This is a genomic window from Xanthobacter wiegelii (assembly GCF_043193855.2).
GTDB lineage: Bacteria > Pseudomonadota > Alphaproteobacteria > Rhizobiales > Xanthobacteraceae > Xanthobacter > Xanthobacter flavus_A.
Map to the genome: position 1 here is coordinate 4,832,318 of NZ_CM195529.1, position 415,183 is coordinate 5,247,500.

Genomic DNA, 415,183 nt, shown 5'->3' on the forward strand with positions numbered 1-415,183 from the left:
CGCGCGGTCGAGGGGACGGCCGAGGGCGTCGATCACGCGGCCCTTCCAGGAGCGGTCGGGACTGAGCGCGAGGGGGCCGATGCGGAAGGCCGGCGTGCCGATGCCCACCGCCACCCGCTCGTCGAACGGCTTCACCACCGCGCCCGCGCCATCGATGCGCACCACCTCGCCGATGCTGGTGCCGGAGGCCTGCTCAAAGCCCACGCGCTCGCCCAAAGTGACGAAGCTGGAGAGGCCGGAGACCCGCAGATGGGTCGGCGCCACCTCGCGAACGATGCCGCCCACGCGGACGAGGGGATTGTCCTCCAGCCCGCTTTCGACGGCCTGGCGCAGGCGCTGGAGCGCGTTGGTCGGCGGCGCGGTCATCCCGGACCAAGCTCGCGGATGGTCTGTGAGGTGGCATCCTCGGTCTGCGACACGGCGGAGGCGGCCATCTCGAAGGCGCGCTGCAAGGCGATGAGGCGCGTCATCTCGGTGACGGCATCCACGTTCGCGCCTTCCACAAAGCCCTGCCGCACCACGTTGCGGGTGTAGTCCTGCACCAGCGCGCCGGGCTTGTCCGGCACCACCAGCGCACCGTCGCGGCGGGTGAGCTTGGCGTCGTCCGGGATCAGGTACAGGCCGACGCGGCCGATGGGGCGGCGGTTCTGGGAGATGGAGCCATCGGTGCCGATGCGCACCGTGCCGCCGGTGGGATCGATGACCACCGGCGCACCGGATGCATCGAGGATGGGACGGCCGGAGAGGGTGCGCAACTCGCCCTCCGGGCTCATGCTCATGCGCCCGTCGCGGGTATAGGCGGTGGTCGCGCCGTCGCGTACCGCGAACCAGCCCTGGCCCTCCACCGCAATGTCCAGCGGGTTGCCGGTGGGGTTGATGGGGCCGGACTTGCGCGAGGTGTAGGTCTCGCCCGTGGAGGTAAACGACACGTCCTGCCCGCCCGCCTTGGAGACCAACGACTCGAACCGCACCTCTTCCGCGCGGTAGCCGGCGGTGTTCAGGTTGGCGACATTGTTGGCGATGGTGGCGAGGCGCTTGTCGGCGGCGAATTGCGCCGAGAGCGAGACGTAGAGACCCGAGCCCATCTCAGCCTCCGTATTTCAGGTTGAGGATGGAGAATGAGGCCGCGCTGGAGGTGCGGGCCGAGAACAGGTCCAGCACCGGCGTCGCGCTCATGGTCTGCGCCACGTCCCATTTCGCGCTGAAGCGGCGCAGCAGCGCGTCGAGCTTCGCCGGCTCCTTGAGATCCGCGATGTTCATCTGGGCCTTCACCGCCTTGGCCTGCTTCTCGATGGGCGCGGCCGCCATGGCATCGGGGAAGTCGAAGATGGTCTTCGTGACCTTCCACAGCGCGGGATCGGCGAGCAGGCCATAGACCGATTTCACAGTGGGCGCCTGGCGCTGGAAGTAGAGCGCGAGCTGCACGCCCTCGTTGCTGGTGCCTTGGTCCACCTCCAGCGCCTGGCGCACATAGCGGTCCACCACCTTCTGCCCGGCGTCGGGCAAGCGGGTGGCGGCGGCGCCGAGGCCCTGGAAATCGAAGACCTTCGCGAAAGCCTTGAAGCGGTCGTCGTTGAGCTTGTTGGCGAAGCTCTTGGGATCGGTGACGCCTTCCTTCAGCACCTTGCGCATGTAGCCCTTGGCATAGGCCATGTCCTCCAGGCCGAACGCCTTCATGGCATAGGTGAAGAGCCGGGTATCCTTGAGGAAACCCTCGATGCCCGTCACCTTGCCGATATGCTTGAGATAGTAGGCGGATTCGAGCGCCACCGGCTTCTCGGCCGCCTTGGCGGACAAGGAGCGCGTCATGTCGCGCGTCAGCTGGCGGTAGGTGAGGAGCGTGCTGTCCATATCGGCATCCGCGGGGAGCAGGGGCGCGCGGCGGCCCGCCGACGCGCCCCCATCTCGCCCGCGCTGCCTTGCGCCAGCCTTGCGGGCGCAAGGGCTTCAATCTGTGGGGATTTTTCTGGGGGATTTGTCCCGGATCAGCCCAGCGCGGACCGGAAGACGTCATCTCTGACACCCCCCGGTCCGGCCACCCCGTGCCGGTCAGGGCTTGGCACGGGATATCGAAGGCTTCGCATCGGCCGAACGTGCAACCAGAAAGGCCTGCGAGCCAAGACGCGAGTTGTGTAGCACGCACAACCCATGGATGGCAGAAGAATCCGCTCCATTTTGGCGATGATTATGGAGTGAAACCGGGCACATTGCCAAGCTCGACACAGCACAGCCTCGCACAATCCTCGCCCCCTACCACCGGACACCGGACAGAACGGGGGAAGCCGTGGCCGTCATCATCGGAATTATATTGGGGTTGGCCGCTACCTTTGGTGGCTTCATGGCCATGGGCGGACACCCGGAAGTGGTGTGGCAGCCGTTTGAATATGTCATCATCGGCGGCATCGCCTTTTCCACCTTCATCATCGCCAACCCGCTGTCCGTCATCAAGGACACGGGCTCGGGCATCATGCAGGCGTTGAAGGGCACGGCGCCGAAGCGCAAGGATTTCCTCGCTTTGCTGAGCCTGCTCTACGCGCTGATGCGGGACATGCGGCAGAAGCCACGCAACGAGATCGAGGCGCATATCGACGATCCGGCCAGTTCGCCGCTGTTCGGCCATTTCCCGAGCCTGCTCAAGGACAAGGAACTGACGCAGTACATCTGCGACTACGCCCGCCTCATCCTCATCGGCAACGCCAAGTCGCACGAGATCGAGGCGCTGATGGAGCAGGAGATCTCCACCATCAAGAAGCACAAGACCAAGGCGGCCGGAGCCCTCGGCACGGTGGCGGAGGCGCTGCCGGCGCTGGGCATCTGCGCGGCGGTGCTCGGCATCGTCAAGGCCATGGGCGCCATCGACCAGTCGCCGGAAATCCTCGGCCACTACATCGCCTCGGCGCTCATTGGCACCTTCGTCGGCATCTATGCGTCCTACGCCATCGTCTCGCCCCTCGCCGCCAAGGTGAAGAGCACGCGCGAGAAGCAGTGCCAGCCCTTCATCATCACCAAGCAGACGCTCATCGCCTTCATGAACGGCGCGCTGCCACCCATCGCGCTGGAGCATGGCCGCAAGACCATCTCGGCCGGCGAGCGCCCGACCATCGACGAGGTGGAGAGCGAGGCCATCCAGGCCGCGCCCTCCTCCAGCGGCGCCGTGCAGCAGGCGGCCTGAGCCATGAACGCCAAGTCCGCCGCCAAATCCGCATCCAAGCACCACGACATCCGCGACATGCTGCTCGATGCCGCCGGCCTCTCGCTGGACCGGCTGCCCATGCTGCATGTGCTGTTCGACCGCATGGCCACCTTCTGCGCCGACGGGCTGCGGCAGGTCGCCGCCTCGCAGGCCTATTACTCGCTCTCCAGCGTGGAGAGCGGGCGCATCGGCGACGTGCTGGAAGCCTACGAGGGCATGGCCATCGCCGGCATCTTCAACGCGCCGTCCTGGGACAGCCAGCTCATCGTCGGCTTTGACCGCGACTTCATCTTCACCATGATCGAGGTGCTGTTCGGCGCCGACGGCTCGGAGCCGCCGGTGGAGGACGAGCGCTCCTTCTCCAACATCGAGGGGCGGGTGGCGCAGCTCCTGTTCGAGCAGATGACGAAGGCGCTGAAAGCCGCCTTCGCCCTGGTCAGCGACACCACCTTCCAGTTCGAGCGGCAGGAAACCCGCATGGACTTCGCCGTCATCGGCCGGCGCAACAATCTGGCGGTGACCGCGAAATTCCTGCTGCAGGCGCTGAACCGCGGCGGCGAGATGTTCGTCACCATCCCCCAGTCGGCCCTCACCCCGCTGCGCCGCGCGCTCTCCAGCACCAGCCAGGCGGAGACCGGCGGGCGCGACCCGAAATGGGCGCAGAAGATCCGCGACGAGGTGAACCGCACCGAGGTGGAGCTGCGCGCCGTGCTCGACGAGCACGAGGTGACGCTCGGCGACATCGCCGCCCTCAAGGTGGGCCAGATCCTCAAGCTCGCCGCCACCCCGGCGAGCCGGGTGAAGCTGGAGAGCGCCGCCCAGCCGCTGTTCTGGTGCCACCTCGGCCAGTCCGACGGCGGCTACGTGGTGCGCCTCGACGAGCAGATCAACCAGCATCAGGACTTTCTCGATGACATCCTTCCCCGCTGATCTCCTCCTGCTCGCGGCGCTGGTCGTCACCACCGCCGCCGTCGCTTTGCTCAACCGCCGGCTCAAGGCGGTGGACCGGCTGAACGCCGATTACGGGCGGGCGCTGGCGGAAGCCTCCGCCGCCCTCGTCTGCGCCCGCGACGCGCTCGACACCTTCGGCCGCGACGGCCGCGAGGTGCTGGTGATGCTCGCCGGCCGCATCGACACCGCCCACGACCTCATCGCCGAGATCGACGCGCGGCGCGCCCCCGAACTCAGCGACCGCTGAATCGTTTCTCGCACTTCCGGATCAAAGCCATGGCCGCTCCCGACATCGAAACCATGACCCCCTCCAGCGCCCTCGACGAGGCGCTGCTCGCCAAGGGGGGCGAGACGCTCGGCTCCGGCGCGGGGCTTGAGACCGTCAAGCGCATCCCGGTGCTGCTGCAGGTGGTGCTCGGCTCCGCCTCCATGCCGGTGTCGAGCCTGCTGAAGCTCAATCGCGGCACCGTGGTGCCCCTCGATCATCGCGTCGGCGAGCCGGTGGACGTGGTGGTGAACGGCCGCGTCATCGCCCGTGGCGAGGTGATGGTGGTGGAGGACGACAATTCCCGCTTCGGCGTCTCCCTCACCGAGATCGTCGGCCCCAACGACGCCGACGCCGGCTGAGGCGGCCATGGCGGCTGCGAGCGCGGCGAAGCCGCGTCCCCTCCAGGGCATCGACCGCGTGGCGGCGCTGCTGATGGCCATGGGCGCGCCCACGGCCAACCGGGTGATGAAGCATTTCGAGGCGGACGAGATCCGCCTCATCACGCGCTCCATCGCGGCGCTGAAGCCGGTCACCACCGCGCAGATCGAGACCCTCGTCGAGGACTTCGCCAGCAATTTCGCCGGCGGGGCGAACCTCGTGGGCACGGTCGCCGACGTGGAGCGGCTGCTGCAGGGCGTGCTGCCGGCCGAGCAGATCGCCGACATCATGAACGACATCATGGGCGCGGCGAACCAGTCCATCTGGGATCGCATCTCCACCGTCAACGAGAACGTGCTCGCGGCCTACGTCGCGAAGGAGCACCCGCAGACCGCCGCGCTGATGCTCTCCAAGGTGAAGCCCGCCTGCGCCGCCAAGGTGCTGAGCTTCATTCCCGAGGAGAAGCGCAACGGCATCCTGCGCCGCATGCTCACCTTCAAGCCCATCGTGGACGCCACCATGCAGGTCATCGAGCGGCAGGTGCACGAGGACTTCATGATGAACTTCTCGCGCAACGCCGGCGCCGACCCGCACGCGCGCATGGCCGACATCATCAACAAGATGGACCGCGACGCCATGGAGACGGTGCTCGCGAGCCTCGCCAACACGCGCCCGAAATCGGCGGAGATCCTGAAGGGCCTGCTCTTCACCTTCGACGACATCGTGAAGCTGACGCCCCGCGCCCGCACATCGCTGTTCGACCAGGTGCCCACCGACAAGCTGGTGCTGGCGCTGAAGGGCACCGATCCCGACTTCCGCGAGATCATCCTGCAATCGCTCGGCGCCCGCGTGCGCCGCATGGTGGAGCAGGAGATGGCCGGCAGCGAGCCGGCGCCCGCCAAGGATGTCATGGAGGCGCGCCGCACCGTCACCGACCTCGCCCTCGACATGGCCGGGCGCGGCGAGATCGAGATCGCCTCCGGCACGGAGGAGGACGCCTATGTGCGCTGAGACCCGCGCCCCTCTGCCCGGCCTTTTGAGCCCGCCGCACCGGGGGCGCCATGTCTGAGGAACAGGACAAGGAGAGCAAGACAGAAGAGGCGAGCGAGAAGAAGATTTCCGACGCCGTGGAGAAGGGCAACGTGCCCTTCTCGCGGGAGGCGACGCTGTTCGCCTCGCTCGTCGGCATCCTCGCCATCCTCGCCTTCTTCGTCGCGGCGCCGACAAAGCTCCTCACCGCCGACCTCTCCCGCCTCATCGACGATCCGGCGGGCTTTCCCATCGCCACCGGCAACGATGCGGTCTCCATCCTGTGGGGCGCGCTGGCGGGGGCCGGGCGCTTCCTGATGCCCATGGTCATCGTGCTGATGCTCGCCGGCCTCGTCGCCTCGGGCTTTCAGAACGTGCCCTCGCTGGTGGCGGAGCGCATCCGTCCGCAATGGTCGCGGGTGTCGCCATCCGCCGGCTTCAAGCGCATCTTCGGCACGCAGGGGCAGATCGAGTTCGGCAAGGCGCTCTTCAAGCTGTTCGCCATCGGCATCGTCGCGGCGCTCGTGCTCTATGCCCAGGAGCGCGAGATGGTGGATGCCATGTTCACCGATCCGCTCCGCCTGCCGAGCCTGCTCCTCGCCCTCGCCATGCGGCTGGTGGCGACGGTGTGCGTCGTTACCATCGGGCTGGTGGCCGCCGACATCGTGTGGTCGCGGGTGAGCTGGAAGACCAATCTGCGCATGACGAAGCAGGAGGTGAAGGACGAGTTCAAGCAGGCCGAGGGCGACCCCATGGTCAAGGCGCGCATCCGCGCCGTGGCCCGCGAGCGGGCGCGCCAGCGCATGATGAACGCCGTGCCCAAGGCCACCGTCGTCATCGCCAACCCGACCCATTACGCCGTCGCCTTGCAATACGACCGGCAGACCGGCGGCGCGCCGCTGGTGGTGGCCAAGGGCGTGGACCTCATCGCCCTCAAGATCCGCGAGATCGCCGAACGCCACGGCGTGCCCGTGATCGAGGACCGCCCGCTCGCCCGCGCCCTGTTCGCGGCGGTGGAGGTGGACCAGTGGATTCCGCAGGATTTCTATCGGCCGGTGGCGAAAATACTGCACTACATCTATGCGAGGCCGGGCCATGGCGCGAAATGAATTCCTCCGCCTCCAGCGCCTCGCCGGCCGCCCGAAGTTGGAGCGGCTCGCCTGCGAGCGGGTTTTGGCCGGCGCGCTGCGCGAGGTGATGACCGAACTGTTCTTCACCAATGCCGGCCTGCTCATGGCCTATATCCATGCCGGGCAGACCAACATCATCGACGACATCGTCGCCTCCTGCGCCGAACGCTCCCTGAAGCCAGGCGCGCTGCGCTATGGCGGGCAGGCGCTGATCCAGGCCGACTGGGGCGTCGCCCCCACCGTCGCCATGGACATGGAGCTCGGCTGCGCCGACTGCTCGCTCTACTTCCGCATCATCTTCGACGCCGGCACCGTGGGCGTGGAGATGGACAGCATCCTCTACCACGAGGCGGAACCGGAGGCGGACGGGCTCCTCGAACACCTCACCGCCACGCTGGAGGGCGTGCGGCTGGGGGCGTGAGGGGGAGGCGGTTGACCGGCCAGCCTCGGGCAAGGTTGACGCGCTAGCACTCGTTATCTCGCCCCTTCCAAAGGCGCGCGAGACCATCGCGGTTCATCCGGGGAATGTGCCATGGAACCCCTGTTCCTGTTCAATCTCACCTCGCGGCACGCCCAGTGGGCCACGGTGCGGCAGACAGCCATCGCGGGGAACATCGCGAACGCCAACACCCCCGGCTACAAGGCGGTGGACGCCGAGCCGTTCAGCGCCATCCTCGACCGCACCCGCCTCGCCGTCGCCCGCACCTCGGGCAGCCACATGGACGTGGCGGCGGGCGGCATCGGCGCCACCAAGGTGGCCCCCCGCGACGGCTGGGACACCTCCCATTCCGGCAACAGCGTGAGCCTGGAGCAGGAGATGCTGAAGGCCGACGAGGTGAACCGCGCCTATTCGCTCAACACCTCCATCGTCCGTTCCTTCCACCGCATGATCCTCGCGAGCGTCAAATGATCGGCGATCCGTTCAAGACCATCACCGGCATCGCGTCGAGCGGCCTTGCCGCGCAGACCCAGCGCATGCGCATCGTGGCGGAGAACATCGCCAACGCGCGCTCCACCGGCACGACGCCGGGCGCCGACCCCTATCGCCGCAAGACCGTGGAATTCACCCAGGAGCCCGACCGCGCGCTCGGCGCATCGCGGGTGAAGGTGAAGGCGACGAGCGTGGACCGCAGCGCCTTTTCCGTGGAGTTCGACCCCGGCAATCCGGCCGCCGATGCCGAGGGGCGGGTGAAGGTGCCGAACGTCAATCCGCTCGCCGAGATGGCGGATCTCCGGGAGGCCGGCCGCAGCTATCAGGCCAACCTCCAGATGATCAAGCAGGCCCGCTCCATGGTCGCCATGACCATCGATCTTCTGAGGACGCCGTGATGATCGACGCCGTTTCCCTCAATGCGCTGAGCCGCACCACCGCCACGAGCGCCACCACCGCCGCCCGCGCCACCGAGGCCGCGAACGCCACCCAGAGCGCGGGCAGCATCTCCGATTTCTCCACCATGCTCGCCCGCATGTCGTCGGATGCGGTGGACCAGGTGAAGACGGCGGAGGCGAGCGCCATTTCCGGCATCCACGGACGCGTCTCCGTGCAGCAGGTGGTGGAGGCGGTGATGTCCGCCGAGCAGACGCTCCAGACCGCCATCGCGGTGCGCGACAAGGTGGTCGCCGCCTATCAGGAAATCAGCCGGATGGCCATCTGAGGAGAATGACATGAGAGCTTTGGCCATCGCCGCGACCGGCATGTCGGCGCAGCAGACCAACGTGGAGGTGATCGCGAACAACATCGCGAACATCAACACCACCGGCTTCAAGCGCGCCCGCGCCGAGTTCACCGACCTGCTCTATCAGGCCGAGCGCGCCCAGGGCGTGCCCAATCAGGACGGCGCGGACCCGGTGCCGGAGGGTGCCCTCGTCGGCCTCGGCGTGCGCACCATCGGCATCCGCAACCTGCACCTGCAGGGGCCGCTGGCGCAGACCGGCAACCCGCTCGATCTTGCCCTGAACGGCCGCGGCTGGTTCCAGATCACCAGCCCCTCGGGCGACACGCTCTATACCCGCGCCGGCTCCTTCAACAAGGGCCCGACCGGCCAGCTCGTGACCGCCGACGGCTATGCGCTGAACCCGTCCCTCACACTGCCGCAGGATGCCAGCAGCATCGTCATCAACGAGAGCGGGCAGATCTATGCCCAGATCGCCAACCAGTCCTCGCCGACCCTGGTGGGCCAACTGACGCTCTCGACCTTCGCCAACGATTCCGGCCTGGAGCCGCTCGGCGACAACCTCTATCGCGAGACATCCGCCTCCGGCCAGCCGGTGACGGGCGTCGCCGGCACCACCGGCTTCGGCGCCGTGGTGCAGGGGTATCTGGAAGGCTCCAACGTGGACCCCATCAAGGAGATCACCCAACTCATCCAGGCCCAGCGCGCCTATGAGATGAACTCCAAGGTGATCCAGGCCGCCGACGACATGGCCGGGGTCGTGTCGAAGGGAATCCGGTGAACGCAATCGAGATGAACACGCAATCGCGGCGGCGCGCCATGCGTGGCACCCGATGCCTGCGGTTCGGCCTCTGGGCCGGCACCGCAGCTTTGCTCTGCGCCGTTGCCGCCCCCGCTGCGGCGCAGAGCATCTCTTCCCTGGCCCAGCAGGCCGCCGCCGGCCGCGAGGAGGTGGAGCCGCCCCGCCCCGCTCCCGCGCGCCCGACGGCCGATGCCGCGCCGATGGCGCGCGTCCCCGTCGCCGCCGTCACCCTCTATCCGGGCGATGTCATTTCCGCCGGCATGCTGGCGCAGCGCGAGGTGGCCGATGCCGTGCTCGATCGCGGCGGCATCGCGCTGCAAGCCTCCGCCATCGTGGGCAAGTCGGCCCGGCGGGTCGTCGCCGCCGGCCAGCCGGTGCCGCTGAATGCGCTCGCCGACGTGACCCTCGTCACCAAGGGCGTCGCCACCCGCATCCAGCTGAGGGAGGGGGGTCTCTCCATTTCCGGCTACGGCATGCCGCTGGATTCCGGCGCGGCGGGCGCCACCATCCGGCTCAAGAACATGGAGTCCGGCCAGATCATCGTCGGCGAGGTGGCCGGCGACGGCACCGTGTGGGTGAAGACGCGATGATCCGCCGCGCGCTTATGGCCCTCGCCGCGCTCCTCGCCCTCGCCGGTCCTGCCGCCGCGCAGGCGACGACGCGCATCAAGGACATCTCCTCCATCCAGGGCGTGCGCGACAACCAGCTCGTGGGCTACGGCCTCATCATCGGCCTCCAGGGCACCGGCGACACGCTGCGCAACTCGCCCTTCACCGAGCAGGCCATGCAATCCATGCTCGACCGCATGGGCATCAATGTGCAGGGCCTGTCGCTGCGCGCCAAGAACGTGGCGGCGGTGGCCGTCACCGCCAACCTGCCCGCCTTCGCCGGCCTCGGCACGCGCATCGACGTGACCATCGCCTCGCTCGGCGACGCGACCTCCCTGCGCGGCGGCACGCTGCTCGTCACGCCCCTCAACGGCGCCGATGGCGTGACCTATGCGGTGGCGCAGGGCCAGATCGTCTCCGGCATCCAGATCACCGGGCAGGCGGAGACGCTGAGCCAGGGCGTGCCCACCGCAGGGCGCATCGCCAATGGCGCGCTCGTGGAGCGGCAGATCCCCGGCCAGCTCTCCGAGCTGCCGGAAATCCTCATCGACCTCACCAATCCGGATTTCCGCACCGCCGCGCTGATGGCCGACGTCATCAACGCCTACACCCACGCCCGCTACGGCAAGCGCCTCGCCCGCGAGCGCGACCTGCGCACGGTGGTGGTGCAGCGCCCGCCCCATTCCGGCACCGCCCGCTTCATCGCCGAGATCGGCGAACTGCGCATCACGCCCGACACGCCGGCCAAGGTGGTGGTGGACCAGCGCACCGGCACGGTGGTGATCGGCCGCAACGTGCAGGTCTCCACCTTCGCCGTCACCCAGGGCAATCTGACCGTGCAGGTCACCGAGGCGCCCGAGGTGTCGCAGCCCGAGCCCTACACCTTCGGCGAGACGGTGGTGGTGCCGCGCACCAACATCCAGGCCGACGAGAGTGGCGGGCCCATCGGCATCGTCCGCGGCCCCAATCTCCAGCAATTGGTGAACGGGCTCAACCGCTTCGGGCTCAAGCCCTCGGACATCATCTCCATCCTCCAGGCGGTGAAGACCTCCGGCGCGCTGCAGGCCGAGCTGGTGTTCCAGTGACCCCGCCGGGCGCAGACTGCCCCCGCAAGCGTCGCGCAAGTCTCTCCCCCTAGACCGGAACCATCAAGGCGCCCCTGCCCCTGCCGGCGCCGCCCCTCGGGGAAGAGGAGAGGTTCCATGTCCGTGTCGACGGTCCTGCTGGACGCCGCAATCGTCTATGCGATCGCCTCGGTCTCGTGCTCGCTGCTCGTGGGCGTGATCGCGCTCCGGCGCGTGACCTGCTCGCGGCTCCATGCCGTCTTCGTCACCGCGCGGCGCCGCAAGGTGGCCCGGGCGAGATCCGGCCGCAACGCCGGTGCCGCGCTGGCCCTCGCCGCGCTCTGCGGCTCCGCCCTGGCGATATCGGGCGACGCCCGCGCGGAGCCCTCCCCCGCCGCCCCCGACGCCGCCGCCGGCGAGAATGCGGCCCTCTATTGCCGCAACATCGCCGATGCCGCCGCCGACGCCCGCTTCACCCGCCAGCAGGCCGCGCTCGCCGCCATGGAGAAGGAGATCGAGGCCCGCCTCGCCCAGCTCGAGGCCAAGCGCGCCGAATACCAGGAGTGGCTGGCCCGCCGCGAGACGTTCCTGAAGAAGGCCGACGACAGCCTCATCGCCGTGGTCTCGCAGATGCGCCCGGACGCCGCCGCCGCCCAGCTCGCGGCCATGAACGAGGACATGGCGGCCGCCGTGCTCGCCCGGCTGTCGCCGCGCGTCGCCAGCGCCATCCTCAACGAGAGCGAGCCGGCCCGCGCCGCGCGCCTCACCTCCACCATGGTCGGCATGGCCCGCCGCGCGCAGGAAGGGCGGACCGAGGCGCCCCGCACCACCGGGCGGCCCGGCTGATGCGCGCCAGAAAGGCCCCAAGCGCCATGACCCTCATCCCCCTCATCCCCCTCATCGCCCGCGCCGCCATCGCGGCCCTCGCCGGCCTCGCCCTTTCCGGCTGCAAGAGCACCTACGACAACCTCGCCACCGGGCCGTCGCTGACCCCCGTCGGCTATGGGCTCGACACCGCCAAGCGCGAACCGCTGCCCATGACCTTCCAGCAGCCAGAGAAGAAGACCTTCCGCTCCACCTGGGACCTCAACCGCTCGTCGAGCATGTATCGCGACCTGCGCGCCGCCAAGGTGGGCGACGTGATCCGCGTGGCCATCGCCATCGACGACAAGGCCCAGTTCGACAACGCCACCGATCGCTCGCGGGAATCGAAGAGCAACCTCGGCTTCGACGCGGCGCTCACCCTCTCCGGCTTCGGCAAGGGCGCGAACGCGGGCGCGGGCTCCGGCAATCTCGACATCAACGGCGACACCAAGACCAAGGGCAAGGGCAACATCGACCGGTCCGAGAAGCTGCGCCTCTCGGTCGCCGTGGTGGTGACGGAGATCCTGCCGGACGGCAATTTCGTCATCCGCGGCTCGCAGGAGATCCTCGTCAATTACGAGGTGCGCGAACTGACCATCGCCGGCATCGTCAACCCGCTGGACGTGTCTTCGACCAACATCATCCCCTACGACAAGATCGCCGAGGCGCGCATCTCCTATGGCGGACGCGGCCGGCTCACGGATGTGCAACAGCCCGCCTGGGGCCAGCGCCTCTATGACGTCGTGACGCCCTGGTGACGTGATGGCGACCGCAGCCCCCGCCAAAGCCCTCGCCCCGAACGGAGCGCCCGAGAAGAAGCCCGGGCTCCTCGTGCCCCTCCTCATCGTCACGCTGCTGGCGCTCGCCGCCGGCGCGGGGCTCGGGCTCCAGCTCGCCGGCACGGTGGAGCAGGCGGTGACGAAGAAGGTCGCCGCCGAGCCGGAGAAGAAGCCGGCCCCGCCATTGCGGCATTCCGGCGACCTGGTGCTGAAGGACCTGAAGCCGGTGGTGGTGAACCTTTCCGCGCCCTCCTCGACCTTCATCCGCATCGAGACGGCCATCGTGTTCAAGAACGGAGCGCTGACGAACCCGGACGTGACGGCCGCCGAATTGCGCGAGGACATCATGGCCTACATGCGCACCCTGGCGCTGAGCCAGCTCGAAGGCCCGAGCGCGCTCCAGCACCTGCGCGAGGACCTCAACGAGCGCGCCCGCGCCCGATCCGACGGCAAGGTGGACGAACTGATCGTCTCGACGCTGGTGGTGCAGTGAGAGGGCCGGCGCGCCTTGCGGCGCTGATATCCGCGCTCGTCGCCGCCTTGCTCCTCTCCGCCGCGCCGGCCCTGGCGCAGGGTGCCGCGCAGATGCCTTCCCTGGAGCAGCTTCTGCCCGAGGGCGGCGGCAGCACGGCGGGGCGCCTCATCCAGATGGTGGCCCTGCTCACGGTGCTGTCGGTGGCGCCCGGGCTGCTCATCATGGTCACCAGCTTCACCCGCTTCGTGATCGCCTTCTCCTTCCTGCGCTCCGGCCTCGGCCTGCCCTCGACGCCGGCCAATCTCGTGCTGGTCTCGCTCTCCCTGTTCATGACCTTTTATGTGATGGGCCCGACCTTCGACCGCGCCTGGCAGGACGGGGTGAAGCCCCTCACCGAGAACCGGATCAGCGAGGAAGAGGCGCTGCAGCGCATTGCCGACCCGTTCCGCGATTTCATGCTCACCCACGTGCGCGGCAAGGATCTGAAGCTGTTCGCCGACATCGCCTCGCGCGACAAGCCGGCCGAGGAGGCGACCTCCCCTACGCCCGCGCAGGAGAAGGCGGGCGAGGAAAAAGTGCCCCTGCGGGTGCTCATCCCCGCCTTCATGATCTCGGAACTCAGGCGCGGCTTCGAGATCGGCTTTCTCATCGTCCTGCCCTTCCTCATCATCGACATGATCGTGGCGACGCTGGTCATGTCCATGGGCATGATGATGATGCCGCCGGCGGTGATCTCCTTGCCGTTCAAGATCCTCTTCTTCATCCTCATCGACGGCTGGAACCTGCTCGTCGGCGGGCTGATCCGCTCCTTCTTCTGAGCGCGGACCGCACGGCCGGTGGCACGCCGCACCACACCGCGCCGGTCACTCCACGCGGGCCTGCTGCGGCGGCTCCGGCGGCGCGGCACAGAAGGCCTCGGCTGTGGCAGTCCATTGCCCCACTCCGGCCTTCACCAGATTCTTCATCACCCGGCACACATAGCGGTGCTGCGCCACGGTGTTCTTCGGGCCGGCATTGTAGCGCGCGGCCGCCATGGTCCAGTTGCCATGCCGCTTGCGCAGGACCTGCAGGAAGCGCGCCCCCTGCTCCACGTTGAGGCGCGGATCGAAGATCTCCTCCAGCGAATTGAACTCGTGCCGGTGCCAGTACCAGTTCACCTGCATGCAGCCGATGTCGATCAGCTTCACCCCGCGCTCATTGGCGGCGCGGAACAGCGTCAGCGCCTCGGGCAGCGTCGCGGGGATATGGTCCTTGCCCTCGATGTGCAGCATCAGCGGCTGGAGGCCCTTGCCCGTGCCGCTTTCGGTCAGCGCGACGGCATAGAGGATCTGGAGCGGGATCTGGTATTTCGCCGCCGCGCGGGCCAGCTCCCGCTCGCAGACGCCCTGCGGGGCGGGGTTTGCGGAGGTTTTGGCGGAGGGCTTGCCGGAGGCCTTGCCGGGCGCTGGGTCCGCCGCCGCCGGACTGGTGGGAGCCGGAGCCGAAGCCGCCGTCTGGCGCGGCGTGCCGGCGGGCGCGCCCCGTTCGCCCCAGATCGGCCGGATGGTGGCGGGAGATGCCGAAGCGGCGGGCGGGGGCTCGGGCGATCCGACGATTGACGAGGCGTCGCCGCAGCGTGCCTCACCCGGCGCCAAAGCGAGGCTCGTCAGCAAAAGAAGGCGCAGCGTCGTCATCGGGATAAGTCCTGTCGTTTCGGCCGCCGCGGCCCTGACGGCCGGGATCGGCGCCGCCCCGGCTGCCGCCATCCGGATGGTCCGCCGTGTCCTGCGGGGGCGGACCCTCCATGGCGGCGGGGGCGCGCAGCGGCGCGTCGATCACGGGCAGGCCGGCGCCGCCGACCTCCAGATCCACGTCCGGCAGGCCGGCTGATCCGAGCAGCGCGGAGAGGTGCGCCCTGTCGCCCGCCAGAAGGGCGGCGGTTGCGGGGTCGTCCGCCTTGAGGCGCACGGTGAGGCCGTGGGGCGTGAGGCGCATGTGCACCACCACCCGGCCGAGGCTGTCCGGCGACAGCGCGATATCAAGCACGCGCACGGGGCCGGTGGGCACGGGGGCGTCCTCGCTTGCGGGCGGCGCGCCCGTCCCGGCAGCGGCGGGCGCCGTATCCATCTGCGCGACTTCCGCCGCGATGGCGCGGCCGATCTGGGCGAGGCTGGCGAACGGCAGCGCGGGCGTTGCCTCCGCCGGCCGGACGGGCGCGGGTGGCCGGTCGTCCAGGACCGCGGGCGCGGCGGCGGCGCGCGCCGTCCCGGGGCTCTGCCGGGCGTCGGCGCGGCGAGGTTCTGGCTGATCGTTCGGCGCGGCATCATCGGCCGCCGCGCCAAGGGGGAGCGGCCGGACGGGGATGCGGCCCTCACGGCTCGGCGGGTTCGCTCCGGCATCGCGCCCGCCAGGCCCCTCTCGCGCGGCTTCCGCCAGGGCTGGCGGGGGCTCCGGCGTGAACGGCCGCACCGGCGCGAAATGGGTTTCCTGTCGCAGCACGGCGACCCGCATGGGCGCCGGCGCTTCCGCCGCGGTCTCCGCCGGCACGGCCGGCACCGCGAGGGGGACAGGCGGGGGGCTCGCGCGGGGCTGGGGGATCACCTCCGCCGACACGTCCCGCGGTCCCGCCAGCGGCGCGGATAGCAGGGCGAGGAGCGGCGGCGGCTGGGGGCGGTCAGGCGTGTCCGGAGCGGGTGCGTCCGGCAGCGGAGCGGGCGCGGCATCGGCGGTGTCGACGGGCTCCGCCTCCGGCCGCAGGAGGCCCGGCGCGCGGCGCGGCGCGGGAGGGGTCCCGATCGCCTCGCGCTCCGGGTCGGAGCGGGCGCAGCGGGCGAGCAGCCGGTCGAGGCTTGCAGGCGGCGGGCAAGGCGAAGCGTCGGCGGGCGGCACCTCCGCCACGGTCTCGGGAACAGGCGCTGCCGGGGCTTCGCCCATCCCGCTGAGCAGGTCGTCGAAGGGCTGGCCATCCGGCAGTGCCGCGCGGCCGGCGAGGTCCGGTGGGCGCGCCAAAGCGGCTTGGGCGATGTCGGCGGTCCTCATCGCGGAGCCTCCTTCAGCATGGCGTCGATCTCGCCGAGCTTCGCCTGCGCCTTGCTGATGGCCGTCGAGGGCTTCTCCCCCTCCTGTGCCGCGCGCGACGGCTGCGCGCTGGCGACCACCGCCGGAGCAGCGGGGGCTGCTGCGGGCGCAGCGGGCGGGGCCTCGTCGGCGCGGCGGATCAGCTCGGCGGTGCGGCGCGCGGCCTCAAGCAGGGCCTGGTCGGAGGGATCGAGGCGGGCGCGGTCAATGGCCTTCAGCGCCTCTTCCGCCGCCTTGTAGCGGTCCGGAGTCGCCGCCTGCGCCGCGCTCAGATAGACGCGGGCGCGCTCGGCATCGCGGCTCGCCACCGGGGCGAGGACCATGGCACGCTCCGCGCTGGCGGTGGCGAGCGCGGTCTTGCCCTCCACGATGGCGGCGCGCGACACCAGCAGGAACACCTCGCGCCGGGCCTCCTCGTCGAGCGGCGCGAGCAGGGCGTCGAGGCGCAAAAGGCCGTCCGGCGTCGCCAGCACGTTCATGCGGCTCAAGGCGGCGGCGAAGCGCTGGCGGAAATTGCCGGCATAGGCGGAGTGCCGGAAGCGGCTGAAGTACTGGCCGGACAGCCGCTCGAACTGGTCGAGGTCGCCGGCCTGCGCGGCGACCAGAACAGCGCGGCGCAGGGCCGCCTCGTCCACCAGCGTGCCGGGCATGAGCAGCCGCGCCACCTCCAGCAGGCGCGACGCCTTGGCCGGATCGGTGCGTACGGTGAGCGCGGCCTGGGCCAGCGCGATCTGCCCGCCGATGCCGTTGGGCAGCTTGCGGGCGTCGATCTCGCCGAGCTGGCGCAGCGCCGGCTCCTCGCGGCCTTCGAGATAGAGCAGGCTGCCGGTGAGCAGCTTCTCGTCGATGTTCGGCCTGGGCTCGCGGTTGATGATATCGCGCAGCACGGCGGGATTGCCGCCGCCGAGGAAATACATCACCAGCGCCCGCGCATTGGCGGGGTCCTGCCAGACGGAGGGGTCGGCCTCGCCGAACGCCACGTCCATCTCGGTGATCATGGCCCGCTGCTGGGCGATGCCAGCGGTGGAGCCGGCGGCGATGAGGTCCTGCAAGCGCTGGAGCCGACGCACCAACGTGACGGGATAGATGTCCGTGCGTCCGGTCGGCGCCGCGGCCGCGGCCGGTGCGCCGTGGGGGGCGGCGGCGTCCGCATGGGCGGAAGCAGGCTCGGACGGGCGCGCCGGGGCGGCAGCCGGAGCGGATTGGGCGTCGCGGGGCGGAGCAGCCGCGGCATCAGCGGACGGAACGGCCATGGCGATGGGCTCCGCCGAAGGTTCTGCAACTGCGGGCGAGCCGGCCTCGGCAGGATCGGGAATGGATAGCGCCGGCGGCGCAGCGGCCATTCCGCTCGCCTCGGCCGGCGCAGCGGGCGGAGCGAGAGCAAGGCTGGGGACGGCGGTCGAAACGGCGGCCGGGAGCGGCAAGATGGCCGGAGCCATCGGCGCCGCCGGCGCGGGCGGCAGCGGACGTCGCGGCGGCAGCGGCATGGGCGCGAGGGGGGCATAGGCGGAGACCGCCGATGCAGGTGCGGGCGTCGCGACAGCCGGGCCCGGCGCGGGTTGGGGCGGGGCGGGTTGGGGCGGCGCGGGCTTGGAGGCCGCTGCGGGATTGGATGCGGGCGCAGGCTGGGGAAGGGGCACGGAAACGGGCGCGGGGACGGGCGCCGCCACCGGTCTGGGCGCTGCGGTCGGCTTGGGAGCCGGTGCCGGCACAGGTTGGCCGGAGGTGGCTGCTCCCGCATTGGCGGGAGGCGTCGCGACCACCGGGCGCACGGCGGGTCCGGCTGGCGAGGAGGCCACGGGCTTCGGCGCGGCTGGCGGCGCGGCGGGAGCCGCCGGTCGGGCATCGGTGGTGGCTGTCGACGCGGCGCTGGCAGGGGCCGGCTTCTGAGCGACGGCTGGCTTGGGTTGGGCGCTTGGGACGGACATCGGCGCAGCGGGAGCGGTCGCGCCTGGGGCCGGCTTTGGCGCGGGCGTGCCAGCCGGGGGAGCCGGCCGGGCGGCGTTGGGCGCCACCGGCGCGGTCGCCGGGGAAACGGCCACAGGCGCGCCGGCGGGCGCTGGTTTCGGGTTTTCGGCGTTCGGCCCTGCCGGGTTCGCAGCGCTCGCACTCGCCGTCGCGGGCTTCGGCGCCGCAGGCTTGGTCGCGACCGGCTTCGGCGCCGGCTTCGCCGCAGCGGGGCGCGCGGGGGCGGCGGGCTCCTCGCGCAGGCCGTCCCACGGGTCCGCATCGTCCTGGGCGCGGGCGGCGCCGGTCATCAGGAGCGCCCCGGCGAGGACGAGGGGGAAAAGGCGGGGCCGGGTCATGAGGGCGCCTTCAGCAGGATCTCGATGCGCCGGTTCTGCGGCGCGTTGGGGTCGGCGGTGTTCTTGAGATTGCGGTCGGCGAGGCCCTCGATGGCGGTGACGCGCTTCTCCTCCAGCCCGCCGCGCACCATCATGTAGAGGGCCATCTGCGCCCGCGCGCTGGAGAGCCGCCAATTGTCGTAGGTGTCGGAGCGGAACGGCCGCGCGTCGGTGTGGCCGCGAATGACGATCTCGCCTGGCCGCGCGCCGAGCTTCTTCGCGATCTCGCCCATGGCCCGCACGAAGCGGGCATCCGGCACCGCCGACCCCACCGGGAACATGGAGAAGTCGAGATCGTCGGTGAGATCGACGACGAGCCCCTCCTTCGTCGCGCGCACATCCACACGCGGGGCGGCACCGGCCGTGCCCACGGTGGCGGCGACCACCTGCTTCAGCTCGCCTTCCAGGTCGCGCGCGGCCTTGGTGGCGGCTTGAGCCGCGGCCTGCGCGGCCGCCTTGTCCTGTGCCTCGCCGGGCTTCGCCGCGGCGGTGGTGGCGTCGGGGCGGCCGGTGGGCTGGTCCACCTTGGAGGGCTTCGCCTGCGGATTGCGGGCCTGCCGGCCGCTGGACATCTGCCAATAGGTGGGATCGAACGGATCGCGGTTCACGTCCCCCGCCCCGGTACCCGGCGAGCCGGTATCCCCGGCGGCGGCGTCGGGCGTGCCCCCGGCCCGCGCATCGGCATCGCCCGCGAGCTTGTTCAGCACCGCATAGGGATCGCGGAAGGCGGCGCGCTCCTTGTCGCCCTGCTGGCGGTCGTCGCCGGCGCCGGTCTCCGGCCCCGTGGTGTTCTTCAGGCTCGACTGCTTGTCGCCATCGGAAGAGGTGCCCTTGGCCTTCGTGTCCTCGGGATCGTTCAGCCCGCGCACGTCGGTGATGCTGGAGGCGAGATCCACCGGATTGAAGTAATTGGCGATGGCTTTCCGCGTATCCTTGTCGGTGACATTGATGAGCCACATGATGAGGAAGAAGGCCATCATCGCCGTCATGAAGTCGGCGTGCGCCACCTTCCAGGCGCTCGAATGGTGCTCGTGCTCCTCGTCGTCGTGGCGCTTGACGATGATGATCTCGCCGTGAGGCTCCTGGTGGCCTTCCTTGCCGGACATGCCGCGCTCCCGTCAGTTGCCGCGCGCGGCGGCGGCCGCCCAGCCGGAGAGCTGAGTCTCCAGCACGCTGTCGTCGCAGGTGATCTTGAGGTCGTTCGTCGATCCGTCCGCGATGACGATGCCCGGCACGTCCGCGAGCCGCGCGCGCAAAGCCGCCGCGAGGTCGCCGGAGCCGGTGATGGTGATGGACGGCCCCGCCGCCCCGCCGCGCAGCAGGTCGCGCACCCGGCGGGCCAGTTCCTCCAGCGCGCGGGCGCGGGCGGCGCCGCTCACGAAGGGGCGCAGCACGGCGGCGAGCGCCTCGCCGATGCGCGCCTCCACCGCATCGAGGCCTTCACCGATGAGGCCGGCGAGCCGTTGGCTCTCCTCGCTGCACCAGCGGGCGCGGGCCGCTTCGATCCCGTCCTCGAGGCGCGCGGCGAAGGCGGCCTCGGCATCGGCGAGCTGCTGCTCGCAGGCGGCCAGCGCGATGGCGGCCTCCTCCAGCGCAAGGCGCCGGGCCTCCTCGGCCGCCGCGCGGATGGCATCGGCGCCGGGCGGATCGTGCGGGCGCAAGGCGGGCGTGGGTGCGAGGGCCGGCACGGGCGGCACGGCGCTCACCGGAGCGCGCGGCGCGAGGCCGAAATGGGGCAGGTGACGGTGAAGCGCGGTGGTGCTCATGCGCGGGCGTCCTGATGCAGCCACTGGCGCAGGATGGCGGCGGCCTGCTCCTCATCGAACTCGACGATCTGCTCCAGCCGCTTCTGCGGCGAGCGGTTGAGGCGGCTGGTGAGATCCTCGATGAGGCTGAGCGCGCCCGGCGCCTCCTCCCCCGCGGCGCCATCGCCCGGCACCACGGACGGGCCGGCGACGGCGGCGAGCGGCGCGCCGCCCGCCAGCATGGCGGCCTCGATGGCATCCGCATCCTCCACCTCGTCGCGCTCGGGGCGGGCGAGGATGGCGCGCACGGCGGGCCGGAGGCCGAACCAGATCACGAGGCCGGCGACGATGAGAATGGTGGCCGCGTTGATCATGGTGCCGGCCTGCCGCAGCAGAAGCTCGGACCACGGCAAGGGCGGCACCGGCTCAAGCCCCGCCCCGCCATTGGCGAAGGAGACGGCCGCGACCTTCAATTTGTCGCCGCGCTCCTTGTCGAAGCCGGAGGCGGAGGCGACGATCTGCTCCACCTCGTAGAGCTGCTGCTCCACGGGAATGGCATCGGCGCCGCCGGCCGCGCCCACGAGGCGCTCCTTGTTCACCAGCACGGCGATGGACAGGCCGCGCACCACGAAGGCCTCGCGCACGGTCTGCACGGTGCGGGTGGAGACCTCGAAATTGGTCAGCTCCTCGCGGCGGGAGGAGTTCTCGTTGGAATCCGTGCCGCCGTCGCCCTGCTGCTGCTGGCCGGGGATGTTCTGCTGGACGGACGTATTGGGCTGCTTGGTCTTGTTCTGGCTCTGGCCCAGCTCCTTCACCACGCGCACCGAACGCTCCACCTTGGAGGCGGGATCGAACGTGGTTTCGGAGGTGGTGACGCGATCCGTGTCCAGGCGGGCGGAGACCTGCACCTCGAAATTGCCGAGGCCGAGATAGGGCGCGAGGGTGCGGCGCACCTTCTCCTCGGTCTCGCGGCTCACCTGCTGCTGGAGCATGGCCTTCTTGCCGGCGGCGGCGCTGGCGCCGTCCTCGCTGGAGGAGAGCACCGCCCCCTCGGTGCTGAGCACCGTCACCTGGTCCATCTTGAGGCCGGGGATGGCGGCGGCGACGAGGTGGCGGATGGCCTGCGCGGTGGAGGCGTCCTCCGCCGTCTCGGTGCGGATGACGACGGAGGCGGAGGCGCCCTGCTGGTCGCGGCGGAACGAGCCGCGCTCGGGCAGGACGATATGGACGCGCGCCGCCTTGATGCCCTTCATGGTCTGGATGGTGCGGGCCAGCTCGCCCTCCAGCGCGCGCACCCGCGTCACCTCCTGCATGAAGGAGGTGAGGCCGAAGGCGCGGACATCGTTGAACAATTCGTAGCCGGTATTGCCGCTCTGCGGCAGGCCCTTCACCGCCAGCAGCATGCGGGCGCGGGCGGTGTCCGAATGGGAGACGAGGACGGTGGTGCCGTCCGCATTCACGTCGAAGGCGATGCCCGCGTCCTTCAGCGCGCCGCCGATGCGGTTCACGTCCTCGCGGGTGAGGTTGGCGTAGAGCGGCTCGCGCTCGGGCTGGCCGAGATACCAGGCGCCGAGCGCCACGGCGGCCACCGCCGTGAGGCCGATCAGCGCCAGCGCGATCAGGCGCCGGGCGCCGAGGTCGCGCAGGTTGCGCCAGAGTTGCTCCAACTGTTCCTTGCCGATCATCGGCGGGATCTCGTCTGATTGCGGCGCGCGGAGGCGCACCTCAGGGACCGGGCACGCGCGGGGGACGGGACCCGTCGCGCTCATGTGCCTCGGGCGGCAATCTCGACGGTCAAACTTGCATGGGCGTTGCGGGGGCTTTGCGTCTCCCCTCTCCCCTTGCGGGAGAGGGGGCGGGGGTGAGGGGTGAGGCGGGGCGCGATCTCGGCGTCCGCTCGTGCTGCGCCAGCCCCCTCACCCGTCTCGCCGCCTTGCCGCGATCCACCCTCGCCCGCGAGGGGAGAGGGGAAGAGGACAAAAAAATGGCCACGCTCCGGGGGGCGGAGGTGGCCGAGGGGGGCGTCGGGGGGACGCTGAAACTCAGGGCACGCCGGAGCGCCGCCGGAGGGGACGGCGCCCGCGCGCGGACCGCCGCGCCCGGAGGCGCGGGGGACGAAAACCGCCGCGCCCGGAGGCGCGGCGGGGACGCGATCAGCGGAACAGGGTCATCACGTTCTGCGAAGAGCTGTTCGCGATGGACAGGGACTGCACCGCGAGCTGCTGCTGGGTCTGCAGGGCCTTCAGCTTGGTCGATTCCTCTTCCATGTTGGCATCCACGAGGGTGCCGATGGAGGAGGTGTTGAGGTCGATCAGGCTCTGGGCGAAGGTCTGCTGCGAGTCGAGCCGGGTCGAGGTGGTGCCGAGCGTGGTGGCGCCGTTCTGCAGCTGCTGCATGGTAGCGTCCACGATCTTCACATAGGCCTGGATCTTCGCGAGGTCAGCGTCGGTGTTGCCGAGGCCGGACACGTCGAAGTCCGTGATGGCTTCGGTGCCGGCCGTGGCGGTGCCGCCGATGACATACTTGGTGTCCATGAAGCCCTTGAGGCTGCCCGCGGTCGTGTCGACGGTCACGGTGGCGCCGCCGGTGATGTTCGCGGCCGTCGCCACGGCCGTGACGGCCTTGTCGAGGGTCGTGGACGTGCCGGTGGAGGTGCCGGTGGTGGAGGCGTCGTAGACAGTGAACGAGCCGGTGTCGATGGAGGTGGAGCCCACCGTCACGGTCGAGCCGGTACGCGAGAAGGACGACAGCAGGTTCTTGGTGCCGTTGAAGCCCGAGGCGCTGGTATCCACCGACAGCCAGTTGCTGCCGTTCATCACGGTGTTGTCGGCGGTGGTCTTGATTTCGCTGACGTAGGACGAGATTTCCGTCTGCAGCTTGGCCCGGTCGACGTTCGGCGAGAGGGCGGCCGTCAGGTTGTTCTTGATCTTCGCGAGCGAGGCGACCACCGCGTTGACGCCGCTGGAGGCGGCATCCACCGAGTTCTTGTCGAGGCTCATGGCATCCTTCACCGCGCCGAGCGCCCCGTTGTCCGAGGTGAGGGTGGTGGCGATGGACCAGTAGGCCGCGCCGTCATTGGCGGAGTTGATCCGCTTGCCGGTGGAGACGTGGGCGTTGGTGGTGTCGAGGTTGGCGTTGATCGTCCGCAGGGTCTGCAGGGCGACCATGGCGGAGTTGTTGGTGATCAGGCTGGTCATGGGAATGTCCCTCTGTGACTTGGAATGAAGGGGGACATGCCGGGTTCGCACCGGCATGGCAGGGCGGCGTCATGCCTTTGGATGACCGGTCCCTAGAGCTGGAGGGCGATTTCCCGAGCGGATTGTTTCCACTCGGATCGCGCTCCAGGGGGTCCGGCGCCCGGCCCGTTTCGGGGCCGGTCAACCTGCCATGGAAGAGACATTAGAGGCGCAAGCTTGCGCGAGGCTTGCGGGGAAGAGAACTTGGCGAAGGCGGGGGGCACCCATCATCGGCCGCCCCCGCCCGCCCCTCAGGCGAACAGGCTGTCGATGTCGTCCTGCGAGACCACGCCGATGTCGTCGGCGAGCGCCGGGCCGTTGAGGAGGGCCTCGTCGCCTTCGCGCGGGATGATGCGGGCGCCCTGCGCCACCAGGTCGGCACCGCCCCAGATGTCGGTCATGCGTGCCACCCGCTCCTCGATGAAGAGCAGCAGCTTCACCACCTTGCGGATGCGCTGGCCGGTGATGTCCTGGAAATTGCAGGCCTCGAAGATCTTGGTGGTCTCGTTCTGGATCTCGGAGGCAAGGTCCGCCGCATCGCCCGTGAGCAGCGTATGCATCTGGACCATCAGCGCGTCCACCCGCTCGGCGGAGGTGAGGATGGCCTCGGTCGCCTCCTCCGTGTCGCTCACCACCGCCTCCAGCTCGCTGGTGGCGCGCAACAGCTTCTCGCCCCGCGCGCCCTCGGCGTGCAGGCTCGCGATCTCGTGCTTGGTGTGCTGGATGGCATCCTGGATGGTCTCGATGCCGGCCCACAGCACATTGCGGTCGCGCTCGCGATCCACCGCCGGATCGCGCGCCTTGAAGCGCGAGATCTCCTCGCGCACCCCGGCGATCTCGCCGAAGATGCGGCGCAGCTGATCGTCAAGGCCATCCACCGCGAGGAGATCGACGGCGGCGCCGGCGGAACACGGGGTCTCAATCCTGAAGGGTCGCCGGGCAGCCGACATGAAGGCCTCCTGAAACACGCTTTGCTTTGCACCCTCCTATAAATCCTCCCCGATGATTGAGGAAGATAGCCCCAATTCTTGGTGCAAGCCTCGCACAAGCCCGGGACATCAAAACAATTCTCATCGCTGCGCTCACCAGACCTGGATCTCGCCAGAGTTGGAAAGAGCGTCTTCATCGTCCCCGTTTCTGGAGTGTGTCATGGGGGTTGATCATGTCCGTTGATCTTGGGATGCCCGTCCTTGTGGTCGACGACTACAAGACCATGGTGCGCATCATCCGAAACCTTCTGAAGCAGATCGGCTTCGAGGATGTGGACGAGGCCTCCGATGGCACCGAGGCGCTGGCCAAGCTGAAGGAACGCAGCTACGGCCTCGTCATCTCGGACTGGAACATGGAGCCGATGACCGGCTACGAGCTGTTGAAGCAGGTGCGCGCGGACGGGGCCCTCGGCCAGATCCCGTTCATCATGGTGACGGCGGAAGCCAAGTCCGAGAACGTGATCGCCGCCAAGAAGGCCGGCGTCAGCAATTACATCGTCAAGCCGTTCAACGCGCAGACGCTGAAGGGCAAGATCGACGCGGTGTTCGAGAGCCTCGGCGCCGAGGCGGCCGTGGACTGAGCCCGCCCGTCGCGCCGGTCAGTGTGCCGCGGCGCGGCGATAGCGATTGCGGCCGCCGGCCTTCGCCCCATAAAGGGCGGCATCGGCCGCCGCGAACAGGCCGGCGAGATCGCAGCCCTGCGCTGTGGCCCCGCCGATGCTCGCCGTAAGATGGCCGCCCGACGGGTGCGGGATGCTCTCTGCCCGGAACGCGGCCAGCAGCGCCTCGCCCACCACATCGCAGCCGGCCTCATTGGTATCCGGCAGGATCACCGCGAATTCCTCGCCGCCATAGCGCGCCGCGGTATCCTGCGCCCGCCCCGGAAGCCGCGCCAGCACGCCGCCCACCGCGGCCAGCGCCGCATCTCCGGCCTGATGGCCCCACAAATCGTTCACCACCTTGAAGTGGTCGATGTCGATCACCAGCAGCGACAGCGGCCCCTCCAGGCGCTGCGCCCTGCGCATGGCACGCGCCAGCTCCTCGTCGAAGCTGCGCCGGTTGGGCAGGCCCGTGAGTGCGTCCAGCTGGGACTTGCGGGCGAGATCGCGATTGAGGCGCAGAAGCTCCACCTCGTCCGCCGCCACCGCCGCGAGATCGAGCAGCGGGCCGAAGTCAAAGGCCTCCTTGTCCCGCGCCTCCCGCCCCATCACGCACATCGTGCCGATGACCAGATCCGGCTCAACCATCAGCGGCGCGCCCGCATAGAAGCGCAGCGGCAGGTGCGGGACGAGGGGATGGCCCAGAAGGCGCGGATCGGACTTCATGTCGCTGATCACCAGCGGTGCGCCGCTCGCCACCAGCATGTTGCACATGGTGTCGCGCCGGGGAACGCTGGCCGGCACGAGATCGGACGTGCGCGATTTCTGCCACTGGTGGGTGCCGTCGATGAGGCCGAGGAAGGCGACATCCGCCTCGTAGAGCCGCCGCGCCAGCCGCGTCAGCCGGTCGAACCGCTCGTCGGAAGGCGTATCCATGAGACCACACGTCGCAAGGACGGTGAGGCGCTGGGCCTCGTTCGCAGGGGCGGCGGGGGGTGTCCACACGGGGCAGGACCTCGATCGATGACGCTGGGGCGGGCGGACCGGGCGGCGGATGAGGGTGGGGATACCTTTCGGGCGGGCAGGTCGGGCGCAAGCAGGTCAGGGGCAAGCAGGCCAGGGGCAAGCCCGCGGGCGGAGCTGGCGGTCAGCTGAAGCAGGCTGGCAGGCGGGGCCCCACGGCGCAACGGGCGTGCGGGAGTGGCCCTGGCGCCGTCGCAACCTGAAAGTGCGCCGCAATTGCAACGCTCAAGATTGCGCGCAGCGCGGCGCGGGCCGGGCGCGATTCGCGGATGAGTCGGCCTGTCGGAGCGGGCTGCCGGAGGGACGGCTATGGGCGGGGGTTCGAATCGTCGCTCGAATCAGGCCGAACCCACCCGAATCGGGGGATGAACCTCAGCCGGAAACCTGGGTGGAACGACCCGGCATGGAGCGATCGATGGGGAATGCCGGGTGGAAATTTGGTGGAGCCAGGCGGAATCGAACCGCCGACCTCTTGAATGCCATTCAAGCGCTCTCCCAACTGAGCTATGGCCCCACCGGGCCGCGGGCTGCGCGCTTTGGGTTTCATAGCCAAGGCTGAAAACCTCGGCATCAGAACCAGTTAGCGCGCCGGGAAGTCCCGCGGCGGGGTGCCCGGCGATTGATGTCCGCCGAGCGAGAGCGGCCTTAAAGCACAGGCCGCGTCGGGTATCAAGCCTCTTCGTCGTCTTCGAGGCCCTCTCCGATCAGATCGGAGACGTCATCCCCATCATCTTCGTCTTCTTCAAGGAACGTGTCGTCGTCACCGGCCTCGATGTCGTCGTCCACATCCACGTCGTCGCCGACCACCACCTTCGCGGGGGCTGCGGCTTCCTCGTCGGCTTCCTCGAGGCTGATGACCTCGGCCTCAGCCTCTTCGCCGTCCACCTCTTCGGCAGCGACGGCCGCGCGCGGCTCCGCGCGGCTGCTGCCACGGGCGGCGGGTTCAAAATAGGACCTCGGATAGGATTCCCCCGTGAACGGAGACACGACGGGATCCTTGTTGAGGTCGTAAAACTTGCGCCCCGTAACCGGACAGATGCGCTTGGTGCCGAGTTCGGGCTTCGCCACGGCAAAGTTCCTCGGAGCTGTATAAGGAGCGTGCTCCATTGGCGTTTCGCCCGCGCCCTGTCAAGGGCAGATCATCATGGCGTCGCAACAGCGTGACGCCGCAAGCGACGGCGTGCTAGACGACGGCGGCACAGAACATGCGGCGATCGCCCCGGCCGAGGCCGGCGGCCGAGCGCCCGAGCGAGGCAGAAATGGCCCATCCCGAACCCGCAACCGCAAGCGCTCCCGAAGCACACGGCCACGGCACGGGCGAGGCCCGCCCCGCCACCGGGCGCCGCTCGCCCGCCCTCTCCGGCCGGGTCCGGGTGCCGGGAGACAAGTCCGTCTCGCACCGCGCGCTGATCTTCGGCCTGTTCGCGGAGGGCACGACCCACATCACCGGCCTGCTCGAAGGCGAGGACGTGCTGAATACCGCCAAGGCCTGCGCGGCGCTGGGCGCCTGCGTCACCCGCACGGGCGAAGGCGCCTGGGAGGTGACGGGCACAGGCGGGCGGGGCCTCGCCTCCCCCGCCGCGCCGCTCGATTTCGGAAACTCCGGCACGGGCGTGCGTCTGATGATGGGTGCGGTGGCCGGACAGCATGTCATCGCCGGGTTCGACGGGGACGCCAGCCTTCGCCGCCGGCCCATGAAGCGCGTGCTCGATCCGCTTACCCAGATGGGCGTCGAGCTGGTCTCCTCGGCCGAGGGCGGCCGTCTGCCGCTCACCCTGAAGGGCAGCAGCGAAACCAAGCCCATCATCTACGAGACCCCGGTTCCCTCCGCGCAGGTGAAGTCCGCCGTGCTGCTCGCCGGCCTCGGCGCCGACGGCGAGACGGTGGTGATCGAGCGCGAGGCCACCCGCGACCATACCGAGCGGATGCTGGAGCATTTCGGCGCGGAGATTTCCGTCGAGCCCCATGGCGCCCATGGCCGCCGTATCACGCTGAAGGGCCGCCCGCATCTCGTCGCCGCGCCGGTCGACGTGCCGGCCGACCCCTCCTCGGCGGCTTTCCCGCTGGTGGCGGCGCTGATCGTGCCCGGGTCGGACATCATCCTCACCGACGTGATGATGAATCCGCTGCGCACCGGCCTCATCACCACCCTCATCGAGATGGGCGCCGACATCACCGTGGTCGGCGAGCGCACCGAGGGCGGCGAGCGGGTCGCGGACCTGCGCGTGCGTCATTCCCGCCTCAAGGGCGTCGAGGTGCCGCCCGAGCGGGCACCGGCCATGATCGACGAATATCCCGTCCTTGCCGTCGCCGCGGCCTTCGCCGAGGGCACGACGGCCATGCGCGGCCTGTCCGAGCTGCGGGTGAAGGAGAGCGACCGGCTCGCCGCCGTGGCCGCCGGCCTCGCCGCCTGCGGCATCGCCCATGAGGTCAAGGGCGACGACCTCCTCGTCACCGGCGCCGCGACGGTCAAGGGCGGCGGGCCGGTGGAGACCCACATGGACCACCGCATCGCCATGTCGTTCCTCGTGCTGGGGCTTGCCAGCGAGGATGGGGTGAGCGTCGACGACGTGGCCTTCATCGCCACCTCCTTCCCCACCTTCATGCCCATGATGCGCGGCCTCGGCGCCATCATCGACTGACGGGACGGCCATGATCATCGCCATCGACGGGCCGGCGGCATCCGGCAAGGGCACGCTGGCCCGGCGGCTGGCCGCGCATTACGGCCTGCCGCATCTCGATACCGGCCTGCTTTATCGCGCGGTCGGAGCGCGCTGCCTCAAAGAGGGCCGCCTCGGCGACGAGGGGGCGTCGGTCGCAGCCGCCCTGAGCCTTGATGTTTCGGCACTAGACCCGGACGCGCTGCGAACGGCGGAACTCGGCGAGGCGGCATCCGTGGTGGCCGCCCGGCCCGGCGTGCGCGCAGCGCTTTTGGACCTCCAACGCCGCTTCGCCGCCCAGGCCGGTGGGGCGGTGCTGGACGGGCGCGACATCGGAACGGTCATCTGCCCCGATGCGCCGGCCAAGCTGTTCGTCACCGCACGGCCGGAGGTGCGGGCTGAGCGCCGGTTCCGCGAGCTGGCCGGACGGGGCGAGACCATCGCATACGACGCTGTCCTGGCCGACATCCTGAAGCGCGACGAGCGCGATTCGGGCCGCTCCAGCGCGCCGCTCTTGAAGGCCGACGACGCCGTGCTGCTCGACACCTCCGACCTCGGCATCGAAGCCGCCTTTGCGGCGGCGCTCGCCATCGTGGAAGCCCGCCGGGCCTGAGGCTCGCGAAATCCGTTCACCCGCCACGCGCTGCGACGTTTCGCCCTTTCCTCGCCGGCCGCCGCGCCCTATTCAAGCACCCGAACCTTCGGAGCGCCCCATGGCCAGCTACGTCTTCCAGCCCCAGCCCCATCCCCACCTGCCCATCGTCGGCAGCGATGCCGTGTTTCCGGTGCATCGCATCTATTGCGTCGGCCGCAACTTCGCTGACCATGCGGTGGAGATGGGCCACGACCCCAACAAGGAGCCGCCCTTCTTCTTCCAGAAGAACCCGGACACGCTGGTGCGCTCGGGCGCGACCATCACCTACCCCAAGCTCACCAAGGACCTGCACCACGAGGTCGAACTGGTGGTGGCGCTGAAGGAAGGCGGCGAGGACATTCCGGTGGAACGGGCCCTCGACCATGTGTTCGGCTACGGCGTCGGCCTCGATCTGACCCGCCGCGACCTCCAGGGCGAGGCCAAGAAGCTCGGCCGCCCGTGGGAAACCGGAAAGGCCTTCGAGGACTCCGCGCCCTGCTCGGCGATTCTTCCGGTCGCGACCGCCGGGCATCCCGGTGCCGGGCGCATCTTCCTGAAGGTCAATGACAAGGTGAAGCAGGAAGGCAACCTGAACCAGATGATCTGGAAGGTGCCGGAGATGATCGCGACCCTCTCCACCCTGTTCCGCCTCGCCCCCGGCGACCTGATCTTCGCCGGCACCCCGGCGGGCGTCGGGGCGGTGCAGAAGGGCGACGTGCTGGAAGGCGGCGTCGAGGGCGTCGGCGAAATCCGCCTGACGGTGGACTGAACCCCCTTCAGGCGGCCCTGATCGCGAGCACCGCGTTCAGGCCGCCGAAGGCGAAGGCGTTGACCAGGGCGATTTCCGCCGTGGCCGTCCGCGGGGCGTTGGGCACGCAGTCCACGTCACATTCGGGATCAGGCTCGCGGAAATTCAGCGTGGGCGGCAGGAAGCCGTTGCGCATGCCGAGCAGCGCCGCCGTGACGCCCAGCGCCCCCGAGGCGCCGAAGCAGTGGCCGGTCATGGATTTCAGCGACGACACCGGCACCTTGGCCAGCCGCTCGCCAAGCACCGTGCGCAGCGACGTGGTCTCGGTCTTGTCGTTCAGCACCGTGCCGGTGCCGTGCGCCGCGACGTAATCCACCGCGCCGGCATCGAGCCCCGCATCGTCGAGGGCGGCGGAAATGGCGCGGGCAGTGCTCGAGGCATCGGGCGCCGTGAGGTCGGCGCCGTCGGCGGTCATGCCGAAGCCAAGCACCTCGCCGAGAATGGTGGCGCCGCGGGCGCGGGCCCGTTCCATCTCCTCGAGCACCAGCACGGCCGCGCCTTCACCCAGCACCAGCCCGCTGCGGTCTTTGGAAAAGGGGCGGCAGGTGTCGGCCGCGAGCACGCGCAGCGCTTCCCAGCTCTTCACCATGCCCAGCGTCAGCGGGGCCTCGCAGCCGCCGGTGACGGCCATATCCAGCATCCCGCCGCGGATCATCTGAAAAGCGAGGCCGATGGCATGGGAAGCCGAGGCGCAGGCCGAGGCGGCGCTGAAGCTCGGCCCGGTGATGTGATAGGCCATGGAAATCTGGCTGGCCGCGGACGAGGGCATGACGCGCGGCACCGTGAAGGGCAGAGGGCGCGCGCCATCGCGCAGGATGCGCACATAGCCCTCTTCCAGCGTCTGGCAGCCCACCGCCGCACCGAAGATGACGCCGGCCTTCTGCGGCGCCACGCCCTCGGTAGCGCCTGCAGCCTCGGTCATCGCCTCCGCCGCCGCCAGCAAGGCGAACTGGCCGGACCGGTCGACCGTGGAAATCTGCCGTGGGGTGAAGTGCGCTTCAGCCGAGTAGCCCGGCACCTCACCCACCACCCGCGTCTTGACCTGTTCCTGCGGCACCAGCGTGAGCGGCCCAATGCCGCCACGCCCCTGCCGGAGGGCTTCGAGATGAATGGGAATGCCGAGGCCGAGGGCGGAAACGGCGCCGAGGCCGGTGATGGCGACCCTGCGGCTCATCGGGCCGGCTGCGCCGTGGACACCGTGCCGCTCCGCGCATCGATGAGCTGCTCGACCGCTTCGAGCAGGGCGAAAACCTTCACGTCGTTGCTTTCGAGCACGCCCTGGGACGGCACTTCGATGCCGAAGCGTTCCTCGATCTTGAAGATCAGTTCCACGAGGTCGAGCGATCCGATGCCGAGGTCCGCGACGCTGGTGTCCGCGTCGATGATGGCCGGATCGATGGATGCCTCTTCTGCGATGACCGCGAGGATTTCGGCCCTGCGTCCGCTGAATTCCGCCACGCAACTTCTCCGTACCCGATCCACGGCGGCAGCGCCGCCGTCACCCCCTCCGGGAGCGGCTAAAATGCACAGCAGCACCGGGGCTGTCCACCTGTCGCGATGTCCGGTGCCGGAACCTGCCTCCGCACGGCGCCGTTGAGCCTTATGCGCCCGCCGGTTGCGGGCCGACAAGGAGGCGCCATGACGCTCGAACCGCGACTTATTTCCGAGGCTGATGCCACCCGCCTCGGCGTGATGGCCGGTTGGTGGGCGGTCGCACCCGACGGCACGCCGGCGGCAGGTCCCTACCCGACTCGGGAAGCCGCAATCGTCGGCATCGGCAAGCGCGGCGCGGACCAGCCGACGGGCCGGCCCGGAGAAAGCGGACCGCCGCCGGAGGAATGAATGGGACAAGGCCTGAGAAGCCCCATCGGTCCCCGCGCAGTGCATCTGTGCGTGGACATGCAGCAATTGTTCGCGCCCGGGGGACCTTGGCCGACGCCCTGGGCACCGCGGATTCTACCGGTGATCGTCGAGCTGGCCGGCCGTGTGCCAGGGCGGACCCTGTTCTCCCGCTTCATCCCGCCGCATGCGCCGGAAGCACTGCCGGGCACCTGGCGCCAGCTCTACAGCAAATGGCGAGAGGTGACGCAGGCTCAGCTCGCGCCCGAGCTCCTGGAGCTGGTGCCGGAGCTGCGGCGATTCTCACCGCCCGCACAACTCGTTGATAAGACGCGCTATTCTGCGTTTTCCTCCCCGAGCCTCCTGCCCCTTCTCGCCCATCTCGGTGCCGACACCCTCGTGCTGACGGGGGCGGAGACGGATGTGTGCATTCTCGCAACGCTATTCGATGCCGTGGATTACGGATTTCGGGTCGTGGTGGCGCGAGACGCGGTGTGCTCGTCCTCCGACGCGGGACACGATGCGGTGCTGCACATGCTGTCGCAACGATTGTCGATCCAGGTGGAAGTCGCTGAAATGGAAGAGATTTTGTCGGCCTGGCGAACGGCCGACGCGGCGTGAGGCGGAACCGGCCACCGCCGGACGGGTTGTCCTGCATTCGAACCCATTCCCCGACGGGAGCAGCATCATGGACCATCCCGCGACGCCTCCGCTTCCCGCGCAGCGGCAGCCCATGCCGGGCCTGACCGAGGCGATGGATCCGCGCCCCGATCATGGCGAGACGAGCTATGTCGGCTCCGGAAAGCTCAATGGCCTCAAGGCCTTGGTGACCGGAGGCGACAGCGGCATCGGGCGGGCCGTCTGCCTGGCCTTTGCCCGCGAGGGCGCAGACGTGTGCATCGCCTATCTGGAAGAGGATGAGGACGCTGAAGAGACCCGCCGGCTGGTGGAAGAGGCTGGGCAAATAGGGATTTTGGCGGCGGGGGATATTTCCGACCCCGCATTCTGCCGGCGGCTGGTGGACGATGCGGCGGAGGCGCTCGGCGGGCTCGATATTCTGGTAAACAATGCCGCCCATCAGGCCACGTTCGAGAAAGTGGAAGATATTCCAGATAGCGAGTGGGAACATACCTTCGCCGTCAATATCCATTCCATGTTCTATCTCAGCAAGGCCGCGCTTAAGTATATGAAGGACGGCGGATCCATCATCAATACCGCGTCGATCAACTCGGACAATCCCAATCCAACCTTGCTGGCTTACGCAACGACCAAGGGTGCCATCCATAATTTCACGGCAGGACTTGCCCAAGCACTCGCCCCGCGCGGCATTCGGGTCAACGCGGTGGCGCCGGGGCCGATCTGGACGCCGCTGATCCCCTCCACGATGCCGGAGGAGGCGGTGAAAAACTTTGGAAAATCAGTGCCCATGGGCCGTCCGGGGCAGCCGGCGGAGCTGGCGACGGCCTATGTGATGCTGGCCGATCCGCGCTCCAGCTACGTCTCCGGCGCGACCATCGCCGTCACCGGCGGCAAGCCCTTCCTCTGACCTGACACCGAGATCAGTGCGAGTAGCACCAGGGATTCAGGCCGGGAATCGATGGCGTTTAGCGCGTTCGAGAGCGGAGTTCGATTCGATAGCACTCGATTACCGTCGAACGCCCAGCTTCAGCCCGTAGGAGACGAGCGCCGCCTCGTGGCCGGCGTCAGCCCGGAGGCCCACATGGCCGTCCGGCCGGACGACGAGCAGGGTGATGCCGGTGATCCCCATCCGAAGGGCATCCTCGGCCGGCAGCCCGGCGACGCCGTGCGCCACGTCGGTCCCGCCCGCCCCCTGGTTCAGCACGGTCGCGGCGAAGCTGGCGCCATAGAGGCGGGGGTCGGCGCGGGCGCAGAGGGCCTGAAAGAGCGAGGCGACCTTCTCCACGCGCGCCGTCTCGCCGCCGAGCAGAAGCAAAGTGTGGCCGGTGCGGTTGACGAGATCGTCCAGCATCAGCACCTCGCCGTCCGCCATCCCCAGCGGGACACGATCCGGCAGGCGCTGGCCGGGGGAGAGCGCGGACCCCGCCTCCCCCACCACGATGGGCGAGGCGGCATAGTCCACATCCAGCTCCGCTTCGGCCACCGCCTCATGGTGTCGCGCGTCGGGATCGGACAGGACGTCCCGGATGACGGCATTGCGGGCCTGCCGGTCGGCCGCGCTCTTGAGCATCTGGGCGCTGTCGGCCTCGTCGCCCGAGGCGGTGATGCGCAGGGCCACCGGCCGGCGCTCCGCCTCGTAGCTGTCCAGCAGGGTGTCGGCGCAATGGCCCTGCGCCACCAAAGCGAGCTTCCAGGCGAGGTTGAAGGCATCCTGGATGCCGCTGTTCATCCCGTGCCCCTGAATGGGGCTGCAGGTGTGGGCGGCATCGCCCGCCAGCAGCAGGCGACCCGAGCGGTAGTGCTGGGCCACCCGCGTGAAGCACTGGAAGCGGACGGGATTGGCCACGTCCACGAAGCGCGCAGCCGGGAGGTAGCGGGCAAGCGTGGCGGAGGCATCCGCCACAAGATCGCTGTCCGGCCCGCTCGGCCGCACATAGGCGCGCCAGCGCTGGCCCGGCAGAGCGGTGAGGATGAGGGGGATGTCGTCCAGATAGGCGTAATTGCCCTCGAAGGCGTGCGGGAAATCGGTAAGCGTGGCGTCGAACACCGCCCACGGCTCCTCGATGGGATGGCCATCCTGCGCAATGCCCGCGAGGGTGCGCACGGCGCTGCGATGGCCGTCGCAGCCTACCACCCAGCGGGCGCGCACCACCTTGGACTCGCTTCCATTCTCCAGCATGGCGACGACCCCGTCGCCATGCTGCTCCAGATCCACGAGCCTGGTGCCGCGCGTGACCGCGCCGCCGAGCCGGACGAGATAGTCGGTGAGGATCTGTTCCGTCACCTCCTCGGAAACGCCGATGTTGAAGGCGTAGCGGCTGCCGGACAGGCTGAGGTCGATCTCGCCCAGCACGGCGCCGTCCGCATGGATGCGGGCGAAACGCTGCTTCACACCGGCGTCGAGCAGGGCGTCGGCGATGCCGAGGTGGTCGAACACCTCGATGGAGCGCGGATGCACCACGGTGGCGCGGTCCCACGTCATGGGCGCCTCATGGGCATCGATGACGAGGCTGTCCACGCCCCGGCGCTTCAGTTCGGCACCCAGCAGCAGCCCGGTGGGTCCGGCCCCCACCACCAGGACGGTTACATCAGGAACCACGGCGCTCTCCCCTTTTCCGCCATGGTGCACGGCCACGCCGGAAACTCAAACAGGGCCTTGGCAAGCCCATTGCCTTGCGCGCGCCGCCCGGCTCTAGGATAAGGCGTCATGACCGAGAGCCCTTCCCCCGCCGAAGCCGATCCCTATCTCGAGCCCGGACGCCTGCTGTTCGCGGGCGACTGGCAGTTCGTCTCGGCCGCGCCCACCGTCGACGTGCTGCCGCCCATGCAGGGCATGGAAATCGCGCTGGCAGGCCGTTCCAACGTGGGCAAGTCGTCCCTCGTCAATGCGCTGACCGGCCGCAAGGCTTTGGCCCGCACCTCGGTGACGCCGGGGCGGACGCAGGAATTGATTTTCTTCCGGGTGGGGCCGGAGCTGTGTCTGGTGGACATGCCGGGCTACGGCTTCGCCAAGGCGCCGAAGGAGAAGGTGGATGCGTGGACGCGCACCATCAAGGACTATCTGCGCGGCCGGGTGAACCTGGCACGCGTGTTCGTGCTCATCGATTCCCGCCACGGGATCAAGCCGGTGGACGAGGAGATCCTTGATCTGCTGGACAAGGCGGCCGTCTCCTACGCCATCATCCTCACCAAGGTGGACCAGGTGAAGCCCACCGCCTTGCCATCGGTCATCGCCGGGGTGGAGGAGAAGATCCGGCGGCGGCCGGCGGCCTATCCGAAGATCTTCCCCACCTCCAGCAACACCGGCCAGGGCTTCCCCGAGCTGCGCGCGGCGGTGGCGCAGCTTCTCGCCGAGCAGGGCTGACGCCCGGCGCCCTCCGGCAGGACCGGAGGGCGGCCAAGGCCCGCGACGCATGAGCTTGGCCTCGGCCTAAACCGAGGCCGATGGGCTCAGCCCAGCAGGTCGGCGACCGTCAGCGCGATTACCAGCGTCGCCTTGTCGAGGTCCGAGAGCAGCAGGTTCTCGTCCGCCCGGTGGCCGTTGGCCTCCTCGATGGTGTGCGGGCCAGCGCCGTAGAGCACCACGGGCACGCCGGCCTCGGCATAGAGCCGCGCGTCGGTATAGAGCGGCACGCCGGTGGTCTTCACCTCCTCGCCGGTGACGGCCGAGGCGTTGCGGCAGATGACGCCGGCGAGGTGCAGGGCCTTGTCGTCCGGCACCAGCGGACGGGCGATGAGGATGCGCCTCACCTCGGCCCTGGCCTTCGAGCCCTCCAGCGCCTTGGCGATGACGCCGCGCACCTCGGCCTCCACCTGATCCGGGTTCTCGCCGGGGACGATGCGGCGGTCGAGGCGGAAAGTGACGCGATCGGGCACCACATTGGTGTTGATGCCGCCGGAAATGAGACCCACCGTGAGCTGCGGCGAGCCGATGCCCGGCACGTCCGAGACCTTCGCCTGCAGCGTGTCGCGATAGGCGTAGAGGGCGGCGAGGATGTGGGTCGCGCCCTCCAGCGCGTCGATGCCGGTGAAGGGCAGCGCGGCGTGGGCGGACTTGCCGATCACCTCCACCTCCAGATGCAGGCAGCCGTTGTGGGCCACCACGACGGCGTAGGAGAAGCCGGCGGAGACGGCATAGTCGGGCTTGGTGAGGCCGGTTTCGAGAATCCAGCCCGGCCCGACCTCGCCGCCGATCTCCTCGTCATAGGTGAAGTGCAGTTCCACCGTGCCCTTCAGCGGCAGGCCGGAGCGCTTCAGCGCGTCGAGGGCGAAGGCATAGGTGGCGAAATCGGACTTGGAGACCGCGACACCACGGCCATACATGCGACCATCCACAACCTCGGCGCCGTAGGGGTCCTTGGTCCAGCCCTCGCCGGGGGGCACCACGTCGCCATGGGCGTTGAGCGCCACCACGGGGCCGTCACCAAACCGGTGGCGGATGATGAGGTTGGTGGCCGTCACCATGCCCGCCGCCTTCACCCGGTCGGCCGGCACCGCATGGCGCTCGACGGTGTAGCCGAGGGCCTCCAGCAGATCGGCGGCGCGCGCCGCGTGGGGCGCGCAGTCGCCGGGCGGATTGTCGGACGGCACCTTCACCAGCTCCGCCAGGAACTGGCGCTGCGCTTCCGCGCGCTCGGCGATCAGGCTGCGGAGTGTGTCGGCGGCGGCGGTGGACATGAATGCTTCCTTGTTCTGGGGCGGGCGAGGGCCCGCCGGTTCTGTCGTTGCGATGGGGTGCGGCCTATTTGCCGGAGGCCCATTCCTTCAGCATGGCCCGGTCCTCGTCGGAGAGTTCGGTGATGTTGTTGGGCGGCATGGCATGGGTGAGGCCGGCCTGGACGAGAATGAGCTTGCGGTTCTTGTGTATGGCCTCCGCGGTGTCGAGCAGCACGCCGCGCGGGGCGATGGCGAACCCCTCATACACCGGCTCGGCGGCGTGGCACATGGCGCAGCGGCCCATGACGATGTTCTGGATGTCCACCGGCACGTCGGCCGGCGGCCCGCTCTTCGCATAGGCCGTCGTGACCAGCGGCGGCAGGCCGAGCGCCATGCGGCCGGCGGCGGTGGTGGTGGCTGAGATGAACACGGCGAGGATCAGGCATACCGCCGCCACCAGCCAGCACCACGCCTTGTCGCCGCGCCCCGCGTGCCGCTCGTTGTAGAAATAGCGGATCACCGTTCCCGTGATCAGCGCCAGGGCGACGATGACGAAGGCGTAGGGCGTGGAATAGGTGAGCGGGTAGTGGTTGGAGATCATCAGGAAGACGACGGGCAGGGTGAAATAATTGTTGTGCCCGGAGCGGAGCTTGGCCGTCTTGCCGTAATAGGGGTTCGGCACCTCGCCCGCTTTGAGCGCCGCAACCACCTTGTGCTGGTTGGGGATGATGACGAAGAAGACGTTGCCGCTCATGATGGTCGCCATCAGCGCGCCGGTATGGATGAAGGCGGCGCGGGGCGAGAACACCTGCTGGTAGAGGAACGCCGCCAGCACCACGCCCGTGAACACGATGATGCCCACCACCAGCGGCTGGTCGCCGAGCTTCGAGCGGCACAATTGGTCATAGGCGATCCAGCCCAGCGCCAGCCCGCCGAGGCCGATGGCGATGGCTGCGGCGGGCTTCAGATTCATCACCTCCGGATCGATGAGATAGATGGACGACTGGTAGTAATAGACCCAGATGAGCAGGAAGAAGCCGGTGATCCAGGTGGCGTAGGACTGCCATTTGTGCCAGCCCAGCTCATCGGGGAGGAAGTCGGGCGCCACCAGATACTTCTTCACCTGATAGAAGCCGCCGCCATGCACCTCCCACGCCTCGCCGCCCTTGCCTGCGGGGATGTCGGGCGTCGCCTTCAGGCTGGCATCGAGATGCATGAAGTAGAACGACGCACCGATCCACGCCATGCCGGCGATGATGTGGGTCCAGCGCAAAAGCAGGCTGCCGTACTCGTGGAGAATGGGTTCCATTGCCGTTCAGATCCCGTGGCTGGAAGAGGATGGGGCGTTCGCGCCCGTCACGTCCGCCGGGCGGGACCATTGGCCCGGGCCGGCGGCATGGGTAATGTTGGTTTGGCTATCGTTGTTGTGGCTTGGGCTGAGGGGTCGCGCGACGTGCTGGAGAACATGAAGGCCTTCGTCGCCTCGGTGGAGAGCGAGAGCTTCTCGGAGGCCGGGCGCCGCCTGCACCTCTCTGCCAACGTGGTCAGCCACCGCATCCAGATGCTGGAGAAGCACCTCGGCTGCCGGCTGTTCAACCGCACCACCCGCCGCATGAGCCTGACCGAGCAGGGGCGCGTCTATTACGAGGCCATCACCGAGGCGCTGCGCCTCATCGAGGCGGCGGAAAGCAATGTCTCGGAACTCGGCGCCCTGCCGCGCGGCGCGCTCAGGGTGACGGCGCCGCTGCATCTCGGCCGGCGGCTGGTGGCGCAGGTGGCGGCGCGCTACCAGGAAATCCATCCCGAAATCGACGTGCGCCTGCGCCTGTCGGAACATACCCTCGACCTCATCGCCGAATCCATCGACGTGGCGCTGCGCCTCGCCACCTTCGAGGATTCCAGCATGATCATGCGCAAGGTCTCGCAGGTCGAGCGCATTGTGTGCGCCGCACCCAGCTATCTGGACCGGGCCGGCGTGCCGAACAGGCCGCAGGATCTCCTCGCCCATCAATGCCTCCTCCTGCGGTTCGCGAGCCTTCGGGAATTGCGCTGGATGCTCACCGACGAGGGCCGGGACCTCGCCGTTCCCGTCACCGGCCATCTGGAGGCCGACGACGGCGACGTGCTGACGGTGTGGGCCGTCGAGGGGCGCGGCATCGTGGTGAAGCCGCGGTTCGAGGTGGCGGACGCCCTCGCGGATGGCCGCCTGGTGCCGCTCCTGGAGAAGAACCCGCCGAAGCCGGCGACGCTGGCGGTGCTCTACCCCGCCCGCCAATTGGTGCCGCTGAAGGTGAAGGCCTTCGCCGACATGCTGGTGGACGAGGGACGGCGCTACATCGCCCGCGAACTCGCCAAGATCGGGGAGCGGCTGCCCGCCTGAGTCTTTCGACACCGACAGGCAACCACTCCCCGGCCTGCCCCTGACCGGACCTCAGTGCGCCTCGGCCTGCTTGGCGGCGGCGACGATCTCTTCGGTCGAGCTCTTCTTCACGCCGTTGAAGAAGACGTTGAGCACGACCGCGACGATGGCGCAGAGCAGGATGCCGCTCTCCAGAAGCGGGTGCAGCTCGTGCGGCAGCGCCTTGAAGAAGTTGGGCGACACCAGCGGGATCATGCCGAAGCCCACCGCGATGGCGACGATGAAGAGGTTGTTGCGGTTGGTCTTGAAATCGACACCGGTGAGGATGCGCGCGCCGGTGGCCGCCACCATGCCGAACATCACGAGACCCGCGCCGCCGAGCACCACCTGCGGAACCGCCTCCACCAGCGCGGCCATCTTCGGCAAAAGGCCGAGGGCGAGCATGATGACGCCGCCCGTCACCGTCACCCAGCGCGAGCGCACGCCGGTGACGCCGACGAGGCCCACGTTCTGCGAGAAGGAGGTGTAGGGGAAGGTGTTGAAGATGCCGCCCAGCAGCGTGCCCACGCCATCGGCCCTGAGGCCGCGGGCGAGCGCCTTCTCATCCACCGGCTTGCCGGTCATGTCGGAGAGGGCGAGGAACATGCCCAGCGACTCGATCATCACCACGATCATCACGATGCACATGGTGATGATGGGCACGAGGTGGAACGTGGGCATGCCGAAGTGGAACGGCAGGATCACGTCGAACCACGGCGCCGCCGCGACCTTCTCGAAATGCATGAGGCCCAGGGCTGAGGCGAGCACCGCACCGGCGACGATGCCGAGCAGCACCGCCACGTTGGCGACGAAGCCCTTGCCGAAACGGATGAAGGCGAGGATCACCAGCAGCACGAACAGCGCGATGCCGAGGCCCTGCAGCTGCCCGTAATTGGGGTTGGCGATCTGCACCACCTTGCCGTCGATGGTCTGGGTGAAGAAGGGGATGCCGCCGCCCGCCCAGTTGATGCCCACCCGCATCAGCGAGATGCCGATCACCATGATGATGGTGCCCGTGACCACCGGCGGGAACAAAGGCAGCAGCCGCGAGATGAAGGGGGCGACGATGATGCCGAAGATGCCGGCGGCGATGACCGAGCCGTAGATGCCGAGGATGCCGATGGACGGATCGTTGGCCATGGAGAGCATGGGGCCGACGGACGCGAAGGTGACGCCCATCATCACCGGCAGGCGGATGCCGACGCCGAGGATGCCGAGGCACTGGGCGAGGGTGGCGAGGCCGCAGGCGAACAGGTCGGCCGAGATCAGGAACGCCACCTGCTCCGGCGGCAGCTTCAGCGCCCGGCCAATGATGAGCGGCACGGCGACCGCACCGGCATACATCACGAGCACATGCTGGAGGCCGAGCGCCGCGAGTTTCGGTGTCGGCAGGACTTCATCTACGGGATGAACGGCTTGTGACATCAGGTTTCCCCAAACGGAAGGTCGGTTGAAACGGAAGGGCGTTCTTCAAATTTTTTTGGCGACGGCAACGCTCCGGCGCGGGAACCGAACGGGCATTGCCCAACACATCGGCATGCCTCATTGGAGATCAAATCCTGCGCCGGGGAAACAGGTCGGGAAATCGGAATATCTTCCGATTTTTTCGGAAAATGGATCGGCGAGGCGCAGGTTATGCTGCCGTGCAGCGGAGCTTTGCCCCGGCCTCCAGCCCTGCGCACCCAAGGCGTGGCGGGCGGTCGGGGCTGAACCAGGAACGGATGAGGAAGCGATGGGGCGGCTGTCCACGCATGTGCTCGATACGGTGTCCGGCGGCCCTGCCGCCGGTGTCGCGGTTGAACTCTACCGGCTGACCGCGGAGGGCGAGCGCGCCCTCGTCACCACCCGTCAGACCAATGCGGACGGCCGCACCGACACGCCCCTGCTGGCGGGCGACGACTTCATCCCCGGCACCTATGAGCTGGTCTTCCACATCGGCGCGCATTTCCGCGCCACCGGCGCACCTGTGGCCGACCCGCCCTTCCTCGACGTGGTGCCGCTGCGCGTGACCCTCATCGAAGGCCACTATCACGTGCCGCTGCTGTGCTCCCCGTGGAGCTATTCCACCTATCGGGGGTCCTGAGCCCATGCCCGCCCCCTTCACCGGCCGCGACAATTCCGGCATCCCCACCGATCCCGTCACCGGCAAGCCCTATCCGCGCGATCTCGTGGGCTACGGCCGCAATCCGCCCCATCCCCATTGGCCGGGGGATGCGCGCATCGCGGTGCAGTTCGTGGTGAATTACGAGGAGGGCGGCGAGAATTCGGTGCTCCATGGCGACAATGCCTCGGAAGCCTTCCTGTCCGAGATCATCGGCGCCGTGCCGTGGCCCCGCCAGCGGCACATGAACATGGAATCCATCTACGAGTTCGGCGCCCGCGTCGGCATCTGGCGGCTTTTGCGCCTGTTCGGCGAGCGCAACATGCCGGCGACGGTCTATGGCGTCGCCACCGCGCTCGCCCGCAATCCCGATGCCGTCGCGGCCATGCAGGAGGCCGGCTGGGAGCTGGCCAGCCACGGCTACAAGTGGATCGAATACAAGGACTTCACCCGCGACGCCGAGCGCGAGCACATCGAGGAGGCCGTGCGCCTGCACACTGAGGTGACGGGCGAACGCCCGCTGGGCTTCTATCAGGGCCGCTCCGCCGAGCACACGGTGCCGCTGCTGATGGAGGAAGGCGGCTTCCTCTATGTGGCCGACAGCTATGCGGACGAACTGCCCTACTGGATCCATGGCCCGCGCGGGCCGCAACTCGTGGTGCCCTACACGCTGGACGCCAATGACATGCGTTTCTCGGTGGCGGCGGGCTTTGCCAACGGCACCGAATTCTTCGACTATCTGAAGGACAGCTTCGACCTGCTTTATGCCGAGGGCGCCACCGCCCCGCGCATGATGTCCATCGGCCTCCACCCCCGCCTCGCCGGACGGCCCGGCCGTGCGCAGGCGCTGGCCCGCTTCCTCGACTACATCGCCGGGCACGAGAAGGTGTGGGTGGCGCGCCGCCTCGACATCGCCCGCCACTGGATCGCCCATCACCCGCCCGTCGGCGGCTACCGGCCCACCTACATGCCGCGCGGCCTGTTCGTGGAACGGTTCGGCGGCATCTACGAGCATTCCCCGTGGATCGCGGAAGGCGCCTATGACAAGGGCCTCACCGCCGCCGCCGACACCGCCGAGGGGCTCAACGACGCCCTCGCCGCCGTGCTGCGCGCCGCGCCCCCTGAGAAGCAGATGGGTGTCATCCACGCCCACCCGGATCTCGCCGGCAAGCTCGCGGAGGCAAAGCTCCTCACCGCCGAGTCCGCCGCCGAGCAGGCCTCCGCCGGCCTCGATCAGCTCACGCCGGACGAGAAGGCGCGCTTCACCGCGCTGAACGACGCCTACAAGGCGAAGTTCGGCTTCGTCTTCATCATGGCCATCCGCGGGCGCAGCAAGGCCGACATCCTCGCCGCCTTCGAGCGACGCCTGGCCCACGACCGGGAGACCGAGGTGGCGGAGGCGCTGGCGCAGATCGAGCGCATCGGCCTGCTGCGCCTCTCCCAGATGCTGCCGGCCGCCTCCTGAACAAGGTCTCCCCCGTGCCCCGCTCCGCCACCGGCTCCGCCTCGCTCCCCTCGCCCCTCGACGGCGAGACCATAGTCTCTCGCCTGAAGGAGCTTGCCGCCTGCACCGACGTGCCCGGCGAGATGACGCGCCTGACGCTGACCCCCGCCCACAAACGGGCGGCGGCGCAGGTGTCGTTCTGGATGCGGGAGGCGGGGCTGGCGCAGGTCCACATGGACGCCACCGGCTCCATCGTCGGGCGCTATGCCGCCGACCGGGCGAACGCCAAGACCCTCATCCTCGGCTCGCACATCGATACCGTGCGCAATGCCGGCATCTATGACGGCAATCTCGGCGTGCTCGTCGCCATCGCCGCCGTGGAGGCGCTGAAGCAGAACGGCATCCGCCTGCCCTTCGCCATCGAGGTCGCGGCCTTCGCCGACGAGGAGGGCGTGCGCTTCCTCTCCACCCTCACCTCCTCCAAGGCCATGGCCGGCCTCTTCGATCCGAAAAGCCTGGAGGACGTGGACGCGCAGGGCATCTCCCGCATCGAGGCGCTGCGCTCCTTCGGCGCGCCGGTGGATCGCGTCGCCGACTGCCGGCGCGATCCCGCCGAGACGCTGGGCTATGTGGAAGTGCATATCGAGCAGGGCCCGGTGCTGGAGGCGGCGGGCGCGCCGCTCGGCATCGTCACCGGCATCGCCGGGGCCTCGCGCGGCTATGTGCGCATCCGGGGCGAGGCCGGCCATTCCGGCACGTTGCCCATGGCCATGCGCCACGACGCGCTCGCCGCCGCCGCCGAAATGATCCTCGCCGTGGAGGCGCGCGGCCGCGCCGACGGGAAGGAACTCGTCGCCACGGTTGGCACCCTCATCATCGCCGGCAGCGCGGTCAATGTGGTGCCCGGCGAGGTGCAATTCTCCCTCGACGTGCGCGCCCTCTCTGACGAATTGCGCACCCGCGCCGTCGCCGACATCCGCGCGGCGGTCGCCGATATCGCGGAGCGGCGTGGGGTGAAGGCCAGCGTGGACATCGGCCACGAGGTGCCCGCCGCCCCCTGCCACGGACCGCTCAAGGAGCGCATGGCGCGGGTGGTGGAGAGCCTTCAGCTGCCCGTGATGCGCCTGCCCTCCGGTGCCGGCCACGACGCCATGGTGTTTCGCGGCGTGATGCCCATGGCCATGCTGTTCGTGCGCTCGGAGAACGGCAGCCACAACCCCCGCGAATACGCCGCCCCCGCCGACATCGGCCTCGCGGCGGAAGCGCTCTATGCGTTCCTGCTGAAGACGGCCGAGGAGATGTGAGGGGCGGGAGGCAGCCCCGCCCACCGCGCTGTCATCGCCCGGCTCGTCCGGGCGATCCACGGATGGTCTGACGCCGTGCCCCGATGGCCGGGAGCCGACAGACGGAGGGGTGGATCCCCCGGATGAACCCGGGGGATGACGGCCTCTTGCAGCGAGGACGCCGCCTCTTGCCATCCCCACTCAACCGTCATCGCCCGGCTCGTCCGGGCGATCCACGGATGGTCTGACGCCGTGCCCCGATGGCCGGGAGCCGACAGACGGAGGGGTGGATCCCCCGGATGAACCGGGGGATGACGGCCTCTTGCAGCGAGGACGCCGCCTCTTACCATCCCCACTCAACCGTCATCGCCCGGCTCGTCCGGGCGATCCACGGGTGGTGTGACGCTGTGCCCAATGGCCGGGAGCCGACAGACGGAGGGGTGGATCCCCCGGATGAAACGGGGGATGACGGCTTATGCGGCGCGCAGGCAATCTCCCCCGCCCATCAAGCCGGAGCACGACGGCAACTAATGCTCACCCGTCCGCCCGGCCGAGAACCTCCTCGGCAGTGAATTTGTAGGTGCGGCCGCAGAATTCGCAGGTCACCGTCACCTTGCCGTCGTCCTGGATCATCTCGCGGCGCTCCTCCGGCCCGAAGGAGGCGAGGACGCCGGAGACCTTCTCGCGCGAGCACGAGCAGCGCGCGGCGATGGGCAGCGCGTCGAACACCCGCACCCCGCGCTCGTGGAACAGGCGGTAGAGCAGCCGCTCGGAGGAGAGGTCGCGGTCGATCAGCTCCACGTCCTCCAGCGTGCCGACGAGGGAGCGGGCCTCCACCCAGGCGTCATCCTCGTCCACCTTGTGCTCTTCGACGCCCTCGGGCGCGTCGCCGGGGGAGAGGTCGGCCATGCGGGCGCGGGAGGCGTCCTGCGGCAGGAACTGGGCGAGCAGGCCGCCGGCCCTCCAGGAGGACTCCCCTCCCCCCGGCTTCATCTCCTCGCCGACGGCGAGGCGCACGCGGGTGGGGATCTGCTCCGACTGGTGGAAATATTCGTGCGCCGCCGCCTCCAGCCCCGAGCCGTCGAGGGCGACCACGCCCTGATAGCGGTTGGTGCTGATGCCCTGGTCGATGGTCATGGCGAGATGGCCACGCCCGAGCAAAGCCGCGGGCGAGGTCTCGTTGCGGCGCTCGGCCTCGGCCAAAGCATCGGCATCGTAGCGGGCATAGGCGCGGATCTTGTCGGGGGTGACGAAGTCGGCCACCACCATGTCCACCGGCCCGTCGGTCTGGGTCTGCAGGATGAAGCGGCCCTCGAACTTCAGCGAGGAGCCGAGCAGGACGGCGAGCGTCACCGCCTCGCCGACCACCCGCTTCACGGCGGGGGGATAGGCGTGATGGGCGAGAAGCGCGTCGAGCGTGGGGCCGAGGCGGACCGTGCGGCCGCGAATGTCGAGGGCGTCCACCTGGAAGGCGGTGACGATATCGTCCTGCGCGGCATCCGATGCGGCGCGGGTGGCGGTGCGGGTGCGCTCGCCCTTCATGACTGGTCTCCGGACGTGCCGGACCCGCCTGCCCGCGCTCTACGCACAGCCAATGGGTCCCAAAGGTTTGGTCCCACACATATTCACGAGCCGGGCCGTTTCAACCCGGCTCGTCCTGTCGTCCGCCAGAGGCCTCAGCCGCCGACCGCGTCGAAGCACCAGGCGAGCACGCCCTTCTGCGCGTGCAGGCGGTTCTCCGCCTCGTCGAACACCACGGACTGCGGGCCGTCCATCACCACGTCCGTCACTTCCTCGCCGCGATGGGCGGGCAGGCAGTGCATGAAGATGGCGTCCTTGTCCGCCCGCGCCATCAGGGCCGAATTGACCTGATAGGGCTTGAGGATGTTGTGGCGGCGCTCGGCCTCCTTGTCGCCCATGGAGACCCAGGTGTCGGTGATGACGCAATCCACGCCCTCCACCGCCTCTTCCGGGTCGCGCATGAACTTCACCTTGGCCTTGGTGCGCTTGACGAAATCCTTCAGCGCCTGACGCGGCGACAATTCCTTGGGCGTCGCCACCTTCAGGGAGAAGTCGAAGCGCTGGGCGGCGTGCACCCACGAGGCCAGCACGTTGTTGGCGTCGCCCGTCCAGGCCACCGAGCGGCCGGTGATGGGGCCGCGATGCTCCTCGAAGGTCATCACGTCCGCCATCACCTGGCAGGGATGGGAGATGCGGGTGAGGCCGTTGATGACCGGCACGGTGGCGTATTTGGCCAGCTCCGTCAGGTCATCATGGTCCAGGATGCGGATCATGATGGCGTCAACGAAGCGCGACAGCACGCGGGCCGTGTCGGCGATGGTCTCGCCGCGGCCGAGCTGCATCTCCTGGCCGGTGAGCATGATGGTCTCGCCACCCAGCTGGCGCATGGCGAGGTCGAACGACACGCGCGTGCGGGTGGACGGCTTGTCAAACACCATCGCCAGCGACTTGCCGGCGAGCGGCTTTTCCACCGGCTCGCCCGCCTTGCGCCGGGCCTTCAGGTCCTTGGAGAAGTCCAGGACCCGGCGCAGCTCCTCGGCCGGGATCTCGGACAGGTCGAGAAAATGACGCACCCCATTCCCCCTCATTCGGCCGCTCCCTTCACCGGATCTGCGGCGAGGCGCGCCTCGATGCGCCGGCAGGCGGCTTCGATCTTGTCGGCTGCGATGCCCACCTCCTCCTCGCTCACGTTGAGCGGCGGCAGGAGGCGGATGACGTTTTCGGCGGCGCCGGGCACCAGCATGCCCTCCTCGCGCAGCGCCGCGATCAGCTCGGGCGCGGGCACGGCGGCCTTGATGCCGAGCAGCAGTCCCTGCCCGCGCAGTTCGGCGATGACGGCCGGATGGCTGTCGCGCAGCTCGGCGAGGCGCTGCTGGAAGCGGCCGGCGACGCGGTTGACGCGATCGAGGAAGCCCTCCTCCAGCACCACGTCCAGCACCGCATTGCCCACCGCCATGGCCAGCGGGTTGCCGCCATAGGTGGAGCCGTGGGTGCCCACCGTCATGCCCTTGGCCGCCTCTTCGGTGGCGAGGCACGCCCCCATGGGGAAGCCGCCGCCGATGCCCTTGGCCACCGACATGATGTCCGGCGTGACGCCGGTCCACTCGTGCGCGAACAGGCGCCCGGTGCGGCCGACACCGCTCTGCACCTCGTCCAGCACCAGCAGCAGGCCGTTCTCGTCGCACAGCTGGCGCAGGCCGGCGAGGAAGCCTGCCGGCGGCACACGCACGCCGCCCTCGCCCTGCACCGGCTCCACCAGGATGGCGGCGGTCTCGGAGGTCACGGCGGCACGGGCGGCGTCGAGATCGCCGAACGGCACCTGGTCGAAGCCCGGCAGGTCCGGGCCGAAGCCTTCCAGATACTTCGGGTTGCCGCCGGCGGCGATGGTCGCCAGCGTGCGCCCGTGGAAGGCGCCCTCGAAGGTGATGATGCGGTTCTTCTCCGGATGGCCGCTCACATATTGATAGCGGCGCGCCATCTTGATGGCGCACTCCAGCGCTTCCGCACCGGAATTGGTGAAGAACATGGTGTCCGCGAAGGTCGCGGCCTTCAGCCGGTCGGCCAGCTTCTCGGCGCCGGGAATGCGGAACAGGTTGGACACGTGCCACAGCTTCGACGCCTGCTCGGAGAGCGCGGCGGCGAGATAAGGGTTGGCGTGGCCCAGCACGTTCACGGCGATGCCGGCGGTGAAGTCGAGGAAACGTCGCCCGTCCGTCGTGACGAGCCAGCAGCCCTCTCCCCTCTCGAACTGGAGGTCGATGCGTGCGTAGGTCGGCAGAACGGGGGTGATCACACTATCCTCCTGGGGGGCTTGGCTTCAGGCTTCGGCCTCGAGGTTGCACGGGTTTGCGAACACTGTGCGACAGCGGGCCCTCGCCCAGCCGCGCGCACAAACTAAAAAAGGCCGCCCAAGCGGGGGCAGCCCGACCTCCGGATTCTAATGATCATGCGCGCGAGGTCAACCGATCGCCGGCCGCGCGGCGAATCGCTGTCGCGACCCGACGCCGCCCAAGGGTAAACGAAGCCTTAAGGAGCTGGGGAAAACACGCCGGCACCCCTTGCCGACTCTGTTGCGAGGACGGGCCATATTGTAGGTTCGTGATCGTCAGCCACGAGATGTCGTGCGCAGGGGCATCAGGAACCCTCTTCCAAGGAACCGCAATCCGGGTCCATCCGAGCGCTTTGCCGCGCACGGGAACGGGAAGGGATTCAGCCCTGCGAAGTCACGGCCCGGACGCGCCCGCAGCGGCGCGCCCGCGGATGGCTGGATGCGGCGCCGAGCGTTTCCGGCGCCCGCGGCGTTCTTGAGATGCTGCCGGTTGAAATGCGGCAAGTAGATGCGGCGAATGGAGAAGAGCGATGAGCTGGAATGACGAGCGCGTCGAACTCTTGAAAAAGCTCTGGAGCGAAGGCCTCTCCGCGAGCCAGATCGCGACGGAGCTTGGCGAGGTGACGCGCAATGCCGTCATCGGCAAGGTCCACCGCCTCGGCCTGTCCGGCCGGGCGAAGTCCGCCCCCACCCCGGCGCGCCCCCGCGCCAGCGGAACGGCGCCGGCAAAGGCCGGCCCGATGAACGGGCCGATGGGCGCCCCGGCCGGGCGTCCCGACGCTCAGGCGCGGCCGCAGCGGCCCACCACCATCGGCAACACCGCGCTTGCGGCCGATCTGGACGAGGCACCGGAAGAGGCACCGGCGCCCGCCCCCGTCATGAGCGACAACGTGGTGCCCATGACCCAGGGCTGCACCATCATGCAGCTCACCGAGAGCACCTGTCGCTGGCCGCTGGGCGAGCCCGGCACCGAGAGCTTTCACTTCTGTGGCGGCAAGGCCAATCCGGGCATGCCCTATTGCCAGACCCACGCCCGCATCGCCTACCAGCCGGTGCAGGACCGCCGCCGCGACCGCCGTCTCGCGTTTCTCTGAGGCGGGAGGCGCCGGAAGAGGCCTCCGGCGCCGACGGACAGGTGACATGAAAAAGGGCCGGCGTCCGGGCGGAGGCCGGCCCTTCTTGTTTCTGGGGGCGGCGTCATCCCCCGGCTCGTCCGGGGGATCCACGCTTCCGCAGGCCCGCGCCAGGGATGGCTGCGCCGGCCTGTCGGCCCGGTGGATGCCCCGGACAAGCCGGGGCATGACGGCTTTGGAACGGCAAGGTTCCGATGTGGTCGGGCGTGAATGACGCCCAATAAAAATGGCCCGTCTCAAGCCGGAGGCGGGCCATTTTCGTTTCAGACCGCGGCGGTGTTCAGTCGTCCAGCCCCAGCGAGGGCGCCGCGCGGCGCTCCAGCACGTCGCGGATGGCGGCGACCATCTCGCTTTCCTTCACCGCGAACTGGGCAGGACGGGCGGCGCGATATTCCGCATTGTCGGCGATGCCGGCGGCGATCTTCGCGCCTTCCACCAGATCCTTGATCTGGACCTCGCCGGCGTCCTTCTCGTTGGAGCCCTGGATGATGACCGCCGGGGCGCCACGGCGGTCGGCGTACTTCATCTGCGCCTTCATGCCGGCGCCGCCGAGATACATCTCGGCGCGGATGCCGTTGGCGCGCAGCTCGGCCACCATCTTCATGTAATCGGCGATGCGGGCCGGCTCCTTGTCCATGGCCAGCACCACGACGGGGCCGACCTCGACGTCCGCGTCCATCTTGCCGAGGAAGGCGAGGGCCGCGAGCAGGCGGGAGACGCCGATGGAGAAGCCGGTCGCCGGCACCTTCTCGCCGCGGAAGCGGGCGACGAGGCCGTCATAGCGCCCCCCGCCGGCCACCGAGCCGAAGCGCACGGGGCGGCCGGTCTCGTCGGTGATCTCGAAGGTCAGTTCGGCCTCGTAGACGGGGCCGGTGTAATATTCGAGGCCGCGCACCACGGAAGGGTCGATCTTCACCCGGTCCTGATAGCCGCCGGCGGCGAGCAGGGTGCGGATGTCGTTCAGCTCCGCCATGCCGTCCTGGAAGGCGGCATTGCCGGCGAGGGCGGCGGCGAGCCCGACATCGTCCAGTTCCACCTCGACGCCCACGTCGGTGGCGCGCACGCCCTTGCCGGTGAGCATGGCGAGCACCACGGCGGCCTGACGCTCATCGAGGCCCGCGCCCTTGGTGAAGTCGCCGCTCTCGTCCTTGCGGCCGGGACCGAGCAGGAGGGCAACGCCCTCGGCGCCGAACTTGTCAAACTTGTCGATGGCCCGCAGCACGGTGAGGCGGCGGCCGGCATTCTCGTCGCCGCCGAGGCCGATGGCCTCCATCACGCCGTCGAGCACCTTGCGGTTGTTCACCTTCACCACATAGGAGCCGCGCGGAATGCCCACCGCCTCCAGCGTGTCGGCGGCCATCATGCAGATCTCGGCGTCGGCGGCCACCGAAGGAGCGCCCACCGTGTCGGCGTCGAACTGCATGAACTGGCGGAAGCGGCCGGGGCCGGGCTTCTCGTTGCGGAAGACATAGCCCGCCCGGTAGGAGCGATAGGGCTTGGGCAGCTGTTCGAAATGCTCGGCCACATAGCGCGCCAGCGGCGCGGTGAGGTCGTAGCGCAGGGAGAGCCACTGCTCGTCATCGTCCTGGAAGGAAAAGACGCCCTCGTTGGGCCGGTCGAGGTCGGGCAGGAACTTGCCGAGCGCGTCCGTATATTCGATGGCCGGGGTCTCCAGCGCCTCGAAGCCGTAGAGCGCATAGACGGCGCGGATCTTCTCCAGCATGGCGCGGGTGGCGGACAGCTCCGCGCCGGTGCGGTCGACAAGGCCGCGCGGGAGCCGCGCCTTCGGCTTGAATTCTTTGGCCATGATGCTTCGAGCTTCAATGCTTCGGGACCCGTGTCCCGCTCGGTAAATGCAAGGGTCGGGGCGTCTTAGAGGACGGGGCCGGTGACGGCAAGGTCGCGGGCCGGGAACGGCTGCGCACGGTGCATAAAGCTTCCGTTTCGTCACCTGCGCCATGACAGCGCCGTGTTCTGCGCGCATGATGTAAACGGGTCACGGCAACCGCCGACCGATCCTCATCCCAGACCTGCCGTCATGCTGTGCCCTGGGGCGCGGAGTGGCGCCCATTGCCGCATGGAGGACACGCTTGCCCCACGACACGCCGCTTATTGCGACCCTCGTGGGGGCTTTCGTCCTCGCCTTCGTGCTGGGCGCCATCGCGCAGCGCCTCAAGCTGTCGCCGCTGGTGGGCTATCTCCTCGCCGGCGTGCTGGTGGGGCCGTTCACCCCCGGCTTCGTGGCCGACGAGCATCTGGCGCTGGAGCTGGCGGAGATCGGCGTCATCCTCCTGATGTTCGGCGTCGGCCTGCATTTTTCCTTGTCCGACCTTCTGTCGGTGAGAGCCATCGCCATTCCCGGCGCGGTGGTGCAGATCGCGGTGGCGACCCTCATGGGCATGGGCCTCGCCTGGGCGATGGGCTGGGGCCTCGGGGCGGGCATCGTCTTCGGCATCGCTTTGTCGGTCGCCTCCACCGTGGTGCTGCTGCGCGCCCTGCAGGAACGGCGCATGGTGGAGAGCGAGCAGGGGCGCATCGCGGTGGGCTGGCTCATCGTCGAGGACCTCGCCATGGTCCTGGCGCTGGTGCTGCTGCCGGCCCTCTCCGGCGCGCTGGGCGGACGCACGGTGACCACCGGCACCATCGACTGGCTGGGCCTCGGCGGGGATGTGTGGACCACCCTCGCCGTCACGCTGGTGAAGGTGGCGGGCTTCGTCGTGCTGATGCTGGTGGTGGGCCGCCGCGTCATCCCGTGGGTGATGCACTGGGTGGCGCATATCGGCTCGCGCGAGCTGTTCCGCCTCGCGGTGCTGGCCATCGCGCTGGGCGTCGCATTCGGCTCGGCCAAGCTGTTCGGCGTGTCGTTCGCGCTCGGCGCCTTCTTCGCCGGCATGGTGCTGAGCGAAAGCCCCCTCTCCCACCGCGCCGCCGAGGAGACGCTGCCCCTGCGCGACGCCTTCGCCGTGCTGTTCTTCGTCTCGGTGGGCATGCTGGTGGACCCCTCCATCGTGGTGAAGAGCCCGGTTCCGCTGCTGGTGACGGTGCTGATCGTGCTGTTCGGCAAGTCGATCGCCGCCTTTCTCATCGTGCGGGCGTTCGGCTACGGCAATTCCACGGCCTTCACCATCTCCGCCTCGCTGGCGCAGATCGGCGAATTCTCCTTCATCCTCGTGGCGCTGGGCGTGGACCTGCAATTGCTGCCGTCCGAGGGGCGCGACCTGATCCTCGCGGCGGCGATCATCTCCATCCTCGCCAACCCCTTCTTCTTCCTGGTGCTGGACCGCTACCGCGCCCGCCATGCGCCGCTGCGGCCGGAGAAAGCCGCCGCGCCCGTCCCTGCCCCGCAGCCCATTCCTGAACTGCCGGTGACGGCGCTCGCCAACCACACTGTGCTCGTGGGCTACGGCCGGGTGGGCCGCCTCGTCGCCGACGGGCTGAAGGCGGCGGGCACGCCCTTCCTCGTCATCGAGGACCAGGGCGACCGGCTGGAGGAGCTGAAGCGCCTCGGCCTGGAGGCGGTGAACGCCAACGCCGCCTCGGCCCCCGCCATTGCGGCGGCCAATCTCGCCGGCGCGCGGCGCATCATCCTCGCCATCCCGGACGGGTTCGAGGCCAGCAACGTGCTGAAGAGGGCGCGCCAGCTCAATCCCGGCATCGAGATCGTGGCGCGCGCCCATTCGGATGCGGAAGTCGAGCACCTGAGGCAGAGCGGGGCCGATTTCATCATCATGGGCGAGCGGGAGGTGGCGCGCGGCATGCTGGCGCATGTGCTGGAGACCTCGCAGAACGATATCGCCGCAGCCGCGGCCGCCGAACAGGCGGTGCCGGGCGGAAATCAGGCGGGACCGCCGCTTGCCCCGGATGCCGCGCAGGTGGCCGACTCGGCATCGGGCGTGGCAGCCGCCGCTTCCGTGGAGCCCGGCCCCAACCAGCGCGGCCTTGCGGAGCCTGCTGCGGCGGCGCAAAAAGAGACGCTGTAGCTCGACCTTATTGCGAATAATTTGCAATTGCAGGAAGGGTGCGGTAGTTTTTGCGAATTGATCGCAACAGAGGCGGCCGCACCCGTCACGACCGCCGGACCGGAGCATTCCCGTGCCCGACGCTTTCGTTCTGTCCCGCCGGCATTTTCCGGCGCTCGCCCTCGCCGCCGCGGCGGCTTTTCTCGCCCCCCAGCCGGCCCGGGCGGCTCCGCCGTTCAAGGTGGTCACCACCTTCACCGTCATCGCCGACATGGCGAAGAACGTGGCGGGCGACGCCGCGCAGGTGGAGAGCATCACCAAGCCCGGCGCCGAGATCCATAATTACCAGCCGACCCCCGGCGACCTCATCAAGGCGCAGGGCGCGAACCTGATCCTGTGGAACGGGCTGAACCTGGAACTGTGGTTCGAGAAATTCTTCTCGCGCCTGAAGAACGTGCCGAGCGTGGTGGTCTCGAAGGGTGTCGAGCCCATGGGCATCACGGACGGCCCCTATAGCGGCAAGCCCAACCCGCACGCCTGGATGTCGCCCTCCGCCGCGCTGATCTACGTGGACAACATCCGCGACGCGCTGGTGAAGTATGATCCGGCCAACGCCGCGACCTACACGGCCAATGCCGCCGCCTACAAGGCGAAGATCACCGCCGCCATCGACCCCATCCGCGCCGAGCTGGAAAAGGTGCCGGCCGAGCAGCGCTGGCTCGTCACCAGCGAGGGCGCCTTCTCCTACCTCGCCCGCGATTTCGGCCTGAAGGCGCTCTACCTCTGGCCCATCAACGCCGACCAGCAAGGTACCCCCCAGCAGGTGCGCCGCGTGGTGGACCTGATGCGGAAGGACAAGATCCCCGTCATCTTCTCGGAAAGCACCATCTCGGCCGAGCCCGCCAAGCAGGTGGCACGGGAAACCGGCGCGCGCTACGGCGGCGTGCTCTATGTGGATTCCCTCTCCGATGCGTCCGGGCCGGTGCCCACCTATCTCGACCTGCTGAGGGTGACCAGCAGCACCATCGCCGCCGGCCTGACGGGAAAGGCGGCACAATGAACGCGCCCCTCTCCCGCCAGAGCCTCGCCGAGGCCGGCGCCGGCATCCTCGTCGAGCATGTCACCGTCACCTATCGCAACGGCCACACGGCGCTGCGTGACGCGAGCTTCGCCATTCCCACCGGCACCATCACGGCGCTGGTGGGGGTGAACGGTTCGGGCAAGTCCACCCTGTTCAAGACCATCATGGGCTTCCTCAAGGCGGCGCGCGGCGAGGTGCGCATTCTCGGCATGAGCGTGCCCGAGGCGCTGAAGCGCAACGTGGTCGCCTATGTGCCGCAGGCCGAGGAGGTGGACTGGACCTTCCCCGTCCTCGTCGAGGACGTGGTGATGATGGGCCGCTACGGCCACATGAACTTCCTGCGCATGCCCGGCGCCGCCGACCGCGCGGCGGTGGAGGCGGCGCTCTCGCGCGTCAACATGCTGGACTTCCGCACGCGGCAGATCGGCGAACTCTCCGGCGGGCAGCGAAAGCGCGTGTTCCTCGCCCGCGCGCTGGCGCAGGACGCCCGCGTGATCCTGCTGGACGAGCCCTTCACCGGCGTGGACGTGAAGACCGAGGACGCCATCATCGCCCTGCTGCGCGCCCTGCGCGACGAGGGGCGGGTGATGCTGGTGTCCACCCACAATCTCGGCTCGGTGCCCGAATTCTGCGACCGCACGGTGCTGGTGAAGGGCACCGTGCTCGCCTACGGCCTCACCTCCGAGGTGTTCACGCAAGCCAATCTCGAACAGGCGTTCGGCGGCGTGCTGCGCCATTTCGTGCTGGATGAGAGCCATTCCGCCACCCCCGGCACCCTTGGCGTGCTCACCGACGACGAGCGCCCCCTCGTGCTCTACAAGGACCGCCCCGCCCAGAGCGGCACGGCGGGATCGAGCGAGGGGATCGGGTGATGGGCGCACCCGGAACCGCCTTCGCGCCCCGGACAAGCGACAGCGCAGCTGGAGCGCCGAGCCGGGGCCCAGCGCAAGACTCCTGCGCAGCAGCCCCAATCCAGCGGCCTCCGGAGCAAGGCGCCTTCGGCATGTCCTTGCGCTGGATCCCGACTCTCCCTCCGCTGCGCTCGCGCTCCGCTGCGGTCGGCCGGGATACGGGCCGGCGCCGGAGGGCAACGCCATGACCCTCCTCCTCGAACCCTTCACCTATTCCTACATGGTCAACGCCATGTGGGTGTCGGCGCTCGTCGGCGCCGTCTGCGCCTTCCTCTCCGCCTTCCTGATGCTCAAGGGCTGGTCGCTGATCGGCGATGCGCTGTCCCATTCCATCGTGCCGGGCGTGGCGGGGGCCTACATGCTGGGGCTGCCCTTCTCGGTGGGCGCCTTCTTCGCCGGGGCGCTGGCGGCGGGGGCGATGCTGTTTTTGCAGGAGCGGACCAAGCTGAAGGAGGATGCGGTCATCGGCCTCATCTTCACCTCCTTCTTCGGGCTCGGCCTGTTCATGGTCTCGCTGTCGCCGACCTCGGTGAACGTGCAGACCATCGTGCTCGGCAACATCCTCGCCATCTCGCCCGCCGACACGCTGCAACTCGCCATCATCGGCTTCGTCTCGCTCGCCTTGCTGCTCGTGTTCTGGAAGGACCTGATGGTGACCTTCTTCGACGAGAGCCACGCCCGCTCCATCGGCCTGAAACCCACCGCGCTGAAGGTGATGTTCTTCACCCTGCTGTCGGCCTCGACGGTGGCGGCGCTGCAGACGGTGGGGGCCTTCCTCGTCATCGCCATGGTGGTGACGCCGGGCGCCACCGCCTATCTGCTCACCGACCGCTTCCCCCGCCTCATCACCTTGTCGGTGGCCATCGGCGCCACCACCTGCTTCGTCGGCGCCTATGCTTCCTATTTTCTCGACGGCGCCACGGGGGGGATCATCGTGGTGCTCCAGACGGCGATCTTCCTCGCCGCCTTCGTCTTCGCCCCCAAGCACGGCCTGCTGGCGGCGCGACGGCAGGCGGCCGCGGCCCTGAGGGAGGGAGCATGACATTGCTCGCCCCCTTCCAGTTCGATTTCATGCAGACGGCCCTCGTCATCGCCGCGCTGGTGGCGGTGCCCATGGCGCTGCTCTCCTGCTTTTTGGTGCTGAAGGGCTGGTCGCTGATGGGCGATGCGGTCTCCCACGCGGTGCTGCCGGGCGTGGTGCTGGCCTATATGGCCGGGCTCCCGCTCGCCTTCGGCGCCTTCGTGGCGGGCATGATCTGCGCGCTCGGCACCGGCTATCTCAAGGCCAACAGCCGGGTGAAGGAAGACACGGTGATGGGCGTGGTCTTCTCCGGCATGTTCGGGCTGGGACTGGTGCTCTACACCAAGATCCAGACCGACGTGCACCTCGACCACATCCTCTTCGGCGACATCCTCGGCATAAGCTGGGGCGACATCGCCGAGAGCGCGCTCATCGCCGGCCTCGTGACTTTGGTGCTGCTCGCCAAATGGCGCGACCTGCTGCTGAACGCCTTCGACCCCGCGCAGGCGAAGGCGGTGGGGCTCCACACCGGCCTTCTGCACTACGGCCTGCTGGTGATGCTCTCGCTCACCATCGTCGCGGCGCTCAAAGCCGTGGGCATCATCCTCGCCGTGGCCCTGCTGATCGCGCCGGGGGCCATCGCGTTTCTCGTGACGAAGCGCTTCGGCTGGATGCTGGTGACAGCAGTGCTGGTGGCCGTCTCCTGCTCGCTGGCCGGCGTCTATCTCTCCTTCTTCCTGGACTCGGCGCCCGCCCCGACCATCGTGCTGCTGATGACGGGCGTGTTCATCGCGGCGTTCGTCGGGGTGCGGATGAAGGCGCGGCAATCCGAAGCAAGCCTGCCTTCTGTTTAAGCGCCAAGATCAAGCCTTCGGCAGCAGCCCCCTCATCGCCCTTGACGCCCCACCCCCACGAGGCGTAACCCCATCCGTGGGACACCTCCCCCCAACGGGAGGCGCCCATCTGTAAGGATGGACCACATGACGATGAATCCTGCTCCGGCCACGCGCCCGGAGAACCCCAATTTTTCCTCCGGCCCCTGCGCCAAGCGTCCCGGCTGGACGCTGGAAGGGCTTTCCGACGCCCCCCTCGGCCGCTCGCACCGCGCCAAGGTCGGCAAGGTGAAGCTGAAGGAAGCCATCGACCTCACCCGTGAGGTGCTGGAAGTGCCGGCCGACTACCGCATCGGCATCGTCCCCGCCTCCGATACCGGCGCCGTGGAAATGGTGCTGTGGTCCATGCTCGGCGCCCGGCCGGTGGACATGCTGGCCTGGGAAAGCTTCGGCGAGGGCTGGGTGACGGATGTCATCAAGCAGCTCAAGCTCACCGATGCCCGCACGCTGACCGCCCCCTATGGCGAACTGCCGGACCTCAAGAGCGTCGATTTCACCCACGACGTGGTCTTCACCTGGAACGGCACCACCTCCGGCGTCATGGTGCCGGACGCGGACTGGATTCCGGCTGACCGCGAGGGCCTGACCATCTGCGACGCCACCTCGGCGGCGTTCGCGCAGAAACTCGATTTCGCCAAGCTCGATGTGGTCACCTTCTCCTGGCAGAAGGTGCTCGGCGGCGAGGCGGCCCACGGCATGCTCATCCTCTCCCCCCGCGCGGTGGAGCGGCTGGAGAGCTACAAGCCGGCGTGGCCCCTGCCCAAGATCTTCCGCATGACCAAGGGCGGCAAGCTCATCGAAGGCATCTTCGAGGGCGAGACCATCAACACCCCGTCCATGCTGTGCGTCGAGGACTATCTCGACGCCCTCAAGTGGTCGAAGAATATCGGTGGCCTCTCGGCGCTCCAGGAGCGGTCCAACCGCAACTTCGAGGCCATCGCCCAGTGGGTGCACCGCACGGCGTGGGTGGACTTCCTCGCCACCGACCCGGTGACGCGCTCCAACACCTCTGTGTGCCTGAAGGTGGTGGATGCGGACGTGACCGCGCTGCCCGCCGACGCGCAGGCCGCCTTCGCCAAGGCCATCGCCTCCGGGCTTGAGAAGGGCGGCATCGCCTACGACATCGGTGCCTATCGCGACGCCCCTCCCGGCCTGCGCATCTGGTGCGGCGCGACCGTCGAGCGCGCCGACGTGGAAGCCCTGACCCACTGGCTCGACTGGGCCTTCACCGAGGCGAAGTCCGCGCTGCCCAAGGCGGCGTGATTTCGGCGGCGTGATTTAAGCTGGGTAAGGCTGGGCAAGCGGTTCGGCTTGGCGCACTGCGTCCCCTCTCCCCTTGCGGGAGAGGGCTAGGGTGAGGGGTAAGACCTCGCCGAAAGCACAGCTCTTGACGCCACGAGCCCCCTCACCCCCGGCCCCTCTCCCGGCCGAACTCGGCTGTTGCCGAGTTAGGTTCGTGAAAGTCGAACTCGGCAACAGCCGAGTTCGAGGGGAGAGGGGAGAGCGCCGCCCCCCGCCCCATTTCACCTCCCCCGCAAGCGGGCGAGGTCCACGCCGGAGACGCGCGAACGACCGCGCATGCCCGGCTCATCCCCTTCGCGAAACGGAGCCCATCCCATGGCACCCCGCGTTCTCATCTCCGACAAGCTTTCCCCCGCCGCCATCCAGATCTTCAAGGACCGCGGCGTGGAGGTGGATTTCCAGCCCGACCTCGGCAAGGACAAGGACAAGTTGGCCGAGATCATCGGCAATTATGACGGCCTCGCCATCCGCTCGGCCACCAAGGTGACGCCGAAGATCCTGGAGAAGGCCAGCCGCCTCAAGGTCATCGGCCGCGCCGGCATCGGCGTGGACAACGTGGACCTGCCGGCCGCGACCGCCAAGGGCGTGATCGTGATGAACACGCCGTTCGGCAATTCCATCACCACCGCCGAGCATGCGATTGCGATGATGTTCGCCCTCGCCCGCGAGATCCCGGCGGCGGACGCCTCCACCCAGGCCGGCAAGTGGGAGAAGAACCGCTTCATGGGGGTCGAGCTCACCGCCAAGACCCTCGGCATCATCGGCTGCGGCAATATCGGCTCCATCGTCGCCGAGCGCGGCGTGGGGCTGAAGATGAAGGTCATCGCCTTCGATCCCTTCCTCTCGCCCGAGCGCGCCCTCGACCTCGGCGTGGAGAAGGTGGAGCTGGAAGACCTGCTCGCCCGCGCCGATTTCATCACGCTGCACACGCCGCTCACCGAGAAGACCAAGAACATCCTCTCGGCCGAGAATCTCGCCAAGACCAAGAAGGGCGTGCGCATCATCAACTGCGCCCGCGGCGGCCTGGTGGACGAGGCCGCCCTCCGCGCCGCGCTGGACAGCGGCCACGTGGCCGGCGCCGCCTTCGACGTGTTCACGGTGGAGCCCGCCGAGCAGAACCCGCTGTTCGGCCATCCCAACGTGGTGTGCACGCCGCACCTCGGCGCCGCCACCACGGAAGCGCAGGAGAATGTCGCGCTGCAGGTGGCCGAGCAGATGAGCGACTATCTCCTCACCGGCGCCATCTCCAATGCGGTGAACTTCCCCTCCATCACCGCGGAAGAAGCGCCGAAGCTGAAGCCCTTCATCGAGCTTGCGGAAAAGCTCGGCTCCTTCGCCGGCCAACTCACCGACACCGACATCAAGACCGTGCGCATCATCTATGAGGGCGCGGTGGCCGACCTGAAGGTGAAGGCGCTGACCTCGGCGGCGGTGGCCGGCCTGCTGCGCCCGGCGCTGGCCGACATCAACGTGGTCTCCGCCCCCTCCGTCGCCAAGGAGCGCGGCGTGGTGATCGAGGAGACGACCCGCGCCGCCACCGGCGATTACGAGAGCCTCATCACCGTGACGGTGGTGACGGAGCAGTTCGAGCGCTCCGTCTCCGGCACGGTGTTCGCGGACGGGCATCCCCGTATCGTCAACATCAAGGGCATCAAGGTGGATGCCGAGTTCGCCCCCGCCATGGTCTATGTGACCAACGAGGACAAGCCCGGCTTCATCGGCCGCTTCGCGGGCCTGCTCGGCGATGCCGGTATCAACATCGCCACCTTCGCCCTCGGCCGCGATCATGCGGGCGGCGATGCCATCGCGCTGGTGGCGGTGGACGGCGCGGTGCCCGCCGAACTGCTCGCCAAGGTGCAGGCCCTGCCGCAGGTGAAGGCGGCCAAAGCTCTCGCTTTCTGAGGGCCCTCGCCTTCCGAGCCTGCCCCCCGAAAAAGCAGAAGCCCCGTCCGGCCGGACGGGGCTTCTTTCGTTTCAGACGGATCAGGCCGCGTGCTTCACATCCGTCCCGCCGCCGGTGCGCCAGAGGGAGAAGAGGATGCCGGCCGCGATCATGGCCACCGTTACGCCCAGCGAGATGGCCGGGTCCACCTTGCCGAAGAAGTAGCTCCAGAAGATCTTGCCGCCGATGAAGACGAGCACGCCGGCCAGCGCATACTTCAGGTGCGAGAAGCGGTGAACCATGGCGGCCAGCGCGAAGTAGAGGGCGCGCAGGCCGAGGATGGCCATGATGTTGGCGGTGAACACGATGTAGGTGTCGGTGGTGATGGCGAAGATCGCCGGCACCGAATCCACCGCGAACACGAAGTCCGCGATATTGATCACCACCAGGGCGAGGAACAGCGGCGTCGCCCACAGCACGGCCTTGCCGGTGACCGGATGGGGCTGGCGCACGAAGAAGCGCTCGCCGTGGAGTTCGTGCGTCACCCGCATCCGCTTGGTAAGGAAGCGCAGCGCGGCGTTCTGCGAGATGTCCGTCTCGCCTTCGCTGGCGAACAGCATCTTGATGCCGGTGACGAGCAGGAACGCGCCGAACAGCAGCAGCACCCAGTCATAGGCCTGCACCAGCGCCGCGCCGACGCCGATCATCAGCCCGCGCAGCACCAGCACGGCGATGATGCCCCACACCAGCGCCCGGTATTGATAGGCGCGCGGAATGGAGAAGTAGCTGAAGATCAGCGAGATGACGAAGACGTTGTCGATGGAGAGCGCCTTCTCGATGGCGTAGCCGGTGAAGTATTGCATGCCGGCCTGCGGCCCCATCGAGGCCCAGATCCAGCCGCCGAACACGGCCGCCACGGCGATATAGAAGACGGAGAGCCTGAGGCTTTCGGCGATGCCGATCTCCCGCGAGTCGCGGTGCAGCACGCCGAGGTCGAAGGCGAGCAAGGCGAAGACGATGGCGAGGAAGCCGAGCCAGAGCCAGAGCGGCTTGCCGGCGACATCCAGAAACAGAAGCGCGATGACTTGATCCATGGGACGGTCCTTTCAGGGCCTGCGCCAGCGGCGGCCGCCGCGAAGAGCGGCGCCGGGCAGAAACGGGGCAGGAAACCGGATAGGAGGACCGACATGGCGGGCTTGCGGGCACGGATCCGGCCTGCCCTGGGGCAGGCCGGTCCGCATCCGCGCCCGTCAGAGGGGCCCGGACCTCGCGTGTTGAGGGAAAGGGTCCGGGCGCCGGGGGGCGCGCGGTAGTTCTGCGCGCGGGCGCTGTGCCGGACTATCTCGCCGGCTTGAGGGTGACTTCCGCCCACCTCTTGCGGTGGACGACCACGACGCGGGCCATGTCGGCCCCCTCCCGGCGCAGATATTCGATCTGGTCGCGCAGGCGGAGCTTCATCTTCTTCAGTGCCAGCACGCGATTGCGGTCGGGGTTCGGCCGTGTCTGCTCGGAGGAGATCTCCTCCTCGATCAGGCTATGGCGCGTCTTCAGGGATTTCATGAACTGGTCCACGACAACCTCCTTTCGATGGGAAGAGGATGGGGCCGGGCGCTTGATAGCTCCAATCCATAGTCGCTATATTGGTAATAGCTCTGGACTATGAAATCGCCATGCCCTTCCGGCCACGCCATCGCCAGCTCGAATATGTGGTCGCCCTCGCCGAGACCGGGCATTTCGGCACGGCAGCCAAGCGCTGCCATGTCTCGCAGCCGACGCTCTCGGTGCAGGTGGCTTTGCTTGAGGAGCAGCTCGGCACGCCGCTGTTCGATCGCACGCGCGGCCGGGTCATCCCCACCGCCATCGGCGAGCGGGTGATCGCCTCCGCCCGGGCGGTGCTGCAGGCGCTGGACGATATCGTCGCCACCGCCGCCACCGGAGCGGACAATCTCGGCGGGCTGATCCGGCTCGGCGTCGCGCCCACCTTCGGGCCCTACTTCCTGCCCCACCTCCTGCCGGTGCTGCACCGGCGCTACCCCGGCCTCCAGATCTACATCCGCGAGGAACGCCCCTCGGTGATCGAGCGGGAGGTCACCGCCGGCAATCTCGATTGCGGCCTCGGCCCGCAGCCCTTGTCCGGCTCGGTGCTCACTTTCCGCCGCCTGTGCCGGGAAGCCATCTATCTCGGCGCCGCCCGCGACCACCGCCTGGGCGAGGGCGAGAGCGTGGAGATCGGCCAGCTGAGGGGCGAGCGGCTGCTGACCCTCGGGCGCGGCCATCAGCTGTTCGAAAGCGCGCGGGCGCTGGCGGCGGCCTCCGGCGCCCAGGTGCGGGAGGATTACGAGGGCACGAGCCTCGATGCCCTGCGCCAGATGGTCATCATGGGCATGGGCCTGTCGCTCTTCCCCGAGCTTTACGCGCGCTCGGAATTCCGCGTGCAGGACCATATCGCCTTGCTCAAGGTGGAGGGCTGGCCGGCGACGCGGGACATGGGCTTCTTCTGGCGCGCGGGCAACAACCGCGCCGCCCATTTCGACCAATTGGCGCGCGAGAGCGAGGGCACCTGCCGGGAGCTGGGTCTCGAGCCCGGCTGACCTGAACGACACCGCAAACGGCGTGCGGCCCGCCCGGGGGAAGCGGGCGGGCCGTCACCCCTCGCCCGGGCGGGGGGCGGGGCGAGGCGGCGCACGGCTGGCGAAGGGCCGTGCAGCCGTTTTCAGAAAAGCCGTGCCGGATCAGCGGCGCAGAAGGGCCGAGACCTCGCGGCGCAGGCGGTCCGCGTAGCTCGCGACCTGATCGGCGATGGCGCGCACGCCCACCGCCGCGCGGCGGATGTCGGAGGCGGCATGGGACACGCCGTCGATGCTGTCGGACACCGAGCGCGAGGTGGACGATTGCTGCGCCATGGCCGCCGACAGCTCCACGAACAGGTCGCCGAGGTTGGCGATGCTCTGGGTGATGTCGGACACCGCCTCGGTGGCGACGCTGCCGTCCTGCTGCACCTGCTCCACCTGGTGGCGGATGTCCTGCGTCGCCTTGGCGGTCTGGAGCGCCAGCGCCTTCACCTCCTGCGCCACCACCGCGAAGCCCTTGCCGGCCTCGCCCACGCGCGCCGCCTCGATGGTGGCGTTGAGGGCGAGGAGGTTGGTCTGCGCCGCGATCTTCTCGATCAGGGTAGTGACGTTGCCGATACGGCCGACGCTGGTGGCGAGGCTTTCCACCAGCTCGTTGGTGCGGGCGGCGCGCTGGGTCGCCTCCTGCGACATGGTGCTGGCCCGCTCGATCTGGTGCGAGATGCCGTTGAACGAGGCGGACATTTCCTGCGCGGCCGACGAGACCGCGGTGGCCATCTCCTCGGTGCGCTCGGTGAGCTGGAGCAGCTCGGCGGAGGCCGACTGGCTGGCCTCGGAGGTGCGGGACATGTCTTCCCCAACCTCGGTCACGCCCTCGGCAGTGGCAACGGCGGTCGTGATCACGTCCCAGGTGAGCATGGGGCCGTCATAGCTGCCGTCCGCCTTGAAGATGGCCGAGACGCGCAGGTCCAAAGTCTCCGGCCCGACGCGGATGCGGGCATTGTGCGGCAGGTTCGCGGGATCGGCGAGAAGGCGACGCTGGTGCTCGGGGTGCTTGTGGAACACGTCGATGGACGTGCCCAGCATCTGGTCCGCCTTTACGCGGAGATGGGATTCGATGCGCCGCAGGGTCTCGATGCTGGTGCGGTTCACATAATCGACGACCAGCGTCTCGCGATCGCAGGTCATGATGTTCACCGGCATGTTCTCCATCATCTGCTGGAGCCGCTGGGCGCGGGCTTCGATGCCGGCGCGCGCCGTGTCGGAGCGCAGCGTGACCATGACATGGGCAAGGACGCCGTGCCGGTCGCGCAAGGCGGTGAGCGTCAGCGCCAGCGTCTCGCCGGACACCGCAAGGTGCGTCTCATGGGGCAGGAAGCCGGGCTCGGCGAGGCGCCGGCCGAGATCCGCCAGCGCCGGATGAAGCGCGCCGAGCGACATCCCCTGAAGGCCCGCCGGGGACGCAGCGAGGCCGGCGGCGACGGCATTCAGAATCTCGGTGGCGGCCGCATTGGCCTGAACCACGGCAAGGCCGCGCCCCTCGCACAGCAGCACGCCATATGGCAGCGCCGCGATAATCTGCGCCGCCATGCCGGTGGCGAGGGTTCCGAATTCCTTCGCGACCGTGCCGCGTCCGGAGGGCGTGGGCTCGGGCCTCGCCCGCAGCGCGCTTGCCGTCATGCTGTCCGTCCTGTTCTCCACGGCGAGAGGCCGCCGCCTGCCGCAGCGCTGCCCGAAGCGGCGCGTCACGCCCCAAAGGGCTAGGCGCCGAGGCTTGCCCCAGGCTGGAGTCGGGAAGGAAAATCGAAACGCGCTGCCGGCCGTTCACGATTGTGCGATGCACATGGCGGGGCGGGTGTGGCCCCGGCGCAACCCCGCGACGCAGCGAAGATGCTAGATCAGCAAAGGCTGGGTCGTCCCGCCCGGGTTGGGCTCCAACTTCCGGGCGTTAACCTTAACGCCACCTTATCCGGCTTCAATGCATCCGTGCGCCGACAGGAAACTGAAGCGCGGCGTCGTGCGTTGTGTGCGGCGTAGGGTCTCGCATCGTCTGAGTGGTCCAAGCATGCCTTCGTTTCTGCCCCGGTTGTTCCCGAAGGTCCTGGTCAAGGCTTCCCGCGCCGCGGCCGAAATGGTGAAGTCGGAGGACGCACCCGTCCTCGGCCGCCGCCTGTTCGTGCTTGGCGCGCCGCTGGCGCTCGCCGCGTGCGTCACCAACGCGCCGCCGGCCCCGCTCAGCCGCGCCAGCATGATGTATGGCCCGGTGGACGGCGAGCCCTTCCCCGTGGATGCCGTGGACCTTTCCGAGGTGGACCCGCGGTTCCTGCGGCAGGAGGTTCCCGCCCCCGCCGGCTATGGACCCGGTACCATCGTGGTGGATATCAGCGAGCGCTATCTCTACCTCATCGGCCGCAACGGCACGGCGATCCGCTACGGCGTGGGCGTGGGCAAGCAGGGCTATTCGTTCAAGGGCTGGGCCACCATCAAGCGCAAGGAAAAGTGGCCCCACTGGACGCCCACCGCGAACATGGTCCGCCTCCAGCCCGCGCGCTATGGGCCCTACCAGGCCGGCCTGCCCGGCGGCGAGACCAACCCCCTCGGCCCGCGCGCGCTTTATCTCTATGACGGCGACCGCGACACCCTGTTCCGCATCCACGGCACCATCGAGCCGTGGAGCATCGGCCAGCAGGTGTCCTCCGGCTGCATCCGCCTGCTCAACCAGGACATCATCGACCTGTACGAGCGCGTCCCGCTCGGCACGCGGGTCTATGTGAAGGGCTGAAGGCCTCGTGAACGTGAGGGGCCGTGGCCTGCGCGGCCCTGAGCGCGTCCCTAACGCCGACAGCTACATGCATGCCCCACCGCCCGTCATCGCCCGCCTCGTGCGGGCGATCCACTCATGGGCCAGAGGGGCGTCGGGTAAAGGGTGACAACCGCCAGAAAGCCCGACGAACGTAACCGTGGATCCCCCGGACGGGCCGGGGGATGACGGTGGTATAGGCGGGCACTCTCCTCGCTCCGCAGACCTACCCAGCCGCCGTTCCCGGCAGCAACCGGTAGAGCTGGGCGGCGCCGTCGATCAGCTGGAAGCGGTTGCGGGCCTGCGAGAATTCCAGATTCTCGCGGGTGCCGATGCACAGGAAGCCGCCGCGCACGAGGCTTTCGGCGAAGCGGCCCAGCACCTTGTCCTGCAGCGGCGTGGTGAAATAGATCAGCACGTTCCGGCACAGGATGAGATGGGCCTCGCAGAACACCCCGTCGGTGACGAGGTTGTGCTCGGCGAAGGTGACGTTGGCCGTCAGCTTCTGGTCCAGCTTCATCAGCTCGTAGCGGGCGTGGAAATAGTCCGAGAAGCTTGCCGCCCCGCCGGCCGCGCGATAGCGGCGCGCCGCCTCGCCCGCCTCCTGCAGCGGGAAGATGCCCTCGGCGGCGCGGGTAAGCGCCGCTTTCGAGATGTCGGTGGCGAAGATGCGCGTGCGCTCGTAGAGCCCGGCCTCGGTGAGCAGGATGGCGAGGGAATAGACCTCCTCGCCATGGGCGCAGCCCGCCTGCCAGATGTTGATCTCCGGATAGGATGCGAGCAGCGGAAACACCCGCTCCTTCAGCGTCAGGAACACGTGCGGGTCGCGGAAGAATTCAGACACCGGCACCGAGAGGCCGGCGATGATGTCGGGCAGTCGCTCCGGCGCGTGCAGCATCCCGGCGGTGAGATCGGAGATGGTGGCGGCGCCGAAGGCGGTGGCGAGGTTGCGCACCCGCCGCGTGAGCGAAGCCCGGCCATAGTCCCGGAAGTCGTAGCCGTAGCGGCGGAACAGGCCCTCGACGAAGAGATCCACCTCGATGGTCTCCAGCGCCAGCGCATCCCGCGCCGCCGCTGTGGAGGCCGGCGGCGGCGAATCGTCCTGCGCGTCGGTGTCCGCGGTCATCGGGCGGCGAGCCAGGTGCGGATCATGGACAGCAGCTTCGGCACGTCCACCGGCTTCGCCAGATAATCGCTGGCGCCGGCCGCGAGGCACTTCTCCCGGTCGTCCTTCATGGCCTTGGCGGTGAGGGCGATGACCGGCAGCTTGGCGAACCGCGGCTGGGCGCGGATCTGCGACATCGCCTCGTAGCCGTCCATCACCGGCATCATCACGTCCATGAGCACGATCTCGATATCCGGCTGCTCGTCGAGCTGCCCCAGCGCCTTGGCGCCATCCTGCGCCAGCACCACGTTGACGCCGCGCGCGCGCAGCACCTTGGCGAGAGCGTAGATGTTGCGCATGTCATCGTCGACCAGCAGCAGCTTGCGCCCTTCGAGATCGCCGTCCGGATTGGCCGCGAGCTGCTCCGGCTCGCGCTGCACCGAGTGGAGGAACAGCGAGACCTCGTCGAGCAGCCGCTCGGGCGAGAGCGCGCCCTTCACCACGATGGCATCGGTGAAGGCGCGCAGCTTCATGCGCTCCTCGGTGGTGAGGTCGCGGCCCGAATAGACCACCACCGGCACATGCCTGTCCCCCTCGGCGAGGCGCTCGATCAGCTCGAAGCCGGACATGCCGGGCAGGCCGAGGTCGAGCACGATGCAGTCGAGATCGCCGGCAGCGACCACCTCCAGCGCCGCCTCGGCGCTCGCCGCCTCCACGATCTGCGCCTTCTCGCGGGCGAGCAGGGTGCGCACCGCGTGGCGGGCGGCGGCGTCGTCGTCCACCACCAGCACGCGGCGGGGGCGGTCGGCCGAATAATGGGTGAGGAGGCCGAGCGCCTCGGACAGCTGCTCCGCGCTCACCGGCTTGGTGAGGAAGCCCACGGCGCCGAGGTCGCGGCCGCGCCGGCTCTCGTCCAGCGCCGAGACGAAATGCACCGGGATGTGGCGCGTGGCGGCGTCGGCCTTGAGCCGCTCGATCACCGTCCAGCCGTCGAGGCCGGGCAGCATCACGTCCAAAAGGATGCCGGTGGGCCTGTAGGTGCGGGCGAGGGCGAGGCCGCTCTCGCCGTCGCCGGCGGCGAGCGCCAGATAGCCCTTGCGCCGCACCAGCCCCACCAGGGTGCGGGCGAACACCGGATCGTCCTCCACCACGAGGATCACGGTGGAACCGGGCGTGAGCCGGTCGCGGTCGTCCTCCACGCTCACGGCGGGCACCGGCGGCAGGCCGGAGAGGCCGGCGGCCTCGCGCTCCTGCCGGGTGGTGTCGAACGTGACCTGCGCAGGCGAGAGGCCTGCGGACGGCGCGAGGGAGGGGGCAAGTGAAGGAGCAAGTGAAGGGGCGGTCCCGCTTTCCCCGTCGGCCTCATCCGGCAAAGGCTCGCCGACCGGGATCTCCAGCGTGAAGGTGGAGCCCTGGCCGAGGGAGCTCTCCACGCTCACGCTGCCGCCGAGCAGGCCGGCGAGGCGCTGGGTGATGGCGAGGCCGAGGCCGGTGCCGCCGAACTGGCGGCGGGTGGACGCATCCACCTGCTCGAACGCCTCGAAGATGGTGCCGAGCTTTTCCTCCGGAATGCCGATGCCGCTGTCGGCCACCGCCACCCTCAGCCGCTTGCCCGCCTCGTCCTGCGAGAAGGTGACGGAGACCCGGCCCTGCATGGTGAACTTCAGTGCATTGCCGACGAGGTTGGTGAGGATCTGGTCGAGCTTGCCGGGGTCGGTGAACACGAGGTCCGGCGCCTCGGTGACGCTGACCGAGAGGCGCAGCTTGCGCTCCTGGGCGAGGCGCCGGAAGTTGCGTTCGAGGCGCTGGGCGACGCTCGCCACCTTCACCGGCTCGCGCACCACTTCCATCTTGCCGGCCTCGACCTTCGAGAGATCGAGGATGTCGTTGATGAGGCGCAGGAGGTTCGAGCCGGAGGAATGGATGATGCTCGCCGCCTCCACCTGGTCGGCGTCGAGATTGCCGGTGCGGTTCTCGGCGAGGTCCTGGGAGAGGATCAGCAGGCTGTTGAGCGGCGTGCGCAGCTCGTGGGACATGTTGGCGAGGAATTGCGACTTGTACTCGTTGGCCCGCAGCAGTTCCTCGGCCCGTGCCTCCATCTGCTGGTTCAGCGCCTCGAGCAGTTCCTTCTGCTCCGTCATCTCCTGCGAGGAGCGGCGCAGCACATCGTTGGAGGCCTGCAGCTCTTCCGCCTGCACCCGCAGTTCCTCCTCCGAGGCGGCGAGGCGCAGGGTGCGCTCGTGCAGCTGCTCGTTGGTGGCGCGCAATTCCTCCTGCTGGGTGCGCAGTTCCTCCTCGGCGACGCGCAGTTCCTGCGCCTGCTTCTGGCTCTGCTCCAGCAGCTCGCGGGTGCGGGCGGCGCGGGCCAGATTGTCCAGCGACAGGGCCGCGAGGGGCATCACCTCGTGGAGCAGGCGGCGGGCGCGCTCGTCCATGGGGGCGAGGAGCGCCAGCTCGACGACGCCGAGCAGGCGTTTCTTCAGCACCAGCGGCACGGCGACGACCGTATGGGCCGCCGCCTCTCCGGTGCCGGTGCGGATTCGCATGTGGTCGGCCGGCACGGGCGAGAGGACGATGGTCTGCCGCTCCAGCGCGCACTGGCCGACGAGCCCCTCCCCGAGGCGCACGCGGGTGGCGAGATGGCGCCGCTCGCTGAAGGCGTAGCTGCCGACCAGCTCCAGCGCCTCCCCTTCCGGTCCCGCCGTCTCATCGTGGGCGTAGAACACGCCCACCCCGGCGCCCAGCAGCGGCGCCAGCTCGGTGAGCAGCGCATCGGCAAAGGCGCGGGTGTCCTCCTGCGCCTGCAGGCGGGTGCCGATGGCGTTGAGGCTGGTCTTCACCCAATCGGTGTCATAGGCGGCGATGGAGGTGGCCTTGAACACCCTGAGGGCGCGGGCCAGCGTGCCCACCTCGTCCTTGCGCTCGGCGTAGGGCACCTCGATGGTGTGGTCCTGGTCGGCGAGGCGCGTCATCAGCTCGGCGAGGCGCCGCAGCGGGATGGCCATGAAGACGGCACCGAGGAACACGCCCGCCACCGCCACGAAAAGGGTCGCCACCAGCGCGATGAGATCGATGGCGCTGACGATGGCGTCCGCGCGGTCGAGGTCCACCTGGGCGCTGACGACCTCGGCGGAGGCGGCGGCGCTCAATTCGTCGATGGCGCCGACGATGCCGCGATAGCCCTCCTCGCTCGCTTCGGCGGCGAGGAAGACGCGCAGCGCCGCCTCGATGGTATCGAGATCCGCGCTCTCGGCCGCCGTCAGAAGGGGCGCCGCCACCGCGTCGCTCCAGCGCCCGGAGATGCGCGAGGCCCGCTCGGCGAACGGCAGCAGCGTGGGCTCGCCCGACACCGCCGCGCGCAGGGCCGCGAGCATTTCGGTGGTGAGCGCGGTCGATGCCGCAAGTCGGGCCTTGAGGTTGCGAGGCTCGGCGAGCGCGGTGCGCGTCGTCTCGAGCTGCCGGCGATTGAAGGCGCGGATCGCGTCGGCGGCCAGCACGCTGACCTGGCGGACCTGCTCCACCCGGCGCTCCTGCGCCTTCACCATCTGCCCCATCACCCAGTTGGCGCCGAGCAGCAGCAGGAACATGGAGATGAGGAGGCCGACGATCAGCCCAGCCTTGGCCTGCATCCCGAGATTGGCGAACCACGACCGTTCGGTCAGCTTTTCCAGCATCCCCTCAACCCCTTCCGCGCCCGGCGCAGCATGCATAGGCGGGGGTGAAGAAGGATTGAAGAAGAAAGTGGCGGGCCGCCGCCCGCGCCGGTCAGCGCACGGTTTGCCGCCGCCGCGCGGAAAGCGTCGCCAGCGCGATACCGGCGATGACCAGCGCATAGCCCGCCAGATGATACCAGGCCATGGTTTCGCCGAGGACGACGATGGCGATCGCCGTTCCGAACACCGGCATCAGGTGCAGGAAGGGCGCGGCCGCGTTGGCGCCCACCAGCTCGATTCCCCGGTTGAAGAACAGATAGGCGATCAGCGACGGCCCGGTCATCACATAGGCGAGGGTGGTGAAGGTGATGTGGTCGAGCGGCAGCACCTGCCCGTTCAGATATTCCCAGAGCGCGAAGGGCGAGAGCAGCAACGAGCCCAGCGCCATGATGGACGCGAGGAAGGAGAGCGGTCCGAGCGGCGGACGCTTGCGCAGGATGGCGGCATAGAAAGCATAGATCACCAGCGCCACGATGATGACCACGTCGCCGATGTTGGGCTTGAGGTGGAGGAAGGTGTCGAGGTCGCCGTGGCTGATGATGACCATCACGCCGAGAAGGGAGGTGATGACCCCCGCCGCCTGGCCGAGGCTGAGCTTTTCCCGGAACAGCACAAAGGTCCACACGGCCACCAGAAGCGGCGCCGTGGACTGCACCAGAAGGCCGTTCACCGCCTGCGTGTATTGCAGGCCGTAATAGCTCATGGCGTTGTAGCAGGCGATGCCGGTGGCCGAGAGCAGCACGAGGAACGGCAGGTTCCGCCGGATGATCGGCGCGTCGCGCACGATCTGCTTCCAGGCGAACGGCAGGAGGATCAGCGTCGCGCCCATCCAGCGCACCATGGCCAGCGTGATGGGCGGGATGTGGCCGGCGATGTAGCGCCCCACCACGAGGTTGATGGCCCACAGGAGGGCCACCAGGGTCAGCAGCACATAAGGGGCGTCATAGAGGGCGAAACGGCTGGGGCGGACCGGGGTGGCGGACATGTCTTCTCCCGAGGCGCGCCGTGACGGCGCGCCATCTGATGACCTGTTGGCCGGGAGTGCCGTCCGTCCCCTCTTATTGCGACGGCCCACGGGCCCCCTCCTCTAACCCGAGGAGAGCCATGAGGGAAATCGAATTTCACGGCGCGAAGCATCACAATAAGTGATGACCCAGGCAAAGCCGTGAGATGTTTCCGGCGCCGCTGAAGCTTCAGCGCCCGAGCAGGCGGTTGATGGTGCCGTCCTGGATCAGCTGGTAGCCGGTGGGGTTGTCAGCGCACAGGCCCCCGCCGCATTCGAGAACGGTGGAGACGCCGTTCGCCAGCGCCAGCAGCAGCACCAGCACGATCGCCGCCGTGCCGAGCAGCGGGCGATGGGGCGGTGCGTCCGCCGACTGCCGCTCGAACTGGCCGTCGAACAGCAGCAGCACGGCCGAGCCGAGGATACACACGCCGAACAGCACCAGCGCCCAGGCGTAGAAGTGCAGGCCGAAGAAGGCGTCGCCATAGGCGCCTTCGCCGGGAATGATGTGCAGCAGGGTCTGGCGGGTGGAGACCGCCCCGCCGGCCAGCGCGGAGAGGATCATGATGGCGTAATGCGAGGGGCGCGGGCCGAACTTCACGTTCAGCGCGAGCCCGGCGGCGACGCAGACGAAGCCGGCGCGCTGCAGCAGACAGAGCGGGCACGGCAGGTCGTTGAACACCAATTGGTCGAAGAAGGCGGCGATGAGCACCGCCGAGACGGCGAGGAGGCCAAGCGCGTTCAGCACCCGGAAGCGGTCCGCGAGGGTGAAGCCGGTGTCCATGACGCCCCTCACAGCGCGATGTTGAGCGGATCGGTGACGTGCAGGCGGAACAGCACCAGCATGGTCGCCACCGACAGCACCCAGAGCGCAAGCGCGGCCATGCGCTGGCCCATGAGCGTCGCCGCGAGGGCGAGGAACACGCCGAAGAACGGCAGCGACATCATGGCTTCGGCCCCCCGGCCCGCACCGTCGCGGATGTGCGATTCGGTGCCTGCCGAGGGTAAAGGAGGCCGACGCGGGCGTCACGCTGCGGCGCGGAACTCGACCGTGTTGCCGGAGGGATCGGCCACACGCAGGGCACCGTCCCGCCCCGGCTGCGTTTCCACACCCGCCGCGACGAGGCGGACGGCGAGGGCGGCGAAGGCGTCCGCCGCCAGCGTGACGGTGAAATGGTCGAGCCCCGCCGTGCCCGCCGCCGGCACCGGGGCGCCGCCGGACTGCCAGACGTTCAGCCCCACATGGTGGTGATAGCCGTCGGCGCTCACGAACAGCGCGCCGGGATAGCGGGCCATGATGGCGAGACCCACCGTATCCACCCAGAAGCGCTTGGCCGCGTCGAGGTCGTTCACCTTGAGGTGGACGTGCCCCATGTCGGTCGCGGCCGGGGCCGGCCCGCCGGCCACCTTCGCCTCGCGGGCGAGGGACTGGAGGTCGAGCGGCAGGGTCTGCATGGCGATGGAGCCGTCCGGCTCGACGGGCCATTCCGCGCGTGGCAGGTCGCGATAGATCTCGACCCCATTGCCGTCCGGATCGTCCACATAGAGCGCCTCGCTCACCAGATGGTTCGAGGCTCCGAGGCGCAGGCCCGCACCGTGCAGCGCGAGCAGCCGCGCGGCGAGGCTGGCGCGGTCCGGCACGCGGATGGCCATGTGGAACAGGCCGGGCGCCCGGCGCGGCGCCGGCGGGGCCTTGGGCCGGGAGAGGATTTCCACCAGCGGCCGGCCGCCGGCCCCGAGCATGGTCGCCTCGCCCTCGGCGAGAACATCGAGGCCGAGGAGGTCGCGGTAGAAGGCGACGAGGCTGCGCGGGTCGGGGCTGGCGAGGCTGACGGCACCGAGCACGAGGTCGTGGGGGGCGATGCGGGCAGACGGCTCGATCCCAATGGCAGGATGTGCGCCGGGCGAGCCGGCGGGGGCGGCGAGGGTCATGATGAGGCTCCTTGGCGCCGGGCGGTGTCGTCCGCCCGGCTGGGCGTTGAGCCAAATATGGACACGCCCCGCGCAAGACGCCATTGCACCATTGCAAGCAAAAGCTGGCGTCTCAGGCCTCGAATACAGCCGCCATCGGAGATCCCGGGCGCCGGGCGCAGCGGGATGAGCTGCGCCCGATACGTCCCGCAGGGGTCACGCCGCCTTCTGGGCCTCGCGGTCCACGATGGTCACGATGTCCGCCATGATGCGGTTCAGCTCGAAATTCTTCGGCGTGTAGACGGCGGCGACGCCGAAGCCCTTGAGCTGGGCTTCGTCCTCCGGCGGGATGATGCCGCCGACCACCACCGGCACGTCGGAGAGACCTTCCGCCCGCATCCGCTCCATCACGTCGCGCACCAGCGGCACGTGGGAGCCGGAGAGGATGGAGAGACCCACCACGTGGACGCTCTCCTCCAGCGCCGCGTTGACGATCTCCGCCGGGGTGAGGCGGATGCCCTCGTAGACCACTTCCATGCCGCAATCGCGGGCGCGCACCGCGATCTGCTCGGCGCCGTTGGAATGGCCGTCGAGGCCAGGCTTGCCCACGAGGAACTTGATGCGGCGGCCGAGCTTCTCGGAGACCGCATCCACATTCTTGCGCACCTCTTCGAGGCCCTGCGTGTCCACGCGAGCGGCGCGGCCGACGCCGGTGGGGGCGCGATATTCGCCGAACACCTCGCGCAGGCAGGTGCCCCATTCGCCCGTCGTCACGCCCGCCTTGGCGCAGACGATGGAGGGCTCCATGATGTTGCGGCCTTCCTGCGCCGCGCTCTTCAGCGCCGCCAGCGCCGCGTCCACCGCCTTGGCGTCGCGCGCCTCGCGCCACGCCTGAAGGCGCGCAATCTGTTCCGCCTCGACGCCCTCCGGCACGGTGAGGATGGCGCCTTCGCCGGTGGTGAGCGGCGAGGGCTCGCTCTCGGTCCAGCGGTTGACGCCCACCACCACCTGGTCGCCGCGCTCGATGGCCTCCAGCCGGCGGGTGTTGCTCTCCACCAGCTGCTGCTTCATGTAGCTGTTCTCGATGGCCGCGACGGCGCCGCCCATGGCCTCGATCTGCGCCAGCTCGGCGCGGGCCTCGGCCTTCAGCTCCTCCACCTTCTTGGCGATCTCGGTGGAGCCGTCGAAGATGTCGCCGTACTCGAGCAGGTCGGTCTCATAGGCCACCACCTGCTGCATGCGCAGCGACCATTGCTGATCGAAGGAGCGCGGCAGGCCCAGCGCCTCGTTCCATGCCGGCAGTTGCACGGCGCGGGCGCGGGCCTTCTTGGAGAGGGTAACGGCCAGCATCTCCAGCAGGATGCGGTAGACGTTGTTCTCCGGCTGCTGCTCGGTGAGGCCGAGGGAATTCACCTGCACGCCATAGCGGAACAGCTTCTGCTTGGCGTCGGTGATGCCGTACCGGTTGACGCAGATCTCGTCCCACAGGTCCACGAACGCGCGCATCTTGCACATCTCGGTGATGAACCGCATGCCCGCGTTCACGAAGAAGGAGATGCGCCCCACCACCTCGCCGAACACCGCGCCTTCCGCCTCGCCGGACTTCTTCACGGTGTCGAGGATGGCGATGGCATTGGCCAGCGCGAAGGCCAGCTCCTGCACCGGCGTCGCCCCGGCTTCCTGCAGGTGGTAGGAGCACACGTTCATCGGGTTCCACCGGGGCAGATGCTCGGTGGTGAAGATGATGGTGTCCTTGGTGAGCCGCATGGAGGGCGCGGGCGGGAACACATAGGTGCCGCGCGAGAGGTATTCCTTGATGATGTCGTTCTGCGTCGTGCCCTGGAGCTTGGCGCGGTCGGCCCCCTGCTCGTCGGCGGTGGCGATGTAGAGCGAGAGCAGCCACGCCGCGCAGGCGTTGATGGTCATCGAGGTGTTCATCTCGGCGAGCGGGATGCCCTGGAACAGGGTGCGCATATCCCCGAGGTGGGAGATGGGGACGCCCACCTTGCCCACTTCGCCACGGGCGAGGGCGTGGTCGCTGTCGTAGCCGGTCTGGGTCGGCAGGTCGAAGGCGACGGAGAGGCCGGTCTGGCCCTTGGCGAGGTTGGAGCGATAGAGCTTGTTGGATTCCGCGGCGGTGGAGTGCCCCGCATAGGTGCGGAAGAGCCAGGGTTTGTCGCGGAGCACCATTTCCTAATCCCCATCCATCGCTTTTGGATATTTGCCGGGATTGTGCGTCGCAATGGCAGCGCCGTCGATGGGAAAATTATCCAATGGACGGGACGCTGGGAGCCGTGCGCAGCAGCGCGGCGGAGAATACTTAAAATTGCATCAATAAATAAATTCTCATTCTGATTGCATTGATGCTAGCGTTCCCCCGCTGGACATCCGGGGGGCGAGGGTGCGGACGGTGGTGGTTCTCATGGCGGCGCTTGCGACCGCCGCATGCGCGAAATCGGCCGACAAGGTCTCGGCCGCCTATGTCTCACCCATGCAGTTCCAGAGCTACAGCTGCCAGCAGCTCGGCCAGGAGGCCGAGCGCATCTCGGCCCGCGCCATTGCCCTCACCGGCGCCCAGAACAACCGCGCGACGAGCGACGCGGTGGCGACCACCGTCGCCGTGGTGGTCTTCTGGCCCGCCGCCTTCCTGGTGGGCGGCGACGATGCGCAGACCGCCGAGCTGGCGCGGCTGAAAGGCGAGATGGACGCCATCGAGCAGGTGTCCATCCAGAAGAAATGCGGCATCGCCTTCCAGCGAGAGGAGGGCCAGAAGGCCTCCTGACCCGCCCGCGAAATGGCGCGCCGGGCCGGCGCGCTAGCGCTTCACCAGCGAGATGACAAACAGGAGAATCACCGCGCCCAGCGTCGCGGAGATGATCTGGCCGATCACGCCGCCCACCACGAAGACGCCGCCGAACAGGAAGCCGCCGATGATGGCGCCGACGATGCCGACGGCGATGTTCCCCAACAGGCCGAAGCCGTAGCCCTGGAACAGCTGGCCCGCCAGGAAGCCGGCGACCGCCCCGACGATGATCATCCAGATGATGCCCATGAAATTCTCCCATCCCCTTGTGGCGACGCCGGCCGTCCGGCGCGCAACAGTCCCACTCTAGCGGGGCACGCCGCCGCCGGAAACGCCAGCGCGGCCGGAAACGCCGGCGGGGCCTTGGGCGTTCCTGTTCCGCGCCGCAGCGTCCACATGGCCCAATGTCGGGGTTGAGAATGGCTCTCGCCTTGGATTTTTTCTCTGCTACGCTGCATTGCGAGATAGGGACTGCAACGACGCGACCGAACGGTCCAATCCAGGAGAGGATGACAGCCATGGCCCAGACGGCAGCCGCCAATACGAACGAGGGACCGGTGAAGGACCTTTATGAGCTCGGCGAGATCCCGCCGCTCGGCCACGTGCCTGCCAACATGTATGCCTGGACCATCCGCCGCGACCGCCACGGGCCGCCGGAGCAATCGTTCCAGCTGGAGGTGGTGCCGACCTGGGAGCTGGGTGAGCAGGACGTGCTCGTGCTCGTGATGGCGGCCGGCGTGAACTACAACGGCATCTGGGCGGGTCTCGGCCAGCCGATCTCCCCGTTCGATGTCCACAAGGCGCCGTTCCACATCGCCGGCTCCGATGCCTCGGGCATCGTCTGGGCGGTGGGCCCGAAGGTGAAGCGCTGGAAGGTGGGCGACGAGGTGGTCGTCCACTGCAACCAGGACGACGGGGACGACGAGGAGTGCAACGGCGGCGACCCGATGTTCTCCCCCTCCCAGCGCATCTGGGGCTATGAGACGCCGGACGGCTCCTTCGGTCAGTTCTGCCGGGTGCAGGCCCGCCAGTTGATGCCGCGCCCCCAGCACCTCACCTGGGAAGAGAGCGCCTGCTACACCCTGACCATGGCCACAGCCTATCGCATGCTGTTCGGCCACCCGCCGCACACCGTGAAGCCGGGTGACTACGTGCTGGTGTGGGGCGCCTCGGGCGGCCTTGGCGTGTTCGGCGTGCAGCTCGCCGCCGCCTCCGGCGCGCACGTCATCGGCGTCATCTCGGACGAGACCAAGCGCGACTATGTGCTCGGCCTCGGCGCCAAGGGCGTCATCAACCGCAAGGACTTCAAGTGCTGGGGCCAGCTGCCCACGGTGAACTCGCCGGAATATGCGGAGTGGCTCAAGGAAGCCCGCAAGTTCGGCAAGGCCATCTGGGACATCACCGGCAAGCGCGACGTGGACATCGTGTTCGAGCATCCCGGCGAGAGCACCTTCCCGGTGTCCACGCTGGTGGGCAAGCGCGGCGGCATGATCGTGTTCTGCGCCGGCACCACCGGCTTCAACATCACCTTCGACGCCCGCTATGTGTGGATGCGCCAGAAGCGCATCCAGGGCTCGCACTTCGCCCACCTCAAGCAGGCCTCCGCCGCCAACCAGTTCATCATCGACCGGCGCGTCGACCCCTGCATGTCGGAAGTGTTCCCGTGGGACCGCATCCCCGAGGCGCACACCAAAATGTGGAAGAACCAGCACGCCCCCGGCAACATGGCGGTGCTGGTGAATTCTCCCCGCACCGGCCTGCGCACGTTCGACGACGTGCTCGAGGCCCTGCCGAAGAAGTGAGGCGTCCCTGAAAGCGAAAGCCCCCGGCGCGTCCGGGGGCTTTTTTGTTTCTGGAGGTGCGCGCGGGTCTGCGCCGACTAAGCCGCCGGCTTGAGCGCCTGCAACTCCCCCGGCAGCGCATAGGCCCAGCCCGAGATGGAGCCGGCACCGAGGCAGATCACGTAATCGCCGGGCTTGGCGAGGCCAGCGACGATGCCGGCCAGTTGCTCCGGTCCTTCCAGCGCCGTCACCGAGCGGTGGCCGTGGGCGATGAGGCCCTGCACCAGATGGTCGCGGTCGGCGCCGGGAATGGGCGCCTCGCCGGCGGTATAGACCGGCGCCACCACCACATGGTCGGCATCGTTGAAGCAGGTGCAGAATTCGTCGAACAGCGAGGCGAGGCGGGTGTAGCGATGCGGCTGCACCACGGCGATCACCTGCCCGTCGCTCGCCGCGCGGGCGGCCTTGAGCACGGCGGCGATCTCCACCGGGTGGTGGCCGTAATCGTCGAACACCGTCACGCCGTTCCACTCGCCCGTGCGGGTGAAGCGCCGCTTCACGCCGCCGAACTGGCTCAGCGCCTCGATGATCTTCTCGTCCGGCACCTTCAGTTCGTGCGCGACGGCGATGGCGGCGGTGGCGTTCAGCGCATTGTGCTTGCCGGGCATGGGCAGGCGCAGGCCGCGGATCTCGTGCACGGTCTCGCCCGCGCGGTTGCGGAACACCACGCCGAACTTGGTGACGCCGCCCTTGAGGTCCACGTCCACGAGGCGCACGTCGGCCTGCGGATTCTCGCCATAGGTGATGACGCGCCGGTCCTCGATGCGGCCCACCAGCGCCTGCACCACCGGATGGTCGATGCACATCACCGCGAAGCCGTAGAAGGGCACGTTCTCCACGAACGCCTTGAACGCCTCCTGTACCCTGTCGAAGGTCTTGAAGTGGTCGAGGTGCTCGGGGTCCACGTTGGTGACGATGGCCACCTCGGTGGGCAGCTTCAGGAAGGTGCCGTCGCTCTCGTCCGCCTCCACCACCATCCAGTTGCCGTCGCCGAGGCGGGCATTGGTGCCGTAGGCGTTGATGATGCCGCCGTTGATGACGGTGGGGTCGAAATTGCCGGCGTCAAGCAGGGTGGCCACCAGCGAGGTGGTGGTGGTCTTGCCGTGGGTGCCGGCAATGGAGACGCAGCTCTTCAGCCGCATCAGCTCGGCCAGCATCTCGGCGCGGCGCACCACCGGCAGGCGCTTGGCGCGGGCGGCCATCAATTCTGGATTGTCGCGCTTGATGGCGGAGGAGACCACCACCACGTCCGCGTCGTCCACATTGGCAGCGGCGTGGCCGATCATCACCGTGATGCCGTGTTCGCGCAGGCGCTTCACATTGGCGCTGTCGGCCACGTCCGAGCCCTGCACCGCGTAGCCGAGATTGTGCAGCACCTCGGCGATGCCGCTCATGCCGATGCCGCCGATGCCGACGAAGTGGATGGAGCCGAGGCCGGACGGCAGCTTCATGCGCTGTTTCCCCTGAAGGTTGCGACCGCGCCGCCGCCCGCCAGATGCCGGACGAGACCGCCCAGCCGCTCGGCGGCGTCAAGCACGCTCTGGCTTCTGGCCCGTTCGGCCATGCGCGTCAATGATCCGGGTTCGCCGGCAAAGGTATTGAGTTCCAGCGCCAGCCGGTCCGGCTCGAATTCCACCTGCCGCAGCACCAGCGCCGCGCCCACGTCCGCGAGGGTGCGGGCATTGGCGGCCTGATCCTGATCGAGCGCGTGGGGCAGCGGCACGAGGATGGAGGGCCGGCCCAGCGCGGCGAGTTCCGCCACCGTGCCGGCGCCGGAGCGGGAGATCACGAGGTGGGCCCGCGCCATGCGGGCCGGCAGATCGTCGAAGAAGGTCTGCACCTCGGCCCGCACGCCGAGCCGGGCATAGGTGGCGGTCACCCGCTCCAGATCCTCCTCCCGCGCCTGCTGGACGAGGACGAGGCGGGCCCGAAGATCGGCGCCGAGCCGCTCGACGGCCTCGGGCACCACGTCGGACATCACCCGTGCGCCCTGGCTGCCGCCGAAGACCAGCACGTGGAGGTCGCCGCCGGGCAGCGGCGGATCATAGGGCGCGGCGGCGGCGGCAATGGCGGCGGGGCGCAGGGGATTGCCCGTCCACACCGCCTTGGCCTTCAGCGCGGGGTCGGCATCGACCACGCCGGGAAAGCCGGTGGCGATGGCGGTGACGCGGCGCGCCAGCATCCGGTTGGCCCGGCCCATCACGCCGTTCGCCTCGTGCACGATGCTCGGCACGCCGGAAAAGCTCGCCGCGAGCAGCGGCGGCACGGTGGGATAGCCGCCGAAGCCCACCACCGCCACGGGCTTCACCCGCCGCAGCAGAGAGAGGCTGGAGACAAAGCCCGAGGCGAGCGCGAGCCCGGTGCGGGCGAGCGAGATGGGCGAGCGCCCACGCACCGTATCCGCCGGCAGCACGTGCAGCTCCCGCGCCGGGAAATGCCCGGCATAGCGGGCGGCGCGGGCGTCGGTGGCGAGGTCCACGGTGAAGCCCTGCCGGGTCAAAACGGCGGCCAGCGCCTCGGCGGGAAACAGGTGGCCGCCGGTGCCGCCGGCGGCGAGAAGGACGAGATCGGTCACATTATCCCCTCGGGCTGCCGGGCAGCGGTGCGGCCGGATCATCCGGCGCACGCGCCGCAGTGCCCCGGCAATGCGGCGGTTCCGCGTCCGCGCGACCTTCGATCAGGCCCGCGATCAGGCCGGTTCCGCCACCGCTGCGGGCGGCGGCGACACCGGGCGGGCGAGGCTTTCACCCCGGCGCGCATCGCCATGCCCCTCGCTGAGCCGCGCCAGCGCCGCGGCGCCGGGCCGCTTGCGCGAGAGGGCCAGCAGCATCCCCATGCCGAAGGCGATGGAGATGAGCGAGGAGCCGCCATAGGAAATGAACGGCAGCGTCATGCCCTTGGCCGGCGCGATGTGGACGTTCACCGCCATGTTGATGGAGGCCTGCAGGCTGAACAGCAGCGCAAGGCCGGTGATGGCGAAGCGGGTGAAGGGATCGCTCTCCTTGGAGGCGCGCGAGAGCGAGCGCAGGAGGATGAAGGCGAACAGGGCGAGGATGATCATGCACAGGATGATGCCGAACTCCTCGCCCGCCACCGCGAACACGAAGTCGGTGTGGCCGTCCGGGAGCATCCGTTTCATGGTGCCCTCGCCCGGCCCGGTGCCGAACCAGCCGCCGCTGCGGAACGAGTTCAGCGCCGCGTCGATCTGGTAGGTGTCGCCGGAATCCGGATTGATGAAGCGGTTGATGCGCTTCTGGACGTGGGACACGGTCATGTAGGCGATGAAGCCGCCGCCCGCGCCGATGCCCGCGAGCCCCACCATCCAGATCCAGCGCAGGCCGGCGAGGAAGAACAGCGACGCCCAGACGAGGCAGATGAGCAGGCTCTGGCCGAAGTCCGGCTGCTTCACCAGCGGGCCGAGCACGCTGCCGAGCAGCAGGAAGGCGAACAGGGTCGCCGGCATCTCCGGCCGCTTGGTGCTCTCGGCGAACAGCCACGCGGCGAGGATGACGAAGGCCGGCTTGATGAATTCCGACGGCTGCACGGTGATGCCGGCGATGGTGAGCCAGCGCCGCGCGCCCTTCACCTCCGGCCCGAACACCAGCGTCGCCAGCAGCAGCACGAAGAACAGGCCGAACACCACCACGCAGGTGCGCCTTATGGTGCGGGGCGAGAGGAAGGAGGTGGCGATCATCACCACCGCGGCGGGGATGAGGAACAGCACCTGCCGGTTCACGAAATGGAACGGATCGGGGATGTTCAGGCGGGCCGCCACGGCCGGGCTCGCGGCGAGGCACAGGATGATGCCGATCACCATCAGCCCGACGAGGCTCGCGAGCAGGGCGCGGTCCACCGTCCACCACCATTCGCTCAAGACGGTGCGGTCGGCGCGCGACATCATGGGACGCATACTCCGGGACGGGACATTTCCCGCACCATGCCCCCGCTTTGGTTGACGGCGGATTAAGGACGTTCGGGCGCGGGCGGGCTCGCGCCCCGTGCCCGGTAGGACGGAAGGTCCGGCGCGTCCGCAGGGGGTGGGTTGCGCGAGAGATCGGCGACCAGCGCCCTCATCTCGCCGATCTCGCGCACCTGCGCGTCGATGATCCGGTCCGCCAGCAGCCGCACGCGCGGATCGCGGATGTGCGCGCGCTCGCTGGTGAGGACGGCGATCGAATGGTGCGGGATCATCGCCCGCATATACGCCACATCGCCGACCGTCGCCTGGGTGCGCACCAGAGCGAGCGCTCCGGCGAAGACGGCGGTGCTGGCCAGGAGGATGGCGAGGTTGATGCGGCGGTTCGGATACATGCCCCACATGAAGCCGAGCATGATCCCCGCCATCACGGCCCCCATGACGAGCGCCATGAAGGCGCGGGTTTCGCTGAAGGCCACATGATCGAGGGCGTAGGTGTTCAGGTACATCAGACCGAACATCACCAGGGTCGAAGTGGCGATCATGGCGGCAAAGCGCGCGTAGCTCATGGGCGACTCCTCCGGGCCAGGACACCGAAGGAACCGCGCGCGGACGGAATCGTTCGCTTGAGCGGCGCGGAGGCTCGCGCCCACGCCGTGGTGTGCCTATCTTCCGCAGGTGGCCAAAGCGACCAGATCCATCGGCAAAACCCGTCCCGAGACCGGCGAACCACGGCGTGGGGCGTCCCCCGCCCTTCCCGAGCCGTTCGCCGGCTGGTTCCGCGCGCGGGGCTGGACGCCGCGCGCGCACCAGCTCGACCTCATCGCCGCCGCCGAGAGCGGGCACTCGGTGCTGCTCATCGCCCCCACGGGCGCCGGCAAGACGCTGGCCGGATTTTTGCCGAGCCTCATCGAGCTGAGCCGGCCGAAGACGAAGGCGCGCAAGGCCTCGCCGCCGCCGGACGAACCCGGCGCCGCTGAAGCCCCCGTCCCCTTCGCCCGCTGGCAGGCGGAGCGGCCGGCATCGCCCCTGCACACGCTCTATATCTCGCCGCTGAAGGCGCTGGCGGTGGACATCGCCCGCAATCTGGAGGCGCCCGTCGCGGAGATGGGGCTCGATATCCGCGTCGAGACCCGCACCGGCGACACGCCCGCCTCGCGCCGCCAGCGCCAGCGGCGCGACCCGCCGCACATCCTCCTCACCACGCCGGAGCAGATTTCCCTGCTGCTCGCCTCGAAGGATGCGGAGCACCTCTTCTCCGGCCTGAAGCGGGTGGTGCTGGACGAGTTGCACGCCCTCGTCACCTCCAAGCGCGGCGATCTGCTGTCCCTCGCCCTCGCGCGGCTGCGCGCCATCGCGCCGGGCCTGCAATGCGTTGGCCTCTCCGCCACCGTGGCGGAGCCGGACGACCTCAGGCGCTATCTGGTGCCGCAGGATGAGGATGCGGCCGAACCCGCCCTCGCCGATCTCGTGATCGCGGCTGGCGGCGCGGCGCCCGACATCTCCATGCTGGAGAGCCGCGCGCGGATGCCGTGGGCGAGCCACACGGCGCAGCACGCCTTCGCCGAGATCTACGAGCTGATCGGCGCCAACAAGCTGTCCCTCGTCTTCGTCAATACCCGCTGGCAGGCCGAATTCCTGTTTCAGGAACTCTGGCGCATCAACGACCTCGATTACCCCATCGCGCTCCACCACGGCTCCCTCGCGGTGGAGCAGCGGCGCCGGGTGGAGGCGGCCATGGCGGCGGGGAAACTGAAGGCCGTCGTGGCCACGTCCTCCCTCGACCTCGGTATCGACTGGGGCGATGTGGATCTCGTCATCAATGTGGGCGCGCCCAAGGGCGCCTCCCGCCTCATGCAGCGCATCGGCCGCGCCAACCACCGGCTCGATGAGCCCTCGCGTGCCGTGCTGATCCCCGCGAACCGCTTCGAGGTGCTGGAATGCCGTGCCGCGCTGGAGGCGGTGAAGGCAGGCGCGCAGGACACGCCGCCCGAGCGGCAGGGGGCGTTCGACGTGCTGGCCCAGCACATCCTCGGCATGGCCTGCGCCGCGCCCTTCTCTGCCGATGCCCTTTATGCGGAGGTGCGCTCGGCCGCGCCCTATCGGGCCCTGTCGCGCGAAGACTTTGACGCGGCGCTCGATTTCGTCGCCACCGGCGGCTATGCGCTGCGCGCCTACGAGCGCTATGCCAAGATCCGCCGCACCAAGGACGGCCTGTGGCGCGTCGCCAATCCCATGATCGCGCAGGCCTACCGGCTGAACGTGGGCACCATCGTGGAAGCCTCCATGCTGAAGGTGCGCCTCGTCTCGGCGCGCGGGGCGGCCAAAACAGGGGTGGCGGGCCGGGTCCGCTTCGGCGGGCGGCTGCTGGGCGAGGTGGAGGAATATTTCGTCGAGACTCTGGTGCCCGGCGACACCTTCGTCTTCGCCGGGGAAATCCTGCGCTACGAGGTGCTGGTAGAGGACGAAGTCTATGTCTCCCGCACCACCGCCACCGAGCCCAAAGTGCCGGCCTATGCGGGCGGCAAGTTCCCGCTCTCCACCTTCCTCGCGGCGGGCGTGCGCGCCCTGCTCTCCGCGCCGGAGCGCTGGGCCGCGCTGCCGCCGCAGGTGCGCGACTGGCTGGAATTGCAGAAGGCCAAGTCCCGCCTGCCCGGCCGGGACGATCTTCTGGTGGAAACCTTCGAGCGGTCGGGGCGCTACTATCTCGTCACCTACCCGTTCGAGGGCCGGCTCGCCCACCAGACGCTGGGCATGCTGCTGACCCGCCGGCTGGAGCGCGCCCGGCTGAAGCCGCTGGGCTTCGTCGCCAATGACTATGCCCTCGCCGTCTATGCGGCCGGCGACATGGGGGCGGCCATCAGCGACCGGCGGCTCTCGCTGGACGAGTTGTTCGATCAGGACATGCTGGGTGACGACCTGGAGGCGTGGCTCGCCGAAAGCGCGCTGATGAAGCGGACCTTCCGCTATTGCGCCGTCATCGCCGGGCTCATCGAACGGCGGTTTCCGGGCAAGGAGAAGACCTCGCGGCAGGTCACCGTCTCCACCGACCTCATCTATGACGTGCTGCGCCGGCACGAGCCGGACCATCTGCTGTTGCGCGCGGCGCGGGCGGACGCGGCGACGGGCCTTCTGGATGTGAAGCGGCTCGGGGAGATGCTGGCACGCATCCGGGGGCACGTGGTGCACCAGCCGCTGCCGCGCGTGTCGCCGCTGGCGGTGCCAGTCCTGCTGGAAATCGGGCGGGAGAGCGTCGGCGGGGATGCCAATGAGGCACTGCTTGCGGAGGCGGAGGAGGAAATGGTGCGGGCGGCCACGGAATGAGCCTCTCGACCAGAACAGACCGGTCAGGCCGCGTCGGCGCGAATCAATTCACGGCGCCGGCAGCCCTTTCGGCCGCCACGCGAAGGCGCACAGCATTCTGGCGCGGCAAGCCTTTGCGGCTCACCACGACCCGCCTCGCGGCGCATTTCGCACCTGCGAAGACGATTCGGAGCTGTTGCATCGAAGAAACGAGCAATCCTGAACCCGCTCCAATAACATCACAATCACGTGATCGACCGGGGCACAAAAGGCCCGCGCAATCTTCCGCTGACTCAGAAGACCGCGCCCACCACGGTGGCGACCGATGCCGCGCTCGCCTCGTGCGGAGCGAAAAACGCAGCGATACCAAGGATGGACACCAGAGCACCGGTGACAGCAAGCTTGCGAAGCATGGCTTAACTCCCAGATCCCATACGAACCCGTTCTGCACCCTCAACGATGCAGGTGGGTTAAGAGTTCCTTAACCAAGTCACCCTGAACCCGGATTGATGCTTGCGTTAACGAAGTGTTCAGGAAAGTCACGGGTCCGTGACGCCAGAGCCGGCCAAGTCAGCGGCCGCGAGGACTTCAGCGGTTCGTGATGTTGCGACGCAATACCGATGTAACGCGGATGTAACCGCCAGGAGGGGAAGCATGTCGTTCACCGGCGTACCGTCGAAGAGCCGATGGCGTGATCTGGAGGCCCCGGGACAGGACGAGCTGGAGCAGCTTGCGCGGGAAGCCTTCGCCGCTTTGCCCGACACCTTCCGCGCCCTGTGCGCCGGCCTCGTCATCAAGGTGGAGGACTTCCCCACCGACGAAGTGCTGGACGAGCTGGGTGCCGAGACGCCGTTCGATCTGCTCGGCCTGTTCCACGGCATCGGCCGCGCGCAGGGCGGCGCGGTGGCCCAGACCGGGCAGATGCCGAACATGGTGTTCCTCTATCGGCGCCCCATCCTCGATTACTGGGCGGAGAACGAGGAAACCCTCGGCGACGTGGTCACCCATGTGCTGGTGCATGAGATCGGCCATCATTTCGGCCTCAGCGACGACGACATGGAGGCCATCGAGGACCGGGCCAATTGACCGCAGGCAAAACGTGACCCTGGCACTGGACGCAGGGGCAGCGCTTTCTAGAATGACTCCAAAAAGGAGACCCCCATGCCTGTCGATTCCAGCATGACCCGTTACGGGCCGGCCCTGCGCGCGCTGCACTGGCTGACCGCCATCGCCGTGTTCACGGCGTTCGGCGTCACCTATCTGGAGCAGTTCTACGCCCGCGGCACGCCGGCGCGGGGCATGGTGTGGTGGGTCCACATCTCGGTCGGCCTCCTGATCATCGCGCTTCTGGCGGTACGCATCCCCGTGCGCATCTTCGGGCGCAATCCGCCCGCCTCCACGCAGATCAGCCGGCCGGTGGCGATCGCCTCGCACATCGTGCACGGGCTGCTCTATCTCGCGCTCATCGCCACGCTCGCGCTCGGCGTCTATCTCGCCTTCCTGCGCGGTGCCCCGGTGTCCTTCTTCTCGCTCTTCACCATCCCCTCGCCCATCGCGGTCAATCGCGATCTGGGCAAGCAGGTGCAGGAGATCCACGAGCTGATGGCCAACGCCGTCATCGTCCTCGCCCTCCTCCACGCGGCGGCGGCCGTGCTCCACCACGTGGTGCTCAAGGACGATGTGCTGAAGCGCATGCTGCCGGAGCGCCTCGCGCCCTGAGACGCGCCTGGGAGAGGCTCGCGCTCGGGGCTGGCCAAGGTGCTGTGCAAGGCCCGGTCCGCCTGTTATGGATGAACGCTACGGAGGCACCCTGCGGGGCGCCTCCGGCGCGCCCTTTGAGCGGGCCGCGCCGCCGCGGGTCCGGCCACCGGCCCCCGGCCGACGAGATCCGGCAGACGAGACAAGGCAGTAGGTCCCATGGAGAAGTTCACGGTCCTGGAGGGCGTCGCGGCGCCGATGAAGCTGGTCAATGTCGATACCGACATGATCATCCCCAAGCAGTATCTGAAGACGATCCAGCGCACCGGCCTCGGCAAGGGCCTCTTCTCCGAGATGCGCTATCTCGACGACGGCGCCGAGAACCCCGCCTTCGTGCTGAACCAGCCCGCGTACCGCTCTTCCAAGATCCTCGTCGCCGGCGACAATTTCGGCTGCGGCTCTTCGCGCGAGCACGCGCCGTGGGCGCTGCTCGACTTCGGCATCCGCTGCGTGATCTCCACGTCGTTCGCGGACATCTTCTACAACAATTGCTTCAAGAACGGCATTCTGCCCATCGTCGTCTCCAAGGACGACCTGGACAAGCTGTTCGACGATGCCGAGCGCGGCGCCAACGCGACCCTCACCATCGACCTGCCGGCCCAGGAAATCCGCGGCCCGGACGGTGGCGTGGTCAAGTTCGAGATCGACCCCTTCCGCAAGCGCTGCCTGGTCGAGGGCCTGGACGACATCGGCCTCACCCTTCAGAAGGCGCCTGCCATCGACCAGTACGAAGCCGCCAAGGGCGCCGAGCAGCCCTGGTTGTGACGCCATAAGTCGGCCGCGGCGCTGACAGGAGGGGCGGGATGGGTCCGTCCGCTCCCGGCACTCCCGCGCCGCGCGCCATCGTGGTGGGCGCGTCGGCGGGCGGACTTCCGGCGCTGGGACGGCTCTTCGCCGCACTGGCGCCGCACCCGGACGTGGGCATCGCGGTGGTCAACCACGTCGGGGCGGACGGGCCGGACATGCTGCCCGCCATCCTTGCCCGTCTCTCCGGCCGCACCGTGGTGCTGGCGCAGGAGCGGGCCCCCCTCCTGGGCGGCCTTGTTCACGTCGCACCCAGCGGCTACCACTTGGAAGTCGGTCGCGACCGCCGTTTTTCGCTCTCCGTGGACCCACGGGTGTGCTATTCGCGGCCTGCAATTGATGTGCTGTTCGCCAGCGCAGCGGAGGCTTACGGTGACGCCCTGGCTGGCGTGGTTCTCACCGGAGCCAGCAGCGACGGGGCGGACGGGCTGAAGCGCATTCGGGAACTGGGAGGCCGCGCCTTCGTGCAAGAGCCGTCGGAAGCCGAGGTCGAGACCATGCCGCTGGCCGCGCTCGCGCGCGCCGGAGCGGACCTGTGCGCGCCCCTCGCCGCGCTCGCCGTCGCCCTCGATGCCTTCTGCCGCGCTCCTCGCGCGCGTCCGGGCCGGGGGATGCCCGAATGACCACGGCCGACCTGCCCAAAATTCTCGTCGTCGACGACGTGCGTGCGAACCTCGTCGGCATGCGCCGCCTGCTCGCGCCGGTGAAGGCCGAGATCTACGAGGCCCATTCCGGCAACGAGGCGCTGGCGCTCTGCCTCGACCATCGCTTCGCGCTCATCCTGCTCGACGTGCAGATGCCGGACATGGACGGATTCGAGGTGGCCTCCCTCCTCAACAACGACCCGGACACCTGCGACATTCCCATCGTGTTCGTCACGGCGGCCTATCACGACGACATCAACCGGCTGAAGGGCTACACCTTCGGCGCAGTGGACTACATCGCCAAGCCCATCAACGACGCCGTGCTCCTGTCCAAGGTCACGGTCTTCCTCGACCTGCACATCTCCAAGCTGCGCCTCAAGGGCGCGCTGGAGGAGCTGGAGAAGCGCAACCGCCAGCTGGAGATCGAGATCGAGGAGCGCCGCCGGGTCGAGAAGCAGATCCGCCATATGGCGACCCACGACGCCCTCACCGGCCTCGGCAACCGCATCCTGTTCGTCGAGCACCTGACCCGCGCGCGCTCGCAGGCGCAGCGCCACGGCCGCGAGTTCGCCTTGCTCTACATCGACATCGACGGCTTCAAGCAGGTCAACGACAGGCACGGCCACGGGGTCGGCGACAAGCTGCTCTGCGCCATCGCCAGCCGGCTGCGCAGCAACCTGCGGCAGGAGGATTTCGCGGTCCGCCTGTCGGGCGACGAGTTCGCCGTCATCATGGTGGACCTCGTCGAGGGCGACGCCGCCCACGCCCAGGGTCAGCGCCTGTGCGAGGCGCTGCGCGAGCCCTATGTCGTTTCGTACAACGACCAGTCCTACACGGTCAGCGTCGGCGCGAGCATCGGCATCGCGCTCTATCCGCGCCACACCACGGACGAGACCGAACTGATCCGCCTCGCGGACACGGCCATGTACGAGGTGAAGCAGCAGGGCAAGGACGGCGTGCGCGTGGCCGCCCCGCGGGCGGCGGTGGAATCCGCCTGAGGCGGAACGCCTGAAGGGGCGCGGCGCCTTCGCAGCCCGGCGCGGCCATGATATCCGGGAGATCGCGGGCGGATACCCCATCGCCCAGCCCATCGCCTTCCGGGAGCTTCATGCCGAAGTCCGCCAGCCGATCCGTCGTCGTGGACCTCATCGCCGTGCTCGCGGCAGTGACGGGGGGCGCGCCGCGGGTGATGACGGTAGAGCACGGCTCGGCCCTGCCGTCCGGCCCGTTCGAGCTGGCGCACCGCTCGCTTCAGCAGGGCCTCCGCGACTGGGTGGAGCAGCGCACCCACCATCCGCTCGGCTATCTGGAGCAGCTCTACACCTTCGCCGACAAGGACCGCTCCGGAGCGGAGAGCGCGGCCCGCACCATCTCCATCTCCTATCTGGGCCTCGCCCGGGAGCAGGCGGCCACCGCCGGCGCCGCCGAGTGGCACGGCTGGTATGAGTATTTCCCCTGGGAGGACCACCGCGACGGGGCGCCGCCCGTCATCGCCGGAACGCTCGCGCCGGCCCTCGCCGCCTGGGCGGATGCCGCCCCCTCGGCGGCCGAGCGCAGCCATCGCGGCCAGCGCGCCGCCATCAGCTTCGGGCTCGACGGCGCTATATGGAACGAGGAGCTGACGCTCCAGCGCTATGAACTCCTCTACGAGGCCGGCATCGTCGCCGAGCGCCTGCGCCGCGAGGGCCGGCAGGAGACCGCCGGCGCCGGACGGCCGATGATCGCCGACCACCGCCGCATCCTCGCCACCGCCATCGCGCGGCTCAGGGCCAAGATCAAATACCGCCCCGTGGTGTTCGAGCTGATGCCGCCCACCTTCACCCTGCTTCAGCTGCAGCGCTGCGTGGAGGCCATCGCCGGGCGGACCCTGCACAAGCAGAATTTTCGCCGGCTGATGGAGCAGCAGGAACTGGTGGAGGAAGCCGGCGGCGCCACCACCGAAACCCTTGGCCGGCCTGCAAAACTCTTCCGCTTCCGCCATGCGGTGGTGGAGGAGCGGGCCTTCGCCGGAACGAAATTGCCCCTCGCACGCTCTTGACACGGCTTATGCTCAGGATAAGCATATGCCCACCATATGCTCAAACTGAGTATAGACGATGGTCGTATCCGCCCTTTCCACCGCCGCCGTTTCTCCCACGCTGGACGCCCTCGCGGCGGCCTTCGCCCGCACCGCGCCGCTCTACGAGAAGATCCGCCGGGTAGTGCCGCCCGCCGACTGGGCCTTCCTCGCCGAGGACGCGGAGGCCATCCTCCGGCTGAAGCGCGAGCGCAACGCGGTCATCCTCGCGCACAACTACCAGACGCCGGAGATCTTCCACTGCGTCGCCGATATCGTGGGCGACAGCCTGGCGCTGGCCCGTGAGGCCATGCGGGTGGATGCGGACGTGATCGTGCTCGCCGGCGTCTACTTCATGGCCGAGACGGCAAAGCTGCTGAACCCCGGCAAGACCGTGCTGATCCCGGATCAGGAGGCCGGCTGCTCGCTGGCCGATTCCATCACCGCCGCCGACGTGCGCCTCATGCGCGCCGCCCATCCCGGCGTGCCGGTGATCGCCTATGTGAACACGTCCGCCGCCGTGAAGGCCGAGGTGGACGTGTGCTGCACCTCGGGCAATGCGGCGCGGGTGGTGAAGTCGTTCGGCGTGCCCAAGGTCATCATGCTGCCGGACCAGTATCTGGCGAAGAACGTCGCCGCCGAGACCGGCATCGACATCATCTCCTGGGCCGGCCAGTGCGAGGTGCACGAGCTGTTCACCGCCGCCGACGTCCGCGAGCTGCGCGCCGCCAATCCCGGCGTCACCGTGCTCGTCCACCCCGAATGCCCGCCGGAGGTGGTGGCGGAAGCCGATTTCGCCGGCTCCACCGCCGCCATGAGCGACTATGTGAGCGAGAAGCGCCCGCCCCGCGTGGTGCTCCTCACCGAATGCTCCATGGCCGACAACGTGGCGGTCCACTATCCCGACATCGACTTCGTGCGCCCCTGCAATCTCTGCCCGCACATGAAGAAGATCACGCTGCGCAACATCCGCGCGGCGCTGGAGAACAACCTCCACGAAGTCACCATCGACCCCGAGATCGCCGCGCGCGCCCGTGCCTCGGTCGAGCGGATGCTGGCGCTATGACCGGGGACAGGCTGGACGGCCGCCCCGTCATCGTCGGTGCCGGCATCGCGGGGCTCGCGGCCGCCCTCTTCCTCGCCCCCGAGCTGGTGGTGCTCGTCACCCGCGCGCCGCTGGGCGCGGACGGCTCCAGTCCGCTCGCGCAGGGCGGCATCGCCGCCAGTGTCGGGGCGGATGACGACGACGCGCTCCACCTCGCCGACACGCTGGCGGCGGGCGACGGCCTCTGCGATGCCGAGGCGGCGCGCCGCATCCTCTCCGCCGGCCCGGACGCCATTGCGGCCCTCGAACGTCTCGGCGTGCGCTTCGACCGCGACGCGGCCGGCGGCCTGCTGCTCGGCCTCGAAGCCGCCCACAGCCGGCGCCGCATCGTCCATGCGGATGGCGACGGCACCGGGCGCGAATTGGTGCGCGCGCTCTCCGAGGCCGCGCGGGCCTGCCCCTCCATCACGCTGGTTCAGGGCGAGGCGCGGCGCATCCTGATGCGGGATGGCGCGGTCTGCGGCCTGCTCGTGGCCACGGCCGAAGGCGCGCAGGTGCTCGCCACGCGCCGCGTCGTGCTGGCGACGGGCGGTGTCGGCGCGCTCTATGAGCACACCACAAACCCCGCCGCATCCTGGGGCGTGGGGATCGCGCTGGCCGCCGAGGCCGGGGCGGAGCTGGCGGACCTCGAATTCGTGCAGTTCCACCCCACCGCACTGGCGACGCCCGCCCGCCCGCTCCCGCTCATCAGCGAGGCGGTGCGCGGCGAAGGCGCGCTCATCGTGGACGGCAACGGCCGGCGCATTCTGGAGGGTGTTCCGGGCCGGGAGCTGGCGCCGCGCGACGTGGTGGCCCGCGCCGTCTGGCGCGAAGTGGTGGCGGGGCGCGAGGTGTTTCTCGATGCCCGCGCCAGCCTCGGCGCGCGCTTTTCCGCCCGCTTCCCGCAGGTGGCGGCGGGCTGCCGCGCCGCCGGCATTGATCCGGCGACCGATCTCGTGCCCATCCGCCCCGCCGCGCACTACCACATGGGCGGCATCGCCGTGGACGCGCACGGCCGCAGCACCCTCCCCGGCCTCTGGGCGGCGGGCGAATGCGCCGCCACCGGCCTGCACGGCGCCAATCGCCTCGCCTCCAACTCCCTGCTGGAAGCGGTGGTGTGCGGGCGGGAGGTGGCGAACGACATCGCCGGCCGCCCGGTGGGACGCGCGATCGTCCCAGCGCCGTCCGCTTTGCCCCCGGCGGCGGATGCGGCGCCGGCGCGCGCCATCGTCTCCCGCCTCGTCGGCGTCACCCGCGATGCGGAGGGGCTGACGATGGCGCTCCAGCGCCTGCTGCCTTTGGCCGAAGGCGCGACGTCCGCTGCCGCCCCGGCCCGCGTGGGCCTGATGATGGCGGCCGCCGCCCTCGCCCGCACCGAGAGCCGCGGCGCCCATGCGCGCGCCGACTTTCCGCAGACGGCGCCGGTCGCCCGGCGCTCGCGCATCACATTCGCCGAAGCGCGCGCCGCCGCCGGTCGCGTGCGCGTGTCGGACCTCGCCTTCGCCTAAAGCATTTTCAAGCGAAGTGGGCACCGGTTCGCGTGAAGAAAATGCGTCAACTCAATAACGTGGATCATGTCCCCGTTTCCGCGAAACGGGGACATGATCCTATCGAACGGAGCCGCCATGGCCGCCCTCGACCCGCTCCCCGAACTGATGGTGGAGCCCATCGTCCGCGCCGCGCTGCTGGAAGACCTCGGCCGCGCCGGGGACATCACCACCGACGCGGTGGTGCCGGCCGGACACGTCAGCCGCCTCGTGCTCGCCGCGCGGCAGGATGGCGTGGTTGCCGGGCTCGACTGCGCCCGCCTCGCCTTCCGCCTGCTCAACCCGGACGTGCGCTTCACGCCCGTGGTGGCGGACGGTTCGCGGGTAACGCCGGACACCGTTCTGGCGGAGGTGGAAGGCCCCTCCCGCGCTCTGCTCACCGGCGAGCGCACCGGCCTCAACCTTGCCTGCCGCCTCTCCGGCATCGCCACGGCGACCGCCTCGCTGGCGGATGCGGTGGCGGGCCACAAGGCGCAGATCGTCTGCACCCGCAAGACCACGCCCGGCCTGCGCGCGCTGGAGAAATACGCCGTGCGCGCCGGCGGCGGCGCCAACCACCGCTTCGGCCTCGATGATGCGGTGCTGGTGAAGGACAACCACGTCGCCATCGCCGGCTCAGTGGCCGAAGCGGTGCGGCGCGTGCGCGCCCGTGCCGGTCACATGGTGAAGGTGGAGGTGGAGGTGGATACCCTCGCTCAGCTCGAAGAGCTGCTGACCCTCGGCGCCGACGCCGTGCTGCTCGACAACATGACCCCCGCCACCCTCACGGAGGCCGTGCGCATGGTCGGCGGGCGGATGCTCACCGAGGCCTCCGGCCGGGTGAACCGCGAGACGGCGCCAGCCATCGCGGCGTCGGGCGTGGACCTCATCTCCGTGGGTTGGCTGACCCACAGCGCGCCCATCCTGGACATCGGCCTCGACTGGGTGGGCTGACGCCGGATCACAGGCGCACGCCGCGCAGGCTCTGGGACGGCGCCGCGCCGAAAGTGCGGCGGAAGTCGTGGGTGAAATGCGCCTGGTCGGCAAAGCCGGCCGCATGGGCGGCGGCGGTGAAGCTGCTGCCGTCGGCGATCTCGGCGATGGCCCGCCGCATCCGCCCCCAGGCGCGGTAGCGGCGGAACGGCACGCCCATCTCGGCGGTGAACAGGTGCTGCAGGCGCGAGGGCGACAGGCCCACCTTGTGGGCGAGGGCCGCAAGCTCCGGCACGCGCTCAGCGTCGGTCATCGCCGCCGCCACCCGCTGGATGCGGGGATCGAGCCCGGCGCGGGCGCGCCGGCGGGAGACATCCACCATGTCGGCGAGGGCCTCGCCGGCCCAACCGGCCGCGTCCGGCGCCTCCCATAATTCGCGCAGCAGCGGCAGCGCGGTGCCGGCACCGAAGAGGGCGCCCTGCTCCTCCCGCGCATTGGCCACCAGAGGCGCCAGCGCATGGGCGCCGTCGACGCTCGGCTCCAGATAGAAGACCGCGATGGGCTCGCCGCCCACGTCCAGCTCGTGCACCATCCCGGCGGGCACCAGCGCCGTGCGGCACGCCTGCCAGCTGCCGCCCTGGATCCTGAGCCCGAACGGCCCGTAGAGCCCGGCAAGGAACACCGGGGCGCCGTGCTGGTGCGGGGCATTGTAGATGAGCGGCCCGGCGAAGAAGGTGCGGCCCGCATCCAGGAACCAGAGCGGCCCGAGGCCCGCTATCCCCGGCGCAGCACGTTCGTACAAGCGGGGCCGCGTGCCCATGCCTAGGCTCCTCCCACCACACTTCAACACACATAGCGGGCAGTACAAAGCGGCCCGCAGGGGGACCGCCATGCAGACAGATCCGGCTTCGCCATTCCGGCCCGGCGCGCCCAGCCGCCGCGCCCTCCTCGCCGCCGCCATCGCCGCCCCGGCGCTCCTGCGCACGGGTCGGGCGAGCGCAACGGCGCCCGAGCGCGGCGCCCTCCCCGTCACGCCCTTCCGCTTCCGCCTGGGCGCGTTCGAGGTGACCACCGTGCTCGACGCCTCCGCCATGATCGACGGCCCGTGGCCCATCGTCGGCGAGGACCGGCCGGCCGGCGAGGTGGCGGCGCTGATGCAGGCCAGCCTGCTGCCGGAAAAGCGCTTCCGGCCCGGCTTCACCCCGACGCTGGTGAATACCGGTTCGCAGCTCGTCCTGTTCGATGCCGGCAACGGCGCGAACGGCTTCATCCCGCGGCCGAACGGGGGATGGCTCACCCAGCAGATCGCCGCCGCCGGCTATGCGCCCGAGCAGGTGGACGTGGTGGTGCTCTCCCACGTCCATGTGGACCATATCGGCGGGCTGGTGGAGGCGGGCAAGGAGGTGTTTCCCAAGGCCCGCTACGTCATCGGCGAGGCGGAATATTCCTTCTGGGCCGCGCCCGAGCGGCGCGCGGCGGCCCCCGACAGCCTCGAACACGCGACCGCGCAGGTGTTCGCCCGCAACCTCGCCCCCTTCGCCGATCGCGTCACCCGGGTGCGGCCGGGCACCGAGATCGTCCCCGGCATCCATGCGGTGGAAGCCTTCGGGCACACGCCCGGCCATCTGGCGTTCCATCTGGAGAGCGGGGGCAAGCGGCTGCTCGTCTGGGGCGACTGCGCCCACCACGAGGTGGCGTCCCTCGCGCACCCCGAGTGGCACGCCTTGTTCGACATGGACAAGACGCAGGGCGCCGCCACCCGCAAGCGCATCTACGACATGGCCGCCACCGACCGCATCCCGGTGGTGGGCTATCACACGTCCTTCCCGTCGGTGGGCTATGTGGAGCGGCAGGGCAGCGCCTATCGCTGGCTCCCCCTCACCTACCAACTGGCGGAGTGAGGCCCGGAAACGAAAACGGCCGGGCGAGGAGAGTCTCCCGGCCCGGCCGTCTGTGTTCAGGAAGAAAAGAGGCTCAGGCCTTCGGCCACGCCCGCACGTCCACGAAGTGGCCGGCGATGGCCGCAGCCGCCGCCATGGCGGGGGAGACGAGGTGGGTGCGGCCCTTGAAGCCCTGGCGGCCCTCGAAATTGCGGTTCGAGGTGGAGGCGCAGCGCTCCTCGGGGGCGAGGCGGTCGGCGTTCATGGCGAGGCACATGGAGCAGCCCGCCTCGCGCCACTCGAAGCCCGCCTCGATGAAGATCTTGTCCAGCCCCTCGGCCTCCGCCTGCTCCTTCACGAGGCCGGAGCCCGGAACGACCATGGCGCTCACGCGCGGGTTCACCTTGTGGCCCTTCACCACGGCGGCCGCCGCGCGCATGTCCTCGATACGGCCGTTGGTGCAGGAACCGATGAAGGCCCGGTCGATGGCGATGTCGGTGATCTTCGTGCCGGCGGTGAGGCCCATGTAGCCGAGCGCCCGGATCTTGGCGGCGCGCTTGCCCTCGTCCTCGATGAGCGCGGGATCGGGCACGAAGCCTTCCACGGACACAACGTCCTCGGGGCTGGTGCCCCAGGAGACGATGGGCGGCAGGTTGGCGCCGTCGATGTGGATCTCGGCGTCGAAATGCGCGCCCTCGTCCGAGCGCAGGGTCTGCCAGTAGCGCAGCGCGGCATCCCAGTCGGCGCCCTTGGGGGACTTCGGCCGGCCCTTGAGATACTCGAACGCCTTCTCGTCGGGGGCCACCATGCCGGCGCGGGCGCCACCCTCGATGGACATGTTGCAGACGGTCATCCGCCCTTCCATGGAGAGGGAGGTGATGCCTTCGCCGGCATATTCGATGACGTAGCCGGTGCCGCCGGCCGTGCCGATGGTGCCGATGATGGCGAGCACCACGTCCTTGGCGCCGACGCCCTCGGGCAGCGGCCCGGAGACGGTGACGCGCATGTTCTTCGCCTTCTTCTGGATCAGCGTCTGGGTGGCGAGCACATGCTCCACCTCGGACGTGCCGATACCGTGGGCGAGGGCGCCGAACGCGCCGTGGGTGGAGGTGTGGCTGTCGCCGCAGACGATGGTGGTGCCGGGCAGCGTGAAGCCCTGCTCGGGGCCGACCACGTGGACGACGCCCTGACGCTTGTCGAAGCCGTCATAATATTCGACGCCGAACTCCTTCGTGTTCTCGGCGAGCGCTGCGATCTGCGCGACGCTCTCCGGGTCCGGGTTCGGCAGGGTACGGTCGGTGGTGGGGACGTTGTGGTCCACCACGGCAAGGGTCTTCTGCGGCGCGCGCACCTTGCGGCCGGTCATACGCAGGCCCTCGAAGGCCTGCGGGCTGGTCACTTCGTGAACCAGGTGGCGGTCGATGTAGAGCAGGCAGGTGCCGTCGTCCTGCCGGGAGACGACGTGGTCGTCGAAGATCTTGTCGTAGAGGGTCTTGGGACCGTTGACCGGGGCGTTCATCGCGTCGTGTCCTGAGGAAAGGCCGGCGCGCGTCGGTGCGGCCGGGCCGGTAACGATGGAAGGGCGGTATCCGTCGCGCCGCTTATGGGCGCGTCACCATGCGGGCGTCAAAGCACCGAGGACGCCGCCGTGGTGAAGCGGCCGAAGAAGCGACCCGGCAGGCGCACATGGTCCGGCACCGCCGCGAACTCCATCGTCGTGCGCGCGAACGGGCCGGCCCCGCAATGGGCCGCCCGGTCGAGGCTGTGGCGATGGTCACGCGTCTGTCGCATGGGGCGGGTTTTTAGCAGTTCCACGATGGCGCGACAATCCGGCGCGCAGCGATGTGAAAACCGGGCGCGGGGCGGGGATGATCCGGCCCCGCGACCTTGCCGTCGCCATCATCTTGGGCGAGGCGCTGGGCGGCCGGCCGTGAGGCCCGCCGCAGGAGGAGGAGTTTCGGGTGCAGTTCGTCTCCAATTTCCACGGGGTGCAGTTCCTCGATACCGTGGTCAGCCTCGCCGCCGCCTTCCTGTTCGGCACGCTGATCGGGGCCGAGCGGCAGTATCGCCAGCGCACCGCCGGGCTGCGCACCAACGTCCTGGTGGCCGTGGGCTCCGCCGCCTTCGTCGATCTCGCCGCCAGCCTCGGCGGGCCGACCGACGCCATGCGCGTCGCCGCCAACGTGGTGACGGGCGTCGGCTTCCTCGGCGCCGGCGTCATCATGAAGGAAGGCATGAACGTGCGCGGCCTCAACACCGCCGCGACGCTCTGGTGCTCGGCGGCCGTAGGCAGTTGCGCCGGAGCCGACCGCCTCGCCGAGGCGGCGCTCATCACCTTCATCATCATCGCCGGCAATACGGTGCTGCGCCCGGTCGCCCGTGCCATCGACCGCGCGCCCCTCGACGCCCGCCGCTCGGAAGTCAGCTACGAGGTGCGCCTCACGGTGGATTCCGCCGCCGCCGCCGATCTGCGCGACGTGCTCATCGACACGCTGGAGGCCGAGAAATATCTCGTGGGCGACGTGGACGAGGAGCCCGGCACCGACGGCGCCGTGGTGCTGGTGGCGAAGCTCGTCACCACCTCGGTGGTTCCGGCCGAGCTTGATGCGATCACCGACCGTCTGGCTAGGCGCCCCAATACCCGCCATGCCACATGGGAGAGCGTGACGGAGGAATAGGGTGGGCGTTGGGATCAGCCTCGGCCCTCCCAAAGCCGTCATCCCCCGGCTCGTCCGGGGGATCCGCTGCGCGGTTCGTCCGCCCTCTCTGGAACGACACCCCTCCCCGCCGTACCGTGGATCGCCCGCACACGGCGGGCGATGACAGCCGGAGGGTCTGGCGCGCACCTTCGTACAAAGTGACGGGCGCGTTCAAAGTGACGCGCCGTTGCGATCAGCCGAAGGGGTGGGCGCCAGGCCAACCCTCCTCACAGCGCCCCCTCCCCCGCCTCCATCGCCTCGACCAGAGCCGGGATCACGGTCGCGCGCATCCTTCGGCCGTAGAACAGGCCGAAATGGCCGCAGTCCGCGACGCTGACGCGGCGACGCAGGGCCTCGGGGACGGCACGACAGAAATCGTGCGCCGCCTCGGTCTGGCCGGGGGCGGAGATGTCGTCCTGCGCGCCCTCGACCGTGAGCAGGACGCCGCGCAGGGCCTCCGCCCGCACCCGATGCCCGCCGATCTCCAGCGTGCCTTTAGCCAGCGCGTTGTCGCGGAAGATGGTGGAGACGTTCTCCATGAAGAATTCGTCCGGCACGTCCATCATGGTCCAGCACAGGCGGGAGAGCGGAAAGCGCAAAGGGTCGTCGCCCTCGTCGAACAGCAGGCGCATGGGCAGGTCGCCGCCGCTGATGGACTGGCGCCAGAGGTACAGCGCGAAGGTGTCGATCTGCCGCCACGCCGGAAACACGCGGCGCCCGGCGCCGGGCAGGCCCTGCGGCACCTCCTCCATCACCTGCGCTTCCAGCGCCTCAAGGGAGCGCTCCTGCAGCATCTTCCACAGGCGCGTGGGGTTGCGCGCGGGGTCCATCGGTCCACCGACAAGGCTGAGGCTCGCCACCGGCACCCCCTCCTCCGCCAGCAGGCAGGCGGCGGCAAAGGCGGGCAGCGCACCCTGGCAGACGCCCACCAGATGCACCGGCCCCGTCACCGCGAGCGCACGGGCCATCTGCGCCGTTTCAAGGCAATTCTCGGCAAAGCCGAAGCGGCCCGCGCCGGCCGGCAGGTAGCGCGCATTGGGCCATTCGGTGATGCCGACACGCCCCGCAGCAGGCAAAAGCGCGGCGACGAGATCGCGCATCAGGAAAGGATAGCCGCCGGCGATGGGCGCCACCACCAGCACGGTGCGGGCGGGCGCGTCAGGTGCATCCTGCCGGGAGAACAGCCGCAGCCGGCCGAAGGGAAGGCCGGCCGGTACCTCCTCGCGCACGACGCCGCTGGCCAGCCCGAACGCGCGATAGGCGTCCTCGGTCGCGCAGGGCAGCGGATCGGCCGCCGCGGGACGGAAGGGACGCAGATCGTCAAGCCACATGAGGCGCGGTCCGTCCTTTGCGGTCCGGGTGGGGCGACGGCCCATCATAGCCGAACGCCCCCGGCGCACCATGCCTGTGGCGGAAATGTTGAGCCGGCTTCAGAGCGACGCCGCCGCGCGGGCGGCCTGGTCGTAATGGCCGGAGAGCGTGCGCATCAGCGCCGCGACCTCGGACAGGCGGCCGGGATCGATGCCGGTGGCGGCCACCGCGTCGGCGAGCAGCGCCTCGCGCACCTCGCGATAGCGGGCGCAGGCGGCACGGCCGGTGAGGCTGGCGGAGAGCGTCTTTTCCTTGCCCCGGCGGCCGCCTTCGACGAGGCCGAGGGCCTGCAGCTTCTTCGCCGCATAGGTCACGAGGTGGGTGTCCTCCACATCGAGCACGAGGCAGAGGTCGGCGATGGTCTTGGGCCGGTCGCGGTGGACCACATGGTGCAGGATCAGCACGTCCAGCGCGGAGAGGTCCGGCACACCGGCCGCCGCCATGCAGCGCACCATCCAGCGGCTGTAGGCGTGGGTGAGCATGTTGAGCCCGAACTCGAACTCGGACAGCGCCGGCAGCGCCCCGTCGGCGAGATGCGCGGAGGAGACGATGGAGGGGCCGGCCTTGCGGCGGGCGCCATCGGTCGGCTTCGGGAGTGCGTCCTTGGTCACGGGCTCGGTCCTTGGGGAGGCGGCCGGGGCGGCGTTCCGTCCCGGCCGCGCGCCATCACTTCTTGTAGGCGGCGATGATCTCCTGCCCGGTCGCACCGGCCTTGGCGAGCCAGGCTTCGGACAGGGTGCCGCCGATCTTCTCGAAGCCGGCCTTCAGCTCGGGCGAGGGCGGGACCACCTTCATGCCCTTGGCGGCGAGGGTGTCCATGTAGCCCTTGGTCTTGGCCTCGGAGAGCTTCCACCCGCGCTCCTCGGCGGCGGCGGCGGCCTTGAGCACGGCCTCCTGCGTGGGCTTGTCGAGGGCGTCGAAGGCGGCCTGATTCACGAACACCACGTTCTTCGGCAGCCAGGCCTGGATGTCGTAGAAGTTGGGCACGCTCTCCCAGATCTTCACGTCGTTGCCGGTGGCGCTGGAGGTGATGAGCGCGTTGACGACGCCGGTGGCGAGCGCCTGGGCGAGCTCCGCCTGCTGCACGGTGACGGCTTGGGCGCCGACCATCTCGCCGATGCGCGACGTGCCCGGATTGTAGGCGCGCCACTTGGCGCCCTTGAGATCCTCCACCTTCTCGACCGTCATCTTGGAGAACAGGCCCTGCGGCGGCCACGGCATGGCGTAGAGCACCTTGATGCCCTGGGTGGCGAGCTTCTTCTCCACCGCCGGGCGGGAGGCGGCCCACAGCTTCTTGGACTGCTCGAAGGAGGTGGCGAGGAAGGGCACCACGTCCACGCCGAAGACCGGGTCCTCGTTCTCATGGATGGAGATGATCACCTCGCCCGCCTGCGCCTGCCCGGTCTGCACCGCGCGCTTGATCTCCGGCGCCTTGAACAGCGAGGCGTTGGGATGGAGCGTGATGACGAGCTTGCCGCCGGTGGCGGTCTCCACGTCCTTGGCGAACTGGGCGAGGTTCTCGGTGTGGAGGTTGTCGGCCGGATAGGCGGACGGCAGGTTCCACTTGGTCTGGGCGAGCGCCGGGCCGGCGAAGGCGAGGGCCCCCAATGCCAGGGCCGGGGCGAGGATGCGCGTCAGTCGAGACATGAGAACTCCTTCGGTTGGACCTTTTATGCACTCTCCCCGGGCGGAAAGGCCCGGGCGGGCGGGTGCCCGTCAGTTCCCGTAGGCGAGGTCCGGCAGGATCATGACGATCTGCGGAAACACCGTGATGATGGCAACTGCCGCAACGAGAAGGAAGAAGAACGGCAGCGAGGCGAGCGCGACCGTGTTGGAATCCTTCCCCGACATGGTCTGCAGCACGAACAGGTTGAAGCCCACGGGCGGCGAGACCTCCGCCATCTCCACCACCAGCACGAGGAAGATGCCGAACCAGACCGGATCGAAGCCCGCCGTCTTGATCATGGGGATCACCACGGAGGTGGTGAGCACGATCATGGACAGGCCGTCGAGCGCCGTGCCGAGCACGATGTACATGACGGTGAGCGCGGCGATCAGGGCGTAGGGGGAGAGGTGGAGGCTGTCCACCCATTCGGCCAGCGCCACCGGGATGCCCGTATAGGCCATGGAGGTGGACATGAAGGAGGCGCCCGCCAGGATCAGCATGATCATGCAGGTCAGGCGCGTCGCCCCCATCACCGAGGCCCAGAAGGCGGGCCAGTTCAGCGCGCCCTGCCACCAGGCGATGGCCAGCGAGCCGGCGACGCCCCAGGCGGCGCATTCGGTCGCCGTCGCCCAGCCGAACAGCAGCGAGGCGAACACGAAGATGATGAGCAGGCTGACCGGGATGAGGTTGGCCGATTCCCGCATCTTCTCGCGCCACGGCAGGGGCGGATCGGCCGGCGGCGTCTTCGATGGGTTCAGCAGCGACCAGACGATGATGTAGCCGGAATAGAGCGCCATCACCAGGAAACCGGGCAGGAAGCCGGCGAGGAACACCTGGATGATGGAGACGTTGGCCGCCACCGCATACACCACCATGGTGATGGACGGCGGGATGAGGATGCCGAGCGTGCCGGCGCCGGCGAGCGAACCGAGGCTGACATTATCGTCGTAGCCGCGCTTCTTCAGCTCCGGCAAGGCGATCTTGGCCACGGTGGCGCAGGTGGCGGCGGAGGAGCCCGACACCGAGCCGAACAGGCCGCAGGCAATGACGTTCACGTGCATCAGCCGCCCCGGCAGCCAGTTGAGCCACGGCGCAAGGCCCCGGAACATCTCTTCCGACAAACGGGTGCGGAACAGGATTTCGCCCATCCAGACGAACAGGGGCAGCGCCGCAAGGGTCCAGGAGGCGGAATTGCCCCATATGGTGGTGGCCAGCACCGCGCCCGCGGGAATGCCGCCCCCGACGAACTGCATGCCCACATAGCCCACCACCAGAAGGGCGATGCCGATCCACACCCCGCAGGCCAGCAGGGCCATGAGCAGGAGCAGCAGAAGCCCGGAAATCTCGATCATCGCCATGGCATCACACTCCGCTCTGCATGGCGCGCTCGACCAGTTCCTCGGCGGTGGCCGGAGGTTCCTTCTCGTAGCGCGGCTTGCCGCCCATCAGCGCGTTCACCAGTTCGTCCACGAAGGCGATGAACAGAATGACGAGCCCGCCCGAATAGCCGAGCTGGGGAATCCAGAGCGGGATGGCGATGACGCCCTGCGAGATGTCGTTGAAGCGGTAGGAATCCCACGTGAGCGTCACCGCGTTCCAGGCGAAGAAGCCCACCGAGGCGACGCCGATGACGAGGCAGAGCAACTCCACCGCCCGCTTGGCCGGGCCCTTGATGTGGTCCGTGATGAGGCCGACGCGGATCAGCTCTCCCGACCGGAAGGTGTGGGCGAGGCCAAGGAAGGCGCTGGCTGCCATGCACCAGGCGACGAAATCATCGCCCGCCGGAATGTTGAGGGCCACCAAGCGGCCCACGGAGAGCAGCATCATCAGCACGAAGATGGCAAGCATGAAGAGGCCGGCGAGCCAGCCCGCCCCAAGGTAGAGCCCGTCGAGGGCGCGGCGGATCATGCGCGCCTCCCGGTGGTGAAGGCGCCCGATCCGGAGCGGGCGCCGGCGGCGGGACGCCACGGGGCGACGCCCGTGCGAGGCGGGTGTTTCAACATGTCCAGTGATCCCCTCTCGCGGCGCAGGGCCGCCCGCTCTGTGGCGTTTGATGGCATTTTTGGGACACGTCGATAAAATGTCAACGATCCGTTGACGAAAAAACGCGGGCGTGGCCTTCTTGAAGCCGAAGCAGGGTGACGGACGGGAAGGCTGACCGGGCGGCAGCTTGGAGCCGACCCAAGCAAGGTACACGCCACAAGCGCGCACGGCGACGCCAGCGCTGCGGCTCGATGATCGGGAGAACGGGCAATGACGGGGACCGACGGCGATCTTGGCAGCGGGACGGCGGGGGCGCCCGAGCGCCAAGCGGCAGCCTTGGTGCCCCCTCCCGCCCCTTGGGAATTCTGGATCGACCGGGGCGGCACCTTCACCGATATCGTCGGCAGGCGGCCGGACGGGACGCTGGTCGCGCACAAGGTGCTGTCGGAAAATCCCGAGGCCTATCGCGACGCCGCCGTGCACGGCATCCGCGAACTGCTGGGCCTTGCCCCCGGCGCGGCCATCCCGGCCGGACTGGTTTCTGCCGTGAAGATGGGCACCACGGTCGCCACCAATGCCCTTCTGGAGCGCAAGGGCGACCGCACCCTCCTCGTCACCACCCGCGGCTTCAGGGACGCGCTCAAGATCGGCTACCAGGCGCGGCCGAAGATTTTCGCCAAGAAGATCGTGCTGCCGGACATGCTGTTCGAGCGCGTGCTGGAGGTGGACGAGCGCGTGCGCGCCGACGGCACCGTCGAAGCTGCGCCCGACCTTGCCGCCGTCCGCACCGCGCTGGAGCAGGCGAAGGCGGACGGTCTCGTCGCGGTCGCCATCGTCTTCATGCATGGCTACCGCTACCCCGAGCACGAGCAGCAGGTGGCTGCGCTGGCGCGGGACATGGGCTTTCCGCAGGTGTCCGTCTCCCACGAGGTCTCACCCCTCATCAAGCTGGTGGGGCGTGGCGACACCACGGTCGCCGACGCCTATCTCTCCCCCATCCTGCGCCGCTATGTGCGGCAGGTGGCGGATGAACTCTCCGGCGGGGCCGAGGGCGACGGCGGGGCCGAGGCCATCCGCCTGATGTTCATGATGTCGTCGGGCGGCCTCACCGCCGCCGACCTGTTCCAGGGCAAGGATGCCCTGCTCTCGGGACCTGCCGGCGGCGTGGTGGGCGCGGCGGAGACCGGGGCACTGGCCGGCTTCGAGCGCATCATCGGCTTCGACATGGGCGGCACCTCCACCGATGTCTGCCACTATGACGGCGAGCTGGAGACCGCCTTCGACACCGAGGTCGCCGGCGTCCGCATCCGCGCGCCCATGATGCGCATCCACACGGTGGCGGCGGGCGGCGGCTCCATCCTGCATTACGACGGCGCGCGCTTCCGCGTCGGCCCGGATTCCGCCGGGGCCAATCCCGGACCCGCCTGCTATCGCCGCGGCGGGCCGCTGGCCGTCACCGATGCCAACGTGATGCTGGGCAAGCTGATCCCAGACTACTTCCCGAAGATCTTCGGCCCGGCCCAGGACCAGCCCCTCGATGCCGAGGTGGTGCGGCAGAAGTTCTCGGCGCTGGCCGCCGAGATCGGCGGCGGCCGCTCTCCCGAGGAGGTGGCGGACGGCTTCGTCACCATCGCCGTGGAGAACATGGCCAACGCCATCAAGAAGATCTCCGTCGAGCGCGGCTATGACGTGACACGCTATGCCCTGAACTGCTTCGGTGGCGCCGGCGGCCAGCACGCCTGCCTCGTCGCCGACGCGCTGGGCATGACCACGGTGCTGCTGCACCCCTTCTCCGGCCTCCTCTCCGCCTATGGCATGGGCCTCGCCTCCGTCCGCGCCCAGCGCACCCGCGCGGTGGGGGAGGAGATGACTGCAACCCTCGTTCCCGGACTGGTTGAGCTGAAGGCGGAACTTGCCGCCGCGACCGGCGCCGAGCTCGCCGCTCAGGGCATTCGAACCGATGCGATCCTGACAGATGCCAAAGCCCACCTGAGATACGGTGGAACCGATACCGCAATCCCGGTTCAACTCGCCGATATCGCGGCGATGACCGCCGAGTTCGAGGCCAAGCACCGCGCCCAGTTCGGCTTCGTGTCCCCGGAAAAAACCATTGTGGTGGAAGCGCTTGAGGTGATTTCCGCCGGTGGCGGCGCGGGAATCGCCGAGCCTGACCTGCCGATCGAGTCCGATACCCCTTATGATACCGTCGATACCCGTTTCTTCGCCCGCGGCGCATGGCATGACGCGCCGGTGGTGAAGCGGGAAAACTTCAGGCCGGGCATGGGCTTGCAGGGGCCGGCCATCGTCATCGAGCCGAACCAGACGGTGGTGGTGGAAAAGGGCTGGCGGGCGGAGGTCTCCGCGAAGAACCACCTGATCCTCACACGGACGGAAAAACTTCAACGTTCAGAAGCGGTTGGCACCCATGCCGACCCGGTGATGCTGGAGGTCTTCAACAACCTCTTCATGTCCATCGCCGAGCAGATGGGGGTCACCCTCCAGAACACCGCCTACTCGGTTAACATCAAGGAAAGACTGGATTTTTCCTGCGCGGTCTTCTCCGCCGAGGGCGATCTCGTCGCCAACGCCCCCCACATGCCCGTCCACCTCGGATCCATGGACCGCTCGGTGGAAACCGTCATCCGCGAGAACGCCGGCGACATCCGCCCCGGCGACGTCTTCGCCCTCAACGCCCCCTACAATGGCGGGACGCATCTCCCTGATATTACAGTGGTAACGCCGGTTTTCGACGATGCCGGCAAGGCCATCCTGTTCTGGGTCGCCTCCCGCGGACACCATGCAGACGTGGGCGGCGTCGCCCCCGGCTCCATGAGCCCGCTCGCGACCCATATCGAGGAGGAAGGCGTCTATATCGACAATTTCAAGCTGGTCTCGGAAGGCACCTTCCGCGAGGCCGCGCTTCTGGAATTGCTCACCTCCGCCCGCTATCCGGTACGTAATCCCGTCCAGAACATCGCAGATCTAAAGGCGCAGATTGCGGCCAATGAAAAGGGCGTACGTGAACTTCTGAAGATGATCGACACGTTCAGCCTCGATGTGGTTCAAGCCTATATGGGTCATGTGCAGGACAATGCTGCCGGAAGCGTCCGTCGTTTCCTGGATCGGCTGGATGATTGCTCCTTCCATTATGAGATGGACCAGGGCACCGTCATCAAGGTCAAGATCTCGGTGGACAAGGAGAAGCGCGAAGCGACGGTGGATTTCACCGGCACCTCGCCCCAGCAGCCCACCAATTTCAACGCCCCCGCCCCCGTCACCCGCGCCGCGGTGCTCTATGTGTTCCGGGTGATGGTGGAGGACGAGATCCCCATGAATGCGGGGTGCCTCAGGCCCATCCGCATTGTCGTGCCGGAAGGATGCATGCTGTCGCCGGTCTATCCGGCCGCTGTGGTGGCGGGAAATGTGGAGACATCTCAGGCGGTTACCAACTGCCTTTTCGGCGCACTAAAGGCCATGTCGGCCTCGCAGGGCACCATGAACAACCTCACCTTCGGCAACGACATCTACCAGTATTACGAGACCATCTGCTCCGGCTCGCCGGCCGGTCCCGGCTTTGACGGGACGGATGCGGTGCATGTGCACATGACCAATTCCCGACTGACCGACCCGGAGGTGCTGGAAACGCGATTTCCCGTTCTGCTGGAAGACTTTCACATCCGTCCCGGCTCCGGCGGGCGGGGGCGGTGGCAGGCCGGGTCGGGGACGTACCGGCGCATCCGGTTCCTGGAGAAGATGGACTGCGCCCTGCTCTCCTCGCACCGCCGCGTCCATCCCTTCGGCGTGGACGGGGGTGAAAAAGGTCAATTGGGAGAAGGGTTTGTGCGGCGGCTGGATGGCTCGACCGAGATCCTGCAGGGCTGCGACCAGAAGGTATTGGAGGCCGGAGAGGCAGTCATCATCGTCACCCCGACGGGGGGTGGCTATGGGGATGCGAAGCTGAGGGGGCGGTAGTCGCTCCGGACACAAAAAAGGCGCCCGGACGGGCGCCTTTCTGCTGCACTGCGGCAAAATGTCAGTAGGCGAGCGCGCCGACCTTTTCCACCTGGATGGCATCGCCCACGCGGACGATGCGCAGCGAGGTGCCGTCGCGGCCGAGGGGGCCAGGCAGGGATACGGTCTGCTCGTCGCCGGGCTGCTGGAGCACGGTGGAGACGCGGACTACGGCCGGTGCGGCACCGGGTTCGCCGGCCGCATCGAGGGTCGTAACCACCTGATAACCCTTGGCATTACGCACATAATAGGTCACGGCGGAGGCCTTGCCACCGAGGTAGGTCACGATGGCCTGACGCTCGGCCGGGAGGGTCTCGCCGGCGAAGGCGGGGGCGGTCGCGAGCACCGAGGTCGCGGCAAGGAGGCCGGCGGCACCGGCAAGGAGGATGGTCTTCATGTCAGCCTCGCTGCGCTCCGTGCGGCCCACGGCCAAGATCTCGGTGCGCTTTAGCTGTGGCGCAACATAGACCACTTGTTGCGATGCAGCACGCCCATTTTCCGCATTCCAGAAATGCATTCCACGCAATCCTGCGCCTACCGGAGTAGGCGATCGGAGCTGAACTGCCGCGAGTCAGGGCAGATTCGGGCGCTGTCCACCCCGGTTTCCGGGTCGGTTCGGTCGAGGTTCGAGAGGAGTCAGCGCTGACACCCTCCGGGGCCTGCCCACAAGGCGCGGAAAAGTCGCGTCTGCGGCCGCGATCTGCAACCCATACGCGCTTATAAGTTGCATTGCCGACAGCCGGGTCGCGGCATAGGGGCGGCATTGCCGCGACCCGGTGTCCCGGGCGCCGAGGCGCCCGGATCTGGTCCGCCGCTCAGTAGCGGCTCACCGCGCCCGAGCGGGTGACGCTGTTGCCGGCGGGGCCGGTGGTGGTGCGCTGATAGGAATAGCTGCCCGGCGCGGTGCGGGTGACGCTGCCGGTGCGCGAGACGCTGCCGCCGTAAGGGCCGGTCGCGACGGCGGCGCGGCTGCAGGTGCCGCCCGCACAGCTTCCGGTGGCGGCGCCGGTATAGGTGCCGCGCGGCGTGGTCACGCTGCCGGATCGGGTCCAGGCGGCGGCCTCGCCGATGCCGGCGAGCAGGGTGAAGCCGGAGACGGAAAGAACGACGGCGAGGGGGGCAATGCGGGACATGGTGGCCTCCGGTGCAGGGCCGTCCGAAGGGCCGGCCGATTGCGATGGGGAGAGACTGAGGGCGCGCCGTTGCGTCCGCTTATCGCCGGAGTGATGTGGTGTAACGTTTTGTAACCCCGCCACCTGCCGGGATTGCTCGCCCCCCTCCCCTCCGCGACACTGCCGGTGCCCTTCCCGGAGACTGCTTTGGCCCTGCGCACGCTGCTCATCGTCGAGGACGACCGCGAGATCCGCGCCCTGCTCTCGGACTTTCTCGGCCGTGAGGGCTATGGCGTGCTGGCGGCCGAGGATGGCGTCGCCATGGACCGCATCCTTTCCACGGCGCGGCCGGATCTGGTGATCCTCGACCTCATGCTGCCCGGCGAGGACGGGCTGTCCATCTGCCGCCGCCTCAGGGCGCGGGGCGGACTGCCCATCCTCATGCTCACGGCCAAGGGCGACGACGTGGATCGCATCGTCGGGCTGGAGATGGGCGCCGACGATTATCTGCCGAAGCCGTTCAATCCGCGCGAGCTGCTCGCCCGCATCCGGGCCGTGCTGCGGCGGGCGGAGGGGGCGCTGGCGGAGGCCACCCCGCGCAATCGCCGCGTCACCTTCGCCGGCTTCGTGGCCGATCTCGATGCGCGCAGCGTCGCCGGGGCCGAGGGGGGCGCGCTCGACCTCACCTCTGCGGAGTTCGAGCTGCTCGCCTGCTTCCTGGAGCGGCCGAAGCGCGTGCTTTCCCGCGACCAGCTGCTGGACTGGACGCGCGGGCGCTCGGCCGATCCGTTCGACCGCACCATCGATGTCTCCGTCAGCCGCCTGCGGCGCAAGCTCTCCGGCGTGTCGGAGGACGCGGCCAGCCTCATCAAGACCGTGCGCAATGGCGGCTATCTCCTCACCGTCGATGTCCGCCCCCTCTGAGCCCGCGTCCGCGCGCCCCCGCCGCTTCGGCCTTGCCGCGCGGCTGGCGCTGATCGTGGTCGGGGGCCTGTTGGCGGTGCAGGTGCTGATGCTGCTCGCCTATGTGGCGGAGCGCGAGCGTGCGGCCGCGCCGAGCGCTTTCGTACCGGCGATGCAGCGTGTCGCCGCGCTGGTTCAGCTTCTGGAGCGTCTGCCGCCGGGCGAGCGCGACCTCGCCTTGCGCGCCGTCGCGACCTCGGGCTTCCAGCCCGCCATCCGGACGGAGCGGCCGGAAATCGAAAGTCCCCGTCTGCTCCGCTTCGCCGAGCGCCGGCTGCGGCAGCTCATCGGCGGACCGTCCGACCGCTTCATCGCCGTGGCGCTCACCGGCTCGAGTCGCCCCCTGCGCCCGGTGGATCGCCTGCGCGACCTGCGCGGCGCGAACCTCACCGTCGCCATCGGCCTTGCGGGCGGGGACTATCTGGAAATCGTCGCCGGCGGCGACATCACCGTGCGCTTCCTCGGCCTGCCGGTGGGGCTCGTCGCCGGCATCCTCGGCTTCCTCGTGGCGCTCCTCGCGCTCCTCGCGGTGCGCCGGGAGACGCGCCCCCTGTCCGATCTCGCGGGGGCGGTGGAGCGGTTCGGCGTCCAGCTCCAGCCATCGCACGTCAAGGAGCGTGGCGCGCCGGACGTGCGGCTGGTGGTGCGGGCGGTGAACGCCATGCAGGATCGTATCGTGGAGCTGGTGCGCATGCGCACGCTGGTGCTGGGCGCCATCAGCCACGATCTGCGCACCTATCTCACCCGCCTGCGCCTGCGGCTGGAGCTGATGCCCCCCGGCGATCAGGTGGAAAAGGCGCAGGCCGATCTCGATGGAATGCAGGCGCTGGTGGACGACGCTCTCGCCTTCGCCCGCGCCTCCTTCTCCCCCGCCTCGGGCGAGACGGTGGATCTCGCCGCGCTGGCGCGCGCCGAGTGGGAGGCGCGCAGGGCGCAGGGCGCGGCCGTCACGCTCACCGGGGCCGAGGCGCCGCTGGTGGTGGAGGGCAATCGCGGGGCGCTCGCCCGCGTGCTCGCCAATCTTGTCGGCAACGCCATCACCTACGGGACGTGCGCGGATATCTCCCTGCACGATCGCGGCAATGCGGCGGAGCTGGTGGTGGAGGATCGCGGGCCGGGCATTCCGGCGGGCGAACGGGAGACGGTGTTCGAGCCCTTCTACCGGCTGGAGCCCTCGCGCAACCGCGACAGCGGCGGCGCCGGGCTCGGCCTCACCATCGTGCGGCAGATCGCCGAGGGGCATGGCGGCGGCGTCACCATCGATGACCGCCCCGGCGGTGGCGCGCGCCTCATCGTGCGGCTGCCCAAACCGGGCGCGCCCAAAGCCTGAGCGGCGTTCAGTCCTTCAGCGCGGCCTCGACCCCGGCCGCCACGGCGAAGAGGGCGGCATCCGTCCCCGGCGCGCCGGCGAGCATGAGGCCGGCGGGCAGGCCGCCTTCGCCGGTGAGGGGCAAGGAGATGGCGCAGCCGTCGATCATGTTGATGAGGGTGGGGTTGCGCAGGGCCATGATGTTGGCGCGGCCATAGGCGTCGTCGTCGGTGAGGAGATCGGCGATGCGCGGCGGGGCAATGGCGACGGTGGGCAGCGCCAGCGCATCGAAGCCGGCGAGCCGCGCGGCGGCGCGGGCGACGAGACCGGCGCGGGCCGCCACCAGATCCACATAATCCGCCGCCGACTGCTCGGCCCCGCGCCGCACGCGGACGGAGACGCGCGGGTCGTAGGCCTCGCCCTTCTCGGCCAGCAGGCGGCGGTGGACGGTGTAGGATTCCGCCGCCGCGAAGCCGCCCTTGGCGTTGAGGGTGGCGATCTCGCCGAATTCGGGGAAGGGCGCGGAGACGATGTGCGCGCCGGCCTTGGCGAGGCGGTCCAGCGCCGCCTCGAAGGCGGCGGCCACCGGCGCGTCCAGCCCGTCGAGGGCGACGGTGGTGGGCACGAGGAGGCGCAGGCCCGCAACAGGACGGGCCGGCAGCGGCGCGTCACCGCCCGAGAGGATGGCGTCGAGCGCGGCGCAGCAGGCCACCGAGCGGGCGATGGGGCCGATGGAATCCAGCGTCGTGGAGAGCGGGAAGGCCCCCTCGCGCGGCACGCGGTGGGCGGTGGGCTTGAAGCCGACGAGGCCGCAGAAGGCCGCCGGGATGCGGCAGGATCCGCCGGTATCGGTGCCGAGGATCGCATGGGCCATGCCGTCCGCCACCGCCACCGCGCCGCCGGAGGAGGAGCCGCCGGAGACGCGCGGGCCGGTCGCCCGCTCGAAGGGAGCGGCGGGATTGCCCGTGTGCGGGTTCATGCCGAGGCCGGAATAGGCGAACTCGGTCATGGTGTTGCGGCCGATGAGCACGAAGCCCGCCCGGCGCAGGCGCGCCACGGCGGGCGCGTCCGCCTGAGCCGGCGGTGAATCGCGCAGCACCTTGGAGCCCGCCGCCGTGACCTCGCCGGCCACGTCGAACAGGTCCTTGATGCCGATGGGGATGCCGGCGAAGGGCGAGGGCGCGGCCCCCGCCTTGCGCAGCATATCCTGCGCATCGGCGGCCGCGCGGGCCGCCTCCCGGTTCACCCGCACGAAGGCGCGCGAGCCCTCCCCGTCCGGAGCGTCGATGCGTGCGATGCAGTCCTCCACCAGCACCCGCGCCGTGGTGCGGCCGGAGGCGAGATCAGCGGCGAGGGCGGCGAGGGTGGGCTGCATGGGGGCGTCCGCGAAGAAGAGAATCAGGCCGGATCGAAATAATGGATTTCGAACAGGATGCAGCCCTTTTCCGACTTGAACGGCCCATGCACGGCGCCCGGGGGACGCACCGCATAGGTGAAGGGGGGAAAGCTCTCGCCGCCCTCGCCCTTGTCGTCATTGCCGACGGTGAGGTCGCCGGAGACCAGGAACACCTCTTCCCAATATTCGTGCACGAAGGGCTTCGTGGTGAACACGCCGGGCTCGAACTTCAGGAGGCGCGAGCGCGAGCCGGCGCGGTTCTCCTCGTCGAGGGCGCCGGCGAGGATCTTCTGCTGGATGCCGGCGGGATAGCCGGGGGGCACTTCCCAGCCGGTGGTCAGGTCGAGCGTGTGGAACTCGTCGTGGATCTTGTTGATCGCCATGGCTGTGGTCTTCGCTGTGTATCGGTGGAAAGGGATCACTCGGCTGCGCGGGCAGCGGCGAAGGGCTTCACCTCGTCGGAGAGGGCGTAGGAGGCGAGCATGTCGTTGAGCATCTTCTCCGCGCCCGCCCAATCATAGGTGCGGAAGGAGTGGCCCTTCACCACGAAGGAGGCGCCCGCATAGAACATCTCGTACTGGGTGTGGCGCGAGGCGAATTCCGAGCCCACCGCGTCCCAGGCGAGCTTGTAGAACTTCACCTTCTCCTCGGCGGTCGCGGTCGGCGACTGCTGGGTCTTGCCGATGAGGCGCGCGACTTCGGTATTCTCATAGTCGTGCACCGAGGAGGGCAGCATGATCATGCCGCCACCGGCCAGCTCGCGCAAAGTGGTGATGAACTTGCCGTAGAGCTGCTGGGCCAGCGTCTGCGCGGCGTAGAGCGTGTGCCGGTCGGGCACGAAATAGGGGCCGTAATAGCTGCCCTTGGCCTCCATGGCGGCGACGAAGGCGTCCACCATGCCGGCCTCGGCGGCGAGCTGGCCGAGCGTCTCGCGCACCTGCGGGAAGTTGGTGGTGCCGTTCACCTCGGTGATGCGGCGGGCGATGCCGAGCAGGAACTTCAGCTTCACCGAGAGGCGGATCTGCGCCTGGTAGTTCTGGTAGACGTGGGCCGGCGTCGCGTGGAACTGCTTGTTCGTCATGGCGACATCGCGGGCGATGAAGATGCGGTCCCACGGCACCTTCACGTCGTCGAAATAGAGCACCGCGTCATTCTCGTCGAAGCGGCTCGACAGCGGGTTGTCGAACACGCTGGGCGCGCCCGCCTCGTAGGACTTGCGGGAGAGGATCTTCAGGCCCTTCGCATTCATCGGGATGCAGAAGGAGAGCGCATAGGGCTCCTCGCCCTTCTGCAGCGGCTGGATGCAGGTGACGAACACCTCGTTGGCCATGATGCCGCCGGTGGCCAGCATCTTGGCGCCGCGCACGGTGATGCCGGAGGTGTCCTCGTCCACGATGGCAGCGGAGAGGAAGGGGTCGGCCTGCTCGGCCGCGTTCTTGGAGCGGTCGGCCTGCGGGTTGATGATGACGTAGGTGAGATAAAGATCATTGTCGCGGGCGTAGCGGTAATAGTCCGCCAGCGCGCGGGCACGGGCCGGGTCGTACAGCTCGAACTGGTCGACGCCCATGTACATGCCGGAGATGCAGGAGGCGACGTGATCCGGCGCGCGGCCGAGGAAGCCGCCGTGCAGCTCGGTCCAGGCCTCGAGGCCGCGCCGGCGCGTCTTCAGATCCTCATAGCTGGTGGGCAGCTGCCAGATGCGGTTGGCGCGGGTGCCGGTGTCGGTCTCGAAGGTCATCAGCTCCCGGTTTTCCGGAGCGCTGTGGAAGTCGAACATCTTCCCGACGGAGGCGATGGACCGGCGGAAGGCGTGGTGGGTGGTGGCATCGCCCACCGTTTCGCCGTCGATGAAAATCTCGCGGCCGTCCCTCAGGCTCTGGATGTGCTCGGCACCGGTCTTGATCATGGCTGGGTCCTCAAGTTCGGTTCAGCCGGCAACGGCCGCGAGCGTGCGGTAGCGTCCGGCATGGAAGATAAGCGGCTCGGCCGCGGCCGAGCGATGGGCGACGACGCGGGCGATGAAAACTTCGTGATCGCCCCCGTCGTGGATGGCGTGGGGCACGCATTCCAGATGCGCGGCCGCCCCGGCGAGGAGCGGCGCCCCGCCATGGCCGCGCAGATGATCGACGCCCGCCCACTTCTCGCCCTGGGCGCGGGCAAAGCGGCCGGACAGGTCCTGCTGGTCGTGGGCGAGAACGGAGATGCCGTAGGCCGCCGCGGTGCGCAGGGCCGGAAGCGAAAGCGCCGTGCGGGCCACGGAAAACAGCACGAGGGGCGGGTCGAGCGAGACCGAGTTGAACGAACTCATGGTCATGCCGACGAGGCTGCCGTCACCCGCCTCCGCCGCCACGACGGCGATGCCGGTCGCGAACGCCCCCAGCGTCTGGCGGAAGGCGCGCGGATCGAACACGGCGGGGTCGGAGAGGGACGGCGAAGACATGGGGCAATGTCCGCACTAGATAGCTTTGTAATAAAGCTATTATCAAATGGGTGATGGACGTCAAGCCCTCTGCCCGGCTAAAAACATTCAGCGTGCCGCCCTTCTGCAGGGGGAGGGTCCACGGCGCGCGGGAGCAGACGTTCCATGCCTCAAACGAAGAACGGGCGGGGCAGAAGGCCATTGCCCTTGACGGCGTCCCGCGCCGCCTTGCTGGTCGACGGATCGGACACCGAGTTCCGCGAACTGGTGCACGACATGCTGGCGTTCGCGGCGGCCATCCAGGAGGTGCGCAATCGCCTCGGCGGCCTCATCGGCCTGTCGGGCACGCAATATACGATCCTGATGTCCATCGCCCGGCTCGCCGGCAAGATGCCCGAGCTGGGCGTCGCCACCCTCGCAGAGCACCTGCATCTGTCCGGCGCCTTCGTCACCATCGAGGTCAACAAGCTGGTCGCCGCCGGCCTCGTGAGCAAGGCCACCAACCCCAGCGACCGCCGCCGCGTGCTGCTCACCGTCACCAACGAGGCCGAGCAGCGCCTCGCCGAGCTGACGCGGGTGCAGGCGCCGGCCAACGACACCCTGTTCGGCCCGCTCTCGGCGAGCGAATTCCGGGCCATGCGCTCCATCATCGCCAAGCTCGCCGGCACGGGCGAGCGCACCCTCAAGCTGATCGACTATCTCGCCCCGGACGGCAGGATCGAGACCGCCCGCGAACAGGTCTCGCCGCTGGTGTGAGGGGGCCTGACAGACGTCATGCCCCGGCTTGTCCGGGGCATCCACCCCGTCGCAGGCTGCGTGCGCGAGGTCCAGGACCCTGCCCGGCCACACCGTGGATCCCCCGGACAAGCCGGGGGATGACAGCACTCCTGCGGTAAAGATGACCGCGCCGCCCCCCTACAAATGCCCCGCCACGCCCCCGGCCCGCTCCGACACCATGCGGCCGTCGCTCATCTCCACGATGCGGTCGAAGATGTCCGACCAGCGCGGATCGTGGGTGACCACCCCCACCGCCACCCGCCGCTCGTCGGCGAGCGCCCGGAACACCTGCATCACCTGCCGGCCACGCGTGCCGTCGAGCGCCGCCGTGGGCTCGTCGGCCAGCAGCAGCACCGGATCGTTGGCCAGCGCGCGGGCGATCGAGACGCGCTGCTGCTCGCCGCCGGAGAGCTGGGTGGGATAATTGTCCTCGCGGTGGCCGAGGCCGAACTGCGCGAGGAGTTCCCGCGCCCGCTCGCGCGCCAGCTTCGGCCGCACGTCGTTGATCTCCAGCGCGATCTGCACATTCTCCACCGCCGTGAGGAAGGGAATGAGGTTCGCCTTCTGGAAGATGAAGCCCACATGGGTGCGGCGGAAATCACGCAGGCTGTTGAGCTTCGTCTGGGGATCGGCGATGGGCCGGCCGCGGAAGTAGACCGTGCCGGTGGAGGGCGGCTCCAGCAGGCCCGCGATCATCAGGAAGGTGGTCTTGCCCGAGCCGGAGGGGCCGACGATGCCGGTCAGCTCCCCGGCGTTCAGCGCCAGCGTCATGTCGGAGAGCGCGGCCACCGCATTGGGGCCGGCGAGATAGATCTTGCTGGCGCCGCGCACCTCCATCACCGCATCGGGCGAGGCGGGCGCAACGGGAAGCGCGGGCACCGGGTCCGGCCCGGCGAGCGTGCTCATGCCAGCACCTCCTGCGCCCGAACGCGCATGGCGCGGCGGATGGCGAACCAGCTGGCGAACAGGCTGATGAGGAGGAGCGAGAAGGCGATCCAGGCGAGGTCGTCCGGCAGCAGCAGCACCGTGCGCGGGAAGTTGGGATAGAGGGTGAAGGAGATGGCGAGGGCCACCGAATAGCCCAGCACCCCGATCCACAGCGCCTGCTGCACAATGAGGCCGATGATGACCCTGTCCCGCGCGCCGATGAGCTTCAGAAGCGCGATCTGGTTGATCTTCTCCAGCGTCAGCATGTAGATCGTCAGCGCGATGATGGAGCCGGCCACCAAAAGCGTCATGGCGGTGAAGGCGAGGATCTGCACCCTGAGCCGCCACAGGCGCCCGTTCAGCAGCATGTCGCGCTCTTCCTGCTGGGTCAGCACCTCCACGTCGCCCCACGCCTTGATGCGGCGCTGCACCTCGCTCGCATCGGCATTGGGCTTCAGTTCCACCATCACGGCGGCGACGGAGCCGCCATCGCCCATGCCCATGCGCGAGCGGCCCTTGGCGAGGCGGTTCAGCAGCACGGCCTCGGAGGGCAGCACGCGGTTGATGGATTGCGCATCGGGAATGGTGACGAAGAACATGCCGTCGCCGCCCATGTCCACCTGGCCCTTGGTGAGGCCCACGACCGTGTAATCGTCATGGCCGAGGCGGATCACGTCGCCCACCAGCAGGCCGGTGGACTGGTCGGCGATGGCCTCGTAGCGGGTGGAGCGGAAGGCGCGCCCGTCGATGAGCGGGATCCACGCGCCGGAATCCTTGGGATAGTCCACCCCAGTCACGGCGAGGCGGACCGGCTTGCCGTCGATCGTGTATTGCTGATTGTACTGGATGAAGCGGCGGGTGGAATCCACACCCGGCACGCCCTCCACCCGCCGGTCGAGATTGGCCGGCACGGCCGAGGTCTCGGCGAAGGGGCCGGAGCGTCCGCCCTCCACCACCCAGAGGTCGGCGCCGATGTCGTTGATGATGAGCAGCGCCTCGTGGACGATGCCGCGATAAAGGCCGATCATCCCCATGGTGGCGCCAAGCAGCATGCCGATGCCCACCGCCGTCAGCGCGAAGCGCAAAGCGGAGAAGCGCATGTCCCGAAGAGCGATATTCATGGTGCAGCTCCCCGGCCCTCAGGGCAGCTTGGTGCCGAGGGTGACCGGCTGGAAGGCATAGCGTCCGGCGGGGGCCAGCACGGCGTCGCCCTCCTTCAGCCCGCGCGTCACCACCACGTTGGAGCCGCTGATGTAGCCGAGCGTCACCGGCGTCCAGGTGGCGCGGCCGCGCTGCGCCAGCCACACGCCGGCCCGCCCGTCGCGGCGGATCACCAGCGATTCCGGAATGCCGATGACCTGCTCGGGAGACTGCGCCTCAACCGCCACATTGGCGCGCTGGCCCATGGCCCAGCTGTCGGGCAGGGAATCGAGGGTGATGTCGGCGGTGAACTCGCGCGTCTCCTGGTCCACCTGCCGGGACAGGCGCAGCACCTTGCCGTTCCACACCCGCCCGGGATCGGCGGCGAAGGTGATGCGCGCCGGCTGGCCGGCCTTGATGGTGGCGCGGGCGGATTCGTCGAAGCGGGCGGAGATGATGATGGTGGAAAGCTCCACCACCTGCATCAGGTTGGCGCCCGGCAGCAGCAGGTCGCCGGGATTGCGCTCGCGGGAGATGACCACGCCGTCGAGGGGGGCGCTGATGGTGGCCTCGCCGAGGCGCGCCTCCAGCACCTTCACATTGGCCTGCTGGGAGAGCACCTGCGCCCGCGCCCGCTCGATGCCGGCCTCGGCGCGGGCCATGTCCGCCTCGGCCTGCTTGAAGGCGGCCTCCGTGGTGGTCAGTTCCGCCTGGGAGGCGGCATTGAGCTTCACCAGCGTGGCGCGGCGCTCATATTCGATCTTCGTCTTGTCGAGCATGGCCTGCGCGCGGGCGCGGTCGGCCTCGGCCTCGCTCACCCCGCGCCCGGCGGCGCTCGCCTCGGCCTGGGCCGCGGCGAGCTGGTTCTGCAGGTCGACGGATTCGAGCCGGGCCAGCACCTGGCCGCGCTTCACCGTGTCGTTGCGGTCGGCCTCGATGGATTTCAGGAAGCCCTGGATGCGGCTCGTCACCGTCACGCGGTTGATGGCGTCGAGAAGGCCGGGGCCGTTGATCTCGAGGCTCATCATGCGAAGCCGCACCTCGTGGTACGCCACCGGCGTCGGCAGCACGTACCACCAGAATCCGGCGCCGCCCGCCGCGAGGGCGAGCACCATGACCACGGCGAAGCGCCGCCACCCGGCCGAATGGTCGGGCTTGAGATGAACGGGCTGGACGCGCTCCGGCTTCATGGCCGGGACCCGCTGCGGGAGATCGCGCCCCGATGGCGGGGATGGGCGAAGGCGGGGGAAAAGTGAATGCGCCGTGCCCGCGCGGGGCACGGCCGGGTCATCTCGCTGGGGCTCACGCGGGCTGCTCCTCGTCCGTATCGACGATCCCGGTGCAGCCGCTGCCGCCAAGCCCCATACGGTCCAGCACCTCCTCCAGCAAGCCCCGTCCTTCGTCCGGTGTCAAGGCGGTGAGGTCGAAGCCGAGACGGTAGGCGAGTCCGTCCGCGCTCTGGAAGGAGCGCAGGTCGAACTCGTTGATGGCGTAGCGCATGAGCTTGGGGCTCATGGGCGCGACCTTGATGTGGCCGAGGTCCAGCACCTCCGCCTTGCCCTGTCGCTGCAATGTCGAAGTGGTGGCACCACGGGCAAAGCGGTCGGGCGCCTGCATGCCGGTCTGGTACAGAGCGAGGTAGGAGCCGGCGGCGATCACCTCGTCATGCACGGCTCCGTCCAGCGCCGCATACTCGAACGGCACGTAGGGCATGGCCCGGTTGAGCTGGTCCGCGAGGCTCGCGGCCAGCGTCTCCAGCCGCGGTGTGGCGCGGGCCGGCGCCCGCAGCAGGGCCGATCCGGCGACCCAGCTGATGAAGCCGTTGAGCCGGCGGTCCGTGCGCATGGCGGTGGGGACATTCAGCATCACGTCGTCCACCCCACCAAGCGCCGCCACCGTCTGGCCGACGGCGGCGATGAGCAGCGCCGTCTCGGTGACGCCGGCCGCCCGCGCGCGGGCCTGGAGCCGCTGCTGGCCGTCGGCGCTGAGGAAGGCGTACATCTCGCCCGCCGGCCCGCCCTGGGTGAGGTCGAAATTCGGGGCGAGGCCCTTGGCCCGGCGCCCGAAGTTGGGCACCGGCGGCGGGTCCACCGCGTAGAGGCTGCGCAGATAGGCGTCGCGCTCGGCCATGAAGGCCGGATCGGTCGCCCGCTCGAACATATTCACATAGGTTTCGACATCCATCTCCGGCGGTGGCAGCGGGATGCCGAGGAAGGCCTGGAACAGCTCCTCCACGAACAGGCCGAGGGACCAGCCGTCGAACACCGTGTGGTGCCCGTGCGCCACCACCACGTCGCCCTCCGGCCCGCAGCGCAGGACGGTGATGCGATAGGGCGGATTGGTGAAGGGGTCCATGGGATCGCCGATCAGCTCGGCGACGCGGGCCTCCATCTGCGACTCGTCGGCGTCGGGCATGTCCTCCACCACCAGCGGCGGCTCGCCGGGCGGCAGGATGAAGACGCGCGGCCGGCCGTTGTCGTCGACGATGAAGCGGGAGCGCAGCGCCTCCTGCCGCTCCTCCACCAGCCGCAGCGCCCGGCGCAGGCGCTCGATATCCATCCGCGGGGAAATGCGGAAGGCGCGGTTGACGGTCCAGGCGGCCCGGCAGGCGTAGCCGGTCTGTGGCCTCATGAAGGAGCGCAGCAGCAGCCCCTGCTTGAGCGAGAGAGGCACCTCCCGTTCGCCGCTCACCCGCACCGGGGCAGACGCGGCCACCGGTTCGGGCGCCGCCGCGGCGGTGCGGGTCAGGGCCTCGGCCGGGGCGTGCCATGTGGCGTCGGAGAGCGTCGCGGCGCTGCCGCCGAGGGTCTCCAGCGTCGAGGCGAAGGCGTCGAGGAAGGGGCGCGCGGCCCCGGCGTCAAAGGCCGCCGTGTCGATCGCGAGGACGAGGCGCACGCCGTCGCCCTCCGCCACCGCATCGAACCGCAGCTCGTTGAACGGGTCCGCCAGGGCCGCCAGGGGGTCCGCCACGCCGCGCGCGGCGAGCGCCGACGCGGAGGCGGCATCCACATAGGCAAATCCGAGCTGCCGGAGCGCCGCCCCGGCCGCGTTGAGCTTGGTGCCGAGCAGCGATTCCAGCGCCGCCGTGTCCAGCGCCCGGTGATCCCGGGCCATGGCGAGCCGCTGGCGGGTCCGGCGCACGATCCGGTCGGGCGCCTCGCACAGCCGGTCCATAAGCAGAGGCACGGAGGTCGAGACCGGGCCGAGCAGCCCGTCGCGCCGCGCCGGATCGTGACACTCGATCACCAGCGCCTGTGCGTCGTGCCGCGTGGCGAGGGAGCGCGCGAGGGCGGTGAGCAGCAGCGCCTCCTGCTCGGCGACCGTCAAGGCGGCGAAGCCGGGCATGTCGATGCGGGCGGTGAGGCGCCCCACCGGCCCACGATTGAGCCCGAAGCCGGCCGGCGCCAGCGCCAGCGAGCGCACCCCGGTCCGGAGCGCGGGCGAAACGGCGCGCAGCACTTCCTTCCAGAAGGCGAGATGGCGCCCCTGCTCCGGCGAGCCATCGGCCGGGCGTCCTTCCGCCGCGAAGGCGGTGAAGGGCGCACCTGCGGAGGGGGCGGTTTCCACCGCCGCCAGCAAGGCCGCGAGGGCGAGATGGGGCGAGAGCGCATCCGCCGCCGCGCGGTGGGAGCGGGCATGGAGCGTCAGCGTGCCATCGGCACCATTGGAGACGCCGAACTTGGAAACCCCGAACCGCCACAGCGGCCCCGGCTGCGTCACCGGGGCGAGCGCGCCGGCGGAGGCCACCCATTCCAGGTCCGGCGCACCGTTGAGCACGATCGAGCCGGTCTCGGTGGCGGTGAGGCGCAGGCCATCCTGCGCCGCCGCGAGATCGGCCAGCGCCTGCGCCAGCTGTTCGAAGGCGACGCCGGCCGGCACGGCGTGGGAGGCCGAGACCTCCAGCGCGTCGCGCACCGCCTGCGTGGTCATGGGCCGGGTACCGAGGGCAATGAGCGCCTCCTGCCGCACCAGCGGGCGGAAGGCCAGCGGACCGGTGCCCGAGGCCGCCCCCTCCCCGCCCGCCGCAAGGGCTTCCGCGCTCGCCGCGCGGGCCTTCTGCGCCGCCTCGAAGGTGGCGGCCACCACGCCGGAGAGGCCGGTGATGGTGGGGGTCTGCAGGAACTTGGCCACGGGGATGTTCACATCCACATGGGCCTCGATGCGGTTCTTCAGCTCGAAGGAGGAGAGCGAATCGAGCCCCAGCTCCGACAGCCGCCGGTCGGGCGGGATGTCGGCGGCGGCCACCTTCAGCACCTTCGCCACCTCGCCACGGATGAGATCGGCAAGCATGGCGTCCCACTGCTCGCGCGGGGCGGCGAGGAGATCCGCCTGGATGCGCGAGCGCCCGGCGGACCGCTGCGCCAGCAGCGGCTTCACCCGGCCCGTGCCGGCCGTGCGGGCGAGCGCGCGGGCGATGGCGGACCAGTCGGCGCGAGCGAACGCGGGGTTCTCCTCCTCGGCGCGCAGCAGCGTGCCCAGCGAGGCCGCCGCTTCCGTGTCCGGCACCGGCTTCATGCCGATGCTTTCGAGATAATTGCCCAGCGCCTCGGAGCGGGCGACGAAGCCCGAGCCGGCGATGGAGCCCCACGCCACCGACGAGCCGGCGACACCCCGCCCCTTGCGGAACGAGCCCAGCGCGTTGAGGAAGGCGTTGGCCGCCGTGTAGTTCGCCTGTCCCGGGCTGCCGATGACCTGCGCCAGCGAGGAGAAGCTGACGAAGAAATCCAGCGCCGCGCCATGCTTTGCCACCGCGCGGTGCAGGCTCCAGCCGCCGCCCACCTTGGGGCGGATGACGCGGCTGATCTGCGCCGCGTCGAGCTGGGCGAGGAAGCCGTCCTCGATCACCGCCGCGCCGTGGACGATGCCCTTCAGCGGCTTGTCGGAGGCGGCATAAGCGGCGATCACCGCCTCAACCGCCGCCGGATCGGTGACATCGAGGGCGAGCCGCACCACCTCCGTCCCGCGCGCCTGGATGGCCGCGATGGCCGGCGCGGAGTCTTCATCCGGCGTGCCGTTGCGGCCGGCGAGCAGCAGGCGCCCGGCGCCGGCCCGGCTCAAATAGTCCGCCACCGCGACACCGAAGCCGCGCAGGCCGCCGGTGACGAGATAGCTCGCCTCGCCGGAGAGCTGCATGGGCTGGGCGAGGTCGATCTCCACCTCCACCTCCGGCTCGTCAAAGGTGAGCACCACCTTGCCGATGTGCTGCGCCTTGGCGAACAGGCGCATGGCATCCGCCGCGCGGGACACCGGGAAGCGCGTCGCCACCAGCGGCCGGTAGGCGCCGCGCGCCACCTCCGCCTCCACCGCCCGCAGCAGCGAGGAGAGCCGCGCCGGGCGCTCGTCGGCGATGGTGGAGAGGTCGATGACGGAGTAGGAATTGTTGTAATAGAGGGACTTGAGGCCGATGGGCTTGTCCTGCGCGAGATCGCGCTTGCCGATCTCCACGAAGCGGCCGAACGGCGCGAGGCATTCGAGCCCCTTGTCGATGCCGGCGCCGGAAAGGGCGTTCAGCACCACGTCCACGCCGCGCCCCTGAGTGGCCGCGCGCACGTCCTCGGCGAATTCGAGGCTGCGCGAGTTCATCACATGGACGATGCCCAGCGCCCTGAGATGGTCACGCTTGGCGTCGGAACCGGCGGAGGCGAGGATGTCGGCGCCGATGTTGCGCGCCACCTGGATGGCGGCAAGGCCGACGCCGCCGGTGGCGAGATGCACCAGCACCTGCTCCTCGGGCAGCAGGCGGCCGATGTCCACCAGCGAGTAATGGGCGGTCATGAAGGCGGCCGGCAGGGTCGCGGCGTCCTTCAGATCCACCGTGTCCGGCACGTGCATGAGGAAGCGGGCATCGGCGGCGGCGAAGCGGCGCAGGAAGCCCTTGCCCATGCCCATCACCCGGTCGCCGGGCTTGAAGCCGGTGACGCCCTCGCCCACGCTCTGGATGGTGCCGGCGAATTCGAGGCCCAGATTGCGCCACCACGCGCCCTCGCCGTCCTGCTCGTCCGGCAGGATGGAGGTGGCCGCCATGATGTCACGGAAGTTGAGGCCCACGGCCGCGACCTCCACCACCACCTCGCCCGCCTTGGGGGTCGGATAGCGGCATTCGCGCAGCACCACATTGTCGATGACGCCGGGCTGGGTCATCGTCACGGTGAAGTTGGAGCGGTCGGTACCGGCCGCGATCACGCGGTGCTTCGGCGCCTGGGCGGCAAGCTCGCTCTGGCGCAGGCGCGGCACGAGGCGGCCCGCGCCGCGCAGCACGATCTCCGCCTCCGCGCTCTCCTCCGCCACCGCCTGGGCCAGCGTCGCCCCGGCCGCGAAGGCGGCGGGGTTCGCGTCCACATGGCGGACGGCGAATTCCGGGCATTCATTGGCGATGGTGCGGCTGAGGCCGAGGAGCGGCGCATCGGCGAGGCCGTCCGTGCTCATGGCCCCGTCGCCGGGCACCCGCCGCCCGGCGCGGCCGAGCACGACGAGGGTGGGCCGAAGCGGCGCGGTGCGCAGCAGGTCGAGCGCCTTGCCCACCGTGACGAGGCCGTTGGCCGCCGGCTCCACGGCGGCCAACAGCGCCTCGGTGGACAGAGCCTCGGCGTCCGCCAGATGGGTGCCGGCGGTGGCGGCATAGATGATGCCGACGAGCCCTTCCGGCGCCGCAAGCATCGCCTCCAGCCGGGCCGTGAAGGCCTCGGCCTCCATGGCGAAGAGCGGGGCCGGGTCCATGGTCTCGACCGTGGAACCCTGTGCCTCCAGAGCGGCGGTCAGCGGTGCGGTCTCGGCGGCATCGCCGGTCACCAGCAGCCAGCGGCCGGTGCGCACCGGGGCCGGCGGCTTGTCCGCATCGCTCTCATAGGTCTCGTCGATGACGACGGCGCCCTCGCCGGTGGACGCCTTCAGCGCGCCCAGCGTCTTCACCTGGAGGTTCTCCACCGCCAGAAGCGGCGTGCCGTCCAGCGCGTAGACGCGATAGATGCCGGTGTCGTCGCGCGGGTCGGTGAAGAACTCGCAGATCACCTCGCTCGGCAGCGGGCCGGCCACCATCACCTTGCGGATGCCGATGGGGAGCATGAGGCGATACTTGCCTTCCACCTCCTCCATCTCCGGCAAGGGCGCGCCGGGGATCCAGAGCCCGGCCTCCACGTCGTCCACGACGAGACCGGCCTGCAGCACGGAATCGAACAGGCCGGGGAAGGCGACGAAGCCGGTGCGCCGCGCCGCCTCGGAGCTGACGATGCGCGCCACCGCATGGCGCGGGCCGGGCAGCCAGAGCGCCTCCACCGCCTGGAAGGTGGGGCCGTAATCAAGCCCGTGGCGGGCGGTGAGACGATAGAAATCCTCCCGCGTGATGGCGGGGGTGCCGGCGAGCACCGCCGGGTCGAATTTGGCCTTGGGAAGGGTGAACGTGTGCTGCCAGCCATAGGCTTCCACGCGCAGGCGCCAGTCCTCATCCGTGTCGCGCTTGAGCGAGGAAATGCGCAGGCGGTTGGTGACCGGATCATACGAGGTGCGCAGCAGCACCACGTCGTCGGTGCCGATGGAGAGCGCCTCCATGATCTTGAAGTCGCGCAGTTCCACCGGGGCCGCGCCGAACAGCTCGCGCAGCGCCGCCGTCATCATCTCCACATAGCCGACCGTGGGGAACAGGCAGTCGCCGCCGGGGCGGTGATCGGCGAGATACTTGAGGCTCTTCAGCGTGATCTCGTTGGTCCAGGCCGGCTCCGGCCCGCTCTCGCGCCAGCCGAGCAGCGGGTGGCGGTCGTCGTCGAACAGGAACTGCTTCGCCTCCAGCGGCAGCTGCACCAGGCGCTCGTTGGCCCATGGGCGGCGCGGCAGGGCAAGGTGGTCGGCGCGGGTGGGCGCCTCATCGGAGCCGTCCTTCGCCGCCTCGGTCCAGTCGAAGGACACACCGTTCACATAGAGGCTCGCCATGGAGCGGGCCATGACGAGGCGATCGTCGCCCTGCCGCTCCAGCGAGGGCACCGCCACCACGGACGCGTTGCGCTCCTGCGAGATGCCGTGGATCAACGGCGTCACCGTGCGGTGCGGCCCCAGCTCCAGAAAGGCGTCGATGCCGAGGTCGAGGCAGAAATCGATGGCCTTCTTGTAATTCACCGGCTGGCGCAGGTTCTGCCACCAGTATTCGCTGTCGAACCGCGTCTCCAGCATGGCCGTGACGGTGGAGACGATGGGGATGGACGGCGGCTTCCAGTCGATCTCGCCGAGGCCGGCGCGGAACTTCGCCTCGCAATCGTCGAGATGGGGCGAGTGCCAGCCGAAATCCATGGTGAGGCGGCGGGCGAGGACATCCGGGAACAGGCGCTTCACCTCGGCGAGCACGGCGTCCACCGGGCCTTCCATGCCGGAGATGGTCTGGGCCGTGGGGCCGTTATAGGCGGCCACCACCACGGTGCCGTCGTCCGGCAGCAAAGGCGCCAGCTGGTCATAGGTGACGCCCAGCGTCGCCATGGCGCCGCGGCGCGTGCTGCCGTGGGGGATGAGGCCGCGGTGGTAGATGATCTTCGCGCAGGTTTCGAGATCGATGCAGCCGGCGATATAGGTGGTCGCCACCTCGCCGAAGCTGTGGCCCACCAGCAGTTCGGGCGTGAGGCCGCGCGCGCGCCACATGCGGTAGAGGCCGACCTGCATGGTGAAGATGGAGGCCTGCGTCACGTCCGCGTCGTTGATGCGGGTCTTGCTCTCGTCCTTGAGCACCTCTTCGACCACGGACCAGCCGGTCCACGGCTTCAGCACGGCGTCGAACTCGTCCACGAAGGCGCGGTAGACGGGATCGGTGGTGAGCAGCTTGCGGCCCATGGCCCACCACTGCCCGCCCTGCCCCGAGAAAGTGAAGGCGAGCCGGCGCGGCCGCGCGCGGCCGGTGATGATGTACGGCGCGACCGCCTCGAACTCTTCCGCCGGCGCGTCGGCGCCCAGCGCCAGCATCCTGAGCTTGTAGGGGAGATCCTGCGCCGCGCGGTCGGCGAGGAGCACGGCGCGCTCGTTGAGATGGTCGCGGCTCGTCTTCAGCACCTGCGAGAGGCTGTCGTAGGAGACGCCGGAGAGCGCGCCGCCGTCGTCCACCGCCTCGGCCAGTTCCTCGGCCCAGAGCGCGAGCGCCGGCTTGCCGTTGGCGGAGAGGGGGATGAAGGCGGGATCGTCGGTCGGCACCGCCCGCGCGGGCGCGGCCTTCGCGGTCCGCGCGCCGCCGTGCCAGCTCTCCACCGCCACCGAGGCGTTGGTGCCGCCGAAGCCGAAGGAATTCACCACGGAGAGGCGCACCCCGTCCTCGGCATCGTAGGGGGTCGGCTCCACCGGTACCTTGAGGCCGAGGGCATCGAACGGGATGTTGGGGTTCGGCCGCTCGAAATTCAGGTTGGGCGGCACCACGCCATGGTGCGCCGAGAGCACGATCTTGATGAGGCCGGCGATGCCGGAGGCGGATTCCAGATGGCCAAGATTGGGCTTGAAGGAGCCCACCAGCACCGGCCGGTCCACCCGCCCCGCGCCGAACACGCGGCCGATGGCGCTCGCCTCGATGGGGTCGCCCACCGGCGTGCCGGTGCCGTGCGCCTCCACATAGCCCACGTCTTCCGGGTCGATGCCGGTCTGCTCCAGCAGGCTGTTGAGCATGGCCGTCTGGGCTACGTCACTGGGCGCGGTGAGGGTCGGCGTGCGGCCGTCCTGATTGACGGTCGAGCCGCGCAGCACCGCATAGATGTGGTCGCCATCGGCCACCGCACGGGCGAGCGGCTTCAGGAGCACGAGGCCGCAGCCCTCGCCGCGCACGAATCCGTCGGCGCGGGCATCGAAGGTGTAGATGGCGCCCGTCGCCGACAGCATGTTGGCGCTGGAGAAGGCGACGAAGGGGCCGGGGTCCAGCATCATGTTCACGCCGCCGGCCAAAGCCACGTCGCAGGTGCCCATGGAGAGATGGCGGATCGCCTGATCCACCGCAACAAGCGCCGAGGAGCAGGCGGTGTCGAGGGCCATGCTCGGGCCGGTGAAGTCGAGCCGGTGGGAGATGCGGTTCGCGGCGATGGAATAGGCCGAGCCGGTGCCGGCGAAGATGTCGGTGGCGACACGCCGATAGCGCTGGGAATAGCTGAAGTCCGATGTGGAAATACCGACGAATACACCGGTGCGCTTCTTCTGAAGCGTGCGCAGGGTGATGCCAGAATCCTCGACGGTCTCGAACGCCACCTGCAGCAGCAGCCGCTGCTGCGGGTCCATGGACATGACCTCGCGCGGGGCCATGTCGAAGAAGGCGGGATCGAAGCTGAACACGTCGCCGGTGAGGAAGCCGCCCCATTTGGAATAGGAGCGCCCGGCGCATTCGGGGTCGGGATCGTAATAATTGCGGAAATTCCAGCGGTCGGCCGGAATTTCCCGGATGCCGCAGCGTTTTCCGACGAGGAAAGACCAATAATCCGCCCCGCTCGCGATCCCGCCGGGGAACCGGCAGCCGATGCCGACCACGGCAACGGCGAGGGGTTCAGTGGGCCTCGACTCGGTGAGGCCCTGGGAAATGACGGCTTTCAACTCGCCTTCGAGCAGATCGACACTGTCCATCGGAAGCGCCCCCTTCCGTTGATCCCGCGCTGCAAAATAGGCTCATCCGAAAATTGTTGTCATCACCAATTCTTGAGTGAGCCATGAAATACTTGAGAATGGTATTTTAGTAAGACATCGTCTACCGAAATACCATCCACTTCGCCTCTTCTATAAGCAAATCCGCCCAAGCGGCCTGCCGGAATTTGGCCGCATCGCAGCAAGACCACCGCCGGGCTGCGCTTTTGCAAAAAAACCGCCGGAACATGGTTCCGGCGGTCCCATGCCAAGGGTCTGCCTCGGTTGGTCGGCCTCGGTTGGTCGGCCTGGGTTGGGCGACGGGGAGTGAGCGACAGGCCGGTTTAGGCGTCCTCTTCCGCCGCCAGCAGCACGAGGTCGCTCAGGGTGAAGCGGTCGAAGTCGCGCAGCTCGCCCGGGGCGAGGATGGAGGCGTCGGACTGGCGGGCCAGCGTCCACAGCGCCTCGGCGACGATGCGGCTGCCCACCGGCCCGAGATGCTTCCCGGCCGGCCCCGCCGGATCGCCCGCCTCGGCGAGGATGTAGAACCACAGCGGCGTCGCCTCGCAGAACGGCAAGGCTGCGACGCGCTGGGCTTCCGGCAAGGCGGCGAGCAGCGTGTCGTCCCTGAGCGGCTTCAGGCCGAGATGCTTGGCCACCGCCTGTCCGGTGGGTAGTCCGAGCCGATAGCCGCGCGAGAGGTGCCGCATCGCCAGCGCCTCGACCGTGTCCGGCGCGCCGGCGAGGCGGGTGTCGAGCCGCCGCGCCCGCTGCGGCGCCTCCGCCTCCAGCGGCAGAAAGCCCTCCCAGGCGATGATGCGGTCGGCCGGCAGCCCGCCGGGGCCACAGCCGGAGGGGCCGAGCGCGGCGCGGGTGGCGAGCGCGGGCGCCTCCGCGTTGCGCAGGCGCGGATTATAATCGTAGCTCGGCCGGGCGAGGCTCCGGCCGATGACGAAGGCCGCCGCCCAGAATTCCACCGGAATGAAGATGTCGCCGGGCCGGTCCTGCCGCCACAGGCGCCCCCCCTCGGCCATCACCGCCTCGACCACCTGGGGATCGGCGATCTTCGGCAACAGGTCGAACAGCACCATCCACTGGTAGCGCTGGCGCAGCGCCCGGCGCGCCGCCTCGAAGGAGAGGCCGGTCGCGACAAGGGCGTTGTGCGCCTTGAGAAAGGCGACGTGGAGCTGGCTCAGGGGCAGGCTCGCATCGTTGCGCGCGTCGCTCATGCGGGGCGCGCGGTCGCGGGCCGGATCGAGGCCGCGCGGCTGGCGCGGCAGGTCGTTGCGCGGGCTCTTGCGCGGCGGCAGCGGCGGCTCGCCGAAGGGGTCGCGCCACACCTCGCCGAGCAGCATCCGCCGGACGGCGGCCGGGTCGCGCGGCGCGTCATAGACGGATTCGAGGTCGAGGCCGCCGGAGCGGCGGTTGAACAGGGCGGAGAAGCTGCCCAAGGGGGTGAAGGCCGGCGCGAAGGCGGCGGCCCCCGTTGCCCCGGCGAATTGCGCCTCCTCGGCCGGCCGCCGCTCCCACACGAGATCGTTGAGCACGAACTCCACAAGGAAGGCATAGGCGGCGGGGATGTCCGAATCGCCCTCCGCCCGGCGGCGCGGCGGCTGCCCGTTCGGCGCCTCGGCGCAGGCGCCCATGGCGGCGGCGAGGCGGGCGAGGTCCTTCAGCGTCCGCGACCCCTCGTCGATCCGGCAGGCCGGCGCGGCGAGGGCGGGGAACATGCGGCCGAAGCCATGGTCGCTCGGCCGCGCCCCCGCCTCGATGGCAAGGTTCCGGACGCGCGCGCTGATGGCCTCCCGGGTCGAGGGGCGCGGCTCGTCGCTTCCGGTCATCTCAAGGGGCCTTTCGACACGCATTCTCAGGGCACACTCCTCTGATCCCCAGCCCCGGGGCTCCCCCTTACGTCAGCATTTCGACGGTTCGGTCAGCATCATCCGAATGGGGGATGACCGCTCCTGCGACGTCTTGCAGCCTGAGGTGGTTGTGCAATGCTGCGCTCGCGATCTCCGTGGGCACCCGCCGAGTTCGGCAGGGCGCCAAGGCAGGCATCAGGCACGAACCCGTCGCCGTCCGGCCCCCGCGGGGGTGGGCCATGGCGGCCCATCGGATCATGGCGTCGCGATGCGCCGGCCCGGCCGGACCCATCGCCACGCGAAAAATGGGACGGACATGGGCGAACTCGATCACTACTCCCGCCTCGTCGGCGACGTTTACGAGCTTTCCGGCGATCCCCGGCAATGGGGCATTCTGCTGGAGGGCGTCACCCGCTTCATCGACGGGCGGGTCGGCCAGCTCGCGGTCTTCAGCCTCAAGCAGCAGACCAAGCCCACCTGGCGGGTGTGGGGCCACGACCACAACGACTACAAGACCTTCCTCTATCGCCACGCGACGGAAGACCCCCGCCTCTCCTACATCCTCTCCAATCCCGGCCGCGTCATCTGCGGCGAGGACGGGGTGGACCCGGACCAGTTCCGCGCCTCCGCGCTGTTCCGCGAGGTGGTGGAGCCCATGGACATCGAGCATTCGCTCGTCTCCTACTTCGCCCAGGAAGCCGACGTGATGGCCACCATCTGCGCCATGCGCGGCCGGGCGCAGGGCCCGTTCGGGCAGGCGGAGCGGCAGAAGCTCGGCCTCGTGGTGCCGCACCTCAGGCGAGCCTTCGAGCTTTACGCGCTGCTCGACGAGGCGAAGGCGAAGGTCGGCGACATCGCCGCCGCCCTCGACATCGTGGACGCCGGCATCTTCCTCGTGGATGCGGAGATGCACGTCGCCCACGTCAACCGCGCCGGCGAGACCATGGTGAAGTCCGGCGACATCGCCGTGCGGCAGGGCCGGCTCGCCTTCCGCGACGACCGCGCCTCCCGGCAGGTTGCCGCCGCCGTCGCGCTGGCGCTGGCCGCCGCGCGGGGCGAGGCGAACATCACCCATGCCGAGCACATGGAGGTGTCGCGCGCCGGAGATGATGCCGGCCCGTTCCGGGTGTCGCTGCATCCGCTGCCCGCGGGCGAGGGCAGCCCGCGCCTTGCCACCCGCTCGCAGATCGCGGTGGTGGTGCGCCAGCCCGGGCGCGGCGGGGCCGACGTGGCGCGGCGCATCCAGACCACCTTCAAGCTCACGCCCTCCGAGGCGGCGCTGGCGGCGGCGCTGGCGGTCGGCGCCTCCCTCGCCGACTTCGCCCAGCAGCGCAACGTGGCACTCTCCACCGCGCGCAGCCAATTGAAGGCGCTCTACGAGAAGACGGGCACCAACCGGCAGGGCGAGCTGGTCGCCCGGCTGCGCGAAAGCCTCGACCTGTCGCTGGTCTGACGCGTCACCGCGGATCGCTTCATCGCGCGTTCATGTCGCGTGAACATCATACGGCCGCGCCCGAGGTGGCGCGGCCGCTCAAGCGTGAGGGGTTGAAACGGGCGTCGTCCGGCAGGGGCCGGGCGGGGCAGGATTATTGCCGGGGGAAAGAATGGTGGGGCGCAAGGGTCTGATCCTCGGGGCGGGGATCGTCGTGTTCCTGGGGCTCGCGGCCCTGACCGACGCCATCATGTCGCGCAACGACGCGCCGGCCGAGCCGGGCAAGGCGCAACCGCTCGACCAGGGCTGGTCCAGGGAGCTGCGCGAGGCCTTCTATTACACCCCCCAAGGCTCCCAGCTGATGCCCTACGCCGTGCTGCGGGCGCTGGAGCAGCCGCTCTCCGACAAGCTCTTCCTCGATCCCGCCCATGTGGCGCAGATGGGCTTCCTGCCGGCGGACGGCCCCTCGGCGCTCAATCCGGATGGGCTTCCCATCGGCTTCGTGAAGGACCCGCGCCCCGCCCCGGGCGCGCTCGGCCCCATGGTCGGGCTCACCTGCGCCGCCTGCCACACCGCCGACATCGAGGCGAAGACCGGCGCCCTGATCCGCATCGACGGCGGCGCCTCGCAGGGTGATTACCAGTTGCTGATGGCGCGCCTGAGCAAGGCGCTCGACAACACCCTGGCCGATCCCGCCAAGTTCCAGCGCTTCGCCGCGCGGCTGGTGGCGGTGGACCCGAAGGCCGTGCGTCCCGCGCTGGAGGCCCTCGCCACCGACATCCGGCGCCTGGAGGCCTCCGCCTGGACCCCCATCCCCTACGGGCGGGGGCGGCTCGACGCCTTCGGCCACATCCTCAATGCGGTGGCGGCCAACGCCCTGAAGGAACCGGCCAACTTCCGCATCCCCGACGCGCCGGTGAGCTATCCCTTCCTCTGGACCACGCCCCAGCAGCGCTACGTGCAATGGAACGGCGTTGCCGGAAACCCGCTCGGCCGCAACCTCGGCGAGGTGCTGGGCGTGTTCGGCCATCCCGATTTCGCCAATGGCAACCTCGCCGCCGCCAGCTCCACCGCGCTGGGCGAAAACCTCGTCGCGCTCGAATCCTGGGTCGCGACACTGAAGCCGCCGCCGTGGCCGGAGAAGGTGCTGGGCAAGGTCGACGCCGCCAAGGCGAAGCGCGGCGCCGAACTGTTCAAGGCCAATTGCGCCGGCTGCCACGGCGGCCCCGACTATCGCCTGACCCCCGCCGCCGAGACCGAGGGCGGGCGGCAGTGGATCGCCGTCTCCATGGTGAACATCGACACCGTGAAGACCGACCCGAAGATGGCGATGAACTTCATCACCCGCTACGCCAAGCCCGGCCCCTTCACCCAGCTGCCGCCCACCACGCCGCGCCTGCCGGACGGGCAGGTGCTCGCCGGCTCGCTGCTGCTGGCGGCGGTGACCGCCATCACCGAGAACGACCTGCGCGCCCGGGGCATCACCGGCGATGCGCGCAAGGCCGCCTACGGCTGGCGCTTTGCCCCCGGCAGCAACACCCCGCAATCCGGCTGGCTGCTGCCGCCGAGCTACAAGGCCGGCCCGCTCGCCGGCGTGTGGGCGACGGGGCCGTTCCTCCACAACGGCTCCGTGCCCACCATCTACGACCTGCTCTCTCCCGAGGAGGAGCGCCCGGCGGTGTTCTACGTGGGCTCCAGGCGCCTCGACACGGAGAAGCTTGGTTTCGTGTCCTCCTATGACTCGATGCCCGAGGCCGAGCGCGCCCGCGTCTCCCGCTTCGACACCGCCCTGCCCGGCAATTCCAACCGCGGCCACGCCTTCCCGACGGGGGCGAAGCTCCCTCCCGAGGATCGCTATGCCATCATCGAATATCTCAAGGTCCTGGAGGGCCCCGATGTCCGTCCCTGAGGCCGCGGCGCGGGTGCGCCCCTATACGCCCTATCTGGACAAGCTCGCAGCCGTCCGCCCCGCCGAGCGCTGGCCGCTGGTGCGGGGCTGGATTTCCAGCGAGCCCCGCCCCTTCTTCGCCGAGCTGCGCGCCCATGCGCCGGTCTACGAGACCAGCGAGGTGACGCTCGTCGCCAAGCGCGCGGACGTGATCGAGATCCTGTCCGTGCCGAAGGTGTTCACGGTCGATCTCTACAAGCCCAAGATGGGCGACTTCATGCTGGCCATGGACGAGACGGTGGTGAACTACCGCGACAAGTCCGTGATGCCCGCCATCCTCGCCTGGGACGACCTGCCCAAGATCCGCGCCGCCGTGGCCGAGGTGGCCGACGAGGCGCTGAATGCTGCGGGCAGTGAGATCGAGGCGGTGCAGAAGCTGGCGCGGCTCGTGCCCCTGCGCATCGTGCAGCGCGTCTTCGGCATCAAGGGGCCGGACGCCGACCTGCTCGACTGGTCCTATGCCAACCAGATGGACCAGTTCAACAACCTGCCCTACGACGACCGCCCGGACGCCGACGCCATCCACCAGGCGGCGGAGGACAGCCGGGTGAAGCTGCGCGCCTTGTTCGCCGCCCTCATCCCGGCGCGCATCGCCGAGATCAAGGCCGGCACCGCGCCGGACGACAGCCTCACCCGCATCCTCAGCCTGAACCTGCCGGCGGCGGACCATTTCGGCATGGACCGGGTAGTCATCAACATCGGCGGCCTGCTCATCGGCGCCATCGAGACCACGGCGGAAGCCGCCATCAACGCCCTCGCCGAACTCTTCGCCCGGCCGGAAGTGCTCAGCGACGCGCGGGCGGCGGCCAGGGCCGGCGATGACGCGGTGTTCGACGGCTATGTGTGGGAGGCGCTGCGCTTCTCCCCCATCGTCGCCTTCATGTTCCGCGAGGCGGCGGCGACCTACACCCTCGCCAGGGGCTCGGCGCGGGAGAAGGTGCTGGGCAAGGGCACCGTGGTGCTCCCCTTGAGCCTCTCCGCCATGTTCGATCCGGACTTCGTGCCGGAGCCGGACGCCTTCAAGCCGGACCGGCCGTTCCACACCTACCTGCATTTCGGCTACGGGCACCATGAATGCCTTGGGCGCTATGTGGGCGGCACCATGATCCCCGAGATCGTGAAGCGCGTGCTCCTGCGCCCCGCCGCCCGCCCGCTGGCGCCGGTGGACATGGCGGGCACGCCGTTTCCCCAGACCTATCGCATCGGGCTGACCTGACGGATTAGAGTTGCGGGATGGCTCCCGTTCCCGACGTCCCTCCCGCCATCTGCCAGCCGGTCGATTTAAGCGGTTCTCCCCTTGACGAGCTGCAGTCCCGCCGCGCGGCCGGCTGGGCGCGGCGGGACGAGATCGTGCATTTCAGATTAGGGAACGACCTGCTGTCGTTTCCCGCCGCCTTTCTGCTCCTTGCCGCCGATCCTGCCAGTTTCGGATGCGTGAATGCGGTCCAACAGATTTCATTCGCCTTCTGGGCCTCGGACATGGCGCCAGCGGACCGGGAAATGTTTCGCGAGCCGCTTCTCGAAGCGGCAGCTATAGCGCCGACCCGCCAGCCGAACGATTTTATCATCAAGGTCAATGCGTTCTACGGCAACAAGCATCCTGATTGGCCCGATCTGGGCAAGAGGCTGACCAACCTCAGACAGTCGGAAAAGCCCCTTGGCATGCTTTATGGGCTTCAGGACTTCTCGCGGTTAAACGTTCAGTACCTCGTTCTGATTTCCGAGGATCGCGGCGTCCTGGTCCGCAGCCTCAACGATCCCGCTCCGCCTTACCCGATCGCCGAGATCAGCTTTCAGAATGAACATTGGTTCGCGCGGACCTTGGTGCCAATTCGGACCGTGCCGCGCTGGGACTTTATCTACAATCGGATCGACGCCTTCGTGGCGCAGCATCTGGTGAAGGGCTATTTCAAGCGCTGACGCCACCCGATACCGGCGCCGCGCGCAACAAAGTTTTGATTCCCGCGCCCGTTCCCGGTAAGCCTCGCCGGCTGGAGGGCGCGCCGGAAGCCTGCAATGCGGGCGGATCGGGCTCGCGCTCTCCGTCCCCGAGTTGGAGGGGCGTTTCATCCGGCGGACGGATTTCATCCGCCCGGGCGTCGCGCTCCAGACGCGCGAACGCCATGACAAAGACAGACGCTCCCCTCTCCCTCGCCGACCTTCGCTCCGAGATCGACCGCATCGACGCGGCCATGCACCAGCTGCTCATGGAGCGCAGCGAGATCATCGATCGCCTCGTGCAGGTGAAGCACACGCAGGGCACCGAGGGCGGCTCCGCCTTCCGACCCGCCCGCGAGGCGGACATGATGCGCCGGCTGGTGGAGCGCCATCGCGGCCTGCTGCCGCTCGACACGGTGGAGAGCATCTGGCGCGTCATCATCGCCACCTTCACCTATGTGCAGGCGCCCTATTCGGTCCATGCCGACCTCTCCGGCGGCGAGGCCTCCATGCGCGACAGCGCGCGCTTCCATTTCGGCTTCACCGTGCCGTTCCTGCCCCACATGGGCGCGCGGGGGGTGATCGATGCGGTGGCCGGCTCGCGCGGCGATCTCGGGCTGCTCGCCGCCGCCCCCTCTCCGTCTGCCGCCGACCCGTGGTGGACAGCGCTGGAGGCGGAAGGCGCGCCCAAGATCATCGCCCGCCTGCCCTTCGTGGAGCGGGACGACCACCCCGCCGGCCTGCCGGTATTCGTGGTCTCCCACCCCATCGCGGACGCCGCCGTGCGGGAGGTCCGCGTCTATTCGCTGCGCGTGACGGGATGGAGCGCGGCCGCGGGCCGTGCCATACCCGCCTTCGCCGAGGTGGTGGTGGCGCCGGACGAAGCCCTCGACGGCGCCGCCTTGCTCGTGTCCCTGCCCCCCGGCCATGCCGTGGACGAGGTGACGGGCGCCCTCGCAGAAGCGGGCGCGGGCATCCGCGCCGTCGCCGAGGTGGGCAGCCACGCCGCCACCCACAAGGTGGAGCGCGTCTCCGCCCGGCCGTGAAGAAAGATCGTCTGGAGTAACCTGAGATGTCCGCCGTGCTGAACGACCCCATCCCCACCGGCCGGCCCGAGCCGAAGCCGGGCGTGCTCGCCATCGAGGCCTATGTGCCGGGCAAGAGCCATGCTCCGGGGGTGGAGAAGGTGTTCAAGCTCTCCTCCAACGAGACCCCCCTCGGCCCGAGCGAGAAGGCGCTCGCCGCCTTCGCCGAGGCCGGCCGCCGGCTGGAGGACTATCCCGACGGCTCCGCGAGCGCGCTGCGCCAGGCCATCGCCAAGGCCAACGGGCTCGATCCCGACCGCATCATCTGCGGCGCCGGCTCCGACGAGATCCTGAACCTCGTGACCCACACCTATGTGGGCGCGGGCGACGAGGTGATCTATTCGGAGCACGGCTTCCTCGTCTACAAGATCGCGACCCTCGCCGCCGGCGGCGTGCCGGTCGTAGCGAAGGAGCGCGACCTCACGGCCGACGTGGACGCCATGCTCGCGCTGGTGACGCCGAAGACGCGCCTCGTCTTCCTCGCCAATCCGAACAACCCCACCGGCACCTATCTGCCGTTCGACGAGGTGAAGCGCCTGCACGCGGGCCTGCCCTCCAACGTGCTCCTCGTGCTGGACGCGGCCTATGCCGAATACGTCCGCCGCAACGATTACGAGACCGGGCTGGAGCTGGCGCTCTCCACCGACAACGTGCTCATGACCCGAACCTTCTCCAAGATCCACGGCCTCGCCGCGCTGCGCATCGGCTGGGCGGTGGGGCCGGCCCATGTCATCGACGCCATGAACCGCATTCGCGGGCCGTTCAACATGAACACCCCGGCCCTGCTGGCGGGCGCCGCGGCCATCGCCGATGCCGCCCATGTGGAAAAGGCGGTGGCGCACAACGCCCAGTGGCTGCCCTGGCTCACCGGCAAGATCGAGGCGCTGGGGCTTAAGGTGACGCCCTCGGTGGCGAACTTCCTGCTCATCCATTTCCCGGACACCCCCGGTCGCACGGCGAAGGAGGCGGACGCCTTCCTCATGCGTCGCGGCCTCGTGCTGCGGCAGGTGGCGAGCTACGGCCTGCCCAATGCCCTGCGCATGACGGTGGGCACCGAGGAGGCCAACGAGCTGGTGGTCGCGGCGCTCGCGGAGTTCATGGCGGGCGGAGCGGCGGGGTCGAACACGTGATCCAGCCTCTCGTGCCGCGCCTCGCCATCATCGGCGCGGGTCTCATCGGCTCGTCCATGGCCCGTGCCGCGCGGGAGAAACATCTCGCCGGTACCATCGTCGTCGCCGACGCGGATCCCGCCGTATGCGAGCGGGTGCGGCAGCTCGGCTTCGCCGATGTGGTGACGCAAGACGCCGGGGACGCCGCCGAAGGCGCCGACATCGTGATCGTCGCCGTTCCGGTGGGTGCCTCGGGCAAGGTGGCCGAGGCGGTGGGGCCGCGCCTCAAGGCCGGCGCCATCCTGTCCGACGTGGGCTCGGTGAAGGGCTTCGTGGTGGAGGCCATGGCCCCCCATGTGCCGGCCCATGCCCATCTCATCCCGGCCCATCCGGTGGCCGGCACGGAATTCTCCGGCCCGGACGCCGGCTTCGCCTCCCTGTTCGAGAACCGCTGGTGCATCGTCACCCCGCCCGACGGCGCGGACCCCGCCGCGGTGGAAGCCATCGTCGCCTTGTGGCGGGCGGCCGGGGCGAACGTCGAGACCATGAGCGCCCAGCACCATGATCTGGTGCTCGCCATCACCAGCCACGTCCCCCACCTCATCGCCTACAACATCGTCGGCACGGCGGCGCATCTGGAGGAGACACTGACCTCCGAGGTCATCAAATTCTCCGCCGGCGGCTTCCGCGACTTCACCCGCATCGCCGCCTCCGACCCCACCATGTGGCGCGACGTGTTCCTGACCAACCGGGAGGCGGTGCTGGAGATGCTCGGCCGCTTCACCGAGGATCTCACCGCCCTGCAGCGGGCCATCCGCTACGGCGACGGGGATGCGCTGTTCGAGCACTTCGCCCGCACCCGCGCCATCCGCCGCTCCATCATCGAGCAGGGGCAGGAAACCGCCGCCCCTGACTTCGGCCGTCGCGCGGCGGAAAAGCCGAAGCACGAGGACAGCTGACGAAGTGGGACATGTGACGCCCGGAATATGACGGTCGGTCAGCTTCCGTCACACCCGCGTGTCATATCCGCGTGGCATCCGCCCTGTAGGGACCAGCGTCACCATTCCGCCGAAGTCTCGCGCGACCTGAGAGGGGTTCGCCCCGACACAAGGAAGTAGATTCGGATGCTGGCGCGCCTGCTGCCCGTCGTCATGCTGCTCGCCGCGGCGCTCTTTCCGCGCGTGGCAGAGGCGCATCCCCATGTCTGGGTCACCATGAAGACCGAGGTGGTCTACGGCACCGACGGCAAGCTCACCGCGCTCAAGCAGGCCTGGACCTTCGACGACGCCTTCACCGCCTTCGCCTTGCAGGGGCTGGAGAAGCAGAAGGACGGCACCTATGGCGACGACGTGCTGAAGCCGCTCGCCGAGGTGAATGTCACGTCCCTGAAGGAATACGACTATTTCGTCCGGGGAAAAACCGCCACCGGCAAGCTCGCCTTCAAGGATCCGGTGGATTATTACCTCACCTACGAGAACGAGCTGCTCACCCTGCACTTCACCTTGCCGCTGGCGAAGCCCATCGCGGTGAAGGGGGCGGCCACCATCGAGATCTATGATCCCACCGTGTTCGTCTCCTTCTCCTTCGCCGACACGGAGCCGGTGAAGATGGTCGCGGCGCCGGCCGGCTGCACGCAGGAAGTCACCTCGCCGGAGCCGCCGCCCAGCTCGGCGCTCAACGAATCCTTCTTCGCCGGCCTGACCTCCGGCAGCACCTATGGCGCCCAGTTCGCGGACAAGATCACGGTGAAGTGCCCGTGAGCGCAGTCCCGGCGGCAGCGCCCGCGCGGATGCGCCGGGCGGGGATGATCCTTCTCGCCCTCGGTGCCATGGTGCTGTTCGCGCTGCTGGTGGCGCTGGTGCTCTATCCCGACATGGTGTTCGCGCAGGGGTTTGGCCCGCCAAAGGCGACGCCCTTCGGGCTCGGCGGGGCCGCCGCCCAGCCGCCGCCCTCCGGTATCACCGGCTTCATCCTCGCCAAGCAGGCGGAATTCTACCGCGCGCTGGTGGGGGCGGTGCGCGCCGCCAAGCAGGACGGCAACGCCACCTTCCTCCTCGCCGGCCTCTCGTTCGCCTATGGCGTGTTCCACGCGGCCGGGCCGGGGCACGGCAAGGCGGTAATCTCCTCCTATCTCCTCGCCGATGGCGGCACGCTGCGCCGGGGCGCCGTGCTGTCGCTGGCCGCCGGCATGGTGCAGGCGGTGGCGGCCATCCTCTTCGTCGGCATCCTCGCGCTGGCGCTGGGGGCGACCGCCGTTTCCATGGCGCAGGCCATGACGGTGGTGGAAGTCGCGGCCTATGGCGGCATCGGCCTGTTCGGGCTTTATCTCGCGATCGTGAAGGGCCGCGCCCTGATTGCTGCGGCGCGGGGCGATGCGGCCCACGTCCACGCCGCCGATTGCGATTGCGGCGACAAGCACGCCCCCGACCCCGCGCTTCTCGCGGGACAGGGCGGGTGGAAGCGGGCCGCTGTCGCCGTGGTCTCGGCCGGCGCCCGGCCCTGCTCCGGCGCCATCCTCGTGCTGACGTTCGCGCTCTCGCAGGGCGTGTTCCTGAGCGGTGTCGCCGCCGCCTTCGCCATGGGCCTCGGCACCGCCGCCATGGTGACCCTGATCGCCGGCATCGCCGTTTATGGCAAACGCCTTGCCGTGCGCATCGCCGGACGCGACACGCGCTGGTCCGTCATGGCCCGGCTGGGGGTGGAACTGGGCGCGGCCCTGCTGGTGATGCTGTTCGGCTTCGGCCTGCTGACCGGCTATCTGGAAAGCGAGCGGCTGCTGCCGGGCTGATCCTCGTCGGTTTGGGTTGCCGCAGCGCAGCCGATTCCGGGTGCAATGCACCAAAATACGTCACGCCCAGCTTTTCGGCAATTTCGTTGCGCTTTGAATTAAAACAACGAAATTGCCGGGTGCGACACTCCGTGCCAGCCTAAAGGCGAACGGTGCACGTGATTTCCACGCGATGCCGTCCCCTGCCCGGCCCCGCTGGAGGCGTCGCGATGGCTCTGAAGCCTGTTTCGCTCGACGACAAATATGACCTGTCCCAGGAGCGCGTGTTCGTATCGGGCACGCAGGCTCTCGTCCGCCTCGCCTTGATGCAGAAGGAGCGCGACCGGCGCGCCGGCCTCAACACGGCCGGCTATGTCACTGGCTATCGCGGCTCCCCCCTCGGCGGGCTCGACCAGCAGTTCCTGCGCGCCGAGAAGGTGCTCAAGGCCAACGACATCAAGTTCATGTCCGGCCTCAACGAGGACCTCGCCGCCACCGCGCTCTGGGGTTCGCAGCAGGCGGAGCTGCGCGGCGAGGGCAAGTATGACGGCGTGTTCGGCCTCTGGTACGGCAAGGGACCGGGCGTCGACCGCTCCGGCGACGTGTTCCGCCACGCCAACAATGCCGGCACCTCGCGGCACGGCGGCGTGCTCGCCCTCATGGGCGACGACCACACCTGCGAAAGCTCCACCACCGCCCACCAGAGCGAATTCCATTTCGTCGACGTGATGATCCCGGTGCTGAACCCTGCGGGCGCGCAGGAGATCATCGATTACGGGCTCTATGGCTGGGCGCTGTCGCGCTTCGCCGGCACGTGGGTCGGCCTCAAGGCGGTGAAGGATACCATCGAGAGCACCGGCATCGTGGACGGGCGCCTGGACCGCGTGCGCATCGAGCCGGCGCTGGGCTTCGAGATGCCCCCCGGCGGCCTCAACATCCGCCTCGGCGACACGCCGCTGGCGCAGGAGGAGCGGCTCCAGGAATTCAAGCGCGACGCCGTGCTGCATTTCCTGCGGGCGAACCGCCTCAACCGCTTCATCACCTCCGGCGGCGCCCGCCCGCGCATCGGCATCGCCACGGTGGGCAAGTCCTATCTCGACGTTCGCCTCGCCCTGGACGAGCTGGGCATCGACGAGGTGCGGGCGAACGATCTCGGCCTGCGCATCTGGAAGGTGGCCTGCCCCTGGCCGCTGGAGACGCAGGGCCTCCACGAATTCGCCAAGGGCCTCGACCTCATCATGGTGGTGGAGGAGAAGCGCTCCCTCATCGAGGTGCAGGTGCGCGAGGAGCTGTACGGCACCGCCAACCAGCCCGTCTGCATCGGCAAGAAGGACGAGCAGGGCCGCTGGATGTTCCCGGTGAAAGGCGCGCTGGATCCCAACGACATCGCCATCCAGCTCGGCCGGCGCCTCCTGGCCTATGGCCACATCCCGGACATCGCCGCCCGCGTGGCGGAGCTGGAAGAGGCGCAGCGGGTGCTTGCCGCCACTTCGGATGTGGCGACGCGCATCCCCTATTTCTGCTCCGGCTGCCCGCACAATTCCTCCACCAAGGTGCCCGAGGGCATGCGCGCCTATGCCGGCATCGGCTGCCACTACATGGTGCAGTGGATGGACCGGGAGACCACCGGCTTCACCCAGATGGGTGGCGAGGGCGCCAACTGGATCGGCGAATCCTCCTTCTCCAAGCGCGGCCATGTGTTCCAGAACCTCGGCGACGGCACCTACAACCATTCAGGCTATCTCGCGCTCCGCGCCGCCTGCGCCGCCAAGGTGAACGTCACCTACAAGATCCTCTTCAACGACGCGGTCGCCATGACCGGCGGCCAGACCCATGACGGCAACCTCACCGTCCCGGTCATCGCCCGCCAGGTGGCGGCGGAAGGGGTGGAGCGGGTCGTCGTCGTCACCGACGAGCCCGGAAAATATCCCGCGGGCACCCTCTGGCCGGCCGGCATGACCATCCACCACCGCGACGAGCTGGACGCCGTGCAGCGGGAGCTGGCGGCCATTTCCGGCGTCACGGTGATGATCTACGACCAGACCTGCGCCTCCGAGAAGCGGCGGCGCCGGAAGCGCGGCCAGTTCCCCGACCCCGACAAGCGCGTGCTCATCAACGAGCGCGTCTGCGAGGGCTGCGGCGATTGCGGGGTGAAGTCCAATTGCGTCTCCGTGCAGCCGCTCGAAACCGAATTCGGCCGCAAGCGCGAGATCGACCAGTCGTCCTGCAACAAGGACTTCTCCTGCGTGAACGGCTTCTGCCCCTCCTTCGTGACGGTCCACGGGGCGAAGCCGAAGAAGAGCGCGGGCGCGGCGGCCGGCGCGGACTCATGGCCCGACCTGCCGGAGCCGGCGCATCCCGAGATCCACGGCACCTATGGCATCATCGCCACGGGCGTGGGCGGCACCGGCGTCGTCACCATCGGCGCCATCCTCGGCATGGCGGCGCATCTGGAAGGCAAGGCCTGCGGCATGATCGACATGGCCGGCCTCGCCCAGAAGGGCGGCGCGGTCTACAGCCACATCCGCCTCGCCAACGACCCGGCCGACATCACCGCCATCCGCGTGCCGGCGCGCGGCGCCGACGTGGTGCTGGGCGGCGATCTGGTGGTCGCGGGCACCAAGAAGGTGCTGGCGGCGGTGAAGCCGGGCAAGACCATCTGCGTGGTGAACACGCACGAGGTGCTGCCCGGCGACTTCACCCGCAACGCGGACTATTCGCTCCCCACCGAGCGCATCAAGCGCACCATCCGCGATCTGGTGGGCGATGCGCAGACCCACTTCATCGAGGCGAGCCGCCTCGCCCAGGCGCTGTTCGGCAACGCGCTGGCGCAGAACATCTTCATGGTCGGCTATGCCTACCAGTTCGGCGCCCTGCCCTTGTCCGCCGCCGCCATCGAGCGGGCTATCGAGCTAAACGGCGAGGCGGTGGCCATGAACAAGGCCGCCTTCCTCTGGGGCCGCCGCGCCGCACACGATCCGGCCGCCGTGGAGGCCATCGCCACGCCGAAGGGCACCGTCTCCAGCGACGCGCGGCGGCTCTCGCAGAGCCTCGACGAGGTGATCGCCCGGCGCGTCGCCGACCTCACCCTCTACCAGAACGCCGCCTATGCGGCCCGCTACAAGGCGCTCGTGGACAAGGTGCGCATCAATGAGCAGGCCAAGGCGCCCGGCCGGGGCGGCCTCGCCGAGGCGGTGGCGAAGAACCTCTATAAGCTCATGGCCTACAAGGATGAATACGAGGTCGCCCGGCTCTATGCCGACGGCGCCTTCCGCGCCCAGGCGGACGCGGCCTTCGACGGTGCGCTGAGGTTCGAGTTCCACCTCGCCCCGCCCCTCCTCGCCCGCCGCGACGCGACGGGGGAGCCGCGCAAGATCACGCTCGGACCTTGGATGATGAAGGGCTTCTCCCTGCTGGCGAAGCTCAAGGGCCTGCGCGGCAGCGCGCTGGACGTGTTCGGCTACACGCAGGAGCGCCGCACCGAGCGGACGCTGATCGCGGACTACGAGCGCACGGTGGGCGAGCTGATCGCGAAGCTCGACCCCGCCAACCACGCGATCGCCGTCGCCATCGCCTCCATCCCGGAGAAGATCCGCGGCTTCGGCCACGTGAAGCTGCGGCACCTGGAGGCGGCCAAGGCCGAGGAGCAGGACCTCCTCGCCCGCTTCCGCAACCCGCCGGCGCCGACAGCGGTTGCGGCGGAGTAGGGAAAATTGCCTTCTCCCCTCGCGGGAGAAGGTGGATCGCGGCGCACGCCGCGAGACGGATGAGGGGGTGGCGCCGATCGCCCCATCGCCGGTCATGCGCTGAGCGCCCCCCTCACCCCCGGCCCCTCTCCCGCCCGAACTCGGCAGCAGCCGAGTTCGGTTCGCGGAGATTGAAGTCGGCAAAAGCCGACTTCAAGGGGAGAGGGGGAAGACTGGAAGGAGCGGCGCGCGCCGCCTTGCCTCAGTTCCCGCCGAGGATGGCCTTCAGCTCGGCGCGGAACTCCGCCTCGATGTCGGGGCGCGAGAGCGCATAGGCGACGTTGGCCATGAGGAAGCCGATCTTCGAGCCGCAGTCATAGACGTTGCCGTCGAAACGCACCGCGTAGAACGGCTCGGTCTCCTTCAGCTTCAGCATCGAGTCCGTGAGCTGGATCTCGTTGCCGGCGCCGCGCTCCTGCTTGGCGAGCAGGTCGAAGATGCCGGGCTGGAGGATGTAGCGGCCGGAAATGGCGAGGTTGCTCGGCGCGGTGCCGGCCTTGGGCTTCTCGACCATCTGGGTGATGGCCTTGGCGCCCTTCGCCGCATCGGCGCCGGTGCCGACGATGCCGTACTGGTGGGTCTGGTCGTCCGGCACCTCATACACCGCCACCACGTTGCCGCCGGTCTCGTTGTAGGCCTCGACCATGGAGCCGAGGCAGCCGTGGCCGTTGCCGTTGCCGGTCCTCGGCATGTGCAGCATGTCGGGCAGGAGCAGCGCGAACGGCTCGTCGCCGATGATGTCGCGCGCGCACCACACCGCATGGCCAAGGCCGAGGGGCAGCTGCTGGCGGGTGAAGGACGTGGTGCCGGCCTTGGGCGTGTCGCGGTCGAGCTGCTCCAGCTCCTTGACCTTGCCGCGCTCCTGAAGCGTGCGCTCCAGCTCGAACTGCCGGTCGAAATGATCCTCGATCACCGCCTTGTTGCGGCCGGTGACGAAAACGATGTGCTCGATGCCGGCGGCGCGGGCTTCATCCACGACGTGCTGCACGACGGGCCGGTCCACCACCGTCAGCATCTCCTTCGGCACAGCCTTGGTCGCCGGAAGGAAGCGCGTGCCGAGGCCCGCGACGGGTAGGATCGCCTTGCGAATGGGTTTACGCATTTCGAGTAACGCCCCTCCTGAATACCCACGCCCGTGGTCTAGCACAGCTGGAGCGTGAGCGTGCGGCATGTCGGCCGCTGCGCGAAACTGTCCTGCCCCTATGGCAGCCGAGTGGCAACGGCCGAAATCGCCCCGCTGTTCCCCAAGATGGGTTAATGCGGCCCCAACGCGATACCGGCCATCGAAACTTGCCATCCATTAACCGCGACGCAACCATATTGCCGCCCAGTAGACGCCTCAGACGATCAACCCGGCCCTCATGGCGGGGCGGAAAGGGAAGGCTTTCAAGATGGCTTCGACGACGCGCGGAAGGACCACCTTGGGAAGCGGCGTGGCCGTGGCGCTCGCCCTCATCGCCGGCCTCGTTACCCCCGCCGCCGGACAGGCCCAGACCACGGGCTCCATCTTCGGCTTCCCGCCGCCCGCCCCGCAGGCGGCGCAGGCCGGCGCGGGCCATCCGCTGATGACGCCGCAGGCGCTCGCCCAGGCTGAAGCGAACTTCCCCCAGTGCATCGCCAATCTGTGGCCGCTGGCCCAGTCCAAGGGCGTCTCCCGGCGCACCTTCGAGCGGTACACCGCTTCTCTGCAGCCGCAGATGAAGATCATGGAATTCATGGACAGCCAGCCGGAATTCTCCAAGCCCATCGGCGCCTATGTGAACATGCTGGTCACCGAGTGGCGCGTGAAGAAGGGCCGCGAGATTCTGGAACGCTACAAGGCCATCTTCGACCGCGTCGAGAAGGCCTATGGCGTGGACCGCTACGCCGTCACCGCCATCTGGGGCATCGAATCCACCTATGGCGATCCGAAGGGCATCGGCTCGCGCAACGTGTTGGAATCCACCGCCACGCTCGCCTGCATCGGGCGGCGGCAGGATTATTTCCGCGACGAATTCATCGCCACGCTCCAGATCCTGGAGAAGGACGACGTTCCCTACGACCACCTCACCGGATCGTGGGCGGGCGCGTTCGGGCCCACCCAGTTCATGCCCACCTCGTTCCAGCGCTTCGCGGTGGATTTCGACGGCGACGGCAAGCGCAACGTGGTGGATTCCATTCCCGACATCATCGCCTCCACCGCCAACAATCTGAAGCTGGATGGCTGGGAGTTCGGCAAGGCGTGGGGCTATGAGGTGGCGCTGCCGCAGGGCTTCGACTACCGCCTCGCCAACCGCAGCAACAAGAAGACGCTGGCGGAATGGAACGCGCTGGGCGTGCGCCGGCCGAGCGGCATCGCCTATCCGCGCCCCGGCGACACCGCTTATCTGCTGCTGCCGGGCGGTGCCAGCGGCCCGGCCTTCCTGATGATGAAGAATTTCGACGCCATCCTGAAATACAACCCGGCCGACGCCTACGCCCTCGCCATCGGGCATCTGGCCGACCGGCTGCGCGGCGGCGGCGCCTTCGCCCAGGCGTGGCCGAAAGAGGAGCGCGGGCTCTCCAAGGCCGAGCGGCAGGAAATCCAGAGCCGTCTCACCCAGATGGGCTACGACATCGGCAATGTGGACGGCATCCTCGGTCAGAAGAGCCGGGTCGCCATCCAGGACTACCAGGTCCGCGCCGGCCTCCTGCCGGACGGCTATCCCGACGTCGCCTTGCTCCAGCAGATGCGCCGCTGAGCGGGGCGAATCCGTCGTCGTCCTCCGATTTGATCGGAGGACCCATGGCGCCGCTCGTCCCGACCTCCGGCCGCCCGCGATGGCGGAGGGATGGGCCCTCCGATCAAGTCGGAGGGCGACAGCTGTAATTGCCCTCGGCGCTCCGGCTGCGCCGTTGCTGGTCCGCGAACAGACCTAAATCAGCCCGTCCACCGCCTCCGTCAGCCGCTCCAGATCCTCCGGGCGGGACAGGCGATGGTCGCCGTCCTTGATGAGGGAGAACACCACGTCGTCCTCGGCGAGGCAGCTCACGAGGCGCATGGCATGCTCCCACGGCACGTCCTCGTCCCGCGCGCCCTGCAGGATGCGCACCGGGCAGCCCACCGCGAACGGCGCGCCCAGGAGCAGGTGGCGGCGCCCATCCTCGATCAGCTCGCGGGTGATGACATAGGGCTCCTCGCCATAAAGCGTCGGCTTCAGGAATTTGCCCGTCGTCTCCATCAGCGCGCGCACTGGCGGGGGGAACTTCTCCCACATCAGGGCTTCGGTGAAGTCCGGTGCCGGGGCCACCAGCACCAGCCCCTTCAGCCTTTTCTCCCCCCGCGCGGCGAGGGCGCGGGCGAGGAGCAGCGCGATCCAGCCGCCCATGGACGAGCCGATGACCACCTGCTCGCCCGAGGTGGCCTGGTCGAACACCGCCAGCGCCTCATTGAGCCAGCGCGAGATGGTGCTCTCCTCGAACGCCCCGCCGGAGGCGCCGTGGCCGGAATAATCGAACCGCACGTTCGCCTGCCCGCGCGCCTGCGCCCAGCGGGCGAGGTGCTCCGCCTTGGTGCCGGTCATGTCCGACTTGAAGCTGCCGAGCCAGAACAGGCCGGGCGCCGCGCCGGGGATGGCGCGGATGGCGATGGCACGGCCGTCCACGTCGAGGGTGGAGGCGGTTTCGCCGGGGATGGTCTCGGTCATGGCGTCAGCTCAGGCGAAGGCGGCGAAATAGCGCGCGATGATGCGGGAATAGATGCGCGTCAGCACCTCGAGATCGGCGACGGGGGTGGCCTCGTCCACCTTGTGCATGGTCTGGCCCACAAGGCCGAATTCCACCACCGGGCAGAGATCCTTGATGAAGCGCGCATCCGAGGTGCCGCCCGAGGTGGAGGCCTCCGGCCGCCGCCCGGTCTCCGCCTCCACCGCGTCCGCCACCAGTTCCACGAAGGGTCCGGGCGCGGTGAGGAAGCTCTGACTGGCGCCGGGCTGGAAGGCGAGATCATATGTTAGGCCGGCGCCGTCGAGGCGGCGGATGATCTCGGACTTCAGCGTCTCCAGGGAATAAAGGTCGTTGAAGCGCACGTTGAAGCGGGCGGTGGCCTCGGCCGGGATCAAATTGAACACCGGATTGCCGACATCGATGGAGACCACCTCCAGGTTCGACGGCGGGAAGAAGTCCGAGCCATGGTCGAGGGGCGCGGCGGTCAATTCTCCCACCAGCTTTACCAGGCGCGGAATGGGATTGTCGGCGAGGTGCGGATAGGCCACGTGCCCCTGCACCCCCTTCACGGTGAGGATGCCGGAGAGGCTGCCGCGCCGGCCCACCTTGAAGGCATCGCCCATGGCGCCGGGGTTGGTGGGCTCGCCGAGGACGCAGTGATCAATGACCTCGCCCTTCTCCTTCAGCCACTCCACCACCTTCACCGTACCATCCAGCGCCGGGCCTTCCTCGTCGCCGGTGATGAGGAAGGAGAGCGAGCCCCTCTCCGGCCGCCCGCAGGCGAGCGCGGCCGAGAGGAAGGCGGCCACCGCCCCCTTCATGTCCACGGCGCCCCGTCCGTAGAGCTTGCCGTCCTCCACCGTGCCGGCGAACGGACCGTGCTGCCATTGGGCGGGATCGCCCTCGGGCACCACGTCCACATGGCCGGCGAAGCACAGATTGGGGGAGCCGCTCCCGATGCGGGCGTAGATGTTGGGGATGGGCACGCCGCCGCTGTCGAACGTCAGGCGCTCCACATGGTATCCTGACGCCTCCAGCCGACGCGCGACCAGTTCCAGCGCGCCGCCCGAATTGGGGGTGACGGACGGCGCCCGGATCAGTTCGGCCGCCAGCGTCAGCGCATCGGGAACATTGGCCCGAAGCTCGGGCTTGACGGAAGCATCGGCGGTCATCAGGAAAGCCTCATCGCGACCGGGGGACGACGAGATAGCGGCAAACGCGCCGGTCTTTCCAGCGGTTTTCTCGGCGATCCGGGCGGCCGGGCCGCCTTTATGCCCCATCCGCCACGAGGCTGCCGCCTTCAGGCGACAGGAACGCCGCGGCGGAGGTTCAAATATGAAGGTGAAGACGTCCGCGGCCTTTCTGGTCGCGCTCGCCCTGTCGGTTTTCCCGCTGGCTCAGGCCGGCGCCCAGCAGGCCGCGAGCCCGCCGGCGCAAGGCCAACAGCAGGGACAGGGCCAGAGCACGCCCGCCGCGGCCACGCCCAATGCCGCAGCCTCGCCCCCCGCCGCGCCGGCGGCGGCCTCCGGCGCCCCCGCCCCGGCCGCCGGCGATGCGGCGCCCGCACAGCCGGTGCCAGCGCCAAAGCCCGCACCGGTCCCGCCCGATCCGACCATCGTCGCCGCCCGCGAGAAGATGGAGGCGGCCCGCTCCGCCCTCGATTCCATCGACGCCGCCCTCGCGGTGGAAGGCCTGCGCCCCGGCGACCTCGACGAGCTGCGCCAGCGCCTCGACCCCGCCCGCAAGGATCTTGCCGCCGTCTCCGACCAGATCGCCCCCCGCGTCGCCGACGCGGAGAGCCGTCTCAACGGCCTCGGCCCCAAGCCCGCCGACGGCGCGACCGAGGAGCCCACCGTCGCGGCCGACCGCGAGCGCCTGACCAAGGTCGCCGCCGAATTGGGCGGCGTGCTGAAGCAGAACCGCGCGCTGGTGCTGCGCGGCGACCAGATTTCCGACCGCATCAGTTCCCGCCGCCGCGCGTTGTTCACCGGGCAGCTGTTCGAGCGGGTGGATTCTGTCATCGACCCCGACCTGTGGACCAACGCCTTCGGCGCGCTGAATTCCGAGTTCCGCGCCCTGCGCTACTTCGGCAACGACTGGCGGGCCTATTCGGTGCGGCGCCTGTCGCCGCTCGCGGTGATCGGCATCGTCCTCGGCGGCATCGCCATCATGGCCGCCGTGGTGGCGGGCGGCATCCTGCTGCGCAAGCGCCTGCGCACCCCGCCGCCGGAGCCGGGCGAAAGCTTCACGCGCCTGCGCTCGGCGCGCGAGGCGATGAAGGTTCTGTTCCTGAACGCCACCGTTGCGCCCGCCGCGGCTATGGCGGCCATCGCCTTCATCGGCGCGTTCGAGATCATCCCGCCCCGCGCCGATGAACTGGTGCAGGGCATTGTCATCGCCATCTTCATCAAGGCCATCGGCAACGCCGTGGGCCGCGCCTTCCTGGCGCCGAACGAGCCGTGGCGCCGCCTGCCGCCGCTCTCGGATGGCGCCGCCGTACTCGCCTTCCGCTATTACTCCTTCACCGTGTGGACGCTGGCCATCGCCGCCGCCCTCAATGCCCTGCACCGGGTTCTGTTCGCGCCGGTGGGGCTGACGGTGGTGACGAGCGCGATCATGTCGCTGCTCATCGCCGGCTTCATCTCACGCTTCCTCGTCGGCGCCGCCCGCGCCGAGGCCAATGCGGATACGGCGAAGGACCCGGCGACCACCGATCCCTCGGCCATCGCCGCCACCGGCCCCGCGCAGGCTCCGCCCCGCTACATCCGCCTGTTCGTATGGGTGGCGGTGTTCGCCCTCCTCGGGGCGCTGGTGGCCGGCTACATCAGCTTCGCGGCCTTCGTCGCCGCGCGCATGGTCATCGCCGCCGCCGTGCTCGGCGTGCTCTACCTGCTCTATGCCCTCATCGACGCCTTCTTCGGCGAGGGCCTTTCCGCCGAGACCCACCGCGCGCGGGTGATCTCCAGCATGCTCGGCCTGAAGCCGGAGCGGGTGGAGCTGATCGGCGTCCTGGCGTCGGGCCTGCTCAAGCTGCAGCTGTTCGTGATCGCCGCCTTTCTCATTGTCGGCAGCTGGGGCACCTCCACCGCCGACATGATGGAGACGGTGGAGCGCGTTTCCTTCGGCGTGCGCATCGGCAACGCCACCATCACCCTGTGGAGCGTGGTCTATGCCGTGCTCCTGCTGCTGGTCAGCCTCGCGGCGGCGCGCGGACTGCAGAAATGGGTGTCGAGCGCGCTCTTGCCCCGCACCGGGCTCGAGCCGTCGCTGCAATCCTCCATCGCCACCATCGTCGGCTATGTGGGCACGATCGTCGCCGTCATGGTGGCCATGGGCCAGTTGGGGCTGAACCTCGAGAACATCGCGCTGGTCGCCGGTGCCCTCTCGGTCGGTATCGGCTTCGGCCTCCAGTCCATCGTGTCCAATTTCGTGTCCGGCCTGATCCTGCTGGCCGAGCGGCCCATAAGGGTGGGCGACACCATCAATGTGAAGGGCGAGGAAGGCTATGTGCGGCGCATCTCGGTGCGGGCCACCGAGATCGAGACCTTCGAGCGCGCCACGGTGATCGTGCCCAATGCCGACCTCATCACCGGCATGGTGAAGAACTGGACGCACTCCAACACCACCGGCCGCATCATCGTCGCCGTCACCGTCTCCTATGACAGCGATCCGGAGGAGGTGCGCGACATCCTCGTCGGCTGCGCCTGCGACCATCCGCAGGTGCTCCAGTCGCCGCCGCCGCGCGTGTTCCTGATGAAGTTCGCCGATGCGGGCATCGTGTTCGAGCTGCGCTGCGTGGTGGCCAACGTGGACTATGCGCTGACGGTGAAGAGCGACCTGCACTTCCAGGTGCTCTCGCGCTTCCGCAAGGCGCACGTGGGCATGGTGGCGCAGCCCTGGGCCGCCCTCGCCCGGGCCCCGCGCGACATGGTGCCCCCGCCGCCCGCGCCGCCCGACCCGCTGCAATAGGCCGGGGCCGGGAGGGGAGCGGGCGCTAACGCTTCCTCAACCCTCCCGGCGCACAAGACAGGGGAACGTCGGGGGATCGCCCCCGAAAGCCCGCCCGATGCGGCCAGCCGGAAGCCGAGACATGCGCGACACTTTTCTCCGCCGCTCCCTCCTCGCCGGTGCCGGCCTTGCGCTTCTCGCCGCCATCGCCGGCTGTGCCACCACCGAGCAGATCGACACCCAGCCGGCCTTCTACATCAACCTCGCCAAGACCGGTAAGCCGGTGGATGCCGCCGCCGCGGCCTCGCTCCTCTCCGACTACCGCACCGCGCGCGGGCTGCCGGCCGTGACCATCGACGACACGCTTTCCCGCCTCGCCCAGGACCAGGCCAACGCCATGGCCAAGGCGGACAACCTCTCCCACGAGGTGGGCGGGCGCAATTTCATGACCCGCATCAAGGCCTCGGGCTATGACGCGAAGCGCGCGGTGGAAAATGTGGGCGCCGGCTACCACACCCTGGCCGAGGCCTTCTCCGGCTGGCGCGATTCCCCCTCGCACAACAAGAACATGCTGGAGCCCGGCGTGACCCGCATGGGCATCGCCACGGCCAACGCACCCAATTCCAAATACAAGGTCTATTGGGCGCTCATCCTCGCCCAGCCGGATACCCCGCCCGCGCGATGACACGCCTGCGCGGCGCTTGAGCAGGGCGAAAACTCCGGCGCGGCATCCTGTTTACGGCACCGCTGCGCGCGTTCGTGATCGTGCGGTACGGGCGGAGGGCTTTCCCATTGCCGGCTTCTCTGGCCTAATCTGCCTGTTGATATCGTGACAGGCAGGAGAGGAAGATGAAGCGGATCGCTTTCGTCGCGTGCGCCCTGAGCATCCTCGCCGGCCCGGCGCTCGCATGCCCGGGCATGACCAACGCCTCCATCGGCGACACCACGACCACCGCCAGCAATCCCGTGACCCAGAAGGGCGGCTGATTTCGGCGCACGTCGCGCCTCGGCTTCCTCCCGGACGGAACCTCCGTTCCCCGGCCCCAGGGCCGGGGCTTTTTTATGCGCGAAACGCAAACGGCCGGCGGGATGCCCGCCGGCCGCTCACTTTCAAACCATTGGCAGCGCCAAGGCGCCGCGCCCATCACATGTGGATGGCGCGCTTCTCCACGGCCATGGCCGCCTCCTTCACCGCTTCCGAGCGGGTGGGGTGGGCGTGGCAGGTGCGGGCGAGATCCTCGGACGAGCCGCCGAACTCCATCAGCACCGCGCATTCGTGGATCATCTCGCCGGCCTCGGGGCCGATGATGTGGGCGCCCAGCACCTTGTCGGTGGCGGCGTCGGCGATGATCTTCACGAAGCCGTCCGTGGTGTTGTTCACCTTGGTGCGGCCGTTGGCGGTGAAGGGGAACTTGCCGACCTTGTAGGCGACGCCCGCGGCTTTCAGCTCGTCCTCGGTCTTGCCGACGGAGGCGACCTCCGGGAAGGTGTAGACCACGCCGGGGATCACGTCGTAGTTCACGTGGCCCGCCTTGCCGGCCAGCTGCTCCGCCAGCGCCACACCCTCGTCCTCGGCCTTGTGGGCGAGCATGGGGCCGACGATCACGTCGCCGATCGCATAGATGCCGGGCACGTTGGTGGCGAAGTGGTGGTCGGTGACCACGCGGCCGCGCGCGTCCTTGGCGACGCCCGCCTCCTCCAGCCCGAGGCCGGCGGTGTAGGCGATGCGGCCGATGGCGACCAGCACCACGTCCGCCTCGATCACCTCGGCGGCGCCGCCGGCGGCGGGCTCCACCGTGACCTTCAGCGTCTCGCCGGAGGTGTCCACACCGGTGACCTTGGTGCCGAGCTTGAAGGTGAAGCCCTGCTTGTCGAGGATGCGCTGGAAGGACTTGGCCACGTCCGAATCCATGCCGGGCAGGATGCGGTCGAGGAATTCCACCACCGTGACCTCAGCGCCGAGGCGCCGCCACACCGAGCCCAGTTCCAGGCCGATGACGCCCGCGCCCACCACGACGAGCTTGCCGGGCACCTTGGGCAGCTTCAGCGCGCCGGTGGAGGAGACGATGCGGTCCTCGTCGATGGTCACGCCGGGCAGCGGAGCGACATCGGAGCCGGTGGCGATGACGATGTTCTTCGTCTCCAGCACCTCGACCTTGCCGTCGGCATTGAGGGTGACTTCCACCTTGCCGGGGCCGAGGATCTTGCCGGCGCCCATGTAGACGTCGACCTTGTTCTTCTTCAGCAGGAACTCGACGCCCTTCACGTTGCCGTCCACGCCCCGGTCCTTGAAGGCCAGCATGGCGGGCAGGTCGAGGGTGGGAGCCGGCACGCCGATGCCCATCTCGCCGAACTTGTGGCCCGCTTCCTCGAACAGCTCGGAGGCATAGAGCAGCGCCTTGGAGGGGATGCAGCCCACGTTCAGGCAGGTGCCGCCATGGGTGCCGCGCTTCTCCACCACCGCGACCTTGAGGCCGAGCTGGGCCGCGCGAATGGCACACACATAGCCGCCGGGGCCGGTGCCGATGATGATCAGGTCGTAGGACATGGAATGCACTCGCAGGATGGTCAGCGGGGGTCCAACGCAGCGTTGAACGCCCAGACATGGCCGAACGGATCCTGGATCCGCGCGTGGCGCGCGCCCCAGAACATATCGGCCGGCGGCATAATCACGGTGGCTCCCGCGCGGACGGCGCGAGCGAAGGCGGCTTCGACCTCCGCCCCGCTGCGGAAGTTGGCGTTGAGCGTCACGCTGGCGCCGCCGCGGCTCACGGGCGACGCCAGGCTGTTCCCGAACTCCGGAAACTCGTCATGCAGCATCACTTCCGCGCCGAAGACGTCGACGTTGGCGTGCATCACCCGCACGCCATCTTCCGCCATCTGCCTGAAGGTGCAGGAGGCGCCGAACGCGGCTTCATAAAAAGCAATCGCCTCGGTGCCGCCCCGGACGCAAAGATGCGCCTGGAGCGGCGGAGGGTTCGGCCCGAACGCCATCCTCCTCAGATCCTCACAGATCCAGCACGAGCCGCGCGGGATCCTCCAGGGTCTCCTTCACGCGCACCAGGAAGGTCACGGCCTCGCGGCCGTCGACGATGCGGTGGTCGTAGGAGAGAGCGAGGTACATCATCGGGCGGATCACGATCTGGCCCTTGACCACCACCGGGCGCTCCTCGATGCGGTGCATGCCGAGGATGCCCGACTGCGGCGCGTTGAGGATGGGGGTGGACATCAGCGAGCCGTAGATGCCGCCGTTGGTGATGGTGAAGGTGCCGCCCTGCATCTCCTCGATGCCGAGCTTGCCGTCACGCGCCTTGCGGCCGTAGCCGGCGATGGCCTTCTCGATCTCGGCGACCGACATGAGGTCCGCGTCGCGCACCACCGGAACCACGAGGCCCTTCTCGGTGCCCACCGCGATACCGATGTTGTAGTAGTTCTTGTAGACGAGATCCTGGCCGTCGATCTCGGCGTTCACCGCCGGGATGTCCTTCAGCGCCGCGATCACCGCCTTGGTGAAGAAGCCCATGAAGCCGAGCTTGGTGCCGTGCTTCTTCTCGAAGGCATCCTTGAACTGGCTGCGCAGGCTCATGACGGCGGTCATGTCCACGTCGTTGAACGTGGTGAGCATGGCGGCGGTGTTCTGGGCGTCCTTCAGGCGGCGCGCGATGGTCTGGCGCAGCTTGGTCATCTTGACCCGCTCCTCGCGGGCGGCGTCGGTGGGCGCCGAGGGGGCGCGGACCGCGACCGGAGCGGGCGCGGCGGCGGCCGAGGCGCCGGCGGCGATGGCGGCCAGCATGTCACCCTTGGTGACGCGGCCGTCCTTGCCGGAGCCGGCGACATCGGCCGGGTTCACGCCGGTCTCGGCGGCGATGCGGCCGACGGCCGGGCCGTTGCTGCCGGCCGCAACCGCGGCGGCGGGAGCGGCGGGGGCCGCAGGAGCCGGAGCCGGCGCGGCGGCCGGAGCCGGAGCAGCGGCGGGCGCGGCCTCGGCGCCCGAGCCGGCGCCGATGTTGCCGAGCAGCGCGCCGACGCCCACGGTCTCGCCATCCTTGGCGACGATCTCGGAGAGGACGCCCGAGGCCGGGGCCGGCACCTCGACGGTCACCTTATCGGTCTCAAGCTCCACCAGCGGCTCATCGGCCTTGACGGCCTCGCCGGGCTTCTTGAACCACTTGCCGATGGTCGCCTCGGTAACGGACTCGCCCAGGGTGGGCACGCGGATCTCGGTCATTGTGTTCGCCCCTTGAGGGGGCCTCCCTCAGACTTCGGCTTGGGCCGGGCGTGGCGCCCGGCGCTCGATGAGCGACAGAATGGGCATCACCGCATAGGTAAAGCCCAGGTCCGCCGTGATGACGGGATCCCGAAGCGAGAGGCCGGTCGCGGCGGCCTCGTCGGGAACTTCGATGACGGCCATCCCCCAGATGCCCGCCGGGTCCGCCACGGGACCGACGGCGAGGGCCGTGCCGGCCTCCGCCTCGGCCTGCCAGAACGCGAAGTGCGCCCCCATGGCGTCCATCTCGGCCGCGCTCGCGTCCGAGGGAAAGCTCGGGCGCGGCGGGGAGAGGCGGAGCAGGAAGTGCGGCACGGCGCGTCCTCTTTCGGGCGGTTCTAGGTGTGTCGGATCAGCCCAGGGCTTCCTCGAGGAAGGTCTTGAGCTGGGCCATATGCTTGGACATCAGGCCGGTGGCGGTGGCGGCGGACGCGGGACGGCCGGCATAGCGCGGACGCTTCGCCGCGCCGCCCGCCTGCTCCAGCACCCACTCCAGATAGGGCTGCACGAAGGCCCAGGATCCCTGGTTCTTCGGCTCTTCCTGGCACCACACCACCTCGGCGTTCTTGAAGCGGGCGAGTTCCTGCACCAGCGTCTTGAGCGGGAACGGATAGAGCTGCTCCACGCGCAGCAGGTAGACATCGTCCACGCCGCGCTTCTCGCGTTCCTCCAGCAGGTCGTAATAGACCTTGCCCGAGGACAGCACGACGCGGCGGATCTTGTCGTCCGGCTTCAGCTTGACGCCGCTCTCGTCCGGGTGCGACTGGGCGTCGTCCCACAGCACGCGGTGGAAGGTGGTGCCGGTCACCATGTCGGAGAGGTCGGACACCGCCCGCTTGTGGCGGAGCAGCGACTTGGGCGTCATCAGGATGAGCGGCTTGCGGAATTCCCGCTTCATCTGCCGGCGCAGGATGTGGAAGTAGTTGGCCGGGGTGGTGACGTTGGCCACCTGCATGTTGTCCTCGGCGCACAGCTGCAGATAGCGCTCGAGGCGGGCGGAGGAGTGCTCCGGACCCTGGCCCTCATAGCCGTGCGGCAGCAGGCAGACGAGGCCGGACATGCGCAGCCACTTGCGCTCGCCCGAGGAGATGAACTGGTCGAACACCACCTGCGCGCCGTTGGCGAAGTCGCCGAACTGCGCCTCCCAGAGCACCAGCGTGTTGGGCTCGGACAGCGTGTAGCCATACTCGAAGCCGAGCACCGCCTCCTCCGAGAGCATCGAATTGATGACCTCGTACTTGGCCTGGGTGTCGGAGAGGTGGTTGAACGGCTTGTAGCGGGCCTCGGTCTCCTGGTCGAGCAGCACCGAATGGCGCTGGGAGAAGGTGCCGCGCTCCACGTCCTGGCCCGACAGGCGGACCGGGTTGCCTTCCAGCAGCAGGGAGGAGAAGGCGAGCGCCTCGCCGGTCGCCCAGTCGATGCCCTTGCCGTCCGCGATGGCCTTCTTGCGGTTGTCGAGGAAGCGCTGGATGGTGCGGTGGACCTGGAAGCCCTCCGGCACGGTGGTGATCTTCTCGCCGATCGCCTTCAGCTCGTCTTCCGGCACGCCGGTGTTGCCGCGGCGCGGATCGTCATCCTCGTGGGTGGGCTTGAAGCCGGCCCAGCGGCCGTCGAGCCAGTCGGCCTTGTTGGGCTTGTAGGCCTGGCCGGCCTCGTGCTCGGCCTCGAGGCGGTCGCGCCACGCATTGCGCATGGTGTCCACCTCGCCGGCGGTCACGACGCCCTCGTTCTCCAGCTTCTTGGTGTACAGCTCCAGCACGCTCGGGTGCTGGCGGATCACCTTGTACATCTTCGGCTGGGTGAACGCGGGCTCGTCGCCCTCGTTGTGGCCGAAGCGGCGGTAGCAGAACATGTCCACCACCACCGGCTTGTGGAAGCGCTGGCGGAATTCGGTGGCCACCTTGGCGCAGAACACCACGGATTCCGGATCGTCGCCGTTGCAGTGGAAGATCGGCGCCTCGATCATCTTCGCCACATCCGACGGATAGGGCGAGGAGCGCGAGTAGCGCGGATTGGTGGTGAAGCCGATCTGATTGTTGATGATGAAGTGGATCGAGCCGCCGGTGCGGTGGCCCTTCAGGCCGGAGAGGCCGAGGCACTCGGCCACCACGCCCTGGCCGGCGAAGGCCGCGTCGCCGTGCAGCAGCAGCGGCAGCACCTTGGTGCGCTCGGTGTCGCCGAGCTGGTCCTGCTTGGCGCGCGCCTTGCCCAGCACCACGGGATCGACGATCTCGAGATGGGACGGGTTGGCGGTCAGCGACAGGTGGACCTTGTTGTTGTCGAACTCGCGGTCGGACGAGGCACCGAGGTGGTACTTCACGTCGCCGGAGCCCTCGACCTCGTCGGGGGCCCAGGAGCCGCCCTTGAACTCGTGGAACAGCGCCCGGTGTGGCTTGCCCATCACCTGGGTGAGCACGTTCAGCCGGCCGCGGTGAGCCATGCCGAACACGATGTCCTTCACGCCCAGGTTGCCGCCGCGCTTGATGATCTGCTCCAGCGCCGGGATCAGGCTTTCGCCGCCGTCGAGGCCGAAGCGCTTGGTGCCGGTGAACTTCACGTCGAGGAACTTCTCGAAGCCCTCCGCCTCAACCAGCTTGTTGAGGATGGCGCGCTTGCCCTCGCGGGTGAAGGTGACTTCCTTGTCGACGCCCTCGATGCGCTCCTGGATCCACGCCTTCTCCTCGGGCGAGGAGATGTGCATGAACTCGACGCCCACGGACGCGCAATAGGTGCGGCGCAGGATGGCGACCATCTGGCGGACGGTCGCGAATTCGAGGCCGAGCACGTGGTCGATGAAGATCTTGCGGTCGAGGTCAGCCTCGTAGAAGCCGTAGGAAGCCGGGTCCAGCTCCGGCGCCTCGCGCGGGGGGGTGAGGCCCAGCGGGTCGAGATTGGCATGCAGATGGCCGCGCATGCGGTAGGCGCGGATCATCATCAGCGCCTTGACGGAATCGCGGGTGGCCTGCTGCACCTCGGTGGCGGAGAACTCGACGCCGGACTTCTGCGCCTTGGCCTTCACCTTCTCGGAGATGGCCTTCTCCACCTCGATCCACTGGCCATCCATGGCCGAGACCAGCTCGCCATTGGCGTGCACCGGCCAGTGCGGCTTCTTCCAGGAGGCGCCGCGGGCGTTCTCGATCACCTGGTTGGGATCGTCCTTCAACGCCGCGAAGAAGGCCTGCCATTCGGCGCTGACCGAATTGGGATCGGTCTCATAGCGGGCGTAGAGATCCTCGATCCAGGCGGCATTGGCGCCATAGAGGAAGGAGGTGTTCAGGAAAACGTCGTTCTGTTCCGCGCGCGACATGGGCTTGTTCCCGGAAGACCGTGGCGCCTCACTCTCCTTGAGCGCATTTCGCGCGGAAAATGAAGCCCCAAGGCCGCTCGTCTGCCACAAATCCGACGCCCGGCCCTTGCCGGACGCCCCATCACCCCCGCGAGGCTCGTGGCGGCCTTCGACAGCGGTGCTCGACAACCTCTATATGGGCAGGGGCGCCACCGGCCGAAAGGCCGGCTCCGCACCCCGCCCGAACCGCGCTCGCCAGTCGCCGAACTTCATGGCGATTGCGCGGCGGATGCCCTTACGGGAGCGGAATTCCAGGGCTTTCGCCTAGATGGCTTTCGCCCAGGGTCCCGCCCCCGGTTCATCCCATATGCGATCCCCTGGCCGGGCCAGGGGATAGCCTCAGCCCTTCAGCACCTCGACCAGGGTCTTGCCGAGGCGCGCGGGGGACGGAGACACGCGGATGCCCGCCGCCTCCATGGCCGCGATCTTGTCCTCGGCGCCGCCCTTGCCGCCGGAGATGATGGCGCCGGCATGGCCCATGCGACGGCCGGGAGGGGCCGTGCGGCCGGCGATGAAGCCCACCATCGGCTTCTTGCGGCCCTTCTTCGCCTCGTCGGCGATGAACTGCGCGGCCTCTTCCTCGGCCGAGCCGCCGATCTCGCCGATCATGATGATCGATTGGGTCTTGGGGTCGGCGAGGAACATCTCCAGCACGTCGATGAACTCGGTGCCCTTCACCGGGTCGCCGCCGATGCCGACCGCCGAGGTCTGGCCGAGGCCCACCTGCGAGGTCTGGAACACCGCTTCATAGGTCAGCGTGCCGGAGCGCGAGACCACGCCCACCGAGCCGGTCTTGAAGATGTTGGCCGGCATGATGCCGATCTTCGACTGGCCGGCGGTGACGATGCCGGGGCAGTTGGGGCCGATGAGCCGGCTCTTCGAACCCGAGAGGGCGCGCTTCACCTTCACCATGTCGAGCACCGGGATGCCCTCGGTGATGCAGACGATGAGCGGGATCTCCGCATCGATCGCCTCCAGGATGGCGTCGGCGGCGCCCGGAGGCGGCACGTAGATCACCGAGGCGTCGGCGCCGGTGGCTTCCTTGGCCTCCAGCACGGTGTCGAACACCGGCAGGTTGAGGTGGGTGGTGCCACCCTTGCCCGGCGAGGTGCCACCGACCATCTTCGTCCCGTAGGCGATGGCCTGCTGGGCGTGGAAGGTGCCGTTCTTGCCGGTGAAGCCCTGGGTGATGACCTTGGTGTTGGCGTCGATCAGCACGGACATCACGCAGCATCCTTCTTCACGGCAGCGACGATCTTCTGCGCCGCGTCATCGAGATCATCGGCAGGGATCACGTTGAGCCCGCTCTCACGGATGATCTGCTTGCCTTCTTCCACATTGGTGCCTTCGAGGCGCACCACGAGGGGCACCTGGAGGCCAACCGCCTTCACCGCCGCGATCACGCCGTTGGCGATCACGTCGCACTTCATGATACCGCCGAAGATGTTGACGAGGATGCCCTTCACGTTCGGGTCGGCAGTGATGATCTTGAACGCCGCCGTCACCTTCTCCTCGTTGGCGCCGCCGCCCACGTCGAGGAAGTTCGCCGGGCTCTCGCCGTAGAGCTGGATGATGTCGAGGGTCGCCATGGCGAGGCCCGCGCCGTTGACCATGCAGCCGATGGTGCCGTCGAGGGCGATGTAGGCGAGGTCGTACTTGGACGCCTCGATCTCCTTCTCGTCCTCTTCCGTCAGGTCGCGCAGCTCTGTGAGCTTGGGATGGCGGAACAGCGAGTTGGAATCGAAGGACACCTTGGCGTCGAGCACGCGCAGGTTGCCGTCCTTGGTGACGATGAGCGGGTTGATCTCCAGCATCGCCATGTCGGTCTCGACGAAGGCGGTGTAGAGCACCTCGGCGAGCTTGCCGGCCTGCTTGGCGAGTTCGCCCGAAAGGCCGAGGGCCTTGGCGATCTTGCGGCCGTGGAAGCCCTGCACGCCGGTCACCGGATCCACCGAGAAGGTGATGATCTTCTCAGGGGTGGAGTGGGCGACTTCCTCGATGTCCATGCCGCCTTCGGTGGAGACCACGAAGGCCACCTGGGAGGTGGCGCGGTCGACGAGCAGGGAGATGTAGAACTCCTTCTCGATGTCCGAGCCTTCCTCGATATAGAGGCGGTTCACCTGCTTGCCGGCCGGGCCGGTCTGGATGGTGACGAGGGTGCGGCCGAGCATCTGGCCGACGAACTCCTTCACCTCGTCCACGGACTTGGCGAGGCGCACGCCGCCCTTCTCGCCAGCCTCGGGCTCCTTGAACTTGCCCTTGCCGCGGCCACCGGCGTGGATCTGCGACTTCACCACCCAGAGCGGGCCGCCCAGTTCCTTGGCGGCGGCTTCCGCCTCCTCGACCTTCAGCACGGGAATGCCGCGCGAGACCGGGGCGCCGAAGCTCTTCAGCAGCGCCTTGGCCTGATACTCGTGAATATTCATCGTCCGTGTCCCTCAGGGTTGCGATGTGTCCCGTCCCCCGCCCCGGTCCGTCCCGGATCCCGCGCAAATGCGGGACCACCGTGTGCGGACCGCCTCCACCGCAGAAGGGGGGCCTGCGCCGCCGCGCCCGTCCCAGGGACAGGAGCGAAGAGGCCGGCGCCCCCGAGGAGGGGAACACTCGTCTCCTTCACCACGCCGGTTGTACCCCGGCACGAAAACGGCGCGCCTTGCGGCACGCCGTCATTGAGCGAGATCACTTCCCGAGGCCGGGTGCGATCTTCAGGCAGGCCTCCACCAGTCCTTCGACTGCGGCGACCGATCTTTCGAACATGGCGCGCTCGGATCGGTCGAGCTCGACCTCCACGATACGCTCCACACCTCGCGCCCCGATGACAGCCGGCACGCCGAGATAAATATCCCTCAGCCCGTATTCCCCATCGAGCCGCGCGGCGACGGGGAGCAGGCGCTTCTTGTCCTTCAGGTAGCTCTCCGCCATGGCGATGGCGGCGGCGGCCGGCGCATAGAAGGCCGAGCCGGACTTGAGCAGATTGACGATCTCCGCCCCGCCGTCGCGCACGCGCTGCACGATGTCGGCGATGCGCTCCTCGCTGGTCCAGCCCATGCGGATGAGGTCCGGCACCGGGATGCCGCCCACCGCCGAATAGCGCACCAGCGGCACCATGGTATCGCCGTGCCCGCCCATGACGAAGGCGGTCACATCCTCCACCGAGACGCCGAACTCCTCGGCGAGGAAGAAGCGGAAGCGTGCGGAATCCAGCACGCCCGCCATGCCCACCACCTTTTCCGGCGGCAGGCCGCTGGTGCGCTGGAGCGCCCAGACCATGGCGTCGAGCGGATTGGTGATGCAGATGACGAAAGCGTCAGGGGCGTATTTGCGCAGGCCCGCGCCCACCTGCTCCATCACCTTGAGATTGATGGCGAGGAGGTCGTCGCGGCTCATGCCCGGCTTGCGCGGCACGCCGGCGGTGACGATCACCACGTCGGCACCGGCGATGGCGTCATAGCTGGAGGCGCCCCAGATGCCCGCATCGAACCCCTCCACCGGGGCGAGCTGGGCGAGGTCCAGGGCCTTGCCGTCGGGAACGCCGTCGGCGACGTCGAACAGCACGATGTCGCCCAGCTCCTTCAGTCCAGCCAGCAGGGCGAGCGTGCCGCCGATCTGGCCGGCCCCGATGAGGGCGATCTTGTTGCGGGCCATCCCTAGTCCCCGGATACTGCTGCGAGGCACATGAGACGAGCCGCCGCAGGAACGCGGCGCTTGACTACTCCCATCCGTCCGGGGGTTCAAGCCGGCCGCACTGCACAAATAGTGGCATCGAGCGGGATTTTGCCGCTAAAACGGTTCGTTTTACGTCGATTTTTTGCTGATTTGCACCATGCGGGAAACCATCCCGCAGGGCGGTGGAAAGGCATACCCCCGACCGGAGCCAAGGCCAAGCTTTCCGACCCAGGCGCGGCGGTACCGGGCGGACGGATGGCGCGGCTGCGGACCGTCGGCCGAAGATCGTGCGATCTGGAAAGCGGCGAGACACGCGCGGGCCGCCACGCCCCTTGGAGAGGGGCCTGCGCGGCTTCCATCATTGCTCGGATACCAAATACTGCGCCCCAGCGCCCCTTGACGGACGCCCGGCCGGACGGCCCAGCCCTCATCGCCATCGACGCTGTTCCATGGGCACGGCGCGAGCTTGCCCCCGCCTAACCGGGGAGCCTCGGCGCCGGCGGGCGCCGGTCCTTCAAAAAATCTGCCCTCTCCCCGCACACGGCCGAGCGACCAGCCGGATGAAAAAATGAAACAACATCATCATCAAAGAACAAAAAGCAGGGAGAGGGCAGCCAGCCGGAGCCCTTCGGGGTGCTCCGGCGGAAGGGTGGCCCCGGGCCCCTCCGCGCGGCTGCGCGGAGGGGCGGGACGAGACGGTCTCAGCTTCCGGTCTTCAGCGAACCGAGCTGGACGAAGGCGGGCTTGGCAGCGGGGGTCGCCGGGCGGGTCGGATCGTGCTCCTTCAGCACCTTGAACACCCGCTCCGCCATGGGATTGGACTTGATGAAGTCTTCATAGGCCTGCCCCAGCATGGTCTGGGCGGCGGAATAGATCTCCTCCTCGCTCATGCCGTCGAACTCGGCCGAGACGAGGTACTGGCCCATGCGCCGCAGGATGTGCAGGCGCAGCACCTGAAGCACCTCGGGCTGGTACTCGACCTGCAGCACCTCGAAGAACTCCTCGGCGCTTCCCAGGGACTTCAGCTTGTCGATGATGGACATGTCGCTCTTTCTCCTGTCGATCAGCTCAAGCCCGCGCTGTCAGGCCGCCTCGTCCGCGCTCGCCGGCCGGCCGCGCTGGCGCTCGCCCTGAAGGTGCGTGAGGCGGGCTTCGAGAAACTCGATCCGGTCCAGCAGGGAGACGATGGCCTCGCCCACCGGATCGGGCATGAGGTGATGCTCGAGGTCGATGCGGCCGTCGCCGAGCTTGCGGCGGTCGGAGGTGGGCTTCACCACCCGGCCGGGAATGCCGACCACCGTCATGGCGGGCGGAACGTCCTCGATCACCACCGAATTGGCGCCGACCCGGCAACCGGCCCCGACCGTGATCGGCCCGAGGATCTTCGCTCCGGCCCCCACCAGCACGCCGTCGCGTAGGGTGGGATGGCGCTTGCCCGCCGTCCAGGATGTGCCGCCCAGGGTCACGCCGTGGTACAGGGTGACGTCATCGCCGACCTCGGCCGTTTCGCCGATCACCACGCAGGCGCCGTGATCGATGAAGAAGCGCCGGCCGATGGTGGCGCCGGGGTGGATGTCCACATTGGTCAGGAACCGGCCCAGCCAGGACAGGAAGCGGGCCGGGAACTTCACCCCCCGCCGCCACAGCCGGCTGGCGAGGCGATGCCAGATGATGGCGTGGACACCGGGATAGGTGAGCACGATTTCAAGCGTGTGCCGCGCCGCCGGGTCGCGCGCCTTCACGCAGTTCACGTCCTCGCGGATGAGCTGCCAGACGGAGAAGGAGGCGGCCGGCGCGTCCGACGGAGCGTCTGCGGCGAGGGGAACCTCGGTACCATGCCACTTCGGGCTTCCCATGATCATGGGTCAGGCTCCCATCACGGCGGCGTGGCGGCGCTTCAGCGCTTCCTCAGTGAAGCTGTCCTCGTACAGGCGGCGGAGCACCTGGGGCGTCACCGTCTCCTTGGTGCGCACCGAGAAGTCGCGCACCCGGGCGAGGATGGCGCGGCCGCGCGCCTCGTCCACCGCCAGTCCCTCGTCAGCGAGGGCCTTGGACACGGCGGCAAGACCCGAATGCTTGCCCAGTACCACGCGGTGGGAGCGGCCGAGCAACTCCGGGTTCAGCGCCTCGTAGGTGCCGCGATCCTTGAGCAGGCCGGCGACATGGATGCCGCTCTCGTGGGTGAACACGTCCTCGCCGACGATGGCCTTGGTGCGCGGCATGGCGCGGCCGGCCGCGGCCAGCACCTTTTCGGCCAGCGCGCGCAGCGCGCGCGGATCGATGCCGCATTCGGCGCGGGCGGTCTGGCGCAGCGCTATGGCCACCTCCTCCAGCGCCGCATTGCCGGCCCGCTCGCCGAGCCCGACCACCGTCACGCTGGCATGACGGGCGCCACCGGTGACGGCAGCGAGCGTGTTGGCGGTGGCAAGGCCGAGATCGTCATGCGCGTGGAACTCGATCTCGAGATCCGTGGCATTGGCCACCCGGCGCACCAGCGCGTAGGTGGAGAAGGGATCGAGCACGCCCAGCGTGTCGGCGAGGCGCAGGCGGAAGGCGCCCGCCTCCCGTGCCACCTCGGCCACCTGGCACAGGAAATCGGGATCGGCGCGGGAAGCGTCCTCGCAACCGATGGCAACGGTGAAGCCGAGCTTGGTGGCCAGCGTCGCCACATGCTTGAGGGCCGCCAGCGCCCAGTCACGGTCACGGTTCAGCTTGCCCCGGAGCTGGCGGTCGGAGGTAGGAATGGAAAGGTTGACGTAGCTGACCCCCGCCGAGACCGCCGCGAACAGGTCTTCCTCGCTCATCCGGCACCAGGCGGCGACACGCAGCGGCAGCTTGAGGGAGACGATGGAGCGCAGCGTCTCGATCTCCTCGTCGCCCATGGCGGGGGTGCCCGCCTCGATCTCCGGCACGCCGGCGGCGGCGAGCGCCTCGGCGATCTCGATCTTCTCGCGGCGGGTGAAGGCGACGCCCGGCGCCTGCTCGCCGTCGCGGAGCGTCGTGTCGTTCAGGAAGACGGTGCGGGCGGCCGCACCCCCCGGCGTCGCGCCCCGCGCCTCCGCCGAGGCCCGGCCGGAGCGCCCAGATGTCAGCGATGGAGACTTCGCGAGCATGGTGTCGTCCTCACGTCCCATGGTCCTGAACCGCGCCTTCGTCAGCCCGGTCCCGGAAGCCGTCCGCTGAGCCAGCAGCGGTTCGACATGGGTCACGCAAAGCGCGTGCCAGACATCTAAGCCACTCTGGATTCAGATAATTTCGCGTAGACGGCACCTGTCGCAAAGCCGACAGCCGGCAAGCTTGTCCGGGGTTCGACAGGATCGCGACAGACGAGAGCGACGAGCCGAGCTGTCTTGTCGGTATCGGACATACGTAAAACTACGTAACCCCCGCGTTTCACCCGGCGATTTCTTGGCGGCGGCGGACGAATTCACATGCCCGGACAAATATTCGTGCGCAGACGCTGCCGGCCCGGACCCGTCAGGCCGGGCCGATCACCACCTTCACGTCGGCGGGCTTGGCCCAATAGGGCGCGGAGGTCACCAGCACATGGGCGCCGGCCGCGGCATAGGCGGCGGCGTTGGAGAGGTTGACGCCGCCCGCCGCCGCCACCTTGGTGCCGGGCGCTCGCGCGAGGGTGACGGCCACCACCTGCCGGATCTCGTCCGGCGTCATCTTCTCGCACTGGAGCACGTCCGGGCCCGCGGCAAGCACGGCTTCCGCCTCCTCCAGCGTCTTCACCTCCACCACCACCTTCTTCTCCGGCGCCTGCCGGCGCAGCTGCGCGATGCCCTCGGCAGGATCGGCGAGGAAGGCGGCGTGTTCGGGAAAGAGCAGGAGGGTTTCCGACAGGCCGAGCCGGTGCGGAAAGGCGCCGCCGGCACGGATGGCGGCGATCATCTGCGCCTTGGCGCCGGGCAGGGTCTTGCGCGTGGTCACCACTGCCACCTCGGGGGAAACCGCACGCGCGGCGGCCACGATGTCGGCGGTGAGGGTAGCGATGCCGGAGAGATATTCCACCAGCGTCTGCGCCACCTTCCAGGCGCGGAAGATGGGACCGGCCGCACCCTCGGCGAGGAGGAAGGTGTCGCCCTTCGGCACCCGCGCCCCGCTTGCCGCCAGAAGATCGGCCGTTGCGCCGGCGCTGAGGAAGAGATCCCGGGCGAGTTCCACGCCGCACAGCGTGGTGTCGCCGCGCACCGCCATGGAGAGGCGCGCGGCATGCCCGGCGAGGCCGAGGCTCTCGGTCGTCAGGTCGCCATAAGGCGCATCCTCGGCGAGGAGGGCGTCCACCATGGCCTGCGTCCACCAGCGGTAGGTCATGCCCGCATCCTGCGTCAATTCCGATACAGCAGGAGGCTTAGCGCGCGTCGGCACCCCGGTCCACAGGACAAAGCGCGACGCGACAATCGGGCCTCACGCCTGAGCCGATTCTTTGGCCGCCTTGGTCGCCCGCCGCAGCAGGGTGAGGCACTCGACCGTGGAGGCGAGGTCCAGCGCCGAAAAGCCGTCCAGCGTCTCGGGCATCGGATCGGCGCCGCGCGCGAGCAGCTTCTCCACCACCCCGGCCTTGCCGGCAGAAGCCGCATACATCAACGCCGTCGCGCCGTTGTCGTTGGCGCTGTCGATGGAGATGCCCGCATCCACCAGCGCGTCGATAATGTCGAGATGATCGCCCACGCAGGCGATCCACAGCGCCGTGTTGCCGTCCGCGTTGCGGATGTCGAGGGCGGCGCCGGCGGCGATCAGGGCGGTCACCGTCTCGCCGAGCCCTTCGGCGCACGCCTTCATCAGCGGCGTCATGCCGTTCTCGGCGGTGGCGTCGAGCCCATCCGGCGGATAGCCGCGGCTGGCGATCCAGGCGGAGACCGCGGGGTCGAGCGCGCCTGCGGGCTTTTGCGCCTGCGCGTGGTTGAACCAGGCTTCATAGCCGCCGTCCACGCTCGTCACGTCGGAAAAGCCGAAATCCGACAAAGTCTGCGCGTATTCCTGGCTGGCATTGCCGTGATAGCAATAGATCACCACCGGCTGCGTCTTAGGCGTCGTGCCGATGATGTCGCCGAGATTGCCGAAGGCCATGTTCCGCGCGCCCGCCACATGGCCGGCGGCGTAGGCATTGGCGTCGCGCACATCGAGCAGCAAGGCCTGGCCCGTGCCCACGATGGCGACCGCCTCGTCCACGCCGATGCGGCGGAAGGGCGTGCGCTGTCTCATGATATCCCCCCGGTCCCGCTCACGCGCCCCGGCCGGGATAGGCCGGCTCGGTGGTGATGCGGTCGTCGACGGCGGCGCGCCCGACGGTGAAGTGGTAGATGGACTGGAAGGCCGCGCCCTCGAGCCCCATCAGCTGGTGCAGGTCGTCATCGAAGAAGCAGCCGATGCCGGTGCCACGGAAGCCCGCCGCCTCCGCTTCCAGATAGAGCGACTGGCCGATCATGCCCGCCTCCCAATGGAGCTGTCGGTAGCGCCATGGATCCGCGCTCACCAGCGGCTCGAACTCCGCCAGCATGGCGAGGGCGAAGGAGCTGTCGCTGGCGATGGCCTGATGGCAGCTCACGGTGCGGGCGATGCCGCGACAGTCGGTTTCCACCAGCCGGTAGATCGGTAGGTGCTCCGGCACGCCCTCGGGCGTCTCCCAGGTGAAATCGGAGCGCAGCGCGGCCTTGAGGTCGGCGGTCACGCCCGCACGGCGCGGCAGGGCGTAGAGGCCGGGGGCGAGCCCTTCCACCCGATGCACGAACAGCAGCGGGTGGACGCGGGCCTCGAAGCCCGACGCATCGAAGGGGGCCCCATCACGCGGCAGCAGCGCATCGACGAGGCCGAGGAAGACCTCGCGGGGCATCGCGCTGCCCTTGGCCGTGAAACGCTGGGCGCTGCGCCGGCCGAGGATGACCGAAGCCGCCGGCGCGTCTCCCACCACCGCGCGCGCAGGGAGGGCCGGAGCCGACACCGCGTCACCCGCAACGGCGCGCGCGCGATGCGTCGCGAGACTCACCTGGTCGATCACCGGCCAGCGATAGAGCGGATGCCGGTCGAGCACATTGGCCCGCCCCATCCAGCGCCCGCCGAACGCCACCGGCGGAAGGGCGGGCAGGTCGCCGCCAGCCGGAGCCAGCGCGATCAGGATGTCGGGATCCTCCCGCTCCGCCCCGGCGAAATCGCCGTCCCGGTCGAGGCCGACGCGACGGGCAATATCGGCGCTGGTGGCCTCCACCAGATGCACCGTCCAGCCGAGGCAGGCGGCGGCATAGCGCACCCCCGCCAAGGCGTGGCCGAGATCGAGCTGGCAATAGCGGAAGGCGCGCTCTCCATATTTCCAGGCCTCCCGCCAATGGATGGACGACAGCGCGAGAAAGAGCGACGGCGCCCCGCCGGCCGGGCCGAACCGGTTCTCGATGGCGAAGCCCGATGCGCTCGCCACCGCCACCACGTCCGGCCCCGGCGGCGCGAAGCGGTGCTCCAGCACATGGTCGCGGCTGACATAATGGTGCACGCCGTCCGCCAGACCGGCGATGCCGCCGGCGATCACATAGGCCTCGGTGGGGTGCAGATTGCCGCTGGAGGGATTGCAGCGCAGCGCCCAGCGGTCCGGGCCGAGCTGCTTCCAGGCCGCCAGGCCGAAGGAGAGTTCCAGCAGCAAGGCGACGCCGGCAAGGTCCACGGGCGCGGGCGCCACGCCACCCGACACCATTTGCGGAAAGGAGACGCCGAGCGCCTCGGCCGCCAGCGGCAGAGCGGTGCGCGGGGCGCCCTCATAGTCCCGGAACGGGTTGGGCTGCGTGTCCCAATCCAGCGTCTCGGGGCCGGCGGCGTAGCCCTTCAGACTGTGCTTGGTGCGGGCGTGGTAGGCCAGCGCCGCCTCGGAGGGACGCAGGGGGGGCAGCAGCGCGTTCATGGTTCAGGACGCTTTCCGTTCGCCGGGGTCCGGACAGGGATGGGCCACGCCGGGATGGGAGCAGCCCTCAAGCGGGCGCGCGCCCGGCACGGCCGGCCCCAGCAGGGAGGTCACCGGCTCGCGGTCGAAGCCGGCGCAGCGGGCGCCGTCCACCTCTACCAGCGGGCGACGGATGAGCAGGGGCTCGGCCAGCATCAGCGCGATGGCGGCCTCCGCTTCCACCGCATCCGGCTTCACCGCGCCCGATTTCACCTTCGGCGCGGCGGGATTGAACCAGCTGGCGACCGGCGTCGCGCCAAAGAAATCCTTCAGCCGCTCGGCCGTCCACGGCTCGGTCAGGAGACTGCGGACGTCCAGCGTGTGGCCGGCATTGGCGAGGGCGAGCTTCTGCCGGGCATTGGTGCCGCAGCCCGGCTTCTCCCAGAAGGTGACATGGGCCACGGCGTACTACTTCAATACGGAAAGCTGCACGAGCTGCGCGCCGCCGTCACGACCGAGCACCGTATCCACCTTCTTGCGCACGCTCTCCAGCGTCAGCGGCTTGACCACCGCGCCATGGGCGCCGGCCTTGAGCCCGCTCACCGCCACCGCCTCTTCCGACTTGTCGGTGACGATGAGGATGCGCACGCCGGGAAACTTCCCTTTCAACTCGCCGATCAGCGCATCGCCGCGCGCCTTCAGCAGCCCGACGCCGAGCAGGATCACGTGCGGCACCAGCCAGCCCTGCCCCTTCTCATAGGCCTCCTCGGGGGTGGCAAGCTCGTGGGTCTCGATCTCGTCGTGCAGCATGAATTGCAGCGCCGCGCGCGTGATCTCGTCCTCGTCCACCACGAAGACACGCCGCTGGTCCACCGCCTTGGAAGTCTCAACGCCGATCTGCATCTGTCGCCTCGCTCATTACTTCCGTTCATCATGCCACGGGCGTCCCGCCAAACGCGCGCCCGAAGCCGGGCGGCCCGCGCGCGGGCGGGACGTTTTGAGCGTCAAGCAAGTTCCGTTCCTCGCCGGCAACGTCAGTATTCGGCGGCATCGCCGCAGCATCGGCGCGGGGAGCGGACAGGATGTGTTCCAATCCCGACACTCTTCCTTCACCTGTCGGGTTCGGCACAGCATCCGAAAGGCGAAGACAGACGCCGATTGCAGCCGGAATTTGATTGAGATCAAAGACCTGCGCGGTCTCGCGGCGAGTGGCACGCTGGTTGCTCCTGCCATGGCGCAACAGCGAGTGAGGGCTGAGTGCACGCCTAGGCCGGCTGCCAGCGATGCGCTCCTTCCCGTAACCCGCGGGGCGTTTCCGATCGATATTGCTGACGAGAGAAACGGCCTCGCGCCAATTCGCGCGGTGGTCTTCCAAAGTAGGTTCGAAGGAGAGCAAGATGGCTTCGCTGCGACAGATCGCGTTTTACGGCAAGGGTGGCATCGGCAAGTCCACCACGTCCCAGAACACCCTTGCGGCCCTGACCGAGCTTGGTCAGCGCATCCTCATCGTGGGTTGCGACCCGAAGGCGGATTCGACCCGCCTGATCCTGCATGCCAAGGCGCAGGACACCATCCTTTCGCTGGCCGCCAACGCGGGCTCGGTGGAAGACCTCGAGCTCGAGGACGTGATGAAGGTCGGCTACAAGGACATCCGCTGCGTGGAGTCCGGTGGTCCGGAGCCGGGCGTCGGCTGCGCCGGCCGCGGCGTGATCACCTCGATCAACTTCCTTGAGGAGAACGGCGCCTACGAGGACATCGACTACGTGTCCTACGACGTGCTGGGCGACGTGGTGTGCGGCGGTTTCGCGATGCCGATCCGCGAGAACAAGGCGCAGGAAATCTACATCGTCATGTCCGGCGAGATGATGGCCATGTATGCGGCCAACAACATCTCCAAGGGCATCCTGAAGTATGCGAACTCCGGCGGCGTGCGCCTGGGCGGCCTGGTGTGCAACGAGCGCCAGACCGACAAGGAATATGAGCTGGCGGAGTCGCTGGCGAAGAAGCTCGGCACCACGCTGATCTACTTCGTTCCGCGCGACAACATCGTGCAGCACGCCGAGCTGCGCCGCATGACGGTGATCGAGTATGCGCCCGATTCCGCGCAGGCCCAGCACTACCGCAACCTCGCGACCAAGGTGCATGGCAACTCGGGCAACGGCATCATCCCGACCCCGATCACCATGGACGAGCTCGAAGACCTGCTCATGGAGCACGGCATCATGAAGGCCGTGGACGAGAGCATCGTCGGCAAGACCGCCGCCGAGCTCGCCGTCGGCTGAACCCGGATCGACGGGCCGGCAACCGCCGGCCCGTCCACCCAACGTCCGTCCCCGCGGCTCGCCGCGTATATTTCACCGGGGCTGGGCGTGACCTTTGCGAATACGCCTTTTCACACACCGTACGCTGAAGATTATTCAAGGTCCCGGTCCCTCGCCGCAAGGCGGGGGACCTTTTGCAAGAGCACCTCGTTGCAAGAGCACCTCGTTGCAAGAGCGCCTCGTTGCAAGAGCACCTCGGCAAGATCTGCTTTGCAATAACGGCCTTCCCCGCATCGGGCGACGACTTGGCCCCGTCCGCGCCACGCCCCCGTTCGTTTCTTCTCTGGCACATCCTCGCTGATCGCGCGCGTCACGTTCCCGACGTTCGCGCCCTGCGCGCAATCCGACATCGCCGCCCCGACGCCCCGCGGCCTCCGTCTGTCACCTTCCCGACACGGACATGGGCCCTCCCCATGTATTCATGCATTGTCGATATCCGACAATTCGATGAACGGCAGGACAAATCGCTGAAAATGCGAGCGATTCACAGTTGAGTCCGGCTTGGCACGCCGTTTGCCAGTCATTGCTCAGGAGCCGTCGGGTTTGGCTCGGAGCAAATTCATGCACATCGTCGTCTGCATCAAACAGGTTCCGGATTCGGCGCAGATCCGCGTCCATCCCGTCACCAACACGATCATGCGGCAGGGCGTGCCGACGATCATCAACCCCTATGACCTGTTCGCGCTGGAAGAGGCGCTGCGGCTGCGCGACAAGTTCGGCGGCGAGGTCACGGTCCTCACCATGGGCCCGCCCTCCGCGGAAGATTCCCTGCGCAAGGCGCTGACCTTCGGCGCCGACCGCGCCGTGCTCCTGACCGACCGCTTCTTCGCCGGCTCCGACACGCTCGCCACCAGCTTCGCCCTCGCCACCGCCATCACCAAGATCGGCCAGACCTGGGGCGTGCCGGACCTCGTGTTCACCGGCAAGCAGACCATCGATGGCGACACCGCCCAGGTCGGCCCCGGCATCGCCAAGCGCCTTGGCCTCATGCAGATCACCTATGTGGCGAAGATCGCCGAGTTCGATCCCGCCGAGCGCACCATCACCCTGGAGCGGCGCGCCGAGGGCGGCACGCAGGTGCTGAAGTCGAAGTTGCCCTGCCTCGTCGCCATGCTGGAAGCCACCAACGAGATGCGCCGCGGCACCATGGTGGACGCCTTGCGCGCCGCCCGCGCCGAGGTCGTGAAGTGGAACGCCAAGGACGCCGGCGTGACCGACCTCAACATGTGCGGCCTCAAGGGCTCGCCCACCATCGTCAAGCGCGTGTTCGCGCCGAGCGCGCGTTCCGAGAAGGCCAAGTTCATCGAGGCCGGCGAGGGGGGCAGCCTCCCCGACGCGCTGATCGCCGAGATCTTCTCCCGCCAGCCCGGCCTTGAAGCCGACCTGACCGCGCTGGCGCGCGGCTTCTGACGGCCCTCGCCGCAGAGCCCGCGCGCCCCATGTGACTCCGAGATCGAAGAGCCGACCATCATGAGCGAGCCAACCACCCCCAAAGCCCCCGCCGCCGGTGGACGCGCGTCCACCAAGAAAGAGCTGCCGGAACACTTCAAGGCCTACAAGCACGTCTGGGTGTTCATCGAGCAGGAGCGCGGCCAGGTTCATCCCGTGTCCTGGGAGCTCATGGGCGCGGGCCGCAAGCTCGCGGACAAGCTGGGCGTGGAGCTCGCGGCCGTGGTGGTCGGCGCCGAGGGCGAGACCGTGCGCGGCGCGGTGGCCGAATCCTTCTGCTATGGCGCCGACCTCGCCTATGTGGTGGCCGACCCGGTGCTCACGGACTATCGCAACGAGGCCTACACGGCCGCGATGACCGACCTTGTGAACACCTACAAGCCCGAGATCCTGCTGCTGGGCGCGACCACCCTCGGCCGCGACCTCGCCGGCGCGGTGGCGACCACCCTTCTTACCGGCCTCACCGCCGATTCCACCGAGCTGGACGTGGACGCCGACGGCTCGCTTGCCGCCACCCGCCCGACCTTCGGCGGCTCCCTGCTCTGCACCATCTACACGCTGAACTATCGCCCGCAGATGGCGACGGTGCGCCCGCGCGTGATGCCCATGCCGATCCGGGTGGAGAAGCCCATCGGCCGCGTCATCGAGCACAAGCTCGGCGTGGTCGAGGCCGACATCGTCACCAAGATCCTGAATTTCATCCCCGACCGCGATTCCAACAAGGCGAACCTCGCCTATGCGGACGTGGTGGTGGCCGGCGGCATGGGCCTCGGCTCGCCGGAAAACTTCCAGCTCGTGCGCAACCTCGCCATGGCCATGGGCGCCGAATATGGCTGCTCGCGCCCGCTGGTGCAGAAGGGCTGGGTCACGTCCGACCGCCAGATCGGCCAGACCGGCAAGACGATCCGTCCCCGCCTCTACATCGCCGCCGGCATCTCGGGCGCCATCCAGCACCGGGTGGGCGTCGAGGGCGCCGACTTGATCGTCGCCATCAACACCGACAAGAACGCGCCGATCTTCGACTTCGCCCATGTGGGCATCGTCACCGACGCCATCCGCCTCCTCCCGGCCCTGACGGAAGCCTTCGCCAAGCGCCTCTCGGCCCACTCCAGCGACAAGCTCGCCAGCTGACAGCCAGCGAAAGGAACAGTCCGATGATCGACGAAAGGTTCGATGCGATTGTCGTCGGCGCCGGCATGGCCGGCAATGCCGCCGCCTACACCATGGCCTCCCGCGGCCTGAAGGTGCTGCAGCTGGAGCGCGGCGAATATTCCGGCTCCAAGAACGTGCAGGGCGCCATCCTCTACGCCGAGATGATGGAGAAGATCATCCCGGACTTCCGGGAGGATGCGCCGCTGGAGCGTCACCTGATCGAGCAGCGCTTCTGGATGATGGGCGAGACCTCCCACACCGGCCTGCATTACCGGTCCGACGACTTCAACGAGGAGAAGCCGAACCGCTACACCATCATCCGCGCCCAGTTCGACAAGTGGTTCTCCTCCAAGGTGCGCGAGGCCGGTGCCCTGGTGGTGTGCGAGACCACGGTGACGGAGCTGGTGCAGGACGCCTATGGCAAGGTGATCGGCGTGAAGACCGATCGCGGCGGCGGCCAGATCCATGCGGACGTGGTGGTGCTGGCGGAAGGTGTCACCGGCCTGCTCGGCGCCCGCGCCGGCCTGCGCAAGATCCCCAAGCCCACCGAGGTGGCGCTGGCGGTGAAGGAAATGCACTTCCTGCCGCAGGAAGTCATCGAACAGCGCTTCAACGTGAAGGGCAACGAGGGCGCCGTCATCGAGGCCGCCGGGACCATCTCGGAAGGCATGACCGGCATGGGCTTCCTCTACACCAACCGCGAATGCGTGTCGGTGGGCATCGGCTGCCTCGTGTCGGATTTCCAGAAGAGCGGGGAATCCCCCTACACGCTGCTTGAGAAGTTCAAGCGCCACCCCTCCATCGCGCCGCTGCTGGAAGGCTCCGAGGTGAAGGAATACGCCGCCCACCTCATCCCCGAGGGCGGGTTCAAGTCCATCCCGCAGCTCTATGGCGAGGGCTGGGTGGTGGTGGGCGATGCCGCCCAGCTCAACAACGCCATCCATCGCGAGGGCTCGAACCTCGCCATGACCTCCGGCCGCATCGCCGGCGAGGCCATCTTCCAGGTCAAGTCCCGCAAGGACAAGATGACCGCGGCGAACCTCTCGCTCTACAAGAAGATGCTCGACGACAGCTTCGTGATAAAAGACCTCAAGAAGTACAAGGACATGCCGCAGCTTCTGCACATCCAGTCGCAGAATTTCTTCCTCACCTACCCCCAGCTGGTCAACAAGGCCATGCAGAACTTCGTGCGTGTCGACGGCACGCCGAAGAAGGAGAAGGAGAAGATGACGGTGAAGTCCTTCACCTCCGCGCGGTCGTGGGCGGGCCTTTTCGGCGACGCCTTCAAGCTCGCCCGCGCCTGGCGCTGAGAGATTTTCAGCTCAGCGCATCCCCTTTTCCCACCTTGCGCGGCGGGCCTACCCCGCCGCCCTATTTCCGGGAGACTTTCACATGGCCACCGACACCGCCGTCCGCGTCGAGGACAAGCTTTTCCAGAACCGCTACCTAGTGGATTCCGGGCGCTCGCACATCAAGGTGAAGGCACACACCACGCCTTCCCCCGCGCTGCGCACCCTGCTCACGGCCTGCCCGGCCCGCTGCTATGAGCTGAACGACAAGGGGCAGGTGGAGATCACGGCCGACGGCTGCGTGGAATGCGGCACCTGCCGCATCATCGGCGAGCCTTCCGGCGACATCGAGTGGAACTATCCGCGCGGCGGCTACGGCGTACTGTTCAAGTTCGGCTGAGCCTCCACGCCTTCAACGGTAGCAAAATAGCGATCGGGAGTTCGTCATGCCGTCCGCCTCGGCCTTCGTCCGAGGCGGAGAGGGCGACGCTCAGGCGCTGCGCGGGCTTGATATGAGGCGCTGAGCCAAACTCAGGGCTTCATGTCCGACGGCTTCCGCTCCGCCATCTGGCATCAGATCGCCTTCCCCCCTAGATTAGGGGCCGGGAGGACGATGTCATGTCCGCATTTTCGTCAGGATCAACGGCCGGAGAGCCGGGGTTCGCCGAAGGTTTCGCAGCCAACGCGCTCGCGTCCGAGTTCGCCATCGAGGCGCTGGACTGGCAGGGGCGTCCGCTGCGCTGCCAGGATTGTCCGCACGAGGACATCAAGGCCGAAGGGCGCTGCGACCTCGGCAAGGCCTGCGTCCTCGACCGGCGGCGCAAGCGTATCGACCGTTTCTTCGCGAACAATGCGGCGCTGGCCGCGCGCTATCTGGACCACCCCTATTTCGAGGTGCGGGCGCTCGCCGCCCGGCACGCCAGCGTCTTCCTCATCGCACCGCTCAAGGACGACCCCGAGCCCGACGTCCGCATGGTCTGCGCCGAGCGCCTGCCGCTCGCCCGCGTGCGGGACATGCGCTTCGATCCCGAACCCCGGGTGCGCATCGCGGTGGCCGACCGCCTCGACGGCAGCGACCTCGTGGCCCTCATATCGGATGTCGACTACAGCGTGCGCATGGCGGCGGCCCGGCGGGCGCCGGTCGATGCACTGGTCTATCTGATGCACGACCCCGAGGTAGATGTGCGGCGCATCGTGGCCGCCCGCCTGCCGCAGGTGCCCCTGGCCCGCATGGCCTCAGATGCCGATCCGCTGGTGCGGCTGGTTGTGGCCGAGCATCTCGCAGCCGACCGCCTTGTCGCATTGCGTGACGATCCCGACATGCGGGTGCGCTTCGTCGTCGCCGAGCGGATTTCCCCAGCCTTCCTTGCGCCGCTGACCAACGACGCCGTGCCGCCCATCGCCGAGGTCGCGCGGGCGCGGCTCTCCACGACCTGATCGACATTTTCCGACACGACCAATCCAATGGCCGGCGCACACAAGCCGGCCATTTTCATTTTCAGAAGCGCGAATGATTGTCGCTCGCGAAGTAATCCTCGTTGCGGCGCAACATTTACTTCTCACTCCCGTATAATACCTGATTGACTGCCGGCATTTTCCGTGGGCGTGGCGTCATAATTGCATGTCAAAGCTGTTTCTGACTGGCAGAGCGAGCGGCACTGCCCCTATTCCCGCTCGGAGATCGAGGATGCCATGGTCGAAGTCACAGCAAGCAACGTGAAATTCTCCGCCTATCGTGCGGATCCCGAGGGCGCGCCGAAGGGCGCGGTGGTGGTTCTGCAGGACGTCTACGGCGTCAATTCGGACATCCGCCAGATCGCAGACGGTTTCGCCGCCGCCGGCTATGTCGCCATTGCGCCGTCGCTGTTCGACAAGGTGAAGTCCGACATCGAACTTGACGCCGCCGCGACCGACGAGGGCAAGGCCCTCACCGAAGAGGTCGGCACCGACTGGTCGCTGGAGGCCATCCAGGCCACCGTGGATGCGGTGAAGGACGCCGGCAAGGTGGCCCTCGTCGGCTATGCCTGGGGCGGCTTTCTCGCCTACACGGCCGCCAACAAGGTGAAGGGCCTCGCCTGCGCCATCGGCTATCACGCGCAGGAGGACATCCTCGACGCAATGTCGGAGAAGCGCCGCATCCCCACGCTGATTCATTTCGCGGAAGCCGATCCGGCCATCCCGGAAGCCGACATGGTCCAGTTCCGCGCCCGCCGGCCCGACGTGTCGGCCTTCTCCTATCCCGGCGCCAATCGCGGCTTCACCTTCAAGGCGAACCCCGCCTACGACGCCGCCGCAGCCGACCAGGCCATGGAGCGCACGCTGTTCTGGATTTCCCAGTACGTGGTCGGCCAGGGCCCGGTACAGCTGAAGAATGCCGGCGCCTATGCCCTCGCGAAGACCGACAAGAAGGGCAAGAAGAAGTCCGGCGACGACGACATGGGCCCACCGCTCGATTGATGCGGCTCAGGCTCCTTTTCGATATCCGTGTGCCGGCACGCGTCACCTGAGACGCGTGCCGGCACGGCCGTTTCATCACGCGGAGGGAGCGTCGCACATGAGCGTGATCGAGCATGATTTCGGGGCGGGCAAGCGGCGGAAGGAAAAGCGCTTCCGCGACCTCCTGAACCTCGACGCCCTCCACGAGCAGAATGTCCGCGCCAATCCCCTGCCCTATCTGGAGCGGGCCAGCGAACGTATCTATCAGCTCGAGAAGACCATCTTCGAGGCCGCTTTGGCCGCCCGCCCCGCCTTCGGTGCACAGCCCGACGGCAAGGGGCCTAGCGTGACCATCAGCAAGACGGAATACGAGCGCCTTCTCGCCTGCCGCGCCATCATCGATTCCGCGCTCGCCGAGATCCAGGCGCGGCCTGAGGACGAAGAGCCGCGCTGAGACGCAGGCCCAACAGGCCGTGAGCGTGCGGACGCGCCCACGGCCCGCGCGTCAGTTGTGGACGGAGGGTGGCGGGGTCCACTGATAGAGATCACCCCAGCCGTTCAGCGCCTTCACCTCGTGTGTGAAGCCGAGATCGCTCAGCGCGGCGGCGAAGCCGAGCTGCTCTCCGCTCTTCACGCTGGCCAGCAGCGGCACCTTGCGGCCCTGCAATTCGCCGAGGAGCGAGGGGAGCACCTCGTCACCCTTGGCGGCCGGCGCGACGGCGGCGTAGGTCACATGGATGGCCTCGCTGTTGCGGAAGCCCCACTCGAACGTGTCGCGCCGGGCCAGCAGCGCGCCCACGATGCCCTTCTCATGGTCCACGACCACCGGCGACAGGCCGGACGTGCAGCAGGCGACAAGCTCCGACAGGAGTGTCTCCTGATCGGCTTCGTCCTCCGCGTTGAAGGGGACGGCAGCGGCGGCCTGCCGCAGCAGGCCCCACAGGCCCTGGACGTCGCTGAGGGACGCCATGCGGCGAGTCAATTCAGTCATGAAATGTATCTCCGGAGCAGACAGAAAAACAACGTCGACATCTTAATTAAAATAATAGTCAATTCAATAATTACCGATCACAGCCCCGCCATTAGCCGGCGCTTTCATCTCGACGTATGTCAATGTCATGAAGCATACGCCCACAGCTCGCAAATGTGCGATGCGCGACACCTCGGCCGGCGCCATGCGGCCGGCGCCTCTTGGCAAGAACCTTGCTGCGGGCAACGCGCGGGGACAGTCGATCTCTCCGCCAAACCTGATTGAAGCCCCCGGCCTCGGGAAAGTCCTTTCCCGGAGCGCGTCCTTTGGAGTGAGGCATGTCGACGAGCGAAGGATTCTTCATCGATTGGGACGGCAACGCCCGTAGCGTCGATGATCCCGGCGGCGGCTATCTGTGCGAGACCGATCGTGTCGCGAAGTACGTGGCGGTGACGACCAAGACCGGCACGCTGGTGCACGAAGGCACCTTCTACAAGACCATGGACGACATCGCGAAGGCCGGCATCAAGGCCGGCTTCGTCCCGGGCTCCCACCCGTGGGGCTCGAAGGAGGACGGTTTCTAAGGTCGTTTCATGCGAAGCAGTCCGCTTCGCTTGAAGATCATGCGTATCGTCAAGAACCCGGAGCGTGGGCACCCCTGCCCACCCTCCCCACACAGCACAGGAGAATTGGCGATGCTCCCCACGACCATTCTCATCGACGAGGCGCCCCGCTGCGTCGTCCGCCCCAACGACACCAAGGCCCTCAACCGCTTCCTGCGCAACGCGAAGGACTTCCTCCTCACGGAGAAGCCGGAGGGCAAGATCACCCACCGGGCCGCCTCCGAGGACGAAGTGGCGAAATGGAAGAATGCCCTTGCGCTGCATCAGGCCTGGGGCGGGTCCGACGAGGATTTCTTCGGCGTGCCGCTTTAGCGCCGCCGCCAGGCTCAGGGCCGCGCGGCGTGGCCCACCGTGTCGTGGGGATTGCCGGCGGTGTTGCGCATCCAGTCGGCGAGCTTCGCCATGGCGTCGTAGATGCCGGCGCGCGCACCGGCGTCCGCCACGGTTTCCTCCAGCGCACCCCGCATGCACAGAAGCCAGGCGTCGCGCTCCGCATTGCCGATGGAGAACCCCATATGCCGCTGGCGCAGCCGGGGGTGGCCCTTCTCCGGCGAATAGAGCTTGGGGCCGCCCGTCCATTCGCTGAGATAGCGCTTCAGCACCTGCTTGGTGTGGGCGAGATCGTCCGCATGCATGGCGCGGATGCCCTCCGCCTCGGGCATCGTGTCCATGCGCGCATAGAAGGCCTCCACCAGCCGATCGATGACGACGGCGCCGCCCAGGCGCTCGAACATGGTTGTGGTCTCGGCGACATCCGACATGATCTGTTCCCTCGGGCTCGGCCCTATTCGTCCATGTTGGGCAGCAGGATGACCTCGGCCGGCGCACCGGCGCCTTGCGCCGCGACAAAGTCGAGGGCCGACACCAGCGACAGGCCGCCATCCGCCTCCATCAGCACCACGGCGTCGGGCGGCATCCTGCCGAGCGCCTCGACCAGTTGAGCCACCGTCATGCGTCCTGTCCTCCTGTCGGTGCCGGGTTAGTCCGGCCGCACCAGCGATCCCGCTGCGTCGAAGGCGACGATCACCGTGTCCTCATCCACCATCCGCACCTCGGCGCGCTTCAGCGCCCCGTTGCCATGGTAGCTGTAGCGATGGGCCAGCTCGATCTCGCCATAGACCATCTTGTCGAATCCGGTGAGCTGGCCGGCCGCGTCGAACCACGCCCGGATGAAGGTGTTGCGGTGGGTGAGCTGTGCCTCGGGGATGGGCTCCACCAGCCGGAACGGCATCTTCACGCCGGTATAGGTCACATAGAAACGGCACTCGCCCGGCATGTCCGGCGACACCGCGCTGGCGGCCTCTGCACTCATCTTGCGTCTCCCGACACCTGCGCCGTCTCCATCGTGTCTGCCGATCAATCGGGGGAAATCATGATTTCCATGGTCTCGTCGAAATCGTCATAGGGAAAGCCGGGCACATCGGCCTCCACCAGCGGCACGCCGCACAGGCACACGTCCGCGCCGACGATGGCCACCGCTACCGGCTCCAGATGCGCGCCGGCGCAGGGGCCGTCCGCGCAGGCGCCGCTCTCGATGTCGAACAGCGCGCCGTGGCGGCCGCAGCGCAGATGCGTGCGCTCGGCATTGAAGAACTGCCCGCCGCCAATGTTCAACCACGCGCCCTTGTGGGGGCAGGCGTTCACATAGCCCACCACCTCGCGCGCGCCGGTGCGCACCACCACGATGCGGAAGGGCCGCGCGTCGCCCTCCGGGGTCAGGCGCGAGAGATCGAACGCCTTCGCCTCGCCTGGTGGAAGCTCGTGCGTTCCGCAGATGGCGAAGACCGCGATCTCCTCCGCAGCGCCCCGTTGCTCGGCTGATTGTTCGGCAGACATCACTTCCCCGCCCGCCCGTAAGGGGCTGGCCCCTGTCGCAAATGAAACAGTCCGCGGCCGTCCGGAACAACAGCCCGGCGGCCGGCGTGACCTGCCCCCGGGATTAGCAGGAAGCGTGCCGGGGCGGCCGCGAGTCGCGCTCAACGAAAATGGCCGGTGCAGCACCGGCCATTTCGCGTGTCGTCAGGATGGGATCAGAGCAGCCCAAGCTCGAGCTGTACCTCGTCGCTCATGCGCGACTTGTCCCACGGCGGATCGAACACCAGCTTCATCTTCACGTCGCTGACGCCCGGCACCACCACCACCGCCTCCTGCACCCAGCCCAGCATCTGGCCGGCGACCGGGCAGCCCGGCGCGGTGAGGGTCATGTCGATCTCGACGCCCCCATCATCCCTGACCTCGATCCGGTAGATCAGGCCAAGGTCATAAATATTCACCGGAATTTCCGGATCGTTGACGGTTCTCAGCGCCGCGACGATGCCTTCCAGAAGAACGGCGTCGTCCTCGGCGAACTCCTCGAAATTGCGGATCTCGCCGTGGACGATCATGGTCGTCGGTGCGGCGAGGCCGTGACCCGTAGGCTGAGTCATGTGACCAATGCCTCCTGCCCCCTCATCGTACCTGATACGTAGCAAGCACGATGCCAACGATGAACGGAGCGATCAATCCAGACCCTCGGCGAGGGCCGCGACAACGGGCCACCCCACGGCGCCAGTGGGATCGAGCACCTTGAGGGCTGCGAGCTTCTCGGCGGCCAGCTCCGGCTGGTTCTGGCGCAGGTGGATGAAGGCCAGCGCCTTCAGGGTGTAGAGGGCAAAGCGCCCCGGCCCATCCGGCAGCAGGTCGTGCGGCGCCCAGTTGCGCCAGTCCGTGTCCCAGCCCGCCTGACGCGCGGCTTCCACAAGGCCACCCCGCGCCGCGGCCTCTGCCTCGTCCAGGTTTCCCTGGTAGGTGTGAATCTTGTAGAGGCAGAAATAGACCGGCAGCTCCGACGGCGCCGTGGCAAGCGCCTGACGGAACAGCGCGTCCGCGCGCGCCCGGTCCTTGCGATAGGCGATGACGCCCTGCTGCAGCAAGGCGTTCACGGGGCCGGACACCTCGCCGAAATTGATGACATCAGTGTTGGGAAAAAGGTCGACGCTCACGGTGCTTGCCTTCGGTGGGGCCGGCGAAGGGCGCAGCTCTACTTGACGAGATGAGGGTTGGGCGCAGCTTCGGCGGTCCGGGCTGCGCGGAAGGTCAGCGCCCGGCCCACCGCCTTGGCGATGACGAGGGCACGGGCATCGAGCCCGGTCCAGTCGGAGCCACGGCCGCGCGGATCGATCTCCAGAAGCTTCACCCCGGCCGGCACCTCAGTGCCGTCCCGCGCGACGCCGCGCACGACGCCGTCGAACGGGGCGCGAATTGGCTCGTTGCCGAGGAAGCCGATGTGGAAATCCTTGTAGACGCGGGTACCGATTTCGATGGCCGTGTGCCAGCGCCCGGGAACGCCCGAATGCACGAAGCGCTCGGTCGTCACGCCGCCGAGATCGCGCGGGGTATGGTCCGGCGCGTCGGTGGGGCCGTGCTGGATCACCTGACCTTCCTTGCCCGGGCGCGTCTCGATGGCGAGATCGCAATTGGTGCCGCCGCTGAAGCCGGGGCCGAGGCCGATGGTGAGGCGGGCGAGCCGGCGCAGGTCCGGCGTCACCTGGTACTTGTTCATGCGGGCATCGACGAGCAGATCGATGGGGCCGAGGACGATGAGATCGAGCAGGCCGAGGGGCGTCACAAGCACCTCCCCGCGCGCCAGTCCCTTGCGGACATCCACCCCGCGTTCGGCCCGCTCCGCGCGGATGCCGTCCACCCGCACGTCGTCCTCGTAGAGGGCGTCGTGGAACGCCATCTTGCGCCGGATCACCGGCGGAACCGGATCATGCGACAGCACGACGCCGTAGCCACCGCGATGCAGTTCTACGGCGACGGCCGACGCGATCTCGTTGGTGCCGAGTATCGCCGCGAAGCCGGTGCGCGCCGCGCCGCCTCCCTGCTGTAGCAATTCGCTCATAACGGTTCTCGTGTTGCCCGGGGCGACAAGGCGTAAGCAAGAGGCGGGCCGTTTGGAACGCTTGCACGGTCGTTGCGGAACACCCCCGCCAAGTGTGCATCAGAAGGCTGGAACCGCGCCCGGCCGCCGGAAGGACTGTCGGATTTGCGACAGCGCGGCCGCTTCCGCATCCGCATATGCCGCAATGACACATGGTGCCGCGCTTGCATGGGAGCGGCACTCATCGAAGGAGACAAAGCGATGGCCATGGCCGCAGAAGAAATCGAGCGCCTCGTGAAAGAGGCCCTTCCCGACAGCCAGGTGGTGATCATCGATCTCGCCGGCGACGGCGACCACTATGCCGCCCGCATCACCTCGGAAGCCTTCAAGGGCAAGAGCCGCGTGCACCAGCACCAGATGGTCTATGCGGCGCTTCAGGGCCACATGGGCGGCACGCTGCACGCCCTGAAGCTGGAGACGCTGGTCCCCAAATGAGATCGGCTCCGGCCGATTTCCGACTTGTTTTTCATCCCCCGCTTTTCCATCAGGAGATTGTCATGGCCACCACTGCCGAACGTATTGACGACATCATCGCCTCCAGCGACGTGGTCCTGTTCATGAAGGGCATTCCCGCCGCCCCGCAGTGCGGCTTCTCCTCCGCCGTGGTGCAGGTGCTCGCGGGCGTGGGCGTGCCCTATCGGGCCGTGGACGTGCTGCAGGACCCCATGGTCCGCGAGGGCATCAAGGCCTATTCCAACTGGCCAACCATTCCCCAGCTCTACATCAAGGGGGAATTCGTCGGCGGCTGCGACATCGTCCGCGAGATGTTCCAGGCGGGTGAGCTGACCCAGATGCTGGCCGAGAAGGGGGTCGCCGTCACCGCCTGACGGATGGGATCCATAAAAAAAAGGGCCCGGACGCGAGAGCATCCGGGCCCTTTTGCTGCACTATGGAACGGCTTGCAAATAACTCGGGCCGGATGAACAGGTCGGCCCTCAAGTATTCCGGAAACACTAAAGCACTGGACGTTCAGCTTCGGCTCACGCCGCCTTGGTGGCTGCCTCGACCTTGAACGCCTCGACATCCGCGCGGGTGAGGCGGAACACGCCGCGGCCGCCGGCGAGCGCCTGGTAGGTGAGCGGCACACGATAGGACAGGAAATCGAACCATTCCTGCGGGTTGAGGCCCTGCGGCCGCTCGCTGATCTCGGCGATGGTGCCGTTGGCGGCGAAGCGGGCGTGAATGATGACAGTTTCGTCGCTCATTTCATCTCTCCTCTCAACGTTTCTGACTGGCGCGTGGTGGGAGGCAGGACGGATCTTTTCCGCCAGGCCCGCGCGATGGATTGATTACCCGGCACGCTTTTTATTTGAACGCTGTTCTGAACTCGCGCCGGACACGGGCCTTGCGCACGCGCGCTGGTGAACCGGCCTCCGGCGACCTCTTCTGGCAGCGGCTGGAAGGCCGCCCTCCCAGCCACCGACCGTCGGCGCGCCCGGAAGGAGCGCCGCTCTACCCTCAGAAGCCCGAGAACTCACCGAGCAGCTCGATGGTCACGTTCTCGGTGCCGAGCACGGTGACATGCTTGGCGAGGCGCGACTTGGAGCCCACGCCGACGATCGCGTCGAGGCTCTCGTTCTCCTCCTTGGTGGTCTTGGACAGGCCCTTGCGGCCCTCCTGCACGAATACGTGGGACGCGCTGCCGTCCTTGTCGCTCTTCTGGCGTTCCGCGAGCCCCGGCTCGACGGTGATGAGCGCCTCGAGGAGGTTCGTGCCTTCCGCGACTTCAATGGCCTTGCCCATGGGGAGGACCTTCAGCGTAACCGTGGACATCAACAACTCCTGTCGTTTCGTCTTCGTGTTCGGTGCGATGTTATTTTTCAGTAGATGGCGGCGCCCGCCCCTACGTTGACCGAGGCATCCTTCATCGTTGCCACGATGAACTCGATCTCCTCCTCGCTCAGGTGGGTGTGGAACGGCAGCGCCACGGCGCGGTCGGCCACCTTCTCCGTCACGAGGAAGTCGCCCCGGCGGTAGCCGAGGTCGAAGTAATGGCGCTGCACATGCAGCGGCGTGCTGTAGCCGGTGGATTGAACCTTCTCCACCTTCAGATCCTCGACGATGGAATCGCGGCTCGACTTGGAAAAGCGCGTGCCGAGATGAACCACGTAGAGGAACCAGTTCACCTCCGTCACGTCCGGCCCGATGAAGGGATCCTTGATGCCCTCGAAGGACTGGACGTACTTCTGGTAGAGGTGCTCCACCGTGCGCCGCTGCTCGAGGATCTCCTCGAGCCGGCGCAACTGGGTGAGGCCCAGCGCAGCGGTGATGTCGCTCATGGCGCCCTGGTAGGGCGCGCTCATGCTGACCACGACGGAGGAACGTTCCTCCAGCTTGTGGGACCGGAACCGCCGCAGCGCCACGGCCACGTCGATGTCGTCCGTCACCACCATGCCGCCCTCACCGCAGACGATGGGAAAGGGCTGTGAGAAATCGAACACGGACGTGTCGCCGAACGTCCCCACCAGCGCGCCCTTGTAGCGCGAGCCGATCGCTTCGGTGGAATCCTCGATGAGCGCAAGATTGTGCCTGCGGGCCAGCTCCTGGAAATCGGTCCAGGGCGCCGGATGGCCGTTGGTGTTACCGGCGACGATGGCCTTTGTCTTGTCGGTGATCTTCGCCTCGGCCTTGGCCGGCACGAGGGTTCCCGCCCAATAGTCGATATCGGCGAACACCGGCCGCGCGCCCGACAGGCTGATGGCGTGGACCGTCTCGCGGAAGGAATAGGGCGATGCGATCACCTCGTCACCCGGACCGATGCCATAGGCCTTCAGCGTGTAGAGCAGGCCGAGCGTGCCGCTGGGCACCGCGACGGCGTATTTGCGGCCGAGATAGGCTGCGAACTCCGCTTCGAACTCCTGGGCGATCGGGCCGCTGGAAAGGCGCGGAGCCTGCATGGCCTCGGCCACCGCCTGCAGCTCGATGACGGTGATGTCCGGATCGGACAAAAGGATCGATGAGGCCTCGCCGCCCTCGCTCTCACCCTCGCCGAGGTCGAAATCATCCAGGAAATCGGCGTCGCTCATCACGCGCTCCGCCGTGCGAGGATGACGCCGGTGGCTGCGCCGGGGTCGGAAGTGATGTGGGCGCAGTGATCCGCGGTGTCGAGCAGATGCACGTCGTATCTGGGATAGGTCCGGAACGGCGCCTCGGTGACGTCGGAGGCATCGCACTGGGTCCAGGAGAGCGCCGGAAAGCGCTTGCGCAGCTCGGCGAAGACCGGGCCGGCATCCTCGGCGGTGAGCACCTTCTCGATCTCGGTGAGGTCGCTGTCGCTCAGGGCCATAACCTTACTCTCCCGTGCCGGAATGAGACACGACCGGCGGCTTTGTCGCGGTCCGCCCAATGCCATGCAGGATTATTGCCAGTTTGGATCACTGCCAAAAACGACGCTCGGCATCGTCGTTCAGAAGGTCGAACATTTCCTTCAGGCGCTCGTGAATACTGTCGAGTTCCCAGAGGCGCTTGCCGTGGTTCTTGCGGAACAGCTGCCATGCCGCCTGCTCCGGATCGAAGATCATCAGAGCGATATCGACCACCCCGCCCTCGGGATCGATGTTGCGCGAGCAGCACGCGCTCTCGATCCGGTAGCCGCCGTCGGTGGCGATGACGCGGGGCGTCACATAGCGATAGCGCTTGCGCGCCTTGATGGCACGCTCGATGCGCTTCCTGTCGAGATCGTTCGGATGAGCGGGCAGCCTCATCGTCCTCTCTCTCGCGGCTGTGACGTCGGGGGCCGAGGCCCCCGCGCCGAAGGTTCAGAGGGGCTGAATTTCTTCCTCTAGGCAGCCGACCACCAAGCGCTCGTTGAACTCGATGATGTAGACGGGCGTGTTGGTGTCGGTGTGCTGGCCCACCTGCACGATCTCGCCGACGGTGCCGACGCCGACGAGCAGGCCCTCCTGCGGCATGTCGGGATAGGACCCGTCATTGTAGAGATCGATGAGGGTCTTCACCTTCATGCCCCAATCATACTTGGGCAGGCGCGGTTCGAGCATCATTTCGGCAAGGCTCCGGAGACTGGGGGTAAGGGAATGTCCTCTTCTTCGCGCGGGATGGCGCTTTCGAGCTCCTTACGCTTCATTCCCACGCGATTACCGCTTTCCGTGAATTCGACACCGTAGATATAGAATTGCTGGAGAAATGTTCCGATGGATACGACGTATCCAATTTCCCCTTTTTTCGCGAGGATCTCGCCAATTTCTTTTCCGGCATAGGTTCCGTCGTTACGGATGACCCGCTTTGCCTTGACTTTTTCACCAAAATTGAAGTATGGAGGCTCCGAAACCTCCACCACATCACTGTCACGGACGATGTTGCTCATAGCGGCATCTCCCTCAAGAGCTGCCCGCCCGCCTCGATGCGGGAGCGGGCGACCTCGCGCACGAAGTCGTCTTCGTCATTCAGGAACGGTGCGAGCTGGGAGGACGCCACCCGGCCCGCCACCTCGTAGCGCACCCGCCAGTCCGCATCAGCGGCGAGCGCCGGCAAGAGGTCGGGGGCCAGACGCTGCGCCACTTCCAGCCGGACGGCGGCGCTGCGGTCACCCGCCATGCACATGAGCCATTCGGCCGGCAGCCGCTGGGCCACCACCTTGCGCACTTCCGGCTCGGGATCGTCCACGAGGCGGGAGAGCAGCGGCGGCGCGATACGGCGGGCCACCACGAGGCGCACGTAGTAATCCTCGTCGGCGAGCATGTACGCGAGTTCGGCATCCTCCAGCAGCGACACGATGCGGATGCGCACCTCGCGATGGGGATCGTTGCGCAGCGGCAGGATAAGACGCTTGGGCAGCCGGCGCGCCGCGTTCCAGCGCACGGTCTCCTCGGGGTCGTTGAGGAGCGGCTTCAGGAAGAACACGTCGGCGTGCTTCGCCGCGATGGCGCGGACCTCGAAATGCTCATGGCGCACATAGGAATTGGCGAGGGCAGGATTCCAGTTGAAGAAGCGGTCGATGCGCCGGGCGTAGCGGTCGTTCACGCAGGCGCGCCGCAGCTGGCACTTGCCGGCCGGGAGGAGGTCCGACGCATGCGCGCAGCTCGAGCAATCAACGTCTTCACCGAGCCAGGTCTTGGCATCCTCGATGTCGTCGTCAGTCTTCATCGTCCTGCCCCGCTCTGTTCAGCACGTCGAGCAAGAGCTTCGCGCCGATCTTGTCGGACGGATCCAGCTCGAGCAGCTTCATCACCGCGGCGCGCCCCTCGTCGAGATTGCCGAGGCGCATGTTGAGATAGGCGTAACCCTTGAGCGTGAACAGGAAGAAGCGCGGCATCAGGCGGTCGTAGCGGGAAAACTCCGCATCCTCCGCCCGCACCTCCCGCCAGTCGGCCGGGAGGTTGGTCTCCCGCTGTGCCTTGGCGAGACATTCCCGCGCCACCCCAAGGCACTCCCGAAGGCGGCCCTTGTAGAAGTAGAAGCGGTAGAGGCCGATGAGCACCGCCGCATGGCCGGGCGCGATGGCCTCCGCCTGGCGCAGATGCGCTTCCGCCACCTCGTCCTGCTGGTAGGAGAGCCCGGCTTCCCACAAATGGGACCGCGCCTCCTCCGGCAAGCCTCCGCCCATCACCGCGCTCGCAAGGAGCGCCTCGGGAGTCAGGACATCGGGCTCGCCGGTGAGCTGCGAGGAACCCTCGATCCCGTCCATTCCCTGTCCTCATTTTGTCCTTGAGCCGGAGCCGGCCGAAGCCGGACCCGGAACGCCCGGAGCGGCGCAAGGCCGCTCCGGAAAAACAGTCTCCCGCGCCCTCAGTGGGCGTGGGACGAGCAGGTCGTCGCCTTGGGATCGTTGAAGACGAGCCCGGTCTTGGCGGCCGTGTCTGTGAAGTCGATGGTCACGCCATCGAGCAGCAGGCGGCTTTCGGCCGGCAGGAACAGCTTCACCCCGTCCTTTTCCACCACCACATCGCCGGGCTGCGGCTCAGGCAGCACGGAGATGTCGGCGTTGAGGCCGGAGCATCCGCCAGGAGTCACATGCATGCGGAAACCGGCGGTGGGGCCGCCGTCCGCCATGATCATCATGCGCATGAAGCGGGCGGCGGAACGGGTCATGGTGAAGTTCATCGCGCTGATCCTCAGGCGGTGGGCTGGTAGCGGGGATATGCGTTGTCGATCACGCAGGTATCGTCCACGGGGCAGACCGCCGCGCACTGCGGCACGTCGAAATGGCCGATGCACTCGGTGCACTTCTTCGGATCGATCACGAACGTCCCGTTCTTCTCCGAAATGGCCACGTTGGGACATTCCGGCTCGCAGGCCGAGCAGCTCGTGCATTGCGACGCGACGATTTTGAGGGTCATGGCGATGCTCCTTGTCTTCGCCGATCAGGCCGCGTTGATGAGCGCGCCCTGCCGGATCTCGGCGTCGCCGCGCGCGGTGTGCTCGATCTCGCCGGTCTTCACCTTGTTCAGGTATTCCTTGAACCAGGTGATCGCGGACTTCTCGATGAACTCGTGGGCGAAAGTATCCACGGGCTCGATGCCGGCCTTGATGAGGTCCGCCTTCGGGCAGCCGCCGATCTTCGCCACGAACACCGCATGGCAGTCGTTGATGGCGCGGATGATGGTCTCGAGGCTGTCCTCCTCGCCGTAGCCGCCCTGGCAGTACAGGTCGACGCGGCGATGGCCGACGAACTTGGCGCCCGCCGTGGAGAGTTCCCACACCTGGAACTCCTTGGCGTGGCCGAAGTGCTCGTTGATGAGGCCCGAGCCCTTGGTCGCGACGGCGGTGAGCAGCTTGATGTCGCTCTGCTCGCCGGCGAGCGCCTCCAGCTCCTCCTGCTTCGCCGCCACCTTGGCGACGCGCTCTTCCTCGACGAGGGCCTGGTAGGCCTTGCGGCTGTCGAGGTCGTAATTGACCTCCATGGCCATGATCTTGTCGGTGGTGAACTCGGCGGAGCGGTCCTCGCCGAGGAGGCCCACGGCGTCGGCGCGGCACTGGCGGCAGTGACGCATCATGTTCATCTCGCCCTCGCACTCGTCCTGGAGCGCCTTCAGCTCCTGGGCGGTCGGGCCGCGCTGGCCGTTGAGGCCGAACACGGTGCCGTGCTCGGGCGCGGAGATGAGCGGCATGATGTTGTGCAGGAAGGCGCCGCGCGACTTCACCGCGCGGTTCACTTCCACGAGGTGCTTGTCGTTGATGCCCGGGATCATCACCGAGTTCACCTTGCACAGGATGCCGCGCTCGGTGAGCATCTCGAGGCCGAGCATCTGCCGGTCGGTGAGGAGCTTGGCCGCCTCATAGCCGGTGTAGCGCTTGTGCTTCCAGAACACCCAGGGATAGATCTTCGCGCCGACCTCGGGGTCCACCATGTTGATGGTGATCGTCACGTGGTCCACGTTGAAGCCGGCGATGGTGTCCACGTGGTCCGGCAGGGCAAGGCCGTTGGTGGACAGGCAGAGCTTGATGTCCGGCGCGGTGCGGGCGATCAGCTCGAAGGTCTTGAAGGTCTTCTCGGGGTTGGCGAGCGGGTCGCCGGGGCCGGCGATGCCGAGCACGGTCATCTGCGGAATGGTGGAGGCCACCGCCAGCACCTTCTTCGCAGCCTGCTCGGGCGTCAGCTTCTCGGAGACGACACCGGGGCGGCTCTCGTTGGCGCAGTCATACTTGCGATTGCAGTAGTTGCACTGAATGTTGCACGCCGGGGCAACGGCAACATGCATACGCGCATAGTGATGGTGGGCTTCTTCACTGTAGCAGGGATGGTTCTTCACCTTCTCCCAGATCTCGGTGGGCAGGTCACCCTGACCGGCCGACGAACCGCAGCTCGCCTTGCCCGAACCACCCGAGGTGCCGCAGCCCTGGTGCTCGGCCTTGGCCTGCATGACCTCGGCCAGCTTCTCGTCCATTCCCACGGCGTCCGTTCCAATGGCGTTCAAGCCAACCGCGTTTTCTTGCTGTGTCGACGCGTGCATCTATCTGCTCCTCGCTTGCAGCAGGATCCCGATAAATCCTTGACTCAAGGAAGAGCAACAGCCGTGCCAGCCTCCGACACTCCATATAACGCATAAATTTCAATGGCTTGCCGATGTCGTTGAGGCTGTCGGCTTGCCAACATCTCGCCGCGACACGACGGACATGTTGGAAAAGTTACATGGTTCGGCCAAGAATTCCGGCGTGAACGGCCGCGCTCCTGATCGAAATCAATGCGCGCCACGAAGTTCTTGAGCGGACGCAGAAAACGCCGAGGGGAGCATGTCCGGTGGCGGACATGCTCCCCTCGTGACTGACCCGGATCGCCGCCGGCGTCAGGCCGACATGATGACGTCGAGCGCCTTCGGCAGCGGCATGGCGATGGGCGTGATGGCGTGGCCCAGCAGGAAGCGCAGCTCGTTCTTCGTGAGCGTCGCCTCGTCCACGATGGCAAAGTGCGGCGCGCGGGAGCGCTTGGCGATCTGCCGTGCGTAGGTGCGCAGCATCTGGTCGTGGAAGCGACAGCCGAGGAACAGGAAGCTGCGCTCGGTGCGGCGGTTCTTCACCACGTCCGGGATGGGGGTCTGGATGTCGATCTCGGTGAGAACCTCGACATAGTCCGCGTCGGAGATCAGCCAGTTCTTCGCCGGGGTCGCACTGCCGTGCGGCTTGTAGAGCACGGTCTTCCAGCCATCGGCGGTGGCGCGGTCGCTCTCGGTGCCGGCGGGATCGTAGAAGCGATACCAGCGGTCCTCGCCGATGCCGGCGCGGGTGATGCCCTGCGCCTCACCCCAGTCCGAGCGGCCGGCAAGGGCCGCACGCATCGAGCCGTCGTACCAGGTGTCCACGATCAGCGCGAGGGGCAGTCCCGCGAGGAAGGTCTGGAACGGCAGCGGCGCCACCTGAGGCCCGAACGCGTCCGCCATGAGGGCGGAGACGGTGTTGCGGTGCTTCATGCTCTCGATGTGCTGGGCGGCGGCCCAGCAATTGCCCTTGGCGCGCTTGGGCAGGGCCACCTTGGTGCCGAAGAAGACCGAGAGGTCTTCCGGCGTCATCGGGATGGCGGGCGATCCGAGGGCGACGAGGCCGGGCCCGAGATAGGGCACGACCTTGTCCGCGCGCAGTTCCGCCGCCACGTCCTTCAGGACGGCCTCGGCGTCGGCGAGCTTCAGCGTCTCGACATTGGCGACGGAAATGTTCATCTCAGTTCACTCCTCCTCGCCACGCTTCTTCGCGTTGACGGTGATGGGCAGTGTGGTTCCCTCGGCCATCTCGGGCAGGTCCAGCACCCAGCCGTTGGCGATCTTGATCCAACCACCCCACAAGGTTTCGTGCTCGAACTCCACGATCGGCTCTTCCAGGTCCTTCTTGGGGACATATATGGACAGTCCGATTTCCGGGGAACGGCGAATCATGACTTTCATTTATTGATTCCTTGCTCGGGCTTTACTCGCCGCTGTGACCCGGCAGGACCGAAGGCCCGAACGGGGACGCTGGTGATGCACGCCGGGCGCGGGGCCGCACGGAGCACGAAAGGGTTTGGCGCCGCGCGCCGGGCGTAAGCGCGGCCAAGGTCAGACATGATCGGCGAGGGCGGACGCACCGCCCGTGGCCGCCGCCCAGGCCGGCGACATGGCGCGCAGGCGGGCCACGATGTCGGGCAGGACCTCCAGCACGCGGTCCACGTCCTCGGCCGTGTTCTCGCGCGACAGGGACAGGCGCAGCGCCCCATGTAGCGCGCTCGCCGGCAGGTTCATGGCGCGCAGCACATGGGAGGGCTCGGTGGAGCCCGACGTGCAGGCCGAGCCGGTGGAGGCCGCGACGCCGGCCTTGTTGAGATTGTGCAGCACCGCCTCGCCGTCGAGATACTCGAACGCGACATTGGCGGTGTTGGGCAGGCGGTTGTCGCCGTCACCGTTGAGGAGGGTGTGGCTGACCTGCTGCAGGATGCCCTGCTCCAGCCGGTCGCGCAGCGCCCTCACGCGGGTGCGCTCCTCCTCCATATGGCCGAGGGCAAGCTCGGCCGCAGCGCCAAGGCCGATGATGCCGGGCACGTTCTCGGTGCCGCCCCGCCGCCCGCGCTCCTGGTGTCCGCCGCGCACCAGCGGGCGGAACTTCACGCCCTTGCGCACATAGAGCGCGCCGATACCCTTGGGGCCGTGCAACTTGTGTCCGGAGAGCGACAGCATGTCGATCTCGGTGGACTTGAGATCAATCGCAACCTTGCCCACCGCCTGCACCGCATCCGTGTGGAACAGGGCGCCCACAGCATGAGCCTCCCGCGCGAGGTCCGCGACCGGAAACAGCGTGCCCGTCTCGTTGTTCGCCCACATCACCGACACCAGCGCCGTCTTCGGCGACAGCGCCGCTGCAAAAGCGTCGAGGTCGAGCCGGCCCTGGCCGTCCACGCCGATGAGGTGAGCCTTGATGCCGCGCGTCTTCTCGAGATGCGCGACGAGAGTGAGCACCGCCGGGTGCTCTACCGTGGTGGTCACGATCTCGTCCCGCCCCTCCTGCGTCTCCAGTGCGGAGAGGACGGCGGCGTTGTCGGATTCCGTCCCGCCGGAGGTGTAGACGATCTCGTGGTCGAACTGGGCGCCGAGGAGGGCCTGCAACTGCTTGCGGGCCTTTTTCAGCGCCTCGCCCACATGCTCACCGAACGCATGGGTGGACGAGGCATTGCCGAAATGCTCCGAGAAGAACGGTAGCATCGCCGCGACGACGGCGGGGTCGGTGCGCGTCGTCGCGTTGTTGTCGAGATAGACCGGGCGCACGGCGCTCACCCCTCGGTTCGGCTGCGGCGTCTTGCTGTGTGGGCAGCCGTCAGCGGATGGGAGACGGCGTCGCCGGGGCGGGAACCGCCGGAGCCGCTGCGGCAGGCTTCGGCGCGGCAGGCTTGGGCGCTGCGGAGAGCGCTGGGGTGGGGCCTTTCAGGCTCACCAGCGGCTTGTTCTGCGCGCCGGCGACCGGGATCAGCCGGATCAACTCGCCGAGCCGCTCCACGATCTTGGACTGGATGCCCTCGATGGTCTCGCTGGCCAGTTTGCAGAACACGCAGGCGCCGGTCATCTTCACCATGACCTTGGTGCCGTCGATCTCCACCAGCTCGCAATCTCCGCCGTCGCGGATGAGGTTGGGGCGGATCTCCTCGATCACCTCGCGGATGATCGCCTCGCGGCGGGCTTCACGGCTCAGCGGGGCGGGCGCTTCGGTCTCGGCCAACATCGCAATATCCTCTGTGTGTTCTCTGTTCCACCGCCCGGCAGGGGACGGCGCGCGGATGGCGGTCAGCCGAAGGACTAGCCGAAGGACTTGCCGCAGGAGCAGCTGGAGGTGGCGTTCGGATTTTCGAAGGTGAAGCCCGAACCCTCCAGGGCCACCACGAAATCGATGGTGGTGCCGGCGAGCAGTTCGTGGCTCTTGTTGTCGACGAAGACGCGCACGCCCTCGCGCTCCACAACGGTGTCGTCGGGCTCGGCGTCGCTGACGAGGCCCATCTTGTACTGGTAGCCCGCGCAGCCGCCGGTCTCGACCATGATGCGCAGGCCGCTGATGGGCTGGTCGGCATCATGGATCGCGTCGCGGACCGCATGAAGCGCGCTGTCGGTCAAATTGATCATTGCTCGACCTTCGCTTGAGAGACTGGTCTGGCAAGACATCAGCAATCCTCATGCCAGACAGCAACGAACTGATTTCTTTCGATTTTCGGGATCGAAGCTGTTGCCTTTGCGACGCGTGTCCGGTTTCGGACACGCCACCGGCGGCCGCGCCGGTCGGCGACGCCCCCGGGCGCGATGGCGCCGACAGGCGAGCCCCGCGACCCGCCGATCCCATCCCCACTCCCGTGCGCCCGCGCCTTTGCTGGCTTCGCGCGGCATGGCGGAAGCCAGCAAGGGCGCGCGGTGAAGAGCGGAGAGGGGCGGCAAACGGCGAATTGTCGCGACGGCGCGCTTTCGGCGCGGGCGTGGCGCAAAGCGGCAAAGGCCTTGCATGAAGCGCAGCGCCTGCCCCTGCGCGGGCGGCCCGCCGAACCGCATTCGGCGGAGGGCGGCACTCTCTCCCGGACGATCCCGTCCGCAGTGAGCGCGGCTCGCGCCCGTGTTGAACCAAGACCCGTCTGAACAGTCGTGAGCTGAACCGGAGACCTTTTTGATGACCGCGATCGAGAACACCCCCCTGGGCCGGCTGGATAAAGAGGGGCGACTCCTGAATGCCGTGCTCAAGCAGCCCACCAAGCCGGGCCGCTTCGATTTCCGTGGCGACATTGCGCTGAAGTTCCAGCAGCAGGTGGCCGACGAGAAGCGCCCGCCGGAATACACCATGGAGCAGGTGCTGACCTTCGCCGAGGAAGGCAAGTCCACCATCCCGGTGATGGCCGGCTACCTGCAGAATTTCGCTTTCCTCTCCGACGTGGTGGACGTGCTCGGCGACGCGCTGGCACCCGACGGAAAGTATTTCCTCTTCTGCAACAATATCGACCTGCTGGCGAAGTACCGCGTCACCCACAACGGCAAGACCTTCTACGTCCTGCCCTGCGACGAGAGCACCGTGTGGAAGGAGATGACCGACCTTCTTTCCATCGACAAGAACGACATCAAGAAGATGGACACCGGCGGCAAGACCGATGTGGTGCTGGACGCCGCCGCGGCGTGGCACGAAGACTACGAGATCATCTCATATGAAAAGGGCGTGTCCCTCATGGAGCCGGTGAAGAACCGCAACGAAAACCGCCCGGTCTGAGCGGGCCTGTCCCCGCGCGCCGCCTGCCGTAGGGGGCAGGACGCGCGGGACGGTTCCGGCAGCGGATTGCGACGACTGAGGACGAAAGAAAATGGCCGGGCAGAACCCGGCCATTTTTATCTCGATCCGAGGCGCCGTTCAGACGCCGCCGCCCTCGTCCGAACAGGAGGTGATTTCGTCCTCATCGTCGTCATCGACCTCCTCGGCCAGCGTCACGCCGGTCACGCAGATGTCGTTGTCGAGCACGGTGAGCGCGACCGGGATGAGGCTTTTGCCCTTGCACGGCCCTTCGAGGCACACGCCGGTGCCGAGCTCGAACAGGGCGCCGTGCTTTCCGCACATCAGGCGGATGCCGTTCGGGTCGAGGAACTGGTTGCGCTCCCAGTCCAGCTGCACCTGGTCGTGCGGGCAGCGGTTGATATAGCCGAACACCTGCCGGCCCCAGCGCACCACGACGATCTTGAACGGCTGTTCGGTACCGTCCTCCGCCACCTGCATCAGTTCGAAACCCCGCGCCCTCTGGCTGGGGATGTCGCTCATGGAGCAGATGACGTAGGCGACGGTGGCCGCGTCGTTCGGGATGGCATCCTGGGGGGCCTCGTTGTCGATGACGGTCGGTTCCATCTGATCCTCGTTCACGATGCGCGCGTCAGGACCGGGCCGCTGGCGGCACCGGGGGGAAGGGGGGTGCCGGCTTCGGCCTTGGCGAGCAGGCGACGGTTGGCGGCGAGGCAGAAGTCGCGCCAGGCGGCGGCGACGTCGCGCAGGATGGTCTGCACATAGTCGCGCGAGAGGTGATGCTCGCCGGGAAAGTTGGAAAGCGCACAGGACGTGCGGTTGAACGCGACAACATCATCCAGCAGCGTCTGGATGAAATCGCGGAACGGCAGTTGCACGTCGCTCATCAGCGCAGAGCGGCCCTTCTCCACCGGCACGTCGGTCATGTCGAAGGGCAGGGTCTCGATCAGATCGGCCGCGCGCTCGTAGATGTCTTCGATGGCCCCCAGCATGGCCCGCTGGGTAAGCTGTTCGCGATCCTGGCTGGCGAGCGCGCGGTTGAGGCGGATGCGATAGGCCTCGAATGCCGCATCGTTCTGGCCGGCCACCCAATTGGCGAACCGCGCGATGCTGGCGCCATTCACCGGCAAGCCCTCGGGAATGGTGATCCCCGTCTCCTCCGCCCGCGCGCGGGACAGGGCGCGGTCAATGCGGCGCGCGGCCTCCAGCGCACCCTCGAGATAGCCGGCGCCCTGCGTCGCCGTCTCCGAACCGCCGAGATGCAGCCGCCCGTCCCACAGTGGCCGCCGCAGCAGGGGATTGGAGAAGGCGACATGCTCGCCGCGCGGCTCCGCCTTGTCGCGAGCCGAACAGGTGAAGGCTTCCGACGCCCAGTCCTGATAGAGCTGCTCGCCGCCGTCCGCAGCCGAGCCGAAAACCTGCGCCATCTGGCTGTCCATCAACATGGTCAGGCCATCGGCGAAGGCTTCGCGCAGGTCGGGAGGGAAACTCAGGAAGCCGCCCAGCGCCGCCTTCGCGCCGGTGACGTCGCAGGCGTCGAAAATCTCGCCCACCACCGCCTGCTCATGAGTAACGAAGGCGTTGCCCGACTGGCCCGCGAGCCGCCAGAAGGCTGAGGGATAGGCCATCACCACCTTCGCCTGCTGGGCCATCCAGGTGGGCGCGGCACCCATCGCGTCGAAGGTAGCGTGGTCAAGCTCGGGAATGAAGCGCACCGTCTCGGCGACGAGGCGGGGCGGCAGGGCCAGCACCGCATGGCGGGCCTCGACGATGATGAAGGCGTCGTCCACGCGGAAGGTGAGGACCACGTGGTCGCCCTTGTCCTCCACACTGTGGAGCACGTGGTTGAGGCGCAGGCGCTCCTCGCCGATCCCTTCGGCCAGGACCGATACCAGGCGGGCCATGCCGCCAGCCACGCGCTGCGCGCCGCCGTGAACCTCCTGGGCGAAGGCCTGCGGCTGCTTGTCGGCCTCGGTCAGGTGCAGCACGGTGCCTTCGTCATGCTGTGAAAAGGCTACGAGGCCGAGTTCGGCGACGAAGGCGGCGATCAGTGGCTGGGTCTCGGGCCAGAACCAGGTGGGGCCGAGATCGAACGCCGCGCCATTGCTGGCGGCCACGGCCGACAGGATGCGTCCGCCGAGCCGCGGGCGCGCCTCGAATACAGTGAAGCTGCGGCCCTGCATCTTGAACTGCCGCGCCAGCGCGAGGCCGCAGAGCCCTCCGCCGATGATCGCCGTATCCAGCATGGAACAGTCCTCGCGAATCTTGCTGATTGGAGCCCTTGCAAGATTCGCGCACAGTTCCGGGAAATATGGCCTTGCGGGCATTTCCAACGCCCTGCGGCGGCGGGCGCGGACGGCTTTGGCCCTCGCCCTGTGGGATCGCACACCTCGCCAGCGTCGCATTTCCCGCGTGGTGCGACGGATTTCCGACATGGCGCCCACATTTACCTCCGGCCAATCGGCCGTCTTCCGGCCTGTCCACGGCCGCAAACCCGCGTCGGCGCGAGGATTTTTGACCCTTTTGCGAGACGAGCCGAAGTCATCGCGCCCACCCGCCGGCGGGCTGGCACGAAACTTGATCCCGTTGAGGGACAGTTCGTTTGACCGTTTCTGCCCCCGGAGATTGGAAATGCTCGTCGCGTCCGAATTCGCGTCGTCCTCGCTCGACGACATCAAGGCAGCCCTCGCGGGCGGCACCCTCACTTTCTATTCCGTCGCCCGGCCGGTGAGCGCCGATCATGCGGTGGACCGCAGTGGCAAGCTGGCGGCGTTCACCTTCGCCACCCCGGCTTTCGGCACCGCTTCCGAGGACGGCTCCGAAGTGCCGAACTTCGTCGATGCCGCGGTGAAGGCGTCTGAAGTCGGCACCCCCGGCTTCGCCCGCGCCCTGACCGCCGACGGCAAGACCGTCGCCGACTTCTCTGTCGGTCCCGGCGCGCGCGAGATCAAGCTTGCGGAAGTCTCCTGCTCGCCGGGCGCCCCGGTGAAGGTGGTGAAGTTCACCGTCAATCCGGAAGGCGGCTGGCCGGAGCGTCCCGACTATTACGACGCCCATCCGCGCCCCGGCTTCAGCCTGCCCAAGGTGCGCTGAGCCATCTGATTTCGTCCCGGGGCCCCGTGCCCCGGGACGTGACTGCCCCGGGACGCGCTGCCCGGACGCGAATGCCGACCAGAGACCATTCCTCAGCCACAGGAGAGCCTTGCGTCATGTCCACCGTTCTTCCCGGACCGCTGGTGAGCACCCAATGGCTGGCGGACCATCTGTCGGCACCGGACGTGAAGATTCTGGACTGCACCTGGCTGCATGAAAGCTCCAACATGGACGGGCGCACGCAGTATCGCGGCCGCCATCTGCCGGGCTCGGTGCATTTCGATATCGACGCCGTGGCGGACAAGTCCAGCCCCCTCCCCCACATGCTGCCGCCCGCGGCGGAGTTCGCCAAGAAAGTGGGCCTGCTTGGCATCGGCGATGGCGACAAGGTGATCGTCTACGACCGCATGTGCGGCGGCGCGGCGGCCGCGCGCGTTTGGTGGATGTTCCGCACCTTCGGCTATCATGACGTCGCCATGCTCGACGGCGGCTACGGCAAGTGGGTGAAGGAGAAGCTCCCGTCCGACATGTCTCCGGTGCGGCCGGAGCCCAAGACCTTCACCGCCGTGCTCGACCCCACGCTGGTACGTTCGCTGGACCAGATGCTGGCCAACGTCGCCTCCGGCACCGAGCAGGTGATCGACGCGCGCGGGCCGGCGAAATTCACCGGGAACCAGGACGATGTCTTCCCGGCGAAGAAGAAGGGCCACATCCCCGGCGCCATCAACCTGCCCTGGGGCGACCTGATCGTCGAGGAGAGTGGCGAGCTGGTTCAGCCCGACGCCATCAGAGCGCGCCTCGCCGCGGCCGGCGTCGATCTCGCGAAGCCCATCGTCGTCACCTGTGCCTCCGGCACCATTGCCTGCGTGGTCATGCTCGCCCTCTACCTCCTCGGCAAGACGGACGTCGCGCTCTACGACGGCTCGTGGGCCGAATGGGGCCTGAAGGACGAGACGCCCAGCGCGGCGGCGGCCTGAGGGGAAACGCCATGGCGACCGGCGACCTCACGCTTCTCGGCGACGGCGACGAATTCACGCTGCACGGTGCTGACGACCAGACCCATTTCGTCCTGCGCTTCAAGCCGGACGGCCTCGTTGCGGACATTTCCGGAGAGGACGCGGAACGGTTCCGCGGCGACTATGAAACGATCCGGGTCCAGTATCCGGACTGGAGTTCGGACCAAGTCCTGGCCCAGCTCTGGGATCAGGGCGGCTACAGCTGGCTCGCATCGCCGGAAGGCTGAGGCACACGCCGCGCGCGGATGACAGACCGGCGAAAGCCGACGGGAGACGAACATGGCGACCACGCTCATCAAGACCACTTCCGACGGCCGCAAGCTCGAAGTGTCCGGCCTCGCAATCCTGTTCGACGGCCAGCTCGAAGCCTTCGACCTGACCGAGGTGAAGATGCACCCCAACCGCCGCAAGATCTGGGAGGTGCACCCAGAGGCGACCCACATCGCCGGCCGGGTGACGCTCACCAAGGAAGAGGCGGAAGCGGTCGAGGCCGCCTTCAAGAAAGCCGAGGCGGAAATCCTCGCCAGCCCCGCCGCGATCAACGAGCGCTTCCGCATCGCCATGATGTGGCGGGCCCGGAGCGAAGGCATCGAGTGAAGGTGGCGACAGCGGCACCGCAACCGGATCCGTTGAAGACAAAAAGCCCCGGGCATGCCGGGGCTTTTTACATTGGCGGGCAATGATACAGGACTATTCCGCGGCCTCCGGCAGGGCGAACGGCTGGTTGGCGTTGACCGCCGCGCGGGCGTTGCGCGCGAGACGGGATTCGCCATCCTCCGCGCCGAAGCAGATATGAAATTCATCGCAGTCCGAGCACACCGGCGCCGCGCACAGGGTGAAGCCCTCCGATCCGCAGACCATGCGGTAGAGGAACTTCTTCCACTTCATGTCCTGGCTGTTCTTGCGGGCGAGCGGCGCGAAGCGACGCGTCATCAATTCGCGCAGCTCGGCACGGCTCCGCAGCCCGAGATCCTGCCACAGATGGTGGGGGGACTGGCAGCGCCGCGCGATCATGGCGATGAAATGGGTTTGCAGCCGGCCGGCATCGGAAGAATAGATGCCGAGGATGTCGCGTACCGACTGTTCTTCGGGCGTCACCTCGATCGCCCGCGGGTCAACCTGCGCTGCAAGCACAGGGGCCGCAGTGGGAAAAAGAATGGCGGCAACATCCAGGAAGGCCGCGCGGTCGAGGCCGAGGGCCTCGAGCCGCTCCCTGCCCTCCTCCTCCGCCTCAGCGAAAGCGAGGCTGACGATGGAGGCCGCCACATGAACGTCGAGCGCGTCCGCACCAGAGGAGGACGATGACGCGATCAACCAGTCATAGACCTCTTCGGCGCGCATGGCGGCACTCCTTGAAGGACACGCGCGGGCCGAAAAGGCCCGCGCTCGGCGAATCCGCCTCAGGCGGCGGCCTTCTCCAGGCCGTGGATCTGGCAATTGGCCGGGCAGACACGGGCGCACGCACCGCAACCGATGCAAGCGCCGATATCGTTCATGACCATCACCTTCTTCTCGACCTCATCGTCCTCGTCGTCATCGAGAGAAACGACGTCGCCATCTTCATTGATGCCCTTGAGGGTCATCACGTCGCGGCCGCACACCTTGTAGCAGCGGCCGCATCCGATGCATTTGTCCTTGTCGATGTCGAGCAGGTAGTCTGGCTGCCAGGCTCGACCATCCCTGGTTTCGTTAGACATCTGAAAATCGCCTTCTGAAATATTAGGCGGCCTCGAGTCCCTTCAAGTCCGCGCGCTTCTTCTCAAGCTCGGCGAAGGCGTCGTGCGCCTTCTTTGCGACAACCATGATCTGCTCCCAGTTGATCGGGAGTTCTTCCGACAGATCGTGAAGGTCCATCTTGGACTGCGTCGCCTTGGCGGACAGCTTCTTGATCTCGGCCTTGAGTTCGTCCACGTCGCTCATGGGTGCACCTTGGGTCTCAGTATTTCGCCACTTCGGGGAACTTGTTGATCATCTCAACGCCCTGCTGGACAAACTTCGTGCCCTCCTCGGCGAGCTTCGCCAGGTTGTCGAAGCCGAAGCGGTGGACGTCGCGGAGCTGCTTGTTGACGACGATCAGCCGCCCGCCGATGAGCACCATGCGGCCGAAGCCCTCGTGGCTCATCTTGAGCATGGGCGAGATCATCACCCGCGTCTCCATCTCGATCATCAGGCAGATCGCGTTGAAGAACAGCTCCAGGCGCCAGATGGTCTCTGGGTCGGGATCGCCGATGAGGGGGAGCGCGCGGCGCGCCTCCTTGTCGACGATGTAAGGCTCGATCAGGTCGAGATCGGCCTTGCCTTCCCACGCGCCGTGGGTGTCCTGGGCGCGCCAGACCTTGATGAGTTGCTTGATGAACGGGGAGTCAGCGGCCTGAGACGGCTCGATGACTTGCGCTGCTTCGGCCATGACTATCCCTCACTCGTCGAAATCGAACGTGCGCTCTTGGCCCTTCGACATGACCTTGCGCAGCCACGGGGGTGGGTTGCCCTGAAGGACGACTTCCAGCTTGCCGATGAGATCGGAGATATCTTCGGGCTGGTTGACCTTCATGGGATGAATGTTGTTGGCGACCACGCGGGCGGCGCCGGAACCGCCGATGGCGGCTACATAGAGGATGGTGCAGTCCTTGATCGCATCGATCTTCGGCGCCAGCTTGTCCTCGTTGCCGTCTTCCTTCAGGTCGCCGTCAAACTCGATGGCCTCGATGAAGTGATGGCCTTCCGGACCCACCTCGTAGATGGCGATGTTCTTCGCCCAGCCGAAATGGGCATCGACCCTTTTGAGATCCTGGGTTGCGAATGCGACTTTCATGGCAGGCTCGCCTCTCTCGCGGTCGGGGTCGTTGGGAACGTCAGTGATGGGCGGTGCTGGGTGCGGGGCCGAGTTCCGGCGCGCCCGAGTGGGCACCTCCATGGCCATGGCCATGGTCGTCCCAGGGATTTTTCCAGGTCTCGGGTGTCGCGTCGTGGTTCTGCTCGTGGTCGGCGATGCACATGTTCGCCAGTGTGAACATGAGGTCGCGCGTGCCGCGATAGCCGACCGTCATCTTGTGGCCGGAGCCGATGCGGTCGAACATGGGAATGCCGATGCGGTAGAAGGGGATGTTGAGCCGGTCCGCCGCCTGGCGTCCGTGGGAGTGCGTGAGCAGCAGGTCGCAGCCGCGCTCCTTAGCCAGCGTCTCCAGATCCTCAAGATCACCGAGCAGCACCTCGTCGCACGGCAACTTCTCGAACACCGGCGACTGGGTGGTGGTGACGGCGGCCGTGACGTGCGCACCCATCTCGTGCAAGGCGGAGGCGACATCGAACAGGAGGTCCGGCTCAGCGCCAATGGCGAGCTTCCGGCCACCGAGGTGGAAATGCGCATCCAGCATCGCATCGACCAGCTGGCCCCGCTGCCGGCGATAGCGGCGCGGCACCTCGCGGCCCGAGATTTCGCTCAGGAACATGAAGAATTCATCGTTCGGCCCGAGCCCGCAGAGGCGCTCGAACAGCCGGTAGGGCGTGCCTGTCTTCTTCTGCATCGCCTCGGCGGCCGCCTTCATCTGGGTGCCGATGGCGATCGTCCAGGCCGCCTCGCCGATGGTGGCGATCTCGTCCACACCGATGCCGCCGATGGTGGTCGGCGTGAAATCGTCCGGGATATGGCCGTCGAGAGAACCGGCGAGGTCCGGGAGGAAGGAGGGCTGAAGGCCAAAATCCTCAAGGATGCAGCGCAACTCGTCCAGATCGCCGGGCTGGAGGTGGCAGCCGGGCAGCACGTTCACGCGCTTCGGATTCTTCGGCGCATCCGGCTCGGGCTTCTTCACCAGCACCTCGACGATCTTGGCGACCGTCTTTTCCCAGCCGTCCTGGAAGGCATCCTTGAAATCCGGCGTGGAAACATAGACCATCGGGAAGTCCGCGAGTTGCGGATACTTGTCCCGCACCATCTTGATGTAGCCGTCCACGTCGTCGCCCTTGGTCTCGGTGACGCCGGTGGAGCAGATGCCGATGATTTCAGGCTTTGTGCGGTTGTAGATGTTGAGGATGGCTTGCTCGACATTGTCATAACCGCCGAGCACGGTGGCGACCTCGCTCATGGCCGTGGTCTGGAGCGGGATCGCCTCCTTGAAGTGCCGCACGAACAGCACGAGGCCGAACGAGGTGCAGCCCTGCGAGCCGTGCAGCAGCGGCATGGCGCCTCGGAGCCCCATGAAGGCGAGCGCGCCGCCGATGGGCTGGCTCATCTTCAGCGGATTGACCGCACAGCTCTTCTTGCCTTGGACGAACTTGGCCATCGCCCCCTCCTATTCGGCGGCCACGAGAGCGGCCGGCGTGCCGAGCGGGGCGACGAGTTCGTCCAGCATGTCCTCGATGCGCTCACCGCACTTGCCGCAGCCGGAGCCGGCCTCGGTGCGGGCGGTCACCTCGGCGAGGTTCGCCGCGCCGGCGGCGACCGCATCCTCGATGGTACCGACGGAGACGCTCTTGCAGTTGCAGACCTTCTTGGCGCGGCGCGCGGCCTCGGCCAGCACCGGATCAGCCGGCGGGGGCTCCGCGACGCCGAGAGCCTCGAAGATGTCCTCGATCCGCCCCGCGCAGGCGCCGCAGCCGCCGGAGGCGTTGGTATGCGTCTTCACGCCCTCGACCGTGGTGAGGCCATGGGCCGTGATGGCGTCCTCGATGGTGCCGAGGTCCACGCTCTTGCAGTTGCAGATCTTCTTGGCGCGCCGTGCCCTCTCGGCGGCGACCGGATCGGCGGCAAGCGCGGCGGCCTCGGCCTCCATCTCGGCGATGGCGCGGTTCTGCCAGTTGTTTTCGGGATTGTCCCACGGGGCGGGCTTGCGCACCTGCTCCCAGATGGGATTGTAGAGCGCCTTGTCGATCTCCTCGACGAGCTTCACCATGCCGATGTAGCCCATGTAGGCGTGGTGGCGCTCCTGGTTGATGTCGAGCCACGGCATGGCGGCCTTGAGCGCGATGAACTGCGAGCGGCCGCCCGAGAGCATGATGTCGGCTTTCGCGTCCTTCAGCATCTTGTACATTTCGCGGGGCGTCATGTCGTCGATCATGTGGGCGTCCTGCCCCATGAGCTCCTTGATGCGCTCCTTGTCCTCCTTGGTGGACTTCTTGACCGAGGTGCCGACCAGCTCGAGGCCGGCTTCCTGCAGCGCCGCGACCACCGACCAGGACTTCACGCCGCCGGTGATGAGCAACACCTTCTTGTTCTTGAAGCGGTCCTTGAACTTCGCGATCGCCGCCCAGGCCCGCGCTTCCTCGCGCTCGATCAGCGCCTCGGTGCGGTCCATCAGCTCGGGATCGGCGCCGCGCTCGATAAGCATGCGGGCGAGTTCACGCAGCGAATCCGAGGAATCCTGGATGCCGTAGAAGGAGCCCTCGAAGAAGGGGATGTCGTAGCGCTCCTCCATCTTGCGGGCCACGTTGATCATGGCCTTGGAGCACACCATCATCGCCGCCTTGGCGCGGTGGGAGGAAGCGACATCCTTGTAGCGGCCGTCGCCGGAGATGCAGGCGAGGATGCGAATGCCCAGCTCGTCGAGCAGGGGCTTCACCTGCCACAACTCTCCGGAGAGATTGTATTCGCCGATGATGTTGATGTCGTACGGCGTCGTATATTCCGGCTCCTCGGTGCCGATGACATGGTCGAGGATGGCCTCGCCGGCAAGCTTGTTGCCGAGATTCTTCGGGCCCACGAAGCCAGGCGAATTGATCGGGATCACCGGCTTGCCGAACTTCTCCTTCGCCGCCTTGCAGACCGCGTCGATGTCGTCGCCGATCATGGCGGGCACGCAGGTCTGGTAGACGAAGACGGCCGGGGGATCGTACTTCTCGATGATTTCCTTGATGGACTTGAACAGGCGCTTCTCACCACCGAACACCACGTCGGTTTCGTTGATGTCGGTGGTGAAGCCGGTGCGCCAGATCTGCGAGCCGGAGGAGCGCGCGCCGCGGTTGTCCCAGCTGTTGCCCTCGCAGGCAATGGGGCCATGCACCAGGTGCGCGACATCGGTCAGCGGCTGTAGGGCGATCTTGGCGCCATCGAAGGCGCACCCACCGGCGGCGCCGCCGGGCTGGAGCTGCTTGGTGCACCCCTTCTTCTTTTCCGCCTCCGATTTGTTCTGGTTCTTCGTGCAGCCGGGCTCGTTGAACACTTGCTGGATCGTGGCGGAAACCGAGCTCATGGATCTCTCCTTCGGCGGACGGGCTGTGCAAAGATCGCGGGCGCGAACATCACATCGGGGCGGACTTCACTCTCCCTGTCGAGCCGGCCCGGGCGGGGCCCCGGGCCGGATCGATCATTTCACCTATGCGATCAACGGATGATGTCGAACGAATAGTCGGTCTTCGCAGGTACGATCGTGTTCTGATCGATGGTGTCGAAGATCTTGTCGAGGATGGTGATCAGAACGTTCATGCCGCCCTGATAGCCCCACACCGGACGGCGGTGGTGGTGGTGACGGTCGAACACCGGGAAGCCGATACGGATCAGCGGAGTGCCCGTGTCGCGCTCGAGATACTTGCCGTAGGTGTTGCCGATCAGGAAGTCCACCGGCTCGGTGAAGAGCAGGGAACGCATGTGCCAGAGGTCGCGGCCGGGATAGACGTTGCAGTTCTGGCCGAACGGCGAGCTATCGAACAGCTTCTGGACCTTGTCCGCCCACTTCTGATTGCCGTTGGTGGCAAGCACGTGGGTGGGCTCGGCGCCGAGCTCCAGCAGGAAGGCGGCGAGGCCCAGGCAGAGGTCGGGATCGCCGTAGATGGCGAACTTCTTGCCGTGGATATGGGCGTTCGAGTCGGCGATGGCGTCAACCAGGCGGCCGCGCTCCTTGGCGAGTTCCTCGGGGATTTCCTTGCCGGAGATCCGCGAGATCGCCATCAGGAACTCGTCGGTACCCTTCACGCCCACGGGGTGGTTGAAGGCGACGACTTCCTGGCCGTGGTTGGCGATGAACGGCAGGGTCTTCTCGGTGCAGTATTCCTGCATGGAGATGGTGGCCTTGGCGTGGACGGCGTTGGCCGCCTCCTCCAGGGTGGTGCCGCCGTCATACATGCGGAACTCGCCGTCGGTCGGCGTGTCGAAGACTTCCGAATTGTCGCCGAGGATGGTGTAGTCCACGCCCATCAGGCCGAAGATGCGCTTGACTTCACGCAGGTTGCCGACGGTGTAGCCGTCGAAGCCGCCGATGAAGTTGATCTTCTCGTTCGGCTCGCGAACCAGCTTGGGGGCGGTGCCGGCCTTGCCGTCCCAGAAGTGCTCCAGCACGCCCTTGATGGCATTGTCGTAGCCGGTGACATGGCTGCCGACGAAGGCCGGAGTGTGAGCGAAGGGAACGTCGTATTCCTGCGGGACCGAGCCCTTTTCCTTCGCCGTCTTGATGAAGGCGTTGAGGTCGTCGCCGATCACTTCCGCCATGCAGGTGGTGGAGACGGCGATCATCTTGGGCTTGTACATGCTGTAGGTGTTGGCGAGGCCGTCAATCATGTTGTTGAGGCCGCCGAACACCGCCGCATCTTCCGTCATGGACGACGACACGCAGGAGCTGGGCTCCTTGAAGTGACGGGACAGGTGCGAGCGATAGTAGGCAACGCAGCCCTGCGAGCCATGCACGAACGGGATCGTGTGCTCGAAGCCGACCGCCACGAACACCGCGCCGAGCGGCTGGCAGGCCTTGGCCGGGTTCACCGTCAGGGCCTCGCGGGCGAAGTTCTTTTCCTTGTACTCGGGAGTTTTGGCCCACTCGCGAATGCGCTCGACTTCGGCGGGATCGCGGGGGTTCTCAAACATCTTCTTCTTGTTGGCCAGCATCTGCTGGTACTCGGGACCGCGGAACAGCTCGAAGTGATCGAGCACGTTATCTGCATTCTGTGGCATCTCGAACCCCTAATATGTGGGTCAAATATGGGAGCCCGTCCCGGGTGCCCCTCCCCGTGAAGGGAGGGGCGTCTGGTTCAGGCGCTCGAAAACCCGCCTCACTCGGCGGCGAGCAGCCCAGCCTGGCCGGGAGCCTGCTTCCACGGAGCCTTGGTCATCTTCCAGACGGGGGAATTGATGGCCATGTCCATGTCGCGGGCGAAGATGGCGAAGCCATCGTAACCGTGGTAGGGGCCCGAGTAGTCCCAGGAGTGCATCTGGCGGAACGGCACGCCCATCTTCTGGAAGACGTACTTTTCCTTGATGCCCGAGCCGACCAGGTCCGGCTGGACCTTCTCGACAAACTTCTCGAACTCGTAGCCGGTCACGTCGTCATAGATCAGCGTGCCATCCTTGACGTAGTGCTGGGCAGTGCGCTGATAGTCGTCGTTGTGGCCGAACTCATAACCCGTGCCCACCACTTCCATGCCGAGATCTTCGTAGGCGCCGATCACGTGACGGGGACGCAGGCCGCCCACGTACAGCATGACGGTCTTGCCCTCGAGGCGCGGACGGTACTTGGCGATCACCGCGTCCATGAGGGGCGCGTACTTGGCGATGACGCGCTCGGCGCCTTCCTTGATCTTGTCGTCGAAGTAAGCAGCGATCTTACGCAGCGACTCCGCGATCTTGGAGGGACCGAAGAAGTTGTACTCGCACCACGGGATCCCGAACTTCTCTTCCATGTGGCGGGAGATGTAGTTCATGGAACGGTAGCAGTGCAGCACGTTCAGCTTCGCCCGGGGGGTGTTCTCGAGCTCGGCGAGCGAGCCGTCGCCCGACCACTGGGCGATCACGCGCAGCCCCATCTCCTCAAGGAGGATACGGGACGACCAGGCGTCGCCGCCGATGTTGTAGTCGCCGATGATGGCGACGTCATACGGCGACTGCTCGAACGGGGCCGGCTTGTTCGGATCCAGCTTGTCGAACACCCAGTCCCGCACCGCGTCGTTGGCGATGTGGTGGCCGAGAGACTGCGACACGCCGCGGAAACCTTCGCAGCGGACCGGAACGATGGTCTTGCCGTCGTATTCCTTGGACTTGGACTTGGACACGGCTTCGATGTCGTCGCCGATGAGGCCGATCGGGCACTCGGACTGGACGGTGATGCCGTTGTTGAGCGGAAACAGTTCCTGGATTTCGTCCATGATCTTCGCGAGCTTCTTGTCTCCGCCGAAGACGATGTCCTTTTCCTGGAAGTCGGAGGTGAACTGCATCGTCACGAAGGTGTCGATGCCGGTCGTGCCGATGTAGTAGTTGCGGCGGGCGGCCCAGCTGTACTGGCCGCAGCCCACCGGGCCGTGGGAGATGTGGATCATGTCCTTGATGGGACCCCACACCACGCCCTTGGAGCCGGCGTAGGCGCAGCCGCGGATCGTCATCACGCCCGGGATGGACTTGATGTTCGACTTCACGCCGCAGTCGGACTTGCCGGACTCGTGGACGTTGAGGTGCTTCGCGCGGCGCTTCGCGGTCTTCTCGGGATAAACCTTGAGGACTTCCGCGACGAGTTCCTTGTTCCGCGCCTTGATTTCAGCAACGCTTTGCGGTTGGGCCAAGCTCATTTCGCAATCTCGCTCTCGTTGGGTTGCCGTTTGGCAGGCCGGCCCCGCAATTGAGGCCGGCCTCGGGTCATGCGACGCGGGGCGTCAGCCGACGGCGAGTTCGGCGGCGGTCTTGCCGACGATGCTCTCGTCCACGGCCTTCATGATGCCGTGCTCCATGAGCAGGTCTTCGAGCTCGTCCATGGTGATCGGGGTCGGGATGATGCCGTTGCCCGAGTTGCCATGCACCTTGGTCGCGAGGTTGCGGTAGTGCTGGGCCTGCGCGGAATCGGGCGCATACTCGATCACCGTCATGCGGCGCAGCTCGGCGTGCTGCACGATGTTGTCGCGCGGAACGAAGTAGATCAGCGTGGTGCCGAGCTTCTTCGCCAGCGACTCCGCCAGCTCATATTCCTTGTCGGTCTGGCGCTCGTTGCACACCAGGCCGCCCAGGCGCACGCCGCCGGAGTTCGCATACTTCAGGATGCCCTTGGAGATGTTGTTGGCCGCATACATGGCCATCATCTCGCCGGACATGACGATGTAGATTTCCTGCGCCTTGTTCTCGCGGATCGGCATCGCGAAACCGCCGCACACCACGTCGCCCAGCACGTCGTAGGACACGTAGTCGATGTCCTCGTAGGCGCCGTTCTCCTCAAGGAAGTTGATCGAGGTGATCACGCCGCGGCCGGCGCAGCCGACGCCCGGCTCCGGACCACCGGACTCCACGCAGCGGATGTCCTTGTAGCCGACCTTCATCACGTCCTCGAGCTCGAGGTCTTCCACCGAGCCCGCGTTGGCGGCCAGCGAAAGGATGGTGTCCTGCGCCTTGGCATGCAGGATCAGGCGGGTCGAGTCCGCCTTCGGGTCGCAACCCACGATGAGGATGCGCTGACCAAGCTCGGTCAGGGCCGCAAGGGTGTTCTGGGACGTGGTGGACTTGCCGATGCCACCCTTGCCGTAAAACGCGATCTGTCGCAGCGAAGCCATCTTGCTCTCCTTCGAACCTACAGACGAGGATTCGGTGCCCTCCGGGCCGCTGCGCAGGACGCAACCAGGCCGGGGGCGTTGCACTCAGGCGAGGATGCGGACGGGGCCCTTCCGGAGCCCACCAGCCAGCAGCCTGGCGCCTGACAGAGGTGTAGCAACGAGTGTGCCAGCGATTTTCGGGGTGAATTATCTATTGAAAACAATACTTTATAGGGGCATCAGAACCATGTCCAAAACCCTACACAGAGATTTTGCGGCCGACACGCCAGTTTAGGGCTGTTTGAAACAGGACACTCCGGAGCCGCTGATCGGGCCTGTTGAAACCTGACAATGGCGGCGTGCGCCGGCCTGTCACATTGTCGACCTTCCCTTTCGGATGGTCATCGACCAACGCAAAACGGGCCGGCGATGCCGGCCCGTCGTAGTCCATGAGAAAGATGCCTTGGGCGCGCGCGACGCCCGTGTCAGCCGATCAGCTCCTGCGCCTTGCTGAGCGCCGCGACGAAGCGGTCTACTTCGTCGCGCGTGTTGTAAAGCCCGAAGGAGGCCCGGCAGGTGGCCGCGACGCCGAACCGCTCCAGGAGCGGCATGGCGCAATGGGTGCCGGCACGCACCGCGATGCCGTCATTGTCGATGAGCGTCGCGAAGTCGTGGGCATGGGCGCCGGCGATCTCGAACGAGATGATGGCGCCCTTCTCCTTGGCCGTGCCGATGATGCGCACCGAGTTCAGCTCGCCCAGCCGCTCCTGCGCATAGCGACAGAGCTCGTTCTCGTGGGCGCGGATGCGCGCCTTGCCGATGGACTGGATGTAGTCGAGCGCGGCCCCGAGCCCCGCGGCCTGCACGATGGCCGGCGTGCCTGCCTCGAACCGGTGGGGCGGATCGCCATAGGTGATGGAATCCTGCCGCACTTCGCGGATCATTTCCCCGCCGCCATTGAAGGGCGGCATGGCCTCGAGATGCTCATACTTGCCATAGAGCGCGCCGATGCCCGTGGGGCCATAGAGCTTGTGGCCGGTGATGATGTAGAAGTCGCAGTCGATATCCTGCACGTCCACATCGAGGTGGACCGCGCCCTGGGAGCCGTCCACCAGCACGGGGATGCCGCGCGCGTGGGCGATCTTCACCACCTCCTTCACCGGGACGGTGGTGCCCAGCACGTTGGACATCTGGGTGATGGCCACCAGCTTGGTGCGGTCCGTGAGCAGCTTCTCGAATTCATCGAGGAGAAAGTTGCCCTCGTCGTCCACCGGCGCCCACTTCAGCACCGCACCCTGGTTCTCGCGCAGGAAGTGCCACGGCACGATGTTGGCGTGGTGCTCCATGATGGAGAGGACGATCTCGTCGCCCTCCTTGATGCGAGCCTTGCCGAAGGTGGCGGCGACGAGGTTGATCGCTTCCGTGGCGCTGCGGGTGAAGATGATCTCTTCCGGCCGCGCGGCATTGAGGAAGCGCTGCACCGCATGGCGGCCGCCCTCATAGGCCTCGGTCGCGGCATTGGCGAGATAGTGCAGGCCGCGATGCACATTGGCGTATTCGGACGTGTAGACCTGCTGGATGCGGTCGAGCACCGCCTTCGGCTTCTGCGCCGAGGCGCCATTGTCGAGATAGACGAGCGGCTTGCCGTTGACCTTGAGGCCGAGGATCGGGAAATCCTCGCGCACGCGCATCACGTCGTAGGAGCCGTTCGAGACCGCGGGGTGAAGGGCGACCGGGGAAGGGGCGGTCATCATTCACTCCCGTCCCAGCAGCCAGGCGCGCGTCGCCTCGGCGAGGGCGGTGCGGATGCCCTCCTCACCGATGGCGTCGATCACCTCGCCGACGAAGGCCTGGATGAGCAGCGCCTCGGCCTCCTTGGCGGGAATGCCCCGGGCCATGAGATAGAACTTGATCTGCTGGTCGAGCGTGCCGGTGGTGCAGCCGTGGCCGCACTGCACATCGTCGGCGAAGATCTCCAGCTCCGGCTTATTGCAGGATTCCGCCGTCTCGGTCAGCAGCAGCGCGCGGCTGAGCATCCGGGCGTCGGTCTTCTGCGCCGCCTGACGCACGGCGATCTTGCCCTGGAAGATGTCCTGGGAGGCGCCGTCCAGCACTGCGCGGAAGGATTCGCGGCTCTCGCCGGCCGGCGCCGCATGGTCCACGGAGAGCAGGGTGTCGGCGTGCTGCTTGCCCGCGAGCAGGCTCACGCCGCCCATGTGCGCCTTCACGTTCTCTCCCGCGAGATGCAGCAGAAGCTGGTTGCGCACCACGGCGCCGCCGGTGGTGAAGAAGGTGTTGGAGAAGCGCGCGTCGGCGCCCACCTTCGCCAGCATCGTGGCGAGATGTACCGCGTCGCTGCCTTCGGTCGTCACCTTGACGCGCTCGAACGTTGCGCCGGCGCCCACCACCAGCTCCAGCGCCGTATTGACCTGATAGGCGATGCCCGCAGGCCCTTCATGGCTCTCGATAAGGGAGAGGCTGGCGCCATCCTCCACCACCACCAGCGAGCGGGTGAAGGCGGCCACCGGTGTCTCGGCGGTGGTCACGAACACCAGCTCCACCGGCCGCAGGATCGATGCGCCGGCGGCAACATGCACCACGACGCCGTCGCCCATGAGTGCGGTGTTGAGGGCGAGCACGGCGTCAGACGAAGCAACAGTGCGGCCGAGGTAGCTTGCGGGAAGGCCCGCCGGATCGGCCAGCGCATCCGCCGTGGAGGCGATGGTGAGGCCGGGCTCCAGACCCGAGAGATCGGACAGCTCGGGCACGAAGGCGCCGTTCACCACCACGAGGCGACGGAAGCCGAGGGCGGAGAAGAGGCCGCCGGCGGCCACCGCCTTCGCCTTGGCGTCCGCGTCGGGCAGCGGTGCGAGGGGCTTGGCATCGCGCATCAGGGCGCGCAGGTCGGTGTATCTCCAGCTCTCGACCCGGCGGTGCGGCAGGCCCGCATCGGCGAAGGTCTCGAAAGCCGCCGTGCGCTGGGCCGCCACGTCGGGACCGCCGGGCAGGCTGGCGCGCACGGCGGCGAAGGTCTCGGCCAGCGCCAGTTCGGCGCCGGTCTTCATGGGACGGACGATGGCCGGAGCTGTCGTGGCCATCACGCGGCCTCGCTCTGGTACTGGGCGTAGCCGGTGGCCTCAAGCTCCAGCGCCAGTTCCTTGCCACCCGTGTGGACGATGCGGCCGGCATTGAAGACATGCACCACGTCCGGGACAATATAGTCGAGCAAGCGCTGATAGTGGGTGATGACCAGCATCGAGCGTTCGGGCGAGCGCAGGGCGTTCACGCCGTTGGAGACCACCTTGAGCGCATCGATGTCGAGGCCCGAGTCCGCCTCGTCGAGCACGCAGAAATAAGGCTCCAGAAGCATCATCTGCAGCGTCTCGTTGCGCTTCTTCTCGCCACCGGAGAAGCCCACATTCACCGGGCGCTTCAGCATGTCGGCGTCGATGCCCAGCTGCTTGCCCAGCTCGCGCACCTTGCGCACCAGCTCGGGAGAAGTCAGTTCCACCTCGCCGCGCTTCTTGCGCTGGCTGTTCACCGCGGTGTGCAGGAAAGCCATGTTGGAGACGCCGGGGATTTCCAGCGGATACTGGAAGCAGAGGAACAGCCCCTGCGCGGCGCGCTCGTCCGGGGAGAGGTCGAGCAGGTTGACACCGCGGAAGATGACCTCGCCGCCGGTGATCTCATAGCCCGGCTTGCCGGAGAGAACGTAGGACAGCGTGGATTTGCCGGCGCCGTTCGGCCCCATGATGGCATGAACCTCACCGGGATTGATGGTGAGGTTCATCCCGTTGATGATCTTGCGCCCCCCAGCGATCTCGGCATGGAGGTCCTTGATTTCGAGAAGGGGAGCCATGGTGAAGATCCTCTGGTTATCGTTGCCCGGCGACGCGACTGAAAGAAGACTGGGAGGCGTCAGCCGACGCTGCCTTCCAGGCTGATGGAGATGAGCTTCTGCGCCTCGACGGCGAACTCCATGGGAAGCTGCTGGAGCACGTCACGGACGAAACCGTTCACGACGAGAGCGACGGCATCTTCCTGCGAGAGGCCGCGCTGCATGCAGTAAAACAGCATGTCTTCCGAGATCTTCGAGGTGGTGGCCTCGTGCTCAAACTGCGCCGTGGGGTTCTTGGCCTCGATATACGGCACGGTATGCGCGCCGCAGAGGTCGCCGATGAGCAGCGAGTCGCAATTGGTGAAGTTGCGCGCGCCGGCCGCCTTGCGATGGGCCGAGACGAGGCCGCGATAGGTGTTGTTGGACTTACCGGCCGAAATGCCCTTGGAGATGATCCGGCTCGTGGTGTTCTTGCCGAGATGGATCATCTTGGTGCCGGAATCCACCTGCTGGCGACCGTTGGAAATGGCGATGGAGTAGAACTCGCCGGAGGACCCCTCGCCGCGCAGCACGCAGCTCGGATACTTCCAGGTGATGGCCGATCCGGTCTCCACCTGGGTCCAGGAGATCTTGGAGTTCTTCCCGCGGCAATCGCCGCGCTTGGTCACGAAATTATAGATGCCGCCCTTGCCCTCGGAATCGCCGGGGTACCAGTTCTGGACGGTGGAATACTTGATCTCGGCATCATCGAGGGCGACCAGTTCCACCACGGCGGCGTGCAGCTGGTTCTCGTCGCGCATGGGCGCGGTGCAGCCTTCGAGATAGGAGACGTAGGAGCCCTTGTCGGCGATAATGAGAGTGCGCTCGAACTGGCCGGTGTTCTTCTCGTTGATGCGGAAATAGGTGGACAGCTCCATCGGGCAGCGCACGCCCGGCGGGATGTAGACGAACGAGCCGTCCGAGAACACCGCCTGGTTCAATGTCGCATAATAATTGTCGGTCGCCGGCACCACGCTGCCCAGATACTGCTTCACCAGATCGGGATGCTCGCGCAGGGCCTCGGAGATGGGCATGAAGATCACGCCGGCAGCCTTCAGCTCCTCCTTGAAGGTGGTGGCCACCGAGACGCTGTCGAACACCGCGTCCACCGCGATTTTCGGTCGCTCGCCCTCGGGCATTTCCACGCCGGCCAGGATCACCTGCTCCCGGAGCGGGATGCCGAGCTTCTCGTAGGTCTTCAGGATTTCCGGATCGACCTCGTCCAGCGACTTCGGCGCCTTGAACTTCTTTGGCTGGGAATAATAGTAGAGGTCCTGGAAGTCGATCTGCGGATAGCTGACGCGCGCCCACTCCGGCTCCTGCATCGTGAGCCAGCGGGCATAGGCGTCGAGGCGCCACTGCAGCATCCACTCCGGCTCTTCCTTCTTGGCCGAGATGAAGCGGATCACCTCTTCGGAGAGGCCCTTCGGCGCCTTCTCGGATTCGATGTTGGTCTCGAATCCATATTTGTACTGGTCGACGTCGATGGAACGAACCTGCTCGACTGTGTCCTGTACGGCCGCCATCTGGTCCTCCATTCAACTGTCAGGCTACGGCGCGAACCGCCGCGCGGGGATCGGAGAGTGGAGCCCGGCTGGCTCCAACCTCGTTGGGTGTGGGGGTCAGGCCCGCCGGAACCATGGAGGCGCCCCGGTCCGGAGCGAGCCGACAGCCCCACCAGGGCGCCACCGGCGTCAGGCCGGGACGCAGGTGTTCTCCACCGGGCACACCACGGCGCACTGGGCTTTGTCGAAATGCCCCTCGCACTCGGTGCACTTCTTGGGGTCGATCACATACATGTCCCGCTTGAGGCTGATGGCAGCATTCGGGCACTCGAATTCGCAGGCACCGCAGACGGTGCACTGGGACGCGACGATCTTGTAGGCCATGGGCTAGCTCCGCGCTGTGCAGATTGGCAGGCGAAGAGCCTCTTTCAAGCAACGTGCCATCGTCCAACAAATTGATTTTTAATTGTTATTCCTGAAAGCTGGCGACGCGCGCCGCTGTCGTTCACCCGACACGCTGTCGCAAGTGCGACAGCGGGGACAGCTCACGCCCGGGTCGCCCGGCGGATGGCGCGGGGTCGTGTCTCGGAAGTGGTGGAAATTTGAAGGCGGCGTAATCTCCGGGTGACTTGCAACCACCCAACCGGCGGCTGGAACCGCCAGGGAGATCACGCCATGAACCAGATTACTGACACTTTGAGCTTTGCGCTACTGGCCGGGGAGGCCGGGTTTGACCCGATCGAGGAGCGGCTGCGGGTCAACGTCCGTGCGACCATCGAAGCCGTGTTCGAAGAGGAACTCGCCAGCTTTCTCGGCCGCCTTCGGTACGACCGGGGCGATGGTCCCGCGAAAGGCTATCGCCACGGGCACCGAGAGCGTCAGATCACCGGCACGTTCGGCACCGAGACGGTGCGGGTGCCGCGCGCCCGGATCGAGGGCGACACTGGCAAGGTCACGGAATGGCGGTCGAAGGCGCTGCCCCGTTATCAGCGGCTGACGAAGAAGGCCGAGGCGCTGATCGCGGCGGTCTATCTTGCTGGCACCAACACCCGGCGCGTCAAGCGGGCGCTGTTTGGGCTGTTCGAGGGGGCCGTCAGCAAGGACGTGGTCAGCCGCGCTTGGCGCAAGGTGAAGGTGGACTGGGACGCCTGGTGTGCCCGCAGTCTGGCCGATGAGGACATCGTCCGCCTGATCCTCGACGGCACCGTGATCAAGACCCGGCTGGACCGCAAGGCCACGAACATCTCGGTGTTGGCCGCAATCGGCGTGCGCCGGGATGGGCAGAAGGTGCTGTTATCCATCAGAAACATGGGCGGGGAGAGCACGGCCGCCTGGCGGCAGTTCCTCGACGATCTGGACGCACGCGGCCTGAAGCGGCCCGAATTCGTGATCGTCGACGGTGCCCCGGGGCTGGAGGCCGCGCTGGTGGCGCTCTGGGGCGACGGCCTGCCCATCCAGCGCTGCACGGTTCACAAGCACCGCAACCTCCTGGCCCACGCCCCGAAGCACATGCAGGATGAGCTGACCGAGGATTATCGCGACATGATCTACGCCGAGACCGCGGCCGAGATCGAGAAGAAGCGCAAGGCCTTCCTGCGCAAGTGGCGCCTGAAGTGCCGGGCGGTGGCCGACAGCCTTGAAGAAGCCGGGGCGCGGCTCTTCACCTTCACCCGCCTCGATCCATCGCAATGGAAGTCCGCCCGGACCACAAACGCCATCGAGCGCCTGAACGAGGAATTCCGCCGCCGCATCAAGACCCAAACCGTCCTGCCCTGTGCCGAGACCGTGCCGATGCTACTCTGGGCGCTGCTCGCCTCCGGCCAGATCCAGATGCGAAAGGTTGATGGCTGGGAAACTCTCTCTCAGCCCATCGAACCGATGCCCCTTGACCTCGCCGCCTGAAAAACCGAGCATCCACATGCCCGGAGCGCGCCGCCAGGGAATTTCCACAGCATTCGCGACACGACCTGGCGCGGAGCCTCGGCCAAAAATGAAAAGCCCCCCTCGCCGGCTGGCGAGGGGGGCATATGTCGCGAAGGGTGACGGGGTTGGAGAGCGGCGGGTCGCCGTTCAGAAGCGCTTGATCTCGATGTCGTGCTTCTTGAGGGCATAGCCGATCTGGCGGGGCGTCAGCCCCAGCAGGCGCGCGGCCTTGGCCTGCACCCACCCGGCGCGCTCCATGGCGTCCACCAGACGCTCGCGCTCGTTCAGGTCCTCGTCCGCAATCGCGGACCGGACCGGCACCGCAGGGGCAGGCGCGGGAACAGGAACGGTCAGCGGCGGCAGGCGCGAGGCGGTGTTGGAATTCGCAGCCTCACCGCTGATCACCGGCGGCATCACCGGCAGAGGGATGTCCATGGGCCGGCGCGTCTGCGGCGCGTCGGCCGGGCTGCGCCACAGGAGCGCCGACAGGCATTCGTTGTGACGGCAGGCGAAGTCGTCGCCGACGATCGCGCTGCCCTGCGCCAAAGTCGCGGTCCGCTGCACGCAATTCTCCAGCTCGCGCACGTTTCCGGGGAAGCCGCACCCCATCAGCACGTCCACGGCATCCTGATTGAACTGCAGGTCCCGGCCGTTCTCGCGATTGAAGCGATCGAGGAACTCGTTGGCGAGCAATGGGATATCTCCACGGCGGTCGCGCAGCGAGGGCACGATCACCGGGATGACGCTGATGCGGTAATAAAGGTCGGCTCGGAATTCGTTCTTGGCCACCGCCTCTTCCAGGTTCCGGTTGGTGGCGGCAACGACGCGCACGTTCACCTTGAGGGTGTGACTGCCGCCGACCCGCTCGAACTCCTGTTCCTGGAGCACCCGCAGCAGCTTCGCCTGGAAGGCCGGTGAAATCTCGCCGATCTCATCGAGGAAGAGCGTACCCTTGTCGGCGAGCTCGAAGCGCCCCTTGCGCGCACCGACGGCACCGGTGAAGGCCCCCTTCTCGTGGCCGAACAGCTCGGACTCCAGAACGGATTCGGGCAAGGCGGCGCAGTTCAGCTTGATGAAGGGTCCCTTCTGGCGGGGCGAGAGCTCGTGGATGGCTTTCGCGATCAGCTCCTTGCCGGTGCCCGATTCACCGCGCAGCAACACTGGCGAATGGGACTTGGCTACGATCATGATCTTGTCGAGCAGGGCGCGGATTTCGCGGCTGTCGCCGATGATGCCGTCGACATAGACGCGCTTGCGCTCGCGGCTGACAGAGGACGGCTTCAGCTCCGACAATTGCTTCTGCAGACGGCCGCTTTCCGCCATCAGCCGCTCGCGGTCGCGCGAGACGACGCGATGCAGCTGCACCGTCTGGCCGATGAGGTTCGCCACCATGGTCAGGAAGCGCACATCCGAATCGAGCCGGAACACGGAGCGCCCGTCCCACACGCGGTCGATGGTGAGCGTGCCGATGACGCGGGAGGCGACGCGGATGGGAACGCCGATGAAAGACACCCGCGTGTCCTCGCTGGCGCCGAGGGCCTGCGCATCCGCCGCGCTGAAGGCGGGGTGAGAGGCGACATTCTCGGCGATGAGCGGCACGGCGGTCGCGATCACCTGGCCGATGGCTTTCTCCGGCAGCCGCGCGCGATAGCGCGCATCGGTGCCCTCGTTCCAGCCGCCACCGACGGTGATGTCGGGAATGCCATCGTCTTCGAGCAGCGAAATCACGCCATGGCGCATCTGCATGAAGGACGAGAGAAGATTCACCACGCTCGACAGCGTGGTCTCCAGGCGATTCGGGGCCGTCAGGATCTTCGAGATCTCGTAGATCCCGGTCAGAGCCACGTCGCTCAGTGAGACGAGGGGCACATGAGATCGCGCCTGCTCGCGCTCGATTTGCAACGCTTCCTGCTGAACCATGGTGCTCTCTCCATCACCCCAGGCACCGTCCCCACCCATTTTGTATGATTGGCGACACTTTGATTTAGTTTTATTCGCATGTCGTGCCCAAGCTGACGGCAAGATTTGATGATTGTTTGAGCATGGGCATGCCGATTGTCGCGTTTGCTGCGACAACTTGGCCATTTGCGCCGGCCATCTGGGGTCCAATTGTCAGAGAAGGGACGATATGGGCCTGTATCCGGCAAAAAGATTTCGCCCAGCGAAATCAAGGCGCTTCTACTTGCCGCAACTTTCCTCAGTCTGACCTCTGCAGTGCAGCGTGAAAGACGCAGGCGCAGCAAGGACCCGTTTCACAGCCTTGCGATGAGCGGCTGTGAGAACAGCGCGAGTCGGGCGGCCGCGGTGTCCGGGCGCTCGGCGCGGAGCAGGTCAGCCATTTCCGGCGCCGCGAGCGGTCGGAAGAACAGGAAGCCCTGTGCCAGTTCGCAGCCGTTGTCGCGCAGGAACCGCGCCTGCCCCGCGGTCTCCAGCCCCTCGGCCACCACGCGCATGCCGAGCTTGCGTCCGAGCTCGATCACCGCGCAGACGATCGCGGTGTCGAAGGCATCCCGCTCGATGTCCTTCACGAAGCTCTGGTCGATCTTGATGGTGTCGATGGGCAGCTGCTTGAGGTGGATGAGGCCGGCATAGCCGGTGCCGAAATCGTCGAGGGCGACGCGCACCCCCGCGCGGTCCAGCTCCTCGAGGATCGGCGCCACATGCTCCGAACTGCGCCCGAGGAAGACGGTCTCGGTGATCTCCACGTCGAAATGCGATGGCTCCACGCCCGCGGCATGGAACTGGCGGAGCAGGGTCGGCGCGAGGTCGCGATTGTTGAACTGGGCGGGCGCAAGGTTGATGGCGACGCGGCCGCAGTCGAAGCCGAGCTCGATCCAGCCGCGCACGTCGCTGGCCACCCGGCGTACCATGCGCTCGCCGATGAGCACGGCAAGCTCGGGATCGGAGAGCGCGGCCTCGAAGGCGGAGGGCGACAGGATGCTGTGCGGCGAGCGCCGCCAGCGCACCAGCGCCTCCACCCCGGCGAGGCGGCCGGTCGTCAGCGACACCTTGGGCTGGTAGTAGGGCACGATCTCGTCATCGGCGAGCGCGCCGATCATGGCCCGGTTCAGCGCCACGCGCTCCAGCACCGCCTGGCGCATGGCGGGGGCGTAGACGACCACGCGGTTCCGGCCCTGCTGCTTGGCGGCGTAGAGGGCGAGGTCGGCGTCCTTCATCAGTTCGCCATAGGAACAGTCGTGTTCCGGGCAGGCGGCGATGCCGACGCTCGCGCGGGTGGAAAAATGCCGGCCGGCATGGAGCAGCGGCCGCCGCAGCTCGACGAGGATGCTCTGGGCGAGACGCCGGCCCAGCCCGATCGGATCAGGTCCTTCCACAGCGCATACGAATTCGTCGCCGCCAAGCCGGGCAATGAGGGCCGGCTGGTCGATCAGGGCGTCGAGCCGATGGGCGGTCTCCATGAGAACCGCATCGCCCGCATCGTGGCCGAGGGTGTCGTTGACGTCCTTGAGCCCGTCGAGGTCCATGAGCAGCACGCAGATGCCCTGCCCCGGCTTGCGGCGGGCGAGCGCGGCCTCCAGGCCCTCGTGGAAGGCCGCGCGGTTCGGCAGCCCCGTCAGCGCATCGTGGCTCGCCGCATAGCGGGCCTGCCGCTCGGCCGCGCGGCGGTCGGTGACGTCCACCAGTGCCGCCACGAGATTAGGCATGGGCCCGGAGGGCGTGACCGCGGCAGCAAGCACCACCTGGCGCTCCTCGCCATCGGCAAGGGTCACCGTGGTCTCGAATTCGGTGGCCATGCCGTCGCGGCGGAGGCGCTCGCGCAGGGCCTCGGCATCGTTGCCCCCCAGCGCGGCCTGGCACAGGCCGGCAGCGTCTGGCAGGTCCAGCGTCCCGCCGTAGAACCGCCGCGCGGCCTCGTTGGACTTGATGTGCCGGCCGTCGTCGAGCCCCGCGACCACGAGGGGCATGGGCACCGCCTGGAATGTGTTCTCGAGGATGTCCTCGCTGGCGCGGAGCTTCTCGTTCGCCTCCCGCTCAGCCCGCACCACCGACCAGAAGCGCCGCTCGGTGCGGTTGGCGCGGGCGGCGACGAGGGCCAGCATGGTGTTGAGCACGGCCACGGCGAGGGCCAGCCCCATCCCCGTCTGCCAGCCCGTCGAGCCATCGAGATAGCCCAGGAGCAGCAGGGCGCTGGCCCCGAACCCGCCGGACACCAGCCAGCCGAACGGGATCGGCACGGCCAGATAGAAGACGGTCGGCAGCAGCATCACCACGAACAGGGCGAGGTCGCTGTGCGAACTGACCAATACGGCGATGGCAGCCGATATGCCCCAGAGCCACGTGACATAGATGGCCGTCATCCGCCCCGGCGTGGTGGCGACCTGGACGGCCACGAGGCATAAGAGCGACAGCGCCACCACCACGAGCCGGGCACTCACCGCGACCACGAAATGCGGGGTCCCGGCGAATCGCCAGTCACTCATCAGGAACAGGGCGTTGAGAATCACCGAGGCGGCGAACAGCAGGCGCGCGTGCCGTTGGGTTTCCTCGAGGCAGGCGAGGCGGAATTGCCGCTCAAGGGCCTTGTCGATGAACTCGCCGCCGAAAGCCCGGAGACGCGCGGCCTCGGGGCCTCCCGCCCCGTCTGCGCTCGCGACTTGACCCGAAATACCTTTCATATCGCGGATTCTAATGGCCCATTTGACCGCGCGCCAGCACGCGGGCTGCCTGGTCGGCGTGTAATCATACCTTCGACCACCGATTTCTTCAGCGACTTTTTTCAGGAGCATCTGATGGATGGCCTATGCCCCACCGGCAAGATGCGCTCCCGCGAGCGCCGCGCAAGTGAATACTACTTTGAGATGCATGGCGCACGTACACACATACCCCGGCCAACCCAGTGATGTGCTGCCGGCGCGGTGTATGGTGCCGTCGCATGGCGCGTTGCATGGCGGCCGTCGCGTGCTGTACTGCGGCAGGAGACGCCAGGGAAGCCAAGCAAGGGGCGCCGCAAAGGCACCGCACAGGGAGCCGCAGATGCTGAAGGACAAGCGCATCCTCCTCCTCATCGGGGGAGGGATCGCCGCCTACAAGTGCCTCGATCTGGCCCGCCGGCTGAAAGAGCGCGGCGCGCTGGTTCGCGCCATCATGACCGAGGCCGCCGGGCGATTCGTCACGCCGCTGTCGGTCGGCGCCATCACCGGCGAGCGGGTGTTCACCGACCTTTTCGATCTCACGGCCGAGCATGACATCGGCCACATCCGCCTGTCGCGGGAGGCCGACCTCCTCGTCGTCGCACCGGCGACGGCAGACCTTCTCGCCCGCATGGCCCACGGCCTCGCCGACGACCTCGCCACCAACTGCCTGCTGGCCACCGACAAGCCGGTGCTGGTCGCTCCCGCCATGAATCCGCGCATGTGGGCGCATCCGGCCACCTGCCGGAATGTCGCCCGCCTGAGGGCGGACGGCATTTCGGTGGTCGGCCCCAATGCGGGTGCCATGGCCGAGCGCGGCGAGTTCGGCGAGGGTCGCATGGCCGAGCCGATGGAGATCGTCGCGGCCATCGAGGCACATTTCGGCGAAGGCCCGTCCCGGCTGCTCGCCGGGCGCCGCGTCCTCATCACCTCAGGCCCGACCCACGAGCCCATCGATCCGGTGCGCTATATCGCCAACCGCTCCTCCGGCAAGCAGGGCCACGCCATCGCCGCCGCGGCCCGCGCCGCCGGCGCCGATGTGGTCCTCGTCTCCGGTCCGGCGGAGGTCCCCGACCCCGAGGGCGTGCGGGTGATCCATGTGGAGAGCGCCCGCGACATGATGGCCGCGGTGGAGGAGAACCTGCCCGTGGACGCCGCCGTGTTCGCCGCGGCCGTCGCTGACTGGCGGGTGGCGGACGCCTCGGAACAGAAGATCAAGAAGGACGGCGGCGGCGCCCCCACGCTGATGCTGGTGGAGAACCCCGACATCCTCGCCTCGGTCTCCCGCCATCACACCCTGCGCCCGCGCCTGGTCGTCGGGTTCGCCGCCGAAACCGAGGAGGTGGTGGCCCATGCGCGCGACAAGCGCCTGCGCAAGGGGTGCGACTGGATCGTCGCCAACGACGTGACCCCGACCACGGGCATCATGGGCGGGGACAGCAACACCGTTCATCTCGTCACCGCGGCCGGCGTCGAGGACTGGCCCTCCGCCACCAAGGCCGAGGTCGCCCGCCAACTCGTCGCCCGCATCGCCGCAGAACTCTCGGGAACCCGTTCGTGACAACACCCCCTGTGAAGATCCAGCGCCTGCCCCACGCCGCAGGGCTGCCCCTGCCCGCCTATGCGACCCCCGGCGCCGCCGGCATGGATCTTACCTGCGCCCTGCCGGCCGACGCGCCCCTCAGCCTCGCGCCCGGCGATTGCGCCGCCATCCCCACCGGCTTCGCCATCGCCCTGCCGGAGGGCTTCGAGGCGCAGGTGCGGCCGCGCTCGGGGCTGGCCAGGAACCACGGCGTGACGGTGTTGAATTCGCCCGGAACCGTGGATTGCGATTACCGTGGCGAGATCGCCGTGCTGCTCGTGAACCATGGCCGCGCAAGCGTCGAGATCAGCCGGGGCATGCGGATTGCGCAGATGGTCGTGGCCCCCGTCGTTCAAATAATGCTGGAAGAATCCGGAGAATTGAGCCAAACTGCACGCGGTTCCGGTGGTTTTGGATCCACAGGCCTCGGTTCCCCGTGATTTAGCCGTCGGTGGACGGCCGGGAGCAGTTTCACCTTTCGAGACGCTCCCTTTAAAGGAAGCCGTTCCTCCGATGCCGCGCCTTTCCGACAAGAGCCTTCTCGCGATCGCCGCCGTGGTGGATGTGGCCGTGCATGCCCGGGGCGCGCCGGTGGCCGCCAAGGCGCTGGCCGCCCGCCACGGACTTCCCCCTCGCCGGCTGGAGCCGGTGCTGCAGGCCCTCGTCCATGCCGGCGTCCTCAAGGGCGTGCGTGGCCCGCGCGGCGGCTATGAGCTGGCGCGGGAACGCCGCCGGGTCTCCGTGGCCGAGATCGTCCGGGTGGTGGAAGGCGCCGAGGAGGAAAAGGAAATCATCCTGCCACCGCTGGTGACGGACGTGGTCCAGCCGGCCGTGGCTGCGGCGGAAGACACCTTCGACACCGCGCTCGACGGCGTGACGCTCGAGGACCTGTGCCGCGCCGCCGACGACAAGGGCCACGGCTCCGAGCACGAAAGGATCGACTTCGCCATCTAGGCTCCCGGCCCGGATCGGCGATTGCGGGACCTCTCCGACATCGACCTTCCTGCGGAAAAGGGGTCTAGTTCCGCGATCGAAGAGTGCCCCTCGGGGAGGACACATCCCCGACCAAGATGCCCGAAACTGCCCCTGCGGGTCCGGACCCTGCGGCCCGCCCATGGCAGACACGACGAAACAAAAAGGAGATCGCCCATGGCACAACCTGCCGCCAAGATCGTGTCCTCCGCCCCCCTCGTGGGCCGGGGGCGGGTCTATGATTCTATCACCGAGACCATTGGCAGCACGCCGCTGGTGCGGCTCAAGCGGCTTCCGGAGCTGCGCGGGGCCAAGGCGGACATTCTCGCCAAGCTCGAATTCTTCAATCCCATCAGCAGCGTCAAGGACCGCATCGGCGTCGCCATGATCGACGCGATGGAAGAGGCCGGCGTGCTCGACGCCGACACCGTGCTGGTGGAGCCGACCTCCGGCAACACCGGCATCGCGCTCGCCTTCGTCGCGGCGGCGCGCGGCTACCGGCTCATCCTGGTCATGCCGGAGAGCATGTCCATCGAGCGGCGCAAGATGCTGACCCTGCTCGGCGCCGAGCTGGTGCTGACCCCCGCCAATCTCGGTATGAAGGGCGCCGTGGCCCGGGCCGAGCAGATCATCTCCGAGATGCCCAAGGCGGTGATGCCCCAGCAGTTCAAGAACAAGGCGAATCCCGACGTGCACCGCCGCACCACGGCGGAGGAGATCTGGAACGACACCAACGGCAAGGTGGACGCTGTTGTCGCCGGCGTCGGCACTGGCGGCACCATCACCGGCATCGGCCAGGTGCTGAAGCCGCGCAAGGCCTCGCTGAAGATGATCGCGGTGGAGCCGGAGGATTCCCCGGTGCTCTCCGGCGGCCCTCCCGGCCCCCACAAGATCCAGGGCATCGGCGCCGGCTTCGTGCCGGAAGTGCTGGATCGCTCGGTGATCGACGAGGTGGTGACCGTGGGCAACCAGACAGCCTTCGACACCGCCCGCGCCCTCGCCCGTTATGAAGGCATTCCCGGCGGCATCTCCTCCGGTGCCGCCGTGGCGGCCGCGCTGGAGCTGGCGGTGCGGGACGACATGGCCGGCAAGACCATCGTGGCCATCATCCCGTCCTTCGCGGAGCGCTATCTTTCGACCGCGCTGTTCGAAGGTCTCTGATCCTTTTCCCGCGTCCCGGCACCGGCCGGGGCGCGGGGCTCGCTGCCGGTCCGGGCCTGCCGCTGGAGCCGCAGCAAGGCGGCGTGGCGGGCCGGATCATAGCCGGCGCCGCCGGCCCGCGCCGCCTTTCGCACTTGGCGCAACGCCCGGGCAATGCCCTCCGGCCCCTCGCAGAATACCTCGAGCCCCCGCATCAGCCGCCCGACCTGCATCTCGGCCGCCTCGGCCGCGAAGGCGTGCGTCCGCCTGCCTGTCCCCCGCACTCCGGCCATACCGCCCCCTCCATTGCGTATGCCGGATGCTGGAGCTGTGGCGAGGACAGGAGGATAAATTCCTAGACTGAGAATTCTTGAGCCTGGCCGCGGATACATATAACTTTCTGATATTAAATAGTTTAATGATTGCCACCTGCAAACAGGGGTTGCATGCTCTATCCGCCTCCTCTTGAAAGGGCAGATGATTGATGTAGGAATTTTTTCCCTGCAATGAGCGTTTCCGATGAGCCCCCTGCCTGCCCCCTCGGTCTCCCGCCCACCCTCCGTTCCCGTCAGCCCCGCACGGGGATACCGCCTACATCGCTCGAAGCCTTGCTGCCAGATCGCCGTCGCGGTGGCGGCGGCTGATGCGGGCGTGGGTGTGGAGGCTTTGCTCTCGCATAGCCGGTCGACGGCTCCGGTGGCGCTGGCGCGGCAGCTCGCCATGTATCTCGCCCATGTGGGGCTGGGGCTTCCGCAGGCGTCGGTGGCGGCGGCGTTCGGGCGGGACCGGTCCACCGTCGCCCATGCCTGCCGGCGCATCGAGGAATTGCGGGACGCCGCGCCGTTCGACCACAAGGTCGGCCGGCTTGAAGCATGCCTGCGCTGGGCGGCGGAGGCGTAACATGGCAGCGTCCGGCATCGCCAAAGAACGCCCTTTGAAATCAGATACTTCCTGCCGACGACAGCGGAAGGGCGCGGCGCAGTCCAAAGCGCCGTCGCCCGGCTTCAACCCGGCGGAAAGCCCGCTCGCCTGGCTCGCCCGGCGGCAGGGCAAGGACGGTCGCGCCATGGTGGACGCGGCGCAATTGCAGGCGGGAGAACGGCTGAGGGCGGATTTCACCCGGGCCAATCTGACCCCCCGCGTCACCAGCCGCTGGAGCGAGGTCTCGGGGGCCGGGACGCCGGAAGCCTTCACCGACATGGTGCTGGCGGCGAAGCTCCGGGTGTCCCGGGCGCTCACCGCGGTGGGCCCGGAATTGTCCGGCGTTCTGCTGGACGTTTGCTGTTTTCTCAAGGGGTTGGAGACAGTGGAACGGGAGCGGGGGTGGCCGGCGCGCACCGCGAAGGTGGTGCTCTGCCTCGCCCTCGATCGCCTCGCTGGACATTACGGAATTACCACTACCGCCACCGGCCGCGACCGAACGCCCATGCGGGCCTGGCAGGCGACCGCGGCGGAAACCTCATCAGGACAATGACTTGGCCGTATCCCGGATGATCTGGAAGGCGGCGTCCACGTCGCCTTCCGTCGTCTCCATCGCCCCCGCCTGGAAGCGGATGACGAGGTGCCCATCGACGCGGGTGGGCGTGAGATAGAGGGCGCCGCCGTCGTTGATGGCAGTGAGCATCGCCAGCATGTGGGCGTCGAGGTCGCGCCCGTCGCCGGGGTCGTGGCGGAAGGTGAAGAGGGAGAGCACCGGGGTGCTGGCCAATGAGAAACCCGGCTCTTGCGCGAGCCTTGCCGCCAAAGCCTGCGCCCAGCGCACGTGGTTGCGCATCATCTCCCTGAGCCCGTTAAGTCCATGGGCACGCAGGACAAACCAGAGCTTCAGCGCACGGAAGCGGCGGCCGAGCTGCACCGTCCATTCGCTGTAATTGGTGATGTCGTCGTGGCCGTGGGTCTTCAGATACTCCGGCTGGATGGACAGGGTGCGCAGGTGATCGTCCACATTGCGGAGGTAATGGGCGGAGCAGTCGAACTGCACGCCCAGCCATTTGTGCGGATTGAGCACGATGCTGTCCGCCGCCTCCACCCCCGCCCACAGATCGCGGAACTCGGGGCAGATCATCGCCGTGCCCGCCCACGCCGCATCGGCATGCACGAACAGGCCATGCCGATGCGCGATTCGAATGAGTTCGGGTGGGGAATCGATGGCGCCGGTGCCGGTTCCACCCATGCAGAGAACGAGTCCGGCCGGCCGATGCCCGGCGGCGAGGTCGGCGGCGATGGCGGCCTCCAGCGCGGCCGGGTCCATCCCCCGCATCGGCCCCCTCGTCGGTATCCGGATGAGGTTCTCGGCGCCGATGCCGGACACCCACGCCGCCCGGTCGATGGAGGTATGAACTTCCGCCGAAGCATAGACCCGCAGCCGCTCCCGCCCGGACAGGCCGGTGGCGTTGCCGGTGAAGCCGAGCGCCCGCTCGCGCATGGTGAGGAAGGCGCAGAGGGTCGCGGAGGAAGCCGAATCCTGGATCACCCCGGTGAAATCATCAGGCAGGCCCACCGCCTGACGCAGCCAGTCCAGCGCCACGCCCTCAAGCTCGGTCGCGGCCGGGGACGTCTGCCACAGCAGGCATTGCGCGCCCATGGCGGAGGAGAGCATCTCCGCGATCACGCTGGCGGGGCTGGCGTTGGCGGGGAAATAGGCGAAGAAGCGCGGGTGCTGCCAGTGGGTCATGCCCGGCACGATGATGCGACGGAAATCCTCAAACAGCGCATCCATGGGCTCCGCCTCTTCCGGCGGGCTCGGGGGCAGCTGGGCCGCGATCTCGCCCGGCTTCGTGCGGGCACGGACGGGCTGGTCCCTCAGCGTCTCGCGATAGTCCGCCGCGAAGGTCGCCGCCTCGTGCGCCCAATGGCGGAAGGTGTCCCCGTCCATGTCCCTCGTCCCGTCCTCGTCACTGACGGGGACATAGCCGACTTCGCCGGACTGGCAAACGCGGGGCACTGCGACAGCTTGAGCGGGACGGCATACCCTCCCGCCTTCGTGTCCGGCGCGGGCCCTTCTCCATGCTAGTGTCTTAAGAGCACGCGCCGATCTGATTGCCTCGCAATCAGATCGGATCACGCGTTCTCTTTCTAAAATGTAGAGGGCGATTTGCCGATCAAGTTGTTCCAACTTGATCGGATCGCGCTCTAGGGAAAGGGCTTTCCCCGGAGGCTCCGCCGCTCTAAGACGGCGCGAAAGCTCCGGACGCAGGCGGCCACAGCTCGCCGACGCGGAGCCCGATACGACCACGAGACGCGCTGAGGAAACCGGCGCGCCGCAAGAACGAGGCCCGCGAGGATATGCCCCAATACCGCTCCCGCACGTCCACCCACGGTCGCAACATGGCCGGCGCCCGCGGCCTGTGGCGCGCCACCGGCATGAAGGACGGCGATTTCGGCAAGCCGATCATCGCGGTGGTGAACTCCTTCACCCAGTTCGTGCCCGGCCATGTGCACCTGAAGGACCTCGGCCAACTGGTGGCCCGCGAGATCGAGAAGGCGGGCGGCGTCGCCAAGGAGTTCAACACCATCGCGGTGGATGACGGCATCGCCATGGGCCACGACGGGATGCTCTATTCGCTCCCGTCGCGCGAGATCATCGCCGACAGCGTGGAATACATGGTCAACGCGCACTGCGCGGATGCCATGGTCTGCATCTCCAATTGCGACAAGATCACCCCCGGCATGCTGATGGCCGCCATGCGCCTCAACATTCCGGCCGTGTTCGTCTCGGGCGGCCCCATGGAGGCCGGCAAGGTGCTGCTCTCCACCGGCGAGAAGAAGGTGGACCTCATCGACGCCATGATCGCCGCCGCCGACGACAAGGTGTCGGACGCCGACGTGACGGTGATGGAGCGGTCCGCCTGCCCCACCTGCGGCTCGTGCTCCGGCATGTTCACCGCCAATTCCATGAACTGCCTCACCGAGGCGCTGGGCCTCGCGCTGCCGGGCAACGGCTCGGTGCTCGCCACCCATGCCGACCGCGAGCGGCTGTTCGTGGAGGCCGGCCACCTCATCGTGGACCTCGCCCGCCGCTATTATGAGCAGGACGACACCAGCGTGCTGCCGCGCGCGGTCGCCTCGTTCAAGGCGTTCGAGAACGCCATGACGCTGGACATCTCCATGGGCGGCTCCACCAACACGGTGCTGCACCTGCTCGCCGCCGCCAACGAGGGCGAGGTGCCCTTCACCATGGCCGACATCGACCGCCTCTCCCGGCGCGTCCCGGTGCTGTGCAAGGTCGCGCCCGCCGTCGCCAACATCCACATGGAGGACGTGCACCGCGCCGGCGGCATCATGGCCATCCTCGGCGAGCTGGATCGCGGCGGCCTCATCCACACCGATCTGCCCACCGTGCACGCGCCGACCATGGCCGACGCGCTGGAGCGCTGGGACGTGGTCCGCACCAAGAGCGAGAGCGTCGCCACCTTCTTCCGCGCCGCCCCCGGCGGCGTGCCGACGCAGGTGGCGTTCAGCCAGTCCCGCCGCTGGGAGGATCTCGACCTCGACCGCGAGGCGGGCGTCATCCGCAATGTGGAGCACGCTTATTCCAAGGACGGCGGCCTCGCCGTGCTCTACGGCAACATCGCGCTCGACGGCTGCATCGTGAAGACGGCGGGCGTGGACGCCTCCATCCTGAAGTTCACCGGCAAGGCCCGCATCTTCGAGAGCCAGGACGCGGCGGTGGAGGCCATCCTCTCCACCGGGCGCATTCAGCCGGGCGACGTGGTGCTGATCCGCTATGAGGGGCCGCGCGGCGGGCCGGGCATGCAGGAGATGCTGTATCCGACCTCCTATCTGAAGTCGAAAGGCCTCGGGAAGGCGTGCGCGCTGGTCACCGACGGGCGCTTCTCGGGCGGCTCCTCGGGCCTGTCCATCGGCCATTGCTCGCCGGAAGCGGCCGAAGGCGGCGCCATCGGCCTCGTGGAAGAGGGCGACACCATCGAGATCGACATCCCGAACCGCATCATCCGCGTGGCGGTGTCGGACGAAGTGCTGGCCGAGCGCCGCGCGGTGATGGAAGCCAAGGGCGATGCCGCCTGGAAGCCGGAAAACCGCAAGCGCGTCGTCTCGCAGGCGCTGCAGGCCTATGCCGCGCTGACCACCTCCGCCGCGCGCGGCGCGGTGCGCGACGTGAAGGCGCTGCGGCGCTGAGCGTCTGTCGGGGGGCGCGGCTGAAGCGGCCGCGTCATCCCCGCCGGGTGAGGAAATCCTCGGCCAAAGCCAGCGTCCCGGCCGTATAGGCCGGGCCCATGGCCTGCGCGGTGGGCGTCTCGGCGTGGGAGGCGACCCAGGCGGTGAGCAGCATCCGGCGCAGCATCACGAACACGTCGAGCTGCGCATCGGCATCCGCCGGCAAAGGCGCGCGGGCGCGGTAGCCCTCCGCCCACGCTTCCTTCAGCGCCGGCACCAGCGGCGAATGCTCCATGAAGGACACCGCCGAGGCGAAGTCGTAGAGAAACCACGACACGCCGCAATCGTCGAAATCGATCAGCGTCAGGCTGTCCCCGTCCGCCAGGAGATTGGCGAGGCGCAGGTCGGCGTGGATGAGGCCGAAGCTCTCCGGCGCCGTCAGCGGGGCGAGGCGGTCCTTCAGGGCGAGCGCGGTGCGCTCCAGCAGAACGCGGCCGGGCGCATCGAGGCCGAGCGCGGCGCGGAAATCGCCCCAGAGGGGACGCTCGCCCAGCATGCTGTCAAAATCCCACACCTTGCGGGTGAAGCCCTCCGGCCGCCGCCAGCCCTTCGCATGGGCGTGGAGGCGCGCATGGAAGCCGCCGAGGCGGGCGAACCAGTGGGCGAGGTCCGCGCCCTCCTGCGGCTCGATGCCCGGGACGAAGGCGAAGGCGGCCAGACGGCGCGGGGCGCCGTCCGCGCTCACCTCATTGAGGAGGCGGCCGTCGCGTGTGGGAATGATGGCGGGGGTCGGCACCACGGCGTCGGCGCGCAGCGCTTCGATCCAGGCCAGCTCCGAGCGGATTTCCGCCGCCGCGTGATATCCGGGGCGATAGACGCGGACCACCATGTCGTGCGCGCCGGCGGTGGCGCGGAAGGTGGCGTTCTCGGAGATGGAGAGGAGCTGGAGCGCCGCATCCGGCGGCAGGCCCCAGTCCGGCAGATGGGCGCGGACCATCTGTTCGGTCCGCGCGAGATACGCTTCGTCGTACAGCACCCGTCCGGCCCCTCACGCGTGTCGGACGGGCGCTATAGCATGGGATGAGGCCCGTACCATCGGCGCCGGCCTGCGACCGGCGCCGATTGGTTTCGCTCAGGCGCCGCGCAGGCTTTTTCTGCGTTGCCTTCGCTCAGGCGCCGCGCGGGCTTTGCGCTCAGACGAGCCCGGCCATGATGCCGACGCCGGCCACCGCCACCGCTGCGCCCGCGCCGCGCACGAACTTCTCGCCATGCAGCTCGCCGAAGCGGCCGATGGCCATGCCGAGGCCGATGCCGGCGAGGTGCAGGCCAGCGGTGGCGACCATGAAGCCGAGGCCATAGGCGAGGCCCGAGGCATCCGCCGGCATTTCCACGCCATGGGCATGGCCGTGGAAGATGGCGAAGAAGCCGACCATGGCCATGGCCGCCGCCAGCGGCGCCTTGAGGCCGAACGCCACCACGCCGCCGAGCACGGTCACCGACAGGGCGATGCCCAGCTCCACGAACGGCACGTCTATGCCCGAGACGCCGAGCGCGCCGCCCACCGCCATCAGGCCGACGAAGGTGGCCGGCACCGCCCACACGGCGCGCCCGCCCAGCTGCCAGGCGAAGATGCCCACCGTGACCATGGCGAGCAGGTGGTCGAGGCCCCCCAGCGGATGGGCGAAGCCGTGGCTGAAGCCGTGCACGGCCCCCGCGCCCGTATGGGCGAAGGCGAGCTGCGGCAGGAGCGTGAGGGCGGCGGCGGCGGCGGCCGTGCGGATCGTGCGGTGCATGAAGGTCTCCCCGGTGTTTGAAGGTTCGCAAAAAGGGTCAGCAGATGCGGGGCAGTTGATCGCCGACCAGCATGTCGACGATGCGCTCGCCCCCGAAGCGCGTTCTCATGACGACCCGTCCGGGCCGCTCGGACGTGACCTCGCCGATCACCGCCGCCTCGCGGCCCAGCGGATGGGCGCGGAGCGCGGCCAGCGCCGCCTCCGTCTCCCCGGCGGGCACCACGGCGAGGATCTTGCCCTCGTTGGCGAGATAGAGCGGATCAAGGCCCAGGATCTCGCAGAAGCCCATCACCTCCGGCCGCATGGGCAGGCTCAGTTCGTCGAGGCGCACGCCGACCCGGCTCGCCTCGGCCAGCTCGTTCACCACCGCCGCGATGCCGCCCCGCGTGGCGTCGCGCATCATGCGCAGGCCGGGGGCGGCGGCGATCAGCGTGTCGATCAGGCCGTTCAATGGCGCGCAGTCGCTGGCGATGGCGGTGTCGAGGGCGAGGTCGCCGCGCGCGTTGAGGATGGCGGCGCCGTGGTCGCCGAGGAGGCCGTTGACGATCACCCGGTCGCCGGGCCGCGCCTTGGTCACGCCCACGTCGAGGCCGGCGCGGATGACGCCGATGCCGGTGGTGGTGATGAAGAGCTTGTCGCAGGCCCCGCGCGCCACGACCTTGGTGTCGCCGGTGGCGATGTCCACGCCCGCCGCGTGCGCCGTCTCGGCCATGGAATGGACCACGCGGCGCAGCGTATCCACCTCCAGCCCCTCCTCGATGATGATGGCACAGGAGAGCGCCACCGGCGTCGCCCCGCCCACCGCGAGATCGTTCACCGTGCCGCACACCGCGAGCTTGCCGATGTCGCCGCCGGGGAAGAACAAAGGATCCACCACGAAGCCGTCGGTGGTGAAGGCGAGCCGGTCGCCCCGCGCCATCAGGGCGGCGAGGTCGAAGCGGGCCTGATCCTCCGGCGCGGCGCGGCCCGCGCCCGAGAAGGCGGAGAGGAACACGTCGTCGATGAGATCGCGCATGGCGCTGCCACCGCCGCCATGGGCGAGCGTCACGATCTTCTGCGTCATCGGCCGCCGGCGCGCTGCGGCGGGAGTTGAGACGGGAATGGCGGTCGAGATGTTCATGCGGCCTCTCCCCGTATACCGCCATATTGATAGTAAGCCGCGCAAGAACCTTCGGACGACACCATCAGCGCGCCGAGCGGCGTCTCGGGCGTGCAGCCCTTGCCGAACTCGGGGCAGGCCCACGGCTTTGCGGCGCCGGTGAGCACCTCGCCGCAGCGGCACTGGGCGGGATCGGCCACCTTGATGTCCGGCACGGAGAAGCGCTTTTCCGCATCGAAGGCCGCATAGGGCGCCGTCAGCCGCACGCCCGAGCCGGCGATGGAGCCGAGGCCGCGCCACTCGAACGTCTCGCGCGGCTCATACACCTCCTGCACGGCCCGCAGCGCCGCCGGATTGCCGTGCTCGGGCACGACGCGGGCATACTGGTTCTCGATTCCAGCGCGGCCGGCCTCGATCTGCCGCAGCACCATGAGCAGGGATTGCAGCAGGTCGATGGGCTCGAAGCCCGACACCACCAGCGGCCGGCCGAACTCTTCCGCGATGAAGCGGTAGGGCGACGTGCCGATGACCATGGAGACGTGCCCCGGCCCGATGAAGCCGTCGATGCCGAGGTCGGGCTGCTCCAGCAGCGCGCGCAGCGTGGGGATGATGGTGATGTGATTGCAGAAGAGCGAGAAGTTGGTGACGCCCTCCCGCGCCGCCCGCTGCACGGTCAGCGCCGTGGAGGGCATGGTGGTCTCGAAGCCGAGGCCGAAGAACACCACCTCCCGCCCCGGATTGCGCTTCGCGAGAGCGAGCGCATCCAGCGGCGAATAGACCATGCGCACGTCGGCGCCGTCCGCCTTGGCCTGAAGCAGGCTCTTCTTCGAGCCGGGCACCCGCATGGCGTCGCCGAAGGTGGCGAAGATCACCTCCGGGCGCTCGGCGATGGCGACGCAATCATCCACCCGCCCCATGGGCAGCACGCAGACGGGGCAGCCGGGGCCGTGGACGAATTCCACGAGGTCCGGCAGCAGGCCTTCGAGGCCATAGCGGAAGATGGCGTGGGTGTGCCCGCCGCACACCTCCATGATGGCGAAGGGCCGGTCCCGCCCCCGCTCCAGGCGGGCGGCGATGGCGCCGATCTCCTTCACCAGCGCGCTCGCGAGGGCGGGATCGCGGAATTCGTCGACAAAGCGCATGTCCGCCTCCTCAGCGCGGGGTGGAGAGCAGCTCGACGCTGCCTTGGGTGAGAGCTTCCATCTCGGCCGCCGCCTCGCCGATCTCGGTGAGCACCTTGAGGGTGGCGGCGGCCTCCTCCTCGTCGATCCTGCTCATGGCGAAGCCCACATGCACCAGTACCCAGGCGCCCACGAGATCCTCCAGCGGCGCGCCGGGCTCGGCCACGCACACCACGTCCACGGTGCGGCGGACGCCGGACACATCCACCACGCACAACATGGCCTCCGCGTCCGCGACGGCGACGATCTGTCCGGGAATGCCGAGGCACATGGCTTATTCCTCCTTAGTGCACCGTTGCTCAGTGCGATTGGCCAAACGCCCCACCACGGGCGATGCCGTAGCGGTCGAGCTTGGCGCGCAGGCCGACGCGGGAGAGGCCGAGCTCCTCCGCCGCGCGGCTCTTGTTCCAGCGGCAGCGCACCAGCGTCTCGGTGAGGATGGTGGCTTCCATCCGCTCGATGCGGTCCTTCAGGGGTCCGCTGTCGGGCAAGGAAATGGAGGAATTGGCCAGCGTCTCCGGCGCCCGCGTCTCGGCGGCGGCGGCGCGCACCACGTGGGGGGAGAGGAGATCGGCGGAGAGGGTGTCGCGCTCGGCGAGCACCAGCATGCGTGTCACCTCGTTCTGCAATTCGCGCACATTGCCCGGCCAGTCGTAGGCGGACATGCAGGCGAGCGTCTCGTCGCTGAAGCCGCGCACGCGCTTGCCGTGCTGGCTGGAGAGCGCATCGAGCACGCTCTGGGCCAGCACCGGAATGTCCGCCCGCCGCTCGCGCAAAGCGGGCAGCGTCAGCACCATGGCCGAGAGGCGATAATAGAGGTCTTCGCGGAAGCGGGCGCGGGCCACCTCGCCCTTGAGGTCGCGGTGGGTGGCGGCGAGCACGCGGACATTGACCCGCTTCGCCTCGTTGGAGCCCACGGGGCGGATCTCGCCCTCCTGCAGGAAGCGCAGCAGCTTCACCTGGAAGGCGGGGGAAACATCGCCGATCTCGTCGAGGAAGATGGTGCCGCCGTCCGCCTGGTCGAGGAGGCCGATGCGGGTCACATGGGCGCCGGTGAAGGAGCCCTTCTTGTGGCCGAACAGCTCGGATTCCAGCAGTTCGTCCGGGATCGCCCCGCAATTCACCGCGAAGAAGGGGCGGTCCGAGCGCAGGCTGGAATAATGGATGGCGCGGGCCAGCAGCTCCTTGCCGGTGCCCGTCTCGCCATGGATCAGCACGGGCACGTCGAAGGTCGCCACCTGCGCGGCGCGGGTGCAGAGCTGCGAGAGCGGGCTGCCGGGGGCGCGTACGAGCGTGTCGAAGTGGAAATTCTGCTTCACCCGCGCTTCCAGCGCGCCGAGGCGTGCCTCGGCATTGGAGGCGGTCAGCTTCATCTCCAGATTGAGCCGCTCGTGGTCGCGCTGGAGCTGGAACAGGTGGGCGGCGTTGCGCGCGGCGAGCAGCAGCTGGTCCGGGTGCCAGGGCTTGGGGATGAACTGGTAGATGCCGGCGTCGTTGATGGCGCCGATCATGTCCTCCGGCTCGGTGTAGCCGGTGACGATGATGCGCAGGATATCCGGCCAGCGCTCGCGCACCTCGGTGAGCAGCGCGACGCCGGAGGTCTGCGGCATGCGCTGTTCGCAGAAGATCACCTGGATCCACTCGTTTTCGAGGATGCGCCGCGCCTCCTCCGCATTGAGAGCGGTGAAGACGTCGAACTCCTCGTCCAGCACGCGGGCGATGACCTCCACCGAGCGCGGCTCGTCATCCACCACGAGAATGGCCGGGCGCCGGTTCATCGCGCGCCTCCCGCCGCCGCACGCAGGGCCGAAGCTTCCGCCTCGCGGGCGCTCGCAAGGTCGTTGAGGCGGGCGGTGCGGGCGGCTTCGAGCCACGCGATCCAGCGGGACAGGCCAATTTCGCCGCGCGAGGACGTGGTGAGGATGTCCGCCTTCGGGTTGATGCGGCGGATGTTGGCCTCAAGCCGCGCCATGTCCGCATCCACATAAGGCGCAAGGTCCGCCTTGGTGATGAGCACGAGGTCGGCGCCCTCGAAGATGTCGGGATATTTGAGCGGCTTGTCCTCGCCCTCGGCCACCGAGATCAGCGTGACGCGCTTCGTCTCGCCAAGGTCGAAGGCGGCGGGGCAGACGAGGTTGCCCACATTCTCGATGAACAGCACGCCGCCGGGCGGGAGGGGCAGCTTTTCCAGCGCATGACCGACCATGTGGGCGTCGAGGTGGCAGCCCTTGCCGGTGTTGATCTGCACCGCCGGGGTGCCCACCGCGCGGATGCGGGCGGCGTCATTGTCGGTCTGCTGGTCGCCCTCGATGACGGCGCAGGGGATGCGGGCGGCGAGCGCCTTCAGCGTCTCCACGAGAAGCGTCGTCTTGCCGGCGCCGGGGCCGGAGAGGAGGTTCAGCGCCAGCACGCCCGCGCCATCGAGGCGGGCGCGGTTGCGGCCGGCATAATCATCGTTCTTGGCGAGGATGGAGGTTTCGATCTCCACCATGCGCGCCTGCGTCAGCCCCGGCGCATGGGCGCGGGCGGGGCCGGTGCCGTAGTCCAGCGTGCCGGCGTCGGGCGCGTGGGCGTGATCGTCGTGGTGGTGATGGTGATGGTGATCGTGGCCGTGCTCGTGCCCGTGCGCATGGCTGTGGGTGGTGCCGTCCGCATGGGTGTGGGTGTGCGGATGGTCGTGACCATGGGCGTTGTCGTGGGAATGGGAATGGGAATGGCCGTGGGCCTCGGAAATGGTGGCGCCGTCGCCGCTGCAGCCGCAGACCGTGCACATCACATCACCTCCAGGTCTTTGATCTTCATCTCGGTGCCGCCATTGGGCACCAGCCGTTCTCCGCCGCACTTCGGGCAGGGGGCGAGGCGGTGATTGAGCGGCACGGTGTCGGAGCAGTCGAAGCACCAGGCGGTGCCCTCCTCCTCCAGAACCACCAGCTCGGCGCCGTCCGCCAGCGATCCCTTCGTCACCACGTCGAAGCCGAAGCGCAGCGCCTCCACCTCGATGCCGGCGAAGCGGCCGATGGCGAGGCGCACGCGGGTGACGCGCGAGAAATTCTGCGCCTTCGCCGCCTCCTCCATCGCCGAGAGCAGGCTCTCGCACACGGCCATCTCATGCATAGGCGGGCTCCGTGGCGAAGGAGAGGGTGACGGGCACGCAGGGATTGATGGCGCAAACGAGCAGCGGCGCAAGCCACCGCGTCCGCCAGCCGGGCGAGAGGGCGGCGAACGCCCGCTCCATGAGCCCGCCGGGGGCGAGGTTCCAGGCGCTGGGGGAGAGGATGCGATAGGCGGTGACGCGTCCGCCCTCCACCTCCGCCCGATGCCCCAGCAGCCCGCGCGCGGCGGGCGCGATGCCCGGCGGAAGCGGCGGCGACGGGCGCGGTGCGAGATGGGCGAGGCCATCCACCAGCCGGGCGAGGAGACGCACGAACAGGCTCGGCCCCTCGGATTTGAGCAGCGCGGCCATCAGCGGCGTCGTGGCGACGCGACCAAGGGCGCCGGTCTCGCGGTGGGAGCCGATGGCGGCGGGCGGCCGCGCGAGGGTGGCGGCGAGCACGTCCGCGCTCAGCTCCGGCAGATGGGCGCGCCCTTCCGCCGGATCGGCCTCGCGGATGCGGGCGAAGGCGCGGGCGGTGGGGGTGGGCGCCTCCGTGAGCCACGCCTCCAGCTCGGACGGGGAGAAGGCGGAAACATCGCTGGCGTCCCCCACCAGAGCGGCATGGAAGGCGGCGCCGTCCGGCCGGGCGAGAAGGCCGAGGGCGGCGCGGTCGGGCGCCATGCCGAGGGCCACGGGCACGGTGTGGAGTAACGCGAGCGCATGGTCGCGCACCGTCTCGCGCGCCATCGTCTCGGCATCGGCGGCGGCGGGCAGGCCCAGCGCGGAGCGGGCGGCGAAGGCGTGGGCCGCTCCGCACAGGTTGAAGACGAGGGGGGCGAGCCGCGCCGCCTCCTCCGGCGTACGGCCGATGAGGGCCACGGCGGGGTCCGGCCCCTCCTCCCGCGCCACGCGCCAGCCGCCCGCGCGCCCGTCGGGCGTGAGGGTGAGGCTGCGGAGGGCGCGGGGCGGGGGGACGGGAAAGTTCATGCCGCGCCGTCCCGGATATCGTCCGCGCTGGCGCGCGGGCCGAGGAGGAGCGAGCGGCGGGAGAGTTCCGCCGGCGTCTCGCGGCGGGGGGCCGTTTCCGCCTCGGGGGCGAGTGCCGCCGCCTCGGCCGCCGCGCGCGCGGCCTCTTCCGCCTCTGCCCGGCGGCGGATTTCGCCGGAGCGGGTGCCGTCCTCCCGGTTGGCGGCATCGAGCAGGCCGGGCATCACCGCCTCGGCCGTCTCCACCGCCTGCAGCATGGAGGAGAAGTCGAACATGGGGGAGAAGAGGGAGCAGGCCTTGTAGGGCCCGGTCTCCGGCCGGTTGGCGGCGAGGAATTCATAGGTGCCCGAGGGAAAATCGATGAATTCACGCTCGCCGGTGCGCAGCTGCGTCCAGTCGTCGGTCGCATTGGGCAAAAGCACGATGTTCATGAACCAGGGCGTCACCAGCACGCCAATCACCCTTCCGCCATGGATGCGGAAGCCCACCGCCTTCACCCCGAGCGAGCCATTGACGAAGGGCACGCCCTTCATCTTGGCCGCATGGATCTCGCGGAACACCGCCTCGAACAGGCCGGGCGCCTCGGCGAGCTGGCGCTCCAGCGCCGGATCTATGGGGGCGACGCGCATCACCGCCGGAAGATCGGGCGTGCCGCCGTCGAGCACCATGAAGGCGTCACGGGCACCGTCGCAGACGGGGCAACGCCAGTGATCGGGCAGCGCGTTGAACGGTGTGCCGGGGGGAATCTGCCACGCCTCGCACCCCTCGGCGGGGTCGTAGACGTGCCAGCAGACCTTGCATTCCAGCCGCGCGGTGGGGGCGAGCCGCGCGCGATCGCCGAGATAGGAGCCGTCGAAGAAGCTGTGTTGGGACATTTTCGACCTCACCGCATGGCCGCCAGCACCTCGACGAGGCGCTCGGCGGAATCGGCGATGTCCTCGCGGGCGGCGCAGGCGACTTCCGGCACCTCGCTCACCTCGATGGTGTCGAGGATGAGCATGTCCTGCGAATTGTAGAAGCGCACCCGCCAGACGTGCCGCGTGCCCGTGGCGTCGATGCGGCAATTGCCGTAGCCGCGCGACAGCACGGTCGTCGCGCCGGGGCCAAGACGCGCGTCCAACATGGCGAGGTCTTCCGGCGTATGCGGCAGGAGGGAGAGGTTGATGACGTGCGCCGGATCTCCCGGCTGGCGGTTGCGGGCGCGGTCGTCGATCTCCACCAGCAATGCGGGCGCGTTGAAGATGCCGGGCGCGGGCGCATCGAGGCCGGAAAGGTCGATGCCCGCGCCACCGCCGAATGCCCGCACCACAGCGCCGCGCGGGAAGGCGCCGATCTCGATGCGGTCGGTGCCCGCCGCGCCGCGCAGGCGCCACACGCCGGCGAAGGTCGCTTCCTGGATCTCCATGGCGCGGACATCGCCGCGTCCTTCCACCTTCACCGCCACCTCGCCCTCGCCCATGGCCTCGTCCACCAGAGCCACGTTGGCGGCGTCGAGATGGGCGAGGTCGATGATGCGGCTCTCGCCCGGCTGCCAGCCTTCCAGCGCGGCGATCACCTCTTCCAGCACGGCAAAGGCGGGGGCGTAGCGGTCCTTGTCCTCCACCTCGATGAAAGGCGCCTCGAAGGTGCGCATGCCGGACGGCATCGGGAGATAGGCGAGGCCCTCGTCCTCGGCGGTGGACTGGCTGCCGGGGCCGAAGCCGATGGGGGGCTGTGTGGCGAAGGGGGACGAAGACATTCGGGGCAGCCTTCAGTGGGTGGCGGCGGAGGGGGCGGCGAGCAGGGCGCGGAGCTTGTCGAGATATTCGTCCCAGTCCCGCATGCGGGCGATGGCGCCGACCGGCTGGCCGGCGCGCAGCACCACGATGGCGGGGAGCGCGAGGCTCATGGCATCGCGCAGGGCGGTTTCCGCCTTGGGGCCGGCGAGGGCGATGCCGATGGCCTGCGGCCCGCCCAGCGCCTTCACCAGCTCGGGCAGCACCACGGCGATGTCCGGGCTCTCCAGATGCGCCTTGCCGTGGGAGGGCAGGAACAGGAAATGGTCGCGGGCATCGAGGCGGGCGGCATCTTCCAGCGTTTCGACGGAGGGCCAGGCGCCGGCCTCGCTGAGGCGGCGCACGAGGGGGTGGAGATCGGGAGCGGCGAGCGGGGGCATCAGGCTTCCTTTCGGCCGGCGGCATAGGCCGCGGCGAGATGGGGCGGCAGGACCGGTTCGCGGTCCACGAGATCGGCGAAGGCGCGGTCAATCAGGGCGGTGTCGGCCTCCCCCGCCATGATGGCGGCGACGCCGGAGAGCGCTTCCGTGATGAGGCGCGCCTCCTCTGCTTCCAGCAGGCGGCGGGCGGCGCCCTGGAAGACGAGGACGTGATCGCCCTCCCCGGCCTCCGGCACGAGGGAAAGGTCCACCCGCTCCTCCCGCCCCTCGGCCGAGCAGAGCGCGTAGGGGCCCTCAAGGCTCTCGATACGCATGGGCAGGCCGAGGCACATGAACTCAGCCCTCCTGCCGCACGAGGACGCGGGCATCGCCGATGCGGCAGGCCTCCTCGGCGCTCGGGCGCTCGGTCTCATAGGGGTCGCGGGCGACGGCGGCGGTGACGAGAGATCCCTCCCCCGCGCGGGGCTCCGGCACGATGCCGAATTCGTCCTTCAGGATGGCCAGCACCTTGCGCGCGGCAGGCTCGATCTGCGCCGCGACGGTGGCGGTGAGGCCGCCGCCGTAATCGTCCAGCACCTCGGGTTGCACGCCCACGAGCACGATGCGGCCGGGGGTGTGGCCGCGCAAGGCGAGGAGGCCGAGGATTTCCTGAAAGCCGGTCTGGTGCAGGCTCACCTTGCGGGCGGCGAGCACGGCGGGCACGTCGGCGTCGGCGCGGATGTGGACGGTGCCCGGCGGCGAGCCGAAATCCACCGCGTCCACGATGACGACGCCTTCGGCTTCTTCGAGATAGGGGAGCAGATAGAGGCCCTGCGTGCCGCCATCGAGCAGCGTCACAGGCTCGGGGAAGGTGAAGGCGCGATCCAGGGTTTCCAGAACCCGCACGCCGAAGCCCTCGTCGGCCCACAAGATGTTGCCGATGCCGAGCACCAGAATGCGCGCGCAAATCCGTTCGCCGTCCATGCGACGCTGCCCTCCCTGCGATGGCCTCCCACGACGGTCTGCCGCCGTCTGATTTCGAGTTCGTCTAAATCAAGGACCGTGCCAAGGCGGCGTGAAGCCGGCCAAGGGCTTGATTCGGATCAAGACGCGTGGATCTGCGAGGGCCGGATCGTGAGCTCAATTTGCAATGTATTTGATCAGTTTGCGCCAAAAATGGAAACAATGATTCCGCTTTCCGGGATCCGGAAAGGCTTTTCACGGGGCGCGCCATCCGCGCCCTGCGACGATCGTTAGCACCTGCAGCGCCAATTGGAATGCGCCGCACCATTGCGCAGAAACGAAAAGGGCGCGGCCGAAGCCGCGCCCTTCTCTCGTGTTCCGTCGCGCCGCGCCGCTCACTCCGGATCGTCGTCCCGGAAGGTGCGGTGGCCGTTGGTGATGGCGGAGACCATCGATTGGCGGGACATGATGTCCTCGCGGATCACCGAATAGACGTGGATGATGATGAACACGATGATCACCCACATGCCGAGGTGATGCAGCGTGTGCACCTGCATGGACCCGCCCAGGAGCGGGATCACCCAACCGAACAGCCGATCCTGCCACGAGCCGAGCCCGGTGCCTTCCGAATAGAGGGCGAAGCCGGTGAGGATCATGAAGGCGAGGCCCAGCACCATCACGAAGAACAGGAACACCTGCGCCAGCGGATTGTGCCCCACGAACTTCAGCGGCCGCGGCTTGAGAAACGCATACCACTGCACCTCGGTGAAGAAGCCCTTCCAGAAGCTCGCCCGCCAGAACGGGAAGGTGAACAGCTCCCGGGAATACTTGTTGCCGAAGAAGGCCCAGATGATCCGCCCCAGGAACCCCACGGCGAGGATGTAGCCCGCCGAGAAGTGCACGAAGCGGATGGTGCCCATGAGGTAATGGGAACTCGCCTCACCCGAGAGCGTCGGGAAAGGCGCGCCGATGAAGTAGCCGGTGACGCACAGCACCAGGATGCACAGCGCATTCACCCAGTGCCACAGGCGCACCGGCGCCTCATAGACATAGACGGTGGTCAGCTTCTTTCCACCGGCGATCGCCTGAGCGACCGGGGTGGGGGCCGCCGCCGGAGGAGCGGCGCCGGAGAGAGAGGTATCCGTCATGGCCACCTCCCCTCAGCGCACGGTGACGCGCGCCAGCTCAGCCCCGTCGTCGGACATGACGTGGGTGGAGCAGGCGAGGCACGGGTCGAAGGAGTGGAGGGTCCGCAGGATCTCCACCGGCTCCTCGGGGCGCTGCATGGGCGTGTTCATGAGGGAGGCCTCGAATGCGCCGATATTGCCCTTGGGATCGCGCGGCCCGCCGTTCCAGGTGGTGGGCACGACGCACTGGTAGTTCTCGATCCGCCCATCCTTGATCTTGATCCAGTGGCCGAGGCCGCCGCGCGGCGCCGCCACGGTGCCGACGCCCTTGGCTTCCTTCGGCCAGGTGGCGGGGTCCCACTTCTCCATGTTGGCGGTGGAGGTGTCGCCGGCCTTGATGTTGGCGATGAGGTGGTCGAAATCGTCCAGCATCATCTTGGCGCAGTAATGCGCCTCCAGCGCACGGGCGAGGGTGCGGCCGATGGTGGTGGGCAGCGCCTGCTTGGCCGTGAGGTTGGTGCCGGCGAGGGTGTTGAAGGTGCCGAGCGCCTCGTCCACCTGCCCCTTCACGTAATCGACGCCCTGGGCATAGGCGAGGATGTAGCGGGCGAGCGGGCCCACCTCCACCGCATTGCCCTTCCAGCGCGGCGCCTTGATCCAGGAATACTTGGCGTTCTCGTCGATCTCCTGGATGTCGGTGCGGGTGCCCTTGGCATTGGGGCCGAGCTTGTACTGCGGGTCGGTCACGCCGTCCCACGGGTGCAGGCCCTTGTCGTTGTTGCCCTCGCCGTAGGTGTACCAGGAGTGCGCGACGAATTCCTGCACCTGCGCCGGGTCGCGCGGGTCGATAGGGTGGACCTCGTTCCAGTTGCCGTTGAGGATGACGCCGCCGGGCAGACGGTCGGTCTTCTTCTGGCCCTGGATGGCTTCATAGTCGCCATAGTCCATGACGTTCTGGCCGGAGAGGCCGCCGCCATAGAGCCAGCCCTTGTAGAAGGAGGCGATGGCGATCACGTCAGGCACATAGACGTTCTGCGAGAATTCGAAGGCCTCCTGAAGCTTCAGCTTCACGAAGTTCAGCCGCTCCATGTTGAGCGGGGCGCCGGCGGCCATGTCGCCGTTCATGTTGATGGCGCAGGGCACGCCGCCCACCAGATAGTTCGGATGCGGGTTCTTGCCGCCGAAGATGGTGTGGACCTTCACGATCTCGCGCTGGAAGTCGAGGGCTTCCAGATAGTGCGTCACCGCCAAGAGGTCCGCCTCGGGGGGCAGCAGATAGGCCGGGTTGTCCCAATAGCCGTTCTTGAAGATGCCGAGCTGTCCACTCTCCACGAACTTCTTCAGCCGGTTCTGCACGTCGCGGAAATAGCCCGGCGAGGACTTGGAATGGGACGAGATGGACTGCTGCAGCACCGAAGTCGCCTTCGGGTCCGCCTTGAGCGCATTCACCGGGTTCACCCAGTCCAGCGCGTGCAAATGGTAGAAGTGGACGACGTGGTCGTGCCACTGCAGCACCTTGGCCATGATCTCGCGGATCAGGAAGGCGTTGTTGGGGATCTTGATCTGGAGCGCATCCTCCACCGCGCGCACCGAGGTCAGCGCGTGGCAGCCGGTGCACACGCCGCAGATGCGTTCCACGAAGGCCCAGGCGTCGCGCGGGTCGCGGCCCTTGAGGATCACTTCCAGCCCGCGCCACATGGTGCCGGTGGAGACCGCGTTGCGGATGATGTTGTTGGAATCCACATTCACTTCGCAGCGCATGTGGCCTTCGATGCGGGTGACCGGATCGACGACGATGCGCTTGCCGGAGGTGTCGAGGGAAAAGCCGTTCGGCGTCTGGATGGTCACTTCTCGCCTCCCTCGGTCTTGGTCGCGCCGTCGGTATTCTTGTGCTGGGCGCGCTTCAGCGCGCTGACCGCCGCATGGACCGCGACGCCCGCGCCCACCGCGCCGGCGGCGACGAGGCCCACCTGGTCGGCATTGGCCTCAATGCCGAAGCCGGAGCCCTTGAGGTCGGCGAGGCGCGCATACCACGAGCCCTTGTCCCAGAAGCCGTCTTCCGAGCAGCCGATGCAGCCGTGGCCGGCCTGGATGGGGAAGGACACGCCGTCGTTCCAGCGCACGGTGGAGCAGGCGTTGTAGGTGGTGGGGCCCTTGCAGCCCACCTTGTAGAGGCAATAGCCCTTGCGCGCGCCCTCGTCGTCGAAGCTCTCCACATACTGGCCGGCGTCGAAATGCGGCCGGCGATAGCATTTGTCGTGGATGCGCTGGGAATAGAACATCAGCGGCCGGCCCTGGCGGTCGAGGGCGGGGAGCTGGTCGAAGGTGAGCATGTAGGTGATGACGCCGGTCATCACCTCGGCGATGGGCGGGCAACCCGGCACCTTGATTATGGGCTTGTCGAAGATCACCTCGTGCACGGGCGTCGCGCGGGTGGGGTTGGGGCGCGCGGCCTGCACGCAGCCATAGGAGGCGCAGGAGCCCCAGGAGATGATGGCCTTCGCGTCCTTCGCCACCTTCTTCAATTGGTCCACGAAGGGCTTGCCGCCGATGATGCAATACATGCCATCCTCGTTCAGCGGCGGGTTGCCCTCCACCGCGAGGATGTAGTTGCCCTTGTACTTGGTCATCACCTCGTCGAGGATCGCTTCCGCCTGATGGCCGGCGGAGGCCATGAGGGTGTCGTCATAGTCGAGCGAGATCATCGACAGCACCACATCCTTCACCAGAGGATGCGCCGAGCGGATGAAGCTCTCCGAGCAACAGGTGCATTCCAGCCCATGCAGCCACAGCACCGGGGTGCGCGGCTTGGTCTCCATGGCCATGGCGATCTGCGGCGCGAACTCCGGCCCGAGGCCGAGCGCCGCCGCCGTGAGCGAGCAGTATTTCAGGAACGAACGGCGGGTGATGCCCTGCCGCCGCATGACCTCATAGAACGTCTCGAGGGCCATAAAGGCGTCCCCCCTTGGCTGACTTGTCCTCCCCTCCGGCGTCGAGGCCGGGGGATTGGAACCGTTTCAGCAAGGCGTGTGCCAGAGGGGGAGAGTGAGGGGTTTCAGGGAGTTGGGTGTGGTGGCGGGGTGGAGGGGGTGGATGGGGGGTGAGCGGTTTGAGGGGTGGGGTGGAAAGGGGGTTATCGCATGGCGGTAAACGACGTTGCTATCGCACGCTTTTGGGCGTGACGACCCAAGCGGTATTTTTGTGGACCTTGCGTTCGTAGACATACTCGGCAATATCAAAGAATGGGAGGATGTTGCTGACAAGCGGAATAAATCCTAGAGCTACCCTAATTCCAAAAAATATGGGATGCTCCTTCAGGGACCTGTATTGCCTAAGATTTTTAATATCCCTGTTTGCTCGACGAAGTTCGCTTCGGATTCGCGCCTCCACATTATCCGTAGACGTCAGTCTTTCTGACCATTCACTAAGTATGTTTTTGAATGAAATCATAACAGAACTGTTTTTTAATTCAACCGCCTCCTCAAGTGTTCGCGGAAGCGGAAAGAATTCCACCAGATCAGACAAGTTCACCCTAATAACCGTTGTTATTTCTTCGGGAGATATTCGTCTAATATTTTCAATATTACGAGTTGGAGTATATATAAATGCTCTTTCAACATCGTATAATTGGCTAATGAATGCGTTTTCATAAGTATTCGCGTATGATTCCTGTAGGTATCTGAAGTAATATTCAAATCTTCTGGATTTTGATAAGATCGAAAACCATTTTCTGTGCTCTAAATTTATTCCAGATTCCTTTAAAACAAGATCGTCTATTAGGTGGTTATATCCGCCATATCTGAACCACTGATCGAATAGGGGGGCGATCCAATGCCTGTTCGACTTGAAGAAGTTCACTATTACGCGGTGAGGAACATTTGAGTCTTCGAACAGGTTGGTTTTTCGAAAAAGTATCTCGCAATCGAACACGCTTTTTGCGTGTTCTAGGGTTTGCTCAATACCTTCTCTTAGAATATATTTTGCCTCATACGATGAATATTTCGTCATCATATCAAATTCATTCTGTGTGATATTTGGTATTGAATTAGATGTAATAATATTTCTATCATCAAAAAAACTTCTTACCCGATCTCCATTAAGGCCAAAGCGCAGAAATGTGTTACGAATCTCATCTGGCCGACTAACAATCGAATCTACATTGAGTCTGTCGTTCATATTCGAAATGCAAAATCGGTTTGTTGGTGTAATTAGGTGATCGTATAGGCAAAATAGATCTAAAACGCCATCTTCAATGGCGTCTTTCTTCTGTATTTTAGTGCCTACGAACTCCGAGAATAATAAATCGGTATTGGTCAGAACGCCTTCGCGGAGGGCGCGATTCTCAAGCGCGATGGTATGGGGATCAGACAGAAGGATGGTTTCGAAGGACATGCCTGATCTCCGTGGACAAATCGCTCGGTTTAGATGGGGAGGGGGCGATCCCTTGCAACCCATCGCTGCAATTTCTCCTCCCTCCTTGCATCCCACCCCTCCCCCTGCCATATAGCGCGTGGGAGGTTGGCGGTGGACGAGCCACTCGCCAACCGGGTCAGGTCCGGAAGGAAGCAGCCCCAACGAGCCCGGTCTCGGGTCTTCGTCCAGCCTCCCACCCCATTCAGCATTGAACTGACCGGCGCGCGGCCTAATCGGCCGTCGCGCCTGTGGGCGTTTCGGGCGCCTGAGTCGATGAGGCGGCGCGCGCGACTAAGCCCGCGCGGCGCTTGAGCGAAAGCAACGCAAAAACCCATCCTCCGGCTGAGGCCGGAGGATGGGGCAGCAGGGCGGGGAAGGGTCAGGCGAGGCTGAGCTTCACGTCGATATTGTTGCGGGTGGCGTTGGAATAGGGGCACACCTGATGCGCCTTGGCGATGAGCGCCTCGCCGGCCTCGCGGTCCACGCCCGGCAGGGACACCGTCAGCGCGATCTCCAGGCCGAAGCCGCCTTCCGAGCGCGGGCCGATGCCCACGGTGGCGGTGACGGTCGCATCCGCCGGCACCTTGGCGGTACCGCCCTGCGAGGCCACGAACTTCATGGCGCCGAGGAAGCAGGCCGCATAGCCGGTGGCGAACAGCTGCTCGGGGTTCACACCCTCGCCGCCGGGTCCGCCCAGCTCCTTCGGGGTGACGAGCTTCACGTCGAGATTGCCATCCAGCGTGCCGGAGCGGCCATCGCGGCCACCGGTGGCGCGGGCGGAGGTGGAGTAGAGGACGTTGACGGGCATGGTGGGCTCCTGTGGGTTGGTAATTTCGTGAACGATTAAATCGTGTACGATCTAAATAGCCAAGACCATCGCGCCCGTCAAGCGGTTGCGATCCTGTCGTGCGCGATTTATCTGGAAGGGAGCCTCCGAGGCCCGCCATGTCCGAGAAAACACCAGAGTCCACGCCCGCCCCCCCTGCCCTGATGCCAGTGGAGGACATGGTGTGCTTCGCCTTCTATGCCGCCAGCCACGCCTTCACGCGGGTCTACAAGCCGCTCTTGGACGACCTCGGCCTCACCTATCCGCAATATCTCGCGCTGGTGAGCCTGTGGACCGAGGACGACCGCACCGTCGGCAGCCTCGGCGCCGCGCTGGGGCTGGAATCGAGCACCCTCACCCCGCTCCTGAAGCGGCTGGAGGCCCTCGGCCACCTCACCCGCAGCCGCGATCCCGCCGACGAGCGGGTGGTGCGGGTAAAGCTCACCCCGCAGGGCCGCGCCTTGCAGGAGAAAGCCCGCCACATCCCCGGCTGCATCCTCGCCGCCACCGGACTCGAGCTTGCCGACGTGATGCGCCTCCAGCGCGAGGTCACAGCCCTGCGCGCGGCGCTGGAGAAGGCCGCACAGGGCTGAGCGGCGGCTTCATCCCCGCGCTTGTATACGGTACACCGGATGCGGAAACGCCAGAACAACCGGGAGGCCGCCATGCTCGATCCCCATCTCGCCGGCCACATCACCTTCGCCCCCGCCGCGCAGGACCGCGCGCACGACCTGCCACCGCTGCCCCCCGGCCATCACAACCTCGGCCTCTCGGCGGAGCGGGATGCCCTGCTGGTGGTGCCGGAGGGGCTGGAGCCGGGCGTCCCGGTGCCGCTCATGGTGCTGTTCCACGGCGGCGGCGGCAGCGCGCAGAAGATCCTGCCCATGATGGAGCAGCACGCCCTCACCCACCGCTTCCTGCTGCTGGTGCCGCAGTCCGTCTTCCCCACCTGGGACATCGTGATCGCCGGCAACGGGCCGGACCGCGAGCGGCTGGAGACGGCGCTCGCGCTGGTCGCCCGGCATTTCGAGATCGACCGCACCCGCATCTGCTTCGCCGGCCATTCGGACGGCGGCAGCTACACCCTCTCGCTGGGGCTCACCAACGGCCATTTCGTCACCCACCTCATCGTCTCCTCGGCGGGGTTCATGTCCGTCCAGCGCCAGAGCGGAGCGCCGCGCGTGTTCATCTCCCACGGGGTGAACGACGAGCAGATCCCGGTGCAGCGCTCCGGCCGCGCGCACACGGCTCTGCTGAAGGAGGCGGGCTATGACGTGACCTACATGGAATACAACGGCCCCCACGCCTGGCAGCCGCCGGTGGTGGGCCTCGCGGTGTCCTTCTTCCTGGAGCCCGCCGCCGCGCCTGCCGCGCCGTGAGCCGGCTTTGATCCACCCGCTGGACAAGCCCCCTACGAAGTGATGAGGTCGCCTCCAAACTAAACAAGAACGGCTGGTTCCGGACTTGGGGAGGCCGGACGGGGGACATGCTACAGGCGTCGGTCGTCATCTTCGTGGCTCTGGCCTATATCGGCCTTCTGTTCGCCATCGCGAGCTATGGCGACCGGCTGCGCCCGGGCGCGGGCCGCGGCACCGCGCGGCCGATGATCTATTCCCTGTCGCTGGCGGTCTACTGCACCTCCTGGACCTTCTTCGGCTCGGTGGGCCTCGCCACCACCCAGGGCTTCGACTTCCTCACCATCTATCTCGGCCCCATCATCCTGATGACGGTGGGCGCGCCGCTGTTCCTGCGCGTGGTGCGGCTCGCCAAGGCCAACAACATCACCTCCATCGCCGACTTCATCGCCGCCCGCTACGGCAAGAACCAGGGCATCGCGGCGCTGGTGGCCATCGTCGCCATCATCGCCGCCATCCCCTACATCTCGCTGCAGCTGAAGGCGGTGTCGGCCTCGCTGGTGGCGCTGCTCGGCCATTTCGCGGGCGACCACGGGCGCGGCACGCTGGTGGGCGACCTCGCGCTGTTCGTGGCCTGCGCCATGGCCGCCTTCGCCATTCTGTTCGGCACCCGCCACACCGACGCCACCGAGCACCAGAACGGCCTCATGCTGGCCATCGCCACGGAATCGCTGGTGAAGCTCGCGGCCTTCCTGGGCGTCGGCCTGCTCGTCACCTTCGTCATCTTCGACGGGCCGTTCGCGCTCTGGTACGCGGCGCGGGAGGCGAGCGCGGTGGCGCCCTTCGAGCGCGGGCTGTCGCTGGAAAACTGGCTCACCATGACCATCCTGTCCGGCGGCGCCTTCATGCTGCTGCCGCGCCAGTTCCATGTGGCGGTGGTGGAGAACAAGGGCGAGAGCGAGATCCGCCGCGCCCGCTGGCTGTTCCCGCTCTATCTCGTGCTCATCAACCTGTTCGTGGTGCCCCTGGCGCTGGCGGGCATGACGCTGTTTCCGCTCAACATGGTGGACAGCGACGTCTATGTGCTCGCCGTGCCGCTCGCCGCCGGCTTCGACAGCCTCGCGCTGCTGGCCTTCGTCGGCGGCCTCTCGGCGGCCACCGCCATGGTCATCGTGGAGTGCGTCGCCATCGCCATCATGGTCTCCAACGACCTGGTGATGCCGCTGCTGCTGCGCCGCCGCGCCGCGCGGTCCGCCCACCTGCCCGAGGGCGAGCCGCGCGAGGACATGACCGGCCTGCTGCTGATGGTGCGGCGGGTGTCCATCTTCGTCATCGTCCTCCTCGCCTATCTCTATTACCGCACCACCGGCGAGGTGCAGCTGGCGCAGATCGGCCTGCTCTCCTTCGCCGCCATCGCGCAGGTGGGCCCGGCCTTCGCCGCCGGGCTGCTGTGGCAGCGCGCCACCGCCAAGGGCGCCATCGCCGGCATCGTGGTGGGCGGGGCCACCTGGGCCTACACGCTGATGGTGCCGAGCCTCGCCGAGGCCGGGCTGATCTCCGCCGGCGTGCTGAACGACGGCCCGTTCGGCATCGGCCTCCTGCGCCCCACCGCGCTGCTCGGCCTCTCCGCCGGGCCGCTCGCCCATGGCGTCGCCTGGAGCCTCGGGCTCAACACGCTGGCGCTGGTCGTCGTCTCCTTCCTCACCCGCCCCTCGCAGATCGAGCGCACGCAGGCGCGGCTGTTCGCGGGCACGGGCGACCGGCCGCCGGCGCGTCCCGCTTTCCTGCGCTGGCGCTCCTCGGTCTCCCTTGGCGAGCTGATGGCGACGGTGGAGCGCTATCTGGGCACCGAGCGCGCCCGCGCCGCCTTCGACAGCTACGCCCGCCAGCACGGCTTCAAGCTCGACACCCACCGCGAGGCGGACGCGGGCATGGTCCGCCATGCCGAGCATCTGCTGGCCTCGGCGGTGGGCGCGGCCTCGTCCCGTCTCGTGCTCTCGCTGCTGCTGCGCAAGCGGGCGGTCTCCACCAAGGCGGCCCTGAAGCTGCTGGACGACGCCTCCGCCGCCATCCAGTACAATCGCGAGCTGCTGCAAAGCGCCATCGACCATGTGCGCCAAGGCATCGCCGTGTTCGACCGCGACCTGCGCCTCGTATGCTGGAACCGGCAGTTCGGCCAGATGCTGGACCTGCCGGGAGAATGCTACGCGGTGGGCGTGCCGCTCACCGACATCCTCGCCGCCGCCCCCGCCGACGACGAGGGCGAGGACAGCGACGACATCGCCACCCGCGTCACCCGCCGCGTCACCCGCTACGTGAGCCCCGACCCCGACTTCTCCGAGCGCCTGCACCAGCGTGGCGCCGTCATCGAGGCCCGCTCCGACCCCATGCCCGACGGCGGCATCGCCGTGACCTTCACCGACATCACCGCGAGCGTGGAGGCCGCGCTCGCGCTGGAGCGGGCGAACGAGACGCTGGAAAATCGCGTGCGCGAGCGCACCGAGGAGCTGGAGCGGCTCAACGGCGCGCTGGAGATCGCCAAGGCCGAGGCGGACGAGGCCAACCTCTCCAAGACGCGCTTCCTCGCCGCCGCCAGCCACGACATTCTCCAGCCGCTCAACGCCGCCCGCCTCTACGCCACCAGCATGGTGGAGCGGGCCAAGGGATCGGAAGAGGAGCGCCTCGCCGGCAATATCGACGCCTCGCTGGAATCGGTGGAGGAGATCCTCGGGGCCCTGCTCGACATCTCCCGCCTGGACAGCGGCGTCATGCGCCCGGAATTTTCCGCCTTCCGCATCGCCGACGTGCTGAAGCCGCTGGAGATGGAATTCGCGCCGCTGGCGCGGGAGAAGAACCTCGAACTCACCTTCCTGCCCTGCTCGCTCGCCGTGCGCTCCGACCGCCGGCTGCTGCGCCGCCTGTTGCAGAACCTCGTCTCCAACGCGGTGAAATACACCCAGCGCGGCCGCATCCTCGTCGGCTGCCGGCGGGTGGGCGGCAAGGTGCGGGTGGAGGTGTACGACACCGGCGTCGGCATTCCCCGCTCCAAGCACAAGCTGGTGTTCCAGGAATTCCAGCGCCTCGACCAGGGGGCGAAGGCGGCGCGCGGCCTCGGGCTCGGCCTCTCTATCGTCGAGCGGATCGCGCGCGTGCTGGAGCATCCGGTGGCGCTGCGCTCGACCCACGGCAAGGGCTCGGCCTTCACCGTGGAGCTGCCGGTGGCCGTCTCCATGCCGGAGGAGCGCGAGGCGGTGCCCAGCCCTGCCCGCCGGGGGGCGCAGCTCGACGGCCTCACCATCCTCGCCATCGACAACGAGCCGGCGATCCTCGACGGCATGCAGATGCTGCTCACAGGCTGGGGCTGCGACGTCATCACCGCCGCCAGCGCCCAGGGCGCCCTGGAAGCCATCCGCCACCGCCGCAAGAAGCCCGACGTCGCCCTCGTGGACTACCATCTGGATGGCGGACACGGCATCGAGGCGATCATGTCGCTGAGGTGGAAACTGGGGAAAATACCCGCCGTCCTCATCACCGCCGACCGCTCCAAGAAGGTGCGCGACGCGGCCCGTGCGGCGGACATGGAAATCCTCAACAAGCCTCTGAAACCCGCCGCGCTCCGGGCCATCCTCGCTCATTGGCGCATCGCCCGCGCCGCCGCCGAATAGTCTTTCGCCGGCTTTCCGCGCGTCCTTTCCGCCACAGGGCGCGCGCTTCGCGATTAAGCCCCCGTTCATCCCCATGAACGCCCAATAAACGCCGCCTTCAGCCAGCGTTATGGGGACGTGCCATAGAAGCACGCCTCCGCGGCATGGAAGTGTTACCAGATCGTTAATATTTGTAACACTTCCACGCTTAACTCGACGCGCGAATACTTTTGGAGCGTGGCTATGACGATCACGATCAACGTTCCCGTCTTCCCGCTGCGGAAAGAGATCGACGCCCGCAAGCGCCGTCTCCGTTTTCCCCTGAGCTTCTCCTCGCGTGGCTGCAAGGCCGCCGATGAGGCCCCGGCCAATTCCCGCTACACCGAGGCTGGACTCGAATTCGACGTGACCGGCATCGCCCGGCACCCGCGCGGCCCCAAGGGCAACTGACGCTCCAGCCCGGCCCCACAGGGCCGGCGCGGCTGCGACGCCGGCTTTATGGCGCCGTGCGGCATCATCCGATAAGGTCGCGCCCGAACGGCAACAGCGTGCGGCCAGAAACAAGATGACGGACTTCAATTCCGCCCCGGCAACAGGCGACGAGACCCGCAGCACCTCGGCCGATACCCATTTCGGCTATCGCACGGTGCCCCTCGCCGAGAAGCAGGCGCTGGTGGACGATGTGTTCCACAAGGTGGCGCGGCGCTACGACATCATGAACGACCTGATGTCCGGCGGCCTGCACCGGGCGTGGAAGGATGCGCTGGTGTCCAAGGTGCGCCCGCCGCAGGGCGCGCGGGCCTTCCACCTGCTGGATCTGGCCGGCGGCACGGGCGACGTCTCGTTCCGCGTGGTCGAGGCCGGCGGGCCGGGCACGGATGCCGTGGTCGCCGACATCAACACCGACATGCTGGCGGTGGGCCGCGAGCGCGCGCAGAAGCGGGGCCTTTCGGATCGCGTCGCCTTCGAGGAGGCGAACGCCGAGGCCCTGCCCTTCCCGGACATGAGCTTCGATGCCGTGACCATCGCCTTCGGCATCCGCAACGTGCCGCGCATCGACCTTGCCCTCAAGGAGATGCGCCGCGTGCTGAAGCCGGGCGGGCGCGCCTTCGTGCTGGAATTCTCCAAGGTGGACGTGCCGCTGCTGGACAAGGTCTATGACGCCTTCTCCTTCCGCGTGATCCCTCAGATCGGCAAGCGCGTGGCGGGGGATGCGGAGCCCTACCAGTATCTGGTGGAATCCATCCGCCGCTTCCCTCCGGCGGAGGCGTTCGCGGGCATGATGCGGGAGGCCGGGTTCGCCCGCGTCAGCTTCACCCGCATGACCGGGGGCGTGGTGGCCCTCCATTCGGGCTTCCGCATCTGATGGCGGTGCCCTGCGGCCGGAGGCTTCGGCCATGATCTTCCTTCTCGTCGCCGATGCCTGGCGTCTCGCCCGCGCCGGCTACGTGCTCGCCCGCGAGGGCGTGCTCTCGCTCGTCTCGCCCGCCGCCGCGCCGCCGCTGGCGCGCCCGCTCCTCGACATCGCCCGGCTGATCGCCCGCAAGGATGCCGGCGACCGGCGCCAGCGCTTCTCCGCCGCGCTGTCGCGGCTCGGCCCGTCCTATGTGAAGCTCGGCCAGTTCCTCGCCACCCGGCCGGACGTGGTGGGCGCCTCGGTGGCGCGCGACCTCGAGGTGTTGCAGGACCGCATGCCGCCGTTCGGGCAGGCCATAGCGGAGGCGACCGTCGCCGACACGTTCGAGCGGCCGGTGAAGGACATCTTCGCGGAGTTCGGCCCCGCCGTGGCCGCCGCCTCCATCGCCGAGGTCCACAAGGGCGAGGTGATCGAGCCGGACGGCCAGCGCCGCGTGGTGGCGGTGAAGATCCTGCGGCCCGGCGTCAACCGCCGCTTCGCCTCCGACATGGGGACCTTCCGGCGCATCGCCGCCTTCGCCGAGCACAATTTCGCCGAGGCCCGCCGCCTGCGGCTGGAGACGGTGGTGGATACGCTGGCCCGCTCCGTCTCCATGGAGATGGACCTGCGCCTCGAGGCCGCCGCCTATGCGGAGCTGGCCGAGAACACGCAGGACGATCCGGAAGTCCATGTCCCCCGCGTGGACTGGGACCGCTCCGGCCGCGAGGTGCTGACCACCGAGTGGATCGACGGCATCAAGCTCTCCGACAAGGACGCCATCATCGCCGCCGGGCATGATCCGAAGGAGATCGCCCGCATCGTCATGCAGACCTTCCTCAGGCAGGCCATGCGCGACGGCTTCTTCCATGCCGACATGCATCCGGGAAACCTGTTCGTGGATGCGCAGGGCCGCCTCGTGGTGGTGGATTGCGGCATCATGGGCCGCCTCGGCGTTAAGGAGCGGCGTTTCCTCGCGGAAATCCTCTACGGCTTCATCACCCGCAACTGGCGGCGCACGGCGGAAGTGCATTTCGAGGCGGGCTACGTGCCCTTCCACCACTCGGTGGACGATTTCGCTCTCGCCATCCGCGCCATCGGCGAGCCGATCCACTCGCGCACCGCCGACCAGATCTCCATGGCCCGCCTGCTGGCGCTGCTGCTGGAAGTCACCGCCCTGTTCGACATGCAGACCCGGCCCGAACTCCTCCTCCTCCAGAAGACCATGGTGGTGGTGGAAGGCGTCGCCCGCTCGCTGGACCCGCAGCTCGACATGTGGCGCACCGCCAAGCCCGTGGTGGAAGACTGGATCGCCGGCAATCTCGGCCCCGTGGGCCAGTTGAAGCGGGCCGGAACGGGCCTCGGCGAGATGGGCCATTTCGCCGCGACCCTGCCCGGCCTCCTCACCCGCACCGCCCGCGTGGTGGAGCAGCTGGACGAGGCGACCCGCGACGGCCTGCGCCTCTCCCCCTCCTCCCTGGAGGGCATCGGCCGCGCCGAGGCCAAGCGCGCCTTCTGGGGCAATCTGGCCCTGTGGGTGATCGCCGCGGCGCTGCTGGGCATCTGGCTGGGCTGACGAAGATTTCGTCAGCCTGCCGCACCGGCATGTGAATTCCTGCGTCACGTGTCGTTTTTTCCGGAAGTCTCGGAAAGCGCGATTTCTTTCCGGAGACGGCGCAGCCTCTGCGCCGTCTTGCGAACAACTCGCATACTTTTCACGTATTGCTTTGTCCTTCTCGTAAAACTAAGTCAGGCCCCAAGATGGTTCCGGCTGAGACCAAGCATCCCGCTCGGGACTGCTTGCGCAAGGTCAGGAGCCCGGACCGGCGCGCCGAGCCATCGGCAGGCCAATCGCCGCCGGCCTCAACCTGCCGGCCGGCGTGCTCTCCCAGCTCGGTGCGTCGGTGGCGGACCAGAATGCCGCCATGCTCGGCCAGCTCCTCGCCAAGCACGGCATCTCCATGGTGGACGGCGCCGGCACGTCGGCCGTGCCGCTCTACCTCAAGGAAGTGAACGGCGTCGTCTTCTCCGGCATGCCGCCCTACGGCCTGTGGACCCGCCCGGCCCCGGCCGGCGTGATCCCGCCCTATCGCACCGATGCCGGCTGCTTCCTGCTGGCCGAGCAGTTCGGCTGCAAGGCGATGATCTATGTGAAGGACGAGAACGGCCTCTACACCGCCAATCCGAAGACCGACACGTCCGCCAGCTTCATCCCGAATATCTCGGTGGACGATATGCTCTCGCGGGGCCTTGCCGACTCCATCCTCGAATTCCCCATGCTCGATCTTCTGAAGAAGGCGCGGCACGTGCGCGAGGTGCAGGTGGTGAACGGGCTCGTGCCTGGCAACCTCACCCGCGCCCTCGCCGGCGAGCACGTCGGCACCATCATCACCGCGCGCTGAGAGGACCGACCATGACCGAAGCGTCCAGCATCATCGAGGACGTGGACGGCGTCTTCACCGCCGATCCCAACGGCGCCGACGGGTCTAAGGCGGAACTGATCGCCGAGACGACCCACGCCGAGCTCGCCGCGGCCAACGGCCCGGCCACCCTGCCCTTCGACCGCGCGCTGGTGGAGGTGATGGGCACCGCCCGGCACATCGAGCGGGTGCAGGTGGTGAACGGCCTCGTCCCCGGCCGCCTCACGGCGGCCCTGCGCGGCGAGCATGTGGGCACGCTCATCCACACGGCCGCCCGGCAGGCCTGATCGCAGCCCCCTTTGAGGCGGTCCCGACCGACAGAAAACCGCGCAGCTCCGGCCGCGCGGTTTTTCTTTGCCTGCGCCGTTCGACGGTCCGCCTCAATCTTAGGCGAACCTAAATCTTGGGCATCTCCACACTGCCCCGGCCCTTGCACGGCGGGGAGCGCGTTCGTACCGTCGGGATACAAGAGACGGTCCGGCACCGACTCCCGCCAGACGGGCAGGCTCCAGACGGGCGAGGCTTCATGAAGTGGAACAAGGGCAACACGCCCATCATGCCGCGCATCGTGCCCGGCACGACAATCCGCATCCTGCCGCCCTGGCAGAAGACCGGGCAGAAGCGCGCCAACCCGCTGCGCGGGCCATCCCTCCGCGTGATCGAGGCGGAGCGAACAGAGGCCGAACCCGTTGCGCAGGAGAAAAAGCCATGAAGGCGGACACGACGCGCGCTGATGCCGATCGCGCGTCCACCGACTTCGCCGGCTACGCCTTTACTTCCGTGGACGCCGCGCCACCGCGCCCCGGCCTCTTCATCCTCACCCGCGCCATCGCCGGGCGGCCGTTACCGCTTTATGTGGGCGAGGGGGAGGATATAGCCGCCGCCCTCGCCGCCTTCCGCGCGGCCAACCCCAGGGAAGCGGGGGTGGCGGACGGCCTCTTCGTGCTCGACCGCCCCATGGCGCGGGTACGCCAGCATACGCTGCGCGATATCGTTTCGAGCTTCGACCCGCCGCTGAACGTCGCGCACCGCAAGGCCCCCGCCGCGCCGGAACTCGCGGCCCTGGTGGAAGACCGCGGCGCCGGGCTGGGCGGACTCAACGAGCAGCCGGGCACGGCGCTCTCCGTCACTGAGGACGACCTCAAGCGGCTGGTGGAAAGCTTCTACGGCCGTGCCGCCGCCGATCCGCTGCTCGGCCCGGTCTTCGCCCGCGCCATCCCGGACTGGGAGGGGCATTACCAGATCGTGCAGAACTTCTGGTCGCGCACATTGCTCGGCACGGCGCGCTATTCGGGCATGCCGTTCGCCGCGCACATCCCGCTCCAGCTGAAGCCGGAGCATTTCACCCGCTGGGTGACGCTATTCGGGGAGACGGCGGTGGAGGTGCTGGAGCCCGTGGCGGCGGCGCGGGCCATCGCCAAGGTGGAGCACATGAGCACCTGCTTCCAGGCCGGGCTGTTTCCGCCCGACCTTGGCGCGGGCCAGGCCAACGGGCCGCACGCGGGATAGGCTCAGCCCTGGGCGAAACGGCGGAACTGCTTCACCACCTCGATATAGACGTCGCGCTTGAAGGGGATGATGAGGTCGACCACCGCGTCGATATTCTCCCAGCGCCACTCCATGAACTCCGGCTTGTGCTGGCCGCCGCCGGGGCGAAGGATATCGATCTCGCCATCCGCGCCGGTGAAGCGCAGGGCGTACCATTTCTGCGTCTGGCCCCGGTAGCGCCCCTTCCAGGCCTCGCCGGCGACGCGGCCGGGCAAATCGTAGGACAGCCACTCCTCCACTTCGCCGAGCTTGGTCACCGAGCGGATGGAGGTCTCCTCATAAAGCTCGCGCAAGGCGGCCGCGTAAGGGTCCTCGCCCTTGTCGATGCCGCCCTGGGGCATCTGCCAGGAATGGGTGGCGTCCACATGCTCCGGCCCGCCGAGGCGCCGGCCGATGAACACCTTGCCGGCGGCGTTGAACACGCACAGGCCCACGCACGGGCGGTAGGGCAAATCCGGGTGCTTCTCGTGCTTCTTCGACATGGCGGCGGCCCTGGTGAAATGACGTATCCCCTGATGACGCGCCCCGCCCCGCCGCGCAAGGTGCGGCGGGCAGCGGGACGCTCAAGGACGTAGCGTCAATGGGCGGCGCGGTGGCGCGCAGTTTCCTTTAATGGGCCGCGCGATGGCGCGGCAGGGCTGTGGAGCCCCAGGCGCGGATGGAGGCCCAGGTGCGCCGCTCCAGCTGGAACTGGTCCACCGGCACCGAGGCGCGCAGCGCCTTCACGCGGCACAGGCCGACGCCCGACCACTGGAAGCCGCACTTCTCCAGCACCCGGCGCGAGGCCGGATTGACCACGCGGGCGGAGCCGAGGAGGAGCGAGACATCGGTCTCGGAGAAGGCGTAGTCGATGACCGCGCGGACGGCCTCGGTGGCAATGCCCCGGCCCCAGAACTGCTCGCCGATCCAGTAGCCGATCTCGGGCGCGGGCTCGGGCGGGCGGCGGCCGTAGCTGACCATGCCGGCGAAGGCCGGATGGCCCTCGCCCTTGAGGAAGACGGCGAAGGTGGCGCCATCGGGCACGGCGGCCAGCGTCTCGACGAAGGCGTGGGCGTCGGACGGCTTGTACGGGAACGGCAGGTTCGCGGTCATCTCCGCGATCCGGCGGTTGTTGGCGAGCTCCGCGACGGCAGCAACGTCCTCGATATGCGGCGCGCGGAGCACGAGCCGCTCGGTTTCGAGGACGGGGATACAGCTCTCCGCGAGCGGCGCTCCGGACGGCGTTTCGCACAAGGTCATGGCAGGCTCCTCAAGGGCACAGACGAAGAAAAACCGGGGAGAGGGTTGTCCCGTCTCCCCGGTTCGTGTCTGAGCGTTGAGAGGCCTGCTCAGGCGCCCACCGGATCGACGAGACCGGCGGGATCCTGCATTTATCAGGTCTCGCCGTTTATTCGGCCGCCTCGGCGGCGGCAGGAACGACCGATACGTAGGTGCGGTCGTTGGCTTTGGTGCTGAAGGACACTTTGCCTTCGATGAGCGCGAAGAGGGTATGGTCCTTGCCCATGCCCACGTTCGTGCCGGGATGCCATTTGGTGCCGCGCTGGCGCACGATGATGTTGCCGGCGATGACGTCCTGGCCGCCGAAGCGCTTCACGCCAAGACGGCGACCGTCGGAATCGCGACCGTTACGGGACGAGCCGCCTGCCTTTTTATGAGCCATTGTTGCTCTCCTCGTTCTCGATCAGGCGCCGACGCCGGCGGCGTCAGCCTTGACGCTCTCGCCCAGGCCGGAAATCTCGGTGATGCGCACGACGGTGAGGTCGGCGCGGAAGCCGCGCTTGCGGCGGGAATTCTGCCGGCGGCGCTTCTTGAAGGCGATCACCTTGTCGCCGCGGGTGTGCTCGACGATCTCGCCGGTCACGACCGCGCCATCCACGTGGGGCGCGCCGATGGCGACGGAAGAGCCGCCCAGCATCAGCACCGGGAAGGTGAAGATCGCGCCGACCTCGGCGTCGAGGTGGTCGATGGTGATCTTGTCGGCGGCGGCAACGCGATACTGCTTGCCGTTTGCCTTGATGACCGCGAACATTCTTGTCTCGCTTTCGTGTTCAGCCACGCCTCATGGACGGGCTTCTTCGGTCGGTTTTTCGGGATGCAGGCCCGTTGGCCCGCGCGAAGGTGGTCCGATATACGCCACGCCCCGAAAAGTCAACGCCGCTGGCCTTTATTGAGCTGCACAACCACCACGCCGAGCGCGGGCGGCCCACGCGTTCGCAGGCTCAGACGGGAGTTGCGGCGGCCCGCTTCAGGGCATCGGCGTCCACCGGCAGCAGAACGGCCTCCGCCCGGTTCAGCACGTCGGCGAGGCGCGCGCGGGCGGCGGCGGCCAGGCCGGGGTCGTCGATCTGGGCCAGCGAGCGGAGGGCGGCCACGAGCCTCAGCCCCACCTCCACCTGCCCGGCCCCATCGCGGGCAATGGGCCGGAAGGCGTCCTCCAGCATGTCGTCCATGGACAGCGCGGCGATGGTCACGTTGGCCGCGGCATTCTGGACGGGCAGGTTGCGGTCCGCACGCCAGCCCCAGAGAAGGCGGGTGAGGGTGCCGCTCACGTCGATCGCAGTGCCGGGGTCGTTGACGCCGGGCGACAGGGCCTTCGACGCGATCTCCGCCAGCACCACCATTCCGAACCGCGGATCCTGCTCGAAGCTGCGCACGTCACCGATGGTGACCGCCTGCCGCAGGGCATCTGCCAGCGCATCGTCGGGCGGCGCATCGAAGATGGCCAGCGGACGGACCGGATCGACGAAGGCGCCCGGCCGCACGGCCAGGTGGCACCTGACGCCCTCGGGCAGAGCCGCCGAAAGCTGCCCCACATCCATGTGCTGCACGTATCCGATGGCGGAGGCAAAGACCGGATAGCCGGCCGGCGGAGGCCCATCGCGGACGGTCGCGCCAAGTCCGGGCCGGCGCGCGAAATCCTTCAGCGCCGCTGCGGTGGCCTGCTCGGTCCGGTCGATGATCTCGCCCATGCGCCCAAGGCGCGACACCCGGTCGATCCAGCGCAGGAGCGTTCCCACGACGACGGCGATGAGGACCACCGTCGCGGCGAAGAGCAGCAGCCGGCCGGCATCCGAATAGACACCGCCCACGCCGCCCACCAGCGCCACGATGGAAAACAGGAAGGCGCCCACGAAAACGCTGAGCGTGCGCTGGAGCGCCGCGTCCTCGATGAGGAGCGAGGTCGCGCGCGGCGTCGCAGCCTGCGCCGCCGCCGCGAGGACCGAGACGATGGCCGACAGGCTGAACGTGACCACCGCCAGCATGCTGGACGCCATCACGGTGAGCACGGGCGCAAGACTGTCCGAGGCGAAGGTGAGGTAATCGGGCAGGGCATAGCCCGATGGCAGGGCAGCCGCCACAAGGACCACCGCGACGGCGGCAAGGCTGTAGGCCGAGGGCCAGAACCACAACCGATGGGCAAGGCGCTTGAGCTGGAACCGCACGCGCTCGCTCAGGATCGGGGGAATCATGCTGGCTCCGGGCTGAGGGCGTCACGCGGGTCCGGCCGTGCCGACGGCACGTCGCCCCGCTCCACTCGGGACGGGAAGCTTGGCTGAAGGCGTCCGGTTGCACGCGGCCGATCACGAGGCCGTGATGGCTCCGGTCAGCTCGCCTGGCTGCGCAGCGCCATCTTTTCGCGGCGGCGCTGGACCGAGGACGGGATGTTCATGCCCTCCCGGTACTTGGCAACGGTGCGGCGGGCGATGTCGATGCCCTCGTCCTTCAGCTTCTGCACCAGCGTGTCGTCGGAGAGCACGTCCTCCGGCGCCTCGGCCTCGATCAGAATCTTGATGCGGTGGCGCACCGATTCCGCCGAATGCGCCTCGCCGCCGCCCGAGGCGGAGATGGCGGAGGAGAAGAAGAATTTCATCTCCACCACGCCGCGCGGGGTCGAGATGTATTTGTTGGAGGTCACGCGCGAGACGGTGGATTCGTGCATGCCGATGGCATCCGCCACCGTGCGCAGGTTCAACGGCCGCAGGTAGCGCACGCCGTGCAGCAGGAAGGCGTCCTGCTGGCGCACGATCTCGCTCGCCACCTTCAGGATGGTGCGGGCGCGCTGGTCCAGCGAGCGGGTGAGCCAGCTCGCGCTCTGCAGGCAGTCGGCGAGGAAGCTCTTCTCTTCCTGCGACTTGGCGTGCTTGACCACGGTGGCGTGGTAGCTCTGGTTCACCAGCACCCGCGGCAGGGTCTCGGAATTCAGTTCCACGATCCAGGTGCCGTCGGCGCCGGGGCGCACATAGACATCCGGCACCAGTGGATGGACGACGCCCGAGCCGAACGCCAGCCCCGGCTTGGGATCGAGCCGGCGGATCTCGCCGATCATGTCCGCGAGGTCCTCGTTGTCCACGCCGCAGATGCGCTTCAGCGCGTTGCGGTCGTGGCGGGCGAGGAGTTCGAGATTGGCGACCAGCGCCTGCATGGCGGGGTCGAAGCGGTCGCGGTCGCGCAGCTGGATGGCGAGGCATTCGGCGAGGTTGCGGGCGCCGACGCCGGAGGGCTCGAAGGTCTGGATGAGCTTCAGCACCGCTTCCACCTCGGCGCGCGGCACGCCGAACTGCCCGGCGAGGAGGTCGAGGTCGCCGGTGAAATATCCGGTCTCGTCGATGAGCCCGATGACGTTGATGCCGATCAGCTTGCGGGCGGGGTCGTTCACCGCGACGGAGAGCTGCGCTTCCAGATGGTCGGCCAGCGTGGTCTCGGCGGTGAGGAAGGCTTCCGGATTGTAATCGTCGCCCCGCTCGCCGCCGCCGCTCCACTCGCCCATGGAGGGGCTGGAGGCGGTGGAGCCGCCGCCGGAGACGCCACGGTCGGCGGGGGCGTCATCGGGGAAGACGTTGCCGAGGTCGGTGTCGAGGCGGGTCTCCATGGCGGCCCGGCTCTGCTCGTTGTCCTGGCCGGTCCAGTCGCTGGCGGGGGGCGGCTCGCCGTCGAGGCCGCCGCGGGCCATCTCCTCGCCGCGGGTCTCCCGCACCTCCGGCTGCGGATCGGACCCGCTCGTTTCGCCCTCGGTGATGCGCTCCAGCAGCGGATTGCGCTCCAGCTCGGCCTCGACGTAAGCCACCAGCTCCATGTTGGAGAGCTGCAGCAGCTTGATGGCCTGCATCAGCTGCGGCGTCATCACCAGAGACTGGCTCTGCCGGAACTCCAGCTTGGGGCTCATCGCCATGAGGCGGCCCCCGCGATCTCGATGGCGGGCGCGATGCTCACAGGCGGAACTCCTCGCCCAGATAGAGCCGCCGCACGTCGGGGCTGGAGACGATGGCTTCCGGATCGCCCTCCATCAGCACCGCGCCGGAATGGATGATGTAGGCGCGGTCGATGAGGCCGAGCGTCTCGCGCACATTGTGGTCGGTGATGAGCACCCCGATGCCGCGCGAGGTGAGGTGGCGCACCAGCGCCTGGATGTCGCCCACCGCGATGGGGTCGATGCCGGCGAAGGGCTCGTCCAGCAGCATGAAGGCCGGCTTGGTGGCGAGGGCGCGGGCGATCTCGAGGCGCCGCCGCTCGCCGCCCGACAAGGCGATGGAGGGCGACTTGCGCACGTGGGTGATCTTGAACTCTTCGAGCAGCGCCTCGGTCTCCTCGCGGCGGCGTGCCCGGCTGGGCTCGGTCACCTGGAGGACGCCCATGATGTTGTCCTCCACCGACAGGCCCCGGAAAATAGAGGCTTCCTGCGGGAGGTAGCCGACGCCGAGGCGGGCGCGGCGGTACATGGGCAAAGGCGTGATGTCGTGGCCGTCCAGCTCGATGCGGCCGGCGTCGGCCTTCACGAGGCCCGTCACCATGTAGAAGCAGGTGGTCTTGCCGGCGCCGTTGGGGCCGAGCAGTCCCACGGCCTCGCCCCGGCGGACGTTCATGCTCACGTCCTTCACCACCTTGCGCCCGCCATAGGACTTGGCGAGGCCGAAGGCGGCCAGCGCCCCGGTGGAATTGAAGGGCAGCGCGTCCCCCCCGTCGCCGGGATAGGATGCGGGATAGTCCTCGTCCCCGTCGCCATAGGCGCCAAAGGCGGGGTCCGGCGGCATGTAGGCCCGGTGGCGGTCGTCCGGCTCGGCGCGATCGTCATGGCCGGCGCCGGCGCGCGGATCATCTTCCCAGGCGGGGGCATTTCCGGCGTCGGCATTCCGGGCGCGAGAGCCCCGGGTGTCGGCCTCGAAAGCGGCATCGTCCAGATCGCGCGGCTCAAATCCGCGTGCGTCCCGATCGTCGCGGGCGCGACCGGAGCCGGACTTTCCGCCCGGCTTCGCATCCCCCGATTTCGACTTGCCGAACATGGACAGGACGTTCAACGCGACCTCCGGAAACCCGGCCCCCAGAATGGAAGGTTTAGAACGTCCCAGCCGGGGATGCAACGCCTCCATGCAAGAGGCGGGCCGCATTCAAGGGCAAGAGTCGGGGAGACTCGCGGAAATGCGATTAGTCAATTGAAACTAAAGAGAAATGATTTTACTTGACACGCACGTGACAGATGGCGGGGGGCGGCCCAAGGGTGCCCGCCCCGCACGCTCAGCGCTTGGGCGGCTGTTGCCCACCCTGCGGGGCGTTGGGTTTCTCCGCGTCCTTCAGGCTGCCGGGGACGATGAGGCTCTCCACCCGGCCACCCTCGAACTTGGACACACCGCTCACCAGGTCCACCACCAGCCTCTGGCCACGGATGACGTTCGGACCCTGGGTCAGCACCACGGGCTTGCCCACCATGGTGACGGTGTTGGTCTTCATGTCGAAGACGCCGCTGTCGCCGGTGGCCGTCTGCTCCTTGGTCTTCACCACCACGCCGCCGGTGGCCTCCAGCTTCTTGATCTGGCCCTTCTGGGCCGGATCGGTGCCGGCCTGCGGGGTGCCGCCAGCCTGTCCGTCCACCGAGCCCTCGTAATAGACGAGCAGGTCCTTGGAGCGCAGCGTGGTGTCGCCCTGGGTCACCAGCACGTTGCCGGAGAAGACCGCCACCTTGTCCTTGTCCCGCACCTCCAGCCCGTCGGCGTTGATGCGGACCGGCTGGTCGCGGTTGCGGGCGAACCCCTGCAGCGCGTTGGGAACATTGGAGCTGGGCGCCTGCGCCAACGCCGGGCCGGTGACGAGAACGGCCGCCAGCCCCAGAACGAGTATTGAAACCGGAAGGCGGCCGGAAACGGCCGTCGCAAGACGCATCATGGAGCAGGAACCGGACGTCGCGGAGGAAGGGGAGCCGGCGCCAGCGCCGGCGCGGCGGACGGCGCGGAAGGCGCGTCGGCGTGGGGTACGGAGAAAGCGCCACCGGCGGCCGGGGCGACGGGCGTCGCTTCGGCGGCGCGGGCCGGGGAGCCAGCCGAATGCGCCGTGGCGCCAGCAGGGGGAGAGGCGGCGCCGGGCGTGGCCGCCGCTCCGTCCGGCTTCTGGCCGGGCAGGTTGTTCAGGCGGAAGTCGAGCTGCACATGGCCCTGGAACAGGGCCCGCGCGCCGCGATCGGTCACGTCCAGCCGGTCGGCCACCAGCTTGCCGTCGAGATAGGTGAAGACCACCGGCTTGGCGGTGGCGATGGTGCCGGCCTTGATGTCCACCTGGGCGTCTTCCAGCTTGCCGCCGTAGCCGCCGTTCATGGCGAGGTCCACGCCATCGCCCAGCGTGATGAACTGCTTCTTGGTGTCGAAGCTGCCGGTCCTGGCGTTGACGCTGGCCCAGCCCTTGTCGGCCAGTTCCAGCCGCGCCTCGATGTCGGCAAGCTCGATCACGTCCGGACGGGTCAGGTCCTGAACCGCCGTGCGGGCGGTGATGCGGTAGCCGCGATTGTCGTCGGTGAAGCCGGAGAGCTTGGGCAGCTCCATGGTCAGGCGCGAGCCCGACAAGGTGAGGTGGCCGATATCGAACGGCAGGTCGATGGAGAGCTTCAGTCGCGAGAGGATGGACACCGCGCCGATGCCGATGACCGCCACGATGATGGTGAGCGGCACCAGCCGCTTGATCCAGCGCACGCGCGTGCTGTGCCGCCGCGCCTTCCTGAAGTCGGGCGGGGGTGGCGGGGCGAAGGCTTCGGCCTCCCGCGCATCGAAATCGTGTGGCGGCACGTGTCGGTTCATGGCCCTGTTCCGGCGGCGGGCCTGCCCCGCTGGCGCCTGTTCGCGGCTGCACACCCACACAAGCGGGCGTCCGGCGCGTCGCCCCACGCGCGGGGTCCAAGGTGTCCGAAATGGCGCCCAGAGGCAAGGGCCGCGCCCAAGCCTCTGGGATGCAAAGCTTTTATGTGCGCGGACCGGTCACGAATGGGCGAAGATGTCTTCTTCCGCCCAGCCGGACAGGTCGAGGGCGGCGCGGGCAGGCAGGAAGGCGAAGCAGGCGGCGGCGAGGCCGGTGCGCCCCTCGCGCGCCAGCATGTCCTCCAGCTTGGCCTTCACCGCGTGCAGGTGGAGCACGTCGGAGGCGGCATAGGAGAGCTGGGCGTCGGACAAGTCGGCGGCGCCCCAGTCCGAGCTCTGCTGCTGCTTGGAGATGTCCACGTTGAGGAGTTCCCGCAGCAGGTCCTTCAGGCCGTGGCGGTCGGTGTAGGTGCGCACCAGCCGCGAGGCGATCTTGGTGCACCACACCGGCTGGGGCATCACCTTGAAGGTGTGCTGGAGCACGGCGATGTCGAAGCGGCCGAAGTGGAACAGCTTGGTGACGTTGGGATCGGTCAGGAGCCGCACCAGATTGGGCGCGCTGCCGGGGCCGGCGCCCTGCGGGATCTGCACCAGATCGGCGCTGCCGTCGCCGTTGGAGAGCTGGACGAGGCACAGCCGGTCACGGAACGGGTCGAGGCCCATGGTCTCGGTGTCGATGGCCACGACGGAGGAGGCCACGAAGTCCGCGGGCAGGTCGCCGCGGTGGAGGCGGATGGTCATCTGTATCTTTTGCCTTGTTCGAGCACGGCTTTTAACGAACGCCCGCCCCCCTGTCGATGCCGCAGCGCGGCACGGACGCCCCGGTGCGTCGCGCTTCGGGCCGTGCTAGAAGCGGCGCCGTTAAAAATCGGGAGAGCTTGGGGGGATCTTGATGCGTTCGTTCTTTGTCGCGGGCCTTGCCGGCCTGCTGGTCGCGCTCGGCCTTGCGGCCGCCGCCACCGTTGCCACCACCTCCGTCGCAGAAGCCCAGCCGCTGCCGCCCGGGAGCTACCTGCGCAGCTGTCGCGACGTGCAGACCCGCGGCCCCAACCTTGTCGCCTTCTGCGCCACCCGCAACGGCCAGTGGGTGCCGGCGCGGCTGAACGACTTCCCCACCTGCCGGGGCGACATCTCCAACCAGAACGGCCAGCTGTGGTGCGAGCGGCGTCCCGGGCCTCCGCCCATGCCGAACCCCGGCTTCGGTCCGCCCGGCTCCTATCGCCAGACCTGCAACCGGGTGGAATTCCGCAACGGCGTGCTGAGCGCCTTCTGCCGCACCCGCGCCGGCAATTTCCAGCCCTCCGTGCTGAACACCCTGACCTGCCAGCCGGGGACCGACATCTCCAACCAGGACGGCACCCTGTGGTGCCAGCGCCGGCAGTCCCTGCAGCCGCCTCCGGGCAGCTACATGCGCACCTGCCGCAACATCTCGGTGGGCGGCGCGGGCATGCTGCGCGCGCAGTGCCAGCGGGTGAACGGCTCCTGGAACCCAACGGCGCTGAACCTCAACGCCTGCGGCCGCTCCCGCGACATCTCCAACCAGAACGGCAACCTCGCCTGCTTCTGAGTGGGATCTGACACGAGGACGAAGGGGCGCTCCGGCGCCCCTTTTTCTTTGTGCCGCTGCGGCAAGGCGGGACGATTTCTGTTATGCCTCGCGCGGTATTTCGATGCCGATTCGGGGAGGCTCCGGCATGTTCTTCCGTGCAGCTCTGAAGCGTCTTGCCGGCGGGATCATCCTCGCATCCGCCCTCACCGCCGCCCCGGCCATGGCCCAGCAAGGCGTGCCGCAGGGTAGCTATCTGGAGAGCTGCCGGCAGGTGCAGGTGCGCTGGGGGAAGGATCTTGCCGCCTTCTGCGCCACCCGCGCCGGGGAATGGGTGGTCTCGCGCCTCGACGACTTCCCCTCCTGCGGCGGCGACATCGCCAATCGCAACGGCCAGCTCGTCTGCCGCGACATGCCGGCGCCGGGATCGCTCTACGGCACCCTCGCCCCGTCACCACCCCCGCGCCCCCAGCCACCGGCCCCGCCGCCTGTTGTCCAGCGCCCGCCGGCCGGCACCTATACGTCCTCCTGCCGCGACCTGAAGCTGGAAGGCAGCTGGCTCTCGGCCACCTGCCGCGACGGCTGGGGCAACTGGCGCGAGGCCGGGCTCTCCCTCACCGGCTGCCCGCTCGGCGCGGACATCGCCAATGTGGAAGGCCGGCTCGCCTGCCGCTCCTTCACCTCCCAGCACGCGGGCGACTATCCCCCGCCCGGCTCCTATCAGGAGACCTGCCGGGACGTGTCGCTGGACTCCGGCACCCTGCGCGGCACCTGCCTCAGCCGCCGTGGCGCCTGGCTCTCCTCCTCGCTCTATCTCTCCTGGTGCAGCAACCGCGAGGTGGTGAACGACGACGGCATCCTGCGCTGCGCGTCCGCCGTGTCGTCCTCCGCATCGGGCTGGAACACCACGCCCGCGCCCTACGGTTCCTACCGCTCCACCTGCCGGGACGTGACGGTCAGCGGCGGCTTCCTGCGGGCCATGTGCCAGGATCGCGGCGGCACTTGGCGCACGTCGATACCGCTCCAGTTATCCCAGTGCCTCCAGGGCGCGGACATCTACAACGACAACAGCGACCTGCGCTGCTCCCGCGCCGGCTCGTCCGGCTTCAGCGACCGCCCGCCGCCCGGCTCCTATATGGCGAGCTGCCGCGACATCCGCGTGGTGGCCGGCTGGCTGAAGGCCTCCTGCCAGGACCGCAACGGCCGCTGGTCGGAGGCCACCACCGCCGTATCCTGGTGTAGTCCAGGCCGCGACATCGCCAACGACAACGGGCGGCTAACCTGTCGCTAGCGGTCAGCCGCCCGTCGTCCGCCGCGCGGGTCTTTCCCCAGCCCCAACGTGACAGCGCCCCATTGCTCGGCTATGGGCGTGCCCCCGTCACCGCAGGAGAGGATGAGACCCCATGGCCGCCGCACCGCAGGGCAACGCAGACGCCATCGCCCGCCTCATCGCCACCGAGATCAATGCCCGCCCGGCGCAGGTCACGGCCGCGGTCTCCCTCATCGACGAAGGCGCCACCGTTCCCTTCATCGCCCGCTACCGCAAGGAGGTGACGGGCGGCCTCGACGACACCCAGCTGCGCACGCTGGAAGAGCGCCTGTCCTATCTGCGCGAGCTGGAAAGCCGCCGCGCCGCCGTGCTCTCCTCCATCGACGGGCAGGGCAAGCTCTCCGACGAGCTGCGCGGCAAGATCGAGGCGGCCACCACCAAGGCGGAGCTGGAAGACCTCTACCTCCCCTACAAGCCCAAGCGCCGCACCAAGGCGGAGATCGCCCGCGAGAAGGGCCTCGGGCCGCTGGCCGAGGCGATCCTGGCGGATCGCTCCATCGCCCCGGCCGACCGCGCGGCGGCGTTCCTGAACGAGCAGGTGGCGGACATCAAGGCGGCGCTGGATGGCGCGCGCGACATTCTGGTGGAAACCTTCGCCGAGAATGCCGAGCTGGTGGGCCGCCTGCGCGGGCACCTGAAAGCCAATGCCGTGCTCAAGGCCAAGGTGGCCGAGGGCAAGGAGGAGGCGGGCGCCAAGTTCCGCGACTATTTCGACCATGCTGAGAAATGGGCCACCGCCCCCAGCCACCGCGTGCTCGCCATGCTGCGCGGGCGCAACGAGGAGATGCTGACCCTCGATTTGGTGGTGGACGAGGATGCCACCACCCCGGTGAAGCCGGCCGAGCGCATCGTCGCCGAGGCCTACGACATCCCCCTCGCCAACGGCGCGCCGGCCGATTCCTTCCTTTTGGACGTGGCGCGCTGGGCGTGGCGGGTGAAGCTCTCGCTGCACCTCACCGTGGAGCTGATGGGCGAGATGCGCGAGCGGGCGGAGGAGGAGGCCATCCGCGTCTTCGCCCGCAACCTCAAGGACCTGCTGCTGGCCGCCCCCGCCGGCTCGCGCGCCACCATGGGGCTCGACCCCGGCATCCGCACCGGCGTGAAGGTGGCGGTGGTGGACGGCACCGGCAAGCTGATTGCCACGTCGACCGTCTATCCCTTCCAGCCGCGCAACGACGTGCAGGGCGCCATGGCGGAGCTGGCGCATCTCATCCGCCGCCACAATGTGGAGCTGATCGCCATCGGCAACGGCACCGCCAGCCGCGAGACCGACAAGCTCGCCGCCGACACGATCGCCGCGCTGCCGCCGGATGCGGCCGGCAGGAAGCCCATCAAGGTGGTGGTGAGCGAGGCCGGCGCCTCGGTCTATTCCGCCTCCGCCACCGCCGCCGCCGAGATGCCGGACATCGACGTGTCCATCCGCGGCGCCGTCTCCATCGCCCGCCGCCTGCAGGACCCGCTGGCCGAACTGGTGAAGATCGAGCCCAAGGCCATCGGCGTCGGCCAATACCAGCACGATGTGGACCAGGCCCGCCTCGCCAAGGCCCTCGACGCGGTGGTGGAAGACGCGGTGAACGCGGTGGGCGTTGACCTTAATACCGCCTCCGCCTCCCTGCTCGCCCGCGTGTCGGGCCTCGGCGCCTCGCTGGCGGAGGCCATCGTGGCGCATCGCAATTCGGTGGGCGCGTTCAAGACCCGCAAGGAATTGCTGAAAGTCTCCCGCCTCGGCCCGCGCACCTTCGAGCTGGCCGCCGGCTTCCTGCGCATCCCGGACGGCGCCGAGCCGCTGGATGCGTCCGCCGTGCATCCCGAAGCCTATGAGGTGGCGAAGAAGATCGTCGCCGCCTGCGGGCGCGACGTGCGCCAGATCATGGGCGACACGGCGGCACTGAAGGCTCTGGACCCGCGCGCCTTCGTGGACGAGCGCTTCGGCCTGCCCACCGTGCGGGACATCCTCACCGAGCTGGAAAAGCCCGGCCGCGACCCGCGCCCGGCGTTCAAGACCGCCACCTTCGCCGAGGGCGTCCACGAGATGAGCGACCTCAAGCCCGGCATGGTCCTCGAAGGCACGGTGACCAACGTCGCCGCCTTCGGCGCCTTCGTGGACATCGGCGTCCATCAGGATGGGCTGGTCCACGTCTCGGCGCTGGCCGACCGCTTCGTGAAGGACCCGCACGAGGTGGTGAAGGCGGGCGACGTGGTGAAGGTGCGCGTGGTGGAGGTGGACGTGAAGCGCAAGCGCATCGCCCTCTCCATGCGCAAGGACGATGCCGGCGCCTCCCGCCCTGCCGCTGGGCGGCCGGAGCAGCCGCGCCAAGAGGGGCGCGGCAACGACTTCCGGGGCAACGACGCACGACGCCCGCAGCAGGGCAAGCCGGCGGACAAGGGGGGCGACAGGGGCGGCAATGGTGCTTTCGGCGCGGCGCTGGCCGAGGCCATGCGGCGCAAGGGCCAGTAGGCGCCAACGAAAACGGCCGGGCGTCAGGCCCGGCCGCGTTCATTCAATCGCCAAGGACGCCTCAGCGGCGGGCGGTCACCCGCGCGAGCTTCGGCACGAGGCGGGTCAGGCGGGCGCGGCGACCGGACGGCGGGCCGTCCTCGTCGTCCATCAGCATCACGGCGAAGCCCATCTGCACGCTGCCGAAGGTGATGCCCAGCGCCACCGTGAGCACACCGAGAGCCAGCAGCCCATCCGGCGAATGCGCGAACAGGCTGGCGAGGTGCGCCACGTCGAAGGCGACGAGCAGCGCCACGAATACGGCAGCGACGCCGATCCCGATGGCGGCGTGACGAAGCAGGAAGCGGACCAGGAACGGCATTGCGGTATCCTCGGTGCGGGGCCGGGCGCTCTCGCAATCGTCGGCACCAGCTTTACGTTGGTATGCATGGCACCGATCACTGCGCCGATCGCCATCAGCCGCAGACCCTGTGAAAGCGTCTCACGCCGCTTCCGGTGCGACAAGCTCTGACCCGTCGTCACAAGGTCGCAGATGCCGCCAGAACGTTTTGTCTCTGGACAAAGCGCCGTTCCCTCCCATGTGAGACACAGGCATCGCTACCGACCCCAGGGACGCTCAGGCCGGCGCTTCCGGCGCCGCGCGATCAGGGAGACAGGGACATGACGAAGCCCGACAGGATGAACCGCCTCGTGGTGGTGTGCGACGGCGCCAAGGCCGTCCTTCTCGCCGATTCCGGCATCGCCCCGCAGCCCCGCCTGTCGGTGCTGGAGAGCTTCAGCGAGCCCCATCCCAGCACCGCCGCCCTCGGCACCGACCGGCCCGGCCGGGTGCATGAATCCGCCACCGTCGCCCGCAGCGCCGTGGAGACCACGGACTTTCACGCCCAGGCGGAAGCCGCCTTCATCGCCCGCGTCGCGGCACGCCTCGATGCGCTGGTGGCGGCCGGCGAGGCGCCGGCGCGCATCCTCCTCGTCGCCCCGCCCAAGGCGCTGGGCGTGCTGCGCGATGCGCTCTCCGCCCGGGTGAAGCCTTTGGTCGCGGGCGAGATCGCCAAGGATCTGGTGAAGCTGCCGGTGGACGAGATCGCCAGCCACATCGCCACCTGAGCACCTCCGGCCGGGGCGCGAAACGATCCACCGGCGTGTGGCGTTCGGATAAGGTGGAGTCGCCGACCGGCCGGCGGCGGAGAGGTATTGCCCATGTCCATGTCCCCCACCCGCTCGCTCTCGCCCTGCGCCGTGTCCCGGTTGCGCCTGCTCGGCTGCGTCGTGCTGATGCTGGCGGTGGGCGCGGTTGGCGGGGCGGTAACCTCGCCGGCCATTCCCGCCTGGTACGAAGGTCTGGTGAAGCCGGGCTGGACACCACCCAACGCCGCCTTCCCCATCGTGTGGACGCTGCTCTATCTGATGATGGCGGTGAGCCTCTGGCGGCTGTGGGACAAGGTGCCCCCCTCCACCGCCCGCAGCGTGGCGATCGGCCTTTTCCTCGCGCAGCTGGCGCTGAACTTCCTCTGGTCGCCAGTGTTCTTCGGTCTGCAGGCGATCCACGCCGGCCTCGTCATCATCATCGGGCTCGTGGTGCTTCTGGCGCTCACAGTGCGCGCGACCTTCCCGCTGGACCGGATCGCCGGCTGGCTGCTGGTGCCCTATCTCCTCTGGGTGTGCTACGCCTCCACGCTGAATGCCGGCATCGCCGTTCTCAACTGAGCGCCGGGAGGATCCCACGATGGTGCATTGGTCCGTCTATCTGTTCATCCCGCTGGCGCTGATGCTGGTGGCGGGTGTGCTCTTCCTCGGCCTGTTCAACTTCGCCTCGGGCGGCTCGCCCCAGCGCTCACAGAAGCTGATGCAGATGCGCGTGCTGTTCCAGTTCCTCGCCATCATCATCGTCATGGTCACCATCTTCGCCATGGGACGCTGAACGAGGCCGCTGACGATCATGGTCAAGCTGAACAAGATCTACACCCGCACCGGCGACGACGGCACCACCGGCCTCGGCACCGGCAAGCGGGTCGCCAAATACGATCTGCGCGTCGAGGCCTATGGCGCGGTGGACGAGACCAATGCCACCCTCGGCATCGCCCGCCTCCATTTGTCCGGCGAGCCCCTGCTGGACGGCATGCTGGTGCGCATCCAGAACGATCTGTTCGACCTCGGCGCCGACCTGTGCGTGCCGCCCGCCGCCAACGAGGAGCCGGGCGCAAGCCTGCGCATCGTGCCGGCGCAGGTGACGCAGCTGGAGGACGACATCGACACCCTCAACGCCGAGCTGTCGCCCCTCACCTCCTTCGTGCTGCCGGCCGGCACCGCAGCGTCCGCTCATCTGCACCTCGCCCGTACCGTGTGCCGGAGGGCCGAGCGCATCATGGTCGCATTGTCGCACCAGGGCGAAGGCACTGTGGGGGAAGGATCGGTGGGCGCCCCGGCGCTGCATTACGTGAACCGGCTCTCCGACCTCCTGTTCGTCGCCGCCCGCTACGCCAATGCGCGCGGCGCGGCGGACGTGCTGTGGGTGCCCGGCAAAAGCCGGAGCTGAGGCCGCCGGCTCCGTTGCCGTGGCCCGTCGCCCTGCTCTAAGCTTGCCGCAACGGGACAGGACGGCCGCAGGCGGCGGACGGGTCCCCGGGACCCTGCGATGTTCGTTCCGCTTGCCGATACCAATCCGCTGGAGCATGTGCGCCGCCCCTACGTCACCTGGGCGCTGGTGCTGCTCAACGTGTTCGTGTTCGTCGCGCTCCAGCACGGCGCTTTCGGGCCCGTGAGCGAGGCCGGGGTGCTTGGCTTCGGCGCCATTCCCGCCGTGGTGAGCGGCGTCGCCATCCTGCCCGAGGGCTACGAGCGGCTGCCGCCGGCCCTCACCCTTGTCAGCTACATGTTCCTGCACGGCGGGTGGCTCCACCTCATCGGCAACATGGCCTTCCTCCTGGTGTTCGCCGACAATGTGGAGGACGCCATGGGCCATGCCCGCTTCCTCCTGTTCTACCTGCTGTGCGGCATCATCGCCGGGCTCGCCCATGTGCTGGCCGAGCCGGGCTCAGAGGCGCCGCTGGTGGGAGCCTCGGGCGCCGTGGCGGGGGTGATCGCGGCCTATCTCGTCCTCCATCCCAACATCCGCCTGTGGGCGCTGGTGCTGATGAAGATCCCGCTCCGGATCCCCGCCTACTGGGCCATCGGCGCGTGGTTCGGCCTGCAGGTGTGGCAGATCCTGTCGAGCACGGACCAGGAAACGGCGTGGTGGGCGCATGTGGGCGGCTTCCTCGCCGGAGCGGTGCTGGTGGTGCTGATGCGCCGGCCGGGCGTCGCCCTGTTCGATCGCGATCCCTCCGGGGTGCCGAGCATCCGCGCGCAGGGCGTCCGAACGCCGCGCCGGAGCGAGCGTTGACACGCTTTCTGGCCCCTCCTACGTTGCCCGCCCGCAAGAAATGCTGCAATGCAGGGATAAGAGCGGAAGTTTCGATCATCGGCGGATTTTGCGACCGCCAGTCGAGATTTCGGGAACGGGGAGCGCGTGTCGATGAAGATCCTGGTGCCCGTTAAGCGGGTGGTGGATTACAACGTGAAGGTCCGGGTGAAGTCGGACGGTTCGGGCGTTGAGCTCGCGAACGTCAAGATGTCCATGAACCCGTTCGACGAGATCGCGGTGGAAGAGGCGCTCCGCCTCAAGGAAGCCGGCAAGGCGACCGAGGTGGTGGCGGTGTCCATCGGCCCGGCCCAGGCGTCCGAGACGCTGCGCACGGCGCTGGCCATGGGTGCCGACCGCGGCATTCTGGTGAAGACCGACGGCGTGGTCGAGCCGCTCGCGGTCGCCAAGATCCTCAAGGGCGTGGTGGGCGAGGAAGCCCCCGGCCTGGTGATCCTCGGCAAGCAGGCCATCGACGACGACTGCAACCAGACCGGCCAGATGCTGGCGGCGCTGCTGGGCTGGCCTCAGGCCACCTTCGCGTCCAAGGTCGTGGTGGAAGACGGCGGCGTGGTCGTCACCCGCGAGATCGACGGCGGCCTGCAGACCATCAAGCTCAACGGCCCGGCCATCGTCACGACGGACCTGCGCCTCAACGAGCCGCGCTACGCCTCGCTCCCCAACATCATGAAGGCGAAGAAGAAGCCCATCGCCGAGAAGACGCCGGCCGATTACGGCGTCGACGTCGCCCCGCGGCTCGAGGTGCTGAAGACCGCCGAGCCGGCCGGCCGCAAGGCGGGCGTGAAGGTGGGCTCGGTGGCCGAGCTGGTGGCGAAGCTCAAGGATGAGGCGGGGGTGATCTGATGGCCGTTCTGCTCATTGCCGAACACGACAATTCGGCCCTCAACGGCGTCACCGCCAAGGCGCTGACCGCCGCCGCCGCGCTCGGCGCGCCGGTGCATGTGCTGGTCGCCGGCCAGAACGCCAAGGGCGTGGCCGAGGCCGCCGCGAAGCTCTCGGGCGTCGAGAAGGTGCTGCTCGCCGACGACGCGCTCTACGCGCACCGCCTCGCCGAGCCGCTGGCGGCGCTGCTCGTCTCGCTGGCGCCCGGCTACGACGCCATCGTCGGCCCCTCCACCGCCAGCGCCAAGAACGTGCTGCCGCGCGTCGCCGCGCTGCTGGACGTGATGCAGGTGTCGGACATCACCAAGGTGGTCTCGCCCGACACGTTCGAGCGGCCCATCTATGCAGGCAACGCCATCCAGACCGTGAAGTCCAACGACGCCAAGAAGGTGGTGACGGTGCGCACCGCCTCCTTCGCCGCCACCGGCGAGGGCGGCTCGGCCGCCATCGAGACCGTTGGCGCGGCGTCCGACCCGGCGCTCTCCACCTTCGTGGACGAGGCCATCGCCGCCTCCGACCGTCCCGAGCTGACCGCCGCGAAGATCATCGTGTCGGGCGGTCGCGCGGTGGGCTCGCGGGAGAAGTTCGCCGAGCTGATCGAGCCTCTGGCCGACGCGCTGGGCGCGGCGGTGGGCGCCTCGCGCGCCGCGGTGGACGCGGGCTATGCCCCGAACGACTGGCAGGTGGGCCAGACCGGCAAGGTCGTCGCCCCCGAGCTGTACATCGCCCTCGGCATCTCCGGCGCCATCCAGCATCTCGCCGGCATGAAGGACTCCAAGGTCATCGTCGCCGTCAACAAGGACGAGGAAGCCCCCATCTTCCAGGTGGCGGACTACGGTCTCGTCGGCGATATCAACACCGTCATCCCCGAACTCAAGGCGGAAATCGCCAAGGTTAAGGGATAGGATAACTCTGGCTGCGGCCGGAGAACCACCGGCCGCAGTTTCGGGGATGCCCGCCCCGGTCACCGGCAACAAGGCGAAACGAGAGAATCATGCCGCTCGAGATCAAGAAGGTCGGGGTCATCGGCGCAGGCCAGATGGGCAACGGCATCGCGCACGTCTGCGCGCTCGCCGGCTACGACGTGGCGCTGAACGACGCGGACCCTGACCGCATCCGCTCCGGCCTCGCCACCATCAATGGCAACATGGCCAAGCAGGTGGCCAAGGGCTTCGTGTCCGAGACCGACCGGCAGGAAGCCCTCGCCCGCATCGTCGCCGCGGACAAGACCGAGGACCTCGGCGACTGCGACCTCGTGATCGAATCCGCCACCGAGCGGGAAGAGGTGAAGCGCAAGATCTTCTCCGCGCTCTGCCAGGTGGTGAAGCCGGAGGCCATTCTCGCCTCCAACACCTCCTCCATCTCCATCACCCGCCTCGCCGCCGCCACCGACCGGCCGGAGCGCTTCATCGGCATTCACTTCATGAATCCGGTGCCGCTGATGGAGCTGGTCGAGCTGGTACGCGGCATCGCCACCGACGACGAGACCTTCGAGGCCTCCAAGACCTTCGTCACCCGCCTGCACAAGACCTATGCGGTGGCCGAGGACTTCCCGGCCTTCATCGTCAACCGCATCCTGCTGCCGATGATCAACGAGGCCATCTACACCCTGTATGAGGGCGTGGGCTCGGTGGATTCCATCGATCGCGCCATGAAGCTTGGCGCCAACCACCCCATGGGTCCGCTGCAGCTCGCCGACTTCATCGGCCTCGATACCTGCCTCGCGGTGATGCAGGTGTTGCACGAGGGCCTCGCCGATTCCAAGTACCGGCCCTGCCCGCTGCTGGTGAAGTATGTCGAGGCCGGCTGGCTCGGCCGCAAGACGCAGCGCGGCTTCTACGACTATCGCGGCGAGAAGCCCGTCCCCACGCGCTGAGGCGGGGGACGCGGAGGCCGGCATCGGCCTCGACCAAAGATCAGCCCGGCCGAAGGCGACCGGGCGTTCGATCACTCATCGCCATCCTGCCCCGCGTCGGCGGCCGGCAATTCCACCCGCTGTAACAGTCCGCCCCCCGGGCGGTTCGAGAGGGTGAGCCCCCCGCCATGACGGGCGATGATCTCATTGGCGATGGCGAGGCCGAGGCCCGCCCCGGGGATCTTCACCTGCCGCGCCGGATCGACCCGGAAGAACGGCTCGAACACCCGCCCCATCAGCGCCTCGGGAATGCCGGGGCCATCATCCTCGATCACCAGCACCACCCGCTCCGCATCGGCGCTGACGGCAAGGCGCGCGCCGCCGCCAAGGCCCGCACCGTGGGCGGCGCTCGCACCGTGCGTAGCGGCATTGACCGCGAGATTGCGCACCGCCCGCTTGAGGGAAAGCGGCCGGCCGGAGACGAGGCCCGGCACGGTGCCGCGCACGGCGACGCCAAGCCCGATCTCACGCAGTTCGGTCGCCACCTGCTCCACCAGCCGGTCGAAGCGGACCGCCTCCAGCGCGCCGCCCTCCACCTCCTCGCGCACCAGGCGGATGGCGCTATCGGCGATGCGGTCCAGCTCCGCGAGGTCCGAGAGCCATTGGGCGCGATCCTCCTCGTCGGCGACGAATTCCGCGCGCAGGCGCATCCGGGTGAGCGGGGTGCGCAAATCGTGCGCCGCGCCGGCGACGATGCGCATGCGGCTGTCCATGGAGGCCTTCAGCCGCCCCGAGAGCCGGTTGATGGCGGCGGCCGCGGCGCGCACCTCGGCCGGCCCCCGCTCAGGCAGGACGGGCAGTTCGCCGTCCGGCCCGATGCGCCGTGCGGCCTCTTCCACCAGCGCCAGCGGACGGGTCAGGCGCCGGACGGCGAGAACCACGACGCCAGTCACGCCGAGAATCATCAACGCCAGCCAGACGGCGAAGCCGAAGGTCCCGCCCGGCGGGCCGCGCGGCGGAGGGGGGATGCCGCCGCCCGACAGCACGAGCCACCGCCCGTCGGCGAGGCCGATTGCGGTCACCGGCGACCCGCCCTCGGGCCTGAGTACCCGCACCGGATGGGGTTGGCCGAGCCGGGCGAGCGCGTCGGAAAGCTGCCGGCTCGCCATCTCGTCGAGGGGACCGGCGGGCGGCGCAGGCCGCAGCGCCGGCGCATCGGTCCCCGGCGGAAGCTTGGCCGCGAGCGCCACGGCATCGAGAATGGCGGGCGCGATGACGCCCGCCCCGAACGGCGGCCATTGCGGGCGGGCAATGAAGAATGCGGCGCCGTTGGCGAGCGCGATCACCACCAGCACGGCGGCCACGAGGATGGCCGTCACCTGCGCCCGCAGCGTCCTCACGGCGCCGTCTCCACATCCACCCGCACCGAGAGCTGATAGCCGCCATTGCGCAGGGTCTTGAGAATCTGGAACGCGCCCTGATCGCCGAGCTTGCGGCGGAGCCGGCTGACCAGCACATCGATGGAGCGGTCGAAGGGGCCGGCCTCCCGGCCGCGGGTGATGTCGAGCAGCTGGTCGCGCGAGAGAATGCGGCCGGGCCGTTCCAGGAAGGCCATCAGCAGATCGAACTCCGCCCCGGTCAGCCCCACCTCAGCGCCGCCCGCCGAGGTGACGCGGCGCAGCTCCGGCTCGGCCCTGAAGCCGGCGAAAGCGTAGGCGCGCACCTGCGGCGATGCCGGCTCGGCGGCGCTGGTCCGCCGCAGGACGGCCCGGATTCGGGCGACCAGCTCCCGCGGGTTGAACGGCTTGCCGAGGTAGTCATCGGCCCCGATCTCGAGGCCGATGATGCGGTCCACATCCTCCTTTAGGGCGGTGAGCAGGATGACCGGCACCCGCGAGCGGGCGCGCAGGGCGCGGCACAAATCGAGGCCGGACGCATCGGGCAGCATGAGGTCCAGCACCACGAAGTCGATGCGCTGGGTGACGAGCTTCTCCTCCATCTCCCGCCCGTCTCCGGCAGCGGTGACGCGGAAGCCCTGGGCGGTGAGATACCGGCTGAGAAGCTTGCGGATTTCGAGGTCGTCGTCGACGACGAGAATGTGCGGCCCGTCCTGTTGCACCCGTTCCTCCGTTCGCGCCGATGCTAGCGCGCCGCCCCTGCCGCGCCAGACCCGCGTGCGTCGAAGCATTGCCAGGACCATGCTGGCAACATTGCGTCACAAAATCCGCCGCGCCGGACATTTTCCGATACCGCCCCGACGTCAATTTGCTCGCAGCGGCCGCCATCCTCGCGACAGGCTGAAGACCACGAGGCGCGACCCGCCTCGGTAGCCACCGGAAGGAAGGGAATCTCGCCGCCCTTGATCTTCCCTTCCCCGCAGCGGGCGTGCCTCGGCACGCCCGCTGTCCGCATTTCAACCTGAGCCCATCCGCGCCCCGTCATACGCCTGTCGCGCGCCCCCTTTACTGATCCTGAAAACGGTTTCACGCTCGATTGAAACAGCCGGGTGAAGCCAACCGGGGTCGCACGTGCCGCGCATCGTCACCATCAGGACCGTCGCCGAACGGGCGGGCTGCTCCATCGCCACGGTCAGCCGCGTCATCAACCGCTCGGCGCCCACCAGCGCCGACGTGGAGGCCCGGGTGCGGGCGGCCATCGACGAACTGGGCTTCCGCCCCAGCGAGATCGGCCGGGCGCTGAAGACGCTCAAGACCCGCACCGTCGGCGTCCTGATCCCGAGCCTCACCAATCCGGTGTTCGCGGCCTCGGTGGCTGGCGTGCAGGCCGCCGCCCGCGAGCGGCGCCACACTTTGCTCCTCACCGCGACCGATTACGATCCCGGCGCCGAGGCGGAGCTGGTGGAGACGCTGGTGGCGCAGAACGTGGCCGGCCTCGTGCTCACCGTCGCCTGCGCCAGCCAGAACGCCACGCTGGACCTGCTGGAGGCCGAAAGCATCCCCTTCGTGCTGGTCCACAACGAGCCGGAGGGCGACGCCCGCGCCGCCGTCTGCGTGGACAACGCGGCCGCCACGTCCGCCCTCACCGAGGCGATGATTGCCGCCGGGCACCGGCGCATCGCTTATCTCGCCGGCCGCTTCGCCACATCGGACCGCTCGCTGAGGCGCTACGAGGGCTATCGCGCGGCCATGCAGAAGGCCGGGCTCGTCGCCGCAGCGCCGCTGGAGCTCGACTATCTGGGCGACGCCCCGAGCCATGCGGCGGCGCTCGCCGGCCTGTTCGGCGAGGCCTCCGCCCCCACCGCCGCGCTGTGTTCCAACGACCTTCTCGCCCTCTCCGTGACCGGCGCGCTGCGCGACCTCGGCATCCGCGTGCCGGACCATGTTTCGGTAGCCGGCTTCGACGGCATTGCCCTCGGCCGCGCCATGAGCCCGAGCCTCGCCACCGTGGACACGCCCACCCGCCTGATGGGGGAGCGGGCCGTGGAGATGCTGTTCGAGATGATCGAGACCGGCGCCGCCCCCCGCGTGGAGCGGCTGCCCTTCAGCCTGCGGCCCGGCGGCACGCTTGCCGCCGCGCCGAAGCGTTCCCGCCGCCAAGACCCTACCCCGCCGACCCCACTCAACCCGTGAGGCCCGCCATGCGTCCCCTCAAGACCCTGTCCGCCGTGACGCTTTCCGCTTTCGCGCTCGCCGCCGTCGCAGCCATCGTTCCGGCCCGCCCGGCCGCCGCGGCGGATGCCATCTGCTACAATTGCCCGCCCGAATGGGCCGACTGGGGCGCCATGCTGAAGGCCATCAAGGCCGATACCGGCATCGACGTGCCGCAGGACAACAAGAATTCCGGCCAGTCCCTCGCCCAGATCCTCGCAGAGAAGGCGAGCCCGGTGGCGGATGTCGCCTATCTCGGCGTCACCTTCGGCATCAAGGCCAAGGATGCCGGCGTGACCCAGCCCTATGAGCCCAAGGGCTTCGCCGACATTCCCGAAGGCCTGAAGGACAAGGACGGCAACTGGTTCACCATCCATTCCGGCACGCTCGGCCTGTTCGTGAACAAGGATGCGCTCGGCGGCGCGCCGGTGCCGGCCTGCTGGGCGGACCTGCTGAAGCCCGAATACAAGGGCCTCGTCGGCTATCTCGATCCCACCTCCGCCTTCGTGGGCTATGTGGGCGCGGTGGCGGTGAACGGCGCCATGGGCGGCTCGTTCGACGACTTCAAGCCGGGCATCGAATACTTCAAGAAGCTTCAGGCCAACCAGCCTATCGTGCCCAAGCAGACGTCCTACGCCCGCGTGGTCTCCGGCGAGATCCCGATCCTGTTCGACTACGACTTCAACGCCTATCGCGCGAAGTATAACGAGAAGGGCAATTTCGCCTTCGTCATCCCCTGCGAGGGCTCGGTGGTCGTCCCCTACGTGATGACCATGGTGAAGGGCGCGCCGCACCCGGAAGCCGCCAAAAAGGTGCTGGACTACGTGCTCTCCGACAAGGGCCAAGCCATGTGGGCGAAGGCCTACCTGCGCCCCGCCCGCGCCATCGAGCTGCCGGCGGACATCGCCAGCCGCTTCCTGCCCGCCTCGGACTATGCCCGCGCCAAGCCCGTGGACTATGCCCGCATGGAGACGGCGCAGAAGGCCTTTTCCGACGCCTACCTCAACGCCGTGAAGTGAGGCGGGCTCAAGCCTGAAGCCATGCACAGCGCCGATCGCCTCGCCCGCCTGTTCCTGCTGCCCCTGTTCCTGTTCGTGGCGGCCTTCTTCCTGCTGCCCATGGTGCGGCTCATCGGCGTGGCGGGGTCCGGCCCCAACGGGATGGCGGAATATGTCGCCATCCTCACCAATCCCCGGCATTTCGCGACCCTCGTCGCGACGCTCGCCCTCTCGGCGGCGGTGACGGCGGCGACCCTCGCCATCGGCACCGTCGTCGCGCTATTCCTTGCCCGCAACCGTTTCTGGGGCCGGCCGCTGCTTGTCTCCTGCCTCACGCTGCCGCTGGCCTTCCCCGGCGTGGTGGTGGGCTTCATGGTGATCCTGCTGGCCGGCCGGCAGGGGCTCCTCGCCAGCCTGTCCATGGGCCTCGGCATGGGGCGATGGGTGTTCGCCTATTCCATGGCCGGCCTGTTCGCCGGCTATGTGTATTTCTCGCTGCCGCGGGTGCTCGTGACGCTCATGGCGGCCGTGGAGAAGCTCGATCCGGCGCTGGAGGAGGCGGCCCGCTCGCTCGGTGCGGGGCGCTTCGAGGTGCTGCGGGACGTGACCCTGCCCGGCATCGCCCCGGCGCTGATGGCCTCGGGCGCCATCGCCTTCGCCACCGCCATGGGCGCCTTCGGCACCGCCTTCACGCTGGCGACTCGCATCGATGTGCTGGCGATGACCATCTATACGGAGTTCACCCTCAACGCGAACTTCGCCACCGCGGCGGCGCTCTCCATCGCCCTCGGCCTCATCACCTGGGCGGTGCTCGCCCTCTCGCGCAACCTCGCCGGTGGCGGCGTGGCGGCGGCGGGCTGAGGCAAGCCATGAAAACCCACCGCCTCACCTTCGCCTTCCAGCTGTTCGTGACCCTGCTGGCCGCTGCCTTCCTCATGGTGCCGGCCGGCGCCTCCATCCTCGCCGGCTTCACGGCCAACTATTTCCGCGGCGTCTCCTCCGGCCTCACGCTCGATTGGGTGAAGCAGGTGCTGACGCTCTATTCGGGCACCATCTGGCTCTCCATCGGCATCGCGCTGGGCACGCTGGCCGCGACGCTCGTCATCGCCCTGCCCGCCGCCTGGGCGCTGGTGCGGCGGCCCTCGCGGCTCGCCCGCATCGTGGAAGAGGTGGTGACGCTGCCGGTGGCGGTGCCCGGCCTCGCGCTCGCGCTGGCGCTCATCCTCGCCTATGGCGCCATCCGCGAATTCCGCATGAGCCCGGCCTTCATCCTCACCGGCCACGTGCTCTACACCCTGCCCTTCATGCTCCGCGCGGTGATGGCGGTGCTCGCCGCCGTGGACATCCGCTCGCTGGAGGAAGGCGCGGCGTCGCTGGGCGCCTCGCCGCTGCAGCGCTTCTTCCATGTGGTGCTGCCCAATGCGAAGGGCGGCATCCTCGCCGGAGCGCTGATGGTGGTGACGCTCTCCATCGGCGAGTTCAACCTCACCTGGATGCTGCACACGCCGCTGACTAAGACGCTGCCGGTGGGTCTCGCCGACAGCTACGCCTCCATGCGCCTCGAAATCGCGAGCGCCTACACGCTGGTCTTCTTCGTCATGATCGTGCCCCTGCTCCTTGCCCTCCAGATGTTCGGCCGCACCACGGGGAGCGCGCGATGACCACCGGCGCCGCCATCTCCATCGCCGGCTGCGGCAAGACCTATCCGGACGGCACGCGGGCGCTCTCGCCCGTGGAGCTGGAGGTGAAGGCGGGCGAGACGCTGGTGCTGCTCGGTCCCTCCGGCTGCGGCAAGACCACGTTGCTGCGCCTCATCGCCGGGCTGGAGACGCCCGACGCCGGCGGGCGCATCGCCTTCGACGGCGCCGACGTGACGGCCCTGCCCATCGAGAAGCGCAACGTGGGCATGGTGTTCCAGTCCTACGCTTTGTTCCCCAACATGAGCGTCATCGACAACGTGGCCTATGGCCTGCGCGTGCGCGGCGTGGGGACGGCCGCGCGGCGGACGCAGGCGGCCTCCGTGCTCGCCATGATGCGCATCGAGGCGCTGGCCGAGCGGCGCATCGACCAATTGTCCGGCGGCCAGCGCCAGCGCGTCGCCCTCGCCCGGGCGCTCGCCGTGCGGCCGCGCGTGCTGCTGCTGGACGAGCCCTTGACCGCCCTCGACGCCGCCCTGCGCGAACATCTGCGCAGCGAGATCGACGCGCTGCTGCGCCGGCTCGCCATCACCGCCGTCTATGTCACCCACGACCAGGCCGAGGCGCTGGCGCTGGGCGACCGCATCGTGGTGATGAAAAACGGCGCCATCGCCCAGGTGGGCACGCCACGGCAGGTCTATTTCCAGCCGGCGGACGATTACGTCGCCGGCTTCGTCGGCATCACCAACCGGCTGGAGGGCATGGTGCGCAACGGCCGCTTCGAGACCGCCGCCGGCATCCTGCCCGTCACCGCGCCCGACCGGGCGAAGGCGCGGCTGCTGTTCCGGCCCGAGGCGGTGCGCCTCGTGAGTCCGGCGGACGCGACGCTGGTGTTTCAGGTGGCGCAGGTGGAGTTCCAGGGCCCGCGCCAGCGGGTGACGCTGAATGCCGGCGACGGAACCCGCATCATCGCCGAGGCGCCGGCCGACCTGCCCCTCACCGCCGGCACAGCCATCGGCCTTGTCCTTGATGCCAACCGCTACACTCTGGCCTGACCCATGCTGATCGCCCAGCTCACCGACACCCATATCCGCCGCCCCGGAACGCTGGCCTATGGGGTGGTGGATACCGCCACCTATCTGGAAGCCGCGATCGCGCACATCGGCGCCCTATCGCCCCGCCCCGATGCGGTGATCGTCACCGGCGACGTGACCGACTTCGACGACCCGGAGGAATACGCCCGCTTTCGCGCCATCGCCGCGCCCCTCGGCCTGCCGCTCTTCCCCATTCCCGGCAATCACGACAGCTCCGCCGGGCTGCTCGCCGCCTTTCCCGAGATCGCGGCGCGCTGCGCGGGCGGGCGCGTGAATTATGTGGTGGAGGACTTCCCGCTCCGGCTGGTGATGCTCGATTCCACCGTCCATGGCCGGCCCCACGGAACCCTCGGCGCGGAAGGTCTCTCCTTCCTAGATACGACGCTGGCGGCCGCGCCCGGCCGGCCGGCGCTGGTGTGCGCTCACCACCCGCCGTTCCTGACCGGCATCCGCCACATGGACGTGCAGAACCTGTTCGACGCCGCAGGGCTGGAGGTTGTGCTGCGGCGGCATCCGCAGGTCGTGGGCTTCACCTGCGGCCATGTGCACCGGGCGGTAACGACCACCTTCGCCGGCATCGCCGCCACCATCGCGCCGGCCCCGGCCCATTCCGTGAGCCTCGCACTCGACGCGGATGCGGCGCCCACCTTCCACATGGAGCCGCCCAGCCTCTCGCTGCACCTGTTCGCGGAGGGGCGGCTCGTGACCCACCGCAGCTTCATCGGCGGCTTTTCCGGCCCGCACCCCTTCTTCGGGCCGGACGGCAAGGCCATCGGCACGCCGGAGTGAGCGCCACAAACAAAAAGCCCCGGTCGAGCCGGGGCTTTTCAGTCGGGGAAGACAGGATCGCCCGTCTCAGCCGCCAGCCATCGGCAGCGGGATGGGCGCCGGGCCGGCCGCGGTGCTGCGCGAGGCCGTGTGCTGCGCCACGCGATCGGCATAAGGCAGTTCCAGCCGCTCCCACACGTCCGACAAAGCGGTCGCCAGATGGGCGATCAGCGCGTCGTCGTGGAACGGGGTGGGGGTGATGCGCAGGCGCTCCGTGCCGCGCGGCACGGTGGGGTAGTTGATGGGCTGGATGTAGATGCCGTACTCGGCCAGCATCAGGTCGCTGGCCATCTTGCAGGCCTTGGCATCACCCACCATCACCGGGACGATGTGGGTGGGCGTCTCCATCTGCGGCAGGCCGGCGGCGGCCAGCGCCGCCTTCACCTTCGCCACCTGGGTGCGCTGGCCGGTGCGCTCGGCCTGCGAATTCTTGAGATGGCGCACCGAGGCGGTGGCCGCGGCGGCGACGGCCGGCGGCAGAGCGGTGGTGAAGATGAAGCCCGGCGCGTAGGAGCGCACGGCATCGATGATGAGGCGCTTGCCGGTGATGTAGCCGCCGACCACACCGAAGGCCTTGCCCAGCGTGCCCTCGATCACGTCCACCCGGTGCATCACGCCGTCACGCTCGGCGACGCCGCCGCCGCGCGCGCCATACATGCCGACGGCATGAACCTCATCAAGATAGGTCATGGCGCCGTAGCGCTCGGCCAGCTCGCAGATGGCGCCGATGGGGGCGATGTCGCCGTCCATGGAATAGACGCTCTCGAACACCACCAGCTTCGGCCGGTCGCCGGACGCCTTCAGCAGCTCTTCGAGGTGGTCGAGGTCGTTGTGGCGGAAGATGGCCTTCTGCCGGCCGCCGTGGCGGACGCCCTCGATCATGGAATTGTGGTTCAGCTCGTCCGAGATCACCACGCAATCGGGGATCAGCTTGACGATGGTGGAGATGCCGGTGGCGTTGGAGATGTAGCCGGAGGTGAAGACGAGGCCGGATTCCTTGCCGTGCAGGTCGGCCAGCTCGCGCTCCAGCATCACGATCTCATGGCTGTTGCCCGAGATGTTGCGGGTGCCCCCGGCGCCGGCGCCGCGCGCCTGGGCCGCCTCGCACATGGCGGCGACCACATCCGGATGGCTGCCCATGCCGAGATAGTCGTTGGAGCACCACACCACGATGTCGCGCGGACCGCCCGGCGAGTGCCACACCGCCCGCGGAAAGCGCGAGGCATCGCGCTCGATCTCGGCGAAGGTGCGATAGCGGCGCTCCTTGCGCAGGGCGTCGATGGCGTCGGCAAAGAAGTGGTCGTAGGTCATTCCGAACCCTGCGGCGGCAGACGGGATCGCGGGTGGATCCTCATTGTTCTAAGATTATGCAGCCAGCTTGCTCCTTGTATTGATGCCAATCAAGTACCGAGCGTGACGCGCGGCGATCCGGCGCAACCCCGTGCCGGGACTGCACAAATGCCGCAGCGCAACAAGCCGCTCGGAAGACGGTAGCCGCCTGGCCCGACCTGGAACTTGCACGAAACCGGCGGCATCGGGCGGATCGCGCGGCGAGCTGCGCGCGAGCGTCAGATCTGCCCTGCGCGCCTGCACTGATCTTCATCAAATTGCCCCTTGCGAAGGCGGTACGAATCCCCTACATCCGCGTTGCCCAAATTCGCACGTGCCTGTGGTCGCGTGTCGGTCGGTAGGATCTCCGGACAAGAGGCCGGAAAGCTGCCAGGACGATCGACAAGCCGGAGGGAACCGGCCCACCCCGCTCCTCAATGCGGGGGACGTGACTTGAAGCAACGACGTAAGGGCTTTTTTGGTCTCGGTCGGCCCTCCAAAGGTCGGCGTTACTAAAGAGGCACTACATCTTGCCGGCCGTGCGGAGCGGGACTTCCCTCTCCAATCGTGCGCAGTCGTCCTCGCTCCTGCTTTGCCTTGCGGCCAAGCGGGCGGTTCTGCTGCCGTTCGGTCCGATGATGCGGCCGGGTAAAGCCCCGGCGAAGCGGGTACGGCCCGCAGACGTTCGGCGTGTCCACATCGCCGGGCGGATGCGAGCGCGTGCCCCGGGCTCTCCCTGAAAGGAGCGTCCGTCCTGTCGTCGCGCAGATCCCTGCGCTTCACTGGCTTCAGGTCACGGGGAGGTATCCATGACCGATCGCATCCGCGAATTCCTGCGTACCCGGCGAGAGGATGGCCCCTGCGTGGTGGTGGACCTCGACGTGGTCCGTACCAACTATCTCTCGTTCGCCCGCGCGCTGCCGGACACCCGCGTGTTCTATGCCGTGAAGGCGAATCCCGATGCCGCCATCCTGAAGGCGCTGGAGGAGCTGGGTTCCTCGTTCGACTGCGCCTCCACCGGCGAGATCGACATGGTGCTCGCCACCGGCGCGGGCGCCGACCGCATCTCCTTCGGCAACACCATCAAGAAGGAGCGCGACATCGAGCGCGCCTTCAAGCTGGGCGTGCGCCTGTTCGCGGTCGATTCCTACGAGGAAGTCGAGAAGATCGCCCGCGTCGCCCCCGGCGCCAAGGTGTTCTGCCGCATCCTCTGCGACGGTGCCGGCGCCGAATGGCCGCTGTCGCGCAAGTTCGGCTGCGAGCCGGAGATGGCGGCGGACGTGCTGGAGCACGCCCATCGCCTCGGCCTCGCCGCCTATGGCGTGTCCTTCCACGTGGGCTCGCAGCAGAAGAACGTGCACGCCTGGGACGGCGCGCTCGCTTCCGCCGCCGCGATCTTCCGCGCCTGCGCCGAGCGGGGCATCTCGCTGTCCATGGTCAATCTGGGCGGCGGCTTCCCCACCCGCTACCTGCAGGAGGTGCCGGGCGCCATCTCCTATGGCGAGGCGATCTTCGCCTCCCTGCGCCGTCACTTCGGCAACGCGCTCCCGGAAACCATCATGGAGCCGGGCCGCGGCATGGTGGGCAATGCCGGCCTGATCGAGACCGAGGTCGTCCTCATCTCGAAGAAGTCCGAGCAGGACGCCATGCGCTGGGTCTATCTCGACATCGGCAAGTTCGGCGGCCTCGCCGAGACGATGGACGAGGCGATCCGCTACCCGCTGCGCACCCCGCGCGACGGCGACGACACCGCCCCCTGCGTGCTCGCCGGCCCGACCTGCGATTCGGCCGACGTGATGTATGAGAAGACCCCGGTCGAGCTGCCTCTGTCGCTCTCCATCGGCGACAAGATCATCATCGAGGCGTGCGGCGCCTACACCACCACCTATTCGGCGGTGGCATTCAACGGCTTCCCGCCGCTGAAGTCCTACGTGATCTGAGGGCGGCTTCCGCCGCCGAAGATCCAAACTCCCGTGGCCCCCTGAGCGGAGCCACGCGGAGACCCGCCCGCGCGGCGCCCGAGCGTATTCCGCGACCCGGCCGCACAAGGTCCCCCGGCATCGGCTTCCCGCCGTCCGGGGCGTGAGGAGGGGATGTGTCCCCTCGTCTTCCGCACCCGTCCCTGAAGGCATTTCGCCTGGCTGTGATGCAGCCGGGACGGGCTTCTTCACCTCTCACGTTGGCGCAGGAGTTGCCGATGACCGAGATCGTGCTTGAATCCGTGGAAGATGTGGCCCCCCGCGAGGCCCTTCTCGACCTCACCATGGGCGAGGAGCGCAAGGCCAAGTCGTCCGAGCGTCTGCGCGAGGGCCGCCTGCCGGCGGAGGGCCTCGCCTTCTCCGCCCACGGCCCGGACGGCCGCCTGGCGGGCACCGTGCGGCTGTGGAACGTGACGGCGGGCCCCGCCCGTCCGGCGCTGCTGCTCGGCCCGCTCGCGGTCCATCCGTGGTTCCGCGCCCGCGGCCTCGGCGGCGACATGATGCGCGCCTCCATCGCGGCGGCGCGGGCCAAGGGCCATGGCGCCATCCTGCTGGTGGGCGACGCGGCCTATTACGAGCGCTTCGGCTTCTCCGCGGAGAAGACCGGCGAATTGTGGATGCCCGGCGCCTATGACCGCAACCGCCTGCTGGCGCTGGAGCTGAAGGCCGGCGCGCTGGACGGTGCCCGTGGCCTCATCAGCCCCACCGGCGCCCGCATCGCGCTGCCGTCGCTGGAAGAGCTTCTGGCGCCGGCGCTGCTGAAGACCGCCTGATTCGGTCGCGCAAAGAAAAAATCCCCGGCTCGATCCGTCGCGCCGGGGATTTTTGTTTCTGGGTCCGGATTTATGTCAGCCGCCCCGGCGCCGCTTCGGCTTGGGAGCCGCGAGGCGGTGCGCGGCCTGAAGCGCCGAGGCCAGCGTCGCCTCATCCACCACGGTGAGGTTGCAGCGGGTCGCGCCCATTCGTCCCCATCCGCCCGGCACCGGCGCGAAGGCTTCGGGCTCCTGCTCGCAATAGAAATCGCGCAGGTCGGGATCGAACATCAGGTTGAGATCGCGCCCGCCCGGCCCCAATGTCGCAAAGATCTTGCGTGGCGTGCGGAAGGCCCTGCGGTCGACGTGCGGCGCCTCGCTCGCCTCAGGCAGAGCGAGGGCCATCTCCCGGACACGCGTGGCATCGACCGCCATCGAAGGTCTCCCTCAGAGCGCGATCCGATCACGTTGAACCAACGTGATCGGTGAATCGCCCTCTGACTCCAAAAAAGAGCACGGGAGACCTTCGCAGGCCTCACCGCACGATGATGTTCTTGAACTGCCACGGGTCCTCGAGGTCGAGATCCTCGGGGAACAGCTTCTGCCGGCCGGTGAGGGGCGTCCAGTCCGTGTAGGTGCCGATCATCGGGCCGAGATAGGGCGTCTGCACTTCGAGGCAGCGGCGGAAGTCCATCTCGTCCGCCTCGACGATGCCCGCCTCGGGGTTCTCCAGCGCCCACACCATGCCGGCGAGCACGGCGGAGGTCACCTGCATGCCGGTGGCGTTCTGGTAGGGAGCAAGCTCGCGGGTCTCCTCGATGGAGAGCTGGGAGCCGAACCAGTAGGCGTTCTTGGCGTGGCCGTAGAGCAGCACGCCCAGTTCGTCGATGCCGTCCACGATCTCGTGCTCGTCGAGGATCTTCCAGCTCTCCTGGAAGTGCCCGCCGTTGCCGAACATCTCGTGCAGCGACAGCACCGCGTCGTTGCAGGGATGATAGGCGTAGTGGCAGGTCGGGCGGTAGACCACCGCGTCCCCGTCGCGCACCGTGAGGTAGTCGGCGATGGAAATGGCCTCGTTGTGGGTGACGAGAAAGCCGTACTGGGCCTGCGGCGTCGGCGTCCACGAGCGCACGCGGGTGGCCGCTCCGGGGGAGAGGAGATAGATGGCCGCGCCACAGCCCGCCTCGTGGGTGCGACCGTCCGGCGGCAGGCTCTTTTCGTGGGTGCCCCAGCCCAGCTCGGCGGGCTGCAGGCCTTCGGAAACGAAGCCCTCCACAGACCAGGTGTTCCAGAACTGGCCCATCACCTTGGGCTCGCGGGCGCGCTGGGTGTCGCGCTCGGCGATGTGGATGCCCTTTATGCCGAGGCTGCGGGCGAACTGCGCCCACTCCTCGCGGGTGGTCGGCTCTGGCCGGTCGAGGCCGGTGTCGGCGGCGATGTTGAGCATCGCCTGCTTCACGAACCAGGACACCATGCCTGGATTGGCGCCGCAGGTGGACACCGCCGTGGTGCCGCCCGGATTGCGGCGGCGGGCGGCGAGCAGGCTCTCGCGCAGCGCATAATTGGTGCGCGCGGCGGTGGGCATGTCCTCGTCGAAATAGAAGCCCTTCCAAGGCTCCACCACGGTGTCGATGTAGAGCGCACCGATCTCGCGGCACAGCTCCATGACCGCCACCGAGGACACGTCCACCGAGAGATTGACGCAGAAGCCCTGACCGGGGCCGTTGGTCAGCAGCGGGGTGAGCAGGTCGCGGTAGTTCTCGGCGGTGACTTCGGACTGGACGAAGCGGATGCCCCGGGAATCGAGCAGCTTGCGGTGGTCCGCCACCGGATCGATCACCACCATGCGCTCGCGGTCGAAATCGAAATGGCGCTCGATCAGCGGCAGGCAGCCCCTGCCGATGGAGCCAAATCCGATCATCACGATGGGGCCGTCGATCTTCGCGTGGACCGGCCAGTCGCTCATGGTGAAACACTCCTCGGGGTGGCGGCGCCGACCTGTCGGGGCGCCGCGAAAGTCACAGGACGCGCGAAAGCGGGGAACCCCCTGGCATCCGCGCGGCGTGAAAACGATGCCGCGCAAGGGCGCGGCGTGGGTGTAAGCGCCGCGCGCAGGCGCGGGCGGGCGCACCATGGGAAAAGCGCGGCCCGGCGTCAACCGAAGAGCTTGAGCAAAGCCGGCAAACCAAGCAGCGGCGGGGATTTGGTTCAGCGCCGGGTCGCGACTTTCACCGGCATGGCATCGACATGGAAGAGCGCGGGAAAGAGCCGCGTCCACAGCGCCACCACGATCAGCGTGCCGACGCCGCCCGCCACCCCGGCGCCCACCGCGCCGATGAGCGCGGCGACCATGCCGGATTCGAATTCCCCGAGCTGGTTGGAGGTGCCGACGAACAGGGAATTCACCGCGCTGACCCGCCCGCGCATCTCGTCCGGCGTGGAAAGCTGCACGAGGGAGGAGCGGATGACGACGCTCACATTGTCCGCCGCGCCGAGCACGAACAGCGCGCCCAGCGACAAAAGGAAGCTGGAGGAGAGCGCAAACACCACCGTCGCCAGCCCGAACACCGCTACGGCGGCGAACATGACGGCCCCGACCCGGCGCGTGGGCGGCCGGCGCACCAGCACGATGGACATGAGCACCGCCCCCACCGCCGGCGCGGCGCGCAGGGCGCCGAGGCCCTGCGTTCCCACATGCAGGATCTCGGCGGCATAGATGGGCAGCAGCGCGGTGACGCCGCCCAGCAGCACCGCGAACAGATCGAGGGAGATGGAGCCCAGCACCACCGGGCTGCGGCGGATGAAGGCGAGGCCGGAGAGCAGCGTCTCAAGCGTCATCGCGCTGCGCGGCCCGGGCGCATGGACATGGCGGATGAAGGCCATGGCGCCGGCGGCCACCGCGTAGCAGATGGCCGCCAGCGTCAGGGGCACCGCCGGGCCGAAGATATAGGCGAAGCCGCCCACGGCGGGGCCGGCGATGGTCGCCATCTGCATGGCGGAGGAGGCCACCGCCAGCGCGCGCGGCAGCATTTCGCCCGGCACGAGGCGCGGCAGCAGCGCCGCCATGGTCGGCGCCTCGAACGCGCGGCAGGCGCCGATGGTGATGACTGCGGCGTAGATCGGCAGGAGACCGGCATGGCCCGCGCCTTCCGCAAGGGCGAGGGCCCCCACGGTGAGCGCCGACAGCGTCTGGCAGGCGAGCACGATGCGGCGGCGATCGAAGGTGTCGGCCGCATGCCCCACCAGCAGGGTGAGGAACAGGATGGGCAGGAATTGCGCGAGCCCCACGAGGCCGAGGGCGGCGGCGCTGCCGGTGAGGCTGTAGACCAGCCAGCCGACCACCACTCCCAGCATCTGGAAGGCCAGCGCCGATGCGACCCGGCTGATCCAGAACAGGATGAAGGCGGGATGCTCCCGCAGCCGCATCCCGGCGGGGGGTGCGCTCGCGGTCACGACGGCGGCAGAGGTTGGGACGAGGGTCGGGGCGAGGTCTCGCGAAAGGTCACGGGGCAGGTCCGCGCGGTGGCACGTCCGCGCGCCGGACGATGCTTGATCCTTGCTCGCGTACCGCCCCAGGCGAGGGTTGGCAACTCCTGCCCCTGCGTCCGCTCACGCGGGGTTCAGATGCGCGCCGTTCAGTCGCTCGCCAGGATGTGGTTCTGGACGATGGGATAGACCTGGCTTGCCCATTTGCGGCCCGAGAAGACGCCGTAATGGCCGACGCCGGCCTGCATGTGGTGGCGCTTCTTGTGCGGGCGCAGAGCGGAGCAGATGTCCTGCGCCGCCATGGTCTGGCCGATGGAGCAGATGTCGTCCCGCTCGCCTTCCACGGTGAGCAGCGCCGTCTTGCGGATGGCGCGGAAATCGATGGGCCGGCCGCGATAGGTCAGTTCGCCCTTGGGCAGACGGTATTCCTGGAACACGTAGCGCACGGTCTCCAGATAGAATTCGGCGGCGAGATCGAGCACCGCGAAATATTCGTCGTAGAAGGCCTTGGTGGTCTCGGCCTTCTCCTCGTCGCCCTCGGCGAGGGCGTTGTAGAGATCGAGGTGCGCCTTGATGTGCCGCGTGAGGTTCATGTTCACGAAGGCGGTGAGCTGCATGAAGCCGGGATAGACCCGGCGCCCGGACCCCGCGAAGCCTTTCGGCACGGTCGAGATCAGGTTCTTCTCGAACCACGCGATGGGCTTGGAGGTGGCGAGCTCGTTCACCTTGGTGGGGTTGATGCGACAGTCGATGGGGCCGGCCATGAGCGTCATGGAGGCCGGCACGGCCGGGTTCTTCTCCTGCGCCATCACCGCTGCGGCCACGAGGGATTGCACGCACGGCTGGCAGACCGCCACCAGATGGGCGCCCGGACCCATGATCTCCAGGAAGCGGATGACGTGCTCGACGTAGTCGTCGAAACCGAACGGACCCGCCGAGAGCGGCACCTCGCGGGCATTGTGCCAGTCCGTGATGTAGACGTCATGGTCCGGCAGCATCGTCTTCACGGTGTTGACGAGCAGCGTCGCGAAATGACCCGACAGGGGCGCGACCACGAGGACGCGGGGCTGTGGCACCTCCACGTCCTTCTTGAAGCGCAACAGGGTGCCGAAGGGCAGGACGGCGGTGTTCTCCTCCGTCACCTGGACTTCGCGATTTCCGACTTCAACCGTTTTGATGCCGAAAGACGGCCGGCCGTGGGTGAGGGCTGCGCGCTCGATCAGCTCGTAGGCGGCCGCGAGCTGGCGGAAGCCGAGATGGCCGTAGCCGTTGACGAGGGGGCCGTTGAGGGTCTGCCGCGCGAGGCTGGCGAAGAACCTCATCGGGCTCATGAGGTCGGCCTGGGCCTGATAGGCGGAGTACATCATGGCAGCGAACGCCGAACCGTCCGGCACCACGGTGCCAGAGGAATGAACCTGGAAGAAGTCTGCAGCATGATGCCGAAAGGTCCTTCTGCTCCGCGTCCCCCACGCCCGGCCCCCGACGGCCGGCGGAAGCATTAAGTAGTTGTCGCAGGCCCAGCTTTCCGCTTTGCAGCAAGCCTGAACGGATGTACCTGTTAAGTTGATATTGGAGCTATGCGTGGTGCATTGCAACACGCATCCTTAGCAATAGGGCCGACGGCCGAGCGACCGCGCCGGATGGCCCCACCAAAATCGAAGCCGCCGGCTGCGCCAGAACAGACACGGGCGGTCAGAAACAGGCGAAAGTCGAGGGGAACGGTCAGGTCAGGGATCGCAAATCCGAGGCACGGGACAGGCATGGCGACGCTCACCATCTCCAGCAAGAACTACTCCTCCTGGTCCATGCGCGGCTGGCTGCTGTGCAAGATGGCCGGCCTCTCCTTCGAGGAGGAGCGGGTGCCGACCGACGATCCCGACGCCAAGGCGGAGCTGCTTCTGCTGTCGCCGTCCTTCCTCGTGCCGCGGCTGGTGCACGAGGACGTGACGGTGTGGGACACGCTGGCCATCGCCGCCTTCCTCAACGAGGTCTTCCCCGAGGCCGGCCTGCTGCCCGCCGACCGCGCGGTGCGCGCGCACTGCCTCTCCATCTCCGGCGAGATGCACTCGGGCTTCGCCAACATGCGCTCGGCGCTGCCGATGAACATCAAGGCGCACTATCCGGGCTTCAAGGTCTGGGCCGGCGCACAGGCGGACATCGAGCGCATCGCCGCCATCTGGCGGGGCTGCCTCACTGCCCACGGCGGGCCGTTCCTGATGGGCGCGACACCGACGCTGGCCGACGCCATGTACGCCCCCGTCTGCTCCCGCTTCACCACCTACGACGTGAAGCTCGATCCCCAGTGCGAGGCCTACCGCACCCGCATCATGGCGCTGCCGCTGGTCCAGGAATGGATCGAGGGTGCGCTGTCCGAGCCCGAGGAGCTGGAAGAGCTGGACGCCGAGTTCTGATGCTTTCGGACCTCTTCCGGTGATCGAAACGGCGACGGCCGCCGCCGCGTCCGTGAATCTTGGCCTGATCGCAATCGGCTTTGCCGTGCTCGTGCTGGCGGGCATGGTGAAGGGCGTGATCGGCATGGGCCTGCCGACGGTCGGCATCGGCCTGCTCAGCGTGGTCCTCGCCCCGCCCGAGGCGGCGGCCCTGCTGATCCTCCCCTCCACGGTCACCAATTTCTGGCAATACTTCACCGGGCCGAACGTGCTCGGCATCGCCCGGCGATTCGGCTGGATGATGGCGATGGTCGCCGCCGGCACGCTCACCGGAGGCCTGCTGCTCGGCGGCCTCGCCTCGCCCGCCGCGCAGCCGGCGCTCGGGGCGACGCTGCTGGCCTATGGCCTGCTCGGCCTGTCCTCGGTGCAGCTGAAGGTGCCGGCGCGGCACGAGCCGTGGCTGTCACCGCTCATGGGTTTTCTGACCGGCCTCGTCACCGGCACCACCGGCGTCTCGGTCATGCCCTCGGCGCCCTATCTGCAGTCGCTGGGGCTGGCGCGGGACGATCTGGTGCAGGCCCTCGGCCTCACCTTCATCGTCTCCACGGCGGCGCTGGCGGTGGTCCTGTTCCATCCGGGGGACGGCGGCGGGCCGATGGCCGATCCGGCCACCGCGCTCGCCTCGGCGGCCGCGCTGCTGCCGGCCTTCATCGGCATGCATCTCGGCACCTTGGTGCGCCGGGCGGCCTCGCCGCAGATGTTCCGGCGCATCTTCTTCTCGGGCCTCGGCCTGCTCGGCGTCTACATGCTGGCGCGCGGCCTCATCTGAGCCGGCCGCCGCCTACGGCCCCCGCCTCTCACTCGGAGAGGCGGTGGATGTCGTGGATGACGATGCCGATGGAATCGTCCGGCTTCCTCAGCCATTCCTTGCGCCGCAGGGTCTTCACCGTGTCCTCGTAGCCGGTCTGCCAATGCTCGCGCATGGAGGTCTGCGAGAATTCGTAGTCCTTGGATTCCCGCTCGTAGGTCTTTTCCTGATAGATCAGGTGGCAGATGTTGACCGGGCCGGAGTTGGAATAATCGTCGATAAGGGCGATGTCCTCCTCGGTGCGCAGCTGCTCGGGAATGCGCTGGAGCGCGTCATAGAGCTTGGAGCGCAGATCCTGCACGCGGCGGAACACGTCGGTGGTGTAGCGGGTGCGGCTCGAATAGGCGACGTCCTTCTGCCGCTCCGACACGTCGAACATGTCGCGCGGCAGCTGCCCGCGGGCGCTGAACAGGTCCACCTGGAACACCAGCGCGCTCGGATGGTCCGGCTGGTCGAGCAGGAACTGGAGCGGGGTGTTGGAGACGACGCCGCCGTCCCAGTAGAACTCGCCATCGATCTTGATGGCCGGAAAGCCCGGCGGCAGCGCGCCGGAGGCCATGATGTGCTCGGGAGCGATCTTGTGCTCCTGGTTGTCGAAATAGATGAAATTGCCGGTGCGTACGTTCACCGCCCCCACCGAGAAGCGCTTCTCGCCGGAATTGATGCGGTCGAAGTCCACGAGGCGCAGCAGCGTGTCGCGCAAGGGTGCCGTGTCGTAGAAGGAGGTGGCGCCCGGCGCCCCCGACGGCAGCAGCCAGGGGTTGGGAAAGCGCGGGTTGAAGAAACCGGGCTGGCCCTGAAGGATGGTGCGGGCGGCGCTCAGCTGATTGCGCCACTGGCGGAAGATGTCGCCTTCCAGATTGATCGGCAGGATCCGCCGGGAGGTGATGGTCTCCCAGAAGTCCCGGAGCTTCGTCACCCGGTCCTGCGGCGCGTTGCCGGCGATGATGGCCGAGTTGATGGCGCCGATGGACACGCCGGAGATCCAGTTGGGATCGCAGCCCACTTCCGACAGCGCCTCGTAAACGCCCGCCTGATAGGCGCCGAGCGCCCCGCCGCCCTGGAACACCAGTGCCACGCGCTTGTACTCGTCGATGATGTTGCACAGCTCGCTGGAGCGCTGGTTGGCAGCCTCGGTCATCGGCCCTCACCCCTCAAAATTGTTATGCAGGCCCGGCGGCGCAAGGAGCGCCGCCGGCAGCGCGGTCGGGCGCCGACCTTACGTCAGGCGCCTTCCTTCAGATAATCGTAGACCACCTCGCCGAGGCCCAGCGTCAGGTCGGCCTTGATGTGGACGGCGGAGAGAACCTCCAGCACCGGCAGGGCCGCGACGTTGCACAGGGCGTGCGGGAACAGGCCGAGGGCGCCGGGCCCGACCCAGCATTCCTTGAGGGTGACGTCCACGAGATAGTAGCGCACCAGCTCGCAGATGCGGGGCGTGGCGTCCACGTCCGGGATGATCTTGAGCAGGAAGCTCGGGGTCAGCAGGGAGGCGAGGATCTTCTCCTTGTCGCCGGCCACCCACTTGTATCCCATGGTCGCGGAGGCGCAGAGCACGCTGCCGTAATGGAGCGTGCCGACGAGCGTGTCGGTTTCCACCTTGAGCTTCGGTTGGGCGTACTTCTTGGGAAAGCCCCACAGCTCGCGCCCGCCGGCGATGGGGGATTCGTCGTCCAGATACATGGAGTGGACGTAGCCGCCTTCCTGTCCGTTGAAGCGGACCGGGATGACCTGTCCGGTCTCGGTGTAGTCGCCGAAGCCGGTGGAATCGGGCATGCGGATGAATTCGTACTTCACCACCGGCTCGGTGATCTCGAGCGGCTCGGGCACCACCTTCGCGAGCGCCTCCGGATCGGTCCGGTAGGTGATGATCATGTACTCGCGGTCGATGAAGCGGTAGGGCCCCGGCGGGAAAGAGGGATTGGTGAGCGGCATCGAGTAGGCAGTGCGGCGGACGTCGGCGATCTTCATCGGCAGGTCTCTCGTGCGCTTGTCCCGTTTCGCACCTGCGAATGGACGCCGCCAAGGTAGAGCGGACGCGCGCCCGTGAAAAGCCGCTTGCGGCACGAGTTTCCTGCACGGCTAAGGACTTGGTATGCGGTCCCGCACCGCGTCACGCCTGGAAAACCCGAAGGTCCGGACACTGCCGGGTCAGAAGACGAGAAGGCCTCCGCTGCCTTTCTGCGTCCCGAAGCCCACAGCCCCGCCGGAGCCGTGCCAGGCCATGGCGGTCACGGGGTCGCCGTCGGGCGCGCGCAGCAGGATCTCGGCGCCATCCGAGATGCGCACCATCATCACCATGCCGTCCTCATAGCCGATGGCGACGACGGGGTCTTTCGGGTGGGGCGCAACCACCGTCACCCGCGTGGTGGGCGACGGCGCCAGCATCATGGGCTCCTTGCCCATGGGGCCGTCCTTGGCCTGGAACGGCCACAGGATCGCCTCGCCCGAGCCGGACGTGGCGAGCCACTTGCCGTCGGCGGTGAAGGCGAAGGACTTCACCCGGGATGGATAGCCCGACATGCGCATATGCGCGCCGTCCACCACCCGCCAGCCGTGCAGCGCCGGCTCCTGCATGGTGCTGACGAGGAAGCGGCCGTCGGGCGAGAAGGTTACGCCGAGGTGCGAGCCCTTCCAGCCGTAGACCTCCGGCTTGGCGCCCGCGGCATTGGGAAACCACAGGGTCACGCCGCCGTAATGCGCCACCGCGAGGCGCAGGCCCTTGGGCGCGAAGGCGAGGCCGCCCACCGTGGACGGCACCTCCAGCGATCGCGGCTCACCCTTCTGCTGGAGCACATGGGCGACCTTGCCGGCGGAATAGGCGATGGTGCCGTCCGGCCCCAGAGCCACGCGGTCGATCCAGCGGCCCTTCTGCTGCGCGAGTTCGCGCGTGGCGCCGTCCGCACGCGTTTCCATCACCCGCCCGTCGTCGCCGCCGGTCACCAGCCGCTTGCCGTCCGAGGTCGCGCTGAGGACGCCGCCATCATGGACGGGCACCGTGACCGGCACCGCGCCCTCCTCCAGGCCCGTCAGAAAAACCGCGCCATCCGTGCCGACGAAGGCGGCCTTCGAATCGAGGAAGGCGAGGGCGACGATGCCGGCCTCGAAGGCGAGCGGCCGGACCTTGCCGGTGAGGCTGGACGGGGCGGAAACCATGGTGCTCTGATCCCGGTGATGGACGGGGCGTTCCTTAAGGCACCGATGCGGGCCGCTGGCAAGGTGGGTTTGCCTGTGCGCGAAGCCGTCGCATAAGGGCGGCACGCCATGTTCGACACCACCCTTCCCATCGACGCCGTCCTCGGCGACATCCGCTCGACGCTCGCGTCCTCTCCCTGCGCCGTGCTGGTGGCCCCGCCCGGTGCCGGCAAGACCACGCGCGTGCCCCTCGCCTTGCTGGACGAGCCGTGGGCCGCGGGCGGAAAGATCCTCGTGCTGGAGCCGCGCCGCCTCGCCGCCCGCGCCGCCGCCCGGCGCATGGCGCAGACCCTCGGCGAGGCGGTGGGCGGAACGGTGGGCTTCCGGACGCGCCTCGCCTCCGAGGTGTCGCGCCGCACCCGCATCGAGGTGGTCACGGAAGGCATCTTCACCCGCATGGTGCTGGACGACCCCGAACTCTCGGGCATCACGGCCGTGCTGTTCGACGAATTCCACGAGCGCAGCCTCGATGCCGATCTCGGCCTCGCCCTCGCCCTCGATTCCCAGCGCGGGCTCAGGGACGACCTTCGCCTCCTCGCCATGTCGGCGACGCTGGACGGCGCCCGCGTCGCCTCTTTGATGGGCGCCGGCGCGCCCGCGCCGGTGATCGAAAGCGAGGGCCGCGCCTTTCCGGTGGAGACGGCCTATCTCGGCCGCGATCCGCGCGCGCCCATCGACCGCCAGATGGCCGACGCCATCCGCCGCGCGCTGGACCGGGAAGACGGCTCCATCCTCGCCTTCCTGCCCGGCGCCGCCGAAATCCGCCGCACCGAGACGCTGCTTCTGGAGCAGGTGCGCGACCCCGAGGTCGATATCGTCGCCCTGTTCGGTGCCCTCGACGCCGCCGAGCAGGACCGCGCCGTTCTGCCGGCGCCGGCGGGGCGGCGCAAGGTGGTGCTGGCCACCTCCATCGCCGAGACATCGCTCACCATCGAGGGCGTGCGGGTGGTGGTGGACAGCGGCCTGGCCCGCGTGCCGCGCTTCGAGCCCGACGTGGGGCTGACACGGCTTGAGACCGTCCGCGTCTCCCGCGCCGCCGCCGATCAGCGCCGGGGACGCGCCGGACGCACCGAGCCCGGCGTCTGCTATCGCCTGTGGAGCGAGGGCGAGACGGCGAGCCTGCCCGCCTTCGCCACGCCCGAAATCCTCTCTGCCGACCTCACCGGCCTCGTGCTCGACCTTGCCCGCGTCGGCGTGCGCGAACCCGCCGCCCTCCCCTTCCTTGATCCGCCCCCCGCGCCCGCCGTCACCGAGGCCAAGGCGCTGCTGCGCCTTCTCGGCGCGCTCGATGCCGAGGAGGCGGTGACGTCGCTCGGCCGCCTCATGGCCCGCCTGCCCTTGCCGCCACGCCTCGCCCACATGGTCGCCATTGGCGCAGAACGCGGGGCCGGCAGCCTCGGCGCGGAGATCGCCGCGCTTCTGGTGGAGCGCGGGCTCGGTGGCGACAGCGTGGACCTGCTCGCCCGCCTGGACGGCTTCCGCCGCGACCGCTCCCGCCGCGCAGAAGATTCGCGCCGCCTCGCAGCCCGTTGGGCGGAGATGGCGGGGCGGGAAGCGGCGACGGGAGAGCATGGCGATGGAGCGCCCCCCTCCCCCGCCGCCCTGCTGGCGCTCGCCTTTCCCGATCGCGTCGCCAAGGCGCGCGAGGGGCGGCCCGGCGAAACCCAGGTGCGGTTCCTGATGGCCAATGGACGCGGCGCGGTGCTGGAGGGCACCTCACCGCTTGCACGCGCCCCGTTCCTTGCGGTGGCGGAAGCCTCCGGCCGTGCCGAAGGCGCCCGCATCACCCTCGCCGCCGCGCTCCCGGCCGAGGAGATGGAAGCCCTGTTCGCTGACGACATCACCTCCGGGCTGGAGATCGCCTTCGATCCGGCAGCGATGGCTGTGCGGGCACGGGAGGTTCGGCGGCTCAGGGCGCTCGTGCTGGCCGCGCGGCCCCAGCCCGTTCCGGCGGACGCGGAGACGGCCCGCGCGCTCGCCCGGGGCATCGCGGATGCGGACATTGGACGCCTGCCCTTCTCCGCCGCATCCCGGCAATGGCGCGAGCGCGTCATGTTCCTGCGCGCGGCCGAGGGGGAGCCGTGGCCGGACCTCTCCGACGCGGCGCTGGCGGCATCGGCGGAGGCGTGGCTCGCGCCGCTTCTCACCGGCCGGACCTCGCTGGCCGACATCACGGGCGCCGACGTGGGCAACGCCCTTCACGCCTTGCTGCCCTATGAGCTGACCGCCCGGCTGGAGGCGGAAGCGCCCACCCATTTCACCGCGCCCACAGGCTCCCGCCTCGCCATCGACTATGGCGCCGAGGGCGGGCCGGCGGTGGAGGTGCGGGTGCAGGAATTGTTCGGCCTCACCGCCCATCCCGCCATCGCCGGCGGGCGGGTGCCCCTCACCCTCGCGCTGCTTTCGCCCGCGCATCGGCCGATCCAGGTGACCAAGGACCTGCCGCAATTCTGGCGCGGCTCCTGGCGCGATGTGCGGTCCGACATGCGCGGCCGCTATCCCAAGCACCCCTGGCCCGAGAACCCGGCCGAGGCGCCGCCCACCACGCGGGCAAAACCGCGCGGGACGTGAGGGACGGGGGCTTTCTTTGCCCTCGCTCAGGCGCCGCGCGGGCTTGTGCGCGCGCACCTTGAAGAGCCCTGCTACTCCGCCGGAATGGCCCGGGGCCGACCCTCGCCGTCGATGGCGACGAAGGTGAAGACGGCTTCCGTCACCTTGGTCGACTGCTCGCTCTCGCGCGCCCGGCGCCAGGCCTCGACCTCGATGCGCAGCGAGGTGCGCCCGACCCGCGCGATGGTGGCGAACAGGCTCACCTCGTCGCCCACCGCGACGGGGGACAGGAAGCTCATGGCCTCCACCGCCACCGTCGCCGCGCGGCCGCGCGAACGGCGCGCCGCCACGTTGCCGGCGGCAAGGTCCATCTGCGACATCAGCCAGCCGCCGAAGATATCCCCGCTCGGGTTGGTATCGGCCGGCATGGCGATGGTCCGGATGACCGGAATCCCGTCCGGCATCTGCGAGCCCTTGTCGTGCATCCCTTCTCCCCGCACGCCTGAGGCGCGCCGTGTCCAACGTTCCGCCGAAGCTGATAGCAAAATTTCGCCGCAGCGCGGCCAAATTTGATCCACCTCAGAGAATCGGGAGCGCGGGCGTGGTTTCTAACACTTGTCCATGTCTTTTCGGGGCAGACAGGGCATGGATGACCGGCTCCGCCTTGCTGTGTGGGCGGAGCCGGTATCTCTTTCAGCCGAACCTTTTCAGAAGGCCGGCACATGATTCCGCCGGAACGAGGCTGACCTCGTTACCGGCGGTTTTCATTTTGGGCCGGTCGCATCGGAGGCCGCCATGGTCCAGACCCGTCCCGAAAGCCGTATCTCCCGCATCCGCCAGCGTGCCCTCGCCGCCACGGTGCTCGCCGGAGCGCTCGCCGCCACCCTCGCCCCGGTGGCGCAGGCCTGCACACGCGCGGTCTATCTGGGCTCCGACGGCATCGTCATCACCGGCCGGTCCATGGACTGGATGGAGGACATGCACACCGACCTGTGGGCCTTCCCGGCCGGCATGGCGCGGGACGGGGCGGCCGGGGCCAACACGCCGAAATGGGTGTCGAAGTACGGCAGCGTGATCGCCGCGGGCTATAATGCCGGCACCGCCGACGGCATGAACGAGAAGGGTCTCGTTGCCAACCTGCTCTATCTCGCCGAGTCGGAATACGCGAAGCCCGCCGGAAAGCCGGCCCTCTCCATTATGGTGTGGGCGCAATACGTGCTCGACAATTTCGCCACCGTCTCCGAAGCAGTGGCTGCGCTCTCCGCCGAGCCGTTCGTGGTGGTGACGGCGACCCTGCCCAACGGCTCCGGCGCCCAGCTCCACCTCGCCATCTCCGACCCGTCCGGCGACAGCGCCGTCTTCGAGTATCTCGGCGGCAAGCTGGTGGTGCATCACGGGCGGCAGTACCAGGTGATGACCAACTCGCCGAGCTACGACCAGCAGCTCGCGCTCAACACCTATTGGCAGGAGATCGGCGGCACGGTGTTCCTGCCCGGCACCAACCGCGCGGCGGATCGCTTCGCCCGCGCCAGCTTCTTCATCAAGGCCATCCCCACCAAGGCGGCGCCGGAGATCCTGTCCGCGGTCCCGGACCAGACCTACGCCAACCAGGCCGTGGCGAGCGTCGTCAGCGTGATGCGCTCGGTGAGCGTGCCGCTCGGCCTCTCGACGCCGGGTGAGCCGAACATCGCCTCCACCCTGTGGCGGACGGTGAGCGACCAGAAGGACAAGGTCTTTTTCTTCGATTCCGCGACCAGCCCGAACACCTTCTGGGTGCCGATCGCGGATCTGGACCTGAAGCCGGGGGCGCCGGTGAAGAAGCTCGATCTCGCCGGCGGCAAGGTCTATGGCGGCAACGCCGCCGCGCGGTTCGTGCCGGCGGCGCCTTTCATCTTCCTCGGCGTCAAACTGGACTGAGCCGCTCCCCTACCGGGGCGGCGGCGAGAAGGTGCTGGTGGAGGGCGGCGGCGCGAACCCGCCGCTCGACGGAGGCGGCGCAAAACCGCCACCGCTGCTGCCGCTTGAGGGCGGCGGCCCGAACACATCTTTCGCGCCTGACGACGATGAGGACGAGGACGACGAGCTTGCCGGCGCGGGAGCACTCGCGGCCGCCGGGGCGGGGGCAGGCTGCGCCGCGGTCGCCGGCGGCTTCGGCTTCGGGCGCGCAGCGGAGGGCTTGGGCCGCTCACGGACTTCGGGAGCGCCCTGCGGGTCGAAGCCCACATAGATCACGTAGCGTTCCATCTCGTACGGCTTCAGCAGCGGGAACGCGATCTGGTCCTCGACGACGGTGAAGGCCGCATGGCCCGGATCGGCCGGCACGTCCACGGCCACCGCGAAGAACTTGGTGGTGATGGTCTTGGGCGTCGGTCCCTCGTTCACCACGGCGATGCGGATGGGGACCTTCACCTGACCCGGAGCGCCCTTTTCGCCCATCAGGACACGGCCCTCGATGCCCACCCTCACCACCATCATGCCGTTGACTATGGAGCATTCGCGGGCCAGGCGGCCGATCGTGCCCTGATAGCGCAGGCCGCCGCCGGCCGTGACCTGCCAGCTAGCGGCGCCGGTACGCACGGTGAGCATGGGGCAGTCATAGGTCTCCTGGTCGGGACCCGTGCCCACCACGAGGGCGCCTGCGCTGGCGCTGTTGACGATGCCGGCGGAGGTGCTGCCGACGGCCGGATTGGAGATGGCCGTGCCACCGGCGACGCCCGTATCCTGCGCGCCGAAGGAGCCGTCGAGCCCCTCTCCGGCCGCGCAGCCGGCGAGCGCCGCAGCCAGAAGGCCGGGCAGAAGCAGGCGGGGCAAGGCGAAACGGCGGGGCGGGGACAGGCGTGAAGCTGCCGTCACGGGCCTTTCGGTGGCCCGGATCTGCACGACCGTCCGTGTTGCACCCGCCATATCTTCAACTCCATGGGCGCCCTGGATTCCGACGCGCTTATAGCAAAGGGAAGCCGGCGTGAGGACTCCCCGCTCGCCCCTGCGGGTCCCCGGCGCCGGCTCCGTGAAAGTAAGGTTACCGCGCGCGCCTCAGCCGCCGAGGCCGACCGGCTTGCCCACGACCACCGTCAGCGCGTCCTTCGACGTGGCCAGCCGGCCGGCGACGCGCTTGAGGTCGTCGAGGGTGACGGCGGCGATCAGGGCGTTGCGGCGATCGATATAGTCGATGCCGAGTTCGTCGAGCTGGATCTGCAGCAGCTGGCCGGCGACCTTGGAGGACGTATCGAAGCGCAGGGCATAGCTGCCCATCAGATAGCTCTTCGCCTCCTCCAGCTCCTTGGCGGTCGGCCCGTCCTTCAGGATCTGGCCGAACTCATGGGTGATGAGGGAGATGGATTCCGCCGCCCGCTCGTTCTTGGTCGCGGTGCCCGCGAACCACAGGCCGACGTGGGAAAGCGCCACCTGATAGGAATAGACCGAATAGGCCAGCCCCCGCGCCTCGCGCACTTCCTTGAACAGGCGCGAGGAGAAGGCGCTGCCGCCGAGGATGTGGTTGAGCACATAGGCCGGGATGAAGTCCGGATCGCGCCGCTCCAGCCCGCCGGTGCCCATCACCACCACCGACTGCGAGACATCGAGGGGGATGACCTCAACGGTGCCGATCTTCTGGGGCGTCACGTTGGCGACGGGAACGAGCGTCGCCTTGGCGGGGAGCTTGCCGAACACCTCGTCGAGCCGCCTGCCCAGTTCCTCGGCGGTGATGTCGCCCACTACGGCGACGCGCAGGTTGGAGCGGGCGAAGGTCTTTCCGATGAAGCCCGCGATGTCCTCGCGGGTCAGCTTGGCCACGCTCTCCAGCGTGCCATCCGTCGGGCGGCCATAGGGATGGCCGGGAAAGGCGAGCGCGAACCAGCGGTCGTTGGCAATGGCATTCGGCTCGGTGGACCGGCGACGCAGCATGGCCAGCAGGGAGGCGCGGATGCGCTCCACCGCCTCGCCGTCAAACCGCGGCTCGTTGACCGCAAGGCGCAGCAGTTCGAAGGCCTTGTCGCGGTTTTCCGAAAGCGTGCGCAGGGAGCCGCGCATCTCGTCGCGCCCGGCATCGAAATGCAGCTCCACCGCATGGTCGGCCAGCGCCCGCTGGAAAGCGTCGGAATCGAGCGCGCCGGCGCCCTCGTCCAGAAGCGAGGAGGCAAGGTTGGCGAGGCCGGCATGCTCCGGGCCATCTTGGGCGGCGCCGCCGAGGAAGGCGAACTCGAAGGCGATGAGCGGAAGCGTGGTGTCGTGGACCAGCCACGCCTTGATGCCGCCCGGGCTCGTCACCTCGGTGATGCGGCTCGACTGGGACTGCGCCGTGTCAGCGGCGAGAAGGGAAAGGGCCATCGTAACCATCGCAAGAAAGAGCCGGGCGGCAGGGCGAAGGCCCGCGCCCGCGAAAAAGGCGCGCCGGCCCGAACGGGCCGGCGAACGGAACATCTCGAAAGCCGGGACGGCCGCCGTCACGAGCGATTGTCCTTCTTGCCGTCCGCCTTGCCCGCGTCGCCGGCTTTCGGCTCGGCCTGCTTGAGGTATCCGGTCACGGCCCGGTCGGTGACGAGATAGCGGCGGGCCACGTCGCGCACCTGATCGGCGGTCACGGCCTTGAGCCGGTCCGGCCATTCGCGCACGTCCTTGGCGGAGAGGCCGGTGGCCCAGGAGGCGCCATAGATGCGGGCGAGGGTCGCCTGATTGTCCTGCGCGTAGATGGTGTCGGCAATGAGCCGGGTCTTGGCGCGGGCGAGCTCAAGATCGTCGACGCCCTTGTCCTGCAGCTCGGCGACCACCGCATCCACGGCGGCTTCCAGCGTCTCCAGGCTCACGCCCGGACGCGGCGAGGCATAGGCGACGAAGCGCGTCGCGTCGTAGGCCGTGCCCTGATACCAGGAGCCGGCGCCGGCCGCGAGGCCCTTCTCGGCCACCAGCGTGCGGTACATGCGGCTGGTCTGGCCGCCGCCGAGGATATGCGAGAGCACTTCCAGAGCTTCGGCATCGCCGGGCGCCGCGGTGCGGGCGGACGGCACCAGATAGGAGCGCTGAAGGCTCGGCTGGGCGACGCGCGGGTCGGCCAGCGACACCCGCCGGTGGGCGCGCGGCTCGGGCTCCTGCGGGCGGTTGCGCGGCGGCGTATCGGCCTGGGTGACCTTGCCGTAGGTCTTTTCCGCCAGCGCCTTCACCTCGGCCGGGTCCACATCGCCGGCCACCACCAGCAGGGCGTTGTTGGGCGCATAGAAGCGGCGATAGAAGGCCAGCGCGTCCTCCCGGTTGAGGCCCTTGATCTCGTGCTCCCAGCCGATGATGGGATGCTGGTAGGGATGGTTCACATAGGTCGTTGCCTGCAGCACCTCGGAGAGGCGGGCGCCGGGATCGTTGTCCGTGCGCATGCGGCGCTCTTCCAGCACCACGTCGCGCTCGGGCAGCACCACCTCGTCGGAGAGCTTGAGGCCGCGCATGCGGTCGGCCTCGAAACCCATCACGGTCTGAAGGTGCTCCTTCGCAACCCGCTGGAAATAAGCGGTGTAATCCTGCGAGGTGAAGGCGTTTTCCTGCCCGCCGAGGCGCGCCACCTCGGCCGAGAACTGGCCCTGCGGGTGCGCATCGGTGCCCTTGAACATCAGATGCTCAAGGAAATGGGCGATGCCGGACTTGCCCGGCTGCTCGTCGGCCGATCCCACCTTATACCACACCATGTGGGTGACCACCGGGGTGCGGCGGTCGGGGATGACCATGACCTGAAGGCCGTTGGCGAGCTTGAATTCGGTGACTTCCGGACCTGCGGCGTCGGCAAGGCGGGGAGAAAATGCGGCCGCTCCAGCGGCGATAATGGCAACCATGGCAAGACGGCTCATCTGCACGTGAGGATCTTTCGGCATTCGACGCGCCCGAAGGCGCGTCCGTCAAGGAAAGATAGGGTGCCCGCCGCCGCAGAGAAGGACCGGGCGGAGCGGTATCGGCCCGCAACTGCCGGCCCTTGGACCCGCGTGCCCGTCCGCCGGTTCGTCACTGGCGATCGAACAGCGACGGCATCTTCCAGGGTTCCTTCTTGTCCTCCACCACGCCATAAGGCGCGTTGGGAGCCGGCGTCTGGTAGCCGGGCGGCGGCTGAATGAGGTTCTCGCGGTTGGGCTCCCCATTGAAGGTGAGCTGCTCCTGCTTGCCACCCAGGCCGAGCCAGTTGGTGGCGCCGAGCTGGCTGGGCATCAGAACGTCGCGCGTGGAGCCCGCGCCCACCGGCTCGGTGGGCGCCGTGCTGTTGCCCACCGCCCGCTTCTTGCCGCGGTTGAGCTCGGACGGCATCAGCGGCTTGCCCGGATCGTCGCGCACGATGGGTTGCTTGGCGGCCTGCGCGGCAGCGGCGCGGCGCTGCTGATCGTAGTCCTTCGGCCAGTTGGGATGGCTTTCGGCGGCGCTCTTCTGGGGCGGCGGCAGGGCGTCCGGCACGCGGGGCGGCACCACGAGGGGGGCGCGCTCGCGGTAGTCGATCTCCGGCTTCTCCTCTTCCTCCTTGAGGCCGAGAATCTGCATGGCGCTGTCGAAGATATTGGTGCTGCCGTCGAGGCCCTGCGCGGCGGCGGGCGCGGGCGCGGCGAGCGTGAGGACAAAAGCAGTGAGCAGCGCTCCGCCAGCAAGGCGCAGCGGGATACGGCGTTCAAGAGACATGATGAAACCGGCCACGCGCGGCGCGGGTCCGGCGCTATGCGGGAAAACGGAAATCTCTCGCATGGGTCTCACGTCCTCGATGCCATCCTCTGGGCCGGGCGGCGAATCCCCTTCGCCGCGAATGCTCCAGGCCTTTGATTGATCACACGGTTTTTCCGCAAAGCGGGCCACAAGCTGGGATCGAGCGCACCTGATGACACGCTCGCGCGCGCTCAAGGCTCCCGCTCGGCCCCGGATCGGGGCGACATTGGCACGGCCGAGGGCGGCGATTTTGAGGCGCCGCCGAGAAATGCATCGTAAAGAAGCATCGCCACGCCCACAACCACGGCCACATCGGCGAGGTTGAACACGTACCAACGGTAGCCGAAGGCGTGCAGCGACACGAAATCGAACACCGCGCCATAGACCACCCGGTCCACCGCATTGCCGATGGCGCCGCCGATGAGCAGGCCCAGCGCGAACGCCTCGAAGCGGCTGCGGGCGCGGGCGAGCCAGATGGCGAACAGGATCGCCGCCGCCACCTTGATGGCCACCAGCACCCAGCGCCCCGTCTCCCCCTGCGGAAACAGGCCGTAGCTGATGCCGTAATTCCACAGCGCGGCGAAGTCCACGAACGGCGCGACCGGCTTGATCGCTGCCCCCCAGGAGGCCGACCAGGCAAGGACGACGCTCTTGGAGGCCTGGTCCGCCACCAGCACCACGAGCGCGACGAGAAGGCCGAAGAGGATGGGACGGCGCTGCAAGGAGCCTCTCTCAGGTACGGCCTCTGTGGCCCACGGCCGGGCGACGCGACCGGCCGTTCATAGACGAGGCCGCCCGCCCCGGCAACGCGCGGCGGGCGGAGCGGGATGTCAGGCCGTTGCGGCGCGCGCGGCGTACAGTTCCCGCAGAGCCGCCGCATCGCGCGGGGTCACGTCGGGGAACTCCGGGTCGGTGCCCACCAATGGCGAGACCTTCCACGAGCGGGCGCACTTGGTGCCCACGGCGCGGGCCGGGACCACGGCGACGCCCGGCACGTCCGGCAGACGGAAGGCGTCGGCCGGCCCCTCGCCCCGGATCAGCTTCGCATCCGAGGTGATGGCGATCTCGGCGAGGTCGAGCCCGTCGAGGGCATCGGCCAGCGCATCGTCGCTCACGTAAACCTCCGGCGCGGCCTCCAGCGAGGAGCCCATGCGCTTGGCGGCGCGCTCGACTTCCAGCGCACCCAGCACCACCCGGCGGATGAGGCGCACCTTGCGCCACTGCTCCGCCAGCGCCTCGTCGCGCCATGCGGCGGGCGTCTCGGGGAAGCCGAGGAGATGGACCGAGCCCTCCTCATCGCCGGTGCGGGCGATGTAGGCCTCCTCGCAGGTGAAGGCGAGGATGGGCGCGAGCCAGGTGACGAGCCGGTTGAACACCTCGTCCAGCACGGTGAGGCAGGCGCGCCGCGTCACTGAGGAGATGGGATCGCAATAGAGCGCATCCTTGCGGATGTCGAAGTAGAAGGCCGACAGCTCGATGTTCATGAACTGGGCGAGGGCCGCATGAACCTTCTTGTAGTCGAAGGCGCGATAGGCGGCGCGGATCTCCCCGTCCAGCTCGGCGAGCCGATGCAGGATGAAGCGCTCCAGCGACGGCATGTCGGCCACCGCCACCTTCTCCTCCGGCCGGTAATGGTGCAGCGAGCCGAGCAGCCAGCGGATGGTGTTGCGCAGCTTGCGGTAGGTGTCGGCCGTGGTCTTGAGGATTTCCGGGCCGATCCTGAGGTCGTCCGCATAATCGGAGGCGCACACCCACAGGCGCAGGATGTCGGCGCCGGACTGCTTGATGACATCCTGCGGCGAGGTGACGTTGCCCAGCGACTTGGACATCTTGCGCCCGTCCTCGTCGAGGACGAAGCCGTGGGTCAGCACCACGTCGTAAGGCGGGCGGCCGCGGGTGCCGCAGCTCTCCAGCAGGGAGGAATGGAACCAGCCGCGGTGCTGGTCTGAGCCCTCCAGATACATCACCTTGTCGCGCCCCTCCGGCGGCCGCACCGCCTTCAGGTCGGGACGCACCTCCAGCGTGAAGGTGTGGGTGGAGCCGGAATCGAACCACACGTCGAGGACGTCATCCACCTTCTGCCAGCCCTCGGGGGCGCGCTCGCCCAGGAAGCGGGCGCTGGCGCCTTCCTTGAACCAGGCGTCGGCACCTTCGGTGGCGAAGGCCTCGGCGATGCGGGCGTTGACAGCGGCATCCTTGAGGATTTCGACGGTGCCGTCGCCCTTGTCCTTCACGAACACGGCGATGGGCACGCCCCAGGCGCGCTGGCGGGAGACCACCCAGTCCGGCCGGTTCTCGATCATGCCGGTGATGCGGTTCTCGCCCGCCGCCGGCACCCATTCCACCGTCCTGATGCCGGCGAGCGCGCGGGCGCGCAGGGTGTCCGGCGCGTTGCCGGGAAGCGTCGCCGGGCGGGGCGCGGCCTTGCCGTCCGCATCGCGGATGTCCTGGTCCATGGCGATGAACCATTGCGGCGTGTTGCGGAAGATCACCGGCTTCTTGGAGCGCCAGGAGTGCGGATACTGGTGCTTCACCCGGCCGCGCGCGAGCAAATTGCCGGCCTTGATGAGGGCGTCGATGACGGCGGTATTTGCGTCGCCCTTCTCGCCCTTGTCGGTGATGACGCGCCTGCCCTCGAAGCCGGGCGCCTGGGACGTGTAGAACGAGTCTTCGTCCACCGTGTAGGGGATCGCCGGATTGATGCCGCGCTCCTCCAGCCAGCGGCGGTGGTTCACCCACGCCTCGAAGTCCTCGCGGCCATGGCCGGGGGCGGTATGGACGAAGCCCGTACCGGCGTCGTCCGTGACGTGCTCGGCTTCCAGCAGCGGCACCTTGAAGGTGTAGCCGCCGAGCTCGAGGTCCGCGAGCGGATGGGCGAGGATGAGGCTGCCCACCACATCAGCGGGAACATCGCCGCGGCGCTCATAGGCGGTGACGCGGGCGGCCTTGAACACGTCCTCGGCCAGCTTGTCGGCGAGGATCAGCCGGTCGCCGGCCTTGGCCCAGTTGTCGGCGGGGGCGTCGGTGACCTCGTAGACGCCATAGGCGATCTTCGGCGAATAGGTCACCGCGCGGTTGCCGGGCATGGTCCAGGGGGTGGTCGTCCAGATGACGACGGTCGCACCTTTAAGGTCCCCCTCAGACACCACCGGGAACTTCACCCACACCGTATCGCTGGTAAAATCCTGGTACTCCACCTCCGCCTCGGCCAGCGCGGTCTTCTCCACCACCGACCACATGACAGGCTTCGAGCCACGGTACAAAAGCCCGTTCTCGGCGAACTTCATGATCTCGCGGGCGATCTGCGCCTCGGCCATGAAGGCCATGGTGGTGTAGGGATGGTCCCAGTCGCCCTCGACGCCGAGGCGCTTGAACTCCTCGCGCTGCTTGCCCACCCACTCTTCGGCATAGGCGCGGCATTCCTGGCGGAAGGCGACCATGGCGGCGGCATCGGAGAAGTCGGGCTTCTGCTTGCCCTTCTTGCGGTAGTTCTCTTCCTCGATCTTCCACTCGATGGGAAGGCCGTGGCAGTCCCAGCCGGGCACGTAGTTCGAGTCAAAGCCCAGCATCTGCTGGGAGCGCGTCACCACGTCCTTCAGGATCTTGTTCAGCGCGTGGCCGATGTGGATGTTGCCGTTGGCATAGGGCGGACCGTCGTGCAGCACGAAGCGGTCGCGACCGCGCCCGGCCTCGCGCAGGCGCCCGTAGAGGCCGATGCGCGCCCAGCGGGCCAGCAGCTCCGGCTCCTTCTGCGGCAGGCCGCCACGCATGGGGAACTGGGTCTCGGGCAGGAACAGGGTCTTGGAATAATCGGGGGCGGACGCCTCGGCCGACGGCTTGGTCTCGGACTTCTCGGTCATGGAACGCTCGGGGGATGAAGGCAGGGTCGGGGCGGAAAAATCCCGGCAGCCCCCGCGCGCTCAGCCGCGCCGGCGGGGGGCCGGGCCGATAATTCGCGCCGCGAGGGGGCGGCTGCGGCGAGGCAGGGCCCCGCGATCATGAGGAAATCCGCTCATGGTGCGGCTTCTATCAGGCGCGGAGGGCCGGGAAAAGCCCGCAGATCGGCGCAGCGCCAGCGCTCTCGAGCTGCGGCGGGCAAAGAAAAACCCCGGCACCAACGGTGCCGGGGTTCTTCTTGGTTCCCCTCTTTTAAAGAACCACGGGGCGGCGACGAGGCCGCCCCGCCAGGATCACGAATGATACGCGCGCTCGCCGTGCTCGTTGATGTCGAGACCCTCGCGCTCCACGTCCGTGGAGGGACGCAGGCCGACGATGACCGAGATCACGAACAGGATGACCGCCGTGCCGACGCCCGACCACACCACGGTCACGCCGACAGCCTTGAGCTGGGCGATGACCTGGGCGGTCATGTCGTAGGCCGCGACCGCACCGGTGGTGTAGTCGTAGATGCCGGTGCCGCCGAGGGACGGGCTCACCAGGATGCCGGTGGCGATGGCGCCGACGATGCCGCCCACACCGTGCACGCCGAACACGTCGAGGGCGTCGTCGTAGCCCAGCGCGTTCTTGATGGCGGTGCAGAAGATGAAGCAGATCGGGGAGACGATCAGGCCGAGGACCAGCGAGCCCATGATGCCGGCGAAGCCCGACGGCGGGGTCACGGCGACGAGGCCGGCGACGATGCCCGAGGCGAGGCCGAGCATGGAGGGCTTACCCTTCACCAGCCACTCCACGAACATCCAGGACATGCCGGCCGCGCAGGTGGCGATGAAGGTGTTCATCATGGCCAGCCCGGTGACGGCGTTGGCCTCGAGGTTGGAGCCGGCGTTGAAGCCGAACCAGCCGACCCACAGCAGGGAGGCGCCGACCATGGTGAGCGTCAGCGAGTGGGGCGAGAGTGCCTCCTTGCCATAGCCCAGGCGCTTGCCGACCATGATGCAGGCCACGAGGCCGGCGATGCCGGCATTGATGTGCACCACGGTGCCGCCCGCGAAGTCGATGGCGCCGAGGGAGAAGATGTAGCCGGCGTCAGCCAGCACGGCATCGAGGGCAGCCTGCGCGGCGGTCTTGGCGGTGCCGTCAGCGGCGGCGGCGACAGCCTTGGCGGCGGCGTCGATCGCATCCGGGCCGGCCCAGTACCAGACCATGTGCGCGACGGGGAAGTACACGAAGGTCACCCACAGCGGCACAAACAGCACCACGGCGGAGAACTTCATGCGCTCTGCGAAGGCGCCGAAGATGAGGGCCGGGGTAATCATGGCGAAGGTCATCTGGAAGGCGATGTACACCCACTCCGGAATGGCCACGCCCACCGAGAAGGTGGCGGCGAGGGATTCGCCCGTAACGCCGGACAGGAACGCCTTGGAGAAGCCACCGATGAAGGGCGAGCCGCCGGTGAAGGCGAGCGAGTAACCGTAGAGCACCCAGATAAGGCCGACGATGCATACGCTGTAGGCGACCTGCATCAGCACGGAGAGCATGTTCTTGGCGCGCACGAGGCCGCCGTAGAACAGGAACAGGCCGGGCACCGACATCATCAGCACCAGCAGCGCGGACGTGAGCATCCAGGCCACGTCGCCCTTGTTCACGGTGGGGGCGGCTGCCGCGGCGGGAACGGCGGAAGCGGCGTCGGCCGCCGGGGGAGCCGTCTGGGCCAGCACCGGCGCGGCTACCGCCAGCGCCAGAAGAAGCGCGGGAACCCCCACGCGGGACCACGTCTTGGACGTCATGGATGAATGCTCCGTGAAAGAGATGAGGCTCAAAGGGCGTCGGCGTCGGTCTCGCCGGTGCGGATGCGCACGGCGTGCTCGATCGGAATGACGAAGATCTTGCCGTCGCCGATCTGGCCGGTCTTGGCGGACGCGGTGATCGCCTCGACCACCTTGGAGACCTGGTCGGCGGACACCGCGACCTCGATCTTCAGCTTCGGCAGGAAGCTGACGGCGTATTCGGCGCCGCGATAGATCTCGGTGTGGCCCTTCTGACGCCCGTAGCCCTTGACCTCGGTCACGGTGAGACCGTGCACACCGATACCGGTGAGGGCGTCGCGCACCTCCTCCAGCTTGAATGGCTTGATGATGGCCATGACGATCTTCATGGATCGGTTCCTGTCCCCTGATGCCGCTGCGCTTCCCATGAAGCCCGAGCGGCGTTTCTCGCGGCGGCTTCGCCGAGCGGGTCGGGGAGATCCGCGCCGCGGCTGGCAAGCCTGCGGACACCGGAATCAATTACCGTGCCAAGAGAGGGGGAGCGCAGCGGACACCGGGAGTCCCGTGCATATTTTTCCGCCACGGCGCGCGCAACAGGGGCTCCGCCGCCTGCTTGCCGCTTTTTACGCCTATTTTTTAATCTTAACGCCCAAGATAGCGACACGTCCTGTTCGCACTTGCGTGATGACGCACCGCAACGCAGAAAAACGCCGCCTGCCTATCCGCGCGGCGTTACCGGCCGCATGAGGCCTTCCTGTGCCGCCGAAGCAACCAGAAGGCCGTCCCGCGTGAACAGCTCACCCCGGCAGAATCCGCGCCCGCCCAAGGCGGCAGGGCTCTCCTGGGTATAGAGCAGCCAGTCGTCGGCGCGGAACGGGCGGTGGAACCACAGGGCGTGGTCGAGGCTCGCCACCTGCACGTCCGTGTCGAACACGGACTTGCCGTGCGGCAGCAGCGCCGCCTGCAACAGGGAAAGGTCCGAGGCATAGGCGAGCACCGCCTGATGAATGGGCAATTCGTCCGGCAGCGGGCCGCGGGCGCGGATCCAGATGCTCGGCCGCGCCCCCGGGGACCCGAGATAGGACATGTCCAGGCTGGTGGGCTTCACCTCCAACGGACGGTGGGCCATCCAGTCGCGGCCGGCAGCGCCAGGAAAGCGGGAGAGCAGGCGCTCGCGCCACACCTCATCCCCGGGCAGTTCCTCGGGCTGCGGCACGTCCGGCATCTGGCTCTGGTGGGTGAAGCCCTCCTCCGGCTTCTGGAACGACACCGACATGCTGAAGATGGCTTCGCCGTGCTGGATCGCCACCACCCGCCGGGTGGTGAAGGAGCGGCCGTCGCGGATGCGGTCCACGTCGTAGATGATGGGGACGGTGGGATCGCCGCCCAGCAGGAAGTAGCCGTGCAGGGAGTGGGTGACCCGCGCCTCATCCACCGTGCGGCGGGCGGCGACAAGCGCCTGGGCGATCACCTGCCCGCCGAACACCCGCCCCCCGGTGGGCGATACGCTGCGACCCCGGAACAGGTTGATCTCGAGCGGCTCGAGGTCAAGGATGCCGAGGAGCTTCTCCACGTCGGGATTCTGGGCGGTCATGCAGGGGGCTCGCCGAGCGCCGCGCGCCTCAAAGGCGGCAGCGTCAAGAAGGTGGAACGGGATGCGGGTCGCGCGGTTCAGTCGAGGGCAGGACGCCACGCCCACGCCTCGACCGTCAACCCCAAAACGTCAGCCAGCTCCCCTATAGGCGAGCCATTCGGCCTTGATCGGCGTACAACGAGAACAATCATCAGGAGTGAAGGTCATGGGCTCCCCGAACGCACCGCTTCCGGAGACCGGCTGGTCCGCCAACCCGGCCGCCACCGATCGCGTACAGGCGGAACGGGCGGACGTCGCCATCGTCGGCGGCGGGCTTGCCGGGCTGAGCCTCGCTCTCGCCCTGCGCCAGGGCCTCGGCCCCGACGCCGACATCACCCTCTACGACCCCACCCTCTCCCGGGCCGGCATGGATGACGGGCGCTGCTCCGCCATCGCCGCCTGCGCGCGGCGCATGCTCACCAGCCTCGGCGTGTGGCAGGAGCTTGCCGGCAAGGCCGAGCCAATGCGGACCATGGTGGTGACTGACAGCCGCACCAAGGACGTGGCGCGCCCCACCTTCCTCACCTTCGACGGCGATGTGGAACCGGGCGAGCCCTTCGCCTTCATGGTGCCGAACCTCGATCTGCAGCAGGCGCTGGTGGCGGCCTCCCGGTCCGCCGGCATCGACCTGCGCGAGGAGGCGGTGACATCCTTCCGCAGCGAGGGCGGCGGTGTCGAACTGGCCTCCGCCTCGGGCGCGCCGCTGCGCGCCGGCCTACTGGTCGCCTGCGACGGCGCGCGCTCGCGCATCCGCGAGATGGCGGGCATCTCCACCGTTTCATGGGGCTACGGGCAGAGCGGCATCACCTTCGTGGTGGAGCACGAGCGCCCGCACGAGGGCCGCGCCGAGGAGCATTTCCTCCCCGCCGGCCCGTTCGCCATCCTGCCCTTGCCGGGCAACCGCTGCTCGGTGGTGTGGACCGAGCGCACCGCCGATGCCGAGCGGCTCCTCGCCTTGCCCTCCGCCATCTTCCAGGAGGAGCTGGAGCAGCGCTTCGGCCATCGCCTCGGCTGGGTGAAGCCGGTCACCAAGCCCCGCGCCTATCCCCTCGGCTTCGCCATGGCGCGCGCCTTCGTCGGCGACCGGCTCGCTTTGGTGGGCGATGCCGCGCACGTCATCCATCCCATCGCCGGGCAGGGGCTGAACATGGGCCTGCGCGATGTCGCCGCCCTCGCCGAAGTGGTGACGGACGCGGCCCGCGTCGGCCTCGACTTCGCCTCGCCCACCGTGCTGGAGCGCTACCAGCGCTGGCGGCGGTTCGACACTTTGGCCATGGGCGTCGCGACGGATGGGCTCAACCGGCTGTTCTCCAACCATTCCGATGCCCTGCGCGCCATCCGCGACGTGGGCCTCGGGCTGGTGGACCGCCTGCCCCGCCTGAAGGGCCTGTTCATCAAGGATGCGGCCGGCCTCACCGGCGAGGTGCCGAAGCTGCTCAGGGGCGAGGCCCTCTAGTCGAGCCTTCGCCATCTTGCCCTGCCCGGCCTCGCCTGCGAAAAGCCGGGCATGATCGTTCTCGACGATATTTCCCTGCGCCTTGCCGGGCGCCTGCTCATCGACCATGCCTCCGTCGCGCTCCCCGAGAATGCCCGCGTGGGCGTGGTCGGGCGCAACGGCTCGGGCAAGACCACACTTTTCAAGGCGCTGGTGGGCGAGCTGGAGCTGGAATCCGGCGCCATCCGCCTGCCCAACCGCACCCGCATCGGCCGCGTGGCGCAGGAGGCGCCGGCTGGGCCGGACAGCCTGATCGAGCGCGTGCTCGCCGCCGATACGGAGCGCGCGGCGCTGCTCAATGAGCGGGAGACCACACAGGACCCCAACCGCATGGGCGAGATCGAGATGCGGCTCCTCGACATCGGCGCCCATGCGGCGCCGGCGCGGGCGGCCACCATCCTCGCCGGCCTCGGCTTCGACGAGAGCGCGCAGCAGCGGCCCTGTTCGGAATTCTCCGGCGGCTGGCGCATGCGCGTGGCGCTGGCGGCCCTGCTCTTCACGGAACCGGATCTGCTGCTGCTCGACGAGCCCACCAACTATCTCGACCTCGAAGGCACGCTCTGGCTGCAGGATTACCTCGCGCATTATCCGCGCACGGTGATCCTCATCTCCCATGACCGCGACCTCTTGGACGAGAGCGTCGACCACATCCTGCATCTCACCGGCCAGAAGCTGACGCTCTACAAGGGCGGCTTCACCTCGTTCGACCGGCAGCGGCGCGAGCGGCTGCTGCTGGACCAGAAGGCGCGCAAGAAGCAGGAGATGCAGCGCGCCCACATGGAATCCTTCGTCGCCCGCTTCCGCGCCAAGGCCACGAAGGCGAAGCAGGCGCAGTCGCGCCTCAAGGCCCTCGCCCGCATGGAGCCTTTGGCCGCGCAGGTGAGCGAGGAGGCGGCGGCCATCTCCATCCGCCATCCGGAAAAGCTGCTCTCCCCGCCCATCGTGGTGCTGGAGAAGGTGGCGGTGGGCTATGTGCCGGGCCGGCCGATCCTCCAGAACCTCAATTTGCGCATCGACGAGGACGACCGCATCGCCCTCCTCGGGCCCAACGGCAACGGCAAGTCCACCTTCGCCAAGCTCCTCGCCGACCGGCTGAAGGAGGAGAGCGGGCGGGTCGTGCGCGCCGACAAGCTGGAAGTCGCCTACCTCGCCCAGCACCAGATCGACGAACTCATTCCCGGCGACAGCCCCGCCCAGCATGTGCGCAAGCTGATGCCCGACGCGCCCGAGGCGCGAGTGCGGGCGCGGGCGGCGGAAATGGGTTTCTCCGGCGGCACGGCCGACACCAAGGTCTCCTCCCTCTCCGGCGGCGAGAAAGCGCGACTGCTGCTGGGGCTCGCCACCTTCCGCGGGCCGCATCTGCTGATCCTCGACGAGCCCACCAACCATCTCGACATCGAGGCCCGCGCGGCGCTCATCGAGGCCATCAACGACTTCCCCGGCGCGGTCATCCTCGTCTCCCACGACCGGCATCTGCTGGAAGCCTGCGCGGAACAGCTGTGGCGCGTGAGCGGCGGCACGGTGAAGGCCTATGACGGCGACCTCGACCAGTACAAGAGCGAGGTTCTCTCCCGCTCCGACGGCGACCGGATGACCGACAAGGGGCGCAAGGACCGCTCCGAGACCAAGGCGGAAGCCGCCTCCACCCCCGCGCCCCGCCGCATCGCCACCGGCCCGCTCAAGAAGCGCATCCGTGAGCTGGAAGGGGCCGTGGACAAGCTGACGAAGCAGATCGAGGGACTGGACGCCAAGCTCTCCGACGCCGGGCTCCATGCCGCGAAGCCGCTCGACGCCGCCCGCTTCGCCAAGGAGCGGGCCGAGGTGGCCGAAAAGCTGGCGCAGGCGGAGGAGGAATGGCTGGAGGTCAGCGCCGAGCTCGAGGCCGCGGGCGGCTGAGCGGCGCGGCCGGGGCCTCCTCGGGCGCCGCCTCCGGCTCGCGCACCAGCGCCAGCAGCGCCTGCGCCGCCCGCGAATTGTAGCGGTCGGCGTGGCGCAGGGCGTAGAACCGCCGGGCCGGCAAGGTCAGCGGCAGCTGCTTCAGCGTGCCCATGGCGAGGCCTGAGGCGGTGACGAGATCCGAAATCACCGTCGCTCCGGCCCCGGCGGCGACCGCGCTCACCACCGCCTCGTTGGACGGCAATTCCAGCACCACCTTCAGCCGGGACGGATCGACCCCCGATACACGCAGGGCATCCTCGAACACCTGCCGCGTGCCCGAGCCCGGCTCGCGCAGCACGAAGTTCATGTCGAGGAGGTCGGCCGGGGTTAGGGCCTTGAGGTCGGCGCAGGGATCGTGGGCCGCCACCACCAGCACCAGCCGGTCGCCGGGCACTGTGACCCGCGCCAGCAGCGCCTCCTCCACCTCGCCTTCCACGAAGCCGAGATCCGCCTCCCCGGCCCGCACCGCCGACGCCACTTGCGCGGTGTTGCCGATCACCACTTCCAGCGCGATGTCGGGATAAAGCTTGTGGAAGCGGTTGAGCAGCGGGCCGAGCCAGTAATTGGCGATGGTCTGGCTGGCGTGGATGGACAGCCGGCCGCGCCTGAGGCCGGACAGATCGGCAAGGATGGTCTCCGCCGCGCCGGCGCGGGCCAGCACGGCCTCGGCTTCGGGCACGAAGACGCGCCCGGCTTCCGTCAGCTCGATGCGGCGTCCGACGCGGTGGAAGAGGGCGACCCCGCAGGAGGCCTCAAGGGCCGCGACAGAGGCGCTGACGGCCGATTGGGTCATGTTCAGCGTTTCGGATGCGCGGGTCATGTGGAGCGCGCGGGCGACGGCGACGAAGACCTTCAGTTGCTCCAGCGTCATCCCGCCCGATCACCCTTGCCCCGCTCAAACGCCGCGCGGGCTCAATGTAAAAGGCCCGTGAGGCATGCTCACGGGCCTTCGTATCACATGAAGGATTTGATGAGGATGAAGCTGAGCACCGAGATGAACAGCCAGGCGGCAGCGCCGAGCAGGAGGGGCTTGACGCCCTTCAGCCGCAGCTTGCGCATGTCCGTCTCCAGACCCATGGCGCCCAGCGCAACGGCGAGGAGGAAGGTGGTGGTGGTGGCCACCGGCATCTTCACTTCGGGGGGCACGTAGCCGCTGGAGGCCACCATCACCATGGCGATGAAGCCGAACACGAACCACGGCATGGGGGGGCTCGCATGGCCGGCCGACTTGTCGCCGCGCGCCCGCATCACCGCCGCAGCCCCAAGGCCGATGACGAGGGGGGCCAGCAGCATCACCCGCGAGAGCTTCGCCACCGTGCCGAACTCGCCGGCCTGCTGGCCGCCCTGGAAGGCCGCCGCAACCACCTGCGCCACCTCATGGATGGAGGCGCCGGTCCACAGGCCGAAGGCATGGGCGTCGAAGCCGGTGAACGGGATCAGCGCCGGCATCAGCAGCATGGAGAGCGAGCCGAAGATGGTGACGCAGGCCACCGCATAGGCCACGTCCTCGTCCGAGCCGCGTGTCACTGTGTTGGTGGCGATCACCGCCGAGGCGCCGCAGATGGCCGTGCCGGCGGCGATCAGCTCGGAGAGCTGCCGGTCCACGCCCATGGCGCGGCCGAGCCAGCGGGTGACGAAGAAGGTGGCGAACAGGGTGAAGGCGACGATGGAGAAACCCACCACGCCCACCGAGCGCACCTGCTCGAAGGTGAGCTGGAGGCCCAAAAGCACGATGGCGAAGCGCAGGATGCGCCGGAGCGCGAACTTCACGCCGGGCTTGATGATGGCCGCCGTGCCGAAGATGTTGTGCAGCGCCATGCCGATGACGATGGCGATGATGAGCGGGCTGACGAGCCCCATGCCCGGAACCTGGCGGATGGCATAAGCCGCCGCCGCGATCACCACCGTGTAGGCGACGCCCGGCAGGATGCCGCCGAAGGCCGTCACCAGCGGGCCACCCGATGCGGGGGCAGGCAGGGGAACGGGGGGAATGAGCGCGGGATCGGTCAGGTGCTTGTCGGTCATGGCAGGGGGTCCCTCTTGAGACGAGGATGCCCCCCTGACATGGATCGATCAAACGAGTTGTTTTTCTACAATTGATCGATTTATTCGATCAACGCACCACCACGCCCCGGCGCACCACCGTGTTGCCGGCTGGGCCGCGCGTCGCGCCCACATGACGGCAGACGCCATTGCGGCAGCTGGTGGCGCCCACATGGCCGACAGGGCCGCGCGCATAGGGGCCGTAATAGCGGTTCCACTGGCCGTACCAGGGGCGACCCACATAATGGGTGTTCCAGTACGACTGGTTGAACGCCACCGCCGCGATGCCGAGGCCCGCCGCCACCGCCGCCGTCATCACCACCGGCGAGGCACCGGCGGAGGGCACGACCTTGATGTATTGCGCCGCCATCCAGCCGCGCACGTTGCCGAGCGCAACATCGCACCACGAATAGTCCGCAAGGCAGCCGTAGGTTTGCAGCGCCGCGCCGGCCGGAACCGTGACGACGGTGGGGAAGCTGGTGCTCGGCCCTGCCCGAAGGTTCACATTCGTCACGGCCACCGCCGGCTGGGCCGCCGCGGCGGCTCCGGCGGCGAGGACGCCGGCCAGCATGACAGCCGCTCCGGCCATTGCGCGCAGGCGCGATCCAAATTCAGAACGTATCGACACCAGCATCTCCATCATCGGGATCTGGCGCGACAGCCTAGCTTCGGATCGTTACCGGCCCGTTGCATGATTTTGCAATGTGCAACGCTCAGCGCTCGGCGAAGGCCTTCTCCACCACGTAGGTCTCCGGCCGATTGCCCGCGCCTTCCACGAAATCGCGGGATTCGAGCAGCGCCTTGGTATCGGCGATCATCTGCGGCGAGCCGCACAGCATCACCCGGTCGTGCTCGGCGTCGAGGTCCGGCAGGCCGAGGTCGGCGAAGAGCTGGCCGCTCTCCATGAGGTCCGTGACGCGGCCGCGATTGCGGAACGGCTCGCGGGTGACGGTCGGATAGTGCAGCAGCTGCGTCTGCGCATATTCGCCGAGGAAGTCGTGGGCCTTCAGGTCCGCCACCACCTGCTCGCCATAGGCGAGTTCCGCCACCTCGCGGCAGCCATGAACGAGGATGATGTGCTCGAAACGCTCATAGGCCTCCGGGTCCTTGGCGATGGACACGAAGGGCGCGAGGCCGGTGCCCGTGGCGAGCAGATAAAGGCGCTTGCCGGGCTTGAGATTGCCCAGCAGCAGCGTGCCGGTGGGCCGGCGGCCGACGAGGACGGGATCGCCCGGCTGCAGCATCTGGAGGCGCGAGGTGAGCGGGCCGTCCGGCACCTTGATGGAGAAGAATTCCAGCTGCTCCTCGTGCGGCGCACAGGCGAGCGAATAGGCGCGCAGCAGCGGCTTGTCGTTCACGTCGAGGCCGATCATCGTGAACTGGCCGCTCTTGAAGCGGAAGGCGCTGTCGCGGGTGGCGGTGAAGGAGAAGAGGCGGTCGGTCCAGTGGCGGACCTCGAGCACGGTCTCGGTGTTCAAATTGCTCATGATCGCCTCACGCGTCCGCCGGCGCCGGGGAGAAGGCGCTCTCGAACTTGCCGTCCACGTTCATCCACTGCGCGGCATCCGCCGGCGGCTCCTTCTTCTCGGCGATGTTGGGCCACAGGGCCGCATATTCGGCGTTGAGCGCGATCCACGGCGCGGCGGCCGGATCGCTGTCGGCGGAGATGGCGGCGGCCGGGCATTCCGGCTCGCAGACGCCGCAGTCGATGCACTCGTCAGGCTTGATGACGAGCATGTTCTCGCCCTCATAGAAGCAGTCCACCGGGCAGACGGCGACGCAATCCATGAATTTGCAGCGGATGCACTTGTCGGTGACGACGTAGGCCATGGGGCAGGTCCGGTTGTTGTTCGATTTTTATTTTAGCCGGGGAGTGCCGCGCCCTTGAGGACTAAGGCCTTGCAGGGTCAATTAATTGCGGATTTTTTGAATACGTGAAGATGTGAAAAGTGCCACGTCAACCGCCGTCGTCCTCCGGCTCGACCGGAGGACCCATGCCAACGTTTGTCCCTGTCTTACCAAGCCAGAGAGGGTGGAAAGACAGGCCCTCCGGTCAAGCCGGAGGGCGCGACGGCAACAGGGCAAAGGCGCGCCAGCCTCACACGACCTCGGCGAGGCTCGCCCCATTGAGGTTCACTGCCAGACCCTTCAGCGCGTCCTCGTTCAGCTCGCCACCCATGGCCTTGAGGCTCTCCTCGCGGATAAGCGCGCCGAGTTCGGCCCGAAGCTGCACGAATTCCGGGGAGAGCTGGAGGGCGGCGTCGCGCGGGCGTGGCAGGGGCACCGTCACCTCGGCCTTGATGGTGCCGGGGCGGGCGGTCATCACGTAGATGCGGTCGGAGAGGAAGATCGCCTCGTCGATGTCGTGGGTCACGAACAGCACCGAGATGCCCAGCCGCTGCCAGAGGTTGGTGAGGATCTGCTGCATGATGACCCGCGTCTGCGCGTCCAGCGCACCGAACGGCTCGTCGAGCAGCAGCACCTTCGGCCCGGTGGCGAGCGCGCGGACGATGCCCACGCGCTGCTTCATGCCGCCGGAGAGGCGATCGGGATAATGGTCCTCGAACGCGGACAGGCCGGCAAGGCCGAGCAGGGTCCGCGCGGCGACCGCCCGCTCGGACTTGCCCATGCCGCGCATCTTCAGGCCGAACTCCACGTTCTCCCGCACCGTCTTCCAGGGGAACAGCGAATATTGCTGGAAAACCATGCCCCGGTCGGCGGAAGGCCCCTTCACCGGCTCGCCGTCCACCGTGACCATGCCTGATGTGGGCTTGAGGAAGCCGGCCACCGCATTGAGGAAGGTGGACTTGCCGCAGCCCGAAGGTCCGATGATGGAGACGAACTCGCCGGGGTTCACCACCAGGTCCGCATCGCGCACCGCGATGACGGCGCCGTCGATGGTGTCATAGGCGAGGTTGAAGTCGGTGACCTCGATGAGGCCGGTCCTCACCGGCGGGGTCGCGGGGATCGCCATGGCGGGCCTCACTTGGCGCGCGACCAGGGCGTCACCGCCCGGCCCGCGATGCGGATGAGAAAGGAGGAGGCGAGGCCGAGCACGCCGATGGTGATCATGCCCAGCGCGATGTCCGGATACTGCACCAGCGAGTAAGCCTCCCAGGTGAAATAGCCGATGCCGAACTGGCCGGAGATCATCTCCGCCGCGATCAGCGAGACCCAGGCGACGCCCATGCCCACGGTGAGGCCGGTGAACACCTGCGGCAGCACGGCGGGAAAATAGACCTCGCGGAAGGTCGCCCGCTCGGTGGCGCCGAGGCAGCGGGCGGCGCGCACCAGCACCTCGTCCACATTGGCCATGCCATGCAGCGTGTTGATGAGGATGGGGAAAAAGGAGCCGAGGAAGGTGATGAAGACGATGCTTTCCTCGTTGGTCGGCCACAGCATGATGGACATGGGCACCCAGGCGATGGCCGGGATGGGCCGCAGCACTTCCGAGACGGGAAAGACGAACTCCTTCAGCAACTGGAAGCGCCCCATCAGCAGGCCCAGCGGCACCGCCACCAAAGCGGCGAGCGCGAAGCCGATGAAGATGCGCCGGCAGGAAATGAAGATGTGGTTGAGGAAGGCGCCGGTGGAAAAGGCCGCGCGCGCGCTCTCCAGCACCTGCTCGGGCGAGGGCACGTTGATGAACCGCACATAGAAGGACATGCGGTTCACCGTCACCACATGCCAGGCGAGGATGAACAGGCCGATGGCCAGCGCCCCGAGCAGCGTCGCGCGGATGGTGCCGGCATTGAGCTTGAGCCAGCGCCGCGCGCGCCCCGCGACGGACCGGTCCGGCGCCGGCATCGCCGCCACCGCCTCCCGCTCCGGCCGCAGGACGATATGACCGGGCGCGACGGGACGGGCTGCCGCCCCGCCGTCGCCGGCGAGGTGGAGCGTCGCGGATTTCACGGGCGCGGCCTTCACGGCAATGCTGCTCATGACGCTCACCCGCGCGCCGCGGACGCGGCCTTCAGCGCATCGGGGAAGGGCAGCACCTTGCCGCCGCCCTTGGCCGCCGCCGCTTCCGCATCGGCCTTCAGCATGAAGGGCTGGATCTCGGTCTTCCCGTCCTTGGTGGAGACCGCATAGAAGGCATCCGTCGCGAACAGCTTGATACCGCGGGAGGTGTCGAACAGATAGGTCATGTTGACCTTCTTGCCGGCGGCATTCAGCTCGGCGAGGGCGCCCAGGGTGCAGGCAGCGCTGGAATAAGGCTTGATGCCCTCGCCTTCCACCCAGATCTCGCCGGCCTTGCGGGGTTCGGAAATCTTGGTCTTGCAGAAGGTGTCGTCGCCGGAGATCTCGTAATTGGCGAGGCTCTTCAGCTGCGCCTCGTAATCGAGCCCCAACTCCTTGTAGGCTTGGCGGGCGTAGCTGTCGTTGACCCAGGCCTTGACGTCGAATTCCTTCATGCGGCCGAGCTTCTGCAACACGCTCGCGTCCTGCGCGGCGTCATCGACCAGCTGGGGCTTGATGGTGGGGTCCATGGTCATGATGCCGCCCGGGCCGAGGAAGATGTAGACGACTTCCTTGTCGATGCCGGTCCACTTGGCGATCTTCTCGGCGGCTTCCTTCGGGTTCTTGCGGACCCAGTCATTGGCCTCGATGACCGCCTTGATATAGGCGACCACGACTTCCGGATACTTCTCGGCGAAGTCGGTGCGCACCACCACGCCGTGCCAGGTGGGGGCATTCGTCTCGACGCCATCGAAAATCTTGCGGGCGAAGCCGCGGAACGGCAGCAGCTCGGCGAAGGGCACGAAATCGGCGTGGGCGTCGATCTTCTTTTCCTGGAGGTTGGTGGAGCCCACCTCCGGCGACTGGCTGACCAGCTTGAAGTAGTCGGCCGGCCAGTTCTTGTCCTGCATGGCCTTGAGGATCATGCCGTGGGCGGCGGAGCCGAACGGCACGCTGAGCACCTTGCCCTTCAGATCGCTCAGTTCGAAAAAGGGCGAGTCCTTGTGCACCACCACGCCATTGCCGGAGCCGTAGATGTTGTAGGCGGCCACCGCGATGAGCTGGGACTTGGACTGCGGATTGGACTGGAAGGTGTAGCCGTTCACCACCAGCGGATAATCACCCATGCCGCCAAACTGGAGCTTGTCGGCCATCATGCCATTTGTGACGGGCGGGCCGGAGGTGAAGTTCTGCCACTCGATGTTGTAGGTGGCGCCGGCGTACTTGCCGTCCTTCGGCAGGTACTTGTCCAGAAGCTTCAGCTCCTTGATGACGACGCCGGTGGTCACCGTGTTGGTCGTCGTATCCTGCGTGCCGATGCCGAAGGTGATGGTCTCCGCCGCCGCCGGGAGAACGGCGCACGATGTGGCGAGGGCAACGGCAATGCTGCGAAGAATGCTGGGTCGAAACGGGTTCATCAGATCCACCTCTCGGGGCTAAGACGGCTCTCGACGGTGATCTTCGGGTGTCAGGTTCGATCCGTTCAAAGGAAGATGCGGCCGAGGTGTCGATTAGTTGCCTCCTTTGCGGACCCGCCTCCTTTTTCATCATCGTGCGCATTGCTGCGCGCAAACAGCTATCGGACTTACCGGTCGCCCCGCATGACGTGGAGGGCCTCGAGGTCGTAGACCACGATCTTGGCCTTCTCCGCCCTGAGAACCCCCTGCTCCTGCAAACGCTTGAGGCTGATGGTGACCCATTGACGGGTGGCCCCGACCATGTGGGCGAGGTCCGCGTGGGTGAAGGCCGAGCCGATGGCGATGGCACCGTCCTCCTTCACGCCATAGGTGTCGGCGAGGTGGATGAGCAGATGAGCGAGCCGCTCGGTGACGGACCGCGTGCCCAGCATCTGGGCAAGGGCCGAGTAGCATTTGCCCTTGAAGGTGAGGCCTTCGATGAGGCCGATGGCGAAAGCCGGCACCTGGGCAATCAGCCGGCGCAGGGTTTTGCCCGAGAGATGGACCACCACGCTGTTGGTCGCCGCGACGCCGGACCATACGTGCTGCCCCTGCCCGAACAGCTCCGGCCCGCCGACGAAATTACCCGCGCTCCAGTAGGCCAGCGTGATCTCCCGGCCCGAAGGCGCGATGTAGAAAACACGTATGCGGCCACTCTCGATGAGGAAGATGCCATCGTGCGGCGTGCCTTGGGAGAACAGCATCTTGCCGCGATAGACGACGCGCTTCTGGCCCTCGCGCAGCACCTCCTCGCGCTCCTTGGCGGTGAGTCGCTGGAAGAGGAGGGGCGGGCCGTTTGTGAGGGCGGCGTTCTCGGTGAGCAGCAGCGCCTGCGCGGGGTTGGACCCAGCCAGAAGCGGGGACGCGGGGGGCGCGGATTGGGCGTGCAGGGGGGCGGGCTGCATGCAGGTTTCTCCCGTTTGGACGACTTCCAAGCCGCAAGAAGCATACCAGCCATAATAATATAATGTCTATCGTTTTAGTTTATTATCGAAGATCGCCAGCGCTTCGGACCCCAGCACGCCCCCGGTGATCTCCACCTTCAGGAACGGCGCCGCATCGGCCATCCTCCGCGCAACGTCGAGGGCAGGGAGCCCGATCTGCGATTGGCGGCCGTATTTCGCCGCAACCTCCTCCAGCGATGCGCCGAAGACCACGCGAGAAAGGCCGCACCACAGAATCGCGCCCATGCACATGGGGCACGGCTCGGCCGTGGCGTAGATCGTCGCCCCCTTCAATTCTTCGGCGGGCCGCGCGGCGAGGAAGCGGCGAATGGCGACCATCTCGGCATGGGCGGTGGGGTCGTTCAGCTGCCGGCCGAGATTGGGGCCACGGGACAGAATTGTCCCGCCCCGTGCGATCACCGCCCCGAAAGGGAAGTCCGACTGAGCGGCCAGGGCGATGGCCTCGCGCATCAGGTCCTCGTCCCCGGGCCTTGGCGGCCCGACCATCGCGTCGGCGCGGGTTGGGGATGGGAAGAGCGCCAGGACGCTGCCGGCCCCGGCGGCAAGTCCGGCGACAACGCTCCGTCGGCTCGGGGCACCTGCGGACGGCTCGGGCCGCCTCTTCGTCGTCGCGTCAGCAGCGGTCATGGCATCCCCCGCAGCGCGTAGCTGACCACGCCGCATTGATTGGAACAACAGCCCGCGCCACAGGTCACCCCAAAAGAAAAGGCCCGGGCTTGCAGCCCGGGCCTCCCTTCATTTGTCTCGCCGAACGGCTCAGTGCGTCGTGGCGCCGCTTCGGTCGCGCTCCAGCGCCTCGTAGACCTGCTGCAGGTCGGCGAGATGGCGGGCCGCACGCTGCTTGGCGTCGTCGCCGGTGGCGTCGTTCGCGTCCTCGCGGGCGTCCTGGATCTGCTGGGCGAGGGCACCGAGATCAAGCTCCTCGACCGGTTTCGCCTCTTCGGCGAGGATGGTGAGTCCAGCCGGGTTCACCTCGGCGAAGCCGCCGCGGACGAAATAGCGCTTGGCGCCGCCGTCGGCCTTGATGGTGAGGATGCCGGGCTTGAGCATGCCGATGAAGGGCGCATGGCCGGCCAGAACGCCGAACTCGCCTTCCGCGCCCGGCACGATCACCTCGGTCACGGCGCCGGAAAAGACGAGGCGCTCGGGGGAGACCAGCTCAAAAGGTAAGGTCGCCATCTGTTCAATCTCCGGGTCGTCCCCGCCGGGGATCCCGCGGGAGCCTGCCGGCCGCCCTCGGGAGGATCAGGCCGGCGGAACGGCTCCGCCATGGGTAGGAGCCGGACGGCTCCGTGAAATCTCGTGTCCGGTCAGCGGCGGCGGTCGGCGACGAAGCCGACGCCCAGGCCGATGATCGCGCCCACCACGGCCGCGAGCAGGATGTGGCGGGTCTGCTCGGAAGTGAGGCCGCCGCGCGGCCCCTCCCCCTGTACGCGGATATCGATGCCCGGGAGGCGCAACTCCGCCACCTGGGGCCGGGTGAGCCAGCCGGTGATGCCACCGGCCAGCAGCCCGAGCACGAGGCAGACGATCTTGATGTTCATCGCGATCGCTCCGCCGCGTGTTTGGGATCAGGCCGCCTCGGCGGCCAGCTTCTTGCCCTTTTCGATGGCTTCGTCGATGGAGCCGACCATGTAGAAGGCCTGCTCGGGCAGGTAGTCGTACTTGCCTTCCACCAGGCCCTTGAAGCCGGAGATGGTGTCCTTCAGGTCCACGAGCTTGCCCGGGGAGCCGGTGAACACTTCCGCGACGTGGAAGGGCTGCGAGAGGAAGCGCTCGATCTTGCGGGCGCGGGCCACGGTGAGCTTGTCCTCTTCGGAGAGCTCGTCCATGCCCAGGATCGCGATGATGTCCTGCAGCGCCTTGTAGCGCTGGAGGGTCTGCTGCACCTGACGCGCCACGTTGTAGTGCTCCTCGCCGATGACCAGCGGGGAGAGGATGCGCGAGGTGGAGTCCAGCGGGTCCACCGCCGGGTAGATGCCCTTCTCGGCGATGGAGCGCGAGAGCACGGTCGTCGCGTCGAGATGGGCGAAGGAGGCGGCGGGCGCCGGGTCGGTCAGGTCGTCGGCCGGCACGTAGATGGCCTGCACCGAGGTGATCGAGCCCTTGGTGGTGGTGGTGATGCGCTCCTGCAGCGCGCCCATGTCGGTGGCCAGCGTCGGCTGGTAGCCCACCGCCGAGGGAATGCGGCCGAGCAGCGCCGACACTTCCGAGCCGGCCTGGGTGAAGCGGAAGATGTTGTCCACGAAGAACAGCACGTCCTGGCCCTGGTCACGGAAGTGCTCGGCGACGGTGAGGCCGGTGAGCGCGACGCGGGCGCGGGCGCCCGGAGGCTCGTTCATCTGGCCGTACACGAGGGCGCACTTGGAGCCGGCGGCAGAGCCGTTGTGCTCGTGGGGATCCACGTTCACCTTGGACTCGATCATCTCGTGATAGAGATCGTTGCCTTCACGGGTGCGCTCACCCACGCCGGCGAACACGGAATAACCGCCGTGCGCCTTCGCGATATTGTTGATGAGCTCCATGATGAGCACGGTCTTGCCCACGCCGGCGCCGCCGAACAGGCCGATCTTGCCGCCCTTGGAATAGGGCGCGAGCAGGTCCACCACCTTGATGCCGGTGACGAGGATTTCCGCCTCGGTCGACTGGTCCGCGTAGGACGGGGCGGGCTGGTGGATGGCGCGCTTGCCGTCGCCGATCACCGGGCCGAGCTCGTCCACCGGCTCGCCGATCACGTTCATGATGCGGCCGAGGGTGGCCTCGCCCACGGGCACCTGGATCGGCGCGCCGGTGTCTGCGACCGGCTGGCCGCGCACGAGGCCCTCAGTGGCATCCATCGCGATGGTGCGGACGGTGTTCTCGCCGAGATGCTGGGCGACTTCGAGCACCAGGCGGTTGCCGTGGTTGGTGGTCTCGAGCGCGTTCAGGATTTCCGGCAGATGGCCGTCGAACTGCACGTCGACAACGGCGCCAATGACCTGGGTAATGCGTCCGGTGGGATTCGCCATGTTCGTCGTCCTTTGTCCTCGTCCAGGCCGTGGTCAGAGCGCTTCGGCGCCGGAGATGATTTCGATGAGTTCCTTCGTGATCATGGCCTGACGCGTCCGGTTGTAGATCAGCGTCTGCTTCTTGATCATGTCGCCCGCGTTCCGCGTCGCGTTGTCCATGGCGCTCATCTGCGAGCCATAGAACGACGCCTGGTTTTCCAGGAGGGCGCGGAAGATCTGCACCGCGATGTTGCGGGGCAGGAGGTCGGAGAGGATGTCCTCCTCGGCCGGCTCGTATTCATAGTCCGGACCGGCCGCGCCCGCGTCCCGCGCCTCGAAGGTGGCGGGGATGATCTGCTGGGCGGTCGGAACCTGCGAGATCACGCTCTTGAACTGGGCGTAGAAGAGCGTGCACACGTCGAACGCACCCTGGTCGAGCAGGGCGAGGATCTTCGACGCGATGGCGTCGGCATCCTTGAAGCTCAGCGTGCGGACGGAGCGCAGGTCCACCAGCTCGATGATGCGGTCGGGATAGACCCGGCGCAGCTGGTCGTAACCCTTGCGGCCGATGCAGAAGAACTTGACGTCCTTGCCTTCGCCGATCAGCTGCTGCGCCCGCTCGCGGGCGAGGCGGACGATGGAGGTGTTGAAGGCGCCGCACAGGCCGCGCTCGCCGGTCGCCACCAGAAGCAGCTGCTTCTGGGTGGAGCCGGTGCCGGCGATGAGGACGGGCGCCTGCCCGCCGCCGATGATGCCGGCGGCAAGATTGCCCAGCACCGTCTCCATGCGCTCGGCATAGGGACGGGCCGCTTCCGCCGCCATCTGGGCGCGACGCAGCTTCGCCGCGGCGACCATCTGCATCGCCTTGGTGATCTTCTGCGTCGCCTTCACCGAGGCGATGCGGTTTCTTAGGTCTTTCAGGCTCGCCATCGTGCCCGTCCGTCAGGTTCGAGGAACAGGCGCCGTTCAGGCAAAGCTCTTGGCGAAGGCGTCGATGGCCTTCGTCAGCTTCTCCATGGTGTCCTTGGAGATTTCCTTGGACGAACGGATGGCTTCCAGGATTTCGGGATGCTGCGAGCGCAGCGCCAGAAGCAGGCCCTGCTCGAACTCGCGGACCTTGGAGACCGGCAGCGGGTCGAGATAGCCGTTGGTGCCGGCAAAGATCACCGCCACCTGCTCCTCAACCTTCAGCGGAGCGAACTGGCTCTGCTTCAGCAGCTCGGTCAGGCGGGCACCGCGGTTGAGCAGCTTCTGGGTGGAGGCGTCGAGGTCGGAACCGAACTGGGCGAAGGCCGCGAGCTCACGATACTGGGCGAGCTCGCCCTTGATCTTGCCGGCAACCTGCTTCATCGCCTTGATCTGGGCCGAGGAGCCCACGCGCGACACCGAGAGGCCGACGTTCACCGCCGGGCGGATGCCCTGGTAGAACAGGTCGGACTCAAGGAAGATCTGGCCGTCGGTGATGGAGATCACGTTGGTCGGGATATAGGCCGACACGTCGTTCGCCTGGGTCTCGATGACCGGGAGAGCGGTGAGCGAACCGGCGCCGTGGGCGTCGTTCAGCTTGGCCGCGCGCTCCAGCAGGCGGGAGTGGAGGTAGAACACGTCGCCGGGATAGGCTTCGCGGCCCGGCGGGCGGCGCAGCAGCAGCGACATCTGGCGATAGGCCACGGCCTGCTTGGACAGGTCGTCGTGGATGATGAGCGCGTGCATGCCGTTGTCACGGAAATACTCGCCCATGGCGGTGCCGGTGAACGGCGCCAGGAACTGCATCGGCGCGGCGTCCGAGGCGGTGGCGGCGACGACGATGGAATATTCCAGCGCGCCCTGCTCCTCGAGCACCTTCACGAACTGCGCGACGGTGGAGCGCTTCTGGCCCACCGCGACGTACACGCAATAGAGCTTCTGGCTCTCGGGGGCGTCGCCGGCGTTCAGGGGCTTCTGGTTCAGGATGGCGTCGAGCGCCACGGCGGTCTTGCCGGTCTGGCGGTCGCCGATGATCAGCTCGCGCTGGCCGCGGCCGATCGGGATCAGCGCGTCGATGGCCTTGAGGCCGGTCTGCATGGGCTCATGCACCGACTTGCGCGGGATGATGCCCGGCGCCTTCACGTCGACGCGGCGACGCTCGGTGAACATGATCGGGCCCTTGCCGTCGATCGGGTTGCCGAGGGCGTCCACGACGCGGCCGAGCAGGCCCTTGCCGACCGGGGCGTCCACGATGGCGCCGGTGCGCTTGACCGTCTGGCCTTCCTTGATCTCGCGGTCGGAGCCGAAGATCACGATACCGACGTTGTCGATTTCGAGGTTCAGCGCCATGCCGCGCGTGCCATTCTCGAACTCGACCATCTCGCCGGCCTGGACATTGTCGAGGCCGTAGACGCGGGCGATGCCGTCACCGACGGAGAGCACCTGACCGACCTCGGAGACCTCGGCCTCCTGGCCGAAGCCCTGGATCTGCTCTTTCAGGATGGCGGAGATTTCAGCGGCTCGAATGTCCATCAGCGGACCTCTTTCATCGCATGCCGGATAGAATTGAGTTTGGTCTTGAGGGAGGCGTCGACCATGCGGGAGCCGAGCTTCACGATGAGACCACCGAGGATGGACGGATCGACGGTGACGTCGAGGTTCACGTCCTTGCCGGTCTGTTGCGCCAGCGCTTCCTTGAGCGCGGCGAAGTGGGTGTCGCTCAGGGGAGCGGCCACCGTCACCTGCGCCGTCGTCTCGCCGCGCTGGGCGGCAACGAGGGCGGCATAGTCGGAAATCATCCGGGGCAGCGCGAAGAGACGGCGATTCTGCGCCACCAGCTTCACGAAATTCCCGGCAAGACCGGAAATCTCCGCCTGACCAAGAACCGCGGTGATGGCTTTGAGCTGCTCCTCGGCCGAAAAGACCGGGCTCTTCACCAGCCGCGCCAGATCCGCGCTTTCAGCAATCATGGCCGACAGTCGATCGAGATCCGCCTTAACGGAATCGACGGCGCCGGCCTCCCTCGCCAGTTCGAACAGCGCGGTCGCATAGCGCCCCGCCATGCCTGACACGATCGTATCCGCCACCCCGCACCTCTCTCGGACTTCCAGGGCCGGTCACGCACCTTGCGTCACCTCTCCCCAAGCCCTTGATCTGTTGGGAATAAAATTATGCGACCTCGCGAGGGGGCTGAACCCGTCCCTCGAAATCCCGGAGTGCCTAACACAGGCGGATCAAGGCGGCAACATGACGGGAGGATGGCGCATAGGCCGCATTGCCGCACCGCGTCAGGCTTGACCGTAACGCAACCCGCGTCAGGGCCTCAGCTTTGGCCGAGAAACTGCCTGAGCTCCGCCGTCTGAGGATTCGCAAATACATCTTCAGGCGGGCCGATCTCGTGCACGCGGCCCTGGTGCATGAACACCACCCGGTCGCATACTTCCCGCGCGAAGCGCATCTCGTGCGTGACCATGAGCAGCGTCATGCCCTCCTCGGCCAGCTTCTTCACCACGGCCAGCACCTCGTTCACCAGCTCGGGATCGAGGGCGGAGGTGATCTCGTCGCACAGCAAGGCGAGCGGCTTCATGGCGAGCGCCCGCGCGATGGCGACGCGCTGCTGCTGGCCGCCCGAGAGTTCATCGGGGTAGGCATCGAACTTGTGGGCAAGGCCCACCTGCTCGAGGCGCACCCGTGCCTCGGCCTCGGCCTCCTTCTGCGACACCTTCTTCACCACCATGGGCGAGAGCATCACGTTGCGCCCCGCGGTGAGGTGGGGGAACAGGTTGAAGCCCTGGAAGATCATTCCGACCTTCAGCCGGAGCGCGCGCAGGTGCACCTCGTCCGGCAGGAGCTGGGCGCCGGCGACGGTGATGGCGCCGTCATTGATGGTCTCCAGCCCGTTCACGCAGCGCAGAAGGGTCGATTTGCCCGAACCCGACTTGCCGATGATGGCGATGACCTCCCCGGCCGCCACGTCGAGGTTGATGCCCTTCAGCACCTCGTTCTGGCCGAAGCTTTTGCGGACCTCAGTGATGGTGATGAGCGACATTCAGCTTCCTTTCGAGAAGCTGGCTGCTCTTCGACAGAGGCCAGCACAGCACGAAATATATGAGGGCGGCGAAGCCGTAGACGGTGAACGGCTCGAACGTGGCGTTGGTGATGATGGTGGCGGCCTTGGACAGCTCGACGAAGCCGATGATGGAGGTCAGCGCCGTGCCCTTCACCACCTGCACGGAAAAGCCCACCGTGGGCGGCACGGCGATGCGCAGGGCCTGGGGGAGCACCACGTAGCGCAGTTGCTCGAAGAAGCTCATGGCCAGCGAGGAGGAGGCCTCCCACTGGCCCTTCGGAACGGCTTCCACGCAGCCGCGCCAGATCTCCGCGAGGAAGGCGGAGGTCCACAGCGTCAGCGAGACGAACGCCGCCGCCCAGGGCGAGACGTCGAGGCCCATGAGCGGCAGGCCGAAGAAGATGAGGAACAGCTGCATCAGCAGCGGCGTGCCCTGAAACAGCTCGATGTACAGATTGGCCGCCCGTTGCAGCCACACCTTCCGGGCGATGCGGCAGTAGAGCACCACGAGGCCCAGCACGCCGCCGCCGACGAAGGCGAGGATGGAGAGCAGCACGGTCCAGCGCGCGGCGAGGAGGAGGTTGGAGACGATGTCCCAGGTCGTGAATTGGGTCATGTCGCCTTCCTCCGGCGGGGAAAGAGAACCAGCCCGAGCCCCCGCATCACCTGGCGCAGCAGCACCGCCAGCAGGAGATAGAGGAGGGTCGCGACGATGTAGGCCTCGAAGGCCCGGAAGGTGCGTGACTGGATGAAGTTGGCGGCGAAGGTCAGCTCCTCCACCGAGATCTGGGAGCACACCGCAGAGCCGAACATCACGATGACCATCTGCGAGCTGAGCGCCGGCCAGATCTTCTGAAGGGCCGGCACCAGCACCACATGACGGAACGTCTGGATGGGGCTCATGGCGAGGCTCGCGCCAGCCTCGAACTGGCCCCGCGGCGTCGCCTCGATGCCGGCGCGGATGATTTCGCAGGCATAGGCGCCGAGATTGATGACCATGGCGAGGATGGCCGCCTGCATCTCGGTGAGCCCCACGCCGACCGCCGGCAGGCCGAAGAAGATGAAGAACAGCTGGATCAGGAACGGCGTGTTGCGGATCAGCTCCACATAGGCCGAGACGATCGGCCGGAGCCAGCGGGGCCCCAGCGCCTTCGCCCAGGCGCAGGCGATGCCGAGCCCGACGCCGAGCGTGCCGCCGACCACGATCAGCTCCACGGTGATGGCGACCCCCTTCGCCAGCACCGGCCCATAGTCGGCCAGGGATGAGAAATCGAAACTGTAGGCCATGTCCGGCTGGTCCCCCGATGGCGCCGCGCCCGTGGATCGCCCCCCGCCCGGTCACGAGCGGGGAGCGATGTCCTCAGAGGTCCTTCGGCAGCGGGGCGCCGAGCCACTTCTCGGAGATCTTCTCCAGCGCGCCGTCCGCCTTGGCGGCGGTGAGGATGGCGTTGACCTTCTCCAGCAGCTTCGGCTCGTCCTTGTTCAGGCCGACGAAGCAGGGCGAGTTCTTGATGAGCACCTTCACGGTGGGCTTCTTCGGCGGGTTGCGGGCAAGGATGGCGGCGGCCACCACATTGCCGGTCGCAACCACCTTCACCTGGCCCGAAAGGAAGGCCGAGATGGTGGAATTGTTGTCCTCGTAGCGCTTGATGTCGGCGGTGGGCGGGGCGACCTTGGTCAGCTCCAGATCCTCCACGGAGCCGCGGGTGACGCCCACCGTCATGCCGGCGATGTCCTCCACCTTCTCCACCTTCACGTCGGCCGGGCCGAAGATGCCGTTGAAGAAGGGGGCGTAGGCCACCGAGAAGTCGATCACCTTCTCGCGGTCGGGGTTCTTGCCGAGGCTGGAGATGACGAGATCGACCTTCTTGGTCTGCAGGTAGGGGATGCGGTTGGCGCTCGTCACCGGCACCAGCTCCGCCTTCACGCCCAGGCCCTTGGCGATGAGGTTGGCCACGTCGATGTCATAGCCCAGGGGCTTGAGGTCGGTGCCCACCGAGCCGAACGGGGGAAAGTCCTGCGGTACGGCGATCTTGATGACGCCGGCCTTGAGGATGTCATCGAGCGCTTCCGCCTGGGCGGGGGCGGCGGCAAGGCCGAGGGTCAGCGCGCCGCCGAGAGCGGCTGCGGCCAGGGTCCGGGAGAGGAAAGATCTGCGGGTGGCCTGCATGGCGGGACCGAAACTCCTTGGGCGGCGCGTTAAGCGCCATCAGCCCAACGGAGCAAGGGATATGCCAGCGTGCGCCAAATACCGCCGCGCACAGGCGCGGGCGGACCAACCCTTGCGGGCAAGGCCTTCCAAGCTGAACCCAACAACGCAAAATGCCCCGCCCGAGCATTCGGACGGGGCACTTGCCTAAAGTCTAAGCAGATGCCGAACGGTGCGCCGTTCGGCATCTGCTCGGGTCAGTTGGCCTGCGAGGACTTGTTGGGCGTCGCCGGGAAGGCGGCGTTCTTCACGGTGCCCTTCATCAGCTCGACGGCGAGCTTCAGCTGGGTGTCGTCCTTCGGATCCGGCGGGACGTAGGAGGGCGAGCCGGTCTGCTCGTCTTCGCCATTCTTCAGGTGGCCCTTCAGCGAGGCTTCGCCGCGGGTCGAGTCCGTGGTCACGCCCAGCTTCTGCTTCATCTCGTCCGGCAGGTCCTGCACCAGCACGATGTCCGGCTCGATGCCCTTGGCCTGGATGGAGCGGCCCGACGGGGTGTAGTAGCGCGCCGTCGTCAGCCGCAGCGCGCCCTGCTGGCCGAGCGGGATGATGGTCTGCACCGAGGCCTTGCCGAAGGTGCGCGAGCCCAGGACGGTCGCGCGCTTGTGGTCCTGCAGGGCGCCGGCGACGATCTCGGAGGCCGAGGCCGAGCCGCCGTTCACCATCACGATCACCGGCTTGCCCTTGGTGAGGTCGCCGCCACGGGCGTTGAAGCGCTGCGTCTCTTCCGGGTTGCGGCCACGGGTGGAGACGATCTCGCCGCGATCGAGGAAGGCGTCGGACACCGCCACCGCCTGGTCAAGCAGGCCGCCGGGGTTGTTGCGCAGGTCGATGATGTAGCCCTTGATCTTGTCCGGGCCGATCTTCGCGGTCAGGTCGTCTATGGCCTTCTTCAGGGTCTCGAAGGTCTGCTCGTTGGTGAAGGAGTTGATGCGGATGTAGGCGATGTCATCCGCCTCCACGCGCGAGCGCACCGTCTGCAGCTTGATGGTGTCGCGCACCAGCTTCACTTCGATGGGCTTCTCGGTGCCCTTGCGCAGGATGGTGAGCGTGATGGGCGTGTTCACCGGCCCGCGCATCTTGTCCACCGCCTCGTTCAGGGTCATGCCCTGAACCTGGTCGCCGTCGAGCTTGGCGATGAGGTCGCCGGACAGCACGCCGGCCTTGGCGGCGGGGGTGCCCTCCATGGGGGTGACGACCTTCACCAGGCCGTCTTCCATGATGACCTCGATGCCGAGGCCGCCGAACTCGCCGCGCGTCTGCACCTGCATGTCACGGTGGTTCTTCGCGTCCATGTAGGAGGAGTGCGGGTCCAGCGACTGGAGCATGCCGTTGATGGCCGCCTCGATCAGCTTGGCGTCATCGGGCTTCTCGACATAGTCGGCGCGCACGCGCTCGAACACGTCGCCGAACAGGTTGAGCTGCTTGTAGGTATCCGACGACGCGGCCTCGGCCGCGGTCCCGAGGATGAGCCGTGGCTGGACCGCTGCAACCGCCACGAGGGCGCCAGCCGCCACGCCAAGAAGAAAGAGAGACGTCCGACGCATTATCCACGTACCTTCTGAATGTCCGTTGCCGCCCACCAAGGCGTGGGATCGATCGAGGACCCGTCTTTTCGGAACTCGACATACAATTGGGGCTGTCCCGTGGCCGTTCCCGGCGACGGTGAGCCGTTCTGGGCGGATGCGCCGCTACCCCCCGGACCGCGCTGCACCGTGCCCCCCACGGTGCGGGACAGGCCCCCCATGACCCCCACCGGCTCGCCCGCGAGGACGAACTGGCCGAGGTCCACGGTGATCCGTTCCATGCCTGCCATCAGAATATGGTAGCCACCGCCCGCGTTGATAATCAAGAGTTGGCCATAGCTGCGGAAGGGGCCGGCATAGACCACCCAGCCGTCCGCCGGGGCGCTCACCGGGGCGCCGGCCCGGGTGGCGATGGTCATGCCCTTCTCGCTACCTCCCACCCCATCCGCCGCGCCGAAGGTCCGCACCGTCACGCCGGCGACCGGAAGAGGCAGCAAGCCTTTGGCCTGCGGGAAAGCGATGGCCGGCGTCAGGCGCGCCGGATCTTTCAGCGCGGCAAGGTCAGGCCGCCCGGCTTCCTGGGGGCGCGTCACCGCCTGCGCGGCGTCGGCAGCCCTTGCGGAAGGGGCCACCTCATTCTCCAGTCTCGTCACGAGATCGTGCACATCGCCAGTGGCCTTGGCGACGCTTTCGGCCTGCGCCTTGTCGCTGGACGCGACCGGATGCTCCTCCGCCTGCCGCTTCTGGCGCTCGCCCACCAGCGCAGCGAGGCGGCGGCTGTCCTCGTCGAGGTCGGCGCGCAGGGTGGTGAGGCGGTCGCGGGCTGCGGCGAGCTCGGTGCGCACCCGTGACAATTCGGAAAGATCGGAGGCCAGCGTCTCCGCCTCCACCCGCAATTCGGGCAGCAGCGCGCCGAGCAGGATGGCCGAGCGCACCGCATCCAGCGCATCGTCCGGGCGCATGAGGATGGCGGGGGGCGGCTCCCGCCCCATGCGCAGCAGCGCGGCCAGCACCTGGGCGAGGACGCCCCGGCGTTTGCCCAGCGAGGTGTTGAGATCTGCGGCGGAACGATCCAGCTGGACGATGCGGCCTTCCACGTCGATGAGCTGCTGCTCCACCGCGCGGGTGCGGGCGGCCGTGTCGAGCAGCATCTGGTTGAGACGGCCGCGATCGCCCTTGGCGGCCTCGAGATCCTCGCGCAGCTGGCGCTGCGCCTCCTCGGAGCCTTTCACGTCGGCCCTCAGGGCGTCCGTGTCGATACCGGAGCGGTTGACCGGCGGCGGCAGCGGAACAGCCGGGGCGGGCGCGCCCGGCTGGGCGATGGCCGCGGGAACGCGAAGCCACGGCGCCGCGGCCACAAGGGCCGCAGCCAGCGTCAGGAAGATCAGGACCGACCGGGGCATCATGAACCGATCCTCAACGAACAGGGTTGAGGATCGGTAAAGCCCAAGCCGATCCCGGGCGGCTGTTCGGGCTCGCGCGCCCTCAGCCCTCCATGCTCTCCAGCTCGGAGATCATCCGGTCGATGAGGTTGAGGCCGGTCTGCCAGAAGGCCGGGTCGCGCGCGTCGAGGCCGAAGGGCGCGAGCAGCTCCGCATGGTGCTTGGTGCCGCCCGCCGCGAGCATCTCCAGATACCGTTCCGCAAAGCCGTCGGACGCCTTCTCGTACACCGCATAGAGCGAGTTCACGAGGCAGTCGCCGAAGGCATAGGCGTAGACGTAGAAGGGCGAGTGGATGAAGTGCGGAATGTAGGTCCAGAAAGTCTCGTAGCCCGCGCCGAGGTGGATGGCCGGGCCGAGGCTCTCGCTCTGCACACCCATCCAGATCTCGCCGATCTTCTCGGAGGTCAGCTCGCCCTGGCGGCGCTCGGAATGGACGTTGCGCTCGAAGGTATAGAAGGCGGTCTGGCGGACCACCGTATTGATCATGTCCTCCACCTTCTGGGCGAGCATGATCTTGCGGGTCCTGGGATTTTCCGCCGAGTCGAGCAGCTTGCGGAAGGTCAGCATCTCGCCGAACACGGAGGCGGTCTCCGCCAGCGTCAGCGGGGTCGGCGCCATGAGCGCGCCCTGCCGGGCGGCGAGCACCTGATGGACGCCGTGGCCCAGCTCATGGGCGAGCGTCATCACATCCCGCGGCTTGCCCTGGTAGTTGAGCAGCACGTAGGGGTGCGCCGACGGCACGGTGGGATGGGCGAAGGCACCGGGTGACTTGCCGGGGCGGACCGGCGCGTCGATCCAGGACTTGTCGAAGAAGGTGCGGGCGATGTCGGCCATCTTCGGCGAGAAGTTGCCGTAGGCGGTGAGCACCGTGTCCTTCGCCTCGCCCCAGCCGATGTCGCGGCTCTCCACCTTCGGAAGCGGCGCGTTGCGGTCCCAGAACTCCAGCCGCTCCTTGCCGAACCAGCGGGCCTTCAGCGCGTAATAACGGTGCGACAGGCGCGGATAGGCCTCGCGGATGGAGGAGACCATGGCGTCCACCACCTCCTTCTCCACCCGGTTGGCGAGGTGGCGGGAGGAGGCGACATCGGGGAAGCCGCGCCAGCGGTCGGAAATTTCCTTGTCCTTCGCCAGCGTGTTGGTGATGAGCGTGAACAGGCGCAGGTTCTTGGAGAACGTATCCGCAAGGGCGAGGCCGGCGGTGCGGCGTACCTCCTCCTTGGTGTCCTGCATGAGGTTCAGCGTGGGCTCGATGGCCAGTTCCTGCCCGTCCACGTTGAAGCGCAGGGAGGAGATCGTCTCGTCGAACAGCCGGCTCCAGGCGCTGCGCGAGGGGCTCGACTTCTCGTGGAACAGCTGCTCGATCTTGTCGTCGAGCTGATAGGGCTTGTCCTTCCTCAGATCCTCGATCCACGGCCGGTAGTGGCCGAGCGCCGGATCGGCCATGGCGGCTTCCAGTGCCGCGTCGTCGAGGCGGTTCAGCTCCAGCGTGAAGAACAGGAGATGGGTGGACGAATCGGTCAGCCGCTCCTGGATGTCGCCGTAGAATTTGGCGCGGGCCGGGTCCGAGGTGTCGCCGGCATAGACCAGGCTGCCATAGGAGGCGATGCGGCCGAGGAGGTCGTCCACCGCCTCATACCGCCTCACCGCCTCGGCAAGCGCCGCGCCGGCACCGGGCGCTGTGAGGATATCGGAGAGCTTGCCCTTGTAGGCGGCCTCGAAGGCCTTGCACTCGGCATCGGCCTTGGTGATGTCGGCGGCCAGCTCCGGCGCGTCCATCCCGGCATAAAGGTCGGTGAGGTTCCATTCCGGCAGCGTCTCGGTGGCGGAGGCGGTGGCTGCGGCGGTCTGGGCGGCGTGACGGGCGGCGGCAAAGGCGCTTTCGAAATCGTGCGAACGAACGGGCATCGCCGAAATGCGGGCAATGGCGTGCGGGAGACTGTGCGGCATGGAACCTCCGGAAACGGCGGCGCGGTCCATTTCGGCCACACCGCTCCTTGCTTCGATCGTGGCGGACAAAATCGCCGCAATGGCTCCGCGCCGCAAGCCGGGTCGAAGCGGGCGCCTGCGGCCGGCGTCGGAATGGGCTGAACTTGGGTCAGGGGTTCTTAACCATCACCGCCCAATGTCGGGGACGAATCCCCCGTACCGAGTCGCCCGCCACTCCATGTCTTCTTCCCTCCTCATCGTCGAAGACGATTCCGAAGAGGCGCGCCGCCTCGAACAGGCGCTCACCCGAATGGGCTACCGCTGCACCGTCGCGCAAGACGGCGACACGGCCCTTGCCCGGCTTGCGGCGGAGCAATTCGACGCGGTGCTGCTCGATCTGGTGCTGCCCGGGCTCGATGGCATGGGCGTCCTCTCCGCCCTGACGGCGGCGGGGGACGAGACCCCTGTCGTCGTTCAGGTGACCTCCGCCGGCCTGGACGCCGCCGGCGGCGCCATCCGGGCGGGCGCCCGCGATTTCGTGGTGAAGCCGGCCGGCGCGCTGCGCCTGGAAGTGGCGCTCACCAATGCCATCGCCCTGGGCCGGGCCTCAGGCGGGAGCCGCCCGGCGGTCCGGCAGGCGGGTGCGGTCGCAACTCCGGATAATGTGATCGCGTTTCCGTCCCACGCGGCCCAGGCGCGCGCCGCCGGTGCTGCGGATGCGGCCATCGGCGCCACCTTTGCCCATCTGGATGCGTCCGGCCATGCCCGCAGGCTGGACCAGATCGAGGCGGAAGCCATCCGTTTCGCTTGCCATCTCTACGGCGGGCGAATGGCGGAGGTGGCGCGGCGCCTCGGCATCGGCCGCTCGACGCTTTACCGCAAGCTCGCGGAGCTCGACGGCGCAGAGGTAGAGACCAACCACCAACTGGAACCGTCAGCGGCGCAATTTGTTGCTGCCGAGTGACAAGGCACCACAAACCCGGCATTCGCCCAAGCTTGTGAGTTGATTGGCGCCGTCCGGCACGGCACCAACACAAGAAGTGGAGGCGAGGAGAGCATCATGGGCATCGCACAGCGTGAGGTTAGCGTCGCGGGCACGTTGTGCCGGCTGATGAGCGCTGGCCTGGTGGGGCTCTCCCTCGGCATCGCTCCGGCGGTCGCCTCGCCGAACGGCGTTCCCGTGACCGCCAATGCGGGCATGGGCACGGGTGACGTCGGCCCCGGTGATGCCGCACCCTCGTCCGCCCGCGCCACGGGCGGCATCGATGGTGCCGGCAATTCCGCCCCGCTCACCACGCCCCTGCCGCCCGCCGCCGCACCGGCTTACGCGCCCGCAGCCACGCCCCGCGCTTCCGCGCCCTCGACCGTGGCGTCCCCGGTTCGCGGCGGCGTCGATTCCGCCGGCGATGGTGCCGCGCCGGCCGCGGCCCAGGTCAATCCGCCCCCCGTCCAGCCGGCTCCGGCCCAGACCGCGACGCCGGCTCCCGCGACGCCTGCCCCCGCCACTCCTCCCTCCGCGCCCCAGCCGGTGGAGGCCGCCGATCCGCTCGCGCCGGTGGGCGAGGCCATCGCCGCGCTGATCGCCACGCCCGAGGCCGTCACCACCTCCAAGAAGGAGCAGGAGGCGCTGGCGGCGTTCTACGGCGCTCGCCAGAACATGCCGGTGTTCGTCTCCGACACCGGGCTCGACGTGCGCGGCAAGGCGGTCATCGCCCGCCTCGACGCGGCCGGAGAGGACGGGCTAGATCCCTCCGATTATCAGGTTCCGCTGCCCAAGCGGGGCGCCACCGCCGCCGATCTCGCCCGCACCGAGCTGAAGATCGCGGTCGCGGCCATGACCTATGCCCGCCATGCGCAGGCCGGCCGCTTCGATCCTGGCCGGATCTCCTCGCTGGTCACGCCGGTGCGCGACATTCCCGACCCGACCGCAGCCCTGACCAAGGTCGCCTACGCGCCCGACGCCAACGCCGCCCTCGCCGCCTTCAACCCGCCCCATGCCGGCTACAAGGCGCTGAAGGCGCAGCTTGCCAGGGCCAACGGCAGCGCGCCCACCATCCCCGCCATTCCGCCCGGCCCGCAGGTGAAGCCCGGCGCCAGCGATCCGCGCATGCCCACCCTGCGCGCCCGCCTTGGCGTGACCGAGCGTCCGGGCAACGATCTTGTCTACGATCCGACGCTGGTGGATGCGGTGAAGGCGTTCCAGGAGTCGGCGAAGATCAAGCCCACCGGCATCATCGGACCGCAGACCCTGGCCGCGCTCAACGTGGGCGCCACCGGCGGCGGCGGCAGCCTGCGCAACGATGTCATCGCCAATATGGAGCGCTGGCGCTGGCTGCCGCGCGACCTCGGCGAAAAGAACGTGATGGTGAACATCCCCGAGTTCATGGTGCGCATCAACCAGGACGGCCGGGTGATCCACGAGACCCGCGTGGTGGTGGGCAAGCCGGAGACACCGACGCCGCTCCTCACCCGCGAGATGCAGTACATCGTGGTCAATCCGGCCTGGAACATCCCGCCGAGCATTGCCCGCAACGAGATGATGCCGCTGCTGCGCAGCGACCCCGGCGCCCTGGCCCGCCGCGGCATCCAGGTGGTGCGCAACGGTTCGGGCGGCTATTCGTTCCGGCAGGATCCGGGCGAGCGGAACGCTTTGGGGCGCATCAAGTTCATGTTCCCCAACGACCACTCGGTCTACCTGCACGACACGCCGTCCAAGGCGCTGTTCCAGAACGACCGCCGCGCCTACAGCCACGGCTGCGTGCGCGTTTACGAGCCGCTCAAGTTCGGCGAGGTCATCTTCGACATGGGCCTGCCGGGCGACACCTGGAGCGAGCAGCGCATCGCCAAGATGTTCGGCGGCTCGGAGCGCTACATCAATCTGAAGCAGCGCTTCCCGGTCCACATCGTCTATTTCAATGCCTTTGTGGACGGCTCCGGGCGCCTCGTGATGCGCGAGGATCTCTACGGCATCAACGCCGCGACCAAGACGTTCCTCGGGCTCGACGGCAAGCAGCGAATCGCCGACAGCGCGACGCCCAAGACCGCGCCCCGCGCGCGCTGAACCCGCTGGCAACGCAACCGACCGTAAAGGCCCGCTCCGGCGGGCCTTTCTTTTTTATCAATGCGTTAACTCGGCCACCCGCCACGGTTCTGCGACAACCTGCCGCGATTTTGCCGGAAAAGTCAGCGCTACTGCCCCTTGCCTGATGCGCCACGGCCACAGCCTCAGGTCAGGCTTGGCACGTTTTCGCCATACTCCGCCGCTACTCACGGGACCGTGACCGAAGGCGAGGCCCGCTGCCCTCTTCGGCGCGCTGGGGGAGCCGGGTGTCAACGCACCCTTAACCGAACCCGACAAGACTCTGTCTCCATCGCTTCGCGGCAACAGTCGCGAAGCCCTTGAAATCTGAGCCTCGGGTTCGAGACATTGGCCATCCGCACCACGCCTGAAACCGCCCGCCCCCCGCGCCGCTGCCGCGGCCCTCGCGGTCGGTCCGCCTTTCAGGCGTTCCTCCCGGCCCTCGCCATGGCGGGAAGTCTCGTCCTCGCCGGCACCACTTCGCTGCAGAATGCGGTCGCCAACGGCGACACCCGCACCATCACCCTGCACCACACCCATTCCGGCGAAAACGGCAGCTTCACCTTCAAGAAGGACGGCCGCTACGACCCGGCGGTTCTCGCCCAGCTGAACCATTTCCTGCGTGACTGGCGCAACCAGAAGTCGACGCAGATGGACCCCCAGCTGTTCGACATCGTCTGGGAAGTCTACCGGGAGGTGGACGCCACCGCGCCGATCCAGATCGTCTCGTCTTACCGGTCGCCGGAAACCAACTCCATGCTGCGCTCCCGCTCCAGCGGCGTGGCGAAGTTCTCCCAGCACATGCTGGGCAAGGCGATGGACTTCTACATTCCCGGCGTGAACCTCACCGATCTGCGCGTCGCGGGCCTCAGGCTCCAGCGCGGGGGCGTCGGCTTCTATCCCACCTCCGGCTCCCCCTTCGTCCATATGGACACCGGCAGCGTGCGCCACTGGCCGCGCATGAGCCACGACCAGCTCGCCCGCGTCTTCCCGGACGGCAAGACCGTGCATGTGCCCACCGACGGGCGCCCGCTGGCGAAGTATGACGTGGCTCTGGCCGAGCTCCAGGCGCGCGGCTCCAAGCCCGGCGTGGGCGTCGCAAGCGGCGGCAAGAGCAAGAACTTCTTCGCCAGCCTGTTCGGCAAGAAGGATGCGGAGGACGACGAGGGCGGCGAAGCCCCGGCCGCGGCCTCCTCGACGGTGGCCTCCGCCGAAGACAGCGCACCCCGCGAGACGCCCGCCGCCGCGCCGGCCCGCGCGGTCCGCATGGCGTCCGCCACCATGCCGATTCCCCCGACCCGTCCGGCGGAGATCGTCGCCGGTGCCATGGTCAGCGCCCAGGCGACGCGCAACGGCTTCCTCGCCCCGCTGCCCCTGCCGCGCCCGGCGGAGGCCGATCGCGGGACGCGCACCGCCAGCCTCGGCGCGGCGCCGGTGCCGCTGCCCTCGGTCATCACGCGCGGAACGGACGGAGAGACGGGGCCGGTTCTCGGCTACGCCTCGGCTGGTTCGATGATGGATCAGCGCATGCCGCTCACCGGCGGCTTCATGGCCGGGGCACACGGGCACACGGCCTCCGTCGCGACCGCGCCGGTGGCCGCAAGCGCCCCCTCTCCCGGACGGCAGCGCACCAAGCTGTCGGAAATCGCCTTCGGGCGCCTGTTCCTGTCGCCGAGCCTGTCCAACGAGCTCTACCTGCGCGTGCCGGAGATGCGGCAGCTGGCGACCTTCATGGCGCCGCCGCGCGAGGTGGTGGCGACGGCCTTCTCGCGGGATGGCTCGTTCGGCCTCAAGGCCCGCTTCGCCGGCACCGCCGTGGCGGACCTGCCGACCTATGTGTTCCGTGCGCCGCAGGTGGCCTACAACACCTCGCGCATGTGAGCGAGGGCATGTGAGCGAGGGCGTGTGAGCGAGGCGAGCGGGATTCCCGCCCGCCGCCGTCAGACGAAAATGCCGAGCGCCTGCATATAGAGATCCACGATGGCCTCGTGCTCCTTGCGCTCGTCCACATCCTCCTTGCGGATCTTCAGGATGGTGCGCAGCGCCTTCACGTCGAAGCCGTTGGCCTTGGCTTCGGCGAACACGTCCTTGATGTCGTCGGCAATGGCCTTCTTCTCCTCCTCGAGGCGCTCGATGCGCTCGATGAAGGACTTGAGCTGTTCCTTGGCAAAGCCCGCGGGGGAATCTGTCACGTCTTCCGCCACCTGGACGGTCTCCTTGGGTTCCGTCGCGCGTCCGTCGAGGCCAAGCCGGGGCGGCGCGCGGGTCAAAGGGTGGAGCCGTCGCGGCTCCGGAGGGAAAGCTGATAGAGGCGGGCCGGACGGCGCGCGTCAAGGATGCGTCCCCGCTTTCCACCCTGTCCGCAATCCACAAGGGGGCCGCCCATCGCCGATGGAAGCACTTTCGTGAGCAAAGCCCCCACCCTGAGCATGGCCCTGGGTACCGTGGTGCTGACGCTCGGGGCGCTGGCCATGGGCGCCTCCGTGCTGTTCGTGCGTCTCGCGGACGTGGGACCGTTCGCCAGCGCCTTCTGGCGGGTGGCGCTCGCCCTGCCGCCGCTGGCGCTCTGGGCCGCCCTCGCGGAGGGAGCGCGCGCCTTCCGGCCCGACCGGCTCTCGCTGCTTGCCGGCGCCTTCTTCGCCGGAGATCTCTTCTTCTGGCACCTCGCCATCCTCGGCACGACGGTCGCCAATGCCACGGTGCTCGCCACCACCTCCCCCTTGTGGATCACCGCCTTCGCCGTGCTGGTGCTGCGCCAGAAGGTCTCCCGTGCGGGCCTTATCGGCCTCGCGCTGTGCATCGCGGGCGCGCTGGCGCTCGTGGGACGATCCTGGCAGTTCGACCCGCAGCATCTGCCCGGTGATGCGGCGGGGCTGGCGACGGCGGTGTTCTTCGCGGGCTATTTCCTCGCGGTGAGCCGGGCGCGCGCGGCGCGCGGTGCGGCGGCCATCACTTTCGTCTCCACTGCCACCACCGCGCTGATCCTGCTGATGGTGGCGCTCGTCGCCGAGCCGACCCTCTGGCCGGCCAGCACCAGCGGCGCGGCGGCGCTGGTGGCGCTGGCGCTCGTCTCGCAGGTGGGCGGGCAGGGGCTGATGGCGGTGGGCCTCGCCGCCGTGCCGCCGGCCTTCGGTGCCCTCGTCTTCTTCCTGGAGGTCGCCTCCGCCGCCGTGCTCGGCGCCCTGCTATTGGACGAGCCGCTCACCGCGCTTCAGGCGGCGGGCGGCGCCTTGATCCTCGCCGGCATCGTGGTCGCCCGCCCTCGCGCGCGAAAGGCGCGCAGCGCGGTTCCCCCACCCGCCACCGGCTACCGGGAGGGCAGGCATTGACGCCCCGCCGCGCAGAGGGCACACAACAGCCCATCATGCCCTTCGCTGCCACGCTCTTCCGCTTCGACGGCATGCCCGAACCCTGCGCGTCCGGCATCCCAACTCCGGAGCGGCAGGCCCGCCGTTCGCCAAGAAGTCCTGCGCCAAGAAGTCCTGCGCCAAGAAGTCCTGCGCCAAGACGCCGTTCGCCAAGACGCCTCGCGCTCCTCGTCGGCGCCACGCTCGCGCTCGGCATCGGCGCCACCCTCGTGCCGACCCCCGCCGCCGCCGAATTCCGGCTGTGCAACCGCACCCAGAGCCGGGTCGGCATCGCCCTCGGCTACAAGGAAGGCGACGCCTGGGCCACCGAAGGCTGGTGGAATGTCGCGGCCAACAGCTGCGAGACGCTGCTGCGCGGGGACCTCGCTGCCCGCTTCTATTACCTTTATGCGGTCGATTACGACCAGGGCGGCGAGTGGGCCGGCAAGGCCTACATGTGCACGCGGGAAAAGGAATTCACCATCAAGGGCGCCGAGGACTGCCTCGCGCGCGGCTTCGACCGCACCGGCTTCTTCGAAGTGGACACGCAGGAGCAGAAGTCCTGGACGGTTCAGCTCACGGAATCGAACCAGTCCAAGCAGAGCCAGGCCCCTGCCCCTCTGCCGCCGCCGGTGCCCCGCGCGAAGCCCTGAGACGGGTCAGATTCCGCGCCCCTCGACCTTGATGGTCAGCTGGCTCTCCAGCTCGCCGGCCCCATCGAGGCGCGGATTGACCGCCAGCGCCTGCCGCACCGCCTGCAACGCGCGCTTGTCGTCACCGAGATCACGCATGATGAGGGCGAGGCCGTAGAGCATGGCGAAGTGGCGCGGCTCGCGCGCCAGCACCTCCCGCATGTCCGCGAGGGCCGCTCCGTAATCGTCGCGCAGGTAGAAGATGGTCGCCCGGCGGCTGAGCGCGCCGATATAGTCGGGCTCGATCTCGATCACCGAATCCAGGAGCTGCAGGGCGAGCTCCGTCTCCTTCGCCTCGGCCGCCGCAGCGGCGCGGGCCATCAGGAGGTCGGCGCTGGGGCTGCCGGAATCGCCGAAGATCTGGTCCAGCCGGTCGGCGATCATCTTGGCGCTGCGATCGTCGGGGGCGACCTTGAGGGCGGCGAACAGGCCTTCTACCTGGCTGCGCTTGTCGCGGGGCAGGCGCGGCCGCGCGGGAGCCGGATCGGACGGCGCGGCGGCCGGAGGGCCCGGCTGCGGCATGGCCTTGTCGCCGCGCAATTGCTGCGCCTGCGCGAGGCCGCCGAGCATCGCAAGGGATAGCGCGGCGGCGAGGCCGAGACGGGCGGCACGGAGCGTGCGGCTGGCGGAAGCGGAATGCATCGCACGAGACATCATCGGCGAAGTGTCCGCCGCGACAGGGCGGCCGTCAACAGCCGCGCCGGCCACGGGGAGGCCCCGGGCCGGCGCGGCAGATCACATTTGCTCAAGAACCGACAGACCGGCCGAGGCCGGACGGGCTGATCAGCCCTGGCGCGCCTTGTAGCGCTTCTGGGTCTTGTTGATGATGTAGACGCGGCCCTTGCGGCGCACGAGACGGTTCTCGCGGTGGCGGCCGAGCAGCGACTTCAGGGAATTGCGGATCTTCATGACAAACTCGCTCGTGTCGAAATTCGGGGCCGACCGCGGCGCGCTTGCCGCGCGGCCTATCGACACCGGGAATTGCATCGGAGCCGGCGTGATAAGGGGCCGGAACCTCGATGTCAATGCGAGCAGCGGATTCCCGCCCCGACCCTTACGCCCGGTGGTAGGGATGCCCGGCGAGGATGGTGACCGCCCGATAGATCTGCTCCGCCAGCATCACGCGCACCAGCTGGTGGGGAAACGTCGCTGTGCCGTACGCGATCATGAGGGATGCCCGCGCCCGCACCTCTTCCCCCAGCCCGTCCGCTCCGCCGATGACGAAGGCGAGGGCGGCAAGCCCGCCGTCCCTGTCCGCCGCCATGCGACGGGCGAAGTCCTCGCTGGAGAGATGGCGCCCACGCGGATCGAGAACCACGATGCCGGCACCCGCCGGGATGGCCGCGAGGAGCGCTGTGGCTTCCTCGGCCATGCGGTCCTCGGCGCGTCGCGCGGCGGATTCGGCGATCTCGATCATGTCGCATGGGCCAAGCCCCAGCGGCCGGCCGGCGGGGCGGATGCGATCCACGTAGCGGGTCACGAGTTCGCGCTCCGCGCCGGCTTTCAGCCGGCCGACACAGGCGAGGACGAGGCGCACGTCGTCTAGAAACCCGCGGGAGCGCGAAACCGCATCAGGAGCGGGGCGTCCCGGCCCACATCTTCTCGATATTGTAGAAGTTGCGGACCTCGGGTTGGAAGACGTGGACGATCACGTCGTTCGCGTCGATGAGCACCCAGTCGCAGGCCGGCTGGCCTTCGACTCGCACCTGCTTGATCCCCACCGCCTTGAGCGCCTCGATGAGGTGCTCGGCGATGGCGCCCACATGCCGCTGCGAGCGGCCGGAGGCAACCACCATGTAATCGGCGATGGAGGTTTTGCCGCGCAGGTCGATGGAGACGATGTCCTCGGACTTGTCGTCTTCCAGCCGGGCTTGGACGAGGGCGAGGATTTCCGCAGCGTCGGGAAGCGCCTCGGAAACCTTGGCGTCTGAAACCGTGGCGGGCGGTGTCATCTCAGCGGCCGCCAGAAGTGCCGTCGTGGACAGGGATCCAAATCCTCTCGCTCAAGGCGACGGTCCAAACCGCCGCACCCCCTCAGAATGCCTGCAAATCAATGAATTTTCAAGACCTGTGGCGAGCGGTCTCGATTCGGCGGCCTTACCGCACCCCGCGCGCGGCCCGGATTCCCGTTGAAGACAGGGGGGATTTCAGCCCGTGGAGGAATACCCAGGCGGGCGGCGCGCAGTCCGCCAGGAGGCGGGCCTCATGCTCGCCGAGACGATAGCGCGCCAGCGCCTGCGCAGCCGGAGAGGCGGTGGCGGCGAGGCTCTGGCCCATGCGATCCACCACCGCGATGGGCACGAGATCCGCGATGCCCCGCCAATGCTGCCAGCGGTCGAAATGGGCGAGGTTGTCCGCCCCCATGATCCAGACGAAGCGCACGCCCGGCAGCCGCCGCACCAGATAGGCCAGCGTCTCGTAGGTGTAGCGGGTGCCGATGCCCGCCTCGAAGCCAGTGACGTCGATGCGCGGATGGCGCGCCACCGCGCGGGCGATGGCGATGCGCTCCTCCAGTGGCGGCAGGGCGCGATTGTCCTTCAGGGGATTGCCCGGCGTCACCAGCCACCACACCCGGTCGAGGCCGAGCCGGCGCAAGGCGAGGAGGCTCGCTGCCCGGTGCGCGCCGTGGGCGGGATTGAAGCTGCCCCCGAACAGCCCGACCCGCAGGCCCGGCGTGACGAAGGGCAGACGCCGCGCGGCACGCGGCGTCACGGGCTCCACGACGGGGCCGTAGGATGTCACGGGCGGGTCTGTCCCGACCCGTGAATGCGGTACTTGAAGGAGGTGAGCTGCTCGGCGCCCACCGGGCCGCGCGCATGCATTCGCCCCGTGGCGATGCCGATCTCGGCCCCGAAGCCGAACTCGCCGCCATCGGCGAACTGGGTGGAGGCGTTGTGCAGCACGATGGCGCTGTCCACCTCGGCGAGGAAGCGATCGGCCGCCGCCGCATCCTCGGTGACGATGGAATCGGTGTGATGAGAACCGTGCGCCTCGATATGGGCGATGGCGTCGCCAACCCCGTCCACCACCTTCGCGGCGATGATGGCGTCGAGATATTCCGTGTCCCAATCCTCGGGGACGGCGGGCTTCACGCGCCCATCCACCGCCTGAACCTCGGCATCGCCGCGGATCTCGCAGCCGGCGTCGATCAGAATCTCCACCAGCGGCTTGAGGTGCGTTCCGGCCACCGCCCGGTCCACCAGAAGCGTCTCGGCCGCGCCGCAGACGCCGGTTCGACGCATCTTGGCGTTCAGCACCACGGTCTTCGCCATGTCGAGGTCGGCCGCCTTGTCCACATAGACGTGGTTGATGCCGTCGAGATGGGCGAAGACGGGCACGCGGGCATCGCTCTGGACGCGGGCGACGAGGCTCTTGCCCCCGCGCGGCACGATCACGTCCACGGTGTTGCCAAGGCCGGCCAGCATGTGGCCCACGGCCGCGCGGTCCGGCACGCTCACGAACTGCACGGCATCCTCCGGCAGCCCGGCGGCCGTGAGGCCGGCCACTAAGGCCCGGTGGATGGCGCCGGAGGAGGCGAGGCTGTCCGAGCCGCCACGCAGGATCACCGCATTGCCGGCCCGCAGGCAAAGGGCAGCGGCGTCCGCCGTCACGTTGGGCCGGCTCTCGTAGATGACGCCGATGACGCCGAGCGGCGTGCGCACGCGCTCGATGATCAGGCCGTTGGGACGCGTCCAGCGCTCGGTGACGAGGCCGATGGGATCTGCCAGCGCGGCCACCTGCTCCACGCCCTCGGCCATGGCCTCCACCCGCGCGGGAGTGAGGGTGAGCCGGTCAAGGAAGGAGCCGGTCATGCCGTCCGCCGTGGCCTTGGCCACATCGTCGGCATTGGCGGCAAGGATCTCCGGCGCAGCCGCGCGGATGGCGGCGGCGGCGGCATGGAGCGCCTGCGTCTTCTGCTCCGGCGCGGCGAGGGCGAGGGTGCGCGCGGCGGCGCGGGCGCGCCTGCCCATGTCGCGCATCATTGCCTCCAGTTCCGCCGGCGGCACGGAGCGACCCGCAGAGGCGGCGGCATCGGTGCGGAGGGCGGAGGCGGTGGACATGGCGGTTCTCGCGACGGAAAGGACGATGTTGTCCCTATAGATAGGGGCGCCGCCTTCCCTAGCACGTCATGCGGACGATGCGACAGGTCCGCGCGGTGCCGGCTCCTCCCGGACTTGTCAACGGATGGCGGCCCGCAAGCGTGGCAAGAGGCTGGCCATGTCGTCCCGCTGCGAGGCCCCATGCGCGCATTCATCCTTGTCCTTCTCGCCGGCCTCGCCGCCGCTCCGGCCGCCCATGCGCAAGCCGGCCAAGGCCAGACCCCCCAAAAACCGGAGGGTCCCCTGCCCCACGCCCGTCCCGCACGGGGCGGCGGAACCATCGCCGAGGCGACCCTGGTGGGTCCGACGGCCCGCTACCGGCATTTCGTGCTGGGTGCCCCGGTGGAGGCGGCCGGCCTCTCGGTGCGCATGCGTGACGGCCGCGTGCTGGTTCTGCGGCTGCCGGACGAGGAGGTGTTCGAGGACCGGCGCCCGCGCCTGGCCGACCTGGATGGCAACGGGCGCGACGAGGTGGTGCTGGTGCGCTCGTCCAGCCGTACCGGCTCTGCCCTCGTGGTGGTGGGCGAGCGCAACGGCGCCCTCGCCGTCATCGCGGAAGGCCCGGCCACCGGCGCGCCCCAGCGCTGGCTGAATCCGGCGGGCATTGCCGATTTCGATGGCGATGGCCGTCTCGACATCGCTTATGTGCAGCAGCCCCATGCGGTGGGACGCCTGCGGGTGTTCACCCTGCGCGGCGGCGCACTGGTCGAGATCGCCGCAACCGGCGACACCTCCAACCATGTGGCGGGGTCCCCGGAGATGGGCCTTGCGGCGGTGGCGGACTTCGACGGCGACGGCGTAGCGGATCTGGCGGTGCCCAGCTTCGACCGCCGGCGCCTGCGCTTCCTCGCCTTCAAGGCCGGGGTGCACGAGATCGCCTCCCGTCCCCTTCCGGCGCCCGCGGCGGGGGATTTCACCCTCGCCACCGTGAACGGCAAGCCCGCCGTAGACGTCGCCCTCGCCGGCGGCCGCCGCGTGACGCTCACGCCCTGAGGCGAGGGACCGCATCCGTCTCCAGGTGCCGCCGCCCTCCTCCGGCCGTCACTCCACCCCAAGCGCCAGATCGTCCCGGTGCACCATCTCGGAGCGCCCCTTCACGCCCAGCAGCGCCTCAATCTCCGAGGTGGAGTGGCCCATGATGCGGGCGGCGTGGGTGGAATCGTAGGCGACAAGGCCGCGCCCGACTTCGGCGCCGTCGGGACCGCGCAGCACCACGGCGTCGCCGCGGTCGAACAGGCCGTCGATGCGCTTCACGCCGGCCGGCAGAAGACTCGCCCCACGCCGGAGCGCCGCCACCGCGCCGTCATCGAGATGCAGCGTGCCGCGCGGCTCCAGCGCCCCGGCAATCCAGCTCTTGCGGGCGCGCACGGGATTGGCGGAGGTGAGGAACCAGGTGCAGCGCCCGCCCTCCATGATGCGCTTCAGCGGATTCTTCACATGGCCGGAGGCGATCACCATGTGGGTGCCGGCGGAGGTGGCGATCTTGCCGGCCTCGATCTTGGTGCGCATGCCGCCGCGCGACAGCTCGGAGCCTGCATCCCCCGCGATGGCCTCGATCTCGGCGCCGATGCGCGGCACCACCGGGATCAGCGTCGCGTTGGGGTCCTGCGCCGGCGGAGCGGTGTAGAGGCCGTCGATGTCGGACAGCAGCACCAGCAGGTCCGCGCTCGCCATGGTGGCGACGCGGGCGGCGAGGCGGTCGTTGTCGCCGTAGCGGATTTCGGTGGTAGCGACCGTGTCGTTCTCGTTGATGATCGGCACGGAGCGCAGTTCCATCAGACGGCCAAGCGTGGAGCGCGCGTTGAGATAGCGGCGGCGCTCCTCGGTATCCCCCAGCGTCAGCAGCACCTGCCCGGCGGTGATGTTGTAATGGCCGAGAATGTCCGCCCAGGTCTTGGAGAGCGCGATCTGCCCCACCGCGGCGGCGGCCTGGCTGTCCTCCAGCTTCAGCGGCCCGGACGGCAGGCCGAGCACGGTGCGCCCCAGCGCGATGGCGCCGGAGGAGACCACCATCACCTCGCAGCCCTTGGCGTGCAAAGCGGCGATGTCCTCCACCAGCGAGGTCAGCCAGGCGAGGCGCACCCGGCCCTGCGCCCGGTCCACCAGAAGGGCCGAGCCCACCTTGATGACGATGCGGCGGAAATCGGCGAAGGCGGGCGTCTTCGCCGGCGCGTCGGCAACGGACTCGGACGAGGCGGACTCGGAAAAAGCCATGGACCTGTGAACCGGCAGGGCACCTCAGGCGTGCGCGCGGCGCACGTCGGTGCGGGAGAATTCCTCCCCCTTGAAGAGGAGGGGCACATCATGCGCCTTGGCCACGGCATAGGCCATGCAGTCCCCGAAGTTCAAGCCCGCCGGGTGCCGGCCCTTGCCGAAGCGGTCGAAGGCGAGGCTCGCGATCTCGTGCATCTTGAGCGAGAAGGCCACCGGGTGGATCGACGGGCGGCGCGTGAGGGCCTCGACAAACGGTCCAGCCGCCTCACCGATGCGGCTGGACAGGGCCAGCCGCGTTTCAAGAAGCGTGGGCGTCCCGACCAGGGCCTCGGCGCGCGCGATCGCCCGCGCGAAGGCGTCCGCCTCCGGCTCGCCGAGCGCCATGGCCACGATGGCCGACGTGTCCAGCGCGATCATATGGGCAGGCCATATTCGTCATACATGTCGGAGTGGTCGGAGACCGCCCCCTCCTTCGCACGCTGCGCTGCAGAGCGTGCGAGTTGGCGCAAGGCCTCATATTCGGCCTGCTGCTCGGGCGTAAGCGCGGTGTCGGAGGACAAGGCCGCGTCGTAGGCCCGCAAGGCGTTCACGACGACCTCGGTCACCGGCCGCCCCTGCCGGCGTGCCAGCCGCTGCGCCGTCTCAAACGCCTCGTCGCTGCGGATGTTGAGCTGTCTTGCCATGATGCTAGCATCTCCTTTCGAGATGCTAGCAAAAATGCCTGTCCGTGTCGCGCTCGCGTCGCAACGCGCTCAGGGCCGCCAGCCATCCCGCGGCGCGGCCTCTTCCTTCTCGACGCCGCGGGCCTCCTCCACCACCGAAAGAAGCGCCCTCAGCGCCTCCGGCACGCCTTGACCCGAGGTGGCGGAGAGGAGCAGCGGCTTCTTCTTCGCGGCGCGCTGGAGACGCTCCTTCTGCTGCTTGAGCAGTTCGGGCGAGAGGGCGTCCACCTTGGAGAGGGCGACGATCTCCGGCTTCTCGTCGAGCCCGTTGCCATAGGCGGCAAGCTCGGCGCGGACGGTCTTGTAGGCCTTGCCGGCGTGCTCGGACGTGCCGTCCACCAGGTGCAGCAGCGCGCGGCAGCGCTCCACATGGCCGAGGAAGCGGTCGCCGATGCCGACGCCCTCGTGGGCGCCCTCGATCAGGCCGGGAATGTCGGCGAGCACGAACTCGCGCCCGTCCACCCGCACCACGCCGAGGCCGGGATGCAGCGTGGTGAAGGGATAATCGGCGATCTTGGGCTTCGCCGCCGTGGTCGCAGCGAGGAAGGTGGACTTGCCGGCATTGGGCAGACCGACGAGGCCGGCGTCGGCGATCAGCTTCAGGCGAAGCCAGATCCAGCGTTCCTGACCTTCGAGACCCGGGTTGGCGCGGCGGGGGGCCTGGTTGGTGGAGGTCTTGAACTGGGCGTTGCCGAAGCCGCCGTTGCCACCTTCCAGAAGCTTGATGCGCTGGCCGACCTCGGTCATGTCGGCGAGGATGGTCTCCTCATCCTCATCGAGGATCTGGGTACCGGCCGGCACCTTCAGCACCACATCGGCGCCCTTGGCGCCGGTGCATCTGGCACCCCGGCCGTGGTCGCCCTTCTTGGCCTTGAAATGCTGCTGATAGCGGTAGTCGATCAGCGTGTTGAGGCCGTCCACGCACTCGATCCACACGTCACCGCCGCGTCCGCCGTCGCCGCCATCGGGACCGCCGAACTCGATGAACTTCTCGCGCCGGAACGAGACGCACCCCGCCCCGCCGTCACCGGAGCGCACATAGACCTTGGCCTGATCGAGGAATTTCATGGGTTCGAGGTAGACGCGCGCAATGTGGAACGCAAGGGGAGAAACCCCCTTTGACCTTTCCCGCGCGCCGGACCAAAAGACGAACATGAGCCCGCGCACCGTCGACGTCCTGCTCCCCCTCGGCCTCGACGCCGCCTATTCCTACCTCCTGCCCGAGGGGATGGAGGTGTCGCCCGGCGACCTCGTGCATGTGCCGCTCGGTACCAAGAGCGTCATCGGCGTGGTCTGGCCGCGCGCGCAGGCGGCCGGCGGCAAGGCGGTGGAGGCCGGCAAGCTGAAGGCGGTGAAGGCGAAGCTCGATTACGTGCCGCTGCCGCCCGACCTCATCCGGCTGATCGACTGGATGGCCGACTATACGCTGGCGCCGCGCGGCATGGTGCTGCGCATGGCGCTGCGCCACGGCGAGAGCCCGGGCGCGGCGCGCGAGCGGGTTGGCGTGCGCCTCTCCGGATCAACACCGGCACGCATAACGGCCGCCCGCGCGCGGCTTCTGGACACGCTCGCGGACGGTTTCGTGCGCGGCAAGACCGAAGCAGCGCGGGAGGCCGGCGTCTCCCCCTCCGTGGTGGACGGGCTGGTGGATGACGGCACGCTGGAAGCCGTCGTTCTGCCGCCCGAGCCCGCCGCCTATCCGCCCGATCCCGACCATTCCGTGCCCGAACTCTCGCAGCCGCAGGCGGAGGCGGCGCAGGCCATGGTCGCCGCGGTGAAGGCGAAGACGTTCGCCGTGCACCTGCTCGACGGCGTGACCGGCTCCGGCAAGACGGAGACCTATTTCGAGGCGGTGGCGGAGGCGATCCGCGCCGGACGGCAGGCGCTGATCCTGCTGCCGGAAATCGCCCTCACCCAGGCCTTCCTCGACCGCTTCACCGAGCGCTTCGGCGTGAAGCCGGCGGAATGGCATTCGGGCGTCTCCACCCGACGCCGCGCCAAGGTGCTGAACGAGGTGGCCTCGGGACAGGTCAAGGTTGTGGCGGGGGCGCGCTCGGCCCTGTTCCTGCCCTTCCGCGATCTCGGCCTCATCATCGTCGATGAGGAGCACGACCCGGCCTACAAGCAGGAGGATGGCGTCTGTTACCACGCCCGCGACATGGCAGTGGTGCGGGCGCGCCTTGCGTCGGCACCCATCGTGCTGGCCTCGGCGACGCCCTCCATCGAGACCGAGGTGAACGCCCGGCGCGGCCGCTATCGGCGGCTGGCCCTCCCCGTGCGCTTCGGAGGCGCCAAGGTGCCTGGGCTCTCCCCCATCGACCTGCGCCGGGAAGGCCCGCCGCGCGGCCGCTGGATCGCGCCGCGGCTGGAGGCGGAGATCAACACGACGCTGGAGGCGGGCGAGCAGGCCCTCCTTTTCCTCAATCGCCGGGGCTATGCGCCACTCACTTTGTGCCGCTCCTGCGGCCACCGGATGCGCTGCCCCTCCTGCACCGCCTGGCTGGTGGAGCACCGCTTCCGCCGCCGCCTCACCTGCCACCATTGCGGCTATCAGGCCCCGGTGCCGGAGAAGTGCCCGGCCTGCGACGCGCCGGACAGCCTTGTCCCAGTCGGACCGGGCGTGGAGCGGCTTCAGGAGGAGGTGCAGACCCTCTTTCCAAATGCTCGCGCCCTCGTCCTCTCCTCGGACCTTCTGGGCGGGGTGGAGCGGATGCGGGCCGAGCTTGACGCGGTCGCCAAGGGCGATGTGGACGTGGTGGTGGGCACCCAGCTCGTCGCCAAGGGCCACAACTTCCCCGGCCTGGCCCTCGTGGGCGTGGTGGATGCGGATGTAGGCCTCGGCCATGGCGATCCCCGCGCCGCCGAGCGGACCTTCCAGCTGGTGCATCAGGTGGCGGGGCGCGCCGGGCGCGGCAAGGCGGAGGGGCGGGGCTTCATTCAGACCCATATGCCCGAGCATCCGGTGATGCGCGCGCTGGTGACGGGGGATCGCGATGCCTTCTACGACGTGGAGATCGCCTCCCGCGAGGAGGCACAGCTTCCGCCCTTCGGCCGCATGGCCGCGCTCATCGTCTCGGCCAGCGAGGCCCATGTGGCGGAGGGCCACGCCCGGCGCCTGGCGGTTTCCGCGCCCATCCTGCCCGGGGTGCGCATCCTGGGCCCGGCGGAAGCGCCCCTCGCCCTGCTCCGCGGACGCCACCGCTGGCGCCTGCTGGTCCGCTCGCCGCGCAATTTCGATCTGCCCGCCTATCTCAGGGAATGGCGGGCCGTGGCACCGAAGGTGACGGGCAACATCAAGGTCGCCATCGACGTGGACCCGCAGAGCTTCCTGTGAGCGGCACCATCGACGACGCCATCGACCGCCCGGCCGCCCGGCTCCTCGTGCTGGATGGCGAGGACCGGCTGCTGCTGTTCCGCTTCGCCTATGCCGAGGGCGCCCTGGCCGGGAACGTCTATTGGGCACCGCCCGGAGGGGGGCTGGAGCCGGGCGAGACTTATGAGGCTGCCGCCTGCCGCGAGCTTCTGGAGGAAACCGGCCTCGCCATCACCCATCCCGGCCCGACCGTCGCACGGCGCACGGTCTCGTTCGTGATGCCGGACGGGCGGCGCGTGCGGTCGGACGAGCGCTATTTCCTCGTGCGCGCGCCCGGCCTTGTGGTCTCGTCCGCCGGCTGGTCGGAGGATGAGCGCAAGGCGCTGGTGCACCATGCGTGGTGGACGAGGGACGCTCTGTCTTCCCTCACCGAGCAGGTCTGGCCCGAGGATGTCGCTGCCGTCCTGGCCGAGGCGGGTATCTGGCGCTGATGGTGCGTCAATGCCGGCGTCACGGCCCCGCTTGCTCGCGGCGCGGCGTTGGGCACAATCCGCCGCCATGCTCGCCCTCGCCGAATCAGCGGACCTCTCCCTCGCCCGGATCGACCTCCGGGGCGCGGAGCTGGAGCTTGACCCCTCCGGCGCCCTGCTCTGGCCGGACGAGCGGCTGATGGTGGTTGCGGACCTCCACCTCGAAAAGGGCTCCGCCTTCGCCCGGCGCGGACAGATGCTGCCGCCCTACGACACCCTCGACACGCTGAAGCGCCTCTCCGCCGTCGTTGCCCTGCACCAGCCGCGCATGGTGATCGCGCTGGGCGACAGCCTGCACGACCGCTGGGCCGGCGAGCGCATGGCGGACCCGCTGCGCGACGAGATCCGCCGCATCCAGACCGGCCGCACCTTCATCTGGATCGCCGGCAACCACGACCCCCTGCCCCACGATCTCGGCGGCGAAGGCACCGCCATGCTCGCCCTCGGCCCATTGCTGTTCCGTCATGAGCCGGAAGAGGGGCCGGCGCCGGGCGAGGTGTGCGGTCATCTGCATCCTGCGGCGCGCGTCGTGACGCGGGGACGAGGCGTGCGGCGCCGGTGTTTCGTCACTGATGGCAGCCGGATGATCCTGCCCGCCTTTGGCGCCTATGCCGGCGGGCTGAGCGTCGCCGATCCCGCCATCGCCCGTCTGTTCCCGGCGCGACGCTTCACCGCCCACCTGCTCGGGGCGGGGCGCACCTATGGCATGCCCGCTTCCGCCTGCCTCTGACCTGAGGGACGCTCAGCGGCGGCGGCGGATGCGGACATAGAGCGCGCCCTCCCCGCCATGGCGGCGCCCGGCGGATTCGAACCCCACCACCACGGCCCGCAGGTCCGGTTCTGCCAGCCACAGGGGCACCGCCCGCTTGAGCACGCCCCGGCCTTCGCCGAAGGCCGGGCCTGAACTCATCAGGCGTTCGGGATCACCCTTGCCGGTGATGACCAGAACCAGCGCATGGCCGCTCGCCTGCGCCTCCAAGAGGAACAGGCGCAGCCGGCGATGGGCGGCCGCCTGGGTGAGGCCGTGCAGGTCGAGGCGGGCATCCACTTCGGCCCCGCGCGTAAGCCGGCGGCGGGTCTTCGGCTCCAGCGCCGCGAGCGGCGGCGGCGGAGGCGCTGCGGGGGCGGCCACCTTGGGTGGCGTACCGGCCTTGGCTCTGGATTTCGGCTTCGCCTCCGGCGCGGGCTCGACCACCTGCGGAGGCTCCGGAGCCGGCGTCACCGGCGGCTGAGCCGCGACTGGCCTTTCGGGGCGGAGGCGCTTCACCGAGCGCACCACATGGTCCCAGAGCGCGCGCTCTTCCGCATCGAGCAGCCGGCGGCGGCCGCGGCGGCTCATGGCGCGCGGTCCGCGAAGCGCGGCACCAGCAGAGTGAATTTGCCGGCATGCCGCAGGCGCCCCGCCACCGCGCCCGCCGCATCGCCGGCCCCGAAATAGAGGTCCGCCCGCGCCGGACCGACGATGGCGGAGCCGGTATCCTGCGCGATCATCAGCCGGCGGAACGGCTCGGCCGTGCCGGGGCCGGACAGCGGCAGGTCCGCCTCCACGAAGATCGGCGTACCGTAGGTGTGAAGCTTCCGGTCCACCGCCAGCGACCGCCCCGCCGTGAGCGGCACGCCCTGCGCGCCCATCGCGCCCTGATCGTCGCCCATGGGCAGGACCTTGAAGAACACGAAGGATCGGTTCTCCCGCCGCAGCGCGCGACCGGCGTCGGGATCAGCCTCCATAAAGGCGCGGATGCGCGCCATGGACATCTCCTCCCGCGGGACGAGCCCCCGCTGGATGAGCAGCCGCCCGACCGGAAGATAGGGCTGGCCGTTGAAGCCGTCATAGCCCAGCCGCAGGATGCGGCCATCCGGAAGGCGGATGCGCGCGGAGCCCTGGATCTGCATGAAGAAGAGATCAATGGGGTCGCGAAGCCACGCGACCTCCAGCCCGCGGCCGGCCAGCGCGCCATCCTCGATGGCGGCGCGGTCGTGATAGGGCACGAGTGCGCCACCCTCGCGGCGGAAGGCCGGACCGGAATTGGGCGTCGGGCCGGGCGCCGCCATGATCAGATCGTCGGGGCGTCCATAGACCGGCACGTCGAAGCCGTTGCCGGGCTGGAGCGCGCCCGCCACTTCCGGCTCGTAATAGCCGGTGTAGTAGCCGCCCTCGCCGCCGTCCGGGATCACCCGCCACGGCCGGAAATTGGCCTCGAAGAACAGGCGGGCGAGGCGGGGCGCCGGTATCGACGGGCCGAGGCGAGCGGCAGCTGCGCAGGCATGGCGGAGGCCGCGCGCGAGCGTCGGCGCGGAGGCCGGACCCACCTCGGCCGGCGGCGTCTTCAACGCCGCGCAGCTGGCGCGAAAGGTGGCGAAGGCGGCGGCGTGGTCGTCGGCCGCCCACCCGTCGAGGGCAGCGAAGGCCACCGGCTCGAGCCGGGCGCCGGGCACGGCCGGAACGACGGGCTGGAGCGACATGGCCGGCAGGTTCGAGCGAGAGACAACAGGTTCGGCGGCGACAGCGGGGGTCACGGCGACGAGCACGGCGACGATCCCGGCGAGGGCCGGGCGCCGCACGCCGGCTATGACGGCGCGCGCCGGAGCCATGGCCTACTGGGCGGCTTCCGTGGCCACCAGCTTCCAGTTGGGGTCGCGCGTGCCGAGATCCCGGGCGAACGTCCACACGTCGGTCACATCGGCCACCATGTCGGGGCTGCCGTCCACCACCGTGCCGTCCGGACCGCGCGTGACGGAAATGAGCTTGGACACAAAGCGCACGGTCAGCTGCGCGTTGGTGCCGCGCACGGTCACATCCTGCAGATCGGCGGACTCGATGGAGACGAAGCGCGATTCCATCGTCTCCTTGCGGCTCTCGCGATCGGCGATGGCGGCGACGAAGCCGTCATAGACGTCCTTGGCCAGAAGATCCTTCAGCTGGCGACGGTCGCCGGCGGCGAAGGCGTTGACGATCATCTCGTAGGCCGCGCGCGCGCCGGTCAGGAAGTGCTTGGCGTCGAAGTCCGGCTCGACGCGGGCGATCTCATCGAGGGCGGCGGCGGTCGCGGAGCCCTCCGCCGCGACACCTTCCCAGCGGAAGGCCGCAGGCTCCACCTCGACCGGCGACGGCGCACCCGGCGGCGTTCCGTTGCGCTCGGGCAGGCTCACGACATTGCCTTCCGGCGTCGGCTGAGGCGGACGAGCGGTATCGCGGGAATAGGGATCGTAGGGCGGCCGCTCGCGGCCCGTCCTCTGCCCCAGAACGCTGCGCAGCCGCACGAAGATGAAGACCGCGAGGGCCAGGAAGATGATCGTGTAGATATCGAACACTGCGCTTCGCCATGCCTCTCGGCGCGCCAGTGACCGGCCCGCCAGGTTGCCTCGATCCATCGCGCCCGCCCCGCGCGCGCTTCCGGTCCACCAGCTTATGTACGTCGAAGCTGCCGTATCGCCAGCCCCTGCGCCTACGAAGCGCACCTTTTTCGGTGAAAGCTTAAGCCACTGCGGCCCCCCGCGCCACCTCCCGCCGGAAGGATCGCCAGTGGCGTGGTCGCGTTGACCTCGGGTAGGCACTGACTTACAGTCATTCAAAACGATTAGATTTCGGCCAAAGAAGCCGAAAGTCAGGGAGAGAGACACCATGCGCCGGTTTCTGATGGCGGGGCTTGCCCTCGCCGCATCGACTTTTGCCGCCATTGCGCCGAACGCTGCCACGGCGGCTTACCCCGATCGCCCCATCACCCTCATCGTGCCGTGGAATGCCGGCGGCGGGACGGACGCGGTGGCGCGCATCGTCGCCTCGCTTCTTGAAAAGGATCTCGGACAGCCCATCGCTGTGGTGAACCGCACCGGAGGCCAGGGCGTGGTGGGCCATCAGGCCATCGCAGATGCGACACCGGACGGCTACACCATCGGCATCATTACCGTGGAAATCGGCATGATGCACTGGCAGGGCCTGACCCAGCTCACCGGTGCGTCCTACACCCCCCTCGCCCTGATGAACGAGGACCCCGCTGGCGTGCAGGTGCGGGCGGATGCGGCCTACAAGACGCTCGATGACCTGATCGCCGACATCAAGGCCAACCCCGGCAAGTTCAAGGCCTCCGGCACCGGTCAGGGTGGCATCTGGCACCTTGCCCTTGCCGGCATGCTCTCTTCCCTGAAGCTCGATCCGAAAAGCGTGCCCTGGGTTCCCTCCAACGGCGCGGCGCCCGGCCTTCAGGACCTGGTGGCGGGCGGCGTCCAGGTCGTCACCTGCTCCATTCCGGAGGCGCGCTCGCTCATCGACGCCAAGCGTGTGAAAAGTCTCGCCATCATGGCGACCGAGCGCTCGAAGCTGATGCCCGACGTTCCCACCCTGAAGGAAGCCACCGGCAGCACCTGGACCATCGGCGCGTGGCGCGGATTCGCCGCTCCCAAGGGCCTCGACAAGGCGGCCTCGGACAAGCTGCAGGCGGCCCTCAAGAAGGTCTACGACAGCAAGGAATACCAGGAGTTCCTCACCAATCGCGGGTTCGGCGGGCGCTATGCGGACGGGCCCGGCTTTGCCGAGTTCATGGCCAAGGCGGATGCCTCGCTCGGTGCCGTCATGAAGGAAGTCGGCCTCGCGAAATAGTCGCGGCTGCTCAACGCGGCGGCCCGCGCCGCCGCTCCCTTCCTGCGACGCCGGAGCCGCATCATGCGCTTCAGTGACCTGATCCTCGGCCTGCTGCTGCTCGCCGGGGCTGCCATCTTGTTCTCGGCGGCATCCGGCCTGCCGCCCATCCCGGGACAGGCCTACGGCGCGGATGTCTTCCCCGTGTTGACGGCTGCGGGCCTTGCGGCCTGCGGCTTCATCCTCGCGGTGGGCTCGGTCCGCGCCGGACCGTTCCCACTCGCGCAGGCGACATGGGTGCGCACGCCCGGTGCCAGCTTCAGGGCGGCGGCGACGATCGCGCTTGTCCTCGCCTACATGGTGCTGACGCCGCTCATCGGGTTCGTCGCCACTGCGACGGTCGTCCTGACCGGCCTGTTCGTGCTCGTGCGGGTCCCGGTGGCGCAGGCGATCGGAATCGCGCTGGCGACCGCGCTTTTCACCTATTTCTCCTTCAACATGCTCCTGCGCGTACCGCTGCCGCGCGGCCTCGTGGAGGGCTTCCTGCCATGAATGCCGTGCTCGCAGGTCTCGATCTCGTCCTTCGCTGGGACGTGCTCCTCACCATTCTCGTCGCGTCCGCCTTTGGCCTCGTGGTCGGTGCCATCCCGGGCCTGACGGCGACCATGGCCATCGCCCTCCTGGTGCCGATCACCTTCTTCATGGACCCCATCCCCGCCGTGGGCGCCATGATCTCGTGTTCGGCCATGGCCATCTTTGCGGGCGACATTCCGGCAACGCTCATGCGCATGCCCGGCACGCCCGCGTCGGCCGCCTATTCCGACGAATGCTACGCCATGACCCGCAAGGGCGAAGCGGAGGTGGCGCTCGGCGCCAACGTGCTGTTCTCGGCGCTGGGCGGCCTGTTCGGCACGGCGATCCTCATCGTGTCGGCGCCGCTTCTGGCGGAGATCGCGCTCGGATTCTCCTCGTTCGAGTATTTCTGGCTGGCGCTGATGGGGCTCGCGTGCGCCATCTTCATCGGCTCGGGCTCGCCGGTGAAGGGGCTGGTGTCGCTCTTCCTCGGGCTGTTCGTGGCGCAGATCGGCATCGACAATCCGGCCGGCGTGCCGCGCTTCACCTTCGGCAACTCGAACCTGCTCGGAGGCGTGGATTTCATCCCCGCCATGATCGGCCTGTTCGCCATGTCGGAAGTGATCCGCACCATGGCCGCCGGTGCGCCGGACTGGTCGGTGCGCCAGACTTCGCTCGGCAATCCGCTGAAGGGCTGGGGCCGGCTGATCGCCCGATACTGGCCGCAGCAGATCCGCGGCAACATCACAGGGACCGCCATCGGCATCCTGCCCGGTGCCGGCGCGGACATTGCCGCCTGGGTGTCCTACGCCATGAGCCGGAAGTTTTCGAAGACGCCGGAGAAGTTCGGCACCGGCCATGTGGAAGGCATCATCGAGAGCACCTCCGCCAACAATGCCGCGCTGGCGGGCGCGTGGGTGCCGGCGCTGGTGTTCGGCATTCCGGGAGACAGCATCACGGCCATCGTCATAGGGGTGCTCTACCTCAAGGGCCTCAATCCGGGACCGACCCTCTTCCTGAACAATCCCGAATCCATCTACGCGGTCTTCATCATCTTCATCATCGCCAACCTCGCGATGATCCCGCTCGGTCTTGCCGCGCTGAAGGCGGGAACAGCCCTGCTGCGCTTTCCACGGCGCATCCTCATCCCGCTCATCCTGCTGTTCTGCATCGTCGGCGCCTATGCCGTGAACAACTCCGCCTATGGCGTCGTGCTGATGCTGGTGTTCGGCGTGCTCGGCTTTCTCATGGAAGAGCACGACATTCCCATCGCTCCGTGCGTGCTTGGCATCGTGCTCGGCAAGATGCTGGAGGACAGTTTCGTCACCTCCATGATCAAGGCGGACGGCAACCTCCTCGCCTTCTTCGAACGTCCCATCGCGGGCGGACTCGGCGTCCTCACGCTGCTTGTCTTCTGCCTGCCTCTCTGGGGCGCACTGAAGCGGTGGCGCGGGACCGGGGCCTGAGGCATCCGGGAACCGCACCGGCGCCGCTGCGCTTGAGGTCCTGCCGGTGCGTGCGGTTCCGGCGCGCTTGCGTCCCGGACACGCTTGGCGCAGTAAAAGCTCTCTACCATCGGACTCATCAATGGCTCCCACTGTCCTGCTAGCGGATATCGGCGGCACAACCACCCGGGTCGCCCGGGCCGGCGCCGACGGCATCCCGTTCGATGTCCGGCTCGAAGCCAACGATTCCTACGCCTCCCTCGAGGACCTGCTGGGCACCTATCTGGCGTCCGTCAGCGGCGCCGCCCCTACCTGCGGCGCGCTGGCCGTGGCTGGCCCCATCGACGGCGACGACGTGCGGCTCACCAACCGCAACTGGCGCTTCTCGACACAAAAGCTCGCGGCCGGCCTCTCGTTCCAGCGGCTGACGGTGCTCAACGACTTCGAGGCCTTCGCCCACGGCCTGCCGCTGCTCACCCGCGACGACCTTCTGGAGGTCGGCACCGGCCGCGCCGTGGCCGGCGCGCCCATGCTGCTGTCCGGTCCGGGCACCGGGCTCGGAACCGCGATTATCCTGCCCCGCGAGGCAGGCTATGAGGTGCTGGCAAGCGAGGCCGGCCACATGCGGCTCGGCGCGGTGACCACCGACGAGGCCCGCATCGTCGCCCATCTGGTGCGCGATCTCGGCCCGGTGTCGGTCGAGCATGTGCTCTCCGGTCCCGGACTGGTGCGGCTGCATCGCATTCTCTCCGGCGAAAGCCTGTCCTCCCACGCCATCATCAAGGCGGCGCTGGACGGCCAGAGGCAGGAGAAGGAGAGCTGCCACATCTTCCTGCGCCTGCTCGGCCGGGTGCTGGGCGATCTGGCCCTCGCCATCGATGCCAAGGGCGGTGTCTTCGTCGGCGGCGGCGTGGGCCGGGCCATGGCGCACCTGTTCGCCGAAAGCCCCTTCCGCACCGCGTTCGAGGAGCATCCGCCCTACCACGACCGCCTCGCGCAGATTCCCATCAACGTGGTGATGCACGCCACGCCGGGCCTCGTCGGCATCGGCGAGATCGGCCGCCGCCTGCTGGTGGAGTGCTGACCGAAGGGTGGATAGTCAGGCGGCGGCGCGGGCTTCCCGGCCGCAGAAGGCAGCGATGAGATCGGCCAGCTCCCGCGCGGCGGAACAGGCGTTGCTCGCGGCCCGCAGGGCGAGTTCCGTGGGCGGGATGGGCGGCCAGAGATCGGACGACGGCAATTCCCGCAGCCGGGAATTGAGCGCGAGGTCGCTCAGGACCGTCACGCCCAGACCTCCGGCGAGGGCTGCCTCAATGCCGATCAGGCTCGGGCATTCATAGGCGATGCGCCACGGGCGGCCCGCCTTCTCGAGGGCGTGGACCGCCCGATTGCGATAAAGGCAACCCTGCCGGAACGCGGCAAGGCTCGCCACGTCCTCGTCCGGCGTGAAGCCGGCCCCACAGACCCACACCAGCCGCTCCGGCCAGGCCGCGACGGCGGGACCGGAGCCCGGCTCGCGCTTCAGCAGCACCACATCGAGCTCCCCGCGCGCAAAGCCGGCGTCGAGGTCGCAGCTCAGCCCGCATTCCACCGCCAGCCGGACCCCGGGGCGCGTGCGGGCAAACTCCGCCACCACGGACGTCAGGGCCGCCAAAGCGAAATCGTCGGGGATGCCCAGCCGCACCACCCGCGCGGGGGCGACGCCCGACAAGGCGGCCCGCGCCTCCGCACCGAGCGCGAGAATGCGCCGCGCGTAGCCGAGCAGGCGCTCGCCTTCGGCCGTGAGGCTGATCCCCCGGGCGTCCCGGATCAGAAGCTGGTGGCCGAGCTGGTCTTCCAGCCGGCGCACCTGCTGGCTGACCGTGGACTGGGTGCGATGGACGCGCTCGCCGGCCCGCGTGAAGCCGCCCGCGTCCACCACGGAGACGAAGGCTTTCAGAAGATCCATATCCAGCATGGGCGCACCGGCATCATTCGATTATCCACTAGCCAATATCAAATCATTCAATTTTTCAATATGCCGCGTGCGTGCTTCTCTGCGGTTCAGGAGATGTCATGACCGCCACGCCCCTTCCCCTTGCCGCCACCACCCGCCGGACAGACGCGCTGCTGCCGGTGTTCATCGCGGCGTTCTGCATCATCTGGAGCTCGGCCTTCGCCGTGGCGAAGGTGGCGCTGGCGGATTGCCCGCCCCTGCTGCTGCTGTCCGCGCGCTTTCTGGTGGCCGGGCTGGTCGTGCTCGGCGGCTGCGCGCTGCTCCTGCCCGCCAGCCATTTCCGCCGGCTGGATCTGCGCGATGTCGCGGCGCTGTCGGCGATGGGGATTCTCAACAATGCGGTCTACCTGGGCCTCAGCTACGTGGGCATGACCCATGTGTCGTCCGGCTTCACCGCCGTCCTGGTCTCCGCCAATCCGCTGCTGACGGCGCTCGGCGCAGCGGTGCTGCTGGGCGAGCGGCTGACGGGGCGCAAACTGCTCGGGCTCGTCCTGGGCATGATCGGCGTGGCCATCGTGGTGCGCTCGCGGATCGTCTCCGGGCATGAGGATCCGCTCGGCACCGCCTATGTGGTCGGGGCCCTGATGGCGCTCACCGCCGCGACGCTCATGTTCAAGAAGGTACGCACCTCGGCATCCCTGTTCGTCGGCAGCGGCATCCAGTCTTTGGCGGGCGGGATTGCGCTGCTGCCGGTGGCGCTGTGGCGGGAGGACGTGGCGTCCATCCACCCCACGCTGTCGCTCGGCCTCTCTTTCGCCTGGCTGACGCTGGCGGGCTCGGTGGGCGCGTTCAGCCTGTGGTTCTTCATCCTCGGCCGGACCAGCGCCACCCGCGCGAGCGCCCTGCACTTCCTGATGCCGCCGCTCGGGCTGATGTTCGGATGGCTGCTGCTGGGCGAGCCGGTGCCGCCGCTTGATCTCGTCGGCATCGTGCCCATTGCCCTGGGCATCCGCCTCGTCACCACCGCGCCGTCGTCTCAGAAGCGGTAATAGGCGGCGAGGACCAGCCCGTTCTCCTGCGGCGCATTGCGGGCGAAGACCGTGCCGACCACGGACAGCTGCACGGTGATGGCCGCCGAGAGATCGTAGGCCGCGCCCATCTGGAGCTTGTAATACTCGTAGGAGTCGCCGAAGTACGGGCCGGTCCCCGCCCCTTCCGAGATCACGCTGAACGACTGGGCGAGGAGCTGCCAGCGCTCCACGACGCGCCAGCCCAGCGTGAGGTCGAGATGGAGCTCGTCCGGCGGCGGGCCGAAGCGCATGCGCTGGGCGAGCTGAACGTCGAGGAAGGCCGGCTTGCCGAACAGGGTGAACGCCACGCCATAGAGCAGGCGGAGGTCGAGCTCGGGATCCTCATAGCCCACGGCGGCGGCGCTCTGGGAATTGCCGGTACCCGAAAAGCGGCCCACCACCTGCGCCGACACCACGCTCGCCGCATCGCGCCACAGCCGCACCCGGGCGCCGAGGTCCTGATAGCCCGGCCCGGCATAGGACGATGGTGACGGGTCGCCGAACGAGACGTTCAGGAATTGCGGCGCCGCGAGCAGGGTCAGCCAATCCGTGGCGCCATATTCGAAGACGAGGGTGACCTCTACCTTGTCATAGGGGCGGCTGGCGTAGAGATCGTAGGAGGGTCCGAACTCGGTCGCGGAATAGGTGGCCGAGCCTTGCAGGATGACCTGCCCGTGCCCCTCCTCCTGCGTCCAGGCACCGCCACGCGCCGACGGCGCACCGGCCAGCAGAAGCAAGGCGAACAGAACCAGCGCCGAGCCGAACCCGGGCCAATTCAGCGCCGTTCCGGCAAGATGGATTTTTCCGCGCAAGAGTCCCCAGGCGACAAGACATGCCCGCCCGGCAACGATCCGCCGCCTGAGATGATCCCCCATCCGCATGCCCCGACCCCATGCGGGTTGAAACTATACCTTAACGCAGCCGCAAGGGTATGCCTGACGTAAAGTGACCTTGCGTAAATTTCATCCAGCCTCGTCTTGCCGCCCCTTCGCGAACCCACCATATTGACGGCGAACGCGCAGGTCCGGCCTCGGCCGGTCTTGGGCGTTTGAGATTTCTTCAAGGGGAACGACGATGTCCGATTATGATCGCAACGTCGCCGGGCGTTGGAACCCGTCGGTGGCACGCTCGCAGGCCGCGATCGACCAGGGGCTGCGGACGTACATGCTCAGCGTGTACAACTACATGGCACTGGGCCTTGCCATCACGGGCGCGGCCGCGCTCGGCATTTACATGCTCTCGGTGACCACCGACCCGGCGCTGGCCGCGGGGCGGATCGCTGGCGGCATCATGCTGACGCAGTTCGGCTACGCGCTGTTCGTGAGCCCGCTGAAGTGGGTGGTGATGCTCGCGCCTCTGGCGGCGGTCTTTTTCCTGAGCTTCCGCATCGAGCGCATGAGCGTCTCGGCCGCGCAGATCACGTTCTGGGTCTATGCGGCTCTGGTGGGCGTATCGCTCTCCACGATCTTCCTCGTGTACACCCACGAGAGCATCGTGCGGGTGTTCTTCATCACCGCGGCCTCGTTCGGAGCGCTCAGCCTCTACGGCTACACCACGCAGCGTGACCTCTCCGGCATGGGCTCCTTCCTGATGATGGGCCTCTTCGGCATCATCATCGCGTCGGTGGTGAATATCTTCCTCGGCTCCTCGATGCTGCAGTTCATCGTGTCGGTCGTGGGCGTGCTGGTGTTCGCGGGCCTCACCGCCTACGACACCCAGCGCATCAAGGAGATGTATTTCGCCGGCGACGACGTCGCCGTGGCGGGCAAGAAGGCCATCATGGGCGCGCTCGCGCTCTACCTGGACTTCATCAACATGTTCATGATGCTGCTCCAGCTCTTCGGCGGCCGCAACAACGAGTGACGGCAGTCCGACAGCACCAGCCAGCAACGAGAAGGCCCCGGCACTGCCGGGGCCTTTTTTGTTGGAAACGGAGAGAGAAATGGCCTTCAGCCGCGCCCGATGAAGGGCATCTTGGTGGCCATGATGGTCATGAACTGCACGTTGGCATCCAGCGGCAGGCTGGCCATGTAGACGACGGCGCTCGCCACATGCGCCACATCCATCACCGGCTCCACCTTGATGGAGAGGTCGGCCTGCGGCACGCCCGCCTTCATCTTCTGCGCCATGGGCGTGTCGGCATTGCCGATGTCGATCTGCCCGCAGGCGATGTCATAGGCCCGCCCGTCCAGCGAGGTGGACTTGGTGAGGCCCGTGATGGCGTGCTTGGTGGCGGTGTAGGGCGCCGAGAACGGCCGTGGCGCCGTCGCCGAGATGGACCCGTTGTTGATGATGCGCCCGCCCCGCGGCTCCTGCGCCTTCATCACGCGGAATGCCTCCTGCGTGCAAAGGAACGGGCCAGTGAGATTGGTGGCGACCACCTGCTGCCATTGGGCGAAGGTGAGATCTTCCAGCGGGATGGCCGGGGCGCCGGTGCCGGCGTTGTTGAACAGGAGGTCGACCCGCCCGAATTTTTCGACGGTGGCGGCGAAAAGCGCATGCACGGATTCAGGGACCGTCACATCGGTCGTGACGGCCAGATGCGGCGCGCCGCCGAGGGCGGCCCCGGTTTCTTCGAGTGCATCCATGCGGCGCCCGGCGAGGGTGACGGCATAGCCGGCTTCCCCCAAGGCCACGGCGACCGCCCGTCCGACGCCCGACCCGGCGCCGGTTACGATGGCGACCTTTCTTCCTGCCTTGCTCATCATGTCCTCCCGGTTTTTATCCGGGCGGTTCTAAATCGTTTTGAAGCCGGTCGACAAGGACGTTTGAACGGGTCGTGTGCCGGCCTCAATCCGGCGCGCGGGCGGCAAGGGCCTCGAAGTCGATATAGTGTCCCGCGCGGTCCCGCTTGGACGCGAGGTAGCGGACGTTTTCGGCGGTCGGACGGCCAAGAACCCGCTGGTCGGCCACCACATTCAGCCCCGCCGCTTTCAGAGCCTCGATCTTCTGCGGATTGTTGGTGAACACCCGCACGGCGGACACCCCAAGCTGGCGCAGCATGGCGGCGGCGAAATCGAACCGGCGCTGGTCGAGGTCGAAGCCGAGGGCGGCGTCAGCGTCGTAGGTGTCGTAGCCCTGCGCCTGCAAAGCGTAGGCGCGCATCTTGTTGGAGATGCCATTGCCGCGCCCTTCCTGATCCAGATAGAGGAGAATGCCGCCGTCGGCCTCCGCCATGCGCCGGACGGTGTCCCGCAGCTGGTCTCCGCAATCGCATTTCAGCGACCCGAAAAGGTCGCCGGTCAGGCAGGCGGAATGGAGCCGCACCGCCACCGGCCGCGACAGGTCCGGGCGGCCGACGATGATCGCCACCTGATCCCGCAGCCCTTCGCCGCCTCGGAACACGACAAACTCCGTTTCCGGCGCCCCTTCGAGCGGCACCGGGGCGCGGCCCACGATGGCGAGACTGGCCACCTCGGCGGCCCGGAAGGACAGGATGTCGTCCACCGTGACGGTCAGCAGCCCCGCGGCCTTTTCTTCAGGGACCGCGCAGGTCACCGCCGCCGGCAGGACAAGCGCTTGGGCCAGCAGTTCAAGCGCGGCGGCCTGGGCCGGCGTCGCAGGCGCGACAGGCGCATCGATGCGCGCATCGGGCTTGAGTGACAGATGGGCCACGCGCGCGGCATCGAGATGCGGCAGCACGACGGCGCCCGGCTGGACCCGTGGCGCGCCCATCTTGTTCAGTCGGGGCGCGGGAAGGACCAACGCCGCATCCGTGGCCCCCGCCTCGGCAAGCACGCCGGCCAGGACGGGATCGAACGCCTCGGCGGCGACGACGACGATGCGCGCGTCGCCCGAGGCGATCACAACGGCGCGAGCGGACCGCACCTCCGCCATCGCCCGCTCCATGGAAAGCCGACCCGCGTCCGGCGCAAACCCAAGACCCTCAACGATGGACGCCATTTTGACCTCTCACAGCGGGAATCGCGGCCGGCCGGCGGCGCGAACGATCTGTCGTATCGGCAGGAGCGTAACAAACGCCATGATGACGCGTTCCTGATCGAACAGATTGAATACGCCGCGTGAGGACCGATGGATGACACGACCCTGCGGCTCCGGTCGCACAAGCGAGTGAGCGAGAGCCCGGTGCAGGCAAATCTTCGACGGTCGGACGATCGCCCCTATGTCATCGCCCAGCTCGGCCAGTCCCTGGACGGCCGCATTGCCACCACCTCGGGCGATTCGAAATATATCAACGGCCCCCACGCGCTCGATCACCTGCATGCGCTGCGGGCCTCGGTGGATGCGGTCGTGGTCGGGGTGGGAACCGTCTGCGCCGACGATCCCCTGCTCACCGTTCGCCGCATCGCCGGCGTCAGTCCGGCGCGGGTGGTGATCGATCCATCGGGCCGTGTCGATCCCAAGGCGCGGTGTTTCGCCGAGGACGGCATCCGCCGGCTGGTGTTGCGCCGGATGGCAGCGGGCGCTCCGCTTCCGACCGGCGTCGAAGTCGTACCGATGGCTGACCCGTCGGCCTTCGAGCCGTCTTCGATCCTCGAGGCGCTCAAGCAGCGTGGGCTCAGTCGGATTCTCGTGGAGGGTGGACCCACGACGCTCTCGGCTTTCCTCGAGGCCGGGCTCGTGGACGAGCTTCACGTTTTCGTGTCCCCCGTGATCCTCGGAGCCGGCCGCATCGGCTTGTCGCGCAAGGCGTGCGACACTCTGGCTCAAGCGTTGCGCCCGAAGGCGCAGGTGCATGTCTTCGCTGATGGCGATGTCCTGTTTCGTTGCGATCTGAAGGACAGCGTTCGCGAGGAAGGATCACGCGACCAGCCTTTGCCACCGGAGGTCCGAAACCCCGATGAACACCCTCTCCAACCCCGCGCCCTACGCGCCGCCGGCTAGGCTCATCCACTGGATCATGGCGGCCCTGGTGATCCTCGTGATCCCGCTGGGCTTCGCCATGATGAACATGGATTCGGGCCCGACCCAGGACCGCCTGTTCGACCTCCATCGCTCCATCGGCTTCACCATCCTCTGCCTGGCTGTCGTCCGGGTGGTGGTGCGCATCCTCAACCCCCCTCCACCCCCGCCTGAGACCATCGCCCGATCGCTCTGGATGGTGGCGAACGCCGTGCATTACGCGCTCTATGCGCTGATCTTCGTCATGCCCGTGCTCGGCTGGCTGGCATCCAATGCCTTCGGCAGCGCGGTCAGCATCTTTGGGCTGTTCACCCTGCCCAACATCGTCGCCAAGGACGATGCCCTGGCTGATCTGTTCGGCGCGTGGCACGTCCGCCTGGGCTTCCTGATGACCGCACTCGTGATCCTGCACGCCGGCGCCGGGCTGTGGCATGGTTTCGTGCGCCGAGACGGGGTTCTGTCGCGCATGTGGCCCGGTCTGTCGCGGTGATCGCGACGGCCTCGCCTGCGTTTCGGTGACGATCGGCGAGACTGAAAAAACCGTTCGGTTTCCGGCTCCTGTTGCCGTTGACATGCCGGCGAAGCACTTCTACCTCTTTAGACAGCCGGCCGGTTTGCAATGCATGACGGTCCCTCACAGGGACCGTTCATAGGGGATCAAATCGCATGGCCCTACGCGTGTCCGGAAAGAATCTCGACGTCGGCGAAGCTCTTCGCCAGCGTTTGACCGAGCGGGTCTCGGAAGTCCTCGGCAAATACTTTGATGGTGGCTGGTCAGGTCACGTCACCGTCACCCGGGACGGCTCCGGCTATCGCTCCGAATGCATGCTTCATCTCGATTCGGGCGTGAACCTTCAGGCGCACGGCAATGCGCAGGATCCGAACGCCTGCGCCGACGTCGCTGTGGAGAAGATCGAGAAGCGCCTGCGCCGATACAAGCAGCGTCTCAAGGATCGCCACGGTCATGGCAACGGCAATGCTGCCGAGCAGGCCGCCCAAAGCTACATCCTCAGCGCGGCGCCGGAGACGGAGGACGAGGACGAGCTCGTCGGCTGGAGCCCGACCGTCGTGGCCGAGCAGGTGACGCGCCTGCGGACGCTCTCGGTCGCCGATGCTGTGGTGGAGCTGGACATTACTGGTGCCCCGGTCGTGGTGTTCCGCCATGCCGGCCATGGACGGGTCAGCGTCGTCTACCGCCGCCCGGACGGGCACGTGGGGTGGATCGATCCGGGTTCCGAGGAACTGCACTAGGTCACGCGCCGGGGAGCCTGTAGCAGGGCTCCCCGTTCGCGATGTTTGAAACCTCCCGCGGTGGTGCGAGAGACCGCCTCGGGTAAGGCAATGCTCGGGGGGCATGTCCTGACAGCTGCAGCGAGTAACCTGCGCGGATCGCTCCAGCCGGAAAGCGCGGGACGCAGATTTCACCCCGCCTCATTTCAGCGCGGCCGGCCCTGACTTGAGCCCGAGGCAGGTTAACGCTAGATGGAGGCCGCAATAACGACCTCCTGGAGGGGCAACCCTCCTGCGTTTTGGTGGGGACGGACCAATGCAGCGGCGCTTTGGGCGCTCCGCAGGCCTTGACCCGTTCCGCGCGTCCGCCGCTTCATGAGCCTCGGCCGCTCGCTCCAGGAACTTGATAGATGCCGCTCGCCGACCTCCTTGCCCCGGACGCAGTGTTTCCGATGCTGCGGGCGAGCAGCAAGAAACAGGCCCTGCAGGAGCTGTCCCACCACGCCGCCCTTCTGATGGGACGCGACCAGCGGGACATCTTCGACACCCTGCTGCAGCGGGAGCGGCTTGGCTCGACCGGTGTCGGCAACGGCATCGCCATCCCGCATGGAAAGCTGCCGGGCCTCACCAAGCTGTTCGGCTTGTTCGCTCGGCTGGAAAAGCCCATCGATTTCGAATCGCTGGACGGCGCGCCGGTAGATCTCGTGTTCCTGCTGCTCGCCCCCGAAGCGGCCGGCGCGGATCACCTCAAGGCGCTGGCCCGCGTCGCCCGGATGCTGCGCGATCCGGATGTTGTGGAAAAGCTTCGCGCCACGCGGGACGCTGGCGCAATGCACGCGCTGCTGACGGCGTCCTCCGCCTCCAACGCGGCCTGACCGCCGGCAAACAAAAACCGGGCCGTCGCCGGCCCGGCTGAAACATCCGAAATTCTGCGTCGCCCGATCCTGCGCCTCAGTGGACGCTGACGGTCACCAGTTCGTGCTGCATGGCATTGGCCAGCGCGGCTTCGCGGCTGTCGGTCAACATGATCGGCGTGCCATCGGCCGCGTGCAGCGTGAACAGGGTCATACCCGGCGCGATCTGCGGGGCCTGCGGGAACAGGGACGGTACATCCTCGGACTTGATGCTGCGCACATAGGCGATCTCACCGCCGCCAAGGACCGCCAGCGCTTCCGGCGTGATATCCGCCAGGACTTCGTTTTCCGTATCGTGGGTCATCAATCTACTCCTCTACTCCTGGCAAACGCGGCATCCCTCCCCTTCAGGAGCGGGAGACGATGTCGATGCGCTTGGCGTGGCGAGCAGGCTCGGGGCGAACCAGATCGACCGACAGGAGACCATGCTTCAGTTCGGCGCCCAGCACGTTCATGCCTTCTGCAAGCACGAAGGTGCGCTGGAACTGCCGGGCGGCGATCCCCCGGTGCAGGAAAATACGGCCCTGACCTTCCTCGACCTGCCGGCCCCGGATGGTCAGCTCCTTTTCTTCCAGCACGACCTCAAGCTGCTCCGCCGTGAAGCCCGCCACCGCCAGGGTGATCCTGAGGCGCAACGGCTCACCGGCGGCTTCGATCCTCTCCACATTGTAGGGAGGATACCCGTCCGTGCTCTTGGTCACCCGGTCGAGCGCCCGCTCGACCTCGTCGAACCCCAGGAGAAAGGGGGACGACAGGGAAGACATCCGCGACATCGGCCAAAGCCCTCGTCAAGCGACTTTGCATTGCCGGGCATGCACCTATCCGGCCATGCCCGCCGGAACCCTTGCGGCATCCCGACAGGCTGCATATGGGGGGCGCCCCCTGCCCCCGCAAGGCTCGACCTTCCGCCGGGCTCAGGCGGCGCGGCGGGGACCCACCGTCTGGCGGGGCGCGAAGCTGTCGGCGTCGGCGGCGTGCCATTCGGCCGCGTAGGGCGTCTCGTCCGGCGCGTCGAGGAGGATTCCGGCCTCCAGGAAGGTGTAGATACGGTCGAGCGCTTTCACCTCGATGGGGCTCACCCGGTGCCAGACGTGATGGGGCAGAAGGTCTCCCGGATGCTCCAGCCCGGCGGCCGCAACCAGTTCCGCCAGCGCATGAACCGTGTGCCGGTGAAAGCTCGCCACCCGCTCCGCCTTCTCGTCCACCACCAGACCGCGCTGGAGGTGGGGATCGTTGGTGGTCACGCCCGTCGGGCAGGTGCCGGTGTGGCAGCGCATGGACATGACGCAGCCCAGCGAGAACATGAAAGCCCGGGCCGCGTTGCACCAGTCGGCGCCGATGGCCATGTTGGCGGCCATGGAGAAGCCGGACGTGACCTTGCCCGATGCGGCAAGGCGCACCTCCTGCCGCAGGCCAGTACCGACCAGCGCATTGCGCATGAGGATGAGGCCTTCGCGGAGCGGCATTCCCAGGTGATCGGCCAGCTCGTGCGGCGCGGCTCCGGTGCCCCCCTCGGCCCCGTCCACCACCACGAAATCCGGCTGGATGCCGGTCTTCACCATGGCCTTGGCGAGGGCGAACACCTCGCTGGGATGGCCGACGCACAGCTTTATGCCCACCGGCTTGCCGCCCGACAGTTCCCGCAGCTGCGCGATGAATTCCATCATCTGCGCCGGCGTCGAGAAGGCGGAGTGACGGGACGGCGAAATGCAGTCCTCGCCCAAGGGAATGCCGCGGATCTCCGCGATCTCCGGCGTCACCTTGGCGGCCGGCAGCACGCCGCCGTGACCCGGCTTGGCGCCTTGGGAAAGCTTGATTTCCACCATCTTGACCTGGGGGTCCGTGGCGCGCTCGGCGAAGCGCTCGGGCGAGAAGGTGCCGTCGCGGTTGCGGGCGCCGAAATAGCCGGAGCCCAGCTCCCACACGATGTCGCCGCCGTGGATGCGGTGATAGGGCGAGAGGCCGCCCTCGCCCGTGTCGTGATAGCAGCCGGCGCCCTTGGCACCGAGGTTCAGCGCCTCGATGGCATTGCGGCCCAGTGAGCCGAAGCTCATGGCGGAGACATTGAGAACCGATGCGGAATAAGGCTTTGCGCAAGCGCTGCCGCCCACCGTCACCCGGAACGGCTCGTGGGAAACCGGCGCGGGCGCGAGGGAGTGGGTCATCCACTCGTACTCGGCGGCATAGGTGTCGAGCTCGGTGCCGAAGGGCTGGCGGTCCTCCTCGTTCTTGGCCCGGGCGTAGATGACGGAGCGGTCCTCGCGGTTATAGGGCCGCCCGGACTGGTCATCCTCCATCAGATACTGGCGCAGATAGGGGCGCAGCGCCTCGAAGATCCAGCGCACCGAACCGATCACCGGGTAGTTGCGCAGCAGCGAGTGCTCGGACTGGGTGACGTCGAAAATACCAACCAGAACAAGGGGAAAGAGGACGCAGAAGGCGATGAGCCACGCCTGGTGGGAGGTGAAGGAGAGGAGAAGGCAGGCGAGCGCGATCACTGTTACGGCGATGAACACGCCCCATCGCTTCAGCAACCCGCGCATGCTGGAGGACATGAACAGGCCGTCCGCGCCGCCTTCCGGCTGTGGGGCGGACTTGTATTCGGGCTTGGTGGCGACAGGCATGGGCGGACTCCTTCGCCGCCAAGCTAGTCGATTTGGCGTCGGAGGGGAGCACCGGCGCGATAAAATAACTACGTTGAATCAAGGACCTGAATGTGCAGTGCGGCATCCGCGGCTGGGCCCCGTTGCCGCAGCGCACGCGCCTCAGGCCGTGGCGCTGGCGCGCGAGGCAAAGCTGTCCGCGAGGGCGCGCAGACGCACGATCTGGTCCGGCAGCTCGCGCCAGTAGCGGCGGTTCAGCTCCAGATTCACGATGGTGCCGGCCGGGAAGGCGCAGCGGCGGGTGACGAGGTCCCAGTCGATGCCGCCCCAGCCGAGCGGGAGGTGGAGGTCCCCCTCGCCTAGGCCGGCCCGCTCGGCGTCGTCGATGGCCCAACTTTCCTGAGGCCTGCCATAGCTTTCGTGGACATGGACATGGCGGGCGTAGGGCGCCAGAGCGGCGATTTCGGCGGCGAAATCCACCCTTGCGTCGGTGGCACGCAGGAGGGCGTGGCTGACGTCCAAAGTGGCGCGGACGTGGGGGTGATCGATGGCGTCCAGCTCCCCGGCGAGGCGCGAGGGCAGCGCCGTCTCGCGCATGGTCTCGAAGCGGAATATGTTTTCGACGCAAAGAGTTACGCCCACCGCCCCGGCCTTGTCGCCGGCCCGCAGCAGAGCGTTGCGCTGACGCTCATAGGCCACCGCCACATCATCGTCCCCCCGCACGCAACCGGAGTGGAGGACCAGGTGGGGGGCGGCTAATGAGCCGGCTATGGAGATCATGGCGTCCAGCAGGGCCTCGTGGCGGGGGAGGCGCTCCCTGGGGGACATCAGGTTGATGGCTAGCGGCCCATGGACGGTGTAGCCGAAGGGCCGGTCGCGGGTGGCGGCCACCAGCCGGTCGAGGCGGTCCTCGAGCACCCGCCCGTCCACCACGAGCGTCCAGGCGAAGGCGGGAAGCTCAACGAAATCAACGCCCAGACGCTCGGCCTCGTCGAGGGCGGCGGGGAGATCGTCGAACTCGGGCGATGCCGAGCGGATGGAATAGCCGATGCCGCGGATGGCGGGAAAAGGCGTGCGCGCGTCCATGAATTTATCCCCCCTCGCGATTTTCGAGGGAGACTAGCGCAGCCACATGAGGGGCCTGTGACGGGCAGCTGACACCCGAACCCTCAAGGCGATATCGGCACCGTTCGGGACGGGTTCAGGCGGGGTATCGATGCCGTTCGGCGCTGTCAGCCCCGAAAACCCCCTCTGATACCATGAGGATCGAGCCTGAGCTCAGACCGGCGGCTCGCCGCCCTCGGTCTCCTCGCGCACCTCGCGCCGGATGCGGATGCGGTCGCGGGAGCCGACGTTCAGCAGCTCGGCGGCGCGCCAGACGAGATTGTCCTCGAACTCGGAGAGGCCACCGTCCGCATAGGCCACCTCGAACATCATCTCGACGATGCGCAGGCGCCCTTCCTCGTCCAGCGCCCGGTTGAGCACGCTGGTGAAGGCATAGAGATCCACCGCCTCGGCGTCCTTGGCGATGGCGATCTCCACCAGCTGCTCGGTCTCGGCCTCGTCAAGGGCGAAGCGGCCGGCAAGGATGGTCTTGAGCACCGCCCGCTCTTCCGGCGTCACCGCCCCGTCAATGGACATGACATGCACCAGCAGGGCCGCGGCGGCGAGGCGATAGTCGGTCTCGTCGAAGGCGGCGGCCTCGCGCTGGCCTCCGGTGATGTCGGAGATGAAGTCGGAGAGGGTGCGGAACATGCCTCTAAATCCTGGGCTCGGGGCGGGGCTCGGGCTCCTTTCGCCTGTGCCATGCGAACCGCCACGGTGCAAGGCAGGAGAATGGCCCGATCGGCAGGAAGCCCCTCACGACCCCGGAAACAGCTCCACATGCGTCTGCCCCGTCCGGGCGAAATAGACGGCGCGGCGGCCGGGGAAGGAGACGATGTAGCCGGCGCAGCCGGCCGCCGCCGCCTTTTCGCAGAAGCCGCGATAGGTGTAGCCGGGCGCCTGCTGCTGGGCCTCGCGAATGGCGGCGGTGAGCCCGGCGTCGTCGAGGGCGGGGGCGATGGCGGTCGCCGCCTTGTGGGTGGGCAGTTCCAGGCTGTCGCCGCTCGGCAGGTAATAGGTGGCGGCGGCGCGGCGGAAGTCCACCGCATAGCTCTCGAACCCGGCGCCGACGAGGGCCCCGACGATGGCGGGGAAGGTCGCGGTGTCGCTCTCGGCCGCGGCGAGGCAGGCCCGTGCGGCGGCGGTTTGCTCTCCGGTCATTTGGCTTCCTCTCGGGCAGTCATTCCACGGGAACGGCGGTCATTCGGCCGTGCTCGGCCACCCGCCGCAGAAGCTGCTCCAGCGTCTCCCGCTCGGCCGCCGTCAGGCCGTCGAAGAAGGCGGCATCGTTGGCATCGGCGAGGGCGGCAAGGTCCGGCACGAGTGCGCGGCCGGCCTCGGTGAGGGCCAGCGTCTGGGCGCGGCCATCGCTGGCGCTGGCGGTGCGCACCAGCAGGGATTTGGCGATGAGGCGGTCGGCGAGGCGGGTGATGGCGCCGCGCGTCATGCCCATCTCCTCCGCGATGCGGCTGGGCGGGTGCGGCGCGCGGTCGTAGAGCGCCCGCATCAGGGCCCACTCGGCCACCGTCACGCCCCGCCCCGCCAGCCGGACCGAAAAGGCGTGGGAGACGTGGTTGGACACCCGCCGCAGCCAGAAGCCGAGATGGCGGGTGAGATCGGGGACCGGAGGGGCGGAAGCCATGGGCACCTCATTTGTTGACTAAGAAACTACCATTGAACTGGTTTCTTAGTCAACCATTCCAAGTTCTTCGCAGAAGCGTCCCCCGTCAGGGAACCGCGCGGCGCGGTTCGAGTTGATAGGCCAGCGGAGACAAGACTTAAGCCTCACGACTTCAACTTGTCTTTGCGCGCAGGCCAGTCGAGCCCGCGCACCATTTCAGGCATACGACGGCATAGCTTCGCGCGATAGCGCGCATGGCAAGTGCTTCGGTGCATCTTGAACAGGGCCATAGGGCTATAACCCGTTCCCACGAGGAGGATGACATGAAGATGATGCCGATCTACGCTGCGACCGCGGCTGTTCTTCTTTCCACCACCGCCATGGCGCAGACCGCGGCACCCTCCACCACCGCGCCTCAGGCGACCCCGGCCGCCCCGACCGGCACCATGGGCGCCGCCAGCAGTTCCGCCGCCACCGCCCCCACCTTCGTGACGCGCCAGATGGCCGACCAGCACATGGCGTCCAACCTCATCGGCACCGCCGTGCGCGGCCCGGCCGACGAGAACCTCGGCGAGATCAATGATCTCGTGATCGACCGCGCGGGCAATGTAGCGGCCGTGGTGATCGGCGTCGGCGGCTTCCTCGGCATCGGCGAGAAGGATGTGGCGGTGCCGTTCCAGTCGGTCGAGGTCTCCCGCATGGACGGCAATAACCGTATGGTGCTGCGCAAGACCAAGGACGAGCTGAAGAACGCCCCGACCTTCACCGAGGCGGACGCCACCCCGGCCACCACCGGCAGCGTGAACAACAACAACCGTCCGGCCACCACCCCGCCGGCCACGGCTCCGGCCGCCCGCTGATCCCAATCGGCCTCCGGGAGAGAGTGCTGTGATGGCCTCTCTCTCCGCAAGCCTCTGGAATTAAAGCACCTGCCGGTCCGGGCCCATGGCCCGGGCCGGCATCGTCACGTCCGGCGTCCCGGCCGGAGCAGAACGAACAAGGCCAGCGGCGGTTGATCCCGCGGCAGTTGCGGGGGCAATGTGGCGGCCCGATCGCCACAGGGAGCAGGGATGAACCTGGCCAGTCGAGGCCCCGCCGGCCTCCTTCTGAGAATTATCGCGGAGCCGCTGCCCCTCTGGTGGCGTCTCGCCTTCGCCGGCGCCGTCATCGGCGGGGCGCTGGCGATTCGTCTCGGCCTTCTCCTGTGGGTGATCGACTTTCCGCCCTACCTGTTCCAGCTGCCAGCGATCATCGTCGTGTCGCTGGTCAGCGGGCCGAAGATCGGTCTTGCCTCCGTCGCGCTCGTTGCCGGCGTCAATGCGGCACTGCTGCCGGAAGCCGGCAACGGCGGCGCCGGCAGCTCGCCGCTGGCCTCTCTCCTCTCATTCGCCGTCAATGCCATCGCCGTCTGGGGCATCGCTTCCCTGGTGCGCACGGTCCTGCGCCGGCTGGAATCGGCCCATGCCGCTCTGCTGTCGGCGGCGAGCGAGCAGACCGCCGTGGTGGCGACGCTCGAGGCCCTGCTGGCCCACGCTCCCGTCGGCTTCGCCTTCTTCGACGCGCAGCAGCGCTTCATCCGCGTCAACGAGATGCTGGCCCGCATCGACGGCATCCCCGCCGGCGAGCATGCCGGGCGCTCCCTCACCGATATTCTGCCCCAGCTGGCCCAAGCTGTGACGCCATCGCTGGAGCGGGTGCTCGCCACCGGCGAGGTCATCGCCGACGTGGAGCTGGAAGGCGCGACGCCCGCCTTGCCCGGCATGTGGCGGCATTTCCTCGTCAGCTATTTTCCGGTGCGCACCAATGGCGCCGGCATCAGCCTCGTCGGCATGATCGTGGTGGAGATCACCGAGCGCAAACGCGCCGAGAAGGCCATCGCCGCCAGCGAGCAGCGCTACCGCCTGCTGGCCGAGGCGCTGCCGAAAATGGTGTGGACCTCCGCCCCCACCGGCTCAGGGGACTATTACAACCGCCGCTGGTCCGAATACACGGGCGTCGAGCCGCCGCCCGGCGAGGTGGTGGAGTGGCACGCCTTCCTCCATCCGGAAGAGAAGAGCGGCGTGATGGGCGCGTGGCACGCGAGCCTGTCCAGCGGCAATCCCTTCTCGCGCGAATGCCGCTTCCGCGCCAAGGACGGCAGCTACCGCTGGTTCCTGTGCCGCGCCGTGCCGGTGCGCGACGAGGACGGGCGGGTGGACCGCTGGTACGGCAGCTGCACCGACATCTCCGAGATCGTCGCCGCGCGCGAGGCGCTGTCGCGCACCAACGAGGACCTGGAGCGCCTCGCCGCCGCCCGCACCATGCAGCTCGCCGAGGCAAACTCGCTGCTCAAGCAGGAGATGGACGAGCGGCTGAGGGCCGAATCCCAGCTCCGGCAGGCGCAGAAGATGGAGGCGGTCGGCCAGCTCACCGGCGGCATCGCGCACGATTTCAACAATCTGCTGACCATCATCATCGGCAACATCGAGGCCGCCGAGCGCCGGGTGCCGTCCGATCCGAACGACACCCGGACCCAGGAGATCAAGACCGAGGAAATCCGCCGCTTCCTCGACTACGGCCGGCAGGGCGCGCTCCGGGCGGCCGTCCTCACCCAGCGCCTGCTCGCCTTCTCCCGCCGCCAGCCGCTCGACCCGCGCCCGACCGACGCCAACCGCCTCGTCACCGGCATGTCCCACATGCTGCGCAGCGCGCTGGGCGAGCGGGTGATGGTGGAGACCGTGCTCGCCGGCGGGCTGTGGCGTACGGAGATCGACCACAACCAGCTGGAGAATGCCATCCTCAACCTCGCGGTGAACGCGCGTGACGCCATGATCGAGGGCGGCAAGCTCACCATCGAGACCGCCAACGCCTATCTGGACGAGGCCTATTGCGCCGCGCACGAGGACCTGTCGCCCGGCCAGTACGTGGCGATCTTCGTCACCGACACCGGCATGGGCATGTCGGAGGACGTCCGCGCCCGCGCCTTCGAGCCTTTCTTCACCACCAAGGGCCCGAAGGACGGGACCGGGCTCGGCCTCAGCCAGGTCTACGGCTTCGTGAAGCAGTCCGGCGGGCATGTGATGATCTATTCCGAGCGCGGCGAGGGCACCACGGTGAAACTCTACCTGCCGCGGCTGGAGGACGGCGCCGCCGCGGCCGAGCCCGCCCCCGCGCGCGCCGACACCGAAACCCGGACCGCCCCCGCCACCGTGCTGATGGTGGAGGATGACGACCAGCTCCGCGCCCTCGGCGCCGCCTCGCTCCGGGAGGCCGGACATACGGTGATCGAGGCGGCGGACGCCTCGGCCGCACTCGACGCGGTGTCGCGCGGCGCCCGCCCGGACCTCCTCTTCACCGACGTGCGGCTCGGCGACGGGATGGATGGACGCGGCCTCGCCGACGCGATGAAGCGGCGCATGCCGCGCGCGCGGGTGCTGTTCACCACCGCCTACGCCCGCAACGCGGTGGTCCATCAGGGGCGGCTCGATCCGGGCATGAAGCTCCTGACCAAGCCCTACAGCCAGTCCGACATGGTCGCCAAGGTGAACGGAATGCTGGACGAACCCGCCCTGCGGGGGGCCGTCCTCCTGGTGGAGGACGAGCCCTTCGTCGCCATGGTGGCCAGCCAGATCCTGGAGGATCAGGGCTTCAAGGTCACCATCGCCTCCCACGGCGAGGCGGCGCTCGCGCACGCCCGCGCCGCCAGGACCGACATCGGCCGCGACGCGCTGGTGCTCGCCATCGTGGACATCGGCCTGCCGGACATGCGCGGCGACGAGGTGGTGCGCCGGCTGGGCGAGATCGCGCCCGACCTGCCGGTCATCGTCGCCTCGGGCTACGCGACGCAGGACCTGACCGGGCTGTTCGGCGATCGCTCGGACGTGGGCGTCATCTCCAAGCCCTACGACGGCGCGACGCTGGTGGCGGCGCTGGAGCGGCTCGGATTCCGGATGGCGGAATAAAAGACGGCCCCTCAAAGCAAATGGCCGGGACGCGCCCGGCCATGACTTGGTTTCAAACGGGAGGGCCGGTCACATCGACCGGCTCCGGTCAGCGGCGCAGCAGGATCTGGCCGAGGATGACGCCGACGCCGGCGGCGATGGCGCAGGCGGTGATGGGCTGCTCGCGAATGCTCTCGCGCAGGGTCAGAACCTGCTCCTCGGCCCAGTCGCCCACCTCGCCGGCGGCGCTCTCGGCGTCACCCTTGGCACCCTTCACGGAATGCTTGGCGGTCTTGCCGAGGGTCTCCAGCAGCTTGGTGAAATCGGCCTTGAGCTGGTCGAGGTCAGACTTCACGTCGTGCAGGCTGGCCTCGGCGGCGGAGGCCGAGGAAGCGGCGGGGGATGTCACGATCTGCGGCTTGTCGACCATGGTTGTCTCCGGCAGGGTTTGTCACGAAGCGCGGTGGAGCTGGCGCCGGCCGGATGGCCGGAGGCGTCCCGCTCCGGGTCCGCTCGGGAGTGTAACGACCGACAGGGCAATTGCGTGCCCGGGAAAGTTCGTAGTCCGCGCGATTTCCGCGCAGATCTTCGTCAGGACCGCGCGCGCGGTCCTTCTCAGGCGCTGCGCGCGGTTTCCGGCTGGGCGCGGGCCTCGTGGAAGAACAGCGCCTGCGCCACCGTCGCCTTCACCGTCTCGGTGAGGAAGGGCTTGGTGATGAGATAGGTCGGCTCCGGCCGCTCGCCCGTGAGCAGGCGGTCCGGGAAGGCGGTGATGAAGATCACCGGCACGTTGAAGCTCGCGAGGATCTCCGTCACCGCCTCGATGCCGGACGAACCGTCGGCGAGCTGGATGTCGGCCAGCACCAGCCCGAAGTTTCCGCCCTGCGCCAGCTCCACCGCCTTGGAATGGGTGGGGGCGACGCCGATCACCTCGTGACCAAGCTCGGTGACGAGGGTCTTCAGATCGAGCGCGATCACCCACTCGTCCTCGATGATGAGCACGCGGGTGGCGAGCTGGCGGTCGATTTCCCGCTGCGCGGAGATCACCTGCGCCTCCACGTCGGAGAGGGTGGTGCCGAGGATGGTCGAGGCCTCGGCGAAGGAGAAACCCTCCATGGCGGTCAGAAGCAGCGCCACGCGGGAGGACGGGTCCATGGCCTGAAGCCGGGCGTCCGCCCGCGACGGCACCTGCCCGCCGGAGGACTGGCGGTTCCAGGTTTCGTGGAACGCCTTGTAGAGCGCGACGCGCGGCGAGACGGCCTGATCGACCGCGACCTTGCCGTCCAGGATCGCCTGCAGGGTGTTCTGCACCAGGAGGTCGCCGGCCGCCTGCGATCCCATCAGGGCGCGCGTATAGCGGCGCAGGAACGGGAGCTGCTTGATGAGCGGATTGGAAGCCATGCGGAATTTTCCCTGCCAAGCTGTACGGGACCAAGCGGATGGCCTTGTGAACCACCGTAGCCTGCGCCACCGTGGTTCGGGCCAAGTTGAAGCCAAACCCCGGTAACGCTTGCGTGCGCGACAAGTTCCACCCCGATGGAACCGGCCCGCCGCAAATCGCATTATAGTCCGAAGCGAGCCCTGCGGGAGCGGAACCTTGACCGCGACCGTAGCGGCATGCGGCATTCAAGGTGAACCCGCCGGGAGCGCAGGACGTTCCCTGGCAGAAGGAAAAGCGGCCGCTCGGGCGTCGGGGAAGGACCCCTTCTCGCGGTCTATCCTCCCGGTTGCGTGCTGGCGACAGCCAGTCCCCCGCGACCGTCGTCGCCGGGTCCGGTGGCGCCTCGCGGCGTCATTCGGGTCGGCGGTGCGGGCGTCAGGACAGGCTGCTTGCGTCGGGGTGCCGCCGCAGGCGACGCGGTGTGAGATATCGAGGACGGGTCGGGTTGTGATCGGGCACGCCGTCGGGGCGGCGGCGCTTTGTACTGGTAAGGCGTTTTGGCGGAGCGGCGATGGATCTCGAACGGGCGCAGTCCGCCAAATCCCGCGAGGGGGGGTCGCGCGAAACGTCGCGCGAACGCCTGTGGCGGGGCGCTTCGGGCCGTGAAGCCGGCTCCGGCGACGCGGCGGGCGCGCGCGACGGTGCGCGCGACGGTGGCGGTCTGTTCGGCTCGGCCGGCGCCCGGCCGCGCACGCTGTTCGACAGCGTGCGCCGGCGCCTGATCCTGATGGTGCTTCTGGCCCTCGCCCCCATCGCCGCCCTCAACATCGTGCAGGGCGTGATGCAGCTGTCCGCCGCCGAGGAGGACGCCCGCCAGAACCTGCTGCGCCATGCTCTGGCCGCCGCCGCCGCCCAGCAGAACGTCATCGCCTCGGCGGAAAACGTGCTCTACGCGCTCCAGAACGTGGAAGAGGTGCGCAGCGCCGGCCCAAGCTGCCGGGCGACGCTGCGGGGCGCGACCATTTCCCTGCCCTTCGTGGCCAATATCGGTGTCATCGACGCCGCCGGCCGCGTCACCTGCTCCGCGCTGCCCACCACCGATACCGACATGAGCGACGACGCCTGGTGGCTTTCGGCCGTCCGGCAGCCCGGCTTCAGCCTGTCGGGACGGGTGCGGAGCACCGCCGCCAACCGCGACGTGCTGGTGGGCCTCCTGCCCCTGCGCGATGCATCGGGCCGGCTCGAGGGCGGCTTGGCGCTGGGCATCGAGATCGGCTGGCTGGACAATCTTTTGCGCCAGCAGGTGCCGCCGACCGATGGCGTGGTCGCGGTCTTCTCCGCGTCAGGCGAGGAGCTGGTCTCCAACTCGCGCACCCTCAGCGGCGCCTTGTTCCAGGCCGCCCCGTTCGCCACTCCGGACAACGCGCTCCGGGAAAGCACCGACCCATCGGGCCGGCGCTGGACCTATGCCACCACCCCCCTCGGGCGGGAGGGCATGGTGGTGGCCTATGCCTCCCCGTCCGACAGCCTGTTCGGCTGGACCCTGGTGACGGTGGCGGCGAGCTTCGCCTTGCCGGCGCTGGTGATGGTCGCCTCGCTCATCGCTTTGTGGGTGGCGGTGGACCGCATCGTGCTGCGCTGGCTGCTCTATCTGCGCCGGGTCACGGCGGTCTATGCGCAAGGGCACTACGGCTTCCGGCCGACGCGGCTCGATTCGGCGCCAAGCGAATTCCGCATGCTCGGCCAGTCGGTGGAGCACATGGCCTATGCCGTGCGGCAGCGGGATGCGCGCCTGCGCGAGAACCTCGCCGAGAAAACGGCGCTGGTGCGCGAGATCCACCACCGCATCAAGAACAGCCTGCAGGTGGTGGTGAGCCTGCTGTCGCTCTACGGCGGCGGTATTGGCAAGGGCGAGGACAGGAAGCGCTTCGACCAGCTGCGCACCCGCGTCAACACCCTCGCCCTGGTCCACCGCATCCTCTACGAGGCGAGCGACGGCTCCCAGGTGCGTCTCAGCGAACTGCTCGGGGAACTCGCCTCGCTGATCGAAGGCTCCTCCGACAAGCACCTGCGCTTGATGGTGGAGGCCGAGGAGACGCGGCTGCCCACCGACATGGCCGTTCCCCTCGCCCTGATGGTGGTGGAGCTGGTGCTCGGCCTGTCGCTCCGGCCCGGCAGCACCTCCCTCGGCGTGCTCATCACCGGCTCGGTGGAAGCCGATCGGCTGCGCCTCGTGCTCACCGGCGCCGCCGACGCGCCGGAGGAGCCGTCCGGCCTCGCCGGCGGTTTCGCCACCCAGCTCGGCGGTACCCTCACCCGCGACCACTCCGGCGACGCCCTGGTGATCGTCGGGGATTTCCCTTGTCCCTCAATCGCTTCCCCGGATACCACAGCGCCGGAGGGCGCCTCGCGCGCGTAGGCCCGTACGAAAGCGCGATTTCCTTGGAACCACAGCCCTTCCGGCTTCGTTACACCTTGGACCGTCCTGGCCATCCCACCGGCCGGAAGGCGGCCTATTGGCTTCAGTGCGGGCCGTTCGCGCTCCGGCACTCATCACCGGGCGAACCGGCCGGGTGCCGCAACCAGCGGCCGATCGCAGTCGGAGGAAAAGGGCACATGGACAAGGCGCGAACCAAGGGCACCTCCCAGCGCGGCTTTGCGGCGATGGACGCGGAAAAGCAGCGGGCCATCGCGCGCAAGGGGGGCGAGAGCGTTCCGGCCGAAAAGCGCAGCTTCTTCCAGAATCGCACGCTGGCTGCCGAGGCCGGTCGCAAGGGCGGCCAGAGCGTCGCCGACGAGCAGCGCAGCTTCTCGCGGGATCGCACCCTCGCCTCGCAGGCGGGGCAGAAGGGCGGCCAGAAGAGCGGCCAGACCACCGGCACTGGCAACGGCGGCGCCTGATCGCGCGGCCTCAGATAGGCTGAGGCCAGATTCGCCGTCCGCAGCGGTGCTGCGGGCGGGAACCGGAAGCGCAGCCGCAGCGTTATCTCAAGGTTACGCCAAAGCTGGCCCCTCGGGCTGAGCTTTGATCCCCGCCCGGCCGATGGAAAGCCCGGGGCGGGCACGTCGCCACAAAAGTCACGATTGCCGGAAAGAATAGGCCGCCTGATGGACCTGCCCGCGCCGAGCGAAAGGACCCGCCAAGAGATGGATGCCGCCCTGCGCACGCAGGTGCTGGAGTTCCTTCCAGCGGTGCGCGCCTTCGCGCGATCGCTGACGCGCAATCGCACCGAGGCTGACGACCTTGTCCAGGAGACGCTGCTGAAAGCACTCTCCAACATCGACAAGTTCGATCCCGGCACCAACCTGCGCGCGTGGCTGTTCACCATCCTGCGCAACACCTACTACACCGAGATCCGCAAGCGCCGGCGCGAGAACGACGGCATGGCGGCCCTCGCCCAGCAGGACACCAACATCGGTCCGAGCCAGGAATGGTCGGCCACCCTCACCTCCCTGAAGGACGCCCTCGCCCGGCTGCCCGACGACCAGCGCGAGGCGCTGGTGCTGGTGGGCGCGGCGGGCCTCTCCTACGAGGAGGCGGCGGAGGTCTGCGGCTGCGCGCTCGGCACCATCAAGAGCCGCGTCAACCGCGCCCGCGCCAAGCTTCTCGTGCTGATGGGCGCGGAAGCCACCGCCGACGTGGTGGAAGGCGACGCGGTCGCCATGTCCGCGGCGCGCAGCTAGCTCGGGGCCCGCGCGCGGCGCGGGTGCTTGACACGGGCGCCGGGGCGTCGCTTGGTTCGCCCATGACATCTTTCGCCCGGAAGGACGTCGCCCCGAACACAGCCGCCGAGGCGCGGCGCGAGGCGGACGAGCCCCATTCCCCCGTGGTGCGATTCGGTGCCGGTGCCCCGCTCAGGCTGGACGCGGGCGTCGAGCTGAACCACCTGCAGATCGGCTACCAGACCTACGGCGAGCCCAATGCCGCCGGCACCAATGCGGTGCTGGTGTGCCACGCGCTGACCGGCGACCAGCATGCCGCGAGCCTCAATCCCGTCACCGGCAAGCCCGGCTGGTGGGAGACCATGGTGGGTCCGGGCCGGCCCATCGATACCGAGCGCTTCTTCGTTATCTGCGCCAATGTGCTCGGTGGCTGCATGGGCACCACCGGCCCCGCCTCCACCAATCCCGCGACCGGGCGGCCCTACGGCCTCGACATGCCGCTCGTGACCATTCGCGACATGGTGAACGCGCAGGCCATGCTGCTCGACCATCTCGGCATCGAAAAGCTCCTGTGCGTGGCCGGCGGCTCCATGGGCGGCATGCAGGTGCTGCAATGGGCGGCGAGCTATCCCGAGCGGGTGTTCTCCGCCATGCCGATTGCCACCGGCGCGCGGCACTCGGCGCAGAATATCGCCTTCCACGAGGTGGGCCGGCAGGCGGTGATGGCCGATCCCGACTGGCAAGGCGGGCGCTATCTGGCGGAAGGGGTGACGCCCCATCGCGGGCTCGCGGTGGCGCGCATGGCGGCGCACATCACCTACATGTCCGACCAGTCGCTGCACAACAAGTTCGGCCGGCGGCTGCAGAACCGCGAGATGCCCACCTTCGGCTTCGACGCCGATTTCCAGGTGGAGAGCTATCTGCGCCACCAGGGCGAATCCTTCGTGCAGCGCTTCGATCCCAATTCCTATCTCTACGTGACGCGCGCCATGGACTATTTCGACCTCGCGGCGGACTACGGCGGCGTGCTGGCCAACGCCTTCCGCGGCTCGAAGACGCGCTTCTGCGTCGCCTCCTTCACCTCGGACTGGCTGTTCCCCACTGAGGATTCCCGCGCCATCGTGCATGCGCTGAACGCCTCGGGGGCCAGCGTCTCCTTCACCGAGATCGAGAGCGACAAGGGCCACGACGCTTTCCTTCTGGAGGAGCCGCAATTGTTCGCCATCGCCCGCGGCTTCCTCGACAGCGCGGCCCGCGCCCTCGGCCTGCCGGCCGGGAGGACCGCGTGAGCCTCGCCTTGCGCCAGCCGGTGCTGGATGAAGGCGCCGTCCGCGACCAGGGCGGGCGCGTCGATCTCGTGGTGGTGGCCGAAATGGTCGCCCCCGGCTCGCGCGTGCTGGACGTGGGTTCGGGCGACGGGGCGCTGCTGGAGCTTCTGGCCACCACCCGCAACTGCGATGCACGCGGCATCGAACTGTCGCGCGAGGGCGTCAACGCCGGCGTGGCGCGCGGCCTCGCCATCATCCAGGGCGACGCGGACGTGGACCTCGCCCACTATCCCGACGACGCCTTCGATTACGTCATCCTGTCCCAGACCCTCCAGGCCACCCGCCGGCCGCGCTGGGTGCTGGAACAGATGCTGCGCATCGGCCGCCGGGCGGTGGTGTCCTTCCCCAATTTCGGCCATTGGCGCTCGCGCCTCGACCTCTTGGTCAACGGCCGCATGCCGGTGACGGACAACATGCCCATCGCCTGGTACGAGACCCCCAACATCCACTTCTGCACCATCCGCGATTTCGTGGCCCTGGTGGAGGTGCTGGACGCGCGCATCGAAAAGGCCGTGGCGCTGGACTCATCCGGCCACCGCGTGCGCGTGACCATGCCGTGGTGGGTGTGGAACCTGCTCGGCGAACAGGCGGTGTTTCTGCTGACGCGGGAGCGGTAGGGCGCCTCACTGCCAGCCCGAGTGATCGGCCACAGCCTCGATCTCATCGAGAACATCCCGCTCGGCGGCATCACCGGCGACCAGGGCCGACTGGCGGCGGCACTCCTCGGCGAAGCCGGGCTGGGAGGTGTCGGGCACCCACAGCCGCAGCGCGCGCAAACCCTTGCGACGCCCGGCGACCTTGGTCGCGGGCACCGTGCGGGCTTCGGCACGATTGATGCGGGCCATGAGCTTCACTCCTGATGGACGGAAATATGGCTTCCCGTCACCTTCACCGCAACCTCACCCCGCCGGCACCCCGCCCGGCACGAGCACCGGCTCCAGCGCCGGTTCGGCGATGCGGCTGGGGCGGCGGACGGCGACGGGGCGGTAGAGCTGCTTTGTGGCTTCCACCACCAGCACGCCGGAGAAGGGCAGCGACAGGCGGGCGCCGATGCGCTCCCAGGCCACCGCCGTATTCAGAAACCAGCGGCTCGGCGGCGCATAGAGCGCCTCGTCCCACCCCACCGGCGTGAACAGGGCTTCGCGCAGGAGGCTCACCACCTGTCCGCGGGAGAAGGGCCGGCCGTTGCCGAACGGGGTGGTATCGAGCCGCGCCCACACGCCCCGCCGGTTGGGGACCACCGCCAGAAGCCGCCCGCCCGGCGCCAGCACGCGCCAGACCTCGCGCAGCATCTCGGCGGCATTGGGGGTCATCTCCAGCGCATGGACGATGACCACCCGGTCCATGCTGGAGGTGGGAAACGGCAGCAGCGTCTCGTCGGCGAGGGTGGCCAGCGTCGGCGCGGCGGAGGGCCAGCGCACCACCCCCTGCGCCGCCGGCATCACCGCGAGGCAGCGCTCGGCCTCCTCGCGGAACACGCCGAGATAGGGCGTCGGGTAGCCGAGCCCCAGCACCCGCATGCCGGCCACATTGTCGAAGCGGGCGCGGATGGCGCGGCCGAGCAGGCGGCGCGTCATGATTCCCACGGGCTGGGCGTAGAAATTGCGCAGGTCGACGACGTCGAGAAACATGCACCCTCGCTGTGGACAGCGGCCGGCCGGCCACACTTCCGCTCGCCCCCTTAATAGAGGATCATGCGCGCCGGGTCCGCAACCCGAGCCGTCAAGACCGTCCCCTCCCGGAGATCGACACAGTGCCGGCCGACATCCGCCTGATCCCCTGCCTCGGTGACAATTACGCCGTCCTCATCCACGATCCCGTCACCGAGGCCACGGCGGTGGTGGACGTGCCCGAGCCCGGCCCGGTGATGACGGCGCTGGAGAAGGAAGGCTGGACCCTCACCCATATCCTCGTCACCCACCACCACGCCGACCACACCCAAGGCATCCCGGCGGTAAAGGCGCGCTATGGCGCCACCGTGGTCGGCCCCAAGGCGGAGGCGGACCGCATTCCCGGCCTCGACGTGGCTGTGGTGGATGGTGATCCCGTCGCGGTGGGCTCGCTGGTGGGCCGCGTGCTGGAAACCCCCGGCCACACCGCCGGCCCGGCCTCCTATCTGTTCGAAGGCGAGAAGCTGCTGTTCGCGGGGGACACCCTGTTCACCCTCGGCTGCGGGCGGGCGCTGGAATGCGAGCCGCCGGTGCTGTGGCAGTCGCTGCAGCGGCTCCGGGTGCTGCCGGAAGACCTGGATGTCTATTCCGGCCACGAATACACGCTCGGCAACGGCCGCTTCGCCCTCTCGGTCGATCCGGACAATGCGGACCTCGCGGCCATGTATGCCAAGGCGCAGGAGCAGCGGGCCAAGGGCGAGCCGACCATGCCCTCGAAGCTCGGCGACGAGCTGAAGGCCAATCCCTTCCTGCGCGCGGACGATCCGGCCATGGCCGAGCGTCTGGACATGTCCGGCGCCGACCCGGCCGAGGTGTTCACCGCGCTGCGCGAGCGCAAGAACAGCTTCAAGGGCTGAGGCGATGGGGGACACGGACCGCGCCTCGCTCACCGCGGAGGCGGTGATCGCCCTGCTGGAGCTACAGCCCCACCCGGAAGGCGGGTTCTTTCGGGAAACGTTTCGCGAGACGGCACCGGATGGCGGGCGCGGTGCGTCCACGGCCATCTATTTCCTGCTGCGCGCGGGCGAGCGCTCCCACTGGCACAAGGTGGATGCGTCGGAAATCTGGCACTGGCATGCCGGCGCGCCGCTGAGGCTGTCCATCGCCGCGGGCGGGGACCGGCGCGATCTTCTGCTCGGGCCGGATCTGGCGGCCGGGGAGCGGCCGCAGGGCGTTGTGCCGCCCTTCGCATGGCAGGCGGCCGAAAGCCTTGGCGCCTGGACGCTGGTCGGCTGCACCGTGGCGCCGGCCTTCGATTTCGCGGGATTTGAACTGGCTCCGCCGGGATGGGAGCCGGGCCAGCCCTAAGGCTCGCCCTCACACCATCGCGCAGAGGGCTTCCATGCGGGCGCACACATCGCCGAGGCTCGGCTTGTTGGCGCCGCTGCGCTCGGCCATGAGGAAATCGGCGAGATCGTCGGCTTCCTGCTGGCGCAGGAACTTCACCACGTCCTCGACGCTGGACACCCGCGTCTCGGCATCACCAATCACGATCCGCAGAGAGGTCGGGGTGTTCAGAGATCGGCTCTGGCCCATGGTCGTCTCCGTTCGTCGGCTACCACCTCCGCTGCGGAGGCCGGCATCATCAGCCGGATAGTCAACGCGGCCTTATGGCGGCGGTTCCCGGCCATGGCGCCATCGTGTGCGATTTTCCTCACGCGCCGTGGGCGATGAGGTCGGGCAGGCGGCGGGTGAGGGTGCGCAGCACGCTTTGCGAACCCTTGGACATGATCTCGAACACGCCGTCATTGGCGCCGTCCGTGCCGAAACCGTCGTGGAAGAAGCGGAAATGGGTGCCGCCCGAGGGCGTGGGCGTCAGCGTCCAGGTCACCAGCGTGTCGATGTAATGGCCGAAGCCCTTCAGCTCCTCGTGCCCGCCCTTCCAGCTGAACGACAGCTCCTTTTCGGGAATGCAGCGCGTCACCTGGCACTGGAATTCGCCGTCCCACCGCTCGATGGGCCGGCCCCAGATGGTGAATTTGTGCCCTTCCAGCGGCTGGATGTCGTTGGGAAAGAACCACACCGCGAGCCATTCGGAATCGGTGATGGCGCGCCACACCACATCCACCGGCTGGTCGAATTCGGCTTCGGTGAGAATGGAGCGGGTTTCGACGACATCCGACATGGAAGGATCTCCAAAAGCCATCAATGAAACGGGCGCGCGGGCCTTTGGCTCGCGAAGCAAAAATCGGACCTCAGGCGGTTTGCGACACAGCTTCCCGCCCGTCGAGCGCATCGCCGAAGGCGTGCGCGAAGGCGATGCGGTCGGCTTCCTGCGGGAAAACAATGTCCGCGCTCCATTCCGTGGTGCGCGTGCCGCCCGGCCAGTCGCGCGGGGCGCGATGCCAGGCGAGGGCCGGCCAGCGCGGATTACGCCGCGTCTCGCCGGCCTCATCGCGCCAGGCGGGGCGGCCGAGGGTGGCGGTGAGCCACGCCATCACCTCCGGCCCGACGGCGAGGGCGAAGGCGACGCCGTGACGGATGCTGCGCGGCGGGGCGCGCAGCAGCGTCTGGCCGATCACCGCATAGGCCGGCGGGCCATCGTCCAGCGCCAGCTCGCGCATCACCAGCACCCGAAAGCCGCCCGCGACGGGCTCGGCCGGCACGGCGGCGATGGCGGTGGGATCGTCGCGACGCATCAGACGCACCCCCTTGGCACCGTTCCTGCTACGCCCGGACGAAGCCGGAAACCGACGGAGGCGGCGTGACCAAGGCGGACTACATTCCCGAGTTGAGCGAGGTGCGCATGGAGCGCCGCGCGCCGGAGGCGCCGTTCCAGCTGGAAACGGAAGATCATGTCTATGTGCACGGATGCCTCCGGCAGGTGGAGGCGGCGTTCGGGCTCGATGGCTTTCCCGGCGTGCCGTTCGACGCCATCCCCGGCCGCGCGCTGGTCCATCGCCTCATCGTGTGGTGGCGGACGCTGGAGCCCGAGACGCCGCAACAGGCGGAGGCCCACGCCCAGCTGCCGGGCGCCATCCGCCTGCTCGACACGGTGTCCGCCTTCCTCGAAGAGCGGGCCAGGCGCGGCTGAGCCGGCATCGTTCACGCCTCCGCCTTGGTGTCCTGCATCGCGTCCGGCTCGGGCGGGGCGCGGTCGGCGGCCTTGAGGGCATCGATAGCGGCGAACAGCGCCAGCCGCCCGTCCGCCTCCGCCGCCTCCGGCGTCGCGCCGATGCCGAGGCAGCCGGGCACATCCGGAAAGCGCACGGCAAACCCGCCGCCCTCCGCCTCCGGGAGCGGCGCGACCTGCGCGGGATAAGCGGCGAGGTCCACCGCGGTGCCCGGCGCCAGCGTGCGCAGGCGCACCGGCGCGGTGCCGTCATCCATGCGGTCCACCATGGCGACGAACGCCTTCACATGGGCGGCGCGGATGGGGGCCTTCATGGGCACGGCCACGCAGTCCGGCACGGCGGGGTGGATGAAGACCACATGGGTCCCCGTCACCTTCCGGAACTTGATGGCATATTGGGAGGCGATGATCTCCAGATCCGCCGGCCGCCGCTCCGCGCCGGGGCTGGCCCGCAGGGCCTCAAGCCGCTTGTTGTGCATGGCAATGAACCCATCAAAGAACGAGGCGTCGGAAAAAACGCGGCCACTGGAAAGGCTTCAGTGTAGGCCTGCCGCGAGAGGCGGCAAGGCGAAATGGTGGGCAGAGGAGCTCCCCGGACAAGCGACGGCGCCAGCCGGAGCGCTGATCCGGGGGCCAGCGCACGACGCCCCGCGCAGCGGGGCAAAGCTTGAGGGCGGCAGGTTCGCTAGCGCCTTCGGCGAGTCTTGCGCTCGACCCCGGCTCGCATTCCGCTGTCGCTGCATGCGTCCGGGGTGCGATGGCAGCTCACCAGCCCCCCGTCCTTGCCTCCCCCGCCCGCGCAGGTGTAAGGCTCGATCCTCCCGCCCTTTTTCAGTCTGCCATTGCCCGTGTCCCTCACCGTCTGCACCTGGAACATCAATTCCGTCCGCATCCGCCTCGACATCGTGCGCGCCGCCCTGGAGCGGCTGCGGCCGGATGTGCTGTGCCTGCAGGAGACCAAGTGCCAGGACGACAAGTTTCCCCTGAATGCGATCCGCGATCTGGGCTTCCCCCACATCGCGCTCAACGGGCAGAAGGGGTGGCATGGGGTGGCGACATTCTCGAAGCGGCCTTTCGCGCGCATTGAGAAGGGCGCCTTCTGCGGCAAGGGCGATGCCCGCCACATCGCGGTGACTCTGGACGGCGCGCACGCGCTCGGCAAACCCCTCACCATCCATAATTTCTACGTGCCGGCGGGCGGCGACATTCCGGACCCGGAGCTGAACCCCAAGTTCGCCCACAAGCTCGCCTTCCTCGACGAGGTGACGGCGTGGCCGGCGCTGAAGGCCGACGCGGCCGGCGACGGGCACGCCATCGTGGTGGGCGACCTCAACATCGCCCCGCTCGAAACCGACGTGTGGAACCACAAGCAGCTGCTCACGGTGGTCAGCCACACGCCGGTGGAGGTGGAGCGGCTCGGCGCGTTCCAGGCCTCCGGCCCGTGGGTGGACGTGATGCGCCGCTTCGTGCCGCCGCAGGAGAAGCTGTTCACCTGGTGGAGCTACCGCTCGCCCGACTACACCGCGAACGATCGCGGCCGCCGGCTCGATCATGTGTGGGCGTCCGAAAGCCTCGCGCCCTCGGCCAGCGCCATGACCGTGCTGAAGGACGCGCGCGGCTGGGACAAGCCGTCCGATCATGTGCCGGTGGCGATGACGTTCGGGTAAGGACCTTCACCCGGACCCTTCGGCCGAGCCGCTCAGGGCTTGGTCGTGGCGGGCGGCGGAGCCGCCGGTGCCTCGGCCGGTCCGCCGAGGCCCGGAATGCCGAGGGCGGCGCCGATCTTGCCCTTGGGCACCTTCATCACCTGGATGCCGGCCGGCAGCTGGAACTGCGCCTGATCCTGCGGCGCGCGGGTGAGCGAGGTCGCCTCGAACACCGTGTGCTTCGCGCCCTTGATCTCCACTGTCGTGCGCAAGGCGATGCCGTCCGGCGTGATGCAGGCGGTGGTGGCGCCGAGGGCGGATTTCATCTGCGGATCGACCTTCCACACGTCGCAGGCCTCGCCCGCCACCGTATCCTCGCCCACCCTGAGGCCGGTGCCGGACAGGGCGCCGAGCACGTATTCGGGCGGCAGCTCGATCTCCACCGCCATGTTGGGCAGGTTGGGCGTGCGCACCACCATGCTGCGCGCCTTGAGATCGATGATGCCCACCATGCTGCCGGGGATGTTGGGCTTCTGGATCTCCACCCGCATGCGGCCCTGGCTGTGAGCGAGATCGAGGGTGCCGCCGCGCTTCAAATTGGCCTTCAGGGCAAAATCAGCGCTGGGCAGCGGCACCGGATCGGCACGCACGGGCGAGACCGGCGACAGCAGGGCGACCATGGTACCGGCCAGAATGGCGAAAGCCGGCCGCGCAATACCCGCGACTGCACGGCGGCCGCACCCGCCAGCCCGGCGCCGGTCATCCTGAGCCATCGGCAATTCCTCCGCCCCCGTCCCCTCATAGCAGATGGGCATGCCTGTTGGGCAAGGCATGTCGCACCGGCAGGCCGCGCGGGCGGCCCGAAGCACTCTGCCGAAGGTACCTTGATCGCCGACGCGACGGCGCACGGCTGGCGAAAACCGCGCTCGATCAAATATCGGGAGGGCCGGCTGTCGTAATGCCTTCTTGGAGGGGCGCGAGCATCACCCTTCAAACGAAGGGCCGACATCCCGGGGCGATTCGCCACAGGCGGGCGGCTCGGCAGGCGTTCGCGAAATGCGCCGGAAAGAAGCAGCGAGGCCGTGTAGAATGCCGCGAAAGGGAGGGCGCGCCAGGATGATGCCGGAAGGGCCCGCGCAGGCCGGCCGCGAGCAGGAGTCTCGCGAGCAAGGGATGAGCGAGACGACGCGCGATCAGGAGAGGCCCGTGCGGGAGCGCCGGGCGTCGGAGCGACGTGCCCAGCCGGCGGGAACGTCCGGCCAGCCTTCGGTCGAGCCCGTTGTCCCGCCCGCTGCCCCCTCGCCTGCCCCGGCTCCAGCCGCGCCCGGCCCGGCCGCGCCCGCCCTCACGTCATCGACGCTCGCGCCCCCGCCCGAGCCCGCTCCACCGCCGGCTCCCTCCATTGCGCCGGCGGAGACGCCGCGCACGACCCACCCCTCCACCCCTCAACCCTCCACCCCTCAGCCCTCCACCGCGCAGCCTTCCCCGCCGCCCGCCCCGGCCGTGCAGGCGGACCCCTTCCTTCCACCGGGCCGCATCGGGCGTTGGAGAATTGTGTGGCTCGCTGCCATCGCGGCAGCGGTCATCGGCGGGGCGGTGGCCGGCGCGGTCGATCCGGTGGTGGCGCTGCTGACGGCGGCGCTGCTGGTGGCGCTCGCCGTGTCGCTGCGGCCGGCGCCGCCGGCCCCGGTGCCGGTGGTGACACCCCTGCCGACCCCGCCCCCTCCGCCGCGGGACACGCAGGCCTGCGCGGTGGTGGCGGCGCTGCCCGAACCGGCGCTGCTGCTCTCCGCCGCCGGCAACATCATCACCGCCAACCAGCGCGTGACCCTCGCCCTCGGCCCGACGCGGGTGGGCGATCCCCTGTCCTTCGTGGTGCGCGTGCCCGAGGTGCTGGACGCGGTGCGCGCGTCGGCGGCGGACGGGGTGCCCCGGCGGGTGGAATTCGCCGAGCGCATTCCCCTCGACCGCTGGCTGGAGGCGCATGTGGTGCCGCTCCGGCTGCACGTCTCGCCGGAGCGCGCGCCGGACGCGGTGCTGCTCACCTTCCGCGACCTCACCCAGCAGCGCCGGGTGGAGCAGATGCGGGCCGATTTCGTGGCCAACGCCAGCCACGAGCTGCGCACGCCGCTCGCCTCCCTCTCCGGTTTCATCGAGACGCTGCAAGGCCCGGCCCGCAACGATGCCCCCGCGCGCGAGCGTTTCCTCGCCATCATGGCGGCGCAGGCGCGGCGCATGTCGCGGCTCATCGACGACCTGCTCTCGCTGTCCCGCATCGAACTCAACGCCCACGTCCAGCCGCAGACCAAGGTGGACCTCGGCGCCATCCTCGCCCACGTCTGCGACACCCTCTCTCCGCTGGCCGGCGATCGGGGCGTGGAGCTGGAGCAGGTGCGCGAGGCCCCCGATCTGGAGGTGCTGGGCGACCGCGACGAGCTGATCCGCCTGTTCGAGAACCTCGTGGAAAACGCCCTCAAGTACGGCGCCCCCGGAAAGAAGGTGCAGGTGCGCCTCGCCCGGGAGAACGGCACGGCCGTGGTGAGCGTGCGCGACTTCGGCCCCGGCATCCCGCCGGAGCACCTGCCCCGCCTCACCGAACGCTTCTATCGGGTGGACGTTGCGGCGAGCCGTGACCAGGGCGGTACAGGGCTGGGGCTCGCCATCGTCAAGCATATCGTGGCCCGCCACCGGGGCCGGTTGGGCGTGGAAAGCGAGCTGGGCGCGGGCGCAATCTTTTCCGTCCGCCTGGAAGCTTTGCCGAACCCGGAAAAAAGACTCGACAAGTCAACAGCGTAGTCTGTCATTTTCGTGTCATGGGCACGTCATAGAACCTTGGCGCGCCGGGGCTAAGAGTCCTGAGCCCAGTGTTGCCCCGGCGCCTGCCGCAGCGGCAACCGAATTGGCAAGGAGAATTATCGTGAAGCTCACCACCGCTCTCGGCGTGATCGCCGTAGCTGGCTCGCTGTTTGCCGGCGGCGCCTCCGCTGGCGACATCACCGGCGCAGGCGCGACCTTCCCCGCCCCCGTCTACCAGTCCTGGGCCGTTGCCTATAAGGAAAAGACCGGCACGGGCCTCAACTACCAGTCCATCGGCTCGGGCGCCGGCCAGACCCAGATCTTCAACCGCACCGTGGACTTCGGCGCGTCCGACGCCCCGGTCCAGACCGAGAAGCTCGCGCAGCAGAAGCTCCTCCAGTTCCCGGCCGTGATCGGCTCGGTGGTCGCCATCGTGAACCTCGACGGCATCGCCGCCAACCAGCTGAAGCTGACCGGCCCGGTGCTCGCCGACATCTATCTCGGCAAGATCACCAAGTGGAACGACAAGGCCATTGCCGACCTCAATCCCGGCCTCAACCTGCCGAACCTCGGCATCGTCCCCACCTACCGCTCTGACGGATCGGGCACCACCTTCGTGTTCGCCTCCTATCTCGCGGACGTGAGCCCCGAGTGGAAGTCGAAGGTCGGCGCCGCCACCTCCGTCTCCTGGCCGACGGGCGCCGGCGGGAAGGGCAATGAGGGCGTGTCCGGCACGGTGAAGAACACCAAGGGTGCTATCGGCTACGTCGAGTACATCTACGCCTCGGCCAACAACCTCGTCACCACCCAGCTCCAGAACAAGGCCGGCAAGTTCGTGTCGCCGACCGTTCCCGCCTTCCAGGCGGCTGCCGCCAATGCGGACTGGGCCGGCGCCAAGGACTTCGCCGCGTCCATGATCAACACCCCCGGTGATGCCACCTGGCCGATCACGTCCGCCACCTTCATCCTCCTCCCCAAGGAGCCGAAGTCGGCTGAGCAGGCGGCCGAGGTCATCAAGTTCTTTGACTGGGCCTTCGAGAATGGCGCCCCCATCGCCGAGAAGCTGCACTACATCCCGCTGCCGAAGGACGTGGCGGCCCGCGTGCGCGAAGCCTGGAAGACCGAGGTGAAGGTCGACGGCAAGGCCGTCTGGTCGAACTGAACGGGCGGTATCGCCCATTCTATGGAAACTGACGGGAGCGCCGCCTTCGGCGGCGCTCCTCTTGCCCGGCCGGGGTCCGGCCTAAAGCTTTTTTGAAGCGCGTGCGGGGGAAGGACCAGATGGACGCGACGATGAGTGGTACCGGCGCGGGCCCCAAGGGAGCCCTGGTCGCGCCGATCGGATCGGCAAAGGCGGTGGGACGCACCGCAGACGCCATCTTCGTGGGCCTCCTGTGGGGATGCGGCATCTTCGTGCTCGTCCTCCTCGGGCTTATCATCGCGATGCTCTTCGAGGGCGGGCTTCCGGCGTTCCATGCCTTCGGCCTCGACTTCCTTTGGAACTCCACCTGGAACCCGGTGACCGAGAATTTCGGCGCCCTGGTGATGATCTACGGCACGCTGTTCAGCGCCGTCATCGCCGTCATCATCGCGCTGCCGCTGTCCTTCGGCATCGCCTTCTTCCTCAGCGAGATTGCGCCCCAGCGCCTGCGCCGGCCCATCGGCGTGGCGATCCAGCTGCTCGCTGCGGTGCCCTCCATCATCTACGGCATGTGGGGCTTCTTCATCATCTCGCCGCTCATGGCGGCCTATGTGCAGCCGCCGCTGATCGAGCTGTTCGGGCCGATCCCCGTCCTGGGCGCGCTGTTCCAGGGCCCCGCCCTCGGTGGCGGCATGCTCACCGCCGGCCTCATCATGGCGGTGATGATCCTGCCCTTCATCACGGCCATGTTCGTGGAGACGCTGGAATCGGTGCCGCCCATGCTGAAGGAATCGGCCTACGGCATCGGCGCGACCACTTACGAGGTCTACAAGAACGTCTCGATCCCCTACGGCCGCACGGCCATGGTCGGCGCCATCATGCTCGGCCTGGGACGCGCGCTCGGCGAGACCATGGCCGTGACTTTCGTGATCGGCAACGCGACGCGTCTCTCGGCCTCGCTGTTCGCGCCCGGCGCCACCATCGCCTCGACCATCGCCAATGAGTTCCCCGAGGCAGCGCAGGGCTCCCTGAAGCTCGACTCCCTCCTGGCGCTCGGCTTCATCCTGTTCGTCATCTCCTTCATCGTGCTGGCGCTCTCGCGCTTCCTCGTCCGATCCAACCTGAAGTCCTGAGGAGCGCACCAGCATGTCCTCCCTCGCCATCCGCCGCACAAAGGATCTCACGGTCAAGGCCGTCAGCACCGGCTTCGCGGTGTTCGCCTTGTTCCTTCTTGCATGGATCCTGTTCACGCTGGTGCAGAAGGGCCTGCCGGCCTTGGGCACCAACGTCTTCACCCGCATCACCATGCCGCCGGGGCAAAACGGCGGCCTGCTGAACGCCATCGTCGGCTCGCTGATCCAGATCGGCATCGCGATGGCGATCGGCACCCCCATCGGCCTGCTGGCCGGTACGTTCCTGGCCGAGAACGGCAAGACCACGAAGGTTGGCCACGTCGCTCGCTTCGTGAACGACATCCTGCTCTCGGCGCCGTCCATCCTGGTCGGCCTGTTCGTCTACACATTCCTTGTCTCGCCGCTGGGCGGCTTCTCCGGCTGGGCCGGTGCCATCGCCCTCGCCATCCTGGTGATCCCGGTGGTCGTCCGCACCACCGAGGACATGCTGAACCTCGTGCCGGTGGGCCTGCGTGAAGCCGCCTTCGCGCTCGGCGCGCCGCAGTGGAAGGTGGTGATGCTGATCACCTGGCGCGCGGCCCGCGCCGGCATCGTGACCGGCGTCCTGCTGGCCATCGCCCGCGCCGCCGGCGAGACCGCGCCGCTGCTGTTCACCTCGCTCGGCAACAACGCCATGTCCACGGACCTGTCGAAGCCGATGGCGAGCCTGCCCATCGCCATCTACCAGTTCGCCGGCAGCCCGTTCGACGACTGGGTGGCGCTCGCCTGGGCCGGCGCGCTGCTCATCACCGTGGGCGTGCTGGTGCTTAACGTGGCGTCCCGCCTGTTCCTGGCCCGCAGCCACTGAATTTAAGGCGCGGGCCAAGGCCCGCCGCCTCTCCGCCCTTTCCATTTCCTCCGAAGCACGGCCACAAGCCCAAGCGAGGACAAGATGACTTCAGCCGTCGACCCCACCTTCAATCTCGCCTCCGCCGTCGGCGCCAAGCCCGACGCGCCGTCGGCCCCCGCCAAGATCAAGGTGGAGAACCTGCAGTTCTACTACGGCAGCAATCATGCGCTCCGGAACATCAACTTCGAGGTTCCCGAGAAGCGCGTGACCGCCATGATCGGCCCCTCGGGCTGCGGCAAGTCCACGCTGCTGCGCGTGTTCAACCGCATGTTCGACCTCTACCCCGGCCAGCGCGCCGAGGGCGCGGTGCTGTTCGACGGCGTGAACATCGTCGGCAAGGAGCTGGACCCCACCATCGTGCGCACGCGCATCGGCATGGTGTTCCAGAAGCCGACGCCCTTCCCCATGTCGATCTATGACAACATCGCCTTCGGCGTGAAGCTGCACGAGAAGCTCTCCAAGTCGCAGATGGACGAGCGCGTGGAATGGTGCCTGCGCAAGGCCGCCATCTGGGACGAGACCAAGGACCGCCTGCACACCTCGGCGCTCGGCATGTCCGGCGGCCAGCAGCAGCGCCTGTGCATCGCCCGCACCATCGCGGTGAAGCCCGAGGTGATCCTGCTCGACGAGCCCACCTCGGCGCTGGACCCCATCTCCACCTCGAAGATCGAGGATCTGATCGACGAGCTGAAGCAGGAATTCACCATCGTCATCGTCACCCACAACATGCAGCAGGCCGCGCGCTGCGCCGACATGACCGCCTTCTTCTATCTGGGCGAGCTGATCGAGGTGGCCCCCTCCGACGTGATCTTCACCAATCCGAAGGAGATCAAGACGCGCGACTACATCACCGGCCGCTTCGGCTGACCGATTGAAGGATCACTGAGATGCCGGATCATATCGTTGCCTCCTTCGACCAGGAGCTGAAGGAAATCGGCCGCAAGGTCGTCGAGATGGGCGGACAGGCCGAGCGCCTGGTCGCCGACAGCGTCACATCCCTCATCCGCCGCGACAGCGCCCTCGCCCAGAAGGTGGTGCTGCTCGACGCCACCGTCGACCAGGTTCAGCGCGAGATCGAGGACCGGGCCATCCTGGTCATCGCCAAGCGCCAGCCGGTGGCCATCGACCTGCGCGAGATCGTCGCCGCGATCCGCATCGCCAACGACCTGGAGCGCATCGGCGACCTCGCCAAGAACGTCGGCAAGCGCGTCATCGCGATCGAGGGCGAGTATCATCCGGCCAAGCTCGTGCGCGGGGTGGAGCACATCTCCGACCTCGTGCTGGAGCAGCTGAAGGAAGTGCTCGACGCCTACGCCGCCCGCAACGACGCCAAGGCGGTGGAAGTGTGGGGCCGCGATGGCGCCATCGACACCATGTACACCTCGCTGTTCCGCGAGCTCCTCACCTACATGATGGAGGATCCGCGCAACATCTCGGTGTGCACGCACCTGCTGTTCTGCGCCAAGAACATCGAGCGCATCGGCGACCACGCGACCAATATCGCGGAGATCGTCCACTACATGGTCACGGGTCAGAACCTGCCGGAGACCCGCCCGAAGGCGGACGCCTCCAGCGACACCACCCTGCCCTTCCCGGGCCGCACCACAACCGTTCAGAGCTGATCCAACAGACCTGAAGACGGGGCGCGGAGCCCCGATAGTGACGGATAGACCAAAGTGCCGGCGCGTATTCTGATCGTCGAGGACGAAGAGCCGTTGACCCTCCTGCTCCGGTACAATCTGGAGTCGGAGGGCTACGGCGTCGAAAGCGTGGGACGCGGCGACGAGGCCGAGACCCGGCTGCGCGAGAGCGTGCCGGATCTCATCATCCTCGACTGGATGCTGCCCGGCCTCTCCGGCATCGAATTGTGCCGGCGGCTGCGCACCCGGCCGGAAACCGAACGCCTGCCCGTCATCATGCTCACCGCCCGCGGGGAGGAGACCGAGCGGGTGCGCGGCCTCGCCACAGGCGCCGACGATTATGTGGTGAAGCCCTTCTCCGTGCCCGAGCTGCTCGCCCGCGTGCGCGCCCTGCTGCGCCGGGCCAAGCCCGAGCATGTGGCGACGCTGCTTCGCGCCGGCGACATCGAACTGGACCGCGAGACGCACCGGGTGCACCGCGCCGGCCGCGAGATCCATCTCGGCCCCACCGAGTTCCGCCTGCTGGAATTCCTGATGCAGAGCCCCGGCCGCGTCTTCTCCCGCGAGCAATTGCTCGACGGCGTATGGGGCCAGGACGTCTATATCGACGAGCGCACGGTGGACGTTCACGTCGGCCGCCTGCGCAAGGCCATCAACCGCGGCCGCCAGTCGGACCCCATCCGCACCGTGCGCGGCGCCGGCTATTCCTTCAACGAGATGTTCGCCCGCGCGCATTGAGCGTTGCTTCCGCTCAGACGCCGCGCGGGCTTTTGGGGCGTTGTCTTCGCTCAGGCGCCGCGCGGGCTTTTTGAGGCTCCGACCTCTCCAATTGAGCGCCGTCATCGTCCGGCTGCACCGAAAATCGGGCACCCCTCCAGCCGAGAAGTGGATCGCCCGCACGAGGCGGGCGATGACGGGGCGGAAGATTAAGAGCGCGCGGCGAGGGCCATACGGCCCGCCCCCTCACCCCGTCCGCACCCCGATCAGCCCCAGCGCCTGCTTCGCCGCGCGCTCGCCGGAGAGCCAGGCGCCGCCGACCGTGCCCCAGAGGGTCTCGTGGGTATGCTCGCCGGCGAAGACGAGGCGTCCGCCGACCGTCTCGGTGAAGGCGCGGCGCATGTTGCCGAACCCTGGCAGCGCGCAGGAGAAGGCGCCCAGCGCCCACGGCTCCTTGCTCCAGCGGGTGGCGAACACCTTGCCGACGCGCGCGCCGGCATCCGCGCCGAACTCGCGGGTCAACGCCGCCTTCACGAAGGAAGCGGCGGCCTCGGGCGGGCTGTCGGCGAGGCCGGCCGCCACGGCGCCGCCCACCTCCAGGCTGTAGAGATCACTGCCGCCGATGCGGGCGCGCAGCGCATAGGCGCGCGGGCTGTCGGCACGGAAATAGATCAGCTCGTCGGCGCCCAGGTTGCCGGGATTGCGCGGCAGGCGGAAGCCGATGTGGTCGAACGCCCCAAGGGTGATCTTCTCCACCGCCGTGCGGTAGCGCGGGGGGAAGGTGGGGCCGATGCGCAGCTTGCCGGCGGCGATGACGCTGGGCGGCACGGCGACGATCACCGTGCGGCCGGTGACGGTGCCCTTGTTGGTCTGCACCGAGACCAGGCGGGGGCTGAGATCGATGGACCGCGCCACCACTTCGAGGCGCACCGTGAGCGGCCGCGCGAGCTGCGCCACCAGCGTGCCGACGCCCTGCCGGCAGATGTCCTCGCTCTCGCGTTCGTCGCCGCGGGAGACATCCACGGTGGAGACCTGATCGAGCTCCTTGGCGCAGGTGAACGGGCCGAGCACGAAGCGCGCGCTGTCCCCCCACGGCCCGAGGTCCGGCAGCGCGCGGGCGGCAGCCATGTCCCGGTTGGCGTCACCGGCGGCGACGATGGCCCGCTCGCCCCGGCGCACCGTGGCGATGAAATCCTCATAATCGGCATCGCCCGCCTCGCGCCCGCCGACATAAAGCCGGCCGCCGTCCGGCGCGCGATAAATGTCGAGCCCCTCGGCCCGGCCGAAGGCGGCCATGGGGCGGGCCGCCGGCATGTTGAGACGGGCGGACCCGAGATCGAACGGCACGCCGAACTGGGTGGTATCCGTGATCGTGCGCCCGCCCACCTGCTTGCCGGCCTCGAGCAGCACATAGCTGCGTCCGGCCTCGGCGACACGGCGGGCGGCGGCGATGCCGGCCGCGCCGGCGCCGATGATGATGACGTCCGCCTCGGTCTGCTGGCCGAGCGCGCGGGTGGTGGCAAGGCTCAGGCCCGCGATCGGCGCGGCCGCCAGCGCGGCACCGCGCAGGATGAGCGCGCGTCGGGAAAGGGAAAGGCGATCGGGTCCGGTCACGGCGGGGACGCTACCATGGGGCGCTGAGCGGGGCGAGGGGGCGTGGGAACCGCCTTTTGCCCGTCGCTGTCATCGCCCGCCTTGTGCGGGCGATCCACGGCGCCGCGGGAGGGGTGCCGGGAAAACCGTGCAACCGGACGAGTGGTTGGGTGGATCGCCCGCACAAGGCGGGCGATGACGGCCCTCGGAAGATGGCGCGCGCGAAAAATTCACGAGCGCCTGCGTCTTTGACAGCTGTCGGGCTCTAACCTTCGCAAAATTGTAAGCCGGCATGTGGATAAAGGGGCGCGCGAACGGGCCGCCCCGCTCGCGCTCAGGAAGGGCGGGGAGACCCATGAAGGATCCGGTTCAGAAGACCATCGGCTACAGGCTCACCCACACCGCGCGCCTGCAGAAGGCGCTGTCGGCCCGCCTCCTCGCCGGCCTCGGGCTGTTTCCCGGTCAGGAATCCGTGCTGAAGCTCCTGTGCGAGGCGGACGGCCGCACCATGGGCGATCTCGCCTCGGCGCTGCGCGTGCGCCCGCCCACCGCCTCCAAGACCATCGCCCGGCTGACGACGCAGGGCCTCGTGGAGCGCCGCGCCACCGATGGCGACGGCCGGCTCGTGCGCGTTTTCCTCACCGAGGCGGGACGCGACCGCGGCGCCTCCATCGATCACGTGTGGGACCAGCTGGAGGCCGAGATGGTGGTCGGCCTCGACAGCAAGGAGAAGAAGCGCCTGCGCAAACTCCTGCGCAAGGTGGAGAAGAACCTCGCCCTGCGCCTCGGCGCCGACGGCGGCCTCGATGACGAGGCCGAGCCTGGAGACGAGGACGAGGACGCCTGAGCGGCGCCCCTCTCCGCCCGCGCCGCGCGCCCTGTTCGCCTGGTCCGCCTTGCACGGGACGCATGGAGGGCTGCGCGCCCATGCGCCCCCGCGCCCTTTCCTCCCGATCCATCCCGCGCTATGCGTGGGAGGATTGGTTTTCAATCGATTAAGCCATACCGGCACAGCCGCCGCGCCAACGGCAGAAACTTGGGACAGCCGGCCGGAGCCGGCGCCGCACCGGGGGAAACATGTCCAACGCCATCGATCTGAAGGACCGCTTCGCCATCGTCACCGGCGGCGCGCAGGGCATCGGCCGCGCCGTGGTGGAGCGCTTCCTCGCCTCCGGCGCCCGCGTCGCCATCTTCGATCGCGACAGCGCCCTTGTGGTGAAGACCGCCGATGATCTCGGCCGCGCCCGCGTCATGCCCGTGACCGTGGACGTGAGCAGCCTCGCCGACGTGGAGCGCGCGGTGGCCGAGGTGCACGCCGAATTCGGCCGCATCGACATCCTCGTCAACAATGCCGGCGTCGCCGGAGCGAACCACAAGACGTGGGACTATCCCGAAGCGGAATGGAAGAAGGTGATGGCCATCAATCTCGACGGCCCCTTCTTCTGCTGCCGCACCGTGGCCCCGCACATGATCGCGCAGAGATACGGGCGCATCGTCAACGTGGCCTCAATCGCCGGCAAGGAAGGCAATCCCAACGCCTCGGCCTACTCTGCCTCGAAGGCGGGGGTGATCGCGCTCACCAAGTCGCTGGGCAAGGAGCTGGCCGAATTCGACATCGCGGTGAACTGCGTGACGCCCGCCGCCGCGCGCACCGCCATCTTCGACCAGATGAGCCAGCAGCACATCGACTACATGCTCTCCAAGATCCCGCGCGGACGCTTCGTGCAGGTCGATGAGGTGGCGGCGACCATCGCGTTCGCCGCCTCGGCGGACTGCTCCTTCACCACGGGCGCGGTGTTCGATCTCTCCGGCGGCCGCGCCACCTACTGAGGATCGCCATGCGCGCGCCGGGAGACACCCACGTCACGCCCGCCCCGGCGCCGCTGGTCGGCATCGCGCTCATGTGCCTCGCGGTGATGAGCTTCGCGCTGACCGACACCACGGCCAAATGGCTGAGCGCCCACATCAACGTGCTGATCGTGGTGTGGGCGCGCTATGTGATCCACTTCGCGCTATCCCTGCTGGTGTTCAACCCCTGGACCGTTCCGGGACTGATGCGCACCAAGCGCCCGGTGCTGCAGATCGTCCGCTCGGCGCTGCTGTTCGCCACCACGGCGCTGAACTTCACGGCCCTCCAGTTCCTGCAGCTGGACCAGACCGTCTCCATCATGTTCTCCATTCCCTTCTTCGTGGCCCTGTTCGCCGGGCCGCTTCTGGGCGAGCGGGTGGGGCTGGAGCGATGGCTCGCCATCATCGTCGGCTTTGCCGGCATCCTTCTGGTGGTTCGGCCGGGGGCCGGCGGCATCCATCCGGCCGCCATCCTCTCGCTGGTGGCGGCGGCGACCTACGCGCTCTATTCCATCACCACCCGAATGCTGGCGCGCACGGACGCCAGCAAGACGACACTGTTCTACACCGCGCTTGTCGGCTCCGTGGTGGCGAGCATTCCCCTGCCTTTCGTGTGGGAAACGCCGCGCGATCCGGCGGTGATCGGCGCCATGCTCGGCCTCGGCGCGGTGGCCGGCGCGGGCCATTTCGTGCTCATCCTCGCCCATGCCCGGGCACCGGCGGCGACGCTCGCGCCTTACATCTACACCCAGATCCTGAGCATGATCGCCCTCGGCTGGCTGGTGTTCGGGCAGGTGCCCAGCCTGTGGACGCTGGCGGGGGCCGCCATCGTCATCGCCTCCGGCACCTATCTTCTGGTCCGCGACGCGCGCGCCCGGCCGCAGTGAGCGAATTGGGCCAAAGGTCCATCAGCCCTGATTGATGGAGCTTTGGCGAGCCCGCGCGGCGCCTGAGCGTGGCCGCCCGGCGTCGGTCGCAGACCGGAGCGAATGAGTAAAGTACGATCCTTCTCGGTTTCGCCAGATTGCAGCTTATGCTGTGCGTTCTTCCGTCTGAAACCGCAGGACCATCATGAGCGCCGCCCGTCTACTTGTCGTCGAAGGAAATACCGCGGAGGCCCGCGCCCGGCAGGTGGCTTTCGGTGGTCAGGCGGCAAGCGAGGGCTATGCGCAGCTGCTGCGCGAGTTGTTCCCCGGCGCCGTGACCGTGGACATCTGCTATCCGGCCGATGCCGGCGCGAACCTGCCCGATGCCGGCGGCATCGAGGGCTATGACGGCATCGCCATCACCGGCTCCTCGCTCAACATCTACAATGGCGGGCCGGAGATCACCCAGCAGATCGAGCTGATGCGCACCGCCTTCACCACGGACGTGCCCATCTTCGGCAGCTGCTGGGGCCTCCAGCTTCTCACCGTCGCGGCCGGCGGCGCGGTGCGGCGCAATCCGCGCGGGCGGGAGGTGGGCTTCGGCCGTCGCATCCGCATGACGGCGGAAGGCGCGGCGCACCCCATCTTCGACGGCAAGCCGGCGGTATTCGAGGCCATGACCGTGCATCTCGACGAGGTGGAGACGCTGCCGGAGGGCGCGCGGCTCCTCGCCAGCAACGATCATTCGGTGGTTCAGGCGGCGGAAATTCCCGTCGGTCGCACGGTGTGCTGGGGGGTGCAGTATCACCCCGAGTACCCGTTCCGCGAGATGGCCGCCATCTTCCGGCGGCTTCAGCCCTCGCTGGTCGTGGAGGGCTTCTTCGCCGACGAGGAGGAAGAAGCGGCCTTCATCGCCGACCTCGAGCATTTTGAGCGCGACCCCGGCAATGCCGCGCTGGCCTGGCGCCACGGCATCGACGGCGCGGTGATCCGCAAGAATGTGCGCACCCTCGAGATCGCCAACTGGATCACCCACCAGGTGCTCCCCGCCCGCGCGCGACGGGGCCGGGACTGAGGGGATCGCATGTCCGTGTTGCAGAAGAAGACGTCGCGGGCTTGGTCGGCTCAGGCGTCGCGCCGGCCCTCCGTCGCGCCCCGAATGATCGCGCTTGGCTTGGCGTATCGTGGGTGTGTTCGGGGCTGACGGGTTTGGAACAGCAA

Annotated in this window: 400 protein-coding genes, 1 tRNA gene, 1 other RNA gene and 2 pseudogenes (1 of these 404 only partly in view); 174 read left to right on the forward strand and 230 right to left on the reverse strand. The window is 68.4% G+C overall.

Annotated elements, in window-relative coordinates; all coding sequences use genetic code 11:
• The 3 genes in view from fliI to V5F63_RS22575 are tightly spaced (at most 1 nt apart) and all read right to left on the reverse strand, a layout consistent with a single transcriptional unit that may run on beyond the window.
• Positions 1 to 366: the start of a flagellar protein export ATPase FliI gene (fliI, locus tag V5F63_RS22565; RefSeq protein ID WP_394101032.1), read on the reverse strand. It extends 972 nt beyond the left edge of the window; 366 of the gene's 1,338 nt are visible here — the first part of the coding sequence; its start codon is at positions 364 to 366; its stop codon lies beyond the left edge, outside the window.
• A complete protein-coding gene (flgF, locus tag V5F63_RS22570) occupies positions 363 to 1,085 on the reverse strand; it encodes a flagellar basal-body rod protein FlgF (protein ID WP_394028906.1) in 723 nt (240 codons plus the stop codon). Before flgF ends, fliI begins: the two co-directional genes overlap by 4 nt.
• 1 nt (position 1,086) lies before the next feature.
• Positions 1,087 to 1,851 (reverse strand): DUF1217 domain-containing protein, encoded by a 765-nt coding sequence (locus V5F63_RS22575; RefSeq protein WP_209485950.1) that lies wholly within the window; start codon positions 1,849 to 1,851, stop codon positions 1,087 to 1,089.
• A 433-nt stretch (positions 1,852 to 2,284) separates the two neighbouring features.
• On the opposite strand from V5F63_RS22575, the gene motA reads away from it, so the two are divergent.
• From motA to fliP, 17 genes are all read left to right on the forward strand, one after another.
• Complete coding sequence (gene motA / locus V5F63_RS22580; RefSeq protein ID WP_209485952.1) at positions 2,285 to 3,172, forward strand: flagellar motor stator protein MotA; 888 nt, start codon at positions 2,285 to 2,287, stop codon at positions 3,170 to 3,172.
• A gap of 3 nt (positions 3,173 to 3,175) precedes the next feature.
• On the forward strand, positions 3,176 to 4,123 hold the full coding sequence (locus V5F63_RS22585) for a flagellar motor switch protein FliM (RefSeq protein ID WP_209485954.1): 948 nt from the start codon (positions 3,176 to 3,178) through the stop codon (positions 4,121 to 4,123).
• Entirely contained in the window at positions 4,104 to 4,391 is a 288-nt protein-coding gene (locus V5F63_RS22590; RefSeq protein WP_209485956.1) for a hypothetical protein, read from the forward strand. Before V5F63_RS22585 ends, V5F63_RS22590 begins: the two co-directional genes overlap by 20 nt.
• Positions 4,392 to 4,444: 53 nt before the next feature.
• Positions 4,445 to 4,771 (forward strand): flagellar motor switch protein FliN, encoded by a 327-nt coding sequence (fliN, locus tag V5F63_RS22595; protein ID WP_209490001.1) that lies wholly within the window; start codon positions 4,445 to 4,447, stop codon positions 4,769 to 4,771.
• 7 nt (positions 4,772 to 4,778) lie between these two features.
• Complete coding sequence (locus tag V5F63_RS22600) at positions 4,779 to 5,801, forward strand: flagellar motor switch protein FliG (RefSeq protein ID WP_209485957.1); 1,023 nt, start codon at positions 4,779 to 4,781, stop codon at positions 5,799 to 5,801.
• A 50-nt stretch (positions 5,802 to 5,851) separates the two neighbouring features.
• Positions 5,852 to 6,928 carry a flagellar biosynthesis protein FlhB gene (flhB, locus tag V5F63_RS22605; RefSeq protein WP_394101031.1) on the forward strand — a complete coding sequence of 359 codons (1,077 nt, stop codon included), beginning with the start codon at positions 5,852 to 5,854 and terminating at the stop codon, positions 6,926 to 6,928.
• Positions 6,915 to 7,370, forward strand: coding sequence for a BspJ family T4SS effector nucleomodulin (locus tag V5F63_RS22610; protein WP_209485962.1), 456 nt, complete (start codon positions 6,915 to 6,917; stop codon positions 7,368 to 7,370). Before flhB ends, V5F63_RS22610 begins: the two co-directional genes overlap by 14 nt.
• 111 nt (positions 7,371 to 7,481) lie before the next feature.
• On the forward strand, positions 7,482 to 7,859 hold the full coding sequence (gene flgB / locus V5F63_RS22615; RefSeq protein WP_209485963.1) for a flagellar basal body rod protein FlgB: 378 nt from the start codon (positions 7,482 to 7,484) through the stop codon (positions 7,857 to 7,859).
• Positions 7,856 to 8,278, forward strand: coding sequence for a flagellar basal body rod protein FlgC (gene flgC / locus V5F63_RS22620; RefSeq protein ID WP_029556021.1), 423 nt, complete (start codon positions 7,856 to 7,858; stop codon positions 8,276 to 8,278). Before flgB ends, flgC begins: the two co-directional genes overlap by 4 nt.
• Positions 8,278 to 8,604 (forward strand): flagellar hook-basal body complex protein FliE, encoded by a 327-nt coding sequence (gene fliE, locus V5F63_RS22625; RefSeq protein WP_209485964.1) that lies wholly within the window; start codon positions 8,278 to 8,280, stop codon positions 8,602 to 8,604. The genes flgC and fliE overlap by 1 nt, the downstream gene beginning before the upstream one ends.
• Before the next feature lie 10 nt (positions 8,605 to 8,614).
• A complete protein-coding gene (gene flgG / locus V5F63_RS22630; RefSeq protein WP_209485966.1) occupies positions 8,615 to 9,403 on the forward strand; it encodes a flagellar basal-body rod protein FlgG in 789 nt (262 codons plus the stop codon).
• 38 nt (positions 9,404 to 9,441) lie between these two features.
• Entirely contained in the window at positions 9,442 to 10,014 is a 573-nt protein-coding gene (gene flgA / locus V5F63_RS22635) for a flagellar basal body P-ring formation chaperone FlgA (protein WP_209485968.1), read from the forward strand.
• Positions 10,011 to 11,117, forward strand: a complete 1,107-nt coding sequence (flgI, locus tag V5F63_RS22640) for a flagellar basal body P-ring protein FlgI (RefSeq protein ID WP_394028911.1) — start codon at positions 10,011 to 10,013, stop codon at positions 11,115 to 11,117. Before flgA ends, flgI begins: the two co-directional genes overlap by 4 nt.
• A gap of 117 nt (positions 11,118 to 11,234) precedes the next feature.
• Complete coding sequence (locus V5F63_RS22645; RefSeq protein WP_394028912.1) at positions 11,235 to 11,942, forward strand: MotE family protein; 708 nt, start codon at positions 11,235 to 11,237, stop codon at positions 11,940 to 11,942.
• Positions 11,943 to 11,968: 26 nt separating this feature from the next.
• The gene (locus V5F63_RS22650) at positions 11,969 to 12,718 is read left to right on the forward strand and encodes a flagellar basal body L-ring protein FlgH (protein WP_394101030.1); all 750 of its coding nucleotides are present in this window, start codon (positions 11,969 to 11,971) and stop codon (positions 12,716 to 12,718) included.
• Positions 12,719 to 12,722: 4 nt separating this feature from the next.
• Complete coding sequence (locus V5F63_RS22655) at positions 12,723 to 13,232, forward strand: flagellar basal body-associated FliL family protein (RefSeq protein ID WP_209485976.1); 510 nt, start codon at positions 12,723 to 12,725, stop codon at positions 13,230 to 13,232.
• Between the two features lie 92 nt (positions 13,233 to 13,324).
• Complete coding sequence (gene fliP, locus V5F63_RS22660; protein ID WP_394101029.1) at positions 13,325 to 14,032, forward strand: flagellar type III secretion system pore protein FliP; 708 nt, start codon at positions 13,325 to 13,327, stop codon at positions 14,030 to 14,032.
• Between the two features lie 45 nt (positions 14,033 to 14,077).
• Here fliP and V5F63_RS22665 read toward each other — a convergent pair whose 3' ends face one another.
• Genes V5F63_RS22665 through V5F63_RS22675 form a run of 3 tightly spaced genes read right to left on the reverse strand, consistent with a single transcriptional unit; the run spans position 14,078 to position 17,524 of the window.
• Positions 14,078 to 14,887: a lytic transglycosylase domain-containing protein gene (locus tag V5F63_RS22665; protein WP_394101028.1), complete on the reverse strand. Its 810-nt coding sequence runs from the start codon at positions 14,885 to 14,887 to the stop codon at positions 14,078 to 14,080.
• Positions 14,835 to 16,232 carry a flagellar hook-length control protein FliK gene (gene fliK, locus V5F63_RS22670; RefSeq protein ID WP_394101027.1) on the reverse strand — a complete coding sequence of 466 codons (1,398 nt, stop codon included), beginning with the start codon at positions 16,230 to 16,232 and terminating at the stop codon, positions 14,835 to 14,837. The genes V5F63_RS22665 and fliK overlap by 53 nt, the downstream gene beginning before the upstream one ends.
• On the reverse strand, positions 16,229 to 17,524 hold the full coding sequence (locus tag V5F63_RS22675) for a MotC family chemotaxis protein (protein WP_394101026.1): 1,296 nt from the start codon (positions 17,522 to 17,524) through the stop codon (positions 16,229 to 16,231). The genes fliK and V5F63_RS22675 overlap by 4 nt, the downstream gene beginning before the upstream one ends.
• A 472-nt stretch (positions 17,525 to 17,996) precedes the next feature.
• Here V5F63_RS22675 and V5F63_RS22680 point away from each other — a divergent pair, with 472 nt between their 5' ends.
• Positions 17,997 to 18,161, forward strand: coding sequence for a hypothetical protein (locus V5F63_RS22680; protein WP_394101025.1), 165 nt, complete (start codon positions 17,997 to 17,999; stop codon positions 18,159 to 18,161).
• Between the two features lie 412 nt (positions 18,162 to 18,573).
• On the opposite strand, the gene V5F63_RS22685 is transcribed toward V5F63_RS22680, so the two are convergent.
• The 5 genes from V5F63_RS22685 to V5F63_RS22705 all read right to left on the reverse strand — a co-directional run bounded on the left by V5F63_RS22685 (position 18,574) and on the right by V5F63_RS22705 (position 24,547).
• A complete protein-coding gene (locus V5F63_RS22685; protein ID WP_209486000.1) occupies positions 18,574 to 19,722 on the reverse strand; it encodes a flagellar motor protein MotB in 1,149 nt (382 codons plus the stop codon).
• A gap of 12 nt (positions 19,723 to 19,734) precedes the next feature.
• Entirely contained in the window at positions 19,735 to 20,382 is a 648-nt protein-coding gene (locus V5F63_RS22690) for a hypothetical protein (protein ID WP_394101024.1), read from the reverse strand.
• Entirely contained in the window at positions 20,379 to 22,046 is a 1,668-nt protein-coding gene (gene fliF / locus V5F63_RS22695; RefSeq protein WP_209486004.1) for a flagellar basal-body MS-ring/collar protein FliF, read from the reverse strand. Before fliF ends, V5F63_RS22690 begins: the two co-directional genes overlap by 4 nt.
• 468 nt (positions 22,047 to 22,514) lie before the next feature.
• Entirely contained in the window at positions 22,515 to 23,558 is a 1,044-nt protein-coding gene (locus tag V5F63_RS22700) for a flagellin N-terminal helical domain-containing protein (protein WP_209486006.1), read from the reverse strand.
• A 290-nt stretch (positions 23,559 to 23,848) separates the two neighbouring features.
• A complete protein-coding gene (locus V5F63_RS22705) occupies positions 23,849 to 24,547 on the reverse strand; it encodes a protein phosphatase CheZ (protein WP_209486008.1) in 699 nt (232 codons plus the stop codon).
• Between the two features lie 212 nt (positions 24,548 to 24,759).
• On the opposite strand from V5F63_RS22705, the gene V5F63_RS22710 reads away from it, so the two are divergent.
• The gene (locus V5F63_RS22710; RefSeq protein WP_209486010.1) at positions 24,760 to 25,167 is read left to right on the forward strand and encodes a response regulator; all 408 of its coding nucleotides are present in this window, start codon (positions 24,760 to 24,762) and stop codon (positions 25,165 to 25,167) included.
• 18 nt (positions 25,168 to 25,185) lie between these two features.
• Here V5F63_RS22710 and V5F63_RS22715 read toward each other — a convergent pair whose 3' ends face one another.
• From V5F63_RS22715 to V5F63_RS22725, 3 genes are all read right to left on the reverse strand, one after another.
• Positions 25,186 to 26,121, reverse strand: coding sequence for a sensor domain-containing diguanylate cyclase (locus V5F63_RS22715; RefSeq protein ID WP_394101023.1), 936 nt, complete (start codon positions 26,119 to 26,121; stop codon positions 25,186 to 25,188).
• A gap of 525 nt (positions 26,122 to 26,646) precedes the next feature.
• Positions 26,647 to 26,722: transfer RNA gene (locus V5F63_RS22720), tRNA-Ala, on the reverse strand.
• 155 nt (positions 26,723 to 26,877) lie between these two features.
• A complete protein-coding gene (locus V5F63_RS22725; RefSeq protein WP_209486013.1) occupies positions 26,878 to 27,276 on the reverse strand; it encodes a TIGR02300 family protein in 399 nt (132 codons plus the stop codon).
• A gap of 191 nt (positions 27,277 to 27,467) precedes the next feature.
• On the opposite strand from V5F63_RS22725, the gene aroA reads away from it, so the two are divergent.
• The 3 genes from aroA (at position 27,468) to V5F63_RS22740 (ending at position 30,271) form a co-directional block, all read left to right on the forward strand.
• A complete protein-coding gene (gene aroA, locus V5F63_RS22730) occupies positions 27,468 to 28,850 on the forward strand; it encodes a 3-phosphoshikimate 1-carboxyvinyltransferase (RefSeq protein WP_394101022.1) in 1,383 nt (460 codons plus the stop codon).
• Positions 28,851 to 28,860: 10 nt separating this feature from the next.
• Positions 28,861 to 29,481 carry a (d)CMP kinase gene (locus V5F63_RS22735; RefSeq protein ID WP_394101021.1) on the forward strand — a complete coding sequence of 207 codons (621 nt, stop codon included), beginning with the start codon at positions 28,861 to 28,863 and terminating at the stop codon, positions 29,479 to 29,481.
• Between the two features lie 100 nt (positions 29,482 to 29,581).
• The gene (locus tag V5F63_RS22740) at positions 29,582 to 30,271 is read left to right on the forward strand and encodes a fumarylacetoacetate hydrolase family protein (RefSeq protein ID WP_209486018.1); all 690 of its coding nucleotides are present in this window, start codon (positions 29,582 to 29,584) and stop codon (positions 30,269 to 30,271) included.
• Positions 30,272 to 30,278: 7 nt separating this feature from the next.
• Here the strand turns inward: V5F63_RS22740 and V5F63_RS22745 are convergent, their stop codons facing one another.
• Positions 30,279 to 31,484 carry a beta-ketoacyl-[acyl-carrier-protein] synthase family protein gene (locus tag V5F63_RS22745; protein WP_394101020.1) on the reverse strand — a complete coding sequence of 402 codons (1,206 nt, stop codon included), beginning with the start codon at positions 31,482 to 31,484 and terminating at the stop codon, positions 30,279 to 30,281.
• A complete protein-coding gene (locus V5F63_RS22750) occupies positions 31,481 to 31,768 on the reverse strand; it encodes an acyl carrier protein (RefSeq protein WP_209486023.1) in 288 nt (95 codons plus the stop codon). Before V5F63_RS22750 ends, V5F63_RS22745 begins: the two co-directional genes overlap by 4 nt.
• Before the next feature lie 180 nt (positions 31,769 to 31,948).
• Between V5F63_RS22750 and V5F63_RS22755 the strand changes: the two genes are divergently transcribed.
• The 3 genes from V5F63_RS22755 to V5F63_RS22765 all read left to right on the forward strand — a co-directional run bounded on the left by V5F63_RS22755 (position 31,949) and on the right by V5F63_RS22765 (position 33,695).
• Complete coding sequence (locus tag V5F63_RS22755) at positions 31,949 to 32,152, forward strand: hypothetical protein (protein ID WP_209486025.1); 204 nt, start codon at positions 31,949 to 31,951, stop codon at positions 32,150 to 32,152.
• The gene (locus V5F63_RS22760; RefSeq protein ID WP_394101019.1) at positions 32,153 to 32,770 is read left to right on the forward strand and encodes a cysteine hydrolase family protein; all 618 of its coding nucleotides are present in this window, start codon (positions 32,153 to 32,155) and stop codon (positions 32,768 to 32,770) included.
• A 67-nt stretch (positions 32,771 to 32,837) separates the two neighbouring features.
• A complete protein-coding gene (locus V5F63_RS22765; protein WP_394101018.1) occupies positions 32,838 to 33,695 on the forward strand; it encodes an SDR family oxidoreductase in 858 nt (285 codons plus the stop codon).
• 99 nt (positions 33,696 to 33,794) lie between these two features.
• On the opposite strand, the gene V5F63_RS22770 is transcribed toward V5F63_RS22765, so the two are convergent.
• The gene (locus V5F63_RS22770; protein ID WP_394101017.1) at positions 33,795 to 35,387 is read right to left on the reverse strand and encodes an FAD-dependent monooxygenase; all 1,593 of its coding nucleotides are present in this window, start codon (positions 35,385 to 35,387) and stop codon (positions 33,795 to 33,797) included.
• A gap of 108 nt (positions 35,388 to 35,495) precedes the next feature.
• On the opposite strand from V5F63_RS22770, the gene yihA reads away from it, so the two are divergent.
• Positions 35,496 to 36,152: a ribosome biogenesis GTP-binding protein YihA/YsxC gene (gene yihA / locus V5F63_RS22775; RefSeq protein WP_209486033.1), complete on the forward strand. Its 657-nt coding sequence runs from the start codon at positions 35,496 to 35,498 to the stop codon at positions 36,150 to 36,152.
• A gap of 86 nt (positions 36,153 to 36,238) precedes the next feature.
• Here the strand turns inward: yihA and V5F63_RS22780 are convergent, their stop codons facing one another.
• Both V5F63_RS22780 and V5F63_RS22785 read right to left on the reverse strand, forming a co-directional pair.
• The gene (locus V5F63_RS22780) at positions 36,239 to 37,465 is read right to left on the reverse strand and encodes an ArgE/DapE family deacylase (RefSeq protein WP_394101016.1); all 1,227 of its coding nucleotides are present in this window, start codon (positions 37,463 to 37,465) and stop codon (positions 36,239 to 36,241) included.
• Between the two features lie 64 nt (positions 37,466 to 37,529).
• The gene (locus V5F63_RS22785) at positions 37,530 to 38,753 is read right to left on the reverse strand and encodes a urate hydroxylase PuuD (protein WP_394030475.1); all 1,224 of its coding nucleotides are present in this window, start codon (positions 38,751 to 38,753) and stop codon (positions 37,530 to 37,532) included.
• A gap of 117 nt (positions 38,754 to 38,870) precedes the next feature.
• On the opposite strand from V5F63_RS22785, the gene V5F63_RS22790 reads away from it, so the two are divergent.
• On the forward strand, positions 38,871 to 39,824 hold the full coding sequence (locus tag V5F63_RS22790) for a LysR family transcriptional regulator (protein ID WP_348634270.1): 954 nt from the start codon (positions 38,871 to 38,873) through the stop codon (positions 39,822 to 39,824).
• A 51-nt stretch (positions 39,825 to 39,875) separates the two neighbouring features.
• On the opposite strand, the gene V5F63_RS22795 is transcribed toward V5F63_RS22790, so the two are convergent.
• The gene (locus V5F63_RS22795; RefSeq protein WP_209486041.1) at positions 39,876 to 41,267 is read right to left on the reverse strand and encodes a nucleobase:cation symporter-2 family protein; all 1,392 of its coding nucleotides are present in this window, start codon (positions 41,265 to 41,267) and stop codon (positions 39,876 to 39,878) included.
• Between the two features lie 307 nt (positions 41,268 to 41,574).
• Between V5F63_RS22795 and uraH the strand changes: the two genes are divergently transcribed.
• The 3 genes from uraH to V5F63_RS22810 are packed head-to-tail and all read left to right on the forward strand — an operon-like array spanning position 41,575 to position 44,691.
• Positions 41,575 to 41,925, forward strand: a complete 351-nt coding sequence (gene uraH, locus V5F63_RS22800) for a hydroxyisourate hydrolase (protein ID WP_209486043.1) — start codon at positions 41,575 to 41,577, stop codon at positions 41,923 to 41,925.
• 4 nt (positions 41,926 to 41,929) lie between these two features.
• Positions 41,930 to 43,408, forward strand: coding sequence for an allantoinase PuuE (puuE, locus tag V5F63_RS22805; protein ID WP_209486045.1), 1,479 nt, complete (start codon positions 41,930 to 41,932; stop codon positions 43,406 to 43,408).
• 14 nt (positions 43,409 to 43,422) lie between these two features.
• On the forward strand, positions 43,423 to 44,691 hold the full coding sequence (locus tag V5F63_RS22810) for an allantoate amidohydrolase (RefSeq protein WP_394101015.1): 1,269 nt from the start codon (positions 43,423 to 43,425) through the stop codon (positions 44,689 to 44,691).
• Between the two features lie 513 nt (positions 44,692 to 45,204).
• Here V5F63_RS22810 and V5F63_RS22815 read toward each other — a convergent pair.
• The 3 genes from V5F63_RS22815 to V5F63_RS22825 form a co-directional block, all read right to left on the reverse strand.
• Positions 45,205 to 46,212, reverse strand: coding sequence for an Hsp33 family molecular chaperone (locus V5F63_RS22815; protein ID WP_394030484.1), 1,008 nt, complete (start codon positions 46,210 to 46,212; stop codon positions 45,205 to 45,207).
• A gap of 134 nt (positions 46,213 to 46,346) precedes the next feature.
• Positions 46,347 to 47,279, reverse strand: coding sequence for an ornithine carbamoyltransferase (argF, locus tag V5F63_RS22820; RefSeq protein ID WP_209486049.1), 933 nt, complete (start codon positions 47,277 to 47,279; stop codon positions 46,347 to 46,349).
• A complete protein-coding gene (locus tag V5F63_RS22825) occupies positions 47,276 to 48,484 on the reverse strand; it encodes an aspartate aminotransferase family protein (protein ID WP_209486051.1) in 1,209 nt (402 codons plus the stop codon). The genes argF and V5F63_RS22825 overlap by 4 nt, the downstream gene beginning before the upstream one ends.
• Positions 48,485 to 49,050: 566 nt before the next feature.
• Here V5F63_RS22825 and V5F63_RS22830 point away from each other — a divergent pair.
• Positions 49,051 to 49,614, forward strand: coding sequence for a GcrA family cell cycle regulator (locus tag V5F63_RS22830; RefSeq protein ID WP_394030488.1), 564 nt, complete (start codon positions 49,051 to 49,053; stop codon positions 49,612 to 49,614).
• 319 nt (positions 49,615 to 49,933) lie between these two features.
• On the opposite strand, the gene hisS is transcribed toward V5F63_RS22830, so the two are convergent.
• Positions 49,934 to 51,460, reverse strand: a complete 1,527-nt coding sequence (hisS, locus tag V5F63_RS22835; protein ID WP_394101014.1) for a histidine--tRNA ligase — start codon at positions 51,458 to 51,460, stop codon at positions 49,934 to 49,936.
• A gap of 283 nt (positions 51,461 to 51,743) precedes the next feature.
• Between hisS and ybaL the strand changes: the two genes are divergently transcribed.
• The 7 genes from ybaL (at position 51,744) to serA (ending at position 60,722) form a co-directional block, all read left to right on the forward strand.
• Positions 51,744 to 53,633 carry a YbaL family putative K(+) efflux transporter gene (ybaL, locus tag V5F63_RS22840; RefSeq protein WP_394101013.1) on the forward strand — a complete coding sequence of 630 codons (1,890 nt, stop codon included), beginning with the start codon at positions 51,744 to 51,746 and terminating at the stop codon, positions 53,631 to 53,633.
• A gap of 130 nt (positions 53,634 to 53,763) precedes the next feature.
• A complete protein-coding gene (locus V5F63_RS22845; RefSeq protein WP_209490007.1) occupies positions 53,764 to 54,672 on the forward strand; it encodes a metal ABC transporter substrate-binding protein in 909 nt (302 codons plus the stop codon).
• Entirely contained in the window at positions 54,669 to 55,565 is an 897-nt protein-coding gene (locus tag V5F63_RS22850; RefSeq protein ID WP_394101012.1) for a manganese/iron ABC transporter ATP-binding protein, read from the forward strand. Before V5F63_RS22845 ends, V5F63_RS22850 begins: the two co-directional genes overlap by 4 nt.
• A gap of 223 nt (positions 55,566 to 55,788) precedes the next feature.
• Positions 55,789 to 56,646, forward strand: coding sequence for a metal ABC transporter permease (locus V5F63_RS22855; RefSeq protein ID WP_394101011.1), 858 nt, complete (start codon positions 55,789 to 55,791; stop codon positions 56,644 to 56,646).
• Positions 56,643 to 57,479, forward strand: coding sequence for a metal ABC transporter permease (locus V5F63_RS22860; RefSeq protein ID WP_394101010.1), 837 nt, complete (start codon positions 56,643 to 56,645; stop codon positions 57,477 to 57,479). Before V5F63_RS22855 ends, V5F63_RS22860 begins: the two co-directional genes overlap by 4 nt.
• 126 nt (positions 57,480 to 57,605) lie before the next feature.
• Positions 57,606 to 58,781, forward strand: a complete 1,176-nt coding sequence (locus tag V5F63_RS22865; protein ID WP_209486069.1) for a phosphoserine transaminase — start codon at positions 57,606 to 57,608, stop codon at positions 58,779 to 58,781.
• A gap of 354 nt (positions 58,782 to 59,135) precedes the next feature.
• On the forward strand, positions 59,136 to 60,722 hold the full coding sequence (gene serA / locus V5F63_RS22870) for a phosphoglycerate dehydrogenase (RefSeq protein WP_394030500.1): 1,587 nt from the start codon (positions 59,136 to 59,138) through the stop codon (positions 60,720 to 60,722).
• Between the two features lie 81 nt (positions 60,723 to 60,803).
• Here serA and V5F63_RS22875 read toward each other — a convergent pair whose 3' ends face one another.
• On the reverse strand, positions 60,804 to 61,796 hold the full coding sequence (locus V5F63_RS22875; protein ID WP_209486074.1) for a TerC family protein: 993 nt from the start codon (positions 61,794 to 61,796) through the stop codon (positions 60,804 to 60,806).
• Between the two features lie 244 nt (positions 61,797 to 62,040).
• Complete coding sequence (locus V5F63_RS22880) at positions 62,041 to 62,274, reverse strand: YdcH family protein (protein ID WP_209486077.1); 234 nt, start codon at positions 62,272 to 62,274, stop codon at positions 62,041 to 62,043.
• 98 nt (positions 62,275 to 62,372) lie between these two features.
• Between V5F63_RS22880 and V5F63_RS22885 the strand changes: the two genes are divergently transcribed.
• The gene (locus V5F63_RS22885) at positions 62,373 to 63,293 is read left to right on the forward strand and encodes a hydrogen peroxide-inducible genes activator (RefSeq protein WP_394101009.1); all 921 of its coding nucleotides are present in this window, start codon (positions 62,373 to 62,375) and stop codon (positions 63,291 to 63,293) included.
• A 141-nt stretch (positions 63,294 to 63,434) separates the two neighbouring features.
• Here V5F63_RS22885 and V5F63_RS22890 read toward each other — a convergent pair whose 3' ends face one another.
• Positions 63,435 to 64,952, reverse strand: a complete 1,518-nt coding sequence (locus V5F63_RS22890; protein ID WP_394030505.1) for a methyl-accepting chemotaxis protein — start codon at positions 64,950 to 64,952, stop codon at positions 63,435 to 63,437.
• 385 nt (positions 64,953 to 65,337) lie between these two features.
• Between V5F63_RS22890 and V5F63_RS22895 the strand changes: the two genes are divergently transcribed.
• Positions 65,338 to 66,054 (forward strand): L,D-transpeptidase, encoded by a 717-nt coding sequence (locus V5F63_RS22895; protein ID WP_394101008.1) that lies wholly within the window; start codon positions 65,338 to 65,340, stop codon positions 66,052 to 66,054.
• Between the two features lie 244 nt (positions 66,055 to 66,298).
• On the opposite strand, the gene V5F63_RS22900 is transcribed toward V5F63_RS22895, so the two are convergent.
• The 7 genes from V5F63_RS22900 to V5F63_RS22930 all read right to left on the reverse strand — a co-directional run bounded on the left by V5F63_RS22900 (position 66,299) and on the right by V5F63_RS22930 (position 75,994).
• Positions 66,299 to 67,198: a CheR family methyltransferase gene (locus tag V5F63_RS22900; RefSeq protein ID WP_209486086.1), complete on the reverse strand. Its 900-nt coding sequence runs from the start codon at positions 67,196 to 67,198 to the stop codon at positions 66,299 to 66,301.
• A complete protein-coding gene (locus V5F63_RS22905; protein ID WP_394101007.1) occupies positions 67,195 to 70,851 on the reverse strand; it encodes a response regulator in 3,657 nt (1,218 codons plus the stop codon). Before V5F63_RS22905 ends, V5F63_RS22900 begins: the two co-directional genes overlap by 4 nt.
• A gap of 91 nt (positions 70,852 to 70,942) precedes the next feature.
• Positions 70,943 to 71,875, reverse strand: coding sequence for a DMT family transporter (locus tag V5F63_RS22910; protein WP_209486090.1), 933 nt, complete (start codon positions 71,873 to 71,875; stop codon positions 70,943 to 70,945).
• Positions 71,876 to 72,083: 208 nt separating this feature from the next.
• Complete coding sequence (locus tag V5F63_RS22915; RefSeq protein ID WP_209486092.1) at positions 72,084 to 72,677, reverse strand: disulfide bond formation protein B; 594 nt, start codon at positions 72,675 to 72,677, stop codon at positions 72,084 to 72,086.
• A gap of 8 nt (positions 72,678 to 72,685) precedes the next feature.
• Complete coding sequence (locus V5F63_RS22920) at positions 72,686 to 72,841, reverse strand: DUF5993 family protein (RefSeq protein WP_029556801.1); 156 nt, start codon at positions 72,839 to 72,841, stop codon at positions 72,686 to 72,688.
• Between the two features lie 78 nt (positions 72,842 to 72,919).
• Positions 72,920 to 73,825 (reverse strand): VOC family protein, encoded by a 906-nt coding sequence (locus V5F63_RS22925; protein WP_394101006.1) that lies wholly within the window; start codon positions 73,823 to 73,825, stop codon positions 72,920 to 72,922.
• A 195-nt stretch (positions 73,826 to 74,020) separates the two neighbouring features.
• On the reverse strand, positions 74,021 to 75,994 hold the full coding sequence (locus V5F63_RS22930) for a methylmalonyl-CoA mutase family protein (RefSeq protein WP_394030517.1): 1,974 nt from the start codon (positions 75,992 to 75,994) through the stop codon (positions 74,021 to 74,023).
• Between the two features lie 232 nt (positions 75,995 to 76,226).
• Here V5F63_RS22930 and V5F63_RS22935 point away from each other — a divergent pair, with 232 nt between their 5' ends.
• A complete protein-coding gene (locus tag V5F63_RS22935; RefSeq protein WP_394030519.1) occupies positions 76,227 to 76,586 on the forward strand; it encodes a hypothetical protein in 360 nt (119 codons plus the stop codon).
• A gap of 33 nt (positions 76,587 to 76,619) precedes the next feature.
• Here the strand turns inward: V5F63_RS22935 and V5F63_RS22940 are convergent, their stop codons facing one another.
• Complete coding sequence (locus tag V5F63_RS22940) at positions 76,620 to 76,856, reverse strand: GlsB/YeaQ/YmgE family stress response membrane protein (RefSeq protein ID WP_169121728.1); 237 nt, start codon at positions 76,854 to 76,856, stop codon at positions 76,620 to 76,622.
• 269 nt (positions 76,857 to 77,125) lie between these two features.
• Here V5F63_RS22940 and ccrA point away from each other — a divergent pair, with 269 nt between their 5' ends.
• Positions 77,126 to 78,409: a crotonyl-CoA carboxylase/reductase gene (ccrA, locus tag V5F63_RS22945; RefSeq protein WP_394101005.1), complete on the forward strand. Its 1,284-nt coding sequence runs from the start codon at positions 77,126 to 77,128 to the stop codon at positions 78,407 to 78,409.
• Between the two features lie 77 nt (positions 78,410 to 78,486).
• Here the strand turns inward: ccrA and murC are convergent, their stop codons facing one another.
• From murC to V5F63_RS22965, 4 genes are all read right to left on the reverse strand, one after another.
• Positions 78,487 to 79,899, reverse strand: coding sequence for a UDP-N-acetylmuramate--L-alanine ligase (gene murC / locus V5F63_RS22950; protein WP_394101004.1), 1,413 nt, complete (start codon positions 79,897 to 79,899; stop codon positions 78,487 to 78,489).
• Positions 79,896 to 81,065, reverse strand: a complete 1,170-nt coding sequence (murG, locus tag V5F63_RS22955) for an undecaprenyldiphospho-muramoylpentapeptide beta-N-acetylglucosaminyltransferase (protein ID WP_394101003.1) — start codon at positions 81,063 to 81,065, stop codon at positions 79,896 to 79,898. The genes murC and murG overlap by 4 nt, the downstream gene beginning before the upstream one ends.
• A 72-nt stretch (positions 81,066 to 81,137) precedes the next feature.
• A complete protein-coding gene (gene ftsW / locus V5F63_RS22960) occupies positions 81,138 to 82,349 on the reverse strand; it encodes a putative lipid II flippase FtsW (RefSeq protein ID WP_209486104.1) in 1,212 nt (403 codons plus the stop codon).
• A gap of 62 nt (positions 82,350 to 82,411) precedes the next feature.
• Entirely contained in the window at positions 82,412 to 82,933 is a 522-nt protein-coding gene (locus tag V5F63_RS22965; RefSeq protein ID WP_394101002.1) for a DUF305 domain-containing protein, read from the reverse strand.
• Between the two features lie 130 nt (positions 82,934 to 83,063).
• Here V5F63_RS22965 and V5F63_RS22970 point away from each other — a divergent pair, with 130 nt between their 5' ends.
• The 10 genes from V5F63_RS22970 (at position 83,064) to nadC (ending at position 94,493) form a co-directional block, all read left to right on the forward strand.
• On the forward strand, positions 83,064 to 85,688 hold the full coding sequence (locus V5F63_RS22970) for a ligase-associated DNA damage response DEXH box helicase (RefSeq protein WP_394101202.1): 2,625 nt from the start codon (positions 83,064 to 83,066) through the stop codon (positions 85,686 to 85,688).
• A 633-nt stretch (positions 85,689 to 86,321) separates the two neighbouring features.
• Positions 86,322 to 86,753 (forward strand): metallopeptidase family protein, encoded by a 432-nt coding sequence (locus V5F63_RS22975; protein WP_209486108.1) that lies wholly within the window; start codon positions 86,322 to 86,324, stop codon positions 86,751 to 86,753.
• 75 nt (positions 86,754 to 86,828) lie between these two features.
• Entirely contained in the window at positions 86,829 to 87,386 is a 558-nt protein-coding gene (locus V5F63_RS22980; protein WP_209486110.1) for a cytochrome b, read from the forward strand.
• Positions 87,387 to 87,584: 198 nt separating this feature from the next.
• Entirely contained in the window at positions 87,585 to 88,190 is a 606-nt protein-coding gene (gene leuD, locus V5F63_RS22985) for a 3-isopropylmalate dehydratase small subunit (protein ID WP_209486112.1), read from the forward strand.
• Positions 88,191 to 88,228: 38 nt separating this feature from the next.
• Entirely contained in the window at positions 88,229 to 88,852 is a 624-nt protein-coding gene (locus V5F63_RS22990; RefSeq protein ID WP_209486114.1) for a chemotaxis protein CheB, read from the forward strand.
• Complete coding sequence (locus V5F63_RS22995) at positions 88,849 to 89,871, forward strand: two-component system response regulator (RefSeq protein ID WP_209486122.1); 1,023 nt, start codon at positions 88,849 to 88,851, stop codon at positions 89,869 to 89,871. Before V5F63_RS22990 ends, V5F63_RS22995 begins: the two co-directional genes overlap by 4 nt.
• Before the next feature lie 110 nt (positions 89,872 to 89,981).
• Positions 89,982 to 90,911 carry an NUDIX hydrolase gene (locus tag V5F63_RS23000; RefSeq protein ID WP_394101001.1) on the forward strand — a complete coding sequence of 310 codons (930 nt, stop codon included), beginning with the start codon at positions 89,982 to 89,984 and terminating at the stop codon, positions 90,909 to 90,911.
• A gap of 58 nt (positions 90,912 to 90,969) precedes the next feature.
• Positions 90,970 to 91,995: a quinolinate synthase NadA gene (nadA, locus tag V5F63_RS23005; RefSeq protein ID WP_394101000.1), complete on the forward strand. Its 1,026-nt coding sequence runs from the start codon at positions 90,970 to 90,972 to the stop codon at positions 91,993 to 91,995.
• Positions 91,992 to 93,521 carry an L-aspartate oxidase gene (locus V5F63_RS23010; RefSeq protein ID WP_394100999.1) on the forward strand — a complete coding sequence of 510 codons (1,530 nt, stop codon included), beginning with the start codon at positions 91,992 to 91,994 and terminating at the stop codon, positions 93,519 to 93,521. Before nadA ends, V5F63_RS23010 begins: the two co-directional genes overlap by 4 nt.
• A gap of 117 nt (positions 93,522 to 93,638) precedes the next feature.
• Positions 93,639 to 94,493 carry a carboxylating nicotinate-nucleotide diphosphorylase gene (gene nadC / locus V5F63_RS23015; RefSeq protein WP_209486130.1) on the forward strand — a complete coding sequence of 285 codons (855 nt, stop codon included), beginning with the start codon at positions 93,639 to 93,641 and terminating at the stop codon, positions 94,491 to 94,493.
• A 7-nt stretch (positions 94,494 to 94,500) separates the two neighbouring features.
• Here the strand turns inward: nadC and V5F63_RS23020 are convergent, their stop codons facing one another.
• Positions 94,501 to 95,292 carry a helix-turn-helix domain-containing protein gene (locus V5F63_RS23020; protein ID WP_394100998.1) on the reverse strand — a complete coding sequence of 264 codons (792 nt, stop codon included), beginning with the start codon at positions 95,290 to 95,292 and terminating at the stop codon, positions 94,501 to 94,503.
• A gap of 70 nt (positions 95,293 to 95,362) precedes the next feature.
• Between V5F63_RS23020 and V5F63_RS23025 the strand changes: the two genes are divergently transcribed.
• Complete coding sequence (locus V5F63_RS23025; RefSeq protein WP_394100997.1) at positions 95,363 to 96,373, forward strand: MBL fold metallo-hydrolase; 1,011 nt, start codon at positions 95,363 to 95,365, stop codon at positions 96,371 to 96,373.
• Positions 96,374 to 96,446: 73 nt separating this feature from the next.
• Here the strand turns inward: V5F63_RS23025 and leuC are convergent, their stop codons facing one another.
• Both leuC and V5F63_RS23035 read right to left on the reverse strand, forming a co-directional pair.
• Positions 96,447 to 97,871, reverse strand: coding sequence for a 3-isopropylmalate dehydratase large subunit (gene leuC, locus V5F63_RS23030; protein WP_245327261.1), 1,425 nt, complete (start codon positions 97,869 to 97,871; stop codon positions 96,447 to 96,449).
• A gap of 107 nt (positions 97,872 to 97,978) precedes the next feature.
• Positions 97,979 to 98,143, reverse strand: a complete 165-nt coding sequence (locus V5F63_RS23035; RefSeq protein ID WP_155982206.1) for a hypothetical protein — start codon at positions 98,141 to 98,143, stop codon at positions 97,979 to 97,981.
• Between the two features lie 170 nt (positions 98,144 to 98,313).
• On the opposite strand from V5F63_RS23035, the gene V5F63_RS23040 reads away from it, so the two are divergent.
• The gene (locus tag V5F63_RS23040) at positions 98,314 to 99,030 is read left to right on the forward strand and encodes an MgtC/SapB family protein (RefSeq protein ID WP_209486136.1); all 717 of its coding nucleotides are present in this window, start codon (positions 98,314 to 98,316) and stop codon (positions 99,028 to 99,030) included.
• 248 nt (positions 99,031 to 99,278) lie between these two features.
• On the opposite strand, the gene V5F63_RS23045 is transcribed toward V5F63_RS23040, so the two are convergent.
• The 5 genes from V5F63_RS23045 to V5F63_RS23065 form a co-directional block, all read right to left on the reverse strand.
• A complete protein-coding gene (locus V5F63_RS23045; protein ID WP_394030547.1) occupies positions 99,279 to 100,382 on the reverse strand; it encodes a hypothetical protein in 1,104 nt (367 codons plus the stop codon).
• Positions 100,383 to 100,481: 99 nt separating this feature from the next.
• Positions 100,482 to 101,033, reverse strand: coding sequence for a winged helix DNA-binding protein (locus V5F63_RS23050; RefSeq protein WP_394100996.1), 552 nt, complete (start codon positions 101,031 to 101,033; stop codon positions 100,482 to 100,484).
• A 55-nt stretch (positions 101,034 to 101,088) separates the two neighbouring features.
• Complete coding sequence (locus tag V5F63_RS23055; protein WP_209486149.1) at positions 101,089 to 102,069, reverse strand: TRAP transporter substrate-binding protein; 981 nt, start codon at positions 102,067 to 102,069, stop codon at positions 101,089 to 101,091.
• A 69-nt stretch (positions 102,070 to 102,138) separates the two neighbouring features.
• A complete protein-coding gene (locus V5F63_RS23060) occupies positions 102,139 to 103,446 on the reverse strand; it encodes a TRAP transporter large permease (RefSeq protein ID WP_209486151.1) in 1,308 nt (435 codons plus the stop codon).
• A 4-nt stretch (positions 103,447 to 103,450) separates the two neighbouring features.
• Positions 103,451 to 103,996 (reverse strand): TRAP transporter small permease, encoded by a 546-nt coding sequence (locus V5F63_RS23065; protein WP_209486154.1) that lies wholly within the window; start codon positions 103,994 to 103,996, stop codon positions 103,451 to 103,453.
• Positions 103,997 to 104,341: 345 nt separating this feature from the next.
• Here V5F63_RS23065 and V5F63_RS23070 point away from each other — a divergent pair, with 345 nt between their 5' ends.
• On the forward strand, positions 104,342 to 108,043 hold the full coding sequence (locus V5F63_RS23070) for a hydantoinase B/oxoprolinase family protein (protein ID WP_394100995.1): 3,702 nt from the start codon (positions 104,342 to 104,344) through the stop codon (positions 108,041 to 108,043).
• A 61-nt stretch (positions 108,044 to 108,104) separates the two neighbouring features.
• On the opposite strand, the gene V5F63_RS23075 is transcribed toward V5F63_RS23070, so the two are convergent.
• Positions 108,105 to 108,479, reverse strand: coding sequence for a hypothetical protein (locus V5F63_RS23075; protein WP_209486158.1), 375 nt, complete (start codon positions 108,477 to 108,479; stop codon positions 108,105 to 108,107).
• Positions 108,480 to 108,897: 418 nt separating this feature from the next.
• Positions 108,898 to 109,215, reverse strand: coding sequence for a hypothetical protein (locus V5F63_RS23080; RefSeq protein WP_394100994.1), 318 nt, complete (start codon positions 109,213 to 109,215; stop codon positions 108,898 to 108,900).
• Between the two features lie 186 nt (positions 109,216 to 109,401).
• Here V5F63_RS23080 and V5F63_RS23085 point away from each other — a divergent pair, with 186 nt between their 5' ends.
• Positions 109,402 to 110,118 (forward strand): response regulator, encoded by a 717-nt coding sequence (locus V5F63_RS23085; protein WP_394100993.1) that lies wholly within the window; start codon positions 109,402 to 109,404, stop codon positions 110,116 to 110,118.
• Positions 110,102 to 111,487: a sensor histidine kinase gene (locus V5F63_RS23090; RefSeq protein WP_394100992.1), complete on the forward strand. Its 1,386-nt coding sequence runs from the start codon at positions 110,102 to 110,104 to the stop codon at positions 111,485 to 111,487. Before V5F63_RS23085 ends, V5F63_RS23090 begins: the two co-directional genes overlap by 17 nt.
• Positions 111,488 to 111,494: 7 nt before the next feature.
• Here the strand turns inward: V5F63_RS23090 and V5F63_RS23095 are convergent, their stop codons facing one another.
• Genes V5F63_RS23095 through V5F63_RS23110 form a run of 4 tightly spaced genes read right to left on the reverse strand, consistent with a single transcriptional unit; the run spans position 111,495 to position 115,302 of the window.
• On the reverse strand, positions 111,495 to 112,841 hold the full coding sequence (locus tag V5F63_RS23095) for an amidase (RefSeq protein ID WP_394100991.1): 1,347 nt from the start codon (positions 112,839 to 112,841) through the stop codon (positions 111,495 to 111,497).
• A gap of 23 nt (positions 112,842 to 112,864) precedes the next feature.
• Positions 112,865 to 113,245 carry a cupin domain-containing protein gene (locus tag V5F63_RS23100; protein WP_209486167.1) on the reverse strand — a complete coding sequence of 127 codons (381 nt, stop codon included), beginning with the start codon at positions 113,243 to 113,245 and terminating at the stop codon, positions 112,865 to 112,867.
• Positions 113,246 to 113,280: 35 nt separating this feature from the next.
• Positions 113,281 to 114,768: a 4-hydroxyphenylacetate 3-hydroxylase family protein gene (locus tag V5F63_RS23105; RefSeq protein ID WP_394100990.1), complete on the reverse strand. Its 1,488-nt coding sequence runs from the start codon at positions 114,766 to 114,768 to the stop codon at positions 113,281 to 113,283.
• Positions 114,769 to 114,789: 21 nt separating this feature from the next.
• A complete protein-coding gene (locus V5F63_RS23110; RefSeq protein ID WP_394100989.1) occupies positions 114,790 to 115,302 on the reverse strand; it encodes a flavin reductase family protein in 513 nt (170 codons plus the stop codon).
• Positions 115,303 to 115,488: 186 nt separating this feature from the next.
• Between V5F63_RS23110 and V5F63_RS23115 the strand changes: the two genes are divergently transcribed.
• Entirely contained in the window at positions 115,489 to 116,037 is a 549-nt protein-coding gene (locus V5F63_RS23115; protein ID WP_245327262.1) for a MarR family winged helix-turn-helix transcriptional regulator, read from the forward strand.
• 159 nt (positions 116,038 to 116,196) lie between these two features.
• On the opposite strand, the gene V5F63_RS23120 is transcribed toward V5F63_RS23115, so the two are convergent.
• The 5 genes from V5F63_RS23120 to V5F63_RS23140 all read right to left on the reverse strand — a co-directional run bounded on the left by V5F63_RS23120 (position 116,197) and on the right by V5F63_RS23140 (position 130,550).
• Entirely contained in the window at positions 116,197 to 116,964 is a 768-nt protein-coding gene (locus tag V5F63_RS23120) for an ABC transporter ATP-binding protein (protein WP_394100988.1), read from the reverse strand.
• Positions 116,961 to 118,106, reverse strand: coding sequence for an ABC transporter permease (locus tag V5F63_RS23125; protein ID WP_209486177.1), 1,146 nt, complete (start codon positions 118,104 to 118,106; stop codon positions 116,961 to 116,963). Before V5F63_RS23125 ends, V5F63_RS23120 begins: the two co-directional genes overlap by 4 nt.
• An 18-nt stretch (positions 118,107 to 118,124) precedes the next feature.
• A complete protein-coding gene (locus tag V5F63_RS23130) occupies positions 118,125 to 119,315 on the reverse strand; it encodes an efflux RND transporter periplasmic adaptor subunit (RefSeq protein ID WP_209486179.1) in 1,191 nt (396 codons plus the stop codon).
• 112 nt (positions 119,316 to 119,427) lie between these two features.
• Positions 119,428 to 128,688, reverse strand: coding sequence for an SDR family NAD(P)-dependent oxidoreductase (locus tag V5F63_RS23135; RefSeq protein ID WP_394100987.1), 9,261 nt, complete (start codon positions 128,686 to 128,688; stop codon positions 119,428 to 119,430).
• A 341-nt stretch (positions 128,689 to 129,029) separates the two neighbouring features.
• Positions 129,030 to 130,550, reverse strand: a complete 1,521-nt coding sequence (locus V5F63_RS23140; protein ID WP_394100986.1) for a peroxidase family protein — start codon at positions 130,548 to 130,550, stop codon at positions 129,030 to 129,032.
• A 313-nt stretch (positions 130,551 to 130,863) separates the two neighbouring features.
• Here V5F63_RS23140 and V5F63_RS23145 point away from each other — a divergent pair, with 313 nt between their 5' ends.
• The 10 genes from V5F63_RS23145 to V5F63_RS23190 all read left to right on the forward strand — a co-directional run bounded on the left by V5F63_RS23145 (position 130,864) and on the right by V5F63_RS23190 (position 144,533).
• Entirely contained in the window at positions 130,864 to 132,000 is a 1,137-nt protein-coding gene (locus V5F63_RS23145) for a helix-turn-helix transcriptional regulator (protein ID WP_394100985.1), read from the forward strand.
• Between the two features lie 151 nt (positions 132,001 to 132,151).
• Positions 132,152 to 133,888: a di-heme-cytochrome C peroxidase gene (locus V5F63_RS23150; RefSeq protein WP_509210813.1), complete on the forward strand. Its 1,737-nt coding sequence runs from the start codon at positions 132,152 to 132,154 to the stop codon at positions 133,886 to 133,888.
• On the forward strand, positions 133,875 to 135,143 hold the full coding sequence (locus V5F63_RS23155; protein ID WP_394100984.1) for a cytochrome P450: 1,269 nt from the start codon (positions 133,875 to 133,877) through the stop codon (positions 135,141 to 135,143). Before V5F63_RS23150 ends, V5F63_RS23155 begins: the two co-directional genes overlap by 14 nt.
• A 17-nt stretch (positions 135,144 to 135,160) precedes the next feature.
• Positions 135,161 to 135,847: a hypothetical protein gene (locus V5F63_RS23160; protein ID WP_394030565.1), complete on the forward strand. Its 687-nt coding sequence runs from the start codon at positions 135,161 to 135,163 to the stop codon at positions 135,845 to 135,847.
• Positions 135,848 to 136,050: 203 nt separating this feature from the next.
• Complete coding sequence (locus V5F63_RS23165; RefSeq protein ID WP_209486205.1) at positions 136,051 to 136,911, forward strand: chorismate mutase; 861 nt, start codon at positions 136,051 to 136,053, stop codon at positions 136,909 to 136,911.
• 26 nt (positions 136,912 to 136,937) lie between these two features.
• Positions 136,938 to 138,080 (forward strand): histidinol-phosphate transaminase, encoded by a 1,143-nt coding sequence (gene hisC, locus V5F63_RS23170; protein ID WP_394100983.1) that lies wholly within the window; start codon positions 136,938 to 136,940, stop codon positions 138,078 to 138,080.
• Positions 138,077 to 139,018 (forward strand): prephenate/arogenate dehydrogenase family protein, encoded by a 942-nt coding sequence (locus tag V5F63_RS23175; protein WP_394100982.1) that lies wholly within the window; start codon positions 138,077 to 138,079, stop codon positions 139,016 to 139,018. The genes hisC and V5F63_RS23175 overlap by 4 nt, the downstream gene beginning before the upstream one ends.
• Before the next feature lie 165 nt (positions 139,019 to 139,183).
• Positions 139,184 to 139,819: a DUF1007 family protein gene (locus V5F63_RS23180; RefSeq protein ID WP_394100981.1), complete on the forward strand. Its 636-nt coding sequence runs from the start codon at positions 139,184 to 139,186 to the stop codon at positions 139,817 to 139,819.
• Entirely contained in the window at positions 139,816 to 140,847 is a 1,032-nt protein-coding gene (locus V5F63_RS23185) for a nickel/cobalt transporter (protein WP_394100980.1), read from the forward strand. Before V5F63_RS23180 ends, V5F63_RS23185 begins: the two co-directional genes overlap by 4 nt.
• A 209-nt stretch (positions 140,848 to 141,056) precedes the next feature.
• Entirely contained in the window at positions 141,057 to 144,533 is a 3,477-nt protein-coding gene (locus V5F63_RS23190; protein ID WP_394100979.1) for an indolepyruvate ferredoxin oxidoreductase family protein, read from the forward strand.
• 241 nt (positions 144,534 to 144,774) lie between these two features.
• Here the strand turns inward: V5F63_RS23190 and galU are convergent, their stop codons facing one another.
• The gene (gene galU, locus V5F63_RS23195) at positions 144,775 to 145,674 is read right to left on the reverse strand and encodes a UTP--glucose-1-phosphate uridylyltransferase GalU (RefSeq protein WP_394030577.1); all 900 of its coding nucleotides are present in this window, start codon (positions 145,672 to 145,674) and stop codon (positions 144,775 to 144,777) included.
• A 289-nt stretch (positions 145,675 to 145,963) separates the two neighbouring features.
• Here galU and V5F63_RS23200 point away from each other — a divergent pair, with 289 nt between their 5' ends.
• Entirely contained in the window at positions 145,964 to 147,292 is a 1,329-nt protein-coding gene (locus tag V5F63_RS23200) for a lytic murein transglycosylase (RefSeq protein WP_394100978.1), read from the forward strand.
• Positions 147,293 to 147,466: 174 nt separating this feature from the next.
• Here V5F63_RS23200 and V5F63_RS23205 read toward each other — a convergent pair whose 3' ends face one another.
• Positions 147,467 to 148,237, reverse strand: a complete 771-nt coding sequence (locus V5F63_RS23205) for an alpha/beta hydrolase (RefSeq protein ID WP_394100977.1) — start codon at positions 148,235 to 148,237, stop codon at positions 147,467 to 147,469.
• 9 nt (positions 148,238 to 148,246) lie between these two features.
• The gene (gene dapE / locus V5F63_RS23210) at positions 148,247 to 149,428 is read right to left on the reverse strand and encodes a succinyl-diaminopimelate desuccinylase (RefSeq protein ID WP_394100976.1); all 1,182 of its coding nucleotides are present in this window, start codon (positions 149,426 to 149,428) and stop codon (positions 148,247 to 148,249) included.
• Positions 149,429 to 149,591: 163 nt separating this feature from the next.
• On the opposite strand from dapE, the gene V5F63_RS23215 reads away from it, so the two are divergent.
• The 3 genes from V5F63_RS23215 to V5F63_RS23225 all read left to right on the forward strand — a co-directional run bounded on the left by V5F63_RS23215 (position 149,592) and on the right by V5F63_RS23225 (position 153,191).
• Positions 149,592 to 152,225, forward strand: coding sequence for a DUF3772 domain-containing protein (locus V5F63_RS23215; RefSeq protein ID WP_209486234.1), 2,634 nt, complete (start codon positions 149,592 to 149,594; stop codon positions 152,223 to 152,225).
• A gap of 121 nt (positions 152,226 to 152,346) precedes the next feature.
• Positions 152,347 to 152,889, forward strand: a complete 543-nt coding sequence (locus V5F63_RS23220) for a CAP domain-containing protein (RefSeq protein WP_209486236.1) — start codon at positions 152,347 to 152,349, stop codon at positions 152,887 to 152,889.
• A gap of 164 nt (positions 152,890 to 153,053) precedes the next feature.
• On the forward strand, positions 153,054 to 153,191 hold the full coding sequence (locus tag V5F63_RS23225) for a hypothetical protein (RefSeq protein ID WP_168457309.1): 138 nt from the start codon (positions 153,054 to 153,056) through the stop codon (positions 153,189 to 153,191).
• A 157-nt stretch (positions 153,192 to 153,348) separates the two neighbouring features.
• On the opposite strand, the gene lpdA is transcribed toward V5F63_RS23225, so the two are convergent.
• From lpdA to V5F63_RS23305, 16 genes are all read right to left on the reverse strand, one after another.
• Complete coding sequence (lpdA, locus tag V5F63_RS23230) at positions 153,349 to 154,752, reverse strand: dihydrolipoyl dehydrogenase (RefSeq protein ID WP_394100975.1); 1,404 nt, start codon at positions 154,750 to 154,752, stop codon at positions 153,349 to 153,351.
• A 20-nt stretch (positions 154,753 to 154,772) separates the two neighbouring features.
• Positions 154,773 to 155,198 (reverse strand): VOC family protein, encoded by a 426-nt coding sequence (locus tag V5F63_RS23235; RefSeq protein ID WP_394100974.1) that lies wholly within the window; start codon positions 155,196 to 155,198, stop codon positions 154,773 to 154,775.
• Positions 155,199 to 155,211: 13 nt separating this feature from the next.
• On the reverse strand, positions 155,212 to 156,432 hold the full coding sequence (odhB, locus tag V5F63_RS23240; RefSeq protein ID WP_394100973.1) for a 2-oxoglutarate dehydrogenase complex dihydrolipoyllysine-residue succinyltransferase: 1,221 nt from the start codon (positions 156,430 to 156,432) through the stop codon (positions 155,212 to 155,214).
• Between the two features lie 27 nt (positions 156,433 to 156,459).
• Positions 156,460 to 156,786, reverse strand: a complete 327-nt coding sequence (locus V5F63_RS23245) for a YciI family protein (protein WP_209486244.1) — start codon at positions 156,784 to 156,786, stop codon at positions 156,460 to 156,462.
• A gap of 37 nt (positions 156,787 to 156,823) precedes the next feature.
• Entirely contained in the window at positions 156,824 to 159,778 is a 2,955-nt protein-coding gene (locus tag V5F63_RS23250; RefSeq protein WP_394100972.1) for a 2-oxoglutarate dehydrogenase E1 component, read from the reverse strand.
• Positions 159,779 to 160,156: 378 nt separating this feature from the next.
• Positions 160,157 to 161,041 carry a succinate--CoA ligase subunit alpha gene (gene sucD / locus V5F63_RS23255; protein ID WP_509210814.1) on the reverse strand — a complete coding sequence of 295 codons (885 nt, stop codon included), beginning with the start codon at positions 161,039 to 161,041 and terminating at the stop codon, positions 160,157 to 160,159.
• Complete coding sequence (gene sucC / locus V5F63_RS23260; protein ID WP_209486248.1) at positions 161,041 to 162,243, reverse strand: ADP-forming succinate--CoA ligase subunit beta; 1,203 nt, start codon at positions 162,241 to 162,243, stop codon at positions 161,041 to 161,043. Before sucC ends, sucD begins: the two co-directional genes overlap by 1 nt.
• A gap of 253 nt (positions 162,244 to 162,496) precedes the next feature.
• Positions 162,497 to 163,462, reverse strand: a complete 966-nt coding sequence (mdh, locus tag V5F63_RS23265; RefSeq protein WP_209486250.1) for a malate dehydrogenase — start codon at positions 163,460 to 163,462, stop codon at positions 162,497 to 162,499.
• A gap of 722 nt (positions 163,463 to 164,184) precedes the next feature.
• Positions 164,185 to 164,526 carry a nitrogenase stabilizing/protective protein NifW gene (gene nifW, locus V5F63_RS23270; protein WP_209486252.1) on the reverse strand — a complete coding sequence of 114 codons (342 nt, stop codon included), beginning with the start codon at positions 164,524 to 164,526 and terminating at the stop codon, positions 164,185 to 164,187.
• Positions 164,527 to 164,565: 39 nt separating this feature from the next.
• Complete coding sequence (gene cysE, locus V5F63_RS23275) at positions 164,566 to 165,345, reverse strand: serine O-acetyltransferase (RefSeq protein ID WP_394103202.1); 780 nt, start codon at positions 165,343 to 165,345, stop codon at positions 164,566 to 164,568.
• A gap of 3 nt (positions 165,346 to 165,348) precedes the next feature.
• The gene (gene nifV, locus V5F63_RS23280; protein ID WP_394103201.1) at positions 165,349 to 166,596 is read right to left on the reverse strand and encodes a homocitrate synthase; all 1,248 of its coding nucleotides are present in this window, start codon (positions 166,594 to 166,596) and stop codon (positions 165,349 to 165,351) included.
• Positions 166,597 to 166,960: 364 nt separating this feature from the next.
• A complete protein-coding gene (gene modD, locus V5F63_RS23285) occupies positions 166,961 to 167,803 on the reverse strand; it encodes a ModD protein (RefSeq protein WP_394103200.1) in 843 nt (280 codons plus the stop codon).
• A 93-nt stretch (positions 167,804 to 167,896) separates the two neighbouring features.
• The gene (locus V5F63_RS23290) at positions 167,897 to 168,694 is read right to left on the reverse strand and encodes an ankyrin repeat domain-containing protein (RefSeq protein ID WP_394103199.1); all 798 of its coding nucleotides are present in this window, start codon (positions 168,692 to 168,694) and stop codon (positions 167,897 to 167,899) included.
• A gap of 19 nt (positions 168,695 to 168,713) precedes the next feature.
• Complete coding sequence (locus V5F63_RS23295) at positions 168,714 to 170,375, reverse strand: SagB/ThcOx family dehydrogenase (RefSeq protein WP_394103198.1); 1,662 nt, start codon at positions 170,373 to 170,375, stop codon at positions 168,714 to 168,716.
• Positions 170,376 to 170,378: 3 nt separating this feature from the next.
• Positions 170,379 to 170,816 (reverse strand): ArsC/Spx/MgsR family protein, encoded by a 438-nt coding sequence (locus tag V5F63_RS23300; RefSeq protein WP_209486264.1) that lies wholly within the window; start codon positions 170,814 to 170,816, stop codon positions 170,379 to 170,381.
• Between the two features lie 6 nt (positions 170,817 to 170,822).
• On the reverse strand, positions 170,823 to 171,257 hold the full coding sequence (locus tag V5F63_RS23305; protein ID WP_209486266.1) for a response regulator transcription factor: 435 nt from the start codon (positions 171,255 to 171,257) through the stop codon (positions 170,823 to 170,825).
• 494 nt (positions 171,258 to 171,751) lie between these two features.
• Between V5F63_RS23305 and nifH (V5F63_RS23310) the strand changes: the two genes are divergently transcribed.
• The 8 genes from nifH (V5F63_RS23310) (at position 171,752) to V5F63_RS23345 (ending at position 179,455) form a co-directional block, all read left to right on the forward strand.
• Positions 171,752 to 172,636, forward strand: a complete 885-nt coding sequence (nifH, locus tag V5F63_RS23310; protein WP_209486269.1) for a nitrogenase iron protein — start codon at positions 171,752 to 171,754, stop codon at positions 172,634 to 172,636.
• A gap of 600 nt (positions 172,637 to 173,236) precedes the next feature.
• On the forward strand, positions 173,237 to 174,085 hold the full coding sequence (locus V5F63_RS23315; protein ID WP_209486271.1) for an electron transfer flavoprotein subunit beta/FixA family protein: 849 nt from the start codon (positions 173,237 to 173,239) through the stop codon (positions 174,083 to 174,085).
• A gap of 60 nt (positions 174,086 to 174,145) precedes the next feature.
• On the forward strand, positions 174,146 to 175,255 hold the full coding sequence (locus V5F63_RS23320; RefSeq protein WP_024281023.1) for an electron transfer flavoprotein subunit alpha/FixB family protein: 1,110 nt from the start codon (positions 174,146 to 174,148) through the stop codon (positions 175,253 to 175,255).
• Between the two features lie 23 nt (positions 175,256 to 175,278).
• A complete protein-coding gene (locus V5F63_RS23325) occupies positions 175,279 to 176,586 on the forward strand; it encodes an FAD-dependent monooxygenase (protein WP_209486275.1) in 1,308 nt (435 codons plus the stop codon).
• An 82-nt stretch (positions 176,587 to 176,668) separates the two neighbouring features.
• Positions 176,669 to 176,965 carry a ferredoxin family protein gene (locus V5F63_RS23330; protein ID WP_209486277.1) on the forward strand — a complete coding sequence of 99 codons (297 nt, stop codon included), beginning with the start codon at positions 176,669 to 176,671 and terminating at the stop codon, positions 176,963 to 176,965.
• A 218-nt stretch (positions 176,966 to 177,183) separates the two neighbouring features.
• Positions 177,184 to 178,002 carry a 4Fe4S-binding leucine-rich repeat protein gene (locus tag V5F63_RS23335; RefSeq protein ID WP_394103073.1) on the forward strand — a complete coding sequence of 273 codons (819 nt, stop codon included), beginning with the start codon at positions 177,184 to 177,186 and terminating at the stop codon, positions 178,000 to 178,002.
• 255 nt (positions 178,003 to 178,257) lie between these two features.
• Positions 178,258 to 179,022, forward strand: coding sequence for a dienelactone hydrolase family protein (locus V5F63_RS23340; protein WP_209486287.1), 765 nt, complete (start codon positions 178,258 to 178,260; stop codon positions 179,020 to 179,022).
• Positions 179,023 to 179,119: 97 nt separating this feature from the next.
• Entirely contained in the window at positions 179,120 to 179,455 is a 336-nt protein-coding gene (locus V5F63_RS23345; protein ID WP_394031382.1) for a hypothetical protein, read from the forward strand.
• A 51-nt stretch (positions 179,456 to 179,506) separates the two neighbouring features.
• Here the strand turns inward: V5F63_RS23345 and V5F63_RS23350 are convergent, their stop codons facing one another.
• The gene (locus tag V5F63_RS23350) at positions 179,507 to 179,992 is read right to left on the reverse strand and encodes a hypothetical protein (protein WP_209486292.1); all 486 of its coding nucleotides are present in this window, start codon (positions 179,990 to 179,992) and stop codon (positions 179,507 to 179,509) included.
• A gap of 317 nt (positions 179,993 to 180,309) precedes the next feature.
• On the opposite strand from V5F63_RS23350, the gene V5F63_RS23355 reads away from it, so the two are divergent.
• Both V5F63_RS23355 and V5F63_RS23360 read left to right on the forward strand, forming a co-directional pair.
• Complete coding sequence (locus V5F63_RS23355) at positions 180,310 to 180,555, forward strand: hypothetical protein (RefSeq protein ID WP_209486294.1); 246 nt, start codon at positions 180,310 to 180,312, stop codon at positions 180,553 to 180,555.
• Positions 180,556 to 180,666: 111 nt separating this feature from the next.
• The gene (locus V5F63_RS23360; protein WP_394103072.1) at positions 180,667 to 180,906 is read left to right on the forward strand and encodes a hypothetical protein; all 240 of its coding nucleotides are present in this window, start codon (positions 180,667 to 180,669) and stop codon (positions 180,904 to 180,906) included.
• 14 nt (positions 180,907 to 180,920) lie between these two features.
• Here V5F63_RS23360 and V5F63_RS23365 read toward each other — a convergent pair whose 3' ends face one another.
• The 7 genes from V5F63_RS23365 to V5F63_RS23395 form a co-directional block, all read right to left on the reverse strand.
• Positions 180,921 to 181,355, reverse strand: a complete 435-nt coding sequence (locus V5F63_RS23365) for a group II truncated hemoglobin (protein ID WP_209486298.1) — start codon at positions 181,353 to 181,355, stop codon at positions 180,921 to 180,923.
• Positions 181,356 to 181,378: 23 nt separating this feature from the next.
• A complete protein-coding gene (locus tag V5F63_RS23370; RefSeq protein WP_168457281.1) occupies positions 181,379 to 181,546 on the reverse strand; it encodes a hypothetical protein in 168 nt (55 codons plus the stop codon).
• 27 nt (positions 181,547 to 181,573) lie between these two features.
• Positions 181,574 to 181,906, reverse strand: coding sequence for a DUF6156 family protein (locus V5F63_RS23375; protein WP_394103071.1), 333 nt, complete (start codon positions 181,904 to 181,906; stop codon positions 181,574 to 181,576).
• Between the two features lie 44 nt (positions 181,907 to 181,950).
• Entirely contained in the window at positions 181,951 to 182,430 is a 480-nt protein-coding gene (locus tag V5F63_RS23380) for a Rieske (2Fe-2S) protein (protein WP_394103070.1), read from the reverse strand.
• A gap of 194 nt (positions 182,431 to 182,624) precedes the next feature.
• Positions 182,625 to 182,978, reverse strand: a complete 354-nt coding sequence (locus V5F63_RS23385) for an iron-sulfur cluster assembly protein (protein WP_394031425.1) — start codon at positions 182,976 to 182,978, stop codon at positions 182,625 to 182,627.
• 114 nt (positions 182,979 to 183,092) lie between these two features.
• Complete coding sequence (locus V5F63_RS23390; RefSeq protein ID WP_209486309.1) at positions 183,093 to 183,575, reverse strand: tetratricopeptide repeat protein; 483 nt, start codon at positions 183,573 to 183,575, stop codon at positions 183,093 to 183,095.
• Between the two features lie 38 nt (positions 183,576 to 183,613).
• Positions 183,614 to 184,477 (reverse strand): xanthine dehydrogenase, encoded by an 864-nt coding sequence (locus V5F63_RS23395; protein WP_394103069.1) that lies wholly within the window; start codon positions 184,475 to 184,477, stop codon positions 183,614 to 183,616.
• A gap of 240 nt (positions 184,478 to 184,717) precedes the next feature.
• Between V5F63_RS23395 and V5F63_RS23400 the strand changes: the two genes are divergently transcribed.
• Positions 184,718 to 184,951, forward strand: coding sequence for a BolA/IbaG family iron-sulfur metabolism protein (locus tag V5F63_RS23400; protein ID WP_209486313.1), 234 nt, complete (start codon positions 184,718 to 184,720; stop codon positions 184,949 to 184,951).
• A gap of 62 nt (positions 184,952 to 185,013) precedes the next feature.
• Complete coding sequence (gene grxD / locus V5F63_RS23405) at positions 185,014 to 185,343, forward strand: Grx4 family monothiol glutaredoxin (protein ID WP_394103068.1); 330 nt, start codon at positions 185,014 to 185,016, stop codon at positions 185,341 to 185,343.
• Between the two features lie 153 nt (positions 185,344 to 185,496).
• Here grxD and V5F63_RS23410 read toward each other — a convergent pair whose 3' ends face one another.
• From V5F63_RS23410 to V5F63_RS23490, 17 genes are all read right to left on the reverse strand, one after another.
• Positions 185,497 to 185,721 (reverse strand): hypothetical protein, encoded by a 225-nt coding sequence (locus tag V5F63_RS23410; RefSeq protein ID WP_209486318.1) that lies wholly within the window; start codon positions 185,719 to 185,721, stop codon positions 185,497 to 185,499.
• Between the two features lie 253 nt (positions 185,722 to 185,974).
• Positions 185,975 to 186,289: a ferredoxin gene (locus tag V5F63_RS23415; RefSeq protein ID WP_209486320.1), complete on the reverse strand. Its 315-nt coding sequence runs from the start codon at positions 186,287 to 186,289 to the stop codon at positions 185,975 to 185,977.
• Between the two features lie 47 nt (positions 186,290 to 186,336).
• A complete protein-coding gene (locus V5F63_RS23420; RefSeq protein WP_209486322.1) occupies positions 186,337 to 187,542 on the reverse strand; it encodes a DegT/DnrJ/EryC1/StrS family aminotransferase in 1,206 nt (401 codons plus the stop codon).
• Positions 187,542 to 187,802, reverse strand: coding sequence for a DUF6129 family protein (locus V5F63_RS23425; RefSeq protein ID WP_209486324.1), 261 nt, complete (start codon positions 187,800 to 187,802; stop codon positions 187,542 to 187,544). The genes V5F63_RS23420 and V5F63_RS23425 overlap by 1 nt, the downstream gene beginning before the upstream one ends.
• 88 nt (positions 187,803 to 187,890) lie before the next feature.
• Positions 187,891 to 188,220, reverse strand: a complete 330-nt coding sequence (locus V5F63_RS23430; protein ID WP_394103067.1) for a DUF3024 domain-containing protein — start codon at positions 188,218 to 188,220, stop codon at positions 187,891 to 187,893.
• 54 nt (positions 188,221 to 188,274) lie between these two features.
• Positions 188,275 to 188,514: a nitrogen fixation protein NifZ gene (locus V5F63_RS23435; protein WP_209490018.1), complete on the reverse strand. Its 240-nt coding sequence runs from the start codon at positions 188,512 to 188,514 to the stop codon at positions 188,275 to 188,277.
• Complete coding sequence (locus V5F63_RS23440) at positions 188,514 to 188,840, reverse strand: nitrogen fixation protein NifZ (RefSeq protein ID WP_209486328.1); 327 nt, start codon at positions 188,838 to 188,840, stop codon at positions 188,514 to 188,516. Before V5F63_RS23440 ends, V5F63_RS23435 begins: the two co-directional genes overlap by 1 nt.
• Positions 188,837 to 189,619: a 4Fe4S-binding leucine-rich repeat protein gene (locus tag V5F63_RS23445; protein ID WP_394103066.1), complete on the reverse strand. Its 783-nt coding sequence runs from the start codon at positions 189,617 to 189,619 to the stop codon at positions 188,837 to 188,839. Before V5F63_RS23445 ends, V5F63_RS23440 begins: the two co-directional genes overlap by 4 nt.
• Entirely contained in the window at positions 189,609 to 190,160 is a 552-nt protein-coding gene (locus V5F63_RS23450) for a hypothetical protein (protein ID WP_209486331.1), read from the reverse strand. The genes V5F63_RS23445 and V5F63_RS23450 overlap by 11 nt, the downstream gene beginning before the upstream one ends.
• A gap of 101 nt (positions 190,161 to 190,261) precedes the next feature.
• The gene (locus V5F63_RS23455) at positions 190,262 to 190,576 is read right to left on the reverse strand and encodes a HesB/IscA family protein (RefSeq protein ID WP_024281049.1); all 315 of its coding nucleotides are present in this window, start codon (positions 190,574 to 190,576) and stop codon (positions 190,262 to 190,264) included.
• A gap of 11 nt (positions 190,577 to 190,587) precedes the next feature.
• Positions 190,588 to 190,812, reverse strand: coding sequence for a 4Fe-4S binding protein (locus V5F63_RS23460; protein WP_011995790.1), 225 nt, complete (start codon positions 190,810 to 190,812; stop codon positions 190,588 to 190,590).
• A 24-nt stretch (positions 190,813 to 190,836) separates the two neighbouring features.
• Positions 190,837 to 192,426, reverse strand: a complete 1,590-nt coding sequence (nifB, locus tag V5F63_RS23465; protein ID WP_394031400.1) for a nitrogenase cofactor biosynthesis protein NifB — start codon at positions 192,424 to 192,426, stop codon at positions 190,837 to 190,839.
• A gap of 333 nt (positions 192,427 to 192,759) precedes the next feature.
• A complete protein-coding gene (locus tag V5F63_RS23470) occupies positions 192,760 to 193,626 on the reverse strand; it encodes an SIR2 family NAD-dependent protein deacylase (protein WP_394103065.1) in 867 nt (288 codons plus the stop codon).
• Between the two features lie 6 nt (positions 193,627 to 193,632).
• Entirely contained in the window at positions 193,633 to 193,848 is a 216-nt protein-coding gene (gene nifT / locus V5F63_RS23475) for a putative nitrogen fixation protein NifT (protein WP_209486349.1), read from the reverse strand.
• Positions 193,849 to 193,998: 150 nt separating this feature from the next.
• Positions 193,999 to 195,198 carry a cysteine desulfurase NifS gene (nifS, locus tag V5F63_RS23480; protein WP_394103074.1) on the reverse strand — a complete coding sequence of 400 codons (1,200 nt, stop codon included), beginning with the start codon at positions 195,196 to 195,198 and terminating at the stop codon, positions 193,999 to 194,001.
• A 49-nt stretch (positions 195,199 to 195,247) separates the two neighbouring features.
• The gene (locus V5F63_RS23485) at positions 195,248 to 195,649 is read right to left on the reverse strand and encodes a NifU family protein (RefSeq protein WP_209486356.1); all 402 of its coding nucleotides are present in this window, start codon (positions 195,647 to 195,649) and stop codon (positions 195,248 to 195,250) included.
• Between the two features lie 74 nt (positions 195,650 to 195,723).
• Positions 195,724 to 196,044 (reverse strand): HesB/IscA family protein, encoded by a 321-nt coding sequence (locus V5F63_RS23490; RefSeq protein WP_209486358.1) that lies wholly within the window; start codon positions 196,042 to 196,044, stop codon positions 195,724 to 195,726.
• Positions 196,045 to 196,576: 532 nt separating this feature from the next.
• On the opposite strand from V5F63_RS23490, the gene V5F63_RS23495 reads away from it, so the two are divergent.
• Positions 196,577 to 197,164 (forward strand): hypothetical protein, encoded by a 588-nt coding sequence (locus tag V5F63_RS23495; RefSeq protein WP_209486360.1) that lies wholly within the window; start codon positions 196,577 to 196,579, stop codon positions 197,162 to 197,164.
• A 138-nt stretch (positions 197,165 to 197,302) separates the two neighbouring features.
• On the opposite strand, the gene V5F63_RS23500 is transcribed toward V5F63_RS23495, so the two are convergent.
• Entirely contained in the window at positions 197,303 to 197,788 is a 486-nt protein-coding gene (locus V5F63_RS23500; protein WP_209486362.1) for a Rieske (2Fe-2S) protein, read from the reverse strand.
• An 11-nt stretch (positions 197,789 to 197,799) separates the two neighbouring features.
• Positions 197,800 to 199,428: a flavin monoamine oxidase family protein gene (locus V5F63_RS23505; protein WP_394103064.1), complete on the reverse strand. Its 1,629-nt coding sequence runs from the start codon at positions 199,426 to 199,428 to the stop codon at positions 197,800 to 197,802.
• A 385-nt stretch (positions 199,429 to 199,813) separates the two neighbouring features.
• On the opposite strand from V5F63_RS23505, the gene V5F63_RS23510 reads away from it, so the two are divergent.
• The 4 genes from V5F63_RS23510 to V5F63_RS23525 all read left to right on the forward strand — a co-directional run bounded on the left by V5F63_RS23510 (position 199,814) and on the right by V5F63_RS23525 (position 201,888).
• Complete coding sequence (locus V5F63_RS23510; RefSeq protein WP_394103063.1) at positions 199,814 to 200,275, forward strand: hypothetical protein; 462 nt, start codon at positions 199,814 to 199,816, stop codon at positions 200,273 to 200,275.
• 116 nt (positions 200,276 to 200,391) lie between these two features.
• Positions 200,392 to 201,252, forward strand: coding sequence for a 3-mercaptopyruvate sulfurtransferase (gene sseA, locus V5F63_RS23515; RefSeq protein ID WP_394103062.1), 861 nt, complete (start codon positions 200,392 to 200,394; stop codon positions 201,250 to 201,252).
• A gap of 11 nt (positions 201,253 to 201,263) precedes the next feature.
• The gene (locus tag V5F63_RS23520; RefSeq protein ID WP_394103061.1) at positions 201,264 to 201,518 is read left to right on the forward strand and encodes a hypothetical protein; all 255 of its coding nucleotides are present in this window, start codon (positions 201,264 to 201,266) and stop codon (positions 201,516 to 201,518) included.
• Between the two features lie 52 nt (positions 201,519 to 201,570).
• The gene (locus V5F63_RS23525) at positions 201,571 to 201,888 is read left to right on the forward strand and encodes a hypothetical protein (RefSeq protein WP_024281063.1); all 318 of its coding nucleotides are present in this window, start codon (positions 201,571 to 201,573) and stop codon (positions 201,886 to 201,888) included.
• A gap of 93 nt (positions 201,889 to 201,981) precedes the next feature.
• Here the strand turns inward: V5F63_RS23525 and V5F63_RS23530 are convergent, their stop codons facing one another.
• The 15 genes from V5F63_RS23530 to V5F63_RS23600 form a co-directional block, all read right to left on the reverse strand.
• The gene (locus tag V5F63_RS23530; protein ID WP_394103060.1) at positions 201,982 to 202,632 is read right to left on the reverse strand and encodes a nitrogen fixation protein NifQ; all 651 of its coding nucleotides are present in this window, start codon (positions 202,630 to 202,632) and stop codon (positions 201,982 to 201,984) included.
• Between the two features lie 59 nt (positions 202,633 to 202,691).
• A complete protein-coding gene (gene fdxB / locus V5F63_RS23535; RefSeq protein WP_168457254.1) occupies positions 202,692 to 202,988 on the reverse strand; it encodes a ferredoxin III, nif-specific in 297 nt (98 codons plus the stop codon).
• 22 nt (positions 202,989 to 203,010) lie between these two features.
• Positions 203,011 to 203,211, reverse strand: a complete 201-nt coding sequence (locus V5F63_RS23540) for a CCE_0567 family metalloprotein (protein WP_029555930.1) — start codon at positions 203,209 to 203,211, stop codon at positions 203,011 to 203,013.
• Positions 203,212 to 203,227: 16 nt separating this feature from the next.
• Entirely contained in the window at positions 203,228 to 203,698 is a 471-nt protein-coding gene (locus V5F63_RS23545) for a NifX-associated nitrogen fixation protein (protein ID WP_209486375.1), read from the reverse strand.
• Between the two features lie 9 nt (positions 203,699 to 203,707).
• The gene (nifX, locus tag V5F63_RS23550) at positions 203,708 to 204,103 is read right to left on the reverse strand and encodes a nitrogen fixation protein NifX (protein WP_209486377.1); all 396 of its coding nucleotides are present in this window, start codon (positions 204,101 to 204,103) and stop codon (positions 203,708 to 203,710) included.
• A 40-nt stretch (positions 204,104 to 204,143) separates the two neighbouring features.
• Positions 204,144 to 205,571 (reverse strand): nitrogenase iron-molybdenum cofactor biosynthesis protein NifN, encoded by a 1,428-nt coding sequence (gene nifN / locus V5F63_RS23555; protein WP_394103059.1) that lies wholly within the window; start codon positions 205,569 to 205,571, stop codon positions 204,144 to 204,146.
• Positions 205,572 to 205,580: 9 nt separating this feature from the next.
• Positions 205,581 to 207,476, reverse strand: coding sequence for a nitrogenase iron-molybdenum cofactor biosynthesis protein NifE (gene nifE / locus V5F63_RS23560; protein ID WP_394103058.1), 1,896 nt, complete (start codon positions 207,474 to 207,476; stop codon positions 205,581 to 205,583).
• A 131-nt stretch (positions 207,477 to 207,607) separates the two neighbouring features.
• Complete coding sequence (gene nifK / locus V5F63_RS23565) at positions 207,608 to 209,167, reverse strand: nitrogenase molybdenum-iron protein subunit beta (protein WP_394103057.1); 1,560 nt, start codon at positions 209,165 to 209,167, stop codon at positions 207,608 to 207,610.
• Positions 209,168 to 209,265: 98 nt separating this feature from the next.
• Positions 209,266 to 210,771, reverse strand: a complete 1,506-nt coding sequence (gene nifD, locus V5F63_RS23570) for a nitrogenase molybdenum-iron protein alpha chain (RefSeq protein WP_209486396.1) — start codon at positions 210,769 to 210,771, stop codon at positions 209,266 to 209,268.
• Between the two features lie 84 nt (positions 210,772 to 210,855).
• Entirely contained in the window at positions 210,856 to 211,740 is an 885-nt protein-coding gene (nifH, locus tag V5F63_RS23575; protein WP_209486269.1) for a nitrogenase iron protein, read from the reverse strand.
• A 464-nt stretch (positions 211,741 to 212,204) separates the two neighbouring features.
• Positions 212,205 to 213,470 carry a cysteine desulfurase gene (locus V5F63_RS23580; RefSeq protein ID WP_394103207.1) on the reverse strand — a complete coding sequence of 422 codons (1,266 nt, stop codon included), beginning with the start codon at positions 213,468 to 213,470 and terminating at the stop codon, positions 212,205 to 212,207.
• A gap of 3 nt (positions 213,471 to 213,473) precedes the next feature.
• The gene (gene sufD, locus V5F63_RS23585) at positions 213,474 to 214,817 is read right to left on the reverse strand and encodes a Fe-S cluster assembly protein SufD (protein ID WP_394103206.1); all 1,344 of its coding nucleotides are present in this window, start codon (positions 214,815 to 214,817) and stop codon (positions 213,474 to 213,476) included.
• Positions 214,817 to 215,578: a Fe-S cluster assembly ATPase SufC gene (gene sufC / locus V5F63_RS23590; protein ID WP_229645048.1), complete on the reverse strand. Its 762-nt coding sequence runs from the start codon at positions 215,576 to 215,578 to the stop codon at positions 214,817 to 214,819. The genes sufD and sufC overlap by 1 nt, the downstream gene beginning before the upstream one ends.
• A gap of 59 nt (positions 215,579 to 215,637) precedes the next feature.
• Positions 215,638 to 217,122: a Fe-S cluster assembly protein SufB gene (sufB, locus tag V5F63_RS23595; RefSeq protein ID WP_394103205.1), complete on the reverse strand. Its 1,485-nt coding sequence runs from the start codon at positions 217,120 to 217,122 to the stop codon at positions 215,638 to 215,640.
• A gap of 168 nt (positions 217,123 to 217,290) precedes the next feature.
• Complete coding sequence (locus tag V5F63_RS23600; RefSeq protein ID WP_024281078.1) at positions 217,291 to 217,485, reverse strand: 4Fe-4S binding protein; 195 nt, start codon at positions 217,483 to 217,485, stop codon at positions 217,291 to 217,293.
• A gap of 291 nt (positions 217,486 to 217,776) precedes the next feature.
• Between V5F63_RS23600 and V5F63_RS23605 the strand changes: the two genes are divergently transcribed.
• Positions 217,777 to 219,003: an IS256 family transposase gene (locus V5F63_RS23605; RefSeq protein ID WP_394103232.1), complete on the forward strand. Its 1,227-nt coding sequence runs from the start codon at positions 217,777 to 217,779 to the stop codon at positions 219,001 to 219,003.
• A gap of 168 nt (positions 219,004 to 219,171) precedes the next feature.
• On the opposite strand, the gene nifA is transcribed toward V5F63_RS23605, so the two are convergent.
• Both nifA and V5F63_RS23615 read right to left on the reverse strand, forming a co-directional pair.
• A complete protein-coding gene (gene nifA, locus V5F63_RS23610; protein WP_394030263.1) occupies positions 219,172 to 220,944 on the reverse strand; it encodes a nif-specific transcriptional activator NifA in 1,773 nt (590 codons plus the stop codon).
• Positions 220,945 to 221,276: 332 nt separating this feature from the next.
• Positions 221,277 to 223,661: a putative bifunctional diguanylate cyclase/phosphodiesterase gene (locus V5F63_RS23615; RefSeq protein ID WP_209486408.1), complete on the reverse strand. Its 2,385-nt coding sequence runs from the start codon at positions 223,659 to 223,661 to the stop codon at positions 221,277 to 221,279.
• Positions 223,662 to 224,019: 358 nt separating this feature from the next.
• Between V5F63_RS23615 and coaBC the strand changes: the two genes are divergently transcribed.
• From coaBC to V5F63_RS23645, 6 genes are all read left to right on the forward strand, one after another.
• Positions 224,020 to 225,237: a bifunctional phosphopantothenoylcysteine decarboxylase/phosphopantothenate--cysteine ligase CoaBC gene (gene coaBC, locus V5F63_RS23620; protein ID WP_394102956.1), complete on the forward strand. Its 1,218-nt coding sequence runs from the start codon at positions 224,020 to 224,022 to the stop codon at positions 225,235 to 225,237.
• A complete protein-coding gene (dut, locus tag V5F63_RS23625; RefSeq protein WP_209486412.1) occupies positions 225,234 to 225,698 on the forward strand; it encodes a dUTP diphosphatase in 465 nt (154 codons plus the stop codon). Before coaBC ends, dut begins: the two co-directional genes overlap by 4 nt.
• 73 nt (positions 225,699 to 225,771) lie before the next feature.
• A complete protein-coding gene (locus tag V5F63_RS23630) occupies positions 225,772 to 226,212 on the forward strand; it encodes an RrF2 family transcriptional regulator (RefSeq protein WP_209486414.1) in 441 nt (146 codons plus the stop codon).
• A 195-nt stretch (positions 226,213 to 226,407) separates the two neighbouring features.
• A complete protein-coding gene (cysK, locus tag V5F63_RS23635; protein WP_209486416.1) occupies positions 226,408 to 227,391 on the forward strand; it encodes a cysteine synthase A in 984 nt (327 codons plus the stop codon).
• A 498-nt stretch (positions 227,392 to 227,889) separates the two neighbouring features.
• Positions 227,890 to 228,270, forward strand: a complete 381-nt coding sequence (locus tag V5F63_RS23640) for a helix-turn-helix domain-containing protein (RefSeq protein WP_394102955.1) — start codon at positions 227,890 to 227,892, stop codon at positions 228,268 to 228,270.
• Position 228,271: 1 nt separating this feature from the next.
• Positions 228,272 to 228,844: a DUF6456 domain-containing protein gene (locus V5F63_RS23645; protein WP_394102954.1), complete on the forward strand. Its 573-nt coding sequence runs from the start codon at positions 228,272 to 228,274 to the stop codon at positions 228,842 to 228,844.
• On the opposite strand, the gene V5F63_RS23650 is transcribed toward V5F63_RS23645, so the two are convergent.
• On the reverse strand, positions 228,833 to 230,245 hold the full coding sequence (locus tag V5F63_RS23650) for a pyridoxal phosphate-dependent decarboxylase family protein (protein ID WP_394102953.1): 1,413 nt from the start codon (positions 230,243 to 230,245) through the stop codon (positions 228,833 to 228,835). The two genes, V5F63_RS23645 and V5F63_RS23650, sit on opposite strands and share 12 nt — an antisense overlap.
• 410 nt (positions 230,246 to 230,655) lie before the next feature.
• Between V5F63_RS23650 and ilvD the strand changes: the two genes are divergently transcribed.
• Positions 230,656 to 232,509, forward strand: a complete 1,854-nt coding sequence (gene ilvD / locus V5F63_RS23655) for a dihydroxy-acid dehydratase (protein ID WP_394102952.1) — start codon at positions 230,656 to 230,658, stop codon at positions 232,507 to 232,509.
• Positions 232,510 to 232,543: 34 nt separating this feature from the next.
• On the opposite strand, the gene V5F63_RS23660 is transcribed toward ilvD, so the two are convergent.
• The 18 genes from V5F63_RS23660 to V5F63_RS23745 form a co-directional block, all read right to left on the reverse strand.
• Positions 232,544 to 233,524, reverse strand: a complete 981-nt coding sequence (locus tag V5F63_RS23660; protein ID WP_394102951.1) for a phosphotransferase enzyme family protein — start codon at positions 233,522 to 233,524, stop codon at positions 232,544 to 232,546.
• 157 nt (positions 233,525 to 233,681) lie between these two features.
• Complete coding sequence (locus V5F63_RS23665) at positions 233,682 to 234,281, reverse strand: HupE/UreJ family protein (protein ID WP_394102950.1); 600 nt, start codon at positions 234,279 to 234,281, stop codon at positions 233,682 to 233,684.
• A gap of 37 nt (positions 234,282 to 234,318) precedes the next feature.
• Positions 234,319 to 235,344, reverse strand: coding sequence for a hydrogenase expression/formation protein HypE (hypE, locus tag V5F63_RS23670; RefSeq protein WP_394102960.1), 1,026 nt, complete (start codon positions 235,342 to 235,344; stop codon positions 234,319 to 234,321).
• Positions 235,345 to 235,397: 53 nt separating this feature from the next.
• Positions 235,398 to 236,522: a hydrogenase formation protein HypD gene (gene hypD / locus V5F63_RS23675; protein ID WP_394102949.1), complete on the reverse strand. Its 1,125-nt coding sequence runs from the start codon at positions 236,520 to 236,522 to the stop codon at positions 235,398 to 235,400.
• 10 nt (positions 236,523 to 236,532) lie between these two features.
• The gene (locus tag V5F63_RS23680; protein WP_209486436.1) at positions 236,533 to 236,832 is read right to left on the reverse strand and encodes a HypC/HybG/HupF family hydrogenase formation chaperone; all 300 of its coding nucleotides are present in this window, start codon (positions 236,830 to 236,832) and stop codon (positions 236,533 to 236,535) included.
• Positions 236,833 to 236,860: 28 nt separating this feature from the next.
• Positions 236,861 to 238,339: a sigma-54-dependent transcriptional regulator gene (locus tag V5F63_RS23685; RefSeq protein WP_394102948.1), complete on the reverse strand. Its 1,479-nt coding sequence runs from the start codon at positions 238,337 to 238,339 to the stop codon at positions 236,861 to 236,863.
• Positions 238,336 to 239,334 (reverse strand): hydrogenase nickel incorporation protein HypB, encoded by a 999-nt coding sequence (gene hypB / locus V5F63_RS23690; protein ID WP_394102947.1) that lies wholly within the window; start codon positions 239,332 to 239,334, stop codon positions 238,336 to 238,338. The genes V5F63_RS23685 and hypB overlap by 4 nt, the downstream gene beginning before the upstream one ends.
• Positions 239,334 to 239,675 carry a hydrogenase maturation nickel metallochaperone HypA gene (gene hypA / locus V5F63_RS23695; RefSeq protein ID WP_209486447.1) on the reverse strand — a complete coding sequence of 114 codons (342 nt, stop codon included), beginning with the start codon at positions 239,673 to 239,675 and terminating at the stop codon, positions 239,334 to 239,336. Before hypA ends, hypB begins: the two co-directional genes overlap by 1 nt.
• Positions 239,668 to 240,642, reverse strand: a complete 975-nt coding sequence (locus V5F63_RS23700; protein WP_394102946.1) for a hypothetical protein — start codon at positions 240,640 to 240,642, stop codon at positions 239,668 to 239,670. The genes hypA and V5F63_RS23700 overlap by 8 nt, the downstream gene beginning before the upstream one ends.
• A complete protein-coding gene (locus tag V5F63_RS23705; protein WP_394102945.1) occupies positions 240,639 to 241,517 on the reverse strand; it encodes a [NiFe]-hydrogenase assembly chaperone HybE in 879 nt (292 codons plus the stop codon). The genes V5F63_RS23700 and V5F63_RS23705 overlap by 4 nt, the downstream gene beginning before the upstream one ends.
• Positions 241,518 to 241,525: 8 nt before the next feature.
• Positions 241,526 to 242,380 carry a hydrogenase expression/formation protein gene (locus V5F63_RS23710; RefSeq protein WP_394102944.1) on the reverse strand — a complete coding sequence of 285 codons (855 nt, stop codon included), beginning with the start codon at positions 242,378 to 242,380 and terminating at the stop codon, positions 241,526 to 241,528.
• A gap of 12 nt (positions 242,381 to 242,392) precedes the next feature.
• Positions 242,393 to 242,797, reverse strand: a complete 405-nt coding sequence (locus V5F63_RS23715; protein WP_209486456.1) for a thioredoxin domain-containing protein — start codon at positions 242,795 to 242,797, stop codon at positions 242,393 to 242,395.
• Positions 242,797 to 243,129, reverse strand: a complete 333-nt coding sequence (locus tag V5F63_RS23720; RefSeq protein ID WP_394102943.1) for a HypC/HybG/HupF family hydrogenase formation chaperone — start codon at positions 243,127 to 243,129, stop codon at positions 242,797 to 242,799. The genes V5F63_RS23715 and V5F63_RS23720 overlap by 1 nt, the downstream gene beginning before the upstream one ends.
• A gap of 4 nt (positions 243,130 to 243,133) precedes the next feature.
• The gene (locus V5F63_RS23725; RefSeq protein WP_394102942.1) at positions 243,134 to 243,760 is read right to left on the reverse strand and encodes a HyaD/HybD family hydrogenase maturation endopeptidase; all 627 of its coding nucleotides are present in this window, start codon (positions 243,758 to 243,760) and stop codon (positions 243,134 to 243,136) included.
• A 374-nt stretch (positions 243,761 to 244,134) separates the two neighbouring features.
• Complete coding sequence (cybH, locus tag V5F63_RS23730; protein ID WP_394102941.1) at positions 244,135 to 244,887, reverse strand: Ni/Fe-hydrogenase, b-type cytochrome subunit; 753 nt, start codon at positions 244,885 to 244,887, stop codon at positions 244,135 to 244,137.
• 12 nt (positions 244,888 to 244,899) lie between these two features.
• Entirely contained in the window at positions 244,900 to 246,714 is a 1,815-nt protein-coding gene (locus tag V5F63_RS23735) for a nickel-dependent hydrogenase large subunit (protein WP_394102940.1), read from the reverse strand.
• Positions 246,711 to 247,817, reverse strand: coding sequence for a hydrogenase small subunit (locus V5F63_RS23740; RefSeq protein ID WP_209486466.1), 1,107 nt, complete (start codon positions 247,815 to 247,817; stop codon positions 246,711 to 246,713). The genes V5F63_RS23735 and V5F63_RS23740 overlap by 4 nt, the downstream gene beginning before the upstream one ends.
• A gap of 208 nt (positions 247,818 to 248,025) precedes the next feature.
• Positions 248,026 to 249,258 (reverse strand): hypothetical protein, encoded by a 1,233-nt coding sequence (locus tag V5F63_RS23745; protein WP_394102939.1) that lies wholly within the window; start codon positions 249,256 to 249,258, stop codon positions 248,026 to 248,028.
• Positions 249,259 to 249,378: 120 nt separating this feature from the next.
• Here V5F63_RS23745 and ffs point away from each other — a divergent pair.
• Positions 249,379 to 249,477: signal recognition particle sRNA small type (ffs, locus tag V5F63_RS23750), an RNA gene on the forward strand.
• A gap of 181 nt (positions 249,478 to 249,658) precedes the next feature.
• Here the strand turns inward: ffs and V5F63_RS23755 are convergent.
• The gene (locus V5F63_RS23755) at positions 249,659 to 250,087 is read right to left on the reverse strand and encodes an organic hydroperoxide resistance protein (RefSeq protein ID WP_209486470.1); all 429 of its coding nucleotides are present in this window, start codon (positions 250,085 to 250,087) and stop codon (positions 249,659 to 249,661) included.
• A gap of 182 nt (positions 250,088 to 250,269) precedes the next feature.
• Between V5F63_RS23755 and V5F63_RS23760 the strand changes: the two genes are divergently transcribed.
• From V5F63_RS23760 to V5F63_RS23805, 10 genes and pseudogenes are all read left to right on the forward strand, one after another.
• Positions 250,270 to 250,698 (forward strand): MarR family winged helix-turn-helix transcriptional regulator, encoded by a 429-nt coding sequence (locus V5F63_RS23760; RefSeq protein ID WP_394102959.1) that lies wholly within the window; start codon positions 250,270 to 250,272, stop codon positions 250,696 to 250,698.
• 72 nt (positions 250,699 to 250,770) lie between these two features.
• Complete coding sequence (locus V5F63_RS23765) at positions 250,771 to 251,484, forward strand: alpha/beta hydrolase (protein ID WP_394102938.1); 714 nt, start codon at positions 250,771 to 250,773, stop codon at positions 251,482 to 251,484.
• 107 nt (positions 251,485 to 251,591) lie between these two features.
• Complete coding sequence (locus V5F63_RS23770) at positions 251,592 to 255,125, forward strand: PAS domain-containing hybrid sensor histidine kinase/response regulator (RefSeq protein ID WP_394102937.1); 3,534 nt, start codon at positions 251,592 to 251,594, stop codon at positions 255,123 to 255,125.
• A gap of 222 nt (positions 255,126 to 255,347) precedes the next feature.
• Positions 255,348 to 255,554 (forward strand): hypothetical protein, encoded by a 207-nt coding sequence (locus tag V5F63_RS23775; protein ID WP_169124894.1) that lies wholly within the window; start codon positions 255,348 to 255,350, stop codon positions 255,552 to 255,554.
• Between the two features lie 115 nt (positions 255,555 to 255,669).
• Complete coding sequence (gene ubiE, locus V5F63_RS23780; protein ID WP_394102936.1) at positions 255,670 to 256,470, forward strand: bifunctional demethylmenaquinone methyltransferase/2-methoxy-6-polyprenyl-1,4-benzoquinol methylase UbiE; 801 nt, start codon at positions 255,670 to 255,672, stop codon at positions 256,468 to 256,470.
• Positions 256,471 to 256,501: 31 nt separating this feature from the next.
• Positions 256,502 to 258,073 (forward strand): 2-polyprenylphenol 6-hydroxylase, encoded by a 1,572-nt coding sequence (gene ubiB, locus V5F63_RS23785; protein ID WP_394030098.1) that lies wholly within the window; start codon positions 256,502 to 256,504, stop codon positions 258,071 to 258,073.
• Positions 258,074 to 258,347: 274 nt separating this feature from the next.
• Positions 258,348 to 258,899, forward strand: a pseudogene (locus V5F63_RS23790) (amino acid kinase family protein); the annotation flags it as partial.
• Positions 258,900 to 258,925: 26 nt separating this feature from the next.
• Positions 258,926 to 259,204 (forward strand): annotated as a pseudogene (locus V5F63_RS23795) (molybdenum storage protein subunit alpha); the annotation flags it as partial.
• A 239-nt stretch (positions 259,205 to 259,443) separates the two neighbouring features.
• Positions 259,444 to 259,629 carry a hypothetical protein gene (locus tag V5F63_RS23800; protein ID WP_394102935.1) on the forward strand — a complete coding sequence of 62 codons (186 nt, stop codon included), beginning with the start codon at positions 259,444 to 259,446 and terminating at the stop codon, positions 259,627 to 259,629.
• Positions 259,626 to 260,426, forward strand: a complete 801-nt coding sequence (locus tag V5F63_RS23805; RefSeq protein ID WP_394102934.1) for a group III truncated hemoglobin — start codon at positions 259,626 to 259,628, stop codon at positions 260,424 to 260,426. Before V5F63_RS23800 ends, V5F63_RS23805 begins: the two co-directional genes overlap by 4 nt.
• Positions 260,427 to 260,428: 2 nt before the next feature.
• Here the strand turns inward: V5F63_RS23805 and V5F63_RS23810 are convergent, their stop codons facing one another.
• The 10 genes from V5F63_RS23810 to V5F63_RS23855 all read right to left on the reverse strand — a co-directional run bounded on the left by V5F63_RS23810 (position 260,429) and on the right by V5F63_RS23855 (position 269,320).
• Positions 260,429 to 260,947, reverse strand: coding sequence for an RNA pyrophosphohydrolase (locus V5F63_RS23810; protein ID WP_394030102.1), 519 nt, complete (start codon positions 260,945 to 260,947; stop codon positions 260,429 to 260,431).
• 127 nt (positions 260,948 to 261,074) lie between these two features.
• On the reverse strand, positions 261,075 to 261,704 hold the full coding sequence (locus tag V5F63_RS23815) for a GNAT family N-acetyltransferase (RefSeq protein ID WP_209486485.1): 630 nt from the start codon (positions 261,702 to 261,704) through the stop codon (positions 261,075 to 261,077).
• Between the two features lie 148 nt (positions 261,705 to 261,852).
• A complete protein-coding gene (rpmA, locus tag V5F63_RS23820; RefSeq protein ID WP_168457227.1) occupies positions 261,853 to 262,125 on the reverse strand; it encodes a 50S ribosomal protein L27 in 273 nt (90 codons plus the stop codon).
• Positions 262,126 to 262,146: 21 nt separating this feature from the next.
• Complete coding sequence (gene rplU, locus V5F63_RS23825; protein WP_209486487.1) at positions 262,147 to 262,494, reverse strand: 50S ribosomal protein L21; 348 nt, start codon at positions 262,492 to 262,494, stop codon at positions 262,147 to 262,149.
• Between the two features lie 190 nt (positions 262,495 to 262,684).
• On the reverse strand, positions 262,685 to 263,935 hold the full coding sequence (locus tag V5F63_RS23830; RefSeq protein ID WP_209486489.1) for a DUF2254 domain-containing protein: 1,251 nt from the start codon (positions 263,933 to 263,935) through the stop codon (positions 262,685 to 262,687).
• A 134-nt stretch (positions 263,936 to 264,069) separates the two neighbouring features.
• Positions 264,070 to 265,635: an RNA polymerase factor sigma-54 gene (gene rpoN / locus V5F63_RS23835; protein WP_394102933.1), complete on the reverse strand. Its 1,566-nt coding sequence runs from the start codon at positions 265,633 to 265,635 to the stop codon at positions 264,070 to 264,072.
• A gap of 37 nt (positions 265,636 to 265,672) precedes the next feature.
• A complete protein-coding gene (gene lptB, locus V5F63_RS23840) occupies positions 265,673 to 266,494 on the reverse strand; it encodes an LPS export ABC transporter ATP-binding protein (protein WP_445329497.1) in 822 nt (273 codons plus the stop codon).
• A gap of 481 nt (positions 266,495 to 266,975) precedes the next feature.
• Entirely contained in the window at positions 266,976 to 267,620 is a 645-nt protein-coding gene (locus tag V5F63_RS23845) for an LptA/OstA family protein (protein ID WP_245327266.1), read from the reverse strand.
• Positions 267,617 to 268,522 carry a hypothetical protein gene (locus V5F63_RS23850; protein WP_209486493.1) on the reverse strand — a complete coding sequence of 302 codons (906 nt, stop codon included), beginning with the start codon at positions 268,520 to 268,522 and terminating at the stop codon, positions 267,617 to 267,619. The genes V5F63_RS23845 and V5F63_RS23850 overlap by 4 nt, the downstream gene beginning before the upstream one ends.
• A gap of 177 nt (positions 268,523 to 268,699) precedes the next feature.
• Positions 268,700 to 269,320: a ribonuclease D gene (locus V5F63_RS23855; protein WP_209486495.1), complete on the reverse strand. Its 621-nt coding sequence runs from the start codon at positions 269,318 to 269,320 to the stop codon at positions 268,700 to 268,702.
• A gap of 151 nt (positions 269,321 to 269,471) precedes the next feature.
• Between V5F63_RS23855 and V5F63_RS23860 the strand changes: the two genes are divergently transcribed.
• The 3 genes from V5F63_RS23860 (at position 269,472) to V5F63_RS23870 (ending at position 273,913) form a co-directional block, all read left to right on the forward strand.
• The gene (locus V5F63_RS23860; protein ID WP_209486497.1) at positions 269,472 to 270,146 is read left to right on the forward strand and encodes a CVNH domain-containing protein; all 675 of its coding nucleotides are present in this window, start codon (positions 269,472 to 269,474) and stop codon (positions 270,144 to 270,146) included.
• A gap of 127 nt (positions 270,147 to 270,273) precedes the next feature.
• Positions 270,274 to 271,416: a CVNH domain-containing protein gene (locus V5F63_RS23865; protein ID WP_394102932.1), complete on the forward strand. Its 1,143-nt coding sequence runs from the start codon at positions 270,274 to 270,276 to the stop codon at positions 271,414 to 271,416.
• Between the two features lie 112 nt (positions 271,417 to 271,528).
• Positions 271,529 to 273,913, forward strand: coding sequence for a Tex family protein (locus tag V5F63_RS23870; RefSeq protein WP_394102931.1), 2,385 nt, complete (start codon positions 271,529 to 271,531; stop codon positions 273,911 to 273,913).
• A gap of 61 nt (positions 273,914 to 273,974) precedes the next feature.
• Here V5F63_RS23870 and V5F63_RS23875 read toward each other — a convergent pair whose 3' ends face one another.
• Positions 273,975 to 274,274 (reverse strand): hypothetical protein, encoded by a 300-nt coding sequence (locus V5F63_RS23875; protein WP_209486503.1) that lies wholly within the window; start codon positions 274,272 to 274,274, stop codon positions 273,975 to 273,977.
• A gap of 299 nt (positions 274,275 to 274,573) precedes the next feature.
• Between V5F63_RS23875 and V5F63_RS23880 the strand changes: the two genes are divergently transcribed.
• The 8 genes from V5F63_RS23880 to V5F63_RS23915 all read left to right on the forward strand — a co-directional run bounded on the left by V5F63_RS23880 (position 274,574) and on the right by V5F63_RS23915 (position 280,092).
• Positions 274,574 to 275,020, forward strand: a complete 447-nt coding sequence (locus V5F63_RS23880) for a host attachment protein (RefSeq protein WP_394030118.1) — start codon at positions 274,574 to 274,576, stop codon at positions 275,018 to 275,020.
• Between the two features lie 99 nt (positions 275,021 to 275,119).
• A complete protein-coding gene (locus tag V5F63_RS23885) occupies positions 275,120 to 275,620 on the forward strand; it encodes a TspO/MBR family protein (RefSeq protein WP_394102957.1) in 501 nt (166 codons plus the stop codon).
• A 19-nt stretch (positions 275,621 to 275,639) separates the two neighbouring features.
• Positions 275,640 to 275,834 carry a twin transmembrane helix small protein gene (locus tag V5F63_RS23890; RefSeq protein ID WP_209486510.1) on the forward strand — a complete coding sequence of 65 codons (195 nt, stop codon included), beginning with the start codon at positions 275,640 to 275,642 and terminating at the stop codon, positions 275,832 to 275,834.
• 18 nt (positions 275,835 to 275,852) lie between these two features.
• Positions 275,853 to 276,449 (forward strand): cob(I)yrinic acid a,c-diamide adenosyltransferase, encoded by a 597-nt coding sequence (locus V5F63_RS23895; RefSeq protein ID WP_394102930.1) that lies wholly within the window; start codon positions 275,853 to 275,855, stop codon positions 276,447 to 276,449.
• A 99-nt stretch (positions 276,450 to 276,548) separates the two neighbouring features.
• Positions 276,549 to 277,295, forward strand: a complete 747-nt coding sequence (locus V5F63_RS23900) for a rhomboid family intramembrane serine protease (protein ID WP_209486517.1) — start codon at positions 276,549 to 276,551, stop codon at positions 277,293 to 277,295.
• Between the two features lie 132 nt (positions 277,296 to 277,427).
• The gene (locus tag V5F63_RS23905; protein ID WP_394030121.1) at positions 277,428 to 278,177 is read left to right on the forward strand and encodes an electron transfer flavoprotein subunit beta/FixA family protein; all 750 of its coding nucleotides are present in this window, start codon (positions 277,428 to 277,430) and stop codon (positions 278,175 to 278,177) included.
• Positions 278,177 to 279,121 carry an electron transfer flavoprotein subunit alpha/FixB family protein gene (locus V5F63_RS23910; protein WP_209486526.1) on the forward strand — a complete coding sequence of 315 codons (945 nt, stop codon included), beginning with the start codon at positions 278,177 to 278,179 and terminating at the stop codon, positions 279,119 to 279,121. The genes V5F63_RS23905 and V5F63_RS23910 overlap by 1 nt, the downstream gene beginning before the upstream one ends.
• A gap of 89 nt (positions 279,122 to 279,210) precedes the next feature.
• Entirely contained in the window at positions 279,211 to 280,092 is an 882-nt protein-coding gene (locus tag V5F63_RS23915) for a 3-hydroxybutyryl-CoA dehydrogenase (RefSeq protein WP_209486529.1), read from the forward strand.
• Between the two features lie 71 nt (positions 280,093 to 280,163).
• Here V5F63_RS23915 and V5F63_RS23920 read toward each other — a convergent pair whose 3' ends face one another.
• A complete protein-coding gene (locus V5F63_RS23920; protein WP_394102882.1) occupies positions 280,164 to 281,471 on the reverse strand; it encodes an ATP-binding protein in 1,308 nt (435 codons plus the stop codon).
• Positions 281,468 to 282,190: a response regulator gene (locus V5F63_RS23925; protein WP_348634276.1), complete on the reverse strand. Its 723-nt coding sequence runs from the start codon at positions 282,188 to 282,190 to the stop codon at positions 281,468 to 281,470. The genes V5F63_RS23920 and V5F63_RS23925 overlap by 4 nt, the downstream gene beginning before the upstream one ends.
• Positions 282,191 to 282,599: 409 nt before the next feature.
• Between V5F63_RS23925 and V5F63_RS23930 the strand changes: the two genes are divergently transcribed.
• From V5F63_RS23930 to V5F63_RS23955, 6 genes are read left to right on the forward strand one after another with little or no spacing between them, the layout of a single operon-like run.
• Positions 282,600 to 283,661 carry a substrate-binding domain-containing protein gene (locus V5F63_RS23930; RefSeq protein ID WP_394102881.1) on the forward strand — a complete coding sequence of 354 codons (1,062 nt, stop codon included), beginning with the start codon at positions 282,600 to 282,602 and terminating at the stop codon, positions 283,659 to 283,661.
• Between the two features lie 8 nt (positions 283,662 to 283,669).
• On the forward strand, positions 283,670 to 284,698 hold the full coding sequence (locus V5F63_RS23935; protein ID WP_209486537.1) for an ABC transporter substrate-binding protein: 1,029 nt from the start codon (positions 283,670 to 283,672) through the stop codon (positions 284,696 to 284,698).
• A gap of 21 nt (positions 284,699 to 284,719) precedes the next feature.
• Positions 284,720 to 285,538: an ABC transporter permease gene (locus V5F63_RS23940; protein WP_394102880.1), complete on the forward strand. Its 819-nt coding sequence runs from the start codon at positions 284,720 to 284,722 to the stop codon at positions 285,536 to 285,538.
• Between the two features lie 8 nt (positions 285,539 to 285,546).
• Positions 285,547 to 286,338, forward strand: a complete 792-nt coding sequence (locus tag V5F63_RS23945) for an ABC transporter permease (RefSeq protein ID WP_394102879.1) — start codon at positions 285,547 to 285,549, stop codon at positions 286,336 to 286,338.
• Positions 286,335 to 287,369: an ABC transporter ATP-binding protein gene (locus tag V5F63_RS23950; RefSeq protein ID WP_394102878.1), complete on the forward strand. Its 1,035-nt coding sequence runs from the start codon at positions 286,335 to 286,337 to the stop codon at positions 287,367 to 287,369. Before V5F63_RS23945 ends, V5F63_RS23950 begins: the two co-directional genes overlap by 4 nt.
• A gap of 3 nt (positions 287,370 to 287,372) precedes the next feature.
• Positions 287,373 to 288,197, forward strand: a complete 825-nt coding sequence (locus tag V5F63_RS23955; RefSeq protein ID WP_209486545.1) for a phosphodiesterase — start codon at positions 287,373 to 287,375, stop codon at positions 288,195 to 288,197.
• Positions 288,198 to 288,263: 66 nt separating this feature from the next.
• Here V5F63_RS23955 and hemA read toward each other — a convergent pair whose 3' ends face one another.
• Positions 288,264 to 289,547: a 5-aminolevulinate synthase gene (gene hemA / locus V5F63_RS23960; RefSeq protein ID WP_209486552.1), complete on the reverse strand. Its 1,284-nt coding sequence runs from the start codon at positions 289,545 to 289,547 to the stop codon at positions 288,264 to 288,266.
• Between the two features lie 827 nt (positions 289,548 to 290,374).
• On the opposite strand from hemA, the gene V5F63_RS23965 reads away from it, so the two are divergent.
• Together V5F63_RS23965 and V5F63_RS23970 are read left to right on the forward strand one after the other, a co-directional pair.
• The gene (locus V5F63_RS23965; RefSeq protein WP_209486555.1) at positions 290,375 to 291,505 is read left to right on the forward strand and encodes a type III PLP-dependent enzyme; all 1,131 of its coding nucleotides are present in this window, start codon (positions 290,375 to 290,377) and stop codon (positions 291,503 to 291,505) included.
• 257 nt (positions 291,506 to 291,762) lie between these two features.
• Entirely contained in the window at positions 291,763 to 292,317 is a 555-nt protein-coding gene (locus tag V5F63_RS23970) for a GNAT family N-acetyltransferase (protein ID WP_394102877.1), read from the forward strand.
• 75 nt (positions 292,318 to 292,392) lie between these two features.
• Here V5F63_RS23970 and V5F63_RS23975 read toward each other — a convergent pair whose 3' ends face one another.
• The 4 genes from V5F63_RS23975 to V5F63_RS23990 all read right to left on the reverse strand — a co-directional run bounded on the left by V5F63_RS23975 (position 292,393) and on the right by V5F63_RS23990 (position 297,149).
• The gene (locus V5F63_RS23975; RefSeq protein WP_394102876.1) at positions 292,393 to 292,731 is read right to left on the reverse strand and encodes an MmcQ/YjbR family DNA-binding protein; all 339 of its coding nucleotides are present in this window, start codon (positions 292,729 to 292,731) and stop codon (positions 292,393 to 292,395) included.
• Between the two features lie 100 nt (positions 292,732 to 292,831).
• On the reverse strand, positions 292,832 to 294,262 hold the full coding sequence (locus tag V5F63_RS23980; protein WP_209486561.1) for a homospermidine synthase: 1,431 nt from the start codon (positions 294,260 to 294,262) through the stop codon (positions 292,832 to 292,834).
• A 242-nt stretch (positions 294,263 to 294,504) separates the two neighbouring features.
• On the reverse strand, positions 294,505 to 295,722 hold the full coding sequence (locus V5F63_RS23985) for an MFS transporter (RefSeq protein ID WP_394102885.1): 1,218 nt from the start codon (positions 295,720 to 295,722) through the stop codon (positions 294,505 to 294,507).
• Between the two features lie 209 nt (positions 295,723 to 295,931).
• Positions 295,932 to 297,149, reverse strand: coding sequence for a polyhydroxyalkanoate depolymerase (locus V5F63_RS23990; RefSeq protein WP_394102875.1), 1,218 nt, complete (start codon positions 297,147 to 297,149; stop codon positions 295,932 to 295,934).
• Positions 297,150 to 297,542: 393 nt separating this feature from the next.
• Between V5F63_RS23990 and V5F63_RS23995 the strand changes: the two genes are divergently transcribed.
• On the forward strand, positions 297,543 to 298,193 hold the full coding sequence (locus V5F63_RS23995; protein ID WP_209486565.1) for a glutathione S-transferase family protein: 651 nt from the start codon (positions 297,543 to 297,545) through the stop codon (positions 298,191 to 298,193).
• A gap of 19 nt (positions 298,194 to 298,212) precedes the next feature.
• Positions 298,213 to 299,001 carry a sulfite exporter TauE/SafE family protein gene (locus V5F63_RS24000; RefSeq protein WP_348634277.1) on the forward strand — a complete coding sequence of 263 codons (789 nt, stop codon included), beginning with the start codon at positions 298,213 to 298,215 and terminating at the stop codon, positions 298,999 to 299,001.
• A gap of 28 nt (positions 299,002 to 299,029) precedes the next feature.
• On the opposite strand, the gene V5F63_RS24005 is transcribed toward V5F63_RS24000, so the two are convergent.
• The 3 genes from V5F63_RS24005 to V5F63_RS24015 all read right to left on the reverse strand — a co-directional run bounded on the left by V5F63_RS24005 (position 299,030) and on the right by V5F63_RS24015 (position 302,196).
• Positions 299,030 to 300,181, reverse strand: coding sequence for a patatin-like phospholipase family protein (locus tag V5F63_RS24005; protein WP_209486567.1), 1,152 nt, complete (start codon positions 300,179 to 300,181; stop codon positions 299,030 to 299,032).
• Positions 300,182 to 300,264: 83 nt separating this feature from the next.
• Positions 300,265 to 301,011: an acetoacetate decarboxylase gene (locus tag V5F63_RS24010; RefSeq protein WP_394102874.1), complete on the reverse strand. Its 747-nt coding sequence runs from the start codon at positions 301,009 to 301,011 to the stop codon at positions 300,265 to 300,267.
• Positions 301,012 to 301,191: 180 nt separating this feature from the next.
• Positions 301,192 to 302,196, reverse strand: coding sequence for a WD40 repeat domain-containing protein (locus tag V5F63_RS24015; protein WP_394102873.1), 1,005 nt, complete (start codon positions 302,194 to 302,196; stop codon positions 301,192 to 301,194).
• A gap of 108 nt (positions 302,197 to 302,304) precedes the next feature.
• Here V5F63_RS24015 and hrpB point away from each other — a divergent pair, with 108 nt between their 5' ends.
• The gene (gene hrpB, locus V5F63_RS24020) at positions 302,305 to 304,806 is read left to right on the forward strand and encodes an ATP-dependent helicase HrpB (protein WP_394102872.1); all 2,502 of its coding nucleotides are present in this window, start codon (positions 302,305 to 302,307) and stop codon (positions 304,804 to 304,806) included.
• Between the two features lie 71 nt (positions 304,807 to 304,877).
• Here hrpB and V5F63_RS24025 read toward each other — a convergent pair whose 3' ends face one another.
• Complete coding sequence (locus V5F63_RS24025) at positions 304,878 to 305,270, reverse strand: acyl-CoA thioesterase (protein WP_209486574.1); 393 nt, start codon at positions 305,268 to 305,270, stop codon at positions 304,878 to 304,880.
• 310 nt (positions 305,271 to 305,580) lie between these two features.
• Between V5F63_RS24025 and V5F63_RS24030 the strand changes: the two genes are divergently transcribed.
• Positions 305,581 to 306,702, forward strand: a complete 1,122-nt coding sequence (locus tag V5F63_RS24030; protein WP_394102871.1) for a linear amide C-N hydrolase — start codon at positions 305,581 to 305,583, stop codon at positions 306,700 to 306,702.
• Positions 306,703 to 306,711: 9 nt separating this feature from the next.
• Here V5F63_RS24030 and V5F63_RS24035 read toward each other — a convergent pair whose 3' ends face one another.
• From V5F63_RS24035 to tesB, 9 genes are all read right to left on the reverse strand, one after another.
• Entirely contained in the window at positions 306,712 to 307,638 is a 927-nt protein-coding gene (locus V5F63_RS24035; protein WP_394102870.1) for a hypothetical protein, read from the reverse strand.
• A 180-nt stretch (positions 307,639 to 307,818) separates the two neighbouring features.
• A complete protein-coding gene (locus V5F63_RS24040; protein WP_394030149.1) occupies positions 307,819 to 309,111 on the reverse strand; it encodes a M16 family metallopeptidase in 1,293 nt (430 codons plus the stop codon).
• A 116-nt stretch (positions 309,112 to 309,227) separates the two neighbouring features.
• Entirely contained in the window at positions 309,228 to 310,598 is a 1,371-nt protein-coding gene (locus V5F63_RS24045; RefSeq protein WP_245327268.1) for a M16 family metallopeptidase, read from the reverse strand.
• A 166-nt stretch (positions 310,599 to 310,764) separates the two neighbouring features.
• Positions 310,765 to 311,424, reverse strand: coding sequence for a hypothetical protein (locus V5F63_RS24050; protein WP_394102869.1), 660 nt, complete (start codon positions 311,422 to 311,424; stop codon positions 310,765 to 310,767).
• A 212-nt stretch (positions 311,425 to 311,636) separates the two neighbouring features.
• Positions 311,637 to 312,167 (reverse strand): signal peptidase II, encoded by a 531-nt coding sequence (gene lspA, locus V5F63_RS24055; RefSeq protein WP_394102868.1) that lies wholly within the window; start codon positions 312,165 to 312,167, stop codon positions 311,637 to 311,639.
• A gap of 108 nt (positions 312,168 to 312,275) precedes the next feature.
• Complete coding sequence (gene ileS, locus V5F63_RS24060; RefSeq protein ID WP_394102867.1) at positions 312,276 to 315,305, reverse strand: isoleucine--tRNA ligase; 3,030 nt, start codon at positions 315,303 to 315,305, stop codon at positions 312,276 to 312,278.
• 330 nt (positions 315,306 to 315,635) lie between these two features.
• Entirely contained in the window at positions 315,636 to 317,132 is a 1,497-nt protein-coding gene (locus V5F63_RS24065; protein WP_209486590.1) for an ammonium transporter, read from the reverse strand.
• Between the two features lie 29 nt (positions 317,133 to 317,161).
• A complete protein-coding gene (locus tag V5F63_RS24070) occupies positions 317,162 to 317,500 on the reverse strand; it encodes a P-II family nitrogen regulator (protein ID WP_024276769.1) in 339 nt (112 codons plus the stop codon).
• A gap of 329 nt (positions 317,501 to 317,829) precedes the next feature.
• Positions 317,830 to 318,705 carry an acyl-CoA thioesterase II gene (gene tesB / locus V5F63_RS24075; RefSeq protein WP_394030154.1) on the reverse strand — a complete coding sequence of 292 codons (876 nt, stop codon included), beginning with the start codon at positions 318,703 to 318,705 and terminating at the stop codon, positions 317,830 to 317,832.
• A 205-nt stretch (positions 318,706 to 318,910) separates the two neighbouring features.
• Here tesB and V5F63_RS24080 point away from each other — a divergent pair, with 205 nt between their 5' ends.
• Together V5F63_RS24080 and V5F63_RS24085 are read left to right on the forward strand one after the other, a co-directional pair.
• Positions 318,911 to 320,200: a ubiquinone biosynthesis hydroxylase gene (locus tag V5F63_RS24080; protein WP_394030156.1), complete on the forward strand. Its 1,290-nt coding sequence runs from the start codon at positions 318,911 to 318,913 to the stop codon at positions 320,198 to 320,200.
• 51 nt (positions 320,201 to 320,251) lie between these two features.
• On the forward strand, positions 320,252 to 322,135 hold the full coding sequence (locus tag V5F63_RS24085) for an ABC-F family ATP-binding cassette domain-containing protein (RefSeq protein WP_394102866.1): 1,884 nt from the start codon (positions 320,252 to 320,254) through the stop codon (positions 322,133 to 322,135).
• Here the strand turns inward: V5F63_RS24085 and V5F63_RS24090 are convergent.
• From V5F63_RS24090 to V5F63_RS24200, 23 genes are all read right to left on the reverse strand, one after another.
• Positions 322,104 to 323,048 carry a LysR substrate-binding domain-containing protein gene (locus V5F63_RS24090; protein ID WP_394102865.1) on the reverse strand — a complete coding sequence of 315 codons (945 nt, stop codon included), beginning with the start codon at positions 323,046 to 323,048 and terminating at the stop codon, positions 322,104 to 322,106. The two genes, V5F63_RS24085 and V5F63_RS24090, sit on opposite strands and share 32 nt — an antisense overlap.
• Positions 323,049 to 323,131: 83 nt before the next feature.
• Complete coding sequence (locus V5F63_RS24095) at positions 323,132 to 324,202, reverse strand: YeiH family protein (RefSeq protein WP_394102864.1); 1,071 nt, start codon at positions 324,200 to 324,202, stop codon at positions 323,132 to 323,134.
• An 88-nt stretch (positions 324,203 to 324,290) separates the two neighbouring features.
• Positions 324,291 to 324,791, reverse strand: coding sequence for an SH3 domain-containing protein (locus V5F63_RS24100; protein WP_394030160.1), 501 nt, complete (start codon positions 324,789 to 324,791; stop codon positions 324,291 to 324,293).
• Between the two features lie 142 nt (positions 324,792 to 324,933).
• Positions 324,934 to 325,707: a ferredoxin--NADP reductase gene (locus V5F63_RS24105; protein ID WP_394102863.1), complete on the reverse strand. Its 774-nt coding sequence runs from the start codon at positions 325,705 to 325,707 to the stop codon at positions 324,934 to 324,936.
• Between the two features lie 7 nt (positions 325,708 to 325,714).
• Positions 325,715 to 326,050, reverse strand: coding sequence for a ferredoxin FdxA (gene fdxA, locus V5F63_RS24110; RefSeq protein ID WP_394030163.1), 336 nt, complete (start codon positions 326,048 to 326,050; stop codon positions 325,715 to 325,717).
• Positions 326,051 to 326,318: 268 nt separating this feature from the next.
• Positions 326,319 to 327,194, reverse strand: a complete 876-nt coding sequence (locus V5F63_RS24115) for an ABC transporter ATP-binding protein (protein ID WP_394030165.1) — start codon at positions 327,192 to 327,194, stop codon at positions 326,319 to 326,321.
• Positions 327,195 to 327,202: 8 nt separating this feature from the next.
• Positions 327,203 to 328,027, reverse strand: coding sequence for an ABC transporter permease (locus V5F63_RS24120; RefSeq protein WP_245327841.1), 825 nt, complete (start codon positions 328,025 to 328,027; stop codon positions 327,203 to 327,205).
• A gap of 140 nt (positions 328,028 to 328,167) precedes the next feature.
• On the reverse strand, positions 328,168 to 329,598 hold the full coding sequence (locus V5F63_RS24125) for an ABC transporter substrate-binding protein (RefSeq protein WP_394102862.1): 1,431 nt from the start codon (positions 329,596 to 329,598) through the stop codon (positions 328,168 to 328,170).
• A 167-nt stretch (positions 329,599 to 329,765) separates the two neighbouring features.
• A complete protein-coding gene (locus tag V5F63_RS24130; protein WP_209486621.1) occupies positions 329,766 to 330,542 on the reverse strand; it encodes a Crp/Fnr family transcriptional regulator in 777 nt (258 codons plus the stop codon).
• Between the two features lie 66 nt (positions 330,543 to 330,608).
• Positions 330,609 to 331,052, reverse strand: coding sequence for a nucleoside deaminase (locus tag V5F63_RS24135; RefSeq protein WP_209486628.1), 444 nt, complete (start codon positions 331,050 to 331,052; stop codon positions 330,609 to 330,611).
• 306 nt (positions 331,053 to 331,358) lie between these two features.
• The gene (locus tag V5F63_RS24140) at positions 331,359 to 331,781 is read right to left on the reverse strand and encodes a F0F1 ATP synthase subunit epsilon (protein WP_209486630.1); all 423 of its coding nucleotides are present in this window, start codon (positions 331,779 to 331,781) and stop codon (positions 331,359 to 331,361) included.
• A 131-nt stretch (positions 331,782 to 331,912) separates the two neighbouring features.
• On the reverse strand, positions 331,913 to 332,146 hold the full coding sequence (locus tag V5F63_RS24145) for a hypothetical protein (protein ID WP_168457145.1): 234 nt from the start codon (positions 332,144 to 332,146) through the stop codon (positions 331,913 to 331,915).
• Positions 332,147 to 332,173: 27 nt separating this feature from the next.
• Positions 332,174 to 333,610 (reverse strand): F0F1 ATP synthase subunit beta, encoded by a 1,437-nt coding sequence (gene atpD / locus V5F63_RS24150; protein ID WP_209486632.1) that lies wholly within the window; start codon positions 333,608 to 333,610, stop codon positions 332,174 to 332,176.
• A 33-nt stretch (positions 333,611 to 333,643) separates the two neighbouring features.
• Entirely contained in the window at positions 333,644 to 334,519 is an 876-nt protein-coding gene (locus V5F63_RS24155) for a F0F1 ATP synthase subunit gamma (RefSeq protein WP_209486634.1), read from the reverse strand.
• Between the two features lie 36 nt (positions 334,520 to 334,555).
• Complete coding sequence (gene atpA, locus V5F63_RS24160; protein WP_209486636.1) at positions 334,556 to 336,088, reverse strand: F0F1 ATP synthase subunit alpha; 1,533 nt, start codon at positions 336,086 to 336,088, stop codon at positions 334,556 to 334,558.
• On the reverse strand, positions 336,088 to 336,642 hold the full coding sequence (locus V5F63_RS24165) for a F0F1 ATP synthase subunit delta (protein WP_209486643.1): 555 nt from the start codon (positions 336,640 to 336,642) through the stop codon (positions 336,088 to 336,090). The genes atpA and V5F63_RS24165 overlap by 1 nt, the downstream gene beginning before the upstream one ends.
• Before the next feature lie 236 nt (positions 336,643 to 336,878).
• Complete coding sequence (locus V5F63_RS24170; protein WP_209486645.1) at positions 336,879 to 337,604, reverse strand: amino acid ABC transporter ATP-binding protein; 726 nt, start codon at positions 337,602 to 337,604, stop codon at positions 336,879 to 336,881.
• A complete protein-coding gene (locus V5F63_RS24175) occupies positions 337,582 to 338,241 on the reverse strand; it encodes an amino acid ABC transporter permease (RefSeq protein ID WP_209486647.1) in 660 nt (219 codons plus the stop codon). Before V5F63_RS24175 ends, V5F63_RS24170 begins: the two co-directional genes overlap by 23 nt.
• A complete protein-coding gene (locus tag V5F63_RS24180) occupies positions 338,238 to 338,912 on the reverse strand; it encodes an amino acid ABC transporter permease (protein ID WP_209486653.1) in 675 nt (224 codons plus the stop codon). The genes V5F63_RS24175 and V5F63_RS24180 overlap by 4 nt, the downstream gene beginning before the upstream one ends.
• 73 nt (positions 338,913 to 338,985) lie before the next feature.
• Positions 338,986 to 339,795 (reverse strand): transporter substrate-binding domain-containing protein, encoded by an 810-nt coding sequence (locus tag V5F63_RS24185; protein ID WP_209486659.1) that lies wholly within the window; start codon positions 339,793 to 339,795, stop codon positions 338,986 to 338,988.
• 236 nt (positions 339,796 to 340,031) lie between these two features.
• On the reverse strand, positions 340,032 to 341,381 hold the full coding sequence (locus tag V5F63_RS24190) for a S41 family peptidase (protein ID WP_209490039.1): 1,350 nt from the start codon (positions 341,379 to 341,381) through the stop codon (positions 340,032 to 340,034).
• A complete protein-coding gene (locus V5F63_RS24195) occupies positions 341,378 to 342,763 on the reverse strand; it encodes a murein hydrolase activator EnvC family protein (RefSeq protein ID WP_394030177.1) in 1,386 nt (461 codons plus the stop codon). Before V5F63_RS24195 ends, V5F63_RS24190 begins: the two co-directional genes overlap by 4 nt.
• 79 nt (positions 342,764 to 342,842) lie before the next feature.
• Complete coding sequence (locus V5F63_RS24200) at positions 342,843 to 344,705, reverse strand: M3 family oligoendopeptidase (protein ID WP_394102884.1); 1,863 nt, start codon at positions 344,703 to 344,705, stop codon at positions 342,843 to 342,845.
• 259 nt (positions 344,706 to 344,964) lie between these two features.
• Between V5F63_RS24200 and V5F63_RS24205 the strand changes: the two genes are divergently transcribed.
• The 3 genes from V5F63_RS24205 to V5F63_RS24215 all read left to right on the forward strand — a co-directional run bounded on the left by V5F63_RS24205 (position 344,965) and on the right by V5F63_RS24215 (position 349,686).
• Complete coding sequence (locus tag V5F63_RS24205) at positions 344,965 to 345,690, forward strand: response regulator (protein ID WP_394102861.1); 726 nt, start codon at positions 344,965 to 344,967, stop codon at positions 345,688 to 345,690.
• Between the two features lie 96 nt (positions 345,691 to 345,786).
• Positions 345,787 to 347,787: a L,D-transpeptidase family protein gene (locus V5F63_RS24210; RefSeq protein ID WP_394102860.1), complete on the forward strand. Its 2,001-nt coding sequence runs from the start codon at positions 345,787 to 345,789 to the stop codon at positions 347,785 to 347,787.
• Positions 347,788 to 348,252: 465 nt separating this feature from the next.
• Positions 348,253 to 349,686: a peptidoglycan L,D-endopeptidase MepK gene (locus tag V5F63_RS24215; protein WP_394102859.1), complete on the forward strand. Its 1,434-nt coding sequence runs from the start codon at positions 348,253 to 348,255 to the stop codon at positions 349,684 to 349,686.
• Between the two features lie 59 nt (positions 349,687 to 349,745).
• Here V5F63_RS24215 and V5F63_RS24220 read toward each other — a convergent pair whose 3' ends face one another.
• Positions 349,746 to 349,997, reverse strand: coding sequence for a DUF2312 domain-containing protein (locus V5F63_RS24220; RefSeq protein WP_394030185.1), 252 nt, complete (start codon positions 349,995 to 349,997; stop codon positions 349,746 to 349,748).
• Positions 349,998 to 350,210: 213 nt separating this feature from the next.
• On the opposite strand from V5F63_RS24220, the gene V5F63_RS24225 reads away from it, so the two are divergent.
• The gene (locus tag V5F63_RS24225) at positions 350,211 to 351,134 is read left to right on the forward strand and encodes a DMT family transporter (protein ID WP_394102858.1); all 924 of its coding nucleotides are present in this window, start codon (positions 350,211 to 350,213) and stop codon (positions 351,132 to 351,134) included.
• 35 nt (positions 351,135 to 351,169) lie between these two features.
• Entirely contained in the window at positions 351,170 to 351,805 is a 636-nt protein-coding gene (locus V5F63_RS24230) for a DUF1036 domain-containing protein (RefSeq protein ID WP_394102857.1), read from the forward strand.
• Positions 351,806 to 351,811: 6 nt separating this feature from the next.
• On the opposite strand, the gene V5F63_RS24235 is transcribed toward V5F63_RS24230, so the two are convergent.
• The 6 genes from V5F63_RS24235 to V5F63_RS24260 all read right to left on the reverse strand — a co-directional run bounded on the left by V5F63_RS24235 (position 351,812) and on the right by V5F63_RS24260 (position 355,827).
• A complete protein-coding gene (locus V5F63_RS24235; RefSeq protein ID WP_394102856.1) occupies positions 351,812 to 352,486 on the reverse strand; it encodes a hypothetical protein in 675 nt (224 codons plus the stop codon).
• A 141-nt stretch (positions 352,487 to 352,627) separates the two neighbouring features.
• Positions 352,628 to 352,753, reverse strand: coding sequence for a type B 50S ribosomal protein L36 (ykgO, locus tag V5F63_RS24240; RefSeq protein WP_024276737.1), 126 nt, complete (start codon positions 352,751 to 352,753; stop codon positions 352,628 to 352,630).
• 145 nt (positions 352,754 to 352,898) lie between these two features.
• Positions 352,899 to 353,381, reverse strand: a complete 483-nt coding sequence (gene rlmH / locus V5F63_RS24245) for a 23S rRNA (pseudouridine(1915)-N(3))-methyltransferase RlmH (RefSeq protein WP_394102855.1) — start codon at positions 353,379 to 353,381, stop codon at positions 352,899 to 352,901.
• 34 nt (positions 353,382 to 353,415) lie between these two features.
• A complete protein-coding gene (gene rsfS / locus V5F63_RS24250) occupies positions 353,416 to 353,796 on the reverse strand; it encodes a ribosome silencing factor (RefSeq protein WP_209486673.1) in 381 nt (126 codons plus the stop codon).
• 145 nt (positions 353,797 to 353,941) lie between these two features.
• Positions 353,942 to 354,586, reverse strand: a complete 645-nt coding sequence (locus V5F63_RS24255) for a nicotinate-nucleotide adenylyltransferase (RefSeq protein WP_348634279.1) — start codon at positions 354,584 to 354,586, stop codon at positions 353,942 to 353,944.
• A complete protein-coding gene (locus V5F63_RS24260) occupies positions 354,583 to 355,827 on the reverse strand; it encodes a glutamate-5-semialdehyde dehydrogenase (protein WP_394102883.1) in 1,245 nt (414 codons plus the stop codon). Before V5F63_RS24260 ends, V5F63_RS24255 begins: the two co-directional genes overlap by 4 nt.
• A gap of 258 nt (positions 355,828 to 356,085) precedes the next feature.
• On the opposite strand from V5F63_RS24260, the gene V5F63_RS24265 reads away from it, so the two are divergent.
• Complete coding sequence (locus tag V5F63_RS24265) at positions 356,086 to 356,937, forward strand: FG-GAP repeat domain-containing protein (protein ID WP_394102854.1); 852 nt, start codon at positions 356,086 to 356,088, stop codon at positions 356,935 to 356,937.
• A 48-nt stretch (positions 356,938 to 356,985) separates the two neighbouring features.
• On the opposite strand, the gene proB is transcribed toward V5F63_RS24265, so the two are convergent.
• From proB to obgE, 4 genes are all read right to left on the reverse strand, one after another.
• Positions 356,986 to 358,158: a glutamate 5-kinase gene (gene proB / locus V5F63_RS24270; protein ID WP_209486689.1), complete on the reverse strand. Its 1,173-nt coding sequence runs from the start codon at positions 358,156 to 358,158 to the stop codon at positions 356,986 to 356,988.
• A 24-nt stretch (positions 358,159 to 358,182) separates the two neighbouring features.
• The gene (locus tag V5F63_RS24275; RefSeq protein ID WP_394102853.1) at positions 358,183 to 358,575 is read right to left on the reverse strand and encodes a type II toxin-antitoxin system VapC family toxin; all 393 of its coding nucleotides are present in this window, start codon (positions 358,573 to 358,575) and stop codon (positions 358,183 to 358,185) included.
• On the reverse strand, positions 358,572 to 358,841 hold the full coding sequence (locus V5F63_RS24280; protein ID WP_209486693.1) for a type II toxin-antitoxin system VapB family antitoxin: 270 nt from the start codon (positions 358,839 to 358,841) through the stop codon (positions 358,572 to 358,574). The genes V5F63_RS24275 and V5F63_RS24280 overlap by 4 nt, the downstream gene beginning before the upstream one ends.
• A 69-nt stretch (positions 358,842 to 358,910) precedes the next feature.
• Positions 358,911 to 359,948, reverse strand: a complete 1,038-nt coding sequence (gene obgE, locus V5F63_RS24285; protein WP_209486695.1) for a GTPase ObgE — start codon at positions 359,946 to 359,948, stop codon at positions 358,911 to 358,913.
• Between the two features lie 85 nt (positions 359,949 to 360,033).
• Here obgE and V5F63_RS24290 point away from each other — a divergent pair, with 85 nt between their 5' ends.
• The 3 genes from V5F63_RS24290 (at position 360,034) to pdeM (ending at position 363,453) form a co-directional block, all read left to right on the forward strand.
• Positions 360,034 to 362,214 carry a primosomal protein N' gene (locus V5F63_RS24290; protein WP_394102852.1) on the forward strand — a complete coding sequence of 727 codons (2,181 nt, stop codon included), beginning with the start codon at positions 360,034 to 360,036 and terminating at the stop codon, positions 362,212 to 362,214.
• On the forward strand, positions 362,211 to 362,684 hold the full coding sequence (locus V5F63_RS24295) for an NUDIX hydrolase (protein WP_394102851.1): 474 nt from the start codon (positions 362,211 to 362,213) through the stop codon (positions 362,682 to 362,684). The genes V5F63_RS24290 and V5F63_RS24295 overlap by 4 nt, the downstream gene beginning before the upstream one ends.
• Positions 362,685 to 362,751: 67 nt before the next feature.
• Positions 362,752 to 363,453 carry a ligase-associated DNA damage response endonuclease PdeM gene (gene pdeM, locus V5F63_RS24300; RefSeq protein WP_209486702.1) on the forward strand — a complete coding sequence of 234 codons (702 nt, stop codon included), beginning with the start codon at positions 362,752 to 362,754 and terminating at the stop codon, positions 363,451 to 363,453.
• 12 nt (positions 363,454 to 363,465) lie between these two features.
• On the opposite strand, the gene V5F63_RS24305 is transcribed toward pdeM, so the two are convergent.
• Genes V5F63_RS24305 through V5F63_RS24315 form a run of 3 tightly spaced genes read right to left on the reverse strand, consistent with a single transcriptional unit; the run spans position 363,466 to position 366,035 of the window.
• Positions 363,466 to 364,062 (reverse strand): Smr/MutS family protein, encoded by a 597-nt coding sequence (locus V5F63_RS24305; protein ID WP_209486704.1) that lies wholly within the window; start codon positions 364,060 to 364,062, stop codon positions 363,466 to 363,468.
• The gene (gene mltA, locus V5F63_RS24310) at positions 364,059 to 365,315 is read right to left on the reverse strand and encodes a murein transglycosylase A (protein WP_394102850.1); all 1,257 of its coding nucleotides are present in this window, start codon (positions 365,313 to 365,315) and stop codon (positions 364,059 to 364,061) included. The genes V5F63_RS24305 and mltA overlap by 4 nt, the downstream gene beginning before the upstream one ends.
• Before the next feature lie 3 nt (positions 365,316 to 365,318).
• The gene (locus tag V5F63_RS24315; RefSeq protein WP_348634281.1) at positions 365,319 to 366,035 is read right to left on the reverse strand and encodes a Tim44/TimA family putative adaptor protein; all 717 of its coding nucleotides are present in this window, start codon (positions 366,033 to 366,035) and stop codon (positions 365,319 to 365,321) included.
• 310 nt (positions 366,036 to 366,345) lie between these two features.
• Between V5F63_RS24315 and V5F63_RS24320 the strand changes: the two genes are divergently transcribed.
• The 4 genes from V5F63_RS24320 (at position 366,346) to V5F63_RS24335 (ending at position 370,401) form a co-directional block, all read left to right on the forward strand.
• Positions 366,346 to 367,320 carry a tripartite tricarboxylate transporter substrate binding protein gene (locus V5F63_RS24320; RefSeq protein WP_209486708.1) on the forward strand — a complete coding sequence of 325 codons (975 nt, stop codon included), beginning with the start codon at positions 366,346 to 366,348 and terminating at the stop codon, positions 367,318 to 367,320.
• Positions 367,321 to 367,383: 63 nt separating this feature from the next.
• Complete coding sequence (locus V5F63_RS24325) at positions 367,384 to 367,851, forward strand: tripartite tricarboxylate transporter TctB family protein (protein ID WP_209486710.1); 468 nt, start codon at positions 367,384 to 367,386, stop codon at positions 367,849 to 367,851.
• Positions 367,848 to 369,338 carry a tripartite tricarboxylate transporter permease gene (locus tag V5F63_RS24330; protein WP_394102849.1) on the forward strand — a complete coding sequence of 497 codons (1,491 nt, stop codon included), beginning with the start codon at positions 367,848 to 367,850 and terminating at the stop codon, positions 369,336 to 369,338. Before V5F63_RS24325 ends, V5F63_RS24330 begins: the two co-directional genes overlap by 4 nt.
• A gap of 121 nt (positions 369,339 to 369,459) precedes the next feature.
• The gene (locus V5F63_RS24335; RefSeq protein ID WP_209486714.1) at positions 369,460 to 370,401 is read left to right on the forward strand and encodes a glucokinase; all 942 of its coding nucleotides are present in this window, start codon (positions 369,460 to 369,462) and stop codon (positions 370,399 to 370,401) included.
• Positions 370,402 to 370,416: 15 nt separating this feature from the next.
• Here the strand turns inward: V5F63_RS24335 and V5F63_RS24340 are convergent, their stop codons facing one another.
• A complete protein-coding gene (locus V5F63_RS24340) occupies positions 370,417 to 371,274 on the reverse strand; it encodes a LysR family transcriptional regulator (RefSeq protein ID WP_394102848.1) in 858 nt (285 codons plus the stop codon).
• Positions 371,275 to 371,372: 98 nt separating this feature from the next.
• Here V5F63_RS24340 and V5F63_RS24345 point away from each other — a divergent pair, with 98 nt between their 5' ends.
• The gene (locus V5F63_RS24345) at positions 371,373 to 372,302 is read left to right on the forward strand and encodes a DMT family transporter (RefSeq protein WP_394102847.1); all 930 of its coding nucleotides are present in this window, start codon (positions 371,373 to 371,375) and stop codon (positions 372,300 to 372,302) included.
• Here the strand turns inward: V5F63_RS24345 and V5F63_RS24350 are convergent.
• Positions 372,290 to 373,135, reverse strand: coding sequence for a hypothetical protein (locus V5F63_RS24350; protein ID WP_394102846.1), 846 nt, complete (start codon positions 373,133 to 373,135; stop codon positions 372,290 to 372,292). The genes V5F63_RS24345 and V5F63_RS24350 overlap by 13 nt on opposite strands.
• 262 nt (positions 373,136 to 373,397) lie before the next feature.
• Between V5F63_RS24350 and V5F63_RS24355 the strand changes: the two genes are divergently transcribed.
• Positions 373,398 to 374,186, forward strand: coding sequence for a Bax inhibitor-1/YccA family protein (locus V5F63_RS24355; protein WP_209486723.1), 789 nt, complete (start codon positions 373,398 to 373,400; stop codon positions 374,184 to 374,186).
• An 86-nt stretch (positions 374,187 to 374,272) separates the two neighbouring features.
• On the opposite strand, the gene V5F63_RS24360 is transcribed toward V5F63_RS24355, so the two are convergent.
• Together V5F63_RS24360 and ribA are read right to left on the reverse strand one after the other, a co-directional pair.
• On the reverse strand, positions 374,273 to 375,028 hold the full coding sequence (locus V5F63_RS24360) for an SDR family oxidoreductase (protein WP_394102845.1): 756 nt from the start codon (positions 375,026 to 375,028) through the stop codon (positions 374,273 to 374,275).
• Positions 375,029 to 375,113: 85 nt separating this feature from the next.
• Entirely contained in the window at positions 375,114 to 376,226 is a 1,113-nt protein-coding gene (gene ribA / locus V5F63_RS24365; protein WP_209486727.1) for a GTP cyclohydrolase II RibA, read from the reverse strand.
• 168 nt (positions 376,227 to 376,394) lie between these two features.
• Between ribA and V5F63_RS24370 the strand changes: the two genes are divergently transcribed.
• The 4 genes from V5F63_RS24370 to ptsN all read left to right on the forward strand — a co-directional run bounded on the left by V5F63_RS24370 (position 376,395) and on the right by ptsN (position 379,291).
• The gene (locus V5F63_RS24370; protein ID WP_509210815.1) at positions 376,395 to 377,168 is read left to right on the forward strand and encodes a dihydrofolate reductase family protein; all 774 of its coding nucleotides are present in this window, start codon (positions 376,395 to 376,397) and stop codon (positions 377,166 to 377,168) included.
• Complete coding sequence (locus V5F63_RS24375; protein WP_394102843.1) at positions 377,125 to 377,676, forward strand: cytochrome b; 552 nt, start codon at positions 377,125 to 377,127, stop codon at positions 377,674 to 377,676. The genes V5F63_RS24370 and V5F63_RS24375 overlap by 44 nt, the downstream gene beginning before the upstream one ends.
• Positions 377,677 to 377,852: 176 nt before the next feature.
• Positions 377,853 to 378,437, forward strand: coding sequence for a ribosome hibernation-promoting factor, HPF/YfiA family (gene hpf, locus V5F63_RS24380; RefSeq protein WP_209486739.1), 585 nt, complete (start codon positions 377,853 to 377,855; stop codon positions 378,435 to 378,437).
• 389 nt (positions 378,438 to 378,826) lie between these two features.
• The gene (gene ptsN, locus V5F63_RS24385; protein ID WP_209486741.1) at positions 378,827 to 379,291 is read left to right on the forward strand and encodes a PTS IIA-like nitrogen regulatory protein PtsN; all 465 of its coding nucleotides are present in this window, start codon (positions 378,827 to 378,829) and stop codon (positions 379,289 to 379,291) included.
• A gap of 76 nt (positions 379,292 to 379,367) precedes the next feature.
• Here ptsN and V5F63_RS24390 read toward each other — a convergent pair whose 3' ends face one another.
• From V5F63_RS24390 to V5F63_RS24420, 7 genes are all read right to left on the reverse strand, one after another.
• Positions 379,368 to 379,634, reverse strand: a complete 267-nt coding sequence (locus V5F63_RS24390) for a BQ00720 family protein (protein WP_209486744.1) — start codon at positions 379,632 to 379,634, stop codon at positions 379,368 to 379,370.
• A 43-nt stretch (positions 379,635 to 379,677) separates the two neighbouring features.
• Positions 379,678 to 380,103, reverse strand: a complete 426-nt coding sequence (locus V5F63_RS24395; protein ID WP_209486746.1) for an Hsp20 family protein — start codon at positions 380,101 to 380,103, stop codon at positions 379,678 to 379,680.
• Positions 380,104 to 380,244: 141 nt separating this feature from the next.
• The gene (locus V5F63_RS24400) at positions 380,245 to 381,954 is read right to left on the reverse strand and encodes an FMN-binding glutamate synthase family protein (protein WP_245327275.1); all 1,710 of its coding nucleotides are present in this window, start codon (positions 381,952 to 381,954) and stop codon (positions 380,245 to 380,247) included.
• 141 nt (positions 381,955 to 382,095) lie between these two features.
• The gene (locus V5F63_RS24405; protein WP_394102842.1) at positions 382,096 to 383,019 is read right to left on the reverse strand and encodes a sugar phosphate isomerase/epimerase family protein; all 924 of its coding nucleotides are present in this window, start codon (positions 383,017 to 383,019) and stop codon (positions 382,096 to 382,098) included.
• A gap of 192 nt (positions 383,020 to 383,211) precedes the next feature.
• Positions 383,212 to 383,688, reverse strand: a complete 477-nt coding sequence (locus V5F63_RS24410) for a tellurite resistance TerB family protein (protein ID WP_209486750.1) — start codon at positions 383,686 to 383,688, stop codon at positions 383,212 to 383,214.
• A 105-nt stretch (positions 383,689 to 383,793) separates the two neighbouring features.
• A complete protein-coding gene (locus V5F63_RS24415) occupies positions 383,794 to 384,198 on the reverse strand; it encodes a DUF1398 domain-containing protein (RefSeq protein WP_394102841.1) in 405 nt (134 codons plus the stop codon).
• 19 nt (positions 384,199 to 384,217) lie between these two features.
• A complete protein-coding gene (locus tag V5F63_RS24420; RefSeq protein WP_394102840.1) occupies positions 384,218 to 384,679 on the reverse strand; it encodes a MarR family winged helix-turn-helix transcriptional regulator in 462 nt (153 codons plus the stop codon).
• A 302-nt stretch (positions 384,680 to 384,981) separates the two neighbouring features.
• Here V5F63_RS24420 and V5F63_RS24425 point away from each other — a divergent pair, with 302 nt between their 5' ends.
• Positions 384,982 to 385,518 (forward strand): PRC-barrel domain-containing protein, encoded by a 537-nt coding sequence (locus V5F63_RS24425; RefSeq protein WP_394030238.1) that lies wholly within the window; start codon positions 384,982 to 384,984, stop codon positions 385,516 to 385,518.
• Positions 385,519 to 385,728: 210 nt separating this feature from the next.
• Positions 385,729 to 388,599, forward strand: a complete 2,871-nt coding sequence (locus V5F63_RS24430; RefSeq protein ID WP_394102839.1) for a hybrid sensor histidine kinase/response regulator — start codon at positions 385,729 to 385,731, stop codon at positions 388,597 to 388,599.
• An 88-nt stretch (positions 388,600 to 388,687) separates the two neighbouring features.
• On the opposite strand, the gene V5F63_RS24435 is transcribed toward V5F63_RS24430, so the two are convergent.
• Positions 388,688 to 389,008, reverse strand: coding sequence for a hypothetical protein (locus V5F63_RS24435; RefSeq protein WP_209486761.1), 321 nt, complete (start codon positions 389,006 to 389,008; stop codon positions 388,688 to 388,690).
• Positions 389,009 to 389,193: 185 nt separating this feature from the next.
• On the reverse strand, positions 389,194 to 389,979 hold the full coding sequence (locus tag V5F63_RS24440; protein ID WP_209486763.1) for a response regulator: 786 nt from the start codon (positions 389,977 to 389,979) through the stop codon (positions 389,194 to 389,196).
• Between the two features lie 551 nt (positions 389,980 to 390,530).
• Here V5F63_RS24440 and V5F63_RS24445 point away from each other — a divergent pair.
• The 5 genes from V5F63_RS24445 (at position 390,531) to metW (ending at position 395,567) form a co-directional block, all read left to right on the forward strand.
• The gene (locus V5F63_RS24445) at positions 390,531 to 392,378 is read left to right on the forward strand and encodes a sensor histidine kinase (protein WP_394102838.1); all 1,848 of its coding nucleotides are present in this window, start codon (positions 390,531 to 390,533) and stop codon (positions 392,376 to 392,378) included.
• A gap of 197 nt (positions 392,379 to 392,575) precedes the next feature.
• Entirely contained in the window at positions 392,576 to 392,860 is a 285-nt protein-coding gene (locus V5F63_RS24450) for a con-10 family general stress protein (protein ID WP_209486767.1), read from the forward strand.
• A 246-nt stretch (positions 392,861 to 393,106) separates the two neighbouring features.
• Positions 393,107 to 393,643 carry a sigma-70 family RNA polymerase sigma factor gene (locus V5F63_RS24455; protein ID WP_209486769.1) on the forward strand — a complete coding sequence of 179 codons (537 nt, stop codon included), beginning with the start codon at positions 393,107 to 393,109 and terminating at the stop codon, positions 393,641 to 393,643.
• Between the two features lie 62 nt (positions 393,644 to 393,705).
• Positions 393,706 to 394,911: a homoserine O-acetyltransferase MetX gene (gene metX, locus V5F63_RS24460; RefSeq protein ID WP_209486771.1), complete on the forward strand. Its 1,206-nt coding sequence runs from the start codon at positions 393,706 to 393,708 to the stop codon at positions 394,909 to 394,911.
• On the forward strand, positions 394,908 to 395,567 hold the full coding sequence (gene metW, locus V5F63_RS24465) for a methionine biosynthesis protein MetW (protein WP_348634282.1): 660 nt from the start codon (positions 394,908 to 394,910) through the stop codon (positions 395,565 to 395,567). The genes metX and metW overlap by 4 nt, the downstream gene beginning before the upstream one ends.
• Before the next feature lie 6 nt (positions 395,568 to 395,573).
• On the opposite strand, the gene V5F63_RS24470 is transcribed toward metW, so the two are convergent.
• Both V5F63_RS24470 and V5F63_RS24475 read right to left on the reverse strand, forming a co-directional pair.
• Entirely contained in the window at positions 395,574 to 395,795 is a 222-nt protein-coding gene (locus V5F63_RS24470; RefSeq protein ID WP_394102837.1) for an antitoxin MazE family protein, read from the reverse strand.
• A gap of 54 nt (positions 395,796 to 395,849) precedes the next feature.
• On the reverse strand, positions 395,850 to 396,581 hold the full coding sequence (locus tag V5F63_RS24475; RefSeq protein WP_209486775.1) for a class I SAM-dependent methyltransferase: 732 nt from the start codon (positions 396,579 to 396,581) through the stop codon (positions 395,850 to 395,852).
• A gap of 122 nt (positions 396,582 to 396,703) precedes the next feature.
• Here V5F63_RS24475 and gloB point away from each other — a divergent pair, with 122 nt between their 5' ends.
• Positions 396,704 to 397,477, forward strand: coding sequence for a hydroxyacylglutathione hydrolase (gloB, locus tag V5F63_RS24480; RefSeq protein ID WP_394102836.1), 774 nt, complete (start codon positions 396,704 to 396,706; stop codon positions 397,475 to 397,477).
• Between the two features lie 4 nt (positions 397,478 to 397,481).
• Positions 397,482 to 397,928 (forward strand): cupin domain-containing protein, encoded by a 447-nt coding sequence (locus V5F63_RS24485; protein ID WP_394102835.1) that lies wholly within the window; start codon positions 397,482 to 397,484, stop codon positions 397,926 to 397,928.
• 9 nt (positions 397,929 to 397,937) lie between these two features.
• On the opposite strand, the gene V5F63_RS24490 is transcribed toward V5F63_RS24485, so the two are convergent.
• The 3 genes from V5F63_RS24490 to V5F63_RS24500 all read right to left on the reverse strand — a co-directional run bounded on the left by V5F63_RS24490 (position 397,938) and on the right by V5F63_RS24500 (position 399,259).
• Positions 397,938 to 398,156 carry a hypothetical protein gene (locus V5F63_RS24490; protein WP_209486785.1) on the reverse strand — a complete coding sequence of 73 codons (219 nt, stop codon included), beginning with the start codon at positions 398,154 to 398,156 and terminating at the stop codon, positions 397,938 to 397,940.
• A 118-nt stretch (positions 398,157 to 398,274) separates the two neighbouring features.
• Entirely contained in the window at positions 398,275 to 398,745 is a 471-nt protein-coding gene (locus V5F63_RS24495; protein WP_394030249.1) for an SRPBCC family protein, read from the reverse strand.
• A gap of 70 nt (positions 398,746 to 398,815) precedes the next feature.
• Positions 398,816 to 399,259: a hypothetical protein gene (locus V5F63_RS24500; protein ID WP_394102834.1), complete on the reverse strand. Its 444-nt coding sequence runs from the start codon at positions 399,257 to 399,259 to the stop codon at positions 398,816 to 398,818.
• 65 nt (positions 399,260 to 399,324) lie between these two features.
• Between V5F63_RS24500 and V5F63_RS24505 the strand changes: the two genes are divergently transcribed.
• The gene (locus tag V5F63_RS24505) at positions 399,325 to 399,654 is read left to right on the forward strand and encodes a hypothetical protein (RefSeq protein ID WP_394102833.1); all 330 of its coding nucleotides are present in this window, start codon (positions 399,325 to 399,327) and stop codon (positions 399,652 to 399,654) included.
• An 11-nt stretch (positions 399,655 to 399,665) separates the two neighbouring features.
• On the opposite strand, the gene V5F63_RS24510 is transcribed toward V5F63_RS24505, so the two are convergent.
• Positions 399,666 to 400,172 carry a type II toxin-antitoxin system HicB family antitoxin gene (locus V5F63_RS24510; RefSeq protein WP_394102832.1) on the reverse strand — a complete coding sequence of 169 codons (507 nt, stop codon included), beginning with the start codon at positions 400,170 to 400,172 and terminating at the stop codon, positions 399,666 to 399,668.
• Between the two features lie 369 nt (positions 400,173 to 400,541).
• On the opposite strand from V5F63_RS24510, the gene V5F63_RS24515 reads away from it, so the two are divergent.
• Complete coding sequence (locus V5F63_RS24515; RefSeq protein WP_394102831.1) at positions 400,542 to 401,360, forward strand: exodeoxyribonuclease III; 819 nt, start codon at positions 400,542 to 400,544, stop codon at positions 401,358 to 401,360.
• A gap of 32 nt (positions 401,361 to 401,392) precedes the next feature.
• Here the strand turns inward: V5F63_RS24515 and V5F63_RS24520 are convergent, their stop codons facing one another.
• Positions 401,393 to 402,112, reverse strand: a complete 720-nt coding sequence (locus V5F63_RS24520) for a hypothetical protein (RefSeq protein ID WP_209486796.1) — start codon at positions 402,110 to 402,112, stop codon at positions 401,393 to 401,395.
• 781 nt (positions 402,113 to 402,893) lie between these two features.
• Here V5F63_RS24520 and V5F63_RS24525 point away from each other — a divergent pair.
• From V5F63_RS24525 to phoB, 7 genes are all read left to right on the forward strand, one after another.
• Positions 402,894 to 404,135 carry an ATP-binding protein gene (locus V5F63_RS24525; RefSeq protein ID WP_394102830.1) on the forward strand — a complete coding sequence of 414 codons (1,242 nt, stop codon included), beginning with the start codon at positions 402,894 to 402,896 and terminating at the stop codon, positions 404,133 to 404,135.
• Between the two features lie 121 nt (positions 404,136 to 404,256).
• Positions 404,257 to 405,297 (forward strand): phosphate ABC transporter substrate-binding protein PstS, encoded by a 1,041-nt coding sequence (pstS, locus tag V5F63_RS24530; protein WP_209486798.1) that lies wholly within the window; start codon positions 404,257 to 404,259, stop codon positions 405,295 to 405,297.
• A 119-nt stretch (positions 405,298 to 405,416) separates the two neighbouring features.
• Positions 405,417 to 406,409: a phosphate ABC transporter permease subunit PstC gene (gene pstC / locus V5F63_RS24535; RefSeq protein ID WP_209486800.1), complete on the forward strand. Its 993-nt coding sequence runs from the start codon at positions 405,417 to 405,419 to the stop codon at positions 406,407 to 406,409.
• Between the two features lie 13 nt (positions 406,410 to 406,422).
• On the forward strand, positions 406,423 to 407,256 hold the full coding sequence (gene pstA / locus V5F63_RS24540) for a phosphate ABC transporter permease PstA (RefSeq protein WP_209486802.1): 834 nt from the start codon (positions 406,423 to 406,425) through the stop codon (positions 407,254 to 407,256).
• A gap of 84 nt (positions 407,257 to 407,340) precedes the next feature.
• Positions 407,341 to 408,165, forward strand: a complete 825-nt coding sequence (gene pstB / locus V5F63_RS24545; protein WP_209486804.1) for a phosphate ABC transporter ATP-binding protein PstB — start codon at positions 407,341 to 407,343, stop codon at positions 408,163 to 408,165.
• A gap of 20 nt (positions 408,166 to 408,185) precedes the next feature.
• The gene (gene phoU / locus V5F63_RS24550) at positions 408,186 to 408,920 is read left to right on the forward strand and encodes a phosphate signaling complex protein PhoU (protein WP_209486806.1); all 735 of its coding nucleotides are present in this window, start codon (positions 408,186 to 408,188) and stop codon (positions 408,918 to 408,920) included.
• A gap of 54 nt (positions 408,921 to 408,974) precedes the next feature.
• Positions 408,975 to 409,676 carry a phosphate regulon transcriptional regulator PhoB gene (gene phoB, locus V5F63_RS24555; protein WP_024281354.1) on the forward strand — a complete coding sequence of 234 codons (702 nt, stop codon included), beginning with the start codon at positions 408,975 to 408,977 and terminating at the stop codon, positions 409,674 to 409,676.
• A 225-nt stretch (positions 409,677 to 409,901) separates the two neighbouring features.
• On the opposite strand, the gene V5F63_RS24560 is transcribed toward phoB, so the two are convergent.
• Positions 409,902 to 411,269 (reverse strand): flavin monoamine oxidase family protein, encoded by a 1,368-nt coding sequence (locus V5F63_RS24560; protein ID WP_394102829.1) that lies wholly within the window; start codon positions 411,267 to 411,269, stop codon positions 409,902 to 409,904.
• 334 nt (positions 411,270 to 411,603) lie between these two features.
• Between V5F63_RS24560 and V5F63_RS24565 the strand changes: the two genes are divergently transcribed.
• From V5F63_RS24565 to V5F63_RS24580, 4 genes are all read left to right on the forward strand, one after another.
• A complete protein-coding gene (locus V5F63_RS24565; protein WP_209486816.1) occupies positions 411,604 to 412,095 on the forward strand; it encodes a MarR family winged helix-turn-helix transcriptional regulator in 492 nt (163 codons plus the stop codon).
• Between the two features lie 230 nt (positions 412,096 to 412,325).
• Positions 412,326 to 413,078 (forward strand): SDR family NAD(P)-dependent oxidoreductase, encoded by a 753-nt coding sequence (locus tag V5F63_RS24570; protein ID WP_209486818.1) that lies wholly within the window; start codon positions 412,326 to 412,328, stop codon positions 413,076 to 413,078.
• 8 nt (positions 413,079 to 413,086) lie between these two features.
• Positions 413,087 to 413,983: a DMT family transporter gene (locus V5F63_RS24575; RefSeq protein ID WP_209486820.1), complete on the forward strand. Its 897-nt coding sequence runs from the start codon at positions 413,087 to 413,089 to the stop codon at positions 413,981 to 413,983.
• Between the two features lie 184 nt (positions 413,984 to 414,167).
• On the forward strand, positions 414,168 to 415,037 hold the full coding sequence (locus V5F63_RS24580; protein WP_209486822.1) for a type 1 glutamine amidotransferase: 870 nt from the start codon (positions 414,168 to 414,170) through the stop codon (positions 415,035 to 415,037).
• The last annotated feature ends 146 nt before the right edge of the window (positions 415,038 to 415,183 follow it).

Coding starts and splice junctions, on each gene's coding strand:
- V5F63_RS23945 (WP_394102879.1), top strand. CDS start 285,547: ATGAAAACCCACCGCCTCACCTTCGCCTTCCAGCTGTTCGTGACCCTG.
- V5F63_RS23500 (WP_209486362.1), bottom strand. CDS start 197,788: ATGGAACCGACCGTCATCGACAACGAGGCCCCCCAGGATGCCATCCCG.
- V5F63_RS22740 (WP_209486018.1), top strand. CDS start 29,582: ATGGCCAGCTACGTCTTCCAGCCCCAGCCCCATCCCCACCTGCCCATC.
- V5F63_RS23065 (WP_209486154.1), bottom strand. CDS start 103,996: ATGATCCGCCGCGCCCTCGACGGGCTCTACCTTGGGGCGGGCTGGCTC.
- V5F63_RS24405 (WP_394102842.1), bottom strand. CDS start 383,019: ATGGACGCGCGCACGCCTTTTCCCGCCATCCGCGGCATCGGCTATTCC.
- metX (WP_209486771.1), top strand. CDS start 393,706: ATGACATCTTTCGCCCGGAAGGACGTCGCCCCGAACACAGCCGCCGAG.
- V5F63_RS23180 (WP_394100981.1), top strand. CDS start 139,184: ATGCTGGCGCGCCTGCTGCCCGTCGTCATGCTGCTCGCCGCGGCGCTC.
- V5F63_RS23970 (WP_394102877.1), top strand. CDS start 291,763: ATGACCGAGATCGTGCTTGAATCCGTGGAAGATGTGGCCCCCCGCGAG.
- V5F63_RS23395 (WP_394103069.1), bottom strand. CDS start 184,477: ATGAGCGAATTGCTACAGCAGGGAGGCGGCGCGGCGCGCACCGGCTTC.
- V5F63_RS22900 (WP_209486086.1), bottom strand. CDS start 67,198: ATGACCGCGGACACCGACGCGCAGGACGATTCGCCGCCGCCGGCCTCC.
- V5F63_RS23250 (WP_394100972.1), bottom strand. CDS start 159,778: ATGTCGCGCGCGGAACAGAACGACGTTTTCCTGAACACCTCCTTCCTC.
- V5F63_RS22875 (WP_209486074.1), bottom strand. CDS start 61,796: ATGGATCAAGTCATCGCGCTTCTGTTTCTGGATGTCGCCGGCAAGCCG.
- V5F63_RS23370 (WP_168457281.1), bottom strand. CDS start 181,546: ATGACGGTGGCTCAACTGGTCGAGGCGCTCGGCAGGATGCCGCCCGAC.
- V5F63_RS24205 (WP_394102861.1), top strand. CDS start 344,965: ATGTCTTCTTCCCTCCTCATCGTCGAAGACGATTCCGAAGAGGCGCGC.
- V5F63_RS24395 (WP_209486746.1), bottom strand. CDS start 380,103: ATGTCGCGGATGTCTTCCCTGTCGTCCCCCTTTCTCCTGGGGTTCGAC.
- fliP (WP_394101029.1), top strand. CDS start 13,325: ATGCCTTCCCTGGAGCAGCTTCTGCCCGAGGGCGGCGGCAGCACGGCG.
- V5F63_RS23205 (WP_394100977.1), bottom strand. CDS start 148,237: ATGACCGAGACCATCCCCGGCGAAACCGCCTCCACCCTCGACGTGGAC.
- V5F63_RS23130 (WP_209486179.1), bottom strand. CDS start 119,315: ATGAAGCCGGAGCGCGTCCAGCCCGTTCATCTCAAGCCCGACCATTCG.
- V5F63_RS22905 (WP_394101007.1), bottom strand. CDS start 70,851: ATGCTGGAAAAGCTGACCGAACGGTCGTGGTTCGCCAATCTCGGGATG.
- V5F63_RS24375 (WP_394102843.1), top strand. CDS start 377,125: ATGAACACCCTCTCCAACCCCGCGCCCTACGCGCCGCCGGCTAGGCTC.
- V5F63_RS24215 (WP_394102859.1), top strand. CDS start 348,253: ATGGCGGGAAGTCTCGTCCTCGCCGGCACCACTTCGCTGCAGAATGCG.
- flgA (WP_209485968.1), top strand. CDS start 9,442: ATGCGTGGCACCCGATGCCTGCGGTTCGGCCTCTGGGCCGGCACCGCA.
- V5F63_RS24475 (WP_209486775.1), bottom strand. CDS start 396,581: ATGTTTCTCGACGTCGTCGACCTGCGCAATTTCTACGCCCAGCCCGTG.
- V5F63_RS23940 (WP_394102880.1), top strand. CDS start 284,720: ATGCACAGCGCCGATCGCCTCGCCCGCCTGTTCCTGCTGCCCCTGTTC.
- V5F63_RS23705 (WP_394102945.1), bottom strand. CDS start 241,517: ATGTCCCAACACAGCTTCTTCGACGGCTCCTATCTCGGCGATCGCGCG.
- V5F63_RS23445 (WP_394103066.1), bottom strand. CDS start 189,619: ATGAAGACTGACGACGACATCGAGGATGCCAAGACCTGGCTCGGTGAA.
- V5F63_RS24200 (WP_394102884.1), bottom strand. CDS start 344,705: ATGCCCGTTCGTTCGCACGATTTCGAAAGCGCCTTTGCCGCCGCCCGT.
- V5F63_RS24580 (WP_209486822.1), top strand. CDS start 414,168: ATGAGCGCCGCCCGTCTACTTGTCGTCGAAGGAAATACCGCGGAGGCC.
- V5F63_RS23360 (WP_394103072.1), top strand. CDS start 180,667: ATGCTCCCCACGACCATTCTCATCGACGAGGCGCCCCGCTGCGTCGTC.
- V5F63_RS24030 (WP_394102871.1), top strand. CDS start 305,581: ATGGTCCAGACCCGTCCCGAAAGCCGTATCTCCCGCATCCGCCAGCGT.
- rpoN (WP_394102933.1), bottom strand. CDS start 265,635: ATGGCGATGAGCCCCAAGCTGGAGTTCCGGCAGAGCCAGTCTCTGGTG.
- V5F63_RS24120 (WP_245327841.1), bottom strand. CDS start 328,027: ATGCCGGCGCCGGACCGGTCCGTCGCGGGGCGCGCGCGGCGCTGGCTC.
- V5F63_RS24490 (WP_209486785.1), bottom strand. CDS start 398,156: ATGGGCCAGAGCCGATCTCTGAACACCCCGACCTCTCTGCGGATCGTG.
- sucD (WP_509210814.1), bottom strand. CDS start 161,041: ATGTCCGTGCTGATCGACGCCAACACCAAGGTCATCACCCAGGGCTTC.
- V5F63_RS23165 (WP_209486205.1), top strand. CDS start 136,051: ATGACAAAGACAGACGCTCCCCTCTCCCTCGCCGACCTTCGCTCCGAG.
- V5F63_RS23000 (WP_394101001.1), top strand. CDS start 89,982: ATGCCGAAGTCCGCCAGCCGATCCGTCGTCGTGGACCTCATCGCCGTG.
- V5F63_RS23125 (WP_209486177.1), bottom strand. CDS start 118,106: ATGAATATCGCTCTTCGGGACATGCGCTTCTCCGCTTTGCGCTTCGCG.
- V5F63_RS24210 (WP_394102860.1), top strand. CDS start 345,787: ATGGGCATCGCACAGCGTGAGGTTAGCGTCGCGGGCACGTTGTGCCGG.
- flgF (WP_394028906.1), bottom strand. CDS start 1,085: ATGGGCTCGGGTCTCTACGTCTCGCTCTCGGCGCAATTCGCCGCCGAC.
- puuE (WP_209486045.1), top strand. CDS start 41,930: ATGCCCGCCCCCTTCACCGGCCGCGACAATTCCGGCATCCCCACCGAT.
- V5F63_RS24040 (WP_394030149.1), bottom strand. CDS start 309,111: ATGGCCCTTTCCCTTCTCGCCGCTGACACGGCGCAGTCCCAGTCGAGC.
- V5F63_RS23375 (WP_394103071.1), bottom strand. CDS start 181,906: ATGAGTGCAGAGGCCGCCAGCGCGGTGTCGCCGGACATGCCGGGCGAG.
- V5F63_RS23025 (WP_394100997.1), top strand. CDS start 95,363: ATGCAGACAGATCCGGCTTCGCCATTCCGGCCCGGCGCGCCCAGCCGC.
- V5F63_RS23545 (WP_209486375.1), bottom strand. CDS start 203,698: ATGGCCGAAGCAGCGCAAGTCATCGAGCCGTCTCAGGCCGCTGACTCC.
- V5F63_RS23680 (WP_209486436.1), bottom strand. CDS start 236,832: ATGTGCCTCGGCATTCCCGGACAGATCGTCGCCGTCGCGGACGCGGAG.
- V5F63_RS23315 (WP_209486271.1), top strand. CDS start 173,237: ATGCACATCGTCGTCTGCATCAAACAGGTTCCGGATTCGGCGCAGATC.
- V5F63_RS23805 (WP_394102934.1), top strand. CDS start 259,626: ATGAAGGCGGACACGACGCGCGCTGATGCCGATCGCGCGTCCACCGAC.
- V5F63_RS24400 (WP_245327275.1), bottom strand. CDS start 381,954: ATGCCTGTCGCCACCAAGCCCGAATACAAGTCCGCCCCACAGCCGGAA.
- nifH (WP_209486269.1), top strand. CDS start 171,752: ATGGCTTCGCTGCGACAGATCGCGTTTTACGGCAAGGGTGGCATCGGC.
- V5F63_RS24105 (WP_394102863.1), bottom strand. CDS start 325,707: ATGAGCAATTTGAACACCGAGACCGTGCTCGAGGTCCGCCACTGGACC.
- V5F63_RS24260 (WP_394102883.1), bottom strand. CDS start 355,827: ATGATGCGCGACATGGGCAGGCGCGCCCGCGCCGCCGCGCGCACCCTC.
- V5F63_RS23980 (WP_209486561.1), bottom strand. CDS start 294,262: ATGAGCGACTGGCCGGTCCACGCGAAGATCGACGGCCCCATCGTGATG.
- flgB (WP_209485963.1), top strand. CDS start 7,482: ATGGAACCCCTGTTCCTGTTCAATCTCACCTCGCGGCACGCCCAGTGG.
- V5F63_RS23305 (WP_209486266.1), bottom strand. CDS start 171,257: ATGCAGATCGGCGTTGAGACTTCCAAGGCGGTGGACCAGCGGCGTGTC.
- V5F63_RS24290 (WP_394102852.1), top strand. CDS start 360,034: ATGAGCCCGCGCACCGTCGACGTCCTGCTCCCCCTCGGCCTCGACGCC.
- V5F63_RS22585 (WP_209485954.1), top strand. CDS start 3,176: ATGAACGCCAAGTCCGCCGCCAAATCCGCATCCAAGCACCACGACATC.
- atpD (WP_209486632.1), bottom strand. CDS start 333,610: ATGGCGAATCCCACCGGACGCATTACCCAGGTCATTGGCGCCGTTGTC.
- fliN (WP_209490001.1), top strand. CDS start 4,445: ATGACCCCCTCCAGCGCCCTCGACGAGGCGCTGCTCGCCAAGGGGGGC.
- V5F63_RS24025 (WP_209486574.1), bottom strand. CDS start 305,270: ATGCACGACAAGGGCTCGCAGATGCCGGACGGGATTCCGGTCATCCGG.
- V5F63_RS23415 (WP_209486320.1), bottom strand. CDS start 186,289: ATGTCCACGGTTACGCTGAAGGTCCTCCCCATGGGCAAGGCCATTGAA.
- V5F63_RS24070 (WP_024276769.1), bottom strand. CDS start 317,500: ATGAAGATCGTCATGGCCATCATCAAGCCATTCAAGCTGGAGGAGGTG.
- V5F63_RS22975 (WP_209486108.1), top strand. CDS start 86,322: ATGTCGTTCACCGGCGTACCGTCGAAGAGCCGATGGCGTGATCTGGAG.
- proB (WP_209486689.1), bottom strand. CDS start 358,158: ATGGCTTTTTCCGAGTCCGCCTCGTCCGAGTCCGTTGCCGACGCGCCG.
- V5F63_RS22910 (WP_209486090.1), bottom strand. CDS start 71,875: ATGTCCGCCACCCCGGTCCGCCCCAGCCGTTTCGCCCTCTATGACGCC.
- V5F63_RS24010 (WP_394102874.1), bottom strand. CDS start 301,011: ATGAAGATCGCCGACGTCCGCCGCACTGCCTACTCGATGCCGCTCACC.
- V5F63_RS23220 (WP_209486236.1), top strand. CDS start 152,347: ATGCGCGACACTTTTCTCCGCCGCTCCCTCCTCGCCGGTGCCGGCCTT.
- V5F63_RS22755 (WP_209486025.1), top strand. CDS start 31,949: ATGACGCTCGAACCGCGACTTATTTCCGAGGCTGATGCCACCCGCCTC.
- V5F63_RS23460 (WP_011995790.1), bottom strand. CDS start 190,812: ATGACCCTCAAAATCGTCGCGTCGCAATGCACGAGCTGCTCGGCCTGC.
- V5F63_RS23965 (WP_209486555.1), top strand. CDS start 290,375: ATGACCGATCGCATCCGCGAATTCCTGCGTACCCGGCGAGAGGATGGC.
- hemA (WP_209486552.1), bottom strand. CDS start 289,547: ATGACCTACGACCACTTCTTTGCCGACGCCATCGACGCCCTGCGCAAG.
- V5F63_RS23880 (WP_394030118.1), top strand. CDS start 274,574: ATGACGAAGCCCGACAGGATGAACCGCCTCGTGGTGGTGTGCGACGGC.
- leuD (WP_209486112.1), top strand. CDS start 87,585: ATGGAGAAGTTCACGGTCCTGGAGGGCGTCGCGGCGCCGATGAAGCTG.
- hisC (WP_394100983.1), top strand. CDS start 136,938: ATGTCCGCCGTGCTGAACGACCCCATCCCCACCGGCCGGCCCGAGCCG.
- hypA (WP_209486447.1), bottom strand. CDS start 239,675: ATGCATGAGATGGCCGTGTGCGAGAGCCTGCTCTCGGCGATGGAGGAG.
- V5F63_RS23385 (WP_394031425.1), bottom strand. CDS start 182,978: ATGATCGTCCACGGCGAGATCCGCAATTTCGAGGAGTTCGCCGAGGAC.
- ccrA (WP_394101005.1), top strand. CDS start 77,126: ATGGCCCAGACGGCAGCCGCCAATACGAACGAGGGACCGGTGAAGGAC.
- V5F63_RS22865 (WP_209486069.1), top strand. CDS start 57,606: ATGACGATGAATCCTGCTCCGGCCACGCGCCCGGAGAACCCCAATTTT.
- rsfS (WP_209486673.1), bottom strand. CDS start 353,796: ATGACACCGCCCGCCACGGTTTCAGACGCCAAGGTTTCCGAGGCGCTT.
- V5F63_RS23530 (WP_394103060.1), bottom strand. CDS start 202,632: ATGCGCGCCGAAGAGGTCTATGACTGGTTGATCGCGTCATCGTCCTCC.
- V5F63_RS23095 (WP_394100991.1), bottom strand. CDS start 112,841: ATGCAGCCCACCCTCGCCGCCCTCGCCGCTGATCTCGCCTCCGGCCGC.
- V5F63_RS23725 (WP_394102942.1), bottom strand. CDS start 243,760: ATGGACGGCGAACGGATTTGCGCGCGCATTCTGGTGCTCGGCATCGGC.
- V5F63_RS23865 (WP_394102932.1), top strand. CDS start 270,274: ATGTTCTTCCGTGCAGCTCTGAAGCGTCTTGCCGGCGGGATCATCCTC.
- V5F63_RS23860 (WP_209486497.1), top strand. CDS start 269,472: ATGCGTTCGTTCTTTGTCGCGGGCCTTGCCGGCCTGCTGGTCGCGCTC.
- fdxB (WP_168457254.1), bottom strand. CDS start 202,988: ATGTCTAACGAAACCAGGGATGGTCGAGCCTGGCAGCCAGACTACCTG.
- ptsN (WP_209486741.1), top strand. CDS start 378,827: ATGCCGCTCGCCGACCTCCTTGCCCCGGACGCAGTGTTTCCGATGCTG.
- V5F63_RS24175 (WP_209486647.1), bottom strand. CDS start 338,241: ATGACCCAATTCACGACCTGGGACATCGTCTCCAACCTCCTCCTCGCC.
- V5F63_RS22780 (WP_394101016.1), bottom strand. CDS start 37,465: ATGTCCACCGCCGCCGCCGACACACTCCGCAGCCTGATCGCCGAGCGC.
- V5F63_RS23910 (WP_209486526.1), top strand. CDS start 278,177: ATGGCCGTTCTGCTCATTGCCGAACACGACAATTCGGCCCTCAACGGC.
- V5F63_RS24575 (WP_209486820.1), top strand. CDS start 413,087: ATGCGCGCGCCGGGAGACACCCACGTCACGCCCGCCCCGGCGCCGCTG.
- V5F63_RS23650 (WP_394102953.1), bottom strand. CDS start 230,245: ATGGACGGGGACACCTTCCGCCATTGGGCGCACGAGGCGGCGACCTTC.
- V5F63_RS23905 (WP_394030121.1), top strand. CDS start 277,428: ATGAAGATCCTGGTGCCCGTTAAGCGGGTGGTGGATTACAACGTGAAG.
- nifH (WP_209486269.1), bottom strand. CDS start 211,740: ATGGCTTCGCTGCGACAGATCGCGTTTTACGGCAAGGGTGGCATCGGC.
- V5F63_RS23770 (WP_394102937.1), top strand. CDS start 251,592: ATGCTACAGGCGTCGGTCGTCATCTTCGTGGCTCTGGCCTATATCGGC.
- V5F63_RS23140 (WP_394100986.1), bottom strand. CDS start 130,550: ATGCGTGTCGAAAGGCCCCTTGAGATGACCGGAAGCGACGAGCCGCGC.
- hisS (WP_394101014.1), bottom strand. CDS start 51,460: ATGGCCAAAGAATTCAAGCCGAAGGCGCGGCTCCCGCGCGGCCTTGTC.
- V5F63_RS22885 (WP_394101009.1), top strand. CDS start 62,373: ATGCCCTTCCGGCCACGCCATCGCCAGCTCGAATATGTGGTCGCCCTC.
- V5F63_RS24415 (WP_394102841.1), bottom strand. CDS start 384,198: ATGACCGGAGAGCAAACCGCCGCCGCACGGGCCTGCCTCGCCGCGGCC.
- cybH (WP_394102941.1), bottom strand. CDS start 244,887: ATGACGGATACCTCTCTCTCCGGCGCCGCTCCTCCGGCGGCGGCCCCC.
- hypB (WP_394102947.1), bottom strand. CDS start 239,334: ATGTGCACGGTCTGCGGCTGCAGCGGCGACGGCGCCACCATTTCCGAG.
- V5F63_RS22895 (WP_394101008.1), top strand. CDS start 65,338: ATGCCTTCGTTTCTGCCCCGGTTGTTCCCGAAGGTCCTGGTCAAGGCT.
- V5F63_RS24520 (WP_209486796.1), bottom strand. CDS start 402,112: ATGGCTCAGGATGACCGGCGCCGGGCTGGCGGGTGCGGCCGCCGTGCA.
- V5F63_RS23525 (WP_024281063.1), top strand. CDS start 201,571: ATGGCGACCACGCTCATCAAGACCACTTCCGACGGCCGCAAGCTCGAA.
- V5F63_RS23080 (WP_394100994.1), bottom strand. CDS start 109,215: ATGTCCCGCATTGCCCCCCTCGCCGTCGTTCTTTCCGTCTCCGGCTTC.
- V5F63_RS23505 (WP_394103064.1), bottom strand. CDS start 199,428: ATGCTGGATACGGCGATCATCGGCGGAGGGCTCTGCGGCCTCGCGCTG.
- V5F63_RS23645 (WP_394102954.1), top strand. CDS start 228,272: ATGGCAGCGTCCGGCATCGCCAAAGAACGCCCTTTGAAATCAGATACT.
- V5F63_RS22650 (WP_394101030.1), top strand. CDS start 11,969: ATGACCCTCATCCCCCTCATCCCCCTCATCGCCCGCGCCGCCATCGCG.
- nifX (WP_209486377.1), bottom strand. CDS start 204,103: ATGAAAGTCGCATTCGCAACCCAGGATCTCAAAAGGGTCGATGCCCAT.
- V5F63_RS24340 (WP_394102848.1), bottom strand. CDS start 371,274: ATGCTGGATATGGATCTTCTGAAAGCCTTCGTCTCCGTGGTGGACGCG.
- V5F63_RS23710 (WP_394102944.1), bottom strand. CDS start 242,380: ATGTCTTCGTCCCCCTTCGCCACACAGCCCCCCATCGGCTTCGGCCCC.
- V5F63_RS23740 (WP_209486466.1), bottom strand. CDS start 247,817: ATGGCCCTCGAGACGTTCTATGAGGTCATGCGGCGGCAGGGCATCACC.
- flgG (WP_209485966.1), top strand. CDS start 8,615: ATGAGAGCTTTGGCCATCGCCGCGACCGGCATGTCGGCGCAGCAGACC.
- V5F63_RS23950 (WP_394102878.1), top strand. CDS start 286,335: ATGACCACCGGCGCCGCCATCTCCATCGCCGGCTGCGGCAAGACCTAT.
- V5F63_RS22710 (WP_209486010.1), top strand. CDS start 24,760: ATGTCCGTTGATCTTGGGATGCCCGTCCTTGTGGTCGACGACTACAAG.
- V5F63_RS24360 (WP_394102845.1), bottom strand. CDS start 375,028: ATGAGCAAGGCAGGAAGAAAGGTCGCCATCGTAACCGGCGCCGGGTCG.
- ftsW (WP_209486104.1), bottom strand. CDS start 82,349: ATGATGTCGCGCGCCGACCGCACCGTCTTGAGCGAATGGTGGTGGACG.
- V5F63_RS23010 (WP_394100999.1), top strand. CDS start 91,992: ATGACCGGGGACAGGCTGGACGGCCGCCCCGTCATCGTCGGTGCCGGC.
- pstC (WP_209486800.1), top strand. CDS start 405,417: ATGGACGCGACGATGAGTGGTACCGGCGCGGGCCCCAAGGGAGCCCTG.
- hpf (WP_209486739.1), top strand. CDS start 377,853: ATGGCCCTACGCGTGTCCGGAAAGAATCTCGACGTCGGCGAAGCTCTT.
- V5F63_RS23295 (WP_394103198.1), bottom strand. CDS start 170,375: ATGAACGCGCTGCTGCCCCCCCTGCGTCCCTCCGAGGCGGCGCTGGCC.
- V5F63_RS24430 (WP_394102839.1), top strand. CDS start 385,729: ATGAACCTGGCCAGTCGAGGCCCCGCCGGCCTCCTTCTGAGAATTATC.
- V5F63_RS23430 (WP_394103067.1), bottom strand. CDS start 188,220: ATGAGGCTGCCCGCTCATCCGAACGATCTCGACAGGAAGCGCATCGAG.
- V5F63_RS22830 (WP_394030488.1), top strand. CDS start 49,051: ATGAGCTGGAATGACGAGCGCGTCGAACTCTTGAAAAAGCTCTGGAGC.
- V5F63_RS23440 (WP_209486328.1), bottom strand. CDS start 188,840: ATGAGCAACATCGTCCGTGACAGTGATGTGGTGGAGGTTTCGGAGCCT.
- V5F63_RS23700 (WP_394102946.1), bottom strand. CDS start 240,642: ATGAACTTTCCCGTCCCCCCGCCCCGCGCCCTCCGCAGCCTCACCCTC.
- leuC (WP_245327261.1), bottom strand. CDS start 97,871: ATGAACGCCCCGGTCAACGGTCCCAAGACCCTCTACGACAAGATCTTC.
- nadC (WP_209486130.1), top strand. CDS start 93,639: ATGGCCGCCCTCGACCCGCTCCCCGAACTGATGGTGGAGCCCATCGTC.
- V5F63_RS22760 (WP_394101019.1), top strand. CDS start 32,153: ATGGGACAAGGCCTGAGAAGCCCCATCGGTCCCCGCGCAGTGCATCTG.
- V5F63_RS23975 (WP_394102876.1), bottom strand. CDS start 292,731: ATGGCGGTCGATGCCACGCGTGTCCGGGAGATGGCCCTCGCTCTGCCT.
- hypE (WP_394102960.1), bottom strand. CDS start 235,344: ATGACGCAGAAGATCGTGACGCTCGCCCATGGCGGCGGTGGCAGCGCC.
- V5F63_RS24355 (WP_209486723.1), top strand. CDS start 373,398: ATGTCCGATTATGATCGCAACGTCGCCGGGCGTTGGAACCCGTCGGTG.
- V5F63_RS24435 (WP_209486761.1), bottom strand. CDS start 389,008: ATGGTCGACAAGCCGCAGATCGTGACATCCCCCGCCGCTTCCTCGGCC.
- yihA (WP_209486033.1), top strand. CDS start 35,496: ATGACCGAGAGCCCTTCCCCCGCCGAAGCCGATCCCTATCTCGAGCCC.
- obgE (WP_209486695.1), bottom strand. CDS start 359,948: ATGAAATTCCTCGATCAGGCCAAGGTCTATGTGCGCTCCGGTGACGGC.
- V5F63_RS24410 (WP_209486750.1), bottom strand. CDS start 383,688: ATGTTCCGCACCCTCTCCGACTTCATCTCCGACATCACCGGAGGCCAG.
- ubiE (WP_394102936.1), top strand. CDS start 255,670: ATGACGGACTTCAATTCCGCCCCGGCAACAGGCGACGAGACCCGCAGC.
- V5F63_RS23135 (WP_394100987.1), bottom strand. CDS start 128,688: ATGGACAGTGTCGATCTGCTCGAAGGCGAGTTGAAAGCCGTCATTTCC.
- nifV (WP_394103201.1), bottom strand. CDS start 166,596: ATGCTCGCGAAGTCTCCATCGCTGACATCTGGGCGCTCCGGCCGGGCC.
- V5F63_RS23845 (WP_245327266.1), bottom strand. CDS start 267,620: ATGATGCGTCTTGCGACGGCCGTTTCCGGCCGCCTTCCGGTTTCAATA.
- V5F63_RS24050 (WP_394102869.1), bottom strand. CDS start 311,424: ATGTCTCTTGAACGCCGTATCCCGCTGCGCCTTGCTGGCGGAGCGCTG.
- V5F63_RS24140 (WP_209486630.1), bottom strand. CDS start 331,781: ATGGCGACCTTACCTTTTGAGCTGGTCTCCCCCGAGCGCCTCGTCTTT.
- V5F63_RS23020 (WP_394100998.1), bottom strand. CDS start 95,292: ATGGGCACGCGGCCCCGCTTGTACGAACGTGCTGCGCCGGGGATAGCG.
- V5F63_RS24510 (WP_394102832.1), bottom strand. CDS start 400,172: ATGCACAACAAGCGGCTTGAGGCCCTGCGGGCCAGCCCCGGCGCGGAG.
- V5F63_RS23540 (WP_029555930.1), bottom strand. CDS start 203,211: ATGAGCGACGTGGACGAACTCAAGGCCGAGATCAAGAAGCTGTCCGCC.
- V5F63_RS23985 (WP_394102885.1), bottom strand. CDS start 295,722: ATGCGGCTGCGGGAGCATCCCGCCTTCATCCTGTTCTGGATCAGCCGG.
- dapE (WP_394100976.1), bottom strand. CDS start 149,428: ATGACCGCCGATGCTTCCGTCAAGCCCGAGCTTCGGGCCAATGTTCCC.
- cysK (WP_209486416.1), top strand. CDS start 226,408: ATGGCACAACCTGCCGCCAAGATCGTGTCCTCCGCCCCCCTCGTGGGC.
- rpmA (WP_168457227.1), bottom strand. CDS start 262,125: ATGGCTCATAAAAAGGCAGGCGGCTCGTCCCGTAACGGTCGCGATTCC.
- V5F63_RS23490 (WP_209486358.1), bottom strand. CDS start 196,044: ATGATCAATTTGACCGACAGCGCGCTTCATGCGGTCCGCGACGCGATC.
- V5F63_RS24565 (WP_209486816.1), top strand. CDS start 411,604: ATGAAGGATCCGGTTCAGAAGACCATCGGCTACAGGCTCACCCACACC.
- nifD (WP_209486396.1), bottom strand. CDS start 210,771: ATGAGCTTGGCCCAACCGCAAAGCGTTGCTGAAATCAAGGCGCGGAAC.
- V5F63_RS22940 (WP_169121728.1), bottom strand. CDS start 76,856: ATGGGCATCATCTGGATGATCATCGTCGGGGCGGTCGCCGGCTTCCTG.
- V5F63_RS23055 (WP_209486149.1), bottom strand. CDS start 102,069: ATGTCTCGACTGACGCGCATCCTCGCCCCGGCCCTGGCATTGGGGGCC.
- V5F63_RS23070 (WP_394100995.1), top strand. CDS start 104,342: ATGACGGGGACCGACGGCGATCTTGGCAGCGGGACGGCGGGGGCGCCC.
- serA (WP_394030500.1), top strand. CDS start 59,136: ATGGCACCCCGCGTTCTCATCTCCGACAAGCTTTCCCCCGCCGCCATC.
- sseA (WP_394103062.1), top strand. CDS start 200,392: ATGTCCACCGTTCTTCCCGGACCGCTGGTGAGCACCCAATGGCTGGCG.
- V5F63_RS24090 (WP_394102865.1), bottom strand. CDS start 323,048: ATGACGCTGGAGCAACTGAAGGTCTTCGTCGCCGTCGCCCGCGCGCTC.
- V5F63_RS22965 (WP_394101002.1), bottom strand. CDS start 82,933: ATGAGCTACGCGCGCTTTGCCGCCATGATCGCCACTTCGACCCTGGTG.
- V5F63_RS24155 (WP_209486634.1), bottom strand. CDS start 334,519: ATGGCGAGCCTGAAAGACCTAAGAAACCGCATCGCCTCGGTGAAGGCG.
- V5F63_RS23890 (WP_209486510.1), top strand. CDS start 275,640: ATGGTGCATTGGTCCGTCTATCTGTTCATCCCGCTGGCGCTGATGCTG.
- V5F63_RS23090 (WP_394100992.1), top strand. CDS start 110,102: ATGTCCGCCCCCTCTGAGCCCGCGTCCGCGCGCCCCCGCCGCTTCGGC.
- pstB (WP_209486804.1), top strand. CDS start 407,341: ATGACTTCAGCCGTCGACCCCACCTTCAATCTCGCCTCCGCCGTCGGC.
- atpA (WP_209486636.1), bottom strand. CDS start 336,088: ATGGACATTCGAGCCGCTGAAATCTCCGCCATCCTGAAAGAGCAGATC.
- V5F63_RS22795 (WP_209486041.1), bottom strand. CDS start 41,267: ATGTCACAAGCCGTTCATCCCGTAGATGAAGTCCTGCCGACACCGAAA.
- V5F63_RS23110 (WP_394100989.1), bottom strand. CDS start 115,302: ATGTCTTCGCCGTCCCTCTCCGACCCCGCCGTGTTCGATCCGCGCGCC.
- V5F63_RS24085 (WP_394102866.1), top strand. CDS start 320,252: ATGATCGTTCTCGACGATATTTCCCTGCGCCTTGCCGGGCGCCTGCTC.
- nifE (WP_394103058.1), bottom strand. CDS start 207,476: ATGAGCTCGGTTTCCGCCACGATCCAGCAAGTGTTCAACGAGCCCGGC.
- V5F63_RS22920 (WP_029556801.1), bottom strand. CDS start 72,841: ATGATGTCGCTGCCGTTCTTCGGCGTGTTCCTCGCCCTCGCGGCGACG.
- V5F63_RS24325 (WP_209486710.1), top strand. CDS start 367,384: ATGCGCTTCAGTGACCTGATCCTCGGCCTGCTGCTGCTCGCCGGGGCT.
- V5F63_RS22915 (WP_209486092.1), bottom strand. CDS start 72,677: ATGGACACCGGCTTCACCCTCGCGGACCGCTTCCGGGTGCTGAACGCG.
- V5F63_RS24015 (WP_394102873.1), bottom strand. CDS start 302,196: ATGGTTTCCGCCCCGTCCAGCCTCACCGGCAAGGTCCGGCCGCTCGCC.
- V5F63_RS24095 (WP_394102864.1), bottom strand. CDS start 324,202: ATGACCGACAAGCACCTGACCGATCCCGCGCTCATTCCCCCCGTTCCC.
- V5F63_RS22655 (WP_209485976.1), top strand. CDS start 12,723: ATGGCGACCGCAGCCCCCGCCAAAGCCCTCGCCCCGAACGGAGCGCCC.
- V5F63_RS24145 (WP_168457145.1), bottom strand. CDS start 332,146: ATGAACATCAAGATCGTCTGCCTCGTGCTCGGGCTGCTGGCCGGTGGC.
- flgC (WP_029556021.1), top strand. CDS start 7,856: ATGATCGGCGATCCGTTCAAGACCATCACCGGCATCGCGTCGAGCGGC.
- V5F63_RS23630 (WP_209486414.1), top strand. CDS start 225,772: ATGCCGCGCCTTTCCGACAAGAGCCTTCTCGCGATCGCCGCCGTGGTG.
- V5F63_RS23365 (WP_209486298.1), bottom strand. CDS start 181,355: ATGTCGGATGTCGCCGAGACCACAACCATGTTCGAGCGCCTGGGCGGC.
- flhB (WP_394101031.1), top strand. CDS start 5,852: ATGTCTGAGGAACAGGACAAGGAGAGCAAGACAGAAGAGGCGAGCGAG.
- aroA (WP_394101022.1), top strand. CDS start 27,468: ATGGCCCATCCCGAACCCGCAACCGCAAGCGCTCCCGAAGCACACGGC.
- V5F63_RS23380 (WP_394103070.1), bottom strand. CDS start 182,430: ATGTCTGCCGAACAATCAGCCGAGCAACGGGGCGCTGCGGAGGAGATC.
- V5F63_RS23290 (WP_394103199.1), bottom strand. CDS start 168,694: ATGAGACAGCGCACGCCCTTCCGCCGCATCGGCGTGGACGAGGCGGTC.
- V5F63_RS22995 (WP_209486122.1), top strand. CDS start 88,849: ATGACCACGGCCGACCTGCCCAAAATTCTCGTCGTCGACGACGTGCGT.
- V5F63_RS24275 (WP_394102853.1), bottom strand. CDS start 358,575: ATGATCGCGCTGGACACGTCGGCCATCGTGGCCATGGCGCTCGGCGAG.
- ilvD (WP_394102952.1), top strand. CDS start 230,656: ATGCCCCAATACCGCTCCCGCACGTCCACCCACGGTCGCAACATGGCC.
- fliK (WP_394101027.1), bottom strand. CDS start 16,232: ATGAGGACCGCCGACATCGCCCAAGCCGCTTTGGCGCGCCCACCGGAC.
- hypD (WP_394102949.1), bottom strand. CDS start 236,522: ATGCGCTTTGTCGACGAATTCCGCGATCCCGCCCTCGCGAGCGCGCTG.
- V5F63_RS23715 (WP_209486456.1), bottom strand. CDS start 242,797: ATGCCCCCGCTCGCCGCTCCCGATCTCCACCCCCTCGTGCGCCGCCTC.
- V5F63_RS23990 (WP_394102875.1), bottom strand. CDS start 297,149: ATGATGTACTCCGCCTATCAGGCCCAGGCCGACCTCATGAGCCCGATG.
- V5F63_RS22980 (WP_209486110.1), top strand. CDS start 86,829: ATGCCTGTCGATTCCAGCATGACCCGTTACGGGCCGGCCCTGCGCGCG.
- V5F63_RS23225 (WP_168457309.1), top strand. CDS start 153,054: ATGAAGCGGATCGCTTTCGTCGCGTGCGCCCTGAGCATCCTCGCCGGC.
- grxD (WP_394103068.1), top strand. CDS start 185,014: ATGGCCACCACTGCCGAACGTATTGACGACATCATCGCCTCCAGCGAC.
- V5F63_RS24045 (WP_245327268.1), bottom strand. CDS start 310,598: ATGGTTGCCATTATCGCCGCTGGAGCGGCCGCATTTTCTCCCCGCCTT.
- hrpB (WP_394102872.1), top strand. CDS start 302,305: ATGTTCGACACCACCCTTCCCATCGACGCCGTCCTCGGCGACATCCGC.
- mdh (WP_209486250.1), bottom strand. CDS start 163,462: ATGGCCCGCAACAAGATCGCCCTCATCGGGGCCGGCCAGATCGGCGGC.
- nifK (WP_394103057.1), bottom strand. CDS start 209,167: ATGCCACAGAATGCAGATAACGTGCTCGATCACTTCGAGCTGTTCCGC.
- V5F63_RS23995 (WP_209486565.1), top strand. CDS start 297,543: ATGGCGACGCTCACCATCTCCAGCAAGAACTACTCCTCCTGGTCCATG.
- V5F63_RS23190 (WP_394100979.1), top strand. CDS start 141,057: ATGGCTCTGAAGCCTGTTTCGCTCGACGACAAATATGACCTGTCCCAG.
- sufC (WP_229645048.1), bottom strand. CDS start 215,578: ATGGCTCCCCTTCTCGAAATCAAGGACCTCCATGCCGAGATCGCTGGG.
- V5F63_RS22925 (WP_394101006.1), bottom strand. CDS start 73,825: ATGACCCTCGCCGCCCCCGCCGGCTCGCCCGGCGCACATCCTGCCATT.
- galU (WP_394030577.1), bottom strand. CDS start 145,674: ATGCGTAAACCCATTCGCAAGGCGATCCTACCCGTCGCGGGCCTCGGC.
- V5F63_RS24235 (WP_394102856.1), bottom strand. CDS start 352,486: ATGCATTCCGCTTCCGCCAGCCGCACGCTCCGTGCCGCCCGTCTCGGC.
- V5F63_RS24185 (WP_209486659.1), bottom strand. CDS start 339,795: ATGCAGGCCACCCGCAGATCTTTCCTCTCCCGGACCCTGGCCGCAGCC.
- V5F63_RS23450 (WP_209486331.1), bottom strand. CDS start 190,160: ATGGACGGGATCGAGGGTTCCTCGCAGCTCACCGGCGAGCCCGATGTC.
- V5F63_RS24005 (WP_209486567.1), bottom strand. CDS start 300,181: ATGACCGAGGCTGCCAACCAGCGCTCCAGCGAGCTGTGCAACATCATC.
- V5F63_RS24335 (WP_209486714.1), top strand. CDS start 369,460: ATGGCTCCCACTGTCCTGCTAGCGGATATCGGCGGCACAACCACCCGG.
- V5F63_RS23100 (WP_209486167.1), bottom strand. CDS start 113,245: ATGGCGATCAACAAGATCCACGACGAGTTCCACACGCTCGACCTGACC.
- V5F63_RS23155 (WP_394100984.1), top strand. CDS start 133,875: ATGTCCGTCCCTGAGGCCGCGGCGCGGGTGCGCCCCTATACGCCCTAT.
- V5F63_RS24425 (WP_394030238.1), top strand. CDS start 384,982: ATGAAGATGATGCCGATCTACGCTGCGACCGCGGCTGTTCTTCTTTCC.
- V5F63_RS23215 (WP_209486234.1), top strand. CDS start 149,592: ATGAAGGTGAAGACGTCCGCGGCCTTTCTGGTCGCGCTCGCCCTGTCG.
- V5F63_RS23580 (WP_394103207.1), bottom strand. CDS start 213,470: ATGACCGCCCCTTCCCCGGTCGCCCTTCACCCCGCGGTCTCGAACGGC.
- V5F63_RS24330 (WP_394102849.1), top strand. CDS start 367,848: ATGAATGCCGTGCTCGCAGGTCTCGATCTCGTCCTTCGCTGGGACGTG.
- V5F63_RS23895 (WP_394102930.1), top strand. CDS start 275,853: ATGGTCAAGCTGAACAAGATCTACACCCGCACCGGCGACGACGGCACC.
- V5F63_RS23685 (WP_394102948.1), bottom strand. CDS start 238,339: ATGAACCGGCGCCCGGCCATTCTCGTGGTGGATGACGAGCCGCGCTCG.
- V5F63_RS23615 (WP_209486408.1), bottom strand. CDS start 223,661: ATGAAAGGTATTTCGGGTCAAGTCGCGAGCGCAGACGGGGCGGGAGGC.
- V5F63_RS23815 (WP_209486485.1), bottom strand. CDS start 261,704: ATGACCTTGTGCGAAACGCCGTCCGGAGCGCCGCTCGCGGAGAGCTGT.
- V5F63_RS23335 (WP_394103073.1), top strand. CDS start 177,184: ATGTCCGCATTTTCGTCAGGATCAACGGCCGGAGAGCCGGGGTTCGCC.
- V5F63_RS24265 (WP_394102854.1), top strand. CDS start 356,086: ATGCGCGCATTCATCCTTGTCCTTCTCGCCGGCCTCGCCGCCGCTCCG.
- V5F63_RS24390 (WP_209486744.1), bottom strand. CDS start 379,634: ATGACCCACGATACGGAAAACGAAGTCCTGGCGGATATCACGCCGGAA.
- pdeM (WP_209486702.1), top strand. CDS start 362,752: ATGCTCGCCCTCGCCGAATCAGCGGACCTCTCCCTCGCCCGGATCGAC.
- V5F63_RS23200 (WP_394100978.1), top strand. CDS start 145,964: ATGGCTTCGACGACGCGCGGAAGGACCACCTTGGGAAGCGGCGTGGCC.
- V5F63_RS22930 (WP_394030517.1), bottom strand. CDS start 75,994: ATGGTGCTCCGCGACAAACCCTGGCTCTTCCGCACCTATGCGGGGCAC.
- ubiB (WP_394030098.1), top strand. CDS start 256,502: ATGATCTTCCTTCTCGTCGCCGATGCCTGGCGTCTCGCCCGCGCCGGC.
- V5F63_RS22685 (WP_209486000.1), bottom strand. CDS start 19,722: ATGTCCGGCAAGGAAGGCCACCAGGAGCCTCACGGCGAGATCATCATC.
- V5F63_RS23855 (WP_209486495.1), bottom strand. CDS start 269,320: ATGACCATCCGCCTCCACCGCGGCGACCTGCCCGCGGACTTCGTGGCC.
- V5F63_RS22610 (WP_209485962.1), top strand. CDS start 6,915: ATGGCGCGAAATGAATTCCTCCGCCTCCAGCGCCTCGCCGGCCGCCCG.
- V5F63_RS23600 (WP_024281078.1), bottom strand. CDS start 217,485: ATGGCCTACAAGATCGTCGCGTCCCAGTGCACCGTCTGCGGTGCCTGC.
- flgI (WP_394028911.1), top strand. CDS start 10,011: ATGATCCGCCGCGCGCTTATGGCCCTCGCCGCGCTCCTCGCCCTCGCC.
- V5F63_RS23470 (WP_394103065.1), bottom strand. CDS start 193,626: ATGAACATTTCCGTCGCCAATGTCGAGACGCTGAAGCTCGCCGACGCC.
- V5F63_RS23350 (WP_209486292.1), bottom strand. CDS start 179,992: ATGACTGAATTGACTCGCCGCATGGCGTCCCTCAGCGACGTCCAGGGC.
- V5F63_RS24080 (WP_394030156.1), top strand. CDS start 318,911: ATGGGCTCCCCGAACGCACCGCTTCCGGAGACCGGCTGGTCCGCCAAC.
- phoU (WP_209486806.1), top strand. CDS start 408,186: ATGCCGGATCATATCGTTGCCTCCTTCGACCAGGAGCTGAAGGAAATC.
- V5F63_RS23870 (WP_394102931.1), top strand. CDS start 271,529: ATGGCCGCCGCACCGCAGGGCAACGCAGACGCCATCGCCCGCCTCATC.
- V5F63_RS22600 (WP_209485957.1), top strand. CDS start 4,779: ATGGCGGCTGCGAGCGCGGCGAAGCCGCGTCCCCTCCAGGGCATCGAC.
- V5F63_RS24485 (WP_394102835.1), top strand. CDS start 397,482: ATGGGGGACACGGACCGCGCCTCGCTCACCGCGGAGGCGGTGATCGCC.
- V5F63_RS22675 (WP_394101026.1), bottom strand. CDS start 17,524: ATGGCCGTTCCGTCCGCTGATGCCGCGGCTGCTCCGCCCCGCGACGCC.
- V5F63_RS23495 (WP_209486360.1), top strand. CDS start 196,577: ATGACCGCGATCGAGAACACCCCCCTGGGCCGGCTGGATAAAGAGGGG.
- V5F63_RS24230 (WP_394102857.1), top strand. CDS start 351,170: ATGCCCTTCGCTGCCACGCTCTTCCGCTTCGACGGCATGCCCGAACCC.
- V5F63_RS24125 (WP_394102862.1), bottom strand. CDS start 329,598: ATGAACCCGTTTCGACCCAGCATTCTTCGCAGCATTGCCGTTGCCCTC.
- tesB (WP_394030154.1), bottom strand. CDS start 318,705: ATGACCGCCCAGAATCCCGACGTGGAGAAGCTCCTCGGCATCCTTGAC.
- V5F63_RS24115 (WP_394030165.1), bottom strand. CDS start 327,194: ATGGCGATCCCCGCGACCCCGCCGGTGAGGACCGGCCTCATCGAGGTC.
- murG (WP_394101003.1), bottom strand. CDS start 81,065: ATGATCCGGCCGCACCGCTGCCCGGCAGCCCGAGGGGATAATGTGACC.
- mltA (WP_394102850.1), bottom strand. CDS start 365,315: ATGGCTCCGGCGCGCGCCGTCATAGCCGGCGTGCGGCGCCCGGCCCTC.
- V5F63_RS23605 (WP_394103232.1), top strand. CDS start 217,777: ATGAACCAGATTACTGACACTTTGAGCTTTGCGCTACTGGCCGGGGAG.
- V5F63_RS22990 (WP_209486114.1), top strand. CDS start 88,229: ATGGGTCCGTCCGCTCCCGGCACTCCCGCGCCGCGCGCCATCGTGGTG.
- V5F63_RS23455 (WP_024281049.1), bottom strand. CDS start 190,576: ATGAACTTCACCATGACCCGTTCCGCCGCCCGCTTCATGCGCATGATG.
- V5F63_RS24280 (WP_209486693.1), bottom strand. CDS start 358,841: ATGGCAAGACAGCTCAACATCCGCAGCGACGAGGCGTTTGAGACGGCG.
- V5F63_RS22785 (WP_394030475.1), bottom strand. CDS start 38,753: ATGGAACCCATTCTCCACGAGTACGGCAGCCTGCTTTTGCGCTGGACC.
- V5F63_RS23900 (WP_209486517.1), top strand. CDS start 276,549: ATGTTCGTTCCGCTTGCCGATACCAATCCGCTGGAGCATGTGCGCCGC.
- V5F63_RS23060 (WP_209486151.1), bottom strand. CDS start 103,446: ATGGCGATGATCGAGATTTCCGGGCTTCTGCTGCTCCTGCTCATGGCC.
- V5F63_RS23875 (WP_209486503.1), bottom strand. CDS start 274,274: ATGCCGTTCCTGGTCCGCTTCCTGCTTCGTCACGCCGCCATCGGGATC.
- V5F63_RS23400 (WP_209486313.1), top strand. CDS start 184,718: ATGGCCATGGCCGCAGAAGAAATCGAGCGCCTCGTGAAAGAGGCCCTT.
- V5F63_RS23420 (WP_209486322.1), bottom strand. CDS start 187,542: ATGAGCGACGCCGATTTCCTGGATGATTTCGACCTCGGCGAGGGTGAG.
- V5F63_RS23355 (WP_209486294.1), top strand. CDS start 180,310: ATGTCGACGAGCGAAGGATTCTTCATCGATTGGGACGGCAACGCCCGT.
- V5F63_RS24420 (WP_394102840.1), bottom strand. CDS start 384,679: ATGGCTTCCGCCCCTCCGGTCCCCGATCTCACCCGCCATCTCGGCTTC.
- nifT (WP_209486349.1), bottom strand. CDS start 193,848: ATGAAAGTCATGATTCGCCGTTCCCCGGAAATCGGACTGTCCATATAT.
- V5F63_RS23510 (WP_394103063.1), top strand. CDS start 199,814: ATGCTCGTCGCGTCCGAATTCGCGTCGTCCTCGCTCGACGACATCAAG.
- V5F63_RS23755 (WP_209486470.1), bottom strand. CDS start 250,087: ATGCCCGTCAACGTCCTCTACTCCACCTCCGCCCGCGCCACCGGTGGC.
- lptB (WP_445329497.1), bottom strand. CDS start 266,494: ATGCCGCCGGACCCCGCCTTTGGCGCCTATGGCGACGGGGACGAGGAC.
- V5F63_RS24135 (WP_209486628.1), bottom strand. CDS start 331,052: ATGCGCGAGGCCATCGCCCTGGCCGCTCAGTCGGACTTCCCTTTCGGG.
- V5F63_RS24470 (WP_394102837.1), bottom strand. CDS start 395,795: ATGGCCCGCATCAATCGTGCCGAAGCCCGCACGGTGCCCGCGACCAAG.
- V5F63_RS23035 (WP_155982206.1), bottom strand. CDS start 98,143: ATGCGACAGACGCGTGACCATCGCCACAGCCTCGACCGGGCGGCCCAT.
- murC (WP_394101004.1), bottom strand. CDS start 79,899: ATGAAGCTGCCGTCCGGCCTCGGCTCCATCCACTTCGTCGGCATCGGC.
- V5F63_RS24195 (WP_394030177.1), bottom strand. CDS start 342,763: ATGATGCCCCGGTCGGTCCTGATCTTCCTGACGCTGGCTGCGGCCCTT.
- V5F63_RS24180 (WP_209486653.1), bottom strand. CDS start 338,912: ATGGCCTACAGTTTCGATTTCTCATCCCTGGCCGACTATGGGCCGGTG.
- V5F63_RS23410 (WP_209486318.1), bottom strand. CDS start 185,721: ATGAGCGACGAAACTGTCATCATTCACGCCCGCTTCGCCGCCAACGGC.
- V5F63_RS23935 (WP_209486537.1), top strand. CDS start 283,670: ATGCGTCCCCTCAAGACCCTGTCCGCCGTGACGCTTTCCGCTTTCGCG.
- V5F63_RS23485 (WP_209486356.1), bottom strand. CDS start 195,649: ATGTTGGCCGAGACCGAAGCGCCCGCCCCGCTGAGCCGTGAAGCCCGC.
- V5F63_RS23775 (WP_169124894.1), top strand. CDS start 255,348: ATGACGATCACGATCAACGTTCCCGTCTTCCCGCTGCGGAAAGAGATC.
- ykgO (WP_024276737.1), bottom strand. CDS start 352,753: ATGAAGATCCGCAATTCCCTGAAGTCGCTGCTCGGCCGCCACCGCGAG.
- V5F63_RS24130 (WP_209486621.1), bottom strand. CDS start 330,542: ATGCAGCCCGCCCCCCTGCACGCCCAATCCGCGCCCCCCGCGTCCCCG.
- nifA (WP_394030263.1), bottom strand. CDS start 220,944: ATGGTTCAGCAGGAAGCGTTGCAAATCGAGCGCGAGCAGGCGCGATCT.
- V5F63_RS24170 (WP_209486645.1), bottom strand. CDS start 337,604: ATGTCGCTCATCACCATCACTGAGGTCCGCAAAAGCTTCGGCCAGAAC.
- V5F63_RS22705 (WP_209486008.1), bottom strand. CDS start 24,547: ATGTCGGCTGCCCGGCGACCCTTCAGGATTGAGACCCCGTGTTCCGCC.
- odhB (WP_394100973.1), bottom strand. CDS start 156,432: ATGACCGAGATCCGCGTGCCCACCCTGGGCGAGTCCGTTACCGAGGCG.
- nifB (WP_394031400.1), bottom strand. CDS start 192,426: ATGCACGCGTCGACACAGCAAGAAAACGCGGTTGGCTTGAACGCCATT.
- V5F63_RS22855 (WP_394101011.1), top strand. CDS start 55,789: ATGACCCTCCTCCTCGAACCCTTCACCTATTCCTACATGGTCAACGCC.
- V5F63_RS22645 (WP_394028912.1), top strand. CDS start 11,235: ATGTCCGTGTCGACGGTCCTGCTGGACGCCGCAATCGTCTATGCGATC.
- sufB (WP_394103205.1), bottom strand. CDS start 217,122: ATGGCGGCCGTACAGGACACAGTCGAGCAGGTTCGTTCCATCGACGTC.
- V5F63_RS22700 (WP_209486006.1), bottom strand. CDS start 23,558: ATGACCAGCCTGATCACCAACAACTCCGCCATGGTCGCCCTGCAGACC.
- V5F63_RS23760 (WP_394102959.1), top strand. CDS start 250,270: ATGCCAGTGGAGGACATGGTGTGCTTCGCCTTCTATGCCGCCAGCCAC.
- V5F63_RS22860 (WP_394101010.1), top strand. CDS start 56,643: ATGACATTGCTCGCCCCCTTCCAGTTCGATTTCATGCAGACGGCCCTC.
- V5F63_RS23345 (WP_394031382.1), top strand. CDS start 179,120: ATGAGCGTGATCGAGCATGATTTCGGGGCGGGCAAGCGGCGGAAGGAA.
- V5F63_RS24345 (WP_394102847.1), top strand. CDS start 371,373: ATGACCGCCACGCCCCTTCCCCTTGCCGCCACCACCCGCCGGACAGAC.
- V5F63_RS24100 (WP_394030160.1), bottom strand. CDS start 324,791: ATGCTGGCCGGCGTCCTCGCCGCCGGAGCCGCCGCGGCGGCCCAGCCG.
- V5F63_RS23145 (WP_394100985.1), top strand. CDS start 130,864: ATGGGCGAACTCGATCACTACTCCCGCCTCGTCGGCGACGTTTACGAG.
- V5F63_RS24455 (WP_209486769.1), top strand. CDS start 393,107: ATGGATGCCGCCCTGCGCACGCAGGTGCTGGAGTTCCTTCCAGCGGTG.
- fliE (WP_209485964.1), top strand. CDS start 8,278: ATGATCGACGCCGTTTCCCTCAATGCGCTGAGCCGCACCACCGCCACG.
- V5F63_RS22935 (WP_394030519.1), top strand. CDS start 76,227: ATGGCGGCGCTTGCGACCGCCGCATGCGCGAAATCGGCCGACAAGGTC.
- V5F63_RS23885 (WP_394102957.1), top strand. CDS start 275,120: ATGTCCCCCACCCGCTCGCTCTCGCCCTGCGCCGTGTCCCGGTTGCGC.
- cysE (WP_394103202.1), bottom strand. CDS start 165,345: ATGATCATGGGAAGCCCGAAGTGGCATGGTACCGAGGTTCCCCTCGCC.
- rplU (WP_209486487.1), bottom strand. CDS start 262,494: ATGTTCGCGGTCATCAAGGCAAACGGCAAGCAGTATCGCGTTGCCGCC.
- V5F63_RS24445 (WP_394102838.1), top strand. CDS start 390,531: ATGGATCTCGAACGGGCGCAGTCCGCCAAATCCCGCGAGGGGGGGTCG.
- V5F63_RS22745 (WP_394101020.1), bottom strand. CDS start 31,484: ATGAGCCGCAGGGTCGCCATCACCGGCCTCGGCGCCGTTTCCGCCCTC.
- V5F63_RS24440 (WP_209486763.1), bottom strand. CDS start 389,979: ATGGCTTCCAATCCGCTCATCAAGCAGCTCCCGTTCCTGCGCCGCTAT.
- pstA (WP_209486802.1), top strand. CDS start 406,423: ATGTCCTCCCTCGCCATCCGCCGCACAAAGGATCTCACGGTCAAGGCC.
- V5F63_RS22890 (WP_394030505.1), bottom strand. CDS start 64,952: ATGACGGCAAGCGCGCTGCGGGCGAGGCCCGAGCCCACGCCCTCCGGA.
- V5F63_RS22815 (WP_394030484.1), bottom strand. CDS start 46,212: ATGAAGGGCGAGCGCACCCGCACCGCCACCCGCGCCGCATCGGATGCC.
- V5F63_RS22575 (WP_209485950.1), bottom strand. CDS start 1,851: ATGGACAGCACGCTCCTCACCTACCGCCAGCTGACGCGCGACATGACG.
- V5F63_RS22665 (WP_394101028.1), bottom strand. CDS start 14,887: ATGACGACGCTGCGCCTTCTTTTGCTGACGAGCCTCGCTTTGGCGCCG.
- V5F63_RS24450 (WP_209486767.1), top strand. CDS start 392,576: ATGGACAAGGCGCGAACCAAGGGCACCTCCCAGCGCGGCTTTGCGGCG.
- V5F63_RS23340 (WP_209486287.1), top strand. CDS start 178,258: ATGGTCGAAGTCACAGCAAGCAACGTGAAATTCTCCGCCTATCGTGCG.
- V5F63_RS23850 (WP_209486493.1), bottom strand. CDS start 268,522: ATGAACCGACACGTGCCGCCACACGATTTCGATGCGCGGGAGGCCGAA.
- V5F63_RS23330 (WP_209486277.1), top strand. CDS start 176,669: ATGGCCACCGACACCGCCGTCCGCGTCGAGGACAAGCTTTTCCAGAAC.
- V5F63_RS24500 (WP_394102834.1), bottom strand. CDS start 399,259: ATGCGTCGCGACGATCCCACCGCCATCGCCGCCGTGCCGGCCGAGCCC.
- V5F63_RS24305 (WP_209486704.1), bottom strand. CDS start 364,062: ATGAGCCGCCGCGGCCGCCGCCGGCTGCTCGATGCGGAAGAGCGCGCG.
- V5F63_RS22715 (WP_394101023.1), bottom strand. CDS start 26,121: ATGGATACGCCTTCCGACGAGCGGTTCGACCGGCTGACGCGGCTGGCG.
- V5F63_RS23105 (WP_394100990.1), bottom strand. CDS start 114,768: ATGATCAAGACCGGTGCCGAGCACATCCAGAGCCTGAGGGACGGCCGC.
- V5F63_RS24495 (WP_394030249.1), bottom strand. CDS start 398,745: ATGTCGGATGTCGTCGAAACCCGCTCCATTCTCACCGAAGCCGAATTC.
- sufD (WP_394103206.1), bottom strand. CDS start 214,817: ATGGCCACGACAGCTCCGGCCATCGTCCGTCCCATGAAGACCGGCGCC.
- V5F63_RS23520 (WP_394103061.1), top strand. CDS start 201,264: ATGGCGACCGGCGACCTCACGCTTCTCGGCGACGGCGACGAATTCACG.
- V5F63_RS23325 (WP_209486275.1), top strand. CDS start 175,279: ATGATCGACGAAAGGTTCGATGCGATTGTCGTCGGCGCCGGCATGGCC.
- nifN (WP_394103059.1), bottom strand. CDS start 205,571: ATGGCCAAGTTCGTCCAAGGCAAGAAGAGCTGTGCGGTCAATCCGCTG.
- V5F63_RS23045 (WP_394030547.1), bottom strand. CDS start 100,382: ATGTGGCTTGACGATCTGCGTCCCTTCCGTCCCGCGGCGGCCGATCCG.
- V5F63_RS23120 (WP_394100988.1), bottom strand. CDS start 116,964: ATGAGCACGCTCGCCGGGCCGGACCCGGTGCCCGCGCTTCCCGTTGCG.
- V5F63_RS23640 (WP_394102955.1), top strand. CDS start 227,890: ATGAGCCCCCTGCCTGCCCCCTCGGTCTCCCGCCCACCCTCCGTTCCC.
- V5F63_RS23150 (WP_509210813.1), top strand. CDS start 132,152: ATGGTGGGGCGCAAGGGTCTGATCCTCGGGGCGGGGATCGTCGTGTTC.
- V5F63_RS22735 (WP_394101021.1), top strand. CDS start 28,861: ATGATCATCGCCATCGACGGGCCGGCGGCATCCGGCAAGGGCACGCTG.
- V5F63_RS24065 (WP_209486590.1), bottom strand. CDS start 317,132: ATGACGTCCAAGACGTGGTCCCGCGTGGGGGTTCCCGCGCTTCTTCTG.
- V5F63_RS23745 (WP_394102939.1), bottom strand. CDS start 249,258: ATGTCCTTCGAAACCATCCTTCTGTCTGATCCCCATACCATCGCGCTT.
- sucC (WP_209486248.1), bottom strand. CDS start 162,243: ATGAATATTCACGAGTATCAGGCCAAGGCGCTGCTGAAGAGCTTCGGC.
- V5F63_RS23320 (WP_024281023.1), top strand. CDS start 174,146: ATGAGCGAGCCAACCACCCCCAAAGCCCCCGCCGCCGGTGGACGCGCG.
- V5F63_RS23160 (WP_394030565.1), top strand. CDS start 135,161: ATGGCTCCCGTTCCCGACGTCCCTCCCGCCATCTGCCAGCCGGTCGAT.
- V5F63_RS22690 (WP_394101024.1), bottom strand. CDS start 20,382: ATGAGCACCACCGCGCTTCACCGTCACCTGCCCCATTTCGGCCTCGCG.
- V5F63_RS23955 (WP_209486545.1), top strand. CDS start 287,373: ATGCTGATCGCCCAGCTCACCGACACCCATATCCGCCGCCCCGGAACG.
- V5F63_RS23235 (WP_394100974.1), bottom strand. CDS start 155,198: ATGGCGTTCGGGCCGAACCCTCCGCCGCTCCAGGCGCATCTTTGCGTC.
- fliF (WP_209486004.1), bottom strand. CDS start 22,046: ATGATCGGCAAGGAACAGTTGGAGCAACTCTGGCGCAACCTGCGCGAC.
- V5F63_RS23800 (WP_394102935.1), top strand. CDS start 259,444: ATGAAGTGGAACAAGGGCAACACGCCCATCATGCCGCGCATCGTGCCC.
- nadA (WP_394101000.1), top strand. CDS start 90,970: ATGGTCGTATCCGCCCTTTCCACCGCCGCCGTTTCTCCCACGCTGGAC.
- lpdA (WP_394100975.1), bottom strand. CDS start 154,752: ATGTCCTACGACCTGATCATCATCGGCACCGGCCCCGGCGGCTATGTG.
- fdxA (WP_394030163.1), bottom strand. CDS start 326,050: ATGGCCTACGTCGTCACCGACAAGTGCATCCGCTGCAAATTCATGGAT.
- V5F63_RS22850 (WP_394101012.1), top strand. CDS start 54,669: ATGAACGCGCCCCTCTCCCGCCAGAGCCTCGCCGAGGCCGGCGCCGGC.
- V5F63_RS24570 (WP_209486818.1), top strand. CDS start 412,326: ATGTCCAACGCCATCGATCTGAAGGACCGCTTCGCCATCGTCACCGGC.
- V5F63_RS23915 (WP_209486529.1), top strand. CDS start 279,211: ATGCCGCTCGAGATCAAGAAGGTCGGGGTCATCGGCGCAGGCCAGATG.
- ribA (WP_209486727.1), bottom strand. CDS start 376,226: ATGGCGTCCATCGTTGAGGGTCTTGGGTTTGCGCCGGACGCGGGTCGG.
- V5F63_RS23425 (WP_209486324.1), bottom strand. CDS start 187,802: ATGGCCCTGAGCGACAGCGACCTCACCGAGATCGAGAAGGTGCTCACC.
- V5F63_RS23075 (WP_209486158.1), bottom strand. CDS start 108,479: ATGAAGACCATCCTCCTTGCCGGTGCCGCCGGCCTCCTTGCCGCGACC.
- V5F63_RS23665 (WP_394102950.1), bottom strand. CDS start 234,281: ATGCACCGCACGATCCGCACGGCCGCCGCCGCCGCCGCCCTCACGCTC.
- V5F63_RS22765 (WP_394101018.1), top strand. CDS start 32,838: ATGGACCATCCCGCGACGCCTCCGCTTCCCGCGCAGCGGCAGCCCATG.
- V5F63_RS24320 (WP_209486708.1), top strand. CDS start 366,346: ATGCGCCGGTTTCTGATGGCGGGGCTTGCCCTCGCCGCATCGACTTTT.
- ileS (WP_394102867.1), bottom strand. CDS start 315,305: ATGACCGAGAAGTCCGAGACCAAGCCGTCGGCCGAGGCGTCCGCCCCC.
- coaBC (WP_394102956.1), top strand. CDS start 224,020: ATGCTGAAGGACAAGCGCATCCTCCTCCTCATCGGGGGAGGGATCGCC.
- V5F63_RS23765 (WP_394102938.1), top strand. CDS start 250,771: ATGCTCGATCCCCATCTCGCCGGCCACATCACCTTCGCCCCCGCCGCG.
- V5F63_RS22590 (WP_209485956.1), top strand. CDS start 4,104: ATGACATCCTTCCCCGCTGATCTCCTCCTGCTCGCGGCGCTGGTCGTC.
- modD (WP_394103200.1), bottom strand. CDS start 167,803: ATGACCTACCGCTGGTGGACGCAGGCCATGGTGGACGCCCTCCTCGCC.
- V5F63_RS23810 (WP_394030102.1), bottom strand. CDS start 260,947: ATGTCGAAGAAGCACGAGAAGCACCCGGATTTGCCCTACCGCCCGTGC.
- V5F63_RS23830 (WP_209486489.1), bottom strand. CDS start 263,935: ATGATTCCCCCGATCCTGAGCGAGCGCGTGCGGTTCCAGCTCAAGCGC.
- argF (WP_209486049.1), bottom strand. CDS start 47,279: ATGAGGGGGAATGGGGTGCGTCATTTTCTCGACCTGTCCGAGATCCCG.
- V5F63_RS23720 (WP_394102943.1), bottom strand. CDS start 243,129: ATGTGCCTCGGCCTGCCCATGCGTATCGAGAGCCTTGAGGGCCCCTAC.
- uraH (WP_209486043.1), top strand. CDS start 41,575: ATGGGGCGGCTGTCCACGCATGTGCTCGATACGGTGTCCGGCGGCCCT.
- nifW (WP_209486252.1), bottom strand. CDS start 164,526: ATGTCCATCATCGACAAGCTGAAGTCCCTGGGAAGCGCCGAGGAGTTC.
- V5F63_RS23435 (WP_209490018.1), bottom strand. CDS start 188,514: ATGCTCGAACCGCGCCTGCCCAAGTATGATTGGGGCATGAAGGTGAAG.